Origin of the sequence: Streptomyces goshikiensis (assembly GCF_014650555.1) — a bacterium.
GTDB lineage: Bacteria > Actinomycetota > Actinomycetes > Streptomycetales > Streptomycetaceae > Streptomyces > Streptomyces goshikiensis.
Genome location: NZ_BMVE01000003.1, coordinates 114,286 through 564,558 on the forward strand (window position 1 = coordinate 114,286; position 450,273 = coordinate 564,558).

Consider the following 450,273-nt stretch of genomic DNA (forward strand, 5'->3'; position numbering starts at 1 on the left):
CTGCGGGCGACGGTGACGTGTTCCTGGCCCAGTACGTCGAGCATCGCGGCCCGGGTGACGCGGGCCAGCATCCCGATCAGGTAGAGCGCCAGCGCGACGGCGGGCAGCGTCAGGTGCCACAGCATCTGGGCGGGGCCCTCGCCGGTGCCCCCGGTGGGGAACCAGTGCAGGTTCACCGCGAACAGGCCCTGGAGCAGCACCGCCGCCACGAACGAGGGGGTGCCGATGGCGAAGGTGGTCGTCACGAGGATCGTCGAGTCGGCGGCGCCGCCGCGGACCGCGCCGATCCAGCCCAGCAGCAGACCGAGGGCGAGGACGAGCGCCAGGGCCATGGAGATCAGCAGCAGGGTGCTCGGCAGCCGGTCCGCCAGCAGCCGGGACACGTCCGTGCGGTAGGTGATCGAGCGCCCGAAGTCGCCCTGGAGCACCTGGCCGAGCCAGCGGACGTACTGGACCGCGAACGGCTCGTCGAGGTGGTACTGCGCGTTGATCGCCCGCAGCGCCTCCGGGGAGGCCGACCGCCCGGCGAGCAGGAAGCTCGCCGGATTGCCGGGCGCCAGGTACATGGCACCGAAGATGACGAAGGAGGCGCCCAGCAGGGTGGCCGCCATCTCGGCCAGCCGGCGTACGGCGAATCTCAGGAAGTTCATCGGGCCGCCGCCCCGACGTCGGCGGCCCACGGGTAGTAGAGGTAGGAGATGCTGGTGGGCGCCCCGGTGATCCGCTTGTTGAGGAACACGGCCGTGGGCCACTCCGCCACGGGTATCCACAGGACCTGTTCGGCGGCCTTCTTCTGGAGCTGGGCGGCCGCAGCCATCCGCCGGGCCGGGTCGTACTCGGCCCGCGCCTTGGCGACGAGCTCGTCGTAGGCCGGGTCGCTGTAGCCGGCGTAGTTCTGGAAGGCCCCGGTCTGGAAGTTGCTCAGCAGGTCCATCGGGTCGGTGATGGAGTCGTAGTAGGTCTCGGGGAACATGTCCAGGCCCTCGCGCGCCTGGGGGTCGGTGAACAGCGCGGTGAAGGCGTTCGGGGCGATGGTCTTCAGCCTGACGTCCAGACCGATCCTGCTGCCGGCGGCCTGGACCGCCGTGGCCAGCAGGGAGACGTCCTGGCCGATCGGGCTGGTGGCGATGGTGACCGTCTTGCCGGTGGCGCCCGCCTCCTTGATCAGCGCCTTGGCCTCCTCGATGTTCTGCCCGGCCGGGGGGAGCCCCTCGAAGGCGGCCTTGCGGACCTCTTCGGGGGCCGCCGCCCAGACGGCCTTGGTGGTGAGCGAGTGGGTGGCGGTGCCCGCCCCGCCCAGGCCCGCCTTGACGAAGCCGCGCCGGTCCAGCGCCAGGGACAGCGCCCGCCGCACGCGTACGTCGGCGAGCGGCCCCTTCATGCTGGTGACGTTGACGTTGACGGTGCTGAGCCCCTCGCCGAAGTAGAGGGTGCCGACCCCGCTCCTGCTCAGCCGGTCGTAGCTCTCGGTGGGGATCAGGTAGCCGCCGTCGGCCTCGCCGTTCAGCATGGCGTTGGTCCGGGCGGAGGGGTCGGTGAGGAAGGTGAAGACCGCCCTCGCCGACTTGGCCCTGGTGCCCCAGTAGCCGTCGAAGCGCCGGAGCTCGATCGACTGGCCCTTGTTCCAGGTGCCCAGCTGGAAGGGGCCGGTGCAGTCCAGGCTGCCGGAGGTGCCGTAGTCCTCGCCCGCCTTCTCCACACCGGCCTTCGAGGCCACCACACCGGCAGCGGTCGCCATGTACTGGGGGAACTGCGAGTCCGGCTGCTTGAGCTTGACCGTGACCTGGAGCGGGCCGGTCTTGGTGAGGGACTCGACGTTGGAGAAGGTGCTGTTCCAGGCCGAGCCGCCGTCGGGGTCCCGCTGACGGCCGAGGCTGAACACCACGTCGTCGGCGGTCATCTCACCGCCGTCGTGGAACCGCACGCCCGGGCGGAGGTCGTAGACCCAGGTGGTCGGGTCGGGGTTGGAGGCCTTCTCGGCCAGCCCCGGCGCGACGGTCAGCTGCGGGGTCCACCGCATCAGGCTCTCGCAGACGTTGGACAGGACCGTGTTCTGCGGGTAGTCGAAGGCGGCGGTGTAGTCCAGCGTCGGCGGCTCCGCGTACAGGGCCCAGGTGAAGGAGTCGAGCTCACCGGCGGCGGCGGGGGTGCCGGCCGACAGCTTGAACGCGGCGCCGCCGGGGGCCGGGCCGTCCTTGGGCGGGCCCGCGCAGGCGCTCACCAGGCCGAACGCGGTCAGGGCGGCCACGGCGGCGGCCGGGAGGCCGCGCGTGCGGCGGGCGGATCCGCGGGCTCCGGACCGGGGCAGGGTACGTGGCATCGGTGCTCTCTCTTCCATGCTCAGCGGGAGCCGGCGGCGGCGGCGGAGGCGGCGGAGCCGGCGGGCGCGGCGGGCGCCGCGAGGGGCACCTGCTGGGTGATGCAGTGGACCCCGCCGCCGCCGTACGCGATCACGCGCGAGCGGACGCCGACGACCTTGCGGCCGGGCAGCGCGGCGGCGATCACCGCCAGCGCCCCCTCGTCCGAGGGGAGTCCCGCGACCGGTACGACGACGCCCCCGTTGGCGACGTAGAAGTTGAGGTACCCCACCTCGGTGCGGCGGCCGGCCACCTCGACGAACGCGCTCTGCGGCAGGCCGACGACCTCCAGCCGGCGCCCGGCGGCGTCGGTGGCGGACTCCAGGACGGCGCGGTTCGCGCGCATCCGCTCGTGGTCCGGGTGGCCGGGGTCGTCCGGGAGCTGTACGAGGACCTTTCCGGGGGCGACGAACGCGCAGACCCCGTCCACGTGCCCGTCGGTCTCGGTGTCCAGCAGGCCGCCGTACGGCAGCCAGATCACCTTGCTGACGCCGAGGCGGGTGATCAGCTCCGCCTCGATCTCCGCCTTGCTCATCCCCGGGTTGCGGTTGGGGTGCAGCAGGCACTGCTCCGTGGTGATCAGCGTGCCCTCGCCGTCGACCGTGACGGCGCCGCCTTCGAGCACCATCGCGGATGCGAGGCGCTCCACGCCGAAGTGCTCCAGCAGGACGGCGGAGATCCTGTCGTCGCTGTCGTGGGGGTGGTGCTTGCCGCCCCACGCGTTGAAGCGGAAGTCGACGCCGGCGCGCTCTCCGCCCGGGCCGAGGACGAAGAGCGGGCCGGAGTCGCGGAACCAGGAGTCGTCCAGGGGCAGCTCCATGACCTCGACGCCCTCCCCGCACATCGCGCGGGCCTCGGCGCCACTGCCGGGCAGGGCCACCATCGTGACCGGTTCGAATTCCGCGATCGCCGCTGCGACCTGCGCGTATTCCGCCTTCACGGCGTCGAAGACCTCACCCCACAGTTCCCGGCGGGTGGGCCAGGCCATCAGACAGCGCTCGTGCTCGGCCCACTCGGCCGGCATGCGGAAACTCGTCATCATCTGCTCCTGTGCGAATGTTCAGTCAGTTCGGAGAAGGCGTTTGTGTGCCGGTGATGTGCCCCGCATCCTTCACCGAACTGAAAATTCAGTCAATGGTTCTGGCCGGGCAGTTGCCGGAACGGCGCGCGGCGCGCCGGTCCGTCTGGCGGCCGGGCGTGAACGCCCTGGCGGGGACATTGGGGGGTCCTGAAGATCTGGTCAGGAAATAGCCCCAGGTGACGGAGTCGGCGGGTAGAGTGACACCTCGTGTCAGACCGTCGAACAGAAATACTCAGAGCCGCCACGCGAGTGATCGCCCGCCGTGGCGTGCGCGGGCTCCGCGTGGGAGAGCTGGCAGCCGAGGCAGGGGTCTCCACCTCGCTGATCTACTACCACTTCACCGATCGCGCCGGGATCCTGCGGCGGACCCTGGAGTTCATCAGCGATCGCGCCGACCGCTACACGGCCGAGCGGGATCCGGGTCAGGGCCTCGGGCCGGACCCCGTCGATCCGCGGACCGAACTGGCCCAGGTGCTGCTGCTGGAACTCCAGGACACCCCGGAAGTGCGCGAGAACAGCACCGCGTGGGGTGAGCTGCGGGCGAGCGCCGTCTTCGACGCCGACCTGCGCGAGGACGTCGCGAAGGCCACGCACACCTGGGTCCACGAGATCGCCGACCTCCTCGCCCACGCGCGGCCCACCGGCACGGCCCCGGCGCACGCGGCCGCCGCCGAACGCCTGACGGCCCTCCTCGAAGGGCTCAGCGTCCGCTGGCTGAGCGGTTCCCTCCCGCTGGAGCACGCGCGCGCCCTCCTTGCGGACGCCATCGAGGCGGAACTGGACCACGCCTGACGGGCCCCGGCGGCGCCGGGCCGGCGGCCGGGCCCGCTACGGAAGGGGTTCGTGCATCGTCGAGCAGTGGATGCCGCCGCCGCCCGCCATCAGCCGGTCGACGTCGAGCTGTACGACCGTCCGCCCCGGAAAGGCCTCGGCCAGGGCCCGGTTCGCGGCGGCGTCCTTGACCGCGTCGCCGAACTGGGCCGTGATGACGGCCCCGTTGACCACGTGGAAGTTCAGGTACGAGTCGACGAACTGGGAGTCCTTCGAGCGGACGGTGTCGGGGCCGTCCACGCGGATCACCTTCAGCCGCCGCCCCCGGGCGTCGGTGGCGCGGGAGAGGATCGCGAACTGTTCGCGGGCGTCCCGCGCCCACGCGTCATCGCGGTCCTCCGGCGGGACCTGCACCATGACGACGCCCGGCCGCACGAACCGCGAGGTCACGTCGATGTGGTCGTCGGTGATGTCCTTGCCCTTGATGCCCGGGACCCAGATCATCCGGTCCGCGCCGTAGGCGCGCAGGACCGCGTCCTCGACGTCGGCCCGGCTCATCCCCGGATTGCGGTTCTTGTTGACCAGGCTGCTCTCCGTGGCCATGACGGTGCCGTCGCCGTCGGTCTCGATCGCGCCGCCCTCGCCGACGAACTCCGTCCTGCTGAAGGGCAGGCGCCCGTCGTCGGCGATGCGCCGGGCGACCTCGGCGTCGCGGGAGTGGGTCTGCTTGTTGCCCCAGCCGTTGAAGCCCAGGCCGATCGCGTCGAGCCCGCCGCGGCCGTCGCGGCGGAAGACCGGGGCGGTGTCCCGCATCCAGAGGTCGTCCGTCGGGATCGAGTCGAGCACCGTGACCGCCGGGCCGCACCAGGACCGGGCGGTGGCGGCGGCATCGGCGTCCGGCGCGCACATCACCACCGGCTCGTGGCGGGCGATCGTCCGGGCGATCAGCGCGATGTCCTCCTGTACGCCGGCCAGCCGGCGGCCGCCCCAGATGGACGTGCGCGTCGGCCAGGACATCCAGGTGCGGGCGTGCGGGACGTCGTCGCGCTCCACCCACCAGCGCGGCAGGGCCGCGCTCGCCCGCTGGGGTGCCATCGCCATCGAACCCAGCGCCACACCTGCCGCCCCGACGCCGGCGGCGCCGAGGACGCGCCGGCGGGAGGGTTCGGCGGAGCCGCCGAACAGGCGGCTGAACAGGGAGCGGCTGTCGCCGTGGAATTCGCTCATGGGTCTCTCCGGATCTCTTGGGGGAGGGGAGCCGTGGCCCGACTCTGTCATTGACTGAAAATTCAGTCAAGAAGCGAGCCGCGAGGAAGCCCGGGACGGGAAGAAACCGGGGAAGGAGCCGAGCAGGAACCGGCGACGCAACCGGCGAAGGAGCCGGGGAAGTGCCCCGGGCCCGGCCGTCGCGCGGCCGGGCGGCACCGGCGCGCCTACGAGAGGCGCTGGAGCTCGGCCTCGATCGACGCGGCCATCAGGTCCCGCGCGTGCGCCAGGGGCAGGCTGCCGCTGAGCCAGCGCGAGCTGAGGCCCTCCACCAGGGCCGTCAGCCGTTCGGCGGTTCCGGCGAGCGCCGCGGCGCCGGCCATCGGCCGGACCCGGCCGAGGAGCTCGCCGACCTCCTGTACCCATACCAGCGTGGCGCGGGCGAGGTCCTCGCGCAGGTCGGGATCGAACACCGCGCTGGCCCGCAGCTCTCCCCAGGCCGTGCTGTTCTCGCGTACCTCGGGGGTGTCCTGGAATTCGAGGAGGAGGGTCTCCTCCAGCTCGCCCCGCGCGTCCAGCGGGGGAGCGCCGGGATCCCGCTCCGTGGTGTACCGCCCCGCGCGATCGTTGATGAACTCCAAGGTGGCGCGCATGATTCCGGCGCGGTCCTTGAAGTGGTAGTAGATCAGCGCGGTGGACACGCCCGCCTCCGAGGCGAGCTCCTCCACGCGCAGGCCGCGCACGCCGCGTCGGGCGATGACCCGCGCGGCCCCCTCCATGATTGCTGTTCGACGGTCCGCCACAAGCCGACACCCTACCCGGGAGCCGATCACCGGTACGACCTCGACCCTGACTGAAATTACAGTCGGATAGGATCCGGTGCCGTTCGGGCGGTGCACCGCCGCCGGGTGCCCCGCGCCGGCCGCGTTTGCGCCGGCGCACCGGCCGGACAGCCACGCCCCGCCGCGCCCTCGCGCGGTCCCGCGGACCAGGCCGAGAACCCTCGGGCGCGTCCGCCCTCGTCGCCGGGAGATCCGCCATGACCACACGACGCCCCGGCGCCGCCGCCCCGCACCTCCAGGCGCCGGCCGCCGACGATCCGCGCGAGGTGGGCGGCTACCGCGTCGTCGCCCGGCTCGGCTCCGGCGGCATGGGCCGCGTCTACCTCGCCCACACCCCGGGCGGGCGGCCCGTGGCGCTCAAGGTGGTCCGGCCCGAACTCGCGGGGGACCCCGATTTCCGCCTCCGGTTCGCCCGGGAGGTGGCCAGCGCGCAGCGCATCCACGGGCTCTACACCGCCCAGGTCGTCGATTCCGGGGCCGACGCGCCCACCCCGTGGCTGGCCACCGCGTACGTCCCCGGGCCCTCGCTCCAGCAGGCCGTGAACACGTACGGCCCGCTGCCCCCGCGCACCGTGCTCCTGCTCGTCGCCGGGATCGCCGAGGCGCTCCAGGAGATCCACCGGGCCGGTGTGGTGCACCGCGACCTCAAGCCCGCCAACGTACTGATCGCCGCCGACGGCCCACGGGTGATCGACTTCGGCATCGCGCACACCGCCCACGCGAGCGCCCTGACCGGCGCCGGGCTGCGGGTGGGCACCCCCGCCTTCATGGCGCCCGAGCAGGCGCTGGGCCGGCCGACGCTGCCGGCGACCGACGTCTTCGCGCTGGGCGCGCTCGCCGCGTACGTGGCCGGGGGCGCGCCGGTGTTCGGCGAAGGGCCCGATTCCACCGTCCTCTACCGGGTGGTGCACGAGGAGCCGGACCTCGGCCGGGTCCCCGCCGAACTGCGCGAGCTGCTGTGGCACTGCCTGGCCAAGGACCCGGAGCGGCGGCCGGCGACCGCCCGGGTGATCGAAGCCGTCCGTGACCACCCCGCAGTCGGCGGGCGGCTCCACTTCGCCGACGACTGGCTCCCGCACGAGGTCACCACCGAGGTCCGGCGCCACGCCGACCTGCCCGCGCCGCCGGCGACGGCGCTCGCCACCGCCTTCGATGCGGCGCACACCGTCGCCGCGCCGGGCGCCGCGCACGCCCCGAGCCTCCCGCCGCGGACCCCGGCCCCGGAGCCGGCCCCGGAGCCGGCCGTCACCGCGGAACCCCCGGTGCGCGGCCGTGGCCGTGGCCGGGCGGCGGCCTCCGGGCGCGCGACGGGCCGGACGGCGGGCGTGGCCGCCGCCGCCCTGCTGCTGGGCGCCGCGGGAGCGTACGCGCTGCTCGACCCCGGCTTCGGCGACGGGGACGGCGGGGCCGGTGAGGAGCTCCCCGAGGCCTCCGCGCCCGCGCCGGTCCCGACGGCCGGCGCCCCCACCCCCATGCCCAGCCCCACCCCGCCGGTCCCCGGCTACACGGCCGTCTACACCGGCACTGCCCTCACCTCCCCGGACCAGAGCTACGAGTTCGACGTCTCGGCCGGCCGGGTCGTCCCGCAGGAGACCGCCTCCTGGTACGTGGGCCGCAGCGCCACCGAGTTCTACGTCCCCGAGAGCAGCGACGCCTACATCGCGCAGGGCGAGGGGCTCGGGCTCGCCGAGTGCGTGAAGGGCGTCGAGAGCCGGCCCGTCACCGCGCTCCCCTTCACCACCCTGCGCGCCGGCCGGGCCTTCTGCGTCCGCGCCCAGGACAGCCGCGACATCGCCGTCGTGACCGTGCTCACCGACAGCCCCGGTGACGGGCCGGTCCGGGTCTCGGTGGACCGCTACCGCCACGACGGGTGAAGCGCGCGGCGGATTGACTGAAATTCCAGTCAGTGTCAGAGTGGGGGCGTCGCCGCGGAACTCGATGTTCCGTACCGGTCCGCGGCGCGGCCGCTGGATCGCCGTGCCGCCCGCCCGTGCCGACAATGGAACGGATGACGTTCCCCGCCCGCAGCCCTTGACCGCTGCCCCGTCGGCGAAAGCCCATCAGCCGAATGCCGGAGCTCCCTGTGTCCCCTTCCCCCCTGTCCTCTCCCGTCTCCCGCCGCACCGCGCTGCGCGCCCTCGCGGGCATCGGCGGTGCGCTGGCCTTCGGAGCCGCCGCCTGCGCCCCCTCCGACCCGGAGGGCCCGGCGGCCTCGCCCGCCTCCGGCACCGCCGAGGGGACGGGTGGCGCCGGCCGCCGGTTCGGTGCCGAGTGGGAGAGCCACGCCCGGACCTTCATGTCCTGGCCCGCACTGGAAAACGTCTGGTACGAGGACCTGCCCGCCGTACGGGCGGACATCGCCCGCGTGGCCCGCGCCGTGGGCGAGTACGAGCCCGTGGTGATGCTCGCCCGGCCCGACCAGCAGGAGGCGGCCCAGCGGGCGTGCGGTTCCGGCGTCGAGGTGATCGCGCTCCCGGTGGACGACCTCTGGGCGCGCGACACCGTGCCCGTCTTCGTCGAGCAGGACCACAAGGTCCTCGGCGTCGACCTCAACTTCAGCGGCTGGGGCAACAAGCAGGAGCACCGCAACGACGCCCAGGTCGGCCGGCTGCTGCTGGCGAAGTACGGGATCGAGCGCGTGCGGGCGCCGTTCGTCGCCGAGGGCGGCTCCTTCGAGACCGACGGCGAGGGCACCCTGCTCGTCACCGAGAGCTCGGTGGTCAACAAGAACCGCAACCCCGGCAAGAGCCGCGACCGGATCCAAGCCGAACTCAAGAGCAGCCTCGGCATCAAGAAGGTGATCTGGCTCGCCGGAGTCCGCGGCCAGGACATCACGGACGCGCACGTCGACAGCCTGGTCCGGTTCACCGCCCCGGGCGTCGTCCTCCTCGACCAGGCGTTCCCCGGCTCCGAGCCCGACGTGTGGTCGCGCGCCGCCGACCAGGCGAGGACGGTGTTCAAGGAAGCGACGGACGCGCGCGGCAAGCGCCTGGAGGTCGTCGACCTGCCCCAGCCCGACCTGGACAAGATCACCGGCCGCGGTGACGCCTTCGTGTCGACGTACGCGAACTTCTACGTGGCCAACGGCGCCGTCTTCATGCCCCGCTTCGGGGACGCCCGGGCGGACGACCGCGCGAAGGGCATCCTCCAGGAGCACTTCCCGAAGCGCGACATCGTCCCCGTGGAGATCGACACCATCGCCGGGGGTGGCGGCGGCATCCACTGCTCGACCCACGACGAGCCCGGCAAGCCGGCCGAGTAGCCCGCCGGTCCAAGAGCGGGCCCCCGCCGTCCCGTACTGCCGGACAGCTCCACACTTGCGAGGCCTTTGGTGGAATGGCCAAGCATTCGCCAGCTGATGTACGCGAAGCCCCTCGCACATGCAGTATGGGGATGACGATGGTTCCCGGCCGGCGCGGAGGCGGACCGCACCACGGCCACACCGCCGGGTCACCCCTTCCGGTCTCCTGCTCACGAGGCGAGGTATCGACCCATGGATGTACGCGGCTTGGACGGCAGCGCGGGCGACGTCGACTACGGCGCCATCGGCTCCACCTACTCCGGCTACCGGCGGCCCGACCCGCGCATAGCCCGGGTCATCGCCGACGCGCTGGGTGGCGCCCGTACGGTCGTCAACGTCGGCGCCGGAGCCGGCTCCTACGAGACGGCCGCCGCGGCCGTCACGGCGGTCGAGCCCTCCGAGTCGATGCGGGCGCAGCGCTCGGCGGCCCTGCCGCGCGCCGTGGACGCGGTCGCGGAGGACCTCCCCTTCGCGGACGGGGAGTTCGACGGGGCGATGACCCTGTTCAGCGTCCACCAGTGGAGCGACGCCGAGGCGGGACTGCGGGAGATGCGGCGCGTCACCCGCGGCCCGGTCGTCGTGCTCACCTGCGACCCCGAACTGGTGCGGGACTTCTGGCTGTACGCGTACGCCCCCGAGGTCCTCGACACCGAGGCCCGGCGCTATCCGCCGCTGGAGAAGATGGCCGCCGCCCTCGGCGGCACCGGCACGGTGGAGACCGTACCGATCCCGCTGGACTGCACCGACGGCTTCAACGAGGCCTACTACGGGCGCCCCGAGATGCTGCTGGACCCCGCCGCCCGCCAGGCCTGCTCGGCGTGGAGCTTCGTCGACGACGGAGTGCGCGAACGGTTCACCACCCGGCTGCGGGAGGACCTGGACTCCGGCGCCTGGGACGAGCGGTACGGCCACCTGCGCACCCAGCCTGCCTACCTGGGCTCGCTCGTCATCGTCCGGGCGTCCGGTCACTCCTCCTGGTAGGAGTGCCGCTGCTCCCTCCAGGGATCACCGATGTTGTGGTAGCCGCGCTCCTCCCAGAAGCCGCGGCGGTCGGCGGTCATGTACTCGATCGCGCGCAGCCACTTGGGGCCCTTGTAGCCGTACAGGTGCGGTACGACCAGGCGCAGCGGGAAGCCGTGCTCGACGGTGAGCGGTTCCCCGTGGTGATGGGTGGCGAGCAGGGTCCGCTCGGAGGTGAAGTCGGCGAGCCGCAGGTTGGCGCTGTACCCGTACTCGGCCCAGGCCATCACGTGCGTGACCTGCGGGGCGGGGGGCGCCAGCGCCAGGACCGTACGGGCGGCGACCCCGAAGAACTCGTGGTCGGTCGTGGTGGGACCCGAGGTGTAGCTCCGGTGCGGGCCGCCGGATCAGATCCTGCCAGCCCCGCCACCGGTACGCCGACCCGGCGCGTGATCAACCCTTCACGGGCGCCGGCAGGGCCACGCAGGCGTCGGACCGCAGGCCGTACCCCGCGAGATCGCGCAGCTCCGGTGACCCCGCGGCGAGTTGGAGCAGGATCCGGGTGGCCGCGCCACTGCCGGCGACCGCGCGGCGGCACAACTCCCGGACACGGCCGCCCTTCGCGAGCCGGCCGGCGAGTTCCGCGTCCGCGTACTTGTCCCCGGACGCCTCCAGGCCGGCCGGCTCGGCGAAGCGCCCCCGCGTAGACGTGCGGCGCGGTGTGCACCGTGCTCACCGTGTTCTTCGCGGGGGTCTCCGCGTTCCGCTGACGCTCAGGCGGGCAGCGCGAGCAGCATCAGGGGGGCGGTGGTGGGCTGCGGCGAACCGCCGGCCGGTTCGAGCGTGAGGCCCACCCCGCTGGCCTTGCGCAGATCGCCCTGGAGCAGGGTGGCCCCGTCGCTGTCGACGAGCCCGGCCGGACGCATCGTGCCGTGGTCGTCGTACCAGAGCTGGTAGGTCCGGCCCGGCCCCGGCTCGGGGAGTCCGGTGCCGACGAACACGGCCTTGTCCTGCCGCTGGGAGCTGACCACGGAGGTGACGGCGCCGGTGCTGGTCCGGCCGTGCACGGTACGGGCGTCGGGCGCGGCCAGTACGGAGGTGAGGTCCCGCATCCGCAGCTCCGTGCCCTGCGCCCGCTGCTGTGCCTCCTCGGTCTGCTGGTGCTGCCACACGGCGAGGCCACCGAACGAGGCGGCGGCCACGAGGCTCGCGGCGAGGGCCAGCGGTCCGGCCTTGCGGCGCAGCACGCCGCTCACCGTCCGGGGCCGCTCGTCCGCCGGCAGTCGCGGCGGCAACTGCCTTACGGAGTCGATGCCGTGCAGGACGGCGTCCTTCATCCGCGGGGGCGGCGCCGTGGACACCGCGGCGGCGAGGCGGGCCGTCGTACCGCCGAACTCGGCCACCTCCTGGCGGCAGGACGCGCACTGCGCGAGGTGGGCCGTGAACGCCGTCAGCTCCTCGCGGCCCAGGGCGTGAAGGGCGTAGGCGCCGGTGAGGGTGTGCAGGTCTTCTTCATTTCTCATGTGGTCACCCCCATGCAGTCGCGCAGTCGGATCAGCCCGTCGCGCATGCGTGTCTTGATGGTAGGAAGCGGTGCGCGAAGCGTCTCGGCGACTTCACGGTAGGTCAGGCCCTGGTAGTAGGCCAGGGTGACGGCTTGCCGCTGGAGCTCGGTCAGGCCGCGCATGCAGCGCCGTACCTGTTCGCTCTCCAGCCGGGTCTCGACCTGCTCGGCCACCTCGTCGAAGGGCCGCTGGTGTTCGCGCGCCGCCTGGTCGTACTCGCGGTTGGCCGAGGCCTGGGCGGAGCGGACCCGGTCGACGGCCCGGCGGTGGGCGAGGGTGGCCGCCCAGGCGGGCACGCTGCCCTGCTCGGGCCGGTAGCGGGAGGCCTGCCGCCAGAGGTCGATCATCACCTCCTGGGCCACTTCCTCGGACTGGGCTCTGTCGCGCACGACCTTGACCACGATCCCGAAGACGGTGCCGGCGAGGGCGTCGTAGAGCGCGGAGAACGCGTCCTTGTCGCCGCGGGCCACCTGCGCCATGAGGTCTTCGAGCCGTGAGCCGCCGCCGTCCGGGGCGGCGAAGGGGAGAGGCTGCCTCACTGGTGCCCCTTCCCGCCGCCCGACGCCGCGCGGCGCCCGGTGGTGGCGGGCGGTCCGCCGGGATGCGTCTGCGTCCATTGCATGACAGTCCTTCGGGTCGAGAACAACCGGACCCGCACCGTACGCGGGCCTGTCATTCCGGTTGAGGGTAGAGGGTGGGCTCGGATGTGGTCGGGCGCGGCAGGGGTGTGGTTCCGGATGCGGTCGGCATTCTGGTTCCTCGACTGCTCTTCGGAGCGGACGTCCGTACGGATTGCCCTGGTCGTCCGGCAATTCGACGGTGGCCGCCACCCGATCGCAGGACGGACCAATCCGGTCGGCGCACCGCTGCGAAGGGCCGGTGTGGGCGACTTCCGGAAGCCCATCCCCCGGCCGTGGGCCGGCGCCCCCTGGCGGGGGTGGCGCCGGTCCACGTTTTACCTTCCCTTTGCCGAAGCTGCCAATCCGGCCCGCCGTCGGCCGCGAAGTACAGGTGAAGGGCCGCCCAGGGCGGCGTGGCGACTCATGGGGAGCTGGTACCTGTGCACACACGGAGAGTGGCCGTCATCGGGAGCGGCGTCGCGGGACTGACCGCCGCCTACGTCCTCGGCAAGGCCTGCGAGGTCACCCTCTACGAGGCCGACGACCGGCTCGGCGGCCACGCCCACACCCATGAGCTCCCCGCCGACGGCGGCGGAACCGTACGCGTGGACTCCGGGTTCATCGTCCACAACGAACGCACCTACCCCACGCTGCTGCGGCTCTTCGGCGAACTGGGCGTGTCCACCCAGGACTCCGAGATGAGCATGTCCGTACGCTGCGACGGCTGCGGCCTGGAGTACGCCGGAGCCCGGGGCGCGGGCGGCCTGTTCACCGGCCGCGCCGCCCTGCGGGGCCGCTACCTGAGGCTGCTGGCCGAGGTGCCGCTCTTCCACCGGCGCGCCCGCGCGCTGCTGCGCGAGGGCGGCCCCGACCAGCGCACCCTCGGCGACTTCCTGAGCGACGGCCGCTTTTCCCCGTACTTCGTCTCGCACTTCATCGGCCCCCTCGTCGCCGCCGTGTGGTCCTGCCCCGCGCGGACCGCGCTCTCCTACCCGGCCGCGTACCTGTTCCGCTTCCTCGAACACCACGGCCTGCTCTCCGTCACCGGATCCCCGCAGTGGAAGACCGTCACCGGCGGCAGCTCCGCCTACGTCGACCGGATAGCCAAGGAGATCGGCGACGTCCGCACCTCCACCCCCGTGCGCGGGGTCACCCGCCACCCGGGAGCCGCCCTCGTCACCACCGAGGACGGCCTCACCGACGCCTACGACGCCCTGGTCATCGCCACCCACCCCGACCAGGCCCTGCGGCTGCTGATGGACCCCACCCCGCACGAACGCCGGGTCCTCGGCGCCTTCGCGTACGAGGACAACCCGACCGTCCTGCACACCGACACGGACCTGCTGCCGCGCTCGCCCCGGGCCCGCGCCTCCTGGAACTACCACCTCGCCGACTGCGGCACCTCCACCGAAGGCGTCCGGGTCAGCTACGACATGACACGCCTCCAGAAGCTCCCCGGCGCCACGGACTACGTGGTCACCCTGAACGCGGGCGACCACGTCGACCCCGACCGGATCCTCGCCCGCATGCGGTACGCGCACCCCGTCTACACCCCCGAATCGGTCGCCGCCCAGCGGGAGTTGCCCCGGCTCAACACCCGGGTCAACGTCTACGCCGGCGCCTACCACGGCTGGGGCTTCCACGAGGACGGCTGCCTCTCCGGCGTACGGGCGGCCGAGGCCCTCGGGGTCCGGTGGTGAGCCCCCGGCCGGCCGCCGCCCCCGCCTCTCCCGCCTCCGCCCCGCCCGCCGCCCCGGACCCCGCCGCCGGCGCTCCCGCCGTGGTCCCGGCCCTCTACGACTGCGTCGTCGCACACGCGCGGACGGCCCCGATCCGGCACGCCTTCCGCCACCGCACGTACATGTGGCTCGTCGACCTGGACGCACTGCCCCGCATCCCGCGCGCCCTGCGCCCGCTGGCCCGCTTCGACACCCGTGACCACTTCACCGGGACCGCGCCGGGCATCCGCGAGGGCCTGGACGCCTACCTCGCCACCCGGGGCGTACGGCTCGACGGCGGCCGGGTGCTGATGCTGGCGCACGCCCGGGTGCTGGGGTACGTGTTCAACCCGCTGACGCTGTACTGGTGCCACGACCGGTCCGGAGCGCTGGTCTGCGTCGTCGCCGAGGTCCACAACACCTACCGGCAGCGCCACTGCTACCTGCTGCGCCCCGACGCGACGGGCCGGGCCGAGGTCGCCAAGGACTTCCCCGTCTCGCCCTTCTTCCCCGTGGACGGCCACTACCGGATGCGCCTGCCCGAGCCCGGCGAGCGCCTCGACGTCACCGTCCAGCTGGAGCGCGACGGGCAGCGGCCCTTCACCGCGACCCTGCGCGGCCGCCGCCGCCCCGCCACCCCGGCGGCCCTGCTGCGCGCCGCCGCGGGGCACCCGTGGTCCACCGCCGCCGTCACGGCCGGGATCCGCCACCACGGCATCCGTCTCCTCCTGCGCGGCCTGCCCCTCCAGCCCCGGCCCGACCGGCCCGGGCCGCTCCGCTGTCCCGCCGGAGCCGCCCCCGCCGGAGCCGCCCCCGCCCCGGCCCCCGCCCACGCCCCGGACCCCGCTCCCGTCCCCGTCCCCGTACGTCAGGAAGGCATCGCTCCGTGACCCTCTCGCTCCCGCGTACCGCCGACACCGTCATCCCGCCCCACGCGTACGTCGACGCCGATGTCTGGCCCGACGTGGCCCGGCCGCCCGCGGCCCCGTTCGGGCACGCCGCCGCGGCCCGCCGGATCGTCCGCGGCGCCCTGGCGAGGCTGCCGCTGCGCTGCCGCTTCGGGGACGGCCCGGCCACCGGCACCGGGCCCTCGCTCACCGTCCACGACCCCGAGGCCTTCTTCACGCGGATCGGCGCCCACGGCCTGATCGGCTTCGGCGAGTCCTACATGGCGGGCGAGTGGGACAGCGACGACCTGACCGGCCTGCTGACCATCCTGGCCGCGAACGTCGACGAGCTCGTCCCCGCCCCGCTGCGCCGCCTCCGGAGCTCCTGGGTGGCGCGCAGGCCCGCGCAGCAGGGCACCCGGGCGGGCGCGCGCGAGAACGTCCAGCGTCACTACGACCTGTCCAACGAGCTGTTCTCGCTGTTCCTCGACGACACCATGTCCTACTCCGCGGCCCTCTTCGCCGCCTTCCCCGCCCGCCAGGAGTCCCTCCGGACGGCCCAGGAACGCAAGATCGACCGGCTCCTCGACCTCGCCGACGTCGGCGAGGGCACCCGCCTGCTGGAGATCGGCACGGGCTGGGGCGAACTCGCCCTGCGGGCGGCCCGGCGCGGCGCCCAGGTGACGACCGTGACCCTCTCCGCCGAACAGCGCGACCTCGCCCGCCGCCGCGTCGCCGAAGCCGGCCTCTCCCACCGGGTGGACGTCGACCTGCGGGACTACCGGGACGTCTACGGGCGCTACGACGCGGTGGTCAGCGTCGAGATGATCGAGGCGGTCGGGGCCGAGCACTGGCCGGTGTACTTCGGCGCGCTGCGCCGGGCCTTGCTGCCCGGCGGCCGGATCGCCCTCCAGGCCATCACCATGGGCCACCGGCAGATGCTCGACACCGCCGCCACCCACACCTGGATCAGCAAGTACGTCTTCCCCGGCGGCCTGATCCCCTCCCGCGAGGCCATCGAGGAGAACGCCGCCGCCGTGGGCCTGCGCGTGCTCTCCGACCACGGCTACGGCGACCACTACGCGCAGACCCTGCGCCTGTGGCGGGAGCGCTTCACCGCCCGCGCCGGCGAGGTGGAGCGGCTGGGCTTCGACCACACCTTCCGCCGGATGTGGGAGCTCTACCTGGCCTATTCCGAAGCCGGGTTCCGCTCGCGCTACCTCGACGTCCGCCAGCTGCTGCTCACGGAAGCCGACCCGGAGGACTGGCCCGAGCGGGAGCCGGAGCCCCGGGCGTGACCACCGCGGTCCGGGAGGCCCTGTGGGCCAACCTGGCCGCGGCCGCCGCCACCGCCTTCGCGGTCATGCTGATCACCTTCTCCGTCGCGCTCATCAGGGGCCTGCACCGGCTCGCGGACATCGCCCGGGGCCTCGCCTTCGCCGCCGTCGCCGCGGCCACGTACGGCCTCTCCGAGGGGTACGGGAACGACGGCCGCCGGCTCCTGGTCGCCGCCGCCACGCTCCTGTGGGGCGTGCGGCTGGCCGCCCACATCGCCTGGCGCTGCCGGGGCCAGGGCGAGGACCCGCGCTACGCGGAGCTCCTCGCCCACGGGCGCGGCGACCCGGACCTGCGCGCACTGCGCAAGGTCCACCTGCTCCGGGCAGGGCTGGTCTGGCTGGTCTCGCTGCCCGTGCAGGCCGCCTCGTACGTCGCCGCGCCCATCGGCGCCCTCACCGTCCTCGGAGCCGTCCTGTGGGCGGCGGGGCTGGCCTTCGAGGCCGTGGGGGACCACCAGCTCGCCCGCTTCAAGGCCGATCCCGCCCACCATGGCACCGTCATGGACCGGGGCCTGTGGGCGTGGACGCGCCACCCCAACCACTTCGGCGACTTCCTGGTCTGGTGGGGCCTCTACCTGATGGCCTGCGGCACCTGGCAGACCGCACTGCTGTCCCTGGTCTCCCCGGTCGCCATGACCCTGCTGCTGACCGAGGGCAGCGGCAAGCGCCTGCTGGTGGCCCGCATGGCGGACCGCCCCGGCTACGCCGCGTACGCCGCCCGCACCAGCGGTTTCATTCCCCGGCCGCCTCGGGATCCGGCAGGGGCTGCTCGGACCAGATGACCTTGCCCTCGGGCGTGTACCTGGCCCCCCACCGGCGGCTGAGCTGCGCCACCAGGAAGAGCCCGCGGCCCCCCTCGTCCGTGGTGGTGGCGTAGTGCAGCCGCGGCGAGCTGCTGCTGCCGTCGAAGACCTCGCAGGTCAGCACCCGGTCGAACAGCAGCCGCACCCGGACCGGCTCGGCGCCGTGCCGGATGGCGTTGGTGATCAGCTCGCTCAGCACCAGTTCCGTCCCGAAGGAGAGCTCCGAGAGCCCCCACTCCTCCAGCTTCGCCGTGGCCTTGGCCCTTATGGTCCCGACCGCGCTCGGCTCGAACGGCACGTCCCACTCGGCGATGTGGTCCGCCGGCAGCGCCGACGTCCGGGCCACCAGCAGGGCCACGTCGTCCCGGGGCCGCACCGGCAGCAGCTGTTCGAGGACCGCCCGGCAGGTGTCCTGCGGCCTGCGGTCGGCGTGGGCCAGCGCCGCGCGCAGCAGGTCGAGGCCCTCGTCGATGTCCCGGGCCCGGTCCTCGACCAGCCCGTCGGTGTACAGCACCAGCTGGGTGCCCTCGCTCAGCTCCAGCTCCGCCGACTCGAACGGGAACCCGCCCAGCCCCAGCGGCGCCCCCGCGGGCAGCTCGGGGATCTCCACCGTGCCGTCCGGGTGCACCAGCGCCGGCGGCACGTGCCCCGCCCGCGCCACCGTGCAGCGCTGGTTCACCGAGTCGTACACGGCGTACATGCAGGTCGCGCCGAGCAGGCCGCTCTGGGAGCCGTCGCCCTCCGCGTTCTGGTCGATGTACTGCACCAGGTCGTCCAGCCGGGTCAGCAGTTCGTCCGGCGGCAGGTCCAGCGAGGAGAAGTTGAGCACGGCCGTGCGCAGCCGGCCCATGGCCGCCGCGGCGTGCAGCCCGTGCCCGACCACGTCGCCGACGACGAGCGCCACCCGGCTGCCGGGCAGCGGGATCACGTCGAACCAGTCGCCGCCGACCCCGGACTGCGCGGGCAGGTAGTAGTGGGCCACCTCCACGGCGTTCTGCTCGGGCAGGTCGCGCGGCAGCAGGCTGCGCTGGAGGGTCACGGCGAGGGCGTGCTCGCGGGTGTAGCGGCGCGCGTTGTCGATGCTGACGCCGGCCCGCGCCACCAGCTCCTCAGCCAGCGACAGGTCCTCCTCGTCGAAGGGCTCCGGCTTCTGCGAGCGCCAGAAGTTGACCACTCCCAGGACCACCCCGCGGGACTTGAGCGGGGCCGTGATCAGGGAGTGCACGCCGTACTCGACGATGGCCCGCGCCCGCGGCGGGTCCTGGGCGTGCCAGCCGGCCGCGTCGGCCAGCTCGGCGACCACCTCGGCCCGGCCGCTGCTCAGCCCGCGCGCCTGCGGGGTGGAGGGCACGAAGTCGATCAGCCGGCCGCGAGGGTACAGCGGGACGTCGTCGCGGATCCCGCTGAACCCGGTGCGGCGCAGGTCCACCGCCGCCGCGGCGGTGGGCTCGTCGCCGTGCAGCACCTGCTCCGCCAGGTCCACCGTCGCGAAGTCCGCGAACCGGGGCACCGCGACGTCCGCCAGCTCCTGGGCGGTCCGCTCCACGTCCAGGGTGGTGCCCACGCCCACCCCGGCGTCGTACAGCAGCTTCAGCCGCCTGCGGGCCGCCTCGGCGCGGGTGCTGAGCACCTGCATCTCGGTGGAGTCCCGGATGGTCACCGCGGCGCCCTCGGGGCCGCCGCCGGGCTTGGTGGGCCGCTGGTTGATCACCAGCAGCCGCTCCCCGGCCTCCTGCACCTCGTCGGTGGCCACCCGGCCGGACAGCAGCAGCTCGGCCAGGTGCCGCTCCAGCCCCAGCTGGTCGACGCGCCGGCCCTCGGAGTCCGCGGGCAGCCGCAGCAGCCGTTTCGCCTCGTCGTTGGCGAGCAGCAGCACCCCGCCCCCGTCGGTGATCAGGACGCCCTCCCGGACGGCGTGCAGCACCGCGTCGTGGTGCTCGTACATCCGGGTCATCTCCAGCGGGCCGAGCCCGTGGGTCTGCCGCCGCAGGCGCCGGCTGATCAGCGCCGCGCCGGCGGTGGCCAGGGCCAGGCCCGCCGCGCTGGCGCCGAGGATGACGGGGAGCTGCCGGTTGACCACGCCGGTGACGTTCTTGACCGTGAGGCCCGCCGACACCAGTGCCTCGACCTTGCCGTCGGGGGAGAACACCGGCACGACCGCCTGGATCTCCTGGCCCAGCGGCCCCTTCACGCTCTCCGTGTACACCTCGCCGGCCAGCGAGGGCTCGATGGTGCCGACGAACTTCTTGCCGATGCGGTCGGGGAGGGGATGGGTGTAGCGGATCCCCTGGGTGTCCATCACGACGATGAAGTCCATCCCGGAGGCCTTGCGCGTCGCCTCGGTGAGCGGCTGGAGGATCTTCGTGGGATCCGGGGTCTTGAGCGCGGCGCGCAGTCCGAGCGAGTGGGCGAAGGTCTCGGCCACCGCGACCGAACGGGCGCGGGCCTCGCGGTCGACGTCATGGCGCGACTGCAGTACCAGCGCGAGGACCGCCCCGGCGGCGAGCAGCACCACGACCGCCACCTGAAGGACGAATACCTGTCGGGCGACGCTTCGCGGGCGATTTCGTCTCAGTGACCGCACCGACGTCCCCGGCACGGGTTGCAAGGATGGGCCACGAACCATTTGTAGCACTGCCGGTGGCCTGAGGTCGGTCGAGATACCCCGGTGGGGTGCGGCGATTCTCGCCGGGCCGTGATCCGGTCGCGGGCGGCCGGCCCGGCGGCGGCGCGGCGGGCTGCGGCCCCGGGCGCCGCGCGGGCGGTGGAACGCGCACTTCACGGCCTTGTCCGGCGTCTGCCACTACCGTGAATCCGGAAGGTCAGTCACTGCCGCGTGGCGAGGAGGCCGGTAACCGTGTCCACGTCCAGCCATGAGATGTTCGGCGCGCCGTGCTGGGTCAGCCTGATGGCCCGGGACCTCGCCTCCGCCCAGGAGTTCTACGGAGCCGTGCTGGGCTGGGAATTCCGCCCCACCCGGCTCGGCGAGCAGTTCTCCGTGGCCATGTACGAGGGGGTGCCGGTCGCCGGGATCGGCGCCCTGGCCCTGCGACTGGGCGTCCCGGTGGCCTGGACCCCGTACTTCGCCGTGGACGACGCGGACGTGACCGCGGCGCGGATCCGCGAGCGCGGCGCCACGACGGCGGTGGGGCCGCTCGCCTTCGGTACCGGGCGGGCCGCGCTCGCCGCCGACCCCGACGGGGCGGTCTTCGGGTTCTGGCAGGGCGAGGTCATCCCCGACTGGACGCTCCGCGGCGACGGGGCCGCCGCGTGGATCGAACTGCGCACCCGGGACGCGTTCGCCGCCGCGGTCTTCTACGCGGAGGTCCTGGACTGGGCCTGCGAACGGCCGGGCTGCTGCGACGTCTCCTACGAGCAGGGACACGTCATCGTCCGGCGGGGCCACGACACGGTGGCGCGGATCAGCGGCGGGGCCGTCGAGGCCGCCCCCGACCCGGAGGTCCGGCCGCGCTGGCACGTGCACTTCTCGGTGCTCGACCTGGAGAAGGCGGTGGAGACCGCGACCGGGTCCGGCGGCGCGGCCGTCTCGCCGGTGCAGAGTTCGGCGACCAGTCGTTCGATCACCCTGCGGGACCCGGACGGCGCACTGTTCACCGTCGTCTCGCCGAACACCTGACCCCGCGCATACGGCGCGTCGCCTCCCCGGCACCGGTGCCGGGGAGGCGACGCGCCGTATGCGCGGGGTCAGTCCTTGAGGACGTCCTTGATCTTCTCCTTGGCCTGGCGGGCATCGCCCTTCGCCTGGTCCATGCGGCCCTTGGCGGTGAGGCTCTCGTTGCCCACGGCGCGGCCGGCGGCCTCCTTGGCCTTGCCCTTGGCCTGCTCGGTCTTGGCCTTTGCCTTCTCTCCGTGCGACATCTGGTTCCTCCATGGCGTCGGGACGGGTGGACGTAGAGGCGTCTGACCGGGAACGGCCGCCCTAAACACCGCGGACCGGATCGCGCAACTCGTGGCCGCCCGGCAATCGAGCATCTGTTCGAGTGGCGCGGTAGGCTGGATCCATGCACGCACTCCAGGGCTCGCTCTTCGACCAGGCCGACGAGACCGGGCTCGGCCCGCTCCGCGGGCTGCGCCGCACCGAGCTCGGCGCCGGGGCCTGGGTGGACCACCTGCCCGGCTGGCTGACCGGGGCCGACGCACTGTTCGAGCGGCTGGCCGGGCAGGTGCCCTGGCGGGCCGAGCGCCGCCAGATGTACGACCGCGAGGTCGAGGTGCCCCGGCTGCTCGCCTTCTACGGCGAGGGGGAGCCCCTCCCGCACCCGGCCCTCACCACCGCCCGTACCGCCCTGAGCCGGCACTACGCCGCCGAGCTCGGCGAGCCGTTCGCCACCGCCGGGCTGTGCCTCTACCGCGACGGCCGCGACAGCGTCGCCTGGCACGGCGACCGCAACGGCCGCTCCGCCACCGAGGACACCATGGTCGCGATCGTCTCCGTCGGAGACCCCCGCGATCTCACCCTGCGCCCCCGCGACGGCGGAGCCACCCTGCTGCGGCTGCCGCTGGGGCACGGCGACCTCGTCGTGATGGGCGGCTCCTGCCAGCGCACCATGGAGCACGCCGTCCCCAAATCGGCCCGCGCCGTCGGCCCCCGGATCAGCGTCCAGTTCCGTACCCGCGGCGTCCGCTGAACCCGCCGGGCCGGGGACCGCCGCGGCCGGCGCACCGCGCTGGCGCGCCGCCCGTCACGGGTGTCCGCTGGAGGGGTGGACCCCGCATGCGAGCGCGCCTGGCTGGCCGGACTGCCCCCGGCGGCGGGCGCGGCCGTCATGGCCGCCGGGATCCTCTCCGTCGGCCTGCACCTGATCGGGCACGAACCGCTGTCCCTCGCGGCCCTCGCCGTCGCGGCGCTGCTCTGGCTCGTCCTCGCCCGGGATTTCGCCGCCCGGCTGACCGGCGACCGCGGCCGCTTCCGCGCCGAGGCCGACACCCCGGCCGCGCTGACGGCGGTCGCCGCCACCACCGTCCTCGGGACCCGCCTCTCGATGCTGGGATGGCAGGCGGCGGCCGCCGCCGCGCTGGCACTGGCCGCCGCGCTCTGGCCGGGGCTGTCGTACGCCGTCGTGGCGCACTGGCACTGGCACCGGCGGATGCCCGGGGCGGCCTTCCTCGTCTGCGTCGCGACCCAGGGGCTCGCCCTCCTCGCGGCGGTGCTCGCCGCGGCGGACCGGCAGACGTGGCTCGCCCGGGCGGCGCTGGCCGCGTTCTGCCTCGGACTGCTGCTGTACGGCGCCGCGCTCGTACGGTTCGACTTCCGCGAGGTGTGCAGGGGCGCGGGCGACCACTGGGTGGCGGGCGGCGCGCTGGCCCTCACCGCCCTGGCCGGCTCCAAGCTCCTCGAATCACCCGTCTGGACGGGCTGGACGCACACCGCGCTGCGCACCGTCACGCTCGTCGCGCTCGGCCTGTCCCTCGTCTGGTACGTGGTCCTCCTCGCCGCCGAACTGGGCAGACCGCGCCCGCGCTACGACATCCGGCGCTGGGCCACCGTCTTCCCGCTCGGCATGACCGCGACCGCCTGCCTCTCGGCGGCCGCGCCGACGGGCGTGACCTGGCTGCGCCGGCTGGGTGAGCCGCTGCTGTGGATCGCCGTCGCCGCCTGGCTCCTGACCTGCGTCGCGTTCGCCGTGGAGCACCTGCGATCCCGCCGGGCCCCGCGCCGGCCCCCCGGTGCGAGCGCCCGCCGCGGCTGACCGGCCCCTGCCCCGGCCGGCCGGGGCTCAGCCGGGCTTCCTCCCGGCGCCCACGCGCAGGCCCGCCACCGCGACCCAGGCCAGCAGGACGACCGCCGCGAGCAGCGCCCAGCGCGAACCGTGGTGCAGCGTCAGCAGACCCCCGGCGAAGGCCCCGCACAGCAGGGCCACGACCGACACCAGACGCCGCAGCGCGGGCGCGCCCCAGGGATCGGCGGCCAGCCCCGTCAGCGCCCGGGTGACCACCGTCGTGGTCAGGTCCGGTACCGCCAGCCGGTGGACCACCGCGTTCTGCAGGCCCATGCCGAGCGCGAGCAGTCCGACCACCGCGAGCTGACCGCCGCCGGAGGACGTCGCGGCGAACGCGGCGCCCACCAGGGCCGCCTGCACCGCCACCAGCGGCCCGAACATCCGCGCCGCCGGCCTGTCGCGGCGCAGCCGCCCGGCCGCCATGGCCCCGGCGATGAAGGCCCCCAGCGCCAGGACCGTGGCCGCGCCGGACAGTTCGCGGTCCCCGGCGAGCGCGAACCCGAGGAACACCACGTTGCCCGTCATGTTGGCGACGAAGACGTGGTCGAGCCCGAGGTAGCTCACGGCGTCCACCAGCCCGCTCACGAAGGTGAGCACGATCAGCAGCGGCGCCACCACCCCGTGCGGCCCGCTCGATCCGTCCGGCCCCGGCGGGAACAGCAGGGCGGACAGCCTCCGCAGGATCATTCCCGTTCCCTCCCGGCACGCGTCCGCGCCCGCCGCTCCCTGTGGCGACCCCGCCCGCACCTCAGTAGGGTCCCCGCCATGGCATACACGTTTCAGGTGACCATCGACTCCGCCGAACCGCACGTCCTCGCCGACTGGTGGGCCGACGCACTCGGCTGGGAGGTCGAGTCCAGCGACGAGGCCTTCATCCGCCGCATGATCGAGGACGGCCGGGCGACCGAGGAGGACACCACCACCCACCGCGGCACCCTCGTGTGGAAGGCCGGCACCGGGATCCGCCACCCGGAGGGCCTCGACCGCGCACCCCGCGTCCTCTTCCAGTACGTCAGCGACGCCAAGACCGTCAAGAACCGCGTCCACCTCGACGTCCGCACCGGCTCCGACGACCCCAAGGCCGTCGTCGAGCGCCTGATCGCCAAGGGCGCCCGGCACCTCCACGACGCCAGCCAGGGCCCCTACACCTGGACGACGCTCGCCGATCCGCAAGGCAACGAACTCTGCGTCTCCCACTAGCCGCGCCGCCGCCCAGCGCCCGGCGGGCACCGTCACCTCTGCGGTGACCAGGTGTAATTCGCTGTCGGAGCGTGCCTCCCGCACGTGAGAATGGAGCATCTCAATCCGGGAGGGAACCCCATGAGCCAGGACCACCTGACTCTGCACGACCTGCTGCCGCCCCAGGACCTGGCGGCCGCCATCGACGCCGGGCACGTGACCCGCAAGGCGCACCCCGAACTGCCGCTGTCCATCTACACCTACACCCGGACGGCCCAGTACGAGCAGGTGTGGAACCAGGTCACCACGCGCTGTCGAGGCCTCGTCGCCGACGACACCACCGGCGCCGTCGTCGCCCTGCCGCTGCCGAAGTTCTTCAACGTCGGCGAGCACGAGTCGGGCCGGCCGTACGCGCCGCCGCTGCCGCAGGACGAGCCGTTCGAGGTGTACGAGAAGGTCGACGGCAGCCTCGCCGTCGTCTTCCACTACGCCGGCCACTGGCGGGTCGCGTCCAAGGGTTCCTTCATCAGTGCCCAGGCCACCTGGGCGCAGCGCCGCCTCGACGCGAAGGACACCTCGGGCCTGGCCCCCGGCGTGACCTACCTCGCCGAGATCCTGTACCCGGAGAACCGCATCGTCGTCGACTACGGCGACCGCCGGGACCTGGTCCTGCTCGCCGCCTTCGACCGGGACGGCACCGAGGTCCCGCTCGCCGAAGCCGCCGCGCACTGGCAGCCCATAGGCTCCGTCGTCACGGTGTGGCCCGCGATGCCGCTGGCCGAACTGATCGCGCTGACCGAGTCCAGCACCCTGCCCGGCGGCCGCGCCGCCACCGGCACCGACGCCGAGGGCTTCGTGCTGCGCTTCGCGTCCGGAGTCCGGGCCAAGGCCAAGATCTCCGAGTACGTACGGCTGCACAAGGTGCTCACCCGCGTCACCGAGCGGGACATCTGGCGCGGCCACGGCATCCAGCGCTTCGTCGGCCTGCCCGCCAAGCAGCTGGCGCAGCACCTGGGATGCACGGCCGCGGACATCGAGGCCTGGGGCGAGAAGCCGCTCGACGCGCTGCTGGACCAGGTGCCCGACGAGTTCGACGCCTGGGTGCGCCAGGTCATCGCCCGGCTCGAAGCCGAGGCCGCGCTCCGCGAGCGCGCCGTCGACGAGGCCTTCCGGAACCTCGCCCACCTGGCCGGCGACCGCGGCGCGTTCGCGCGGGCCGCGAAGGCGCTGCCCGACGGCCGGCTGCGCGCCGCGATGTTCCTGCGCCTGGACGGCCGGTCCACCGAGCTCGCCGTCTGGCGGGACGTGCGGCCCGAGGCGTCCGACCCGTACACCACCGATGAGGAGAACTGACCAGTGTCCGAAGACCCCGTACGCCCCGTCGTCCACGTCATGACGGGGTTGCCGGCCTCGGGGAAGACGACCGCGGCGCGGGCCCTGCAGGCCGGGGCCGGAGGGCGGATGCGCCGCGTCAACCTCGACGACCTGCGGGCCATGCTCGACGTGCCCGACCCCGAGCACAGCCGCTCGTACAAGCACGAACAGACCGTCCTGGCCATCCAGGACGCGGCCGTGCGCGCGGCGGTCGAGGACGGCTTCGACGTGGTCGTCGACAACACCCACCTCACCCCGCACATCCCCAAGCGCCTCAAGGCCGCGGTCGCGGGGCTCGCCACCTTCGTCGTGCACGACTTCACCGACGTGTCCGTGGAGGAGTGCGTGGCCCGGGACGCGGCGCGGGAGCGGCAGGTCGGCGAGGAGATCATCCGGATACTCGCCGACAAGCACCAGCGGTCCCGCAAGGGCGGCTGGCGGCTGACCGCCGAGTGGCTGAACGACGAGCCGCCCGTCGCGCCGTACGTGGCCGACCCGGCGCTGCCCGCCGCCGTGATGTGCGACATCGACGGGACGCTCGCGCTGACCGGCGACCGGCACGTCTACGACTTCACCCGCTGCGGGGTCGACCTGCTCAACGAGCCGGTCCGGTACGCGCTGGACGCGTTCAGGCGCGCCGAGGGCGACACCATCGTCCTGCTGTCCGGGCGCAGCGAGGACCACCGGGCGGAGACGGAGGAGTGGCTCGCCCGCCACGAGGTGCCGTACGACGAGCTGTGGATGCGCGCGTCGGGCGACCAGCGCCGCGACGACGTGGTGAAGGCCGAGCTGTTCGACGCGCACGTCCGCCACCGGTACGCGGTGCGGATGTCGCTGGACGACCGGGACCGGGTGGTCGCGGTCTGGCGCCGGATGGGCCTGCCCACCTGGCAGGTCAACTACGGCGACTTCTAGTGTGGGTGCGGTGACCGTACTGATCGTGGACGCCGCGAACGTCGTCGGATCCGTGCCCGACGGCTGGTGGCGCGACCGCCGGGGCGCGGCCGAGCGGCTGCGCGACCTGCTGGCGGAGCGGGACGCGGGCGAGGAGATCGTCCTCGTGGTCGAGGGCGCCGCGCGGGGCGTCGAGTCCGTGCCCGGGGTACGGGTGGACCCGGCTCCCGGGAGCGGCGACGACCGGATCGTGGAGCTGGCCGGGCAGTACGCGGAGCGCGGCTGCGTGGTGGTCACGGCCGATCGTGAACTGCGCGCGCGGGTGGGGGCGTTCGGGGTCGAGTGCGTGGGTCCGCGGACGGTCCGCCCCGCGCCCTGAACGCGGGTCCTGACGCCGGAAGTCCGGCCGCCCGGGGTACGGGGGGCCGGACTTCCGGCTGCCGGACTCGTGCCGCCGGCTTGAGGCTGCCGGGTTACGGGATCGGCTGCGGACGGGGCTCCTGCGGACGGGCCGGGCAGGCCTTCACGGTGCTGAGGTTGCGGACGTAGCGGGCGGCCACCCAGCGGGAATCGGGGCCGGCGAGGCGGTACCAGACGTTGTTGCCGTCGACCGGGTCCCCGGTGTTCTTGCAGACGAGTTCGATCCGCTGGTTCGGCTGGACCGTACCCAGCTTGATCGCGTGGACGTACGGCTTGTTGCGGATGTTCAGCGGGCCCTGGGAGATGACCTGGCCGTAGACGGCCCTGGCGGCCGCGGCAGCGGCGGCGTCGGTGCCGTCGGTGGTGGTTCCGCTGGGGCGGCCGTTGGGGCGGCCGTTGGGACGACCGTTCGGGCGTCCGTTCGGCCATCCGTTCGGGGTCGCGGAGGGGTTCTCCGTGGCGCTCTCGTCGGCGTTCTCGTCGGCGTTGTCCGTGCCATCGGTGTTGTCGGTCTGCCTGCCCGGCCAGCCCTGGTCGGAGCCGTCGTCCATGACGCTCCCCTGTTCCTGGGTTTCGGGCAGCGGGTCCTCGTCCGCCGTGGCGACGCCCGCTCCGACCAGGCCGAGCACCAGGCTTCCGGCGGCGAGAGCGAGGATGGTCCTGGGACGCTTCAGCATTGAGCCGGCTCCTCTGTGAAGGAAGTCATCCGCCCGGCCGCGGCACGCGGCCGGAGGCGGCGACCAGGCGGTCACCACGGACGACTATGACCAGGGAGCGGCGCATCGCCCGGGCGACGCACCGCCAATTAGCCCGATATGCGTAATATCTGGTAGCGACCGCTGCGCACTCCCCGAGGGACGTCGGATCATATGCGCGCAGCGAGTTCAGGGCACCCTTTCGAGGGACTCCCGTGCACCCTGCACCTGGCTAGCATTCTCATGAGCGCCTGCCACGCAATCCCATATGGGATTGCGTGATCATGCGTGTCCGACAATGAGAGGGCAGTCATGCAATTACGCAATGGAGTCGTGGCGAGCGAAATCCCCGGCGCGGTCTGGGTGAAGAGCAGCGCCAGCATCGGAAACGGGAACTGCGTCGAAGTCGCCGCGCTGGACGGCGGCGGTGTGGCGGTGCGGAACTCGCGCTTCCCCGACGGGCCGGCGCTGGTGTTCACCACCGCCGAGATCGAGGCGTTCGTCGACGGCGCCAAGCGATCCGAGTTCGACCATCTGACCGGATGACGGTCTAAGCTCGGGCCAAAGCTTGGAGCGGCGGGCATTCAGGCACCATTCTGGGGCTGTCACTCAACCCCGGTCATATCGGAGTTCGTATGCCCGCGCTCCCCGAGCACCAGCCCGGCCCCGTCGCCCCCGTCCTGCCGCTGGACCGGGAGCCCGGGAGGGAGGCGGCCGGGCGGATGCTGGGGCGAGAGCTCAGAGGATGGCGTGAGGACCGCGGCCTCACGCTGAAGGACGTCGCACCGGTGATCCGTGGATCGGTGTCCAAGATCAGCCGGCTGGAGCGCGGGGAGAGCCCTCCCAAACAGCGCGACGTACTGGACCTGGCCCGGCACTACGGGGTCGGCCCCGAGGACATGCGGACGATCGAGCGGCTCCTCCAGCACGCTCAGGACTGCGAGTGGTACGAGCAGTACAGCGATGTCACGCCCGGCTTCCTCAAGCGCCTGATCCAGCTGGAGGGCGACGCCACGGCCATGTGCATCTACGAGAACATGGTCGTCCCCGGTCTCCTCCAGACCCGCGAGTACGCCCGGCAGATGGTCCGCGCCGTGATGCCGAGCGCCTCCGCCGCGGAAGTGGAGCGGGTGGTGGACCTGCGGATCAGGCGCCAGCTCGTCTTCGACCGGCCCGGGCCCCGGGTGACCGTGCTGCTCGACGAGAGCGTCCTGCGCCGCCGCTTCGGCAACGCCGACGTGATGCGCGGACAGCTGGCCCACCTGCTGCGCGCCTTCGACAGCGCCAAGGTGAACATCCGCGTCATCGAGATGTCCCGGGGCTACGGCATCGCGCCGCTCTACCCGATCACGCACCTCCAGTTCGGTGACGGGGGGCCGGCCGAGCTGGTCTACGTCGAGCACATCAACGGCGCGAACTACGTGACCCGGCGGCGGGCCCTCGACGACTACCGCAACGCCCTGACCCGGGCCCGGATGGCGGCGACGTCCCTGGAGAAGAGCCGGGAGATGATCAAGGAAGCGATGGAGCAGTACGGCTGACCGGCGCCCGCCCGCCCGGTCCGCGACGCCGCCGTCCGCGGCGCCGGCCACGCGCCCGCCCCGCTCCTCGCGGGACGGGCGCGCCGTGCTCGTCGGAGTTCAGTGCCGCCGGGTGGGGACGCGGGCCACGCCGCCCCACTCCACCCAGTCCGTGGGCCGGTCCTGGGCGCGCGGGGGCGGGCCGTCCGGCCGCCAGTCGACCACGTCGACCAGACCGGGATCGAGGATCTCCAGGCCGTCGAAGTACCGCCGGACCTCGTGCGGCTCCCGGACCCGGCCCCAGTGGCCGTGGGTGGCGTCCTCCATGAGCTTCGTGACGTCCTGGCGCACGACGGGGTCGTCGCTGACGAGCTGGCAGATCACCATGAAGCTGCCGTCCGGCAGCAGATCGGCCGTCTCGCGCACCACGAGCGCGGGGGAGCGGTGCTCGTCCCCGTCGGGGATGCAGTGCAGGACGGACACGAACAGGGCGGCGATGGGCTGCTCCCAGTCGAGGAACGGCTCCGTCTCACGCCGGATCCGCCCGGTCTCGCGCAGGTCCGCGTGGACGACGACCGTGCCCGCGTTCTCGTCCAGCATGGTCCGGGCGTGCGCCAGCACCATCGGGTCGTTGTCGATGTACGCGACCTTGCAGTCCGGGTGGGCGCGCTGCGCCACTTCGTGGACGTTGTCCTGCGTGGGCAGGCCGGAACCGTGGTCGAGGAACTGCTGGATCCCGTAGTCCTCCACCAGGATGCGGACCACGCGGCGCAGGAAGGCCCGGTTGTTGCGGGCGAGGAGCTGGGTGCTCGGGGCGATGCGCAGGAGGTCGGCGCACGCGGCGCGATCGCTCGCGTAGTTCTCGACTCCGCCGAGGAGCCAGTCGTACATCCGGGCCACGCTCGGGGTGTGCATGTCAATCAAGGGTGTGTGTGGGTCCTGCCCTAACTCCATGAGCCCTCCTTGTGGCCTTCGTCAGAGGCCTGCGGGTTGGGATAAGCGCTCATGGTAGGGAGTCGCCCGAGGGCATGCCAATCACTCGATGGGGTTCAAGACAGGCGAACCGGGGGCGGCGGCCCGGAGGCCGCCGCCCCCGCGGCGGGCCGTCAGGACCGGCGGCGGCGCAGGTCGCGGCGGCGGGCCCACTGCGCACAGCAGACCCGGGCGGCCTCGGTGAGGTCGGCCAGCAGCCGGGGGGCGGCCGCCCAGGGCTCGGGCGTGAGCGCGAGCAGCAGGACCGCTCCGCTCACGTGCACGGCGACCGGGACGAGGCTCGCCCAGAGCGGCGGGACGTCGCCGGATTCCGCCGGCGGGCCCTCCTCGTCCGGCGGGGCGGACATAATGGCGGCGGAAGGGGCCGGGGCGCGTGTGTGGCGCCGCCGCTTCTTCTGGTGAGTCATGCGAATTTCCTTTTCTGGCTTTTTGCGGACTCGCCGGCGGCCCCGGGGGTGCATCCCGGGGCCGCCGCCGCGCGCAGTGCGTGAAAGAAACTCCACTGCCTGCGGAAAGCCGACCTTACATGTCAGCCCCTGCCCTTTGCGCCGCGCTGTCGCTAACTGATCGGCCCTCGATCCATGCAATCCCGAAGCCCTGTGATCAGGCCTCGATATGGTCATCTTTTCGGGAGATTCCATCTCTACTTCGTATGTCTTTGATCGATATTGATCGAATGGGCGGGAGGCAAGCGGTCAGAAAAGAAACGTGCCCGCTTGCTGCGCGAGGCGTCTGCACATGCAGATGGGAAATTCGCTGGGTTGCGTATGGCAAAGACGCCGACCCGGGCCGGGCGTTTGGGCTAGTGGGGCGGGGTCGGCCGGTTCGCGCTGTCGTTCGCAACTCGTCTTTGCGCGCCTTCGCGCGGCCGTCTGTGGCAACCGGACCGTCTCCCGCGCGGGCTGCGACACCGCGCGCGGTTCGCTCACGGCTGAGCGCATGCGACGCCCGCGCGTACGATGCGGGGCCGTGCCCGCCCCCGTACGGGCACGGCCGCGCGGCGGAGGCCCGGGGGGAAGGGCCGATGCCGGTATGAGTCCGGCTCGGGGAAATCTACGGGCGGCCCGCCCCCGGCCGCGCCCGTCCACAGGGTGAAGTCCGCCTACTTCCCAGGGTGGGGACCCCGTACAACCCAGGTTGTACTCAGGGGGGTTGACGTGCGGCACGGCGTCGGCATCGCCGCGGGGCCCGTCTTGTGCGCCGCCACCGTCCGGGCCGCTCAGGATGCGGGCGGCGGCCACCGGATCCAGAGTGGCCGCATGGGTATCGAAGACTACAGCGGCGGCCCCGGGGCCCAGCAGACCGGCGTCCTGGTCGTGACGACCAACGACGTCCCCGGCTACCGGGTCGAGCAGGTCATCGGGGAGGTCTTCGGCCTCACCGTGCGCTCCCGCCACCTGGGCAGCCAGATCGGCGCCGGTCTGAAGTCGATGATCGGCGGCGAGCTGAAGGGCCTGACCAAGACACTGGTGGAGACCCGCAACCAGGCCATGGAGCGGCTCATCGAGGCCGCGAAGGCGCGCGGCGCGAACGCGGTCCTGATGATGCGCTTCGACGTGACGGACGCCGCCGACGTCGGCACCGAGGTGTGCGCGTACGGGACGGCCGTGGTGCTGGTCCCCGCGACCGGCTGACCCCTCAGGCGGGCTGCCACAGCTCGACCCGGTTGCCCTCGGGATCGGTGACCCAGCCGAACCGGCCGACACCCTCCATGTCCTGGGTCTCCCCGGCCACGTCGGCTCCCTTGGCGCGCAGTTGCGCGAGCATCGCGTCCAGGTCGCGGACCCGGAAGTTGAGCATGGTGTGCTGCGCGCGGGACCCGAAGTAGTCGGTCCCGGACTCGAACGTCGCGAACACCGTCGGCCCGGTCTCCTGATGCCACAGGCCGTGCTCGTCGACGTCCAGGCCCAGGCACTCGCGGTACCAGGCGCCGAGGGCCGCCGGGTCGGCCGCCCGCATGAAGTAGCCACCGATTCCACGTACGCGTTCCATGCGGCCATCTTGCCAGGACCGGCGGTGGCCGGGCGGCCCGACGCCACCGGCCGGGCCCGGCCCTCAAGGGGCCGGACGCGCCGCGGGTTCCCGCAGCCCCGCCGCCAGCCCGGCGACGACCACGGCCAGGCCCAGCCACACCGCCGGCCCCGGTACCCCGCCGCCCGCGCACACCCCGCCGCCGGCCGCGGCGAGCGGGGCGACACCGGTCAGCAGCCCGGCCCGGCCGGAGCCGACCGCGGCCACGGTGCGGTACCAGAGCAGGAACGCCACCGCCGTCACCATCACGGCCAGGTACCCGGCGGCCGCCCACTGCCGCGGGCCCAGCTCCGCGAGGTCCGCCGGGCCCTCGCACAGCAAGGTGAGCCCCGCCAGCATCACCGCCCCCAGCCACACCGCGTGCAGCGACACCCCCCACGCGCCGTGCCGCCGCAGCACCGGCACCGCGAGCAGCGTGAACCCCGCCTCGCAGCCCAGCGCGAGCGCGGCCCACGCCACCCCGGCGGCGTCCGTCCGGCCGGTCCCCTCCACCAGCACGGCCCCGGCCACCACGACCGGGGCGGCCAGCAGGATCCTGCGGCTGGGCCGGCGGCCCTCCAGGAACGGGCCGATCACCCCGAGGAGGACCGGTACGGAGGCCACCGCGACCGCGATGACGGCCGGTTCGGCGTGCGCGACACCGCGTACGACGGCCACGTTGAACAGCACCAGACCCGTCGCGGCGATCCCCGCCAGCCACAGCCACTCCCGGCCGCGCGGGCGCCGCACCGGCACCCGGGCGGCCCGGGCGAGGGCGAACAGGATCAGCGCGGCGGCCGCGTACCGGACGGCCTGGGTGGCGAACAGCGGGGCGTCGACCAGCGAGCGGGAGACGGTGACGCTGCTGCCGACCAGCGCCATGCCGGCGATCCCGGGCACGAGGTCGCGCAGCGCGGCGGACGGGGCGGCCACCGGGGCTGACGCGGAAACGGATGCGGATGCGGATACGGATACGGGCGCGGGGTGGGTGGTCAGTGGCTCCATACCGTCGAGCCTGGGCCCAGAATGGACCCATGAGCAGGTCCAATGACCCTCTGTCCCAGGGGTCCAAAACGCGCTCCACAACGGGCTCCGCGACCGGGTCCGCACCCGGGTCCGCCCTCCTCGGCGGCTCGGACTTCCTCCAGCTCGACCCCGACCGGGCCCCCGCCGGCGGCCGTACCGAGTGGCTCGCCGGGCGGCTGCGCGCCGCGATCGCCGACGGCACGCTCCCGGTCGGCACCCGGCTGCCCGCCAGCCGGGTCCTCGCCGCCGAACTCGGCGTCTCGCGCGGCCTGGTCACCGAGGCCTACCAGCGGCTGGCCGAGACCGGCCAGGTCGCGGGGCGCGGCCGGGCCGGCACCGTGGTCGTCGCGGCCCCGCCGCCCGCACCCGCCGCGCCCGTGCGCACCCCGGCCCGAGGCGGGCTGGTCGACGCGCTGCGCGCGGAGCCCTGCCGGATCGACCTCTCGCCCGGCGTACCCGACCTGGCGGCCTTCCCCCGTACCGCCTGGCTGCGAGCGGAACGCCGGGTCCTCGGCGGACTCACCCCGGCCGACTTCGGCTACGGGGATCCACAGGGCGCGCCGGCGCTGCGGGAGGCGGTGGCCGGCTGGCTGGCCCGCAACCGGGGCATCCGGGCCGACCCCGACGAGGTGGTGATCGTCGCCGGGGTCGCCCAGGCACTGGCGCTCCTCGCGCAGGTGCTCCGCGAGGACGGGGTCCGGCGGGTCGCGGTGGAGGACCCCGGCTCGCTCGGCGCCCGGCAGCAACTGGAGTACGGGCGGCTGTCCACGGCGGCGGTACGGGTGGACGCGTCCGGGCTGGACGTGGCCGCGCTGCGGGCCTGCGGGGCCGGGGCGGTCCTGCTGACGCCGGCCCACCAGTTCCCGACCGGGGTCGTCCTCGACGGCGAACGCCGCAGGGAGCTGCTGGGCTGGGCGGCCGAGGGGGGCGTGGTCATCGAGGACGACTACGACGCCGAGCACCGCTACGACCGCGCGCCCGTCCCCGCGCTGAAGGCGCTGCTGCCCGAGCGGGTCTGTTACGCGGGCAGCGTGTCCAAGCTGCTCGCGCCCGCGCTGCGGCTGGGCTGGCTGCTGGCCCCGCCCCGGTACCGGGACGCGGTGGTGGAGGCCAAACGGTACGCGGACCTCGGCAACGCGGTCCTCGCCCAGCTGGTGCTGGCCGACCTGATGGACTCCGGGGAGCTGGAACGCCATCTGCGCTTCGTGCGGCGGCGCCACCGCGGCCGCCGGGACGCGATGCTGCGGGCCGTCGCCGCCCACCTGCCGGGCGCCCGTGTGCACGGCGCGGCGGCGGGGCTGCACCTGATGGTCACCTTCGACGAGGACGGTTCCGGGGCCGGCTTCGAGGACACCGCCCTCGCCTCGGCGGCCCTCGCTCTCGGCGTCAAGGCGCACCCCCTGTCCTGGCACCGCCTGCGGCCGGGCCCGCCGGGGCTGATCCTCGGTTACGCGGCGGGCCCGGTCAGCGAGATCGAGGAGGGCGTCGCGCTCCTCGGCGAGGCCCGTGACCGGCTCTCCCGGATCTCCCGGCGCACGCGGCGAAGCTGACGCCGGGTCAAGGCGGGCCATCCCGGCCCGCACTGGTGGCCGCCCTCGCCGACCGGCCGGCGAAGGCGGCGAAAAGTTTTTTCTTCCGGGCGGCAACCTCCGGCGGGGTCGCGCGTCGTGCGGGGGTGAAGGGCGTGATCCGCGCCCCTCACCGACCGTGGAGAACCGGAGAACCACCGTGAAGAACCTGAAGAGCGTCCCCTCGACCGCCCGCCGGGCGGCGGCCGTCACCACCGCCGTCGCCGCAGCGGCCATCGCTCTCGCGGCCGGGCCGGCCTTCGCCGCGACGGGGCCGTCCGCCAGCCCGACGCCCGGTGCGAGCGCGAGCCCGGTGCCCAGCGCCAGCGTCCCGCCGCGCGGCACGCCCACCCCCACCCCCAGCCGCAGCGTCCCGGCGACGTCCGCCCCGGCTCCGTCGGTGAGCGCCGCCCCGGGCTCCGCCACGCCCTCCCCGGCGCCGACCCGCCCGGGCGCCACCCCGTCCGCCTCGCCCAGTGCCGCTCCGTCCGCCTCGCCCAGTGCCGCCCCCGGCGGATCCGGTTCCTCCGAGCTCGCGCATACTGGCTCCTCCACCACCACCATGGCCCTCGGCGCCGGCGCCGCAGGGCTCATCGCGGTCGGTGCCGGCGCCCTGTACACCGTGCGGCGCCGCGTCAGCAGCTGAGGAATCCTGTGCTCCACCTCGTCTCAACCGCAGGCCCCCTCGCTCCCGGTCACGGCCGGGAGCGGCGGGGCCCGTGGTGGTGGCTGCTGCGCCGAGAGCGTCCCGCCCCGGCCGCCGAGCCCCAGCCGCGCCGGTTCTCGTACACCTACGACCCGGGCCACGAAGGCACCGGCCCCGGACACGGGGAGAGCGGGCAGCCGCCGACCGTCAGCGCGCTCTACCACGCGCACCGGCTGCGCATGGTGCGCCTCGCGGTGCTGCTCGTCGACGACCCGGCCACCGCCGAGGACGTGGTGCAGGACGCCTTCACCGCCCTGTACCGGCGGCACGGGGAGAACATCACGGAGGTGGACAACGCGCTGGGCTACCTGCGCACCGCCGTGGTGAACACCTCCCGCTCCGTGCTGCGCCGCAGACGGACGGCTCGCGCGTGGACCCCGCCCGCCGCCGTCGACGTACCCTCCGCCGAGGCGCACGTCGTCCTCGACGAGGCGCACCGCGAAGTGCTCGCCGCCCTGGGGCGGCTGACCCCGCGCCGGCGGCAGGTGCTGGTGCTGCGCTACTGGGCCGACCTGAGCGAGGCGGAGATAGCCGACACGCTCGGCATCAGCCGGGGCGCCGTCAAATCGAACGCGAGCCGGGGGCTGGACGCGCTGGAACGGATCCTGGAGGGACGGATATGACCTCGTACGGCGAATCGCCGGGCGGCCACCCGGCCGAGCGCCCCGTCGAGCGGCGGCTGCGCCAGGCGCTGGCCGCGCGGGCGGACGAGATCACCGTGCGCGACCTGCGCCCCGCGGATCCGCCGGGGCCCCGCGCGCGCGGCTCCCGCCCCGCGTGGCTGCGGGCGTACGGGACGCGCCGCTTCGTGCTGCCCGTGGCGGCCGGGCTGGCCGCGGCGGCCACGGTGATCGGGTACGTCGTCCTCGCGCCCGGGTCCGGACCGGCCCGCCCGGAGCCGCCCGCCGCCCCGCCCGAGATCAGCACCCCCGGTCCGACACCGGGATCGGGCACGCCGACGCCGGGAGCGTCACCGTCGCCGTCGCCGACGCCCGGGGGGAGCCGGACACCGCCGGGCCCCTCCGTGTCCTCCTCGCCGTCGGGGCTGCCGTCGCGCTCGCCCGCCCCGCCCTCGCGGGCCCCGTCGCCGTCGGGCTCCCCGTCCGGCCCCGCCCGGTCCTCGGCCCCGTCGTTCTCGGGGCCGCCCACCGGCACCGTCACCCCGTCGGCCGCGCACAGCGCGACGAGCTCGCGCGCGCCGGGCTTCTAGGCCCGGTCCCGCCGGGCATGCCGCAGCGGCCTCTCCCGAAGGGGGGCGGGAGAGGCCGGGACCGGAGGGGTCAGCAGGTGCGGAAGCGGTACGCCTTGGAGCCGGGGGCCGTGACGTCCAGGTCGCGCTGGACGACGGAGAGCTTGGAGCCCCAGGCGGAGCAGGCCTTGTTGTAGCCGGAGTTCTGGTACTCGATGACGAACACGCGGTTCGCGTAGGCCTTCGCGAAGTCGCCGCACTCGTCGTACTGGCCGCACTCCTCGGCGACGGCGAAGTCGAAGCCGATCTTCGTCCGGTCGGGGAGCAGGTCGGCGGTGTTCTTCTGGCCGATGGCGAGGCCCGCCGCGTGGGCGCGGTCGGCGAGCAGCTTCGCGAAGGCGGCGTTGTCGGCCTTCTTCAGCCGGCCGCCGGAGCGGGAGAAGGAGTCCAGGTTGTCCGGCTCGACGGCCTGGTAGCCGCTGCGGGCGCAGCCGCTGATCCAGTCTCCGACGACCTTGGCGAGCCGGGTGCGCTTGTCGGCCGTCGAGGTGTCGAGGAGGGCCTCGCCCCAGTCCTCGTCGACGACCGGGCGCTGGGAGGAGTCGCGCAGTACGAGGTCGGGGTGGTTCTTCTGCCACCAGCCCAGGGCGTCGGGCTGGGCCTGGAAGGCGTTGATGTAGCAGACGTTGTACAGCCCGGCGGCGGGCGGGGCGGAGCGGTCCCGGGAGACCGCGCCCACGCCCTTGGGCGGCGTGTAGGGCGCGCCGATCTGGTAGTCGAAGGACACGTTCGCCACGGGGAGGCGGGGGGAGGAGGCCTGGCCGGCGGAGGCCTGGGAGAGCATCAGGCCCGCTCCGACGGCGACGGCGACGCCCGCGGCGGCCGCGGCCAGGGTGGCCTTGCGGCGCAGGAACGGGGTGGTGGAGTGTTTCGGCACACGTTCTCCTGTGCGAGGTGCGATGAGGTATTCGCATCCTGCGGGAGTGATCGTGAGGAATTGATGAGGTGCGGTTCCGCTAGAACCGTGTCGGGCCGCCCGCGTGGGCGGGGCCCGGGTCTCCGGGGCCCAGTGAGAGGCGGACCAGGGTGCCGCCGCCGGGGCGGAGGTCCGCCGTGAGGTCGCCGCCGTGCGCGGCGGCGATCTCGGAGACCAGGGACAGACCGATGCCGGTGCCGCCGCCCGGCGAGCGGAACCGCTCCGTCAGGGCGGGCAGGTCGGCGGCCGCGATGCCCGGGCCCCGGTCGGCCACGGCCACGGTCGCGCCGCGGACCATGACGTGCACCTCCGCGCGGCCGGCGGCGGGCGCGGGGGCCTGGGTGGCGCCGTGGCGCACCGCGTTGTCGAGGAGGTTGCGGACGGCGATGCGGACGAGCGCCGGGTCCGCGGTGACCACGGACGCGTCGAGGGAGGTGGTCAGCACGTGGGGGCCGGCCGCCAGTTCCTCGCAGGCCTGCTCGACCAGCTGGTCGAGCCGCAGCGGGACGGCCCGCAGGTCCGGCCCGGCGGCCTGGAGGCGGCCGCGGGTGAGGACGTTGTCGACGACGTCCGTCAGGCGCTCGGTGGCCCGGCGGATGCGCGGCAGGTGCGGGCCCGGACCGCGCGGGTCGGTGCCCGCGACGTCGACCGAGCTGCGCATCACCGCGACCGGGGTCCGCAGCTCGTGGGCGGCGTCGGCGAGGATGCGCTCCTGGGCCTCCAGCGACTGCCAGGCCGGCCGCAGGCTGCGGCCGGACAGCAGGTGTCCCGTCGCGGCGGCCAGGGCGGTGAGCAGCCCGGCTCCGACGAGGACGGAGGCGGCCAGCCGGCGGTGCTCGGCCATCCACTGGGACGGGTCGCCGACGACCACGACCGCGCCGCGCACCTCCTGCGTCTCGTCGTGGTGGAAGGGGCGGGCCAGCAGGTAGGCGGCGGCGCCCCGGGAGTCGGGTGCCTCGGTCCGTACGGTGTCGTCGCGGTCCATCGCGGTGCGGGCGAGCGCGGCCAGCCGGTCCTCGGCCACGGCGGGGTTGGCCGGCCCGGGGGAGGTGAAGACCAGGCGCAGCGTGCCGCCGGGCGCCGCGTGCAGCACCCGTACGCGGGGGGCGCCGCGGGTGGCCTCGTCGTCGTAGAGGCCGTCGAGCTGGAGGCCGTCGTCCGTGTAGTAGATCAGCGAGGTGCTGACGGCGGCGCGCTGGTCCATCTCGTCGTAGGCGGCGGCGCGCCAGGAGCGCTCGTCGGTGCGGATCACCATCCAGGACAGCGCGCTGACGCCGGCCAGGGTGATGAGGGTGGAGGCCAGGGTCAGCCTGAGCTGGAGCCGCCGCAGGCGCCTGCGGGCGGGCGACCGCAGGCGGCCGGCTCGTCCGCGGGCCGTCTTCGGCGTCCGCGCGGCACCGGTCACCGGGGAGCCCGGCGGCCGCCGGGGCGGCCGTGGGCGGGGGCGTCTCCGTCGTCGCCGTCGTCTTCGCCGCCGAGCAGGAAGCCGTGGCCGCGGACGGTGCGGATCAGGGGCGGCGGGCCGAGCTTGCGCCGCAGGCCGGCCACGACGGCGTCGACGACGTTCGAGACGGGGTCGGCCATCTCGTCCCAGCAGTGCTCGACCAGCGCGGCGCGGGTGACCACCGTCTCGCGGTGGACGAGCAGGTGCCGCAGGACGGCGTACTCCTTGTGGGTCAGGGTGAGCAGGATCCCGTCCCGCCGGACCTCGCGGCGGGCCGCGTCCAGCTCCAGGCCGGCGTGGCGGAGGTGGACGGGGAGCCGGTTCCCCGCGCGCCGGGCCAGGCTGCCGACCCGCATCACGAGCTCCTCCATGGCGAAGGGCTTGGGGAGGTAGTCGTCGGCGCCGGAGCGGAAGCCGTCGACCCGGTCGGAGAGGGTGTGCAGCGCGGTGAGGCAGAGCACGGGGGTCGTCCAGCCGGAGCGGCGCCGGTGTTCCAGGGCGGGGAGGGTGTCCCCGGAGGGCAGCATGCGGTCCAGGACGACGCAGTCGTAGGCGTTCAGGTCGAGCAGGAAGTCCGCCTCCGGCCAGTCGTGGGCGCCGTCGACCGCGTAGCCGGCGGCCTTGAGGCCGGCCGCCACGACCTCGCGGAGGTCGGGTTCGTCCTCGACCAGGAGTACGCGCATGTGCTGTCCGCCCTTTGGTTCGTGCTGAACGGGAGGACATAGTAAACAAGCCATGGCCATTGCTTGACCCTCGGTGTCGCGCCCGCCGTCGGGGCGGGGTCGACGGCGACCCGATGTCGAGAACGTACCGTCGGCTCCGTCCCCGGGGCATCGGCGGCCACCACCGGCCGCCCGCGGAAGAAGGAGAGACCGGCATGGCGATTCAGCGGATGGACAACGTCGGGATTGTCGTCGAGGACCTGGGAGCCGCCGTCGCGTTCTTCGTGGAACTCGGTATGGAGCTGGAGGGCAGGGGGGAGGTCGAGGGCCTCTTCGCCGACCAGTGCACCGGACTCGACGGCGTCCACTGTGAGATCGCGATGCTCCGCACCCCGGACGGTCACAGCCGGCTCGAACTGGCGAAGTACCGAAGCCCCGCGGCCACCAGCGGCGGACCGCGCAACCGGCCGCACAACATCCTGGGCACGCACCGCGTCATGTTCGCCGTCGACGACATCGAGGACACCGTGGCCCGCATGCGCCCGCACGGCGCCGAACTCGTCGGCGAGATCGCCCGGTTCGAGGACAGCTACCTGCTCTGCTACCTCCGCGGCCCGGAGGGCTTCATCGTCGGACTGGCCGAGCAGCTGCGCTGAGCCGGCCCCACCGTCACGCCCGGCCGTCGTGGTGCGTGTTCTCCACGGCGGCGACCAGCGGGGCCAGCTTCGGGTCCCGGGCGGCCTCGTCGAGCGCCTCCCGCAGCGCGGCGTCGTTCGTGGGCCGCGCGGCGGCCAGCAGGGCCAGGCCCGCCTCGCTCACGTCGGTGTAGATGCCGCGCCGGTCGGTGTCGCAGATGTAGCGGTTCAGCAGCCCGCGGTCCTCCAGCCGGCTGACCAGGCGCGTCGTGGCGCTCTGGCTGAGCACCACCGACTCCGCGACCTGCTGCATGCGCAGGTGGCCGCCGACGCCGCTGTGCTGCCGGCTGAGGACGTCCAGCAGCGAGTACTCGCGCACGCTCAGGTCGTGCCCGCCCTGGAGCGCGCGCTCGATGTGCGTCTCGATCCGGCCGTGCAGGAGGGAGAGGGCGCACCAGCCCTGGGAGAGGGCGGTGGTGGCGCTGTCCGTGACCGTCATGGACTCCTCCGTCTGAGCGTGCCGAGCGTGTGCCACCAGGATAGGCCACTAGCGCAATAGCCCGCGCTTGCAATTAACCGGCGTCTGCAATTAATGTGGACGCTCGTAAGCCGCGAAAGCAACCGGATGCGGCGTTGCGCAGTCTCCCTGAAAGACACCTCCCTCATGCCTCTCGCACTCCTCGCCCTCGCCATCGGAGCCTTCGGGATCGGAACCACCGAGTTCGTGATCATGGGCCTGCTCCCCGAGGTCGCCGCCGACTACGGCGTCACCATCCCCACGGCCGGCTTCCTGGTCACCGGGTACGCCCTCGGCGTCGTCCTCGGCGCCCCCCTGATGACCGTCCTCGGCACCCGTGTCCCCCGCAAGCGGATGCTGATGCTCCTGATGGGCCTGTTCATCGCCGGGAACGTGCTCTCCGCGCTCGCCCCCGCCTTCGGCGTCATGCTGGCCGGGCGCGTGGTCGCCTCCCTCGCCCACGGCGCCTTCTTCGGCATCGGTTCCGTCGTCGCCGCCGGGCTCGTCGCCCCCGAGAAGAAGGCCGGTGCGATCGCCATGATGTTCACCGGCCTCACCGTGGCCAACGTCGTCGGCGTCCCGCTCGGCACCCTCGTCGGCCAGACCGCGGGCTGGCGCCTGACCTTCCTCGTCGTCGCCGCCCTCGGCGTCCTCGGCCTGCTCGGCATCGCCAAGCTGGTCCCCGAGCTGCCCCGGCCCGAGGGCGTCCGGATCCGCCACGAGCTGGCCGCGTTCCGCAACGTCCAGGTGCTGCTCGCCATGGCGATGACCGTGCTCGGTTTCGGCGGGGTCTTCGCCGCGATCACGTACATCACCCCGATGATGACCAACGTCGCCGGCTTCGCCGACACCTCCGTGACCTGGCTGCTCGTGCTCTTCGGCCTCGGCATGGTCGCCGGAAACCTGATCGGCGGCCGGTTCGCCGACCGGGCGCTGATGCCGATGCTGTACGTGTCCCTGGGCGCGCTGGCCGTCGTACTGGCCGTGTTCACCCTCACCGCCCACACGAAGGCCGGCGCCGCCGTCACCGTCGTGCTGATCGGGGCGCTGGGCTTCGCGACCGTGCCGCCGCTGCAAAAGCGCGTCCTCGACCAGGCGGCGGGCGCTCCGACCCTGGCCTCCGCCGTCAACATCGGCGCCTTCAACCTCGGCAACGCGCTCGCCGCCTGGCTGGGCGGGCTCGTCATCGCCGCCGGGCTCGGCTGGACCGCCCCGAACTGGGTCGGCGCCGCGCTGGCCGCCTCCGCGCTGGTCCTCGCCCTGGTCTCCGGCGCGCTGGAACGCCGTACGGCCGGAACGCACCCGGCCGGCGTCGGCGGCAGCGATGGCAGCGGCGGCCCGGCCGTCGCCGCCCCGGCGGCCGCGGCCGTGCCCGCCCACCACTGATCTACCGCTGATCCGCCACCGCCCCGTCCCCTTCCCGCCCCGCACTCCACAGGAGAGTCCCGCATGTCCCGCACCACCGTCCGTACCGCCCGCCGTACCGCGGTCGCCCCGCTGACCACCGGGGACGCCGAGCTCCTCGTCGCCGCCGCCGCTGACGCCGCCGAGCGCGCCGGGGTCACCGTCAGCGTCACCGTCCTCGACGCCGGCGGCCACCCGCTCGCCTTCCGCCGGGACGACCGGGCCGTGCTGATCTCCGGCGAGACCAGCACCCGCAAGGCCTTCACGGCCCTCCAGCTGGACGCCCCGACCGCCGACCTCGTCGATGCCGTCCAGCCCGGCGCGCCCTTCCACACCCTGCCCACGGCCCTCGACCGGCCGCTGCTCTTCATCGCGGGCGGCCTGCCCGTCCACCGCGACGGGCGCCTCATCGGCGCGATCGGCGTGGGCGGCGGCGCGCCCGACCAGGACCACGCCTTCGCGGCCGAGGCGCTCGCCGCGCTCGACGGCGCGACCGAGGACTGACCGGGAAACCGGCCGCTTCGCCCCGGCGCCCCGGGTCGCGCCGACGTGTCCCCCGTGCCAGGTTGGGTACGGGGGACACACGGGCATGACGAACGGTCCCGCGAAAGCCCGACGCAGCCGACGGCACCGACCACACCGATGAAATTGATACATCCGATGAACGAGTGCATACGGATCAGGAGAGGCAACGCGATCGCGACGGCCACGGTCGCCGCGCTGGTCTCCCTCGTCTCCATACCCGGCTGTACGGCGAGCCCCGCGAGGCCGGACGCCTCTCCGTCCGCCGCCACCGGCAGCCCGGCCACCGAGCCTCCCCCCTCGCCGACGCCCTCGTACCCGCTGTCCACGGCCCCCCGCACCATCCCGGCCGTACGGGAGCACGAGGCGGCCCGCGGCCCCGGCTGGAAGCCCGCCCCCGACGCCCGCGTCGTCGTCCCGCCGGCCAACAAGGCGGCCCTCGCCGACGAGGGCAAGCTGCTCGCCGGTGAACTCGGCATCGGCTACGCCGAGGCCGCCGAACCCCGCCGCGGCGACGTCCAGCTCGCCCTCGGCGCCAAGAACTCCGGAACCCCCGAGTCGTACACCCTCACCGTGCGCGACGGGCAGGTCCGGATCACCGGCCCCGACGAGGCCGGGGTCTTCTACGGCACCCGCACCCTCAAACAGGCGGTGAAGACAGGAGGTTCGGCCCCGGAGGGAACCGTGCGCGACGCGCCCGCGAAACCGCAGCGCGGGCTCAACCTCGACATCGCCCGCAAGTTCTTCACCCCCGACTGGATCGAGGACCGGCTGCGCGAGATGGCCGACCTGAAGCTCAACCAGCTCGGCCTGCACTTCTCCGACGACCAGGCCTTCCGGATCGAATCCGCCTCGCACCCCGAGATCGTGTCCACCCCGCACCTCACCAAGGCGCAGGTGCGCGAGATCAACGCGCTCGCCTCCCGGCTGCACATCACGGTGGTCCCCGAGATCGACTCGCCCGGCCACCTCGGCGCGGTGCTGCGCGCCCACCCCGACCTACAGCTGCGCGACGTACAGGGACGGGCGGTCAAGGGCGCCGTGGACATATCGAACCCGGCGTCCGCCAAGCTCGTGGACGATCTGCTGCGCGAGTACCAGCCGCTGTTCCCCGGCGGCGCCTGGCACCTGGGCGCCGACGAGTACCAGGCCCTGGTCTACCGCGACCCGCAGAGCTCCTTCCCGCGGCTCGCCAGCGCGGCCCGGCAGCGGTACGGGCCGTCGGCGCGGGTCCAGGACCTCGCGACGGGCTGGCTGAACGACCGCGCGGACGTGGTCCGGCCGTCGGGCAAGGCGCTCAAGGCGTGGAACGACGGCTTCTTCGCGGGCGGCGTGACGAGCGCGGCGAAGGACATCCAGGTCGAGTACTGGACGGGCAAGGAGAACGGCGCCCGGCCGCCGCTGGAGTACCTGAGGGAGGGCCGCAAGGTCGTCAACCTCAACGACGAGTACCTCTACTACGTGCTCGGCCAGCCCAACCAGTTCACGTACCCCACCGGCAAGCGGATCTACGAACAGTGGACCCCGCTGGTGCTGCGCGGGACCACCCCGGTGCCCGCCGCGTACGCGGACCAGATCCTGGGCGCGCGGCTCGCCGTCTGGAGCGACCTGGCCGGGGCACAGACCCAGGACCAGGTCGCGGCCGGCATCCGGCTCCCGCTGGCGGCGCTGTCCCAGAAGGTCTGGGACGCGCGCACCCCGCAGCAGCCCTGGACGGAGTTCAAGGGGCTCGCGGACCGGCTCTAGAGCCGGTCCGCACCCGGCTACCAGATGGAGTTGACCCACTCGGGGTGGTCGATGAACGGGTTCCGGTTGTGCTGGAAGGTGTCGAATATGACCTGGTTGCGGCGCTGCTCGAAGGCGTCCGGCGGGTCCATCTGGTTCCACTGCTTCAGCAGGCTGATCTTGCCCATGAGCGGGGCGGAACCGTTGTTGACCTTGTCGTTCAGCTCCAGGTCGGCGAAGCCGTCGCCGCCGTCGTAGCGCACGGCCATGTAGAGGAGCATGCGCGCCACGTCGCCCTTGACCGCGTCGCGCGGCTCGAAGGAGTCGGAGTCGGTGAAGCTGCCCGGGGCCTCGGAGACCGGGCTGCCGCCCTTGTCGAAGTCCTTGTTGCCGCGGGTGCTGTTGACGGTGACGTCCTCGGGCCGCAGGTGGTGCAGGTCCGTGCCGGGGCCCGTCGCGGTGCCGAAGTCGCCGTGGCTCTTGGCCCAGACGTGCTCGCGGTTCCAGTCGTTGGCGCCGCCGCCGTTCGTGTTCTTGGACTGTGAGCGGCCCGAGTACACGAGTATGACGTTGTTGGGGTTCGCGGGGTCCTGGTCGGTGACCTTCAGCGCGTTCCACACGCCGTCGTAGGTCACCTTGGACTGGTTCTTGATGATGTTGTGCAGCGCGGACTTCAGCGCGGCGCCGGTCTTCCCCTCGGTGCCGGCGTAGTACGAGTCGACGGCCGAGGTCGAGGTGGACGCGGCGGCGGGGGCGGGAGCGGCGGCGTGGGGAGCCGCCGCTCGCTGCTGCCCCGCCGAGGCGGCGGCCGGTACGAGGAACAAGGCGGCCGCGGCGACGCCGGCGGCCCATGGGGTATGACGGAGGATGCTCATGACGTGGGGGATACCTCTTCACATGCACCGCCCCCGCCTGCGGTTGGCGGGGCATCAGTGGCAGAGCGAGGGTCACATTGTCATGTGCCGAACAGGTTAAAACCATGTGTCGGAACAGGGGACTTGACCCCCGCCCCCGCGCGGGCGGTGCCTCCTCGCCGGGGCGGCCACACCCCTCAACGTCCGCCCGCGCCCTGAGCGATGAGCGCACCCGCCCGGCGCGCCCCGTCGGCCCCGCTCCGGCCGGCCGTCGCGGCATGGGCCTCGGGGGGCGTTTCTGGGTAGAATGTGCGTACTTTTATGGATATCGAAGGGTTGACCAATCCCTCGCACACGCGGCGCCGAATCACTGATGGGACCGTTCGCCAAGGGCTGGTCAGCTGGTCAGCTGGTCATGCGTGATGTGCAGGAGATGAGCTTCGTGACCATTTCCATCCGATTCCGCCAGATATCCGCCGGCGTCGCCGCGACGGGTCTGCTCGCCGGAGGAAGCCTCCTCGGGGCCGGCGCCGCGTCGGCCGCGCCGACGACGACCTCCTCCGCGGTGAGCTCGACGCACGCGGACGACAACGACAACCGTGATCGCCAGGGCGACGGCCAAGGCAATGGCCAAGGCAATGGCCAAGGCAATGGCCAGGGCGACGGTCAGGGCAACGGCCGGGGAGACGGTCAGTGGAACGGCAACGGCCAGGGCGACGGCCGTGACCAACGCCAGGACCACCGTCAGGACGACCGCCGCGACAAGGGCGACCACGACAAGCGGAATCACAATGACCGGTGCTGGTGGGAGCGCGGCCACTGGGGCAAGACCTGGGTGAAGGGCCATTACGAGAAGGTGTGGCACCCCGGCGTCTGGCACCCCGGTTACAAGGACCACCACGGGAACTGGCACCCGGGCTGGAAGGGCAAGGGCTGGGTCGAGAGCAAGTGGGTGCCGGGCCACTCGGTCGGTCACTGGGTGCCGGGGCACTGGAACTGCCACAACAAGTGGTGACCGCTCGGCGGCGGCCCCGTCGTATACGGCCGCGCGCCGTACGTCGTGAGCGGGCGGCCGGCCCGGTTCGTCAAGCGGACGAACGGTCCGGCCCCGCCACCGCCCCGGCGGTCGTCAGTTGCCCGACGTGACCATGGGGGCGGGCTCGTACTTGTAGTTCGCCGGGCCGAAGTTCTTCTTCACGGCCGCTTCCCAGGATCCGTCCGTCACCATCTTGGTGAGAGCGGCGTTGATCTTCTTCTGGAGTTCCTTGTTGCCCTTCTTGACGCCGATGCCGTAGTTCTCGTTGCTCAGGCTCAGCCCGATCAGCTTGAACTTGCCCGTGTTCTCCTTCTTGGCGGCGTAGCCGGCCAGGATGGAGTTGTCGGTGGTCATGGCGTCGGCCGAGCCGTCCTGGACGGCGACCAGGCACTCCGAGTAGCCCTCCAGCTCCATCACGCTGGCCTTGGGGGCGAGGGCCTTGACCTTCTCGGCCGAGGTCGAGCCGGTGACGGAGCACAGCTTCTTGCTGTTGAGGTCCTCGGCCTTGGTGACGGAGGCGTCGTCGGCGCGGACGAGCAGGTCCTGGTGCGCGATGAAGTAGGGGCCGGCGAAGTCGACCTTCTCCTTGCGCTTGTCGCTGATCGAGTAGCTGGCGGCGACGAAGTCGACCTCGTTGTACTGGATCAGCAGTTCCCGGTCGGAGCTGAAGACCTGCTTGAACTCGATCTCGTTCGCCTTGTAGCCGAGCTGCTTGGCGACGTACGTGGCCACGTCGACGTCGAAACCGGTGAAGGTGCCGTCCTGCTCGCGGAACCCGATGCCGGGCTGGTCGAACTTGATGCCGATCGCGATGGGCTCCTTGGCGTCCTCCGCACACCCGGAGGCGGTCAGGGCGACCGCGATGGTCGCGGCGACCGCACCGGCCTTGGAAACCTTCATGCTGGACTCTTTCCTCGGGAACACGGGTCACGCGGGTCACGCGGGAATCGCGGGCAGGGTGAAACGGGTGAAACGGGTGGATCAGGAGAATTGGATAACTCGTTCACGAGCGGAACCAGGGGTTCGGCTTGGCGCGTGTATGAGGAAGCTAGGAAGGCTCCGGCGCGGTGTCACGGCATCTGAGCGAAATTTGAGGATAACGATCTGGATCTCCCGGAGGATCTTCGACGGATATGGATCTTGCAGGGAGAAGGGGGCGGGGAGTGGTGACGGGTTCGATCAGGGTCGACGGCAATACGCTGCTGCTGGGTGATGGGGTACATGTCCGTTTCATCAGGACATTGCGACTTCCGGAATCGGGTACGCACGCATTGCCGCCGAATTTGGGGGAGTTTCCCCTGCGGCGGGTCGAGGACTATCCGGACACGGTGCCGGGGGAGTGGCTGGCCAAAGGTGGCGTGATGCTGCCGGTGTACCTGCGCGAGGCGATGTGGCTGAGCTTCGCCGGGACCCGTGAGCCGGCCGCGCTCCAGGTCGGCGTGGGCAAGGTGTGCGCGGTGTCGGGCGAGCGCTGGTCGGGGCGGCTCGCGCGCGACCCGCAGAACTACGTGGTGCTGCCCCGGCAGCCCTGGCTCGACGGGATCAACTCGGGCGACGGGACGGTACGGCAGTTCGTGGCGGTGCCGCTCGGGCTCGGCGCGACGGTGGAGGGGCAGGTCACCGGCGAGGAGACCACCGGCGGGGTCCAGCTCCAGGCGTTCCCGCTCGGCCCGCAGGCACTGGAGCGATGGCGGGAAGGGGAGCGGGCCCGGCTGCTGCCTCCGCCGCCGCCCGCGCCGGGCGGTGGCGGGCTGTACGGGGGCCCGCCGGCTCCCTCCGGGGGTTTCGGTGGCTACGGGGCCCCGCCGCCGATGCGGGCGGCGGCCCCGGCCGCCCCGGGCGCCGCGCCCGCCGCGCCCGCGATGGGGCTGGGTGTCGGCGGCTCGATGCAGCAGGAGGTCTACCGCGACGACCGGGCCCTGTCCGCCTGGGCGCCGGAGCCCGCCGCGCGGATCTTCGTCCACCTGGTCACCCCGCCGGCGTGGCGCCGGATCACCGGGGAGGAGCCGCCGCCCTCACCGGTCGACCGGGCCGCGTACACCAGGGCCGGACTGCCCTGGTTCGACTACTACGACGAGAGCGGCCACGACCTCCCGCCGGCCGGAACCCTGGGCCAGGTCAAACCGGTCGGCGACTGGCTCGGCGACGACCACACCCCCTGGAACCCGCCGGCCCCGCACCAGATCACCCCGCTCGGCCCCACCCCGAGGCCGGGCAAACCCGTCCGGGACGGCGACTGGTAGCCCCGCCGCGAGGTGTTCGGCGTACGGCCCCGCTCCTGCCGCTCGCGCCGCCGTCGGCGGCGGGGCGGCAGGGCCGCGGACGGTCACGGGGCGTCAGGGGCGCCGCGAGGCGGAATGTCCCACAGGGGGGCGTATGTCCCCATCGGTGGGCGGGAATTGGTCAAACTGGTGATCGAGTTCGGGTCAGGCGGTCGGTATGATCGCGGACAGCAAGGCCGTAGCGCAGAGGTCGTCGCGCCCACGCATCGAGCTGGAGGACGTCGGTTCGAATCCGACCGGTCTTGCGTCTTCTTCATGTCGTTGTGGACGCCGGGCACCGGCGAAGGACCGGTGGAGTGGTGATGACACAGCCGACACCCGTACGCTGCCCCGTGATCGAGCACCCCGAGCTTCCGCTCGCCGACCCGGCGGGGCTCGATCCGCTGCTCGCGCGGCTCGCCGCGGCCGAACGCGTCGACGCCGACGAGGAGTTCCCGCTCGGCACCCTCCGCGGCGACGGCCGCGTCGACCTGTGCAAGCAGGGCCTCGGCCCGGCCGGCGCGGCGCGGCTGCTGCCGGTGGCCGCCGCCTCCGCGCACGCCCGGCACCTGCTGCTCGGCACCAACTCCATCGGGGACGACGGTGCCCGCGCCCTGGCCCGCTCGCTGGCCGGGGGGCACGGGCTGCACACCCTCTACCTCGGCTGCAACCGGATCGGCCCGGACGGGGTGAGCGCCCTGGCCGGGGCCCTCGCCGACGACACCACCGTCCGCGCCCTCTGGCTCAAGCGGAACCCCGTCCTCGAAGACGGCGCCCGGACCCTCGCCGCCCTGCTGCGCCGCAACACCACCCTGCGCACCCTCGACCTGGTGAACACCGGCATCGGGGCCGAAGGCGTACGCGCCGTCCTCGACGCCCTCATCCACCGCGAAGCCCCCCTGGAGCGGCTGTTCCTCGGCGGCAACGGCCTCACCGCCGCCGACGCGCCGCTGCTCGCCGCCCTCATCCGCGACGCCGGGGTCCGCGAGCTGTACCTCCCCGCCAACCACCTCGGCGACGCCGGCACGGCCGTCCTCGCCGCCGCGGCGGCCGCCGACCCCACCCGCCCCGTCCGCCTCGGCCTCGGCGGCAACGGCATCGGCCCGGCCGGCGCCCGCTCCCTCGCCGACGCCCTCGGCGGCATCGACACCCTGGACCTCGGCCGCGCGATGTCCGAACGCAGCCTCGGCTCCGACGGCAACTCCACCGGCGACGAGGGCGTCCGCGCGCTGGCCGCCGCGCTCCCCGGCAGCCCCCTGCGCCGTCTGGAGCTGCGCCACACCGGACTCACCGGACGCGGCGCGAAGGCCCTGCTGGCCGCGGTGCCCGCCGGCTCCCCGCTGGAGTACGTCGGCCTCGGCCCCGGCCTGCCCCGCCGCGTCAAGCGCTCCTTCGCCGAACGCCTGCGCCCCGCCCGCGCCACCCACCCGGACCTGCGCGCCATCGGCAGCGTGTACCGATGAGCGGCGCCCTGCCCGCTGGGGCCCTGCCCGGCGGCGTCCTGCCCGAGGACGCCTCGACCTGGCAGCGGATCCGCCGCCACGCCGTACCCGGCTGGATGATCGAGCGCGCCACCGCGCACCGGCTCGCCGGCGACTGGCGCGCGGCCTGCGCCGCCGCGGCCGTGGACATCCGCTTCGACCCGGCCGACATCGCCGCGCGCCACGGCTCGGCCGTCGCCGAAGCCCTGGAGGAAGACCTCCGGCACCTGGTGCCCGACCTGCTGCGCTGGCACCTGCCCCGCGGGCTGGGCGGCCGTACGACGATCGCCACCGACCTCCGGGTCCTGCTCGCCGCCTACGGCCCCCGCCCCGACGCGCCCACCCTCTGCGTCGCCACCCCCGCGATGACCGAGGGGCCGCAGCGGCTGCGGCTGCTGTGCGAACCGGTCCGCCCCGTGCAGCCCTACGTCCCGTACACCGGCTTCGCCGTGGAGGACTGGAGCGCGGCCCGGCCGCTCTGGGACGCCCGCCGCGCCGGCGCGCTGCGCGCACTCCTCGGCGCGGACGACGGCCGGCTGCCCTTCTTCCGCGCCGACGGCACCCCGCTCGGCCCCGACGAGCTGCCCCACGCGGAGCCCGGGCCCGGCGACCCCGCGGCGACCGCCGAGTGGGTCACCCTCCTCCAGGCCCGCGGCGACCACGCCGAGGCCTACGCGGCCGCGGGCATCGAGCGCGACCTGACCGCCCCCGAGCGCACCAGGGCCTACGGCCGCCCGGTGACCCCGGAGTCGGTCCTCGCGACCAACGCCCTCGACCTGACCCGGCTGCGGTCCGGGGTACGGGGGCTCGCGGCGGCCGGGGCCGGCGGCGCGTTCCGGGTCCACTCCCCCTACCGCATCATCCGGCTCGACGCGGTCGGCGAGGCCCCGCACGGCTCCGACGGCCCGATCCGGGCCCGGTACGTCGAGCAGCGGGAGGAGGCGGCGCGCGTCGCCCGGCTGCCGGAGTACGCCTGGAAGCGGCTGCCCGACCTCGAACTCGTACGGCTCGGGCGGATCACCCCGCGCGAACTCCACCCCCTCGTCGCCGGTGCCCTGTTCCCGGCCGCCGGACCCGCCGTCGGGCCGCCCGGCCCGGCGCGGAGCAAGCCGGTGCGGGTGCGCTGCGGGGGCGGCTGGCACGAGGTCCGCTCGCGCGGCGGCCTGCTGGAGATGCCGCACACCCCCGAGGAGCAGCAGCGCGAGCGCGCGCTGCGGGCGTTCGGCGGCGCCGTCAGCGGCTGCTTCGCCGTGGAAGCGACCTGGATCACGGGGGAGGGGCGGCTGCCGCGCGCCCTGCGCGCCGAGCACCGGGAGTTCTTCCTGCGGGCCCAGCACGGCGACACCCCGGCCGTCCTGGCCCTGCTGGACGCCGGTGTCAGCCCCCGGATCCGGGACGGGCGGCGGCGCGGACTGCTCCACCTGCTCCACCTCCTCGACCACGAGCCGCTGCTGCCCAGGCTGCTGGCGGCCGGGCTCGACCTGGAGTCCAAGGACGTCAACCAGCGCACCCCGCTCCAGTCGGCGGTGCACTGGGGCGGCTCCGCGGAGCTGGTCCGGGCGCTGCTCGCGGCCGGGTCCCGGATCGACGTCATCGACGAGATGGAACTGTCCCTCGCCCAGGAGATCCGCCGCTACAAGCGCTCCGACCTGGCCTTCCTGCGGCGCCGGGTGGACGAGGAGTTCCCCGGCATCGGCGCCGACTGGTGGGACGAGTACGTGCAGGACCGCGACGAGCACGACGAGCAGGACGAGGACGACGACGCATGAGTTCCCAGCCGCATCCGCAGGGCGGCCCGCGCGCCCTCGCCGCCGCCGACGCCCTCAACGCCCGGCTGGGCGGCACCCGGACCGAGCCCGCCGTCAACCCCCAACTGGAGGCGCTCGCGCTGGCCGTGACGGCCAATCAGCCCGTCCTGCTGTGGGGCGAGCCCGGCATCGGCAAGTCCGCCGGCATGGAACAGCTCGCCGCCGCCCTCGGCGTCGGGCTGGAGAGCGTCATCGCCAGCGTCCACGAGCCCTCCGACTTCGCGGGGCTGCCCATCGTCGGCGACGACCCCGCCACCACTGGCGTCCCCATGGCCCCGCCGGACTGGGCGGTCCGCCTCGCCCGCACCGGCCACGGGCTGCTGTTCTTCGACGAGCTGTCCTCCGCCCCGCCGGCCGTGCAGGCCGCCCTGCTGCGCGTGGTGCTGGAGCGCCGCGTCGGCAGCCTCGTCCTGCCCGCGTCGGTGCGGATCGTCGCCGCGGCCAATCCGCCGTCCAGCGCGGCCGACGGCTGGCACCTCAGCCCGCCGCTGGCCAACCGGTTCGTACACCTCGACTGGACCCACGACCCCCGCACCGTGGCCCGCGGCATGGCCGGAACCTGGCCCGAGGTCGCGATCCCCGCCGTCGACCCCGCCCGGATCTCCGGCTCCGCCGCCCGCGCCCGCGGTGTGATCTCCGGATTCCTGACGGCCCGGCCGGGCCTCGTGCACCACATGCCGAAGGAGGCCGAGGGCCGCGGCCGGGCCTGGCCCTCGCCGCGGACCTGGGAGATGGCACTGCGGCTGCTGGCCGCCGGATACGCGGCCGGCGCGGGCCGCGAGGCGCTGGCCACCGCCCTCACCGGGGCCGTCGGGGAAGCCACCGGCATCGAGCTGCTCTCGTACATGGAACACCTCGACCTGCCCGACCCGGACCGGGTGCTCGCCGACCCGGACGCCTTCGCGCTGCCCGGGCGCGGCGACCGGCAGCTCGCCTTCCTCATCGCCGTGGTCGCGGCCGTCCAGAGCGAGCTCACCCGCCCCCGCTGGGAGGCCGGCTGGGCGGTCCTGGCCAAGGCGGTGGAGGCGGGCGTACCCGACGTGGCCGCGCGGGCGGCCGCCGACCTCGCGGCGATGCGCCACCCGGACTGGCCCGTCCCCGCCGGGATCGACGCCTTCGTGGAGCTGCTCCAGCTCGCGGGCGCGCTGCCCGGCGGCGGCTGAGGCCGGGGCGGTACCGCATGAGCACCGCCGCCGGCCTGGACCGGGCGAAGCTGCTCGCCGCCCGCTTCAAGGCCGCCCAGGACCGCCCGTACCTCGCCTCCGCCCTGTACGCGCTGACGGTGGTCCCGTCCGGGCGCGTCCCCACCATGGGCGTCGACCGGCACTGGCGCTGCTACGTGGCGCCCGCCTTCGTCGACGCGACGCCCGTCACCGAGCTGGCCGGGGTGTGGATCCACGAGGTCGCCCACCTGCTCCGCGACCACCACGCGCGGGCCGGCCGGCTCCCGGCCGCCGACCAGCGCGACCACCTCCGCGTCAACCTCGCCCAGGACTGCGAGATCAACGACGACCTGCTCGCCGACGGGCTGCGGCTGCCCGAAGGCCGGGTCGAGCCAAGGGACTTCGGCCTGCCCGCGGGCGGCATGTTCGAAAGCTACCTGCCCGCCATCCCGGCCTCGCCCCCGCACGGCGCGGACTGCGGATCCGGCGCGCACGGCACCCCGATGCCCTGGGAACTGGGCGAGGCCGCCGGCCCGGCCCGGATCGGCGCCGTGGAGGCCGAGGCGCTGCGCCGCCAGACCGCCGAGGCCGTCCGGGCCCACCAGCGCGCCCGGGGCAGCGTCCCGGCCGGCTGGCGGCGCTGGGCGGAGCAGCTGCTGGAACCCACCGTCGACTGGCGCCGGGCGCTGTCCGGCGCGGTACGGGAGGCCACCGCCTGGGCGGCGGGCGCGGTGGACTACACCTACCGCCGCCCCTCGCGCCGCACGCCCGCGCTCGGCGGCCGCGTGGTGCTGCCCAGCCTGCGCAGGCCGCTGCCCCGGGTGGCGATCGTCATCGACACCTCGGGGTCGATGGGCGAGGACGACCTCGCCGCCGCGCTCGCCGAAGTCACCGGTGTGCTGCGGGAGGTGGGGGTCGGCGCCCACCGGGTCGCCATCCTGGCCTGCGACGCCGACGTGCACGCCGTGACCCGGGTGACCAGCGCCGAGCAGGTGACCCTGGCCGGGGGCGGCGGCACCGACATGACCGTCGGCATCAGTGCCGCGCTGGCCCTGCCCGACCGGCCGAACATCGTCGTCGTCCTGACCGACGGGTACACGCCCTGGCCGGCCGAGACCCCGTCCTGCCGGCTGATCGCCGCGCTGATCGGGGCTGCCGCGCCGGAGCCGCCGAGCTGGGTGGAGACCGTACGGGTCGACCTCGGGCAGTGACCCGACTGGCCTGGAACGTACGGTGCTTCGCCCCCCGTTCACGCGCGCATGACAGCATGGCAGGGCAACACCCGGTACACGGAGGGGGAGTTCGGTGAGCGGAGTACGCAAGGGCCTGGCCAAGGTGGAGATCGCGCTGCGGTGGGATCCCAGCCCGGCGGGCACGCCCGCGAACGACCTGGACATACTCGCCGCGGTCTACGGCGCGGCGGACCCGCACGGGGAGCCGGTCTACCTCGTGCACTTCGGCAGCCGCGCCCCCGACGGGACGATCACGCTGAACCGGGACAGCCAGACCGGGCAGGGCTTCGGCTTCGACGAGGTGATGACCCTCGAACTCACCCGGATGTCGAGCGAGTTGGTCCGCGTGGTGGTGGGCGTCGTGATCCAGGACGCCGACGCGGGCACGGGCGCGGGGGAGGGTGTGAAGACCTTCGCGGACATCCCCGGAACCGGGCTGCGCATCCGCGAGGGCTACACGGACCTCGCCGAGACCGACTTCGCCGCCGTCGCGGGGGCCACGGCGGCCACGGTCGCGGAGTTCGTCCGCGACGCCTCGGGAAGCTGGTCGCTGGAAGGCGCCGTACGCGGCTTCGAGACGGGCCCGGAGGAGTTCGCCCGGATCATGGGAGCCGTCCGCTCCTGACCTCGCGGTCCGTCTGCTCCTGACCCCGCGGGCCGCGTCGGTTCCGCACAGATCGGGCGGCGGTCACTCGTCGCGCGAGTGGCCGCCGCCCGGTCCGGGTGGCGCGCTGCCGCCGTCCCCACGAGGCAGCGCGGGCGGGTCGCCGTCCGGTCATCGGAGACGGCTGCCCGCCGGTTCTAGGGGGTGATCCCGAGCGAGGGGAGCAGGGCCGCGTCGACGAACCGGACCAGATAGTCGGCGTCGGCGTAGCGGCCCTCCAGGACCGGGCGGATCCGCAGCACACCCATCAGCTGCGCCGGCAGGAACTCCACGGCCGGATGGTCCGGGCCGATCTCGCCGCGCGCCACCGCCCGCGCGACCATCGCGTCGAAGGCCGCCAGCTCCGGCTCCACCAGCGCCTCGCGCAGCGCCGCCTGGAGCTCCTCGTCGCTGAGCACCGCGTGCCCGAGGGCCTGGGTGAGCCGGGTGTCGCGCCCCGAGGTGCCGGCCGCGATCCGGGCCGCCTCGCGCAGGTCGCCCGCCAGGGTCCCGGTGTCCACGGCGGCCAGCGTGCCCTGCCGGTTCGCGCGCAGGGCGGCCGCCACGAGCTGCGGCTTGCTCTTCCACTGCCGGTAGAGCGTCGACTTGCCGCAGCAGGCGCGGGCGGCGACGCCCTCCATGGTCAGGGCCTCGTAGCCGTGCTCGCGCAGCTGTTCCAGCACGGCGTCGTAGAACTCCTGCACCCGCTCCGGGCTGATCTTGGAGCGGCGCGCGCTGGTCGGCGTCGACGTCATGGGATGCGGCTCTCCTCGGCGGCTCGGTCGGTACGGCGAGTGTACGGGAAGAAGAGCTTATCGCTACACCTGCGTATCGATACGCGAATGTATCGATACACTGGCGTGTCGATGTGCTGCACAGGAAGTGAGACCGGGGGATGACCTCTCCTACGAAACCGGCCGGGCCACCCCCCGGCCCGCGGGCCGCCCGGCGCCGCCTCATACGCGAGCTGCTGCTCGTCGCGGGCCTGTTCGCCGTCTACAAGGCCGGCCGGACGCTCTCGACCGGCCGCACGGACGAGGCGTACCGCAACGCCGGATGGATCTGGGACGCCGAGCGCGCCCTGCACCTGCCCGGCGAGGGCGCGGTACAGCGGCTCCTGCTGCACGGGGACGCCCTCGTCCACACCGCGAACACCTACTACGCGGCCGTGCACTTCCCGGCGACCGCGCTCTTCCTGGTCTGGCTGTACGTACGCAGGCCGGCCCACTACCTCTGGGCCCGCCGGGTGCTCGCCGTCCTCACCGGCGCCGCCCTCGCCCTGCACCTCACCTTCCCGCTCGCCCCGCCGCGGATGCTCGGCGCCGCGCACCTGGTGGACACCGGCCAGGTGTACGGGCCCAGCGTGTACGGGTCCGCTCCGGCGACCGACACCATGGCCAACCAGTTCGCCGCGATGCCCTCGCTGCACTTCGGATGGGCCCTGATGCTGGCCCTCGGCATGATCGCCGCGACCCGGTCGCGGTGGCGGGCCCTGTGGCTGCTGCACCCGCTGCTGACGCTGCTGGTGGTCGTGGGCACCGCCAACCACTACTGGCTCGACGCGATCGTGGCCACCGTGCTGCTCGGCGGGGCGCTGCTGCTGATCCCGAAGCCGGTGGCGGCTCGTACCGCCGCCGTCGTCGTACGCGGACACCTCCCGGGCCCGAAGGCCCCGCCGGCCACCGCCGCCCCGGCCGCTGCTCCCGTGCCCGCGCCCGCTGCCGCCGTGTCTGCCCCCGCTCCCGCCGCGCCCGCGGCCGTCACCGCCGGGGCCGGAAGATGAACGCCACCGCCCTCGCCCTCCTGCTGTGCCTCGCCTCCGCCGTGACCTACGCCGCGGCCGCCGTGGCCCAGGAACGCCTCGCCCGGCGCGCCGTCGCCCGCAGCGCGAAGGCCCTGCTCGGATCCGGCGGCTGGTGGTGGTCGGCCGGGCTGAACGCGGCCGCCGCGCTGCTGCACGCCGCCGCCCTGCGCTACGGACCGCTCACCCTGGTCCAGCCGCTGGGCGCGCTCACCCTCGTCGCCGCCGTCCCGCTGGGCGCGCGCGGCGCCGGCCGCCGGGTGGCGGCCACCGAATGGCGCGGCACCCTCGCCACCGTCGCCGGGCTCGGCCTGCTGCTGCTCCCCGCCTCGGGACCGGCCCCCGACGACACCCTCAGCCTGGCCGAGGCGCTCGCCGTCTCCGGCACCACCGCCGCCGTGATCCTGCTGCTCACCGCCCGGCGGGACCCCCGCTCGGGACTCCGCCACGCCACGGCGTCCGGCCTGGCCTCCGCGGCGGCCTCCGCCCTGACCCAGACCGTGGCGGTGGCCGGAGGCCGGGGCGGGGCCCTGCTGAGCTTCCGCGTCGTCGCGGTGGCCCTGCTGGTGGTGGTGTTCGCGGTCGGCGGGATGCTGCTGTCCCAGCGGGCCTACCGGGGCGGGCTGGGCGCACCGCTGGCCGTGGTGAACCTGGCCAATCCGCTGGCCGCGGCCGCCATCGGCATGGTCCTGCTCGGCGAACGCCTCCAGGGCGGGGTGCTGGGGGTCCTGCTGGCGGTGACCGGCGCGTTCGCGGCGGCCCGCGGGGTCATGCTGCTGACCCGGACGCCGATCGTCCGCGCCGTGGCGTGAGCGGCCGCGCTGAACCGTTCGCGGCCGTTTCGCGTCCTCGCTGGTGAGCGCGCCGACCGACGGGCGTGACGGAACGAAGCGGAGTGCACGGGCATGGGCATAGTCAGCTGGATCATCCTCGGACTGCTGGCGGGCGCGATCGCGAAGGTGCTGCTCCCCGGCAGGGACCCCGGTGGCCTGATCGGCACCACCCTCATCGGCGTCGCCGGCGCCTTCACCGGCGGCTGGCTCTCCGCCAAGTTCCTGGACCGCCCGATCCAGAACGAGTTCTTCGACCTCGCCACCTGGGGCTCCGCCATCGCCGGCTCCCTGGTGCTGCTGATCGGCTACCGGATCCTGTTCGGCAACTCCCGGGACTGACCCAGGCGGGCGCCCGGTCCGGGCCGGGCGGCCGGTGAGCCGCCGCACACGCGGGGACCAGGCGCGGCTCGGCGCGGTGCCCATCGGGGACGGGGCGGCGGCCTCATCGCCGGGTCGGCCGTCCGCGACGGCGTCGCGCCGGCCGGCCTCGACCTCGGGGTCAAGGGGCCGGGTACGCCCCGATGCCCCCGGTCCGCCGGGGCCCAGGGGCGAGATCAGGCCAAGCGCCGGGCGCCCGCTCTGGCGGGCCCGGGCCGGGGCCGGTTTCACTGCGGGCCCATGAGACGACACATCACGGGCCTGCTCGGCGCGGTCGCGCTCGCCGCGGGCACGCTGGCCGCCGCGGCCCCCGCGAGCGCGGCCGCCCCCGCCACCGCCGCAGCCGTGGCGGCGCCCGCCGGTCCGGGGCGCGCCACCGAGCGCGGCGACCGCCCGGCCGGGCTCCCCGGCACCACCGCCACGGCCGTGGCGGGTCCCGCCGGTCCAGGGTCCGCCACTGCAGGCGCCGGGCTTCCTGCCGCCGCCGTCGCCGCAGCCGGTCCGGGGCGCGCCAGCGCGCGCAGCGCGCCTGGTGGGGCGGGCGCCGGGGGTGGGGACGTGCCCGCCGAGTTCGGGAGCGACTGGCACGATCCGGTCACCGCCGGTCCGGCGGTCGCGCGGCCCGGGACGCGGGCGTGCGAGGTGACCCTCGCCGAGGCGCGGTTCCGGGACTTCACCCCCTACCGGGGCGACTACGCCCCGCCCACCGCCTGCGGCCCCGCCCCCTGGGCCAAGGTCGTGCTCCGCCTCGACGGCAAGGTCAAGGGCCGCCAGTACGACCGCCTCGGCAACCTCACCCTCGGCGGCGTCGAGATCCTCCGTACCTCCACCCCCCAGCCCTCGCCCGACGGCATCACCTGGGCCGTCGAGAAGGACGTCACCCGCTACCGGGACACCCTGAGCCGCCCGCAGCCCGTCGAGATGCTCATCGGCAACGTGGTCGACGACACCTACACGGGCGTCATCGACGTCAAGGTCACCCTCACCTTCTACGCCGCCGAGCGCGGCCCCGGCCGTCCGGCGGCCCCCGACACCCCCGACCGGGTCCTCCCGCTCACCACCCCGGCCGTCACCACCCCCCGCAACACCGAACGGCTCCTCGCCGAGGTGTACGCCACCGGCTCCGGCGGCGGCTGCGAGGAGTACTGGTACCTGACCACCCCCGACGCCGCCCCGTACTCCTGCAAGGCCGCCGACGGCCCCCACCGCGAGGTCCGCGTCCTCGTCGACGGACAGCTCGCCGGCATCGCCGCGCCCTTCCCCACCGTCTGGACCGGCGGCTGGTCCAACCCCTTCCTCTGGTACGTGACCCCCGGCCTGCGCGCCTTCGACGTCCAGCCCGTCGTCTACGACCTCACCCCGTACGCCGCGCTCCTCAACGACGGCCGCCCGCACCGGATCGAGGTCTCCGTCGCCGGAGTCCCGGCCGGCCAGAGCGGCTGGAGCACCCCGGCCAACCTGCTGCTGTGGCAGGACGAGGCCCGTGCCGTCGTCACCGGCGCCCTGACCCGGCACGACGAGGGCGAACCGGCCAACTCCTCCCGCTGGACCCCGGGCACCGAGCACCGCCTCGACACCGAGGGCGGCCACCGCCTCACCGTCGCCGGCTACCTCGACACCTCCCACGGCCGGATCACCACCACCGTCGGCCGCGAGGTGCGCGGCACCTCCGTCCACCGCTGGACCGACGGCGAGGCCCTGGACGCGCTCACCGCCACCTGGACCGACCGGGAGAGCGTGACCCGCGGCGCCACCACCACCCGTACCGAGCGCACGTACACCATGGACGGCGCCACCACCCTCGGCGCCGGAGACCGGCTGCGCACCGTCCTCTCGCTCGGCGACCGCGCCGACACCGTCACCCTGCGCGGCGGCCGCCCGGTCGACTCCTCCCGGCTCGACGACCGGTACACGGGCGACGCCACCTACACGACGAACGTCCCGCGCGACCAGCGGCACGCGGTGGGCACCACCACCGCGCGCCACCGCCTGTACGGGGCGGGGGCGCCGGGCGGTTGTTACGACCGTACGGTGGCCACCGCCCAGGGCACGGTGACGGTGGACCGCCGCCGCTGCTGACACACCGGGCGCCTACGATGACCGGCCATGGACACGAGTGAGGCCGGCAGACAGCTGGTCGATGGCCGATTCGAACTGATCAGCCCGCTGGGCGCCGGCGGCATGGGCACGGTGTGGCGCGCCCGCGACATCGCGTTGCACCGCGACGTGGCGTTGAAGGAGGTGCGCCCGCCGGACCCGGCGACCGCGGCCGCGCAGCCCGGGCTGGCCACCCAGCTGCGCGAACGCGCGATCCGCGAGGCCCGGGCGCTGGCCCGGCTCGCGCACCCGAACGTGGTGACGATCCACCACATCGTCGAGCCCGCCGAGGGCGTGGACGGCCACCCGTGGATCGTGATGGAGCTCGTCAAGGGCGGCTCCCTGCACGACCGGCTGGAAGCCGGCCCGATGCCGGTCGCGGACGTCCTGCGGCTGGGCCTCGACGTGCTGTCCGCGCTGCGGGCCGCGCACGCCGAAGGGGTCCTGCACCGCGATGTGAAACCGGCCAATGTGCTGCTGCGGCCCGACGGCTCGGCCGTGCTGACCGACTTCGGCATCGCGGCCCTGCACGGTTCGACCGCGCTGACCTCCACCGGGGTGCTGATCGGCTCGCCCGAGTACATCGCGCCCGAGCGGGTCCGCGGGGAGGAGGGGCTCGCCTCCTCCGACCTGTGGTCCCTCGGCATGCTGCTGTACGTGGCCGCGGAGGGCGTGCACCCGATGCGCCGGGCCAGCAGCCTGGCCACCGTGGTCGCCGTGCTCGACGACCCGATCCCCGTGCCCGTCCGGTCCGGTCCGCTGGGGCCCGTACTGGAGCGGCTGCTGGTCCGGGACCCGGCGGCGCGGCCGGACGCCGAGCAGCTGGAACTGCTGCTCCGGAACGCGAGCAGTGCTCTTGGCGGGGCGACGCCGGTCACGCCGCCCGTGGTCCTCGGCCAGTACGGGCCGCCGACCCCGCCGCCGTTCAGCGCGCCGTCGTTCAGCCCTGGCGGCGGATCCCCGTACGCGCCGACCACGCCCGTCGCGGCGCCGCGCACCCCGCGCCGCCGGCCGGCGCTGATGGCGGCCCTGCTGACGGTGGCCGTCGCCGGTGGCGTGATCGGCCTCGTCCAGGCGTTCCCCGGCGGCGGGTCCGGTTCGGGCGGCGACGCGAAGGGCTCCACGGCCTCCCACTCCGCCTCCGCGCCCGCCTCCGGTTCCGGCTCGGGCTCGCGCTCCGGCGCCACGCCCGGCCCCAAGGCGAGCGCCTCCCAGGCCGGCGCCGACACCGCGGCCAAGGGCAGCATGCTCACCCCCGCCAACATCCGTATCGCGCTGGCGGCGTTCAAGGAGAAGACCGGCACCACCACCTTCGTGAACCTGAGGATCTACGACGGGTACGTGCTCGCCTCCATCCCCACCGCGCCCGACGCCAAGACCGTCGACGCGTGGCAGTACCGCGACGGCGCGGCCAGGCGGACCGGCCCCGACGGCACGGTGGACGAGGAAGAGCCGCTGATCGACATGTCCAAGGTCAGCTGGGACGCCCTGCCCGAGCTGATGGAGAAGTCGAAGAAGGAGCTCAAGATGCCGAACCCGACCTCGCGGTACGTCATCGTCGAGCCCTGGATGATGGACCAGGTCCCCTGTATGCGGCCCTACCTCAGCGACGAATACGGCCAGGGCGGCTACGTCCTCGCCGGCATCGACGGCAAGATCAAGAAGGTCGTCGCCTCTTGACGGCGGTTCCCCGGGCATGACATTTGTCCTGCCCGGGTCCGTACACGTGGATCTGCCGCCCTCCCCGCCGGTCTCCTAGCGTGGTGGACATGCAGCAACAGACGACGAAGCAGTCCGCCCCCACGGTCCGGACCCCCCGCGTGTTCGGCGCGGGCGCGAGGAAGGCGGCGCGCGCCGAGCAGTGCCGCGACGGCGCCGGCACGGGCCCGATCGGCACGCCCGGGGGCTTCGCCCTGCTGCCGTGGCTGCTCCTGGGCATGGGGTCGATCTCCAACGTCATCAAGGGAGAGACCCCCGACCCGTGGATCGGCGTCGTCGGCCTGCTCGCCTTCAACTCCCTCTACGTCAGCCTGGTGTTCCGGGCCTTCGACCGCAGGGCCCGGGAATCCGTCGCCACCCGCTGGTGCCTGGCCGCGCTCGGCCTCGTCACCTTCGCCCTCGCCGCCGCCTACGGGGGCAACTGGCTGCTCTTCTTCCCGCTGCTGGGACTCGCCACCGGCGCCGTGCTCCGCGGCCGCCCCCTCGGGCGGGTGCTGTTCGCGGTCACCGCCACGGCGGCGGCGGTGGCCGGGTACCACGAGGGCTGGGACGCGGTCGGGGTGGTGTACGGGACCCTGGTGTCGGGCGCCGTCACCGCGGCCATCCTCGCCCTGTCCGAGACCGTGCGTGAACTGCGGGACACCCGGCAGGAGTTGGCCCGGGCGGCGGTCGACCAGGAGCGGCTGCGCTTCTCGCGCGACCTGCACGACCTGCTGGGCCACACCCTCTCGGTGATCGTGGTGAAGTCGGAGGTCGCCCGCCGGATCGCGCCCCGCGACATCGACGCCGCCCTCGTCCAGGTCCGCGACATCGAATCGGTGGGCCGGCAGGCGCTGACCGAGATACGGGAGGCCGTCACCGGCTACCGCGAGGCCAGCCTCGCCGCCGAACTCGACCGGGCCCGGGGCGCGCTGACGGCGGCGGGCATCGAGTCCGTCGTACGGCAGTCCGGCCCCCCGCTGCCCCCGCAGGCGGCGGCGCTGCTGGGCTGGGTGGTCCGCGAGTGCGCCACGAACGTGATCCGGCACAGCGGAGCGGCCACCTGCGAGATCGAGGTGCGCGGCTCGGCCGAGCGGGTCCGGCTGGTGATCACCGACGACGGCACAGGCGTAGCGTCGACCCTGCCGGGCAGTGGTCTGACCGGCCTCACCGAACGCCTCGCGGCGGCCGGTGGAGTCCTGGACAGCGGTCCTGCCCCCGGCCGCGGTTTCCGGGTCACCGCCGAACTCCCGGTGGAGCCGGCCGACGGGGGCGAGGAGAGCCGATGATCAGGGTCCTGCTGGCGGAGGACCAGGGGATGATGCGGGGCGCCCTGGCCCTGCTGCTCGGGATGGAGGAGGACATCGAGGTGGTGGCGCAGGTCGCCGCCGGGGACGAGATCGTGCCCGCCGCCCTGACGGCCCGGCCGGACGTGGCCCTCCTGGACATCGAACTCCCCGGCCGCAGCGGCCTCGACGCCGCCGCCGACCTGCGGGTCCGGTGCCCCGGCTGCCGGGTGCTGATCCTGACGACCTTCGGCCGGCCCGGCTACCTGCGCCGGGCGATGGAGGCCGGGGCCGCCGGGTTCCTGGTGAAGGACGGGCCGGTGGAGGAACTCGCCGCCGCCGTCCGCCGGGTGCTCGCGGGGGAGAAGGTGATCGACCCCGCGCTCGCGGCCGCCGCGCTCGGCGCCGGCCCGAACCCGCTGACCGCGCGGGAGCGCGACGTGCTGAACGCCGCGGCGGACGGGGCGACCGTGGCCGACGTCGCCGCGAGGGTGTCCCTGTCCGAGTCGACGGTGCGCAACCACCTGTCCTCGGTGATCGGCAAGACGGGCACCCGCAACCGCATGGAAGCGCTCCGCGCCGCCCGTCGCCAGGGGTGGCTCTAGGGCCTGACCTGAAGTCAGGCCCTGGGCCGGTCAGTAGGCGCCGTTGACGTTGTCGATCGAGCCGTAGCGGGCGGCCGCGTAGTTGCAGGCGGCGGTGATGTTCGCGACCGGGTCGTAGGAGTCCATGGGCGTGCCGGGCACGTGGTAGGCCCGGAAGGTCGGGTCGATGACCTGGAGCAGGCCCTTGGAGGGTATGCCGGCGGCCGCGTTGGAGTCCCAGTTGTTGATGGCCAGCGGGTTGCCCGAGGACTCGCGCATCACATTGCGGTGAATTCCGTTGTAGCTTCCCGGAATTCCGTGCTTGGCCATGACGTCCAGGGACTCCCGGATCCAGCCGTCAAGATTGTTCGCGTACGTGGGGGCGGCGGGCTCGGCCGAGATCGTCTTGGCCCGTGCGGCCGCTGCCTTGGCGGCCGTGCCGAGGGACAGCTTGAGGCCGGGCTGAATGAGCGAGGGGTTGCCACCGATGGTGCTCTTGTTGGCGTCGTAAAGGGCCTGCCAACCGCCGTTCACGGAATGCTGGACCGCGATCTTGGAAAGCGTGTCCCCGCCGATGACGGAATACGTGAGGGGTGCGGCGGCCTTTTCCACGGCGGGCGCCGCGGCCGGGGCGAGCGTGGTCACCGAGGCGACGGTGGCGGGCTGCGTGACGGCCGCCCCGGCCGTGGTCGTGCTGATCAGCGGGAGGGCGAGGGCCGCGCCGCCGGTGCCGGCGAACGCCAGCTTGCGGGCGATCGGGTGCTGCTTCGGCCGACGGTGCTTAGCCTTTGCGGGCATGGCGCAATTCCTCACGTGGGGGGACGGGAGAGCCACGGCGGCGGCCGGATTCGGCAGGGGGCCACCGGGAATGATGGTGACCGTAGGCCGTCCCTCGGTGTGGGAACAAGACTGGAATTCCGGTTGGAGATCGACTTCCCGGAATAGGCGCGTTAAATGACCATGAAGCCCCCTTCCCGGGAAGGCCAACTTTCTTTCCGGGATAAGGGAATCGACTGTTTCCCGAAAATGATGTTGGCGCGCTCCGCGTGACTCACATCACGGTTTAAAGGCGCCGAGGATGAATTCGGACAACTCGCCCGTCCCCGGACCTGATTCGGGCGACTCGCCCGATGCCGGCGAATCGCCCACACCATCCCCTAGTGGGCGGAGAACCCGGCGGTGACCAGAGCCGGGCGGTGACCAGAGCCGGGCGGTGGTCAGAGCCCGGCGGTGGTCACAGGCCCGCCAGCGACCGCAGGGTCCGCGCCGCCGAGCCCCCGGTCGCCGGGAGCAGCGGCAGCCGGACGTCCGCCGTCGGGATCCGGCCCCGCGCGTGCAGGACCGCCTTGATCACCGTCGGATTGGGCTCCTCGAAGGCCGCCGCCGAGACGCGGGCCAGCGCATGCCCCAGCGCCCGCGCCCGGGGGACGTCACCCGCCTCCCAGGCCGCCGCGAGCTCCACGAAACGGGCCGTCGCCAGGTGCGCCGAGGCCAGGATCGCGCCCGCCGCGCCGAGGGCCAGCATCGGCGAGGCGTACGCGTCGTCGCCGGCCAGCACCTCGAACCCGTCCGGCAGGTCGCCGAGCAGCGCCACCGTGTCCTGGTCGATGCCCCCGGCGGCGTACTTCACCCCGGCCACCCCCGGCAGCTCCCCGAGCGCCCGCAGCGCCCCCGCGTCCAGCGGCTGCCCGGTCCGGTAAGGGACGTGGTAGACGACCAGCGGTACGGGGCTCACCTCGGTCAGCCGGGCGAAGTGCGCGAGCACCCCCGCCGCCGAGGGCCGTACGAACGGCGGCACCGTCACCAGCGCCGCCCGCACCCCCGGCCACCGCTCCAGCCGGGCGAGCGAGGCCTCGGCGGCCCGGGTGCCGCTCGCCCCGGCGCCCACCGTGAGCAGCCCGCCGCGCTCCGCGCAGACCCGCGCGCAGACGTCGGTCACGAGGTCCCGCTCGGCCTCGTCGAGCGAGGCCGTCTCTGCGGTGGTGCCGAGCGCCACGATCCCGGCGGCGCCCGCATCGAGCACCTCGTGGGCGAGGGCCTCCAGGGCCTCGGCGGCGACCTCCCCTGCTGCCGTGAAGGGCGTGACGAGCGGTACGTGGATCCCCCGCAGGGAGAGCGGGGGCTGGGACTGGGGGCGGGTGTTCTGTCGCGTGATCATGCCGTCGAGCCTCGCCCGCCCGAACCGGCAAATCCAGTTCGCGTTTCTTACCCGAACCGTAAGCTGAGCCGATGCTCGATGTCCGGCGCCTGCGCCTGCTCCGTGAACTCGCCCGCCGCGGCACCATCGCCGCCGTCGCCGAGGCCCTCGCGTTCAGCCCTTCGGCCGTCTCCCAGCAGCTCGGCGTCCTCGAACGGGAAGCCGGCCTGCCGCTGCTGGAGCGCACCGGCCGGCGGGTCCGGCTGACCCCCGCCGGGGAGGACCTCGTCCGGCACGCCGAGGCCGTCCTGGAACGGCTGGAGCGGGCCGAGGCCGATCTCGCCGAAGCGCGCACCGGGCTGGCCGGCGCCCTGCGCATCGGCTCCTTCCCCACCGCCACCCGGGCCATCGTCCCGGCCGCCCTGATCACCCTCGCCCGCCGCCACCCGCGACTGGAGCCGATGGTCTGCGAGACCGACCCGGCGGCCGTCGCGCACGCGCTGCGGGCCGGCGACCTGGACGTGGCCCTGGTCCACGAGTACGACTTCGTCCCCGCGCCGCGGGAGCCCGGCCTGACCACCGAACCGCTGTACGGGGAGGCGATGTACCTCGCGGCCCCGGCGGCCCCGGCCGCCCCGGCGGGCACCCCGGAGGAGGCGGGGCGCGACCAGGGCGCGGTGCTCCGTACCCACGCGGAGGCGCCCTGGATCACGGCGACGCCCGGCACCCTCTGCCACGCCATGACCGTACGGGCCTGTCAGGCGGCCGGGTTCACGCCCCGGGTCCGCCACCAGGTCGACGAGTTCGCCACCGTCCTCGCGCTGGTCGCGGCCGGCCAGGGCGTGGCCGTCGTACCGCAGCTCGGCATCACCGGCGCCGACCGCGCCGTCGGCCTCACCCGGCTGCTGATGGAGCGCCGGACCCAGCTCGCCTTCCGGAGCGGAGCCGGCACGCACCCCGCCGTGGCCGCGTTCGGCGCGGCGCTGCGCGCCGCCGTGCCTGCGGAACTGGCCAGTCCGCGCGCCGAAGCGTGACACAACTCCCGCACCGCTCCGCGTCCGTGTACGTTCGATGATCCAGACGGATCCGATCAGAGCGGGGTATGACGTGACACATCGCGTACGTGGGGTCATCGCACGGAGCAAGGGCGCACCGGTGGAAACGACGACGATCCTCGTGCCCGACCCCGGCCCCGGCGAGGCGCTCGTCAGGGTCCAGGCCTGCGGGGTCTGCCACACCGACCTGCACTACCGCGAGGGCGGCATCAACGACGAGTTCCCCTTCCTCCTCGGTCACGAGGCCGCCGGCGTCGTCGAATCGGTCGGCCCCGACGTCACCTCGGTCGCGCCCGGCGACTTCGTCGTCCTCAACTGGCGCGCGGTGTGCGGCACCTGTCGGGCCTGCAAGCGCGGCCGCCCCTGGTACTGCTTCAACACCCACAACGCCACCCAGCCCATGACGCTGGAGGACGGCACCCCGCTGTCCCCGGCGCTCGGCATCGGGGCCTTCGCCGAGAAGACCCTGGTCGCCGCCGGGCAGTGCACCAAGGTGGACCCGGCCGCGTCCCCGGCTGCCGCCGGGCTCCTTGGCTGCGGGGTGATGGCGGGCCTCGGCGCCGCGCTGAACACCGGCAACGTCGGGCGCGGGGACTCCGTCGCCGTCATCGGCTGCGGGGGAGTGGGCAACGCGGCCGTCGCCGGCGCGCGGCTCGCGGGCGCCTCGCGGATCATCGCGGTGGACCTGGACGACCGGAAGCTGGAGTGGGCGCGGGGCCTCGGCGCCACCCACACCGTCAACGGCCGCACCGAGGACGTCGTCAAGGCGGTCCAGGCGCTGACCGGCGGCAACGGCGCGGACGTCGTCATCGACGCCGTCGGCCGCCCGGAGACCTACCAGCAGGCCTTCTACGCGCGGGACCTCGCGGGCACCGTGGTCCTGGTCGGGGTGCCGACCCCGGAGATGAAGCTCGAACTCCCGCTGCTCGACGTCTTCGGCCGGGGCGGCGCCCTCAAGTCCTCCTGGTACGGGGACTGCCTGCCCGAACGGGACTTCCCGCTGCTGATCGACCTCTACCTCCAGGGCCGCCTCGACCTCGACGCCTTCGTCTCCGAGACGATCCCGCTCGACGGCGTCGAGGAAGCCTTCGCCCGCATGGAACGCGGCGAGGTCCTCCGCTCGGTCGTGGAGTTCTAACCCGCCCCCCGGCTGCCCGCCCGCCCCGCCGAGCCAGCCGGCCCCGAGGCCGACCGGCCCGCCAGCCCGACCGGCCTGCCGGGTCGCTGGGCCGGGAGGTCGGCTGGGCCGCCGGGCCGCCGGGCCGCTGGGCCGCGGGGTCGGCTGGGCCGCCGGGGCGGCTGCGCCGCGAGGCTGACCTGCCCGCCAGGTCGAGCGGCCTGCCAGGCCGTTGGGCCGCGGGGTCGGCTGGGCTGCCAGGTCGGCCGGGCCGCGAGGCCGACCCGCCCGCCAGGCCGCTGGACCGCCAGTTCGGCTGGGCTGCTAGGTCGCTGGGCCACGAGGCTGACCTGCCCGCCATGCCGACCTGCCCGCCAGGGCGCTGGCCTGCGAGGCTGACAGGCCTGCCGGGTCGACCGGCCTGTCAGGCCGTTGGACCTTGAGGTCGGCTGGGCTGCTGGGTCGGTCGGGTTGGGAGGTTGGCTGGGTCGTCCGGTCGACGGGGCCGACCAGGTCGGCCGTTTTGGCCAGACGTGCGGCCGGACGGTCTGGACAGGCCCGGGGGCCAACGGCCCGGCGGGCCGCAAGTCGCCGCCAGGGTCGGGGCGTCGCCTGGGCAGGCGTTGTCAGGGCTGGAGCGCCGCCCCGGGGTCGGAGCGTCGGCTCGGGGTGGGGGCGTCAGCCGGGCCGGGGTGTCGGCCGTTTTGGCCGGACGTGCGGCCGGACGGCCTGGCCTGGCCTGGGGGCCAACGGCCCGGCGGGCCGCAAGTCGCCGCCAGGGTCGGGGCGTCGCCTGGGCAGGCGTTGCCAGGGCTGGAGCGTCGGCCCGGGGTGGGGCGTCGGCCCGGGGTGGGGGCGTCGGCCGGGCCGGGGGGTCGGGCGGGCCGGGGTGCGGTGGCGGTCGGGGCGGGGGAGGGGGCCGCCCGGTGGGTTCGGACGTAGACTCGGGCGCGGCCGGCACCCGGCACCCTCCGACCGTTCCGCTCGCCGCACTCAGGGGATTTCCGTGACCTCCGATCGCAGTTACCGACAGCCCGGTGTCGTCCTGACCGACCACCACTTCACCGTCCCGCTGGACCACGCCCACCCGGACGGCGAGTCCATCGAGTTGTACGCCCGCGAGGCCGTCGCGACCGGCCGGGACCCCGAGGGCCTGCCCTGGCTGCTGTACCTGGAGGGCGGCCCCGGCTTCGGCGCCCGGCGGTTCATCGGGCGGCAGGCCTGGCTCGGGCGGGCCCTCGCCGACTACCGGGTGCTGCTCCTCGACCAGCGCGGAACCGGCCGCTCCACCCCGGTGTCCCGGCAGACGCTGCCCCTGCGCGGCACGCCGGCGCAGCAGGCCGCGTACCTCGCCCACTTCCGCGCCGACGCGATCGTGCGCGACTGCGAGGCCATCCGCCCCCAGCTGACCGGCGGCGCGCCCTGGACCGTAATGGGCCAGAGCTTCGGCGGGTTCTGCGCCACGCGCTACCTCTCCACCGCCCCCGAGGGCCTGGCCGCCGCCCTGCTCACCGGCGGCCTGCCCTCGCTCGACGCCACCGCCGACGAGGTGTACCGGGCCGCGTACCCCCGGATCGAGCGCAAGAACCTGGCCCACTACGCCCGTTACCCGGCGGACGTGGAGCGCGCCCGCCGGATCGCCGCGCACCTCGCCGAGACCCCGGTCCGCCTCCCCGGCGGATACCGGCTCACCGTCGAGGCGTTCCAGTCCCTCGGCATCCTCCTCGGCACCGGCGACGGCAGCCACCAGCTGCACTACCTGCTGGAGGACGCCTTCGTCCCGACCCCCGACGGGCCCGCCCTCTCCGACGCCTTCCTGGAGGGCGTCCACGCCCAGCTCTCCTTCGCCGGACACCCGCTGTACGCGCTCGTCCACGAGGCGCTCTACGCCCAGGACCCGGCCGCGCCCACCGCCTGGGCCGCCGAGCGGGTGCGCGCCGAGCACCCGCGGTTCGACGCCGCCAAGACCCTGGCGGGCGACGAGCCGCTCCTGTTCACCGGCGAGACCATCCACCCCTGGCACTTCACCGCCGACCCGGCGCTCGCCCCGCTGCGCGAGACCGCCGAACTGCTGGCCGCCCGCACCGGCTGGGAGCCGCTCTACGACCCGGCGCGGCTCGCCGCCAACGAGGTCCCGGTGGCCGCCGCCGTCTACCACGACGACATGTACGTGGACACCGAGCACTCGCTGCGCACCGCCCGCGCGATCCGGGGCCTGCGGACCTGGGTGACCGACGAGTTCGAGCACGACGGCGTCCGCGCCGGGGGCCCGCGCGTACTGGACCGCCTGCTGGCCCTGATCCGCGGCGAGGCGTAGGGGCGCCGCGCCACGGGCGGGCGTACAAGCGAAGGAGGTCCCGGCGGCGTCGAGGGGTGCAACCACCTCTCCGTGCCCGTCCATTCGCCTATTGTGCGCAGCATGACCAAAGAAGTGGATCAACCCGCGCAGCTGGAACCCATGCCCACCGACTGGCAGCGCGCCCTGGCCGTGGTCGCCCACCCCGACGACCTGGAGTACGGCTGCGCGGCGGCGATCGCCGACTGGACGGACGGCGGCCGCGAGGTCGTGTACGTCCTGGCCACGCGCGGCGAGGCCGGGATCGACACCCTCGCCCCCGAGGAGTGCGCCCCGCTGCGCGAGGCCGAGCAGCGGGCGAGCGCGGCGGTGGTCGGGGTGTCCGAGGTGGAGTTCCTCGACCACCGCGACGGGGTCGTCGAGTACGGTCTCGGGCTGCGCCGGGACATCGCGGCGGCCATCCGCCGCCACCGGCCGGAGCTCGTGATCACCCTGAACCACCGTGACACCTGGGGCGGGCAGGGCGGCGGGGGCTACTGGAACACCCCCGACCACCAGGCCGTCGGCCGGGCCACGCTGGACGCGGCCGCCGACGCCGGCAACCGGTGGATCTTCCCCGAGCTGATCGCCGAGCAGGGCCTGGAGCCGTGGAACGGGGTGCGCTGGGTCGCGGTGGCCGGTTCCGCCACGCCGACGCACGCAGCCGATGCCGGGCCGGGGCTGGAGCGTTCGGTGAAGTCCCTGATGGAACACAAGGCGTACATCGAGGTGCTGACGGACCAGGACCCCGAGGAGTACTGCCGTACCTTCCTCACGGGCAACGCGCGGCAGGCGGCGGCCCGGTTCGGCGGCCGGCCCGCGGTCACGTTCGAGGTCTTCCCGCGCTGACCGCCGCCCCCTACCGTGTCTGACGACCCGTCAGGAGCGGTCGAGGGAGGTCCGGTTCGGATGATCGACACGGTGTCCACGGAGATCGCGGAGGGCGAGGAGCGGATCCGCCTGGAGGTCGCGGACGGGATCGCGGTCCTCACCCTCTGCCGCCCGGACAAGCTCAACGGCTGGAGCTGGGAGTCCACCCGCCAGCTCGGCCTGCTCGCGGACCGGATCCGCTTCGACCCGGACGTACGGGTGGTGCTGCTGCGGGCGCAGGGGCGGGCCTTCTGCGCGGGGATCGACGTCACCGCCCCGGGCGGCGCGATCACCGGCGCCTCGGCCGCCGAGCGGACGCGGAACTACTACGAGGGCATCCGCTGGGTCCACGAGCGCTTCGCGGTCCTCGCGCGGCTGCCGCAGCCGGTGGTCGCGGCCGTGCAGGGGTACTGCCTCGGGTTCGGCTTCGAGCTGGCGCTGATGGCGGACGTCCGGGTGGCCGCGCGGGACGCGGTGTTCGCGCTCCCGGAGGCCGGTCTCGGCGTGGCGGTGGACGCGGGCGGCGACCTGCGGATCGCGCGGGAGGCGGGCGCGGGCTGGGCGAAGTTCCTGGCGCTGACGGGCCGGCGGATCGATGCGGCGACGGCGGAGCGGCTGCGGCTGGTCCAGCTGGTGGTCCCGGCGGGCGAACTCGACGGCGTCGCGAGGGAGGTGGCGGCGGAGATCGCGGCCAACGCTCCGCTCGCGGTCCAGGGGATCAAGCGGGGGATCGACGCCTACGCGGACGCGGGGCTGGCGGCCGCGCTGGACGGCGTGGCGATGACGGCGGCGCTGACCCTGACCTCCGAGGACTGCCGCGAGGGCTACACCGCCCGGGCCGCCCGCACCCCACCCCGTTTCACGGGCGGCTGACCCCCGCCGGCGGCCGCGCGGCGCGGGCGCCCGCCGGTCACGGGGTGAAGGGGCCGCGGCCCAGCTGGGTGCGCAGGGGGGTGAGCTCAGGGTTGACCACGGTGCGGCGCTGCCAGTTGGCGCCGTCCACGACCAGGGTGTGCCCGGTGACGAACCGGGCGTACGGCGAGGCCAGGAAGGTGGCCGCCCACCCCAGCTCGCGCGGGGCGCCCACCCGCAGGGCCGGCTGGCGCGCGTCCAGCCCGCCGCCCAGCGCGCCGCCCAGCGCGCCGCCCAGCGCGCCGCCCAGCGCGCCGCCCGGCCCGCCGCCGGGCCCGCCGCCCGCCCCGCCGGCCAGCCCGGCCGTGATCGCCTCCGGCAGGTCCGGGTGCGGGAACAGCCCCGGGACCAGGCCGTTGATCTGGATCCCGTACGGCCCCCACTCCACCGCCAGGGTCTCCACCAGGTTCTTCACCCCAGCCTTCGCGGCCGCGCTGTGCGCGAACCCCGGCCCGCCGGTCCAGGCGTACGAGGCGCCGATGTTCACGATCGAGCCCGGCGTCCCCGCCGCCAGGTGCCGCCGCCCGAACTCCCGCGTCATGAACCAGGTGCCGGTCAGCGTGATGTCGACCACCGCCCGCCACGCCCCCGGCGTCAGGTCCTCCGCCGGCGACGGGAAATTGGCGGCCGCGTTGTTGACCAGGACGTCCGGCAGCCCGACCGCCGCCTGCGCCGCGTCGAAGACCTCCGCGACCCGCTCCGGGTCCCGGATGTCGCAGACGGCGGCCGTCACCCGGCCCGCGCCGGGGACGGCCGCCAGCTCCTCGCGCGCCGCCTTCAACTGCCGCGCCCGGCGGCTCGCGATCACCAGGTCCGCGCCGAGCCGCGCGAACTCGGCGGCGATGGCCTTGCCCAGCCCGGAGCCGCCGCCGGTCACGAGGACCACCTGCCCCTCGTACGTGCCGGGGGGCAGGGCGGCGGCGCCGAGCGCCGGCGGCGCGGGCAGCCCGCGCGCGGGGTGCTGTGCGGGGTCCTGCGCGGGGTGCCGTGAAGGGTTCTCCATGCGGCATCGATACCGCGCGGGCGCTCAGATGGCCATGGCCGCGCCCCCGCGGAACCCCGTCCCCGCTCGCCGCCCCGCTACGCCTTCGGCGCGTACGCCTGTCCGCTCGCGCAGGTCCACACGACGGCGCTGGCCGTCATCGTGTTCCAGTCGTAGAAGGTGCCGCCCACCCGGTCGTCGTCCGACGCGGCGAAGGCCTCGCTGCGCGAGTCCGGCGCGGCGCCCGCCGGGTGGGGCAGCGCCAGCGGGGAGCCCTTGCCCGGCCAGTACGCGGCCTGGATGTGGTTGGCGTAGCCCTCGACGAAGGTGACGGCGGTGCCGACGCTCACGTTCGTGGTCGGGCTGATGGCGTCGAGCGTGAGGTGCTCGAAGCCCCCGACCCGGCCCGGGTCTGCCGGGAGCGCGTCGTACGGCTTCTTCCAGGCGGCGGGCTTGCGCTCCTGCCAGTCACGGTAGCTGCGGTCCTCGTGCCCGACGACCCGGCCCAGGTCGTCGATGCCGGTCGCGCGCGTGCCCACCGTGTAGTCCGAGTCGGTCCAGACCCGCAGGCTGTACGGCGGGTAGCCGCCGCCGGCGGGCCAGACGACGGGGAAGCTCTTGCTCGTGACGACGTCGTCCTCCCAGTAGTAGGTGAGGGCGGTGCCGACGATGTCGCCGCGCTTGTTGATCCCGTCCACCGAGATGATCTTGGTGGAGGGGTGTGCGTCCGCCGGCACGGGCAGCTCGCGCACCACCTTGCCGTTCAGCCACTCCTTCGGGACGCCCGCGTCCATGCCGACGACCCGGCCGGCGTCGTTGACGTCCGTCAGGGTGCTCGGCGCGGTGGCGGAGTTGACCAGTGCGACCGCCGCCGCGCCCTGCTGGTAGGTGAAGGCGAAGCTGTGGTCGTAGTCGCCCGGCCGGCGGAGCGCGCCGACCATCAGGCCCTTGGCGTTCACGGCCTTGACCTCGCCGGACTGGAAGCCCTCGGGCACCGGTACCGCGTGCGCCGTGCCGTCCGCCGTCCAGTACGCCGGCAGGCCGCGGCTCTGACCGGCGATCAGGCCGTTCGCGCCGAAGGCCTTGACCGTCCCGCCGTTCCCGGCGCCGGCGGGCCCGGCCGCGATGTCGGCCAGCTTGACGACGGCCGGTGCGCACGCCTTTGCGGCCGCCGGGCCCGGCGCGGCCGCGGCGGCCGGGCCGGCCGCCGTGATCAGGCCCGCCAGAGCGATCGCGGCGGCGGTCGCGGCTCCGGCCGCGGACATGCTGTTCCTCATGTGGACGTCCCCCCTGGACATGTGCTGTTCCCCGTTGAGTCATGACACGTGCACGTCACATGCTGCCTCAGGAGCGGCGCGAGTGGCGCGATTGACGCGGGTTGTTTTCGGGCCCCGGGTGGGCAGGTCCTCTGCCGGGCCCCTCCGCTCCGCCTCCCGAAGGCTCCCGGGGCCTCCCGACGGTTCCCAATCAGGCAAGCGACCGCTTAGTATGCGGCCGAGCGTGGTTCCTCGACGGCGGCTGGAGGCCCCGGATGCAGGCATGGCGAGTACACACCCCCGGCGAACCCATCGAGGCCATGCGCCTCGAAGAGGTCCCCGAACCGGTCCCCGGCGAGGGGGAGGTGAGGCTGAAGGTGCTCGCGGCGAACGTCAACTTTCCCGACGCGCTGCTCGCCCGCGGCCAGTACCAGATCCGGCCCCCGCTGCCCTTCACCCCCGGGGTGGAGATCTGCGGCGAGACCGAGGACGGCCGCCGCGTCATCGCCAACCCGAGCCTGCCGCACGGCGGTTTCGCCGAGTACGTCACCGCCCCCGCGCGCGCCCTGCTGCCCGCCCCCGACACCCTCGACGACGCCGAGGCGGCCGCTCTGCACATCGGCTACCAGACCGGCTGGTTCGGCCTGCACCGCCGCGCCCGCCTCCAGTCCGGCGAGACCCTGCTCGTCCACGCCGCCGCGGGCGGGGTCGGCAGCGCCGCGGTCCAGCTCGGCAAGGCCGCCGGGGCCACCGTCATCGGGGTCGTCGGCGGCAAGGCCAAGGCCCGGACCGCCGAGGAACTCGGCTGCGACCTGGTCATCGACCGCACCGCCGACGACACCGCCCAGGTCGCCGCCCGCGTCAAGGAGTTCACCGGCGGACGCGGCGCCGACGTGGTCTACGACCCGGTCGGCGGCGAGGCCTACACCGCCTCCGCCAAATGCGTGGCCTTCGAGGGCCGGATCGTCGTCGTCGGCTTCGCCAGCGGCACCGTCCCCGCGCCCGCCCTCAACCACGCCCTCGTCAAGAACTACGCCGTGCTCGGCCTGCACTGGGGGCTCTACGCCGCGAAGGACCCCGCCGCCGTCCTCGCCTGCCACACCGAGCTCACCCGGCTCGCCGCCGAGGGCGCCGTGAAACCGCTCGTCACCGAACGGATCCCGCTCGCCGGGGCCGCGGACGCCGTGCAGCGCCTCGCCGACGGGACCACCGCCGGCCGGCTGGTCGTCGTACCGGCCCTGGACGGAGGCGGCTCGCGATGATCACCTCCGAGGAACTGCTCGCGCGCGTACGGGACCTGCTCGCCGCCCACCCGCCCGGCGAGAGCGACCGCACCGACTTCCTGCGGGCCCGCTTCGACGCCGGACTCGCCTGGGTCCACTACCCCGAGGGCCTCGGCGGCCTCGGCGCCCCGCGCTCCCTCCAGGCCGTCGTCGACGCCGAGCTGGAGGCCGCCGGCGCCCCCGGCAACGACCCGCGCCGGATCGGCATCGGCCTCGGCATGGCCGCGCCGACGATCCTCGCCTACGGCACCGCGGAGCAGAAGCACCGCTTCCTGCGGCCCCTGTGGGTGGGGGAGGAGGTCTGGTGCCAGCTGTTCAGCGAACCCGGCGCCGGCTCCGACCTCGCCGCGCTCGCCACCCGCGCGGTCCGCGAGGAGGACTCCGGCGACTGGATCGTCGACGGGCAGAAGGTGTGGACCTCCAGCGCCCACACCGCCCGCTGGGCCATCCTGATCGCCCGCACCGATCCGGCTCTGCCCAAGCACCGGGGCATCACGTACTTCCTGTGCGACATGCACGCCCCCGGCGTCGAGGTCCGGCCGCTGCGCCAGATCACCGGCGAGGCCGAGTTCAACGAGGTCTTCCTCACCGGCGTCCGGATCCCCGACGCCCACCGCCTCGGCGCCGTCGGCCAGGGCTGGGAGGTCGCCCGCACCACCCTGATGAACGAACGCGTCTCCATCGGCGGCATGCGGATCCCGCGCGAGGGCGGCATGATCGGCCCCGTCTCCGCGGTCTGGCGCGAGCGCCCCGAACTGCGCACGCACGCGCTGCACCAGCGCCTGCTGGAACTGTGGGTGGAGGCCGAGGTGGCCCGGCTGACCGGGGAACGGCTGCGCCAGCAGCTCGCCGCGGGCCAGCCCGGCCCCGAGGGCTCGGGGATGAAGCTGACCTTCGCCCGCCTGAACCAGGAGATCAGCGGCCTGGAAGTGGAACTCCTCGGCGCGGAAGGCCTGCTGTACGAGGACTGGACGATGCGCCGGCCCGAGATCGTCGACTTCACCGGCCGCGACGCCGGCTACCGCTACCTGCGCGCCAAGGGCAACAGCATCGAGGGCGGCACCAGCGAGGTCCTCCTCAACATCGTCGCCGAGCGGGTCCTCGGGCTGCCCGCCGAACCGCGCGACGACAAGGACACCGCCTGGAAGGACCTGGCCCGATGACGGACGAGACGGAGCGGACGACCCCGATGGCCTCGCATGCCCCCTTCGACCTGCTGTACTCCGAGACCGAGGAGGAGCTCCGGTCGGCCGTACGGGCGCTCCTCGCCGACCGCTGCGACGCCGCGAGCGTGCTCGCCCGGGCCGAGACCGACCGGCCCTACGACCCGGAGCTGTGGAGCACCCTCGCGGGCGGGATCGGGGCTGCCGGACTGCTCGTCCCGGAGAAGCTCGGCGGGCAGGGCGCGAGCCACCGGGAGGCGGCCGTGGTCCTGGAGGAACTGGGCCGGGCCGTCGCGCCCGCCCCGTACCTGACCAGCGCCGTCCTGGCGACGGAGATCCTGCTCGGCTGCGACACGACCTCGGCCGAGGTGGCCGGGCTGCTGGCGCAGGTGGCGGCGGGCGCGCGGGTCTGCGTGCCCGCCGTGCCGCTGACGCTGGCGCCGGGGGCCCCGCTGCCCTCCGGGGTGCGCGACGCCGGGGGCGGGGTCCTGACGGGGAGCGCCGGCCCGGTCGCGGACGCCGTGGCCGCCGACGTGCTGCTGGTGCTGGCGGACACCGGGCTGTACGCGGTCCCGGCCGCAGCGGTCACGCTCGTACGGGCGGTCCCGCTGGACCTGACCCGGCCGCTGGCCACCGTGGAGCTGGACGGGGCCACCGGAACCCGGCTCGGGGACCCGGCCACCGCGCGGGCGGCGGTCGCGGGGGCGCTGCTGTCGGGGGCGGGGCTGCTGGCGTCCGAGCAGCTCGGCATCGCGCAGTGGTGCCTGACGGAGACGGTCGCCCACGTACGGGCCCGCCACCAGTTCAACCGGCCCGTCGGATCCTTCCAGGCCCTCAAACACCGGCTGGCCCGGCTCTGGCTCGACGTGGCCTCGGCCCGCGCGGCGGCGCGGGCCGCCGCGGACGCGCTCGCCACCGGCTCCCCGGACGCTCCGCTGACGGTCGCGGTGGCCCAGGCGTACTGCTCGGGCGTGGCCGTCCGGGCCGCGGAGGAGTGCGTGCAACTGCACGGCGGCATCGGCATGACCTGGGAACACCCGGCGCACCTGTACCTGAAGCGAGCCAAGGCCGACGCCCTGGCCCTGGGCTCCGCCGGCCACCACCGCACCCTGGTGGCGGACTTCGCGGAACTCCCGTCCCCGTAGCCGGGGCCCCGACGGGGTGACCTCGTTCGCTGGTCCGCGTTAGTCCCCGTACGCGGACCACCGAGCGAGGGAGACCGTATGTTCGCAGCACCGGCCGCCGCACCACTCACCCGCCGCGCGGTCCTCCGTACGGCCTTCACCGCCGCCGTGCTGGCCGGGACGGCCGCCGCGCTGGCCCCGGTACTGCGGGCCCGGCGGCCCCGGCAGACGCTCACCCCGGCGCCGTTCGCCGAGGAGACGTACCGCGGCCGGCACATCGCCGTCGAGCTCGCCGGGACGGCCGTGCGCATCGACGGGCGCCCGCTGCACGTGATGCGCCGCGCCGACGGCAGCTACCTCAGCGGCATCAACCACTTCCAGTCGTTCGCGACGCCGCTGGAGCTGGCCCGCGCCGCCGTCGACGAACTGGGCACCACCCAGCTGGCCCCCGCCGCCCCCCACCACGGCGGCTGACGCACGGGAACGGGAGGAGCCCCGAGGTGTACACCCGGCAGAACCAGAAGAACCTGACCAGCACCCAGAAGAGGCGGTTCACCGCCGCCGTCCTGGAACTCAAGCGCAACGGGACCTACGACCGGTTCGTGCGCACCCACGACAAGTACTTCGTGCCCGACCGGGACCGGGGGCTCCGGGTGGGCCACATGTCCCCGTCGTTCTTCCCCTGGCACCGCCGCTACCTCGTGGAGTTCGAGAAGGAGCTCCGGGCGCTCGACCCCGGCGTCAGCATCCCGTACTGGGACTGGACCACCGACACCAGCCCGGTCTCCTCCCTGTGGGCCGAGGACTTCCTCGGCGGCACCGGCCGCTCCTCCGACCGCCAGGTGATGACCGGCCCGTTCGCCTACGCGAGGGGCGACTGGACCATCACCGTGGGGATCACGGAGGCCCGGTACCTGACCCGCAACCTGGGCCGCCCGCAGAACCCGGTCACCCTGCCCACCCCGGCCGAACTCCAGTGGGCGATCGACGACCCGACGTACGACGCCTCTCCCTGGGACTCCACGGCGGGCGGCTTCCGCAACAGGCTGGAGGGCTGGGCCGCGCCGAAGAGCGAGCGCTGGCGCAACCACAACAAGGTCCACCAGTGGATCGGCGGCCACATGACGGGCGGTACGGCGCCCAACGACCCGGTGTTCTGGCTGCACCACGCCTTCGTGGACCTGCTCTGGGACCGCTGGCAGCAGCGGCACCCCTCCTCCGGGTACCGGCCCGCCACCGCGCCGCTGCCGGGCGACGCCCAGCGGGGCCGGGTGATCGCGCTGGACGAGCCGATGCCGCCGTGGAACATCAGCCCGCGGGAGATGCTCGGCCACCAGGGCGTCTACCGCTACGAGGTCTGAACGCACCCGGTCGGCGCAAGGGCCCCCGCCGACCGGCGGGGGCCCTCAGTGTCGTTCCGGCGGGCAGGCGATCAGCCGCCGTAGCCCTCGGTGTGCTGCTGCTGGGTGGTGGCCGTGCCGCCGCCCGAGGCGTTGACGCAGGTGTTGCCGAACGCCGGGTTCAGCAGGCCGACGATGTTGACGCTGTTGCCGCAGACGTTGACCGGGACGTGCACCGGAACCTGGACGAGGTTGCCCGAGAGGACACCGGGGGAGCCGATCGCCGCACCCTGCGCTCCGGCATCGGCGACAGCCAGACCGGCACCGGCGGCCACGGCGCTACCGGCGACAGCGGTGATGGCGAATGCCTTCGCGATACGCGACATCAAGATCTCCTCGTGAGATGTGGGGTTGCCACAGAAGCTGCGGCATTTGACATGGCATACAACGCGGGGACGGCCCAGGGGTCACGGGCGCTGCTCCTACCCGGTGACCGAGAACCGCACCGAGGCGAAGTACGGCCGCACCTGGGTGACCGTCCCCGGCCCGAGCCGCTCCACGGGGGCGCCCGCGCAGCCCGGCTCCCGGTAGAACGTCGCGGTGCCCCGGGTGTGGTTGGTGACCGGCCGGGAACCGCCGCCCTCCGCCGCGACACAGCCCTTCGGGGCGGTGAGCCCGTGGACCCGGTCGTCCTGGCCCACGTACTGGAAGTCCGGACCGGCGGCCCCTGCGGGCGCCGTGCCGCCCGCGGCCGGGGCCGCCGTAGCCGTAGCCGTGACCGCCGCGACCGCGGCGGCGGCCAGCAGCAGGGCGGGAACCGCGCCGGTGCGCAGGAGGATCCGCGTGTCTCGCATGATTCGCATGGCCCGTCCAACCGGACCCGCCCCGGGCCGGGTCACGCCGGATCACCCGTTGGACGACTGTGCGACCGTGTGCGACCGTGCCTGGACAGGAGGAACGGCTCCAGGAGGACGGGATGAGAGCACCGAGCGGCCGGCCCCGGGCCGGCACCGGGTACGGAGTGGTCGAAGGCCGGCGCGAGGCCGGCGGCATCGCCGTCTTCCGCGGCATCCCGTACGCCGCACCGCCCGTCGGCGCCCTCCGGTTCGCCGCGCCCGCGCCCCCGGAGCCCTGGGAGGGCGTCCGCGACGCCGGCGCCTTCGGGCCCACCGCGCCCAAGGTGCCCTACCCCGACACCTTCGCGGCCCTGCTGCCCGACCCGGAGATCCCCGGGGACGACTGCCTGAACCTGAACGTCTGGACCCCCGACCCGGACCCCGGCGCCCGGCTGCCCGTCATGGTGTGGATCCACGGCGGGGCGCTCACCCGGGGCTCCGCCGCCGTCCCCGTCTACGACGGCGCCGCCTTCGCCCGCGACGGGGTCGTCCTCGTCTCCTTCAACTACCGCCTCGGCGCGCTCGGTTACGGACTCTTCCCCGACGCCCCGGCCAACCGCGGCCTGCTCGACCAGATCGCCGCCCTCACCTGGGTCCGCGACAACATCGAGGCCTTCGGCGGCGACCCCGGCCGCGTCACCGTCTTCGGGGAGTCCGCCGGGGCCATCAGCATCGGCGCCCTCCTCGCCGCCCCGCGCGCCGCCGGGCTCTTCACCCGGGCCGTCCTGCAGAGCGGCGCCCCCGAGGTGCTGCCGCGCGATCGGGTGCGCACCATGGTCCGGCGGATGGCCGCGCTGCTCAAGGTGCCCGCCACCGCCGGGGCCTTCACGGCCGTCGCCCTGCCGGATCTGCTCCGCGCCCAGGCAGCGGTGCTGCGCCGCACCAACTCGCTCGTCGGCGGCCCCGCCTTCGGCCTGGTGGCGGACCCCGCCACCCTGCCGGACGATCCGCTGGAGGCGGCCGCCGCCGGGGAGGTGCCGCTGCTGCTGGGCTGGACCGCCGAGGAGTACCGGCTCTGGCTGGCCCCGACCGGGGCGATGCGGGTGCTGGACCGGCTCGGGCCGCTGGCCGTGTCGCTGGCCCGGGCCCGCAGCGGCAAGGACCGGGCCACCGTACGGACGCTGCGCACCGCGCTGCCCGGGGCGAGCGCCGCCGAGCTCGCGGGCCAGCTGCTCACCGACCGGCTGCTGCGCGACCCGCTGCGGCGGCTGGCCGGGGCCCGGCGGTCGGCGCCGAGTCACCTCTACGAGTTCCGCTGGCGCTCCGGCGTCCCCGGCCTCGGCTCCTGCCACGCCCTGGAGCTGGGCTTCGTCTTCGACACGCTCCACGTACCGGAGGCCGCCTGGCTGGCCGGGCGGGACACCCCGCAGGAACTGGCCGACGAGATGCACGCGGCCTGGGTGCGGTTCGCGGTCACGGGGGACCCGGGCTGGGCCCCCTGGGACGGCAGCGGCCCGCCGAAGGTGTTCGGCGGGCCGGAGCGCGAGGGGGAGGGGGCCGGGGAGGCGCTGGCGGCTACTCCACCGGTCCTTCCATGACCTTGCTGATGAACTCGATCGGGCCCTCGCCCATGTTCGGGACGTAGGTCTTGGCGTTGTGCTTGCCGCCCGGGATGACCTTCAGGCTGGTGTGGACCGGGCCCTTGTTGCCGTAGGTGGCGATGAACTTCTGCACGTCCGGCAGGGTCCTCTTGTTGGACTCGCTGTCGCCGACCTGGAACGCGATGTAGACGTCCGGGCCCTTCTTGTCGATCAGGTCCTTCGCCAGCAGCTCGGGGTTGTTCTCGGCCTTCTCCTTGTCGTGGCCCTTCCACAGGGAGGAGTCCGGGACGATGTCCGGGCCGGAGGCGACCACGGCCTTGAAGCGGTCCGGGTACTTCAGCACGGCCTTCATGCCCGCGAAACCGCCGGTGGAGGAGCCCATGAAGGCCCAGCCGTCACGGGACTTGATCGTGCGGAAGTTCGCCTTCATCAGGTCCGGGACGTCATCGGTGAGCCAGGTGCCCATCTTGGGCTGGCCGGGGATGTCGGAGCCGTCCCAGTAGACGCCCTTGTCGTCCGGACCCGGGTTGAGCACGGGCATCGCCAGGATGAAGGGCTTGCTCTTCCCCTCGGCGTACCACTTGGAGATGCTGGACTGGAGGCCGAGGTCGGTGCCCATCCAGTAGTTGTTCGGGTAGCCGGCGCCGCCGGGCAGAGCGATCAGGACCGGGAAGCCGCTCTTGGCGAACTTCGGGTCGTTGTACTCCTTGGGCGCCCAGACCCAGACCTTGCCCTTGAAGCCGGACTTCTTGCCGTCGAGCGTGGTGACGGCGATGTGCGTGCCGTCCGGCAGCGTCTGCGCGTTCTTGAAGTCGGCGGCCGGGCCGGTCGGCATCAGCATCTTCGAGTTCGGCGCCTGCTTGGCGGCGCCCCCGCCGCCCCCGCCCCCGGCGGCCGGTTGTCCGAAGGACACGGCACTGCCCTTGTCCGTGAACGGGGGTATCTCGAAGTGGTACATCACGCCGGCGGCTATGCCGGCGAGGCCCAGCACGGCCACGCCCGCGATCAGCCAGCGCTTGCCGCGTGAGCGCCGGCGCGGCTCCTCGGGGGGCTGCGGCGGGCCGTAGTCGTACTCGTGGCCGTAGCCCTGGTCCGGGCCCGGTCCCTGGCCGTAGCCCTGGCCCTCCTGGCCGTAGCCCTGGCCCTGCGCCTGCCCGTAGCCCTGGCCCTGGCCGTAACCCTGGCCCTGGCCGTACGGCGGGCCTGGCGGCGGGCCGTCGTGCGGTGGCCGGGGCTGCCGGTACTGCCCTTCCGGTGCCGGCCGGTAAGGCTGGTACTGCTGCTGACCGTCGGGTGCGTAGGACATCGCGGTGGCTCTCCGGCTTGTGCTGCCCGATCGGGCGGGGGGTTGGCTGCTTCCTCTCGGATGATGATCGCAAATACGTTCTGGTTCCTTATTTTTCTTTCTCTTGGGGTTCCGTAGGGCAATGCGTTGCCCATCGCTCAGCGGCTCGGTGGAGTTCCCGCGCTGTTCGCCGAGTATCCCTGGCCCATGCACATGCCGCTGGGTATGGTGCGTCCGCGCCGCCGCCCCCACCCCCCCCTGCCCGGAGGTATTCCCCGTGTTTGGCATGTCCCGTTCACAGGTGAGCCGTAAGACCGCCCTCGCCGCCGCCTTCGGCGTCACCGCCGCCGGCGCGGCCCTGTGGGCCGGCATCGGAGCCGCCCAGCCCGCGCACGCCGCCGGCCTGCCCGCGCCCGACCACGTCGTCGTCGTGGTCTTCGAGAACCACGCCTACAACCAGGTGATCGGCAGCTCCAGCGCCCCCTACCTCAACTCCCTCAAGACGGGGGGAGCCAACCTCACCAACTCCTTCGGCATCACCCACCCCAGCCAGCCGAACTACCTCCAGCTGTTCTCCGGCTCCCACCAGGGCGTGACCGGGGACAGCTGCTACACCCCCGGCTTCAGCTCCGCCCCCAACCTGGCCTCCGAGCTGATAGCCGCCGGCAAGACCTGGGCCAGCTACAACGAGACCCTGCCCAGCCAGGGCTCCACCACCTGCAGCAGCGGTAACTACGCCCGCAAACACAACCCCTGGTTCGCGTTCTCCAACGTGCCCACCAGCACCGCCAAGACGATGACCCAGTTCCCGGCGGACTTCACCACCCTGCCCAAGGTCTCCTTCGTCGTCCCCAACCTCTGCAACGACATGCACGACTGCTCCGTCGGCACCGGTGACACCTGGCTCAAGAACAACCTCAAGGCCTACGCCGACTGGGCCAAGACCCACAACAGCCTCCTCGTCGTCACCTTCGACGAGGACAACCGGCTCGCGGGCAACAAGATCCCGACCGTCCTCTACGGCCAGCCCGTCACCCCCGGCAGCACGTCGAGCACCACCTACAACCACTACGACGTGCTCCGCACCCTGGAAGGCCTCGCCGGCCTGACCACCCACGCCGGCAACGCCGCCGGCGCCAAGGACATCACGGGGATCTGGGCCTCCTGACCATGTACGTTGCGGACAGTCGCGGCACCCCCGCGCCCGCCGTGACCCCCGAGTCACCGGCCGTCGCCCCGGGCACCAGCCCGGGGCGGCGCGCCGCGCTCGCCCCCACGGTGCTCGCCCTCGGCACGGTCAGCCTGATCACCGACGTCTCCTCCGAGATGGTCACGGCCGTGCTCCCGCTCTACCTCGTCGCCGGCCTCGGGCTCTCCCCGCTCGGCTTCGGACTCCTCGACGGCCTCTACAACGGCGTCAGCGCCCTGGTCCGGCTGACCGGCGGCCACCTCGGCGACCGCCTCGGCCGCCACAAGGCCCTCGCCGGCATCGGCTACGGCCTCTCCGCCCTGTGCAAACCGCTCCTCCTGCTCGTGCACACCCTGCCCGCCATCGGCGCCGTGCTCGCCCTCGACCGGACCGGCAAGGGCCTGCGCACCGCCCCGCGCGACGCCCTGATCTCGCTGTCCGCCGCGCCCGCGGACCGCGGCCGGGCCTTCGGCGTGCACCGGGCCATGGACACCGCGGGCGCGCTGATCGGGCCGATCCTGGCCTTCCTGATCCTGCGCGGCGCCGCCGACGGCTACGACGCCGTCTTCACCGTCAGCGCCTGCGTGGCCGCCCTGGGGGTCCTGGTGCTGGTCCTCTTCGTCCCCGGCCGCCGCACCACGGCCGCCCCCGGCGCCGAGCCCGTCTCACTGCGGGCCTCCGTCGGCCTGCTGCGCCGCCGCGACCTGCGCCGGATCAGCCTCTGCGCGCTGCTGCTCGGCCTGTGCACCGTCAGCGACGGCTTCGTCTTCCTGCTCCTCCAGCGCGCCACCGGGATCGCCGACCGCTGGTTCGCGCTGCTGCCGCTGGGCACCGCCGCCGCGTTCTTCCTGCTGGCGCTGCCGCTGGGCCGGCTCGCCGACCGGATCGGCCGCCGCCGGGTCTTCCTCGGCGGCCACCTCGCGCTGCTCCTCCTCTACGGGCTCCTCCTCGTCGGCGGGCAGCACCCGGCGCTGCCCTACGCGGTGCTCCTGCTGCACGGCGGCTTCTACGCCGCCACCGACGGCGTGCTCATGGCCGCCGCCGCCGGGACCGTCCCCGAGGAACACCGCGGCGCCGGACTCGCCCTCGTCCAGACCGGCCAGGCCCTCGCGCGGTTCGCCGCCTCGCTGGGCTTCGGCGCCGTCTGGACCGTGTGGGGCCCCCGCCCCGCGCTCGCCGTCGCCGCCGCGCTGCTCGCCGTCGCGGCCGCCCTCTGCGTCCGGCTCCGGCCCGGCGCCGACGCCTGACCCCCACCCCCGAAAGGCCCCCATGACCCTCCAGCGCCGGATCCTGATCCTCGTCTGCGCCGCCGCCCTGCTCGCCGCCGTGGGCGCGCTCGCCGTCGTACGGGCCTCCTCGCGCGCCGACGAGAAGAACCAGGCCCGGGCCGGCGGGCCCCGGATCACCCGGGGCGAGGTCTCCCTGACCCCCGGCGACGGCGGCCGGCGGATCGTGTTCCGGAACATGGCCTGGGGCCCGCACCGCGACGAGCTCGCCACCGTCCCGGCCGGTGAACCCGAGGGGCCCCGTACCGCCTCCGGAGTGACCTGCCTGCGCTTCCACTCCGCCGCGGGCACCGGCGTCTGCCTCCAGGCCGACAAGGGCGGGGTCCAGGAGAGCTACCGGGCGGTCGTCCTCGACGCCCGCCTCAAGGAGGTCTCCGCGCACCCGCTGGCGGGCATCCCCACCCGCGCCCGGGTCTCGCCCGGCGGGCACCTCGCCGCCTGGACCGTCTTCGTCGGCGGGGACTCGTACGCCGGAACGAACTTCTCGACCCGCACCTCGGTGCTCGACCTGCGCACCGGTCGGTACGACGCCTCGCTGGAGGACTTCACCATCCGCAAGGACGGCAAGACGTACCGCAACGCCGACGTCAACTTCTGGGGCGTGACCTTCACCGCCGACGAACGGGGCTTCTACGCGACGCTCGCGACCGGCGGCAAGACCTACCTGGTCCGCGGCGACCTGGCCGGGCGGACCGTGACCACCCTGCGCGAGAACCTGGAATGCCCCTCGCTCTCCCCCGACGGCACCCGGCTGGTCTTCAAGAAGCGGGTGGAGGGCGCCCCGGCGGAGGCGCCCTGGCGGCTGTACGCGCTGGACCTGGCCACGATGCGGGAGACCCCGCTCGCCGAGGAACGCAGCGTGGACGACCAGGTGGTGTGGACGGACGACAAGACCGTCGTCTACTCCCTGCCCGGCGACTTCGGCGCCGACCTGTACGCGGTACCGGCCGACGGGAGCGGCGCCCCGGCCCGGCTGATGGACTCGGCGCTCGCCCCGGCCTTCCTCGGCTGAGGGCCGGGAGGACCGGGGCGGGCGCCGGCCGGCAGGACCGCTACGCCGGGATCAGCGTCTTGCGGCGGCGCTTGCGCTGCGCCGCCGAAGACAGCCTGAGCTCGATGATCGACCGGACCGTCGGCCACTCCTCGTCGAGGATCGAGTAGAAGGCCGTACTGCGCACCGCGCCGTCGAGCCCCCGCGAATGGGCCCGGCGGACCCCTTCACAGGTGAACCCGAGGCGCTCCATCGCTGCGCGCGAGCGCCCGTTACGGGCGTCCGCGCGCAGCGAGATGCGCCGGACGCCCCAGGTTTCGAAGGCATGGCGGAGCATGAGCAGCTTCGCCTCGGTGTTGATGCCGGTTCCCTGGGCCGCCGGGGACAGCCAGGTATTGCCGATCTCGGCGGCATCGGGGATCGCCGTGGCGGGATCGCCGAACGGGACTCCCGGCACGGCGGGCCACACGAGCGGCCCCTGCCAGTAGTCCAGTTCCAGGAACCGGGTCGAACCGACGACCCGCCCGTCGGTGGCTCTGACCACCGCGAACGGGAGCGATCGACCCGCTGCCTGATCGGCGAGGGCACGGTCGATGTACTCGTGGGACGCCTGCACCCCATGGGGTACGGGAGTGAAGGCGTAAGTCGTACGATCCTCGGCCCCGGCCATGGCCAAGGCCTCGGTGTGGTGGGGGGCGAGGGGCTCGAGCCGCACGGAGCGGCCGGCGAGGAGTACGGGTACGGGCACGGAGCCTTCGGTCCTTCTGGGCGGTGGGGTGGTTGCACAGTCTGCGCTCCTGACGTCGCCCCCCGTGCAAAACACGGGTGAAAGGCAACGGGCTGTCAGGTGAACGCGAGTGGCTCAATGTAGCCCCTCAACGGGCTCTCATGAACCCCCTAAATGGCAACGTCATGGCGATGATTTTCGAGGACTTTCGTCCCCGCCGGGAAGAGCCCTCAATCCTGATCCGGGGACATCCCTTCAACCGGTCGACGTGGACCCGCCAAGCGGCTGCCCCGAGTGGCGAAAGTCACCGGTTCGGCGTGCCTGACCTGCGACGATACGGAGGCGACCCGGCGTCGCCGTACCAGCGCCCGGCCACCTGGACGCCGGGCCGGCCCGGCCGGGAACCGGGCCGGGCGGCCATCGAACAGGCGGCCGTCGCAGGAGTGTCCAGGGGGCGGCGGGCCGACCGGGTCACGGCGTTGCGCCACCCGGGTCCGCCGAGGGTCCGGGCGGGCCGCCGCGGAGCGTTCCGGAGCGCCCCGGGGGGCCCGGTTCCGAGGGGGCGGGCACCCGCCCGGCGCGCCCTTGAGATCATCGCGTTCATGGACATGGACGACGTACTGCGGCGGCTGGCCTCCGTCGGGCCGTTCTTCACCGTGCCGTACGGGAAGGAGCCCCCCGGCCCCGGCTTCCGCCCGCTCGGCGACCTCTACGGGGAGCGGCTGGGCCCGTACGTCACCGAGGTGGGCCGGCGGATCCGCAGCGGACCCGGCCGGGTCGCCGCGTCCACCGCACAGCTCGGCATCGCCTCGCGGCTGTGGTCGCTGGGGCTCGGCTGCGCCGCCCTGGGCGGGCGGGTGCCGGATCTGGGCGTCGACCGGGTGTGGTGGCGGCTGCCCGCGGCGGGATCGCTGGAACTGTGGCTGCCCGAGCCGGAAACGGGCGCGCTGGACGCCGGGGCGCTGGGGGAGAACGTGCTGGGCAACCTGGGGGTGCTGGACGCGGGGCTGCGCGAGCGGTTCGGGGTCTCGGCGAAGGCGCTGCGCGGCAACACCGCCTCAGGGCTGGTGGGGGCGCTGCGGGTGCTGCTCGACCGGGTTCCGGGCGGGCCCGCCGTCTCGCTCGCGGCGGACCTGCTGGCCGACGGCGGCGCCCTGGGCGGCGCGGGCACCTTCCTGTACGAAGAGGGCCTCGGGGTGGCCTTCGTACGGCGCAGCTGCTGCCTGTACTACCAGGTGCCCGGCGGGGGGCTGTGCGGGGACTGCGTGCTGCGGACCAGGTGAGCGGGCGGTCCGTGCGAACCGGCGCGGGCCACCGGGGCGCGGTTGCACCGCTCCCCGATGGCCCTGCGGCAGCGCCGTGACGTCGTCTTCGACCGCCGGCTCGCCGACGCGTCCCGCGGCGCTAGATCCGCTCGTGGCGACCCACTAGAACGTGAGGTTCCAGGCGTCGATCTTGCCGGTGTCGCCGCCGGCGTTGTCGTTCACGCGCAGCTTCCACGTGCCGTTCGCGACCTCCGAGGAGGCGTTGACGGTGTAGGTCTGCGCGATGTTGTCGGTGCCGCCGCCGGCCCGGTTGTGGACCGTGTAGACGGTGCCGTCCGGCGCCACCAGGTCGACCTTCAGGTCACCGATGTAGGTGTGCTTGATGTCCACGCCCACCTTGAGGGTGGCCGGGGCGTTGCCGCTCACCCCGCTGACCGTGATCGGGCTCTCGACGGTGGTGTTGTCGCCGATGGCGACGTCACCGAGGTTCTCGAAGTACTTCCCGGACGGCGGGGTGCTCCCGACGGCCTTGAGGGCGTCGACCTGGCCCTCGCCGAAGAAGGAGTTGTTGGCCGCGGTGCCGGTGCAGCGGCTGTCCGACGGGCAGGCGATGTCGTTGGCCTGGGTGGCCAGCTTGTCGCGGATCTGCGCCGGGGTGATGCCGGGGTTGGCACTGGCGATCAGCGCCGCGACGCCCACGACGTGCGGGGTGGCCATCGAGGTGCCGCTCTTGGTGCCGTACTTGCCGCCCGGCAGGGTGGAGTAGACGTCGCTGCCCGGGGCCGCGACGTCGATGACGCCCGAGCCGAAGTTCGAGAACGAGGCCTTCGTGGTGCCCGATCCGTTCGCCGCGACGGTGACCACGCCCGGGAGCTCGGTCGGGATGTCGAGGCAGGCGTTGGTGATGGTGCGGGTGACCGGGGTCGAGTCGTTGGGGCTCGCGGTGTCGGTCGTCTTGTGGGCCAGGTCGTAGTTCTCGTTGCCGGCCGCGGCGATCTGGAGCGAGCCCTTGCTCTCCGCGTACTCCTGGGCGCGCTTGACGCCCTCGATGATCGCGGCCTGGTCGATGTTGTCGGGGCAGTTGAACTGCCACGGGTCCGTGTAGTAGCTGTTGTTGGTGACCTTGAAGCCGTGGTCACCGGCCCACACGAAGCCGCAGATGGTGTTCTCGGCGAAGAAGAACGAGTTGCCCGGCTCGGCGACGCGGACCGCGGAGATCTTCACGCCCGGGGCCACGCCGACGACGCCCTTGCCGTTCTTGGCGGCCGCGATGGTGCCCGCGACGTGGGTGCCGTGGGTGTCCACGTCACGCCAGGCGCCGGTGCGGGCGTCCGCCTTGCCGTAGGCGCAGGAGACGGAGTCGGCCGCGTTGAAGTTCGGCGCGAGGTCCTGGTGCTGGTCGTCCACGCCGGTGTCCAGGACGCCGACCTTGACGGAGGCGGAACCGGTGGTGACGGCCCAGGCCTGGTCGGCCTTGATCTGGCTCATGTCCGCGCGGACCGGCTCGCCCGCAGGGGTGCTGGACTGGGCCGGGTTGGCGGGCAGGGCCGGGTTGTAGGCGTCCGCGGGGACGTCCGAGGTGCGGGTGGCGCCGACCTTCTGGACCCCGGAGACCCCGCGCATGGTGGTGGCGAAGGTGGAGGAGGCCGAGTGGGCGACGATCACGCCGATGGCGTCGTAGTTCGAGAACACCGTGCCGCCGTTGGCGGCGATGGCCGAACGGACGGCCGAGCTGTCACCGGGGGCGGTGATCACGAGGTAGGCGCGCGTGCCGGCAACCCAGGTCGCACTCTGGGAAGACGGCGCGGCGGCCTTGGCGCCACCCGGGGCCTTGGCGACCGGGGCGGGGGCCCCGGACGGGGAGACGGGGGCGGTGCCGGCGAGCGCGGCGGGGGCCCCGAAGGCGAGTGCGGCGCCGAGCGTGGCGGCCAGCACGAGGGTACGTCGAGGTCGGCTGGATATGTGGGGTATCAATGCGTCCTCCGAAGACGGCCCGGAGCTGCTGGTGGCAGCTACCGGGCCGTACGAAACGAGTGGTGGACGCAAGATGTCAGACGGGTGCCCCGCTGCGGAAGTACCTTTTACCGCACGCGTATTCGCCCGCCGATGGCTGAAAATCGACCATGGATGGATGCGGGGCGGCCGGGTCCGCTAGGCCGGGACGCCGTCCTTGGGGGTGGCCGGCTGGGCCGGTACCGGGGTCGCGGCCCCGTCGTCCGCCTGGTCACCGTGCGTGTCCTCCACGAGCGTGGTCTCGTCGAACGGGCAGCGGCCCGCGAGGACTTCGGCGGCCCGGTCGCGGTCGAACTCCTTCGTCCACGTCCCGATCAGCACCGTCGCGACCGCGTTCCCGGCGAAGTTCGTCAGCGCCCGCGCCTCGCTCATGAACCGGTCGATGCCCACGATCAGGCCGACTCCGTCCACGAGTTCCGGCCGGTGTGACTGGAGTCCGCCGGCCAGGGTGGCCAGGCCCGCGCCGGTGACGCCGGCCGCGCCCTTCGAGGCCACGATCATGAACAGCAGCAGGGAGATCTGCTCGCCGATGGCCAGCGGCTTGTCCATGGCCTCCGCGATGAACAGTGAGGACATCGTCAGGTAGATCGCGGTCCCGTCCAGGTTGAACGAGTAGCCCGTCGGCACCGTGATGCCGACCACCGGCTTGGAGACCCCGAGGTGCTCCATCTTCGCGATCAGCCGCGGCAGCGCCGACTCCGAGGAGGAGGTGGACAGGATCAGCAGGAACTCCCGGCCCAGGTAGCGCAGCAGCGCGAACACGCTGACTCCCGTGCACACCCGCAGCAGCGTGCCCAGCACCACGATCACGAACAGCAGACAGGTCGTGTAGAAGCCGATCATGATCACGGCCAGTGACTTCAGGGCGTCGATGCCGGTCGCGCCGACCACCGCCGCGATCGCCCCGAACGCGCCCACCGGGGCCGCCCACATGATCATCGCGAGGACCCGGAACACCAGCTTCTGTACGTGCCCGATCCCGCGCAGCAGCGGCTCGCCCGCCGGGCCCATGGCCTGGAGCGCGAACCCGCACAGCAGCGCCACCAGCAGCGTCTGGAGCACCTGGCCCCCGGTGAAGGCGGAGACCATCGTCGTCGGGATGATCGCCAGCAGGAACTCCGGCGTGCTCTGCGCCCCGCCCGCCTTGGCCTGCGCCTCGCCGGCGTGCCGCGCCGCCTCGGTGAGGTGCAGCCCGCTGCCCGGCTCCAGCAGGTTCCCGACCAGGAGCCCGATCGCCAGGGCGACCGTGGACATGATCATGAAGTAGCCGAGGGCGAGCCCGCCCACGGCGCCGACCTTGGCGGCCTTGCGCACCGATCCGATGCCGAGCACGATCGTGCAGAAGATCACGGGCGAGATCATCATCTTGATGAGGTTCACGAAGCCGGTGCCCAGCGGCTTCAGTTCGACGGCCACGCCGGGGGCGGCGAAGCCGACGGCGATTCCGAGGAGTACCGCGCCGATCACCGCGATGTAGAGATAATGGGTCTTGTCGCGTCTGGCGGCCACGCTGCCTCCTGGTGGTGAATGCGTTCCGGGAGACCATCGCCCGCCGATGTGACCCCGGTCACCCTTGCGTTCATTGAGTTCATGGCCGGGTACACACTGAGCCCCATGTTCCGTTTGCCTCGGCCGCCGCGCTCCCTCGCCGGCCAGTTGTTCGCCATGCAGGTGCTGGTGGTCGCGGTCATCGTCGCTGGCTGCGCCGTGTTCGCGTACGCGACCGCCCGCGGCCAGGCCGAGGACGCCGCCCGGCGCCAGGCCGGGGCGGTGGCCCGCTCGGTCGCCGACTCCCCGTCCGTCCGCGAGGCGGTGCGCGAGGCGGCGCCGGGCACCGCCCCCGCGGCCGGCCTCCCGACAGGCTCGGCGACGGGCGCCCCGGCGAGTTCCGCGACCCGCTCCGCGACCAGCCCTGCGACCGGCTCCGCGACCGGTCCCGCGACCGGTCCTGCGACCCGCTCCGCGACCGGTCCCGCGACCGGCTCCGCGGTCGATGCCTTCGCCGCGCTCTCGGCCGAGCTCCAGCCCTACGCCGAGCGGGTGCGCACCGACTCCGGAGTGGACTTCGTGACGATCATGGCCCCGGACGGGCGGCGCTGGACCCACCCCGACCCGCGCCGCATCGGGGAGCGGTTCATCGGCAACACCGCCCCCGCCCTGCGCGGCGAGACCTTCAGCGAGACCTACACCGGAACCCTCGGCCCCTCGATCCGCGTGGTCACCCCGCTGAGCGACAACGGCCGGGTGATCGGCATGGTCAGCGCCGGGATCACCGTCCGCGTCATCGGCGACCGGCTGGCCGCGCAGCTCGTCGTCCTCGGCTGGTTCGCGGCCGGCGCCCTCGCCCTGGGCGGCGCGGGCACCTACGTGGTCAACGCCCGGCTGCGGCGGCACACCCACGGCATGAACGCCGCCGAGCTGAGCCGGATGTACGACTACCACCAGGCGGCCCTGCACGGCGTCCGCGAGGGACTGCTCATGCTCGACGGCCAGCGCCGGATCACCCTCATCAACGACGCGGGCCGCGAACTCCTCGGCCTGGAGGGGAAGATCAGGGGAACCGGCGTCGCCGACCTCGGGCTGCCCGCACCGCTGACCGGCGCGCTGCTCGCCGACGGGCCCCGGGTGGACGAGGTGCACCTGACGGCCGACCGGGTGCTGGTCGTCAACAGTTCGCCCGTCGCCGGCGGCGGCCGCAAGGGCACCGTAGTGACCCTGCGCGACCACACCGAACTCCAGTCGCTGACCGGGGAACTGGACCACGAGCGCGGGTTCACGCAGGCCCTGCGCTCCCAGGCCCACGAGGCCGCCAACCGGCTGCACACCGTGGTCTCCCTCATCGAACTCGACCGGGCCGAGGAGGCGGTGGAGTTCGCCACCGCCGAACTGGAGCTGGCCCAGGCCCTCACCGACGAGGTGGTCACCGCCGTCGGGGAACCGGTGCTGGTGGCGCTGCTGCTGGGGAAGGCCGCCCAGGCGCACGAGCGCGGCGTGGAGCTGGTCGTCACCCCGGACAGCAGCGTGATAGACGGGCGGACCGGGATCCCGCCGGCCCGCGACCTCGTCACGGTGCTCGGCAACCTCGTGGACAACGCGGTGGACGCCCTCAGCGGGGTCCCCGGCGGCCGGGTCATGGTGACGGTGCGCGCCGAGGGCGACGGGCTGCTCATCCGGGTCGCCGACAACGGGCCGGGGCTGCCCGAGGGCGCGGACGTGTTCCGGCGCGGCTGGTCGGGCAAGGGCGAGGGGCGCGGCCTCGGCCTCGCGCTGGTGCGCCAGGTGGCCCACCGGCACGGCGGCAGCGCCGATGCCGGCGCGCGTGCCGAGGGCGGCGCGGAGTTCACCGTACGACTGCCGACGCGCGGGGAGGCGGGGGCATGAGCGCGCCCGAGGTGCGGGTCCTGATCGTCGAGGACGACCCCGTCGCCGCCGCCGCGCACGCGCTCTACGTCGGCCGGGTGCCCGGGTTCACCGCCGTCGGCGCCGTGCACTCGCTGGCCGAGGCCACCCGGGTGCTGGAGCGGACCGGGGTCGATCTGCTGCTCCTGGACCTGACCCTGCCCGACGGGCACGGGCTGCGCTTCGCCCGGGGGCTGCGGGCCGCCGGGCATCCCGTCGACGTGATCGTGGTGACCTCGGCGCGCGACCTCGCGGTGGTCCGGGAGAGCGTCTCGGTCGGCGTCGTGCAGTACGTGCTCAAGCCGTTCGCCTTCCCCACCCTGCGCGAACGGCTGCTGCGGTACGCGGAGTTCCGCGCGACGGCGGGTGAGGCGGCGGGCCAGGACGACGTGGACCGGGCCCTCGCGGCCCTGCGCGCGCCCCGCCCGGCCGAGCTCCCGAAAGGCCTCAGCGCGCCGACCCTGGACAGGGTCGCCGCGCTGCTGCGGGCCGCGCCCGAAGGGCTGACCGCGGCCGGGGCGGCCGAGGCTGCGGGGATCTCCCGGATCACCGCCCGGCGCTATCTGGAGCACCTGGTGGACACCGGCCGCGCCGACCGCACCCCCCGGTACGGTCAGGTGGGCCGCCCCGAACTTCACTACCGCTGGCTGGCCGCCGCCGGCTCGGTGTCGAAGGTGTAGAACTTGCGGTGGTCCAGCATGTCGGCCGGGGTCACGTTGTTCCACGGCCGCATGGTGTCGTGCAGGTCCACCACGTTCGAGGTGCCCGCCGCCGGCAGGTACGTCGAACGCGGGTTGCGGGCCTGCCAGTCGGCCCACAGCTTGTCGACGAAGGCGTGGTGCATCCAGAACACCGGGTCGTTGGGGGAGACCCCGGTGGCCATCTGGCCGCCGACCCACACGTGCACCCGGTTGTGGAGGTTGGCGCCGCGCCAGCCCTCCAGGTTGTTGCGGAAGCCGTTCGAGGAGCTGTTCCACGGGGCCATGTCGTAGACCGGCATGGACAGTACGGCGTCCACCTCGGCCTTCGTCGGCAGCTCGGCGACGCCCGCGCCGAGGGCGCGCCGCAGGTAGTTGCGGCCGTCCACGCGGACGTTGATGTCCCACTTGCCCGTCGCGTACGCGAACGGTCCGTCGGTCACCTGGCCGTCGCGCGCCCGGCCGGTGCCGCCGAGGAAGTCGGCGGCCCAGAGGGAGGATCTGGTGGTGCGGTCCGCGCTCCAGTCCCAGTAGGGGATGGTGACCTTGGCGTCCACCGTCTGCAGCGCGGCCTCGAACTCCAGGAGGAAGCGGCGGTGCCAGGGCAGGAAGGACGGCGAGCGGTGGCCGACGCGGTCACCCGAGTCGGTGTCGCTCATGATGAAGCCGTTGTGCGTGGTGACGAAGCGGTCGTAGGCGCCGGTGCGCTTGAGCTCGATCAGCGCGTTGGTGAAGGCGCGCTTCTCCTCGGCGGACAGCGTGGCCTGGTTCTTGCGCACGGTCATGCCGCGCCTCCCATCGGTGCGAACGGAGCGAGCTGGGCGCCCTGGAGCTCGCGGACCGCGGCGCGGGCGAGCGAGGTGGGGTCGGCGAAGGTCTCGTAGTGGTTGACCACGCTGATCCAGGTGCCGTCGGCGTTGCGCATCACGTGCAGTTCGCGGCCGTCTATTCGGACCGTGGGCAGATCGGAGCCGTGGTGGCCGCCGTGGTGGCCGCCGCCCGTGGCGGGGCTGATCTGGATGCGGCGTCCCTGGAACACCTCGTCGACGGTTCCGGCGGGGGCGGCGGGGGCCGGGGATGCGGCGGTCGCGCTGTGGGCGGCGGCGCCGAGGAGACCGAGGGCACTGAGCGTGCCGGCGGTCGTGCCCAGGGCCTGCCGGCGGGTGATCTTGTTCATGGCCGAAGAACTATCAGGGCGGTGCGGCCGGTTGTTCGATATCAGGACATCGTTCGACAAGTTGCGGATCGAACGAATTGACCGATCTTCCCGTCCGTACCGGCTCCAGCGGCTCGGACAGGAAGATCTACGCGCGTAATCGTATCGAACGATAAAATCTCCGGCGAACCCCGGTGGCTATGTGCAGCGTCACACGCTGGAGTCGTCCGGATACAGAAGCCGGAATTGTCTGGTTGGTTCACTTATAGTCCGGATATGGCTCTGCATGAGACGAAGGACGTACCCGCCCAGGACGCCGACACGGACGTGTTCACTTCCGCGTTGAGTGGCGAGATCCTCCCCAAGTACCGGATGCCGGAGGACCACTCGCCCTCCGAGGTGGTCTACGAGCTCCTGCACAACGAGCTCCTCCTCGACGGCAACGCGGCCCAGAACCTGGCCACCTTCTGCACCACCTGGTCCGACGACGGCGTGCGCCGCCTGATGGCCGAGTGCCTCGACAAGAACATGATCGACAAGGACGAGTACCCGCAGACGGCCGAGATCGAATCCCGCTGCGTCAACATCCTGGCCGACCTCTGGAACGCCCCCTCCGGCGGCGCGGCCACCGGCTGCTCCACCACCGGCTCCAGCGAGGCGGCCATGCTCGGCGGCCTCGCCCTCAAATGGCGCTGGCGCGAACGCCGCCGCGCCGCGGGCCTCCCCGTCGACCGTCCCAACCTCATCTGCGGCCCGGTACAGATCTGCTGGGACAAGTTCGCCCGCTACTTCGACGTCGAGCTGCGCCAGATCCCGCTGGAGCCCGGCGCCACCGGCCTGCGGCCCCACCAGCTCGCCCAGTACGTGGACGAGAACACCATCGGCGTCGTCGCCATCCTCGGCGTCACCTACAGCTGCGACTACGAACCCGTCGCCGAGATCTGCGCCGAACTCGACCGGATCCAGGCCGAACACGGCTGGGACGTACCCGTCCACGTCGACGCCGCCAGCGGCGGGTTCGTCGCCCCCTTCCTGCACCCCGACGTCGTCTGGGACTTCCGGCTGCCGCGCGTGGCCTCCGTCAACACCTCGGGCCACAAGTACGGCCTGGCCCCCCTCGGCGTCGGCTGGATCGTCTGGCGCACCGCCGACCTCCTCCCCGCCGACCTCGTCTTCAACGTGGACTACCTCGGCGGCGACATGCCGACCTTCGCCCTCAACTTCTCCCGCCCCGGCGGCGAGGTCATCGCCCAGTACTACCTGTTCCTGCGCCTGGGCCGCGGCGGCTACCGGCGCGTCCAGCTGGCCTGCGCCGAGACCGCCCAGTACCTGGCCCAGGAGATCGCCGCGATGGGCCCCTTCACCCTCCTCTACGACGGCCGGGGCGGCCTCCCCGCCGTCTCGTACACCCTCGCCGACCCGGAGGGGAGCCCCTTCACGCTCTACGACCTCTCCGACCGGCTGCGGATGCGCGGCTGGCAGGTGCCCTCGTACGCGCTGCCGGCCGACCGCGACGACACCGTCATCCAACGCGTCCTGATCCGGCATGGCGTGACCCGCGATCAGATCGCCCTGCTCGCCTCGGACCTGCGCAAGGCCGTGGAGCACCTCACCGCCACACCGCCGCCCGTGCCCGCCACCGAGCCCCGGTCCGGCTTCCACCACTGACGGTCAGGCGGACGCCGACCAGCGCATGCCCAGGGCCGTCAGCGCCTCGACCCGCTCCGGGGTGAGCGACGCGGCGCGGGAACGCTGGTTGGCGATCCACGAACCCAGCTTGAACTCCCGCCCGCCGACCCGCTCCACATGCGTACGGGGCACCCGCAGGTGCCGCTCGCGCTCGTGGAAGCGCCGGGCCGCCTCCAGGTGCGCCGCCCAGGCCGCCGCGTGGGCGACCCGCGGCGGGGGGAGCTCGGCCCCGGTCGCCGGGGCCGCCCCCAGCGTGTGCTCCAGCAGCCAGCGCTGCGCCCAGGACAGCCGCTCCCAGGACAGCCGCTGGGACCGCAGCCACAGGCCCAGGTCCTCGCCCTGCACCAGCACCTCGCCCGGACCGGCCGGGAGCCGCCCGCCCGCGTCCAGGTGCACCCGGGTCAGGTGGAAGGCCCGCTGCCAGGAGACCGGCCAGGCCGGGCACCAGGCCGCGTCGATCTCCTCCAGGGCCTCGCGCCGCTCCTGCGACAGCGCGCCCGCACCCTCGCGGCGGGCCGCCGCGCGCTGGTTCTTCACCCAGATCCCGACCGGCGCCCCGTTCCAGGTGGCGTCCGCCGGCGGCAGCAGGTGCCCGTGCTCCGCCGCCCAGGCGCGGGCCGCCTGCAGCCCCTCCTCGAACGCCACGTCGAAGTGGCTCCACACCATGCCCAGCCGGTCCAGCTCCGCCACCCGCTCCCGGCCCAGCGCGCCCCGGCGGTACGTGCGCCGCGCGTCCGCGATCCACTGGCCGAGCGGGAACCCGGCCAGCCCGGGCGGCCACGGCGACGCGCCCGCCGGCACCCGGTGGGCGAACGGCACCTTCAGGTCCCCGGCGCCCTCCGCGTAGATCCGGGCCGCCTCGACCCCGCGCCGCCAGTGCTCGTGCTCCGGGTTCAGCACCCGGAGCCGGACGAACGCCGCCAGCAGCGCCGGATCGCGCGGGGTGGCGAAGCTCAGCAGGGACTCCGCCGCGGACCCCGCCCCCGGCGCTCCCGCCGGGCGGCCCGGGGCCTGCGGCTGGGCGAGGGCCTCGACGAGCCGGGTGTCGTGCGCCCGCAGCGCCTCCAGCAGCCGCGCGAGGCTCCCGTACGCCCGTGAGGTCAGCATCGACTCCGGTGTCTCGCCCGGCCCCAGGAGCACCGGCACCACCAGCGAGGCGACCTTTCCCTCGCCGGGCCGGATCCGCAGCGCCCGGCCGACCGCCTGGACCAGGTCGGGCATCGAGCCGCGGACGTCCGCCCAGTACACGGAGTCGCACTCGGCGATGTCGACGCCCTCGCCCAGCACCCGGACGCTGCCGAGGAAGGCCTTCTCGGCGGCCTGGCCCGAGGCGAACTCCGCCAGCACCCGGCGGCGGTGCGCGGGCGGGTGCAGACCGCACAGCCAGTCGGCCCAGACCGTCCGGGGATACACGGGCCCCTTGGGCTCCCCGGCTCCCGGGCGCGCTCCTCCCGCGGACCTCCCCGGGGCCCCGCCGGGAGGCCGGGCGGACCGCAGGCGCCGCGCCACCGCCGGGAGTCCGGCGGCGAACGCCTCGGCCTCCCGCGTCAGGTGGTGGAAGACGAGCGTCCGCCGGAACCCCTGGTCCGCGGCCGCCTTCACCAGCGCCGTCTGCAACGCCGCGAGCCGGCTCCCGCGCACCGCGTCCGAGCGGCCGTCCGGGCCCAGCAGCACGGCCGCCTGGAAGCCCGGATCGGTGACGTCCACACAGACCACCCGGTACGGGGCGCAGATCCCCCGGTCGATGGCCTCGGACAGGGTCAGGGTGTGGCAGCGCGCCCCGAACGGTCCTGCCGGGTCGTCCTCCATCGAGGCGACGAGCCCGCTCCGACCCCGGCCGCCGTCGTCCGCGCCGTCCTCACCGCTCTCGCCGCCCTCTTCGGGAGGCTCGCCGTCCTGCCACACGCGGGGCGTGGCCGTCATGTACAGCCGCCGGAGGGCGGGGATCCGGGCGTTGTCGTGCACCACCGCCCAGGGCTTGCCGATCCGCCCGGACGTACGGTGCGCCTCGTCGACCACGATCAGGTCCCAGGCCGGCAGCCCCGCGAGGTGCGCCCGCTCGATCGTGCCCATGCCCAGCGAGGCGTACGTGGCGAACACCGTCACCCGGTCCGCCACCCGGCCGCCCCGGCGGGCCAGTTCGGCCGGATCGGTGGTGGTGGGCATCCCGGCGTCGTCCTCGCGCAGCGAGCAGACGGCGAGGCGCCGCCCGGCCCGGCCGCCCTCCCGCCAGGCCGCCGCCGTCTGCACGAGCAGGTCCAGGGTGGGCACCAGGACCAGCACCCGGGCCGCCCGGAGCTCCTGCGCCGAGCGCACGGCGACCAGCGACTTCCCGGAACCCGTGGCCATGATCACCTGGGTCCGCAGGCCCGCCTGGGGCACCCGGCCCCCGGCGGGCAGCTCCAGCGCCCGCGCCACGGCGTCGACCGCTTCGCGCTGGTGCGGGCGGAGCTCTTTCCTCGCCATACCGCAGTTCTCCGTCCGCCCGCGCTCTGAACAGCCCTTTCGGCTCCAGTCTCCATCCTGCCGGAAACCTGAGGCGGCGGGGGCAGGCGCGGGCGGCGCCCCGGCTACATCTTGGCGCCGAAGTTCTGGGTCCACCACGGGCCGCCGGCGCCCTGGTGGATGCCCACGCCGATCTCCTTGAACGCGCAGTTGAGGATGTTGGCGCGGTGGCCCGGGCTCTTCATCCAGGAGTCCATGACCGAGTCGGCGTTCTGCTGCCCCCGCGCGATGTTCTCCCCGTACGTCGACCACCGGTACCCGGCGGCGGTCACCCGCTTGCCCGGGTCGGCCCCGTCGGGGTTGGTGTGGTCGAAGAAGTTCCGGGCGGCCATGTCGTCGGAGTGCCCCTGGGCGGCCGAGCGGAGCTGGGAGTTCTCCGTGAGCGGCCCGCAGCCCGCGGCGGCCCGCTCCTTGTTGACCAGGGCGATGACCTGACCCGCGACCCCCGGCGGGGCGGGCGCCGGCGCCGGGGCCGAGGGCTTGGGCGGCGTGGACTTGGTGCGGGTCGGCGAGGGGCTCGCGCTCGCGGTGGACGCGCTCGGCGACGGGGAGGCGGAGGCGGAGGCCGACGCGGAGGGGGACGGCGAGGCGGAAGCCGAAGCGGACGCCGAGGGCGAGGGCGAACCCGAGGGGAGCACCGCGTCGGGGGCCGACAGGGCCGCCAGCGGCGAAGCGGTCGCGCCGCCCTCGGCCTCGGTCTTGCCGGAGCCCGGCAGCGTACCGAGGTAGACCAGCCCGCCGCCCGCGACGCACGCGGCGAGCACGGCCCCGCCGATGACCCGGCGCCGGTTCTGGCGCCGCTTGCGCAGGACGCCGCGGCCGCCCGCCTCGGAGCCGGACGCGGAACCGGAACCGGAGCCCGGCCCGGAGTCGCCCGCGCGCCGCCGGGCCGCCCGGCCCGGGCCCGACACGACCGGGGTGAGCTCCGTGGCCGCGTCGTGCACCGCGGAGCCGACGGGGACCATGCCGCTCGCCGCGGCCGACCGTACGCCCGCGAGGAGCGCCGCCCCGACCGGTACCAGGGCCAGCCCGGCCAGCAGGCCCTCCGCCGGGACCAGGCCGCTGAACAGACCGGAACAACGCATGCATTCCCGGGCGTGCCGGGCTATTCGCTTGCGCCACAGCGCCGAGGGCCGGCCGTCCCAGCCCGCCGTCACCGCGCGCAGCGCGTCGCACGGCGGCTGCGAGTCCAGCGCCCGCTCGACGACCCGCGCCGACTCCAGCTGGGCCTTCATCCGCTGCACCCGGACCGCCGTGTGCTGCGGCGACAGCTCCAGCGCGGCGGCCATCTCCGCGCGGGTGACCTCCCCGGCGCACTCCAGCCACCACAGCGACAGCAGGGCCCGGTCGTCGGGCTCCAGCCAGCGCGTGGCGCGGGCCGTCTCGCGACGCTGACCGGCCAGGTTGAGCCGTACGACGGTCAGGTCGACGAAGTCGGCGCCCGGGTCGGCGAGGTCGTTCGCCTCGTCCAGGCCGCTCTCGCCGAGGCCGCTCCGGCGCTCCTGCCAGTACGCCCGGATGCGGTTCATCGTGATCGCCACCAGCCAGGAGCGGAAGCTGTCGTCCGCCCGCAGACCGCCCAGCCCGTCGAGGGCACGCAGCATCGTGTCCTGCACCACGTCGTCCACGTCGCAGGAGCCGTTCAGGGCCCGCCCGACGATGTTGTAGACCAGCGGCAGGAAGGAGCCGACCAGCTCGTCCTGCGCGCGGGGATCGCCCGCGCGGGCCGCTGCGACCAGTGCTGCCGTGTGCTGTGTGCTCATGTGATTGTTCCCTGTCCGTACCGGCGGTCGATGATGCCCAATACCTGGGAGACCGTCGAGCGAGGCCCCGATAACACTTATCCGGAAGTCAGATTTCCCGCCTTGCGAAAATCTGACTGATGGGGCCGCCAGCATCGCATCCCCGCGAGCCGGCCGAGCGGCCGGGTTCGGGTTGGGCGCCGCCCCGCAAGCGCGGATGAACTCCCGCCGTCCATCGCTCCCTTGGGGTACCCGAAGTCCCGGGCGGGGCCACAATGGGAGTCACCACGGGACATGTTGGGGGCGGCATGCCGGCGTTGCTCTGGAGTGGATCCGGCCGTACGAGGGGCTGGCTCGGCTATCTCGGCGCGGTCGGGCTGGGAGCGGGCGCGCTGGCGCTGGCCTCCCTGTGGACCTCCGGAGCCTGGGCCACCGGCATCGGCGCGGCCGTGACCACGCTGTCCGGGCTCCTCGCCGAGCGGCTCGCGCCGGGGGACCCGCCCGGCGCGAGCGCCGCCGAACTGCTGCGCACCCCCGCCGGGCGGATCCCGCGGCTGCGCCAGCTGGACCGGCCCGAACTGGCCGGCGCCCATCCGGCCGAGACCCCCGGCGCCGCCCCCGCGTACATCGAGCGCGACGCCGCGCCCCGGCTGCGCGCGGCCCTCGCCGGCGGCGGATTCGTCCTGGTGGTGGGGGAGTCCACGGCGGGCAAGACCCGGCTGGCCTACGAGGTGACCCGCGCCCGCCACCCCCGGCACGCCTTCGTCCGCCCGCTCTCCCGCGCCGCGCTCCCGGAGGCGGTACGGATCGCCGCGCGCCGGCGCCGCGCCGTGCTGTGGCTGGACGACCTGGAGGACTACCTCGGCGCCGGCGGTCTCACCGCCGCCCAGCTGGCCACGCTCTCGCGCACCCTGGTCGTCGCGACCATGCGGGTCCAGGAATACCGCCGCTACGACGCCCGCGAGGAGAGCCGGCTCACCGGCTCCGACCGCGACGCCTGGCGGGCCCAGCGCGATCTGCTCCAGCGGGCGACGGTGCTGCGCCTGGCCCGGCACTGGTCCCCGGAGGAGCGCCGCAGGGCCGCCGCCCACCAGGCGGACCCCCGGATCGGGGCCGCGCTGCGCGCCGGGGAGCGCTTCGGGATCGCCGAGGTCCTCGCCGCCGGGCCGGAGCTGCGCGCCTCCTGGGAGAACGCCTGGGCCCCGGGCACCAACCCGCGGGGCGCGGCCGTCGTCGCGGCGGCCGTGGACTGCCGCCGGGCCGGGCTGCGGCGGCCCGTCAGCCGCGAGTGGCTGCGCGCGCTGCACGCCCCCTACCTGGCGGCGCGCGGCGGCGGCGACCTCCAGCCCGAGCCCTTCGCGGCGGCAATGGACTGGGCCTGCGCCTCCGCCTACGCGACGAGCGGGCTGCTCATCGGCAACTACGGCCAGGGGTACACGGCCTTCGACTACCTGCTGAACGCACCCGGGCCGGAGCCGGTTCCCGACCATCTGTGGCGGGGTCTGCTGGCCCGGGTGGAGCCCGTCGACGCGTACGACATGGGGCTGGTCGCCCATCAGGAGGGGCGGCTGCCCCGGGCGGTGGAGGCCCTCACCCGGGCCCACCGCGGCGGCGTCCCGGGCGCCGAACTGCCCCTGGCCATCGCCGTCGGGGACTCCGGCCGGCCGCGCCGGGCCGCCGCCGACCTCGCCGGGATCGTCCGGCGCCGCGAGGACCGGCTCGGCCCCCGCCACCGCGACACCCTGGCCGCCCGGCACCAGCTGGCCTTCTTCACGGGGGAGGCCGGGGACGACCGCGCGGCGGCAGCCCGGTTCGCGGAGCTGGCCGCCGACACCGAGGCGGTGCTGGGTCCCGACCACCCCGACACCCTGGCCACCCGGCACCAGCTGGCCTACTTCACCGGCGAGGCGGGCGACGGGCGCGGCGCGGCCCGCCAGCTGGAGCGGCTGCTCGCCGACCGGCTGCGCGTCCAGGGACCCCGGCACCCGCAGACGCTGGCCACCCGGCGCAGCCTGATCTGGTACCGCGCCACCGAACCGGCCGAGGCCGGGCGGCAGCTGGCCGTGCTGCTCGCCGACGCGGAGGGCCTGCTCGGCCCCGACGACCCGCACACGCTCGCGATCCGGAGCAGCCTGGCGGCCCTCGCCGCCCGGTCCGGCCGGCCCGCCGAGGCCACCGGAGCCTGGGCGGCCCTGGCGGCCGACCGCACCCGGGTGCTCGGCGCCGAGCACCCGCACACGGTCTACGCCCGGCTGGAGTGGGCCCGGGCGCTGATCGCCGAGGGGCGGGCGGACGAGGCCCGCGCCCGGCTGGCCCGGGTCCTCGACGCGGCCGGCCGGGTCCTGGAGCCCGGGCACCGGCACCTGCGGACCGCCCGGGAACTCGCCGCCGCCACCACCGCCGCCACCGCGCCCGCGCCCGCGCCCGCCGACTCCGGCATCGTCGTCAGAGAAGCGGAGCCAGGGCCTCCGTAGCCGCGCGCAGGGCCGGTGCGTAGGTCTCGATCTGCTCGCGGGAGACCAGGAAGGTGACGGTGGTGACGGACACCCCGCCGACCGGGCGGCCGCCCGGGCCGAGGACCGGCGCGCCGACGCAGCGGATGGTGGGCTCGTTCTCCTCGTCGTCCACCGCGAACCCCCGCGCGCGGACCGCCTCCAGCTCGGCCCGCAGCGCCTGCGGGGTGGTCAGCGAGCGGGGCGTGCGGCCGGGCAGGCCGGTGGCGGCGATCAGCTCCCGCACCTCCTCGGCGGGCAGGTGGGCCAGGACGGCCTTGCCGATCGCCGTCGTGTGCAGGGGCATGCGCATGCCGACGCGGGAGGCCGTCCGGAAGGGCTGGTCGCTCTCCAGCTTCCGGATGTAGGTGAGGGACTCTCCGGTGTGCAGCGCCAGATGCACCGTCTGCCCGGTGGCGCGCCGGAGCTCGTCCAGGATCCGCTCGACGTCCGCCGGCTCCCCGGCTCCCACGAGGGCGGCCAGTGCGCGCAGCCGGGGGCCCGGCGCGTACCGGCTGTCGGCCTCCGGGCGTACGAAGCCCTGCTCGATGAGCGAGGCCAGGATCCGGAACGTACTGGACTTCGGGACCGCGGCCGCCGCCGTCAGGTCGGTGAGCCGGTGCGGACCGCCGGGCGTCGCGACGGCCTCCAGGATCCGCAGGGACTTCTCCAGCGCGCTGCCTGCCGCCGAAGCGCGGCCGCCGCGACCGGGAGGGGGCGCCGCGCCGGGTTCGGGGATCGGGTTGTCGTCGGCCGTTGACATGTGATCTCCGCGGATGGGTATGGTCTCCACCAGATGTTCCGGTACACGATACCAAGTTCCACTAAGTGGAACACCGGGAGGGGTTGGTCGCGTTGTCCTGTCATCCCTACGAGGTGCTGGCCGCCCAGCGGCTGCTGCCGGTGCTGCGCGAGGCCCACGCGGACGAGGCCGTGCGCCGGACCACCGCCCTGCTCGCCGCCGGCTGCCGCGCGGTCGAGCTCACCACCACCGTCCCCGGCTGGGCCGGGGCCGTCGCCCGCACCGCCCCGCTCTCGGACGCCACCGGCCGGCCGGCCCTGATCGGCGTCGGTACGGTGACCACCGCCGCGCAGGCGCGGACCGCGCTGGACGCCGGCGCGGCGTTCCTGATCTCCCCCTACCCGGCGCCCGAGGTCCGGGCGTACGCCGCCGAACGCGGGGCCGTCTTCGTCGAAGGCGGGTTCACCCCCGGCGAGATCGCCGCCGCCGCGCGGCAGTCGGGCGCCGCCAAGGTGTTCCCCGCCCACGTCGGCGGCCCGGCCTTCATCCGCTCCCTCAAGGCCGTCCTGCCCGCGGCCCTGCTCATCCCGACCGGCGGCATCACCCCCGCCGAGGTCCCCCGCTGGCTGGCCGCCGGCGCGACCGCCGTCGGAATCGGCGCCGGGCTGCCGGCCGACCCCGCCGAGCTGGCCGCCGTATTCGCGGAACTGGCCCTGCCCCGCCGCTGCGACCCCGCGACCGCGGGGGCCTGACGGTGACCCCGCCCGCCGCCCCCGCCGGGTACGACGTCCTCGTCCTCGGCGAGGTGCTCGTAGAGATCCACGCCGACGCGCCGCTGCGGCACGCCGTGGACGGAACCCGGGTGCGCCTCTCCTATTCGGGCGACGCCCTCAACGCGGCGGCCGCCGCCGCTGCCGCCGGGGCCCGGACCGCGCTCCTCGCCGTCGTCGGCGACGACGAACTGAGCGCCCCGCTGCTGCGCCGGGCCACCGAACTCGGCATCGACGTCTCCCACGTACGCCGCGCCCCGCGCCCCAACGGCGCCTACCTGCTCGGCTCCGACACCGAGGGCGGCCGGGACTTCGTCTACTGGCGCACCCACAGCGCCGGCTCCACCCTCTCGACCCGGCACATCGCGTCCTGGCGCGCGTTGCTGACCGGCTGCAAGGCCCTCGTCACCAGCGGGATCACCGGCGCCCTGGCACCCGGCAGCCGGGACGCGGTGCTCGCCGCCGCCCGCATCGTGCACGAGGCCGGCGGACACCTCTCGTACGACCCCAACTTCCGCCCCCGGCTCACCGGCCGGGCCGAGGCCCGCGAACTGCTGGCCCGCATCGCCCCGTTGACCGGGCTCCTGAAGAGCTCCTGCCCGGCCGACGCACAGGCCCTGGTCGACACCGGCGACCCGCGCGAGGCCGCCGCCCGCTACCGCGCACTCGGCGCCCGCGCGGTCGCCGTCACCGCGGGCGCCGGCCGGCTGCTGCTCGACGAGGGCGCGGGGGAGGCGACGTACCTGCCCGTACCGCCCAACCCCCACCCCCTCGACGCGACCGGCGCCGGGGACTGCTTCACCGGCACCGCCACCGCCCGGATCGCCCTCGGTGACCCGCTCGCCGACGCCGTGGCCTACGGGACGGCCGCCGCCTCGCTCTCCGTGTCCGGGCGCGGCGGCACCGGCCGGATCCCCGCCTTCACCGAGACGGCGGCCCTGGCGGCCGCCCACCGCGGCGGCCGCTGACTAGACCGCCTCCAGCAGGGCGATCTCCTCGGCTGACAGCCGCAGCGCGCCCGCGGCGATGTTCTCGACCAGGTGGTCCGGGTTCCCGGTGCCCGGTATGGCCAGCACGTGCGGACCCCGGTTCAGGGTCCAGGCGATGCGCAGCTGCGCGGCCGACACCCCGTGCGCCGCGGCGAGCGCGCGCACCGCCTCGCCGTCCTGCGAGACCACCCCCGCCTCCCTGCCGGAGCCCGCGACGGCGAAGAACGGCACGAAGGCCACGCCCCGCTCCCCGCACGCGTCCAGGAAGGCGTGGTCCTGGGCCGGGGAGCCGATCCCGTACGCGTTCTGCACGCACACCACGGGCGCGATCGTCAGCGCCTGCGCGAACTGGCCGGGGCTGACGTTGGAGATGCCCAGGTGCCGGATGAGTCCGGCGGCGCGCAGCTCGGCGAGCGCCCCGAAGTGCTCGGCGATCGAGGCGTCCGCCTGGCTGCGCGGGATACGGAGGTTGACCACGTCCAGGTGGTCGCGGCCCAGCTGGCGCAGGTTCTCCTCGACCTGTCCGCGCAGCTGCTCGGGCGTGGCCCACCACCAGTCGCCGCCGGGAGCGCGGGCCGGCCCGACCTTCGTGGTGATGACGAGCTCGTCGGCGTACGGGGCGAGGGCGCTGTTGATCAGCTCGTTGGCGGAGCGCAGCGGGGAGAAATAGAAGGCGGCCGTGTCGATGTGGTTGACCCCCAGCTCAACGGCCTTGCGCAGCACGCCGGTGACGCGGTCGCGGTCGCTGGGGGAGCCGTCCGCGAGGTGGGTGAGGCGCATCGCGCCGAAGCCCGTCCGGTTGACGGTGAGGTCGCCGAGCTGCCAAGTGCCGGCGGCGCTCGCGGTGATGGGGTTCAAGGTCATCCGGAGACGATATCCGGGTCGTTGACCCAGCCGGCGGCGAGGACCAGCCGGGAGGTCCGGTGCACCGCCACGAAGCCGAACGGCCGGTGGAAGCGGACCTCGGCGTGCCGGACGCGGTAGGCGAGCCGCGGCTCGGCGCAGCCCGCGCCCAGACCGCCCGCGGTGACGGCCGCGGCCTCGAACCCCTCGGCGTCGAAGCGGGCCACGGCCACCTGGCGCGCGCTCCCGACCGCCAAGGGCGTGCCGCTGATGCCGGGGAAATGGCCGGTACGGACGTCCGCGGCGCTGCGCAGACCGAACAGCGCGGCCTGGCGGAGCAGATCGTGATCCGCGTCCACGGAGAAGGCCACCGTCTCCACGCTCAGCCGGGGTTGCCGCGAGCTCGACGCGACGGTGCCGATCGAGAGGCCGGGCCCCGGCTCCCCCTCGGGGAGCAGGCTCGCACCGGTCGCCGGGATCGTCCGGGTCGCGGCGGCGATCCCGCCGGCGAGCACCTCGCCCGGCGCCGCGCCCGGCTCGCCGAGCACCAGGTGCACGTCCACCCCGGTGTCCCCGACCACCTCCAGGAGCGTGACGGGCCCCGCCGGCGTCCGGGCGACGCGCACCCGGTCCAGCAGGGCCGTCTCGCGGTACAGCCCGCTCACCTCGCGCCCGGCCCACGGGCCCTCGGTCAGCTCCGGGCACCACGGCGAGAACGGCCGGATCCACTTCAACCGCAGCGCCAGCGCCGACGCCAGGACCAGCAGGGTGTCCCGCCGGACCGCGACCGGCATCCTCTCGATCAGCCCGCCCGTCCGCTCCGACGCCCACGCGTCGAGCGTCCCGGCATCGGTCTCCGCGTCGCCCGACAGCACGCCCCGCGCGCCCTCCGGGAGCCGCGCCCGCCAGGGCTCCTCCAGCGGGAGACCGGCCCTGGTCCACAGCCCCGTCGCGGCCTCCAGGCCCCGTACGCCGGCCAGCGCGCCCAGCAGGTCCCGCGCGGCCCGCGCCGCCGAGCCGGCGGGTATGCCCAGGGCTTCGGCCAGTTCCGCCCGCGCCGGGCCGCCGGCGCCGTCCGCGAGGAGGGCCAGCAGCGGCCAGACCCCCGCCGCCGTCAGCACCGTGCCGCGCTCGTCCGTCACCGCCCGGGCCGCCCAGCGCGTGGTGAGCCGGCCCACCGCCCGTACCACCGCACCGTCCATGGCGGGAGCGTACGTGGTGGGCGCCGCCGGGCCGGTGCGCATTTCCGCGGCCCGGCGGCGCCGGTCGATGGGGATCAGCGGCCGCCGCGCAGGCCCTGGTCCACGGCCGTCATCAGCTCGCCGTCCGCCGTGTCCGCGTCCAGCGACCAGAACATGGCGCCCCCGAGCCCGTGGTCCCGTACGTAGCGGGACTTGGCGCGCAGCACCTGCGGGTCGTCGTACGTCCACAGCGTGCTGCCGTCGAACAGCCAGGCGTGGCCGCCGCGCCGGTCGCGGTAGACCTTGTACGTACCCGAACCGGCCAGGGTCTTCAGCGCCTTGTAGTCCTCGTAGCCCGCCGCCCAGGTGGCCGGGGCCGGGCCGGTCGCGGGCCGGCCCATGCCGTTCCCGCCGCCGCTGACCCCGGTCCAGCCCTGCCCGTAGAACGGCATGCCCACCACCAGCTTGCGCGCCGGCGCGCCCCGCCGTTCCCAGGCCTCCACGGTGCCGTCGACGCTGAAGTCGTCCCGCGCGTACAGCGCCGACTGCTGGGCCGTCCGCCGCTCGCCGGAGACGTGGAAGTCGTAGCCCTGGAGGTTGACGAAGTCCAGGTCGCGCATGATCCGGCGGACGTCGAAGCCCGCGTCGATCCTGGCGGGGGCGGTCGGCACGAAGGCCGTCAGCTCGTACGCCGTCCGGCGCCTCTGGTCGCGACCGTACGCGTCGAGCTGCGTGCGGAACTCCCGTACCAGTTCGGCGAAGTTGCGCTTGTCCTCCGGCCGGAACCTCGTGTCCGTGTCGCCGGCCGAGCCGGGCCACTCCCAGTCGAGGTCGATGCCGTCGAAGACGCCCGCCGCCGCGCCGGCGCCGCCGCGGACACCGTCCGCCGGCAGGTTCCCCTTGATGTAGAGGTCGATGCAGGACGCCACCAGTGCCTTGCGGGAGGCGGGGGTGAGGGCGGCGTCCGAGAAGTGCGTGGACCAGCTCCAGCCGCCGAGCGAGATCAGCACCTTGAGGTCCGGGTGCCTGGCCTTGAGCTCGCGCAGCTGGTTGAAGTTGCCGGCGAGGGCCTGCTCCCCGTCGTCGGCGACCCCGTCGACCGAGTTCGCCGCGTCCAGCGGGCGCACGTAGTCGGCCCACGCGTCGGCCTTGCCCGGCACGTTGCCCGTGAAGCACTTGCCGTCCGCGCTGATGTTGCCGAAGGCGTAGTTGAGGTGGGTGAGCTTCCCGGCGGAGCCGTTCGCTTCGAGGTCCTGGACCTGGAAGTCCCGCCCGTAGACGCCCCACTGGGTGAAGTAGCCGACCTTCCTGTACGAGCGGTCGTGGCTGGCGTCGCCGTGCCCCGCGGTGGCGGCGGGCACGAAGGCGGTCAGCAGGGAGAGGGAACAGGCGGCGACGGCCAGCCTGCCGAGCGTGCTGCGGCGCATGGGCTTCCTTTGCGGATGCGGGGGAGTGGTGCTCCTGAGCCGTGCCGGTGCTGTGCGTGCTCTGCGTGTGCGGGGCGTGCACCTCGGAAACTATTGGTCTGGACCATCTGGGTCAAGAGGGTGGTCATGCCCGCGTGCGGGGCGGGAACCCGGCCGTCCGAAATTCCTCCGTCACGGCACTGGGCACCTCTGGGTCCGGTCGCTACCCTCCGCGCATGATTTCCACGGTGGTCTGGGGTACCGGGAACGTCGGCCGTGCGGCGATCCGTGCCGTCGAGGCCCATCCGGCACTCACACTCACGGCAGTACTCGTCCACAACCCCGACAAGACCGGCCGCGACGCGGGTGAACTCGCCGGTCTGGAGCGCCCCTTGGGCGTCACCGCGACCGACGGCATCGAGGCCGTCCTCGCCGCCCGCCCCGACGCCGTGGTCTACGCGGCCTCCGGCGACATCCGCCCCGACGACGCCCTCGCCGACATCACCCGGGCGATCCGGGCCGGCGCCGTCGTCGTCAGCCCCGCCCTGTACCCGCTCTACGACCAGCGCAACGCCCCGCCGGAGTTCCGGGACCCGGTGCTCGCCGCCGTCGAGGCGGGCGGCGGCTCGCTGTTCGCCTCCGGAGTCGACCCCGGCTGGGGCAACGACGTACTGCCGCTGCTGATCAGCGGACTCGGCACGACCGTCGACGCGATCCGCTGCCAGGAGATCTTCGACTACTCCACCTACGACCAGCCCGACTCGGTCCGTCTGCTGGTCGGCATGGGCCAGCCGATGGACTTCGAGCCGATGATGCTGATGCCCTCGGTCCCCACGATGGTGTGGGGCGGCCAGATCCGGCTGATGGCCCGGGCCCTCGGCGTCGAACTCGACGAGATCCGTGAGACGTCCGAACGCCGCGCGCTCGACGCGACGGTGACCACGCGGACCATGGGAGCCTTCGAGGCGGGCACCCAGGGCGCCATCCGCTTCGAGGTGCAGGGCGTCGTCGGGGGCGAACCCCGCATCGTCATCGAGCACGTCACCCGGATCCACCCGTCCTGCGCCCCGGACTGGCCCGCGCCGCCCGACGGGGCCGGGGCGCACCGCGTGATCATCGAGGGGCGCCCCCGGATCGAGGTCACGGTCGAGGCCACCGACGAGGGTGAGAACCGCTCCGCGGGCGGGAACGCCACGGCGGTCGGCCGTCTGGTGGGGGCCATCGACTGGCTGATGGAAGCGGAACCCGGAATCTACGACGCGCTCGACGTCCCGCTGCGTCCCGCGGTCGGCAAACTCGGAAGGAAGCAGTCATGAGGATCGACGTTCCCGAGGGCCAGCACCCGATCGAGTACGTGTGGGGGGACATGGTCCCGGGCATCGGGATGGCCGCGGCGAACTTCTCGCTGTCCGTCTACGCCCACACCACCCTGGGCCTGCGCGAGTTCGAGGCCGCCCGGCTGCGGGTCGCGCAGATCAACGGGTGCGTCTTCTGCCTCGACTGGCGCACCGAACGCGACGGGCAGAAGGTCGAGGAGGAGTTCGCCGACGCGGTGGCCGAGTGGCGCACCACCGACGCCTTCGACGCGCGCACGCGGCTCGCCGCCGAGTACGCCGAGCGGTACACCCTCGACCACCACGGTCTCGACGAGGAGTTCTGGGACCGGATGACCGCGTCCTACAGCCAGCTGGAGATCGTGGAGCTGACGATGAGCATCGGCTCCTGGCTGGCGTTCGGCCGCCTCAACCACGTGCTGGGCCTCGACAGCGTGTGCGCACTGCCCGGGCACTGACGCGGTCCGGGGCCGCCCGGCTCGATGAGCGCGGCCGGCCCCGGCATCGGCCGGTCCGCTCCGCTACAGGTCGGTGGCGATGATCTTCTCGATGTTGCGCTCGGCGAGCGCGGTGATCGTGACGAACGGGTTCACGCTGGTGTTGCCGGGGATCAGGGATCCGTCGATCACGTACAGGCCGCTGTAGCCGTGCAGGCGGCCGTAGTTGTCGGTCGCCTTGTCCAGGACCGCTCCGCCGAGCGGGTGGTAGGTGAGGTGGTCGCCCCAGACCTTGTTGCCGCCGAAGAGGTCGCTCCGGTAGATCGTCCCCTCCTTCGAGTTGATCTTGTCGAAGATGGACTTGGCCATGTCGATGGCGGGCTGCTTCCACGCCCGCTGCCAGTTCAGGTCCACGTTGCCCGTCGCGGCGTTCCAGGAGAACTCGGCGCGGTGGGGGTTCTTGGTGATCGACAGGTACAGCGAGGCGTACGTCTCGATGCCGGTGGGCAGCGGTGCCACCTCGGCGAACGCGCCGCCCGCGTCCCAGTTGTCGATGCCGGCGGTCGGCATGGAGGCCTGGAGCTTCCCCGTCGCGTCCCAGATGTGGTTGGCGCGGCCGCACATGACGTTGCCGTTGTCGCCCCAGCCCTTGCCGACCTCGTCGTTGAGGAGGGGGAGCCGGCCGGTGGCCTTCAGCCTGACCAGCAGCTTGCTGGTGCCGACGCTGCCCGCCGCGAAGAACACCCGGTCGGCGGTGACGGTCTTGGTGGCCGTGGTGTCGCCGGTGGTGTTGATCTGGTCGATGGAGACGGTGTAGCCGCCGCCGGTCGCCGGGGCGACCGAAGTCACCTTGTGCTGCGGGGAGATGGAGACCCGGCCGGTGGCCTTGGCCTGGGCGATGTAGGTCTTCTGGACCGACTTCTTGCCGTAGTTGTTTCCGTAGAGGACCTCGCCGTCGAGCGAGGACCGGGGCACGGTGCCGGCCTCCTCCTGCTTCATGTACTCCCAGTCGTACACGTTGGGTACGAAGACGAACGGGAAGCCGGAGCGCTGGGCGTGCTTGCGGCCGACCCGGGCGTACTGGTAGCAGGGCGCCGTCTCCCACCAGGCCTGGTCGACGTTGGTGACTCCGAGCCCGGCGTTGGCGCGCGGGTAGTAGACGTCGTACATCTCGTTGGCGTCGACGGAGGGGAGTACGGCGCCGAACCGCTCGCGCTTCGGGGTGACCGCCATGCCGCCGTTGACCAGCGAACCGCCGCCCACGCCGCGGCCCTGGTAGACCGTGATGCCGTTGAATTCCTCGGCGTCCAGGATGCCCGTGTAGCGGGGGACGTCCTTGTCGATCGGGAATCCGAGGAAGTTGCTGATGGGGGCCTTGGTCCTGGTGCGGAGCCAGAAGGAACGGTAGTCCGGCCTGGTGGTGTTGGCGAAGATCTTGCCGTCCGAGCCCGGGGTGTCCCAGGCCATGCCCATCTCGATCATGTGCACGTCGACGCCGGCCTGGGCGAGGCGGAGGGCGGCGACGGAGCCCCCGTAACCGGTGCCGATGATCAGGACCGGGACGTGCGCCCCGCTGTCGATCGGGGCGGCGGTGGCGCTCGTGGCGACGGCGGCGCGGGCGGTCGTGGCGGCGGCGCCGCCGGCGACGGCCACCGCCCCGAGTATGGAACTTGTTCTAGCGATGAACCCTCGTCGGGAGAAGCCCTTGGAGCCCTTGTCGGGCATGAAAGGATCACTCATGCGACATTCCTTACTGTGGGGTGGAATGAGAACGAGTTCTACTGCGGCATGCATGTGAAGTCACTAGCTACGACTTGGTAACTTCCGGCAGATTACACAACAGACGCACCAGGTCACGGCGTGTGCCGACGGCGTGTCGTTGGTCTCTACACGCTCTGGTGCGGGGGGAGTTGGGCCGGAGACGGATCGGAGCCCGGGGTCAAGCCCCGGAAAGGCTCCACTGGCCGACGTCCTCGGCGAGACCGCCGTTCAGCGCGAACTGCACCGCGGCGAGCCCGGCGTCCTTCGGGAGCCGGAAGGTGACGAAACCGGCCGTCGCGCCGCCGGGGTCGAGGGTGACGGTCTCGGGGAAGGCCGGCCCGGCCGGTATCGAGGCGTTCAGGCCGTCGAACCGCCGCCCCGCGGTGTCCAGCAGGTGCGCGCACGACGCGGGCGAGTCCTTGTACACGGTCGACCCGGTGTTCTCCAGGCGCAGTTGTACGGCGACCAGCCGGCCGGCGTCGTCGGGCGCGGGACTCGCGGGGTCGACCACCTGCACCAGCGTGACGTCGAGGCGCTCGCCCGGCAGACCGCCCGAGAGCGGGACGGTCTCACCGGAGCCGTCGTGCGCCGCACCGAGCAGGGCCGGCCCGAGGAGGACGAGGGCGGCGAGCGTAGCGCGCATGCCGAAACCACCTTCTGCCGAAGGGTCACGCCCCCCACGATCCTCCACCCCCCACACCCCCGCCAGCCCGGCCGCGCCCGGGGGGGGCTGGCGTACGGGGCCGGCCTCCAGGCCGGAGGGGAACGCCCCGCCAGGTCGGTTAAATGTTCGAATGTCACGGTTCGGGCATAGTCGCCCCTGATTCCGCTCGTGCCCATACGGTGACCGGAATCCAGATCCGCTCCTGTGGGGGTTCCTCATGTCACAGCAGTTCCAGCCGCCTGGCCAGCCTCAGCCCGGATACGGCTACCCGCCCCCGCCGCCGCCGAAGAAGAGCAGCGCGGGGAAGATCGTCGGGTTCTCCTGTCTCGGTGTCGTCGGCGTGGTGGTGCTCCTCGGCGTCGTCGCGGCAGTGGTCGGCGGCGAGGGCGGTGACTCGGCGACGGGAGCCGCCAAGCCGGCCGCTGTCGCGTCATCGGATGCGGCGAAGGGCGGCGAGACGAAGCCGACTTCGGCCGCTCCGGAAAAGAAGGCCGCCGTGTCCGTCGTCGCGAAGAGGACGGAGTTCAAGAAGAGCGTCATCGCCGATGACTCCGCCTACACCAGCGTTGCGGTCACCATCACGAACAACTCGTCGAAGCCGATCAATGTGAACCCGCTGTACTTCACGATCACCGACACCTCGGGGACCAAGCACATGGCCGAACTCGCCGCCGATGAGAATCAGATCGCGACGGTCGAGCTCGCTCCCGGCGAGAACATCACCGGAACCGTCACCGGCAAGGGCGGGTTCAGCCCCAAGACCGTGACCTACACCGACGGGCTCATCGGCAAGGGGGTTCGCGCCGAGGTTTCGTGAATGGGCCCGGCCGCTGGTGCGGCCGGGGCTGGGGGTTATGTGTGGGGGACCTGGAGCCTGGTCCAGGACGTGGGGCCGGGGTGGCCGTCGGCGTCGGCGCCGGTGTAGCCGAGTTTCTGCTGCCAGGCCCGGTAGGAGGCCACGTCGCCGGAGCCCCATACGTCCAGGTCGGTGTGCGTGCGGTAGCGGTCGCAGCCGACGGCGACGAGGCGTTGGTGCATGGCGGCGATGATCGGCGAGCGGCGGCCGGTGGTGAAGAACGCGGCCCCCGGGAAGGGCTCGTAGGGGGCGTCGGCGAAGGCGGGCCAGGATCCGGGGTCGGTGTGGTCGTTCTCCGGAACGTGGGCGTGGGCATACCAGCCCGCGCGCGAGCGCCATACGGACTCGCTGCGGTTGGAGGTGAAGGAGGTCGGGCGGCCCATGGGCCAGGTGTCCGGGACGCCCCAGGCGCGTATCCAGGCGTTGAGCGCGCCCCATCCCTCGCACGGGGTGTCGACGAGCCGGGCGTAGGTCGTGCCGTTCCAGCGGCAGTACGGGAAGAACAGGGTCTCCACCTGGATGACGACGCTTCCCGCGCGGTTGGTGCGGGTGCCGCCCGCCGCGTCGGCCAGTGACTTGGAGCGGCTGTCGGCGGGCACGAACTGGGTGAAGCGGCCGACGAAGGGGTCCCACAGGATGTGCGGGGCGACCTTCCTGCCGTCGGGGTTGCGGCCGAAGTAGCCGACCAGGTCCTCGTAGGGGGCGAGCGGGAGGGGATTCGCGGCCGTGCCGTTGTCGTCCCAGGTGATGTGGGCGATGGCCTTCGCGGGGCCGCCGTCGGTGGGCGCGTGGTCTCCGATGTCCAGGCGCGTGGCGCCGGGCAGCCAGAGTTCGGGCATGACGTCTCCAGGGCGTGGGGGATTCCCCCGCCCGCGCGGCGGGGGTGGAGGAAAAACGGGCCGCGGCGCGGGGGCCGGGCGCCGGCGGGGCGGCGCGCTCGGCAGCGCTCGGCGGCTGGGGTGCTTGGCGGGGGTGGCGGTCCGGGCGGGGTGTGCGGCCGAAAGGGCCCGTACGGGGCCCGTGGAGGGCCCGTACCGATGAGGATCCCCAGGTACACGCCCGCCGATACCTGACAGTTGTGCCGAATACCTCAGACCGGAGTCATCAGGGTCGAAATGGATCGAACACATCGGCATGGCAGACTGAGCGCGTTCACCCGGGCGGTGCAGGACAGGAAACCGGTGCGATTCCGGTGCGGTCCCGCCACTGTGACCGGCCCCTCGCGGGGCCGGGAGTCAGACACTGACGCGCCGCCTCTTCACGTCGACCGGGGACGCGGATCCCCCGGAGAGGCCTCGCCATGTCGCGTTCCCGCGCCGTTCTGCGCTCGCTCGCCCCCGCCGCCCTGCTGATACCGCTGGCCGGATGCGGGGGTTCCCCCGGCTCCGCGGACGCGGCCGCCGGGGCGGATGCCGCGCCCGGATTCCCGTACACCGTCACCAACTGCGGTGTGAGCAGCACCTACCAGGCCCCGCCGCGGCGGGCGGTCACCATGAACCAGCACGCCACCGAGATCATGCTCGCCCTCGGGCTGGAGGAGAAGCTGGTCGGCACCGCCTACCTGGACGACGCCGTGCTGCCCGCCTACCGGCCCGCCTACGACAAGGTCAAGGTGCTGGCCAAGGAGTACCCCTCCAAGGAGGTCCTCCTCGGAGCCAACCCCGACTTCGTGTACGGCGGTTACTCCAGCGCCTTCGACAAGGCACAGGGCCGGGACCGGGAGGGGCTCGCCAAGGCCGGCATCAACTCCCGGCTCAGCGTCGAGTACTGCACCCAGGGGCCGGTGGGGCTCGACCAGCTCCAGACCGAGATCACCGAGGTGGCGCGGACCTTCGGCGTGCCCGAGCGCGGCGCCGCCCTCATCGGGACCGAACAGCGCCGGATCGACGCCGTCACCGCGCGGGTGAAGGACAAGGCCAAGCCCGCCGTCTTCGTCTACGACTCGGGCGAGGCCTCCGCCTTCACCTCGGGAGGCAACGGCATCGGCAACGAGATCGTCTCGCTGGCCGGCGGGACGAACGTGTTCGCCGACCTCAAGGACACCTTCGGTGACGTGTCGTGGGAGAAGGTCATCGAGCGCAAGCCCGAGGTCGTCCTCATCTACGACTACGGCGGCACCACCGTCGAAGCCAAGAAGCAGCGCCTGGTGAACGACCCCGCCCTCGCGGAGGTTCCCGCCGTCAAGAACCGCCGGTTCGTGGTGCTCCCGCTGTCCTCGGCCGTCCTCGGCGTGCGCGTCGCCGACGCCGTCGAGTCCCTGGGCCGCCAGCTGCACCCCGACGCCGCGTGAGCCGTCGCCGCGCCCCGGCCGTGGTCCTGCTGCTCGCCGCCGCCCTCGCGGCCTGCGCCGTCGCGGGCCTGGCGCTGGGGCCCGTACGCATACCCCCCGCCCAGGTGCTCGACACCGTACTCGACGGGCCCGGCCGGCCCGGCGCCTTCGCCTCCATCGTCTGGGACGTACGGATGCCGCGCGTCCTGCTCGGCGCGGTCGTCGGCGCAGGCCTCGCGGTCGCGGGCACCGTGCTCCAGGCCCTCGTGCGCAACCAGCTCGCCGATCCGTTCCTGCTCGGCGCCTCCTCCGGAGCCTCGGCGGGCGCCGTCGCCGTCATCGTCCTCGGCGCCGGGGCGGGCGTGCTCGGCGGGATCGGCGTACCGCTGGCGGCGTTCGCCGGGTCGATGGGCGCGCTCGTCGCCGTCTACGCCCTGGCCCGGCGCGGGGGCACCATGACCACCGGCCGGCTGATCCTCGCCGGGGTCGCCGTCCAGTACGTCCTGTCCGCGCTCACCAGCCTGGTGCTGGTGCTGGCCGCGCACCCCGACCAGATGCGGAGCGTCCTGTTCTGGACCCTCGGGGGCCTGGGCGGGGCCCGCTGGGACGAACTGGCCCTGCCCGCCGTCGCGCTGCTCCTCGGCACCGGGCTGCTCATCGCGCTGGCCCGGCCCCTGGACCTGCTGCTCGCCGGGGAGGAGGGCGCGCGGACGCTCGGCTTGGACACCGGACGGTTCCGGGCCGCCGTCTTCGTCCTCACCTCCCTCGTCATCGGGGTGCTCGTCGCCTACAGCGGGGCGATCGGTTTCGTCGGGCTGATGGTTCCGCACGCCGCCCGCATGGTCGTCGGCGCCGGACACCGGGCGCTGCTGCCGGTGGCCGCGCTGGGCGGAGCCGTCTTCCTGAGCCTGGCCGACCTGCTCGCCCGTACCGCCGCCGCCCCCGAGGAGATACCCGTCGGCGTGGTCACGGCGCTCGTCGGCGGGCCGTTCTTCCTGTGGATGCTGCGCCGGTCCACCCGTACCGAAGGAGTGGCCGGATGACGGCGGACCCGGTGGAACTCGCCGTCGAAGCGGTGCGTTACGAGGTGGACGGGCACACGCTGCTCCACGGGATCGACCTCACCGCCCGCCCCGGCGAGACGGTCGGCGTCGTCGGCCCCAACGGCAGCGGGAAGACCACCCTGCTGCGCTGCGTCTACGGCGCCCTGCGCCCCACGGGCGGTCGGGTGCTGCTCGACGGGGCGGACGCCGCCGCGCTCGGGGTCAAGGACCGGGCGCGGCGGGTGGCGGTCGTCCCGCAGGACGCGGCGGGCACCTTCGGGCTGACCGTCGGCGAGGTCGTCGCCATGGGCCGCAGCCCGCACAAGCGGTTCTGGGAGCAGGACGGCCCCCAGGACGCGCGGCGCGTCGCCGAGGCCCTGGAGACGGTCGGCGCGGCGGCCTTCGCCGACCGCCGCTTCGAGGAGCTCTCCGGCGGCGAGCGCCAGCGCGCCCTGGTCGCCCGCGCCCTCGTCCAGGCCCCCGGCCTGCTCGCCCTCGACGAGCCGACCAACCACCTGGACATCCGCTACCAGCTGGAGATCCTCGGCCTGGTCCGCGCCCTGCCCGTCACTGGTCTGCTCGTCCTGCACGACCTCAACCTCGCCGCCTCCTTCTGCGACCGGCTGTACGTCCTGTCCGCCGGGCGGGTGGCGGCCTCCGGGCCGCCCGAGCGGGTGCTCACCGAGGAACTGCTGGCCGAGGTCTACGGGGTGCGCACCCGCGTCGGGGTCCATCCCGACACGGGCGCGCCGAACATCGTCTACGTCCCGCAGGGCTGACGGGCTGACGGGTCAACGCCCGGGTGCCGTGCCCCCGTAGACCGCCTTGACGTTGTCCCGCGCCGGGTGCGTGCGGCCCGCCGGACCCGCCGCGAACACGCGCAGCAGGTTCTCCGTCACCCGGGTGGTCAGCGCACCCGACCGGGCGTCCAGGCCGTGGTTGCGCCCGCTCTTGCCGTCGCCCTTCGCGTCCAGGGCCTCCACCCACCGCATCGTCCCGGTCGCGAAGACGCCCGCCCCGCTCTCCGTCGTGTAGTACGCCGTGTCCTGATGGCTCGGGCGGCCCTCGCAGACCACCGGGGAGTGGGCCAGGATCTCGATCGGCCGGGGCGTGGGGAAGCCGGTGTTGACCTTGTCGTACTCCACGCCCACCAGGTGCGCGAACCGGTCGCCCTCGCTCACTCCCGCACCCTCGAACAGCCAGTGCCCCGGGTTGGTCACCACGTACGGGGCGTCCACCGGGTAGCCGTCGTAGATCACGCCGAGCAGCGAGCTCTCCGGGTCGGCCCCGGGCGCCGAACGGAAGTCGACCGTCGCCGGCTGGCCGCGTTTGAAGCCCGGGTCCTGCTCGTAGGAGGACTTGTAGCAGACCAGCGTCCGGTCCGGGCCGAGGTCGGAGGGCTCCAGCCGGATCCGGCGGAAGCAGCAGTTCGCCCCCAGGACCGCCAGGTTGGTGCCGGCGTCGCGGGCCGCCGTGATGTGCGCCCGCTGCTCCGGGGACCAGTACTCGTCGTGGCCGAGCGAGAGGACCGCCGCCGCGCCCTCCAACAGCCGCTTCTCCCGGGCCACATCGGTGGTCGTCGCGTAAGCGAGGGGGATGCCGAGCCGCTCCGCGAGCGCGATCAGCGGCGCCTCGTACGTGAGGAAGAGGCCCGCGCCGTCGTCGTACTCGTACGGCCGGTCGAAGCTCACCGCGAGGGAGCGCGAGGCGTAGCCGCCACTGGGGCCGTCGTAACTGCCGTAGCCGCCCCACCGGTTGTACGCCTGCCAGGTCGCCACCGCGTTGACCACGACCGTACGGCCGGCCGTCGTCGCCGAGCGCACGGTGAGCGTCACGAACCGCTGGCCCTCGCCGCCCTGCGCGTCGAGCCGCAGCAGATAGCTGCCCTCCGGCCAGTCCTTCGTCTCGACCGTGGTGGTACGGGCCCACCGGGTGCGCACCATCCGCGTCCCCGGGTCCACGGTGTGTTCCGGCTGCCGGGCCCCGGGCAGCGCCTCGGAGCGCCACACCAGCCGGGCGCGGGCGCCCGCGTACCAGCCCATCCGGTAGGCGGACACGGTGAAGCGCGGCGCGGTGGTGGACACGTGCAGCCCGAACGACTCGCCGGGCAGGACGCTCACCTTGTCGGCGAACCCCTCGACGGCGCGGGCCGGGCCGGACTTGGTCACGGTCCAGTCGGCGTTCCCGGGCCGGGCGTTCTCTGCCTTGACGTCGAAACCCTGGGGCCCCGCCTTGCCGCTCGGCGCGTTGCCTTTGCCCGCCTTCGCCCCGCCGCCGTCCGGCCCGTCCGCGTCCCCGGTCCCGCAGCCGCCCACCGCCCCGAGTCCGGCCACCGTGGCCGCCCCCGTCGCGAGGGCGAGGAACCGCCGTCTGCCCGCGCCTTCGGCCGCGCCTTCGGGGTCCCCGGGTATGTGCTCCTGATCCATGGGGGCACGTTATGTCACCGTTCGCTCCCCCCTCCGGCCGGGTTCCGCCACTGGGTTCCCCCCGCACGTCACGGCAGCCGGTCACCTAGGCTGGCCGCACGCGGGAGCACCTTCAACAAGCCCTGGGGGAACGCAAGATGACACCGAACAGCAGCGTCCACGACGGCGTCCCGGGGCCGGGCGCCGTCCGCCAGCTGTGGCAGCTCCTCGAACCCGTCCACGCCGTCGTCTACTTCGCCCCCGAGTCCTACGAGGAAGCCGCCGCCCTCGGGTACGCCACCGACGACCGCTGGCCGCTGTACTTCGCCTTCCGCGCCGCCCCGCTCGGCGCCGCCGGACCGGAGCTGGTCACTGCCCTCTTCTACAGCTTCAGCCCGTCCATGGTGGAGCGGTACGTCTCCCCGCTCTGGGAGACGGCCCCGCCGGCCGCGGTGCTCGCGGCCCGGGCGGCAGCCACCGACCGGGCCCTGCGCGCCCTGCTCGGCGAGCGCGTCGACTCGCCCGACCTGGCCGAGGCGGCGGCCCTGGCCCGCCGCGCCGCCGAGGCCGCGGCGACCGCCGGGCGCCCGCTGGCCGCCGCCAACTCCGCCCAGCCGTGGCCAGAGACCCCGCACGCCGTGCTCTGGCAGGCCGCCACGATCCTGCGCGAACACCGCGGCGACGGCCACCTCGCCGCCCTCCAGGCCCACCGCCTGGGTCCGGTCGAGTCCCTCGTCCTGCACTCCGCCGCCGGAGCCGCCCCCGCCGAGGTCTTCGAGAGCCGCCAGTGGTCCCCGGGACAGTGGAGCGCCGGCCGCGAACGGCTGGCCTCCCGAGGGCTGCTCACCGAGGACGGCGCCGCCACGGCGGCGGGAGTGGCCCTGCGCACCTCCGCCGAGAAGCTCACCGACGAACTCGCCGCCGCCCCCTGGTCCGCGCTGAGCCCTCAGGAGGTCACCCGGCTCACCGAACTGCTCCTCGCGCCGGTGCTCGACATCGTCGCCGCCGGTCTCCTCCCGCACCAGAGCACGCTGGGCATCGGCATGAAGTACGACTACCAGCCGAGTTGAGTCATACCCGTCATGCCCCGGCCGTGCGGAAGGCACGGCCGGGGTGAAGGGCCGGGGCTCCTTCGGCCACGAACACCGCCCTGCCACCACCAAAGACGTTCATGGACGTAGGGTGAGCGGGCAGGAGCTGCCGATCACTTGGCCGGCCGTCCGCCGGCCGACACCGATGAACGCGGAGGAAAGAAAACACATGCGCTATCTCCCCCTGGGCAGCTCTGGCCTCCAGGTCTCCGCCGTCGGCCTCGGATGCAACAACTTCGGCGGCCGTCTCGACGCCCAGGCCACCCGCTCCGTCGTGGACGCCGCTCTCGACGCCGGCATCACCCTCCTCGACACCGCCGACATCTACGGCGACCGGGGCGGCTCCGAGAGCCACCTCGGCCAGGCCCTCAAGGGCCGCCGCGAACAGGTCGTCCTCGCCACCAAGTTCGGCTACGACGGCGTCGACATGGGCTACGGACCCGCCGCCGGCGCCCGGGGCGGCCGCGCCTACATCCGGCGCGCCGTCGAGGAGTCGCTGCGCCGCCTGGTGACCGACCACATCGACCTCTACCAGCTGCACAGCCCCGACCCCACCGTCCCCATCGCCGAGACCCTGGCCGCGCTCAACGAACTCGTCGCCGAGGGCAAGATCCGCTACATCGGCCACTCCAACCTCAGCGGCTGGCAGCTCGCCGAAGCCGCCCACGTCGCCCGCGAAACCGGCGCCACGCCCTTCGTCTCGGCGCAGAACGAGTGGTCGCTGCTCCAGCGTTCCGCCGAGCGCGACCTGGTCCCGGCCGCCGAGCACTACGGCGTCGGCGTGCTCCCGTACTTCCCGCTGGCCAACGGGCTGCTCACCGGCAAGATCCGCCGGGGCGCCCCCGTACCGGCCGGGTCCCGGCTCGAAGGGCGCGACGCGTACCTGACCGAGCAGCGCCTGGACGGCGTCGAGGCGCTGGCCGCGCTCGCCGACAAGTACGGCCGCAGCCTGCTGGAGCTGGCCATCGGCTGGCTCAGCGCCCAGCCCGGCTGCGCCTCCGTCATCGCGGGCGCCACCTCCGCCGAGCAGGTGCGCGCCAACGCGGCCGTCGCCGACCGGCCGCTGGAGCCCGAGCTGCTCGCCGAGATCGAGGCCGTCCCGGCGATCGCGAGGCCCGCGTGACGGACCGGCTGCGCTGCGCCGTCCTGGACGACTTCCAGCAGGCGGCCACCACCCTCGCGGACTGGGCGCCGGTCGCGGACCGGGTGGAGGTGGTGACCTTCCCCGACCACCTCACCGGGGAGGACGAGCTGGCCGCCCGGCTCGCCGCCTTCGACATCGTCGTCACCCTGCGCGAACGCGTGCCGTTCCCGGCCGGCCTCCTCGACCGGCTGCCCCGCCTGCGGCTGCTCGTCGCCAGCGGCATGCGGAACTCGGTCATCGACTACGCCGCCGCCGCGCGGGCCGGGGTGACCGTCTGCGGCACCGGCAGCTCCTCGACCCCGCCCGTCGAGCTCACCTGGGCGCTGCTGCTGGGCCTCGCCCGGGGCATCGTCGAGGAGAACACCGCGCTGCGGGAGCGGGGCCCCTGGCAGAGCACCGTCGGCACCGACCTGCACGGCAGCCGCCTCGGGCTCCTCGGCCTCGGCAAGATCGGCGGCCGGGTGGCCCGGATCGGCCTCGCGTTCGGCATGGACGTGGTCGCCTGGAGCCAGAACCTGACCGACGAGCGGTGCGCGGAGGTGGGCGTCACCCGCGCCGCGTCCAAGGAGGAACTCCTCGCCGGCAGCGACTTCGTCTCCGTGCACCTCGCCCTGGGGGAGCGCACCCGGGGGCTGATCGGGGCCGCGGAACTGGACCTGATGCGCCCGGGCGCGTACCTCGTCAACACCTCGCGCGCGGCGATCGTCGACCAGGAGGCCCTGCTCGGGGCGCTGCGCGAGGGGCGCATCGCCGGCGCGGGCGTCGACGTGTTCGACAGCGAGCCGCTGCCCGCCGATCACCCGATGCGCAGCGCGCCGAGGCTCCTCGCCACCCCGCACCTGGGGTACGTGACACGGGACAACTACGCCACGTACTACGGCCAGGCCGTCGAGGACATCAAGGCCTTCCTCGACGGCGAACCGGTACGCGTCCTGCCCTGACGGCCCTCAGGGCCGTCAGGGCTCTGAGGGCCTCAGGGCTCCCGGTCAGGACACGATGTCCTTGCGGGCGAAGCCGCGGAAGGCGAGGGCGAACAGGACCAGTGCGTACGACACCGAGACCGCCGCGCCCTTGACCATCCCGCCCCACTCCAGGTGGGGCTGGAGCGCGTCGGCCCACGCGAACTGCCAGTGCGCGGGCAGGAACTCCCGCCACGACCCCAGCGCGGTCACCGCGTCCAGTACGTTCCCGACGATCGTCAGCCCGACCGCCCCGCCCACCGCGCCGAGCGGCGCGTCCGTACGGGTCGACAGCCAGAACGCCAGCCCGGCCGTGACCAGCTGGGACACGAAGACGAACGCGACGACCAGCGCGAGGCGCGGCACGGTGTCCGCGGCCGCGAGCGAACCCCCGGCCGGCAGCTTCAGCGGACCCCACCCGTACGCGGCGGTGCCCGCCGCCAGCGCCACCGCCGGCAGCAGCACCATCGCCGCCAGGCTGAAGCCGAGCGCCACCACCAGCTTGCTCCACAGCAGCCGGGCCCGCGGGACCGGCGAGGCCAGCAGGTAGCGCAGCGAGGACCAGCTCGCCTCCGACGCCACCGTGTCCCCGCAGAACAGCGCCACCGGCACCACCAGCAGGAACCCGGCCGACACGAACAGGCACGTCGCCGCGAAGTTCGCGCCCGAGGCCGTCGCCGTGTCGATGAGGGTGATCCGGCCGTTCCCGCCGTTCGGGCCGCCGCCGGGCCCGCCGCCCACCGCGAACGCGGTCATCAGGACGAACGGGAGCGCGGCCAGCACCCCGCCCATCACCAGCGTCCGCCGCCGTCGCCACTGGCGCAGCGCCTCCACGCGCAGCGGCAGGGTGCGGCTCGCCCGGTAGCCGGGGGCCACCTCCGTCACGGCACTCATGCCGAACCTCCGATCAGGGTGAGGAACGCGTCCTCCAGCCGGCGGTGCGGCCCCACCGCGGACACCGGGACCTCCAGCCGTACGAGTTCGGCGATCAGGCTCTCGGCCGTCGCGCCCTCCAGCCGTACCAGCAGTCCGTCATCGGCCGCCGCCACGGAGCCCACGCCCTCCAGCGCCGCCACCTTCTCGGCGGTCGTTTCGTCCACCGGCCGGGCCAGCGTCACCAGCAGGGTGTCCCCGCCGCCCGTGATCTCCGCGACCGCGCCCGCCTGCACCAGCCGGCCGCGGTCCATGACCACGAGGTGGGTGCAGGACTGCTCGACCTCCGACAGCAGGTGACTGGAGACGATGACCGTCCGCCCGCCCGCCGCGTACCGGATCATCACGTCGCGCATCTCCCGGATCTGCGGCGGGTCCAGACCGTTCGTGGGTTCGTCGAGGATCAGCAGATCGGGCATCCCGAGCATGGCCTGCGCGATCGCGAGCCGCTGCCGCATGCCCTGCGAGTACGTGCGCACCGCGCGCTCCAGCGCGTCGCCGAGCCCGGCGATCTCCAGGGCCTCCGCCAGGTGCGCGTCCTCGGCCGGACGCCCGGTGGCCCGCCAGTACAGCTCCAGGTTGGCGCGGCCCGTCAGGTGCGGGAGGAATCCGGCGCCCTCCACGAACGCCCCGACCCGCGACAGCACCGGCGCCCCGGCCCGTACCGCGTGCCCGAACACCCGGATCTCCCCGGCGTCCGGGGAGATCAGCCCCATCAGCATCCGCAGCGTCGTGGTCTTGCCCGCGCCGTTGGGCCCGAGCAGGCCCAGTACCTGCCCCTTCTCCACCCGGAACGACAGGTCCCGCACCGCGTACCGGTCCTGAGCCTTGGCGTACTTCTTCGTCAGGCCGGTGATCTCCAGCGGTACGCCGGCCCGTGCCGGGTCCGGCGCCGGTACGCGGGCCCGCGCCCCGGCGCGGCCCCGCCCGGGCCGCCGGATGCCCAGCAGGGCCGCGGCCAGCGCCGCCGCGCCCAGCGGCAGCCCCCAGGTCCAGGCGGGCAGCCCGGCGGACGCCGTCCGTACGTCCTCGGCGACGGGCACCGCGAGGGGGCCCTCCACCGCGACGGTGTAGGTGGCCGGGGCGGCGGGTGAGGCGTAGCCGAGGTCGGTGGCGGCCACGACGAGGCGCAGCCGGTGCCCGGCCTCGACGGCGTGGTCGATCGCCGGGAGCCGCAGCGCGACGGTCGCGCCGTTGCCGGCGTTCTCCACCCGCACCGGGGCGACCAGCTGACTGGGCAGCACCTGCTGCCGCCCGTCGGGGCCGACGTCGTACACCTTGCCGAAGAGGACGGCCGATCCGTCCGCGGCCGTCGACCTCACCTTCAGGGTGACGGTTGGCGTCCCGGTGATCCGCAGACCGGCGGGCAGCGGCGCCGACTCGAACCGGGCGTTCTGCCCCGGGAAGTCCAGCGAGAGCCCCGCGCCGAACGCGGCGAGCTGGCCGCCGATGCCGGGCAGCGCGGACAGGGCGGGCGGGGTGGCGCCTGCCGGGTTGGCGAAGGTCTGCTCCCGGCCGGTCAGCGCGATCGGGTGCGGGCCGGAGGTGAGCCCCGGGTACCGCTCGCCCGTAGCGCCGCGCAGCTGGACCTCGCCGTCGGTGGAGTCGATGCCCCCGGAGCGCGAGACGCGGAACGCCGGGCCGGTGGCGGCCTTCTCGTCGCCCTTGAGGTAGTGGTCGAACCAGGACGTCACCCGGGCCTGGGTCCGGCCGGACTCACGCATTCCGCCGTCGTGTCCGCCAGCCGCCCAGTCCACGGCTACGGGCGCGCCGTTCGCCGCGATCGCCCGGGCCATCGCGTCGGCCTGGCCGAGCGGGAAGAGGGAGTCGTCCTGGCCCTGCACGATGAGGGTGGGCACCTTGATCCGGTCGCCGACCGCCGACGGGCTGCGCTTCTCCAGCAGCTCGCGGGCTTCGGCGTCGGGCTTCCCGGCCACTGCGACCCGCTCGTACATGGCGCACAGCTCCGGCTCGAAGCGCCCGCAGCCGGTGGCCGCGGGCGCACCGGGGCGGGCGTCCCGGCCGTCTTGGGTTTCGGGGGCGGGCGCGGACGGCTGAAGGCCTTCCGCGGCGCCGGTCGTGAAGAAGATGCCGGTCCAGAGCTTCTTGAAGACGCCGTCCGGGAAGAGCGAGTCGGCGAGGTTCCAGTACGAGATCTGCGGGGCGATCGCGTCCACCCGCCGGTCGTAGCCGGCGGCGAGCAGCGACACCGCGCCGCCGTAGGAGGCGCCGGAGACGCCGACGCGCGGATCGCCGTCCGCGTCGAGCCGCACCTCGGGCTGCCGGGCGAGCCAGTCGATGAGCCGGGAGACGTCCTTGACCTCCCGCTCGGGATCGTTCAGCCCGATCCGGCCGCCGGAGCGGCCGAAGCCGCGGGCGGACCAGGTCAGGACGGCGTACCCGTCCCGGGCCAGTTGCTCGGCCTGCGCGCGGGTGTCCTCCTTGCTGCCGCCGAAGCCGTGCCCGAGGAGGACGGCGGGACGTTTCGCCCCGTCGGCGACGCCGTTGCCGGAGGCGGTGAAGTAGGAGGTGTCGATCGCGGCGCCGGGCATGTCGAGCACGCGGTCCTGGCGGTGCACGGCCGGGGCGTCGCCGGCCGCGGCGGTGGCCGTCAGCGTGCCGGCCCCCGCGACGACGGCGAGGGCGGCCGCGCCGGCCAGCAGGCGGCCGCGGCGGCGCCGGGGAAGTCGGAGCTTCATGTGGAAACCCTAGTCGCAGGGCCCGCCCCTCCCGAGCGTCCCCAGGCGGAAGTCCCCGACCTCCTCAGGGCGTACACCACCGACCCGGAATACCGCACCCGCGGTACGCCGTCCGGCGGGGCCGCCCGGACCGTGCGGTCGCCGGCGGGCGGTGGGCGGGGGCAGGCGGCAGGATGGCGGCATGCTGCTCGCCGAGGTCGCGCGCGTGTCGGCGGAGGTCGCCGGGTCCTCCGCCCGGTCCCGCAAGACCGCACTGCTCGCGGAGCTGTTCGCCGCCGCGCCCCCAGACGAGGCCGGGCTGGTGATCGCCTACCTGTCCGGGCGCCTCCCGCAGGGCCGGCCCGGCATCGGCTGGCGGGCCCTCGCCCGGGAGGTCCCGCCGGCCGGGGAACCCACCCTGGCCGTCGGCGCCGTCGACGCGGCCGTCACCGAGCTGGCCGCCGTCGCGGGACCGGGCGCGCAGGCCGGGCGGCGCCGGATCCTGGACGACCTGCTGGGCGCGGCCACCGCCCCCGAGCAGCGGTTCCTGCGCAGCCTGCTCTCCGGCGAGGTGCGCCAGGGCGCGCTGGACGCGGTGGCCCTGGAGGGCGTGGCCGCGGCCGCCGGGGTACCGGCCACCGCACTGCGCCGGGCCGTGATGCTGGACGGCTCGCTGCCCCGGGTGGCGGCGGCCGTACTGGCCGGGGGCGAGGAGGCCCTGCGCACGGTCACCCTGCGCGTGGGCCGCCCCGTACAGCCGATGCTGGCGGGTTCCGCCAAGTCGGTGGCCGAGGCGCTCGCCGCGCTCGGGCCGTGCGTGCTGGAGGAGAAGCTCGACGGCATCCGGGTGCAGGTCCACCGCGAGGGTGACGCCGTACGGGTGTACACGCGCTCCCTCGACGAGATCACCGACCGGCTGCCCGAGGTGGCCGACCTGGCGCGGGCGCTGCCCGGCGACGCGTTCATCCTCGACGGGGAGGTGATCGGGCAGGACGCGGACGGCCGCCCGGTGCCGTTCCAGGAGATCGCGAGCCGGGTCGGCTCCCGGGTGGACGTCGCGGCGGCCCGGCAGACGCTGCCGGTGGCCCCGTACTTCTTCGACGTCCTCGCCGCCGGCGGCGAGGTGCTGCTGGACCTGCCGGTCCACGAGCGGTACGCGACCCTGGCCGCCCTCGTTCCGGAGGCCTCGCGGGTCCGCCGGCTGGTGGTGGCGGACCCGGCGGCGCAGGCGTCCGAGGCCGAACGCTTCTGGGCCGACACCCTGGCCCGGGGCCACGAGGGGGTGATGGCCAAGGGCCTCGACTCCGCCTACGCGGCCGGCCGGCGCGGCAAACACTGGCTGAAGGTGAAACCGGTGCACACCCTGGACCTGGTGGTGCTCGCCGCCGAATGGGGGCACGGCCGCCGCACCGGACTCCTGTCCAACCTGCACCTGGGCGCCCGCGCCGCCGACGGCACCTTCGCCATGCTCGGCAAGACCTTCAAGGGGCTCACCGACGAGATGCTGCGCTGGCAGACGGAGCGGCTGCGCGAACTGGCGGTCGAGGACGACGGCTTCACCGTCCGGGTCCGCCCGGAGCTGGTCGTCGAGATCGCCTACGACGGCCTCCAGCGCTCCACCCGCTACCCGGCCGGAGTGGCCCTCCGCTTCGCCCGCGTCCTGCGCCACCGCCCGGACAAACCCGCCTCCGAAGCAGACACGGTGGCCACCGTCCTGGCAGCCCACCCGGGTTTGCCTCAGAGGTAAGGAAGATTGCCAGGCGGGCAAGACTCTGGCTCAATCGGGGTATGACACCCGGATCCGACGAAGACGCCGGGGCAGCGGCGGACGAGCTGCCCACCGTGGCCCCGCAGCTGCGTGACCTGCGACGGCGGGCCGGCCTCACGCTGGAGGCCGCCGCCACGCGGGCCAGGCTGTCGCCCGCCCACCTGTCACGGCTGGAGACCGGCCGGCGCCAGCCCTCGCTGCCGCTGCTGCTCGGTCTCGCCCGCACCTACGGTACGACGGTCTCGGAGCTGCTCGGGGAGACCCCGGCCGTGGCCGATCCCATCGTACGCGCCGGTGGTCCGGGGGCCCGCGAGGCCGACGGGTGGACGTACTGGCAGGCCGGCGGCTCCGGGCGCGGGATGCAGGCGCTGCGCGTGCACGTCCCGCACGGGCGCAGCCAGGGCGAGCTGGTGCGCGTCCATCCCGGCGAGGAGTGGCTCTACGTCCTCAAGGGGCGGCTGCGGCTGCACCTGGGAGAGGCCGAGCACCTGCTGGAGCCGGGGGACAGCGCGCACTTCGAATCGCTCACCCCGCACCGGATCGGCGCCGCCGCGGCCCAGGGGGCCGACCTGCTGTTCGTCCACACGCTGCTGCAGAGCAGCCTCGCCGGGCTGTGTCTCGGCGGCTCGACCACGACCACCCACCAGCACCGTCCGTAGCCCCGTAGCCCCGAGGAGAGAGCATGTCCGTGGATTCCGCAGAGCCCGTGTCCGACCCCGCCGTGCAGGCCGGGGAGCCCGCAGCGCCGGGCGTGCGCAAGCGCATCGAGTCGAAGTTCCCGCGCGGTCTGGTCATCCGGCTGATCGCCTACCTGTTCGTGGGCCACCTCTTCGCCTTCTTCGTCTACCTGCTGTTCGTCCTGGGCGGCCAGAACCAGTGATCCCCGGGGCCCGCGCGGCCCGGCCCGCCCGGACCGCGCCGGACCCAGCCCAGCACCAGCACCGACGCCGCCGCCGCGAACGCGCACCAGGTGGAGGCGAACTCCAGCCGCCACAGGGCCGCGCAGACCACCGCCCCGGCGGCCAGCACCGCCCCCAGCAGCCGTAGCCCCCGGTCCCCGGAGAGCAGCAGCGCGCCCAGGGTGGCGAAGAGGTAGCCCGCCACCACCAGCGGGGCGTACGGGACGGCCACCCCGTACCCGATGGTGTGGCCCCGGACCTCGGCGTCCACCGGCCGGGTGGCCAGGCAGTACGCGAGCACGGCGGCGGTCGCGAGCCCGGCGGCCGCCGGTCCCCACAGCACGCGGCGGGCCCCCGGCGCGGCCGCGAGCAGCACCCCGAACGCCACCCACACGGGCAGCACCGGCAGCGCGATCACCGCCCAGGCCGTGCTGGCGGGGCCGCAGCCGCCGCCCGCGTTCCAGACGGCCGCCTCCACCAGCTGGTGTGCGCCCAGCAGCACCGGCAGCGCCGCGACCGGCAGGTCCCGGGCCCGTCGCACGCGCAGTACGCACACCACCCCGACGGCGGTGATGACCGTACCCGCCGCCAGATCGGCCGTCGCGCTCCAGCACATGCGCCGCGCCCGCGCCTACGCCGTCCCGGCGCTCACACCGAGGCGGGGGGTTCGAGGGGCGGGGCGCTCACCCCGCAGTGCATGTGGCACTGCGGATGGCACGCCGCGGGCGAGGGATTGCGCACGGTCGCCCACGCGAGGACGGAGCCGAGCACCAGGATCCCCGCGCACCAGGGCATGGCCCGCCCGAAGGCCGCGTCGAACTCGGTCGCCGAGCGGTACGACTCGGGTCCCATTCCGGCCAGCAGCGGCAGCGCCGCCACCGCGAGCAGTCCGGCGGCGCGCGCGGCCGCGTTGTTGACCCCGCTGGCCAGGCCCGCCCGGCCGGGGTCCACCGAGGCCAGTACGGCGGCCGTCAGCGGCGCCACCAGGGCCACCATGCCCATCCCCATCACCAGCAGTGCGGGCAGCACGTCCTGTACGTACGAGGCCTGCGGCCCCACGCGGAGCATCAGCAGCATTCCGGCCGCGCACAGCAGCGGCCCCACGGTGAGCGGGATCCGCGGCCCGATCCGCTCCGCGAGCTCGCCCGAGCGGGCGGACAGCAGCAGCATCAGGCCTGTGGTCGGCAGCAGCGCGGCGCCGGCGGCCAGCGCCGAGTAGCCGGCGACCACCTGGAGCTGGAGCACGACGAGGAAGAAGAACCCGCTGAACGCCGCGTACACGCACAGGGTGACCAGGTTGACGGCGGTGAACTGGCGGGAGGCGAAGATGTCCGGCGGCACCATCGGATCGGCCCGCCGCCGCTCGACGCGGACGAAGACGGCACCCAGGACGACGCCGAGGACGGCCGCGGCGATGATCAGCGGGGATCCGGACCGGGCCTCGATCAGCGCGTAGGTGACGAGGGACAGGGACGACGCGGCCAGCAGCGCGCCGGCCACGTCGAAGCTCCCGTGCGCCTGCGGGTCCCGGGATTCCGGTACGTGCCGCAGCGCCACCGGCACGCACACCGCGGCCAGCGGCACGTTCAGCAGGAACACCCAGCGCCAGCCGGGCCCGTCCACGAGCCAGCCGCCGAGGAACGGCCCCACGGCCGCGCCGACACCGCCGAGCCCCGACCACAGCCCGATCGCGCGGCCCCGGTCGTCGGGGTGGATCGAGCCCTGGATCAGCGCGAGCGAACCGGGCGTGAGCAGCGCCCCGCCGACGCCCTGGAGGGCGCGGGAGGCCACCAGCACCCCGGCGTTCGGGGCGATGCCGCACAGCAGCGAACCCACGGCGAACCACACCACGCCGAGGACGAAGATCCGCCGCCGCCCGAACCGGTCGCTGAGCGCCCCGCCGACGAGGATCAGCCCGGCGAGGGTCAGCAGGTAGGCGTTGACCGTCCACTGGAGCACCGCGAGGTCGGCGCCGAGGTCCTCGCCGATCCGGGGGAGGGCGACGTTGACGACGGTGGAGTCGAGCAGCGCCATGCTCGACCCGAGCACCGTGGTGAGCAGGATCCAGCGGCCCCGGGCGGATGCGATCCGGACGGCGGGCGGGGCGGCGGGCGCCGGGATGGTCATGTCCTCAGCCTCGCCCGGCCGCCCGCCGAGGGCCACCCGGCCGCTCCGCTCCGCGCCGCGCCACGGCCTCCCGGGCCGGGGTGCGGGCCTCCGTGGCCGTGGCGGGTTCCAGATCGGCTCAATTGGCCCCCTTGTAATGAGCATGACGCCTCGATCACCATGACCCGCGCACGTCACGCATGCCCGTTCCGTCCGTTCCGCACAACCTGCACACGGCGTACGAGGAGACCACACGTGGCACTAAGCACCAGACGACGATCCTTACGCGCGGCCGTCGCCGCCCTCGGTTCCGTCCTGCTCTTACCCATCGGCGCGGGCGTCGCCGCGGCCGCGCCGGAGCCCGGCCCCACGCCCAGTGCGGCCGAGCGCAAGATCGAACCCAAGCTGCGCGCCCAGCTCGACGACTCCGCGAAGGCCGTCTTCTGGGTCTATCTGGACAGCGCCGCCGACCTCTCGGCGGCGGGGAAGCAGAAGACCCGCGCGGCCAAGGCAGAAACGGTTCTGCGCACCAAGAAGGAGCACGCCGCGCGCAGCCAGGCCGAGGTCATCAAGGCCCTGGACGGCGCGAAGGCCGAGTACACCTCGTACTGGATCGTCAACGCGGTCCGCGTCGTCGGCAGCGAGAAGCTCGCCGGCACGCTCGCGCAGCGCCCCGAGGTCTCCCGGATCGACGCCGACGACAAGGTCGCCCTCCCCAAGCCCGCCGAGGGCAAGCGGGAGAAGGCCGCCGCCGACGCCGTCGAATGGAACATCGACCGGATCAAGGCCCCCCAGGTGTGGGAGCAGCTCGGCGTGCGCGGCGAGGGCATCGTCGTCGCCAACATCGACAGCGGCGTGGACTACACCCACCCGGCGGTGAACAACCAGTACCGCGGCAAGAACGCCGACGGCTCGTACGACCACAACTACAACTGGTTCGACCCCGGTGGCGTCTGCGCCTCGGCCGCGCCCTGCGACAACAACGACCACGGCACCCACACCATGGGCACGATGGTCGGCGACGACGGCGGTGCCAACAAGATCGGTGTCGCGCCCGGCGCCAAGTGGATCGCCGCCAAGGGCTGCGAGACCGGCTCCTGCTCCGAGGCCTCCCTCCTCGCCTCCGGACAGTGGATCGTCGCCCCGACCGACCTGAACGGCCAGAACCCGCGCCCCGACCTCGCCCCGCACATCGTGAACAACTCCTGGGGCAGCGCGGCGCACGACGAGTGGTACCAGCAGATCGTCGACACCTGGCGCGCCGCCGGCATCTTCCCGGCCTTCTCCAACGGGAACTCCGGCCCGAGCTGCGCCACCAGCGGTTCGCCCGGTGACTACGCGAGTTCCTACAGCTCCGGCGCCTTCGACATCAACAACGCGATCGCCCCGTTCTCCTCGCGCGGCGCGGGTCCCGGCGGCATCGTCAAGCCGAACATCGCGGCGCCCGGCGTGAACGTCCGCTCCTCCGTCCCCGGCGGCGGGTACGAGGCCTTCTCCGGCACCTCGATGGCCTCCCCGCACACCGCGGCCACCGTGGCCCTGCTCTGGTCCGCCGCGCCCGCCCTCGAAGGCGACGTCGCGCAGACCGAGTCGCTGCTCGACGGCACCGCGCTGGACACCGACAGCAGCCAGTGCGGTGGCAACGCCGCCGACAACAACGTCTTCGGCGAGGGCCGGCTCGACGCGCTGGCCGCCGTGAACGCTGCCCCGCGCGGGGCGATCGGCGCCCTCGGCGGCACCGTCCGCGCCGGCGGCGAGCCGGTCGCCGGTGTGAAGATCACCGCCCACGGTCCCATCGACCGCGCGGTGACCACGGCCGCCGACGGCTCGTACCGCTTCGGCTCCCTGTCCGTCGGCGAGTACGCGCTGACCGCGTCCAAGTTCGGCTACGGGCAGCAGGCGGCGACGGCGACGGTGACCGAGAACGCCACCGCCACCGGCGACTTCACCCTCACCCAGGCCGCCTCCGGCAAGCTCACCGGCACGGTGTCCTCCGCCGCCGGTCCCGCCGCCGGCGCCGTCGTCACCATCGCGGACACCCCGGTGACCGCGACCGCCGACGCGCAGGGCCGCTTCGAGGTCACCCTGCCGCACGGCACGTACGACGTGAACGCCACCCACGCCTCCCGCTGCGTCACCGGCGGCACGGCCAAGGTCACCGTCGCCGGGGACGCCACGGTCGCGGTCAGCCTGCCCGAGCGCACCGACGGCTACGGCTACGCCTGCGCCACCGCGAGCGGCGCCGCGTACCCGGCGGGGGACCGGCAGCTCGCGCTGACCGGCGACAACACCACCGAGCGCGTCGGCCTGCCGTTCCCGCTGCCGCTGTACGGAAAGACGTACGGCCAGGCGTGGATCGGCACCAACGGCACCGTCAGCTTCGGCGGCAACAACACCGGTGACATCAACGGCGACCTGCCGAGCACGGCCACGCCCAACGCGGCCCTGTACCCGTTCTGGGACGACCTGGTCGTCGGCGCCCCCGGCAGCGGCTCGGGCGTCTTCACCGCGGTCACCGGAACCGCGCCGCACCGGCGGTACGTGATCGAGTGGCGCGACGTGGCGCACTGGTCGGCGCAGACCGACAAGTTCTCCTTCTCGGCGGCCATCGGCGAGGACGGCACCGTCACCTACCACTACAAGGGGACGGGCGGCACCGGGATCAAGGGCGGCTCCACCGCCACGGTCGGCGTGGAGAACGCCACCGGCACCGACGCCTTCAAGTACTCCTTCAACACCCCGGTCATCACGGACGGCCTCTCCATCGGCTTCCGGACCACCAAGAGCGGCGTGGTCACCGGCCAGGTGCTCGACGCCAACGACGGCAAGGGCATCGAGGGCGCCACGGTGACCGTCGGCACCGGCGACGCCGCGGTCTCCGCGACCACGGCCGCGGACGGCGCCTACGTCGTCCAGAGCCCGTCCGGCTCGCGGCAGGTCTCCCTGACCGCGGCCCAGTACGAGTCCGGTTCGGCCACCGTCGACGTCAAGGCGGCGGACGTCACCCCGGTGACCCGCTCCCTGCGCACCGGCAAGGTCACCGCCTCCACGCCGGGGGTGGAGGTCGTCCTCCCCGCCGACCAGAAGCGCACCCGCACCCTCGACCTCACCAACCCGGGCCTCGGCACGGACTTCACGGTGGCCGAGGACGCGGCCTGGCTGACGGCCACCCCGGCCGCAGGGAACCTGCCGACCGGAGGCAAGGCCGCGGTCGCCCTGGCCGTGGACACCACCGGGCTGGCCGCCGGCGCCGTCCTGACGGCGGATCTGAAGATCACCTCGGCCAGTGGCCGCGCCCCCGTGCTCACCGTGCCCGTCAAGGTCGTGGTCCCGCGCTACCAGGTCGCCCTGGACGCGGGCTCCGACTACACGGCCACGGACGCGCTCGGCGACAGCTGGTCCCCGGACCGCAAGTACAAGGCCGGCTCGTACGGCTACCAGGGGAACTCCTCCGTACAGTCCACCGGTCGCACCATCGCCGGCACGGACGACCAGCGGCTGTTCCGCAACGCCCGTGAGGGCATGTACGAGTACCGCTTCGACAACGTCCCGAACGGCACCTACACGGTGGAGCTGGGCTTCGCGGAGCTCTCCAACACCAAGCCGAACAAGCGCGTCTTCGACGTCATGGCCGAGGGCACGCAGGTGCTGCCGTCCCTGGACATCGCGCTGGAGGCGGGCTCGTCGTACAAGGCCCTGACCCGTACGTACACGGTCACGGTCACCGACGGGGTGCTCAACATCCGCTTCGTCACGCACAGCGGGTTCGGCAAGCCCCTGCTGAACACCCTGCGGGTGACGGACCGGCCCGACAAGAGCTGATCCCACGTCCGGGGGCGGGGCGTCTTCGGGCGCCCCGCCCCCGCGGCGTTCCCCCTTCCCGTACCGCCTTCCCCTACCTCCTTCGCGTACCGGCATCCGGGTGGCGGGCCGCGACTTCGCCGCGACGCGCGCGGGGACGGCCGCCGGGCGTGGTTAGCGTCGTCGACCATGACGCCGCACAGCGACGAGGCCCTGTACGCGAAGGTGAGCTCCGCCGGCCCGGGGGCCTTCTGGGCGCTCGGCGGACCCGAAGGGCTCCAGGCAGGCTCCGCCGCCGGGACCGACGCCGCCCATACCGACGCCGACGCCGTTCACGATGTCGCGGGGCTCGCGCCCGTACTCGCCCTCTGGCCCGTGATCGGGTGCCTCGTGGACCGGGGCGAGCTCTCCCTGCACACCCCGCTCACGGCGCACGGGCCCACCACCCACCAGCTCCTCACGCGCGGTGCCGCCGACGGCCTGCCCGGCCTGGTCCCGTTCGTCGAGGGGCTCTGCGGCGCCCCGCTCGCCGACTGCGCCGCCGAACTGGTCTGGCGCCCGCTCGGAATGACCCGCACCGGCCCCGGCCCCGACGGGACCCTGCGCGCACCGATCGCCGACCTCGGCCGGTTCCTGGGGCACCTGCTCTCCCCGGCGGACCATCCCGTCCCCCGCGCCTGGACGGCCGAGTCCCTGCGGATCCGCACCGGTGAACTCACCCCCGCCCGGGGCCTGCTCTGGCACCCCGGCCCGTACGGCGTCTGGTCGTACGGAGACGGCCCGAGCCTGTTCGTCTCGCCCCGGCACAGCCGCTGGGCGGCGCTGGTCCCGGGGCCCGGCGACGCCGGCTCCGCCGCCCTGCGCACGGCCTTCCGCGAGGCCGTCTTCGCCGGTGACGCCGCTGAGGCGGCCACCGTCGTGCGATCGTGACGGCCATGACGAAGATCTCTGGCAAGGAAAGCGACGTACCCGACCCGCAGAGCCCGTGGGACGAGATCTCCCCGGGCCTGTGGATGGGCGGGCACGTGTGGAGCGACCCCGCCGGGGAGCCGCGGCCCGTCGTGGTGGCGGACGAGTTCGACCTGGTCATCAGCCTGTTCACCCGGTCCGGCCACGGGCCGGGCCCGGGCACCGAGCACCTGGTCGCCGAGATGCCCGACTCCGTCCTGACGGCCGGCCAGCTGCACACCGTCCGGGGGCTCGCCCGCGCCGCCTCCCGCGCACTCGACGCAGGCCGCACGATCCTGGTCCGCTGCCACTCGGGCTACAACCGCTCCGGGCTCGTCGTCGCCCAGTGCCTCGTGGAGCGCGGTCTCGCACCCGCCGAGGCCATCGCGCTCATCCGGCGGCGGCGCTCCCCGTGGGCCCTGCACAACGCGGTGTTCACCGCCTATCTGGCCGCCGGTCTGGACGCGTCCGCCCAGCTCACGGAGCTCGACCCGCTCCGGTAGGGGGTCTCCCGCGCCGCTCGGAGCGCGGACCTCCCAAGATCGACGTACGGTGATCCCGTTGTCACCGACCGTTGTTTCCGGCTGCGCGGAGGTACAGGGATGCGCACGGTCCAGGAGGCCGCTCCCGAGGGCGCCGACAGGGCGGTTCCGGCATGACCGGGGCCGAAGCCGGGGCCGCGGCCGGGTCAGGAGCAGGTCCGGGGTCCGGGCCGGGGTCCGGCCGGGGCGCGGCGCGGACGGCCGGCGTGCGGACGGCCGTCGCCCCGTACGCGCCGCCGGCCCGCACCGGTCGGGCCGAGTCCGTACGGGCCCTCGCCGCCCGGGCGCTGTCCGCCCGCGCCCTGCCCGGCTTCGCCCGGCCGCGCGCGGCGCACACCTCCACGGCCGCCCTGCGCGACCTGAGGGAACGCCACGGCGGCGCGCCCGTCCTGGTACGCGGCCCCTCCGGGCCCGTCCTCGTCATCCTCGACCCGCAGGACATGCGCCGCTTCTACGCCGAACCCGCCGGCGTCCTCGCCCCCGACCCGTGCGCACCCGGCGGGGAACGGCGCCGCCTGGGCGCCGAGGTGCTGGCCGCCGGGACCCCCGTCCACCCCTCCCACGGGCCGTTCCTCGCCGCCCTCGCCGAGGAGGCCCGGCCGCTCACCGCCACCGGCACGCTGCGGATCGCCACCGCCCGCCGGGCGGTGGCCCGCGCCGGACGCCGGATCGTCCTCGGGGACGCGGCCGCCGGGGACGAGGAACTCGCCGGCTGGCTGCGCCGGCTGCGGGGCGAGGGCGACGCGATGGGGCCGCGCCCGACGCGGGCCCGGGCCGTGCGCGCCGTCCAGGAGCGGGCCACCGCCCGGATCGCGCGGTACGCGGCCCACGCCGAACCGCACACCCTCGCCGGGCTCGCCCGCCGGGCGGCGGCCGGCCCCGACGACCTCGCCGGGCAGGCGTACCGCTGGCTGCGCGCCATGGACACCGTCCCCGCGACGCTGCTGCGCACCCTGCTGCTCCTCGGCGCCCACCCCGGCGAGCAGGAGGCGGCCGGCGCCGAGGCCCGGGCGGGCGGCGGCGGGCCGGGGGAACTGCCCCGGCTGCGGGCCTGCGTACGGGAGACCCTGCGGCTCTACCCGGTGGTGCCGGACCTGATCCGGGTCACCCGGGCCGCGACCGAGTGGCGGGGGGTGCGCTACCCGGCCGGGACCTCGGTGCTGCTGCCCGCGCTGTTCCACCAGCGGGACCCCGAACACGTACCGGCCGCGCACGCGTTCGTGCCGTGCCGGTGGAGCGACCGCGGCGCCGACCGGGACATCCGGATGGCCCCGTTCGGCCACGGCGCCGGCCGCTGCCCCGGCGACCAGCTCGGGCTGCTGGTCACCGCGGCGCTCTGCGCCGAGGTGCTGCGCGGCCACCGCGTCACCGGGACCCGGCCGGTCCTCGACCCGCTCGGGCCCCTGCCCGCGACCCTGGACCCCCAGGGCATCCGGCTCACGCTCACCCGCCGCTGACGATCCGTGAGGAACCCATGCCCGACGCCGTGACGTCCCTCCCCGCCGAACCGGACGCCGACCAGCTCGACGCCCTGTGCCGGGAGCTCGCCGAGGCCGCCGACGCCGTCGGCGAGGCGGCCAGGTACGCCTCCGAACTGGCCCTCGGGAGCCGCCTGCCGGTCTCGGCGCTGGGGTGGGGCGGCCGGGGCCGCCGGGGCCGCGGGGCCGGAGGCGGGCGGCTCGCCTGGCGGACCCTGCTGCGCACCCTCACCGATCCGGCGGGGCTGGGCTGGGCGCTGCGCGGGCGCGGGGTGGCCCGGGCCGGGCGGCTCGCCGGAGTCCTCGCGGGCCGTGAGAGCCTCGCCGTCAGCATGGCCGTCTGCGGGCTCAGGACCAGGATCCGGGCGGCGCGCGCGGGGTTCCCCGGGCCACCGGCGGACCCGGACGCCGCCGCCATCCTCACGGCGGTCGAACAGGGCCGGCAGGGCGACGCGGTGCGGCTGTTCCGCGCGGCGATGCGCGAGAGGGGCGCCGAGCACGCCTTCGGGATCCTGACGCCGTCCTTCGCGGACATCCTGGCCTGGAACGCGCTGACCGACGGGAACCCGTTCAACGACCACGCCGGATGGCAGGTTGCCACCGGCCGGGCGATGACCGCCGAGCCGCTGCTCGGCCTCGGGGCCGCCTGCCGGGCCTTCTTCGACCGCGGCCCGGGCCCGGGCCGCGTCCGCGCCGGCCGTGACCGCGCCGGCCGTGACCGCGCCCCCGGCCGGGAGGACTCCCCGCCGTGACCACCCGTCCCGGCGTTCCCCGCCGGCCCGTGCTCCCTGGAGGGGCCCCGTGACCCACCTTCCCCATGCCCCCCGGCGCCGCCCGAACCCGCGCACGGATCAGGCCGGCCCGGCCGAGGGGCTGCGCGGGCACGCCGCCGCCCTGTGCTCGCACGCCGCGCGGCTGCGGCTGGCCGCCGCCGAACTGGACTGGGAGGGCCCGGAGGCGGAGGCCCTGCGCGCGGAGGTCTCGGCCCTCGCCTCCCGCTGCGCCGCCGCGGCGAACGGCCTGCGCCTCGCGGCCGCGCGGCTCGGGCCGCCGGCCCGGCCGCACCGGTCGGCGTACGAACCGTGCTGACGCCGCGCTATGCGCGTCCCCATGTGCGGTGCCGCTTCGCGTACGACCAGGTCACCGCGGTCATCAGGGCGGGGATCGCGAACAGCGGGGCGAAGGTGAGCCACCAGACGGTCAGTGCCGTGTCGCCGGACATGTACGTCCGGCTCTCGACGGTGAAGGCGACCACGAGTTGCCACAGCGCCACCAGGACCAGGAGGCCGGAGGCGGTCCAGGCCAGCGCGGCGAGGGCCCGGGGGCGCAGCGGCCGCCACCGGTCACTGACGAGCAGCAGCGGAAACAGGGCGGCCACCTCGGAAAGGACGGAGAGGCAGACGACGTACGCGATGCCCCATCCCGGGATGTCGAAGACGTCGCGCAGCACTTGGTCGCTGTAGCCCACGTACACACCGCAGGCCATGGCGATGCGCCACAGGCCGGACGGGACCGCGCAGAGGGCCATGGCGTGCGCGGCGCGGCGCGCCCAGACGGGCGCGGGTGCGATGGCGGCGAGGGGGGCGTCGGCTGTCGTCATGACGTACATGCTGGCTTCGGCCGGGCAGCCGCACATCGTCCGCCGCGGCGGGCCGTCTCCCCCCGTTGGGGGACGGCCCGCCTTCCGGGGGGAGGACCTGAAGGGGCCGGCCCTAGACGACCAGGGAGAGCAGGAGGACGAATCCCAGGCCGGCCACGGAGATGATCGTCTCCATCACCGACCAGGTCTTCAGGGTCTGTCCCACGGTCATCCCGAAGTACTCCTTGACCAGCCAGAACCCGGCGTCGTTGACATGGCTGAAGAACAGCGAGCCCGCCCCGATGGCCAGGACCAGCAGCGCGGTCTCGGTGGTCGAGGTGCCCGCCGCGAGGGGGGCCACCAGGCCGGCCGCCGAGATCGTGGCCACCGTCGCCGAGCCGGTGGCCAGCCGGATGGCCACCGCGATCAGCCAGGCCAGCAGCAGGGTCGGGACGGCCCAGTTCTTCGACAGCTCCAGGATCATCTGGCCGCCGCCGGCGTCGATCAGGGTCTGCTTGAAGCCGCCGCCCGCGCCCACGATCAGCAGGATTCCGGCGATCGGGGCCAGGGACTTCTCCACCGTGGCCGAGATCCGCTCCCGGGTGAACCCGGCGGCCCGGCCCAGGGTGAACATGCCCACCAGCACCGCCGCGAGGAGCGCGATCAGCGGGGAGCCCACCACGTCCGTGACCCGCTGCACCGGGTGGGCGGGGTCATCGACAACGATGTCGACCAGGGCCTTGACCAGCATCAGCGCCACCGGGAGCAGCACGGTGAAGACGGTCGCCCCGAACCGGGGGCGGTGCTCCGGCGCGGCCGTGGGGCGCGGCGGGGCGAGCTGCTCCGGCGCCGGGATGTCCACCCAGCGGGCCGCGTAACGGGAGAACAGCGGCCCCGCGATGATCACCGTGGGGATCGCGACGACCACGCCGAGGGCGAGGGTGACGCCCAGGTTCGCGTGCAGCGCGTCGACGGCGACGAGCGGGCCGGGGTGCGGCGGGATCAGCCCGTGCATCACCGAGAGGCCGGCGAGGGCGGGGACGCCGATCCGCATCAGGGAGTAGTTGCCGCGCCGGGCGACCAGCAGCACCACCGGGATCAGCAGCACGATGCCGACCTCGAAGAAGAGCGGCAGCCCGATCACGGAGGCGATCAGGACCATCGCCCACGGCATGGCGCGGCCCTTGGCCCGGGCCAGGATGGTGTCCACGATCTCGTCCGCGCCGCCGGAGTCGGCGAGGAGCTTGCCGAGGATCGCGCCGAGGGCGATGAGTACGCCGACGCCCGCGACGGTCGCGCCCAGGCCGGCGGTGAAGCTGGTGATGGTCTTGGCGAGCGGGGCGCCCGCGAACACGCCGAGGGCGAGCGAGCCGACGGTCAGGGCCAGGAAGGCGTGCAGCTTCAGCCGGGTGATGAGCAGGACGATGACGGCTATGCCGGCGAGCACGGCCATGCCCAGCTGCGCGTTGCCGGCCGAGGTGATCGGCTCGGCGGCGGCCGCTGCCAGAGTCTCGGCGCTGAGACTGGTCACGGTGACGGTTCCTCAGTTCTGGGGGGGGCGGGGAGCAGGCGGAGCGCGGCGAGCGCCTGTTCGGTGATCTCTTCGGGGGTTCCGGACACGTCGACGACCACACCGGCCTCGTCCGGCCGCAGGGGTTCGAGCGTCGCGAACTGCGAGTCGAGCAGGGCGGTGGGCATGAAGTGGCCCGTGCGCGCCGCCATCCGCTCCTCGATCAGGGCGCGCCCGCCGGTGAGGTGGACGAACACCGCCCCGGGGGCGCAGGCGCGCAGCCGGTCGCGGTAGACGTACTTGAGGGAGGAGGCGGCGACCACGCCGCCCCGGTGGCCGGCCCGGTCGCGGATCCACTCGCCGATGGCGTCGAGCCAGGGCCACCGGTCGGCGTCGTCGAGCGGGGTGCCGGCCGACATCTTGGCGACGTTGGCCGCAGGGTGGAAGGCGTCGCCCTCCGCGTACGGCAGGCCGAGCGCTTCCGCGAGCAGCCTGCCCACGGTCGTCTTGCCCGTGCCGGCCACGCCCATCACCACGATGACGCGCTGGTTGACCACGGTTACCTCACTGTCCTGCTCGTCGCTGTCGTCGTTGACATCGGTTGGTGCGGCCCCACTGAAGCGCATTAAGTAGTACTTATTCAAGGGGTGGAGGTGAAACATCACATCTTTGGTGAGGCGGGGCGTCACCGTACGCTTACGCCATGACCACCGAAGGCAGTCCCGGGCAGGGCCTCCACTCCCATGTGCTGGACACCCTCGGCCTCGCGATCACCGCCGGCGAGGACCCGCCGGGCACGGTGCTGCGCACCGACGAGATCGCCGGACGCTTCGGCGCCTCGCGCACCGTCGTCCGGGAAGTCGTGCGGGTGCTGGAGTCGATGCAACTGGTCGAGTCACGGCGCCGGGTCGGCGTCACCGTGCGCCCCGCCGAGCAGTGGAACGTCTACGACCCGCAGGTCATCCGGTGGCGACTGGCCGGCCCGGACCGGCCGCGCCAGCTGCGCTCCCTCACCGTGCTGCGCTCGGCGATCGAACCCGTCGCGGCCGGCCTCGCGGCCGCCCGGGCCAGCGCCGAACAGTGCGCCGAACTCACCGAGGCGGCCCTCGGCATGGTCCGCACCTCGCGCGGCCACCAGCTGGAGGCCTACCTGCGGCACGACATCGACTTCCACCGCGTCGTGCTGAACGCCTCCGGCAACGAGATGTTCGCCCGCCTCGGCGACGTCGTCGCCGAGGTCCTCACCGGCCGCACGCAGCACGCGGTGATGTTCGACGACCCCGACCCGGCCGCCGTCACCCTCCACGTCCAGGTCGCCGAGGCGGTCCGCGAGGGCGACGCGGCCCGCGCCGAGGCCCTGACCCGGCAGATCGCGGCGGGCGCCCTGGACGAACTGGACGTCCTGGCGCCCACCGCCCCGGCGACCCCGGCCGGACCCACCGCCCCCTGACCCCCGGCGGTCGCCCCGGCCGCCCTCGCCCGCGGGCGGGGCTGTGCGAAGGTGGGCGCATGACGTCGTTGGAGGACCTCGTCCGGCTGCGCCGGGCACGTGACCGGATGGACCGCGAGTACGCGGAGCCGCTGGACGTCACGGCGCTGGCGAGCGCCGCCTTCATGTCGCCGGGCCACTTCTCCCGCAGCTTCCGCGCCGCCTTCGGCGAGAGCCCGTACAGCTACCTGATGACCCGCCGGATCGAGCGCGCCAAGGCGCTGCTGCGCCGGGGCGACCTGAGCGTCACCGAGGTCTGCTTCGCGGTCGGCTGTACCTCGCTGGGCTCCTTCAGCTCACGGTTCACCGAGCTGGTCGGCGAGAGCCCGAGCGCCTACCGCGCCCGCGGCCATGACGACGGCGCTGCCATCCCGCCCTGCGTCGCCAAGATCCACACGCGACCGGTCAGGAATGGAGAAGCGAAACACCACCCCCGCCCGTAGCGTGAAACGCATGGAAATCAACCTGTCCCAGTGCTTCATCGCCGTCGACGACCACGACGCGGCGCTCGCGTTCTACCGGGACGTCCTCGGCCTGGAGGTGCGCAACGACGTCGGCTTCGAGGGGATGCGCTGGGTGACCGTCGGCTCGCCCGCACAGCCCGACGTCTCGATCGTCCTCGAACCGCCGCTCGCCAACCCGAACGCCTCGCCCGCCGACCAGCAGGCGATGGCCGAGCTGCTGGCCAAGGGCATGCTGCGCGGAGTGATCTTCTCCACCGACGACGTCGACGCCACCTTCGAGCGCATCCGGGCCGCGGGCGGCGAGGTGCTCCAGGAGCCGACCGACCAGCCCTACGGCGTCCGCGACTGCGCCTTCCGCGACCCCGCCGGCAACATGCTGCGCTTCAACCAGCCCCGCAAGCAGTAGGCCCCGGTCCGGCCGGACCCTTCGAACGGGGCGACACCGCCCGACAGATGGAGAGAGATGAGCAAGGCCACGAGGGCGAACACGCAGTCGCCCGCACCGCGCGGCGGCGACCGCCACGACCTGATCCGCGTGCACGGCGCGCGCGTGAACAACCTCAAGGACGTCAGCGTCGAGATCCCGAAGCGCCGGCTCACCGTCTTCACCGGCGTCTCCGGCTCGGGCAAGAGCTCGCTGGTGTTCGACACGATCGCCGCGGAGTCCCAGCGGCTGATCAACGAGACGTACAGCGCCTTCGTGCAGGGCTTCATGCCGACGCTGGCGCGCCCCGAGGTCGACGTGCTCGAAGGCCTGACCACCGCGATCGTCGTCGACCAGCAGCGGATGGGCGCGGACCCCCGCTCCACGGTCGGCACCGCCACCGACGCGGGCGCGATGCTCCGCATCCTCTTCAGCCGGCTCGGCGATCCCCACATCGGCCCGCCCGGCGCGTACGCCTTCAACGTCCCCTCGGTCCGGGCGAGCGGCGCGATCACCGTCGAGCGCGGTGCGAAGACGACCGTGAAGGCGACCTTCAACCGCACCGGCGGCATGTGCGCGCGCTGCGAGGGCCGCGGCTCGGTCACCGACATCGACCTCACCCAGCTGTACGACGACTCCAAATCGCTCGCCGAGGGCGCTTTCACCATCCCCGGCTGGAAGTCCGACAGCCAGTGGACCGTGCAGGTCTACGCCCAGTCCGGGTTCGTCGACCCGGACAAGCCGATCAGCAGGTACACGAAGAAGGAGATGCGGGACTTCCTCTACGGGGAGCCGGTCAAGGTCAAGGTCAACGGCGTCAACCTCACCTACGAGGGGCTGATCCCCAAGCTGCAGAAGTCGATCCTCTCCAAGGACAAGGAGGCGATGCAGCCGCACATCAGGGCGTTCGTGGAGCGGGCGGTCACCTTCACCACCTGCCCCGAATGCGACGGCACCCGGCTCAGCGAAGGGGCCCGGTCCTCGAAGATCGACGGGATCAGCATCGCCGACGCCTGCGCCATGCAGATCAGCGACCTGGCCGCATGGGTCCGCGGCCTCGACGCCCCGTCGGTGGCGCCGCTGCTCGACGCCCTGCGCCAGACCCTCGACTCGTTCGTGGAGATCGGTCTCGGCTACCTCTCGCTCGACCGGCCCTCGGGCACCCTGTCGGGCGGCGAGGCGCAGCGCGTCAAGATGATCCGCCACCTCGGCTCCTCGCTCACCGACGTCACCTACGTCTTCGACGAGCCCACCATCGGCCTGCACCCCCATGACATCCAGCGGATGAACGCCCTGCTGCTGCGGCTGCGCGACAAGGGCAACACGGTCCTCGTCGTGGAGCACAAGCCGGAGACGATCGCGATCGCCGACCACGTCGTCGACCTCGGCCCCGGCGCCGGCACCGGGGGCGGCACCATCTGCTTCGAGGGCACCGTCGAAGGGCTGCGCACCGGCGGCACCATCACCGGCCGCCACTTCGGCGACCGGGCCGCCGTCAAGGACACCGTCCGCGAGCCCACCGGCACACTGGAGATCCGCGGCGCGACGGCGAACAACCTGCGCGAGGTCGACGTGGACGTCCCGCTCGGGGTGCTCACCGTCGTCACCGGAGTCGCCGGCTCCGGCAAGAGCTCGCTCGTCCACGGCTCGATCCCGGCGGGCGAGGGCGTCGTCTCGATCGACCAGGGCGCCATCCGCGGCTCGCGGCGGAGCAACCCGGCCACCTACACCGGGCTCCTCGACCCGATCCGCAAGGCGTTCGCGAAGGCCAACGGCGTCAAGCCGGCCCTGTTCAGCGCCAACTCCGAGGGCGCCTGCCCCGGCTGCAACGGCGCCGGGGTCGTCTACACGGACCTGGCGATGATGGCCGCGGTGGCGACCACCTGCGAGGAGTGCGAGGGGAAGCGGTTCCAGGCGGCGGTGCTGGAATACCGCCTCGGCGGCCGCGACATCAGCGAGGTGCTGGCGATGTCGGTGACCGAGGCCGAGGAGTTCTTCGGCGCGGGCGAGGCGGCCACCCCGGCCGCGCACCGCATCCTGGGCCGGCTCGCCGACGTCGGGCTCGGCTACCTCAGCCTTGGCCAGCCGCTCACCACGCTCTCCGGGGGCGAGCGGCAACGGCTCAAGCTGGCCACGCACATGGCGGAGAAGGGCGGCGTCTACGTCCTCGACGAGCCGACCGCCGGCCTGCACCTCGCCGACGTCGAGCAACTGCTCCACCTGCTCGACCGGCTCGTGGACTCCGGCAAGTCGGTCATCGTGGTCGAGCACCACCAGGCGGTCATGGCGCACGCCGACTGGATCATCGACCTCGGCCCCGGCGCCGGGCACGACGGCGGCCGGGTCGTCTTCGAGGGCACCCCCGCCGAACTCGTCGCCGGCCGGACCACGCTCACCGGGGAGCACCTCGCGGCGTACGTCGGCGCCTGACGGCGGGGCCTCGCCCCGTTGCGGGGCGGGGGAGCGGGCGGACGGGGCGGGCGGACGGCGCCCGGAATCCGCCCGGGATCCGACCGGCTTCGACCGTCCCGCGACCGGACCGCGACCCGGCCGGGGCGGAACATGGTGGAAGAGGGGGCCGGATCCGGCTTGTAGGGGCGATGCGCGCGGTGCGATCCTTCCGCCATGTCGCCCACACAACTGCCCGATCACGGGGCGGTCCTCGCGGAGGTGAGGGAAGTGCGGCGGGCCGGGATCGTCCGACTGCGTGAGCTCAGGCTTCCTGTGCTCACCGGAATGTCGGCTTCTCCGGGGGAAGGGAGTCCCGGAGAGCCGCGCTTCCCCGCCGTCGAGCGGCTGCTGCGCACCGCCGTGGCCGCCATCGGCGGCGGCACCCTCCAGGAAGCCGCCGAGTTCAGCCTCGGTCTCGCGCAGGGAACCCGGGACTGGCCGCCCGCCGACCGGCGCCGCCGCGCCGCGCAGGTCTACGGCGTCAGTGTCGAACGGTTCCGCAAGAACCAGGAGCTGATGGTGCTCGGGCAGGTCGCCGAGCAGCTCGTACGCCTCGCCTCCGGCGCCCCCGCGCAGCCGCCCGCGACCGGCGCAGCCGTCCCGGCCTCGGACGCCGGCACCGCTCCGGCCGACGGCTCCGCCCCCGCCTCCGCCCTCACCTCCGCCTCCGTCACCTCCGAACCGTCCGCGCGGCCGCGTCCGCTCGCCCCCAGCCACCACCGGATACCGGTGCGCGCTGGCGGCCACGGCGGCCATGTCACCCTGCACGTACACGCCGTGGACCTGCTGCGCGACATCGACGTGGTCGTCTCCCCGTCCAACACCCACCTCGCGCTGCCCGAGCCGTACAAGTCCTCCGTCGCCGCCTCCCTCCGCCGCGCGGGCGCCGTCCGCGACCCGGCGGGCCGGCTCGTCGAGGACAGCGTCCGCGACGAACTCCGCGCCTGGAGCGACCGGTTCGCCGCCCCCGGGCTGTCCGTCGCACCCGGCACCGTCGCCCCGACCGGCGCCGGAGCCCTGGCCTGGCAGGGCATCCGGCGGATCTTCCACGCCGCCGTCGCCGTGCCGCGCCCCGGCACCAACGACTACGACGTCCAGCCCGCCGACGTCACCCGCGCCGTCACCCGTGTCTTCGCCCTGCTCGCCGAGGAGAACGGCCGGTCCGCCGACGCCGGGCTGCCCCCGCTCAGGTCGCTGTGCCTGCCGCTGCTGGGCGCCGGCCGGGGCGGGCTCACCCCGGCCGTGAGCTTCGCCGCCGTCTGGGCCGCCGTCGAGGCCGAACTGGCACGGGGCGGCGACTGGGACCTCCACTTCCTCGTCCGGCGTCCCGAACGGGCCCTGCTGGTGGCAGAGTTACTCGCTTCCACCGATGGCGCCCCCACCGAGGAGCCCGGCCCGTGAACGGATGCCCGACGTGACCAACCCCGCCCATCACGCCGACCCCGGGGGTCCGGCGAACCCCTACGCGCGGCTCGCCGCCGCGGCCGCCGAGTGGGACGAGCTGCACCCCCGGCTGACCCCCGAGGCGCTGCGACAACTCGGCTTGTTGCTGGCCGCGTTGCGGATGGCCGACGCCGAGGCGGCCGGCCGGGCCGCGCTGCTGGCCGCCCGGCTGCTGGGCGAGCAGCTGCCCGACCGCTTCCCCCGCGAGAGCCGCCTCACGGCCACCCCCGAGCACCCCGACGCCGGGGTCGCCGGCCACCTCGGCTTCAGCGCCGAGGACCTCGCCGTCCTGGTCCTCGACGGCCACCGCATGGTGGGCCCGGTGCTCGGCGAGGTGCGCGCTCGGCTGCTCGCGGCTCCCTCCCTCGGCGACGCCGAGGTCCTGGAGGGCGGCTGCGACCCGTACGGCCCCGGCCTGGTCCGGCTGCACGGCGCGGGCGGTCTCGTCCGCCTCCCGGCCTTCCAGTTCACCGCCGACGGCCGGGCCCGCGCCCTGGTCCGCGAGGTGAACGCCCTGCTCGACGCGGACCACGACCCCTGGGGCGCCGCCGACTGGTGGCTCTCGCCGAACGGCTGGCTCGACGACGTACCGCAGCGGCTGCTCGACACCCCGCGGGAGCGACACCTCGTCACCGCCGCCGAGTTGCTGACCGAGGGGGAATAGGACGTGCCCAACTACAGGCCGCCCGCCGAGCCGGCCGGCACCCCGGTGAAGGTGACCCTCGCCGCCGGCGCCCCGCTCTACCGGGTGCACTCCTCCCGGCGCGGCGCCGGCTCCTTCAACCCCGTTCCGTCCCACTGCCTTTACGGGGGCGGGCGGTTCGACTCCACCTCCTGCGACGTGTACGGCCACCTCTACGCGGGGCTGACCCCCGAGGCGGCGGTCAGCGAGACCGTGCTGCACTCGCTCCCCTTCGACCCGGCGGGCGGGGCGCGGCTGGTGCCCCGGGTGGCCGTCACGGGCCGCCGGCTGTCCGTGCTCCGGCTCACGGCCTCCGTGGACGTGGTCTCGCTCGTCACCGGACAGGACCTGGCAGCCGTCCACCAGGACAGCTGGCTGGTCCAGGCGGAGGCCCGCGACTACCCGTACACGAGGGACTGGGCGCACTGGATCCGACGCCACACCGACCCCTGGGCCCAGGGGTTCCTCTGGTCCTCCAAACGTGAGCCCGGCGAGCGGGCGCTGGTCCTGTTCGCCGACCGCTGCCCGCCCGGCCTGCTCGCCGAAACGGCCGACGAACCCGTCGACTTCGCCACCGCCGAGGGGCGGCGCTGGCTCGACCAGGCCCTGCTTCCGTACCACGCGCGACTCGCGCCATGAGGGGGACGACCAGTGGACCAGACCCAGGACCCGAGCCGGAACCCGGACCGGGAGCCCGGCCAGGAGCCCGGCCAGGAGCCGGATCAGGGGCAGGATCCGCCCGAGGACGCCGCCGCGTGGCGGGCCGCCCGTGAAGCCGTCATGGCCGAGCTCGCGGGCCTCCCGGCCGGGGACCCGTACGCCCGCGAACTGTGCGGGCGGGCCGGCGAGCTGAGCTATCTGCTGGCCCTGGAGGAGAGCGCCCCCGAGGACCTGGAACTGGCCGCCGAGGCCTTCGCGCACGCCTTCCGGCCCCCCGGCCCCGGGCAGGGGCCCGGCTGGCCGCTCCGGCGGATCATGTACGGCCATCTGCTGGGGCTGCGCCACGACGAACAGCCCGACCCCGAGCTGCTGGAGCGGTTCCACGACCTGCTGGCGGAAGGGCTGGCGGAACTGCCGGACGACCCGGGCCTCGACGAGGCGGCCTCCCTCGCCCGCTGGCTGCTCGCCTTCGCCACCAAGGCCCGCTACCAGGCGGCCGAGGACGACCGGGACCTCCTCGACCAGGCCCTCCACCGCAACCTGAGCGCCCTCGAAGCCGTCGAAGGCGGCGACACCGACCTCCAAGTGGCCCTCGGCTACCTCTGGTTCCGCCACGGCACGCTCGGCGGCGGGGCGCCCTCCTTCGCCAACTCCGTCCGGTACCTCACCCTGGCCGTCGAGGCCGGCGGCGGGGAGGGGTCGGACGACCCCGCGCTCGTCCGCCAGGCCCGGGGCATGTCCCTGACCCTGCTGGGCGCCCACACCCTGGACCGGAGCGTCCTGGAGGAGGCCCGGGCGGAGACGGCCGCCGCGCTGGCCGACGTACGCGCCCGGGGCGGTACGCCGCCCGGCTGGGTGCGCGACGCGGAGCTGCGGATCACCTTCATCCGCACGGTGATCGCGGTGCACTGGGAGGACGAGGCCCAGGGCGCCCTCGCCGAGGCGGACCTCGCGGCCCTGGTCACGGGCCCCCGGGACATGGACCGCCTGGACGTGGCGCAGCTGGACGTGTTCGGACGGCTGCTCTGCTCGCGGGGGATGGCCCAGCAGCGGGACGGCCTGCTGGACCGGGGCGTCGAGATGCTCACCCGGGCCCTGGACCGCTGGCAGCCGGAACGGGACGGCAAACCCACCCGGGCGGCGCTGACCCTGGGCCTGTCCCTGAACCTGCGCCAGGACGCCGCCCACGAGACCGAGACGGACCCGGAGCGGCTGCGGGCCGTCGTGCGCGCGCTGCGCCTGGCGCTCGCCGACGAGGAGTTCACGGGCGAGGAGCGCGACCACGCGCTCCTGTTCCTGCTCGACACGCAGACCCGGCTGCCGCAGGACGGACCCCCCGACGTGTCGCCGCAGGAGATCAACCGGATGTTCAACCGGCTGAAGGGCGTCATCGAGAGCGGCGAGCCCATCGACTTCGGGACCGACAACCCGCTGCTCGCCGACACCCCGGAAGCCCGGCGGCGCTGGCGGCTGCGGGTCGACCCGATGCTTCGGAGCTGGGAGGCGATGGAAGAGGGCAGCCGGGCGAAGGCGGAGACCGCCGCGCTGATCCTGGGCTCGCTCCACATGATCGACCCGCACGGCGACCGGCTCGGCGAGGAGCGCGAGGCGGAACTGACCCGCGTCGTCCTGGAGCACGCCCGGGAGCACGAGGACTGGCGGGGGCGCGGGCACACCGTCCTCGCGATGCGGCGGTTCGGCCAGGGCGGCCTCGGCGACGCGGCCCGGTTCACCGAGGCGATGGAACACTTCGAGGCCGCCCGCGAGGCGGGCCGCGAGGACCCCTGGCTGGAGTTCGCCGAACAGACGGCGGCCGGCATGGGTGAGCAGTACACCGGGGTCACCGGCGGGTTCGCCGACGCCGTGGAGCGCTGGTCGGGCATGACGGACAGCCTGGACCTGTCGCCGCGGCTGCGCCTGCAGTGGGCCTGCCAGCAGGGCACCGCGCAGACCATCGTCGCCGCCAAGCGCGGGGACCTCCCGGCCGCCGACCGCCACCTGGCCGCCGTCGCGGAGGCGGTCGCGGAGCTGCCGCGCGAGGACACGGCCTGGATCGAGGTCTGGGCGCAGTACGAGACCGCCCGCATCGCCCGGGAGGACCTGGCCCACCGGGTCGGCGCCCCCCGGACCAGGCCGCCCGCCGGCCGCCCCTCGGCGGCCGAACTGCGGGCCAGGGCCGCCAAGTACCCGCGCCAGGGCCGGGCCAACCTGCTCGGCGACATCGCCACCGGGTGGATGCGCGACGCCCTCCAGCCCGCCGACCTCCCGCGGCTGCGCGAGGCGCTGGCCCTCATCGAGGAGGCGGCGGCGCTGAGCAAGGAGGGCGGCGAGCCCTGGGTCCGCTTCACGGCCAACGCGGGCGGCCTGTACTGCACCCTGGCCATGGCGGCCCCACAGGTGGCGGGCCGGGTCGTCGAACGCCAGGCCCTCAAGGACCTGGAACGGGCGATCGTCCTCCTGCGGGGCGCGGTCGATGCCATGGGCGGCCCCGAACACCGCCTCTGGTCGTTCACCGCCCTCCCGCTCGGCCGCGCCTACCGGGCCCGCCCGCAGGCCTCCCGCGCCGACCGCGAGGCCGGGCGCCGGCTCGGGATGGACTCCCTGCGCGGGTACGTCTGGGCCGCGCTGCTCCAGTCGGGAACGCACGACGCCGCCGAAGCGGCCCGGCTGGCCAGCGAGAACTCCGAGGAGGTGGTCCGCTGGTGCCTGGCCGACAACGCCCTCGAAGAGGCCGTCCAGGCACTCGACGCCTGCCGCGGTCTGGTCCTGCACACGGCGACGACCAGCCGCTCCGTCCCCGAACTGCTCGTCGCGGCGGGCCGGGAGGACCTCGCCGGGGCCTGGCGCCGCGGGGTCGGGGGAGCGGGGGCGGACGCCGTCCCGACGGCCCTGCGGCGCGAGGCGCTGAGCGTCCTGGCCGCCGGAACGGGATCCCTGCTCGACCCGCCCGGCGCGGCCGAGATCGGCGCGCGCCTGAGCACCCTGCGCAAGGACGCCCTCGTCTACCTCGTCCCGGCCTCCTTCCTCGGGCCCGGTACCGCCCTCGTCGTCACCGCCCGGGGCGACGTCCACGCCGTACCGCTGCCCAGGCTCACCGAGGACGCCGCCCCGCTGCGCGACTACCTGCCCGGCGCCCCCGCCGGACGCGACGTGGGGCCGGTGCCCGGCTGGGGCGGGACCGCCGCCGCCCCGGGCCCCTGGCAGTCCGGCGGGCTCCCGCTGCGCGAGCAGCTCGACCGGCTCTGCTCCTGGGCCTGGTACGCCGCCGTCCGGCCGCTGTTCGACCTGTTCACGGTGCCCGACCGGCCGGGCCGGGTGGCCCGGCTGGTGCTGCTGCCCATGGGGTCGCTGGGCGTGGTCCCCTGGCACGCCGCCTGGAGCGACGACGGCGGCGGCCGTCGCCACGCCATCGAGGAGGCGGAGATCTCGTACGCCCCCTCCGCGCGGCTGCTCTGCGAGGTCGCCGCGCGCCCGCCCGCCCCGCACACCGAGACCGCGCTGATCGTCGGCGACCCGACGGGCGACCTGCGGTACGCGGGCGAGGAGGCCGATGCCGTCCACCGCGTCTTCTACCCCGGCGGCCGCCTCCTCGGCCTGAGCACCGGGGACGGCACCCCGCAGCAGGTGGCCGACTGGCTGCGCGGGGAGGGCGACGAGGGGGCCGTACTGCACCTCGCCTGCCACGGCACGGTCGCGGAGAACCGGCCCCGCAGTTCCTACCTCTCCCTCAAGGGCGGCGAGCTGACCGCCGAGGAGGTCACCGACTCGCTCCCCGGCCGGCTCGGGCTCGTCGTCCTCGCGGCCTGCCGCAGCCAGGTCTCCGGGCGCGGGTACAACGAGGCGTACAGCCTGGCCTCGGCCTTCCTGGTGGCCGGGACCCGCTCCGTGATCGGCTCGCTGTGGCCGGTCCCGGACGAGGCGACCTCCGTGCTGATGTTCATGACCCACCACTTCCTGCGCCGTGAACAGGAGCCGCCCGCGCGCGCGTTGCGGCGTGCGCAGCTGTGGGTGCTGGACCCGGACCGGACGGTGCCGCCGGAATTGCCGCCGGTCCTCGCGGACCGGCTGGCGGATCTGGACCCCCGCGACCTGAGCGCCTGGGCCGGCTTCACACACCTCGGCCAGTGACCCGGGGCGGCCCGGTGCGGCCCGGGCCGGGGGCCCGGCTTCGGGGCTCCGGCCCGCAGCCGCCGCCCGGCCCCGGGGTCTCAGCCGGGGAACACCGTGCGCAGCGCCACCGTGCGCGTCGCCCACTGCCCCGCCGTGCCGGGGGGCACCGGGCCCACGTCCCGCCCGGCCGCCGGCCGTCCCGGCGGGGCGGTCAGCCGCAGCAGGCCGTCCCCGGGCGGGGCGGCCGGGCGCCAGGACCAGCGATTCCCGGGCACGTCCGGATCCCAGGCGTCCAAATGGAACGGCACCGTATTCAACTCGCCCTCGGCCGAGACCAGTTTGAGCCAGTCCCGGACGCTGGCCCCCGGCCCGGCCGGCCGCGACGCGGGCAGGCTCAGCCGGACGGGCGCCCCGTCCAGCGCGTACCCGGTGCCGCCGGGCCCGATGAACTGGCCGGGGAACAGCGAAGACCCGGCGCCGAAGCGGTCGTTGAGGTCCAGCAGCACGCACCACAGCGGCCGGTGCCCGGTGTTGCGCAGCCGTACCGACACCCAGGGCTCCTGCGGGCCCACGTACTCCCGGACGATCTCCCCGTTCCCGTCCGGTACGAGCGGCGGCGCGTCCTCGTCGCCCCAGGGCAGCACCTCCACCCGGACGTGCCCGCCCAGCGGCGAGAGCCCCGCGTCGAGATCGCGGATCCGGTACCACTGCGCCAGCCGGACCAGGCACTCCCCGAGCCGGGCCGCGTCCGCCGCCCCCGCCAGCGGGAGCGGGGCCACGTACGGCGACCCGTCGCGCCGCAGTACGTGGGCCAGCGCGCCCCGCACCTCGACGCGGAACAGCAGCGCCGCCCGGTCGGCCTCCTCGGAGCCCTCGGCCGCCCCGCGCAGCAGCGGGGAGGCCGGCAGGGCCACGCCGCCGCCGGAGAACACCACGGCCGCCGGGGGCAGGGCGAGCGCCGACAGCGCGACCTGGTGCACCGCCCCGGGGTCCGGGGTCCAGCCGTCCGGATCGACCAGGGTGCGGTCCGCCTCCACCTCCCGGGCCCGTACGGGGCCGCCCGGCGCGGTGAACTCGGTGCCGGCCCCGCCGGTCAGCCCGTGCGCCCGGCCGCAGTCCACCTCCCAGCCGTCCGGGCCGTGCCGCAGCAGGTGCGGGCTCGGCGCCCGGGCCGCGCCGCCCAGCAGCGGCCGGTCCGCGAGCCCGCCCGGCTCGGCCGGGAACAGCACCGGGTGCTGCCCCTCCACCCGCAGCCGCACCCGCGCGTGGGCCCCGGCGAGCAGTTCCCGGCCGGTCACCGCCGGCCCGGCCCGGTGCAGGGCGCCGGCCAGGGCGTGGGAGAACACCCCGTGGACGCGCGAACCGCCGGGGCCGTCGGCGCTGTCGGCGTCGTCGGAGCCGGGGAAGGCGCACTCGTACGAGAGCTGCCCGAGCCGGCTCGCCGCCAGCAGCAGGTGCCGCGGCCGGGTGTCGGGCCCTACCGCGTCCCGCGCCGCCGGGGGCGGCCGCCAGCCGGGGCGCGGCGGCAGGTACCGGACGCGGCCCCTCTCCTGGCGGGTGGCGCCGCCGGAGAAACAGCAGTCCAGCACCGCCACCACCGAGGCGCCGCCCGCCGCCGCGCCGTCGAGCAGCGGGCCGAGCCGCTTGTCCGGCAGCGGCCCGTCGGTGCACACCAGCGCCTGGCAGCGGCCGGTGGGCTCGACCGTCAACTCCTCGGCGGTGTCCGCCGCGTACTCCGTACCGTGCCCGGAGAACCAGAACAGCGCGGTGTCACCGGGGCCGGCCCGCCCCAGGTGCGAGCGGATCGCCTCCTCCACCGCGGCGACCGTGGCGGCCCCGTCGAGCAGGCTCAGCGCCTCCAGCCGGCCCGCCGCCCGGCGCTCCAGCGTGGCGCGAGCGCGAGCCACGTCGTTCAGACACCCGCGCAGATCCGCCCGTCCGCCGTCGCCGTACGCGTTGATGCCCACCAACAGGGCGTAAACCTTCGCCATGGCACCAGTCTGCGGCCGCCCACCGCACCGCACTGGCCGAAAACCGGTCGGATCGCGGGCGCATCCGGGTCGCCCGTGGCTCGATTCCGTTTTACAGTCGCATGATTGACGCAACGTCACTAGCCTGCGTGCTCCGCTCATGAAATCCGGGGGAGACCATGGGGTACATCGAGCGTCCGCGCCGCGTCGTGCGACCGGCGCAGGACCTCCACACCACAGCCGGACCCGAGCCGGGCCTCGCGGGCCCCGCCCGTGTCCCCGGCCGTCTGGCCGATCGTCTGCGCAACCGGTCTCCGGAGCTGCTCAAGGCCGTGTCCCGGCTCGACGCCGGCCTCGACGACACGGCGCGCCGGCAGCTCGCCGACTGGATCCGCGAGCACTACGAGGCCCAACACCACACCGCCCCGGTGGGATACGTGGCCAAGTGCTGGCTCGGGCCGCCGTACGTGGACCACGTCCTCGACCTGTTCGGCACGATCCTCACCCACTACACCCCCGGCGATGTGATGCCCTCGCCGTACGGCGAGGCCAGGATGCTGGCCCGCAACGCCAGTTACGCCTGCGTAGAGGTCTATTCCGACGGGCTGGTGCTGCCCGTCCTGACGAACGGGTCCGTCGTACGGCCCGGCGGACGATCGGAGAACCAGCAGTGACGGAAACGGACTACGCCCTCCACCGGAAGGTCGCCGAGGTCAGCCGCCTCGTCGTCCAGGTCGCCGAACAGGTCGGCCACGTCTCCGGACAGGTCACGGCCGTCGAGGCCGGAACCCAGCAGACCCGGACCGAACTCCAGCAACTGCGCGACGAGTTCCGCGCGTTCGTCGACCAGGCCAGGCTCACGGCCGCGCTCCAGCGGGCGGAGACCAAGGTCGGCGTCATCCAGGACCAGCTCGACCACGAGTTCGGGCACCACAAGGTGGTCCGGCGCACCGCCGTCGGCATGCTCCAGGCCTTCGACATCGGCCTGGTCTCCGAGGACACCGTCCGCATGGTCGGCGACCAGCTGATGCTCCAGACCCCGCGCTACTGGCTCGCGCCCGCGCTCGTCGCGCTCGCCGCCTGGTCCGCCGACGACCCTGCGCTGTGCGAACGCGCCGTACAGGAGTCCTTCCGCCGCTCCCCGGACCGCACCTCGCTGTTCTTCGCCCTCGTCCTGCGCCGCCAGGGCCGGCACGCCGAGTCGACCCGCTGGCTGCGGCACTACCTGATGGCGCAGGACCCGGCCGCGCTCGGCCGCGAGTTCGCCGTCATCCTGGAGTCGGTCGCCCAGGGCGCGTTCGGCGCCGCCGGCCGCGGCATGCTCCGGGACACCATGGACGAGTGGCACGAGCTCCTCGCGAGCGACGAGGGCGCCGAAGACGCCCAGATCGACCGGTGGCGCGCCGAGATCGGCGGCCTGTGCCCGCCGGTGGCCGCCGACGAGTTCCCCTTCCTGTCCCGGGTGTCACCGCAGTGGCCGCCGCTCGCCCAGGTGCTCTCCGCGGCCCGCAGCCAGCAGGCCGTCCTCGACAAGTACACGGCGATCATGAACGCCGAACACACCCCGTCGAGCCGCATCGAGGACGCCGTCGACGACATCCTCGACCGGCTGGTCTCCGAGTACGACAACGAGGAACTCCCCCTCCGCCGCGACCTCGCCTTCCAGCAGGCGGTCGTCGCCCACGACGGGGACACCGTCCGCGCGAAGGCCGACGCCGACGCCGACTCGGCCTCGTACGACGAGACCCTCGACTACCTGACCGTACAGAGCACCGCCGCGCTCAACCCGTCCGCGATCGGCACCTCGGAAGCCACCCGCAGGCTCGCCGTGGCCGCCTGCCGGGACTGGTTCCACCACGCCCACCAGGCGGTCTCCGCGGACTACCGCAGCGCCGTGCCCCAGGACGTGTGGGCCCGCTTCGACGCCACCTACCCCATCGGCTCGCAGAGCTTCACCCTGCCCCAGTGGGGCGGCTCCTTCCGCACCCCGCTGCCCGAACTCCAGCAGGACCTCGGCGCGCACTGGGACAAGCACACCGCCCCCTTCGTGGCCGCCCTCGGATACCGGTACACGAGCAAGGTGGCGGTGGCCGCACTCGTCGCCGTGATCGGCCTGTTCATCGGCAGCGCCATCGGCGGGGCCGCCACCGTCGTCATCCCGCTGCTGATCGTCGCCGGCGCGGCGATCGTCATCAACCAGGGTGCGAGCAAGGCCCGCCAGGTGCAGGAGAGCGCCCGGGTCCTGCTCGGCGAGGCCAAGCGCGACGCCCAGCACCAACTGGCCGGTGCCTCGGCCGATCTGACCACCTGGCAGCAGGCGTACGCCGGCGCCGACGCCGTCGAAGCCGCCGTACGGGAGTTCATCGCCTCCCTGTCCACCGCGACCGAGGCCGGCTCCCCGTTCGGCGGCCGCACCGTACCCCGGGAAGGAACCCAGGCATGAGCACGCACGTCCCCGAACAGGGGCCCCCGTCGCGCCGGCTGTGGGCCGCCGGCACCGGCCCCGCCGAGGAGCGCACCACCGCCCGCCTGCGCCGCGTCGTCGACGGGCTGCCCGCGTGGTCCCCGCTGCCGCCCGGCGAGCAGCTCGTCCGGCGTCCCGGCGCGAACCGGAGGGAACCCTGAACACCCTCTGGGGCCACGGCGGCGCCTACCAGACCTGGACCGAGTACCTGACCCGCTGGGCCGAGGAGGGCGGCGCGGGCACCGCGGCGGCCGCCGCCCGGCTGCCGCGGCTGCGGCCCGAGGACTACCACCACGAGACCTGGGTCCGGCTCGTCAACCAGCTCACCGGGGCCGTCGGCCACCGCCTCCAGGCCTGGGCGGACAGCCTGACCGCGGCGCTGGCGGAGGCCGCCGCCGACGAGTTCGCCGCGGGCCGGGCCCTGGTCCAGTCCCGCACCGGCCTCGACACCGTCCGGGCGCTGGCCTCGCACCCCTCCCTGCCCGAGGACCTGCGCACACAGCTGCGCACCCTGGTCGACGGCCAGATCGAGAACCTCCAGCGGCAGCTGGAGGACCAGCTGACCCGCGCCGTACGCGGCGGCGCCGACCCGACGTGGGCCGAGGAGCGCCGCCGCACCCTGCGCGACAACCCGCTGACCACGGCGCCCGGGGCCACCGGGGCGGGCAGCGCCGCCCCGCCCGCCCCGGGCGGCGGCTGGTCGTACGACCCGGCCACCCCGGCCCGCCGCCGCGTCATCACCGACTGACTCATCGGAGACCCGTAGCCCCATGCCCAACTACGCCGAATGCCACCGAGACCTCGACAGCTACATCTCCGCCCGGGTGCCGGTCATCTGCATGCGCACCATCGAACAGCAGCGCGCCCTGCGGCTCGTCCGCACGGCCGCCACCCACGCGCGGCGCGGCAACATGCCGTTCTGGATCTACACCCGGGCCACCGGACTGCGGGACCTGCGCACCAACGCCCCGCTGATGGACGACCGTTCGCTCACCGGGGCGATGGAGTACGCGGCCGGCCAGTTCACCGCCCGCCCCAACGCCACCCTCGTCCTCGTCGAACCCGACGACCTCGACGCCGACACCCCGCTGACCCGGCACATCGCCGAACTGGCCCGGCTCGCCGACACCAACATGGGCAGCATCATCCTGATCACCGACAGCCCGGTGTGGAGCGGCCTCCAGCGCCTCGGGATGAGCCTCCAGCTGGAGCCGCCGGACGCCGACGAGATGTACGCGACCCTCTCCGCCTTCCTCGACGACCACCGGGGCCACATCCCGATCGCCTGGGACGAGCAGGACATCCGGCGCGCCTCCGAGTTCCTCGTGGGCGTCACCGAGGGCGAGGCGATCAACCTGATGGCGACCGTCGCCGCCAAGGGCTCGGTGGACGAGGGGGACGTCCTCGTCCTCGCCCAGTCCAAGGACCGCATCTTCAACGACCTGACCGGACTCCAGAAGGTGCCGCTGAAGGCCGCCGACTACGCGGTCGGCGGGCTCTCCAACCTCCGCGACTGGCTCCGGCGCCGGGGCCGCCTGCTCCAGGCCGACCTGCGCGCCACCGACCTGCGGCCGCCGCGCGGGGTACTGCTCGTCGGCGTCCCCGGCTGCGGCAAGTCGCTGTCCGCGAAGGCCATCGCCGCGCAGTGGCAACTGCCGCTGTACCGGCTCGACATGGGCTCCATCCACGGCAAATACCTCGGCGAGTCCGAGGGCCGCTTCCGGGAGGCCCTGGAGACGGCCGACCGGGTCGCGCCCTGCGTCCTGTGGATCGACGAGATCGAGAAGGGCCTGGCCGGGGCGGGGGACGGCACGGGGGTCCCGCAGCGGATCATCGGCCAGTTCCTCTTCTGGCTCCAGGAGTCCCAGTCGCGCTCCTTCGTCGTGGCCACGGCCAACGACGTCCGCAGCCTGCCGCCGGAGCTGCTGCGCAAGGGCCGCTTCGACGAGCTGTTCTTCGTGGACCTGCCCGACGCCCAGGACCGCGAGGAGATCATCGGGATCTACTACCGGCGCTACCTGAAGGCCGACCCCGATCCCGAACAGCTGGCCCGCCTCGTCGACCTGTCCGAGGGGTTCGCCGGCTCCGACATCGAGGCGGCCCTCCACGACGTCGGCGCGGAGGTCTACCTCGGAGGGGGTACGGAGAACCTCAGGCCCGCCTTCGTCCTCGACACCTTCGCCAACACGGTCCCGCTCAGCCGCAACAACCCGGAGCAGATCGAGGAGATCCGCGCCTGGGGCCGCGAGCGCGCCGTCCCGGCCGGCCGCTTCACGGCCACCACCGCCCAGGGCCCGGCGGCCCCGGCCCGCCGCATCGTCTTCCTGGACGACTGACGACCGGGGACGGGCCGACCGGGGACGGGCCGACCGGGGACACGCCGGCCGGGGGGCTTCGACTAGGGTCGGTGGGAAGCACAGCACACCGTGCACCACCATCGACCACGAGGAGCAGCCGTGAGCCGGCCGGCGTCCACCGTTCTGCAGCAGGAGATCGCCCGGGAACTCCAGGTGTCGGAGACCTTCGACGCCGAGCGGGAGATCGAGCGCCGGGTGGCGTTCCTGGCGGAGCGGCTCACCTCCACCGGGCTGCGCTCCCTGGTGCTCGGGATCAGCGGGGGAGTGGACTCCACCACGGCGGGACGGCTCTGCCAGCTCGCCGTGGAGCGGGCCCGCGCGGCCGGCCACGAGGCGGTCTTCTACGCGATGCGGCTGCCCTACGGCGTCCAGGCCGACGAGCACGACGCCCAGCTCGCCCTGGGCTTCATCCGGGCGGACCGGGTGCTGACCGTGGACGTCAAGCCCGCCAGTGACGCCGCGCTGGAGAGCGCGCTGGCCGGCGGCACCGTCTTCCGGGACGCCGGGCACCAGGACTTCGTACAGGGCAACATCAAGGCCCGTCAGCGCATGGTCGCCCAGTACGCGGTGGCCGGCGCGCACGACGGCCTGGTCGTCGGCACCGACCACGCGGCGGAGGCGGTCTCCGGCTTCTTCACCAAGTTCGGGGACGGCGCGGCCGACCTGGTCCCGCTGACCGGCCTGACCAAGCGCCGGGTCCGCGCCGTGGCCGACGCCCTGGGCGCCCCCGCCGCGCTGGTCTGGAAGACCCCGACGGCGGACCTGGAGACCCTGGCCCCGGGCAAGGCCGACGAGGACGCCCTCGGTGTCACCTACGACGACATCGACGACTTCCTGGAGGGCAAGCCCGTCGACGAGCGCGCCTTCGACACGATCGTTCGCCGCTACCGCCTCACGGAGCACAAGCGCCAGCTCCCGATCGCGCCGTAACACCGTTGGGAGCGCGTCGCACCGCCTCCCGACCCACTGCCGTGCCCCACCCCCACCGCCGCGGCGCCCCCCGCCCCGGCAGCCGAGGACCGTCTCACGACCCCCGGCCCCCGACCATGGAGAAATCGGCTTGCGTGGCTTCATACCGGGAGCGGTGACACTCCTCGTCCTGTCTTGCGCGGCGTCGGGGTGCACCGGTGAGGAACCGCGGGAGCGGGGGCGGGCGTCGCTGACCTCCGCGGATCTCGAGGACGCAGTGCTGGCGGGGGAGCACTCCGGGTTCGAGGTCATACCGCAGCGAGAGCCCTTGCTGGAGGACATGGACGTCGTGACGGCAGCCGAGCCGTCCTGTCAGCCGCTGGCCGACTTGAGGAGTGCCCGGCCCGAGCACCAACCGACTGGCACCACTTGGGCAGCGCTGCGGTCAGGTCACGGGCCCGGCGGCGCGAGCATCGTGCTCACCAGTCTCGCGCAGGGTGAGGCGAAGGCGTGGATGACCGAGCTGAAGGCGGCCGTCACGGCGTGCGAGGACTACTCGATCGCCTCGCAGCGCGGCTGGTCGGACCGGGCCGCCCTCGTGGCGTTGCCGTCCGTTGACGTCGGGGACGAATCTCTGTCCTTCTCAGCCACCAGTCACCACACTCCCGGCGAGTCTCAGGTGACGACGATCGTGCGCACCGGCGGGTCCCTGGCCGTCTACCTCACGCCACCCAGAGGAAAGCAGCTCCCTGCCTCCCTCATGAAACAACAGCACGAGAAGCTCGCGGCGGCCGGGGACTAGCTGCCGCGGGGCTTGGTCTGCTGGACTGCCCAGCCGTTGCCGTCCGGGTCGGAGAAGTAGACGAACGAGCCCCACGGCATGTCCATGATCTCGGTCACCTCGATGCCCCGGGCCCGGAGGTCGGCGTGGGCCTCCTCGATGTCCTCGACGACCACCTGCATGTTGTCCAGGGACCCCGGGGCCATCCGGGTGAGGCCCTTGCCCAGGGCGATCGAGCAGGCCGATCCCGGAGGGGTCAGCTGGACGAACCGGATCTCCTCGCTCACCGTCACGTCGTGGTCGGCGTGGAAGCCGACCCGTTCGTAGAAGGCCTTGGCCCGGTCGACGTCGGTGACCGGGACGGCGACCAGCTCCAGCTTGATGTCCATCACGTACTCCAGGGCCGGGGGAGGGGGCAGGGGCTGGGGCCATCATGCTCCCGTCGTCCGGGCCGCGCCGCCCGGCGCGAACTGCGTCCGGTACAGCTCCTCGTACCGGCCGCCCGCCGCCAGCAGCTCCGGGTGCGTGCCCCGCTCCACGATCCGGCCGTCCTCGACCACCAGGATCAGGTCCGCCGCCTGTACGGTCGACAGCCGGTGCGCGATCACCACGGCGGTCCGCCCGGCCAGCGCCTCGCCCAGGGCCTCCTGCACCGCCGCCTCGGAGGTGGAGTCCAGGTGCGCGGTGGCCTCGTCGAGGATCACCACCCGCTGCCGGGCCAGCAGCAGCCGGGCGATCGTGAGGCGCTGCCGCTCGCCGCCCGAGAGCCGGTACCCGCGCTCGCCGACCACCGTGTCCAGGCCGTCCGGCAGCGAGGCCACGAGGCCGTCCAGCCGGGACCGGCGCAGGGCCTCCCAGATCTCGGCCTCGTCCGCCCCGGGCCGGGCCAGCAGCAGGTTCGCCCGTACCGACTCGTGGAACAGGTGCCCGTCCTGGGTGACCATGCCCAGCGTGTCCCGGATGGAGTCGGCCGTGAGGTCGCGTACGTCGATCCCGCCCAGCCGGACCGCGCCCGCGTCCGCGTCGTACAGCCGGGGCAGCAGCTGGGCGATGGTGGACTTGCCGGCCCCGGAGGAGCCGACCAGGGCGATCATCTGCCCGGGCTCGGCGCGGAACGAGACCTCGTGCAGCACCTGCGTACCGCCGCGCGCGTCGAGGGTGGCGACCTCCTCCAGCGAGGCCAGCGAGACCTTGTCGGCGGAGGGGTAGCCGAAGGAGACCCCGTCGAACTCCACGGCGACCGGCCCGTCCGGGACCCGCCGGGCGTCCGGCTTCTGGGCGATCAGCGGCTCCAGGTCGAGGATCTCGAAGACCCGCTCGAAGCTCACCATGGCGCTCATCACCTCCACCCGGGCACCCGCCAGCGCCGTCAGCGGGGCGTACAGCCGGGTCAGCAGCAGGGCGAGGGCCACGACGGCCCCGGCGTCGAGGGAGCCGCGCAGGGCGAAGTAGCCGCCGAGGCCGTAGACGAGGGCCAGGGCCAGGGCGGAGACCAGGGTGAGCGCGGTGATGAACGCCGACTGGGCCATCGCGGTACGGATCCCGATGTCCCGCACCCGGGCGGCCCGGGCCGCGAACTCGGCGGACTCGTCGGCGGGCCGCCCGAACAGCTTGACCAGGGTCGCGCCCGGGGCGGAGAACCGCTCCGTCATCTGGGTGCCCATCGCGGCGTTCAGCGTCGAGGCCTCGCGCTGCATGGCGGCCATCCTGGCCCCCATCCGCCGGGCGGGCAGCACGAACACGGGCAGCAGGACCAGCGCCAGCAGGGTGATCTGCCAGGAGATGCCCAGCATCACGGCGAGCGTCAGCAGCAGGGTCACCGTGTTGGCGACCACCCCGGACAGGGTGTTGCTGAAGGCCCGCTGGGCGCCGATCACATCGTTGTTGAGGCGGCTCACGAGCGCCCCGGTCCGGGTCCGGGTGAAGAAGGCCACCGGCATCCGCTGCACGTGGTCGAAGACGGCCGTCCGCAGGTCCAGGATCAGCCCCTCGCCGAGGGTGGCGGACAGCCGGCGGGCCAGCAGGCCGATCCCCGCCTCGGCTACCGCGATCACCGCGATGAGCAGCGCGAGCCGGGTGACCGTACCGGTGCCGCGGCCGTCGACGATGGCGGTGACGACCCGGCTGGCGAGCACCGGGGTGGCCACCGCGAGCAGCGCGGTCACCACACTGAGCAGCAGGAAGAGGGTGAGCCCCCGGCGGTGCGGGCGGGCGAAGGCGGCGATCCGGCGCAGGCTCGCGCGGGAGAGCGGCCGGCGGTCCTGCTGTGCGTTGATCGTGCTGTGGAGCGAGGTCCACGCGGTGACTTCCATGTCCATGCCTGGAACGCTAGGACCTCAACCAATGTAGAGGTCAAGGGTTCGCCCGGCCTCACCCTTGCCCGGGGTCCAACTCCCGCTCGTTCGAGCGGTGTTCGAGGCCCCTTCCGTCCGGGTGCCTCGTCCTCGCTTTGCCTTTTCCTGACCTCTCCATGGTCCGCCGCGAGGCCGTGCGATAGATTCGGCCGGCCCCCACGGCAGCACCTCACGTACGTCCATCCCCGCGGAGACAGGCTTACCCATGAGCGACATCGTCAACGGACTCGGCCGCACCAGCGCGTTCGGCGCCCTCGGCCTCGTCCTGCTGATCCTCGGCATCGTCCTCGTGGACGTGCTGACGCCCGGGAAGCTCCCGAAGCAGATATGGGAGGACCGCAACCGCAACGCCGCCGTCCTGCTCAGCTCCGCGCTGCTCGGCATCGGCGGCATCGTCTTCACCTCGATCTGGACGACGTACGACGACTTCGGCAAGGGCCTGCTGTCCACGGCGGCGTTCGGGCTGCTGGGGCTGGTCCTGATGGCGGTCGCGTTCCTGGTGCTGGACTGGGTGACCCCCGGCAAGCTCGGCGCCATCGTGGTGGACCCGGAGCCGCACCCGGCCGTCTGGGTCTCCGCCTCCTGCAACCTGGCTGTCGCCGCCATCGTCGCGGCATCGATCGCCTGACCGCCTGACCGCCTGCGGCGGGACCGGCCCGGCCGGGGCTACGCCAGACCCAGCGCGAACACCCCGAACCCCGCCGCCAGCAGCCCCGCAACGGTCCGCCGCAGGGCGCAGGCGCCGCGCCCGTCCACCGGCGCGGCCTCGAACCGGCGCGCGTGGCGGGCGATCCCCGCCAGCAGCGCCGCGAACACCGGCAGCCACAGCACCCGCACCGCGATCCAGCCCGGGCTGTCCGGGGCCGCCGTCAGCCCGGCCACCTCGCCCACGAACGAGCCGGGAACCGCCGCCGCCAGCAGCGCAGTCTGGTGCCAGCACAGGATCGTCATCGCGCACAGGTTGATCACGACCACCGGTGCCCACAGCGCCGGCCGGGCCAACACCCGCGCCAGCCGGTCCCGCAGCAGGATCGCCGCCCCCGACTGCGCCGCCGCCAGCGCCAGTACCAGCAGCGACGGCGGGTGCGAGTTCGTCCGCGCCTCGCCCGGCACCCCCACCATCGACGCCGGGTAGTGGAACACCAGCAGCAGCGCCGCGAACAGCAGGGCCCCGCCCGCCAGCAGCAGCCAGGCCCCGCGCCGGCCGATCCGCCGCTCGCCCCACGCGACGCCCAGCTGGTACGCGAACAGCCACCCCGGCAGGATGTTCACCAGCGCCAGCCACGCCGGCACCGCGTCCGCGAACGGCCCGTAGCGCAGGAAGTCCACCATCGCGACCGCCCCCAGCAGCGGGGCCGCCGCCCAGCCGCCCAGCCGGCGCGCCGCCCGCACGCAGTACGGGGTCAGCGCCGTGACCACCACGTACACCCCGACGAACCACAGCGGCTGGACCACCAGCTTCGCCCCGGTCCGCAGCGTCACCTCGGGCACCCCCGCCGCGTACAGCACCGGCGCCGCCAGCGCCCACACCACCGTGACCCCGAGCACGGGCCGGCCCAGCCGGACGATCCGGCCCTTCAGCCAAGCCGCCGCGGACCCCTGGCGGCGGTGGTACGAGAGCACCGAGGCGTAACCGCCCACGAGGAAGAAGACGCCGAGCATCTGGAGCACCCAACTGGCCGGGGCCAGGCCGCCGAACGCGGACAGCGGGCTCGCGTTGTGCAGGGCCCCGTCGGAGTCCAGGGTGAACCCGCCGAGCAGCCAGTGCCCGGTCGGTACGGCCAGCAGCGCGAGGGCGCGCAGCCCGTCGACCGCACGGTCGCGGTGGGCGGGGGTCCGCCGCTCGATCCGGTCGGCGGCGGCCGACAGGAAGGTCATCGCGCTCACCGGGCCTCCCCCTTCGCGATCGCGGCGAAGGCGGCCAGGGACCGGGTGCCGGGCGTGAAGTAGCCGGTGTGCCCCTTGACGTCGGAGGCGGGCACCCGGCGCGCCCCGAACGCGGCGGAGGCGGGGTCGGCGCCGTGGCCGAACCCGGCGAACGACACGTTCGGCACGTCCGCGATCCAGTCGGAGGGCCCCCGGGCGGCCCACAGCCGGGCGCGCGTCCCGAGACCGGCGACATCGTCGGCGCGCATCCCGGGAGAGCCGAGGACGACGATGTCCGAGGCGTCCGTGTGCCGGGCCGCGAGCCCGCAGACCACCGAGCCGTAGCTGTGGCAGAGCAGCACCGGGTCGGGAGCACCGACCGCGTCGAGCCCGTCGGTGAAGCGGGCCAGCCGCTTGGCGCCGGCCGCCGCGAGCCGCCCGCCGGCCGCGTCCGGGCCGACCCCGACCGGGGTGGTGTAGCCGGTCCAGGCCACCACGGTGGTGTCCCCGCCGGCCTCGGCGCGCAGCGACCGGGCCATCCCGGCCGCGCCGGTGTACGGCGAACGCTTCGCGTCGTACGTGAGGGCGTCGCTGTCCGAACCCGGCACGATCACCGCGACGTGCGCGGCCCGCTCCAGGTCCCCGAACACCTCGGCGACCTGGCCCCGGCCGCGCGGGTCGAACGCCAGGATCCGCCGGCCGCCGGCCGCGAGGGAGGCGTACCGCGCGTCGCCGGTGGCGGCGACGGAGATCCGGTTGGCCTCGTACCGCAGCGACAGCGGCGCCCCGTCCAGGTTGCCCACCACCAGCGGGTGGAGGCGGACCAGTTCCCGCCGGTCCGCATCGTCGAGCCCGGCGAAGAACCGGGCGACCTCCTGCGGCGTGGCGCCCGCCGGATCGGGCAACGGCCGTCCGGACGCGGTGTCGGCCCGCCAAGCGGCGGTGCCCGGCGGGGGACCGGTGACCGCCCGCAGGCCCTCCCCGGCGGCCCAGCCCGCGGTCCCCGCCACCACCGTCACCGCCAGTGCGGCCGTGACCAGCGTCCTTGCGAAGCGGCCCATGCCCCTTCTCCTCTCCCTCGTGACGAGGGAGAAGGTAGGAAGCGGGTGTCCCGCGCCACGTCGGACCGGGGAGCCAAGTCGCGGGTCATACCCAGGTAGGGGGTGGAGGAGAGAGCGGCGGGCCGGCCGCCGGGATCAGGCGCTGTCGCCCGGGCGCACCAGCCCCGCCTCGTACGCGAAGATCACCGCCTGCGCCCGGTCCCGCAGGCCGAGCTTGGCCAGCACCCGCCCGATGTGCGTCTTCACCGTCTGTTCCGCCACCACCAGGAACGCGGCGATCTCCTGGTTCGACAGCCCGCGCGCGATCAGCTCCAGCACCTCGGTCTCCCGGGGGGTCAGCCCCTTCAGGCGCAGCGCAGGGTCCTTGCGCGGCGCCGGCCGCTGCTGGACGAAGTCGGCGATCAGCCGCCGGGTCACCGAGGGCGCCAGCAGCGCCTCGCCCGAGGCCACCACCCGGACCGCCGCGATCAGGTCGGCCGGCGGGGCGTCCTTGAGGAGGAACCCGGAGGCGCCGGCGCGCAGCGCCTCGTACACGTAGTCGTCGATGTCGAAGGTGGTGAGCATCAGCACCTTCGGCAGGTGCGTCACGCCCGGCGGCGGGCCGAGGATCTCGCGGGCCGCCGCGAGCCCGTCCATCTCGGGCATGCGTACGTCCATCAGCACCACGTCGGGGTGGACCGTACGGGCGACCCGCACCCCCTCCCGCCCGTCGGGCGCCTCGCCCACCACATCGATGTCGGCCTGCGCCGAGAGCAGGGCGGCGAACCCCGCCCGCACCATGGCCTGGTCGTCGACGATGATCACGCGGATGGTCAACTGGCTTCCCTGTCTGGCTGTTCGGGCTGGGCCGGACCGCCGGGCCCGCCCGGCTCCCTCAGGGGCAGCCGGGCGGCGACCCGGAAGCCGCCGTCGGGCAGCGGACCGGTGTCCAGCGTCCCGCCCGTCAACCGTACGCGCTCGCGCATCCCCACCAGACCGTGCCCCGTGCCCGAACCCTCCAGCGCCGTCACGGCGTCCCGCGCCGGGCCGTTGACCACCAGGACGAGCACCTCGTCCGCGTGCAGGGTCACCGAGACGTTCGTCCGCGCGCCGGGCGCGTGCCGCACCACGTTCGCCAGGGCCTCCTGCACGATCCGGTACGCCGACAGGTCCACCGCCGGCGGCAGCGCCTCGGCGGCGCCCGCCGCCAGGGACAGCCCCACCGGCTGCCCCGCCCGTACGGTCGCCTCCACCAGCTGCTGCACCCGGCCGAGCCCCGGCTGCGGGGCCAGCTCGCCGCCCGGCCCGTCCCCGTTGCCGCGCAGCACCGTCAGCAGCCGCCGCATCTCGCCCAGCGACTCGCGGGCGCTCGCCGCGATCGCCTCGAACTCCTCGCGCACCGGATCCGGCATCCCGGGCAGCCGGTACGGCGCGGAATCCGCCTGCACCGTGATCACCGACATGTGGTGCGCCACCACGTCGTGCAACTCCCGCGCGATCCGCGCCCGTTCCTCCAGCAGCGTGCGCCGCGCCCGCTCGCCCTCGCTGATGCTCTCCTGCTCGGCGATCCGCTGCTGCGCGTCACCGAGCCCGCGCACCGCGCCCGTCAGCGCCAGCACGACCCCGCTCAGCACGAACAGCAGCGCCACGGTGGTCATCACGCCGCCGGGCTGGAAGAACCCCAGCGCCGTCCCGACCGCGCCGGTCACCAGCCACACCCCGACCAGGGTCCGGATCGACTCGCGCAGCCCCAGGCAGGCCATCAGCGCCAGGTACCCGACGATGACCATCGGCGTCCACGGCCAGGCGTGCCCGGCCACCTGGTCGGCGCGGACCAGCACCAGCGCACCCAGGGTGTCCGCCAGCAGGACCAGACCCCAGGAGGCCAGCGGCCGCGTCACCGCCAGCAGCAGCGGCACCGTCTGGGCCACCCCCAGCGCGCCGGCCCAGCCGCCGCCCGCCTTGTAGTCGTTGGTCAGCACCGCGATGGTCGTGGGCAGCAGCGCGGCGGTGAAGGCGCCCATCAGCAGGTACGGCAGCATCCGCTGCCACGCCCTGGGCGCGCGCGCGAACAGCGGCTCCGCCGCCCGCGCGGGCGTGCGCACCACCCCCCACAGCCGGTTCGTCGCGCGCGGCTCCCGCGCGGGCGGGGCGGGGGCTGGGGTACGGGCTCGGTCGCTCATGATCGGTCCAGCCTATGCGGGACCGATCCCCGGGCAAGGGTGGCGGGGCGTGCGGATAGGCTGCTCGCGGTCAGGCCGATCACGGGGGAGAGCCGGTACGCATGGGCGGGGCAGCCGCACTCGAAAAGCTGGTGCCGGTGCTGCTGGCCTTCGGCGGCGGGGCGCTCCTCGCGCGCCGCAAGATCGTCCCCGCCGAGGCCTCCAAGGCCTTCGCCGACTACGCCTTCCTCTTCGCCGTCCCCTGCTACCTCTTCGGCAACATCTACACCAGCGACCTCGGCGCCCTCTTCAACTGGCGGGCGATCGGCGGGTACGCGGCCGCCGCCGCCCTCGCGGTGCTCGCCATCGCCGTGGCCGCCACCGCCCGAGGGATACGGGAGCCGCGCGCCGTCGCGCTGCGCGTGATGGCCGGAGTGCAGGTGAACACCGCCTACTTCGCCGTCCCCGTGTTCATCACCGTGTTCGGGACGGCCGCCCCGATCTTCCCGGTGCTGCTCTTCCAGGTCTGCGTACTGTCCCTGGTCGTCATCTCCATCATGGAACTCGGCCGCGCCGGGCCGGGCACGGGCGGCCCCGGCTCCCGGCTCGGGCGGGCCGTCGGAGCCTCCCTCGCCACCCCGCTGGTGCTCGCCTGCAACGCCGGGATCCTGCTCAACCTGCTGTCGGTACGGGTTCCCGCGGTGGTGCTGGACGGGGCCGCGTTCGTCGGCGACAGCGCCTCCCCGGTCGCCCTGTTCGCCCTCGGCCTCCACCTGGGCGGACAGGGCCTGGACCTGCGGGGCACCTCGCGCGAGGAGCTGGCCCTGATCGCCTTCAAGTGCCTGGGCTTCCCGCTGCTCGCCTGGGTGGTGTGCGGGGCGCTGTTCGACGTACCGGGGCAGTGGCTCGCGTACCTCGTGCTGATCGCGGCGATGCCGACCCCGCAGAACCTGTTCGTCTTCGCCCAGCGCTACGACGTGGGCGTGGACCTCTCCGCCTCGCTCGTGATCAAGTCCTCGGTGGTTTCCCTGCTGTTGCTGCCCCTCTGGCTGCATACGGTGGCCTCATGACCGACTCGAACACACGGGTGGCCGCCGCCGGCCCCGCCGCCTCCGCCGCCCCCGACTCCTTGGCCGGACCCGCCGCCCTGGCCGCCCTCGCCCCCGCGACGCTGGGCCTGCTGGCCGCCTGGGCCGTGCACGACCTGGAGGAGGTGGCCGCCATGACGCGCTGGTCCCGCACCCGGGTCCCCGTCCTGCGCGCGCGCCACCCGCGCGTCCCCGACGGGGTCTGGCGGCGGCTCGAAGCCATGAACTCCCGCGAGTTCGCCGCGGCCGTCGGCGTCATGGGCGTCGTGGTCGCCGCTGCCGCCGCCGACGGGTACCGCACCGGCGGCCGCTCCGCCTTCTACCAGAGCGCCCTGGACGGCTTCGGCCTGCACGGCCTCGTCCACCTCGCGCAGGCCGCCGTCACCCGCGGCTACACCCCGGGCGTGGTGACCTCACCGCTGGTCGTCGTCCCGTTCACCCTCTGGGCCCGCGGCCGGCTGCGCCGCGCCGGGGTGCTGCGGCCGACCCGGCCCCGTGACCTGGCGCGGGGGCTGGGCCTGGCCGCCGCGGCCACCGTCGCCTCCCACACCGTGGCCCGGCGGATCCGGCGCGCCCCGGCCGCGCCGTAGCGGCGGACGCCGGGAAGGGACCGGCCACCGGTCGTTCCCCCGGCGGGTTCCGCTCGTTGACCCGGCATGGAGCTGCCGACCACCGCGGCGCCCGGCGTCGGTGAACGGGCCGACGCCGCGGCCGATGCCGCCTGCCACCTCTACGATGCCGTCGCCCCCTGGCGCGCCCGCGAGCCCGGGGGGTGGAGCCGCACCGCCGCCGAGGACGCCGCCGAGGCGATCGAGACCACCGCGCACGCCCTCGCGCGCGTCCACCCGCGCGCGGAGGTCATCCTGGCCCCCGTCCACGCCGCCCTCGCCGACCTGCGCCGTCAGCTCGCGCTGGCGCCGCCGGACGCGCTGACCGCCGACGGGCTCCCGGCGACCCCGCGCACCGTGGGCAACCCGCGCCGGACCCGGCGGGTCCGGGCGGTCACGCTCCCCGAGCCCCGGCCACGGCGGTCTCGTACAACTTCCTGATCTCCTTGCCGAAGTAGGAGCTGTACGAGGTGTCGGGCGTGGTCCCGCCGGTCTTCCAGCCGCCGATGACCCCGACCACCTCCCCGGTCCCCGTCTGCGGGTCGTAGTGCGCGAGGAACGGGCCGCCACTGGTCCCGCCCGGGTACCCGGTGCAGTCGATCCGCAGGAACGATCCCGGGATGCCGGGGTCGGTGCTGGTGAACTTCGTCGTCCGGTTGTGGCACCGGCGCGGGCGCGCCGACGTCGCCGGATAGCCGATCAGCTCGACCCGCGCATGCGTGTAAGTGGCCCCGGTGACCAGCCGGTTCGCGCCGACGACGTCCTGCACCCGCCAGCCCTCGGCGTCCGGACCCACCTGCGCGAAGGCCGCGTCCACGGTCGCTGCCCGGTCCGGCCCCTCGCGCGGGTAGCGCGGGTCGATCCACACCTTGGGGCGCCCGTTCGTACCCCGCAGCACCGGGAACATGCCGTACGGCCGCGGCTTCGCCCGCGTGTACCGCGGTACGAAGGCCACCTGGCGGGAGTCGGGGCCGAGCAGGCAGTGCGCGGCGCTCAGCACCAGGTCGTGGCCGGGGGAGGCGACCACGCTCGCGGTGCAGAAGTACGCGCCGCCGCCCTGCATGACGAACATCCGCCCGACGACCGGGATGCCGTCGAAGTTTTCGCCGATGCCGGCCTTGGCCGCGCGGGTCCCGGGCACCCCGGGGGTGACGGGCTCGGCCGACGCCATCCGCTCCGGCGTCCAGAACGCCTCGGCCTCCCGGGCGGACCAGCCGTCGGCGGCCCGCGCCGTCCCGGAGCCGTCGGCCCCGGCCACCGGCAGTGGCCCGCCGAGCAGCATCAGCGCGGCGGTGGCCACCGCCACCGTCAACGTGCGTCGCATTCGTGGAGCTCCCATCGTCTTCGTCGCGGACGTGACCTGTCAGAAGGCCCCGGACCGGCTGCCTAGATGGCCTGGGGGAAGCGGAAGAGCCTGCCGGGGTCGTAGGTGCGCCGGACCGCTTCGAGCCGGGGCAGGTTCGGGCCGTGGCAGGCCTCGCGCCAGCCGGCGAGCGCGGGGTCGGCGTAGTTCTGGTACGCGCTGCCGCTCGCCCAGGGGCGCAGGTCGCGCCAGAGCCCGTCGAGCCACGCCCGGTGCCGGGCGACCTCGGCGGGCGGCGCGGACGGGGGCCAGTAGACGAGGTACTGGGCCAGGAAGGCGCTGTCGCGGTGCGCGAACGCGGTGGCACCGACCGGCACCCGGTTCAGGGCTCCGCCGCACACCCCGTCGAACTGGACGACCCCGGTCCCGCCGCGCGGGACGGCCCCCGAATAGCGCCGGACGCCGTCCAGGACGGCCTCGACCGCCGCCCGCGGCAGCCCGTCGCCGGCCCAGAAGTCGGAGCGGGCCGCGTAGGAGTCCCGCCCGAGCCGCCCCCGCGGGTCGCGGCCGGGCAGGACCCCGGGCAGCCGGCACTCGGCGCCGCCGCGGTCCAGGCAGCCGGCCAGGGCCCGCAGGGTGTCCCCGTGGCCGCGCACGTCGATCCGGGCGTCCCGGGGCTCCGCGCCCACCAGCTCGGAGAGCCGGGCCAACCGCGCCTCCAGCTCGCCGCGCCCGCCGTCCAGGCACACCACGCGGACGACGGGTACGGCCGGCCCGGCCGCCGGACCGCCCTCGACGACGAACTCGACCTGGCTCCAGAACGGGTCCGGCAGCCCGGCCAGCCAGCGCTGCCAGCCGGTCAGTACGGCCGCGGAATCGCCGCCTGGCCAGTGCAGTTCGGCGACCGCGCAGTCCCCGACGGGGTGCGTACGGAAGCGGAATTCGGTCACCACCCCGAAGTTCCCGCCGCCAGCCCCGCGCAGCGCCCAGAACAGCTCCGGATCCCCGTCGGGGCCGACCTCGCGCACGATCCCGTCCGGGGTGACCACCCGCGCCCCCGTGAGCCGGTCGGCGGTGGTCCCGTACGCCCGCGCGGACAGCCCGAGGCCGCCGCCGAGGGTGAGCCCCGCGATCCCGACGGAGGGGCACAGCCCGGTCGGGAGGCCCAGACCGCGCCCGGCGAGCGCCGCGCCCACGTCACCGAGGCGGGCCCCCGCGCCGACCCGTACGCCGGAGCCCTCGACGCTCACACCGGCCATCGCCCCGGTGTCGACGACCAGTCCGGCCTCCCGGGTCGACCAGCCGGCGTAGCTGTGCCCGCCGCCGCGCGGGACCACCGGTACGGCGGAGCGGCGCGCGAAGTCCAGGCAGACGGCCACGTCCCCGGCGTGCGCGGGGTAGGCCACGGCGGCGGGTGCGACGGAGTCGTAGCGGGGCTGGAACAGCTGCCGGGCCTCGGCGTAGTCGCGGTCGCCGGGGCGGACCAGCCGCCCGTCCAGCGCGGCCGCCAGCGCACCGAAGTCCGCGCCGGACCCCCGTCCCCGGCGCGGGCTCCGGCCGCCGCCCCCGCCCGGCGCGGCCGCCCCGACGGTGGCGAGGGCGGCCCCGGCGGCGCTGGCGAGGACCTGGCGGCGGTGGAGGCTCATCCCCCTTTCCTGCCACCGCCCGGCCCGATCGCCGCGAAGGCGGGCCCACAGCTCCCGGGTTGCCCCCCGAACGGCCCACCCCGGGACACCGCACGGGGCCCACGGCGCGGCGGACGCCGGGAGCCGCGCGGGACGCCGGGTGCCGACGGGCCGGGGCCGGGGCGGGTCTACCCGGTGGGTTTGCGGACCAGCAGGAAGCCCTGCGGGGACTTCTCGTCGGGGCCGGGCTCCCGGACCAGCCGGGCCACCTCCGCCAGGCCCGCCGCGGCCAGCAGCCCGGCGATCAGGGCGGGCGGGGTCCGGTACACGTCGAGCTCGACCGGGTGGCCGTACGCGTGTTCCAGCCGGGTCCGCGCGTCACCCGCCTTGAAGGCCACCAGGGCGTACCCGCCCGGCGCCAGCACCCGCGCGAACTCCTCGAACAGCGCCGGCAGTTCCCCCGGCGGGGTGTGGACGGTGGAGTACCAGGCCAGGACCCCGCCCAGCACCCCGTCCGCGATGTCCAGCGCGGCCATCGACCCCACCTCGAACCGCAGCCCCGGGTAGCTCCGCCGGGCCACCGCCACCATCGCCGGGGAGAGGTCGACGCCGAAGGCCCGTACCCCGAGGGCGTCCAGGTGGGCCGTCACCCGGCCCGGACCACAGCCCACGTCGGCCACGGCCCTGCCCCCGGAGCCGGCCGCCGCGCCCTCGCCGCGCACGCACTCGGCGAACGCGGCCAGCATCGCCCGGTCCAGCGGCTTGCGGGCCAGCTCGGCGCCGAGCAGGCGGGCGTAGTCCACGGCGACGGCGTCGTAGGACGCCCGTACGGCATTGAGGTACGAGGTGTCGGTCATCCCCTCGACAGTAGCCCGCCCGGGGCCGCCCGGCTCACCCCCCGGCCAGCGGGCTGGGCAGCTGCGTCCACTGGTCGCCCGGCACACCCGGGCTCAGCCGCATCAGGGTCAGCGCCTTGGTGGGCAGGGGCTCCGTCAGCAGCGCCCCGGAGTCGGCGGTGGGGGCGAGACCCGCCACCGCGGCGCCGAGGTCCTCGGCGAGCGCGGCCGCCGAGCCGGCCGTGGCCCCGAGCGCCCCGGCCACCAGCGACCCGAACAGCTTGCGCCGCAGCACGGTCACGTCGTCGGTGATCAGCCGGCCGGACACCGGCGGCACCGGCAGCCCGTGCCGGGCGAGCCGGGCCGGGCTGATCCGGATGTCGGCGAGGTCGCGGTAGACCAGCCGGAGCGGCGCCCCGGCGGGGGAGAGCACCACGAGCAGGTTCTGGCCGTGGGCCTCCAGGGCCACGCCGAGGTCCAGCACCCGCAGGCACACCGTCAGCGCCAGCCGGGCGAACTCGGCCCGCCAGGCGGCGGAGCGGGCGAGCCCGGTGGCGGTCAGCGCCGCCACCGGGACGACCCGCTCGCCCGCGGCGGTGTCCGCGTACCGCTCCGGCGGCTCGCGCAGTACGGCGGCCAGGTCCGGGCTGTGCGCGGTGGCGGCGCCCAGGGTGCGTGTGATGTGCAGCCGCCCGTCGAGCCGCGCGGCCAGCGCCTCCGCGAAGGCGGAGACGGCGGCCGCCGTCTCGACGGAGTAGACGGAGATGTCCCGTACGGAGGAGGTCAGCCGGGTGCTCAGCGCGGTCTTCACGTGCGCGCCGCCCGCCACCGGTGCCAGGGTCCGCAGCGACATCAGCGGATGCGCCGCGAACCCGGAGTACTGGACGCCCTCCCCCTTGAGCACGTGAGCGGCCTGCCACGGGTGCACCGGGATCAGGATCCGCCCGGCGCCCCGCAGCTCCTGCGGCCACCCCTCCGTGACCAGGCACTCCCCGGGACGTACGGCGACCAGCCCGAGCTCGACGACCGGCCGGTGCTCCGGCGCGTACGCGAGCTGCTCGGCCACCGAGAACCCGGGCCGGGAGCGGCAGTTGGGGTGGTACGGATGGCCGTCGACCACCCGCTGCTCCCACCCCCAGGTGTGCGGGGGATCCGGCTCCGGCGCGGCCGGCTGGGTGGCTCGGGACAGCGCGAGCGAGGCCGTGCTCTCGTCGAGCTCGGCCGCGAACTCCTCGCCGTGCGCCACGTTCAGCGCCGCCATCAGCCGCGCGGCCTGCCGGTACGGCCGCCCGTCGAGGCGCAGCTCCGTGACGTGGTCCCCGGTCGCGTATGGATCCGGAAGCGGCCCCTCCAGCCGTCCGCCCCCGGCCGGCCGCACCACCAGGGAGCCGGCCGAGCGCTCCCGGCCGGCCACCCACGGCAGCGGTTCGAAGGCCAGCGCCCGCCAGAGCCGGCCCAGTACGGCCGCCCGGGCGCCGGGCAGGGCCGCGCCGTACGCGGATCCGAGCCCGGGCCGTACGCCGGCCAGCGCGGCGGCGACGGCCTCCTCGGCCGGGGAGCCGGGCGGGCGGGGCGAGGCGGGCGGGGCGGGCGAGCCGGGCGGGGCGGGGACGTGCGCGCTGCGGTCCAGGGTCCTGGTCCTCTCTTCATTGCTTTACCCGATGATCGGTGATGATCACCGAATGGATCGAATGGAACCGGCGGACCTCAACGCCGCCGCCGACGCGTACGCCGCGGCCCCCCTGCTGAACTGCCTGCTCAGGGAGGCGGCCGAGCCGGCCGGCGAGCCCGGCGTCCACCGGCTGCGCGGCAGCGGGCGGTTGCTCCGGGTGAGCGGCGGGCGCCGCCCCGCGCACCCCGAACTGCTGACGGCGCAGGGCTGGCACCCGCTCGGCGGGGCCGAGCTGGTCAAGGTGGTCTCGGACGAACTGCTGCGGTACACCGGGGTCTCCAACGACGAGCTGCCCTCCGAGATCGCCGACAGCCGCGACGCCGTGGCCGCCCTGCTGGCCGCCCGGGCGCACGCGCGCCCCCCGGCCGACCCGTACCTGCTCTCGGAGCAGTCCCTCGTGATGGGGCACCCGCACCACCCCGCCCCCAAGGCCCGGGGAGGGGCGCCGGCCGCGAGCTGGCTCCCGTACGCCCCCGAGGCCCACGCCCGCTTCCCGCTGGTCTTCCTCGGGCTGCGCGAGGACCAGCTGGCCGAGGAGGGCGGCCCGGCCGCCGCCGGGGCGCTCGACTCCCTCGCCGACTCCCTCGACGGGCCGCGCGCGCCCGCCGGGTACCGGCTGCTGCCCGCGCACCCCTGGCAGCTGGAGCTGGTCGGCGCCCGGCGCGAGGTGCGCGAGGCCTTCGCCGACGGGCGGCTGCTGCGGCTCGGTCCCTCGCGGCTCCCGGCGTGGCCCACCGCCGCGATCCGGACCCTGTACGTCCCCGATGCCGCCACCGACCTGTTCGTGAAGTTCAGCCTCGACGTCCGGATCACCAACGACGTGCGCCGGCTGTGGCGGCACGACCTGCAAAGGCTCCGGCGCACCGACGGCGCGGTCGAGGCGGGCTTCGACGAGCTGCGCCGCTCCGGGTCGAACGCGGCCTGGCTCGCCGACCGGGGGTACCGCACCGCGGCCTTCGCCTTCGAGGAACTCGCCGTCCTGGTCCGCGACGGGCTGCGCGCCCGGGTCGAACCGGGGGCCGTGGCGCTGCTGGCCGCCGCGCTCGCGGAGGGCTTCCCGGGCAGTCCGCTGGCCCCGGCCCGCACCGTCGACCCGGTCGCCTGGTGGCGGGCGTACCTGCGCCATGTGGTGCCCCCTGTGCTGGAACTCTTCGCCCGGCACGGGATCGTGCTGGAGGCGCACCTCCAGAACACCCTGGTCGCGGTCGACGCCGAGGGCATGCCGGTGCAGGCCCTCTTCCGCGATGCGGAGGGGGTGAAACTCCCGGGGGACCTGTCGCGTGCGGCGGCCTGGCAGCGGCTGGTGTACTGCCTGGTCGTCAACCACCTGGCGGAGGTGGGGGGAGCGCTCGCCGAGCGGTATCCGGACATGGTGGCGAGCGTGTGGCCGGCCGTCCGCGCGGAGTTCCGGCGCTACGACGCGGAGCGCGGCGGACTCCCCGAGATCGCGGAACTGCTCGCCGGCCCGGCCCTGCCGGCCAAGACGAACCTGCTGCTGCGCTGGACCCGGGCGGACGGCGCGGACGCGCGCTACCTGCCGCTCCCGAATCCGCTGCGGGAGTAGCCGGCGGCGGGAACGGCCCGCGGCGGGAGGGATTTTGGCCAAGGTGCGGGGGTGCCCGGCCGTTCGGTGCCAACAGGTATAGACCAATGCTAGGTTGGTCGGGCAGACCGCGCAGTCCTTGACCACCCGTCAGAGGAGAAGCCATGCCCTCCCCTTCGCGGAGCGGCGGCCCGGCCGCCACGCCCAAGTACCAGCGGATCGCCGCAGCGCTGCGGCGCGAACTGGACCGCGCCGCGTACGCCCCCGGCGGCAGACTGCCCTCCGAGCGGACCCTGGCCGCCCGCTACCAGGTCAACCGGCAGACCATCCGGGCCGCCCTCCAGCAACTGCGCCAGGACGGCCTCGTCGTCACCGGCCGCCGGGGCACCCGCCCGGCGGCCCCGGCCCCGGCGCCCTTCCCGTCCCCGCCCCGGAGCAGCCTCGCGCTGGTCACCGCGCCGCCCTCGCTGGCGGCCCTGCTCGGCATGCGCGCCGGGGAGCGCACCCTCGTCCACCACCGCCGCGAACTCGGCCCGGCGGGGGAGACCCTGCAGCACGCGGTCACGTACCTCTGCCCGGAGCTGGTCGCCCGCACCCCCGAGCTGGCGGGGTACCGCGACCGGACGGCGGCCGGCGTCCGTGACGAGGACCTCGGGCCGCTGCACCGCTGGCTGGAGGAGAGCGCGGCGAACGCCCGGATCGCCGAGACCCTCACGATGACCCGGACCCGGCACCCGCACACCACGGCCCCCGCCGCCTGCGGACTCACCGTCCGGCGCACCCTGCACGACGGCGCGGGGCGCCTGATCGCCCTCACCGATCTGGTGTTCCCCTCCTGGGACCGGCTCACCATCCACCGCGACCGGGCCGCCACCGGGTTCCGCGTCACCCAGGACCACTGACAACACCGCTCCCCGGCGGGGCCCTTGGATAGGGTGGCGCGACGGTTTTCCGGCGGTGGACGAGGGTGAAGAGCATGACGAAGACACGACGCGGCCCGATCCGGGCGGCCGTGCCGCTCATTCCGGCGGCCGCCCTGGCCGCCCTGGCCGTCCTGGTGACGGGATGCGGCGCGGACGCGGACCGCGACGGCGACGGCAGACCGGAATCGGCGGGCCGGGCCGCCCTCGCCGCCGACGCGGGCACCGGGGCGACCCCGGACAAGGCGCGGATCGCGGAGAACGTGAAGTCCGCCCTGGAGGTGAGGATCTCCACGGGCGAGGGCCGGTTCGGCAGCGGCACCCACTCCCCGTGCGCGAGCTCCTCGCCGAAGGTGTTCACCGAGGAGTGCGGCGAGGCGGCCGACTACACCCGGGAGGCCGCCCGCTTCGCCCTCGACGAGATCGACGGCCGCTCGGGCTTCGCCACCCTCGGCACCACCGCCCGCAAACTGGACAAGGCGGCCGCCACCTACCGCGACCTCGGCTGCGCCAAGAACCCGGCCGCCGCGGACGCCCGCAAGGCCTGCCTGGATCCGGCGGCCGTCGTCGCCCAGGGCTTCTCGGACCTGCGGGACGGAGCCAACCTGGGCCTCGCGGGAAAGTAGCGTAAATCACACGATCTTTGACGTATTCGCCGGAAGGGTCCACCATCAACGGCAGTCAAGGTCCCGCGCCGCAAGCCGACCAGCCCAAGGAGCGAACCCCATGCCGGCCCCTGTCCAGCCCACCCGTACCGCCGACCCCGTCCATACCGCCGACCCCACTGACCCCACTGATACCGCCGACCCGGCGCGCACCACCCCCCTCCTGCCCCGTCCCCGCCGCCCGTACACCGAGGCCGCCGGGATCGCGGACCTGCCCCGCATCGACGAACCCCGCGAGGTGGCCCCCGCCGACGCGAGGGAGCTGTCGAGGGTCTTCTTCCTGCGGCTCCGCGAACTGACCGAGGGCACTCCGGAGCACCAGTACGTCCGCAACACCCTCATCGAGATGAACGCCTCACTCGTCCAGTACGCCGTGCGCCGCTTCCGGTCCCGGTGTGACGGAGGCGACATCGAGGACGTCGTCCAGGTCGGCACCATCGGCCTGATCAAGGCCATCGACCGGTTCGACCCGTCCCGCGAGAACGAGTTCTCCACCCTCGCCATGCCGTACATCACAGGCGAGATCAAGCGGCACTTCCGCGACACCTCCTGGGCCGTCCGCGTCCCGCGCCGCCTCCAGGAGCTCCGCATCGACATCGCGAAGGCGAAGGAGGAGCTGACCGTCCGGCTCGACCGCTCGCCGACCGTCACCGACCTCGCCGGGCACCTCGGCCTCACGGACGAAGAGGTCGTCGAGGGACTGGTCGCCGCCAACGGCCACACCAGCGGCTCCCTCGACGCCCCGCACTCCGACCACGGCGACGGCCCCACCACGGGGCACACCCTCGCCGACGTGATGGGCGAGGAAGAGCCCGCCCTGGCGCTGGTCGAGGACGTCCAGGCCTTGGCTCCGCTGCTGGAACGGCTCAGCGAGCGCGAGCGCAGCATGCTGCGGATGCGCTTCGGCGAGGAGCTCACCCAGGCCCAGATCGGCACCGCCCTCGGCATCTCCCAGATGCAGGTCTCGCGGCTGCTGAACCGGATCCTGGCCCATCTGCGCGCCTCCCTGCTGGCGGAGCCGGAGCCCGAGACCTCGTAGCCCTCCGGCCCGCGCGCCGACGTGAGGTGGCTCACCTTGGTGTTTGCGCCGGTTAAGTGCGGGCACCCGGGTCCGTGGAGCGGACCCTCCCCCCGGCCCCACACGGCCGGCGAGAGGGACGGGCGGATCCCGTGCCGCTCCACGGGCCGCCCGGCCCCCGAGGCCGGGCGCGCGCCGTACCAGGTACGACCCGCGAGGTGTATGTGTCCACGCTCCAGGCCGAGCACGTGTACAAGGTGTTCGGCAGACACCCCGACGAGGCGGCGGCCGCCGTCCGCACGCTCCAGGGCGGCGCGGACCGCGAGGAACTGCGCGCCGAGGGAACCACGGCCGCCGTCATCGACGCCTCCTTCAGCGTCGAGCCCGGCCAGATCTTCGTCGTCATGGGTCTGTCCGGATCCGGGAAGTCCACGCTGCTGCGCATGCTCAACGGACTGCTGGAGCCCACCGCGGGGCGCATCCTCTTCGACGGCCAGGACCTCACCGCGCTCAGCCCGCGTGAGCTGCGCCACGTACGCTCCACCAAGATCAGCATGGTGTTCCAGCACTTCGCGCTGTTCCCGCACCGCGACGTCCTGGACAACGCCGCCTACGGCCTGGAGGTCCAGGGTGTCCCCCGGGCCGAGCGCGAACGGCGCGCCACCGAGGCGCTGGAGCTGTGCGGGCTCGGCGGCTGGGAGAAGTCCTGGCCCGACGAGCTCTCCGGCGGCATGCAGCAGCGCGTCGGCTTGGCCCGCGCGCTGGCCACGGACGCCGACCTGCTCCTGATGGACGAGTCCTTCAGCGCCCTCGACCCGCTGATCCGACGCGACATGCAGGACCAGCTGCTCGAACTCCAGAGGCGCCTGAAGAAGACCATCGTCTTCATCACCCACGACCTCAACGAGGCCATGCGCCTCGGCGACGGCATCGCCGTCATGCGCGACGGCCGCATCGTCCAGCAGGGCACCGCCGAGGACATCCTGACGCGCCCCGCCGACGACTACGTCGCCTCCTTCATCCAGGACGTCGACCGCTCCCGGGTCCTGACGGCCGACGCCGTCATGGAGGACTCGGACCCGGCCGCGGAGGCCTGCGACTGCCCCACCGTCAGCGCCGACACCCCGCTCGCCGACCTGTGCGCGGTCAGCGCCCGCGTCCCGCACGCGGTCGCGGTCACCGCCGAGGACGGCTCCGTCATCGGCTCGGTGCCCCAGGACCGCCTCATCGCCTTCATCGGTGACGAACAACGTCCCCCGATGTACTGCGCGGAGGTGGCCGCCTGATGCCCCGCCTTCCCCTCGGCTCCTGGGTCGACACCGGAGTCGAATTCCTCCAGCGCCACCTGTCCTGGCTGTTCGACGCCATCAGCACGGTCGTCACCGGCCTCTACGACGGCATCGACGCCGTCCTGTCCGCCCCCGCACCGCTGCTGCTCGCGGGCATCCTCGCCGTCGCCGCCTGGTGGCTGCGCGGACTGCTGGCCGCCCTGCTCGCCATGGCCGGGTTCGCCCTCGTGGACTCCATCGGCTTGTGGGACGAGGCGATGTCGACGCTGTCGCTGGTGCTCGTCGCGACCCTGATCACCCTGGTGATCTCGGTCCCGCTCGGCATCTGGGCGTCCCGCTCCGACCGGGTCAGCGCCGTACTGCGGCCCGTCCTGGACTTCATGCAGACCATGCCGGCCATGGTCTACCTGATCCCCGGCATCATCTTCTTCGGGGTCGGCGTGGTGCCCGGCATCATCGCGACCATCATCTTCTCGCTGCCGCCCGGCGTACGGATGACCGAGCTCGGCATCCGCCAGGTCGACGGCGAACTCGTCGAGGCCGCCGACGCCTTCGGCACCACCCCGCGCGACACCCTGGTCCGCGTCCAGCTCCCGCTGGCCCTGCCCACGATCATGGCGGGCGTCAACCAGGTCATCATGCTCGGCCTGTCCATGGTCGTCATCGCCGGCATGGTCGGCGGCGGCGGTCTCGGCGGCGCCGTCTACAAGGCCATCGGCAACGTGGACATCGGCCTCGGTTTCGAGGCGGGCATCTCCATCGTCATCCTGGCCATGTACCTGGACCGGATGACCGGCGCGCTCGGCCGGCAGGTCTCCCCGCTCGGCCGCCGCGCCCTCGCCAAGGTCCGGGCCGGCGCGAGCGGCGTCGCCAAGGTGTGGAACCACCGGCCCCAGCCGGCGTACGCCATCGCCGGAGCCGTCGTCCTCGCGCTCGTCGCGGGCGGCCTGAGCACCTTCGGGCCCGGCTCCGGATCCGGTGAGACCAAGGCCGGCGGCGTCGCCGACATCGGCAAGGGCCGCAAGATCAGCCTCGGCTACATCCCCTGGGACGAGGGCGTCGCCTCCACCTTCCTGTGGAAGGAGCTCCTGGAGCGCCGCGGCTTCGAGGTCGACGCACGCCAGCTGGAACTCGGCGCGCTCTTCACCGGGCTCGCGGGCGGACAGATCGACTTCCAGACCGACTCGTGGCTGCCCGTCACCCACGCCCAGTACTGGGAGAAGTACGGGAACAAGCTGGACGACCTCGGCTCCTGGTACGGCTCGACCTCCATCGAGCTGTCCGTGCCCTCGTACATGAAGGACGTGAAGTCCCTCGCCGACCTCAAGGGCAAGGGCTCGCAGTTCAAGGGCCGGATCATCGGCATCGAGCCCAGCGCCGGCGCGATGGGCCTCCTCAAGGACAAGGTGCTGCCCGCCTACGGGCTCGACGGCGAGTACAAGGTCGTCGACGGTTCGACCCCCGGCATGCTCGCCGAGCTCAAGCGGGCGTACGACAAGCACGAGCCCGTCGCGGTCGTGCTGTGGTCCCCGCACTGGGCCTACGCCTCGTACGACCTGCACAAGCTCCAAGACCCCAAGGGCTCCTGGGGCAAGGGCGACGGCATCCACACCCTCGCCCGCAAGGGCTTCGCCAAGGACGAGCCGGAGGTGGCCAAGTGGCTGCGCTCCTTCAAGCTGAGCGAGGCCCAGCTGACCGGCCTGGAGGCGAAGATCCAGGAGAGCGGCAAGGGCAAGGAGCAGCAGGCGGTCCGCGCCTGGCTCGCCGAGCACCCCGAGGTCGCCAAGATGGCGTGAGCGTGAGCAGGACGGAGTGAGCGCCCGAGGCGCGCACCCACACGCCGGCGCCGGCGCGCGGAGGGACCCTACGGTCCTCCGCGCGCCGGCGCTTTCGCGTGTCCGGCCGGTCCCTCAGCCCACCGGCAGGTGCCGCCCCGCGCCGGCGTCGTCGCGGTGCCGGGCCGTCCCGGCGCCGTCGGCGCCGTCGGTGGCGACGGGGGGCCGCGGCCGCACCGGCCACCAGATCGACCGGCCCAGCAGCGCGGCCAGCGCCGGTACCAGCACGATCGACAGGACGAACGCGGACAGCAGGATCCCGAGCGCCGTCGCGAAGCCGATCTCCTGGGTGCCCGGGGCAGGGTTGACGGCCAGGCTCCCGAACGAGGCGGCCAGCACCAGACCCGCCGTCGCGATGGCCGGCGCGGTGTGCCGTACCGCGCGGGCCACGGCCGCCCGGGCCGGACCGGGCCGCTCCATCTCCTCCCGTATCCGGTCGCTGATCAGGATGTTGTAGTCGGTGCCCAGCGCGACCACGAACAGGAACAGCACCAGCGGCAGCGTGAAGTTCACCCCCGGCCGGTCCAGCAGGTTCTGGGAGACCAGCGCCGAGGCGCCGAGGGTCGCGGCGAAGCCCAGCCCGACGGAGACCATCAGGACCAGCGGCGCGAGCAGACTGCGCAGCAGCAGGAGCAGGATCAGCGAGATGAGCCCGGCGGCCACCGGGAAGACCACCTTGAGGTCGTCGGAGACGGCGGAGGAGATGTCGGCGAAGAGCGCCGCCGTGCCCCCCACGTGGACCTCGGTGCCCTCGGGCCGGTGCGCGGCCACCGTCTCCCGCACCGGCCCGGAGACCAGGTCGCGGGCCTGCTGGCCCTGCGGATCGGCGGTCAGGAACAGGTCGATGCGGGCCGCCCGGCCGTCCCCGCTGGGTACGGCCGGGGCGACCTGGCCGACCCCGTCGACCGCCGCCAGCGCCTTCGACAGCGCGCCCAGCCCCTGTGCGTCCACGCCGCCGCCGTCGGCCGCGGTGACGAACACGGTGGTCGGCTCCGACACCCCGGCGGGCAGGGCGCGCGAGATCTCGGCCGCCGTCCGCGCCGCCGCCGTGCGCTCGTCGCCCGGACCGCCCTGCCCGTAGTCCACCCGCATCCCCGCCAGGCCCGCCGCCAGCGCGCCGAGCAGGGCCAGCGAGGCGAGCACCATGGTCACCGGGCGGGTCGCCACCCGGCGGCCCGCCCGCCCGGCCATCCCCTCGCGGGGCTCGCGGCGCAGGGCGCGCGAGGGCCAGAACATCCTCCGCCCGGTAACGGCCAGCAGCGCCGGCATCAGGGTGAGACTGCCCAGCAGCATCACCAGGACGGACACCGCGATCGCCGGGCCGAGCACCCGGAACTGACCGAACGTCGCCACCCCGAGCGTGGAGAACGCGGCGACGATCGTCAGCGCCGCGGAGGTGACCGCCGTACCCACCCGGCCCGCGACCTCGGCCGCCGCCTCGCGCCCGCTCTGCCCGGGCAGGGAGCGCAGCTGCTCACGGAAGCGGAACAGCAGGAAGAGGAAGTAGTCGATGCCGATCCCGATCAGCACCACGCCGATCAACTGCGGTGTCGAGGAGTCGAGCTGGATGCCGGTGAGCAGGGAGGCGCCGACCACCACACCGGAGGCGGCGCCGCCGATCACCGACACCACCAGCAGCGGCAGCAGCGCCGCCAGGAAGCTGCGGAACACCAGGACGTGCAGCAGCACGATCACGGCGAGCATTGCCGCACCGACGATCCGGGACCGCGTCTTCTCGGCGTCGGCGGTGTCCACGGTGGCCGCGAGCCCGGAGGTGAACCCGGTCCGCAGACCGGCCCCGGCGAACTCGGCCCGGGTGTTGTCCCGGAAGGCCCGGTACAGGTCCTGCATCCCGGGGTCCTGCGGGTTGCCGGTCAGTTCCACCGCCAGCAGCCTGAAGCTCCGGTCCGGGGCCGTCATCGCCGGGCTGACCCGGGGGACCTGCGTGCGGTCCTGCGTGAAGGGCGGCGTCTGACCGGTCTTCGGCATCACCACCTCGCGGCGGCCCAGCTCCGCGGCCACGGCGTCGATCCGCCGCTCGTCGGAGGCGGACAGCTCCGCGCCGTCCGCCCGCGCCACCAGCACGGTCAGCGGGTTGGCGTCGGGCTTGGCGCCGAAGTGCTCCTCGGCGACCTTCAGCGCGGCCGCGGAATCGTAGGTGGCGGGCAGGAACTCGCCCGTACTGGGCTGTGTGGCGCGGAAGACGAGCGCCTGGCCGAGGACGGCCGCGGCGATACCCAGCACCGCCCACAGGGCGATGACCTTCCACGGACTTCGGGTGGCGAAGCCGGTCAGGGCGCGGATCACAGGGTCCTCCGTAACTCGAACGACCGGGGAACTCCCGGACGTTCTCCAGCTCATCAGCGGCCGCACCCCGAAACGTCGTGGTCAGGGAGGAAGCCGCACCCGGGACCGGGGTCCGGCGCACTCCCCGGACCAGGACCTCAGTCCTGGTCCGGCCTCCGCCTCCGGGCCCTCGCGCGCCGGGGAGCCGTTGCGAGAATGGACCCCGTACGTACGTGACCTGCGGCTGCTCCGGTTCGGAACCGGCGGGCCGGCGACGGAGGGGGACCGGCGGGCATGCCGATGCGCAGCGAGGACCGGACCGGCACGACCGGCCGGGAGGGGGCGCGGGCCCCGGGCCGCCGGACCCGCTGGGACCGGGTGCGCGAGCCGGCCTTCGCGTGGACGCGCAGTGACGCGCTCCTGGCCATCGGAACCGCCGCGAACGACCTGATCGGCTTCTCGCTCGGCGCCACGGAGGACGGCCGGCCCCTCACCGTGTCCGCCGTGGTCCTCGTGGTCCTCGGCGGGGCCTGTGTACTGGGCCGCCGGGCCAGACCGGTGACGGTGCTCTGCGCCGTCCTCGCCCTGGGCGTGGCGCTGAACCTGACCACGCCGCAGGGTACGCACTTCTCCGCCGCCTTCGCCGTCGCGCTGTACACCGTGACCCGGCTGCGCGGCCCGGCGGTCACGGCGGCGGCCGCCCTGGCGACCGTGCCGCTGACGTTGATCAGCGGGGGCCACGGCGAGGTGTCCGTACTCACCGGCGTCCTCAGCAACACGGTGGCGGTCCTCCTCGTCGTCGGCACCGGACTGCTGGTGCGGCGCTGGCAGCAGGAGGCCGAGGCCCGGCGCACCCTGCTGGCCGACCGGGCCGTGGCCGAGGAACGCCGCCGGATCGCCCGGGAGCTGCACGACATCGTGGCCCACCACATCACCACCATGCAGCTGATGGCCGGCGGCGCCCGGGCCAACCTCGCGCACGACCCCGAGGCGGCCCGCGAGGCCCTGGTCACCCTGGAGGGCTCCGGGCGGATGGCGCTCGGCGAGATGCGCCAGCTCCTCGACGTACTGCGGGCCGGAGAGGAACCGGAGCCGGTGCCCCCGGAGCCACAGCCCGGGGCGGGGGACCTCGGCCGGATCATCACGGAGTCCCGGCTGGCCGGGACGCCGACCGAGTTCACCGTCCACGGGGCGGCCCGCCCGCTGCCGCCGACCGTCGGGCTCACGGTGTTCCGGATCGTCCAGGAGGCCCTGACCAACGCCCGCAAGCACGCCGGGGGCGCGCGGGCCCACGTACGGCTGACGTACCGGCCGGAGGGAGTGGACGTGGAGGTGCGGGACGACGGCGCCGGTGCCCGGCCCGGACCCGCGCGGCCGGCCGCCGGCAGCGGGTACGGTCTGATCGGAATGCGGGAACGCGTCGCCCTGCAAGGCGGCACCCTGGAGGCCGGCGCCTGCGACGGCGGCGGGTTCAGGGTGGCGGCCGTGCTTCCGGCGGGCGCGGTCCCGGGGGGACGGGGAGGGGAACGACGCGGATGATCCGTGTGCTGATAGCCGACGACCAGCCGCTGGTACGGCGGGGCCTGGCCCTGATCCTGGCGCCCGACCCGGCGTTCGAGGTGGTCGGCGAGGCCGAGGACGGGGCCCGGGCCGTCGCCCTGGCCCACGAGCTGCGGCCCGACGTCGTCGTCATGGACATCCGGATGCCGGTCCTCGACGGGGTCAGGGCGACCGAGGAACTGGCGCGCACGCTGCCCGACTCCCGCGTCCTGGCCCTCAGCACCTTCGACATGGACGAGTACGTGGTCGCCGCCCTGCGCGCCGGCGCCTACGGTTTCCTCCCCAAGGACGTCTCCCCGGAGGAGCTCATCGCCGGGGTCCACACCGTCCACACCGGCGAGGCCGCGGTCGCGCCCCGGCTGCTCACCCGGCTGATCTCCGCCTACGTACGGGCCCCCGCCCGGCCGCGCCCGGTGACGGCGGCCCCGGCCGGCCTCACCCCGCGCGAGCTGGAGATCTGGCGGCTGCTGGCCGCCGGGTTCGACAACGCGGAGATCGCCTCGGACCTGGACATCAGCGTGTCCACGGTCAAGAACCACATCACCGGCATCTTCGCCAAACTGGGCGTCCGCGACCGCGCCCAGGCGGTCATCGCGGCCTACGAATCGGGCCTGGTGACGGCCGGCCACGGGAGCGGTTGATCACCAAGTGCCCGCAGAGGACCGGAATCGCCCTGGCGACCGCACCTCTGACCAGCCGGAACACTGGACGATTCGCCCGTGCGCGGCGGGTCCCGCCCATGGCACAGTCTCAGCAGCACAACCCCCGGACCAGGGAGCACCCATGCGCGATCCGCAGTCCACGCCGCGGCTGACGGCCGCCCCGGACCACGCGCCGGCGCCGAGCCCGCTGCCCCGCTGCCCGGTCTGCGCGCGCCTGCCGGAACGCATCTCCTGGCGCCAGCGCCCGGGCCGCCCCGTGCTCCTGGTCTTCGACCCCTGCGGCCACCGCCACACCTCCCCGGCCCCGCCGATCCTCGCGGTCACCCTGCCGGGCAGCCCGTAGGCGGCGGGGGAACGCCCGCGAATCCTCGGCACATTGATGAAAGTTGCATTGAATCGAATATCAATGTCCGCTCTGACATCCAGGATCCGCACCAGGGCTCTTGCGCTTCCCGCGCGGCTTCGGCAGGATCTGGCACCTGCCTCTCCACCCGGACGCGTGAACCGCCGCCGGGTCGGCTCTGCAAGGGCCCGGAACGCCACAGCGATGCCGCCCAGTTGCCGATCCACCCCATCCCCGCCCCCACCAGCCGCGCCCCGCCCCACCCAGCCGTGCCACCGCCGAGCAGTGCGGCCCCGCGCCGCGCACCGCCTTGCCTCGCCTTGCCCGCGGGCGGCCGGCCGTACGGTACGGGGCCGCCGGCATCCCTAGGAAAGGCGTCACCGTTGAGCAAGCACGTTGGTGCCGGGGGAGGCCTACGGGCCGACGCCCTGGGCCGGTTCGACTCCGTCGTCATGGCGGTCGCGGGCTGCGGTCCCGCCTACACCATCGCCGTCACCCTCCCGGCGCTGATAGCCGCCGTCGGCGTCGCCGGCCCCGCCGTCCTCCTGTACTGCGCGATCCCCATGGCGGGCATCGCCCTCGCCTTCCGCCACCTCGGCCGCCTCGACCCCAACGCGGGCGCCGCCTACGCCTGGGTCGGCAGATCCCTGCACCCCTTCCTCGGCTTCCTCAGCGGCTGGGCGGTCGTCGTCTCCACCACCGTCTTCATGGCCTCCAGCGCCCTGCCGGCGGGCAGTGCCACGCTCGCCCTCCTCGGCCTCGACACGAGCGGCTCCACCCTCCTGCCCACCGCGATCGGAGCGCTCTGGTTCCTGCTCGTGGCCGGCGTGGTCATGTTCGGTGCCCGGATCAGCGCCCACGCCCAGACCCTCATCACCGGCGCGCAGCTGGTCCTGCTCGTGGTCTTCGCCGTCGCCGCGATGGCCAAGGACGGCAACGCGGCCGACTTCTCCCTCTCCTGGTTCGGCTTCAGCCACTTCGGCAGCGAACACACCTTCGTCGGCGGCGCCCTGATCGCCGTCTTCGCCTACTGGGGCTGGGACGTGACGAGCAACCTGGGCGAGGAGACCCGCGGCGGCCGCCGCGGCTCGGGATTCGGGGGCGTGATCGGCGTCCTCATGGTCTTCGCCCTGTTCACCGTGTTCACCATCTCCGTCAACATCCTCATCGGGACCGATGCCGTCCGCCGCGCCCCCGGCGATTTCCTGACCGTCCTCGGCGACGCCATCTGGCCCGGCTGGGGCGGCCGCCTGCTCGTCCTCGCCGTCCTGCTCTCCACGGTCGCCACCCTGAACACCTCGCTCATCCAGGCCACCCGCACCCTCTTCGCGATGGGCCGCGACCGCACCCTCCCCCCGGCGTTCGGCCGCCTCCACCCCCGCCGCCAGACCCCCTGGACCGCCACCGCCGTCGTCGCGGCCGTCGCCCTGGTCTTCACCGCCGCCGTCACCCTCGGCTCCGGCGCGGGACTGCTCGCCGACGCCCTCAGCGGCATCGGCCTCCAGATCGCGTTCTACTACAGCCTCACCGCGTTCTCCGCCGTAGTGGTCCACCGCAAGACGCTGTTCACCTCCGCGGGCAGTTTCCTCCTCGTCGGAGCGTGGCCGCTGTGCGGAGGACTGTTCATGCTGTGGATCCTGGCCCAGTCGGTGACCGAACTGAACGCCGCCGCCCTCACCATCGGCCTCGGTACCCTCGCCCTGGGCACCGTGCCCATGCTGGTGTCCTGGTTCCGCGGCAGGTCGTACTTCCAGCCGAGCCCCCTCGACCCCCAGCGGGCCCAGGACGTCGACGAGTCCTACGGCGTGACGGGCCACGACCCCACCCGCGCCGCCGCCGGCCGACCGGACGAACTGCTCACCGACTTCTGACCGGAGGAAGGTCCCGTCCCATGGCCTGGAAGCGCCGCCGCTCCGCGGCAGCACCGCAGTACGACCCCGCGTTCACCGACGGCGCCCTCTCCGAGGCCTGCCAGGACATCGCCGCCGGGCGCTGGCAGGGCCCCCGCGACCTCCTCGCCGCCGGAGCCGCCCACGACTGGGACCGGCGCACCCACCGGATCCGGCTGCTCGCCAACGCCGCCGCCGACAAACGGGTCGTGGAGGCCTGGCAGGCCTCCGAACCCCACAGCCTCGACGCCGTCGTCCTGCGCGCCGACACCGAGGTGATGCGGATGTTCGCCGTCGCCCGCGGCGGGACCATACCCGTGCGGGACCTCCTGGACCACACCGCCCGGATCTGCCTGCGCGCCTGCGAGGCCGCGCCCGCGGACCCCCACCCCTGGCTGTCGCTGATCACCCTGGCGCGGCTGTACGAAGGCGGGCACGCCTCCATGGGGCGATGGTGGCAGGAGCTCCGCGCCCGCGACCCGTACCACCGCGAGGGCCACCACCAGGGGCTGCGCTACATGTCCGCCCGCTGGCACGGCTCGCACGGCCAGGCGTACAACTTCGCGCGGGACTCCGCGGCCGCCGCCCCGCCCGGCTCCGCCCTCGCCGTCCTCCCGCAGGTCGCCCGGGCCGAACAGTTCCGCCACCGGGTGGAGGCCGAGGGCCGGGCCGGCCTCGACCTCCTGCACCACTGGAGCGGGGACGCGGCCCGCTGGGACCTGCGGACCACCATGGAGCGGTGGCTCGGCGCCCGCACCGTCCCGGCGGCCCAGGACGTCGCCGACCTCAACTGCCTGGCCCACGGCCTCGTCCACGCGGGCATGCTCCCCGAGGCGGCCCACGTCTTCGGGCTCCTCGACGGCCGCGCCACGCGCGTGCCCTGGTCGTACACGGGCGACGCCGAGGAGCAGTACGTCCGCTGGCGCGAACGGGCCGCCGCGGCGGTGGCCGAAACCCCCGGGACCCGGTGATCACGCAGCTCAGCGCCCCTTGATAGCCTCCGCCCGCAGAGTTGTGATCAGGCTGGAGCAGGGGGAGACATGCCTGAGTTGCTGACGTCCGAGGATCCCGAGCGGGTCGCAGGCTACTGGCTCGCCGCCCGCCTCGGCGCGGGCGGCCAGGGCACGGTCTACGAGGCCTACGACCACGCGGGAGCGCGCGTCGCCGTCAAGGTGCTGCGGCCCGAACTCGTCAGCCGCCCCGAGATCGCGGGCCGCTTCGCCAAGGAGGTCCTCGCGGCGCAGCGCGTCGAGTCCTTCTGCACCGCGCGGGTGATCGAAGCCGGTACCGACGGCGAACGCCCGTACATCGTCAGCGAGTTCGTCGCGGGCCGGGACCTGCGCAAGGCCGTGCGCACATCCGGCCCGCTCACGGGCGACGCCCTGGTCCGGCTGGCGACCGGTGTGGCCACCGCCCTCGCGGCCATCCACCGCGCCGAGGTCGTCCACCGCGACCTCAAGCCGGACAACATCCTCCTGGGCACCGACGGCCCCCGGGTCATCGACTTCGGCATCGCCCGCACCAACGACATGTCGCTCACCGCCACCGGCCATCTCATGGGCACCCCGGGCTACATGGGCCCCGAGGTGCTGACCGGCCACCGGGCGAGCGCCGCCGCCGACGTGTTCGCCTGGGGCGCGGTGATGGTCTTCGCGGCCACCGGCCGCGATCCCTTCCACGGCGAGAACCTCGGCGAGATCGTCGTCCGCGTCACCGAACACGAGCCGGACCTCGCCGCCCTGCCCGCCGGCCTGCGCGCGCTCGTGGGCCGCGCCCTGTCCAAGACCCCGGCCGAACGCCCGAGTTCCACCGAGCTGCTCCTCGCCCTGCTCGGCGGCCCCGAGCGCGCGGACGCCTCGCTCCTCGTGGACGGCCGCCAGTCCGCCGGGGCGCTGCGCGACACGGCCGAGGACGGCGCCGAACCCGGACGGGGAGCCGCCGCCGCGCAGATGTACCAGGGGCTGCCGCTGCCGGTGCAACAGGCCGTACGGCAGATCGTGCTCCGCCTCGTCGTCCCGGGCACCGCCCCCGACGGCTCCCAGGACACCACCCGTACCGCCTCGACCTCGGAGTGGTTCGACGGCCTGCCCTACGAGGAACGCGGCGCGCTGCGCCTCGCGCTGGACGCCCTCGTCACCGCCCGGCTCCTGGTCCTGGAGGCCGACACCGTACGCCTCGCCGGCCTCGGCCTGATCCGGGCCTGGCCCCAGCTGCGGGCCTGGGTGGACCAGGACCGCGACGCGCTGGGCCTGCTGCGCTGGCTCACCCAGGCCGCCGGCTACTGGGACGGGCACGGGCGCACCCCCGACGCCCTGCCGACCGGCGGGGCCCCGCAGGCGGCCCGCGCCTGCGTGGCGGACGCCCCGCCGTGGCTGCGCGCGAGCCGGCTGGAGGCGGAACTGCTCGAAGCCCACGGCGCCGCCGCCGCGCACGCCCGCCGGCGCACCCGGCGGCTGCGCGCGGGCGGGGCCGCCCTGCTGGCCCTGGCGCTGGTCGCGGGCCTCGTCGCCTGGCAGCAGAAGCGGATCGGCGACGAGCGCGAACGCGAGGCCTCCGCCCGCAGCATCGCCTCGATCGCCGACAGCCTGCGCACCTCGGACCCCGAGACCGCGGCCCTGCTCAGCGTGGCCGCCTGGCGGGTCGCGCCCGTGGGCGAGGCCCGCGCCGCCCTGTACGGCGCGCTCGGCCAGGACGAGCGGAAGGTCGCGACCAACCCGGCCGGGGTCTCGACCGGCGTCTACGAGGAGCACATCGACACCCTGCTCGACGGACGCACCCTGGCCGTCCTCAACGAGAAGAAGAGCATGGAGGTCTGGGACCTCGTCACCGGCAAGCGCACGGCGCGCGCCGAACTGTCCCAGGAGGACGAGCTGCCGGCCGCCCCGGACCCCACCGGAACGGTCGCGGTGCAGCCCAAGCGCAAGGGCGTCCAGCTCATCGACCTCAAGAGCGGCAAGCCCGGCCGCCTCATCCTGGAGGACCAGGGCGCGCTCCAGCTCGCGGGGATGTCGGAGAAGGCCGGCCTCCTCCTGGTCACCTCCTACGAGGCGAGGCAGGAGACCCTCCTGGTCGACGGCGCCACCGGGCGGATCGTGCTGACGATCCCGGGGCGGGACGCGGTGGCCCTGTCGCGTGACGGCTCCACCCTCGCCTACTGCCTGCCCGGCCGCCCCGTCCAGCTCTACACCGTGGCCACCGGGCAGACCGCGCAGCTGACGAACCCGGACGCGTACCCCACCACCCCCTGCGGCAAGGAGCACGGGCTGCGGTTCAGCGGGAACGGCAAGCGGCTGATCCACATGAACGGGCGCAACTCCACCCTGTGGGACCTGCCCAGCCGCAAGAGCATCTACGAGTTCAGTGCGAAGTCGGTGGGCGCCGTCAACGCGGACGCCTCCCTGATGGCCGAGGTCACGGACTCCCAGGTGAAACTGTGGTCCGACCGGTCGAGCTCCTCCGCCCAGCCGCTGCTGACCTTCCCCCGGCCGGAAGCCGACGGCGCGGCGACGGGCGTGGCCCTCGCCTTCGACGCCGACGGCCGCAGGCTGCTCTCCCTCTCCAGGGACCGTCAGGTGCGCTACCTCGACCTGACCTTCGGACTGGAGGACGCCGCCTCCACGGTGAACGTGATGGACGCGGTGTTCGCCCCGGACGCACGGACCCTCGTGACGGCGGGGGTCCTGGGCACCGGCAGGGACGCGGAGGCCAAGATCTGGACCACGGCCGACGGCCGGGACCGCGCCCTGCCCGAGGTGCCGCTCAGGGGCTCCACCGGCGACGCCGACCTCACCGACGACGACGGCGGCGCGGTGTACTCGCGGGACGGGCGCCTGCTGGCGGGCGTCGTCGGGGGCAACGGGAAGCTGCGGGTCACGGTGTGGGACGTCCGGGAGGGCCGCAAGCGCGCGGAGATCTCCCTGCCGAAGTCCGTCTTCCGGGTCGACGGGGTGGAGTTCACCCCTGACGGCAAGCAGATCGTCCTGGCGCTCCCGGCGGGCGCGACCGCGAACGAGCCCCGGACCGTCCAGGTCTGGGACGTGGCCTCGGGCAAGCGGGCGTACGAGATCAAGGACGCCGGCGCCGCCAACCTGGCAGTCAACCGCGACGGCACCCTCCTGTTCACCTCGGCGGGCGAGCGGATCGACCTGGCCACCCGCAGGGTGGAGCGCGGCGTGTTCGGGCCCGGCGTCATCCAGGACCTGGAGTTCAGCGACGACGGCTCGGTGCTGGCGGTGAGCCTGCTCCAGGGCGCCGTCACCCTGTGGGACGGCAGCGGTCGCCGGCGCCTGGGCGCTCTGTCGAGCACGGCGGGCACCCGCGGCGAGGACTTCGGCGGACGCCTGGCGGGGCTGCGGTTCTCCCACGACGGCCGGACCCTGGCCGCGCTGGTGGGGGAGAGCCGGGTCCAGCTGTGGGACGTGCCGGCCCGCCGCCGGCTGGGCGACCCGATGCGCGGGTCCGCGGGCTTCCTGCGCGCCGTCGCCTTCGACTCCGGGGGCAGGCTGCACGTCTCCTCCTCGTTCCACCCGCACCGGGTCTTCGACCTCGGTCCGGCGAACGTGGCGAAGGAGCTGTGCCGGCGGGTCGGGCGCGATCTGACGCGCGCGCAATGGGAGCAGAACGTTCCGGACCTGCCCTACCGCTCGGTCTGCTGACGGGGCGCTCCGTCTCGCCGAAGTGACGTCATCGGACGTGACGCATGCTCAAAGCTGCGTGATTCCGGACGACTTCGAGCAGCTTCCTGCAAAGGATCTCGGCCGGCCGCTATGTTGCCAGGCGCATGCCAAAGCGGTGTGTCCGCGATCCGGACCGCACGAGGAGCTGCCCCATGAGACTCACCCGCGTCAGCACCGGCATCGAACCAGGCCCCGACCCCGGCCCCGACTCCGGCCCGGGCGCCCGCAGCCGGGGCGGCCCCTCGCCGCACCGGCGGCGTCCGCTCGACCCCGGCCGGGCCCGCCGTCTCGCCCGCCGCCGCACCCGCGTCGCGGCGCTGTTCGCCGCCGCCCTCACCGTGGCCGGGCTCGCCGCCGCCGGACCGGCCGCCCCCCGGGCCACCGCCGCGTCCACGGCGGCGCCGGCGGCCGCCGCCACGGCCGGCGACGTCACCGGCCTCACCCGGTCCGGGAACACCTTCACCGTCACCGCGTCCAGCGGGGCGAGGGCCCGCGTGGTCATCGCCCGCGCCGACATCTTCCGGCTCTGGCTCTCGCCCGACGGCGCCTTCACCGACGATCCGGCCGGCTCCGCCCTCGCCCCGACCACGGACTTCGGCTCCGTCGACGCCTCCTTCACCGACGCCGGCCCGTACTACCGCATCACCACCGGCGCCCTGAACATCCGCGTCAACAAGGCGCCGCTCCGCTTCTCCGTCTACCGCGCCGACAACACCACCCCGGTCTGGCGGGAGTCCCGGCCCACCAGCTGGACCGGCACCCGGACCACCCAGTACCTGGCCCGCGGCGCCGACGAGCAGTTCTACGGCACCGGGCTGCGCCTCGGGGAGTGGGCCCTGCGCGACAAGACCGTCCCCGTCGCCGTCGACAACAAGTGGCGCGAGAACGACAACGCGAGCCCCGCCCCCTTCTACATGTCCACCAACGGCTACGGCGTCATGCGCAACACCTGGGCCCCCGGCTCGTACGGATTCAACGCCCCCACCACCCTCACCCACGACGAGACCCGCTTCGACGGCTGGTACTTCACCGGGGACTCCCTCAAATCCGTCCTCGACGCCTACACCGACGTCAGCGGGAAACCCTTCATGGCCCCCGTCTGGGGCTTCGAACTCGGCAACGCGGACTGTTTCAACGCCTCCAACCCCGAGTACCAGGGCGACCACGGCCGCCCGCGCCACCAGACCACCCCCGACGTGGCCGGCTACGCCGCCGACGCCCGCGCCGCCGACATGCCCTCGGGCTGGTTCCTCCCCAACGACGGCTACGGCTGCGGCTACACCGCGCCGCTGAAATCCACCGTCGAGGCCCTGAAGGCCAAGGGCTTCCGGACCGGCCTGTGGACCTCCACCGGCCTCGACTCCCTCGCCGACGAGGTCGCCGCGGCCGGTGTCCGGGGCGTGAAGACCGACGTCGCCTGGATCGGGAGCGGATACCAGTACGCCTTCAACGGGGTCCAGCAGGCCGTGGACGGCATCGAGAAGAACTCCGACGCCCGGCGCTACGTATGGACCGTCGACGGCTGGGCCGGCACCCAGCGCAACGCCGTCGTCTGGACCGGCGACACCCACGGCACCTGGGACGACATGCGCTGGCACGTCCCCGCCATCACCGGAGCCGGCCTCTCCGCCCTCAACTACGCCTCCGGCGACGTCGACGGCATCTTCGGCGGCAGCCCCGAGACGTACACCCGCGACCTCCAGTGGAAGGCCTTCACCCCGGCCTTCATGACCATGTCCGGCTGGGGCGCGGCCAACCCGCGGGCCGGCTACCAGGACAAGCAGCCCTGGCGCTTCGCCGAGCCGTACCGGTCCGTCAACCGCGCCTATCTCCAGCTCAAGATGCGTCTGATGCCGTACCTGTACACGATGAGCCGCGTCGCCCACGAGAGCGGCGTCCCCAGCACGCGCGCGATGGTCCTCGAATACCCTGACGACCCGGTGGCCCGCGGCAACCTCACCAGCGGCCAGTTCATGGCCGGGGACTCCTTCCTCGTCGCGCCCGTCGTCTCCGACACCTCCGTCCGCGACGGCATCTACCTGCCCGCCGGAACCTGGACGGACTACTGGACGGGCCGCGTCCACACCGGTCCGGGCTGGCTGAACGGCTACCGTGCCCCCCTCGACACCCTGCCCCTGTTCGTCAAGGGCGGCGCCATCGTGCCGATGTGGCCCCGGATGAACCACTCGGGCGAGAAGCCCGTCTCCACCCTCACCTACGACATCCACCCGCGGGGCAACAGCTCCTTCAGCCTCTACGAGGACGACGGCCTGACCCGCGCCCACGAGTCGGGCGCCTTCGCCCGCCAGCGGGTGGCCGTCACCGCCCCCACCACCGGCTCCGGCACGGTCACCGTCTCCGTCGGTGCGCCCACCGGCGACTACACCGGCAAACCGGCCTCCCGGGGCTACGAGTTCTCCCTCCACCTCGCCTCGCCGCCCGCAGCGGTCACCGCCGACGGCGCCGCGCTCACCCGCCTCGCCTCCAAGGGCGCGTACGAGGCCGCGGCGACCGGCTGGTTCTTCGACCCGGCCGACCGCGCCGGCGTCCTGTGGGTCAAGACCGGTACGAAGTCGGGCGCCTTCACCGTCTCCGCCACCGGAACCTCCGTCCCCCCGGCCGGCCCGGTCCCGGCCGCCTCCGCCCCCGCACCGCTGCCGCACGAGAGCCGGACCGGCCCCGGCGCCCGCCACCGCGTCGACGGCCTCGGCTAGCAGAACCGGGCGGGTCGGCACCCGGCACCGCCTTCACCCGAGGTCCGGACCATGGTGAAGGCGGGGCCGGGTTGCCGCCCTGGGCCCTGTGTTGATCTTCGAGCAGCCGGAGATCCAAGTCAATCCACTGATCTCCTATCAACACCCAAGGCAGAGCTTGGATCTGAGGGTGGCTAGCGTGAGCCCATGACCCTCGATGACCTCCGCGTCTTCGTCGCCGTGTGCCGTGCCGGCAGCCTCAGCGCCGTGGCCCGCGACCTCGGCCGCACCCAGTCGGCCGTCAGCCAGCACATCCGCCGCCTGGAGAAGGAGACCGGCACCGGCCTGCTGGAACGCCACGCCCGCGGCGTCGTCCCCACCGAGGCCGGCCGCATCCTCCAGGCGGCCGCCGCCGACGGCATCTCCGGCCTCGACGGAGCCCTGCGCCGGCTGGACGACCTCGTACGCGGAGACGGCGGCTCGGTCCGCGTCACCACCGGGGCCACGACCGTCCGGCACTTCATGTCCGAAGCCGTCGTCACCTTCCGGCGCCGGCACCCCCGGGTGAGCCTGGAGTTCCAGACCGAGAACTCCAGCCGCAGCTGCTTCGACGCACTCGCCGCCGACGACCTCGACCTCGCCTGGATCACCATCGGGCGGCCGGTGCGCGGCATCGAGCAGCGCCCCGTCATGAACCTGCCCTGGGTGCTCGCGGTCGGCGCCGACGACCCCCTCGCCGCCCGCACCCGCATCGAGCCCGCCGACCTCACCGGCATCCGGCACATCCGGCTCCCCGAGAACTCCGCCTCCCGCGCCCACCTCGACGCCGCCTTCGCCGGCCTGGACATCCGGATCAGCTCCGACACCAGCGTGGCCGACTGGGACACCGCCCTGCTGCTCGCCGAACTGGGCCTGGGCCACGCCGTCGTACCCGCCCTGCCCGGCTGGCGGGTCCCCGGCGCGGACGGCCCGCTGCGCCTCGTCCCGATCCCCGGGCTACCGCCGCTCGCCGTCGGCTGGGCCGTGCGCCGCTGGAGCGCGCTCGCCCCGCTGGCCCGCGTCTTCGCCGACGAGGTCGCCCGCAGCTGCACCGCGCGGGCGGCCGGGCAGTAGCGACGCCGGCAGCAGTCCCACGGCGGCCAGCGCGGCCAGGGCCAACAGCGCCGGGGTGGCCCCGGCCCCGGCCCCGGCCCCGGCCCCCGTTCCCGCTCCCGCTCCTGCTCCCACTCCCGCCGCGAGGGCGATCCCGAAGGCCGGACCCACGTTCGTGGCCGTCTGCTTGAGCCCGCCGATCACCCCCGCGTACCCGGGCGGGGCGTCCCCCACCACCGTCCCGGTCGCGGTCACCATCACCGCGGCGAAACCGGCGCCGAGCACCGCGCCCCCGGCTCCCGTCAGGGCCTCGGTGCACAGCCCGGCGATCCCGAGCGCCACCAGCCCCGTCCCGGCCAGCGCGATCCGGCGCGCACCGAACCTGCGCTGCGCGAAACCGGCCAGGGGCGCCCCCGCGACCATCACGGCGGTCAGCGGCAGCAACCGCAGCGCGGTGTCGTACGCGCCCAGCCCCCGTACGTCCTGGAGCAGGAACGTCGCCGTGAACAGCGCCCCGGACAAGGCGCCCGACGCGGTCAGCAGCAGCGCCATCGAAGCCATCACCGGCATCGACCGCGCCACGGCGGCCGGCACCAGCGGGTGCGCGCCGCGCCGCTCCCACCGTACGAGGAGCACCCCGAGCCCCGCCGCGCCCCCGAGCCCGAGGAGGGTCGGCGGCGCGGTCCATCCGTACGCCGGTACGCCGGCCAGCGCGTGCACGAGCGCCGCGACGGCGGCCACGAGCAGGGCGGCGCTGCCCAGGGGCGGCCGTCCGGCGCCGGTCCGCTCCGGCTCGGGCACCCGTACGGCCAGGATCAGCGCGGCGATCGCGAGCGCGAGGGGCACGTTGACCACGAACACCGCCCGCCAGCCCCGGTGCGCCACGAGCAGCCCGCCGAGCAGCGGCCCGGCCGCCGCGGCCACCCCGATCGCGCTGGTCCGGACGGCCACGGGCGTGGCGAGCCGGTCGGGCGGATAGGCGAGCCGCAGCAGGGCGAGCGTCGCCGGCTGGAGCAGCGCGCCGAAGAACCCCTGCGCGGCCCGCAGGGCGATCACCCAGCCGACGCCGGGCGCCAGGGCGATGCCCGCCGAGGCGGCGGCGAAGCCGAGCACGCCGGTGATCGCCAGCCGGGAATGCCCGTAGCGGTCGCCGAGCCGCCCGGCGACGACCAGGAACGCGGCGACGGTGAGCAGGTACGCGGTGCTGGTCCACTGGACCTGCGCCACGCTCGCCCCGAGATCGCGCCGCATGCTGGGCTGCGCCACCACCAGCACGGTGCCGTCCAGGGCGACGATCATGGCGCCGCAGACGGAGGCGAGGAGCGCTGTCCGGGGCCTCACCGGGCGGCCGGGCCGAGGTGCGCGTCGAGTGCGGCGGTGACGATGGGGTCGAGCCGCGCGGGCCCGTGGCCGTGGACCAGGGGCAGGCTGCCCGAGCCCCACAGCTGGGCCACGCCGTGCAGGTTCGCCCACAGCGCGGCGGCGGTCACGGCCGCGGGCGGCGCGTCCTCGGCCTCGGCGCGGCAGCGGGTGACGAGGCCGACGAGCAGCTCGAACAGCGGGAGCGTGGACTCGCGCAGCCGCGGCTGCCCCGGGCCGGGCGGGCCGCCGTGCCGCTCGCTGTCCAGCAGGTCGTGGCGGAACATCAGCTCGAACATGCCGCGGTGCTCCAGCGCGTAGCCGACGTAGGCCCGCCCCAGGGCCGTGAGCTGCTCGCGCGGGGTGGCCGCGCCGGCCATGGCGGAGGTGAACCGGCCGGCGAGGTCCGCGAATCCGCGCCGGGCGATGGCCGAGAGCAGGGCGTGGTGCGTGGGGAAGTGCCGCCGGGGCGCGCCGTGCGAGACCCCGGCCCGGCGGGCGATCTCCCGCAGCCCGAGCGAGGCGGTGCCCTCGGTCATGACGAGGTCCACGCCGACGTCGATCAGCCGCTCGCGCAGGGAGCTGTCCTGTTCCATGGGCCCTGTCTACCAGGGGCTGGTAGACAGTGTCTACTCGCCCGGGATCCTGGTACGCCAGTACCATCAAGTTCCCGGCGGCGGACGGCCGACGGCCGACGAGCGGAGAGGAGCCGGCGCATGCCGAAACGCGTGGACCACGAGGAACGGCGCGCCCAGATCGCGGAGGCCCTCGTCCGGGTCGCCGCGCGCCGCGGACTGCACGCGGTGGGCATGCGCGACGTCGCCGCCGAGGCGGGCGTGTCCCTGCGCCTGGTCCAGTACTACTTCGAGACCAAGGAGAACCTGCTCTTCTACGGGCTCCAGCACCTGGCCGCCGGCCTCGGCGCCCGCGTCGCCGCCCGGCTCCGGGCCATCGGCGCGAACCCCGGCCCGCGCGCGACCGTCGAGGCCCTGCTGACGGAGGCGCTGCCCACCGACGCGGCGAGCCGCGATTTCCACATCGTCTTCACCGCGTACGCCGCCCTCGCCCTGACCGACGAGGCCCTCGCCGCGCAGCCCTTCATCGAGAACCCCAAGGCCGCCGAGGACGCCCTGACCGGGCTGCTCCAGCAGGCGAAGGACGCCGGGCTGACCCCTCCCGGTACGGACCCGCGCACCGAGGCCATCAGCCTCCTCGCCATGTCGGCGGGGCTCGGCACCAGCGTCCTGGTCGGCCAGCGCACCCAGGAATCCGCCGCCGCGGTCCTGCGCCACCACCTCGACCGGCTCTTCCCGGAGCCCGCCGCGGCGGAGTGACGCCAGGGCTCAGCCGCGCCGGATCGCGTCCACCAGGCCCGCCACCAGCCGCGCCCGCTCGGCCATGGCGCCGATCACCAGGTACTCGTGGTCGGCGTGGGCACCGCCCCCGACCGCTCCCAGACCGTCGAGCGTCGGCACCCCCAGCGCGGCCGTGAAGTTGCCGTCGCTGCCGCCGCCGACCGCCCTGCCCTCAAGGCCGGGGAGCAGCCGCCGCGCCACCGCGAACAGCTCGGTCGAGGCGGACTCGGGCATCGGGGGCCGGCCGACGGCGCCCCGCACCGAGACCTGCGCCCCGTCGAGATGCGGAGCCAGCGCCGCGAACGCGGCCTCGACGCGCTCCCTCTCGTCGGCCGTCTCGACCCGGACGTCGACGACGACGGTCGCGGCCGCCGGAACCACGTTGTCCAAGGTGCCCGCCGCCGCGACGGTCGGGGTGACCGTCGTCCCGATCTCGGGCCGGCCGAGCGCCGCGATGTCCAGCACCTGGTGCGCCGCCTCGATCAGGGCGTTGACCCCGGCCGCCGGTTCGAGTCCGGCGTGCGAGGCGCGGCCCGTGATCGAGACCTGGAAGGTGCCGCAGCCCTTGCGGCCGGTCTTCAGCCCGCCGCCGTCGGCGGCGCCCTCCAGCACCAGAGCTGCGCCGCAGGCGAGGGCGCGTTCCTCGATCAGGGCCCGCGAGGAGCCGGAGCCGACCTCCTCGTCGGCGGTCACCAGGATCTCCACCCCCGACCGGTCCTCCAGCGAGGCCACGCCGTGCACGGCCTGCACCAGCCCGCCGAGCATGTCGAAGACCCCCGGACCGGTCGCGTGCCCGCCCTCGACCGCGAACGGGCGGCGTTGCAGGGTGCCGAGTGGGAACACGGTGTCGTGGTGACCCAGGATCAGCACCCGGGGATCACCGCCGCCCGACCAGTGGACGTGCGGCCCGGCTTCGCTCTCCACCAGGACGGCGTGCCCGCCCAGACGGCTCTCGATGAGCGCCGCGACCGTCTTGGCAGACGCCTCCAAGGCGTTGACGTCACGCGAGGGGGACTCGGTCTCGACGAGTGTCCGGAGGTCCTCGATCATCGCGTCGACGCTCACGTCGGCGCCTTCGCGCATCGTCATGCGGTCAGGGTATCGGGCGGCCCGGAGCGCGCAGCCGGACCGGGTGCGCAGGATGATGGAGGGACCGGGGACGACGGCCGCTCCTCGGCACAGAAGGAGGCGCACCTGCCATGACGGAGCACGAGCGCGGGCCGTCGGCGCGCAACCTTGAGGAAGGCCGGCTGCTCAAGGAGCTGGAGGCGATCCACCGCACGCGCCACGAGACCCTGCTGCACGGGTCCAACGACGCCCTGGTCACCCACACGGACCGGATGAACGAACTGGAGCGCGAGTACGTACGCCGCCACCCGCAGCGCGCCCAGACCCCGGGCCGTACCCGCGAGGGCGCCCGCGCCCGCACGACGGCCGACTGACCCCGGCCCGCGAACCCGGCGGGGCCTACGGACCGACCTCGGGCGGGCCTTCCGCCGACGCGCCCGCGGTCGCCCACAGGTCGCAGTGGTGCGCGGCCCGTACGTCCACCGGCCGGACCCCGCCCGCCCCGGGAGCCAGCGACAGCACCGCGCCCGACGGCGTCCGCAGGCGCGGCCAGTCGGGGCTGCCCGGCGCGTTCGGCGTGCCGGTACGGGCGAAGCGCGTCCAGTACCCGGTCATCAGCGCGGACAGCTCGCGCTGCGGCCCGGTCAGCGCGGCGCCCGTGGTGAACAGGGAGGGCAGTTCGAGGCCGTGCGCCGCCCCGTACGGGAAGCCGGGCACCGTGGGCAGCCCGGTGAAATTTGGTGCGTCGGGATCGCTGAACCGGTAGCCGTACGTCGGCACGTGCCGGGCCAGCGCAGTGCCGTCCCGCAGCGCCGGACAGGTGAACGAGGCATCGGACAGCGCGGTCGCCCAGGCCAGGGCGGGCGTCGGGTACCCGGCCGCCGGGTACCGCGCCTCGACGGCCGCCGCCGAATCCCCGAATGAGCGCACCAGCCGGGCCCGGTAGGCGGCCGCGTCCGGGACGGGGAACTCCGCCAGGGTCAGGCCGATGAAGAGCCGCATCTCGTCCCGGTTGGTGCCCTGCACCACCGGCACCCGGTGGAAGCGCCCGGCCTCCAGGGCCCGGCGCGGTTCCCGGGGCAGCATCCGGTTGCCGTAGGAGACCAGCGAGAACCGCCGCATCAGCTCCGGGGTCGCGAGCCTGCGCGCGTCCAGGCCGCGCAGGCAGGCCAGGACCTCCGGGCCGGTGGGCCGGCCGCAGCCGAGCGCGGCCGCCGCGGCGACCCCGCGGGCCGTCGTGCGCCGCTCGGGCACGAACGGCTCGTACGCCTCCTCCTGCGGCAGGACGGCGCCCGCCGGCATCCCCGTCGAGCAGGAGCCGCTCTGCAGGACCGCCCGGTGGAACAGGCCGGCGGAGGCGGGCGAGGTCAGGTGCGCGCAGACGCTGAGGGCGCCCGCCGACTCACCGAACACGGTCACGTTGCCCGGGTCCCCGCCGAACCGGGCCGCGTTCGCCCGTACCCAGCGCAGTGCGGCCTGCTGGTCGGCGATGCTCAGGTTCGGGGCCCCGCCGAGCGCCGGATGGCCGAACAGGCCGAAGACGCCCAGCCGGTAGTTGACGGTGACGACCACGGTGTCCCCGCGGACGGCCAGCCCGTCGGGCCGGTAGGCGTCACCGGAGCCGTTCAGGAAGCCGCCGCCGTGGAACCAGACCATGACCGGCCGGGGCCGCGGGTGGGGACGCAGGACGCCCTCCCCGCCCGCCGGCGCGGTCACGTTGAGACGGAGGCAGTCCTCCGAGCCGGTCGGCCCGCCCGGACCGAGGGCCGGGAGCTGCACGCAGTGCGGGCCGGGCGCCCCGGCGTCGCGCACGCCGGGCCAGCGCGGTGCGGGCTCCGGGGGCAGCCAGCGCAGGGCGCCGGTCGGCGCCGCGGCGTAGGGGATGCCCTCGTAGGTGCGGTACGCGCCGTGCGTGCGGCCGCGCACCGCCCCGCCGTCGGTCTCCACGACGGGCCGCTCCGGCTCCGGGGCGGCGGCGGTGTGCCCCGCCCCGCAGGCGAGGAGCACGAGCGCGCCCAGCGCGGCACTGAGGGAGCGGACGAAACCTGCGTGGGGCACGGCGGACGCCCTTTCCACCGGACCGCGCGGCGGCGCGGCCCTGTTCCTCGGTCCTCCGGCGACCCTAGGCCCCCGGCCCGCACGCGCCGGGCAGGCGGCGCGGCGAACCCCCGGGAGGGCGCACCCACCCCATCCGATCGGCCCTGCGTCCCCCTAACGGCGCTCCAGCAGCCCGCGGACGTACGCGGCCTGGCCCACGTGCTGGAGGTCGTCGGAGATCACGCTGATCAGGCGCACCCCGAGGGTGACCGGCGGGTCCCAGCGGGTGTCGATCACGCGGTCCAGATCGGCGGCGGACAGGCCCCGCAGGAAGTGCAGGGTCCGTTCGTACACGGCGTCGTGGTACTCCAGCAGCAGCTCGCCCGCCTCGATCCGGACCGCCCCCGCCTGGGTGGCGTTGTGCCCGTACCCCGTGGCCCCGGCGGGCAGCGACAGGCCCAGGCGCTCCATCCAGCCCTGGGCGTCCCACACCTGTTCCCACCCCGCGGCGTCCGCCACGTGGTCGTCCTGGATCCGGGTCAGGTGCCAGACCAGCCAGCCGATCGAGTTGGCCGCCGGATCGACCCGCGCGCCCAGCTCGTCGGCCGTCAGGCCCCCGACCGCCTCGTGCACGGCCTCCCGGACACGTCCGTAGGCGTCCGCCAGTACCTCCGTAGCCTTCATGACACCCACTATGCGAGGGCTCGCGCCCGGCGGCATCAGCGGATGCCGGAGCGGGCGCCATGAACCAGGCTGGACCGCATGTCAGGGGTACAGGGTTGGTTCGGCCGCCTCAAGGGGCGTACGGCGGCGCTCCGCGAGCACGGCGCACGGGTCCGGGCGCGGCGGGAGGCGGAGTACGCGGCCGAGTACGCCGCCGAGTACGCGGCGGAGCATGCCGCCGAGCACGCCGCCGCCCAGCACGCGCGGGAGGCGACGGACGCCGCGCGGAACCCGGCCGGCGCCGTGCCCTGGGGCGTCCGGGTGGCCGCCGAGGCCGGCTGGCGCTTCCTGGTGCTCGCCGCGACGCTCTGGGTGCTCATGCGGGTGATCGGGGCCGTGCGCCTGGTCGTCCTCGCCTTCGTCGTCGCGCTCCTGGTCACCGCGCTGCTCCAGCCGACGGTGGCCCGCCTGCACCGGCGCGGGCTCTCCCGCGGCCTCGCCACGGCGCTGACCGCGATCTGCGGGTTCGTCGTGCTGGGGCTCGTCGGCTGGTTCGTCGTCTGGCAGGTGTCCGAGAACCTCGGCGACCTGACCGACCGGGTCCAGGAGGGCATCGAGGAACTCAAACGGTGGCTGTTGAACAGCCCGTTCCATGTGACCGAGCAACAGATCAACGACATCGCGAAGAAGCTGAGCGACTCCGTCGGCACGAGCACCAGCGAGATCACCTCCAGCGGCCTGAAGGGCGTGACCGTGGTGGTGGAGATCATCACCGGCCTGCTGCTGGCGATGTTCTCGACGCTCTTCATGCTCTACGACGGCCGGCACATCTGGCAGTGGACCCTCAGGCTGGTCCCCGCCGCAGCCCGGCGGGGCGTGGCCGGAGCCGGGCCGCGCGCCTGGCGCACCCTGACCGCGTACGTGCGCGGCACCCTGATCGTCGCCCTGATCGACGCCGTCTTCATCGGCGTCGGCATCTACTTCCTCGGCGTGCCGCTGGCCGTCCCGATCGCCGTGGTGATCTTCCTGTCCTCCTTCGTCCCCCTGGTCGGCGCCGTGGCCTCGGGCGCGCTCGCGGTCGTCGTCGCGCTCGTCACCCAGGGGGTGTTCACCGCGCTGATGGCGCTCCTGGTGGTGCTGCTGGTGCAGCAGATCGAGGGGCACATCCTGCAGCCGTTCATCCTGGGGCGGGCCGTACGGATCCACCCGCTGGGCGTCGTGCTCGCCGTCGCCACCGGCGGCATCATCGCCGGGATTGGCGGGGCGGTGGTCGCGGTGCCGCTGGTGGCGGTCACCAACACCGTGGTCGGCTACCTCCGCACCCGCGCGGAGCCGGGCCCCGCCGCGAGCTCCGTGGACGCCGACGAAGGCGCGCCGTAACCCCCGTTCGCCCGCCCCGAATGGCGCAGCACGCGAACGTGCCGGTGAATACAACAGAGCGTGCGCACGGTGGGCAGCGGACCCGCGCGTCGGCGAACGGAGCCTTCCATGAACGACCCCGGCACCTTCACGGCGACGGAGCCCGACGACCGCGAGGAGCCCGACGGCTCCCCGCAGCCGGGCCCGGCGCCGCGCGCCGCGGCCGCCCAGCGGCCCCGGTCCGGGGCGCTGCGCCACGTACTGCGCCTGCCGGTGGCGGCCGCGCTGCTGTTCTGCGGGGCGCTGCACCTGCCCGTCGAGGCCGCCGCGCCGGCGGTGATGACCCCCGCGGACTTCCTCCCGCTGCCGGTGGCGGTGGTCTGCCTCGGGCTCGGGGCGGTGCTCGCGGTACGCGACACCCCGGCGGTGTGGCGGTCCGTGGCCGTGGCCGCGCTCGGCCTCGTCACCCTGTACGTGTGGGGCGGCGTGGCCCGCTTCGACCCCCTGGAGGGCGCGGTGGGCGGCCCGTTCGCGTGGGCGGGCATCACGGTGGTGCTGAGCGCCGCCGCCTGCGCCGTGCTCGCCGGTGTGGCGCTGACGGACCGGCCGGTGCGGGCGGGCGGCCCGAGCCGCCGAGCCTGACACCGAGGGGTCCGCGCGCCCTTCCGGTTCCCGCCGGGTCCACTACGCCAGCAGGTTGACCGCCCGGGTGAACGCTCCCGGGAGCCGGGCGGCCACCGGGACGATGCGGCGGGCCAGCGGCGGCCGCCCGCGGGCCCAGAGCAGGGACCCGGTGAGCGCGCGGTAGCCGCGGGAGAGCTCCCGCCAGGCCCGCTCGTACGCCTCCGGCCGGCCCGCCCTCACGCAGCGCACGAGTTCGCCCGCCGCCGTCAGGGCCAGCGTGAGGCCCTCGCCGGTCAGCGCGTCGACGTAGCCGGCGGCGTCGCCCACGAACAGCACCCGCCCGGCCACCCGGGTCCGTGCCCGCTGCCGCAGCGGCCCGGCCCCGCGCACCGGCCCGCCGGACGCGCCCCGCAACCGCTCGGCCAGCAGCGGGAACCGGGCGAGCTGGGTGTCGAAGGGGGCTTGCTCGGAGGTCAGTACGGCCACACCGATCCGGCCGGGCGCCAGCGGGGTCACGTACGCCTCGCACCGCGCGGACCAGTACACCTCGACGAGATCGCTCCACGGCTCCGCGTCGTGGTGGCGGCGCAGCCCGTAGCGCGCGGGCCGGCCCCGTACGGGCGGCGCCGACAGGCCGAGTCCGCGCCGGACGGGGGAGTGCAGGCCGTCCGCCGCGACCAGGTACCGGGCGGTCAGCCCGGCGGCGGCGACCCGGTGTTCGTCCTGGCGGACCTCCTCGACGCGGCGCGGCAGCACCCGTACGCCCAGCGCGGCGGCGCGTTCGGCCAGGGCGGCCTGGAGGTCGGTCCGCCGGGCACCGAGGCCGGGACCGGCCCGGAAGAGGCCCTCCGCCTGCCGGCCGGTGACGCCGTCGAGGTAGCGGATGCCCCGGAAGGGCCGGCCGGGGACGCTCACGCCGAGCTCGGCGAGCCTGCGCAGCCCGCCCGGCATCAGCCCCTCACCGCAGGCCTTGTCGATGGGCGTGGCCCGCGGCTCCAGAACCACCGCCTCCATCCCGGCCAGCGCCCCGTGGATCGCGGTGGCCAGCCCTGCGGGCCCCCCGCCGGCGATCAGCAGATCGATCACGCCGAGGGCCCTGCGGGGCTCGTGGCGGCGGCTCCCGCGCCGGCTCCCGCCGTGGTGCCCGTGGGTTCGGCCGTGGCGGTGTGGGTGGTGGGGGCGGGGGCGGTTGTCAGGGCCGTGTCCTCGCAGCGGATGCGAACGGTCAGGAGGGCGGCGTTCAGCGCGGTGAACGCGGCCGCCGTCAGCCAGGCGGAGTGCACCAGCGGCAGCGCGGCGCCCTCCACCACGACGGCCACGTAGTTGGGGTGGCGCAGCAGCCGGTACGGGCCGCCCGCGACCAGCGGGAGACCCGGCACCACGAGCACCCGGGTGTTCCAGCGCGGCCCGAGCGTCGTGATGCACCACCAGCGCAGGCCCTGCGCCAGGGCGGCCAGCGCGAGCGCGGACCAGCCGAGCATCGGGACGAACGGGCGCCCCGCCGCCCAGGGTTCCACCGCGCAGCCCACCAGCAGCGCGGTGTGCAGGGCGACCATCGCGGGGTAGTGGCCGCGGCCGTACTCGCGGGCGCCGCGGGCCAGGCTCCAGCGGGCGTTGCGGCGGGCGACGGCCAGCTCGGCGATCCGCTCGGCCGCGACGAGGCCGAGCAGCAGCAGGTAGAGGCTCAGGGGCAGGGTCATCGGCATCGGTGTCACCAGCGCAGCAGGACGAGTTCGGAGGCGAAGCCCGGACCGAAGGCGAGCATCAGCCCGACCGCGCCGGGAGCGGGCGGCCCGTCGGCCTGGATCCCGCCGAGGATGTGCAGGACGGACGCGGAGGAGAGGTTCCCGGCGCTCGCCAGCGAGCGCCGGCTCGCCGCGAAGGCGCCGTCCGGCAGGGACAGGGTCTCCGCCAGGACGTCCAGGATCTTCGGCCCGCCCGGATGGCAGATCCAGGCGTCGACGTCCCCGGGTTTGAGGTCGTGCCCGGCCAGGAACGTCTCGACTTCCTCTGCCACGTGCAGCCGCACCAGCTCCGGGAGTTCACGGCCCAGCACCATCCGGAAGCCCCAGTGGCCGATGTCCCACCCGAGCAGCCCCTCGGTGCCCGGGTAGAGCCGGCTGCGCGAGGCCACCACCGTCGGCCCGCTGCCGGTGTCGTACAGGGGGTGCTCGCGCCCCACCGCCAGCAGGGCGCCGGCCCCGTCGCCGAACAGGGCCCCCGCCACCAGGTTGGCCATCGAGGTGTCGGTGGGCTGGAGGGTCAGCGAGCAGAGCTCGGTCGACAGCAGCAGCGCGGCGTCGGCGGGGCGGCCGGTCAGGAGGTCGTGGAGGTGACCGAGCCCGGCGGCGCCCGCCGCGCAGCCGAGCCCGAACAGCGGCATCCGCTTCACATCGGGCCGCAGCCCGGCCCGGGTGACGAGCCGCGCCTCCAGCGAGGGCGTCGCGAGCCCGGTCACGGTGGTCGACATGACGAGGTCCACGTCCTGCGGCGCGCATCCGCCGCCCGCGAGGGCCAGCGCGGTGGCCCTCGCCCCGAGCTCCAGCGCGGTGTCGACGAAGAGGGCGTTGGTGGCGCCGAAATCGTTCGACGGCCCGTAACGCTCCAGCGGCAGCGCGAGGTTGCGGTGGTCGACCCGGACCGACGCGTGCACCCGGCGCAGCAGACCGGCGTCGGACCCCGGCGGCAGACAGCGGGCGAGGGCCTCGGTGATCTCCGGCTGCGGGTAGCGGTGGGGCGGGAACACGCTGCTCACTGACAGGACACGTGTCATTGACCCAACATAGGGAACAAGTGACGTTTCGCCAGGAATCACGCGAGCCGGGCGTGCCGCCGCCGCCCGGCGGCAGGGGCGGGCCCCTAAGGTGGCGCCGTGTCCGTCGCCACCGGAGAGAACCCGCCGCGCCGCGCCCGCCCGGGCGGCGGTGTGGTGGCGGGGCTGTCGAAGGCCTGCCACCCCCTGCCGGCCGCCGCCGTGACCGCGTTCGCCACCGCGCTGGCCGTCGCCGTGGGGCGGGGAGCGGCCGGCGCCGCCGTCACCGGCTGTGCGGTCGCGGCCGGGCAGCTGTCGGTGGGCTGGTGCAACGACCGGGTCGACCTGCGCCGCGACCTGGCGACCGGCCGGCCGGACAAACCCCTGGCCGTGGGCGGCGTACGGCCCGCCGCCGTGACCGCCGCCGCGCTCGCGGCGCTGCTGCTGTGCGTACCGCTCTCGCTCGTCTGCGGGCCCCTCGCCGGGGCCGCGCACCTGTGCGGGGTCGGGGCCGCCTGGGCGTACAACCTGCGGCTCAAGGGCACGGCCGCCTCCTGGCTCCCGTACGCCCTGGCCTTCGGGCTGCTCCCGGCGTTCGTCACGCTCGGCCTGCCCGGGGCGCCCTGGCCGCCGCTCTGGCTGATGGCGGCCGCTGCCCTGCTCGGCGCGGGCGCGCACTTCGCCAACGTCCTCCCGGACATCGAGGACGACCTGGCCACCGGGATCCGCGGCCTGCCGCAGCGGCTCGGGGCCCGGCGCTCCGGGGCGCTGGCCGGGCTCCTCGTCCTCGGCTCGGCCCTCGCCCTGGTCGCCGGGCCGCCGGGGCCCGTCACCCCGTACGGCCTCGGCCTGCTCGCGGTCACGGCCGCCACGGCGCTGCTCGCCGCAGCCCGGCCGGGAGGACGCATCCCCTTCCACGCCACGCTGGTCGTCGCGGGCGCCGATGTGGCGCTGCTCCTGGCGCGGGGCGCGGGACTGCGCTGAGCCTCACTCCCGGGCCCGGAGCGCGGCCGTGTGCGCCCGGACCTGCTCCGGTGTCAGATAGGCGTCGGTGTACTCGAAGTCGCGCAGGGTGGCGGGCTGCTGGGCCTGGAACCCGGTCCGTACGAAATCGTCCCCGGCGACGGCGTTGAGCAGCCAGTTCGTCAGCACCCGGGTCTTGGCCACGTTGGTCCGCAGCGCCGACCAGTGGTACCCGCGGGCCACGGCCTGCGCCGGGAGGCCGCGCAGTTCGATGCCGAGCGGCTTGGACACGGCGTCCGTCCCGCCGAGGTCCACCACGAGACCGAGGTCCTTGTGCACGTACGGCCGCGTCGGCCCGCCGCGGAGCGTGGCGATCACGTTGTCGGCGACCGCGCGCCCCTGCCGCATGGCGTGCTGCGCGGTGGGCGGGCAGATCGCGCCGTCCCCCTTGGCCAGGTCCGGTACGGCCGCCGAGTCGCCGAGGGCGAAGACCCCGTCGGCGCCGGGCACGGTCATGTCGGGCCGCACCACGAGCCGCCCCGCCAGCGTCTCGGTGCCCAGCGTGCCCACCAGCGGGCTCGCGGCGACACCGGCCGTCCAGATCAGGGTGCGGCTGGGCAGGACCCGTCCGTCGGTGAGCGTCACCTTCTCGGCGGAGACCTCGGCGACCGACACCCCGAGGGAGACCTCGATCCCGCGCCGGCGCAGGATCCCGAGGGCGGCCTGGCCGAGGGCGTCACCCAGCTCGGGCATCAGCTTCGGGGCCAGGTCGACCAGGTGCCACTTGATCTGCCGGGGGTCCAGCCGCGGGTAGCGGGACGCCGCGTTGCGGGTGAGCCGCTGCAGGCAGGCCGCCGTCTCGGTGCCCGCGTAGCCGCCGCCGACCACCACGAACCGCAGCCGCGAGGCGCGTTCCTCCTCGTCCTGGCTGGCGTCCGCCAGATCCAGCTGGGCGATGACGTGGTCGCGCAGGTACGCGGCCTCCGCGAGGGTCTTCATCCCCCGCGCGTGCGTCACCAGCCCCGGGATGTCGAAGGTGCGGGTGATGCTGCCCGGAGCCAGCACGAGCACGTCGTACGGCTCGTCGACCACCTCCCCGGTGATCTTGCGGATCACACAGACCCGCGCCTTCGGATCCACCCCGACGGCGCCCCCGGGGATGATGCGGGTGCGGTGCTTGTGGCTGCGGCGCAGCGAGACGGCGACCGACTGCGGGGTCAGCACCCCGGCCGCCACCTGCGGCAGCAGCGGCAGATACAGCTGGTACGAGAACGGCGTGACCAGCGAGACCTCCGCCTCTGCGGGGGACAGCCGGCGCTCCAGCCGCCGTACGCACTCGACCCCGGCGAAGCCGGCGCCCACTACGAGGATCCTCGATCGCGACACGGTGTACGTCCCTTCGCGGCCTGCCCGGTTGATCTGTACTCCGGGTCGTCTGCCCCGTACGACGCGCCTTGCACGCCGATTTCACGCCGACCGGCCGGGCCGTGCGCACCGCCCCGGCGCGCCCGCCCGGGGCTCCGTGGCCAGACTGGGACGAAGGAGGCAGGACCTGAGGAGGTACGCGATGGACCCCGTGGCCGCGCTGAGCCGGATCGCGTTCCTGCTGGAGCGCGCCCAGGCGCCCACCTACCGGGTCGCGGCCTTCCGCACCGCGGCGGACGCGGTCGTACGGCTCGGCGGGCGCGAGGTGGCCGAACGGGCCGGGGCGGGCACGCTGGAGGCGGTCAAGGGCATCGGGCCCAAGACCGCCCAGGTCGTCCGGGAGGCACTCGCGGGGGAGATCCCCGCGTACCTCCAGGGGCTGGAGGACGAGGTCGCGGCGCACCCCGAGGGGCCGCCGGCCACCCCCGCGGCCCTCGCGCTGCGGGCGGCCCTGCGCGGCGACTGCCACCTGCACTCCGAGTGGTCCGACGGCGGCAGCCCCATCGAGGCCATGGGCCGCACCGCAGCCGAGCTGGGGCACGAGTGGGCCGTCCTCACGGACCACTCGCCGAGCCTGAAGGTCGCCCGGGGGCTCACGCCGCAGCGGCTGCGCGAACAGCTGGACGCGGTGGCGGAGCTGAACGCGCGCTGGGCGCCCTTCCGGCTGCTCACCGGCATCGAGTGCGACATCCTGGCCGACGGCTCCCTCGACCAGGAGCCCGCGCTGCTCGACGAGCTCGACGTGGTCGTCGCCTCCGTGCACTCCAAGCTGAGGATGGACGCGCCCGCCATGACCCGGCGGCTGCTCGCCGCCGTGCGCAACCCGCTCACGGACGTCCTCGGGCACTGCACGGGGCGCCTGGTCACCGGGAAGACCCGGCCCGAGTCCGCCTTCGACGCCGAGGCCGTCTTCGCGGCCTGCGCCGAGGCCGGGACCGCCGTCGAGATCAACAGCAGACCCGAACGGCTGGACCCGCCCCGACGGCTGCTGAAGCGTGCCGTGGCGGCCGGGACCCTCTTCGCGATCGACACGGACGCGCATGCCCCCGGGCAGCTGGACTGGCAGCTCACCGGCTGCGAACGGGCCGTGGAGTGCGGGGTCGCGGCCGAGCGGGTCGTCAACACCTGGACCGAGGAGGAACTCCTCACCTGGACCCGCACCCGCCGCCCCCCGGCCGCCTGACGCCGGGGCCGTCAGCCGTCAGCCGTGAGCTGTCGGCCGCCAGCCGTCGTCAGCTGTCGTCGTCCCGTTCGCGGGCCGTGGTGAGGGTGAACAGGGCCCCGTCCGGATCGCGCAGGGCCACCCACCGCTCCGTCTCGTTCCCGGTGACCTCGGAGACGGTGCGCCCGCCCAGGTCGAGGGCCGCCGCGCGGGCGAGGTCCAGGTCCGGGACCCGGAAGTGCACGTGCCAGCGCGGCCGGGCATGCGCGAAATAGGCCGCCGTCTCGACCGGACCGCTGTTCAGCCGGGCGACGGGCTCCCCGCCCTGCCGCAGCACGACCTGGTCCTCCTCGTACGAGACCTCACAGCATCCGGCGCGCCCGCTGGCCCACTCCAGCACCTCGCCGTAGAAGATCGCCGACTCGAACGCGTTGCGCGTACGCAGCTCCAGCCACGCCGGCGCCTGCCCCGCGCCCACCCGCCAGTCGGCCGCCACCGGTCCTTCCCAGATCCCGAAGACCGCGCCGTCCCGGTCGGCCACCAGCGCCCCGCGTCCCCCCGACTCGAACGAGACGGGACCGACCGCGATGGTCCCGCTGCGCTCCCGGATCCGGTCGGCCGCCACATCGGCGTCGTCGACCGCGAAGTACGGGGTCCAGGCCACCGCCATCGCCAGATCCGCGGCCAGCGCGCCGATGCCCGCCACGGGCACCCCGTCGGCCTCGGCGACCGAGAAGGCGTCCCCGAGGCGGGCCGGCCGGAACTTCCAGCCCACGACGGCGCCGTAGAACCGCTGGGCCGCATCGAGGTCGCGGGCCATCAGGCTGACCCAGCACGGGGCCCCGAAGACGTCCTTCGTGGAGATCCGGCTTCCCTGCCTCATGTCTTCGAGCGTACGCGGGCACGGCGGGCGACGGGCCGCACCCGCGCCGGCCGCGCCCGGCCCGTCACCACCAGTAGGCGGGGTACCTCGGCGCCCCTCGGCGGACCCGGGAGGCGGCGAAACCGGTCAGCACCAGCAGGACCGTCGAACCGAACAGGAGCGGGACGAACCGGTCCGGCGCGGGAGCCTGCAGGACGATGATCACGGCGGTGGCCACGGCCGGCGAGTGCGGGGTGCGGGCCACCATGTTCAGCGCGAGCGTGACACCGGCCGCGACGGCCGCCGCCCACGCGCTGCCGCCCGCGGCGGCGAGGACGGCGTACCCCACGGCGGCGCCCACCAGGTGCCCGACGATGACCCCGCGCGGCTGGGCCAGCGGCAGCGTCGGGGCGCTGTGGACCAGCGCGGCACTGGCGGCCAGCGGCGGTATCAGCACCGGCTCGTGGATCATCGCGCCGATCGCGACGAGCCCCAGCAGGACGGCGGTCACCGCGCTGACGCTGTGCAGGGCGGCCGCGGTGGTGGGCCGGGCCGGAGCCCGGGTGGGCGCGGGCAGGGGCGCGGGCGTGGGCAGGGGCGTGGGCTGCGGACGCAGCGCCGCGTGGGGGCTCATGTGCGGAGTTTCCGGGCAGGGGGAAGTGCGCGACGACTGTATCCGTCTGGTGTTCGACCGCCTGTTTCGGGGGTGGGTGAAACATCAATCAACGCGGAACGGCCGGTCCTGATCGTGTATGACTGCCACTGCACCGCTGAGGGCCACGCGCGATCCCCCGGAGATCGGATCAGGCCCGGGAAGGACGGGTCCGATGACACCATTCCGCCATGCCGAGGTCCTGACGGAACTCGATTCGGTGATCGCCGGAGCCCCCGCGGACGCGACCGGCGCGCTGTGGCGGCTGACCGGCAGCCCGCGCGGCCTCGACTCCAACCTGATCCGGCTGCCGCCCGGCGGCCACATCGCGCAACACGCCGAGCCCGCCCTCGACGTGCTGCTCGTCGTCGTCGAGGGCACCGGCCGGCTGGACGGCGAGGAGGGCCCGCACCCGCTGCGGCCGCTCGCGGTCGCCTGGCTGCCGAAGGGGTCCCGCCGCTCGCTGACGGCCGGCCCGGACGGGCTGGCGTACCTCACGGTGCACGCCCGCCGCCCGGGCCTCGGCATCGCGCCCGCCCCGGCCGAGGGCGGCGAGAGCGCCTGCCTGCTCCACCGGGTCTGCCCCGACTGCGGCCGGCTCGCCGCGGAACCCGGCGCCCGCTACTGCGCCCGCTGCGGCAGCCCGCTGCCGGGGGGCGGCGCGTGACTCCCGGCCGGGCCGCCGACGACCTCGACACCGCCGTGGCCCTCGGCGTGCGCGCGCTGCGGGAGGCGGCCGGGCTCGACTGGTCCGCCCGCGCCGCCGGCCTGGAGTGGAGCCGCCGCGACACCGCCGTCCACCTGGCGGGCGATCTCACCGGCTTCGCCGCGCAGCTCGCGGCCCGGGCGAGCGGCGGGTACCTGCCGCTCCTGGTGGACGCCGCCCCCGCCGCCGCGCCCGGCGCCCTGATCGACCTCGTCGAGGCGGCCGGCCGGCTGCTCGGCGCCGCCGTGCGCGCCGCCGGCCCGGGCGACCGGGCCTGGCACCCGGCCGGCGCGGCGGACGCCGACGGCTTCGCCGCGATGGGGGTGACCGAGGTGCTGGTGCACACCCACGACATCCTGAGCGGCGCCGGCGGCACGGCCTGGGAAGCCCCCGCGGACCTCTCCGCCCGCGTCCTCGCCCGCCTCTTCCCCCACGTCGCCGCCCGCCGGCACCACGCCACCGGCGGCGGGCCCTGGGCCGCGCTGCTGTGGGCGACCGGGCGGGCCGACCTCCCGGGGCTGCCCCGGCCGCGGGTCTGGCGCTGGTACAACGAGCCGGTCCGGGGGAGGGGGGTCACCCTCTGCGAGATCTCCCCGGCGCTCGCCGCCGACCTGTGCGCCGGGGGCACCGGCGGTTTCGCCTGGCCCGCCGACGGGCCCGCCGAGGGCACCCGGCTCGCCGCCGGGACGGTGGTGAAGGCGCGCGAGGACGGCACGTACCGGCCGGGCTGGGGCGCGTACGCGATCGTCCGCGACCAGGACCGCCGGGCGGTGGGCGGGATCGGCTTCCACGCCGCCCCCGACGGCGACGGCCGCGCCGAGATCGGCTACGACCTCGTCCCCTCGGGGCGCGGCGCGGGGCACGCCACCGAGGCGCTGCGGGCCCTGTGCGCCTGGGCCTTCGCCCAGCCGGGCGTGAGCGCGCTGTACGCCGGGGCCGACGACGCCAACGCGCCCTCCCGCGCCGTGCTGCGACGCGCCGGCTTCCGGCGGACCGGGCACGTCGCCGGCACCGGCTGGTACGCGCTGACCCCGCAGGAGCGGGGTACGGCCCCCGAGACGCTCTAGTTGTGCCGTGCCGGGCGTCGCGCCCCGGTGAACCTTCCCGGTCACCGCACTAGTCTCCGTAGCGGACGCCCGAAGCCCGGTACCCGCTCGGAAGGCAGGTCCCCGATGGTGAGTTCCCAGGTCCCCGTGATCGATCTCGGGCCGTGGCGGTCGGGCGGGCCCGCGCCGCGCGCCGCGATCGCCGCCCGGGTCGACGAGGCCCTCCAGGCGGCCGGTTTCCTGCTGGTCACCGGCCATGGCGTCGACCCCGCGCTGCCCGCCCGGATCCGGGAGGCGGCGCGCGCCTTCTTCCGGCTTCCGGCCGCGGTCAAGGAGCCGTACGCCGTGTCCGTCGGGGGCCGCGGCTGGCTCGGCCCGGGAGCGGAGGCCAACAGCTACGCGGAGGGTCAGGCTTCGCCGCCCGACCTCAAGGAGTCCTGGTCGTGCGCGGCGGAGGACCCCACGGGGGTCGCCCGGGTCGACGCCGAGTGGTTCCGCCCGAACGCCTGGCCCGCCGAGGTCCCCGGGCTGCGGCCGCTGGTGCACGAGTACCTCACCGCGATGCGGGCCCTCTCGGACGAGCTGCTGGAACTGCTGGCCGCCGCCCTGGGGCTGGACGCGGACCATTTCACCCGGCACACCGGGCACCCCACCTGGGGGTTCAACGTCAACTGGTACCCCGGGACCGCGACCGTCGGCCCGCCGCTGCCCGGCCAGTTCCGCATCGGGGCGCACACCGACTTCGGCACCGTCACCGTCCTCGACCGCGAACCGGGGGCGGGCGGCCTCCAGATCCACACCGACCGCGACGGCTGGCAGGACGCCCCGTACGACCCGGCCGCGCTCACCGTCAACATCGGCGACCTGCTCGCCCGCTGGACCGGGGACCGCTGGCGAGCGGGCCGGCACCGGGTCCTGCCGCCGCCAGCCGACGCCCCCGCCGAGGAACTGGTCTCGCTCGTCTACTTCTACGAGTGCGATCCGCACACCCGGGTCGAATCCCTCCCGGCCCCGCTCGGCCGGGTCACCCACGAACCCGTCGACTCCCACGCGTACCTGAGGTCCAAACTCGACGCGATCACTGTCCCCCTCGCCCCTGGCGAACGCCCCGGCTGACCCGGCCGCCGGGGCCCGCGGGGCCCGCGCGGGCCCCGGATTACCGCTGGTCGGCCGCGTTCGGCAGGATGTGGGGCATGACCGAGATCCGTACCCCCCGACTCCTCCTCCGCCGCTGGTCCGACGACGACCTCGTCCCCCTGTCGGAGATCAACGCCGACCCGGAGGTGATGCGCTGGATCGGAGACGGCTCCACCCTCGACCTCGACGGGACCGCCGAGGACATCGAGCGCTTCGAGGACGAGTGGGACGAGGAGGGCTTCGGCCCGTTCGCGGTCGAGCTGCTGGCCTCGGGCGAGCTGATCGGCGTGGTCGGGCTCTCCGTACCGGAGTGGCTGCCCGAGGTGCTGCCCGCCGTGGAGATCACCTGGCGCCTCGGACGTTCGTACTGGGGCCAGGGCTACGCCTCCGAAGCCGCCCAGGCCACCTTGGAGTTCGCCCTCCAGGACCGGGGTCTCGACCGGGTCATCGCCATCAACCGGGCGGGCAACGACGACTCCGAGAACGTGATCCGCAAGCTCGGCATGGAGCCGGACCGGGACACCACCGACCCCGAGCACGGCCACCTCCTCCAGGTGCACACCATCGACCTCACCGAGTACGAGGCCTGACGGCCGCCCCCGCCCGCCTCCCGCGGGAGGCGGGCCCCGAACGGCCCTCAAAGCAATGCTTGGGAGAGGCATAAGGTCGGGTTATGGGGGCATAGACGGGGGGCGGGTACCGGGTTAGGGTGGCCTTAGTTTAGGGTTCCTTTGATCAGTCTGTTGTCGGTCGAAGGGAACCCCAGTCATGTCTCGCCCCCTGCGGGTAGCAATCGTCGGTGCCGGCCCCGCCGGAATCTATGCCGCCGACGCGCTGCTGAAGTCCGAGACGGCCGCCGAACCGGGTGTCTCCATCGACCTCTTCGAGCGGATGCCCGCTCCCTTCGGCCTGATCCGGTACGGCGTCGCCCCCGACCACCCGCGGATCAAGGGCATCATCACCGCCCTCCACCAGGTGCTCGACAAGCCCCAGGTCCGGCTCTTCGGCAACGTCGACTACCCGAACGACATCAGCCTCGACGAGCTGCACTCCTTCTACGACGCCGTGATCTTCTCCACCGGCGCGACCGCCGACCGCGAGCTGCGCATCCCCGGCGTCGACCTGGACGGCTCCTACGGCGCAGCCGACTTCGTCTCCTGGTACGACGGCCACCCGGACGTCCCGCGCACCTGGCCGCTGGAGGCCGAGAAGGTCGCCGTCCTCGGCGTCGGCAACGTCGCGCTCGACGTCGCCCGCATCCTCGCCAAGACGGCCGACGAGCTGCTGCCGACCGAGATACCGCCGAACGTCTACGACGGCCTCAAGGTCAACAAGGCCCTTGAGGTGCACGTCTTCGGCCGCCGCGGTCCCGCGCAGGCCAAGTTCAGCCCGATGGAGCTCCGCGAGCTGGACCACTCGCCGAACATCGAGGTCATCGTCAACCCCGAGGACATCGACTACGACGAGGGCTCCATCGCCACCCGCCGCTCCAACAAGCAGGCGGACATGGTCGCCAAGACCCTGGAGAACTGGGCGATCCGCGACACCGGCGACCGGCCCCACAAGCTGTTCCTGCACTTCTTCGAGTCGCCCTCCGAGGTCCTCGGCGAGGACGGCAAGGTCGTGGGCCTGCGCACGGAGCGCACCGAGCTCGACGGCACCGGCAACGTCAAGGGCACCGGCCAGTTCACCGACTGGGACGTCCAGTCGGTCTACCGGGCCGTCGGCTACCTCTCGGACGAGCTGCCCAAGCTCCCCTGGGACGTCGAGTCCGGCACCGTCCCGGACGAGGGCGGCCGCGTGATCGAGGCCGGGGAGCCCCTGCCCTCGACGTACGTGACCGGCTGGATCCGCCGTGGCCCGATCGGCCTGATCGGCCACACCAAGGGCGATGCGAACGAGACCGTCGCGAACCTCCTCGCGGACTTCGCCGGCGGCAACCTACTCACCCCGCAGTCGCCGGCGCCGGAGGCCGTCGAGGCCTTCCTCTCCGGGCGTCAGGTCCGCTACACGACCTGGGACGGCTGGTACCTGCTGGACGCCGCCGAGAAGGCGCTCGGTGAGCCCGAGGGCCGCGAGCGCGTGAAGATCGTCGAGCGCGAGGGAATGCTCGGCGCGAGCGGCGCGTAGTCACGAGCGACGCGTGGTTTTTCAGGTGGGGCCCGCCTTCGGCGGGCCCCACCCGTTTTCGGCCCCTGTTCGCGGCCCCGGCACTGCCCTCACCCGCGCCTTCTCGGTTCGGACGGTTTTTCGGAAGCCGTGAAAATGGCCGAAATATGACGCGGGCGGCGTATCGGTGACTCGGTGCGGCCGGTACCCGCTCCCGCCCGAACAGGGCTTCGTTCGCGCCGAGTTGACGGACACCACTCGTTCGGGTGGACCGAAAAATTCTCCACCGCCGGACGGAATGCGCGGGGCCGTCACATGGTTCGGATCAACGCGATACCCGATACGCGTTACGTGACATCCGATTCCGCACGCACTGGAGCGCTCCCATGAAGATCGGCATCATCGGCGCCGGCAACATCGGCGGCAACCTGACCCGCCGGCTCACCGCCCTCGGGCACCAGGTGTCCGTCGCGAACTCGCGCGGCCCCCAGACGCTGACGGCGCTGGCGCAGGAGACGGGCGCGACCCCGGTCACCGTCGCCGAGGCCGCCCGCGGGGCCGAGGTGGTCGTGGTGACCGTCCCCCTGAAGAACGTGCCCGACCTGCCCTCCGGGCTCTTCGACGGGGCCGCCGACGGGTTCGCCGTCATCGACACCTGCAACTACTACCCCCAGCGGCGCGACGGCCGGATCGCCGGCATCGAGGACGAGGGCCTGACCGAGAGCCGCTGGACGGAGGGCCGGCTCGGCCACCCGGTCGTCAAGGCGTTCAACGGCACCTTCGCCGAAGACATCCTCAGCAAGCCCCTCCCGGCGGGTTCCCCGGACCGGATGGCCCTGCCGGTCGCGGCCGACGACGAGGCGGCGAAGAAGGTCGTCCGCGCCCTCATCGACGAGCTCGGCTTCGACACGGTCGACGCGGGCGGCCTCGACGACTCCTGGCGCCAGCAGCCGGGCACCCCGGTCTACGGGCTGCGGGCGGGCGTCGACGCCGTGGTCAAGGCGCTGGCCGAGGCCTCCCCGGAGCGCACGGCGGAGTTCCGCGGCTGACGGCAGGCGCGCCCTGACGGCCGTTTTACCTTCCCCATCCGCGCGGAAATATTCGAAATCCGCCGGGTGGGGGAACAAACCGCCGCCGACCGGGGGAAACGCTCCGCTCCCACCCGCATTCCCTGTGCTACGGTCGTCGCAGTTGCAGTTGTGGTTCCCAAAGACTTCAAGTGCTCTCGCCGGTCCGCCGGCGGGTGCATTTTTAATTTCCGGTGCTTTTTGCGGATGGGGCAATCATCACGGCGACTCCGGGCTCGCACAGTGCGCGTCCGGGTACTGCCCCTGAAGGAGAAATGCACATGGCATCTGGCACCGTGAAGTGGTTCAACGCGGAAAAGGGCTTCGGCTTCATCGAGCAGGACGGCGGCGGCGCTGACGTGTTCGCCCACTACTCGAACATCGCCACCCAGGGCTTCCGTGAGCTTCAGGAAGGCCAGAAGGTGAACTTCGATGTCACGCAGGGCCAGAAGGGCCCCCAGGCCGAGAACATCGTTCCCGCCTGACCTGAAAGCCTGCGCTGACGCGTAGAACGCGAGCCGGGGTCCGCACCATCTGGTGCGGACCCCGGCTTGTTTCTTTCAGGCCCGAAGCGTCACCGGCCTCCCGCGGCCGGGCCTGCTCCCCGCCCCAGCGCACCCGCGGGCCCTGGGGGGAGGGGAATCAGACGGCCTTCGCCGTCTCGTCCTGCCGCGCCTGCGGGGCGGCGGCCGGCTGCGCGGCGCCGGTGGAGGACTCCGACGCGCGCGGACCGTGCTGGCCGCGCAGGCCGATCCAGCTGATCAGTGCCACGAGGGCGAAGGCCACGGCGCCGATCACGAAGGTGAGGGTGAAACCGGACTCGGCGGGCAGCGCCGGAACGCCCGGCGGCAGGTGCTCGATCGTCTTGGACGCCAGGATCGTGGTGACGATGGCGCTGCCGATCGCGCTGCCCGTGGAACGGGAGATCGAGTTGATGCCGTTGGCGATGCCGCTCTGGTGGTGCGGGACGCTCGACATGATCACGGCGGGCATGGCCGCGTAGCCGAAGCTGACGGCCGCACCGACGATCAGGCCGGCGCCGATCACCGAGAACGTGTGGCCGTGGTCCACGGCGAGCCAGCCGAAGCCGACGGCGCCGAGCGCGGCGGCCAGGGCGAGCGCGACCCGGGGACCGCGGTGGCGGACCAGCTGGCCACCGACGGGGGAGGCGAGCAGCGAGACGATCGCACCCGGCAGCAGGAACTGGACCGACGCGCGCAGGATCGAGGCGTCGAAGCCGTAGCCGGTGAGCTTCTGCGGCATCTGGACGAGGTAGGAGACGCCCAGGAAGTTCGCGAACATGCCGAAGCCGACGAGGATGCCGGCCAGGTTGGCCATGAGCACCGGGCGGTGGACGAACATCTTCATGTCGACGAGCGGCTCGCGCACCTTGCGCTCGACCATGACCCAGACGGCGGTCATGACGGCGGCGCCGGCGAAGCTGCCCAGCGTACGGGCGGAGGCCCAGCCCCACTCGTGGCCCTGCGAGATCGGCAGCAGGAGGAGCAGCAGGGCGATGCCGAGGGTCAGCGCGCCGAGGAAGTCCGTACGGCCGCCGGTCTTGTGGCGGGTGGCGGGGACCAGGAAGACGACGGCGAGCAGGGCGAGGACCGCGAAGCCGGTCGCCATCCAGAAGGCGTTGCGGTAGTCGGCGTCGGAGCCCGAGGTGAGCAGACCGGTGGCGACGAGCGCGAGGCCGCTGCCGAACGCGAGCGTGCCGCTGACCAGTGCCATGGCGCCGGGCAGCTTCTGGGGCCGGACCTCCTCGCGCAGCACCGAAAGGGCCAGCGGGAAGATCGCGGTGGCGGCGCCCTGGAGCACCCGTCCCAGGATCAGCAGCGGCAGCGAGCTCGCGACCGCGGCGATGACGGAGCCCGCGACCATGACGCCGAGGACGGCCACCAGGGTGGGCTTCTTGCCGTGCTGGTCGCCGAAGCGGCCGAGCAGCGGGGTGAAGACGGCGGCGGACAGCAGGGTCGCGGTGGTCACCCAGCTGACGTTGGCGGTGGAGGTGCCGAGGTCGGTGCGGATCAGGCCCAGGATCGGGACGGGCAGGGTCTGCATCATCGACACGACCATGGCGGCGAGGCTCAGGGCGAAGACGATGACCGTCTCGTTCCTGGGCGGTGCGTCGGTGGCGGGTGCGGGTGCGGTGGTGCTCATGGGAGGCGGGACCTTCTTAGTGCTTCAGATCGCAGATGTTTGATGTCATCAAGTACTTCGAAGAAGGTAGGCGAAAATACTTGAGGAGGTCAAGTAAACAATTGATAATGTCAAGCATCTTGAGTACGCTCCAGTCATGAGCGCCACCACTCCGCAGGCCCCCACCAAGCTCCAGTTGCTGGAGCTGCTCGCCGCGATCGGGACCGCCCAGTGGCGCGACTTCGCCGCCGCCGCGGCCCGGTACGGGCTGACGTCCACCCAGGCGCGCGTGCTCGCGCAACTCGACGGCCCGGTGCCGATGCGCGGTCTGGCCACGCTGCTGGTGTGTGACGCGTCCAACGTCACCGGGATCGTGGACCGGCTGGAGGGGCGCGCACTGGTGCGCCGCGAACCGGACCCCGCCGACCGCCGCGTCAAGAACGTCGTGGCGACGGACGAGGGCCGCGAGATCATCCGGCGGGTGCGCGAGGAGATGCAGGCGACCCACGGCGCCCTCGACACCCTCGACGAGGCGGAGAGCGCGACGCTCTACGCCCTGCTGGAGCGGCTGCGCCGGCCCATGGAGAAGGACGCCTAGAGCGCCCTCGGATCGCGGGGTCGCGGGGTCGCCGGGTCGGTCAGACTTCCGGCGCGGCCGCGTCGAGCGCGGCCGTGAGCTTGTTCAGCCGCGTCTGCAGGTCGCGGATCTCGGTCAGCTCGAACCCGGTGGCCGCGGCGATGCGCCGGGGCACCTCCACCGCGCGGGTGCGCAGTGCGACCCCCTCGTCGGTGAGGCTGACGTGGACGGACCGCTCGTCCTCGGCGCTGCGCTCGCGGCGGATCAGCCCGGTCGCCTCCAGCCGCTTGAGCAGCGGGGACAGCGTGCCCGAGTCCAGGCGCAGGTGGTGGCCGAGCTCCTTGACGGGCAGCTCGCCGTGCTCCCAGAGCACCAGCATCACCAGGTACTGCGGGTAGGTCAGGCCGAGGTCCTTGAGGACGACGCGGTAGAGGCCCCCGAAGGCGCGGCTCGCGGCGTTCAGCGCGAAGCAGATCTGGCCGTCCAGGCGGAGGAAGTCCTGCTCGCGGGGGGCGTCGGCGGTCGGCTGCTCGGTCATGATGGCCAGTGTACCCGGGCCCTCTTGCGGGCCATTGAGTTGTGCACAACTTAATCGTGTGCAATATTTATGTCAGCGGCCGGCACCGGCCGCGACGGTTCACCCCCTGTGAGAGGACCCTCCGATGGACGCGCTGTACACCGCTGTCGCCACCGCCAACGGCCGCGAAGGCCGTGCCGTCAGCTCCGACGGCCAGATCGACCTCGCGCTGGCCATGCCGCCGGCGCTCGGCGGCAACGGCCAGGGCACCAACCCCGAGCAGCTCTTCGCCGCCGGGTACGCGGCCTGCTTCGCCAGCGCCCTCGGCCTCGTCGGCCGTCAGGCCAAGGTCGACACCGGTGACATCTCCGTCACCGCAGAGGCCTCCATCGGCAAGGACGGCAACGGCTTCGGCCTGGCCGTCACCCTGCGCGTCGAGCTCCCCGAGTCCCTCGCCGGCGAGACGGGCACCCTGCTGGTCAAGCAGGCCCACGAGGTCTGCCCCTACTCCAAGGCCACCCGCGGCAACATCCCCGTCGAGCTCGTCATCGAGTAATCACGGCCGGGTCGCCGACCGTGCCACGCCCGCCGCGGCGCCGCTCCCCGAGCGGCGCCGCGGCGGGCGTTCGCCGTCGCGCGGGTCTCGCCCTCGCGCCGGGGCCGTGCTCAGGACGAGGCGCGGCGCACCAGCGTCGTCGGGGTGATCACCGATTCCGGCGGGGCGCCGCCGGCGGTGGCGGTCCGGCCCCGGGCGAGGGTGCGCAGCAGCAGCCCGGCCATCAGCCGGCCCATCCCCTCGATGTCCTGGCGCACCGTCGTCAGCGGCGGATCCGCGGCCTCCGCCACCTGCTCGGTGTCGTCGAAGCCGACCAGCGAGACGTCCGCGGGGACGCCGAGACCGCGTTCGCGCAGCACCCGCAGCGCGCCCGTCGCCATCAGGTCGTTCGCCGCGAACACCGCGTCGAGCCCGGGGGCGCGCTCCAGCAGCTCCGCCATCGCGCGGGCTCCGCCCGCCGAGGTGAAGTCCCCCTCGGCGATCAGCGCGGGGTCGCTCTCGCGCAGCACGTCCCGGTACCCGTCCAGCCGGTCCGTCGCCGAGGTCTGGTCGAGCGGGCCGGCGATGTGCGCGATCCGCCGGCGACCCCGCTCCAGCAGGTGCCGTACGGCCTCCCGCGCGCCGCCGCGGTTGTCGGCGTCGACGTACGACACCCCGCCCGGCTCCCCGGGGCCGCCGGTCCAGCCGGGACGGCCGCCGTAGACCGTCGGCATCCCGATGCGCCGGGTGATCGCGGGCAGCGGGTCGTCGGTGTGCAGGGAGAACGCGAGCGCGCCGTCCACGTGGCCGCCCGCCAGATAGCGCTCGATGCGGTCGTAGTCCCCGCGGTCCTCCACGAGCAGCAGCACGAGCTGGGTGTCGTGCGCCGTCAGCTCCTTGCTGATGCCGCGCACCTGCCGGGAGAAGAACGGGTCGGAGAAGATCCGTACCTCCGGCTCCGCGATGATGACCGCGACGGCGCCGGTGCGCCGGGTCACGAGGGTCCGGGCCGCCTGGTTGGGTACGTAGCCGAGTTCCCGGATGGCCACCCGTACCTTGTCCACCACGTGCGCGCGCACGCCCTCGCCGCCGTTGACGACGCGGGAGGCGGTGGCCCGCGAGACCCCGGCGCGCGCCGCCACGGCCTCCAGGGTCGGACGGCTGCCGGGCGCGGACGGCTGTGCGGGCACGGGCGGCTCCTCATGCTCCTGATGCGCGGCCGGAGGCGGTGCGCGCCCCGGCGGGCAGCAGGGTAACCCGAACGGCCGGGAGCGTGAGAGCGCTCCCGGTGGTTTTGGCCATTACCCGCCGCTGCCGGGGGTCCGTGCGGTAGGCGGGTCGGGGCGACGCCCCGGCCGCTGGTGAAGGTCGGGTACACGTCGTGAACCCGCCGCCCATGGCGACGAACCGGCACGTCCCGTCGCGCGCAGGTGAGTTCGAGTTCCGGAGGAACGGGGCGGCGAACACCCGCGATCATGGGGGGAGGGAAGCCCCATCGGGTTCGCCGGGCCGACGGAAGGAACAGCGCGATGACCAGTGGCAACGAGGTAAGGGTCCTGCGGGCGGCGGAGCGGGCGGCCGCCGTCTGGAAGAACGGCGGGGGAGTCACCCGGGAGATCGCGGCCTGGCCGGAGTCCGCCGGGACGGGCGCTTTCGAGTGGCGGGTGAGCCTCGCCGACGTGGCCGCCGACGGCCCCTTCTCAGGCTTCCCCGGCATCGACCGTACGCTCACCCTCGCCGAGGGCGCCGGCATGGACCTCACGGTCGCGGGCGCGCACCGGCTGGTCGACGAACGCTACGCGCCCCGCCACTTCGCCGGGGACGCACCGACCGACTGCCGGCTCCTGGACGGTCCCGTCGTGAACTTCAACGTGATGTACCGCAGGGAGACGACGCGGGCCGAGACCGCCGTCGTCCGGGGCGACCTGGCGCTCGCGGCGGCGGAGCCCGGCGAGACGCTGCTGGTGGTCGCGCTGGACGGCCCGGCGGTCCTCGAAGGCGCCGGAGCCGGCCCGGGGAAGACCGTCGAACTCGCCCGGTACGACGCGGCCTTGGCGCCGGCCGGGCTCGCCTGCCGGGTACGGACCGAGGGCCGCGCGGCCGTCGTGCGCTTCCGGCCGCGCGGCGGCGGCCGGGTCTGAGCCCGCGCGGCTGCCCGGCTCCGCTCCGTCAGCCGGTGCGGCGCGCCGCAACCGCCGCGCAGAGCGCGGCCAGCGGCAGTTCGGCGCCGGCCGCGAGCAGCAGCGCCAGGCCCTGGCCGCCGGTGCCGGCCGAGGTCGTGACGTCGAACCAGGCGTCCACCAGGAGCAGCGCGGCCGTCGCCGCCGCCACCGGGACCACCCGCGGGTCGCACCTGCGCAGCAGCACCCCGGTGCCGGTCAGCCCGGCGGCCAGCATCGCGTCCAGGCCGATCCACGCGGTGGACCAGTGGGAGACCTCCGCCGCCTGCGGCAGCGTCTTCGCCAGCACCACCATCCACGGCAGCAGCGCCAGCCCGGCCCCGGTGAGCACCGTCGCCGGCCGCGGCAGCGCCGCGCGCCGGGCCGCACGACCCGGCCGGGCGCCGTCGAGGGGGCTGCGGCGCGCCTGGAACTGAGGGGTCATCAGGGCCATGTCGGTGGGTCTCCTCCCGGCCCGGCGGGTCCGTCCTGCGGGCACCCCTCCACACTCGTCGCCGCGGCCGCCCGAATCAGTAGCCCCACGATCCGAACCGGGGGTGGTGCTGGGTACACCCCCGGGCGGGTACCAGCAGGGTGGCATGCCCCTGACCAGTGCGATTACCGTACGGGCATGGCAACTCGCGGCGCTCTGAGGCGTACGTACACCTGGATCGCCGCGCACGGCCCCTGGTCGGCCTGGGCCTGGCGCAACACGGCCTTCGCCGTCGCGGCGATACCGGCCGCGCTGCCCGCCGGGCTCGGCCTGCTGTCCGTCCCGCTCTGGCTGGTCCTCGTACTCGCCCTCGGGCCCCTGCTCGGCCGGCTCCAGCGCAGCCGCTTCTGGTCGCTGCTGGGACTCGAAGTTCCCGAAGTGGTCCGCGCGCACCCCTGGTCGACGCCGAAGGGGGTCGCCGAGCGGCTGCGCTCCGACGCGACCTGGCGGCAGTACGCGTACCACCTCCTCGTCAGCCCGCTCATGGGCCTCGGGGGTGCGCTGCAGGTGCTCGTCTGGGCCGGCGGCTTCGCCGGCGCGAGCGTCTACGGGTGGGCCTGGGCGCTGCCTCCCGACCGTTCGGGCCCCGGCCTGGCGGGCGCCTACGACCTCGTCACCGTGGCCGGGGCCCTGCTGCTGCTCGCCGCCCCCTGGCCGGCCGCCCTCCTCACCCGGCTCGACTCCGCCGCGGCCGCCACCCTCCTCGGACCCAACCGGGCCCGGGAGCTGGAGCGCCGCGTCGAAGACCTCGCCGAGAGCCGGGCCGGGGTCCTCGACGCCGCCGACCTCGAACGCCGGCGGATCGAGCGGGACTTGCACGACGGGGCCCAGCAGCGCCTGGTCTCCCTCGCCATGAACCTCGGCATCGCCCGCGCCACCCTGCCCGATCTGCCGCCCGAGGCCAAGGCCGTCATCGACGAGGCCCACCGGGAGGCGAAGGAGGCCATCGAGGAACTCAACAGCCTGGTACGGGGCCTGCATCCGGCCGTCCTGGAGGACCGCGGGCTCGACGCCGCGCTCTCCGGGCTCGCGGCGCGCGCTCCGCTGCCGGTGGAACTGACCGTGGACATGGGCACCCGGCCGGGGCCCACCGTCGAGGCCGTCGCCTATTTCGTGGTCTCCGAGGCCCTCGCCAACGTCGCCAAACACGCCCGCGCGAAGGCCTGTTCCGTACGCGTGGACCGGATGCCGGACCGGCGGCGCGGGGACCTGCTGCGCCTGGTCGTCACCGACGACGGGGTGGGCGGCGCGGACCCGGCCGGCGGGACCGGACTGGTCGGCCTGCGCAAACGCGTAGGGTCGGTCGATGGAACCATCATGATCAACAGCCCCCTCGGGGGCCCGACCGTCGTCACCGTGGAGCTGCCGTGCGGGCTGTGATCGCCGAGGACTCCGTCCTGCTGCGCATCGGACTCGTCAGAGTCCTCGAAATGGCCGGGTTCGAGGTGGCCGCCGAGACCGGCGACGCCGAGAGCCTGCTGGCCGCCGTCGAGACGCACCGGCCCGAACTGGCCCTCGTGGACGTCCGGATGCCGCCGGGGTTCACCGACGAGGGCGTCCGGGCGGCGCTGAGGATACGCGAGGCGAGCCCCGCCACGGCCGTGCTGCTGCTCTCGCAGTACGTCGAGGAGCGCTACGCCGCCGACCTGCTGGCCACCCAGAGCCCGGCCGGGATCGGCTACCTGCTCAAACAACGGGTCGCCGACGTCGAGGAGTTCATCGACGCCCTGCGGCGGGTGGCGGGCGGCGGCACCGCCCTCGACCCCCAGGTCGTCGCGCAGCTGCTGCTGCGCCGGGGCGGCGGACCGGACCCGCTCTCGCGGCTCACCCCGCGCGAACGCGAGGTACTGGCACTGATGGCGGAAGGGCGCTCCAACGGCGGCATCGCCGCCGCGCTCGTGGTGAGCGAGAGCGCGGTGGCCAAGCACATCAACAGCATCTTCGCGAAGCTCGACCTGTCGGCGGCCGACGGGGACCACCGCCGGGTGCTCGCCGTCCTGCGCTTCCTGGACGGCACACCGTGAGGCCGGCCGAAGCGGCCCGGCCCGCACCGCCCGCCCCGCCCCGCCCGGTGCACCGGCGCGCCTGGATCACCGCCGCGCTGCTCAGCGCGGTCCTCGTCCTGGCGCCCCTCGCCTGGCAGGTGTTCGCCCACGGGGTCACCCAGAGCCGCGTCCTGTACGGCGGCAGCGGTGGGCGGCCCGTGACGGCGGTGGAGATCGTCGGGGGCGATGCGAACGTGAGCGTCACGCCCCGCTCCGACCGGGAGGTCGGCTACCGGGCGGAGGTCCGCTGGTCCCTCGGGGCGCCCGTCATCGAGGAGAGCTGGCTCGGGGGCTCCCTGCGGCTGACCCCGCGCTGCTCCGGCGAGGGGAGCCTGCTGGGCGCCGGCGGCGGCTGCTCGGTCAGCCTGGGAGTGACCGTGCCCGACGGGATCCCCGTCAAGGTCACGGCCGGTTCGGGCCGGGTCGCCGTCAAGGGCCTGAGCGGCAACGTGGACGCGAGCGTGGGCTCCGGCGCGCTCACGCTGACCGGGCTGCGCGGGGAGCTGCGCGCGGAGGTCGGATCCGGAAGCCTCGTGGCCGGCGACCTGACCTCCGCCCGCGCCGACGTCCGGGTGGGCTCGGGCCGGGGCGAGGCCGCCTTCCTCACCCCGCCGGAGCGGGTGACGGCGCGGGTCGCCTCGGGCCGGGTACGCCTGACCGTGCCCGCGGCCGGCCGCTTCCGGGTCGGCTGCGAGGTGGGGCCGGGCCGCTGCGAGGTGCCCGAGGCCCTGAGCGACCCGGCCTCCGGCCGGGTCCTCGACATCGCCGTGGACTCGGGCCGGGCCCAGGTGGGTTATCCGGACCCGATGTCCTAGCGACGGGGACGCGGGCCGCTCAGGAACGCAGTCTGCGGGCGCGGGCGCGGCGCAGGAGGATGCCGGCGGCGGCGCCGGCCAGGGCGGTCGCGGCCACTCCGGCCGTGGTCCACCACAGGGTGCCGTCCCCGCCGTCGTCGTCGCCCGCGGCTTGCGGGGCGGCGCTGGACGCGGAGGAGGGCGACGGGTCCGCCGACGCGCCGGGAGCCGCCGCCGACGGCGTCGCGGAGGCGTCGGGGGTGCCGGAGGCGGCGGGCTGCGGGGCGGTGGGGCTCGTGGCCGGAGCCGGGTCCACCACCGGTACGGCGACCTCCTTGTCCCCGTGACCGAGCGCGGGGAACCCCACGTCGACGCTGACCTTCCAGGAGCCGGGCGGCAGCGCCTCGGCGGTGGTCCAGCCCGCGGGCTTGCCGGTGTCGCGGACCAGCTTCCAGGGGCCCTCCGAGCGGGCGCCGTCGGGACTGACGGCGTTCACGGTGGCCGCGACCGTCTCGTCGATGGCGTCCCCGTCGTTCTCCCAGGTGATGTCGGCGGTGACGTGGCCCTCCCGCTGCCCGGTGACCACGACCTTCACGGTGTCGCCGTGGGCCTGGGCGGGGGTGGAGACGGCGAGCGCCATGGCCTGGCACAGGAGCAGCAGGAACCACAGGCCGATGGATCTGAAGGTCGGGAAAGCGTGTCGTGTGCGCATCGTCGCGTTCCTTGGGACGAGTTGAGATGAGAGGGGCCGGCGGGCGGTCGCAGGGGAGGGGCGACCGCCCGCCGGGGAAAGCGGAGCCGGACCGGGCTCGCGGCCCGCGGCTCGGGCCGGTCAGCCGGCCTTCTGGACCGTCCAGACCTGGGCCGGGCGGCCGTCCGCCTTCTGGAGGTCGAGCAGCCAGTACCCGTAGTAGGGGCGGTTGCTCACGGTCAGGGCGAAGCCGCCGCTGGAGTCCGCGAGCGTCATGCCGCCACCGCTGGCCGACATCTTCCACTTCTGCGCGGCGCCGCTCCCACAGGGCTGCTGCGCGATCCACATGCCCGCGGCCGGGGCGCCGCCCATCTGGAGGCACTTGCCGGAGACGGCGGACCGGACGCGGACGAGTCCGCTGCCCGCGTCGTCGAAGTACCACTGCTGCTGGGCGTAGCCGTTGGCGCGTCCGCCGACGAGGACGGTGTTGTCCGCGGTGCGGCCGCCCCACAGCTCGGCGTTCATGCCGGTGCTGCCGTTGCCGAGCAGGTAGCGGGTGTTCGGGGTGGTGGTCCCGCCGCCCTTGCTCGTCGTACGGAAGGAGGTGGTCTTGCCGGGGCCGGTGTCACGGCCGGAGCCGTCCCGGACCGACACGGCGACCTTGTACTCGGTGCCGGGCTGGAGGTTGTAGATCCGCAGCGCGGTCGACTGGACCCACGTCAGGTGCTTGCCGCCCAGCAGGACCTGGTACCAGGCCGCGCCGTCCACCTTGGGCCAGCTCACCACGACGGAGTCCGCCTGGATCTGGCCGGCGGTCACCGTCGGCCCGCCGGTGGGCTGCTTGGTGGGCGTCGGGGTGGGCGTCGGCTTGGAGGTCGGGCTCGCCGTCGGCTTGGGCGACGGATCGGGGTTGGTGGTGCCGCCCCCGCCGTTGCCCTTCATCAGGAACTGGTTGTCCGCGATGTTCCAGTGCGTGGCCAGGTAGCTGCCCGGCTTGGGGTTGGTGTGGAAGTAGTCGTCGTGGTTGCAGTCCAGGATGTTCTCGGACGCCTGGTTGGTGCAGACGTTGCGCATCTGCGGGTAGTACGGCGTGTCCGAGTAGCACATGACGTCCCACTCGTCCGTGCAGTGCGCGCCCCGGCTGGTGTTGGGCGCGCTGTTGTTGACCGCGCCCAGGTTGTGGCCGAGTTCGTGCGCGGCGGTGTGGCCGCCCCAGCAGCCGGAGTCGGTACGGCCGTAGGAGGGGCCGAAGTTGCTCTGGTTGGTCTGGCCGGGACGCTCGTCGCCGTTGAAGGTGCCGATGCCGCAGTAGACCTGGGTGTCCGCGAAGATCATGTACTTGCGGTCACGGCGGTCGAGGCCCTTGCCGGCGAGCGCGTTGTTCGTCGCGCTGAACTCGGAGAGCGCGGAGGCCGGGAGCTCGATGTTGAGAACCGTCGGGGTGCAGTCGGCGGCCGTGACGTAGCGGATGTGGCGGACGCCGCCCGTCTCCTTGGCGCTCGCCGAGTAGATGAGGTCGGCGTCGGCCGCCCACTTGCGGAACGAGGCCACGTACTCGGCGTACCGGTCGCGGTCGGAGCCGTGCACGTACACGACCTGGACGCGGTTGCCGGTGCTGCCGTCGCCGTCGCACTGGACGGTCTGGCCCGCGGGCCCGGCGGCGACGCCCTGGCTGCCGGAGGCCGCGGCGGGCGCCGGAGCTGCGGCGGGAGCCGCCTTGGCGGACGAGGCGTCCGCGGCGGGCGCGTCCTGAGGACGCCCGCCGCCTTCGGTGCTGGCCGGGTCGCCCGCCTGGGGCTTGGCCGGGTCGGCCGCCGGAGCCTTGCTCTTGACGGCGGGCTCGATGTCCTTCTTGATGTCGACGCCCTTGGGCGGGGCATCGGGGCCGTGCGTACAGAGACCGCCTTCGGTGCGGTAGACGCCGACGCAGCGGTCGCCCTTCGGGGCGGCCTTGAGGCCGTCGAAGACCATGCCGCGCTTGGCGTCCGCTTCGGCGGGCTCGCCGACGATGGGCGCCGGCTCCTCGTCGCGTGCCGGTGCGGCCGCCGGTACGACGGTGTCGGCCAGCGCACCGCCGGCCTCCGCCGGTCCTGCCTGGGCGTCGTCACCGAGTCCGGAGTAGGCGATGCCCCCCGCGAGCACCGCCGCCGAGGCCAGGGCGGCGGTGACGAGTATGAACCGCCGGGGTCTGCGCCGGTGTTCGCGCTGCTTCCTTCTGTTTCCAGTCATGCGCACCTCAATTCCTGATCCAGGGGAGTGGGTGCGCGGAAGCCTGCCAGACGGGCGCGGTGGAGAATTCGGACAAACTGGAGCGCCGTCCGAGATACCTGTCTGTTACCTTGTTCTCTTTTCTGATGATCCGTCAATTCACATAAAAAATAAGTGAGTTACGCGCATCATGGAGTAATGGTCCAGGCCTTTTTGGGGGATGTCGTTATCAAATCGAGATAAGGCTTGAGGCTTATTGACGGCGATTCAGTCAGGGATTCACCCAATTACTACCTGCCGAATTGCCTCGGTCACAAGCGGTGAGGAATCCGCCCCTCCGCCTGACATGCCCGCGGCCGGCATCCCGGAAATCCGGGATGCCGGCCGCGTTCGCCGCCGTGGGACTACCTGCGGGCGTCACGCTCCCAGGTGTAGAACCGGTGCGCCATCGCGTCCTTCGGGCTGCGCCAGGTCTCCGGGTCGTGCGGGCTGATGTACGCCGACAGCCGGTCGCTGAGACCCGTGAACTCCGGGTGCGACGTCGCCCGGGCGATCGCCGGGCCGGGGTCCTTGTCGGACTCGATCAGGTGGAGGTACACCTCGCCGAACTGGAAGAGGCTGCGGCGGCGCACCCCGATCAGGCCGGGCAGTTCGCCGGCGTCCGAGTCGGCGAACAGGCCCGCGATGTCCGGCGCCGAGCCGGGCGCCATTCGGGCCACGATGAGAGCTTGGTGCATCGGGAGGATTCCCCTTTCTTCGTCGTCGTTCTCGTCTGCTGCTCGTGGCTCGTGGCGCGCCTCAGACGCGGTCGGCCACGGGCGTACGGCCCTCCCGCTCGCGCTGCTCGATCTTGTCCCGGATGAGGGCCATCTGGATCCGGGAGTTGCGGTTGATGTTGTCGGTCATCCACGCGTCGTCCACCGGGGCCTCCGGCTTCATCGCGAAGTCCTGCACCCACCGCATCCGGGTGCCGCCGCCGGGGGCCGGCGCGTACTCCCAGTGGATGTTCATGTGGGCGAACGGGCCGGTCTCGACCCGGCGCGCCTTCACGGTGAGCGCGTCCCGGTCCAGGGTGCGCTCCGAGACCCAGCTCCACACCACGCCGTTCTCGTCCGGGTGCATGGCGAGGCGGAACTTGGTGGTGTCCCCGACCTTGTCGAGGATCTCGATCGAGGCGTACTCGCTGAAGAGCTGCGGCCAGTTGGGGAGGTCGTTGGTGACGTCCCACACGACGTCGACGGGCGCGTTGACGGTGATCTCGTTGTCGGTGTGTCCAGGCATGTCAGGCTCCGGTCATGAGGCTGCTGTTGACGAGGTCGAGGAACTCGCCGGGGCTCTTGCAGCGGTCCGCGTTCGAGGGGAGTGCCCGGCCGCGCCGGTTCTCCAGCTCCCCGACGATTCCGAGCAGGCCCAGGGAGTCGAGGCCGTAGTCGTCGAACTGGGAGTCCGGACGGCTCGCCAGCTCCGTCGGATCGACGGTGATGCCGGCGGTCTTCATCAGGGCCGCGAGTTCTTCCATGGTCAGTCGTTCGGACATGGGTGCCTTCTCTCTTGCCGCGAGTCCTACGAGTCCTGCTTCCTGCGTGGTGCGGTGGTGCTTCCTTCGGGCGGGCCCGCCCCTACGCGGGGGAATCGGACCCCTTGCGGATCACGAGCGCCGAGTTCGAGCCCATCTGGCCCCGGCTCAGCACCAGCGCCGTCCGGGGCCCGCAGGCCCGGGCGTCACCCGTGACCACATCCAGGTCGTGGCACACCTCGAACACGTTCGGGGTCGGAGGCACGACCCCGTGCTCCAGTGCCAGGACCGCGGCGGCGACATCGAGCGTCGCCGCCGCGCAGTACGCCCGCCCCGTACCGGTCTTGGGCGCCGTCACCGGCACCTTCGACCCGTGGGAGCCGAGCGCCTCGGAGATCGCCCGGGCCTCGGCCGCGTCGGCCTCCGGCGACCCGAAGGCGTCGGCGAACACGACGTCGATCTCCTCGGGAGCGCAATCGGCCTCCCGCAGCGCGCCCCGGATCGCGTGGGCCAGGCCCTCGGCCGACTCCTCCCAGCGCCCCGGTCCGGTGAAGGTCGCGGCGTGGCCGGCCAGTACGGCCCGCACCGTCGCGCCCCGCCGCCCGGCCGCGGCCTCGTCCTCGACGACGAACATCGCGCCGCCCTCCGCCGGGACGAAACCGCACGCCTTGTCGGTGAACGGCCGGTACGCCCGCTCCGGGTCCTCGGCGGTGCTCAGCCCCTCGTAACCGAGCTGGCACACCACCGAGTAGGGCGCGAGCGGGGCCTCCGTCGCCCCGGCGAGCATCGCCCGGCTGCCCTGGCGGATCGCCCGGGCCGCGTGCGCGAAGGCGTCCAGACCGCCGGCCTCGTCTCCGCACACCACTCCGCACGGGCCCTTGAACCCGCGCCGGATGGAGACCTGGCCGGTGCTGGCCGCGTAGAACCAGGCGATCGACTGGTACGGGCCGACGTAGCGGGGGCCCTGCCCCCACAGCCGCTGGAGCTCGCGCTGCCCGAACTCGCCGCCGCCGGAACCGGCCGCCGTGACGACGCCCACGGAGTAGGGGTCGTCCTCGTAGTCGGCCCGTCCGAGCCGGGCGTCCTCCAGCGCCATGTCGGCCGCCGCGAGCGCGTAGTGGCTGAACCGGTCGGTCTGTACGAGGAAGCGCTCCTCGACGAGCGTGCCGGGGTCGAAGTCCCGCACCTCGCCCGCGACCCGCAGCGGGAGGTGCTCGCACCCCTGCCGGGTGACGCGGGCCAGGACGCTGTCGCCGGACTCGGTCGCCTTCCAGAAGGCCTCGGCGCCGATCCCGTTGGGAGCGACGATGCCCATCCCGGTGACGACGGTCCTGCCCGGGGTGCCGGCACCCCGGGTACGGCCGCTGCGGCTGTTCACGCGCGTACCTCCTTCGGCCGGGTCATGACGACCGCGGACTGGAACCCGCCGAACCCGCTGCCGACGGAGAGCACGCTGCGCAGCGTGTGCTCGCGGGCCGTGCGCGGGACGTAGTCCAGATCGCACTCGGGGTCGGGCGTCTCGTAGTTCGCGGTCGGCGGCACCACGTGATGAGTCATCGCCAGCACGCAGGCCGCGAGTTCTATCGCCCCGATGGCGCCGAGCGAGTGCCCCACCATGGATTTGATGGAGGTCATCGGCGTCTTGTAGGCGTGGTCGCGCAGGACCCGCTTGACCGCCGCCGTCTCGTGGCGGTCGTTCTGCTTGGTGCCGGAGCCGTGCGCGTTGACGTAGTCGATGTCCCCGGCGTTGACCTGGGCCTGGCCGAGGGCGGTTTCGATGGCGCGGGCCATCTCCAGTCCCTCGGCGGTCAGCCCGGTCATGTGATGGGCGTTGCCGAACGTCGCGTACCCGCCGATCTCGCAGTAGACCGTCGCGCCGCGCGCCCGGGCGTGCTCCAGCTCCTCCAGGACGAGGACCGCCCCGCCCTCGCCGAGGACGAAGCCGTCCCGGTTGGCGTCGAAGGGCCGCGAGGCGTGCGCCGGGTCGTCGTTGTTCGCCGAGGTCGCCTTGATCGCGTCGAAACAGGCCACCGTGATGGGGGACACGGGGGAGTCCGACGCGCCGGCTATGCACACGTCCATCCGGCCCTCCTGGATGGAGTGCACCGCGTAGCCGATGGCGTCGAGCCCGGAGGTGCAGCCCGTGGAGACGGTCTGTACCGGGCCCCGCGCGCCGGTCTGCTCCGCCACCGCCGAGGCGAGGGTGGCGGGAGTGAACGCGCGGTGCAGGTAGGGCGACGCGAGCCGGTGGTCGACGTCCCACCACGAGCCTTCCTGGCTCACGGCGGTGTAGTCGTGCTCCAGCCGGGTGGTGCCGCCGACGGCGGTGCCGAGGGAGACCCCGGTCCGCCAGGCGTCGTCGCCGCCGAGTTCGAGGCCGGCGTCGGCGACGGCCTCCCGCGCGGCGACCAGGGCGAACTGGATGTACCGGTCCGCCCGGGCCGCGCCGTCCTCGTCGAATCCGTGCGCCGCGGGGTCGAAATCGACCTCGGCGGCTATCCGGGAGCGGAACCCGGCCGGATCGAAGAGGGTGATGCCCCGTGTCGCCGTACGCCCGTTGGAGAGCAGGTCCCAGAACGCCCGGGCCCCGATGCCGCCGGGCGCGACGACGCCGACTCCGGTGACGGCCACCCGCCGCCGGGTCACGACACCACTCCCGAGCGCTCCGGCGGCCGGTCACCGTGGGCGCCCTGCGCGTGCGCGGCCTCCTCGGTGTCGACGTGGCCCAGCTCCGGCCGCGGCGCCAGCGGACCGAGGTGGAAGACCATCCGGGCCTCGACGTCCCCGACGTTGCGGAACCGGTGGCGCACGTTGATCGGCACCAGCAGCCCCTGGTCGGTGCGCAGCGGGTGGGTGTCGCCGTCGAGGTCGACCTCCAGCACGCCGCTGACCACGTACACGAACTCCTCGGAGTACGGGTGGTAGTGCTCGGCGATCGACTCCCCGGGACCCATGATGGCCAGCCCCATGAAGCCGCTGGTCGAGCCCGCCAGCGTCGGGGTGAGGACGGCCCGCACGTCGCCGCCGCGCCGGCGGTTGGGCTGTGTCTCGCTGAGGTCGACGATGCGTGGGCGGTGTTTCGTCATGGCTGACTTCCTCCTGGCAGGTGAGGGGCTGGTGCGGGCCGGACGCGGGTGCTCCGCGGACCCGTCCGGATCACGGCCGGGCCGCGGCCCGGCGGTCGGTGATCAGGTTCATGGGGTGGGGTGCGGCCGGGCCGGCACCGGCCGGGGCGGCCAGCAGCCGCTCCAGCACCGCCGCCTGGTGCGGCGATTCGATGCCGAAGTCCTTCGCGGGGCGCTCGCCCGGCGCCCCGGCCACGTCGAAGAGCCGGACGACGATGTCGTCGCGCTGGAAGATGCTGCTGCTCCGTACGGGGCTCTTCGTGTGCCGCGCCGCGGCCTCGTCCTGCCGCGACAGGAACTTCGCGAGCGCCGGACCGCAGCCCGGCTTGGCCGGGTAGAACAGCGCGTGCCGGGTCACCTCCGCCGGTTCCCGCCCGGTCGCGGAGATGTGGTGCACCGCCGGGACCGCCGCGCGCATGAAGAACATCCGCGCGGACTCGTGGTCGGACAGGTCGCGCGCCTGCTCCAGGTAGGGGTTGATGGCCTCCTCGACGGCGCGCACCTCGGGCTGCTGCGACACGTGCCGCAGCGCCGCCACCAGGTCGCCCTGGACCTCCACCGTACGTACGACCCGGTTGCCGTGCATGAAGAGCGACGTCCGGCACAGCCGGGTGTGCTCGTCGACCTGGGCCGCCGGGGAGGCGTACGAGGACAGCAGGTCCGCGACCTGCTTCTCGCTGCCCGGCTTGACCGTGAAGGTCAGCGCGTGCCGGACGATCCCCGCACCGAGCCGGGGAGCGGGCTGGAGCCGGCCCCGGGGCGGCAGCGCGGCCTCCTCGTAGCGCTTGCCGGTCTCCCGCAGCACCGTGAACTGCAGCGGGCGCATGGTGCGGGCGCAGGCGCCCAGCGGACGCACCTGCTCGACGTGCCGTTCGCTGTTGACCCACGCCAGGTACTGCGGCGCGCTCTCCCACTCACTGGTGATGAGCCACTGCGAGGGGTTCTCGAAGGACTGGCAGAGCTGGTCCCCGAGGTGGCCCGGCACGGCGGCGATGTCGTGGCGGAGCTGTTCGTACGCCTCGAAGAACTGCTGCTGGGCCCCCTCGTGCAGGTCCATCAGCAGTACGACCCGGAGCATGGAGCCGTCGAAGGCGGACTGTGACACCCGTTCGGACAGGGTGGTTGTCATCTACTCACTCCTTCGTGAGGGCTTGGAAACCCATCGCGTACGGACTCCTCGTCCGTCATCGGCGGAATCCGCCCGGAGCCCGGCGCCGACGCCGGCCGGGAACGGCAGGCCGGCGCACCAGAGGGGAGCCGCTGTCGCTCATCGTCATCCGGCCGGGGACAGAACGCTAGATCTCAGGATCAAGCGGGTGACAAGAGGCGAATCGCCTGGGCTCGATCTCTCATCGGGGGCATAAGGAATCCATTGCCCCGCAGAGAACACAGGAGCCCGCAGCTGATGGAAGAGAATGCCGATGTCCGCGTACCGGTCCTCGTCGTGGGCGGCTCCCTCGTGGGGCTGTCCACCTCGCTGTTCCTGAGCCGTCACGGCATCAGGCATCTGCTGGTCGAGAAGCACGCCGGTACCTCCGCCCACCCCCGCGGACGCGGAATCAACGCCCGGACGATGGAGCTGTTCCGTACGGCCGGAGCGGAACCGGCGATCCGCCGGGCCGCCTCCGTGCTGGAGGGGAACCAGGGCATCCTCCAGGCCCAGTCGCTGACCGACGGAGAGCACACCTGGCTCATCAAGTCGATTGACCCATCCGGGGCGATCGCCCGGTTCAGCCCCACCGGCTGGTGCCTGTGCAGCCAGAACAACATCGAGCCGGAACTGGCCACCCAGAGCCGCGCGCAGGGCGCCGACGTGCGCTTCTCCACCGAACTGATGAGTTTCGACCAGGACGCGACCGGAGTGACCGCCCTGGTCAAGAACCGGGAGACCGGCGAGCACCTCACCGTCCGGGCGGACTACGTCATCGCGGCGGACGGCCCGCGCAGCCCCGTACGCGAAGCCCTGGGGATCCCCCAGACGGGCAACGGCGAGCTGTTCCACAACGTGAGCGTCACCTTCCGCTCCGAACGGCTCGTCAAAGAGCTCGGCGACCTCCGCTTCATCGTCTGCTACCTGATGCGCCCGGGTGCGGACGGGGCGCTGCTGCCCGTGGACAACACCAGCCAGTGGGTCTTCCACGCCCCCTGGCACCCCGACCGGGGCGAGACGCTGGAGGACTTCACCGACGAGCGCTGCGTGGACCAGATCCGCGAGGCGATCGGCGTCCCCGACCTGGACGTCGAGATCGGCGGCAAGGCGCCCTGGCACGCGGCCGAACGGGTGGCGGTGAGCTATTCGTCCGGACGGGTGTTCCTCGTCGGCGACGCCGCGCACGAGATGTCCCCCACCGGCGCCTTCGGATCCAACACCGGCATCCAGGACGCCCACAACCTCGCCTGGAAGATGGCGGCGGTGCTCGACGGTTCCGCCGGACGGGAACTCCTCGACACCTACGAGGCCGAACGGCTGCCCGTGGCCCAGGCCACGAGCGAGCGCGCCTCCGCCCGCTCGGCCGAGCACAGCCACCCGGGATACGCCCCGCCCCCCACCATGGGCGGCGGTCCGGGCAGCGGGGTGCTCACCACCGCGATGGGGTACTGCTACCCGCGCGGGGCGGTCGTCGGCGGCGACGCGCACCGGCCCGTCATCCCGGAGAAGCTCCGGCTGAGCGGCGACGTCGGCACCCGGGCGCCGCACATGTGGCTGACCCGGGCCGGCGCGAAGATCTCCACGCTGGACCTCTACGAGCGCTCCTTCGTGCTGATCAGCGGTGTCGGCACCCCGTGGCGGGAGGCGGCCGAGAAGGTGGCCTCGAAGCTGGACGTCCGGCTGGAGGCCCACACCATCGGCTCCGCGCCGGGCGCCGACCTGATCCAGCCCAGCGGCACCGACTGGGCCGAGGTCCACGAGATGAGCCCCGAAGGAGCCGTCCTCGTACGCCCGGACGGGTTCGTCGCCTGGCGGTCCGAGGGCCCCGTGGCCGACCCGACGGCCGCGCTGGGCGGCGTCATGTCGCAGCTGCTCCGCCGCGCCTGAGCACCGTGTGAAGGGGCCTGCCGGGGTCACCGGCAGGCCCAGCACCCCGCCCAGCACCCGTGGCCGCCGCGCCCCGGGCGCGGGCGGCGCCGGTGCGCGCCGGCGGAGGGCCCGCGTGCGGCGTGGGCGGACCGGCCGGAGAGGCAGGCGACGACCACCGCGATCGCGGCGAGCTCCTCCGGGGCGGCGGAGCCGCGGTGGATCCGCAGAAGGCTGGATATCGGGACGTCATTGAGCATCGACATGGCCTCTCGTCAGGAGAGTTCACCTTGTCGGGCCACCAGGACCCCTGACGCTGACGACGCTACGAGCCCGCCGTCCGGCTGTCGTGCCGGGGGGCTCCGTCCACACCCGTTCGGGCGACGCGCCCCTCCCGTGACCAGGTCAGCGGTGACCGAGCTTCACCCATTTCGCCGTACTGGGGACGCCCTTCGCGTCGAGCAGGAACAGCATGTAGTAACCGGGGGGCGCGTCGGCCGCGCCGGGCGGCGTCCGCAGCCCGATCGAGCCGCCGCCGCTGCCGGGCGTCCCGGTGAAGCGGAGGTCCAGATGCCGCTGGCTGGTGTTCACCGCGTGGGTGACCGTCGTCGGCGCGAGGAGCACGGCCCGCTTCACCCGCGAGGCGGTGGAGCTGTCCACCCGGAACTCCTCGTCGTAGGCCAGCTCGCCGCCCGGGACCCGGTCCAGGGCCGGGCGGGAACCTCCCTGGTGGAGGTACGGGGGCTCGTAGAGCTCGATGCTGCCGTCCATCCCGTCCCGGATGTCGGGATCGTTGGCGATCTGCTGGAGTTCGTCGCCGGTGACCATCACCCGGCCGTCCGGCATCACCAGGGCGTTGGAGTGGTAGCCGCGCGGCAGGCGCTGCGCCGGCCCGAGCCGCCAGTGGCCGCGCGCGTCGCGCAGCTCGGTCCGCCGGTACTTGAGGTCCGCCTTCGGGTTGAACGGTCCGTACCCGTAGTCCCGGGTGGCGAGGGCGCCGTTGACCGTCAGCAGCGTGCCGTCCGGCAGGATCAGCGTGTCGTCCTGGGTCCGGCCGAACGCCCGCGGTTCCTCGGTGCTCCAGGCGCCGCCGGAGAGCCGGTACGTGTTCGGGTCGCGCGGGTCGCCGCCGAGGACCAGCACGGAATCCGGGCCGCGGAACCCGGCGGGGAGGGGCACCGCCGAGCCGTAGCCGCGGAAGTCGGCCGGCCGCCTGGGCAGGTCCGTACGGGTCTGCGTGGCCAGGTCGAAGAGCCACTGCTGGTCGGCGTCGCGGCCGAGGCCATAGATCTTGCCGTCCCGCAGCGAGAACAGGTGCGGGTAGTCGTTGCGGAACGGCGCGTCCGCGCGGAACCGCTCCGGGGCGAGGTCGAGCGGGATGTCGTACGGCCGCCAGGGCACGGGATGGCGCAGCGCCGGGAACCGCTCCACGACCGGGGTGGGGGTGCCCGTACCGCGCTCGGACTGGCCGGACATGATGATCTGGCGGCCGTCGGGCCCGGTGACGACCGAGGGGTACCAGCGGCCCACCGACATGTCGCGGTTGCGGTACCAGAGCTCGGTCCACGGGTCGAAGACGAAGGACAGCCTGGCGCCGCTGCCGCCCTTGCCGCCGACGTTGCCGCCGAACACCCCGACCATTCCGTTGGGCAGGAAGGCGTGCCCGGCGCAGAAGAACGGCGCGGGGCGGGGCACGTGAAGGCCGTCGGGCATCAGCACCGTCGGGGGCTCCACCTTCTTGAAGGCCCCCGCCCCCGTACCGCGGGCGGGATCCCACAGGTAGGCGCGGCCCGCGTTGGTGCGGCCGATCCGGTCCGTGGGGCCGGTCTCCTTCCTGGGGTCGACCTCCACGCGTTCGAAGGAGAACAGCAGCACCTTGCCGGTGGGCAGCTGGGCGACGTGGACGCCGAAGTCGGGGGAGGGGAAGAACGCCGTGAACCGGCCGGAACGGGACGCCTCCAGGCGGGCGTTGGCCTGCTGCTGGGAGGTGCGCAGGGCCTCCAGACCGGAGGTGCGGGCGGCCTGCGGATAGACCGTGGATTCCCGGGCGGCCAGCCGTCGCTCGGCGTGCTCCCTGGCGTGTTCCGCACCGAGCGAGGCCACCTCGTCGGGCCGGGTCTCGGCGGAGAGCCGGTCGTCGTCCGGGTGGTGGCGCCCGGGGAGCGGGCCGAACGCGGAGGCGGCGAAGGCGGCGGGGACGGCTGAGACCGCCGAGACTGCCGAGGCCGGCGGGGCGGCCGGTGGTGCGAGGGAGCCCAGGGCGGCGAGACCCAGGCAAAGGGACACGGACAGCGCGACCGAGCGCCGCCCCCCGAACCGACCCGGCATGAGCTCTCCTCCGTCAACGGGACGCCCATACTAGGAGAAACCGCATCGAATTCCCGGGCACACGAGCCCCGTTCCGGCCCCGCTGCGCCGTTCGGCCGCCCCGACGACGCCGCATGATCGTTTCTGCGGTGAACGGGCCCGACCATCGGGGTGAGACGCCGTTGCCGCAGCCGGGCCGCGCCCGCCGGGGGCGGTTATCCATGGCCAGGTGATCAAGCCACTGCGCACCACCTTCGCCGCGGCCGCCGCATCGGCCGCCCTCCTCGCCCTCACCCCCTCGGCCGGAGCCACTGCCTCCGCCGGGGCCGCCCCCGCGGCGCCCACGGACCGGGTGACGGTCGACGTCGCCACCGTCAACGGCTCGGGCTGCAAGCCCGGCACCGCCGCGGTCGCCGTCGCCCCGGACAACTCGGCCTTCACCGTCACCTACAGCGAGTACATGGCCCAGGCCGGCGGCGGCGCCCCCGCGACCGAGGGCCGCAAGAACTGCCAGCTCTCGCTGGTCGTGCACGTTCCCCAGGGCTACACGTACGCCGTGGCCAAGGTCGACTACCGGGGCTTCGGCAACCTCCAGCCCGGCGCGGTCGGCACCCAGAAGGCCAGCTACTACTTCCAGGGCATGAGCCAGACCGCCCAGCGCACCCACCGGTTCGCCGGAGCCCTCGACGACAACTGGCAGGTCACCGACACCACAGGGGTCGAGGCCCTGGCCTTCGCGCCCTGCGGGGAACTGCGCAACTTCAACATCAACACCGAGCTGCGCGCCGAGATCGGCACCTCCGACCCGGCGCGGGCCAGCTACATGTCCGTCGACTCGACGGACGGCACCATCGGCACCATCTACCACTTCTCCTGGAAGCGGTGCCCCGGCCGCTGACCCCCGCCCGGGTGGCGCGGGCGCGCGTCAGAGGGTCCTGACCGCGCCCGCGCCCGCCGCGCGGTCGTCCCGGTAGCGCCCCGGCGTCGTCCCGAACTCCCGGTTGAACGCGTGGGAGAAGGCGTACGGGGTCGCGTACCCCACCCGGCGCGCGATGGCGGCCAGCGGGTCCGCGGTGTCGCGGAGCAGGGTGGCCGCGAACGTCAGGCGCCACCAAGTGAGGTACGCCATCGGCGGCCGGCCGACCAGGGCCGTGAACCGCCTGGCCAGGGTCGGCCGCGAGACCCCCGCCTCGGCGGCCAGCCGGTCGTTGGTCCACGCGGCGGCCGGATCCGCGTGCAGGGCGCGCAGCGCGGCGGCCGCCACCGGGTCGCCCAGGACGGCGGGCCAGACCCCGGTCGTCCCCTCGTCCAGGCAGGACCGGACCATGTAGACGAGCAGCAGGTCCAGCAGGTTCGGCACCGCGATCCAGGCGCCGGGCCGCTGCCCGCCCAGCTCCCGCCCCAGCAGGTCGATGGCCGAGCGGAGTTCGGGATGGGCGCCCACCCGGTTCGCCAGGTGGACGACCCGGGGCAGCTCCGCCATCAGCGGGTGCACCCGGCTGCGGTCGAGCCGGTACTTGCCGCACAGCATCTCCACCGCCGCGCCCGCGGCCGGGGGCTGCCGCGAGGTCCGCTCCGAGCGCTCCTCGGCGCGCCAGTCCTCGAAGCGCACCGCCCCTCGCACCGTCGCCTCGTCCACCGCGGAGTCGGCGATGACGTGCCCGGTCCCGTGCGGCAGCAGCACCGCGTCACCCGCGCCCAGCGCGACCGGTTCGCCGCCTCCGTCGGGGAGCAGCCAGCAGGTGCCCTCCAGGACGACGTGGAACCCGGCGCCGTCGTACGCGTCGAAGCGCGCGCACCAGCTCCCGCTCACCCGCATCCGGTCGGAGGAGGGCCGGCCGATGCGCACGGCCGCGATCGCGTCACTCACCACATCCATCGGATCAGCCTAGCGCCGGCCTCGGGAGTGAGAGCCTCGCGTATCCGGATGAGCCGGGCTGGCATTGAGGGGCTCAACTGGCCCGCATAGATTGGGGCCATGAAGAACGAGAACGAGCAGAGCATCGTCCTGGGAGACGTCGAGGTCCTGCGGGTCGTCGAGTGGCAGGGGCCGCTCGTGCCGGCGGCCGACTTCGTCCCGGAGGCCGGGGCCGAACTGTGGAAGGCCAACGAGGAGTGGCTGGCGCCCGACCACTGGGAGCCGGAGCGGGACCTGGCGGTGGTCGCGCTGCAGACCTGGGTGCTGCGCAGCGCCGGCCGCACCATCCTGGTGGACACCGGGGTGGGCAACGGACGCGAACGGCCCGGATCGCCCCGGTTCCACCACTGGCAGGCCGACTTCCTCGGCGAACTGGAGCGGGCCGGCGTGCGGCCCGAGGACGTCGACCTCGTGGTCAACACCCACGTCCACGCCGACCACGTCGGCGGCAACACCGTGGACGAGGCGGGGGAGTGGGTGCCGGCCTTCCCCAACGCCGAGTACCTCATACCGGCCGCCGACGACCACTGGTTCGGCCCCCGGGGCGGGTACGGGAAGGGCCTGCGGGAGGACGACCGGCTGCTCTACGAGGACAGCGTCGCTCCGATCCACCGGGCCGGGCAGGCCGTGCTCTGGGAGGGCGCCCACCGCATCGACGAGCACCTCACCCTGGAGTCCGCCCCCGGTCACACGCCCGGATCCGCCGTCCTCAGGCTCGACTCCGGCGGCGACCGCGCGGTGTTCGTCGGGGACCTGCTGCACAGCCCGGTCCAGATCCTGCGGCCGTCCTGCAACAGCTGCTTCTGCATGGACGAGGCGGAGGCCGCCGCCAGCCGGCTGCGGATCCTCGAACGGGCCGCGGACACCCGGGAACTGGTCGTCCCCGCCCACTTCGGCGGCGCCGGCGCCGTCGAGGTCCGGCGCGACGGTGCCGGGTTCGCCCTCGGTCCCTGGGGCGGCCACCGCCCCGTGTGAGACCCGGGCAAAGCGGCGGGGCCGGCCTTCGCGGTCCTCGCGGACGGAAGGCCGGCCCCGGTGGGCCGTACGCGGGCGAACGGCCCCGTGGCCGGTCAGCCCCGGATCACTTCACCTTGATGACGACGGTGTTGCACACCTTGTCGGCGAAGGTCTGCTTCTTCTGGTCCCACAGCGGCCACAGGAAGCCGAGGTAGCAGGCGATGCTGTCGAGGAAGTGGGCGAGCTTGCGCACGAAGGCGAAGCCGAAGCCCAGCGTGCGGCCGTCGGCCTCGCGCAGGACGCTGATGCCGAGCGCCTTCTTGCCGATCGTCTGACCGGTCGAACCTTCCTTGTACAGCTGGAAGAAGCCCATGCCTATCGCGTACAGGAGGGTGATGAGGCTGAGGATGGAGAGACCCGCCGAGGCGTCGCTGGAGCCGGAGCCGGAGCTGGAGGCGCCGGTGATGAACATGACCAGGTACATCGGGCCGACCATGATGAGGAGGTCGAGCAGGTACGCACCGACGCGCTGACCCCAGTGGGCGAGCGGCGGCAGACCCATCCCGGGCATCCCGGGCATGCCAGGCATGCCCGGCATCGGGGGCATCGGCTGCTGCGGGTAGCCGTAGGGCTGCTGCGGCGGCTGGGGCTGCTGCGGGTAGCCGTACTGCGGCTGCGGGGGAACGCCCTGGGGCGCCTGCTGCGGGTAGCCGCCGGGCTGGCCCTGCGGGGGCTGCTGGCCGTAGGGGTTGTTCGGGTCGCCGAAGCTCATGGCGAAGTCTCTCCAGGTCTGATGCGGGGACGAGGCGGTGAGCGTGGAGGACGTCACGATGTGAGCGGTATGCCCCCCGCACTGCCGCGATACTGCGGGGCTCATCGTGGTCGTAACATCGACTGCTTGTCCAATTGGATTGCCGGGGCGGGCAGGGTACCCCGGCGCTCAGACCTGGAAGACCAGCGCGAGGCGGGAGGCCAGCTCACCGGCGGTGGGCGGCTGGAGACGGGCGCTCAGATAACCGTCCGGGCGCACCAGGAAGGCCGTCCGGCCGCGCGCCGCGTACTGCCGCGCGAACTCGCCACGGCGGTCCCGGTAGACGGGCAGGGTCATCGTGTCGCCGGCGCCGGCCGGGGCGGCATCGGGCAGCACCACGCAGGTCGCGACGCGGCCCAGCGACACGTCCCGGGCGGTCGCGGCGAGTGCGGGGAAGCCGTCGGCGCCCGTCTCGCCCGGCTCCCCGTCGCCGCCCGCGTAGAGCAGCAGCACGTGCCCGCGGTCGCGCAACAGGTCGTACAGCCGCAGCGGGTGGGCGGTGATGTGCCCCGTCAGGCCCCCGCAGTCGGGGGCGCGGTCCCCGGCCCGCGGGCCGTCGCCGTCAGCGCCGCCGCCCTCCTCGGGCGGTCCGACCAGAGGGCTGCCCCGGTAGCCGATCAGCAGCTGTGCCTCGCGGAGCATGACGGTCCCGGGGTCGTCGGGGTCGGCCTGGACCCCCTCGGCGGCGTGCCGCACCGTCCGCCCCACGACCTCCACACCGACCGGACGGCGCTCGGTGTCGTAGCTCGCGAGGAGTTCGGGGCGCGCGCCGCCCTGGATCGCGAGCGCGAGCTTCCAGGCCAGGTTGTACGCGTCCTGAATGCCGGTGTTCATCCCCTGCGCGCCCGTCGGCGGATGGATGTGCGCGGCGTCGCCGGCGACGAAGACCCGGCCGTCGGCGTACCGGTCCACGATCCGGTGGCTGATGCGGAACACCGAGGACCAGCGCAGGGCACAGGCGGTCGCCGGCCGCGGCGCGAGCCGGTCCAGGACGTCCTGGAGGTGGGAGAGCGAGGGCCCCGCGCCGCCGTCGAGGCCGTGTGCCACGCCGTCACCGCTCTCCGCGCGGGCGGCGGTCCGCAGCTCCGGCGGCACCATGGAGGAGATCCGGTACCGGCCGCGCCCGGGCAGCGGAATGCACACCAGCACGTCGTCGACGGCGCCGTCGGCGCCGAGGTGCATGGCGCGGACTCCGTACCCGTGGGGCATGTCCCAGTCGAGCTCGACGTCCCCGAGCATGTACTCCTCGGGGAAGGCGCCCCCCTCGAAGCCGAGGCCCAGCCCCTTGCGGACGGCGCTGTGCGCCCCGTCGCAGCCGACCAGGTACCGCGAGCGGACCTCCTCCTGCGCCCCGGACGAGGTGACCAGGCGGCTCGTCACCCCGTCGGCGTCCTGCGCGAACCCCACCAGCTCGGTCCCGCGCTCGATCCGGGACCCGAAGCGGGCCAGGAACTCGTCGAGGATCCGCTCGGTCTCGTACTGCGGCAGCGCGGCGAACCCGTACGGCACCTCGGGCGGCAGGGCGAGTTCGACCCGGGGCCTTTCGGCGCCGTTGACGTACGTGAGCTGCCCGAGCATCGGGACGGCCGCTTCGAGGGCCGCCCGGACCAGGCCCATCCGGTCCCAGATCTCCAGCGTGCGGGGCTGGATGCCGACGGCCTTGGCGTACGGCAGCCGCTCCGGCAGCCGGTCCACGACACGGCAGCCGATCCCGCGCCGCCGCAGCTCTACGGCTGCGGTCAGTCCCACGGGACCGGCTCCGGCGATCAGTACGTCGACGGTGTCAGTGGACACGATGGGCACCTCCCGGGCGAAGGGTTCCCCCCACTCATGGTGGCGCCGCACCGGGACCGTCGCGCGTCAGCCGTCGGCGCGGGCGGCTTCCCTGCGCCCGCGCTTGCCCAGCGGTGCCTGGGAGAGGTCCTGCGCGGTGGACCGGAGCTGCTTGAAGCCGTACCCGCGCGTGGTCAGCCACTCCTCGGCGGCGAGCTCGGCGCGGGCCGTGGCGTCGAGGAGGTCCTCCTCGGCCTCGCCGGAGTCCAGGAACCGGAACACGAAGGCGGGCCGGGCGGCGATGTCGTACGTGAGGTGGCCCTCGGGGGTGAACGCCGCGTGCAGCATGTCGTGGTGCGGTGCCTCGCCGAGCAGCTCGGCGTGCTGCTCGGCGGTGAGGGAGTCGAAGGAACCGCGGACGGTGATCCGGAAGGTACGGGTGCTCATCCGGGGAGCGTAGGCCGCCCGCGGCCCGCTCCGCACCCGGATTTCCCCCGGTCCGGGGGCCGGGGGGCTGACGTTCAGGCGGCGGTTTCTGTCGCGGTTTCTGTCGCTGCCTCGGCCTCGGTCCCCGTCTCGGTCGTAACCGAGACCGCGGCCGCCCGCTCGGCGGCGCTGCGCTCGACGCAGAACTCGTTCCCCTCGATGTCGGCGAGGGTGGCCCATCCCGAGCCGTCGGGCCGGCGCCGGTCCGCGACGAGCGTGGCGCCGAGGGCGAGCAGGCGCTCCACCTCCTCGTCGCGGCCGCGGTCCGTCGGCCGGATGTCGAAGTGGATCCGGTTCTTCACCGCCTTGCCCTCGGGGACGGCGATGAACAGGAGCGAGACGCCGTCGCTCTCGACCAGCGCCTCGGGGTCGCCGGGCAGGTCGTCGGCGCCGATCCTGCCGTCCAGCACCTCGGCCCAGAAGGTGGCGAGCCGGTAGGTGTCGGCGCAGTCGATGGTCACGTGGTTCACGGAGGATGCCATGACCGTCACTGTGCCGTGCGAGCGGATGATCTTCCAAGGGGTTTCGACGGGAATACCCGTCGAGGCGCGCCCGGGCCACCGGCGACAATGCGCGCATGCGTATTCGATCCGTACTCATCGGCGAACTGCCGCTCCTCCAGGACATCGAGAGGGCCGCCGGTCTGTGCTTCCGCGACGTCGGCATGCCGGAGGTCGCCGACGACGAACCCCTCCCGCTCGACGAACTCGCCGGCTACCAGCGGTCCGGGCTGGCCTGGGTCGCGGTCGACGACGCGGACGCCCCCGTCGCGTACCTGATCGCCGACCGAGTCGACGGCAACCTGCACGTCGAGCAGGTGTCGGTGCACCCGGACAGTGCCCACCGCCGGATCGGACGGGCGCTGCTCGACCATCTCGCGGCCCTGGCCGCGGCCGAGGCGGTGCCGGCCCTGACCCTGACCACCTTCGCGGAGGTCCCGTGGAACGCGCCGTACTACGAGCGCTGCGGTTTCGAACCGCTCGACGAGGCCGCGCTCGGCCCCGGCCTGCGCGCCGTCCGCGCCCGCGAGGCCTCCCACGGCCTGAACCGCTGGCCCCGGATCTGTATGCGCCGCACCCTCTGACGCCGGCCCTCGCCCGCCCCGGACCCCGAGCCGAGTTGAGCGGTCAACCACCTGCCGGCCGCCCGCGACCGACTGGCGGCCGGTGCGTCGCGGACCAATACTGGCTGTGACCGGCATCCGTGCTGCTACGGCACGGGAGGAGCCATGGAAGCCAGCGACGCCAGAGTCGTCTACGTGCACGGCAACGGGAACAAGGTCCGCGAGGACCTGCTCAAGTCCCAGTGGGACACCGCCCTCTTCGGCGCCGACATGGGCGCGGCCACGCGCATGGCGTACTGGGCGCCCCTGCGGTATCCGGCCCCGCTCTCCGATGCGGGGGAGGACCCCATTGACGGAGGGCCCGGCGGCCCCGTGGGCTTCGAGGCACCGGACGCGCCCGCCGCCGAACCCCCCGACGCGTTCATCGCGCGGACGCTCGCCGAGGCCCGCCTCGACGCCACGCTCGGCGGGGCGGAGGGCCTGGTCCCGTCCGCCCCCGGCGCCACCGGCGACCCGGCGGAGGCCGAGGCGGCGCTCGGCGACTGGCTGCGCGACATGACCTACCTCGGGGACACCCTCGCGGAGGGCGAGTCGGCGAACACCGTCCCCGGCTCGGACGCCGGGCTGGAGGCCCTCCCGCTGCCGAGGGCCGCCCGTACCGCCGTGTTCCGCCTGCTCGTGGAGCACACCTTCAAGGACGTCCACGGGTACTTCTTCGGAGGCGCCGGTCCCGCGATGCGCGAGGTGTTCACGCGCGCGCTCGACGCGGTCGCCGTCCCGGACGGGGGCGCACTCGTCGTCCTGTCCCACAGCCTCGGCACGATCATCGCCTACGAGGCGCTGCGCGAGCGGCCGCGGGACGTCGACCTCCTCGTCACCGTCGGCTCGCCGCTCGCCATCACCGAGATCCGGGACACCCTGTTGCAGCCGCCCGCCGTCCCCGCCGGGGTGGCGGCCTGGTGCAACGCCTCCGACCCGCGCGACCTGGTCGCCCTCGACCACACCCTGCGGCCCGAGTACGCGCCGGTCGAGCTCGTCACCGACCACCTCGTCACCAACGACAGCGGGAACCACCACGGCATCCGCGAGTACCTCTCGACCAGGCCGGTCCGCGATCCCGTTCGCGCGGTGTTCGACGGCCTTGCCAGCGAACAGACCCAATGAAACCATGACAAGTAGCAGTCACTCCGTCTGTCACCCCACGAGGGTGGCCGGGTAGGTGCGGTATGCCGCTCACCGATACGGAATGGGGCCTCGTCACCACCTGGGTGCGTGACTACTTCCTCGACACCCTCGACCCCCGGGAACGGCTCACCCAGTCCGATTTCTCCCCGGAGTTCATCGGTGACCTGCCCCTGACCAACAAGAGCGGCCCGAACGCCGTCACCCTCGTCCACGCCGCCCGCCGGGACATCGGGCTCCAGTGCCACCTCCTCGGCGCCCTCGTCGACCTCGACGAGCTGAGCGTCCTGGAGGCCGGAGCGGAAGCCCGGCGGTTCCTGGACCGGCTCCTCGAAGACGCCCGGGTGCACTCCTCCACGCAGGACCACTTCCTCGCCACCGTGCTCAGGAACGGCACCGAGGTCTTCATCGACCGCGCCGAGCTGCGCAAACGGCTCCGGGAGTTCCTCGCCGACCCCGAACAGACCGTGCTCGTGGTCGACGGGGAACCCGACAGCGGCCGCTCCTACACCTACAGCCTCCTGCGCTACCTCGGCCAGCACTGCGGCTTCCGCCCGGTCCGCGTCACCCTCTCGCGCACCTCGACCGCCGACCAGGTCGTCCGGCGGCTCGCCGAGTTCGTCGGGGACCCCGGCGCGGGCAGCGGGCCGTACGACCCGAGCCGGCTGAACGACCGCCTGCCGTCGGTCGAGGACGCCGTCCACCGCATCGTCAGCCGGGCCACCACCGCGGACGAACAGTTCTGGCTCGTCCTCGACGAGTGCGACCTGCTCGACGCCGGCTCCGACGTGTGGGACTGCATAGGACAGCTGGCCCTGGCCATCTACGACCGCACGGCGAAACCGGGGGAGACCCTGCCCCGGCTGGTGCTGCTCGGCTATCCGACGCAGCGCCAACTGCCCTACTACGTACGCAAGAACGTCTGCCGGGACACCGCGCGCGCCGTCGGCCCGGAAGACCTGCGCGGGTTCTTCCGCGCGTTCTTCCAGGAGACCCCGGCCCCGGCCCCGGCCGCAGGCGCGCCCGCGCCCGGCGAACTGGTCGAGGTGGCCGTCCCCGCGATCCTCGACGCGGCGCGCGGCCCCGGCGACGACAGCTACATGCGCAAGCTCTGCACGGCCTGCGAACAGACCGTCCGCCTCTACCGCGAGCTGGGCCCGGGCGAGGCCTTCGCCACCCGCCTGCGGGCCGAACTGCTCGCCGCCGCCGAAGCACCGCCACCGGACGTACCGGACACCCGCCGGGCGTACCGCGAAGCCGCCTGCCTGCTCACCGGGTTCGACCCCACCCGGCTCCGGCTGCCCGGCGAGAGCGCCGCGGCCGGCGGCGCGGCCCTGGAACTCGTCCACGAATGCCGGACGCTGAGCATGAGCCCGCACACCACCTGGGCCCTCAAACAGGAAGTCCGGGACGCGGCGCTGCGCGGCCTCGCCGGACCCGGAGCCGCCCGGCTCGTCCTGGAAGCCAACCTCGACCAGGTCCCCGAGGGCCCCGGACCCGAACGGACCGCCCTCGCCTACCTCCACGGCAGGCCGCCCGCCCTGGAGCGGCAGGGCGTCGACGAACTCGCCGACACCCTCCAGGCCCTGCTGTGGCTCTCGCGGATCCCGGGAACGACCGGCCTCCCCGACCCCGAACACGTCCAGCGGCTGCTGGAGCGCGCCCGGCTGCTCCAGCCGCTCCAGCGCCTGGTCCAGGGCTCCTTCTGCGGGCGCGCCGAGGAACTGGAGCAGCTGCGCCGCTACGTCGGGCCGCCCTCGGACACCGAGGAACCCCCGCTGCTGATCCACGGCATGGGCGGCATGGGCAAGAGCACCCTGCTCGCCCGGTTCCTCCTCGGCACCCTCCAGGACCCCGCCGCCGCCCCCTCCGCGTTCCCCTTCCCCTTCGCCTACGTCGACTTCGAGCGGCCCACGCTCTCCGTCCACGAACCGGTCACCCTGATCGCCGAGATCGCCCGGCAGCTCGGCACCCAGTACCCCGGCCACCGGGCCGCCTTCGACGCGCTGGCCGGCGCCTGCGAGGAGACCGCCCGCGCCCAGCGCCAGGAACAGAGCCGGATCGACGAGCTGTACCAGCTCTCCACCACCCGCTCCGGGGTCGGCCGGGGCGCCGCGGAAGCCTTCCACTCGGCGGCGCGCGACCGCGAGAGCGACCTCGTGCGCCGCGTCGCCGAACTCCTCGTCCAGGCGATGGCCCTGCCGCCCGGCGCCCCCGCACCGCCGCTGGTCATCGTGGTCGACTCGTTCGAGGAGGCCCAGTACCGCGCCTCGCCCGCCCTCGGCCGGGTCTGGGCGATCTGGGCCGCCCTGCAACGGGCCTACCCGCGGCTGCGGTGCGTCGTCGCCGGCCGGGCGCCCGTGAACCACCCGGCGCGCGCCGCCGAAGTGCGCACCATCGAACTCGGCGACCTCGAACCGGACGCGGCGGTCCAGCTCCTGATGTCCTGCGGGGTAGGCAGCGAGGCCGTCGCCCGGGACCTGGCCGAACGCGTCGGCGGCCACCCGCTCAGCCTGAAACTGGCCGCGCGGGCCGCCCAGGAGGCCGGCTCCCTCAGCGGACTGGTCGAGAGCCTGCCCCCCAGGCGGCACCACATCCACCACAAGGTCGACCAGATGCTCGTCCAGGGCATCCTCTACGACCGCGTCCTCAAGCACATCGCCGACGACGAGGTGCGCGCCCTCGCGCACGCCGGCCTGGCCCTGCGGGTCATCACCCCCGACCTGATCCGGGAGGTGCTCGCCGGACCCTGCGGGCTGCGGGTGGACACCCCCGACGAAGCCCGCCGCCTCTTCGGCGGGCTGGCCCGCCTCGACCTGGTGGAACCCGCCGGACCCGACGGCGTCCGGCACCGCGCCGACCTGCGCGCCATCATGCTGCGCCTGTCGGACACCGCGCGGACCGACCTCATGCGCGACGTCGGGCAGCGCGCGGTGGAGCACTACGCCGCCCGCGAGGGGCTGGAGGCCCGGGCCGAGGAGATCTACCAGCGGCTGCGCCTCAACGAGGACCCGCGCTCCGTGGAGCAACGCTGGGAACCCGGCGTCGAACGCTTCCTCGACAACGCCGACCAGGACATGGCCTCCCGCTCGGCGGCCTTCCTGACCGGGCACCTCGGCGGGCACACCCCGGACCAGGTGCTCATCGACGCCGACCAGGAGGACTGGGAGAGGATCGCGGCCCGCGAGGTCGAGGACCTCCTCGCCCAGGGCTTCACCGACACGGCCGCCGCCCGGCTCGCCGAACGCCGGCCCTGGACGCCCGGCAGCCCCCTGCACGCGCTGCTCGTCGAGACGCTGGCCCGCAGCGGCCGGCGGGCGGAGGCCAGGGCCGCGGCCGAGGCGGCCGTCGACCGCGCCGAGGAGGCGGGGAGCACCGACGTACGGCTCGACCTGCTGCTCCTCTCCGCTCGCCTCGCCGAGGAGGACGGCGATCCGCGCGCCGCCGAACGCGACCTCGTGGAGGCGGAGGACATCGCGACCGCACTGGGCCGGGACTTCGACGCCATGGGCGCCATGCTGCACCGGGCCCGGCTGGTCGCGTCCCCCGGGGCGGGCTCCGACATCGACCGGCGGCTCGCCCTGCGGCTGCGCGGGCTCACCGACGAGGCACTGACCGAACGGCCCGTCCTGGTACGGGCCGTCGCGGCCGAGGTGTGCCGGGAGGACCCGGTCGCCCTGGACCACACCCTGGAGGTGGTGGGGCTGCCGGACACCGACGACGCGGCGCTCGAAGCGCTCGCCGTGTCGATCGACCACGTGGTGGCCCGGGAGCCCGGGCTGCGCCTCGCCCTCGCGAGGATCCTGGAGAACGCGGCGTCCGGCACGTCCGATGCCTCTCAGGAGGCCCTGCGGTCCACGGGCCCCACCCACGTCGGCATGAGCGGGATCCTCCGCGCGGCCCGCGCCCGGGGCACCCTCGACCGGCTCGCCCGCAGACTGCTCGAACTCCGCGACCAGAGCGGCGAACTCGTCTCCGGGGTGGCGAGCGCGATGGGCGCGGGCGGCTCCGGGAACGGGCCCCGGGGGGAACAGCGGCCAGCCGAAAGGAACGGCCCCCGAGCGGCGGCCTGAGCGAGCATGAGCCACGCCTACCTCCCGAGCGAAGAAGTGGTCCGGCTGTCCGACGCCGCGCTGGAGGCGGGCCTGGCCGATCCCGTGGTCCGCACCCTGCTCTTCGACGGCATCATGCCCAAGTACCGGGGCACGCTCCCGCTGCTGGCCGCCCCCGGCCTCCAGGTCCGCTCCGACCTGAACGCCATGAACCGCGTGGAGCGGCTCGTCGACGGCTCGGTACCGCTGGAGGTCTGGCTGCGCAACGCCGTCGCCCAGACCGTCGCCGCCGACCCGCTCGCCGTCTTCCAGCGCGCCCTGGACGAGGTGGCGCGCAACGCCGCGGGCGAACCCGACGTACCGGCCGGGCCGGCGGAGGGGGAGACCAAGGAGGAGGTCGTCCACCACGACGACACCGTGCCGTTCGAGTTCCTCCAGGGCGGCGCCCTCGCGGGGCTGTCCGTCGCCCGGATCAAGGTTTCCCCGTACCAGGCGGGCGCCCCGCTCCAGCCGAACGGCTACCCCCACTCCGGGACGGGCTGGCTGATCGCCCCCGGCCTGCTCGTCACCAACCACCACGTGGTCAACGCCCGGACCCGCAGCGCCACCGAGCTCACCGCGGTGGCCCCGGACGACCTGCGGCTCCAGGCGCGCGGCTCCCGCTCCCGTTTCGACTACGGGGCCGACGGGACGGAGACCGAGGAGGTCACCGCGAGCGAGCTGGTGGCCTGGGACGAGGGGCTCGACTACGCGATCCTGCGCCTGAGCGACCAGTTGGCGCGGCCCGCGCTGCGGGTGGCGACGGTGCCGCTGACGGTGGACCGGGAAGAGCCGGTGGCGGTCAACATCATCCAGCACCCCGGCGGCCTGCCCAAGCGCGTCGCCCTGCGCAACAACCTGGTGTACGAGACGGACGGGGACGACGTGCGCTACTTCACCGACACCCGCGGCGGCTCCTCGGGATCGCCCGTCTTCACCGACGACTGGAAGGTGGTCGCGCTCCACCGCGGAACGCGGCGCGTCGAGGACGTCAGCTTCCAGGGGAAGACGACCGCGTTCGTCAACGTGGGCACCCAGATCAGCAGTGTGCTGCGGCACCTGGAGCACACCAGCCCCGAGGCGCACGCCGAGATCACGGCCGCCCAGACGGCGCTGGCGGCGCCGGCGGAGCGCAGCCGGACGGAGGTGGCGTGATGAGCGGCTCTTCCCCGGTGGCGACGGGCGCGGCGCAGGTCTTCGGAGACCTCCGCGAGGTCGCCGACCGCGTACGCAGGGGCCTGGACGCGGAGATCCCCGAGTCCGGCGAGGACCTTCCCCCGGACCTCGCGGCGGCCGGGCAGATCGGCCGGTTCGCCGAGCGGGAGCGGGCCAGGGTGCTGGGCGCGGGGGTCAGCGGGCTGGAGAAGATGGCGGCGGGCCGCGAGGACGAGATCGACGAGGAGGAGTACTTCGGCGTGGAGGCGATCGTCCTCCTCGAAGGCCGGCCCGCCATCCTCGTCCAGGGGCAGGACTTCCCCTCGCAAGCGGGCGACTGGGCGGTGCTCGACGGCGAGCGGGAGGGGATCCGTACGTCCATCGCGCGCGTCGGCCGGGTGGAGGTCGAGGGGCACCCCGGCCTGGACTGGCTCGGCACCGCGTTCCTCGTCGGCCCGGACGTGGTGATGACGAACCGGCACGTCGCCGCCGAGTTCACCCGGGGCGACGGCGAGGGATGGAGCTTCCGGCAGGGCATGAGCGCCCGGCTGGACCTCGCCGAGGAGCTCGGCGGCGGGAGCGGCGCGGGCCCGGGCGGGGACACCGGCGCCGAGGCGTTCACGTACGGGATCACCGAGGTGGTGGGGATCCACCCGCGGGTGGACATGGCCCTGCTGCGGATCGGGGCGAACGGGAACGGCCCGCCCGCGGCCCCGCTCGCGGTGGCGGCCGAGCCGCCCGCGGACGTATCGGGCCGGCCGGTCTACGTGATCGGCTACCCGGCGGCCGACGGCCGCCGCAACGAACCCGAGGCCATGCGGCGCATCTTCATGGACGTCTACAACGTCAAGCGGCTCCAGCCCGGCATGACGACGGGACTGGTTCCGGGCGAGTTCACCGTGAAGCACGACTGCTCCACCCTGGGCGGCAACAGCGGCTCCCCGGTCTTCGACCTCGCGGACCACCGCGTCCTCGGCCTGCACTACGGCGGCCGGTACGGCCTCGGCAACTTCGCGGTCCCGCTGTGGGAACTCCAGGGCGATCCGCTGCTGAGACGCGCGGGGGTCAACTGGGTCTGACGCGGGCGCTACTGCTGGCGGCGCCGGCCCCCGCCACCGTTGACGAGGAGCGCGTCGCCGATGAGGCGGACCCCGCGGGCGAGGCGGCCGAGCTGTTCCAGCTCCACGGCGTACATGCGGATCGTGTTCTCGATGATGCCGTCGGTCACGCCCATCGAGGGCAGTTCGGCCCTGCTGGTCTCCAGCGCCACCCGCACCGCGCGCATCTCGTGCTGGAGCTGCAGCTGTACGTGCCGGGTGAGGAGCACGGGGTGGCGGGTCAGCATCGAGTAGCCGGCGTAGCGGGCCGGGAGCAGGTCTCGGAGCCAGCGGGTCGCGGTGCGCTCCCAGTCGTGCGTCCCGGGCGCCTTGACCTGACAGGGCCAGTCCGGGCTGAGGGTGTGAAGGACCGTCGTGGGCATTCCCGTCGCTTCCGAGAGGTGTCGAACTCTGATCGAGACGTTGGTGTGGCGGCCTCGGCCCAGGGGTTGACCGAGGCCGCCAAGAGCGCTCTGGTGGATCCGGAAGCCGGGACGGAACACCCGTGCGGGACGTGAGGAGGAGCGTCACGCTGAGCGTTTGTACAGGAGTGCGTGGGGTCGCTCTCCTTGGCATCTGCTGGATCCGGCGCGCTGCCTAGTAAACATATATACCGTCGAGTAGACAAGCGAATGAAAAATTACATACCCGCCCGAGGCGTGAAAGTGCCTGGTCAAACCGGCGGAAAGCGACTTTCAGTGGCCAAAATTTTCGCCGGGAAAGGCCTGGAAAGGTCTTGAAACGTCCTAGAGGAAGAAACCGTGCTGATCGGCGACCTGCTCGTAGCCCTCCAGCCGCGCCTGCGTCCGCTCGGGGTCCGCGTCGGCCATCGCCTGGAGCAGGGCCGCCGAGAGCATGCCCGGCGCCGCGTACGAGTCGAACACCAGCCGCGCCCCCGTGGCGGCGGTCAGCGCCACGTCCGCCTCGTCCACCAGGGGCCCCAGGGTGGAATCCGTGATCAGTACGATCTTCAGCCCGGCACTGCGGGCCGCCTTCAGCGCGCTCAGCGTCTCCTTGGCGTGCCGGGGCATGGCGAACGCCAGCACCCAGGTCCCGCCCGCCTCCCGGGACTGGAGCAGCGCGTCGTACGCGACGCTGCCTCCACGTGTCACCAGGCGCACATCGGGGTGGATGCGCCGGGCCGCGTACGCGAAGTACTCCGCCAACGACACCGAGATCCGCAGGCCCAGCACCGTCAGCGGGACCGACCGGGCCAGCTCGCGGCCGATGTCCAGCACCTGATTGGTGTCGGCCAGCAGCCTGCGGACGTTCTCCAGGTTCTCGATCTCCGCGTCCACGGCCGCCTGGAGCTCGTTGTGCCGGAACTGCTCACGCGTCTCGGGGGAGCCCGCGACCTTGCTCAGGGCGATCGGCTGGAGCGCGTCCCGCAGCGCGGGATAGCCGCTGAACCCCAGCGACGTGGCGAACCGGGTCACCGACGGCTGGCTCACACCGACCCGCTCCGCGAGTTCGGTGATCGAGAGGAAGGCGGCCTCGGTGAGGTGGTCGATCAGGTACTGGGCGATGCGACGCTGCCCGGGCGACAGCCGATGGCCGTCGAAGAGCGCGCGGACCCGGTCGCCCGGAACGGGCTCATGGTCCGGCGACTGCGCACTCGGCGTGATCGCAGCCGCCTGTGCGCGTGCCTGCTGCCCCGATGACACCGGCGGGCCTCCCTCTCATGCCACTCATCCTCAAACATAGCTCACGCGCTGTGGCCGACCGACCAAACTCCGCTGTCGTCCGCACCGGTAAGGCATGCATCACCAGGGCGTTCTCCGACCCGCCGAGCGGGCTGAGCGGGGCACGCCGGGCGCAAATATGATGAGCGTGCGCCTTCCCGGCGGTGACGCCACAGGACGACCGGGCGCACCTGGGAGCGGTCCATGACCCCGCGTCGTCACCAGCGGTCGGCGAGCGCCGACGACCTGCTGACCACGCTTGGCCTGCTCACCGCCCAGGCGCGGGCGGGAGCGGAGCTCCAGCACGCCCGCGTGGAGCTGGCCTCGGCCCTCCAGCGCGAGATGCTGCCGGCCTCGCTGCCCGCCCTGCCGGGGCTGCGCACCGCGGCCCGGTACGCGCCCGCCCGGGACGGCCTCGACATCGGGGGCGACTGGTACGACGGCTTTCCGCTCCCCGACGGCACCGTCGCCTTCTCCATCGGCGACGTCCAGGGCCACGACGTGGAGGCGGCCGCCTTCATGGGGCAGGTCCGCATCGGGCTGCGCGCCGTGGCCGCCGCGGCCCCGGACCCGGGCGAGGTGCTGAGCCGGGCCAACGACCTCCTCCTCTCGATGGACCGCGAACTCTTCGCCACCTGCAGCTTCCTCCGCTTCGACCCCGCGACCTGGGAGCTGGAGAGCGCCCGCGCCGGCCACGTACCGGCGGTCTGGGCCACGGCCGACGGCGAGTACGGGATCACCCTGGACGACGGCGGACTGCCCCTGGGCATGCTCACCGGGTCCGGGTACCCCGTCACCCGGCGCCGGCTGACGGCGGCGGGTTCCCTGGTCCTGCTCACCGACGGCGTGGTCGAGGGCCCGTCGTTCCCGATCGAGGTCGGACTGGAGCGGGTGCTGCGGGTGGTCAGGGAGGCGGCGGGCACCGACCCCGACGAGCTCGCCGCCGAGGTCATGCGGGTCGCGGACTCCACCGGGCACTGCGACGACGCCGCCGTTCTCGTCCTGAGCCACGAGGCGGCGGCGCCCCGATAGCGCGTGTCACGCCCCGTCCGCGGGCGCGCCCTGTTGTCTGATGCTGTGGTGCGCACCGAGGGAAGGCGACGTCTCGTTGGAACTCTTCTTCGGATCCTCGCCGTCGCGGCCGCCTACTACGTGTCCGGCTGGGTCGGCCTGACCCAGCGGGTGGTCATCGACGGCGCGGCCGTCACACCCCTGTGGCTGCCCACCGGGATCGCCCTCGCCTGCCTGCTGTGGATGGGCCCGTGGGTCTGGCCGGGGATCACGCTCGGCGCGTACCTGGTCATCGAGGGGCTCGCGGGGATCGACCCCGCCGACATCGCGATCCTCGCCGGGAACACCCTGGGGCCGGTGTGCGCGTACGCGATGCTGCGCCGGGCGGGGTTCCGCCTGGAGATGGACCGGCTGCGGGACGGGATGGCGCTGGTCTTCCTGGGCGGGCTGCTGCCGATGCTGCTCAGCGCGACCGTCGGCACCTGGACGCTCGTGCTCACCGGGGACCTGCCGCTGGAGCGGTTCTGGCCGGTGTGGGCGGCGTGGTGGGCCGGTGACGCGATGGGCGTGCTCGTGGTGACTCCGGTGCTGCTCGTGCTGCGCCGGGCCCGGATGCCCGAGGACACCTACCGGATGGCCGAGGCGGCGGCCCTGGCGGTCACCGCGGTCGTGGTCACCCTCGTGGCCACCAGGAGCACCCTCTCGCTCCTCTTCCTCGTCTTCCCGCTGCTGATCTGGGCCGCCGTGCGCTTCCAGCTCGCCGGGAGCGCGCCGTGCGCCCTGTTCGTGTCGGTCCTGGCCATCGGGGCGGCCACCGACCGAGCGGGGCCGTTCGCCCGGCACACCCTCTTCGAGATCATGGTCAACCTCCAGGCGTTCAACGGCTGCGCGGCTCTGACGGGGCTGCTGCTGGCCGCGCTCGTCACGGAGCAGAACAACATCCGCCTGCGCATCGAGCAGGCGTGCGAGGACCTGGCCGAGGTGGTGGCCCGCCTCATGCCCGGCGCGCCGCGGGACTGACGGCCGGCTTCCCCGCTATCCGGACCGGACGGTCCGTCAATCGAGCACGCCCTCTTGCCAGTTGGGCCTGGGGTCCTAACAATGCGCATGACAACCGAAGGATCTTCGGTCGTATCCGTCATCAGAGGGGACCCCCACATGAACAAGCCTCTCGCCGGCGCCGTGCTCGGCCTGCTCTTAGCGGGAACGGCGACAGTCCCGGCGGCAGCCTCGGCGCCCGCACCGCACGACCGGGCGGTCGCCGCCCCGGCCGTCGCGGTCAACTTCGCGGGAACGGTCGCACTCAGCAACTGTTCCGGCTCCGTCGTGCGCATGCCGAACTCCCAGGCGGGCGACCCCGCGCTCGTGCTCTCCAACGGGCACTGCCTGGAGACCGGCTTCCCGGCCGCCGGCGAGGTCGTCAAGGACCAGCCGTCCAGCCGGTCGTTCTCCCTGCTCAACTCGGCCGGCTCCAAGGTCGCGACCCTGCGGGCGAGCAAGGTCTCGTACGCGACGATGACCGACACCGACATCTCGATCTACCAGCTCACCAAGTCGTACGCCCAGATCCAGAGCCAGTACGGGATCAGCGCCCTCACCCTCAACGACACCCGCCCCGCCCAGGGTTCCGGGATCAAGGTGGTTTCCGGGTACTGGAAGCGGATATACAGCTGCAACGTCGACGGGTTCGCCTACCGCCTCAAGGAGGGGGAGTGGACCTGGAAGGACTCGGTCCGCTACACCTCGGCCTGCAACACCATCGGCGGCACCTCCGGCTCGCCGGTGGTCGACACGACGACCGGAAAGGTCGTCGCCGTCAACAACACCGGCAACGAGGACGGCGCGCGCTGCACGGACAACAACCCGTGCGAGGTCGACGCGAACGGGAACGTGACGGTCCGACGGGGCATCAACTACGCCCAGGAGACCTACATCATCGTCCCGTGCGTGGGCCCCGGCAGCGTGATCGACCTGAACCGGCCGGGCTGCACCCTGCCCAAGCCGTAGCGTTCGCGGCCGTCCGCCCCGCCGGGGGCGGGCGGCCTTCACCCCGTGTCCATCAAAAATTTCCTACCGACCAGTAGACATCCGGCCGTGCCCTCCCGAGTCTTAGGCGTGTTCACGCCAATCCTTCGACCGAGGAGCCACCCCCCATGAGCCGAAGCCGTACCCGGGCCACCCGTACGGCCGGTGCCGTCGCCGCGGCGACCGCCGTTCTCAGCCTCGTCGTGCCGACGGCCACCGCCCAGGCCGCCCCCGCCCCCACCCCGGCGCCCGCCGCGCGGTCCGCCGCCACCTCCTGGGCCCCCGGCGGCAACGCCGCCATCCTCGGCATCGACTACGGCACCTGGCTGCGCGACGTGGACGCCGTCATCGACGTCGCCCGCCCCTACGTCGAGCAGCGCATCGCCAACACCCCCGCGGGCCAGAAGCCGGCGATCGTCCTCGACATCGACAACTCCTCGCTGGAGACGGACTTCCACTACTTCTGGACCTTCCCGACCCCGGCGATCGCCAAGGTCCGCGACCTGGTCCAGTACGCCCACTCCCGCGGCGTGGCCGTCTTCTTCGTCACCGCGCGCCCCGGCATCATCGCCTCGCTGACGCAGTACAACCTCACGGCCGTCGGATACCCGGTGACCGGCCTCTACGTCCGCGACCTGCCGGACCTCTTCCAGGAGGTCAGCGCCTACAAGACCGCCAAGCGCGCCGAGATCGAGGGCCGCGGCTACACGATCATCGCGAACATCGGCAACAACGCGAGCGACCTGGTCGGCGGCCACGCCGAGCGGACGTTCAAGCTCCCGGACTACGGCGGCAAGCTCTCCTGAGCCCCCGCCCCGGGCCCGCGCCCTCCTTCCCGGCCGCCGTACGGCCGCCGGGAAGGAGGGCGCGGACCGTCCCGGCTAGTCCTCGGAACCGGCCGGCGGCATCGCCGTGCCGCTGCGGCAGCCGGCGAACGACGCGTTGGGGCTGAAGGCGTCGAACCCCATCCCGAACCGGGCGAAGGCCGCCCAGGCCCCGGTCCGGACCACCTTGTACTCCTCGTCGGTCAGGGCCCGGCCCTTCATCGCCTTGAAGGCGGCGAGGACCGCGTCCCGCGCCGTGAGGAACGACGGGTTGCGCGGCGTCAGCTTCAGCCCGTCGACCACCGCCTGCCAGGTCAGCCGGTAGCCGCGCTCCTTGTTGCCCAGCGCCGCCGACGTCGAGCGGGTCAGCTCCATCAGCGCGGCGCACCAGATCTCGCCCACGTTGTGGATCTCCGCGTAGTCCAGGTCGGCCCTGCCGTCGCCGGGCACCTCGCCCCGGCGCTTGCCGATGTCGCCGAACCTGCCGGGGTACCGGCTGTCGTACGGGCGCTGGCGGATCCCCTTCGGGCTGTCGACCACCCAGTTGCCGAGCACCACGCGCTCCTCGGGGCGCGAGAAGTTGATGATCGTCAGGGCGAAGTAGTCCCCCCAGCCCTCGCCCATCGAGGTCGACTGCTTCTCGCGCAGCCCGTTCGCGTCGGCCATCCCGCCGACCAGACGGTTCGTCACCCCGTGGCAGAACTCGTGGTAGACGACGTCCCCGTCGTTGGCGGTGTGCCGGCCGGAGCGGGAGACCAGCCCCATGTTCATCTCGGCGGCCACCCCGTCGGCCCGGGTGGCCATGTTCGCGGTCCCCGGCACCGGCCCCGGGTGCGCGAAGGCGAGGACGGGGTCCGCTCCCTTCCCGAGCCCGGTGGGGTTGACCGTCTGGAAGTTCCCGAACTCCTCCGTGAAGCCGAGCATCATGAAGAAGTCGTGCATGTAGTTGCAGAAGTAGAAGATGTTGGTGACCAGGTGCTCGGGGGTGTTCACCAGCGGGTCGAAGACGCCGTCACCGCCCGCTCCCACGCCGACCTCGAACGGCAGCGCGTCCTCGCCGGAGGAGGCCCGTACGTTGTTGCCCTCGGTGGCCACCGTCCCGTTCGCGGGCTTCGTCCAGGCGTCCGGGAAGCCCGGCGGCAGGGTGTCGGGGACCAGCGTCGGATAGTCCGTCAGCGGCGGCGGGAAGGTGACCTGGGCCAGGTCCCCCTCCATCGGGTTGTGCCGGAACACGGTGCCCGCGATCGCGTGGTTCGTCGCGTCGTAGAAGTACAGGATCTCGGGCGCGGCCGGGTCCGCCGTCCGCGCGTCCGCCTCCACGAACGCGTGGTACTGGACGAGCAGGTGCTCGCGGGAGAAGGTGAAGAACCAGGCCAGCCGGGTCTCGCCGCCCATGTACAGATACACCAGCCGGGCCGGGACCGCCTCCGCGAACGGCCCCTTGGCGAAGGTCACGGGCCGGTTGTTCTCGGGCTGGACCGACAGCCGCTCGAAGCCCCCGGACACGTCCAGCGCCGGGAGCTCGTCGCTGCCGAAGGGGCCCGTGATCGTGCTCGGCGCGGCCGCCTTCGCCGCCGCCACCCGCAGGGCCGTCTCGGCGGAGACCACGGGAGTCACCGGCAGGTCCGGCGGCACGCTCACCGTGTCGCCGACGACCCGGTCCACCGTGCCGTCCTCCAGCAGCCACACCTTCGGCGCCATGCCCCACACCTCGATGCCGCCCAGCATCTGCTGGAGGCTCACGACGCGCACGCCCGCGCTCGTCGCCGTCACCGACGGGTCGGCCTCGAACTCGGCCGGCTCCTCGGCCGCGAAACCGATCGCCTCCGACACGGAACGGACGTAGTCCTTGGCCTGCGCGATGTAGAAGCTGTCCGGGAGCGGCGCCGCCGACGGTGCGCTCTCGAAGGCGGGCGCGCCCTGCGCCCTGAGCTCCCGCAAGTGCCCCGTGAACCGGTTCACCTTGTCCCGGTCGGCGATCAAGGTGTGCTGGACCTCCTCCGCGACCCTTTCGGTGTCGTCGAGGAAGCCGTCGGCCCCGACCACCTCCCGGAACCGGTCGTAGGTCATGTCCCGCCTGTCGACCAGGGTGCTGCCGCTCATGCTCACCACCTGCTCCGTGCGTCGAGTTGTCAGAGTCCCGCGAGCGTGAGAGCAGCCGTCGTGACGCCCCGCGCGATGTCGGTCGCGTACCCCGTGTCGTGGTCCGGGTCGTCGAGCGTGTCGCCGGGCCGGTGGTACTGCCGCGTACCCGACGCCGGCTCGGCGCCGTCGAAGAAGTTCTCGGAGACGGCCACCGCCGCCCAGCCGCGCTCGTGGAAGCTCGCGTGGTCGCTCCGCCCCGCGGCCGGGTCGCCGGGACCCGTGATCCGCTCCACGGTCAGGCCCGCGGAGACCGCCGAGACGGCCCGGGCCAGCACCTCGCCGAGCTCCTCCGAAGCCTGGGCCGCCGGGCCCGCGACCGCCGCGCCCGCGTGCACCTCCACCGTGTGCCCGCCGTCCCGCCGCCCCGCGATCATGTCCATCTGGAGGACCCCGGCGATGCTGTCGCCGGCCGCCGCGGCGGCCCGCGCGTACACCTTGCTGCCGACCAGCCCCTGCTCCTCGGCGTTGAACAGGACGAAACGCACCGTCCGCGCGGGACTGCGCCCGGCGGCCAGGAGCCCCGCCAGGCACTCGGCCGCCGCCAGTACGGCGGCGACCCCGCTCCCGTCGTCGTCGGCCCCGGGCGCCGGATCGGCGGCGGGATCGTAGGGGCGCGGCACACCGGCGCCGTCCACGTACGCGCCCTGGTCGCCGGTGGAATCCAGATGGGCCGTCACCAGCACCGCGCCGTCCGAGCCCGGGACCCGGTGCTCGGCCTCCACATTGGCGATCCGGTGCCCCCGCCAGGTGAAGGGGCGCAGCCGTACGGTCAGACCGAGCGCGGCGAACCGGCCGGCCAGCGCCTGCGCGACGAGCACGTTGTCCGCGCCCGCCGCGTGCCGGCCGCGCACCGTGTGCGCGCCGCCCTCGACCAGCGGCGCGGCGCCCGAGACACGGGCGACGTGGGCGCGCATCACCTCCGGGGTGACGGCCGCGCGCACCGCCTCGACGGTCTCCTCGGACGGCGCCCCGGGCGCGAAGCCGGCGGCCGTCTCCCGGGCGGGGGCCTCACCCGGGCGGGACAGCAGCGCCGGGTCGGGGAGCAGCCGCTCGGTGTGCCCGGGCCGGGCGCCCGGCAGGTGGATCCCCTCGACGGGGACGCCGGCCGCGGCGGCGAGGTAGACGCCGCCCGGGGCCGGACCGAGGGAGAGGAGCGCCGTGCCCGCCCCGGCGAGCTCACCTGAGGCGAAGGCGAAGGCGGCCGAGGCGCGCAGGTCGCCCTCCACGGCCGCCAGTGCCTCGGGAGGCTCACCCGCGGGCGCCTCCGGGGCCGGCACCGGGCGGTCGTCGCGCAGCAGGAAGGCCGCGGTCTCCTCCACGGAACCGCGGGGGTCGGTCGTGAAACCGACTTGCCGCAACGCGCTCGCGCCCCGCTCGCTCGCCATGGCGAGCACGAGCCGGTCGGAGGCGACGTGCACCGGGACGACCTCGGTCCCGTTCGCGACCGCGTCGAGCTCGGCGAGGCCGCGTCCCCCGGGCAGGCCGATCCGCGTCCACAGCACCGGGCGGCCCTCGACGGCGGCCTGCGCGAAGACGGGATGGGCCGCCGTGCGCAGCCCCGCGGTACGGGCCACCGTGCGCTCGTCGGGGTCCTCACCCACGAAGACGCAGCTGTCGGCCGGTACGCCGGCGCTCGCGACCGCCCCGTCGAAGATCCCGCGTTCGGTCTTGGGCCCCCAGTGCAGCAGGGCCGCCTCGGTGAACTGCCCCGCGAAGGCCGCGTCGAGCGCCGCCCGCGCGCGCTCCCGCGCGGCGTCCCCGGCTCCCGGGTTGGAGATGATGCCCCTGCGGACCCCGGCGAGGGCGGTCAGCACCTCGACGACCCGGGGGCGGGGCCGGAAGGTCAGGGAGCCGTCGTCCTCGAAGCTGACGTCGGCGAGCGTCGCCCCGATGTCGAAGAAGAGTACGGACATCTCGGGGCCTTCCGAGAGATCACCGTCTGAACGAGTGGAACCGCGTCGACCATTTCGAACTGTGTCGAACCGAGTCCCGGGCCCGAGCGATCCGCTCAAGGGCTCCGGTACGTCCATTCTCGCGCCGGGCGGGACGGGGCGCATCCGCAGTTTCCGCCGGTGAGGCGCATCGGTGTTGTTTCCGGGCGGTAGTTGATCCGGCGACGACGACCGCTGGTACGAAGCGGTTGCTCTCGCCGTCCCACCGGAGTGCCTGCGTGCCCCGGACGCGGGTCGTCCCCTTCACTGGTGACCCCTCACGCCAACGGAAGCGGGCCCCGTACATGACGTCACACGCCGAGCCGCAACTGCCCTCCTCCTCGCCCCAGTCGCGGCAGCCGCTGCCCCTGGTCACCCGGCGCACCGCCCTCGCCGGAGCGCTCGGGCTCGGAGCCGCGGCTCTGCTGCCGTCGGCCACCCCCGCGCGCGCCTCGGCCGCTCCCGCCCGCGCGCGGGCCGCGAGGGCGGGTGCCTCGGCCGCCGCGACGCCGGAGATCTTCGGCTGCGGGACCTGGGGCGCCCGCGCCGCCTCCGAGTCCGTGGTCGTCCTGGCCTCCCCGCCGCAGCGGATCGTCGTCCACCACACGGCGACCGCGAACGTGACGGACTACTCGAAGGACCGCGCGTTCGCCCTCGCCCGGGCGATCCAGAACTACCACATGGACATCCAGGGCTGGATCGACACCGGCCAGCACTTCACCGTCAGCCGCGGCGCCTACGTCACCGAAGGCCGCCACCGCAGCCTGACCGAGCTGAACGCGGGCCGGCACCAGGTCCGCGCGGCCCACTGCGTCGGCCAGAACACCGTGGCCATCGGCATCGAGAACGAGGGCACCTACACCAGCGTCGAACCACCGGCCAAGCAGTTCGCCGCCCTGGCCGCCCTCTGCGCGCACGTCTGCCAGAAGTACGGGCTGTCGCCCTCGGAGATCTACGGACACCGGGACTTCAACGACACCTCCTGCCCCGGCGACCGTCTCTACGCCATGCTGCCCCGGCTGCGTCAGGAGGTCGCCGCCCTGTTGGGCGTGCCGCTGCTCGACCAGCTGTGGGACGGCGACGAGGGCTGGGACCGCTGGCCCGGGCCCTCCGAGTTCCTCCCGGCCAGGGAACTGAACCGGGAGCTCGAACGATCGGGGCTGTGGCTCCCGCGCGGGAACTGACCGGTCCCCGGTGATCCGACCGGCCCCGGGCCCACGGCCGCCCGGGGCTGGTTCGCGCGACCTCCGGAGGGGATCATGAGGGAGCGCCGGCCCGCCCGGCGCGCCCTCGCCACCGATTCCTGGAGGTACGTGTGTCTGCAGCGTCGAGCTATGCGTCCGGGGTGTTCGAAGTACCCCTGCTGGGGGACACGATCGGCGAGAACCTGGACCGTACGGTGCGCAGGTTCCCCGGGCGCGACGCGCTCGTCGACAGGGCGGCGGGCCGCCGCTGGACGTACGCGGAGTTCGCCGCCGACGTCGACGCCCTCGCGCTGGGCCTGCTGGACCTCGGCATCACCAAGGGCGACCGGGTCGGGATCTGGGCCCCGAACCGGGCCGAGTGGACGCTGGTGCAGTACGCCACCGCCAAGATCGGGGCGATCCTCGTCACGGTGAACCCCGCTTACCGCTCGCACGAGTTGGAGTACGTACTGCGGCAGTCCGGGATGCGGATGCTGGTCGCGGCGGAGCGCTTCAAGAGCTCCGACTACGCGGCCATGATCGAGGAGGTACGGCCGGGCTGCCCGGAGCTGGAGTTCACGGTCCTGCTGGACGGGCCCCGCTGGACGGACCTGCTGGAGCGGGGCCGGCAGGGCGATCCGGCCCGACTCGCCCGGGTCCAGGCCGAGTTGAGCGCCGACGACCCGATCAACATCCAGTACACCTCGGGGACCACCGGCTTCCCCAAGGGCGCGACGCTCTCGCACCACAACATCCTCAACAACGGCTTCTTCGTGGGCGAGTTGTGCCACTACACGGAGCTCGACCGGGTCTGCATCCCGGTGCCGTTCTACCACTGCTTCGGCATGGTGATGGGGAACCTGGCGTGCACCAGCCACGGCGCCGCCATGGTCATCCCCGCGCCCTCCTTCGAGCCGGCCGCCACCCTGGCCGCCGTCGAGGCGGAGTCCTGCACCTCGCTCTACGGGGTCCCCACCATGTTCATCTCCGCACTGGCCGACCCCGGCTTCGACTCGTACGACCTGTCCGGCCTGCGCACCGGCATCATGGCGGGCTCGCCCTGCCCGGTCGAGGTGATGAAGGAGGTCATCGACCGGATGGGCATGACCGAGGTGTCCATCTGCTACGGGATGACGGAGACCTCCCCGGTGTCGACCCAGACCCGCGCCGACGACTCGGTCGAACGCCGCGTCTCCACGGTCGGCCGCGTCGGGCCGCACCTGGAGGTCAAGGTCGTCGATCCGGCGACCGGCCGGACCGTGCCCCGAGGTGAACCCGGTGAACTGTGCACCCGCGGCTACTCGGTCATGCTCGGCTACTGGGGCGAGCCGGAACGCACCGCCGAGGCCGTCGACGCGGCACGCTGGATGCACACCGGCGACCTCGCGGTCATGGACGAGGACGGCTACCTGGGCATCACCGGCCGGATCAAGGACATGGTGATCCGCGGCGGCGAGAACCTGTACCCGCGGGAGATCGAGGAGTTCCTCCACACCCACCCCGACGTCCTGGACGTCCAGGTCATCGGGGTCCCCGACCCGAAGTACGGGGAGGAGCTGATGGCGTGGGTGCGGATGCGCGAGGGAGCCGAGCCGCTGACCGCGGAGACCGTCCGGGCGTACTGCGCGGGCCGGCTGGCCCACTTCAAGATCCCGCGCTACGTCCATGTCGTGGAGGAGTTCCCGATGACCGTCACGGGGAAGATCCGCAAGATCGAGATGCGCGAGACGGCGGCCCGGCTGCTGGATCCTCCCGCATGACGGCGGACCCGCCCTACGGGCGGGGCGACAGCTCGGCCATGGCGCTCCAGCCCTGGCCGGGCACCTCGACGTGGATGATCTCCGGCGTCTTGGCGATGGCGCCGGCGAGGGTGTCCATACCGGCCTTGAAGTGCTCCGACGCGACGTGCGCGGCGCCCGCCTCGGCGTCGGCGAAGGCCTCCAGGAGGGTGTACTTGTTCGGGTCGTCGACGCTGCGCGACCAGTCGTAGAAGAGGTTCCCCGGCTCGTTGCGGGTGGCGCGGGTGAAGTCGTCGACGAGCGTGAGCCAGTTGTCGCTGTGCTCCGGGCGGACGTCGAACCTGACGGCGATGAAGATCATGCCCTCCAGCCTGGCAGCACTCCGGGGCCGGTGTCACCAGGAACGCCGGATTTCCGGCGGTGTCGGAATGCGCGCGGCGCACCCGTGCGGGCGGGGCGTCAGGAAACGGCGGCCGCAGCGTCAGGAAACGGCGGCCGCCGCGTCGGCCAGCGCGGCGCGGATCCCCTCCGGGCGCCGCCGGAACTCCTCGGTCGGCAGCGACACCGACAGGGCGTGCACCGCCCCGTCGTCCCCCGCGCGCGGCAGCGCGACCGCCAGGCAGGTGTACGAGGGATCGGCCTCCCCGACCGAGACCGCGAAGCCCTGCCCCCGCACCCGGGACAGCTCCCTCTCCAGCCCGTCGGCGCTCGTGATGGTCGCCGGGGTCAGCCGGGCCATCCCGTGCTCGGTGAGGTAGCGCCGCAGCGCCGGCCCCGGCAGCTCGGCCAGCAGCGCCTTGCCGTGGGCGGTGGCGTGCGCCCGGGTCTCGCGGCCCGGAGCGAAGGGGTTCGCGGTGTCCGTGACCGGCGCGGTCGTGTCGACGACGGTGATCAGGCCGCCCCGGTAGGCGGTGTAGTACGCCTCGGCGCCGGTCGTCCGCCGCAGCCGGGCCAGCAGGTCCGTCATGCGCGGCGCGGGCTCCAGATGCCGCAGGAAGCTCCGGTGCAGCAGCGGAACGCGCGGCCCCGGTACGTACCCGCGCGCCGTACGGACGACGTAGCCGCGCGCGGCGAGCGGGGCCAGCAGGTGGTAGGCGGTGGACAGCGAGCACCCCACCCGCCGGGCCAGCGCCTTGGCGCTGACGGGCCCGGGCGCGTCGGCCACGGCGTCGAGGATCTCCAGCGCGCGGTCGACGGACTGCGGACCGGTGTGCGGCATGGTGGGTTCCCCGGGAGGAGCGAGAGGGCGGGCGAAAGGGCGAAGCCCGAGCCTACGCCAGCGACGGCGACGCCCCGGAGCCGCCGCCGCACCCCACGCTCCGGCGGTCGGGGCGCCGCGTCGTGCCTTCGATGGAACGCCCGCCCGGCGGGGCCAGTCGGTGGCCCCCGGAATCGCCTGCCGGGCGGGGGTCACCGTCGGCTGTCCTCCAGGGCGGCGGCGTCCCGGAACGACTTGACCACGTCCGACGACAGGGCGCGGGACATCCGGACCAGCCCGGCGGGATGGTCGGGCAGCGTGAGGACCGAGCGGTGGTTCTGCCGGAACGGCCCGGGCAGCCCCGGTAGCCCCGCCGGTCCCACCTGTCCCGCCAGGCCCGTGTCCTTGCCCGCCGGGCGCTCGCGGCCCCACACCACCACCGCGTGCGCGAGGGCGGCGGCGTCCGCGATGGCGACGACATCGTCGGCGGAGCGCGAGCTGCGCCGGGCCTCCTCCAGCGCGCGTTCCCGCTGCCGGGCGTCCAGGTGCGGGCTGACCGCGAGGATGCCGTCGTGGATGTCGGACTCCAGCTGGGTCACCCGGATCTCGATCGAGGTGCACGGGCCCGCCGCGAGATCGATGCTGCGGTGCATCGCCTCGCGCAGCTCGCGCCACAGCGGACGCAGCTGGTAGAAGCGGCGCCACATGTCCCAGTACGCCGCCAGGCGCTGCGAGAGCAGCGGCAGCACGAAGCCGAGCCCCGCCACCAGGGCCGACAGCGAGGCCAGGGCCGCGGCGTAGCGCGTGCTGAGCTGGTCCCAGTCGCGGTGCGCCCACCGGGCTCCGATGGCGCTGAACTTGAGCACGTCGTAGGAGAGGTTGAGCAGGTAGCCGAGGGTGATCAGGGCCAGCCCGGCCTTGAGCCCGCCGTGGACCTCCCGGGCCCACCGCGCGCACAGGAACGAACCGATGACACCGGCGGTCGTGTGCGCCAGGAGGTAGAGGAGGATCATCTCCCTGATGAACGGCGTGGACGCGTAGTAGGTGTCCAGGTCGGTGAGCCGCTCGACCGGGGTGTCGCCCAGCAGGAACAGCACGTTGACCGCGACGATCACCGCCGCGGTCACCGCCGTACAGCGACGGGCCCAGCGCGCCGCCCGGTCCGCCTCGTCCGGGCCCCGGCTCCAGTGGATGATCAGCAGGATGTTGGCACCGGAGAACGCCGTCAGCAGCGAGTAGACGATCGGGGCGGCGGCGTTCGGGACGCCGGTCAGCCGGTTGACGGCGGCCATGGTCGGCACGGCGCAGGAGAAGAACACGCCGATCGACGTGGTGAGCAGCACGCACACGGACCGCAGCAGCCGGTCCTGGGGATGGCGCCACAGGGCGGGGATCCGCGTGCCCAGGATGAGCGCCAGGAACGTGCCGGGTACGTAGAAGGCCAGGCCGTGGGGATCGTTCATACGACGGGCCCGTTCATGAGCGCTTCCTTCGGGCGGGGCCGCCGTGGTGATCGGTGGCGATGGAGTCGATCAGCGCCTGTACGGCGGCCAGCGTCCGGGGCGAGGCGTCCCGCAGCCCCCGGAAGGCGATGCCGCCCAGCTGGTTGCGGCTCTTGAACTCGGCCATCAGCCGGGACTGCTCGTCGGCCAGCCGCGCGCGCAGCGCCCGGTCGAGGGCCTGGGAAGGGGTCGCCGTCAGGAAGCCGCGGGGCACCCGGAAGAAGTCCTCGATGCGGGCGGCGTGCTCCAGGGAGGGCTTCTTCTCGCACTTGACGATCTGGCCCAGCCACTGCGAGGTCAGCCCGGCGCCGTCGGCGATCTCCTTGAGGGGGTACGGCCTGCCGTCCGGCCGCAGCCGGGTCGCGCGCAGGAACTCCAGCCGCTGCCCCACCTGCTCCAGGAAGCTGACGGCGGCCATCGGCCGGCGGTCCAGGCCCGCCGCCACCACCTCAGGGGGCAGTCCGGTGCTCAGCGACAGGCGGGCGGGGTCGAGGACATCGGACCGGTCGAGCCCGGAGTCCTCGATGAGCTCGTCCAGGCGTGCCAGCGTGGCGAGATGAGGATCGGCCTCGTCAGTCACGGGTGCTCCCGGCGGGATGGGTCGGCTGGTGCGGGGCGTGTGCGGTGCGGCGCGGAGCGGGGTGGTGCGCGGGGCGTGTGCGTACGGGTGCGCGGTGGTGCGGCCGCCGGGTACCGCCGAGGCCGCCAGTCACTGAACCAGATCAACGATCGGTTCCACAACAGAAACGATCGTTTGTCCCAGGCGCCGCCCACGGGCCCGGGGAGCGGTCCCCGGCCGCGCGGGCGACCATGGACTGTGTGTGGAGCGCGCACCGGAGGTACCCGCGGGTAACCGGCGCGTTCGCCCCCGGGAAGGAGGCGGGTGCCGGATGGACGACCCGATCCCGGTCGAGCAGCTGATCGCCGGAGCCGCCCAGGACGCCGGCGGCTGGCTCGGGGCGCTGGCCGTGGCCCAGGTGGCCACCAGCGCCGACGGCACCATCGTGCGCTGGAGCAACGCGGCCCAGGAACTCCTCGGCTACGCCCCGCCCCAGGTGGTGGGCCGCCACATCTCCGAACTGCTGCACCCGGGGGCCGACCGCAGCCTCGGCCGCTCCCTGTGGGAGACAGCCGCCACCGGCCGCGGGGTGATGGGCACGGTGACCGCCTGGCACCGCGAGGGCCATCCCCTGGAGCTGGAGGTCTGGGCCTGCCCCGTGTCCGGCCGTCGCCACGGCGCCTCCGCCGTGCTCGTCTTCGCCGCCGACGCCCACGCCGCACGCCGGATCCGGGGTTCGTCGGCGGTCTGGGACGGACTGTTCGCCCGCTCCCCGGTCGGCATCGCCGTCCTCGACACGCAGCTGCGGTTCCTCCAGGTCAACCCGGCCCTGGAGGAGATGAACGGCCTGCCGGAGTCCGCCCACCTCGGGCGGCGCCTGGCCCAGCTGCTGCCCGAGGTGAACTCCGCCGAGATGGAGGAGGCGATGCGGGAGGTCCTGGCCACCGGCGAGCCCGTCCTGGACCGCCGCCGGGTGGGCCGTACACCGGCCGACCCCGAACACGACCGGGTGTGGTCCTGCTCCTACGTCCGGGTCGAGGACCCCGGCAACCGGCCCATCGGCGTGATCGCCTCCCTGCTGGACATCACCGAGCAGCAGCGCGACCACACCGAGGCCGAGGCCGGCCGCCGCCGGCTCGCGCTGCTCAGCGAGGCCAGCGTCCGCATCGGCGCCAGCCTGGAGCTGGAGCGCACCGCCCAGGCGCTGGCCGACCTCGCCGTCCCGTACCTCGCCGACGCGGTCACCGTGGACGTCCTGGACGTCCTGGCCCGCGGCGACGAGCCCGGCCTCGGCCTCTCCGCCGGCTCCGCGCTGCGCCGCCTGGGCAAGGCCCCGCTGGGCGGTTCCGCCGTCACCGACATCCTCGCGCCGCTGGGCAGGACCCTCACCTTCCCCGCCACGGCCCCGTACACCCAGGTGCTGGCCGACCGGCAGCCCTACCTGATCGGCCGGCTCGACGAGGAGTCCGTCGCCCCCGCCGCCCGGCACTCGCCGAAGCCCGCCCGGCTGCTGACGGCCGGCGTGCACTCCTTCATGATGACCCCGCTGGTCGCCCGGGACGTGGTGCTCGGCATGGCCACGTACTACCGCACCCGACCCATCGGCCCCTTCGGCTCCGACGACGTCACCCTCGCCGCCGAACTCGCCGCCCGGGCCGCCATCAGCATCGACAACGCGCGCCTCTACCACCACGAGCACGAGACCGCCGTCATCCTCCAGCGCAGCATGCTGCCCCAGCACATCACCCCGCCGCGCGGCTTCGAGGTGGCCCACCGCTACCTGCCCGCGAGCGACGTCAACGAGATCGGCGGCGACTGGTACGACGTGCTCGCCCTGCCCGACGGCAAGGCGGCCCTCCTCATCGGGGACGTGATGGGCCACGGCATCCCCGCCGCCGCCGTCATGGGGCGGCTCTCGGCCACCGTCCGGGCCCTCGCCCGCCTCGACCTGTCACCCACGGCGCTGCTGCTCCAGCTGGAGGCGGCCCTCGCCGACCTCGCCGAGCCGATGCTCGCCACCTTCCTGTACGTGGTCTGCGACCCCGCGTCCGGCCGCTGCACCCTGACCCGCGCCGGGCATCCGCCGCCCGCCGCGGTGCTGCCGGACGGCACCGTCCGGCTGCTGACCACCCCGCCCGGCGCGCCCCTGGGGGTCGGCGGCATCGCCTTCACGACCAGCGAGGTCACCCTGCCGGCGGGCAGCATCCTCATCCTCTACACCGACGGCCTGATCGAGGCCCGGGGCCGGGACATCGACGAGCGCCTCGGTGAACTCACCCGCCTGCTCACCGAGCCGCAGGGATCGCTGGACCTCCTGTGCGACTCCCTGATCAGCCACCTGGTCCCGGCCTCGGCCGACGACGACATCGCCCTCCTCACCGCCCGCATCGGAGCCGTCACCCCGGTGTGACGGCAGCGGCCCCCACAACCCGGGCGGGGCCGTGGGGGCCGCTGCCCCGAGGGGTCAGTGGAACAGCATCGAGGCGTCCCCGGCGGCCGTGGTGACCGAGCCGGGGCACAGGAAGCTCCCCGAGGTCTTCACGGCGGTGAAGGCCTGGTTGACGTACTTCCGGGTGGCCCCGTCGCGGTTCCAGACGGTGTTGGTCGCCTTGTAGCGGCAGGAGATGAAGCTCATCTTGCCGGTGATGTCGATGAGGTCCGCCTTCGCGGTCCCCGCGGTGTCGTCGAAGGTGAAGGCGGGGTTGTTGTTGAGGGTGGCGGTGATGCCGCCGGCGCAGCTCAGGTTGCCGCCCGGCGTGTTGATGCTGGTGCGGTCGACGCTCAGCGCGTTCGGCGGGTCGGCGCTGGTACGGGCGTTGGTCCAGCCGCAGGTGTTGCCCGCGACCACGATGGTGCCGTCCAGGCGCTGCTCGGCGGTGGGGCCGAGGGCGGAGGCCGCCGTCGATCCGACGAGCACGACGGCGGCGACCAGGGCGGTCACGGCCGGCAGTCTGGGGATTCTCATCATGGGGCTCCTCTTCGCCGCGGCCGTGTGGGGTGTGGCCGGGGAAGGGGAAGGTCCCACAAGGACCTTGAAATGTCAGGGCCACGTCAATCATTGGCTGAATGGCACCGGCCCGGCCCCGGCATCGCCATCGGCCACGGCGGGTGCTCCCCGGACCCGGCAGCTCTGCTATCGGTATAACCCGGTGGTCGCGATGTGCTCTGCGGCATTGAGTGGGGAGGGGAAAACGTGGCAACTGGAACTCTCGGGACAGCTACGGACGACGACGCTGGTGCAGGCAGTGCAAGTGCACAGGGCTTGGGTACTGCGCCTGCTGGGGTAGCTGAGCCTGTTAGGCCGACGGCGCTGGCTCGCGTAAACGGCTGGCGTTCTCGTCGTCGGCGCCGATCTGGTGATCGAGAGGTGGCGAAGTTACAAGAAGCGCTGGATCGCCTGGGCAGTACGCGACCTGTCCCAAGGCGCCTGCGTGCGATGCTGCGGATCTACGGGGTATGCCACGCGCGCTTCCGGAACCGGCTGGTGCTCGCCGAGCTGTGTCTCTGGGCTTGGTCGGGTGTGTTGTTCGTCGTCGTGGCCCCGCGTCTGTATCGGCTTCCTTCAATGAAGTCTCCGTGGCCAGGCCTGACGGCTATGCCCCCGGACCGACTGGTCGATTGGGTGGGTCGGCAGAACGGCCTGCTGGTTGGTGTCGGCGCGATGGCAGCGGTCGCCTACCTGGTCTATGTCGTGCTCATGGTGGTGGTGATCCTTGGCTCGGGGTACATGTTGGTCGCCTGGCTGAGGGGGGCCCTCGTGACCCGACAGTTGTTCCCCACTCTCTGGAAGCCCAAGACGTTCCTCTCGGTCCGGACCCTGGTGGCAGCGGTGGAGAGTTGTGCCTCTGCCTACAGCGCGGGTGGTGAACGCAAAGCCGTGGCGATTGCGGAGGTGTCGAACCAGGTCCGGACGGTGTCTCGCGTGATCCTGAGGTTGAGCTCGACACGTGGGTCGCTTCCATGGAGGTCGAGGCGTCGCTCCGCACTCAGGGCTCATGCCCAGCTGGTTGTCGGCAAGCTGCATGCTGTGGAGCAGGAGCTCGACAGGAACCCCAGCGTGGCTCTGCGTGAGCTGGCGGAACTTCTCCTGACCATTGCCGGCCGTTACGCCGAGGGCCGCATCGGACTACTGCTCGACGGGGAGGACCTGGAAGGAGTCGAACCGGCCCGCGCTCGTGCAGTGGATGCCGCCCGGGCAGCAATCGCGGTAGTTCTCACGGTCGTGGCGGTGTTCGCCGTCGCATCTCTGGACCTTCCGCAGGCGATTGAAGGCTACGCAGTTGCCGGCTCTGGCGTGGTCGTCATGGTCATGGTCTACGGGCCTCAGGTGATCGCTGAGTATCGACGGCGCCGATGAGGAAACGTGTCCCCAAGCAGTGGCGCCGCCTGCTAGATCAGCAGACCGGATGCCCTACATGGCCGTGTAGTCGCGGGTGTCGGACGCGTCGAGTCGGGCTCAGATTGGTTTGGCCTGCTTCTCCGGTTCCTGCAAGACCGAACAGTTGGCGAGGGCGACGAGGAAGTCCATCGACGGTACCCCCAGACGACGTCCTCATCTCTCAGGGTCCGGTCAGAGGCCAGGCGAGGGATCGCGCTGGCCTCCTTCGATCCCTACGTGTACTGCCGACCCTTTGTAGCGAAGGCGGTCGTCCGGAAAGCGTTTCGGACGGCGGTGAGGGGCTCGCGGTCACGGTTGAGGCGGAGTTTGTTGGTAAGCAGGATGGCCCAGCGGCTCTGAGCGGGGCTGATCCACATGCCTGTGCCGGTGAAGCCGTAGTGGACCCAGATCTCGTCGGTTGGGTCGGTGCCGGGGGCGGGGTGCCAGAAGAGGCCGCGGGCGGGGGTGAGGGCGCCTGTGTGGATGCGGAGGGATTCCTTGATCCAGGTCGGGCCGAGGGCGGCGTAGGTGGGGGCGAGCATGTGGCGGAGGAGGCTGGTGAGGTCGCCGAGGACCGAGAAGGCGCCGGCGATGCCGCAGACGCCGTCGAGGAGGCGGGCGGAGAAGTCGTGGGCGATGCCCTTGAGGTGGGTGCCGGTGGCCTCGTCGTACTCGGTGGGGGCGCAGCGGGCCGCCTCAGCATCGGGGAGGGGGCCGAAGCGGGTCTGGGTCATACCCAGGGGGTGCCAGATGCGGTCGGTGGCGAGCTGGTCCAGGGGCTGGCCCGAGAGGTGTTCGGCGAGGTAGCCGAGGACGAGGGCGGCTCGGTCGGTGTATTCGACGGCTTCGCCTGGCGGGCGATGGAGGGATTCGTGGAGGACGCCGTCGCGGACGTCTTGGGGGTCGGTGCCGTAGAGGTTCTTCAGGTTGGCGCGCAGCGGCAGGCCGGCGGTGTGGGTGAGCAGGTGGTGGGCCGTGGGCTGGGCCAGGGGGTGGCCTGCGACTTCGTCCCAGAAGGTGCCCAGCGGGGTGTGGAGCTGGAGCTTGCCCTCTTCGACCAGGGTGCCGACGGTGGACCAGACGGCAAGGATCTTGGTGAGGCTGGCAACGTCGAAGATGGTGTCCAGTCTCATGGGCTCGTCGGGTCGTTCGGGGTCGAGGAGGCCGACGGCTCCGCTGGCCTGGATGCCGTCGGCGTCCCCGACCGCCCACACCGCGCCGGGGTAGACCTCGTCGCGGACGCCGGTCTGGAGGAGGTCTTCGATCCGGTCGGTGGTGCGGGTCATGGTCTCCCGATCGTCGTGGGCCGCGGGTGGTCCACCCGCCAGGTTAGTGACGCGGCCGGGGCGGTGCCGACTGCGCCACGGGTGGTGTCAGGCGAGCCGTCGGCCGAGTACGGCGATGGCTGCGACGGTGGCGCTGAGGGGGAAGCGGGCGGCGTTGGTGCGGCCAGATGCGCGGAGCATCTCCAAGAGGCCTGGGGTAGTGCGCAGGCGGTGGAGGTCGTGGACTGCGGTGGTGGCGTTGGTGAAGTCGGTTGCCAGGCCGCTGCCGGAGAGGGCTTCGTTGAGTCCAGGTACGGGTTGGTAGAGGACGGGGAGTCCGCAGGCCTGGGCTTCGAGCGCGACGAGGCCCATGGCTTCCAGGGTGGTCGAGGGCACGGCCAGCACGTCGTGGTCGGCGAAGACCTTCCAGAGCTGTTGCCGGTGGAACCAGCCGAGGTAGCGGACGTGGACGCCGTGCTGGCGGATGACCGGTGTGAGGTCGTGGAACTGGGCGCGCGGGGCGGCAATGCTCAGCTCGACCGAGGGGGTGGCCGATACGGCTTGGAGGAGGGGTTCGAGGCCCTTCTCGGAGCTGAGGCGGCCTGCGAAGAGCACCCGCAGATGGCTGGTGGGGCGCCAGGCGGGGCGTGGTGGTGGGCTGGTCAGGAGGTGGTCGGGGACGCCCCAGGGGATCTTCTCGATCTTGCGCCTGTCGGTCTTGGGTGTGAGCTTGAGCAGGCGGTCGGCCATGGCGCCGGTCGGGACGACGATCGCGGCGGCGGCGGTGGCGGCCTCGCGCAGGACGCGCAGCTGCGTGCTGTGGTTCTCGGCGTACAGGAGGTCGGTGCCGTGGACGAATGCGATCCGCGGGTGGGCGGGCAGCGCACGCAGGAGGGCGGGTGTAGCGCCGAAGGCCAGGTGGTGCAGGTGCAGGATGCCGATCTGACGCGGGTTGATGGCTGCCGCCATGGCGTGACGCAGGTTCCTGACGTACCGGTTGAACGCGGAGCCGCTGATGGACTTGCCGGATGCGTGGAGGAGATCGAGGCCGGCGGGAGTCCGGGGGCGGGGCCCTTCGGGAGCGAGCATGAAGGCACGGGCGGGAATGGCAGGTTGTGCACCGGTGTAAAGGTCGAGGAAGAGTTCGATGCTCCCGCCGGGGCTGGGGTACGGCAGGTCGAGGGCGGTGGCGACGAGAGTGTTCACTGGCGGCCTCCGGGGTTCTCCTCGTAGAGGCGCGAGGTTTCGATGCCTTCGCTGGAGCGGTACTTGAGGCCGTGCTGCTGGTAGCTGGCCGGGGCACCGTGGCTGCGGAGGAAGACGAGCTTTCCGAACGTCATGCCGGGCCGGACGCGTACGGGCCGGGTGGCTCGGATCTCCAGGGTCCAGCGAATCGCGTGGCCCTGGTGCCCGAGTGGCGCCGATACGTGGACCCAGATGCCGAGGGATCCGGTGGTCCGGTCGCCGTTGAGGAGTTGGGCATAGGTCTCGGAGCCTGTGCGCTCCAGGGTGTGGCCGAGGTAGAGGTGGCCAGGCTCCAGGAGGTACCCGTCGTCGGGGAGGGCGAGCTCGCGGAAGGCGGTGGGAGCGGCGGCGTCGAGGTCCCCCTCGCAGACGCGGAGGGTGCTTCCCAGTCGCCAGTCGTAAGCGTTGGGGGAGAGGCGCCTCGGGTCGTACGGGTCGATGGTGATGTGGCCCGCGTCGCGGGCGGCGGCGATGGCCGGTCCGGTCAGGATCATGACGCCGCCCCCGACGCGTCGAGGTCGCGCCAGTAGGCGGAGGACTGGGGACCGGAGGCCGCCTGGTACTTGCCCGCGTACAGGTCCACCGCGCCTTCGGACACGAAGAACATGATCTGCCCGATCCTCATCCCGGCGTAGACACGGACGGGGCGGGTCGGGGTGAGCATCAGGGTCCACTGCCCGTGGAACCCGATGTCCCCGATCGGTGCGGTGATCTCGACGAAGAGGCCGAGTCGGCCCACGGAGGAACGGCCGAACAGCAGCGGGACGAAGCAGTCGGAGCCCACCTCCTCCTGGGTGTGCCCCAGGTACAGCTCGCCGGGCTGGAGCGTGTACCCGTCGTCGCCGATCTGGATGCGGCGCGTGGGGTTGGGGTGATGGGAGTCCAGGACCTCCTCCGTGTAGGTGAGCAGGACCGGTCCGAGGCGGACGTTGTAGCTGTTCGGGTTGACCTGGGCGGGCAGGAACGGATCGATGCGCAACCGCCCGTCCTGTGACGCGGAGGTGATCTCGGGGCCGGTCAGGATCACTGGTCGTCTCCGTTCGTCAGCATGCTCCGGATCGCCGAGCCGAGACCGAGGCCGGCGGGGTGGGTGCGGCCGCCGAGGCAGCCGTCGGCCAAGTAGTCGGTGGTCAGCACGCTCGTCAGCCCGGCCGGAAGGGGGTCGGGGGAGGTGACGAGTGGCCCGACCCGTTCGGTGAGGTGGGCGACGAGGGCCCCAGGGTCGTGGCGGTGGGCCGGCGCGACGCGGGCCTCGACCAGGGTGTTCGCGAACGGCTCGATGGCCAGCAGGTCGCCCGTGGTCAGGACCTCTCCCAGCAGTGTCGTGCGAGCGGTGGTCTCGTTCAGGACGACCGCCTCCCTGCCCAGTCCGCTGCGGAGCCGGTCGGCCACGTCTTGAAGGAGGGCCCGGCGGTCGAGCTGGTGGTTCCGGTAGGGCTTCGCGATCCGTCCGAGCGGTTCTGCCAATTGAGCGTCGACCGCGGCCATTCGGTCCCGCAGGGAGGCCAGCTCGGGAGGCAGCTCGGATGACGCGGCCCCGGCGGAGTCCGGGAAATGTGCCGTACGTCCGACCCAGCCGTCGGAAGCGGGCTCCGCGATGGCGTAGCCGACGGCGAGCTCGCGACCCTTGACGACGACGGTGTTGCCGACGCGGGCAGGGCCCGCGTGCTCGCTGTGGCAGTGGCCCGCGAAGATCACGTCCAGGAAGGGGCAGGCTTCGGCAAGCTTGAGGTCTTCCTCGAAACCGGAGTGGCTGAGGAGCACCCAGGAGTCGACCTCGTGGTGGTGCGCGAGCATCAGCTCACGCAGCGCCTGCACCGGGTCGGTCGCCCGGTGTCCGGACCGCTGGCCGACGGGGATCGAGTCGAACGCCTGGAGTCCGATTACCCCGGTGACGGCCGTACGCCGACCTGCGACCTCCACGATGCGCAGCCGCCGGAAGAGGGGGTTGCCGTTCACGGCGTCGACCGTGTTCGCGCACACGGTCCGTCGGTGGAGTGCCGGTTCGAAGTGGTGCAGCCAGCCGTGGTTCCCGGGGGCGATGACGTCGTACAGGCCGAGCAGGATCTCCTTTTCCAGGGAGCCCTGGCCCAAGCGGTAATAGCCGGTGCCCTCGAAGAAGTCACCACAGTCCACCAGGAGACTGTCCGCCCGCGACTGGTGAAGGTGGCTGAGCAACAGGCCATCGGCGCCGAGGGCGGAGTGGACGTCGGTGGTGGCCATGATCTGGCGCAGCGAACGGCTCGTGGTCATGGGGCGACCTCGCAGATGTCGGCGCCGAGGTGGAGGAGCTTGCCGGGCAGGTCGGCGTGGCCTCGGCGGAGCTGGTCGACACCGCCGAGGGTGGTGATCCCGCGGGCGGTCAGAGCGGCGACCATGAGGGCGGATCCGGTGCGGATGTCCGTGGCCTCGACACCGGTCCCGGTCAGGCGCTGCGGCCCGGTCAGCCGGCACTCGGTGGGCGAGATCTCCTCGATCTCGGCGCCGAGCCTGGCCAGCTGGGGAAGCAGGTTGCCGTGTCGGCCGGGGTTGATCGAGTCGGCGAACAGGTGCGTGCCGGGCTGGCTGAGGGCCAAGGCCATCAGCGGCGGCTCGAAGTCCGCGTCCAGACCGCCCGGCGACAGGGTGGCGATGGCCCGCAAGGGCTGACCTGTCGGCCGGGCGTTTCCGCCGTCAACGAGGAGGGCCTCGTCTCGGACTGAGGTAGGGATGCCCAGACGCTGGAGCGCGGCCTGCAACGGCACAAGGTCGCGCCCGCGGATGCCCTCGATCCGAGCGTTGCCCCCGGTGGCGGCCACGGCACAGGCCAGGGTCCCTGCCTCGATCTTGTCGCCCGGTACGCGCCAGGCGGTGATCTCGGCGGGGATCGCCGCCGCCTTGAGGTCGAGGAGCTGCTTGCTGACCCGGGCCTCCCAACCGACCGAGTCCAGGGCATCGAGCACAGCCAGGACTTCCGGCGACAGGTTCGGCAGACCCAGGCGCAGGGCTCGGCCAGCGACGACCGCACGGAGTACGGCGGCGATCGTCGCGCCGCGCGACCGGAAGGGCAGCACGAGGGAGACCGTGCCGGTACGCCGTTCCCCGGCCTCGACGATGTAACCGGCGTCTTGGACGGTCGCGCGGTCACCGAACGCTTCGTACACCTTGAAGTGCAGGTCCATCCCGCGCTCCCCGATCCGGCAGCCACCGGGCCAGGGCAGCCGGGCACTGCCCTGTAAGGCAAGAAGGGCCGCCACCAGGTAGTAGGAGGCCCGGATGCCCGCGGCACGGCCCAGATCGGCAGCAGCGGGTGCGGTCTCCGGCGCCATGACCAGCAGACTGCCCTGCTGCCCGACGGCCTGAGCGACATGCCAGCCGGCTCCTTGCAGCAGTGCCAGCATGGACTGGACGTCGGCGCTGGCCGGGACGTTGTCCAGCTGGACCGTCCGTCGCACGGCCGCCGCGGCGGCCAGCATCGGCAGGGCGGCGTTCTTGGAACCGTCGACGGTGACGGAGCCGGACAGAGGGCTCCCAGGGCGTACGGCGATCACCTCGGGGTTCGATGCCGAGGTTCGGGTGAGGGACACGATCAACTCCTTCAAAGAGGAATGTGCTTGGAAACCGCTCACCTGGCGCGGAGGGAGCCAATGGGCGCATCGAACTCGGCCCAGCAGGACTTGCCCGAGGCGTTCTGCTCGACGCCGTGTCGGTCGGCGAGAGCGGCGATGATCAGCAGGCCGCGGCCGTCCTCGGCGTCGGTACGGGTCCGACGCTCATAGGGGAGGGCCGGGCTGTGGTCGCATACCTCGACGCGCAACCGCCCTCCCTGCAGGCGAGCGGTCACAGAGGTACCTCCGCCGCTCGTGTGCTGGACGGCGTTGGCGAGCAGCTCCCCGGCCACGGCTTCTGCGCTGTGCAGCCCGTCATCGCCGAAGCCGCGGTGCCAGCCTCTGATCTCGTTCATCACCTGGCGCCGGGCAGAGGCGGCGCCTTCAGGCGTACCTGTCACCGGCAGGGTGACCTCGTGCACTTCCATGAGCGGCCTCCTGGAGGGGTGCGGTTCCACCAGGCAACCGGCTCATGGACGGGCTCCGCGATGTCCTGTGCGGGCGCTGCATCGCTTATGCACGTTGTGCATGGCGGGCAAGTCCCCTGCCGCTAGGCTCGGTTGAGCAGGCAGGATCGGTCTCGGCAGAAGGGCCGTGGTGCAGATGGCCGACACACAGGGCGAGGCGCACCGCATCGGTGAACTGATCCGCCAAGCGCGGGTCTTACAGGGCCGCTCACAAGCGGACGTAGCCGCCGATCTCGGCTACCACCAGTCGAAGATCAGCCGCTTGGAGGGTGGGCGCGGAACCGACGACATCCGAGTCCTCCGCAACGTCGCCCGCATCCTGCGGATCCCGCTGGCCCACCTCGGGCTGGCGGAGACCGCCCTGGAAGCCGAGCCCGACGATCCGGAGACAGAAGACATGCTGCGCCGCCGTACCCTACTTGCCGCCAGTGTCACCATGCTCGCTACCCCCACGCCCGTGGCAGTGGCGCATCCGGACCTGGTCCAGGCCCTTCTTCCCGGCGTGCTGCCGACTTCGACGATCGAGTCATCCTCCGCGGAACAGTTTCGGCAGCGCGCCATGAACGTGCGGCGACTTCTGACCACATGCGACTACGCGGAACTGGAGCGAACGCTTCCCAGCCTGATCACGGATCTGCGCCAGGCGGCCCGCAGCTCAGCGCAGCCGGAGGAGGTGTCCCGCTTCCTGGCCATCGCCTACCAGACCTCGGCCAGCCTCCTGCTCAAGCGGGGAGACCCAGGTACGGCGTGGCTCGCCGTTGGCCGGGCCATGGCCGAGGCGGAGCGCTTTGGTGACCCGCTTGTCCTCGCCGCCAGCGTCCGGCTTCAGGCGCACGTCCTGGTGCGTGAGCGGCATGCCCGCCAGGCGGTCACGCTGATCCAGCACACTGCCTCTCAGCTCACCGGCTCGTATGACCGCCGCTCTCCTCACCATCTCGCGGTCCTCGGCTTACTCCTGCTGCGCGGAGTCACTGCCGCAAGCCGTGCCGGCGACCGAGCCGCGACCAGCGAGTTCGTCACCGAGGCCAAAGAGGTGGCGCACTACGTCGCCTTGGCCCAGCCAGACGCCTGGGCCAACTTCAGCTCGATCAACGTCACACTGCACCAGATCAGCGCCGCCGTGTCCTTCGGTGATGCCGGCACCGCCCTCGACGCCGCCCGCCCGCTCATGCGCCGCCACATCCCGGTCCCCGAGCGCCGAGCTGCCCTCTGGATCGAGACCGCCCGCGCCTACGCCCAGCAGGACCGCCTCGCCGACGGCTATCAGGCTCTGCGGATCGCCGAGACCTGCGCCGCCCAGGACGTACGCCGTCCCGCCGTCCGCGAGCTGGTCGCCGACATGGCCTCCCGGGACCGCCGTCGTACGCTGCCAGAGCTCCACCACTTCAGCCGCCGACTGGGAGTACCCGCGTGACCGAGCCGCAGCGCAAGCCCTTCCTGTACGTCGTCGTGTGCGCGGCCGGGGTCGCCGACGATGTCGGCAGACTGATCACTGCGGCACAGGAGCAGGGCTGGGGCGTGGGTGTGATCGCCACACCCCAGGGGCTCGGCTTCCTGGACGCCGCAGCTGTCGAGGACCAGACCGGGTATCCGATCCGCTCGGCGTGGCGCTCACCCGGCGAGGCGAGGCCATTCCCGCCGGCCGACGCCATCGCCGTCGCACCGGCCACCTTCAACACGGTCAACAAGTGGGCGGCCGGGTTCGCGGACAACCTCGCCCTCGGGATCCTGTGCGAGGCCAGCGGCATGGGAATCCCTACTGTGGTCCTTCCGTACGTGAACAGCGCCCTCGCTGCCCACCGGGCGTACCAGAGAAGCCTGGCCGAGCTCCGCGAGATGGGTGTCCTGGTCAGCAGCTACCAGCCTCACCCTCCCAAGTCCGGCGGAGGCGCCGACCGCTTCCCCTGGCAGGAGGCGGTCGAACTCCTGGCCCCAGCAATCCGCGCGGAGGCCGAACGTCCGTGAGGTACCTCACGGACGGCGTGGACCGTGCTGGTGCTCGAAGACATCGGCTGACGGGAAGCGAACCCGCGCTATGGGCTTGGTGCGCTCAGAGCCAGGGGATCTCCTCGGCTGCGTAGCGGTAGGCGCGGAAGACGGAGTTCTGGGCGCCCCGCGAGGACTCCAGGCCCACGCCCCGTCCGAACGAGCCGAACTCGGGGACCACGTACTCCCACACCACGTCCCCGTCCGGGGTCACCTCGAAGAGCCGGCCGAAGGAGCCCTCGGCGATGAACGTGTTGCCGCCCGGGAGCCGTTGGGCGCTGGACATGTACGGGCTGTAGAAGTTCTGCGGCGGGTTGTCCTCGTACGACCACACCTCCTCGCCCGTGCGGGGGTCGATCTCCAGCACCCGCGAGTACGGGACGGACGTGGTGTCGCGATAGGTCCCGTTGTCGAAGACCAGGATGTTGCCGCCCGGCAGTTCGTGCGGATAGTGCTGCTGGGAGTGCGTGTCCGGGCCGATCCGCCAGCGGACGGAACCGTCGGCGCGGTCCACGGCCACCGTGGTGGAGGCGCTGCGGAACCCCACGACGACGCCGCCGTCGGCGAGTTCGCCCACGGTGTTGGCCATTGGCCAGTGCTCGCGCGCGAAGTGCCGGTCCAGTGGCACCTGTTCGGGGTCCAGGTGCTCGATCGCGGCCCAGCGCCAGACCACTTCGCCGTCCCAGGTCAGCTCGTACACCACGTCCCCGTGGATCACGCCGCCCGCGGCCTCCGAGCCGGGGATGCCGCCGCGGACGCGGGCCGCGTCGGCGGGGGCGAGGGGCTCGACGCCGAGGACGAGCAGGTTGCCGTTGCGTAGGACCGAGGCGTCGTGGTGGTGGAAGGGGTGGCGGACCTCGCGCACCACGGAGCCGTCCGGGGCGAGTTCCTGGAGGATGCCGCCGTGGTAGACGTCCCAGATGGGGAACAGCGTCGGACCGCCGGTGTCCTTGCCCTGGTAGAAGAGGTTCCCGTTCGGGAGCAGCCGGGCGTGCCGGCCCGGCGGGTGCGGCGGGTTCCAGGTGTGGACGGCCTTGCCCTCGATGTCGACGAGGAAGACCTCGCCGGGCCCCGCGATGGGGGTGTAGAGCGTGTACCCGCCGAAGCTCCGCTCGGGGTCGTGGGCGCGCAGGCCGACGCCGCGGCGCCGCAGGGTGTTCTGGTCGACGGTCATGGTGCTGCTCCTCCGTAGGGGGGTGGTTGGGGTCCGGTGGGAGAATCGGGTGGTGCGTGAGGGCGGGCGTGGGCGCGGGCGGGTGGTCAGCCGGCCGTGACGGCCGCCGGGTCCACGGCCCGCAGCGGTGCGGTGTGCAGCCGGCGCGCCAGTGCGGCGCGGTCCGCGGGCCCCGGCAGGCCCTGGGCGGCCTTCGCCCAGGCGGCCTCCTCCGTGAGCTGGGTCAGCAGCTCGGCCGACAGCGTCGCGCCGTACCCGTAGCGGGGCTGGAACGCCTCGGCGTATCCGGGCTGGAGGGCGCCCTTGGACTGGGCGAGTACGGCGGCCCGCGCGCCGGCCGGATCGGCTGCCAGCTCCCGCTGGGCGCGCACCAGGGTCCGCAGCACGGCGGAGGTGCTCGCATCGCTCGCCTTCGGGCCCGCGACCAGCAGCGTCCGCGCGGTGTAGCCGCCGAACGGCAGCTCGGCGTAGCGCGCGCCGAGGGCGGTGCGCGCGGCGTCGTAGAAGCTGGGGAAGGTGACCCCGGCGTCGATGTCGCCGCGGGCGAGGGCGGCGGGGACCTGGTTCGGGGCGAGGTTGACCACGGTCACGTCCGAGGCGGTCAGCGCCGCCGAGCCCAGCATCCGCGACAGCGCGTACTCGACGTTGGTGCCCTGCGGTACGCCGACCTTGCGACCCCTCAGCGCCGCGAAGCCGTTGATGCCCCGGTCGGTACGGGTGAGCAGGCGCCAGTCGGAGAAGCGGGACAGGTCGGCGACGATCCGCAGGTCGCGGCCGCCCAGGGCGGCGGTGACGGCGGGCAGGTCGCCGACGACGCCGAGCTGGGCCTGGCCGCCGAGCACCGCGTTCAGCGCGTCGCGGCCGGTGGGCAGGGTGGTGACGGTGGCCCGGACGCCGTCGGCGGCCCACAGCCCGCGCTCCTGGGCGAGGTGGACGGGCGCGCCGCCGAGGTGGTCGCTGGCGGCCAGGGTGACCTCCTGCCCGGTGTCGCGCGCGGCGGAGGCGGACGTACCGGAGCACCCGGTGCCCAGGGCGGCGAGCAGCCCCGCCAGCACGAGGGCGACCACCGGACGGGGTCTGCGAAGGCCGGAGGCGGTGAGGGACACGGGGGACTCGCTTCCTTGAGGCTGCGGTGTGGGCGGGGGTTTCATGGGGAGCCGAGTTGGCGGGCGATCAGGGTGCGCAGGTCCGGGTCGGGGGGTCCGGCGGGTAGCGCGTGGTCGGCCAGGACGCGGCCGGGGGAGCCGCCCAGGACCACGACCCGGTCGGCGAGGGCGAGCGCCTCGTCGATGTCGTGCGTCACGAACAGCACGGTGGTGCCGGTGCGCTGCCACAGCTCCCGCAGCAGTTCCTGCATCCGGGTCCGGGTCAGTGCGTCCAGGGCTCCGAACGGCTCGTCCATCAGCAGCACTTCGGGTTCGGCGGCCAGCGCCCGGGCCAGCGCCACCCGCTGCCGCATGCCGCCGGACAGCTGCGCGGGATGCTTCTCGGCCCCTTCCGCGAGGCCCACCTCGGCCAGCGCCGCGAGGGCCCGGCGGCGCCGCTCCGGCCGGGACAGCCCGAGCCGCTTGAGCGCGAACTCGACGTTCCCGCGCGCCGTGCGCCACGGGAACAGGGCGTAGTGCTGGAAGACCATGCCGCGGTCCGGACCGGGCCCGTCCACCGGGGTGCCCGCGACGGTGACCCGCCCGGCGGTGGGCCGGACGAAGCCCGCCACCGTGTTGAGCACGGTCGATTTGCCGCACCCGCTGGGACCGAGCAGCGCCGTGAACGACCCGTTGGCGAACTCCAGTTCGATGGCGTCGAGCACCGGAGCCGCGCCGCTCGCGCCCGCATTCCGCCGCCGGGTGCCTCCGTAGGAGACCGACAGCCCCTCCAGCCGCACGCTCCCGCTCATGACGCGCTCCAGTGCACGAAGCGGCGCCCGATCGCCGCGAGAGCCGCGTCCACGCCCACCCCGAGGAGACCGAGGACCAGCAGGCCCGCGAACATCCGGTCCACCCGCAGGAACTGGCCGTCGACCTGGAGGCGGTAGGCCAACCCGGAGTCCGCGCCGCCGAGTTCGGCGGCGACCAGGGCCAGCAGCGCGACCGAGGCCCCGTACCGCAGCGCCGCGAGCAGGGCGGGCGCCGCGGCCGGCAGCAGCACCTCGGTGAACCGGCGCCGCAGCGGTGCCCCCAGCGAACGGGCCGCCCGCAGATGGGTCACCGGGACCCGCGAGACGCCGTCATGGACGTACAGCCACACCGCGAGGAGGACGGCGTACGCGATCAGCAGGCGCTTGGCGCTCTCGCCGATGCCGAACCAGGCGGTGGCCAGCGGCACCAGCGCGATCGCCGGGATGGGCCGCAGGAACGAGACGAGCGGGGTGACGGCGGCGGAGAGCCGCGGCAGGTAGCCGGTGGCGAAGCCCAGCGCGCCGCCGAGGGCCGCGCCGAGCGCGAAGCCCTGACCGGCGCGGGCCAGGCTGGCGGCGAGGTCCGTGGCCAGGGTGCCGCCGCGCGCGCCGTCGGCGAGCGCGGCGAAGGTCTGGCGGGGGGTCGGCAGCAGCCCCAGGGCCACCACACCGGAGCGGGCGAGCACGTACCAGAGCGCGAGCACGGAGCCGGCCGCGACCAGCGCCGGGCCGAGCCGGCCCGGGATCCGGCCGGCCCGGCCCGGCGGGGAGAGGGTGGCGTACACGGGCAACTCCTCGTTCATTGATAAGTGAGGTCAATAATTGACCACGCTTATGAACGCGGTGTTGCGGCGGTGCGAAACGTTCCGGAGCCCCCGAGGGCGCCGATCGGCCATGCGGTACGTTCGGCTGGTGTCCCGACCCGAACCCACACCCGAAGCCGTCGAGGTCGGACGGGTGATCCGAGCCTGGCGCAAGCGGCGCGGCATCTCGATGGCCTCGCTCGCCGCCGGCTCCGGGCTGTCCCAGCCCTTCCTCAGCCAGCTCGAACGCGGGCTCGCCACCCCCAGCCTCAGCTCCATCTACCGGATCGCCGAGGCCCTCGACGTGACCCCCGGCACCTTCCTGCGCCCCCCGGACCGCCCCGGCGCGGTCAGCCACGAGAGCGACCCCCAGGTGATCCGGGTCAGCGAGGCCGCCGGGCAGGTGGCGCGGGTGCTGATCCCCGGCGGGCGCAGCGGCCTGATGGAGGCGTACGAGCACCACTTCGAGCCCGGACGGGGCGAGCGCGGCTGGTTCGAGCACCCCGGCGAGGACTTCCTGTACGTCCTGGAGGGCGAGGTCGTGCTGGAGGTCGAGGGCGAGGAGCCCCTGACCCTGCGCGCCGGGCAGAGCGCCCACCACCGCGGCGACGTCCCGCACCGCTGCCGCCTGCCCGGCCCGTCGGCCGCCGCCGCGCGCACCCTCCTCGTCACGGCGAACGGCTGACGGGCCCGCCGCTACGTCAGAGCGCGGCCTTTCCGCTCGCGAGCGGCCACTCGCGGTGCAGGGCGCCCAGCGGAACGCGACGCTCCAGGATGGGCGTTCCGAACAGGGACAGCTGGAGGTGCAGCTGCCCGCTCAGGTCGAAGCCGCCGTACACGGCCCACGCCCCGCTCACCGAGGCCTTGCCGTCGCTGGAGGCGGAGGCCTTGACGTCGGCCTCGCCGCGCAGGTACGGGGCGAAGTCCGCGGAGACGCCGACGGCCCCGTACAGGCCGACGGAGGCCTCGGCGCCGAGGGCGCCCTTGACCTGGCCGGCCGCGGTGACCTCGGCCTTCACCGGAGTGCTCTGGACGTTCGAGGTGCTGACCGGATTCCAGCCCTTGCCCGTCGCGTAGCTGCCGCCGACCCGGAAGTCGCCCTTGACTTCCTGCCGGACGTCGAGGGTGACCCGCCCGTCGGCCTCGACCTGGACGTAGACGGTCAGATCGAGGTTGACGACGACCGGAACCGGGCCCACCTGGATGACCGGGGCGCTGTGCAGCTTGGCGAACGGGATCCGCTTCGGGGCGCCCGTGCTCGCGGCGGCGTGGCCCTTGAGGTTCCACTGCGAGGCCCAGTCGCCGCTCATCCCGAGGAACGCGGTGCGCGGACCGGCGCCGCCCGATCCGTCGTACGAGAACTCCACCGTCGGGGCGAGCTGGACGAAGCCGGAGACCGAGGCCCCGGCCGATACGGGGGCACCCGGGGCGGTCTCGACCGGGACGTCCACGTCGAGCCGCAGGTTGCCCAGGGGCAGCTTCGCGCCCTGCGGGCCGAACCGCACGCCCTGGCTCTTGGCCCAGGAGAAGGTGACGCCCTTCATCAGGGGCTCGACCGCGACCGAGGCCGGGTCGACGGGGACCTTGCCGTCGGCCTTGTCGTCATTGAGGACGGAAGACAGCGTTGTCGGAGCCGTCTTGACCTCGGTGCCGCTGTCGGTCTTCTTGCCGACCTCGGTGACCTTCGCGAGGAGGCCGTTGGGGGCGCCCGGCGCCGGTGCGCTGGCGATGACGTCGCCCACGACGACGGGCTTCTCGGCCGCGGGGGAGCGGCCCGGGGAGGGGGTGGCCCGCTGCGGGGCCGAGGATATGACGGCCCGTCCGGTCGCCTGGTCGTAGGAGGCGACCTTCAGCGAGGACTTCTCGGGGGCGCCCTTCCCGGAGCCGACGCGGGCCACGGCCGTCGGCGTGGGGCTGCCCTGCGGCGCCGCGGCGACGTCGAGCTGCTGGGTGCCGTCGGCCGCGGGCGCGAGGGTGGCGGGGGCCGCGGGATCCGCCGCACCGGTGTGCGTGGCGGAGGAGCAGCCGGTGGCGGTGAGCGCCAGGGTGATGAGGCCGGGGAGCAGGAGGCGTCTGGCGAGCATGCGCACGTACGTAAGACCTTCTGGTTGGGGGGAGGTTACGCTACTGAGAAGTAACGTGAGGGTTGATCATGCCAGGCACGATCACCACACCTCTCCCCGCACCAGCGATAACCGGCCACCCCCCGACGCCCGTTCGCCCCGGCCGGTGGTCAGCCTTCCAGCGCCCGCCGCAGCCCGAGCCGGTCGGTGCCCAGCTTGGTGAAGACCGCGGACAGCAGCTCGGAGACCGCCTGCGCGTCGGTCCGCAGCTCCGCCGCGATCGCCGCGTTGTCCAGACCGACCGAGGCGCGCGTCGCCGCCGCGTGCTCGGCGAGCGTCAACGTGTCCTGTTCGGACGCGTGCAGCCGGCGCGGCCGCAGACCCGCCGACGCCAGCTGGGACCGGGCACGGCTCACGAGCCCGTTCGCCCCGCACGCCGAGGCGGCCTCCATGCCCCGGTAGAGCTGCTGGGCCGCCCGGTGCGGATCACCGATGGTGTGCAGGGCCGTACCGTGATCGATCAGCGCATGGGCGAGTTCGCAGGCGGCCGGGGACTGTTCGAGGTGGTTCACCGCCTCCTGCAACAAGCCCGTCGCCCGGGACGCGTCCACGGTCGCAGCCGACACGCGCAGGGCATGCCCGATCGCGCTCGACGTCCCGAACACCCGGGCCCTGGCCACCGCCTCGGCCGCCGTGGCACGCGCCTGCTCGGGCTCCTTCGCGATCTGGGCGAGGGCCAGGTCGAGCTGCCAGGGACTCCAGGACGGATTGCGCGTTCCCCGCAGATCGAGCCGCTTGCCCGCCGCGGAGAGGTGCTGCTTCGCCTCGTCGATCCGCCCCTGCGCCAGCAGGAGTTTGCCCCACACCGCCTGCGGATCGGGGTAGACGACCGCCTGCGGGAAGCCCTCCGCCAGCTTGTACGCGTGGGCGACCCGCAGCGCCTCCTCCGTACTGCCCCGGGCCAGCAGCGTCTCGATGAGCGTGCCCACCGCGTACCACTGCGCCGGGATGTCGTGTCCGACGCGCTCGGCGATCTGCAGCCCGTTGCGCACGAAGTCCTCGGCCTCGGCGAGCCGCCCGCGCCGGAAGCGGACGTAGCCGAGCAGGGTGTACACGAACGAGAGGTGCGCGCCGCGCCAGCCCTTCGACTCGAACTCCATGATGCCCGCGTTGAAGAGTTCCTCGGCGCGCCCCGGCTGGTCGCAGTACATGAGGGTGACCGCCACGACGGCCGGCACCTCGAACCGAAGTCCTGGTCGGTCCAGTTCATCCCGCCGTCCAGCGCCTGCTCCGCGTACTCCAAGGCGGTGGCGGCCGGTTCGCCGCGCATGGCGGCGTCCCACGCGCGCAGTCCCAGGATGTGCCGCTCGGGAACGCCGCGGCCGGTGAGCCGCTTGGCGAACTGCGCGAGGAGGCGGGAGCGGGCCGGCGAGTTCGCCTCGTCCATCCGGACCGAGTTCCACTTGAACTGCTCGGCCTGCATCCGCAGCCGGGTGCGGGAGCTGGTGGCCAGCTTGGCCTCGTCGGAGAGCAGCCCGGCGGCCTCCGCGAGCTGACCCGTGTGGGCCATCGCCTGGGCGAGCCGGTACGTGATCGCCTCCCGCAGCTCCTGGTCCGCCTTGGGTTCCTCCAGCGCGGCCCTGAGCTGGTTGATGGTGGTCGCGGGATCGTGCAGCAGGTTGGCGGAGCCGAGCTCGAAGAGCACCTCGGCCCGGTACTCCGCGTCCGGCGGCTCGCGCAGCGCGCGGGCCAGGTAGCGGCGCGCCGCGTCGGGAGCGCCCGCGGAGAAGCTGTCCCGCGCCGCCTGCCGCAGCTGCTGCACCACCCAGGGGTCGCCCTCGGGGTGCATCTCCAGCAGGTGGCGCGCGGCGGCTGCGGCGCCGAACCCGTCGTCGACCAGGGCCTGGGCGGCCATGCCGTGCATGGCGACGCGGACGCCCGGCGGGATCGACCGGTACACGGCCGTGGCGATGAGCGGGTGGAAGAACTCCACGACCTCCTGGCGGCGCAGGCTGGTGAGGACGGTCAGGATGCGCGCGTCACGCAACTGCGCGATCGCGTCGGCCGCCTGCGCCTCCCCGAGGGCCGCGACGCCTCCGACGATGCTGATCGGGACGGCGGTGCCCAGTACCGCGGCGGCCCAGGCGAGCCGGACGGTGGAGGTCCCCAGCTGTTCGAGGCGGTCGATCAGGCCGCTGCCCTTGACGGCGGAGGCCAGGTCGCGCAGCTGGGGGATGCTGTCCTGGTGCGGCTTCAGACCGCGGTCGCGGCCCTTCATGGCGAGTTCGACGACCTCGAAGGGGTTGCCGCCGGTGATCGCCCAGCACTCGCGGCAGAAGACGTCGTCGGCGTTGTCGCCAAGGGCGTCGCGCACGATGCGCGCCACGGCGCTCGTGGTGAGCGGAGCCAGTTCGTGAGGTCGCGTCCCCTGGCGCTTTATCAGGGCGCGCAGTGATCCGGCGTCGGCCGGGATCTCGTCGGGCCGGCACGCCACCATGATCAGCATGGCCAGTTCCTCGGCCCGCGCCGCGAACGCGGTCAGCCAGGCCAGGGACTCCGCGTCCGCCCAGTGCGCGTCGTCCAGCACCAGGACGACGGGCGCGCTGCGGACCGTCAGATGGGTGACGACCCAGTCCAGACCGTCGCGCACGCCCTGCGGGTCGGGCGCGGTGAGGCCCTCGGGAGCCGCGGTCAGCCCCAGCGCCGGGGCGACGATGCCGTACCAGGTGCCGAGGACGTCGCGGCGTTCATCCTCGGTCATGGCGGCGAACGCGGGCTGGATGAGCTGGCGCATCACATGGAACGGGACTTGCCTCTCCTGCTCGCCGCCACGGGCGAACAGCACGGTGCAGTGGCGTTCCGCGGCATGCCGTCGGGCCTCGGCGAGCAGGGTGGTCTTGCCGATGCCGGCCGATCCCGCGAAGGTCAGAACGCCGCCGCGGCGGGAGGGCTGGCTGCTGTCAGGGGTGCCGCACAGATCGTCCACCGCCCGGTGGATCGCCAGAACCTCGGATTCCCTTTCGAGTAAGGGCTGAGACGCCCATCCTTGTGGTTCTGTGGCATACGACATTCTCCAGCCCCCTCCAGCGCGCGTGCCGTCGAGTCTACGGGCCAGTAGGAAAGTTGGTGCTCCTTAAGCACATTATCTCCGCATCTCGCCACTCGTTCGAGGGAGACGCTGTATCGTCGGCTGACTTCGGCGCGGAACGGCGCTATCTTGCGACCGGAATCATGGGGAGTTCACTGGGCTGGGGCATTCCGGCCGGGAGTTCACGCACCGTCACACCCGGGGCGGGAACCAATCGCCAGCGGGACGCCACGGTCGCCACCGCCGTCAGGATCTCCGCCACCGCGAACGTGTCGCCGATGCACTTGTGCTGGCCCGCCCCGAACGGGATGTACTGGTGCGCGCGCCGGCGCTCCTGCGCCTCCTGCTGCCAGCGGTCCGGGTCGAAGACCCCGGGGTCGCGGAACAGCGCCGGATCCCGGTGCAACGCGTAAGGGCTGTAGGCCAGTTCGGCGCCCGCCGGGATCGACACGCCGCCGAGCGTGAGGGGCACCAGGGCCTGCCGGGTGAAGAGCAGCGGCGAGTGCATCCGCAGCGCCTCCTGGAACACGTTGTTCGTGTAGGTGAGCTGGGGGATGTCGCCGATGCGGACGGGCCGTTTGCCCACCACCGCGTCGATCTCCGCGTGCAGGCGCTTCTCCGCCTCGGGGTGCCGGCCGAGCTCGTGGAATATCCACGCCAGGGTGGTCGCCGAGGTCTCCGTGCCGGCGAACATGATGGCGATCACCTCGTCCCGCACCTGTGCGGCGTCCATCCGCTCGCCCGTCTCGGCGTCCACGCTCGACAGCAGCAGGGAGAGGAGGTCGCTGCCGCCCTCCTGCGTGTCCCCGTACTGGGCGATCACCTGGTCGATGATCGCGCGCAGCCGGGCGGCCGCCGCGTCGAAGCGCCGGTTGAGCGGGACGGGCAGCCGGTCCAGCGACTTGGGCATGACCGCGCGCAGCAGCATTCCCTCCAGCACGATCGGCAGCGAGCGGTGCACCTCGGCGATGGCCGGACGGCTCAGATCCCCCGAGAAGATCATCTCGGCGACCGAGGACAGGGCGTACCGCCGGGCCTCGGTGACCATCGAGATCTCCGAACCCGCCGTCCAGGACCCGGTCATCTCCTCCGCCGCGCGGCCCATCACCTCGGCGTACTCGGCGATGTGGTTGCGGTGGAACGCCGGCTGGATCATCCGGCGCTGCTTGCGGTGGAAGTCCCCGTCGGTCGTCACGATGCCGTTGCCGAACATCGGGCGGAGCCGGTCGAATATCCTGCCGCGCCCGAACTTCTGCGCCTGCTGCACCAGTACGGCGTGGACGTGGTCCGGGTTCGTGAGCATGTGGACGGGCCAGGTGCCGATGTCGAGCCGGACGACGTCGCCGTACTGGCGCAGGGACTCCAGGAATGCGATGGGATCGCGCCACAGGGGGAGGGCATGGCCCAGGAGCGGTAATCGCCCCGGGGCCACCGGGGCGCTCTTCGCCAGGCCGGATCGTGCTGTGCGGGCCATGGACCGACTCCCTGTCATGCCACCGAGATCAGGTCCGGGCGGGTGTACGCAGACTCCAGCCCGGCCGCGAACCGTTCGTCGCTGTACCGCGTGCACTCGTAACGCTGCCACAGATCGGCGCCGATGATCCAGTCTTGATAACTGCGCACGCAGCGGGTGACCGCGGTGCGTACGGAGGGATCCGTGTCCGGGCGCGCCTCCATGAGCCGCAGCAGCTGCCGCTCGGACTCCAGGTACTCCTCGATGCGGGCCTGGATGCGGCCCTCGACCGCCTGGACGGCATCGGGCAGCGAGCGTCCCTCCCAGGTGGCGACGAGGGAGACGAGGTTGTTGTTGTCCCCGCAGGAGTACTCCTTCGGCAGGGAGAACACGTCGTTGCCCCAGGAGATGACGTCCAGCGCGCTGTCGACGACCGCCCGGAACTCCGGGAGGTCGTGGATGTGCTGCGGCAGGTCGATGCCCAGTCCGGCCTCCACCATGTCCATCATGGGAAGGATCTGGGAGCTGTGCCGGCGCATCAGGATGTAGTCCTGGAGCGCGGGCCGCTCGGCCGCCCGGCGATTTCCGGCCTCCTGGTCCAACGAGCCCAGCATGAGCGGGACATGGGTGCGGTAGCGGGCCGCGGTGCCCTGCGACATCCCGGCCAGTATCCGGTCGCACAGGTCCATGAACCCGGCCACCAGGGGGTTCTGGCGCGCCGAGGCGTCACCCGCCTTGCCCGTCTCCAGGTACTCGGTGATGGCTCCGATGACGGGGCGCCAGGCGGCCACCTGACCCGTCCTGATGAGGTGGTCGTGCTGGTCGTCGAGGACGAACGACCAGGCCATCCACTCGGCGAGCAGGAGGATCCGGTCGTACGGGACGTCGCCGCTCACCCGGCCCGCGAGGTGGCCGCAGCCGATGCCGGAGAACTCCTCGGCGGCGTGCGTGACGAGCTCGTGGTGCAACACCCAGGACGTGGCCTCGGTGTTGGCCCGTGCGGCCTGCGGATGCTTGGAGTTCCCGAACGGAAGGTGAAAGTCGGGAACGGCGAATGAGTGGAGCTGGGCCATTGATCCCCCCACGGCAGAGTCGGATTCGTCAATACCAGCTCAATGTAAAGAGCGTGACTGCCCGTGCGCGCCAGAACGCCTCCTCTGCTGCGGAGTTGTCATGGCGACACGCCGGAGCATATGGAATGAACCGGTCGCGGAGCGACCAAATCCCGCCCACGCGCGACCGTATCAGGCCACCCCTGGAGTGGTTAAGGCTTGTGACGAGGTGCACTGCCAAACTGGAAGTGCCCTTCCGTCAATTCACCCTGGAATTGCCGCTCCGATATTCCAATGGCGCATGCGGCTGGCATAGTCGGACCGCCGGGCCGTCCGGGAGGCGCTGCCGGGGGTGGCCTCCACGGGTGTGGCCGAACAACACCCCGTCCACGGTGACGCTCCCTACACTTCCAGGGGACGCGGCCGTCCGGAGAAGGGCGAGAACATGACCGACCACCATCCGGCAGGCTCGGGAGACGGCCAGGACGTCGATGTCCTGGGCCCCTACCTGGAAGTCTTACGGGCGCGCCTGACCGGTGAGCGGTTCGAGGTGCTCATCCGGGCGGTCCAGACCACCTGCGCACTGCTGGCCGAGGACCAGGAAGCCGTCCTCAAGGTGCCGGCGGCCACCGAACTCGCCCCCGATCTCCAGCGCGAGTACCTGTCCCTCATGGCCGTGATGATCACCGGCCACCTGGACCACCGGCTGGTCGAGATCGCCGCCCCCGACGGGGGCAAGGGCTGGGCGGTCGTCGACAACACCCGCCCCTACCCCGCCCGTCCGGCCGATGTCAGGAGCTCGTGAGCACCACGAGCTGCCGGGTCGCCCGGGTCATCGCCACGTAGCGGTCGACCGCGCCCGGGACGCCCTCCCCGAACTCCTCCGGGTCGACGAGGACGACCAGGTCGAATTCGAGACCCTTCGACAGCTCCGGGGTCAGTGACCGGACGCGCGGCCGCGCCCGGAACGCACCCGCTGCCCCGCCGGGCGAGCCGATGACGCAGGCGGTCCCGGCCTCGTGCCCGGCGAGCCAGGTGTCGAGGACGTCGTCCAGGTCGCAGACGGAGCCGTGGACGACGGGGACGCCGCCGGACCGGATCGAGACCGGCACGTTGGCGTCGGGCAGCGCGGCCCGGATGACCGGCTCGGCCTCCGCCATCACCTCGCGCGGCGTGCGGTAGTTGATGCTCAGGGAGGCCAGCTCGATCCGGTCGATCCCGACCCGCTCCAGGCGCTCGGTCCACGACTCCGTGAAGCCCCGCCTCGCCTGGGCGCGGTCCCCGACGATGGTGAAGCTCCGGGAGGGGCAGCGCAGCAGCAGCATCTGCCACTCCGCGTCGGTCAGTTCCTGGGCCTCGTCCACGACGACGTGCGCGAAGGGCCCGGCGAGCCGGTCCGGGGCGGCCGTGGGCAGGGCGCCCTCGTCGATCAGGCTGTCCTGGAGGTCCCTTCCGCGCAGCATCCGCACCGCGCCCTCGCTGTCGTCTCCGGCCGAGTCGATGTCGGCGACCGAGACGATCTCCTCGATGACCCGGGACATGCGCTCGCGCTCGGCGGCGACCGCGGCGTCGTGCCGGCGCCGCCGCCGCGCCGCCCCGGGGTCCCCGAGCCGCTGCCGGGCCGCGTCCAGGAGCGGCAGGTCGGACACCGTCCAGGCCTGGGGGGCCGCCTCGCGCCGCAGCTTCGCCACCTCGTCGCGGCCGAGCCAGGGAGCGCACATCCGCAGATAGGCGGGTACCGTCCACAAGTCCGAGACCAGGTCGGCCGGTTCGAGCAGCGGCCAGGCCCGGTTGAAGGCCGTGACCAGCTCCGCGTCCTGCCGCAGCGACCGCAGGAAGGCGGCGTGCGAGATGCCGTCCTCCTCCTCGTCCATGCCCTGCTTGTCCATGAGGATCGTGGCCAGTTCCTCCCAGATCTGCTCCCGCGCCTCGTTGTGCGGGCTGCCCGGGCCCGGCGCCCCGAACGCCTCGGCCCAGTCGTCGGGGCTCACCCGGACGTCGCCCCAGGCCGTACTGACCGTCATGCCCTCGGCGGGCGGTTCCTCGTAGAACGCGACCGCCTTCTCGATGGCCCGCACCATGTCCGCGGACGACTTCAGCCGGGCCACCTCCGGGTCGCTCTCGGGGGCGACCGAGGCGCCTTCGGCGACGAGGTCGCGCAGGGTGCAGGTCTGTACGCCCTCCTCGCCGAGGCTGGGCAGCACGTCGGCGACGTACCCCAGGTAGGGCTCGTGCGGGCCGACGAACAGCACGCCGCCACGGCGGTGGCCGAGGCGCGGGTCGCTGTAGAGGAGGTAGGCGGAGCGGTGCAGGGCGACGACGGTCTTGCCCGTGCCGGGACCGCCGTCGACGACCAGGGCGCCACGGGAGCCCGCGCGGATGATGGCGTCCTGGTCGGCCTGGAGGGTGCCGAGGACGTCGCGCATCCGCGCCGACCGGCTGCCGCCCAGGGCGGCGATGAAGGCGGACTGGTCGTCGAGCGCGGCGTGCCCCTCGAACCCGTCGGTGGTGAACACCTCGTCCCAGTAGTCGTTGACCCTGCCGCCGGCCCAGCGGTACCGGCGGCGGCCGGCCAGCCCCATCGGGTTCGCGTGGGTCGCCGCGAAGAACGGCTCGGCGGCGGGGGAGCGCCAGTCGATCAGCAGCCGGCGGCCCTCGCCGTCGGTGAGGCCGAGCCGGCCGATGTACAGCGGCTCGGGGTCGTCGGCGCCGACGACCCGGCCGAGGCACAGGTCGAGGCCGAAGCGGCGCAGGGTGCGCAGGCGGGCGGTCAGCCGGTGGATCTCCGCGTCCCGCTCCATGGCCTCCCGGCCCAGGCCGCCGGGCGCCCCGCGCAGCTCGGCGAGGCGGTCGGACAGCTCGGCGATCGCCTCGTCGAGGCTCTGCGCGATGGCCGCGAAGTGCCGTTCGTCGCCGCCGATGAGCGAGGGGTCCGCCTTGGCGGAGAGGCGCTCGGGAAGGCCGAACGCACTGGTCGTCACGGGGTTCATGTCAGCGGCTCCGATCCGCGGCGGCCGGCCGCCGCAGGGCGGGCCCCACCGGCCCGGTGTCACCGTGAAACCCATATACAGACAGCAGCACACGCACTTCGTGAATCTCCCATTTCCGCAGCTTCTGGCCTCGGCGAGCGATTCTGCGGCACGGTGGGGGCCTTGCCGCAAGCCCCCCAGCGCGCTATAAGTTGAGAGTGGAAAGGAGTGGGTGCACCTCCTTCTCCCCCCCTCTCCCCTTCCCCCTCCTCCTTGCTCCCCGCGCGGGCGCGCCCCTCGACCGGTCCGGAAGCCGCCGGAGCCCCGCCCCCCGGGTGGGGAACGGGGCTCCGGCGGCCGTACGGCGGACGCGTCGGTCGTTCGGTGTCAGTCGTTGACGCAGACGTTGCCGGCCGTCGGGTTCAGCAGCCCGATGATGTTGACGCTGTTGCCGCAGGCGTTGATGGGGATGTGGATCGGGACCTGGATCAGGTTTCCGGAGAGGACGCCCGGGGAGCCGGCCGCGATGCCGTGGGCCTCGCTGTCCGCCACCGCGGAGCCGGCGCCGCCGAGTACGGCACCGGCGATCAGGCAAGCCGCTGCGGCCAGGGTGCGGATTTTCATGTGGGTCTCCCGTTGAGTGATGGGGTGTGCGGAGCCATCCCACAACAGGTGCGGGGGCGGGCCCGGACATTCCTCCACTCGTGGGCCGGGCCGCCGCCCAAAGAAGCGGAGGGATCCGTTCTAAGGCAGTTCTCATCCCGTACCCAGCTTCCCCACAGCAACGGGGAGCAGGATCGGACGGAGTCAGTCGTGATCACGGAAGGGCTCTCATGAACAACGTCCGCAAGCGCGCGGGTATCACCGCAGGTGTGGTTCTGGCCGGTATCGGCCTGGCCTTCCCCGCCGTGGCCTTCGCCGAGGATCACTCCAAGCCCGCCACCGCCGCCGAGGCGCGCCCGCACGCGGGCAAGGGCGCCGAGCTGCGCGAGGAGCACCGCAAGGAACTTGCCGAGGCCCTCGCGAAGGACCTCGGCGTGCCGGTGGACAAGGTGACCGGCTCCCTGGACAAGTTCCGCGCCGCGCAGGGTGAGAAGCACCGCGAGGAGCGCAAGGACCGCAAGGACGAGCGGGCGGGCGAGCGGCCGGACGCGGCCGCGCTCCAGAAGAAGCTGGCCGACCGCCTCGACCAGGCGGTCAAGGACGGCAAGCTCACCCGGGCGCAGGCGGACGCCGTCATCGCCGCCGCCAAGGCCGGGGTGCTGCCCGGGCCGGGCGGCGGCCCCCACCACCAGGAGCGCTGACCCCGCTCCACAGCTTCATGGGCGCCGGCGCGCATGAATGGCTCCAGGGATGGTAGACGCAGGGAGGCCTCTTCGCTCCCAGCGGGCGAAGCCGTGAGCCGGGAAGTCTGGGAGGTTTGTCGTGATTATCCTCGGAGTCATCCTGCTGATCATCGGATTCGTCACCGGCCTGTCCATCCTGTGGACCATTGGTGCGATCCTCGTGGTGGTAGGCCTGGTCCTGTGGCTTCTCGGTGCCCTCGGGCACGCGGTGGGAGGCCGTAACCACTACTGGTGAGCCTCTCCGCTCCCGGCCGTAGGCCCACCGGATCCCGGATCCGGTGGGCCTACGGCGTTCTCCCGGGCATCCTTGACGGGCCTTTTGGGCATCCTTGAGCTGGAATAGACCATTCCGTTGGTTTCCGGATTACGTTCGCCGCATACGGGTCGTAGAGCGCGACCCGGCTGAAACCTGGAGGTCTCAGACATGCGACGTACCCTCACCAAGGCCGGCAGCCTCGCGGCGGTCTCCCTCTTCGCCCTGGCCCTGGCCGCGCCCGCGCAGGCGGCACAGGACAGCGCCGCGGCCGCGCACCCCGCCGCCACGAAGGCGGTCTACTTCGAGTTCACCGACGGCAGGAACACCTTCGTCATCCAGCTCACCGACGCGGCGAAGATCCGGCAGGCCCGCGACGTCATCAACGGCGTCGACACGGAGAACATCAGCGTCATGGGCAAGATCGTCAAGACCCCCGCCTCGTACAACAAGCCCTGGAAGTACACGCTCGCCCCCAGCTCCGTGAAGTTCTTCAGCATGGCCACCGAGGTGTGCGACGCGAGCATCTCCTACGTCAACGAGCACCTGGACGAGGTGGGCGGCGCCCTCCTGCCCAATTCCACCTGGTGTCCCTGGCAGTCGAAGCTGACGCGCGAGATCCCCGCTCCGTAGGCGGCGGCGAACCGGACGGCCGGCCGCCGGACCCCCCGCCCGCGGCCGGCCGTCCCCGCGGCGGCGAAGTAACCTTTCCCCTCAGCGCGGTCCGGGGAGCGGGGAGGTACGTGGCGGAGACGGAGCGCGGGTGCCCGCTCGCCGAGGGCGTACGGTTCCGGCTGCTCGGGCCGATGACCGCGCGGACGGCCGACGGCGCCGCGCTGGCCCTGGGCCCGAACCAGCAGCGCGCGCTGCTCGCCGTACTGCTGCTGCGGGCGGGGCGGCCCGTCCCCGTACCCGAGCTCTGCGACGCGCTGTGGGGAGAGCGCCCGCCGGCGCGCGCCGTGGGGACCGTACGGACGTACGCGTCCCGGCTGCGTGCCCTCTTCGAACCGGACCGCCAGGCCCGGGCACCCGCCCGGATCCTCGTCTTCGCCTCCGGCGGCTACGCCCTGCGACTGTCCCGCCCGGCGGTGGACATCGACGAGTTTGAGCGCGGGCTCACCGACGCCGCCCGGCTGCGAACCGCCGGAGCCGTCCGGGAGGCGTACCGCACCCGGGAGCGGGCCCTCGCACTCTGGACGGGCTGCCCGCTGGCCGGCCTCCCCGGCCCCCACGCCGAGGCCCGGCGCGACCGGCTCACCGGACTGTGGCTGACCGCCCGCGAGGCCCACTTCCACGACGCGCTGGAACTCGGCCTGGACCGCGAGACCCCGGCCGTCCCGGCCCTGCGCGCCTTCGCCGCCGAACACCCGCTGCGCGAGGGCGCCCAGGAACTGCTCATGCGGGCCCTGCACCGGGCGGGCCGCACCGGCGAGGCACTCGCCGTGTACGAGGCCACCCGCGAGACGCTCGCCCTCGAACTCGGCGCCACCCCCGGCCCCGGCCTGACCGCCCTGCACCGCACCCTCCGCTCCCGCTCCCGCCCGACCCCCCGCCCCCTGGCAGGCCCGTGCGCCGAGCGGGGTGCGGCCGGGCCCTTCGTCGGGCGGGACGCGGAGAGCGACCTCGTGCTCGGGGTGCTCGCCGGGGCGCCGGAGGCGGTGCCCGTCGCCGTGCTCACCGGTATGCCCGGCATCGGGAAGACGGCCCTCGCCGCCCATGTGGCCGAGCGGGCCCGCGGGCTGTTCCCCGACGGGGTGCTGCGGGTCGGTCTCGGCGCGGGCGCCGCCGCCCCGCTCGGCCGGCTCGTACGCGCCCTCGGGGCACCCGAAGCGGCGGTGCCGGAAGGGACCGAGGCCCGGGCGGCGCTCTACCGCTCGCTGCTCGCCGGGCGGCGCGTGCTGCTCCTCCTGGACGGCGCGCTCGACACGGCCGGACTGCTGCCCCTGCTGCCCGGGACGCCGGGGTGCGCGGCGCTGGTGACCTCGGCCTCGCGCGGGCTCGTCGTACCGGGGGCGCGGCCGGTCGAGGTACCGGAACTGGACGACGGCGCCGCGCTGGAGCTGCTCGGCGCCGTCGCGGGCGCCCGGCGGGCTCGCCAGGACCCTGCCGGGCTGCGCGAACTCGCCGGCCTGTGTGCCGGGTTGCCGCTCGCGCTGCACCTGGCCGGGCGGCGGCTACGGCTGGAGCCCGGCCTGTCGGCGGCGGAGCTGGCGTCCCCGGCCGGTACCGGACCGCTCGCGCGGCTACGGGCGGACGGCCGGGCGGTCGAGGACGGCTTCCGCCGCCGCGCCCAGGGGCTGTCGCCGGGCGCGCTCCGGGCCCTGCGGGCGACCGCGACGGCGCCGGACCGGTTCGGCCCGGCCGAGGTGGCCGCGCTGCTCGCCGCCGGGGAGCCCGAGGCGGCCGGCGCGATCGAGGAACTCGTCGACTCCGGGCTGCTGGCGCCCGGGGTGTCGGGCCGCTACCGCTGCCACCCCCTGGTCCGGGCCTTCGCCCGCCACCGGCTCGGTCCCGCTTAGGGCGACTCGCGCGGATCCCGCCCCGCCCGCGCCGCCGAGCCCCGCAGGAGACGGCCCCTGGCCCGTCGTCACCGTGGCACCCGGCACCGCTGCGCACCGCGCCGCGTTGCCCAGGCGCCCGCGCCCGCGCCCGCGCCCGTCCGGTACGGTGCCTCGTTGTCGGGCCGGGCGGGTACGTCCGGTATGAGCCTCGGCCCTCCGTCTCGCGACGCATCGGACGCCGCGCCCCGGCAGACCCTTCCGGTCACGGCTCTAGATGTAGCCCTCGCGCAGTGCGTAAGCCACCGCGTGCGCGCGGTTGTTGAGCCGCAGCCGTGTCATCAGCCCGTGCAGGATGTTCTTGACGGTCCGCTCGGAGTAACAGAGCTTCTCCGAGATCTGGCGGGTGTCCAGCCCCTCGGAGATGAGGCGCAGTACGTCCGTCTCGCGCGGCGCCATGCCGAACAGCGTCGTGCAGGCCGCGCCCGGGGGCGTCGTCGCCCGCTGCGAGCGGCGCAGCCGGTGCATCTGCCCCAGCACCCGGCCGATCACGTCCGGCGGCAGCACGCATTCCCCCTGCGCGGCCTGCCGTACGGCCGTGACCAGCCGCTCCTCGGTCGCCTGGTGCCGCCAGACGATGGCCTGCACGCCGTACTCCACGACCGAGAACAGCTCCGATTCGCGCAGTTCGCGGGCGACGAGGACCACGCGCCGCTCGCCGCCGCGCAGGAGCCTGCGCAGTTCGGCCGTCGAGCGTTCGTCGATCTGGTCGATCAGCATGACGGCCACTCTCGCCTCGGCGGCCTCGGCCGCGGGGCCATCCCCCTCCGGCTCCGGCGGCCACGGCACGACCCGCACCGCGGGCTGTCGGTCCAGGAGGCTGAGGACCCCGGCCCGGCTGAGCGGATCGGCAGCATGGATCGTCACGGTCACGCGGTCGGTGCGGTCGGTCAGAACCGGCATCGTCTTTTCCTTCCCCGAAGTCTTGCCGGATGAAGAGTGGCAAAGCCGGATCAACAGCCGATCGACGCCCGATGAGCGTTCCGCGTGATCCGTCCCCTTCCGCATGCCTTGGTACAGTTCCAGCTGGGTGGCGGGTACACGCACATTGCGCGCGTCCGTAGGGGAGTTGGAAGAGGAACCATGAGCGGAACGCGCCCCGGAACGTACTTCTCCCTGCTCGGACCGGTCCAGGCGCACCGCGATGATTCCCCGCTCCCGCTGGGCCCGCCCCAGCAGCGCGCCCTGCTCGCCATGCTGCTGTGCCGGCGCAACGCGGTCGTGGGCCTGGACGAGCTGATCGACGGCCTGTGGGGCGGGGAGCCGCCGCGCTCGGCGGTCGGGACGGTCAGGTCGTACGCGTACCGGCTGCGCCGCGCCCTCGGCGGCGGGCTCCTCACCCACGGGCGGGGCTACGCCCTCCAGGTCGGCCCGGGGGAGCTGGACCTGACCCGCTTCGACGAGCTGACCACCCGGGCGCGCGCCCATGTCTCCGCCGGTGACCCGGAAGCGGCGCGGGACCTGCTGGCGCGGGCCCTGGAGATGTGGCGGGGGCCCGCCCTCGCCGGGCTGCCCGGCCCGCAGGCCCGCATCCAGCGCGAGCGGCTCGCCGAACTACGGCTGTCGGTCCTGATGGAGCGGGTCGAGCTGGACCTGCGGCTGGGCGGCCACGGCGGGCTCGTCGCCGAGCTGACCGGCCTGTGCCTGGAGCACCCCCTCAACGACCGGCTGCGCACGCTCCGGGACGCCGCCCTGGAACGCGGCGGCCGGGAACGGGAGGCGCGGACGACACCGCCCGGCGCCGAGGCCCCCGCCGCCGCCCCCACCCCGACCGCCCCACCGCACTTACCCGTACCGGATCAACTCCCCTATGTCCCGGGTGACTTCACCGGGCGCGCCGAGGCGGTACGGGACCTGCTCGACGCCCTGGCCCCGACGGCCCCCGAGACGGTGGTCGTCTGCGCCGTCGGCGGGATCGGCGGCATCGGCAAGACCACCCTCGCCGTGCACGCGGCCGGACGGCTCAGGGAGCACTTCCCCGACGGCCAGCTGTACGCGAACCTGCGCGGCGTACGCGAGGACCCGGCGGACCCCGCGGCCGTCCTCGCCGGATTCCTGCGCGCCCTCGGGGTGACGGACCCCGCGCTCCCCGAAGAGCCGCGGGAACGCGCCGCGCTCTACCGGACCCGCCTCGCGGGCAAGCGGATCCTGCTCGTCCTCGACGACGCCCGGGACGCCGCCCAGATCGAGCCCCTCCTGCCCGGATCGCCCACCTGCGCCGTGCTCGTCACCAGCCGCAGCACCCTGTCCGGACTCCCGGCCGCCAGGCGCCTGCGCCTCGACGTCCTGCCCGCCGCCGAGGCGCTGGCCCTGCTCGGCCGGATCGTGGGGGAGGAGCGCATCACCGCCGAGCCCGCCGAGGCCGCGGCCCTCGTCGAGCGCTGCGGCGGGCTGCCCCTGGCGGTGCGCATCGCGGGATCCCGGCTCGGGACGCGGCCGGCCTGGAAACTCGCGGACTTCCGCCGCCTCCTCGACGGCCGCCGCCCCGCGTTCGGCCCCGGGTTCGGCCCCGCCCTCCCCGGCCGGGACGAGCCCGAAGGCAGCGTCGAAGCCTGCTTCCGCCTCGGTTACGACCTGCTCGACGCGGGGCAGGCCCGGCTGTTCCGGCTCATGGTCGTCCCCCGCACCCCGACGCTGGACCTCGCCTCGGCGGCGGCGCTCGCCGGGCTGGACCCCGCCGAAGCGGAGCGGCACCTGGAACGGCTGACGGCGCTCGGTCTCCTGGAATCCCCGGCCCCGCTGACCTACCGGTTCCACGACCTGCTGGGGGAGTTCGCCGCCGCCCGGTCCGAGGAACGCGACAGCCCCGGGGACCGTACGGCGGCCCTCCTGCGGCTGGCCGACCACATGCTGGCCTGCGCCCGGGAAGCGTACGCCGCCGAGCGCCCGGGCCACCCCCTCGTGGGCCTGCTGACACCCACGACCGCGCGGGGCGCGTCCTTCGAAGCCGGCCCCCCGCACATCGAGGCCGTGCTGGCCGTGGCCGTGCAGACCCTGGAGGCGCGGCCGTCGGCCGTCGGGCTGATCGCCGACACGCTCCTCGCGCTCGACCCGGCGCTCGACGGCTCGTTCCTGTGGGCCGCGCTCCTCACCCCCGCCCGCCGGGTCCTGCGTACCGCCGAGGAACAGGAGGACCTCCGCGCGGCCGGCCGGACCGGCTTCCTGCTGGGCTCGGCGCTCACCCGGCTGGGCCGGTTCGACGAGGCGGAGGCCGCACTCCACGACGCCGAGCGGGCAGCGGCGGCGGCCGCGGACGAGGTGGTGCGCACCGAGATCCTGATCTGCCGGGCCGTCGCCCGCCAGGGCCGCGCCGACTGGACGGCGGCCGACGCGCTCTACCGGGAGGCCATCGCCGCGGGCACCGCCTGCGGCAACGCGTGGGGCGCCACCAACGCCCGCTCGAACAGCGTCAGCACACTGCTCCGCCTGCGCCGCTACGCGGAGGCCGCCGAGGCCTGCCGGCTCAGCCTCACCGCGGCCCGCGAGGGCGGTGACCGCTACGGGGAAGCCCACGCCCTGTACAGCCTCGGGATCGTCGCCCGCCAGGGCGGCCGCGCGGCGGAGGCGATCGCCCGGCACCGGGAGAGCGCCGAACTGGGCGTGCGCGGGGGCTACCCGGCCCTGGAGGTGATGAACCTGATCTCCGAGACCGCGGCCCACCTCGCGGCCGGCCACCCCCGGGAGGCCGCCGAGTGCGGCGAACGCGCGCTGGCCGCGACCGAGCGCCTCGGCTGGCGCGCCGCGCAGGCCCGGACCCTGCGCCTGCTGGGCACCGCCCTGGCCGAATACGGCGACCACGCCCGCGCGCGGACCCGTCTGACGCAGGCCCTGGCCCACCTCGAAGCCCTCGCCCTGCCCGAGGCCGCCGAGGCCTCGGCCGTCCTGGCCTCCCTCGCCCCTCCTGGACACTGATCATCAAGTCGACGTATTCGCAGGCCGGTTGGGGCTCTCACGGCCCAAGCGGTTGCTGGTGCACAGGGTGCGGCAGCATGCTGCACGCATGGAATTCTCTCCCACCGCCGCCACGCTGCCCGGCATCGTCGCCGAGCTGGGCCTGGTGCGGACCCATGGACTGCTGGGCCTGCGGAGCCTCGAACTCCCGCTGCTGCAGGCGGCGTCGGCCGCCCACGGCGGCGGCGCCGGTGGCGACGGGGGCCAGGAGATACGGCCGGGCGCCGTGGAGACGCTGTTGCGGGACGCCGTGGAGACCCTGGGCGGCGGCGACCTGCAGACCGCCGCCGCCTACACGTTCGGGCTGACGCAGGGAGCGAGGGAGTGGGCGGCCCAGGACCGCAGGCGCCGGGCGGCCGGGGTGTTCCGGGTGAGCACCGACCGGTTCCGCAAGCACCACGAGAAGCTGGTGCTCGCCGAGACGGCGGAAGCCGTGCTCAGCCTGTGCGCGGCGCGGGGGGCTGCCGGCGGATCCGCCGCGGCGCCCGCCCGGGCGGCCGGGCCCGCACCGCTCGGCCCGCTGCCGCTGGACGTCGTCCTCGGCGGCACGAAGGCCCGTATCACCGTGCACACCGGCCCCATCGAGTTCGTCACCGGCGTCGACGTCCTGGTCTCCTCCGAGAACACCTACCTGGAGATGTCGCGGACCTTCAGGCCGACCACCTCCGGGGCGCTGCGCCGCGCCGCCGCCCGCCAGAACGCGGCAGGGGGCATCGTGGACGACGTACTGGCCCGCGAACTGCACGACTGGCTGGTGCGGTTCGCCGCCCCGGGCCTGCCCGTCGCTCCCGGCACCGTCGTCGCCACCTCGGCCGGCGAGCTCGCCTCCCAGGGCGTCCGCCGGATCTACCACGCCGCCACCGTGATGCCGAGGTCCGACGGCGGCTACGACACCACGCCCGCCGTCGTCACGAAGGCGGTCCGGCAGGTCTTCGAGGAGGCCGCGGTGGAACGGGACGGCTTCGCCCCGCCCCTGACCTCGCTGTGCCTGCCGGTGCTCGGCGCCGGGCGCGGCGGCCTGGCACCGGCGGCGAGCCTGCGCGCGATGCTCGCCGCGATCGGCCCCGCGCTCGCCGAACGGCCCTACTGGGAGGTGCACCTCGCGGTGCGGCGGCCCGAGGTGGCCCGCGTCGTGCTCGACGTCTTGGCGGAGTACCGCCCGATGACGGCGGCCCACGCTCAGGAGGCGCCCGCCGGACGGCCCGAGCACGCGCGCACGGCGGACGGCCGGCCGGAGGACTGACCGGTCCGGCGCCTCCTCAGTCCGCATCGGTCACGTCCGTCAGGCGGTACGAACTCGTCGTGCCGTCCGGCACGGTGACCCGGACCCGGTCCCCGTCGATCTCGTAGAGGTAGTCGCCCCGGGACGCCCGGTACCCGGTGTCCGTCCGGGTCGCCGGGATCGTCATGGTGTCCGGCCGGTCCAGCAGCCCGCCGTGGTAGTACACCCTGGCGTCGGCCGTCCGGCACAGGGTGATGTCGTGCCGGTCCGTCAGGTAGTGCCGGAGCAGTACCGCGTCGCTCCTGGAACCGGCGGGCAGGTCCGCCGCGATCTCCGCCGGGCACGGCCGCCCGCCGGCGGACGGGCCGTGGCCCGCGCCGTCTTCCCCCCGGCCCCGGAACACGAGGTACCCGCCCCCGCCGATCAGGGCGAGGACCAGGACCACCACGAGCGCCCACCACCCGTAGCCGTCCCCCGAAGGCGGCGGCGGGGGCGGGGCGGCCCGCCGGGCGGGCGGCTGGTGTACGGGCCGCTGCGCGGGCCGCCGGGCGGGTACGAGCGCGGGCGCGGGCGCCGGCGCGGGGATCCGGGCGGCCGCCTTCGGCTGGGCGAACGCGGCCCGGTATCCCTGGGCGTACGTGTCCAGTACGTCGAGCGCGGGCCGGCGGAAGTTCCCCTTGCCGTCGAGGTAGACCGCTTGGAGGGCGCTGCGCCACTGCGCCGCCGTGGGCCGGTCGTCCGTGGCGAGTGGCTGGTCGAGCGCCCGGGCGAACATGCCCCGCAGCTTCGGGTCGAGGCGCTGCGGGAAGCCGGAGGCCCTGCTCCAGGTCCCGCCCACGTACTGCGGGCCGCCGGGGTTGAGGAACAGACCCTTGTACAGGGCCAGCGCCAGGGCGTACCGGTCGCTGTAGCGGTCGTGCGCCCGAATCTTCTGGCCCTGTAGCCGGGGGTCCTCCCAGCCGGGGGTGCAGACGCCGTGCGCCGGCGCGGGGGAGAAGGAGCGGATCCCGTCGCTGTCGATCAGGTACGCGTGTGACGGCGACGGCCGCCAGACCAGGTTCTTCGCGGAGACGTCCCCGTGCAGCAGTTGCTCGGATTCGAGGAACGCGAAGATGTCGCACACCCGGATCAGCACCCCCACCCGGACCGCTGCCCGCGGCGGGTTCGCGCGGGCGAGGGAGAGGAAGTCGAGCGTGCGCGGACTCTTGCCGTCGCGCATGAAGTCGCCCGGGATCAGGGGTACGACGACACCGCTGACCTGCCGGCCCGAACGCACGATGTCGATGGGCCAGTTGACCGAGGAATCGGCGGTCTCGGCGAAGGAACCCGCGGCCTCGGCGCGGGCCACGACGGCTTGCCCCACCTGCTGGATCCGGGTCAGCTGTGCGATGTCGGCGGGGTCCGCCAGCGGTGTGCGGTACTCCTTGTAGACCCGTACGACCCCTTTGTCGTCACGGCAGCGGTACAGCCTGGCCTGGCCGCCGCTGTTCAGCTCGGCGTCGTCCACGGCGTACCGGCGGCCGGAGGAACCGCTGAGATGACGCATGACCTGTTCCTCACGGTTCCAGGCGGGGGATGTGATCGAGGGGCGCGGACCAGGTGATCAGCGCCGTACGGTCGTCGTGGGAGCCCTGGCGGCGGTAGCGCAGGGAGTCGAGCATCCGGGCGGGGCCACAGGGCACCGACCAGCGCGAGGCCAGCCAGGTCCGTACGGACGGCGAGTCGAACAGGTCGATCGCCAGCCCGTCGGTGGTGACGACGACCGCGTCCACCCCGGCCAGCGCGACGGGGGCGTACTCGGCGACCCGGGCCGGATCCTCGCAGGGCAGGTACGCCGTGACGACGTTGGCCGGCCCCTCGCTCGCGGCCGGGAAGGGGGCCTCGTACCTTCCCCGGGCGAGGGTGAAGACGTTGCAGTCGCCGACCCGTACGGCATGCCCCGTGAGGGCGTGCCGCGCCACGCCCTCATCCTCCCCCTCGCCCTCGGCGGGCAGCGGCAGCCAGCACACCGCGACGGTGGCCGCGAGGTCCGAGTCCGTCAAGGGCTCCAGAACGGCCGCGCGATGACGCCGTACCGCCGCGTTCCCGGTGGCGAGGACCTCCCGCAGGACGTCCTGCGGGACCTCGGCCATCCGCTGCCCCGTGATGTGGGCGGCGGCCTCGCAGAGGTACGAGGCCAGCAGGCCCGCGCCGGTCTGCGCCGTCGCGGGCCGCGAGCCGAGGCCGTCGCAGACGACCAGGACGAGCCCGGAGCCGTCGTGGGTGGCGGTGTACCGGTAGACGTCCTGGCCGGACGTGCCGTGCAGCAGGTGCGAGGTGCCGGTCAGGCTGGCCGCCGCGATCCAGCGTCCCCGCAGCAGCCCGCCGTCCGCGCGCATCCCGGGCAGGCCGGTTGGGAGACCGGTCAGCAGGGGCGCGGGCAGCGGGGACAGCGGCCCGGTGCGGGGAGCCTCGGTGGGCAACTCCGCGAATCCGACGCCCTGTTCGGCCGTCACCACCTCGGCGGAGTGCGTGTCGTGCGTACCCGTACCGTCCTGCTGGGTGTCCTGGGTGTCCTGGGTGTCCTGTGCGTCCGCCGGCTCCGGGGCGGTGGCCCCGGAGCCGGACGGGCCGGCGGGGGAAGCGGGGCCGGCCGTGGCCGCCGACGGCTCCTCCCGAGGGCCGCGCCACCACTTGAGGCTCATCGACGGCCCGTCAGTTCGTGAAGACCGGCAGCGGCGTCAGCCCGGTGGACTCCGGAATGGTCAGCCCCGCCGCGCCCCCCGCCTGGAACGAACCGGAGGTCGTCTTGATGCTCATCAGCACGGTGTGCAGGATCTCCTTGACCGCCACCGCCGGGTCCATGTCCTCGGCGAAGAAGGCGTGCCGGGTGGACACCTGCGCGATCACATCGCGGTTCGCCTGCCCGAAACCGAAACTCACCACCTCCGCGCCGTACTTGTCCTCCTTGCTCCGCAGCCGGTCGAAGCCGCTCTTCCAGCTCTGCGAGGAGTTGTGCTGGCCGTCGCTGAGGAAGAACACCACCGGCCGGTGGTAGCGCGCGCCCCGGCCGAGGGCGCCGATGCCGTCGACGAGCGCCTCACGGCCGACCCTGAACCCCTCGGCGAAGTCGGTGCCGCCCTGCGGGCTGAGCGTGGGCATCCGCGCGTGGGCCATGTCGCTGAGCGGCAGGACACAGGCGGCAGTGTCGGAGAACGTGACCACCGAGACGCGGGCGATCTCTCCGGTGGTCGGGTCGTCCAGGATCGCCCGCTGCATGGCGGGGAGCGCGGTGTTCATCGCCGCCATCGGGCCGCCCGACATCGACCCGGACACGTCGATGAGAAGGCAGACGGGGAATACCGCGGGACGTTCCGATTGCGAGAACTGGGACACGGGAACTCCAATTTCGTGCGGACGCGCGAGACGGGCATGGAAGTGACCGGAAGGGAAAGGGAGGGGAATGCCGGGTAATCGGCATGAGGAATGGAGCGGCTCGCGGAACATTCCGCGCCTCGCGGCTCCGCATTCCCCCTGATCGCGTCCCTCCACTATGCACGATCGGGGAGGGTGATCGAGCGCTGTTTTCCGTATAGTGAGGCAATTCCCGGAGGACGCCCGGACTACGCCCGGATCGCGCCCGGCCCGCGCCCGGGCCGGGCGCCCGGCGGCTTCAGTCCGCGGGCGCGCCGACCCGCGCGCAGTACGGGTCCAACGCGCTGTCGAGCCAGCGCCGGCCCGCACTGTCGTCGAGGTCGATGCCGCCCGGGACGGGGCGCAGGACCTCGTTCCCGTCCTCGCGGACCAGCGGGCCGAAGCGGTCGCCGAAGAGCACCGCGGTGGGCTCCGGATGGTTCTGCCGGGAGGTCCAGACCAGCCCCTGCGCCCAGTCGGCCTGCCCGCGCAGCCAGTGGCCCCAGCGCCGGGTGAAGGGGTAGTCGGGGGATTCGGACTGGGTCAGCCAGGTGCCCTGGTTGACCGCGCTCGTCGCGCGGCGGTCGAGCAGCGAGAGCAGCGTGACGTCGGTCAGCAGCTCCAGCCGGGACAGGCGCCGGTCCTCGATGGCGCTGTACGAGACCACGCGCGGCTCCCCGTCGTCGACCGGGAGCTCCTTCAGCAGGCTCTCGACGAGGGCGGTCTCGGCGCTGGGGGCCAGGTAGAGGTAGGAGTACTCGTCGTTGGGGGTGCTGTCGAAGCGGGTGCCGCCGAAGTGGTGGTCGACCACGGTCGCGTTGAAGTCGGCCGCCGATCGGCTCTTGCGGTGCACCCGGTAGAGCGTCGTTCCGGCGGGCCAGACCACCTGGTGCGGTGTGCCCGCGAGCTTGCCGGGGAGTTTCGCCGGACGTGCCACGTCAGTCCCCCTCGCCCACGGCCCGGGCCGCGGCCATCAGTTCGTCGTCCGGGACGCTGCCCAGGACCTCCGCCGGCGGGGCCGCGAGCCAGTGGTTGGGCCCCAGCCACCAGTCCGCGGCGCCCCACGGGTCCTTGGAGGCCCTGAGCACCTCGTTGATGGCCAGGACCAGCGGCACCGGGACGCAGTCCTCCTGGAACTGGAACGACGGCAGCCGCACCTCTCCGCCCTTCCGGGTCAGCCGGATCAGGTGCGGGTGCCGGGGATCCTGCCGCAGCACGTCCCTGACCTGAGCCTCGGAGAGCGAGGAGGCGGAGAGCAGCCGCTCGCGGATGCGGTCCCACGAGGAGGGCGCCGCAGGGCCCGCCGGCTCGGCCCGGTGGTGCAGAGGCCGGGCGCCCGAGGACCGGACGGGCACGTGGTGGCCGTGCCGCGTGGCCATCCGGCGGATGAGCCCGGGCGCCGCCGACCGGTCGGGCGCCATGGTCGAGCGCCACCTGCGCAGGGCGGGGTCGTCGGCCGGGAGCCGGCCGCGCACATGGGCCGCCACCGCCTCGCCGACGGCCCTGAGCCCGTCGTCGTCCGAGACGTTCGCGAACAGTCCCAGCAAACGATCGAGCTGAATACGATCAGCTTCGGTCAAACGTTCGCGTATATCGTCAGGATTCGATTCGAGGTCGGCCAGAATCGAAAGATCAATATCGTCCATGCATCGTTCCCCCTCACGCGCCTGCCAGTACGTTCCGGGACGGCAAAGCGGTCGCCACGAGCGTACTGGAAAAACCGGATCGGTCCACCGAGTGCGCCATCCATATTGCCAGGCACGTACCTCGCCGGGCAGAATCGCAGCGTCCCCGCCACGCCATCGTGAAGGCAAGGGGCAAAGAAGGGGATACGGGGACCGCGACGGTCCCCGGGGGGAGTCGGGGATCGCGGCACCGTGAACTTCCGGTGCCGCGGGAAAACAGGCTGACGGCGGACCGGCATCCGCTCCGGATCGTGAATTCCGGCCGCCGGACCGGGCCGTCGCGGAAGAGCAACGGGGGGATCATGGACGCGTCAGGGAGCGACGACATCCGGGCGCTGGAGCGGGAGATCGCCGCGCTGCGCGAGCGGGCCCGGGTCCTGCACCCCGGTGGTCAGGAGCGCTGGAACACCGAAGCCGACCTCGCCGAACTCCTCTTCGTCCACGCCCTGGAGGTCGTCTCGGCCGGGGCGGCCACCGCCGCCGGGGCGCCCCCGCTCCCGGAGGGTCTCGCCGAGGCCCGCGCCCTGCTCGACCGGCTGCTGTCCCAGCGCCGCCCCGGCAGCGCCTCGTACCACTGGGCCTGCCTGCTCGCGGCCCGCGCCGCCCGGGGCGAGGCCGAGCTGACCGGCGATCCGGACGCCCGGGACGCGGCGATCGAGCGGTTCGAGACCGCGATCGCGCCGCTGCCCCCGTACGGGCCCGACACCTTCCCGCCGCTGCCGGGCGAACCCGAGTGGTGGACGCCCGCCCTGGCCGTGGACGCCCGGTGCGAGCTGGGCCTCGCCCTGTACAACCGCAGCCGCGAGCTCACCGGCGGGAGCCGGTCCCGGGACCTGGACCGCATCGTCAGCCTTCTCACCCCCGTGGTGGACGGCCCCGAGGCCGGGCTCGCCCAGGACCTCCAGGTGACACTGGCCTGTCTGGGACTCGCCCTCGCCGACCGCTCGCGCGCCCCCGGCCACCGCGGCCCGGACCGGCCGGCCGACCGTACCGAGGCGATCGGCAGGCTCCGCGCCGCCCGCGAGACCCCCTCGGAGGACGAGGTGCCGGGAGCCGTCCCGTTCCAGCTGGCGCTGCTCCTCTTCTGCGAGCACGACGACGGCTGCGGCGGTTCCGAGGGCGCCGACGGCCGCGGACCGTACGCCCGGCCTACCGGGGAACTCGACGAAGCGCTCGCCCTGCTGTGGCCGCTGACCCTGGATCCGTCGGCCGACGGCGGCGAGGCGACGGAACTCGCGACGATGACCGCCCGGCACCTGTACGAACACGACGGCGGTCCGGCCGCCGAGACGGCCCTGATCGAATGGCACCGCAGGGCGATCGACCACCCCGGCACCCAGCGCCGCCAAGTACGCGCCAACCGGACCGACTTGGCGCTGCTGCTCATCGACCGGGCCGAGCGCGGCGCCACGGCGCCCGCCCCCGGGACGCCCGCCCCCGGGACGCCCGCCCCCGGGACGCCCAGCCGCTCGGACGACCTCGGCGAAGCCGCCCGGCACCTCGAACTCGCCCTCGACGACCTTGCCTTGAAGGAGCGGGCCCCGTCCGTACGGCTGCGGGCGGAGGACGAGCCGCCCGAGACCGACGCGGACCGAGCCGAGGAGCGGCTCAACATGCTCCTCGGGCTCGTCACGCTGCTGAGCATGCTCCTGCCCGAGAGCTCCGACGACGCCCGGCTCGACCGCCTGATCCGCCGCGGGCAGGAGCTGATCGAGGTCATTCCCGACGCCGACACCGAGCGCGGCGGCGCCTGCCTCCGGCTCGCCCTCGCCCTCTTCGAGCGGACCTCCCGGCGCACCCTGCCGCAGCTGCCCGCCCTGCTGATGCGCGCGATGACCCCGGACCGGGCCGACCCGGGGATCTCCCTCGTCGCCAACGTCCCGGGGGTGCGGGAGGACAACGAGCTGGCGATCGCCCTGCTGCGGACCGGAGTCGGCCTCTACGGATACGAGGACGAGCTCTACGAGGCCGCCGCCATCGCGCTGGCGGTGAGCCTGCTCATCGGCTACACGGTCCGGCTGCCCGAGCGGGACACCGCGCTGATCCGTGATGCGGTGCGCTGGTTCCGCATCGTCCTCGACCGGGTGCCCGAGGGCGGCGAGCTCCACAGCCCGGACCTGGAGGACCTGTTCATCGGGGCGCTGCTCAACAGCGTCTGGACCAGCGAGCCGTTCGTACGGGCGCAGACCGGCTCGTGGCGCGACGGAGAGGGGATCCCCGACGTCTCCCGCAACCAGAGCGTCGAGGACGACCTCCAGAGCCTCAGGCACCTGCTGGAGACGGCCGTGCGCTGCCGCGAACAGCCCGTGCCCGTCTACGAGATGGTGCTCCTGCTGATCACCTTCATGCGCGGCAAGGGCGAGCTCGACGACGCGGAGGCTCGGCACTGGCGCGACCGGCTCCGGCGGGCATCGGCCTACACCGACCCGGCCGAGGAATCACTGAAGGGCTTCCTGCTGCTGGCGGCCGGGGCGTTCGGGTACGAGCTGGCGCGGCGCGGAGCCGCCGGCCCGGCCGAACTCGCCGAGGCCGACAGGCTGTTGCGCGAGGGCGCGCGCCACATGCCGCCGGGCAGCGACTTCGCGGAGTGGGCCGAGGGGCTGCGGGCGACCGGGCCCGCCACGCTGATCCAGCAGCTGCTGGGCGTGTTCATGGGCGGCGCCTCGGCCCCCGGGGCGGCAGCGGCGGGAGCCCCCGGCGCGGCCCGTCGCCCGGCGGACGATGCCGTACGCGCTCCCGGCCCCGCGCGACCGCCGGGCTCCGCCCGCCCGCCGGGTCCCGTCCGGCCCCCGGCCCGGTCGGCGCCCGCCGAGGCGGAGGACATCCCGCTGTCGGCCGCGGCGGTCCTGCCCGGAGACGGCAGCCCGTACCCCTTCACCGAACCCGTGGGCCGCGTCCTCGAAATCGTCGCCGGGCCGGCCGAGCAGCGGTCCGCCCCCGTCATGGCCGCGCACGCCCTGGCGCTGCACCGGCGGTGGCTGCACGAGAGCGAGATCGCCGACCTCACCGACGCCGTCACCCTCACCCGGCGGGCGATCGCCGCCGCGGAGGGCGCCGACGGCCCCCTGGCCGACCGGCTGTCGCTGCTGCTCGCGGGCATGCTGCGCGACCGGTACCTGCTGATCGGCGACCGGATGGACCTCCAGGCCGCCCGGTCGGCGTACGAGCGGCTGCGCGACCGGTCCGACCCGCGCGCCCCGCACCCCGAACTCGCCACGCTGCTGGCGCGGCCCGGAGCCGCGGGGCAGCCCGACCTCGCGGCCCTGCTGAGGCCCGCCCGCCCGGCGGCCCCCGGCGCCTTCTCCGCCGAGCTCCTCGCAGCCGCAGCCCTGACCGGACTGCTCGCCGCCCGCGAGGACGGCGTCGCCGACCGCGCCGCGGTGGAACTCGCCGAAGCCGCCGAGGCGCTGCCCGCCGACCACCCCCTGCTGCCCGCCGTACTCAGCGAATCGGGCCTCTTCCGCGCCACCCGGGCGGCCCGCGCCGACGAGCTCGCGGCCCTGCGCGAGGCCGTCGAGGACGTCGTACGGGCGGCCGCCCTCTGCCCGCCCGGCAGCGCGCACCGGGCGCCGCTGCTGCTCCGCGCGGCCGCCGTGCTGTGCGCGCACAGCGACGCGCTGGACGCGGCCGACCCGGCCGGCCCCGCCGCCCCCGGCTCCCGTACGAGCTCCCTCGACCGCGGCATCGACCTGCTGTCCGGCGCGGTCGACGAGGCGGGGCCGAGCTTCCACGGGGCCCGGGCCCGCTGCCGGTACGGGCTGGGGAGCCTGCTGCTCACCCGCTTCCGGCGCACCCGCGACCGGGCCGACCTCGACCGGGCCGTCGGCCTCCTCCGGGACGCCCGCACGGCCGTCCTCTCCCGCCCGGGCGACCCGTTCACGGTGCTCCTCACCCGGGCCCTGGCCGAGGCGCTGCGGGCCCACGGTCCCGAGGACCCGGACCACCGCGCGCAGTCCCGGGAGGCGGCCAAGTCCGTCCTCGCGGCGCACGGCCGGGCGGTGCTGCTCCAGACCGGCACCGAGACCGCCCTCGACTCCGCCCGCGCGGCCGGCTCCGACATGATGCGCCTGGTCGAGTGGTGCCTCACGGACGGCCGTACGGAAGAGGCGCTGGAAGCCCTGGAACTGGGGCGCGGACTGGTGCTGAACGCGGCGACCGTCGCCGCCTCCGTACCCGAACTGCTGGAGCGGGAGGGCCGGCCGGAGCTGGCGCAGGCGTGGCGGCGGGCCGATCCCGGCCGGGTGCCCGGTACACCTGCCGACGGCCCCGTGGTCATCCCCGACGGACTGCGGCTGCTCGTGCTCCAGGCGCTGGAGGGCGGCCCGGCGGAACGCCGCATCCTCTCCGCGCCCACACCGGCCGAGATCGGCCGGGCGCTGCGGACGGTCGGTCACGACGCGCTGGTCCACCTGATCCCGGGCCGGGACGGGTCCGGCGACGCCCTGATCGTGACCGCGACCGGAGCGGTGGAGCGGCTGCGGCTGCCGGGGCTGTGCGTCACCGACGACGGCCCGGCGGCCGCGTACGGCGAGGCCCTCCAGGAGTTCGCCGCGGCCACCCGGGAGCCGGTCGTGCTGCCGGGGGAGGACGACCCGGCCGTGATGTGGGAGCTCTACCGGCGCGGCCGCAAGCGCCTCGGCCGGGCCTCGGACCGGTGGCGCGGCGCCCTGGAACCGCTCTGCTCCTGGGCCGGCGAAGTGGCGATGGCCGCGGTGATCGAGCACGTCGGGGCGGGGCGGCGGCACCGGCCGGCCCGGCTGGTGCTGTCCCCGGTGGGCATGCTCGGGATGGTCCCCTGGCACGCCGCGCGACTGCCGGGCGCGCCCGGGGTGTCCGGAGAGCCCGGCGGCGGCTACGCCTGCGGCCGGGCGGTGATCTCGTACTGCTCCACGTCCCGCCAGCTGGTGGAGGTGGCGGCCCGGGCGCGGCTGCCGTGGAACGGCGCTCAGGCGGTGGTCGCCGACCCGGGCGGCACCCCGGCCATGCACGAGGAGGCCCGGCTGATCGCGGCGCTGTACCCCGGGGCCACCGTCGTCGGGCCGATCGACGACGTGCCCGAGCCGGGCGGCCCCGGGAGCCGCCCGCCGTCCCGGCCGGCCACGGCGGCGGCGGTGGCGCCGCTGCTGCCGGGCCGCGGCGGGTCCAGCGTTGCCGTCTGCCACGTCAACTGCCACGCCACCGCCCGGGCGACGCCCTCCGCGTCCAGCCTCGACCTGCACCCCGCCGCGCCTGTGCCGCAGGTGCTGACCCTGGCGGAGATCCAGGCCCTCGCCCACGGCCGCGACCCGTCGGCGCCCGGCGGTCTGCTGGTCCTCGCCAACTGCACCAGCGACCTGACCCTGGCAGACTACGACGAGGCGCTGACCCTGTCGACGGCGTTCCTCACGGCGGGCGCCGCCTCGGTGGTCGGCTCCCTCTGGGCGATCGCCGACGACATCCGCACCTCGATGGTGATGTACGTGTTCCACCACTACCTCACCGGCCGCGGACTGCCCGGGCACCCGGAGGCGGTGGGCTCGCCGGCCGACGCGCTGCGCGCCGCGCAGCTCTGGATGCTCGACCCGCACCGGATCGTCCCGCCCGCGCTGTCCGCCGTACTGGAGGAGCGTCCCGGACTCGACCTCGACGCCCCGCACATCTGGGCCGCATTTACCCACCACGGGCACTGACGTCACTCCATTAACGTATTTTGTCATAGCGGTCGATTTCGGCCACGGCTTCTGCCACGATGGTGGCGAGTAAAGCCTCAAAGGCGATCGGGAAAAACCCAGGGGGGAAATGCGGTGAGGTACGATCAAGCGGCCATGGTGGCGGCCCTGAAATTCGCCCACAGCAATCTCGACGGACTGAAGGTCAAGGAGTTGGTCGACAAGAAGGGAATCGAGTGGTACATCAACCACTGCGCCGCGCTCGCGGCGACGACCGGTGTGGCGTCAGGGATGGGGGGCCCCGCCACGATGGTGCTGGGCGTCCCGGCGGACATGGCCAACACCATCGCGCAGCAGTTCCGCGTCACGATGGCGGTGATCTACCACAAGACCGGGAGTTATTCGCTTTCGTTCGATGAATTCATGAAGATCGTGGCCGTGTCGCTCGGGGTGGAGGTCGGAACCCAGGTCGTCGTGCGGGTGGCGGCGGAAATCTTCAAACGACTCACGGCGAAGATCGCGGGGAAGTTCATCCCCCTCCTCGGCGGCGTCATTGGCGGGGGCCTGAATTACGGCTTCATCAAGGCTCAGGGAAAGGCCATGCTCGCGCTGGATTTCGACAAGTTATCCCGTTCGGCGTAGCTGGGTGAGGCGGGCGGCCCGGCGCGTCAGATGGTCGCGCTCGGCGAGGTTGGATGCCTTCCGAGCCGCCTCGGCGTACAGCCGGGCCGCCGTCTCCAGGTCGCCGTCCCGCTCGTGGAGGTACGCCGCCACCGCGGTGTGGCGGGGCAGCGCGTCGTCCAGCGCCGCGAGCGCCGCCAGCCCGGCGCGCGGACCGTCGGCCTCGCCGACGGCCACCGCGCGGTTGAGCCGGACGACCGGGCTGTCCGTCAGGCGTACGAGCTCGTCGTACCACTCGACGATCTGCACCCAGTCGGTCTCCCCGGCGGTGGGCGCGTCGGCGTGCAGTGCCGCGATGGCGGCCTGAGCCTGGAACTCGCCCAGCCGGTCGCGGGCCAGGGCCGCCTGCAGGATCGCGACGCCCTCGGCGATCATCACGGTGTCCCAGCGGCCGCGGTCCTGCTCGGCGAGCGGTACGAGGCTGCCGTCGGGCCCGGTCCGGGCGGAGCGCCGGGCGTGGTGGAGCAGCATGAGGGCGAGCAGCCCGGCCACTTCGGGATGGTCGATCGAGGCCGCGAGCTGCCGGGTGAGCCGGATGGCCTCGGCGGCGAGGTCGACGTCGCCGGAGTAGCCCTCGTTGAAGACCAGGTAGAGGACGCGCAGCACGGTGGCGACATCGCCGGGCTGGTCGAACCGCACCCCGGAGACGGTGCGCTTGGCCCGGCTGATGCGCTGCGCCATGGTCGCCTCGGGCACCAGGTAGGCCTGGGCGATCTGGCGGGTGGTCAGCCCGCCCACGGCGCGCAGCGTGAGCGCGACCGCGGACGAGGGTGTCAGCGCCGGGTGGGCGCACAGGAAGTACAGCTGGAGCGTGTCGTCCACACCGGGCGCGGGTCCCGGCGCGGGCTCCTCCTCGACGAGGTCCTCGCGCCGGCGCCGGGCGGTGTCCGACCGGGCCGCGTCGAGGTACCGGCGCCAGGCCACGGTGATCAGCCAGCCCTTCGGCTCCCGCGGCATGTCGGCCGGCCAGACGCGGACCGCCTCGACCAGCGCCTCCTGCAGGGCGTCCTCGGCCGCCGCGAAGTCGGCTCCGCGGCGGACGAGGATCCCGAGCACGCTCGGGGTGAGGCTCCTGAGCAAGGCCTCGTTCATCGGTGAGGTCACTCCGTGATGGTGGGCGGCGCGGTCAGGAACGGGCGCAGTTCGAGCCACTCGTGGATCGGCTTCCCGCCCGCCCCGGGGGCGGCGGACAGCTCTCCGGCCAGCTCGACGGCGCGCTCGTAACTGTCGACGTCGATCACCATCCAGCCGGCGATGAGGTCCTTGGTCTCGGCGAACGGGCCGTCGGTGACGGGCGGGCGGCCCTCGCCGTCGTACCGGACGAAGGTCCCCGTGGGGGCGAGCGCCTGACCGTCGACGAACTCGCCGGTCCCCTCCAGCCGGTCCGCGAAGTCCTGCATGTACCGCATGTGGGCCGAGATCTCCTCCGGCGTCCACTGGTCCATGGGGACGTCGTTGACCGCCGCGGGGGCGCCCCGGTAGTGCTTGAGAAGCAGGTACTTGGCCATGGTGGTTCTCCTCGTACGGGTGCGGCCCATTCTGGCCGCGTTCACCCCGGGGACGGAGCGGGCCACGGGTTCTCGACATCGCAGGCGGAATTTTTTTCGCGGCATCCCGCCAGCCCGCGCACCCCGCGCCTGCCGGCCCGGCCCCCGGCCCGGTCGCCGATACTGATCTCCATGCACGCCACGGTCAACGCCGCCACCCTGGAACGCGTCCTCGGGCACCGGACCCGCTTCGACGCCCGGTTCGGACAGTACTTCGACAGCCTCGCCGGGCGCTTCGACCTGCCGGTGCCGAGCCGGTACGTCCCCCGGTGCCTGGACCTCCTGCGGGACCTCTCGATGCGCGGCGGCAAGCGGCTGCGGGTCGTCCTGCTGTACGAGGCGGCCCGGCTGGTCACCACCGAGGAGGTGCCGGGGCTCGCGGAGGCCGCCCTGAGCATCGAACTGCTCCAGACCCACGGGCTCGTCCACGACGACATCATCGACGACGCGCCCCTGCGCCGCGGCGGCCCCTCCACGTACTACGCCTACCGCCGGGAGTTCCCCGGCCACGGGGCCACCGCCCTCGGGCTCGCGGTGCTCGCCGGTGACCTCGCCGGGTTCCTCTCCACGCAGGTCCTGCTGGAGGCCGAGGCGCCCGTCGCGCTCCGCCAGGCCCTGCTCGGCGTACACACGCGCACCGCCGCGGAGACCGTGGCCGGGCAGATCGCCGACCTGGAGCGGGACGCCCACGCGCTGCCCGACGAGGAGTTCCTGCACACCGTCACCGACTTCAAGAGCGCGCGGTACTCGATCCTGGCGCCGCTGACGATGGGTCTGCTGGCGGCGGGCGAGGATCCGGCGCCGCACCGCGCCCGGCTGCACCGGTACGCCAGGCTGGTGGGCATCAGCGAGCAGATGCGCGACGACTGCCTCGACCTCTTCGGCCCGTTCGGCGAGGGCGCGGGCTCGGACGCGGTCGCGGGCGCGGCTCCCGCGGTCGCGGACAAGTCCACCGGGGCCGACATCCGCTCCGGCCGCCGCACCTACGCCGTCCGCGCGGTCCTGGCCGCCGCGACCGGGGCCGACGCCGCCCTCGTCGAAGCCGCGCTGGGCGATCCCCGCTGCCCGGACGCCACCCTGGAACGGATCCGGGAGATCGCCCGCGCCGCCGGAGTGGACGGCCGGCTGAAGGCGGAGATCCGGCGCCACGCGGAGGAGGCGGCCGCCGAGGCCGCGTCCTGGGAGCCGTACTGGCGGGCGGAGGCCGTGGAGTTCTTCCGGGGTCTGCCGATGTGGAACGTGGACCGGATGCCCTGAGCGCCCTCACCCGGCGAGGGCGTCCACGCGGGCGCGGGCGCCCTCGCCGGCGCCGTCACCGGCCGCCTCGTCGAAGCCCTTGAACAGCAGCCGGACCGCCAGGGTCACCTCCCAGGCGAAGACGGGCAGGGCCGCGAGCGAACCCGCCACGGAGACCTGCTCGTAGGCCCCGAACAGCACGGCGGTCGCCGAGGCGCAGATCAGCGCGCCGCCGGCCAGCCCGAGCACGGCGAGGGCCCGCGGCACCAGCCGCGAGGTGTACATCAGGCAGGCCAGCACCAGGGTGTTGGCCCCGAGGACGAAGTTGGGCCCGAGCAGGAACGTCCAGTCGTGCAGCGCCACCAGGGCCTTCCCGGCCGTGACGAGGGAGGCGGCGTCGGCGGCGCCCGACGGGCCGGCGGACCGTCTCAGCGTCACGACCGCCAGCACGCTGACGATGCCGACCACGATGACGGCGGCCTCCAGCAGGCGCCCGCAGACATAGCCGACGGCGGCCGCTTCGCCGCGCCGCCGCAGGACCGGGTACAGCGCGGCCCCGGTGCCGATGACCGCCAGCGCCAGCACGAGTTCGCACAGCGCCCCCAGGAACACCCGGGTGTCGGCGCCGGATCCGACGACGTAGCCGGGGCCCTCCAGAACGGGGCGGTAGAGCGCGAGCCCGCCGATCGCCGCGACCTCCGTGACGAGGAACAACGCCCCCGCGACGACCGCGAGCCTCCTGGTTTCACTCATGCGGAACAGCCCCTCCCTCGATGGGTGTACGGCGTACACCCGGCATCTGGCGCTCACGGTAGGTGTACGTCGTACACTCGTCAAGGCGGGATGCCGTATCCACGCCCGCCCGCCGGGCGGAAGCGACGACCAGGGAGAACCGACATGCCGGCCGACGTGCCAGCCGAGGAGTCACGCCGGACCCCCTTGAGCCGGGACCGGGTGCTGCGCGCCGCCGTCGCCTTCGCCGACGGCGCCGGGATCGAGGCGCTGAGCATGCGCAGGCTCGCCCAGGAACTGGGCGTCGTGCCGATGGCGCTCTACAAGCACGTGGCCAACAAGGAGGAACTCCTCGACGGCATGGTGGAGGCCGTCGTCGCGGGCCTCGACCCCCATGTGCCGGGAGCCGACTGGAAGAGCGCGGTCCGCCGCCGGATCCTCGGGGCCCGCGACGCCCTCGTGCGGCACGCCTGGGCGGCCCAGGTGATCCGCTCGCGCACCAGCCCGACACCGGCCGTGCTCGCGTACCTGGACTCCGTGATCGGGATGTTCCGGGCCGGTGGCTTCTCGCTCGACCTCACCCACCACGCGATGCACGCCCTCGGCAGCCGGGTGCTGGGCCTCACCGAGGAACTGTTCGACGCCCCGCCGAGCCCCGGACCACGAGCGACGGCGACGGCGCCGGTGTCAGCGCCGGCAGCGGACCCGGCGCAGACGGCCGCGCGCGAGGCGATGGCCCTGCGGTACCCCCATGTCACCGAGCTGGCCGGGGCGGTGGCCCATGACCGGAGTTCCGTCGTGGGGGGCCGGGGCTGCGACGACCGGTTCGAGTTCGAGTTCGCTCTGGACCTCCTCCTCGACGGATTCGAACGCCTCCACGGGCAGGGCTGGACGTCGGCCCCCCGTCCGTGACGCGGATCCGCACGGTGCCGCAGGATGGGGGCATGGAGTTCGCGGAACTGGAGGAGCGGGCGCGTACGCTCGCGGCGTCGGGCGGCAGGCGGATCCTCGGGATCGCCGGACCGCCCGGGGCGGGAAAGTCGACACTGGCCGCGCGCCTCGCCCGGGCCCTCGGGGCCGAACTGGCCGTCGCCGTACCGATGGACGGGTTCCACCTCGCTCAGGCCGAGCTCGTCCGGCTCGGCCGGGCGGACCGCAAGGGCGCGCCCGACACCTTCGACGCCGCCGGGTACGCGGCGCTGCTGCGGCGGCTGCGCGCCGCCCCCGGGGAGGGGGCCGGGGCGGTCTACGCCCCGGCCTTCGACCGGGCCCTGGAAGAGCCGGTCGCCGGGAGCATCCGGGTCGGCCCGGCCGTCAGCCTGGTGATCACCGAGGGCAACTACCTGCTGTACGGGGCGGGGGAGTGGGCGCAGGTACGGCCGCTCCTCGACGAGGCTTGGTTCCTCGCCCCCGACGACGCGGTCCGCGTCCGGCGGCTCGTCGACCGCCACGTCCGTCACGGGCGGGACCGGGCGGCCGCCGAGGAGTGGGTGTCCCGCTCGGACGAGTCGAACGCCCGGCTGGTCGCCCCGGGCCGGGCGGGAGCGGACCTGGTGCTGGAATGAGGCCCGTTAGGGTTGCCCCGTGACAGCGGAGAGCGGAGCCCTGATCGGCGGGCGGTACCGGCTGGTTGAGCTCCGGGGCCGGGGCGGCATGGGGCGCGTGTGGCGGGGCCTGGACGAGCGGCTGGACCGTGAGGTCGCCGTCAAGGAGATCGTGTTCCCGGACGGCGTCGACGAGGAACGGCGCGAGGCCCTGCTCCACCGGTTCGTGCGCGAGGCCAGGGCGGCGGCGCGGCTCAACGACCCCGGGATCATCACGGTGCACGACGTGGTCGAGCACGAGGGCGCTCCCGTCATCGTCATGGAGTACGTGACCGGCCCATCGCTCGCGGCCCAAGTGGCGCGCGGCGGGGGGATGCCGGTGCGGCGCGTCGCCGAGCTGGGCGTCCTGATGGTGAAGGCGCTGCGGCGGGCGCACGCCGCGGGCATCGTCCACCGCGACCTCAAGCCGGACAACGTGCTGCTCATGGACGACCGGGTGATCATCACGGACTTCGGGATCGCCCACGTGGCGGACGCCACGATGACCCTCACCCGCACCGGAACCCTTCTCGGCACGCCCGCCTACATGGCGCCCGAGCAGCTGGAGGGCGGGCCTCCGACGCCCGCCACCGATCTCTGGTCGCTCGGCGCCACGCTGTACTGCGCGCTGGAGGGGCGGCCGCCGTTCGTCGCCGAGACCTTCTCCGCCCTGTGCGTGGCCATCGTCATGCAGGACCCTCCGGTCCCCGGGCGGGCCGGCCCGCTGGCGCCCGTACTGGCCGCGCTCCTGACGAAGGACCCGGCCGGGCGGGCCACCGCGGAGCAGGCCCTGGCCGCCCTGGAGGCCGTCGCCGGGGGCGCCGCGCAGCGGGAGCCGCAACCGCAACCGCAGCCCCAACCGGAGCAGCGGCGGCGGCAGCGGCTCCCGGGGTCGTCGCTGCGCGGCGCGGGCTGCTTCGCACTGGTCTGGCTGGGCACCCTGCTGCCGTGGAACCACATCCGCGAATGGCACGGATTCCAGCGGGAGTTGCTGGTCGGCGCGACGGCCGCGGTGGTGGCCCTGGCGAACGCGGGCCTGCGGCCCCGGGGGCCGGCCGGACCGGGGTGGGCGCGGTTCGCCGGGCTGAACCTCGCACTGTTCCTGGTGGCGGCCCTGATCTGGCCCGTCTGGGGGCTCCCCGCCGTCATCGCCAACGGGCTGCTCGTGGGCACCGTCTCCTGGTCGCTGTGGTGGTCGCTCTCCCGCGCCGGGGTGCCCGCCGGGGTCCGCCCCGACGCCGTCAGCGAGCGAGGAACCCGGTGACGGCGGCGGCGAAGGCCGCCGCGTCGTCCAGCCACGGATAGTGGCCCGCTCCCGGCAGTACGGTCAGCTCCGCTTCCGGGAAGACACCGGCGGCCCGCGCGGCCGCGGCCGCCGTCGGCCAGAGGTCACGCTCACCGGCCAGCAGCAGCACCGGCGCCGCGAGCCGGGCGAGCCGGGCCGCCAGGGCCTCGGTGTCGGGGGCGTACCCGGCGTAGAAGGCCTCGCTGACCGGCAGCGAACGCTGGGCCGGATCGGCGGCGGCGTGCGCCCGGGCGGCGGCGTCCCACCGCCCGTACATCAGCGGCTCGAAGGCGGGCCGGTGCGCGGCCGCCTCCTCGAAGGAGCGGGCCGCCTTCACGGCCCGGTAGGCCGGGAGGGCCCGCGCGTACCAGGGTTCGGCGGCCCGCGAACGCAGGACCTCCTCGGCGCCGGTGTCCGAGGGCAGCCCGATCGAGGCGAAGGACGGGGTGACCAGCACCAGCCGGCGCAGCCGCCCGGGATGGGCGGCGGCGTACAGCTGGGCCAGGGATCCGCCGGCCGAATGGCCCAGCAGGTCGAAGGTCTCCAGGCCCAGGTGGCCGCGGAGCGCCTCGACATCGGCCACGAGCCGGTCGACCCGGCAGGTGGCGAGGTCCGCGGGCATCGCGGAGGCGCCGGAGCCCCGGGTGTCCGGGAGGATCAGGGTCCGGTGCGCGCCGAGGCCGCCGAGGTCCCCCAGGTAGGCGGCGGCGCGACCGGGGCCGCCGGGCAGGCAGACGAGCGGCGGGGCGCCGCCGTCGCCGGTCACCCGGTAGGCCAGCTCGGTTCCGTCGTACGAAGTGAAGAAGTGCAGGTCCATGCCGGGTAGCCTGCGGGCCGCCGGCACCCGCCGACTACTGTTCAGCCAGAGCTACATGGTCGGGCGCCGGACGGGCCCGCCGGACGGGGGTGGCGGTGTCCGTCGAGATCAGGCTGACGGCGGCGGAGGTGGCCCGCGTCAGATTCGCCGTGTCGCCGCTCGCCGAGACGGTGCTGGGCGTGCGCGCCGCGCTGACGGCCACGGGCCAAGCCGTGCACCACCGGTGGCTGGCCGAGGCCCGGGACGTACTCCGCGATGACCCCGAACTGCCTTTGCTGAGAAACCTGCTGGGGCACTGCCTGCCGTCGTTCCTGCTCCCGGTGCCGCGTGAACGGCTGCCCTCGCTGGATGAGGAGCTGGCCGACCTGTGCGCCACGGATCCCGCGTACTTCGCGGCCGAATGCGCCGCCGGAGCCGGCGCGCGGGCCGCGGGGCGGCTTCCGGCCGCCGAGGTCGCCCTGCCCCGGCTGGCCGGCGCCCTGCGGCGCTGTCACGACCGTCTGGTGGCCCCGCACTGGGGGCGGATGCGGGCCGTCCTCGACGCCGATGTGGGCCGGCGCGCCGTGGCCCTCGTCGACGGCGGGGTCGAGGGGCTGTTCACGCAGCTGCACCGCGACATCGCCTGGCGCGAGGGCGAGTTGGTCGTCGGCGGGCGGCGCCGGGCCGGCGCCGCGCCCTGCGCGGTCGAAGCCTCGGGGCACGGGCTGGTGCTGCTGCCCTCCGTGTTCGCCTGGCCGGACGTACTGGTCGACCGGTCGCCGGTGACAGCGGCCTCCATCCGCTATCCGGCCCTCGGGGTCGGCCTGCTCTGGGAGCCGGACCGCCCCACCCGCGACGGCGTGGCCGCCGTCCTCGGGGCGACCCGGGCGGCGCTGCTGGCCGCGCTCGCCGAACCGCTGACCACCCCGGCGCTGGCGGCCCGCCTCGGGGTCACCCCCAGCGCCGTCTCCCAGCACCTGGGCGCCCTGCGCGGCGCGGGCCTGGTCTCCACGCGCCGGTCCGGGCGGACGGCCCTGCACCTGCGCACCGCCCGCGCGGTCGACCTCCTGACCGGCTGAGCCCGCCGCGGCCGCCCCGGCCCCCGTCCGGGCCGGTGTCACCCGTACCGCTCGTGTCGCCCCGGGGAACCAGGGGAACGATCTTCCCTGCCCGTTCGTCTGGATTGCCCAGGACTGTCCGTGCGCATGAGGGGAGCACCGTCCCATGGCCCGACCCGCTCCGACGCCCGCCCGGTCGCGGCGACGCCGTCGTATCGCGGTCGCCGGGGCCGCGCTGTGCGCGGGCCTGTTCGTGCTGCTGGCGGTCCTCGTCACCGCCCGGCACGGCGCCCCGTACCCGCTGGACAGCGCCGCGCACCGCTGGTCCGTACGGCACCGGCCCGCCGTCGCCGTCGCGTTCGCGCGGGCCGTCACCTCGACCGGCAGCGGCCTGTTCCCCTACGTGTGCGCCGCCGCGGCGGGGGTCATCGCCGGGCGCGGCACCCGCGAGCGGCTGTGGGGTGCGGCCGCCGCGCTGCTCTTCCTCGGCTTCGCCCAGGCGGTCCGCTTCGGTGTGCTCCACCTGATCGGCCGGCCCCGGCCTCCCCTCGCGGACTGGGCCACCGTGGCCCACGACCACTCCTTCCCCTCCGGCCACACCACCGCCTCCGCCCTCGCGGCCGGGCTGCTGGCCTGGGCACTCGTACGTCGCGCCGGTCCCGCCGCCGCCGCGATCCCCTGCGTGATCCTGGCGGGCTGGGCCGTCGCCGTCGGGCTGACCCGGATCTACCTCGGGGTGCACTGGCCCACGGATGTCCTCGCCGGATGGCTCTACGCGCTCACCTGGTTCGCCGTCGGCTACGCCGTCTTCCCGTACGTCCTGCGGATGTTCACGGACACCGACTGACACCGCACCCGAAAGGACGTGGGCCGATGTGGGCTGCCGGGGAGGCGTACGAACCGTACGTCGGACGGTGGAGCCGGCTGGTCGCCGCCGAGTTCGTCCGCCGGCTGGCCGCCGCGCCCGGCGGCAGCTGGCGCGACATCGGCTGCGGTACGGGTGCGGTCGCCCGGGCCGTGCTGACCGCGGCCGCCCCGCGCCGGGTGATCGGCGTCGATCCCGCGGAGAGCTACGTACGCCACGCCCGCCGGCACCTCGCCGGTCCCCGGGCCGACTTCGTCGTGGGCGACGCGCTGGCCCTGCCGTTCCCCGACGGGCGGGCGACGGCGGCCGTCAGCGGGCTCGTGCTCAACTTCGTGCCGGACCCGGCGCGGGCGGCCGCCGAGATGGTGCGCGTCGTCGGGCCCGGCGGGACGGTGGCCGTCTACCTCTGGGACTACGGCGAAGGCGGAATGCGGGCCATCCGTGCGTTCTGGGACGCCGCCCGCACGCTCGACCGGCGGGCCGAGGCCCTGGACGAGGCGGTCAGGTTCCCGCTGGCCGGCCGGAAGCCGCTGCGCGAGCTGCTCACCGGCGCCGGGCTGGCGGGCGTGGAGACCGGCGAGATCACCGTACCGACCCGGTTCAGGGACTTCGACGACTACTGGGGGCCGTTCCTGGGCGGCCAGGGCCCCGCGCCCGCCTATGTGGCCTCGCTGCCCGAGGACCACCGCGCGGAGCTGCGGGAACGGCTGCGCGCCACCCTGCCCCGGGCCTGCGACGGCTCGATCCGCCTGACCGCGCGGGCCTGGACGGCGTGGGGTGCGCGGCCGCCGGGCTGAGCCCGGTCACCCGTCGGCCGCAGGGGCAGCGCCAGGGCCCAGCGCGAGGGCCCGGTGGGGATGTCCCACCGGGCCCTCGCGGGGTCATTCGGACGGCGTGCCGAAGGCGTGCACCGCCCTGCTGAACGCGGTCATGCAAGGCGCGCAGTAGCGCTCGGCGGCGGGGTCGGCCGCCGGTGGAGGGGTCTGGTCGGGGTTGAGGAGGGATCCACACAGGGTGCTGAAGGTCGTGTCCTTCGCTATGACGTGCCACAGGAGCTGGCATCGGTCGGCTATGGACTCGGCGCGCATCTCGTACATGGGCGTACCTTTCCGCGCTAGCGCGGGCAGAGGAACGGAACCGGCCTGTTGTCCATGAGAGCCCCCCGTGACGAATGCGGCCAATGTGGGTAGACCAACAGAAGGAAAACCAGTTGGAGCAGGTTTAGCCGAGCAGGGAGGAGACCGTCGATGGCATGGGCTTCGTGGACGACGACAGGGGTCTTTCCGGGGGCCGGAGGGGTCCGGACCGAGGAGGTCGGGATCATTTCGGGAGACCTGACCGTGCACACCACCTGGACGGGCGCCCAAGCCCAGGTGGCGGTGCAGTACAGCAGCTCGTCGGACTGGTTCACCCTGTCCGGCAGCCCCGTGGAATGCGTGTCGGAACCGGAGAGCCGGGACCTGCACCAGGCCGTGGTGGAGGCGGTCCGTGGTGGAGGCGGCAGCGGCGTTCCACCCCATTGGGCCACTTTCGCGGCCTGACGGACACAGCCTGATAACGCCTCGCGACCTCCCGGAGTGGAGGATCGTTCAGCCTTGTATGAAAGCCATGAGTCCCGGGGCCACGATGCCCGCCACCCTCCCCGCCCGTCCGCGGCCACCCGCAGCCACGGCGGCGGCGGGTGGCCGGCCGGACACGGTCACCGCCACGGGCACGCCGATCTACGACGCGCTCATCGACCAGTGGTCCCGGGAGGGCCGTGAGCTCCCCCTGGGCATAGAACCGACCGGCCGCACCCCCGTGCCCTCCCCCTCGCGTCAGTTCGCGGCCCAGCCGCCGTCCAGCGGCAGGGAGATCCCGGTGATGTAGCCGGTGTGGGGCCCGCACAGCCAGAGCGCGGCCGCCGCCACCTCCTCGGGCTCGATCAGCCGTTTGATCGCGGACCGGGTCAGCAGCACGTCCGCCACCACGTCCGCGGCGCCGATGCCGTGCGCGGCGGCCTGGTCCGCGATCTGGCCCTCGACCAGGGGGGTGCGCACATAGCCGGGGCTGACGCAGTTGCTGGTCACCCCGTACGGGGCCCCCTCCAGGGCGGTGACCTTGCTCAGCCCCTCCAGCCCGTGCTTGGCCGCGACGTAGGCGGATTTGTAGGCGCTGGCCCGCAGCCCGTGCACGCTGGAGATGTTGACCACCCGGCCCCACCCCGATGCGTACATGTGCGGCAGCACCCGGCGCAGCAGCAGGAACGGCGCGGTGACCATCACCTGCTGGATCAGGGCGAAGCGCTCGACGGGGAACTGCGTGATCGGCGCCACGTGCTGGAGCCCCGCGCTGTTGACCAGGATGTCCACTTGGGCGGGCAGCTCCTCGATGGCCGCCGGGTCGGCGAGGTCGGCCACGTGCGCCCGCCCCCGGACGAGACGGGCCACGGACGCCGCCGAAGGCGCGTCGACGTCCACGACGTGCACGGCGGCGCCCGCCGCCGCCAGGGCCACCGCGCAGGCCCGGCCGATTCCGCTGCCGCCACCGGTCACCAAAGCGACGCGCCCCCGCAGGTCCACCCCCGCGGGGCCGGGCGCGGGCAGGGGAAGCGCGGGAGGAAGTTTACTCGTCATGGTTCGCAACAGTAAGGACGGCCCGCCCGCGCGCCCATGGCGTGGCGCACCACACTCCCGGCCGGGGCAGTGTCGGCGGCCGCCATACGGGGCGGGAGTCCGCCGTCCCCCGGGAGCCGGGTCCGCTCAGGCATGGTGCGCGGGCCCCGTCGTCTTCTACGGTGCCTCCAGCACTCACCACCTGGAGGCACCGGATGACCCCTGACATAGACACCGCCGAGCTCGTCGCCGCCGTCAACACCGTCGAGCGGGCCCGAAACCTGTTGGGGGAAGCCCGCGACGAGCTCGGCGGGGCGGGGGTGTCGCGGGACCAGGAGTGGACGGCCGCGGGAAGCCCGGTGCAGACGCTCCAGGGCGCCGATGACATGCACCGGGGATCCGGTCAGTTCCTGGACGACCTCGCCCTGGCCCTGGGCTACGCCGCCGCGGGCCTGGCCGAGCAGGCCCTGCGTCAGCGCGAGCGCGCCGGCCAGGGGTTCCTCGGGCTGAGCGGTGCGGACCGGATGGCCCGGCCGCTGCCCGCGCCCACGGTCGAGGCCCTCGAACTCCTGCGCGGTCTGGACCTGCTCACCCCGGAGTTCCGCGAACGGATCACGGGGGCGCTGGAGGCGGAGGCCGCCACCTACCCGGACCCGGCGCCGCAGCGGCCCCTGCGGCTGGGCACCTCCGGGCTCACCCCGACGGCCGGCTGACCGCCCCGCTCAGGGGGAGCCGGGGCGGCGGGCCCGGGTCGGCTGGGCGAGGGACTGCTGGCCGCCCGAGGGCAGCATCCGTACCTCGCCCTGGTCACTGATCTCCGCCCGTACGATCCCGGTGGAGTCGGCGTAGACCGGATGGCCGCCCGGCCCCTTCTGCGCGGTGCGCGAGACGACCACGAGGTCCTCGCCCTCACCCTCGGGCTCGCCGCTGCCGAACACCAGCTCGTAGCGGTCCTCGTGGTCCTCGCTCACCGATGTGCCTCCCGGTCCCCGCCGCCGGCCCGCGCCGACGGACTGTCACCAACCTGCACCATCGGATGCCGGGGCCGGACACACCACGCGGTACTCAGGTCCGACCAGGGGATTCAGGAGGACCCGTGCGTCAGCGCCGCTCGGGCAGGTCCGCATCGGCGGGAGTCGCCGCGAAGCTCCGCGCGGCGGCCTTGGCCGGAGACACGGGGACCGGTCGCTTGCCGCAGAACGCCGCGTCCAGCGTGCCGCCGAGGGCGGTGTTGGCCTCGCCGCGGTTGGAGGTGTTCGCCATCGCGGCGATGCTGCGGCGGCCGTCGCGGGTGGCGAACGCGTAGGTGTAGAAGCCCTGCACCGTGCCGGTGTGCCCATACACCGACGTACCGCACGAGAGGTCGTAGCGGCGCAGCCCCAGCCCGTAGAAGCGGGTGTTCGTGGCGTCCGTGGGGGTCACGGTGGTCATGGCGTCCATCGTGCCCGCGGACAGCAGCTTGCCCCCGAGCAGGCCGGACATGAAGGTGTTCAGGTCCGCCGTGGTCGAGATCATCGCGCCCGCGGACTGCGCCCAGGACACCGTCTGCTCGGTGGAGTCGACCAGCGGGGCGCCCGCCTCGTCCGGGTGCAGGTAGCCGTGCGCGTGCGGCCCCTTGATGGCGGTGGACGGGTGCACGTACGAGGTGTTCTTCAGCTTCAGCGGCTTGATGATCCGCCGCTCGTACTCCTTGGCCACCGTCCGGCCGCTGGCCTTCTCGATGAGCATGCCGACGACCACGAAATTGGTGTTCGAGTAGGAGTAGGACGCGCCCGGCTGGGCCGTTCTCGGCTCGCGCAGCGAGAGCGCGACCAGCTCCTGGTACGTGAACACCTTGTTCCGCACGGCCTCGAAGCCGGGCACGGTGTGCTCGAACATGGCGTTCGTGTAATCCGCCAGCCCGCTGCGGTGGGTCAGCAGGTGACGCACCGTGATCCGGTCGTCGGGCAGCAGGCCGGGCAGGTAGGTGTTGACCGGGTCGTCCAGCTTCAGCTTGCCCTCGTCCACCAGCTGGAGCAGGACGACGGCCGAGAAGGTCTTGGTGACGCTGCCGATCCGGAAGCGCGAGTTCGGGTCCATCGCCGCGCCCGTGGTCTTGTCCTGGACCCCCTCCGCCTGGGTAAGGGGCGCACCCGAGCCGGTCACGCGGACCATGGCGCCCGGCGCCCCGACGGCCAGGGTGTTCTTCAACGCCTTCGTCAGCGCCTCCCGGTCGGGCGCGGGCGCGGCGGTCCGTACGGTCTCGGCGGAGAACGGGGAGGGCGCGGCGTAGGCGGTGGTGGCCGGAACCACACCCCCCACCACGGCGAGCAGGGCGGCACTGAGAGCCAGGCGTCGGTCCAAAGGCAGGCGCATGGGCGCTCCTCAACTGTGGGGTAATGGGCCGGGGGTGCGACGCCGCGGTCCGGCCACCCCCGAGACGATCATGACCGCGGACCTGTGATCGTAGTTGCCCGTGGCGGCCGGCCGGCCCACGGGGACTCAGAAGGTGCAGGTGGGAACGGCTTCCAGCCACGCGGCACCCTTGATGTAAATGTTCGTCATCCACGCCTGGTAGTCGGGCAGGTACGACCAGGCGTCATTGGTGTAGCCGTCGGAGGTCACCGTCTCCGCGTGCTTCTGGCAGGCCACCCGGATCGTGGTGGGGCCGGGGAAGGCGTAGACCCGCGCGGCCGAGACGGACGGCGCGGCCTTGGTCCAGACGCCGGTGCCCCAGGTCTGGAAGACGTGCCCGGTGACCGGGCCGGTGTTGACGCGGAGCGCCCCGTGGTAGTCGCCGTCCAGCCGGACGTCACTGACCATCAGCTTCGTCCCCGACTGCTTCGCCTCGACCATCTTGCCCGCGCCGAGGTAGATCGCGATGTGGTGCAGGTGCGAGGAGGTGCCCCAGGCCAGCAGGTCGCCCGGCAGCAGCGGGGCGAGGCCCTCGCCGGCGGCGAAGCGTCCGGCGGCGCGGTGCGTGTAGTACTGGGTGTCGGCGGGCCCGTTCAGGACGTCCGAACCCGCGGCGCGGGCGTAGGCGTAGCGGACCAGACCCGAGCAGTCGAAACCGCGCCGCTCGGGATCGTGCTCGCTGGCCGGATCGGTGGGGTCCACCTGCCCGTACGAGGCACCGGGCTGCGGGCCGTGACCGCCGCCCCAGGAGTACCAGACGCCCGCCGCCACTTGTTCGCAGGCGGCGGCCACGGCGCTCTCCGCGGCCGCGGAGGCACCCGGGGCGAGCACCCGGCAATCGGCCGCGGCGGCCGAACGCGCCGTGTGGGCGGTGGCGTTGGCGGACGCCCCCAGGAGGAGAACGAACAAGGCGACGAGTGCGCCGATGAGACCGGACCTGCGTGGCATCGCGGGACCCCCGATTCTGTCTTCCCGTGGTGGTGGAACCTCGCTACGCAGCCTGCTGGCGCGGGGTGGACCGCGTCGAGGACCTGGCGCCACCCCATGCGGAGAGGCAACGGGAAACCCCGGGGAAACCCCCGCCGACCAGGCCCTTTCGGGGGCCCGCTCACGGCCGGGCGCAGCCCCGCGTCCGCGCGGGCACGGGCAGACCGGGCGCGAGCGCCGCCCGCTCCGCCGGGCCGATCGCCTCCCGCAGCCGGCAGATGTCGGCCAGCCGCGCCCCCGGGTCCGGGTTCCACAGCCGTACGGTCCCGTCGTTGCTGCTGCTCGCCACCGTCCGGCCGTCGGGGGAGAAGACCACCCCCCACACCGCGTTCGTATGGCCCGCCAGCGCCGCCCGGAGCCGGCGCCCCGCCACGTCCCAGAGCCGTACCGTACGGTCGTTGCCGCTGCTGGCGAGCGTGCGCCCGTCGGGCGAGAAGGCGATGCCCCGGGCGGCGCCGGTGTGCCCGGCCAGCACCGCCACGACCCGCTGCCGCCGTACGTCCCACAGGCGTACGGGGCCGTCGTTGCCGCTGCTCGCCAGCGTCCGGCCGTCCGGGCTGAAGGCGACCGCCCGGACCGCGCCCGCGTGGCCGGTGAGCGTGGCCAGCGGGCGCCGCCCGGCCACGTCCCACAGACGTACCGTCAGATCGTCGCCCGCGCTCGCCAGGGTCCGGCCGTCGGGGCTGAACGCCACGTCGTTCGCGAAGTCGGTGTGGCCGGTGAGGATTGCGAGCGGGCCGCGCGCGGCGACGTCCCACAGCCGGACCGTGCCGTCCGAGCCGGCCGAGGCCAGGGTGCGCCCGTCGGGGGCGAAGGCGACCGCGAACACGGTCCCGCCGTGGCCGGTGAGGGCGGCGAGCGGGGCGCGCGCGGCGACGTCCCACAGCCGGACCGTGCCGTCCGAGCCGGCCGAGGCCAGGGTGCGCCCGTCGGGGGCGAAGGCGACCGAGAACACCGTCTCGGTGTGCCCCGTCAAGGTGGCCAGAACCCGACGGTGTACGACGTCCCACAACAGCACCGTGTGATCGGCGTCGGCGGTCGCCATCAGCTTCCCGTCCGGGCTGTACGCGGCGTGCCAGATCTCCGTGAACGGGCGCGAGATGAGCGCCGGACCGCGCAGGTCCCAGAGCACCACGGACTGGTCGAAGGCGGCCGTTGCCAGTGTCGTCCCGCCGGGGTCCACGGCCACCGCGAGCACGTAGTCGGTGTGCCCGGCGAACGTGGCCGTCAGCCGCGCCCCGCGCACGTCCCACAGCCGGGTGGTGCCGTCGCCGCCCCCGCTGACGACCGTCGTGCCGTCCGGCGTGTACGCGACGGCGTTGACGTCGTCGCTGTGGCCGGTCAGCGTTGCGGTGGCCCGCCCCCCGGCCACGTCCCACAGCCGTACGGTGCGGTCCACGCCGCCGGTGGCGACCGTCTTGCCGTCGGGGGCGAACGCCGCGCCCAGCACCTCGCCGGTGTGCCCTTCGAGGACGAGGAGCTGGCGGGCGCCGGCCGGGTCCCACAGCCGTACGGTCTGGTCGGCGCCGGCCGACACCAGCGTCCCGCCGTCCGGCGAGTACGCCAGCGCGTTGACCCGGCCGGTGTGCCCGGTGAGGGAGGCGAGGGCCGCGTGGTCGCCGCCGGTGCTCCACAGCTGGACCGAGCCGTCCGCGCCCGCGACGGCGAGGGTCCCGCCGTCGGGCGCGAAGGCCAGGGCCCGGGCACCCGAGGTGCGTGCGGGGAAGACCGTGGGGCTCCGTCGGCCGGCGATGTCCCAGAGGTGGACCGGACCGTCCGTCGAGGCCGCCGCCAGCGTCCGGCCGTCGGGGCTGAAGGCGACCGCCCGGACCCGGCCGGTGACGGTGAACGCCCCGACCGTCCGCCGGTCCGCCACCCGGCGCAGCAGGACCCGCCCGTCCGAACCGCCCGTCGCCAGCAGCCCGTTCGCCGGCCCGCCGGTCCCCGGCCCGAAGGCCACCGCGTTGACCGGCCCGCTGTGCCCGCCCAGCCGGGCCAGGAAGGGCTGCGCCTGGGTGCTCAGCAGAGCGCCGCGGGCCTGGGGGGTGTCCTTCGTACGGTAGGCCTCCTCGGCGAGCAGCATCGAGGCCTCGGGCTGACCGGCCGCCAGCGAGGTCGACTGGACGGCCAGCGCCTGCGAACGCGCGACGCGTTCCTGCCCGAGGGCGCCCTCCCGCTGCTGGTAGGCGAGGGCGCCGGCGGTCACGGCCAGCACCAGCAGCGCGACGAGCGCGGCCAGCATCCGCTGCCGTACCCGGACCTGGCGCCCGGCCTGCGCCTGCCGCAGCTCCTGCGCGGCCCGGCTGGCCCGGAGGAAGGCGGCCTCCGGGGGGCCGAGCCGGCTCAGGCCGTCCAGTTCCTCGGCCCAGGAGCGGGCGGTTTCCAGCCGGGTGCCGCGGTAGAGGACCGACGGGTCGCGGCCCTCGCGCTCCCATTCGTCGGCGGCGTGCGTCAGCTGCTGGTGGATCAGCAGCCCCGCCCGGTCGGCGTGGATCCAGCCGTGCAGCCGGGGCCAGGCGTGCAGCAGGGCCTCGTGGGTGATCTCGACGGTGTCGCGGTCCACGGTGACCAGCCGGGCCCCGACGAACGCGTCGAGGGCCGCCCCGGCGCGGTCGGTGTCGGCCAGCTGCTCCATCAGGGCGGCCCGGCTCAGCCGGCGCCTGGTCGCCCCCGTGCCGTCGGCGACGTGCACCAGCCGGACCAGGACCCGCCGGATCGTCCGCTGCCCGGCCGGATACAGGCCGGCGAACACGCTCTCCGCGGTGTGCGCGATCGCCCCCTGGATGCCGCCGGAGTGCTCGTAGCCCGCGACGGTCAGCGTGGCGCCCTCGCGCCGCTGCCAGGTGGCCATCAGCGCGTGCGACACCAGGGGCAGCGCGCCGGAGGGCGCGCCGGGGCCGGAGGCGGGGTCGCCGCGGAGCGACTCGGCCGGCTCCTCGCGCAAGCCCGCGTCGCGCAGCAGCAGCGGGACCAGTCCCGGTTCGAGGGCGAGCCCGGCGAGCTCGGCCGGGCGCGTGATCGACTCCCGTAGCTCCGCGACCGACATCGGCGGCAGGACGAACAGCCCGTCCGTGAACGCCCTGGCCAGCTCCGGGAGTTCCAGGCAGTTCCCCGAGAAGTCGGCCCGTACGCCCAGCACCACGACGGCGGGGTCGTGCCGGGTCCGCTCCGGCCCGTCCGCGGCCAGTGCGCAGAGCACCCGTACGAAGGCGCGGCGCTCCTCCTCGGCGGGGCACAGCGTGAACAGCTCCTCGAACTGGTCGACGAGCAGCACGGGCCGGACGCCCGGCGCGGCGCCCGCGTCCGAGAGCCGCCGCACGGCGTCGAGGAGGACCTCCGGATGCTCCCGCAACTGGTGCGGGGTGATGCCGGGATCGCCGTCCAGCACCTTCGCCGCGCTGTCCAGCAGTTCCTGGAAGGGGTGCGCGGTGGGCGTGAACCGTATGACGGGCCACCAGTCGGCGCCCGGCATGGGGAAGCCGCCGGCGCGCCGCAGCGCCGGTACGAGGCCCGCGCTGAGCAGCGAGGACTTGCCTGCACCCGATCCCGCGACGAGCATCAGCGGTCCGCTGCCGATCCGTTCGAAGACGCGCTCGACCAGGGCGGCCGTTGCGCGCTCCCGGCCGAAGAACCAGCCCGCGTCCTGCGGGGTGAAGGCCGCCAGTCCCCGGTAGGGGCAGTCCCCGGCCGACTGCGGCGGGGACGGCGGCGGCTGCGCCGGGGCGGCGGATCCGGCGGCGGTCCCGGCGGCGGGCCCCGCGGCGGACCGGGGGCCGGGTACCTCCGTGTCCCGGACCAGCCGCAGGAGTTCGCCGCCCGCGCCCAGCACCTCGTCACAGCGGCGGGCCACATCGACGGTGGGGGGCTTCGCGCCCGTCTCGATCTTGCTGAGGTAGCCCTTGCTGTAGTGCGTGCGCCGCGCCAGATCGGCCAGCGAGAGCCCGCGCCGCGCCCGCAGCCGCCTCAGCCGCGCGGGGAAGGGCAGGGCGGAGCCGTCGGCTGGTTCCGCTGATTCGGCCGGTTCCGCCGGTTCGGTTGATTCCGCTGATTCGTCGTGATGACCGGTGTTCCGTCCGAGGTCCGGATCGCCCACGGCATCCCCCATGGCAAAGCGCGCCCAGGTCGTGAGATGGCAGGCGCCCAGGCTACAGCGGGGGACTGACGGCCGAGCACGGACCGGATCCGGTGTGGCGGGAAACGGGAACGCCCCGGAGCCGCGCGCGGGCGGCTCCGGGGCCCGTCCGAACGGGCGGACGGCTACGGCCGGTTGAGGGTGATCGAGTTGATCGGCGTCAGGTCGGCGTAGACACCGGTGCCCTGGGCGATCGGGTTGCCGCAGCCCCGGCCGCCCGAGCCGGTGCACAGGCTGGCGCTGGCGCCGCCGTACTGGTTGTTGAGGACCCAGTGGCGCCCGAACTGGTTCGACAGGTTGTGCGCCCCGTAGGAGTAGTAGATGTTGCTCGGCTTGACGGCCGGGTTCTGGTCCTGCGGGTAGATACAGACCGCTCCGTCCGGGCAGCCGGCCCACACGTCGGCCGGCTGGGCGGCTGCCGTGCCGCTCAGTGCGAAGACGGCGGCGGTCGCTGTCACGAACGCGGCGGCGCCGCGGATCATCGTGCGCATCATGTCCCCCTTGTGGGTTTTGCATCGGGTTGACGGCTTCAGCCTGCCCCTGCCCGATCCGGGGATCGACGGGTTTCCCGTTGCCCGTCGGCCCCCGGGCCGGGAAACCCCGTGTGACCAGGCGAGCCCCCCGGCCATGGTCAACGGCGGGGGAGCGGCTCCGTACCTCCCGGGGCGGACGCGGCCCTCAGAGGCGGGCCACGGCCTCCACGAAGCGGTCCACCCCGCCCTCGGTCGCCGTCAGGAACAGGTTCGGCTCGATCAGTTCCAGCTCCATCACCACCGGTGCCCCGGCCGTGTCCAGGGCGAGGTCCACCCGGGCGTACAGCAGCGGACCCGCCGCCAGGGCGGTGGCCAGGGCCGTCAGGGCGGCCCGGGCCACCGCCAGTTCGGCCGCGTCGGGGACGTGTTCCACCAGGTCCGGGTGCGGTACGCGCGCGTTGTCCACGCGCCCCGTGTCCGTCAGCACCGGTCCCTTGCGCATGGCGTGGCTGAACTCCCCGCCCAGGAACACCAGCGCCCGCTCGCCGTCGACGATCCGCTCCAGGTACGGCTGGACCATCGCCGTCGCCCCGCCCTCGTGCAGCATCCGTACGTGTGCCTCGGCCGCCCCGCGCTGGGCGGGCGTGTACCGGGCGCTGTCGCGCGCGCCCGCCGACACCGACGGCTTGACGACTATCTCCCCGCCCTCCGTCAGCTCCACCGGCTCGCCCGGCGCGATGAACCTGGTCGCCACCGTCGGGACGCCCGCCGCGGAGAGCTCCGTCAGGTACGTCTTGTCGCCGTTCCAGCGCACGACCTCCGCCGGGTTGTGCAGCGCGCTCACGCCGCCGACGCGGGCGGCCCACGCGAGGAACTCCGCCAGCCGCCCCGGGTAGTCCCAGGTCGAGCGGATGACCACCGCGTCCTGCGCCGCCCAGTCGAACGCCGGGTCGTCCCAGTCGGCCGCCGTCGCGTCCACGCCCCGCTCGCGCAGCGCCGCGATCAGCACCGGGAGCTCCGCGTCCCTCGCCCGCCCGAACGCGTCCGTCGCCAGTGCCACCCGTCGCGCAGCCGCCATCTCCGCCCACCTCCCCAGACACACCCATCACTGCTTGCCTCATACAACGGTCAACCCGCGTCCATGGCAAGCGGCGTTGTTAGCCATTTAGCTAATGTGCTAAACATTGCGCATGTCCGAACAGCACCCACAGGACGGCGAGGCCGGGGTCTTCCGCGCGCTCGCCGACCCGACGCGCCGCCAGATCCTTGAGGACCTCCGGTCCGGCGAGCTGGCGGCGGGCGAGATCGCGGCCCGGTTCCCGATCAGTGCCCCGTCCGTCTCCCGCCACCTCGGCGTGCTCAAGGGCGCCGGTCTCGTCGCCGAGCGGCGCGAGGGCAACCGGATCCTCTACTCGCTGGTCGAGGACCGGCTCGCGACGAGCGTGGGCCGGTTCCTGAGCGCGGTCTGCCCCGAGCAGATCGTGCTCAGGCACACCGCATGGCGGCACGGCGCCGCGCCGGCGGGCACGCCCCGGGCGGACGAGGAGCGCGGAGCGTGAGCGTCATGAGGGCGCCGAGGCTGGCGAGCGTCATCGAGCGGCGGCTGCTGGTGAACTACCGGGTGGATCCGGACACCGTCGCCCGGCTCCTGCCCGACGGCCTGCGCCCCCAGCTGGTCCGGGGCCACGCCGTCGCAGGCATCTGCCTGTTGCGCCTCGGCTCGGTCCGCCCCGCGTGGGCGCCGGCCGCCGCGGGGCTGCGCAGCGAGAACGCGGCCCACCGGATCTCCGTCGAGCGGGACGGCCCCGACGGGGTCGAGAGCGGCGTGTACATCCCGCGGCGCGACACCGCCTCGCTGGTCAATCGCTGGGCGGGCGGCCGCGTCTTCCCCGGCGAACACGGCCGCGCCGACTTCACCGTGCGGGAGACCGAGGACACCGTGCGGGTCGCCTTCGCCACCCGGGACGGAAGCACCGAGGTCGACGTGACGGCCGAGGTCACCGACAGCCTGGAGGGGAGCGTGCTGTTCGCCGGCCTCGAAGAGGCGTCGGCGTTCTTCCGCGACGGCAGCGAGGGCTGGTCGGCGACGCGGTCGGGCCGCAGCCTGGACGGCATGCGGCTGGAGACCGACGCCTGGCGCGTCGAGCCGGCCCGGATCACCTCGGCCCGCTCCAGCTTCTTCGACGACCCGGAGCGCTTCCCGCCCGGTACGGCCGAGCTGGACTCGGTGCTGGTGATGCGCGACGTACCGGTGCGCTGGCAGCCGCTGCCCGAACTGCCGACGGCCCGCCGCCCGGCACCCTGCTGACCGGCGGGCCCGGCTTCGCGGGGTTGTTACCGTTGCGGCCATGGCCCTCTCCCTTCCGACCCCGGCGGAAATCCGCGCCCTGCACGAACGCCACGCGCCCTCGCCCGAGGCCCTGGAGCTCGTCCACACCCACTGCGAGATCGTCTGGCAGGTCGCGGAGCAGCTCCTCGCGCGGTACTCCGGCGACGGGATCGACCGTGATCTCGTACGGGCCGGATGCCTCCTGCACGACATCGGCGTGTACCGGCTCTATGACGCCAACGGGATCCTGGACCACGGGAATTACATCCGGCACGGAATCCTCGGTCACGACATCCTGAAGGCCGAGGGGCTGCCCGAGGAGATCTGCCGGTTCTGCTCCTGCCACACCGGCGTGGGCCTCACCCGCCGTGATGTGGAGGCGCAGGGGCTGCCGTTGCCGCCCGCCGACTACGTCGCGATCACGCCGGAGGAGCAGATCGTGATGTACGCGGACAAGTTCCACAGCAAGTCCACGCCCCCGCGGTTCCACCTGCCGGACACCTACGCCGCGTACGTCGCCCGGTTCGGCTCCGACAAGGCGGATCTCTTCCGGCTGCTCAGGAAGACCTTCGGGGACCCGGACCTGACCGCCCTGGCCGCGCGGTACGGGCACCCGCTGCGCTGACCGGACACGCCGGGCGGGCCGGCGCGCTGCTCAGCCGGCCGCCCGTACGGGGAGCAGCCGCGGGCGCTTGGCGGTGCGGCCGTCGCCGGAGGAGCGCCCGCGCAGCCGCCTGCCGACCCAGGGGCCGGCGAAGGAGGCGGCCCACCGGAGTTCGCCCGCGGCGCCCCGCCAGCCGGTGGGGAGGGACACCGGCGGCCCGGGCAGCGGCCGGGTCCAGGAGTCGTCGCTGCCGGGCACGGCAAGCGCGTGCGCCAGCGCGGCGGCGATCCGGTCGTGGCCGAGCGGAGCGGCGTGCAGCCGGTCCGGGCTCCACAGCCGGGGGTCGGTGACCACCGGGTGGTGGGCGGTCTCGGCGACCGCCACGCCGTGCCGGCGGGCCGCCCGCAGGACGCGCTCGTTCAGCGCGGCGACCCGGGGGCTCAGCGGGCGGGCGAGCGGGCTCATCCGGGCGACGTCGGGAAACGTGACGGTAGCGACGCGGACCCCCTGGGCCGTGAGCGCCGCGAACACCGCCTCCAGCTGACCGGCGACCTCATCGGCGTCGAACCCGGGGCGCAGCAGGTCGTTGACCCCGGCGACCACCGTCGCCAGGTCGGGGCGCAGGGCGAGGGCCGGTGCCAGCTGCTCCTCGTGGACGTGCCGGGCGAGGCGGCCCCGTACGGCCAGATTGGCGTACCGCAGGCCCGGGTTGTGCGGGGCGAGGCGCTCGGCGAGCCGGTCGGCGAACCCGCGCAGGCCGACCGTGTCGTCGCCGTCACCGACGCCTTCGGTCTGGCTGTCTCCCAGCGCCACGTACCGCAGGAACCGCTGTTCAGTGCTGCTCACGGGCTGCCTTCCGCTCGCGCAGGACGGTGATCGCGCGGGCGCACCAGTCACGGTTGCCCTCCTCGAAGGCGAGGCCGCGCAGGCAGGTCAGGTACGGGCCGACGCGCTCGCCGTGGCGCAGGAACTCCTCCTCGTCGCGTTCGCCGCGCATCGTGCGCAGCAGCCGCTCGAACAGTTCGATCTTGCCCTCGGCGAAGGCGGCGCGATCGGCAAGCTGGCCGATCAGCCCTTCGGTGTCCACGTGGTCGGCGGCCTGGACCTTGACGAACAGGTCGTCGCGTATGAACGAGGGCTTGGCGGCGCTCGCGGTGAACCGCTCCAGCTCGGCCAGCCCGGCGGCGGTGACCTCGAACAGCCGCTTGTTGGGCCGGGTGTCCTGGACCACCTCCCGGCCCGCGATCAGGCCGTCGCCCTCCAGCCGGGTCAGCTCGGCGTACAGCTGCTGCGGCTGCGCGTGCCAGAAGTTCGCCACGCCGAGACCGAAGGACTTGGCCAGCTGGTAGCCGCTGAGTTCCTCGTCCAGCAGCGCCGCGAGTACCGCGTGTTTCAGGGCCACGGCGGTGGCTCCTTTCCGGCTCTGTCCATGCACACGGCCTCCATGATAGTCATGGATATGACTAGTCACCATCATGACTATGGAGGAGAAGCCGTGAGCACAGCAGACCGTTTCCGTGCCGCCGTCGACAACCGGGACCTCGCCGCCCTGGACGGCCTGTTCACCGAGGACGTCCGCTTCTACAGCCCCGTGAAGTTCACGCCCTTCGAGGGCAAGCCGATGGTGCTGGGGCTCTTCGGGGTGCTGCTGCGGGTCTTCGAGGACATCCGCTACATCGGGCGGTACGACGGCGCCGCCGAGACCAGCGCCGACGGCGCCGTGGCCCCGTCGGCGGTCCTGCCCTTCCGCGCCACCGTGGGCGGCAAGCAGATCCACGGCATCGACCTGCTGCACTTCGACGACGAGGGCCGCATCAAGGAGTTCACGGTGATGGTGCGCCCCCAGTCCGCCGTCCAGGCCCTGGGGGAGGCGGTCCTCACCGGCCTGATGGCCGACGGCCTGGTCCCGGCCCCGCCCGCCGGCTGACCGCGGGGCCCGGGCCGCTGCTGACCGCGGCTCAGCCCGCGGGCTGCCAGCCGGGGTCGCGGCCGGTCGCCGCCAGCAGGACCTCGAAGCGCGAGGCGTCCGCCGCGGCCGGCTTCGGCTCGCCGAACAGCCCCGCGTCCCGGGCGAACGGCGCGAGCCGGTCGATGACCCCGGACAGCACCTCCACCCCCGCCGGGTCCGGAGTGAACCGCTGCCCCGAGGCCCGCGCCAGGTCCCACCCGTGCACGGTCAGGTCCAGCAGCATGATCGTCCCGACCAGGCGGGCGGGCTGGTCCATGGCGCCCGTCGTCCCCTCCTCGGCCCCGGGCTCCGCCCAGGCAGCGACCAGCCGGTCCGCCTGCCCGGCGAACCGGTCACGCCACTCGGGGTCCCCCTTCAGGCGCTCCGGCTCCTTCTCGAAGGCGCTGGGCTCCTTCCGGGCGAGCCCCTCGAAGTTGACCATGACGTCGAAGAGGTGCTCCAGCAAACCCCGGACGTCGTACCCGGAGCACGGCGTCGGATCGCCGAGCCGCTCCTCCCGTACGGTCCGTACCACGGGCACCGTCCGCGCGGCGGCCGCGCCGAGGAGGGAGCTGATGCTGCTGTCGTTCATGGCCCCACCGTAGGTCCCCGGCCCGCGCGGGCCGGGGACGCGGCGACCGCGTGTCAGACCGTGTCAGACCGTGTCAGACCCGGCGACTACCGTGGCGGCATGGAGACGCGCGTACGACTCGAACCCTGGGCCGAGGACGACTTCTGGCTGCTGCCGCGCAAGAACGAGCCGGCCATGACCAAGCACCTCGGCGGCCCGGAAACCGATGCCAAACTCCACGAACGGCACCGGCGGTACCTGGCCATGAGCGCCCGGGAGCCCGCCGCCGGGCGGATGTTCCGGGTCGTCGCCGAGGGCGAGACCGTGGGCTCGATCGGCTTCTGGGAGCGGGTCTGGCAGGACGAGGAGGTCTACGAGACCGGCTGGGGCATCCTCCCCGAGTTCCAGGGCCGCGGCCTCGCCGCGCGGGCCGCCCGCGCGCTCATCGCCCACGCGAGCACCCACGGCACGCGCCGCCACCTGCACGCCTTCCCCTCCGTCGACCACGCGGCGTCCAACGGCGTCTGCCGCGCCGCCGGTTTCGTCCTGCGCGGCGAGGCCCGGTTCGAGTACCCGCCGGGCCACTGGCACACCAGCAACGACTGGCGGGCGGTCCTGGACGGCCCCTGACGCCCGCGCCGGGGGCTCCCGCGATCCGCCGCCGTGCGGCCTTCGGGGGAACCTGCGCCGCGACGCGTGGGCCGGGCCGCCGGGCGTGGTACCTCCTGGGGAACACACCTCGGAGGTGCGGCCGCACATGACCCGACGCATCGTGGCGAGGCCGGTACGCCGGGCGGCGAGCTCGCGCGGCCGGCCAGGCCCGGGCAGCCGCGCCCGGCGGGCCCCGGCGGTGTCGCCGCTGCTGCGCACGGCCGCCTCCTACGCCTGGCGGCTCCTGGTCGTCGGCGCCGCCGTGTACGCGGTGTTCGCCGCCCTGGGCAAGTTCCACGAGCTGGCGGTCGCCGTCTTCCTCGGCCTGGTGGTGACGGCCATGCTCCGCCCGGTGGCCGGTCTGCTCGACCGGTTCATGCCCCGCCCGCTGGCCGTGGCCTGCGCGCTCGTCGGCAGCGGCGTGCTCGTCCTGGGCGCGCTGGCCCTCGTCGGGGAGGCCGTGGCGGGGGAGTGGTCCTCGCTGGTGACCGAGTTCCGCGACGGCCTCGGACGGATCCAGCGGTGGCTGGAGAAACCGCCGTTCCGCCTCGACCCCGGGCTGCTGACCGGCCTGCGGGCCAAGACCGGCGACTACCTGTCGTCCCACCGCGAGACCCTGCTGAACACGGCCCTCAGCGGGGCGGGCCAGGTGCTGGCGGTCTTCACGGTGGCCGCCCTGGCCCTGTTCTGCTCGGTCTTCTTCATCCATTCGGGCGACCGGCAGTGGAAGTGGTTCTGCGCGCAGCTGCCCCCGCGCGCCGCGGACCGGGTGGCGGTCGCCGGGACCGCGGCGTGGCGCACCTTCACCGGCTACACCCACGGCATCGTGCTGGTCGCCGCCACCAACGCGATCCTGGTGGGGCTCGCGCTCTTCCTGCTCGGCGTGCCGCTCGCCGTACCGCTGGCGCTGCTGGAGTTCTTCGCCGCCTTCATCCCGCTCATCGGCTCCCCGATCGCCCTCGCCGTTGCCACCGTGGTGGCGCTGGCCTCCCGGGGCCCGATCGTGGCGATCCTGGTGATCGCCCTGATCGTCGTCATCGGACAGCTGGAGGGGCACCTGCTGCACCCCCTCGTGATGAGCTGGGCCGTACGGCTGCACCCGGTGGTGGTGGCGCTGTCGGTGATCGGCGGGGCCATCGCCGCCGGGGTGGTGGGCGCCCTGGTCGCGGTCCCGTTCGTGTCGGTGCTCTGGTCCGTGCGCCAGGCCCTGCGCTCCCACCCGGACTGACGGCCGCCCGGCGCGGCGCGGCCGGCTCACGGCGCGGACCGGACGTCCGCGAAGGGGCCCAGGTACCCGAACGCCCCCGAGACGACGCGGTACAGGTGGGCGATCCGGTCCCCGGCCAGCGTGTGCGTGGTCGAGTCGAAGCCCAGCGGCTTGGCCAGGCCCTGGTGCGAGACCCGGAAGATCCGGCGGGACAGGCCCGGCCGGTCCCGCCCCTCGCCCGCGAGGCCCGTCAGCGCCGCGGCCAGCAGACCCACCACGTCATAGGCCTCGGTGGCCCAGCGGTCGGGCGGTTCCCCGTACGCGGCCCGGTGCGCGGCGACGAAAGCGGCGCAGCCGGGCACGGACAGCGGGTCGGTGAAGAAGGCGGCGAACAGCCAGCCCGCCGCGGCCGGACCGGCGGCCGTGAGGAAGGCGGGCTCCATCGCCTCCCCGATCCCGAGGCGCGGGCCCTCGAACCCGGCGTCCGCGAGGGCCCGCGCCAGCAGGGCGGCCCGCTCCGGCGAGGTCCCCGCGAACACGACCGCCCCCGCGCGCGCCCGTGTCAGATCGCGGACGGCCCCGGCGAAGTCGGAGCCGCCCGCCGGGATCCGGTGCACGCTCGTGGTGCCCTGCGAGGGCGGGCTCTGCTGGAGGGCCCGGGTGAGCTGCCAGGCGGGCTCGCCGTCCGCGCTGTCCTCCACCACGGCGGTACGGCTCACCGGCTCCACGTGGGAGAGGTAGTGGAGCACCGGGAGGGCGACGCCGTCGGCGGACGCCCGGGTGTCGACCAGCGTCCGCCATTGCGACTGGAAGGGCTGGGCGCTGTTCAACGACACCAGGACCAGGGTGAGATCCGCGGCCAGGCAGGCGCCGGCCAGCCCCGGTACGGCCCCGCCCCAGGTGGGGCCCACGATCGCGAGCACCGCGGGATCGGCGATCAGCTCCTTCGCGGCCGACGCCGCGCGCGCCTCGTCGCCGCCGTCGTCGGCGGTGCGCAGGGCAAGCCGGAAGGCGGCGTCCGCACGGGCGTTGTGCTGGTCCACGGCCAGCCGGAGGCCCCGCTCGTGGGCCCGGCCGGTCCGCGCTCCGGGACCGGACAGGTCGGCCTGGAGGGCGAGAGCGAGCGTGGGCCGCTCCCCGGCGGGCGGCGGCGGGGAGCCGCGCCGCCCGCCCCGGGTGGCGAACCAGCCGGCCGGCCCGCCGGCGGCGACGAGCATCCCGGCGCCGGCGATCAGCCTCCGGCGGGTGAGGGGCCGGGCGCCGGCCGGCGGGGCGTCCAGCCGGGTGGGCTCCGGGGCGGGCAGCTCCAGCGCGTGCGTGGACCGCTCGGCGATCAGCCGTGCCAGCGGCCCCGGCAGCCACGCCCCGCCACCGCCCGGGACGTCAGAGCCGCACGGGACGTCGCCGAGCAGTGCGCGCAGGTGCGCCGGGGCCGGGCGTCCGGCCGGGTTCCTGGCCAGGCAGGCCGTCACCGCCGGGAGCAGCTCGGGCGGGACGGCCGCGAGGTCCGGCTCGTCGTGGACGGTACGGAAGACCACCGCGGCCGCGTGTCCGCCGCCGAAGGGGCCGCGCCCGGTCGCCGCGTACACCAGGACGCAGCCGAGGGAGAACACGTCGCTCTCCGGCCCCGGCGCCGGGCCGCCCGCCCGGGCCTGCTCCGGGGCCAGGTACCCGGGGGTGCCGACGACCGCGTCCGCGGCCGTCAGCGTCACCGCCCCCGCCGCCCGCGCGATCCCGAAGTCGATCAGCCGGGGCCCGTCCGGGGCGAGCAGGATGTTGCCCGGCTTGACGTCGCGGTGGACCAGCCCCGCGGCGTGCACCTCCGCCAGGGCCTCGGCGAGCCGCGCCCCCAGCGTCCGTACCGCGGCCACCGGCAGCGGACCGTACCCGGCCACCGCCTCGGACAGCGCGGGCCCCGGCACGAACGGGGTCGCGAGCCAGGGTTCGCGCGCCCGCGGGTCGGCCGCCACCACCGGGACCACCCAGCGCCCCGACAGCCGCCCGGCCGCCTCCGCCTCGCGCCGGAACCGCTCCCGGAACGCCGGGTCCGCCGCGTGGTCGGCGCGGATCACCTTGACCGCCAGCAGGACCCCGGCCGGCGACCGGCCCAGGTACACGGTGCCCATGCCGCCCGAGCCGAGCCGCCCCAGCAGCCGGTGACCCCCGACCGCCGACGGGTCGGACGGGAGGAGGGGACGCATCCGCCGCTACCCCGCCGGGAGTTCGGCGGCCCGGCCCACGTAGCGCAGCCGGCCGCCCTCCACTCGGTGCAGGAAGAAGAGGTTGCCCTTGACCACCCGCTGGTCGTCGAAGGCGTACTCCTTCGTCAGACCGCGGAAGGTGCCCTGCCCCAGGGCCGCCAGCAGCTCGGCGCGCGACGGCCGGCCGCCTCCGCGCGCGGCCGTCACCAGCCGGTCGACGACCAGGTTCGCCACGTCGTGGGCCTCCGCCGTCCAGAACCCCGGGGCCGAGCCGTACGCCGCCCGGTGCGCGCGGGCCAGCGCGGCGACCTCGGGCGCCTCCGGGCCGATGTACGGGGCGAGGAACTGCCAGCCCTCGGCCGCCGGTCCGGCGGCGGTGAGGAACTCCGGCCCGATGGCGGCGAAATCGGCGGCCCGCGCCCCCTGGAACCCGGCGGCGGCCAGCAGCACGGCCACCTTGGCGGCGCCGGCCGGGGTGCCCGTGTAGAAGAGCCCGTCCAGGCGCTGGGCGAGCAGGTCCGCGACGACCGGCTCCAGGTCCGCCTCGCCGGGGCCGCGCGGGACCACCCTCGGGTACAGCGTGGCGTCCGCGGCGAAGAGGGCGAGGGTGCGCGCCAGGTGCACGGAGGCCTGCCAGCCCTCCGCGTCCCCGTCGCGGTCGCAGAGGATGCCGAGGCGGCGCGCGCCCTGCGCCTTCGCCAGCGACATGTTGACGGCTGAGCCCTGGCCCAGCGAGAGCGGGGACGCCTGGAAGAAGCTGCGCCGGTCGGCCACGCCGAAGCTGACGGCCAGCGCCGAGACGGTCAGCAGCGCCAGCGCCGCCTCCCCGTACGGCTCCAGAGCGGGCATCACCGAGGCGTTCCCCGTCGGGCCGACCACCGCGAGCACATCCGGGTCGCCGATGAGGGTGGCCGCGGCGGCCGCCGAACGGTCCGCCCTCCCGGCGTCGTCGGCGGTGGCGACGCTCAGCGTGAAGGGCTTGTCGGACCGCGCGTTGAAGGCGTCGACCGCCAGCCGTACCCCCCGCTCCTGCGCCTGCCCGGCGGCCTTCTGCGGGCCGGAGAGGTCACCGTGCACGCCGATCACCCACGACCGGGCCGCAGGTCCCGCGGCGGGCGCGCGCTTCCCGTCGTCCCGCAGCGCCAGCCAGCCGGCGAGGCCGCCGCCGGCCGCGAGCACCGCGCCGCCCGAGGCGAGCGCCAGGAAACGCCTGCGCGAGGGCGCCCCGGCGGCGCGTTCCGCCTCCCGGTCGGCGACGGTCTCCTCGATGCCGGGCAGGGCGAGCAGCGCGGCGGCGCGTTCGGCGATCGTGGCGACGACCGGATCGGGCAGCCACTCGGTGCCCGCGCCCGGGGTGTCCTCGGTCAGCGACTCCTCCAGCTCCCGGGTGCCGGGCCGGATGTCGGGGTGCTTGGCGAGGCAGGTCCGCAGCAGCGCGGTCAGTTCGGGGTCGGCGAGCACCTCCGGGCCGAACTCCGGCTCGTCGTGGACGGTGCGGAAGAGCACCGCGTCCACGGCGCCGGTCCCGAACGGCAGCCGCCCGGAGGCCGCGTACGCCAGCAGGCAGCCCAGCGAGAACACGTCGCCCGCCGGCTCGGCGGCGCGGCCGACGGCCTGCTCGGGCGAGAGGAAACCGGGGGTGCCGAGGATGACGTCGGCGGAGGTGAGAGCGGTGTGCTCGCCGCCCCGCGCGATCCCGAAGTCGATCAGCCGGGGGCCGTCCATGCCGAGCAGCACATTGCCCGGCTTGACGTCCCGGTGCACCAGACCCTGCTCGTGCATCACCCCGAGGGCCCTGGCCAGGGCCTTGCCGAGGAGGCGTACGGCGCGCGGCGGGAGCGGCCCGTGCGCGGCGACGGCCTCGGCGAGGGACGGGCCGGGTACGAACGAGGTCGCCAGCCACGGCGCGGGCGCGTCCGGGTCGGCGCCGGTGACCCGCACCGCCCAGGGACTGTCCACGCGGGCGGCGATCGAGGCCTCACGGCGGAACCGGGCCCGGAAGTCGTCCTCGTCGGCGTACTCCGCGCGGATCACCTTGACGGCGGCGAGCGCCCCGTCGTCCGTACGCCCGAGGTAGACGACGCCCATGCCGCCCGCCCCGAGCCGCCCCAGCAGCCGGTACCCGGCGATCCGGGACGGGTCCGAGGGCTCCAGCCGCTCCATCAGACGCTCCCCTTGGCGAGTGCCAGCTTGGCCTGGAGCATCAGCCGGCTCGTGCCCTGGACGGCCAGGGCGTCGATCTCCTGCTTGGTGAAGCCCGCCGCGCCCTTGCCGGCGACGGCGACCGTCACCGGCCCGAACTGCGCCTGGTACCAGACGTACCGGTACGGGCCGCCGTCGGCCTCGCTCAGGTACTCGCCGAACTCGTTGAAGGCGTCCTCGGTCCAGCCGTTGAGCTGCTCGCCCAGGTAGAAGGAGGCCCCCAGCAGGTTGTTGATCTCCTCGCCGTCGCGCAGCACCTGGCGGGGGCAGCGCAGGACCTCCTCCATGGCGTGCGCCGTCTCCCAGCCGGATTCCGTGCGGTCGCGGTGGACGGTCACGGTGGTGGTGAGCCTCACCCGGCCCCGGCCGCCCTCGGCCGGGAGGTGGAAGTGCCGGGTGGCGGTCGCCAGGACGTCCTCGGGGAGGCCGGAGGTCTGCCAGACGCAGCCCTGGTCGAGCACCGGCCAGCGGTCGGGGGCGCTCTCGAAGGGGGAGCTGCGGACGATGCCGGGCCCGAAGGCCTCGGGTTCGACGGAGATCCGCTCCAGCAGCGCGCGGGCCCCGGCGGCGTCCTTGGGCTGCTTGGCCTCGTCCAGCTCGGGGACGAGGGGCACGCCGGAGGCGCCGGTCGTCCCGGGCACGGGAGCCGAGGCCGCACCGCTCCCGGCGGACGGGGAAGCGGCCGGGGAGGCGCTCGCGCCGTCCCGCGCGCCGCCGCTCCCCGCCGAGCAGCCGGCGAGCACGAGCAGCCCCGCCGCGACGCAGCCGCCGACGCGCAGCGCGAAACGGTCCGCATACCGCCCAGGTCCCCCCACGCGGGCGATCGTACTCCGCGCCCGGCGCCCGTGAAGTGCCTTATGGCAAAGGCGGGTTGGGGAGATCCGTGCGCACCGCTACGGCCGGTCCGCCAGCCGCTCGCGCAGCTCCTCCACATCGGCCAGGAACCAGGTCTGGCGCCCGCGGTTGCACTCGCGGACGAAGTCCCGCAGCGCCGAACTGGCTTCCGTGTGGCGGGAGATGTCGCCGATGACCGCCATCCCCAGGCGGTACTGGACGAACTTCTGGACGATGTCGCCGGCGACGCGCGTACGCAGCCGGAAGAACGCGTCGTCGAACCGTTCGGCCGGCACGACCACCCACTCGGCTCCCTGGTAACCGGCGTTCCCGATCAGGTCCAGGACCTCGCGCTCGCCACGGATGGGCTCGCCCTCGGCGGCGCACATCAGGACCGGGACGTCGTGGATCTTCTCCAGGATGCTCATGCGGGCCAGGCTAGTTCCGCTCCCCGGTGAAGTCGACGCGAATACCGCGGCCGCCCCGCGGGGTCCCTCTCAGTCGCGCCGGCCCCTGGCCAGGGTCAGCGCCAGACTCACGGCCGTCGCCAGGACCACCGCCCACCAGACGAATTCCAGCGGGCCCAGCCCGGCGGCCTCGGTGCCGTCCCGCCAGACGCAGGTGACGTCCGGCGGGAAGTGGTCGCGCCGCACCGTGAAGGGGCCGCCCGGTCCGACGAACCCGTGCGCGCAGCGCTCGTCCTGCTCCGAAACCCAGACGAAGCACAGGGCCCACACGAGCGCCGTCACGCCGGTCCACACGCTGAACGCCGTCCAGCTCCGCCGCTTCGCGCCGCCCCGGTCCGCCGTGCTGGATTGGGTGTTCATGTCATCAGGCACAGTGAATGATCACACGGGCGTACTTCCCGGGGAGTACGCCCGGTCACTCCGCCCGGCGGACGACGCCGGCGCCCGCGCGCGTCTAGCGTGGCCGCATGGCGGAGCGGCGGCGGCACTGGGCGGAACGGGCGGAGCGCGCGGCGCGGGCGGGGGAGCGCGGCGGGCTGCCGTGGCGGTCCTCGCTGCTGGTGGCCGTCATCGCCCAGATCGGCAGCGGCTGGGCCGGCGAGCTCCAGCCCGGCCGGGAGCCGCTCGCAGTGGCCGGGCGGCTCCTGCTGCTGCTCGGCCCCGCCCTGCTGCTCCTGCGCCACCGCCATCCGGTGGCCGTCCTCTACGGCGTCTGCGCCGTCACCCTGGCCTACCTCGCCGGCGGCTACCCCTACGGCCCCGTCTTCCTCTGCGTGGCCCTGGCCCTGCTGAGCGCCGTCCTCGCCGGGCACCGGTACGCCGCCTGGACCGCGGCGGGCCTGCTCTGGGCCGGGCACCTGCTGATCGGCCACTGGCTGTACCGGTGGCTGCCGCCCGCCGGGGACGGCCCGGCGGCCTGGGGGACCGAGGGCGGGGTCACCGCCTGGGTGATCGCCGTACTGGCCGCCTCCGAGGTGGTCCGGGTGCGCCGCGAGCAGTGGGCCCGCGACCGGGCCGAGCGGGCGGCGGCCGAGCGCCGCCGCGTCGACGAGGAGCGGCTGCGCATCGCCCGCGAGCTGCACGACGTACTGGCCCACAGCATCTCCGTCATCAACGTCCAGGCGGGCGTGGGCCTGGCCCTCCTCGACACGGACCCCGAGCAGGCCCGTACCGCGCTGAGCACCATCAAGGAGGCCAGCAAGGAGGCCCTCGGCGAGGTCCGGCAGGTCCTCGACACCCTGCGCGCCCCGGGCGAGGCCCCCCGCACCCCCGCGCCCGGCCTCGACCGGCTCTCCGAGCTCGTCGCCCAGGCCGCCTCCGCCGGGCTCACCGTCCGCGTGGAGGGGGAATCCGGCGGCCGGGGCCTGCCCCCGGGTATCGACCTCGCCGCGTTCCGGATCGTCCAGGAGGCCCTCACCAACGTGGTGCGCCACTCCGGCTCCCGCACCGCCCGGGTCCGCGTCACCCGCTCGCCCCGCCTGCTGGAACTCCGCGTCGACGACGACGGGCCCGCCACCACCGAGGACGCCGGCGGCACCGGCAGCGGGCTCATCGGGATGCGCGAGCGGGCCTCGGCCCTCGGTGGCACCATCGAAGCCGGCCCCCGCCCGGACGGCGGTTTCCGGGTCCTGGCCCTGCTGCCCCTCGGGGGCACCGCACCGCAGGAGGGCGCGTGATCCGCGTACTGCTCGCCGACGACCAGCAACTGGTCCGGGCCGGCTTCCGGGCGCTCCTCGACGCGCAGCCCGACATCGAGGTGGCGGGCGAGGCCGCCGACGGCGCCGAGGCCCTGCGCCTGGTCCGCGCCCTGCGCCCCGACATCGCCCTCATGGACATCCGGATGCCCGGGCTCGACGGTCTGGCCGCCACCCGCGCGATCACCGGGGACGCCGCGCTGACCTCGGTCAAGGTGGTCATGCTGACCACCTTCGACCTCGACGAGTACGTCTTCGAGGCCATCCGCTCCGGCGCCTGCGGCTTCCTCGTCAAGGACACCGAACCGGAGGAACTGCTGCGCGCGGTACGGGCGGTGGTCGCGGGGGACGCCTTGCTCTCGCCCGGGGTGACGCGCCGGCTGATCGCCGAGTTCGCGGCCCGCTCGAAGGCCCCATCGGCCGCGGCCGGGCTCGAACGGCTGACCGACCGGGAGCGCGAGGTGATGGCCCTGGTGGGCATGGGGATGTCCAACGAGGAGATCGCCCGCCGCCTGGTGGTCAGCCCGCTGACCGCGAAGACGCACGTCAGCCGGACGATGATCAAGCTCGGGGCCCGGGACCGGGCCCAACTGGTGGTGCTGGCGTACGAGTCCGGGCTGGTGCGCCCCGGCTGGCTCGGCTGATCACCGGGCGCCTACTCCCGAGGAAGTACGCGCGGTGCCGCCGGCCGTAGGACGACCCGGACCCCCTCCCGGAGCGAGTCTCGTGATGAGGGAGCACACCGCTCCACACCACTTCACCGCTTCCGAGGAGCTGACCGAGATGAACACCCTGGCGTACGACGGGCCCGGCCCGTGGATCCTCTTCCTCCCGCTGGTCTGGGCGGCGGTCGTCGTCACCGTCGTCACCGCCCTGCGCCGCACGGTGTGGCGCGGCGGCCGAGGCCCGCGCGGCCCGTGGTCCGTACCGCGCGGCCCGCAGGGCCCGTACGGGGCGCAGGGCGAGAACGCGCCGATCGCGATCCTCGGCCGGCGCTTCGCCACCGGCGAGATCGACGAGGACGAGTACTGGCGCCGGCTGTCGGTCCTGGACGAACAGTTCGGCCGCCCCTTCCCGGGGGAGAGGGCGAGCGCCGGCTGAGCCGGCCGGATCCGGGCGGCCCCCGCCGGGGCACGGCACCCCGGCGGGGGCCGCCCGCTGCCACATGATGGGCGGATGTCCGACACCCACAGCGAGGGACGTGCCATGACCACAGCCCGGGAGCTGTTCGACATCCCCGACGGGATCGCCTACTTCAACACGGCCAGCGTGGCGCCGACCCTGCGGGCGGGGGTGGCGGCGGGGGCCGAGGCCCTGCGGTGGCGGGCGCAGCCCTGGCGGATCGCCGGCGCCGACTGGTTCGGCGGCGCGGAGGAGCGCCGGCGGCTGTTCGCCGGGCTGATCGGCGCCACGGCCGAGGACATCGCCCTGGTGCCGGCGACCAGTTACGGCCTCGCGGTCGCGGCCGCCAACCTGTCCGCGCCGGCCGGCGGCCGGGTCCTCGTACTCGACGGGGAGTACCCGTCCGGGATCTACACCTGGCGGCGCTTCGCGGAGCGTACGGGTGCCACGATCCTCACCGTCGCGCGAGCGGGCGGGCAGTCCTGGACCGAGGCGGTCCTGGGGGCGCTCGACGCGCAGGTGGCGGTGGTCTCCGTGCCCCAGGTGCACTGGACCGACGGCGCGGCACTGGATCTGGACCGGATCGCCGGGGCGGCCCGGGCGGCCGGCGCCGCGCTGGTCGTCGACGCGAGCCAGTCGGCCGGGGCGATGCCGCTCGACGTCGGCGCCCTGCGGCCCGACTTCCTCGTCAGCGTCGGCTACAAGTGGCTGCTCGGCCCCTTCGGGCTCGGCTACCTGTACGTGGCCCCGGAGCACCAGGGCGGCCGGCCGCTGGAGGAGAACTGGATCGCCCGCGAGGACTCCCAGGACTTCGCCCGGCTCGTGGAGTACCGGGACGCCTACCAGCCGGGGGCCCGCCGCTTCGACGTGGGCGCCCGCACCGCCTTCGAGCTCACGCCGATGGCCGTCGCCGCCCTGAGGCAGCTGACCGAGTGGACGGTGCCCGGGGTCGCGGGGGCGCTCGCGCGGGTCACGGGCCGCATCGCCGAGGAGGCCGCCCGGCGTGACCTGGGCCTTCCCGCCCCGCGCGGGCCGCACATGCTCGGCGTCACCGTTCCCGAGGCCTGCCGGGACCGCGTGGTCCCGGCCCTCGAAGAGGCCGGCGTGTACGTCGGGGCCCGCGGGGACGCGATCCGGATCAGCCCGCACCTGCACACCACGGACGAGGACGTCGACCGGCTGTTCGGGGCGCTGGACCGGGTGCTGGCCCGCCGCTGACCCGGCCCGGGGCCGGCCCGGCCCGGCCCGGTGCCGTCCGGACCGGCCCCGTACGGGGCTGGTGTGAAGCAGTGAATCGGTGCTTCAATTCTTCCCGTGCCCTACCGACGCCCCCCGGCCGTACAGGCCCGCCTCGACGCCCGGCGCGACCACGTGCTGGAAGCCGCCGTCCGACTGCTCTCCCGCGAGGGATACGGCGGCTGCTCGGTCGCCGCGATCGCCGCCGAGGCCGGCATCTCCACCGGCAGCGTCTACCAGTCGTTCGCCGGCAAGTCCGAACTCGCCGCCGCCCTCTTCCGGACCCTCGTCGCCCGGGAGCTGGAGGCCGTCGCCGCCTGCGCGGACCTCCCCGGAACGGCCGCGCACCGGGTGGCCGCCGCCGTGGAGATCTTCGCCTCCCGCGCCCTCCAGGCACCGCGCCGCGCCTTCGCCCTGCTGGCGGAACCCGCGGACCCGGCCGTCGACACCGAAAGGCTCGTCTTCCGGCGGGCGTTCCGCGACGTGTACGCCGCGCAGATCGCGGCGGGCGTGGCCTCGGGCGAACTGCCCCCGCAATCCCCCGAGCTGACCGCCGCCGCACTCGTCGGCGCCATCGCCGAAGCCCTCGTGGGGCCCCTCGCCGACGGCGACGCGGACCCCGGCGAGGTCATCCCCGGACTGATCACCTTCACCCTGCGTGCCCTTGGAGGACACGATGCCGCAGACGCATGAGGTCACCAACCAGGTGCCCCCGCACCACGGTTACGACGCCGCCGCCGACCCGGCCCTGCTGGAGGCGCTCACCCGCGAGGGAGCCGCCTGGGCCGCACCCGAGCTCCACGACCTCGGCGTCCTCGCCGGATCCGAACGGGCGGCGGACTGGGGCCGCCTGGTCAACGAGCACCCGCCGGTGTTGCGCACCCACGACCGCTACGGCCACCGCGTCGACGAGGTCGAGTTCCACCCGTACTGGCACGAGCTGATGGGCACCGCCGTCTCCCACGGGCTGCACGCCACGCCCTGGGCGCAGGACCGGCCCGGCGCGCACGTCGCGCGGGCGGCGAAGTTCCTCGTCTGGGGACAGGTCGAGGCCGGCCACTCCTGCCCGATATCCATGACGTACGCGGCGGTGCCCGCGCTGCGCGCCGCGCCGGAACTCGCCGGATGGCTGGAACCGCTGCTGGCCTCCCGGACGTACGACTTCGGGCTGCGCCGGCCCGACCGCAAGCGCGGGCTGATCGCCGGCATGTCGATGACCGAGAAGCAGGGCGGCTCCGACGTACGCGCCAACACCACGACCGCGACCCCGGCGGGCGACGGCACCTACCGGCTGACCGGACACAAGTGGTTCACCTCCGCGCCGATGTCGGACGTGTTCCTGACCCTGGCGCAGGCGCCGGGCGGGCTGTCCTGCTTCCTGCTGCCGCGCGTCCTCCCGGACGGCACCCGCAACCGGCTGCTGCTCCAGCGCCTCAAGGACAAGCTGGGCAACCGCTCCAACGCCTCCGCCGAGATCGAGTACGACGGGGCCTTCGGCTGGCTCGTGGGCGAGGAGGGCCGCGGGGTCGCGACCATCATCGAGATGGTCAACATGACCCGCCTCGACTGCGTCCTCGGCGGGGCCTCCGGCATGCGCCTCGGCGTCATCCGCGCCGTCCACCACGCCACCCACCGGCGCGCCTTCGGCAAGGCTCTGATCGACCAGCCCCTGATGCGCAACGTCCTCGCCGACCTCGCCCTCGAATCCGAGGCCGCGACGGCCGTCGCGCTGCGCCTCGCGGGCGCCACCGACCGGGTCGCCCAAGGGCAGCGGGACGAGGCGCCGCTGCGCCGCCTCGCCCTGGCCGTCACCAAGTACTGGGTCTGCAAGCGCGCCCCCGCGCACGCCGCGGAGGCCCTCGAATGCCTGGGCGGCAACGGCTACATCGAGGACTCCGGCATGCCCCGGCTCTACCGGGAGGCCCCGCTGTCCTCGATCTGGGAGGGCTCCGGCAACGTGGCCGCCCTGGACTCGCTGCGGGCCATGGCCAAACAGCCGGAGACCGTAGAGGCCCTGTTCGCCGAGGCGGGCCTGGCCGCCGGCGCGGACCGCCACCTGGACGCGGCGCTGGCCGCGCTGCACAAGCAGCTGGCCGACCCCGCCGAAGCCGAGTACCGGGCCCGGCAGATCACCGAGAACATGGCCCTCGTCCTCCAGGCCTCGCTCCTGGTGCGCCACGCCCCGGCGGCCGTCGCCGACGCGTTCTGCGCCTCCCGCCTCGGCGGGGAACACGGCGGCGCGTACGGCACCCTTCCGACGGGCGTGGACACCGGGGCCGTCCTCGCCCGCGTCCGGACGACCGCCGTCTGACGGCCGCGGCGCGCCGCCGCCCGCCGCTACGGCACGTGCACGGCCCGGGGAGGCCCGGGCCTGGGGCGGGAGTTCGCCTCGGCGGGGGCGGCCGCCGGGGCGGCGCCGTCCTCCCCGGCCGGCCCGGTGCGCGGAGTTTCGTCCTCCGGCAGCAGTTCCTCCAGGATCCGGATCGCCCCGCCGACGCGCAGCAGAGCGTCCCGGGTCGCGGCCTCCTCCCGCATCAGTCGCTGGAGCTGGGCCTGGCCCTTGTCGTGGTCCCGCCGGAGCCCGGCCAGGCGCTCCCGCATCCGGTCGGGCAGGTCAGAGGTCCGCTGATCAGTCATCGTGTGTCCCTTCCGGCGGTGCCAGGAGGGCGGCGCTCTCCGGCTGGCCGTGTTCCCCGGGGTGGAGGTAGAAGCTCCGTTCGTTCTCCGGCTTGTCCTGCTCGTTCGCGATCCGGTGGGCCTCGGCCCAGGCGTCCTGCCGGACTCCCGTCACCTGCCAGGACACCTTGACGCCCGGCCGGTCGGTCCGCAGGGTGAAGTGGTTGTCCTTGATCTCGTCGATCACGGCCGCCTGCGCCAGACCGCCGACCGGTGTGAGCTGGTAGCGGAACTCGCGGTTCAGGGCCTCGAAGTACTCCGGCAGGGCGACGGTCGCCTCGCCCCGCTCATCGGTGTCGACCACTCCCGCGTAGAAGGTCGCCATCTCCGGGGACTCCACGAAGGAGTGCGACAGGTACTTGTTGGCCGGGTCCAGGGGATGGTCGATCATGAAGCCGCCGCCGCCCTTGATGATGCTGCCGCTGACCCTCAGGTCGCCGTTCACGTCGAGTTTGAACTGGGGCGTGATCGTGCCGATTCCGACGAAGTCCTCGCTGCCGCTCAGGGCGATGACGTTGCCTCCGCTCTGGAGGGTCAGCATCCCGTTGCCGGTGTCCTTGACGGACGATCCGAACAGGTGCAGCACGGCCTCGCCGTCGCGGCGTCCGAAGTGCTTGCCGAAGGTGGTCTCCCCGGCCACCGTGAGGCCGCCCCGGCAGCTCACCATTCCGGTTCCGGTGTCCATCACCAGCGCGAACCCGGCACCGGTGTTGCCCCAGAAGCCGACGCTGGTGTCGTTCTCCATGCCGACGAACGCGCGGTCCTTACCGGGGGCCTGCTGGTGGAACCAGATGCCGGCCGACGGGTCGACGGCGCCCTGCCGGCACCTCATCCGCCCGTTGACGTCCAGCGCGTTTCCCTGGCCGCCCTTGCCGACCGAGAGCAGGTCCTGGCCCGACCACAGCCGGGCGCTGCCCCCGAACGCGTACCAGACCCAGCGCTCGCCCTGCTGGGGGACCGTCACGAAGCCCCCGGACGCCCGGTCGGCGAAGGAGTAGCCTCCTCCGCCCCCGCCGGAGTGGACTCCGCCGCCGCCCACGTTCAGGGCGGCTTCCACCGACTCGGTGGTGGCGACGCGGACCTTGCCCGCGGCGGAGAGGTCACCCGCCATGTCCGTACGGCCCGTGACGTCCAGGCCGCCCGTGACGCTCAGGGCGCCGCCGACGCTCAGGTCGTCCGTGACGCTGAGGGCACTGCCGACGCTCAGGCCGTCCGTGACGGTGAGGGCGCCGTCCTCGCTCACCACCAGCAGCTCGGTCTCCGTGCTCTCGTTGCGCAGGTGCCAGCCCCCGTCCTCGCCGGGGAACATGGAGTACGCCGGTCCGCTGTCGTCGTTCTCCAGCTCGATCCCCGAGCCCGGCGCCGGCGTCGAGACCCGCAGCCCGTGCACGTCCGCCACCCGCGGGGTGATCTCCACCATCGCCGAGGGGGAGTCCGTGCCGATCCCCACCCGGCCCGTGGCCCCGTCCGCCGAGAGGGCGGTGCGAGCCGTGCCGTCGGCGCCGAACACCGTCAGATCCGCTCCGCCGCCCGCCCTGGCCCGCAGTTCCGCCGCCGGACCCTGGCCGACGGCCGTCGGCGGCCCCGCCGAGACCTGCGCGCACCGCAGCTCCACCCGCTCCACGGGAACGCCCGCCGCGCGGCGCGGTCCGGCCGTCAGCCCCGCGACCGAGCCGTCCGCGGCGAGCGTCACCTCGGCCAGCACCACCTGCTCGCCCACGTCCCCGAACCCGGCCCGGGGCACCAGCCGCAGCCAGGGGGCGTGCAGCCGGATCAGCCGGGTCTCCCCGACGATCTCACGCCAGGTCAGGGTCAGCAGGTACGACCCTTCGGGGACCCCCGCGGTCCCCAGGGGCAGCAGCCCGTCGCCGCCGACCACCACCGGGGTGATGTTCAGCAGCTGCCCGGGATCGAGGTTCGGGTCGGTGAGGGCGAAGCCGCCGGGGTCGACGACGCTGACCCGGCCCGCGGCGTCCAGCGCGGTGCCTGCCTGGACGGTCAGCCCGGCCTGTCCGGGCGTCGCGCTCACCCGCAGCCCGCCGCAGACGCCCCAGGTGTGCAGGGTCGCCCCGCGCGCTTCGTCGAGCCGCCGCTGGTAGTCGTCCGAGTCCATCAGGCTCTCCGCGCGGGTGGTGGATCCGCTGCGGACGCTGACGGTGTCGAAGTTGAAGTATTCGGTGCGCTTGACTGGCATGCTGCTCACCCGCTCGTCACTGCTAGTCGGTCCTGGTCACCGCGCGGATGCGGCAGTGCGCGGGCTTGTGCCGGTCCAGAGTGGAATTGATCATTCCCATGGCCTGGTTCACCTGGCGCTTGCGCTTCACCGGATCGGCCGAGAGGTCGGCCTCGGTGAAGTGGATGACCACGTTGATGTCGAAGGGCTGGATCCGGGACCGGAAGTCGTTCAGGTCGGTTCCGGACGAGCCGCCCTGGCCGGGATCGCAGACGATCAGGTGCTCGCCCTGCGCCGTCATCCCGGTGGGACTGACGAAGTGGCCCGGCCCGGTGATCCGCAGGGTGCTCGCCGGGCCGGGCCCCGTCTCCACCAGGTGGACGCAGGCCGGCACGGCCTTGAGGAGGATGAAGGGGGCGTCCGTGGCCGAGGGCCAGAAGGGTTTGAGGCCGACGTCCAGCACGTACAGCCGGTCGGCCCCCACCCGGGCCACCGCGGTGGGCGCGACGAGCGGGTTGTCCGGCGGCAGGAGACGGGTGTGCGTCCAGGCGGCCGCGGCCGTCTCGCCCCGGACCACCCGCACCAGGTTGCCCCCGCCGGCCTCCGGGGGCGGGGGCGTCAGCTGGTCGCCGCCGTCGCCGATGAGGAGGGCGCCGTCCTCGTCGGCGAACAGCGAGAGCGGCTCCTTGACCACGCTCCCGTCCAGCTCTTTCACCGTCACCGACAGGGGATCCGGGCGTACGACGAAGACCCGGGGTGTGGCCGGATCGCCCGGCGGCAGCCGCCGGTCCAGGACCAGCAGATCGCCCTCGCCGTCGATGGCCATCGCCAGCGGGTGCACCGGACCGGTGTCGGACAGCGCCGTCACCGCGGTCGCCGTGTCCGCGGTGTACGGGGCCGGGACCGAGAAGATCCTTCCGGCGTGGTCGAGGACGAACAGCGTCTCCGGCCGCCCGCCGCCGGCCGGCCGCACCGCGACGCCGATGACATTGCCCAGGGCCTGCTGGGGCACCAGCGGCCGGGGCAGCGGCGGGCTGCCGTCGTCGAAGTCGGGCTGTCCCGCGGCGCTGAGGCGCCACACCCGCCGCTTGTGTGGGAACGCGACCTCCTGCGGCAGACCGCGGTCACCGACGAAGAGCGAACCGTCTGGTCCCCGGGTGACGCAGCACGGGCACATCAGGCCCTCGCGGACCACCGCGGCCATCCCCTCCAGCACGGGCCGGAAGGTCGCCAGCGAGGAGACCGGGGCCGGCACACCGGACTCCAGGTGGACGAGGAGCAGGGAGGAACCGTCGTCCAGCGCCACCCGGGGCCGGACCCCGCCCACCGCGTGCAGGTCCATCAGGGCGCTCAGACCGGAGCGCAGCCCTCGCCGCCGGTGGATGTCGCCGATCTCCGCGGTCGCCTTGCGCCGCTGGTACTCGTCCCACAACTGCTCGCCCTGGAGTTCGGGGAAGCCCAGCGACACCCAGGACGCCAGCCACGGCAGGAACTCCGGCGGCGTCGACCACGGGTCGAAGAGCCGGTCCAGCCGCGCGATCCGCTCCCCGATCGCCGGATGGGCGTGGCTCTCGTCGCCCGCCCGCGTGTGCTTCTCGTGCAGGATCGGCACACCGTCGGAGATACCGCTCAGGATCTTCTCGAAGACCCGGAGCGCGCTGCCGAGGGAGAACTCGCCCTCCCCGGGAGCCTCCTCCCAGAGCACGGGCGGGAGGTAACGGAGATAGCTGCTGTCGGGCATGGCCGGTGTCCTCCGTTCCGTCACTGGGACGAGTTCCTGACGCTCACTTCCGGCTTGCCGGCACAGACGAGTTCGTAGTCGGCCACCTGCACCGAGGCGCCGGAGCCGGCGCCGGGTTTCGGTGTCGGGAAGGGCGGCCGGCCACCTGGGTAGTCGGGCTGCCCGGGCCGGACGCTGAGATGCTCGATGTAGCCCACGTCCTCGGGGGGCATCACCGCCCGGAACAGATCCGAGCCGAGGACCTGCTGGCCCACCTCCCACCCCTGCCCGGCGGGCCCGCCGCGGGTCGGGTGCAGGAACTCGGCGGTCTTCCGCTCGACATCGGCCTTGACATGCGCCAGGTCCACACCGGCCAGCTCCGCCTCCCGCCACACCACCACGTTCACCGTGGCGACGACGGGCAGGTAGCGGGGGCCGTGCACGAACAGCCGGACCGTCAGGTCCCGGCGCTCGTCCAGGTACGCCCGTACCGCGTCGATCAGTTCGGGCGGCGGCTCCGGCCGCGCCACCAGCGCGCCCTGGTCCGGTACGACGATCACGGTCACGTTCCCGGGCGCGCGGTCGATGCCGCCGAAGGTCCACGGAGCGCCGTTCTGCGGGTGCGGGGCCAGGCACCGGCTGATCCGGACGTCGCTGGTCGCCTCCCGCGCCAGGTAGGCGTAGTCGTCGGCCGTCACCGCGCGGTCCCGGATCCTCAGCTGCTCCGGGGCCCTGCGCAGGGTGTCCTCGGTCGGTTCCTCGTCACAGCCGTCCGTGACCGCCGCCGTGTTGGAGACGCCGCTGACACCAGTGGGCACCGTCCCGTCTGGCCGGGTGCCCATGACGACGATCTGCCCGCGGGAGACGTTGCCGGCCGCGCCCGACGCGACGTACCGGTACGACCTCGCCCGGATCAGAGCGCCGGCCGGCGGGATGCTGCCGTGCCCCGCGCCGTCGCGCTCGTCGTGGCTGCCGAAGCCGACCTCCCCGGTCACCGGATCGAGCCGGTACGCCTTCCCCGGCCCCGGGAGCAGTTCGGGCACCTGCCGCCAGGTCTCCCACTCGGGCGGCGTGCCCTGACCGACCTGGACTTCGAGGTCGGCGTACGGGGCCTTCGGGTCCGGCCGCCGGTACAGCGGACGGTTGCGCAGCGCGAACACCTGGAAGGGTTCGCCGCTGCTCTCGCCCAGGGTCTCCGGCGCGCGCAGGGAGAGCGCGGTGTGCGCGGGCGCGGCGTTGAAGAGGACCTGGCCGAGACCGACCTCCAGCGGCCCGGGACCCGGGTTGGAGATCAGCAGGTCGATCCAGAACCGGCCGGCGTCGAAGACCGGGGAGCCCGGCGCAGGGCTGGAGTTGCCCCACTCCTCGTTCGGGTTCTGGGATTCCCACGCCTGCGTCATGGTCAGGTGGACGGGCCTGTCGTGGAGGTCCGTCGTCGTGCCGGAGGTTTTGATCACGGTCCAGTCCGGGGGCTGTTCGCCCCCTCCGGACCGGGCCCAGGACACCGTCCCCACCGGTGAGTCCGGGACGGGCCGCAGCAGCCGGGGCCGCAGCACGACCTCCGAGGCGCGCGCGTCCTCGAAGCCGAGGCACAGGTGCGCCGTCAGACCCGGCTGTACGGAGACCGGGTCCCGCCACGTACCGCCGCCCACCACCTCGGCGGACACGTCCTGGTAGAGGAAGACGGAGTCGTCACCGGGGTCGGGCGTGAGCAGCAGCGCCGTGGTGAGGCCGAAGGGCAGGACGGTGACGTCCTCGTCGGTCTCGAACACGATGGGGACCTCGCCCTCCACGGGCAGCGTGTGGGCCTGCGTGCCCGCCGGCACCAGCACCGACTCGGCCTTGGTGGTGAACGCCAGGTGGGTCGAGGCCGGGGTGGCGGGGTCGCGGGTGATGCCCATCAGGCGCAGGAACGCGAGGTAGTTCTTCTCGGGCACCTGGTTCAGCCGGTAGATCATCCCCTCGCCCAGCCAGGCGAACAGCTCGATGAGGGTGATGCCGATGTCGCTCGGCTGGTCGTCCGTCCACTGGGGCGCGTACGTCGTGCGCAGGGCCCGCATCTCGGCCGCCAGGTCCTGCCAGGTCCGGTCGTCCAGATCCGGCGGCAGCACGCGCCCGCGCCGCGATCGCGGGGTCACGGCGACGGCTCCAGCAGGAAGGGGTGCACGACCCGGTCGGTGGCCCCCGTGGCGCGGATGCGGTAGCCGATGTCGATCAGCAGGGCGGTGCGCGCGCCGTCGTTCGTGACCGTGACGTCGATGAGCTCGATGCGCGGCTCCCAGCGGCTGAGGCCTTCCTCCACGTAGTAGCGGGCGAGGCCGGCCGTCGACTCGTCGTTCGGCGCGAACAGCAGGCGTTTGAGGTTGCAGCCGAAGTCGGGGCGCATCACGCGCTCGCCGTACTGGGTCCCGAGGATGATCCGGATGGACTCCTGGATCTTGCGCGGGCCCGCGGACTCGTCGAACCCGGCAGTTCCCAGCCGGACGGGGAAGGCGAGGCCGCGGCCGTGGACTTCGGACTCCATGATGGCCTCCGGATCACTCCGAGCTGAGCTTCGACTGGTTCGCCGCGGGCGTCAGTACGGGCGGCAGTGGTACCGAGCCGTTGGTCGTGAGGCCGATCCGGTCGAGCACGACCGGGAATCCGCCGGACCTGAGCTTGCGGGATTCGCCCGAGGACACCCCCAGCACGCTGGTGCAGGGCGTCGGCGGGGATCCGGTGTTGGGACAGTTCGCGATGGTGGCGCCCATCAGGCTCGACTTCACCAGTACCGGCTCGCCCGAGACCTTCAGCTTCTGCGTGCTGGAGGTCGCGATCAGGCCCGGGACGGGCGGTGGCGGTGGCGGGGGACCGGGCGCTGGTCCGGCCGGTGGCTCGGGCACATGCCCGCAGGTCACCGTGCTCGCCGTGGTCAGTACCTTGCCCATCCGAGGTCCCTCCTCACGTGATGTTGACGTCCGTCTCGCTGACGACGAGCTTCGTCGCGCCCTGCGCCGCGGCCAGTTCGACGGAAGAGCCCGCCGTGATCGTCGTCGTGCGCCCGGCCGCGGTCAGCGTGACGTCGCCGCCCGCCGTGAGCGACAGGTCACCGGCGGCGCTGATGGTCAGCGAGCCGTCGGCGGCGTTCAGCGTGATCGCGCTGCCCCGGCCGCCGTCCCTGATGACCACCTCCCCGCCGGACTTCGTGTCGTCGAAGGTGATGGTGTGGCCCGACCGGCTCTTGATGACACGGGTGCTGTTCGAGCCGTCCGTGTTGGTGGCGGGCGGCGGCTGGTCCGCGTTCCACAGGCCGCCGATGACGTACGGCTTGCCCAGGTCTCCCTGGTCGAAGGCGACCAGCACCTGATCGCCGGGCTCGGGCAGCCAGTAGAAGCCCATGTCCTTGCCCGCCATCGGGCGGGCGCAGGGGGCCCAGCCTCCGGTGAACCGGTCGGACAGCCCCGGGAAGGACACCTTCACCCGGCCCAGCGGCGCCTTGGGCGGCACGGCCGTGACCTCGTGATTGTCCTCCACCACGCCGACGACCACACCGTAGAACGGCTCCGTGCGGTTGGGGGGAGGCTCCTCCACGATCTGCTTGCGCAACATGCCCAGCAGGCTGGAGTGGCCGCCCTGGCTGATCGAGAAGTCGGTCATGAACCCGCCCTCGTCGATCCGGTGGGTCACCTTCCGGAGCCGGTAAGTGCCGCTGAAGCGCTTGCCCACCCCGCGGATCTCGATGAACTGGCCGGCGCTCAGCCCGGGTACGCCCACGCACGAGCCGGAACCCTCGTACATGCCGTCCAGCAGCTCCGCGAGCAGCGACTGCGCCAGGACCTTCGCGTCCAGCGGGTTCTCCAGCGAGTGCCGGCGGATGCCCTTGCGCGCCATGGCGAGGAGCAGGTCGGCCGCGCTGCCGCCGAGCCGCTCGGTGAGCTGGTCCACGCCGAGGTCCGCGGCCAGGGCCAGGCCGTGGACGGTCTGGGCGAGCTCCTGGTTGTAGCCGCGTACGACTTGCAGCCCCGCGGCGGCCGAGGCCGAGACGCGCGGCGTGAAACTCGACAGGTTCCGGCCCCATTCGAGGACGTGGGCGGCCGCCTGCGGGCGCGGGAAGCGGAAGTACATCCGGTCCCACTCGACGTAGACGTCGAAGTGGTAGCGCCGCGCCCGGTCCTTGAGGAAGGCCATGTCGCTCTCGACCTGGATGATCTTCTCCTTCACGCCGGGAGTCGGGTCGACGACCGGGACGAGCCCGTTCTCCACCGCGATCCGCGCCGCCACCAGGCTGTCGTTCATGAACGTGTACTCGGTGGGCTCCGGCTGGCCGCGGCGCATCCGGTAGGACCTGTCGTAGCCGGACACCTGCACGGTCGGCGGGCCGCTCTGCGGGAACGACGGCTCGACGGCGGCGATCTCCCCGAGGAACGCAGGCTTCAGGTCGTTGCCGTACCCGAGGTGGATCTCCACCGTCTTGCCCGGGTCCAGCAGCGGGGAATCGAGCAGTGCGTTGTCCGGGTTGCGCAGCACGAAACCGAAGGAGCCCGCCAGGTCCAGGCTGGTCTCCACCGTCATGCTCAGGACCTGCTCGGCCAGTTCGGCGGCCATCGTCAGCCCGGCGACACGGATGTCGAAGCGCGGCGCGTACGACGAGGTGGTCATGGCGCCGCCCCTCCCGCGTGCCGGGGCGGGATCACCAGCCGCGTGTTGGGCGCGAGGTCCAGCGGGTCGACGACGCGGTTGGCGTCGGCGATCTCCCGCCACCGGGCCGGATCGCCCAGGTAGGTCGCGGCGAGCCCGCTCAGGGTGTCGCCCCGCACCACGACGTGGACCGGCGCCGAACCCGACACCACCGCCCCGGCCGCCGCCACGGCCCGGTTCGCGACCCCCGACACCGTCGGCGAGCCGAAGAACACCCCGCGGCGCACGTCGATCTCCGTCGGCACGTACTCCTGGAAGCGGACGGAGAGGCTGGAGCGCACCGGGGTGCCGTTGCGCAGGAACATCGTGAAGCGCTGACCGGCGTCGACCAGCACGCAGCGGAACTGGAAGCCGCCCAGCGAGAACAGCAGGACCGGCGGCCCCTGCGTCTGCGGCCGCTTGTCCAGCAGCCGCACGATCGGGCCGGTGTGCGCGCGGACGTCGCCGCCGCTCTCGTACGTGTCGAAGAACAGCTCCATGCTCAGGGTGCGGGCCCTGCCGCGCACGTACTGCACGGGCGGGGTGTTCAGGCCCGGGATGCCGATCTCGGCGAAGCTGTTGCCCTGGTCGAGCTTGAGTTCCTCCGGGTTGAACATCACCGGGAAGCCCTCGCCGGACGTCGTGTCGATGATCTCGGCCCTGGCCAGCGCGGCGCTGACCGGCGAGGGGCCGGGCACCTCGGGCAGGCGGAACGGAGTGGCCGGCACGTCAGCCTCCACGCTCGGATTCGTCGCGCAACCTGCGCATCACGTCGTCGATCAGCTCCCGCCGCAGCGCCTGTACGTCGACGGGTGGCGGCGCGGGCGCCGCCTCGGCGGCCTCCCGGTCGGCCGGGGCGGCCATGGCACGCGCGGCGGCGGAAGCGGAGGGCGGGGCCGGGGCCGGCGCCACGGCCGGTCCGGCCGCCCGGGCGACGGCCGCGGACCCCGAGGGGCGCGCCGGCACGGCTCCGCTCCGCGCCGACGGCCCCGGCAGCGGGCCCCCCGTCTGCGGGAAGGCGCCGGGGGCCGCCGCCCGTTCGGCGGCGAGCGCCTCGGCCTCCTCGGCGCGGGCGCCCGCGCCGGTCGCCCGGTGCCAGGCCGCACCCGGCCGCATCAGCGCCAGCACGTGCGTCGCCTCGTGGACGAGCAGCCCGAAGCCCCGCTCCTCCTGCGGCCGCAGCCGGCCGCGCCGGAAGTACACGTCCCGCCCGACCGTCACGGCGTCCGCCCGGCGGGCCCGCGCGAGCGCGTCGGCCGGCTCGTCCTGGTGCACCCGCAGCGCATCCGCCGCCGGCCCGACGGCCCCGCGCAGCCGGGCCCTGGTCGCGGCCGGCAGGACATCGCCCCGCGGCCCGTCCGGCGCGGCCGACGGCGGCCGCGGGGGCGGGGCGGGGGAGCGGCCCGGCGTCAGTCCGGCGTCCGGACCCGCGGGCGGGGCGGCGGCCTCCCGCCCGGCGGTGCCCGGCAGCCCGGACGCCGCCGGGCGGGTCCGGTTCGCTGAGCGTTCCGCGACGAGCGGCACGGGCCGGTCCGGAGCGGACTCGACCCGCTCGAACCGGCCCGCGCACACCACCAGCCCGGCCGCGTGGTCGACGAACACCCGCAGCGGGCCCGCCCAGGGCAACGGCGTGAGCAGGCGCGCGGCGAGCCCGCGCCCCTGGGCGTCGAGACGCTCGCCCAGCGTCGGCAGCGGCGCCGCGCCGCCTTGCGGCAGGTCCTGCTCAGTGTCCTGAGCGCCGTCCTGCGCCGTGTCCCGCGTCATGGTCCGTCCTCTCCTTCCCCTGCGGCGACGATCTCGCGGATCCACTCCATCCGCTCCGAGTGGTCAAGGGTCAGCAATTCGGCCAGCGTCCAGTGGACATGGCGTCCGAGAAAGGCCACCTCCTGGCGGACCCGCGCCACGGGGTAGCCCCTCATCCCCCCGGCCGGGGCACCTCGGCCTCCTGCTCCTGACCGCAGTTCGGGCAGGTCACCCAGAGCGTGGCGGGAACGAGCCCGTTGATCCGGTTGTAGAGGTCCTGAAGGTGCGCCAGGTCCTCCGAGTACAGGCCCTCGATGACCCCCGGCGTGACCTCGGGCACCCCGCCCAGCCTGGTCACCACACGGGAGAGGAGGACGACGATCAGGTACGCGGGCCAGCCCTGCACGCGCGGGTCCTTCAGCGGGTAGATCTCGTCCGCGGCCGTCGCCAGCCGCATCACACCGCTGCGGTGCAGGTTCCCGGCCTCGTCCACGTACCCCTTCGGCAGCTCGAACTCGACCTCCGTGACCAGCATCGCCGTCACACCCGGGTCAGGCCCTCGTGGGCCAGTACGAGCGTGTCCACGGCCACGTCGGTGCCCTTGCCGCTGAACGACGCGCCCTCCCACTTGGCCGGCCACGCGCTGACGAAGTTCCAGCGCGCCACCTCCGTGTGGTTGCTCAGGTCGAACACGACGATCGAGCCGTTCTTGCGGACCACGTTCCCGTCCACCACCTGCTGGCGCCAGGCCCACAGCTCCCGCGAGGGAGTGATGCCCCACTTCAGGGTGATGTCGGAGAAGCTCGTCTTGCCGGGCAGCTTGCGCACCGTGGTGTTGTCTCCGCCCTCGCGGTTCTCGATGATCTCCGTGGTCGACCCCAGGCCGCTGCACTCGCTGAAGCTGGCCTGGGCGATCCCGTCCAGCTCCACCAGGAAGTTGAAACTGCGGAACGGATCGACCCGCTGGCCTGTCTGAGGCATGTCAGGTCCCTCTCTCCGGTCTCTCTACGCTTCGCCCGTGCGGCCGCCGCCGGACCACAGGCCCAGCTGGATGACGACGTGTTCCGCCGGCCGGGTCGGCGCCAGGCCGATCTCGATGAACACCTGGCCCAGCTCCCTCACCGGGGCGGGGTTCAGCTCCTCGTCGATCTTGACGTAGAAGGCTTCCTCGGCCGACCGCCCGAACAGCGCGCCCGCCTGCCACACCCGCGTCAGGAACTCCGTGACGGTGCGCTCCAGGGCCTTCCACAACGCCGTGTTGTTCGGCTCGAACACGGCCCAGCGCAGGCCCTGCAACAGGGAGTCCGAGATGTACGCGACGAGCCGGCGCACGTTCACGTACCGCCACTCCGTCTTACTCGCCAGCGCGCGGGCGCCCCACACCAGCGGCGGACCGCCGGGAAAGGCCCGCAGCGCGTTGATGTTGGCGTTGTTCAGCACGCTCTGCTCGGCGTCGTTGAGGTGGTACTCCAGATCGAGGGCTCCCCGTACGACCTCGTTGGCGGGCGCCTTGTGCACCCCGCGCAGGTTGTCGCTGCGGGCCATCACACCGGCGATGTGCCCCGAAGGGGCAACCTGCACCAGCTTTGGCTCGGCGGGCGGGGGTTTGGGGTTCTTGACGGAGATCCACGGCCAGTACAGCGCGCCGAACCCGCGATCGGTCAGCAGGTGCCCGCCCTGGGTGAGGAGCGGCCCGGTGTCCGAGGCGTCCTTGTCGTTGCGCGCCCCGTCCAGGACCGCGAAGCGGTCGCCCATGCCCTCGCAATGGGTGATCACCTTCTGCTGGTTCTCGAACTCCGTCTGCCCGGGCAGGCAGACGATGCTGACGTCGAGGGTGCGGGTGAGCGCTCGCAGGGCGCCGTCCAGCCCCGACATGTCCGCGACCGGCACGATGTAGGCCATCGTCCCGCCGTTCTCGAAGAACCCGCGCACGGCGTGCGGGAGGCTCAGCGCCTCATCGAGCGCGCCGAATTTGTCCACGTACGCGGTCCAGTTCGTCACGAGTTTCGCTTTGCCCAGGTCTTCCTCCGCGACCGCGCCCGCGACCGTGCCGATCAGCGCCGCCGTACTGGTGCCCGCTCCCGCGATCGGCCCGGCGGCAGGGACCTCCAAGAGGTGTACACCCGGTGCCTTGGTCTCGAAGTCGCTCATCGAAGCCTCCTGGCCTCGTCCGTGGTGCGTCAGGGTTGCGGAAGGACGACGTTGTGGACCTGGTGGTCCGACCGGTACGCCACCCGGGTCTGCAGGTCCGGCCGGCCCGGCAGCCGCACGAGCAGCGTGTACTCGCCGAAGTCGAGGCTCCCGAAGGAGAAGTCGCCCGAACGGCCCGCCACCGTGTCCCGCCCGGCCTCGACCACCGAGACCCGCGCCCCGGTCGCCGGCCGCGCCGCGCCGTCCAGTACGTCCAGCACCCGGCCCCGCAGCGCGGGACGGCCGAGGACCGACGGATCGAGCAGGACGTCCCGTACCGCGGGAAGCTGCTGCGGGGGCTCGGGGGAGGCGAGGCCCAGGGTCACCGTCAGCGCCAGCGCCGGCCGGGGAGCCACCCCGAGGGCCGTCCAGAACTGCCCCATGCCCGCGCTGTCCCTCGGCTGGCCGACGGAGGCCGGGAGCGGGTGCAGCTGCGCGGGCCGCGCCACACCGCCCTGGAGGAACCGCTCGTCGATCACCGGGAAACGGCCCAGCCACAGCAGGAGCTGCCCCAGCAGCCGGTGCTCGTCCTCAGCCTTGACGCCGCCGCTCTTGTGCGACCAGGCGGTGGCCAGGTACGTACAGTCCACCCGCATGGGCGGGCGCCTGCTGGTGTACCCGTCGCCCGCGGCCGCCCTGTCGACGAGGGGCTCCTGGCTCCGCAGCGCCCTGTTCTCCTGCACGTCGTGGAGGAACAGGTTCACCGTGTCCTGGGCCGGTTTGAAGTCCTTGTCGGGCGTGACGAAGCTGACGTCGGCCGCGCGCAGTTCCTCGGGAGCCAGACTGTCGCCCAGCAGCGCCTTGAGCGTCGCGTCGAGGTCCTGGAACACGGCTCAGCCCTCCCCGCCGGCGTCTGGCCCCGCCCCGGGCATGACCTGGTCCAGCTTCTGGAACTCGCGCCGGGTCGCCCGGATCAGCTGCGGCATGCCGATCGCGGTGCCGTCGGAGGCCGCCAGGAACGCGGCGTGCAGGACGACGTTGCGGATGCTCCCGCCGGTCAGCTGGAAGTCACGGGCCAGCCGGGCGAAGTCTAGGGCCGGATCGTGCGGGGCCCGCGGCGGGAAGCACACCCGCCAGATCCGCTCGCGGTCCGCCTCGCCGGGGAAGGGGAACTCCACGATGAACTGGAGCCGCCGGGTGAAGGCCTCGTCCAGGTTCCGGCGCAGGTTGGTCGTCAGCACGGCGAGACCCTCGTACCGCTCAATGCGCTGGAGCAGGTACGCGATCTCGATGTTGGCGTAGCGGTCGTGCGCCTCCCGCACCTCGGAGCGCTTCCCGAAGAGGGCGTCGGCCTCGTCGAAGAGCAGGACGGCGTCGGTGTCGGCCGCGGCCGTGAAGACGCGCTCCAGGTTCTTCTCCGTCTCCCCGACGTACTTGCTGACCACCGTGGAGAGGTCGATCTTGACGAGGTCGAGCCCCAGTTCGCGGGCGATGACCTCGGCCGCCATGGTCTTGCCGGTGCCCGGAGGACCCGTGAACAGGGCGCTGACGCCCCGGCCGCGGGAGAGGGTGCGCTCGAAGCCCCAGTCGTCCATGACCTGCCGGCCGTGCGCCACCCGCTCGCACACCTCCGCGAGCTGGGCCGCGCAGTCCGGCGGCAGGACGAGGTCGTCCCACCCGTAGACGGTCTCGACGCGCTGCGCCAGCGCCGCCAGCCGATGCCGGCTCTGCGCGCGCGCCGAGGCGAACAGTTCCTCCCGGGTCGGCGCGTCGGGTGGGCCGGATGCGTGGGGTGCGCTGGGTGCGTCGGGTGTACCGGATGCGCCGGGTCGGCGGGGTCGGGCGGGGGCGCCGGATGTGTCGGATGTGTTGCGTGGGCAGGGCCGGCCGGGTGTGGTGCGCCTCGCGGCCTCGGCCACGGCGGTCAGCGCCGCGTCCGCTATGCGGTCGGGGCCGAGCCGGAAGCGGTCGGCCACCGCACGCAGGTCGGCGGGGGCCGCGCGCACGCCCTGGGCCGCGAGCTCCCGCTCCCACAGCGCCCGCCGCGCCGCGACACCGTACGGGGCGACCGGGACGGTGAGGAACCCGAGCGCGCGCCGGTCCAGCGGCGCCCACTCCCCGGCCCCCTCGACGACCACGGGGCCGTCGTGCCCGGCCAGCAGGCCCGCCAGCGCCCGCTCGCGCACCTCGCGCTCGTCCGGCCGCAGCCGGAAGCCCTCGATGTCGTCGATCCGCAGCAACGCGCCCAGCAGCGAGGCCTCCCGGAACGCGAGGGCCAGTACGTCCGAGGCCGCGTCGGCCTCGTCCGGCAGGCCCGAGGTCTCCACCGTCAGGAGCGCGACCCCGAGCCCGGCCGCGAGGTCCCGGGCCGGACCGCCCCGGGCGGAACCGGCGGGCCCCTGGGCGTACACGCGGGGCGGGCGCCCGCCGGGGGACCGGGACGCCATGCGTACGAGGCCCTCGTGCTCGGGATCCGACCCGGCCGCGGGGGTCTCCAGCCGGCAGCAGCCGGCGAGCCTGCGGTCCAGGCCGCTCTGACCGAGCAGCACATCGGTGATCTGCTGGTCCAGCACCATGAAGTGCGCGAGCAGCGGCGGCTCGACGGCCCGCGGGTCGGGGACGAGCGTGAGCAGGCGGTGCGCGGTCAGCGGCGCCTGCGGGGCGAAGACGGCGCGCGCGGCCAGCCGGCCCTCGACGGTCGTGGCCAGCAGGTCCAAGGCCAGCCCGACCAGGGGGCGTTTGCGACCCACGTCGTCCTGGAGGTAGCCGTAGAGCCGTTCGTAGCGCAGGTCCGCCTCCGGAGCCAGCGCCAGCAGCGCCACGTCGAGTTCGAGATCGCTCAGCCCGTACCGGGTCCGCAGCCACCGCCACCCGATGCGCCCCGCGCCGATCACATCCCATCCGGGGCGCGGCTCGCGGGCCGTCGGCGCCGCCAGGAGGGGCCGCCCCGGGGGCAGTTCGAGCAGCCGCCGGGCCTGGGAAGCGCTCACGTGCAGTCCCGGGAACGCCTCGGCCGCCGACTCCGGCGCGCACCGGAACTCCATGGCGTCCACCGCCTGCGCCAGCAGGTCGTCCAGCCGGCGAAGCGCCACGAGCGGCGGCGACTCCGCCACCACGGGGCGTGACGGAGCCAGGAGTTCGGACACGCGCGACTCCTCGGGAGGGGATGCGGAGTCCGGGGCGTCGGATCGCGCCGGACGCCGCCGGCTGCCGCCTGAGCGGCGCGGGCGGGCCGCCCGGACACCGCTGGGTCCCGGTCTGTTGCCGGGGCCCGAGGAAGACTGATGCATCCAGCGTAGATCTGCCCTTTTCGCGCTGCAATGCGGGAGTGACCGCCCCGCCGGCCGAGCCCCGTGGCTCAATCCCGTATACACAATTTCTTCACCCCAAATCCGCCTGGTAGCTTCCGTGAGTTGATCTTGGACGTCGCCCCGCGCCGACCCTCGTCGGGCGGCCCCGCGACGGCACCCCCTCATGCAAGGAACCGAATTGCTCCGCCACTCACGGCCCCGCTCCGTCACCCGCGCCGCCGCGGCGTCCGTCGCGACCGCCGCCGCGCTGATCGCCCTCCTCCCCGCCACCCCGGCCCTCGCCGACTCCACGCCGCACCTCGACGCCGTCGAGCGGTCGCTGCGCCAGGTTTCCCCCGGCCTCGAAGGCCGCGTGTGGGAACGCACCGCCGGCAACGCCCTCGACGCGTCCACGCCCGGCGGCGGCGACTGGCTGCTCCAGACCCCCGGCTGCTGGGGCGACGCCACCTGCGCCACCCGGCCGGGCTCCGAGCGGCTGCTCTCGAAGATGACCGAGAACATCTCGCACGCGACGCGCACCGTCGACATATCGACGCTCGCGCCGTTCCCGAACGGCGCGTTCCAGGACGCCATCGTCGCGGGCCTGAAGAACTCCGCCGCGGGCGGCAACAAGCTCAAGGTGCGCATCCTGGTCGGCGCCGCCCCGCTCTACCACTTCAACGTGGTGCCGTCGAAGTACCGCGACGAGCTCGTCGCCAAGCTCGGCGCCGACGCGCGGAACATCGACCTGAACGTCGCCTCGATGACGACCTCCAAGACCGCGTTCTCGTGGAACCACTCCAAGCTCCTCGTGGTCGACGGCCAGTCGGTGGTCACCGGCGGCATCAACAGCTGGAAGGACGACTACCTGGAGACCACCCACCCGGTGGCCGACGTCGACCTCGCGCTCAAGGGCCCGGCCGCCGCCTCCGCGGGCCGCTACCTCGACGAACTGTGGTCCTGGACCTGCCAGAACAAGAGCAACATCGCCAGCGTCTGGTTCGCCTCCTCCAACGGCGCGGCCTGCATGCCGACGCTGCCGAAGAGCGCGGCCGCGCCGGCCCCCGCCGGTGACGTGCCGGCGATCGCCGTCGGCGGACTCGGCGTCGGCATCATGGGCAGCGACCCCGCCTCCCAGTACCGGCCCGTCCTGCCGACGGCCCCGGACACCAAGTGCGTCGTGGGCCTCCACGACAACACCAACGCCGACCGCGACTACGACACGGTCAACCCGGAGGAGAGCGCCCTGCGCGCCCTGATCTCCAGCGCCACCGGGCACATCGAGATCTCCCAGCAGGACATGAACGCGACCTGCCCGCCGCTGCCCCGCTACGACATCCGCGTCTACGACGCCCTCGCCGCCAAGATGGCCGCCGGCGTGAAGGTCCGCATCGTCGTCAGCGACCCCGAGAACCGCGGCGCCGTCGGCAGCGGAGGCTACTCGCAGATCAAGTCCCTCGCCGAGATCAGCGACACCCTCCGGGACCGCCTCGCCCTGGTCACCGGTGACAAGAACAGCGCCCGCACCGCCATGTGCTCGAACCTCCAGCTGGCCACGTTCCGCAGCTCGGCCGCCCCGAAGTGGGCCGACGGCCACCCGTACGCGCAGCACCACAAGCTGATCTCCGTCGACGACTCGGCCTTCTACATCGGCTCGAAGAACCTCTACCCGGCCTGGCTCCAGGACTTCGGCTACGTGGTCGAGAGCCCGGCCGGAGCCCGCCAGCTCAACGCGCAGCTGCTCGCCCCCCAGTGGCAGTACTCGCAGGCCACCGCCACGGTCGACTACGAGCGCGGCCTCTGCCAGGCCTGACCCCGCCCAGCCCGGCGCCACCCCTCCCGGCACCGCCCTGCCCCCGTGGCATCGGGGGCGCGACACCCGGGGAGGGGACGGCGCCGGGCTCCGCCGTAGGCGAGGCCGCCGACGTCGACCACCCCTCGCCCCGGCCTTACGCCAGGAAACGCGCCGTGGCCGCGACGAACCTTTCGGCGTCGTCGTGCCACGGCGTGTGCCCGGCGCGCGGCTGTACGACGAGTTCCCCGTCCGGGAACAGTCCGGCGAACTCGGCGAGCACACGCGGCGGCGCCCCGGGATCGACCTCCCCGGCGAGCACCAGCACGGGCCGCGGGAAGCGGGCGAGCGCGGCGCGGGTGGCCTCCGGCTCGAAGGCGCCCTCGGCACCGAACGCGGCCAGCACCGCGCCGTCCACCAGCTCCTCCTCGGCCGCGTGCCGGATCCTGGTCGCCCCGTCCCACCGGCCGTGCGAGAACGGCGCGAGAGCCCGGCGCTGACCGGCGGTGAACTCCCCGGCCAGGACCGCCTCCAGGGCCGCGAAGGCGGCGGGGAACCAGGGCTCGTCCTTGCGCAGCAGGGCGGTCTCGCGCCGGTCGTCGGCGGTGACCGGGATCCCGACGGCCCGCACGCTCGGGGTGATCAGCGCGAGTCGGCCGACGCGTTCGGGGTGGCGGGCCGCGTACCGCACCGCCACGTTCGCGCCGGCGCAGTGCGCGAGCAGGTCCATCCGGTCGAGGCCGAGACACACGCGGAGCGCCTCCACGTCGTCGGTCATCCGGTCGCAGCGGTAGGAGGCGGGATCCCGCGGAACCGCCGACCGCCCGGTGCCGCGCAGGTCCAGGGCGAGCAGCGGGCGGTGTGCGGACAGGCCGCCGAGGTCGCCGAGATAGCGGGAGTCCGTGGGGCCTCCCGGGAGGCAGACGAGCGGGTCGCCGGCCCCGTCGCCGGTCAAGTGGTAGGCGAGCAGGGTTCCGTCGGGTGCTCTGAAGGTGGGCATGACCGGGATCCTGTCAGCCATAACCAGGTTCTACAACCAGGTTATATTCCGTGGGTGCCGGGGTGTATAACCAAGGAGTGGTGAATGAGGAGAACGCGCGTCGGCCCCCCGCGACGCTGACCGAGGAACAAGCGGGGCGGCTGCTCGCCGAGATGAACGAGGTCATCCGGGCGGGGGAGGAGATGCGCGCGCTCAGGACCGAAATGATCAGAGTGCTCGTGGGTCTCGGCTGGACGCAGGAGAAGATCGCCCGGCTCACCGGGATGAGCCAGCCCGCCGTCTCCAAGCAGGTGACGAAGCACAAGGCGGGCGACCCGCCGCCCCCCATGGCCCTCGCCCTCGACCAGCGTGACGCGCCCTGGCTCGAAGGACGCCTGTGGGGCCTCGCGGAGGAGATCTCCGACACCCTCCAGGACACCGCCCGCTGCACGCGCCACGTCCACGCCCTCGCCCGCGGCGCAAAGCGCTTCACGCCCAGCGACATCGACGGCCTGCGGCGCCTCGTCGAAGAGGACCTCAGGCTGCGGCAGGAGGAGCTGCCCGGCGGCTGCCGGAGCGCCTACGACCAGATCAGCCGCGGCCTCGACCTCCCCGAGGAGGTCACCGTCACCGCATCGGCCTCCGTACGGCGCGCCCTCGCCCGCCGGATCCAGCGGGACCGCCTCAGCGGCGACGCCTGAGCCGCCCCGCCGGATCCGGCGCGCGCCTCACCAGCGTCCCGGCTGCGTTCCCGTCACCGGCTCGGAGGGTTTGCCGTCCACTCCGACCGGGACCTCGCCGGCCAGCATCACGCGGTGCATCAGCCGCGGCGCGCCGAGGTGCGCCGTGTCGCTGGGCGCCAGGTGGATGGTGGCCCGGTTGTCCCAGAAGGCCACGTCGCCCGGCTCCCACCGGAACCGGACGGTGTATTCGGGCCGGACGGCCTGCTCCAGCAGCAGCTCCAGCAGCGGGGCGCTCTCCGCCCGCGACAGGCCCAGGATCTGTTCCACGTAGTAGCCGTTGACGAACAGCAGCCGCTCTCCCGACTCCGGGTGGACCCGCACCAGCGGGTGGTGCGAGGCGGTCTGACGCTCCAGCAGGTGCCGTACGTACGCGTCCTCGCCCGCCCGCGGCTGATAGCCGACGCCCAGCCGGTGCTCGGCGCGCAGGCCGTCCACGAAATCCCGCAGCGGCGCCGACAGCCCCGCGTACGCCGCCGCCAGGTTCGACCAGCAGGTGTCGCCGCCGTACGGGGGCACCGCCTCGGCGCGCAGGATCGTCGCGGCCGGCGGGTCGATCCGGGCGCCGTGGTCGCAGTGCCAGCCCCGCAGCAGCGTGTGCCGGCGCCGCTCCAGCCACTCCTCGCGCTCCATGCCGTACCGCCCGCCCAGCTCCAGCCGGTCGGCGGTCGTCTCGATCTCGGGGAACGCCGGCGGCGAGGCACTGCCCCGCTTGCCGAGCACGACCGGCTCGCCGAACCGGCGGGCGAACGCCAGGTGCGCCTCGTGGTCCAGGTCCTGCCTCCGGAAGAACACCACCTTCCAGCGCAGCAACGCCGCCCTGATCGCGGCCACGGCCGCGTCGTCCAGCGGCCGCGCCAGATCGACACCGGTGATCTCCGCCCCGGTGTGACCGGCGACCGGCCTCACCTCGACGGCGCTTCGGCCCGCGCCCTTCGTCATACGCACTGCTCCCTCGCATCGGTGCGTCCACCCCCGTTTCCCGCGGCGGACGCGCCCCACCAGCATGACCGCCGCACCGCCGCCGGGACAGGGCACGTCCACCGCGATGCCCGGGAGGGGTCGGCGGCTCCCGCGTACGGTGAGTACCTTCTCTCCATGCACATCGACGAGCCGGGTCAGCACAGCAGCCAGCAGCGGGGGCACGTACTTCTCATCGCGGGTGATGCCGCGGTGCGGCGCCGTGCCGTCCAGGTCGCGCCGAGTGCGAACCTGGCGGCCCTCGGGCTCGTGCCCGCCTCCGTACTGCTGAACAGCCACGCGCCCAGCGACACCACCTACCTCGACGGGGCGCGCGATCCCAACACCGTGCTGATGCGGCTGCGCGCGGCCGCCGCCACGCCGGGGCCGCTGCTCGTCTACCTGTCGGGCCGGCTCACCTTCGACCGGCGCGGCCGCGACCTCCACCTCGCGCTCGCGGGCAGCACCGCGTCCACGGTGCGCTACACGGCCCTGCCCTGGGAGTGGCTGGTCACCGAACTGCGGCCCCGGCCCGCGGGGCTGACCACGGTGGTGCTCGACCTCGTCGCCGACAAGGCCGCCTGGCCGGTGCTGGCGGAACTCGGCGGCCTGCCGGTGCCGGCGGCCGCGGAGACGTACGGGGTGGTCGTCCCGCCCGCCTTCACCGGCGGCGAGAACGCCGTGAGTTCGTACACCCGGCACTGGATCGACCAGCTGCGCCGCAACCCCACCCGGCCCAGCGGCGTACAGCTGCACGCCTTCGCCGTGGGGGCCGCCGCGTTGCCGCCGGGGACCATGACCCTGCCGGCGACGCGGGCGCTGAGCGCACCGGCCGAGCACCAGCAGCGGGGCCGGGTGGAGGAACCCGTACGCTCCGCCCACCCGGTGCCGGCGGCGGCGGTGGTGCCCGCGCGGGCGCAGGCGCCCCTGCCGGCCGTGCCGGGGCAGGACCCGAGGCCGCACATCCACGCCCTGGCCACCTCGGGGCGCCACCACGAGGCGGCCACGCTCGCGCAGGCCTGGGAGCAGCACGTCCTCCAGATCCACGGCTACACCTCGCCCGAGGCCACCGAATGGGCCGAGATCCGGGCCGACCTGGCCAGGATGGCGGGCAACTACCGCTCGGCGACGCAGCTGTGGATCGGCGCCGGGCGCTCCCGGCTGGCCCGCCAGTCCCCGGACGCCCCCGAGGTCCTCGCGGCGGCGGCCGGCGCGCTGTACTGCTGGACACAGCTCAAGGACGAGGCGGCAGCCCGCGAGGCCGGACTCGAACTCCTGCGCCTGCTGGACGCCCTGCCGTCCCTGGAACCGCGTCTGCTGCGGCTGACGCGGCAGCGGATGGAGGTGTTGAACGGCACGCCGAGCCAGTGCTGAGCCGTCCGGGCCACGGGATCGGGCGCGGCGGAAACCGGTGGGCCGCGCGGCTCGTCTCCGTGGGCGGCGGCGGTTGGCCGCCGGGGCGACGGGAGCCGGACATGAGACGCGCGTGGGTGGCGGCAGGGGTGGCGGCGGTACTGGGCCTGGCGGCGTGCGGGCCGACGGAGCCGGCGGCACCGGGAGGATCGGGGGCTCCGGGGGCGTCGGCGCCGCCGTCCGCGTCGGCGCGGCCCTCCCCGTCCGGGGCGCCCTCCCCGGCCGCGTCCGGCAAGCCCGCGCCGTCCCCGTCCCCGACCGGGAGCGCCGGGTCCGGTACGGGGCCGGCACCCGTCGTCCGCACGGGAGTGCCCTGGCACCTGGACCGCCTCGATCAGCGCACCGGGCCGCTGGACGGCAAGTTCGGCGCGCGCGCCGACGGCAGCGGGGTGCACGTGTACGTCATCGACACGGGGCTCGACATCGCGCACGCGGAGTTCGGCGGCCGCGCGACGGCCGGCGCCGACTTCGTGGGGGAGGCGGACTCCCGCGACTGCCTCGACGGTCTCGGGCTCGGCCACGGCACGTTCGTGGCGGGGATCATCGCCGGCAAGACGTACGGGGTCGCACCGCGGGCCGACCTCGTACGCGTCCAGGGGCTCGCCTGCGAGGAGGGCAGCGCCGGCGCCGGACACCGCGCGGCCGCCGGCGCCGGTCCGGAAGAAGGTCCGGAAGCCGGTCCGGAAGCCGCGATCGTCAAGTCCGTGGACTGGGTGACCGCACACGCCCGCCGTCCGGCGGTGGTGAACATGTCCCTCAACCTCAAGAACCGCTCCGCCGCCGTCGACGCCGCCGTACGGCGCCTGATCGACTCGGGGATCCCCGTGGTCGTCGCGGCCGGGAACTTCAGCGACGACGCGTGCGGTCACTCCCCGGCCGGGGTGAGCGGCGAGATCGTCGTCGCGGCCTCCACCCGCACCGACCGCCACTGGAAGGACTCGGAGGGGTTCGGATCCGGGTACGGCACGTGCGTGGACCTGTACGCGCCCGGTGAGCGCATCACCTCCGTACTGGCGGGCGGAGGCACCGTCACCGACGAGTCCGGTGCCACCTCTTGGGCCACCCCGCACGTGACGGGCGTGGTCGCGCTCTACCTCGGCGCGCACCCCGCCGCGACACCCGCCCAGGTCCGCACCTGGCTCCTGGGCCGGGCCGTACCCGGCGCCCTGACCGGCGTCCCGGCGGGGACGCCCAACCGGCTGCTGAACACCGGAGGCCTGTGACCGGGTACGCGGCGCCTCACGCGGGGAGGGGTGCGCGGCGCGCCAGCCGCCGGCCGGCCGTCGTGACGGCGAGCGCGAGGACGATCAGGGCCGCCGCGACCGCGAACGTGATCCGCGTGCCGGTGGCGACGGCCCCTGGCCGTGCCGTGGTGATGTCGGCCGCCGCCGAGGCGAGCGAGAACACGGCGCCCATCGCGGACGCGCCGGTGATGAGCCCCAGGTTGCGCGACAGGTTGAGCATCCCCGACATGACGCCCCGCCGGTCCGCGGGGACATCGGCCATCACGGCGGTGTTGTTGGCCGTCTGGAACACCGCGTAGCCGGCGGTGGTGAGCGCGATGGGCGCGAGGTACCCGATGACGCCGAGGCTCGCCGGGAGGACCGCGAGGGTCAGGGTGCCGGCGAGCACCCCGCCCAGTCCGAGGACGGTCATACGGCGGGCACCCCACCGGTCGGTGACCCGGCCGGCCGGCGCACTGGTCAGCGCCGCGACGAGCGGACCGGCCGACAGGGCGAGGCCGACCCGGGCCTCGTCGAGCCCGAGCGCACGCGACAGGTGGAACGGACCGACCACCAGCGTCGCCATCATCACCGTCGAGACGAGCGCGCTCGTCACCAGGCCCGCGCCCAGCAGCGGGTCACGGAAGGTGGCCAGGCTGATCAACGGCGAGGCCGCGCGGGCCTCGGCCCGTACGAAGAGGGCGACACCGAGCACGGCGGCCGTCAGCAGGACCGCGCCCCGGACACCGGACCCGCCGCCGCCCAGGGTCATGGCGAGCGCGTACGCCGCGAGGGTGAGCGCCAGCAGCAGCGTGCCCACGTGGTCGAAGCGGGCCCGGCTCCGGCCGGGCTCCCGCGCCCGGTCCGCGGGCAGGTGACGGTGCGCCAGCAGCAGTGTCAGGACGCCCAGCGGGGCGTTGACGAGGAAGACGGCCCGCCAGTCCAGTCCGGCGATCAGCAGGCCGCCGAGCGACGGCCCGAGCGCGGTCCCGACCGCGGACATCGTGCCGAGCAGCCCCATGGCACTGCCCGTCCGCGCCTTCGGCACCGTCTCGCCGACGAACGCCATGGTCAGGGCCATCATCACGGCGGCGCCCAGCCCCTGCGCCGCGCGGGCCGCGATCAGCAGCCACAGCGTGGGAGCGAGCCCGCACAGGACGGAGGCCACCGTGAACAGGAGGATTCCGGCGAGGAGGAGCCGGCGGCGCCCGATGAGGTCGCCGAGCCGTCCGACGCTGACGATCAGGGTGGTGATGGCGAGGAGATAGGCCAGGACGATCCACTGGACCTGCTGGAACGAGGCGTCGAACGCCCGCGCCAGCGTCGGCAGGGCGACATTGGCGATGCTGGTGCCGAGCGAGGACAGCAGCATCGACAGCGAGAGACCGGCGAGCGCCCACCGCACCGAGGGCGCGGGCCGCGCCCGGCCCTCGGCCACGCCCGCGTCCGGGCCGGTGACGTCCCGGCTCATCCGGCACTCCGCACGCCCGCGAGGCCGGCTGGAGCGCCGGGCAGTTCGGCGCGGCGTACGGTGACCCGGCCCCCGAGGCCGGGCCGCCCGGCGAGGACGCGCCGGACCTCCCGGTCGACGTCGGTCTGATGACGGCCGTGGCGCCGGCCGTGGCCGTGTGCGGATTCACTGTGTGGGTTCATGCCGCGGAGCGTGGCTTCTCGGCGCCGCCCCGGCAACTCTTGTTGCCGTTTCCGGGACGGCAGGGTGGAATGCCCGCATGGAACCCACCCCGTCGTACCGGGCCGTCCTCGACGAGGTCGGCCCCCGGCTCAAAGCGCTGCGCGCCCAGCGCGGCTTCACCCTGGCGGCGCTCTCCGAGGCGACCGGCATCTCCAAGAGCACCCTGTCCCGGCTGGAGTCCGGGCAGCGCCGCCCCAGCCTGGAACTGCTGCTGCCGCTCGCGGGCGCGTACCACGTGCCCCTGGACGACCTGGTCGGCGCCCCCGAAGTGGGCGACCCCCGGGTACGGATGACGGCCCGCGCCCTGCCGAACGGCGGCACCTTCGTCCCCCTGTCCCGCGGACCCGGCCCCCTCCAGGCGTACAAGATGGTCATCGCGGACCGCGGCGCCGAGCCGGTGCTCCGCACGCACGAGGGCTACGAGTGGCTGTACGTACTGGAGGGCCGGCTGCGGCTGGTCCTCGCGGAACACGACCTGGTCCTCGGCCCCGGCGAGGTCGCCGAGTTCGACACCCGGCTGCCCCACTGGTTCAGCAGCGCGGACGGCCGCCCCGTCGAGGTCCTCAGCCTCTTCGGCCGCCAGGGCGAACGCATGCACGTCCGGGCGAAACCCAACGGCTGACGGGGTCCGCAGGAGGCGGCCTACCGGGCGCGGCGGAGGTCCAGCATGAGGAAGACCTTGTCGTAGCGGCGCTCCCCGACGGCGACGAAGCCGGGGAGGCGGCCGTACTCGGAGAAGCCCAACGACCGGTACAGGGCCAGGGCGTTGGCGTTGTCACCGCGCACGTCCAGGGTCAGCACCTCGATGCCGGCGGCCCGGGCGTCCTCGACCAGGGCGGCGGTCAGCGCCCGGCCGACGCCGTGGCCCTGCGCGGCGAAGTCCACCGCGAGCTTCTCCAGATCGGCGTGCGGCCGGTGCGTCGGCCGGGCGTAGCGCAGCCAGTACCCGAACCCCACGACGCGCCCGTCCAGCCGGGCGACGCGCAGGGCCCCGTCACCGGCCCGTACCGCCCCGGCGACGCGGTCGAGCAGCTCCGCGACCTCCTCCGCCGAGGGCGGCTCCACCCACCCCAGCGCGGCGCCCCGGCCGACGAGGTCGGCGAGCATCCGGTGCACCGTGCCCGCGAACCCGGCCGTCCCGTTCGCGATCGATTCCACGTCCATGGACGGCACCCTAACGGGACGACGCGGGCAAGACGTTCCGGCCCGTCTCGCCCAGCACCGCCCCGATCACGTGCCGGGCGTTGCCGGCCATCGCCGGGTTGGTCCGCCGGTAGTACGGCAGCGCGATCAGCGCCTGCGACAGCGTCCGCGCGCGGCCCCGGATCCAGGTCGCGTCGTCCACGCCGAGCGCCTCGCGGAAGACCTCCCGCGCACCACCGGCCGGCAACAGGTTCCACGCCGGGAACAGGTCGCAGGCCGGATCGCCGACGCCCGCGCACCCGAAGTCGATCACCGAGGTCAGCCGTCCGGCCTCCACCAGCAGATTGCCCGGCATCAGATCGGCGTGCAGCCACACCGGCGAGCCGTCCCAGTCCGGGGCGCGCAGCGCCTCCTCCCACACCGCGGCCGCGGCGTCGCAGTCAACGCCCTCCTCCGGGATCCCGCGCAGCCGCCCGATCGCCGCCCGGGTTTCGGCGTCGAGCGAGCTGAGCGGCCCGCTGCGATGGGCGGTCGGCGCACCCGGCAGGGTGATGCCCCGCATCGACGCCACGAACCCGGCCAGGTCCCCGGCCAGCGCCACGGGCTCGCTCAGCGCCCCCGCCTCGGGATTCGCCCCCGCCCGCCACCGGTACACCGACCACGGCCACGGATACCCCTCGGCGGGTTCCCCGGCCCCGAGCACCTCGGGGATCGGCGTGGGCAGCAGGGCCGCGAGGCGCGGCAGCCACTCCCGCTCCAGCGCCACGTCCCCGGCGCCGCCCGCCGCCAGGGGCAACCGTACGGCCATGTCCGCGCCCAGCCGGTACACGGCGTTCACCGTGCCGCCGGACGCGAACCGCTCCACCGCCAGCCCCGCCCACCGCGGGAACTGCCCGGCGACCAGGCGCCGTACGAGGTCCTCGTCGAGGGGGGACGGACCGCTCATTCGCTCTGTGCTCATGGGGCACCATCCGAACTCCCGGCACCGGAGGGCGTCAAACCCTTTTGCGGGCCCGGCGTCAGGGCCGCGCGTGCTCCGCCAGCAGTTCCAGGAAGGCCGTGGTCACCGGATCGGGGCGCGGCCGCGCGTACGCCGCCAGCTCCCGTGACACCGGGGGCTCCGGATCCAGCAGGTGCCCCGCGAAACCGGCCGGGACCAGATTCGCCGGAACCAGCGCCGGGCCCAGTCCGGCCGCCGCCAACAACGGTGCGGCCGCGGTCTGTTCGGTACGCACCGCCGTGCGCGGCCGGAACCCCGCGCGCTCGCACGCCAGGTCGAGGACCTCCGCGAGGCCGTTGCCCGGGGCGAAGTGCACCCAGGCGCGCTCCGCGAGGGCCCCGAGTGCCACCCGGCCCGTGCCCGCCGCCGCCACCGGATCGTCGGCGGCGACGGCCACCACGAACCGCTCGGTGCCCAGGGCGCGCACCGGCCCGTCCCAGCCGTCCGGCACCGGTCCGACCGCGAGGTCGGCCCGGCCCGCGGCCATGGCGGCGAGCAGTGCGTCCGCGTGCGCGAACTCCACCAGCCTGACGCGGACTTCGGGATGGCGCCGGTGCCACATCCGCAGGACGGGCGGGAGCACGCCCAGCGTGATCGAGTAGACGGTCGCGAGCTGGATCTCCCCGCCGGCGAGACCCGCGGCGCGCCGGGCGGCCGTACCGGCCCGCTCGGCGTCGGCGAGCGCGGCGCGGGCGTGCGGCAGCATGGCCCGGCCCATCGGGGTGAGCCGCACCGCGCGCGGCAGCCGCTCCAGCAGCGGGCCGCCCGCGCTCCGCTCCAGGGCCTGGACCTGCTTCGACAGGGCGGGTTGGGTGACGTGCAGCAACTCGGCGGCGCGGGTGAAGGATCCGGTGTCCACGACGGTGACCAGGTACTCGAACTGCCGCAGCGTCGCCATCGCCGTGCCCGTCGCCGTGCTCGTCGCTGTGCCCGTCGCTGTGTCCGCCGCTGTGCTCGTCTCCTTCATCATTCTTTCAGGCTATCGCAGCCATGAGAACGATGCCTTGGACGCATGAGGCGGCTCGCGGCAGAGTCGTCACCACGGGCCGCACCGGCCCGGCCGGCCCCGCCGGAACGGACAGTCGAAGAGCCGAAGGACACGCACCATGAGCACGCTCAGCACCACCCCCGGGGACAGCCTCGACGGACGGCGGATCATCGTCGTCGGCGCGGGCTCGCACATCGGCCGGCACCTCGCGCAGGCCGCCTCCGCGGCCGGCGCCGAGGTCCTGCTGGCCGGCCCCTCCACCGCGAAGCTGGAGGCGACCGCAGCCACCCTGGCCGCCCCGGCGGCCGGCATCCACCGCGTCGACCTCGCCGACGAGGAGTCCATCGCGGCCCTCGCCGCCCGCGCCGGTGCGTTCGACCACCTGGTCTCGACCGCCGCGATGCCCGCCAACGGGCCGGTGTCCGGCCTCGCGCTCGACGCCGTGCGCCGGGCGTTCGACGCCAAGGTGATCGGCCCGCTGCTGCTCGCCAAGCACCTGGCGGGACAGGTCCGCCCGGGCGGCTCCTTCACCTTCTTCTCCGGAGTCGCCGCCTGGCGCCCCGCACCCGAGCGGGTCGTCATGGCCACCACCAACGGTGCGCTGTCCTTCCTGGTCGAAGCCCTCGCGGTGGAGCTCGCCCCCGTACGCGTCAACGCGGTCTCGCCCGGCATCGTCGACTCCGGAGCCTGGGACGGGCTGGGCGAGAACAAGGAGTCCTTCCTGGAGCACGTCGCCGAGCGCAACCCCGCCCGCCGCACCGGCACCCCCGACGACCTGCTCCAGGCGGTGCTGTACGCGATGGCCGCCCCGTTCGTCACCGGGACCGTACTGCACGTCGACGGCGGCGGCCGACTCGCCTGAGGAGGCGCGGACATGATGGTGAACGATCACGGACTGCCACTCGCCGGGACCCTGGTGGCCCGCGACCACGAGGGCTGGTCCGCCGAACTGCGCGCGGAGTTCGCGGCCAACGCCCACAACGGCCGGGTCGGCGGGCGCCTGCTCAGCGAGACCGACCGGGTACGGGTCTGGGAGATCCGGCTCGCACCGGGCGAGCGGCTGCCGGCGCACCGGCACGTCCTGGACTACTTCTGGACGGCCCTGACGGCCGGGCGCGGCCGCCAGCACACCGCCGACGGCACGACCCGCGAGGTCACGTACGAGGCGGGGGAGACCCGGCACTTCACGTTCGGCCCCGGCGAGTTCCTGCTGCACGACCTGGAGAACTGCGGTCACACCCCGCTGTTGTTCACCACCGTCGAGTTCAAGGACGCCGGCCGTCCGCAGGAAGGGGCCGATCCTGGGTAGGGTGCCGTGATCGCGATGATCGACTCGGGGGCGGTGCGGTCCCGGCCGCCGCACGGGTGACTCCGTACCGCCACCGCCGCCATCGCCACCACTGCCCCATGGCAAAGGAGCCGACGTGACCGACTGGATCACCACCCCCGTCGACGCCCGCGTGCTGCGCGGCGCCCTCGACGTGGAAGCCACCGAGCACGGCGTGCTCCCGCACCGGCTGCCCGCCCGGGCCCGCCGGCAGTTCCCGGACGGGTACCTGGCCATGGTCGAGGCCCAGCCCTCCGGCGTACGGGTGGCGTTCCGTACCGGAGCCACCGCCGTCGAGCTGGACGTGCTCCCCACCAAGACGGTCTACCCGGGCGCCCCCGCCACCCCGGAGGGCCTCTACGACCTGGTCGTCGACGGCCGTCTGACGGGCCGGACGACGGTGACCGGCGGCAACGTCCGCACCGTCGACATGACCACCGGATCGATGGAGACGACCCCGGGCCCGCCCGGCACCGCCCGCTTCTCCGGGCTGCCCGCGGGCGCCAAGGACGTCGAGATCTGGCTGCCGCACCGGGAGACCGTCGAGCTGATAGCGCTGCGCACCGACGCCCCCGTCGAGCCCCTGCCGGACCGGGGCCGCAGGGTGTGGCTACACCACGGCAGTTCGATCAGCCACGGCTCCAACGCCGCCGGCCCGACCGAGATCTGGCCTGCGGTGGCCGCGGCCCGGGGCGGCGTGGAGCTGGTCAACCTGGGGCTGGGCGGCAACGCCCTGCTCGACCCCTTCGTCGCGCGCGCCCTGCGCGACACCCCGGCGGACCTGATCAGCATCAAGATCGGCATCAACCTCGTCAACACCGACCTGATGCGCCTGCGGGCCTTCGTCCCGGCGGTGCACGGCTTCCTCGACACCATCCGCGAGGGCCGGCCCGAGGTGCCGTTGCTGGTCGTCTCCCCGATCCTCTGCCCCATCCAGGAGGACACCCCGGGCCCCCTCGCACCGGACTTCAGCGGCCGGCAGCTCAGCTTCCGGGCCCTCGGCGACCCGGCGGAGCGCGCCCTGGGCAAGCTGACGCTGAACGTCATCCGGGAGGAACTCGCCCGCATCACCGCGCAGCGGGCGGCCGAGGACCCGAACCTGCACTACCTCGACGGCCGCACGCTCTACGGCGAGGCGGACTTCGCGGAACTGCCGCTGCCGGACGCCCTCCACCCGGACACCGCGGCCCACCGCCGCATCGGCGAACGCTTCGCCGAACACGCCTTCCACGCGAAGGGCGCCTTCGCCGCCGACAACGACTGACCGGCCGCCCCCGCCTCGGCCCCGCGGACACCGGCGAAGCGCCGCTGACCCCCGAGGAGGTGCCCGAGCCGACGGCGGCGCCGACCGGAGCCGTGCCGCTCGCCGGAGGAAAGGCCCCCCGCCACCTCCTCGGTCGCGTCCGCCGCGCCCGGGGCGGTCGTCCCGGCGGCCACCCCCGCCTCCGGGGTGCGGGGGCCGGCTTGCCCACCGCGGCCGCGGCCCGTGCCGGGATGAGCAACGCGGCCGCGTGGAACGGCAGTCGGCCCGTGACCTCGGGCATCCTCTGGGGCGGGCGTCAGATGCGCGGACCCCAGCCCGCCTCGTCCCAGAAGCGCAGCTGGCGCTGCTTGGGGAGCTCCGCGACCCGAGCCACCCCGGGACCGCCGAGGATCAGCGCGCTCGCCCGGCCCGGGGTGAACACCGGGACGGCGGGGGCGGCCGGCGCGGCCGGGACGCCGGTGTGCGCGAAGGAGGCCACCAGATCGATGAAGGTGTCCGACACCGTGCGCTCCAGCGGACCGTCCCCGAACACCGGCGCCTGCCCGGGCAGCCGGTGCGTGCCGAAGAGGAACTTCGAGGTGGCCTCGTGCGGAGTGCCGAAGTGCGGCGCGCGCACCGGGTGGGCGAACTCGGTGACGTACACCGGGGTGCTGCCCGTCCTGGCGTGCCGCTCGGCGAACCGGATCACCGGACCCCGGAAGAGGCTGTCCCCCCAGATCTCCGTCCACAGCGTCAGCGGGTCGGCCGGCAGTCCCTCGGCCAGCGCGGCGGCCCGGTAGTGGGACACGCACCGTTCGACCAGCTCCGCCGGCACGTCGGGCGTCCCCTTCAGTAGGCAGGCCCGTACGGACGCGTGCAGCTGCGCCTCGTCGGTGGGCGCCGGGGACGGGCTCGGGGAGGCGGGGCCGGTGAAGAAGGAGCCCTCGGTCGCGGCGTGGACGGAAAGCACCGGCACGCGCGGAGTGGGCAGTTCGTGGTCGTACCCGCGCACCCAGCGGCCGTCGACGACGGGGCCCCGGTACTCGCGGCCGCTGCCCAGCGGGCGCAGCTCGGGGCTGCCGGTGAAGGTGGCCTCCCAGGCGGCCTTGATCCGGGCGGCGTCCGCGTCGCGGAGCCCGGCGACGCTCGTGCCGAGCGCCCCGGCCAGCCGTTCGTACGCGCGTACCGAGTCCTGCGCGGTGAGGGCGAGCGCGGGGGCCCAGGCGTGTGCCGCGCTGATCGGCACGATCCGCCGGACGGTGGAGCGCAGCTCGGGCATCAGGGACAACTGCCAGGTGCTCGCGCCGCCGGCCGAGGTGCCGGCGAGGGTGATGTTGTCCGGATCGCCGCCGAAGGCACGGGCGTTGGCCCGGACCCAGTGCAGCAGCGCCACCTGGTCCTGGAGGCCCCAGTTGGCGTGGGAGCCGGTCTCGGGATCGGCCAGGTCCGGGTGGGACCCCCAACCGAAGGCGCCGAGCCGGTAGTTGAAGGTGACGACGACGAGATCGCCCCGGTCGGCGAGGCGTTCGCCGTCGTACACGTCCTGGCTGCCCGCGCCGAGGAACCAGCCGCCGCCGTGTACGTAGACCAGGACCGGCCGCCTGCCCCCGGTGTCCGGGGTCCAGACGTTCGCGTAGAGGGAGTCCTCGCTGCTTCCGGGCAGCGCGGACTGGTACGAGGGGGCGGCGAACCGGGTGGCGTCGCGGACGCCGCGCCAGGGGCGGGGCGGCCGGGGCGAGGCGAAGCGCAGGCGGCCGACCGGCGGCTCCGCGTACGGCACGCCACGGAAGGCGGCGGTCCGCCCGGCGACGTCCCCGCCGACCAGCCCGGCGGTAGTACGGACGACGGGCCCGGCACCGGCCCCTCCGGTATCGGCCGTACCGGCGCGGGCGCGGGCGCCGGTGGCGGTGGCTGCGACGACGGCCGCGGCGGCCGCTCCGGTCAGCAGGGCACGGCGGGACGCTTCAACGGACATCGGTTCCCTTTCGGCGGTGACTGAACGACGGACGCGCGGCCCGACGGCGGGGGACGGGCGGCAGCAGCCTGCACGGCGGCCGAGGCGGGCGGCAACGCCCCGCCGGGCACTTGATCAAGTGCCGTGCCGTGCCGTGCCTCGCCGACGGGACGGGCAATCGGCCCCTGAACCGCACACGGCACCTGCCGCGCTCACGACGACCGAGGACCGTGCGGGCGGTGGCATGAGCACCCCGACCGCAGCCAACGGCTGCCACCACGGCAGTCCGCAGCGCACTACTCGGCCGCTTGGCGAACGCACCCTCTTCCGGCACCCGAGCACCCCGGCCCGGGCACCTCAGCGGCCCCGGCCCGTCGCCCGTCGGCTTCCGCCCGGCGGCCCAGGTCGGTCGCCCCCGGCTCGATGCGGGCAGCCCCCGCCTGGCGCCCTGCCCGGCGGCCTGTGCTCGTCGGCCCAGGCCCGTCGCCCGTCGGCTTCCGCCTGGCGGCCCCGGCTCGTCGGCCTCGGCGGGATGCAGGCAGCCTCGGGTGGCGGCCCCTGTTTTGGGGGGCCCAGGTCCGATGCCCGATGGGCCGGGGCGGTGATGCCGGGCGCGGTGACCACGTACGCCCTGGATGTGGAGGCGGGCTTCCGCGGCACCGTCTGCGCGCAGTCGGGCGGGCGTACCGGCGGAGATTCCCGTCCCGGGCGCAGTCATCCGCAGGCGGACGGCCCGTGGGGTGCGGGCCCCGAGGCGGTTCCGGATCTGGGTCGCCCCTGGGGAGCGCGCCGCCGAGCGATCGCCTCCGCCCGGGCGGCGCCCGCCTGGCGGCAGCGGGGCGCGGGCCGGCCCGCTACGGCGTCGGCGCCGGTGACGTGGCGCGGCGGACGGACTCCACCACCGCCGCCCGGTGCCGCGCCAGCCGCTCCGGGTCCCAGCCGGCGTCCCCGCCCATCGCGCCGAACCAGGCTTGGGACAGGCCCAGCACCAGCGTCAGGACGTCGGCGGGGTCGAGCGAGGGCTCGATGAGCCCCGCCCGCTGTGCCTGCTCCACCAGCGCGATCTTCGCGCGGTAGGACGCGGCCTCCGCGTCCGCCGAGCCCGGCCGCTCCAGTTGCTTCCACAGCATCAGCCGCATCAGCGCCGGCTGTGCGACGAGGTGGTCGAAGATGGCGCCCGCGTAGCCCGGCAGGTCCTCGACGTCGAACGGCACGGACTCCGAGCCGGTCTCCAGCGCGCGCTGGAGCACGGCGTCGAAGAGCTGCTCCTTGTTGCCGAAGTAGACGTAGATGAGTCGCTTGTTCGCCTGCGCCGCCTCGGCGATCCGGTCGACCCGCGCGCCGGCGATGCCGTACGTCGCGAATTCGGAGAAGGCCGCGTCGAGCAGGCGTGCCTTCGTTGCGCTGGAATCCCTTGCCATGACCGGCAGCCTAGCAAGTAACTATCTGGTTATTGACATCAGCCGCACCGCCCGTGCATGGTTGACCTATCCAGTTAGTTACTTACGTTCGCCTCGAAGGAGAGCATCATGGAGATCCGCGCACTGGGCGGCCAGGGCCTGCAGGTCGGCGCCGAAGGCCTCGGCCTGATGGGCATGACCGCGCACTACGGAGCCACCGACGAGACCGAGTCACTCGCCACCATCGACCGCGCCCTGGAGCTGGGCGTCACCCTGCTCGACACCGCCGAGGGCTACGGCCCCTTCCGCAACGAGCAGCTCCTCGGCAAGGCCCTCGCCGCCAACGGCCGCCGCGAAGACGTCGTGATCGCCACGAAGACCGGCGCCGAGTTCACCGACGAGGGCGCCTTCCTCGGCCACAACGCCACCCCCGAGTACATCCGGCGCGCCGCCGACCGCTCCCTGCGGCACCTCGGCACCGACCACATCGACCTGTACTACCTGCACCGGATCGACCCGAACGTGCCCGTCGAGGAGAGCATGGGCGCCATGGCCGAGCTCGTCGCCGCCGGCAAGGTCCGCCACGTCGGACTGTGCGAGGCCGCGCCCGCCACCATCGCCCGCGCCCACGCCGTGCACCCGCTCGCCGCCGTGCAGACCGAGTACAGCCTCTTCGAGCGCGGCATCGAGTACGACGGCGTCCTCGACACCCTGCGCGAACTCGGCATCGGGCTCGTCGCCTACTCGCCGCTCGGCCGCGGCTTCCTGTCCGGGGCGATCACCACCCCGGAGGACTTCGCCGCCGACGACTTCCGCCGCACCGACCCCCGCTTCCAGGGCGAGAACTTCGCCCGCAACCTGGCCGTCGTCGACCAGGTCCGCCGCCTCGCCGCCGACAAGGGGGTCACCCCCTCGCAGCTCGCGCTCGCCTGGACGCTGAGCCGGGGCGCCGTCCCGATCCCGGGCACCAAGCGCCGCCGCTACCTGGAGGAGAACATCGCCGCCACCGCCGTGACGATCACCGCGGCGGACCTGGCCGCCATCGACGCCGTAGCCCCGCACGGCGTGGTCTCGGGCGACCGCTACGCCCCCGAGCTGATGAAGTCGCTGAACGGCTGATCCGCGGCCGAGGGGGGCGGCCGCAGGCCCCCGGCCCGAGCCGGGGATCATGGTGGGGTACGACAGGCACCGGACGGAGCGGGGGAGAGGACGTGACGAGGATGCGCGGAGCATGGGCGACCCCGGGAGCGCTGGGCACGGTGGTGCGCTCCGGTGCGGTGCTGGCTGCCGTGAGCCTGGTGTGCCGGGTGCTCTACGGGGCGATCGAACTCGAACCCGCCGCCGCGGCCTACGACACGGGCCCCGGCGCCCTCGCCGTGTCGCTGCTCCGGGTCGTCTCCACCGGAGCGCTCGGCGCCGCCTCCACGCTCGCGACGGTCGCGCTGCTGATGCTGTCCTTCCAGGCCTGCCGCCTGGTGTGGCGGCGCGGCCACGGCCGCCGCGCATGAGCCGCAGCCGTGTCGGCACCCTCACCCGCGCCCGCGTGGTTGACTGACGGCATGCCGCTCGACGAATACGGCGTGCTGTCCGGAACCCTGCACCGCCACTTCCGCGATCAGCCCGACACCCAGGGCCGCTGGTTCCACGTCAACCTGGAGGTCGACGCCCCCGCCGGCCGCTACCGCTGCGCCGTGGACGTGGACAGCAAACAGTCCACCACAGGTGTGCGCTGGCAGGTCCGCACCCTCGCCGCATCCGTCCTCGAACCGGCCTCCGACCTGCCGCCGGGCTACCACCACCTCGCCCGCACCTCGGGTTCCGGCGCCATCGACTACCTGCGCCACCCGGCCCTGCGGAACCGGACCGGCTGCGGCATCGCCTGGCTGGCGGCTCTCCTGGACCGCCTGAGCCCGCCCCGCCCCTGGATCTCGGGCTCGTACGCCGAGGCCTCGGACGCCCTGGAACCCATCCTCGTACCCGGGCGGCCCATCCTCGTCTTCGGCGAACCGTTCGACGACGGCGGCCTCGGCATGCACGACGTCCACCAGAACCAGGGCGATCCGTACGGCACCCAGTGGTGGGACGACAACGGCATCTGGCAGGACGGCGCGACGATGACCCGCAGGCCGGACGGGCAGTACGACGTGTTCCTCTCCCGCTTCTCCACACAGGCCGACGCCACCGGCCCCGAAGGGCACCCGCTGCCCGCCACCCCCTGAGACGGGCGCCCCGCCCCTACCGCTGGGGAGCCGGGCGGGGCGGGAGCGCCGGAGCGGCCGGCGCCGGCCCCAGCGTGGTCGACCCGGGCGCCGCGCGGTGACCCAGCCCCGTCCGGTACGCGTCCAGCGCGGCCTCGATCCGCCCCGTACGCCGCAGCAGATCCCCCAACAGCCGGCACAGGTCGGCGAGATCGCCGGTGGCCCCGCTGCGCTCCAGCAGCGCCAGCGCCCGTACGTAGTGCTCCTCGGCGAGGTCCGGCTCCCCGCGCTCCTCGGCGATCAGGCCGAGCAGCCGGTGCGCGCCGCCCGCGTGGACCGCGCCGTGGCGCTCGCCCAGGTCCAGCAGCACCGACAGCAGCCCGGCGGCCTCCTCGTACCGCCCGAGCCGGCGCAGTACGTCGGCGAGTTCGATCTCCACCTGCGCGGTGTAGAGCGCGGCGCGCTTGGCCGCCAGCATGTCCCGCGCCGTGCGCAACTCCGCCTCCGCCGAGTCGAGATCGCCGTTCTGGGCCTGGACGTAGCCGCGCATCCAGTGGCAGTGCGCCAGATCGGTGCGCAGCCGCAACTCCCGGTAGACCGCCTGCGCCTTGGCGAGGGAGGCGTCGGCATCGGCCGCCCGGCCCTCGGCGAGGAACGTCCGCGCGACCTGCCGGTGCATCCCCGCCACCAGCGCCGGGTCGCTGACCCGGGGTGCCAGCGCGAGCGCCAGCTCGGCGGCGTGCGCGGCGCGGGCGTGCGCCCCCATGTCCATGTACGGCCCGATGACGGCGGCGTAGAGCAGCACCAGTGCCTCGGGGTCGGCCAGCCCGCCCGCGTTGAGTTCGTCGATGGTGGATTCGAGGAGGTAGCAGGCGTAGCGCAGTTCCCCGGCGAGCAGGTGCGCGACGGCCCGGCCCCGGATCGGACGGGCCCGGCGGGGCAGCGGCTCGCCCGCCAGTAGCCCTTCGGCCGCCTCGAAGTGCCGTATCGCATCGGCGAGTTCACCGGACTCCAGGGCGCAGTCCCCGAGCCCGAGCAGGGCCTCGGCCCGCTCGGCGGTGAGGTCCAGGTGCTCGGCGTCGGTGAGCAGCCGCCGGTAGCGGACGGCGGCCTCGTCGGCGGCGCCGGTGGCGAGCGCCCGCTGGGCGTCGGTCAGGCCCAGCCGCAGCTCCGTGGCCAGATGGGCGGGGCGTCCGGTCGCGAGTTCCTCGTACGAGGTGCCCAGGCGTCCGGCGAGGAAGCGCAGCGCGGTCTCGGAGGGGCGGACCTTGCCCGACTCCAGCGTCGAGATGTAGGCGGGGGTGTAGGCGGGATCCGCCAACTGGCGCTGCGTCAGACCGAGTCCCGTGCGCAGGCGTTGGACGCGGCGGCCGATCTCGGCCGGTTCGTCCGTGAACGCTCCTGTGAACTCCCCCATGAAATTCCCCTCGTTGCTCGCATTCCCCGTGGTGCGGGAGGGCCAACCATTGCGCACGCCCCGCGCGGCCCCTAATTTAAGCACTCGCATCAGCATGCTTACATCCCCACTTAACCTCCGTCCCTGTGCACTTCCGTGCGCCTCAACTTCCTTCTACGGGGGAGGACTCCACTCCATGCACCCCACCATCCGCCGGACCCTGTGCGGAGCCGTCGCGACGGCCTGCGCGGCCGCCGCGCTCCTGACCGCCGGTCCCGGCGCCGCCGCTGCCGCCGCGGGCCCGCCGCCCGCCCCCGCGACGGCCCGCGTGAAGGTAGAGATACCGGGGCCGGAGCACGGCACCGACGCCGGATCCGGCTACACCCGGGTACCCCTCTCCGGGCAGGCGAAGGGCGCGGCCCGGCTCTCGGAGGCCGAGCGGGCGGCCGACGGCGACGTCACCAAGATGATCGACAACGGCTCCACCGCCGACCGCCTGGACGTCGTCGTCATCGGCGACGGCTACACCGCCGCCGAACTGGACCGCTTCCACGCCGACGCCCGGCAGAAATGGGCCGAGGTGGCGGCGGTCGAGCCGTACACCACCTACCAGAACCTCTTCAACGTATGGACGGTCGACGCCGTCTCGAACGACTCGGGCGTCACCGGGGACCCGGACCGGGGCGCCGTGCGCGACACCGCCCTCGGCTCGTACTTCTGGTGCGAGGACATCGAGCGGCTGCTCTGCGTCGACCAGCCCAAGGTGGACGCCTACGTGGCGAAGGCCCTGGCCGCCGACCTGGTGATCGTGCTCGCCAACAGCGCCAAGTACGGCGGCGCGGGCTACAACGAGCCCAGCGCCACCCTCGGCTACGAGGGCATCTCGACCGCTTCCGCCGGCAACGCGAAGTCCGGTCAGGTCGCCATCCACGAGACCGGCCACTCGCTGGGCAAGCTCGCTGACGAGTACTTCTACCCCGGCGTCCCGGACTACGAGAAGTACACCGGCCCCGAGCCCGCCGAATCCAACAGCTCCACCCTGACCGCCGACCGGATGGCCCGGGAGCGCACCAAGTGGTACCGCTGGCTGGGTGAGGAATCGCCCGACGGGGGCGTCGTCGGCGCGTACGAGGGCGGCGGCTACTACGTGACCGGGCTGTACCGGCCCACCGACAACTCGATCATGCGGGTGCTGGGCAAGCCCTTCAGCCTGCCCGGCACCGAGGCGATGATCGCCGGCTTCGCCCGCCACGCCACGTTCGTCACCCCGCTCACCCCGACGGACCGCACCCTGCGGCCCTGGCACACCGCGAAGGCCTCCGTACCCCGGCTGGCCGACGCGTACGGGCGGCAGCCCGAGGTCAAGTGGTACCTGGACGGCCGGGAGCTGAAGCGGTTCCGGGGCCGGACCGAGGTGCGGGTGGCGGAGCTGTGGCTCCTCGACCTGCGCGCGCACAAGCTGACCGTGACGGCCGAGGACCGCACCTCGGCGGTACGCGACCCGCTGGTCGCCCGCACGCTCCGCACCTCGGCGACGTGGAGCGTCCGCCTGTAGCCCTCCCGCGCACGGCCGCACGGCCGCACGGCACGCGGCGGGCACGCGGCCCGAGCGCCCCAACGCCCCGAGAAGTTCCCCCCGTCCGGGTGGGAACTTCTCGGGGCGTTCTGCTGCTCGGCCCCCGGACCGGCAGCGGGGCGTCGGGTTTTGACGGAACGTCCGGAGCGCCGGACGGCAGATTCCGGAGGTCCGCGCGGAATCCCCTTGCGTAATGGTCAAGAAACGTTGACCATTACTCGCATGCCTACCGACGATCTTCCCGAGACGTTTCACGTCACCACTGACGAGCAGCTGCGCGCCGTCTCCAACCTCACGCGCCACCGGATCATGGCCGTGCTCCGCTTCGAGCCCGCGACGATCACGCAGATCGCCGAGCGGGTGGGCCTGGCGAAGGGGAGTTCCAGCTACCACGTACGGCTGCTGGAGCGGGCCGGCCTGGTGAAGGTGGTGCGGACGCGGAAGGTCCGGGGGGTCACCGAGCGGTACTACGCGATGGCCGCGCGGTCGATCGCGCTGCCGGACCCGGGTGAGGGTGGGCCGGACGTGCTGATGCGGCATGCGGTGGCGGACCTGGAGGCGTCGCCGGCGGACGGCGAGCGGCACGTACGGATGGCGCATCTGCGGCTCACCGAGGAGCAGTTCGCGGAGCTCGGCGCGCGGTTGCAGGCGCTGGCGGACGAGTACCGCGAGCTGTCCGATCCCTCGCTGCCGGACGCGTCACTCGTCTTCGCACTGTTCCACCCGGCGCGGCGCGAGCAGACCGAAGGAGACGCCAAGTGACTTCAGACGTAAGAAAGTTGCCGACCGGGTTCGGACGGCTGTGGACCGCACAGACGGTGTCCTCCCTCGGTGACGGGGTGACCCATGCCGCGCTGCCCCTGCTCGCGTTGACGCTGACCCGTGATCCGATGGCGCTCGCCGTCGTCACGGCCGCCGGAACGCTGCCGTGGCTGCTCTTCGGGGTGCTCGGCGGTGCGCTGGTCGACCGCTGGGACCGCCGGCGCACGATGTGGGTCGCGGACACGGCGCGCGCGGTGCTGCTCGCGATACCGGCGGCAGCGGCCGCGCTCGACGCGCTGAGCATTCCCCTGCTCGCGGCCGTCGCCTTCCTCCTCGGCCTCGGCGGACTCTTCTTCGACACCGCCGCCACGGCCTACCTGCCGGATCTCCTGCGCCGCGACCCCGCACTGCTGGAACGCGCCAACTCCCGCCTGCGCGGCGCCCAGACCGCCATGTCCGGCTTCGCGGGGCCTCCCGCGGGCAGCGCCCTGCTCGCGCTCGGGAGGGCGGTTCCGCTGCTCGCCGACGCGGTGTCGTTCGCGCTCTCCGCGCTGCTCGTCCGTACGCTGCCCGCCATGCCCCGGCCCGTACCGGAGGCCCACGAGTCGCTGCTCCGCCAAGCGCGGGCCGGGGCCTCGTACGTGTTCCGGGACCGGGTGCTGCTCGGGCTGGCGCTGCGTCCGGCGGTCGGGAACGTCGCCTTCCTCGCCGTCGAGACCGTCCTCGCCCTCTTCGCGCACGACCGCCTGGGCATCGACACCTTCGGCTTCGGCCTCCTCCTCACGGCGGAGGCGACCGGCGGCCTGCTCGGCGCGGCCATCGCCTCCTTCCTCGGCCGACGACTCGGCACCGGCACCGCGCTGACCTGCACGGCCGCCGTCGAGGGCCTCGCCATCCTGGGCCTTGCCGCCGCCCCGAACCCGTACGTCGCCGGCCTCGCGCTCGCCGTCTGCGGGGCGGGCATGGGCGCCACGATGGTGCTCGCGCCCTCCCTCCGGCAGGCGATCGTCCCCGCCCATCTGATGGGCCGGGTCGCCTCCACCTCCCGCATGCTCTCCATGTGCGCCGCCCCCATCGGGGCCTTCCTCGGCGGCTGGCTGGCCACCGCCTACGACATCCGCACCCCGCTCTACGCCGCCGCCGGCCTCCTCCTGGCGATGACGGCCGTCACGGCGTCCATGACCAGCAACCGCCGGGTCGAAGCGGCGCTGCGCGCCGCCGCCCCGGATCACCCGGCATCCGAGGAACCCGCCCCGGAGAGTGCACCCACCCTGCTGTGACGCCTGCCGGTGAAGGCGCCGTGCCCGTCGGCTTCACCGGCGGCGTGCGCAGCCGCTGATTCCGTGTGCCGGCCGACCAGGTTCCGTGTGGCGGCCCTGGTAGTTTGCGGTCATGGAGCAGCGAGTCAGCCTGATCACCCTGGGCGTCGCGGACGTGGCGCGTGCGCGGACGTTCTACGAGGGCCTGGGCTGGCGGGGCCAAGAGGTGTCGGAGACCGTCTTCTTCCAGGCGGGCGGCCTCGCGCTGGTGCTCTGGGGCCGCGACGAGCTCGCGCGCGACGGCGGCATCGACGAGGAGCGCGCGGGCGGCTCCGACGGCTTCGGCGGTGTCGCCCTGGCGCAGAACGTGCGCTCGCCGGAGGAGGTCGACGCGGTCGTCGCCGCGGCCGAACGCGCGGGGGCCACGGTGACGCGGCCGCCGGCGACCACCTTCTACGGCGGCTACGCCGGCTACTTCACCGACCCCGACGGCCACGTCTGGGAGATCGCCCACAACCCGGGGTTCACCCTTGCGGAGGACGGCTCGCTGATCCTCCCCGACTTCGGCGCCCTGTAGCTTCCGGCACGGGCCCGGCCCGGGTCGGCCGGGTGGCGGGTCAGAGCAGGGCCGCGTCCACCATGCGACGGGCAACGGACGTCAGTTCCGCCAGGTCCGGGGCCGGCCGGGAGCGGGCGAGCGCGCCCGCGAGCCGGTCGTAGAGGATCCCCTCCGTCCAGCCCACCAGGAGCTCCGCGGCCTCCTCCGGCCGCTCCGCGCCCAGCCCGGCGAGGATCGCCGTGGCCCGGGCCCGCGCGCCGAGGCCCGCCCGGTGGAGCTCCGGCGCCAGTTCCGGCGTGCGCGCCGCCTCCAGGCTCAGCTCGAAGCGGGCCAGCTGGCGCGCGCGGCCCGTGGTCAGCCAGCGGTACAGCAGCGCGGCGAGCGCCGCCGCCGCGGCGCCGCGGTCCGCCTCCGCCGGCGGCGGGCCGTCCGCGTCGACATCGCCGAGGTCCAGCTCGGCCTGCCGCTGGTAGCAGGCGCCGATCAGTGCCGTCCGCGTGCGGAAGTAGTACGAGGTGCTGCCTGAAGGCAGTCCTGCGGCGGCGTCGACCGCCCGGTGGGTCAGACCGCGCAGCCCGGCGGCGGCCACGAGATCGATCGCGGTGTCCGCGATGAGGGTTCTGCGATCAGGCGTGGACATGCCCTCACTCTACAGCTGTAGAGTGAGGGCATTGGCCTCTACGGATGTAGAGGGGTGGTGGAGTGTGGAGGAGCCATGTTCAGCAATCCACGTCATGCGGTGATAGCCGGTGCGGGCATCGGGGGACTCACGGCGGCGCTCGCCCTGCACCGGCGGGGCTGGCGGGTCACCGTCTGCGAACGGGCGCCCGGGCCGCCCGCCCTCGGAGCCGGGATCGTCCTCGCCCCCAACGCCCTGCGCGCCTTCGACGCCATCGGCTTCGACGTCACCCGGGCCGCCGGCCACGCCGTCCCCGCGGCGATGGGTGTGCGCCGCACCGGCGGCGACTGGCTGAACCGCGCCGACACCGCCGCCATGGCGGCCCGCTACGGCCGGCCCCCGCTCGCCGTACACCGCACGGCCCTGGCGGCCGCCCTGACCGCCGCGCTCCCCGACGGCACGGTCCGGTACGGGGTCGCGGTGACCGCCGTCGAGCGCGTCGACAGCCCCGAAGGCGGCGGCCCGGTGGTCCGTACGCCGGCCGGGGACCTCACCGCCGACGCCGTGATCGCCGCCGACGGCATCCACAGCGCCCTGCGCCGCCAGTACTTCCCCCGCCACCCCGGCCTTCGCCACAGCGGGGAGACCGCCTGGCGCACCGTACTGTCCTGCGAGGGGCTGCCCGGCCTGGTCGCCGCCGAGACCTGGGGCCGGGGCGAACGCTTCGGGGTGGTCCCGCTCGCCGACGGCCGTGTCTACGTCTACGCCACCGCGCGCGCCCCGCAGGGGTACGCGCCGGCTGACCTCCGAGCCGAACTGCGGCGCCGCTACGGCGCCTGGCACGACCCGATCCCGGCGCTCCTGGACCGCATCGACCCGGCTGCCGTCCTGCGGCACGACCTCTACGACCTCGCCGTGCCACTGCCCCGCCACCACTCGGGGCGGCTCGCCTGGGTCGGCGACGCCGCGCACGCCATGACCCCCAACCTCGGCCAGGGCGGCTGCCAGGCCATCGAGGACGGCGTCGTGCTCGCGCGCCTGCTCGACGCGGACGGCGACGTACCGGCCGCCCTGGCCGCGTACACCCGGGCCCGGCACGCGCGTACCGACGCCATCCGGATCCGCTCCCGCCGCGCGGGCCGGGTCGCGGCCCTCACCCACCCCCTCGCGGTGGCCGTGCGCGACCTCGCCGTCCGGGCCACTCCGGCGTGGGCCGCCCAACGCGCCATGGACGGCCTCTTCGGCTTCAGCCCGGCCTGAGGCTCCCGCGCCCCCGGCAGATCGGGCACACCCGCTCGGTGAAGCACTCCGGGCACCGGCCCAGCCGGTCCGGGTCACTGGTGCCGCCGCCCCAGCCGGGACGCCCGCCCATGACCCAGCCCCGGCCCTCGCAGGCGGGGCAGTACCCGAGCCCCTCGCACTCGTAACACAGGGCCCATCCCGGCTCCAGGGTCTCCGGGGTCACCGCCGGCTCGGGCCGGACGTGCGGCACGTGCTCGTAGAGCGGCAGGGCCCGGCTCTGGCCCCGGTACAGCACCGCGCCGTGGTCGCGCGGGAAGGACAGCGTGATCCGCCGGCCGTCGCGGACGCCGACCACGACGACCTCCCGGCCCCCGGTGCGGGGATACTTGGCGGCCTCCACGCGGCTCTCCCAGCCGTCCTCCCGCAGCGACTCGGCGGCGCGCGAGGCCAGCGCGGGATCGTACGCCGCGCGCCCGGGCCGCGCGTCCCGGGCGCGGACATGACCGTGGAAGGAGTACTGGAACGTGGCCGGCTCCGTGCCCCAGTCCCCGAACGGCTCGTCGGGCAGCGCGAACTCCGGCACCTGCCCCGGCGTGAGCCGCGCGGCCAGCGACCGCAGGTACGCGCGCACTTCCTCCGCGTCCCGCAGCAGCCCCGCCCGCGCCCCGGGTATCTCCGCCACCGCCGCCCCCCTCCGCTCAGCCGGTGCCATTGTGGCTCCGGAAGACGCTCCCGTCACGAGGCCCGGGAGGACACCCCGGGGGCGGGGGAGCCGAGGGTGACGAGGGCGGCCAGGAACAACAGGCCCCCCAGGGGCAGCAGATCGAGACTGACCATCGAGACGGCGATGCCCGCCACGATCACGACTGTCCGCCACGCCCCGGCGCGCCGCAGCACCGCCAACTGCACCATGAGCAGCAGCAGTCCCACGTAGAACAGCATCGGGCCGACGGAGTAGAAGACGGGCTCCATCATCGGCCGGCTCTGGACGCGCTCGAAGAGCACCTGCATCGCCGCCCGGTCCTCACTGAGGAACCCGACCACGAGGTCGATCCCCGCCTGCACCGAAATCGCCACCACACCGATCAGGCCCGCCGCGAACCCGGCGTCGGCGAGCCGCCGGGCACCCCGGCCACGCCCTTCCGCCGCCATCCGGCTCAGTCCCCGGAACACCGGGACGAAGCACAGCACGCCTGCCAGCAAGGCCAGATGACCCGAGGACCAGGCGAGCCCAGGGCCGTGCTTCTCGTCGGTCAGCCGGATGAGCCCGTAGACCGTCATACAGATCGGTCCCGCCGCGAGCGTGGAGCGCCGCATGGTTGCAGTTGTCATGTACCGATGATTTCGGCGCGGGTCCCGCCCTGCCCTCGGGGAACACCCTTGCCCGCCCCTGACCCGTCCCCGAGAAGGGGATGGGTGAGCCACCCCATACCGGCACACCGGCTCACCGGCCCGTCTGCCCGCCCGCCGCCGGGAGAAGGCTTGTTGCAGCCTGTGGCCCGACCCCTCCGGCGTGATAGGAACTAGAAAATAGTTCTAATCACCTCACCTCACCTCACCAAGAAAGCGATCGCATGTTACGAACACTGCGCGCTCTCGGCCTCGCCGCGCTCCTGGCGGGCATGTCCCTCATCGCCGCCCCTCCCGCCGGCGCGGACACCCTCACCCCCGTAGGCGGCGGCACCGGGATCATCTTCCGGTTGCAGCCGACCCCGGAAGCTCCCACGAGCTTCTACATCTGCACCCTCACCGCGGTCGGCCGCGACTCGGCCGGCAACCTGGTGGCGCTCACCAACGCCCACTGCTTCATAGACGAGCAGGGCAACAAGCTGGTCGGCGCCTCCGTCTACCGGGACACCTCCCCGGCGGGAACGGCCTTCGCCCCGGCCCCGATCCCCGACAGCCGCCCCGATCTGCAGACGGGGCCGATCGGCACGGTCACCTATGTCGGCACCCCCAACAACCTCCTCAACTCCGGTCCCAAGGGCCTGGACTACGCCGTGATCAAGCTCGACGAGAGCAGGGTCGCGGCCACGAACACCGTCGGCGGCGTCACCATCACATCGATCGGCGCCCCGCCCGCCAACGGCACCCGCATGTGCAAGCAGGGCCACCGGACGGGCCTGACCTGCGCCATCAAGCTCGGTACCAACGGGATCTGGTTCACCCACCTCATCTGGACCGACGGCGGTGACTCCGGTTCCCCCGTCGTCGTCGGTCAGACGCTGGTCGGCAACGCCTGGGGCGCCCAGCACAGTTCGCCGATCCTGAGCATCATCGACGAGCTGAACGCCAACGGCGGAGTCGGCGCCGGGTTCCATCTCGCCTCCTGACCCGCCCCACCCGTGCCCGGCCGGGCCGGTCCCCTCCGCTTGATGTGTCGTGCATCATCTCCGCCGTCCAAGTGTCGAGTTGCCTGATGTGACACTCACGACGTTAGGAGGAGTGGTGGGTCGTACGCATCGGTCCCGGGAGCTGTTCCGGGATCCCATACTCAAGACCTACGCGGGTGACACGAGGGGCCCGGCCCGGGGAGGACCAGGCTTGAGCACGGCCCGGGCCGGGTGGGAGCGGTCAGCCGGTGGTGGTGGCCGGGGGGAGCGGGAAAGTGGTGCGGTGCTGCCAGGCCGTGCCGTCGTAGGCCATCAGCGCGACGGACGAGACGTGGGCCGAGAAGGGGAGGCGGGGCCGGAGGCCGGTCTCGACCGCCGAAAGGACTTGGGGTTCCTGGTCCTGGGCGATCGTGAGGTGCGGGACGACCTCGGCGAACCGGCCGCCGTACGGCGGGTTTCGCGGCCAGCGCTCGGCGATCGCGAGGGTGAGCCGGCGCAGCGGGGTGTCCGGGACGGGGGCGAGGTAGAGGGTCCCGGGGAAGCGCCCGCACCCCTCGAACCGCAGGTCGAACGCCTCGTGTCCGGACAGCACTTCGGCGATGGCGGCGTGCACGGACGCGTCGATGTCGCGTTCCTCCAGGAACGGGAACAACACGGTCACGTGTGCGGGAACTCCGGCCCGTGCCCCGGGGTCGAGCCGTTCGCGCCAGGCGCGGACGACGGGTTCGGCCTCGGGGATCGTGACGATCAGTCCCGTCTGCCCGGCCAGGAACGCGCCGGAGGCGCCGTCATCGGTCATGGCGCCGCATTGTGCCACCCGTCGGCAGGGCGGGGGCGGAGTATCCGTACGGGCAGCGGCGGACGGCCGTGGAGCCGGGCTCCCTCGTCGTGACCCGTGGGGAGGACGGGCGCGGCCAGAGGGGCGGGCGCCAAACCCCGGGGGAACTACGTTCGCGCCGAACAGGCGTACCGCGACCTCCGCACGCACCACCTCCGCACGCACCACCTCCGCACGCATCACCTCCGCACGCACCACCTCCGTACGCACCACCTCCGTACGCGCGGTCACCGCGACGGCGGCCGCCATAAGTCACCCGCCGGCCACCGGCGCCCCGTACGGCCTGGGACCGGTGCGCCCCGGGCGGGTGCGCGGGCGCGCCCACCACGCAGGTCCGTCACCCCCGGAGGCGGCGGGGGCGAGGGGGTCTCGTATCGTCGTGATCATGGTGAGCGAATTCAGCCGATTCAGTGACGCGTTCCTGCTGGAGGCCGAGCGGCACGCGGCGTGGGGCGCCGAGCAGCTTGAGGCCCTGACCGCGTTCCTTCCCGAAGGCCCCTGGACGGCGGACCTGCCGACCTGCGCCTACCGGCAGGAGGGCCTGGAGCTGCGGGTCGCGGTGCTGGGCACCTACGACATGGACGAGCGGTCCTGGATGTGGGGCTGGGCCAACCCGGGGCTGCGCGGCACCGAGGTGGTGGCGCTCACCGGCGCGATCGAGCGGTACGGCCGCAGCCAGGGGATCGCCGAGCTCACCGAGGAGGCCCTCGACCTGTCCGGCTTCGCCGACCCCCGGCACGCGGCCGAGATGCTGGCCTTCGCCGGGATGGGCGTGGCCGAGGCCCCGGGCTACTTCAGCCAGCAGGCCGGGCCGGGCACACTGGTCTACTTCCTGCCCGACGACCCGCAGGTGCCCCGCCCGGCGCTCGACGCCATCGCGCTGCCTCGGACCCTCGTGACCGGGGCGGGCTTGATCGGCCGCTCGGCCCGCCACGCCGTCACGGGCTACTTCGACCACCACGGCGTACCCCGCCGCGAGGACGGGGACCGGATCACGGCGGAGCTCCCCGGCGGGAGCGCGGCCGAGATCGACTTCGACGCCGAGGGCCGGATCGGGGCCGTCCGCCTCACCGCCGCGCCCTGACCGGCCGGCTTACGGCAACCAGCCCGCCCCGGCGGTCGGGTGGGCCGGGCTGCGGCTCACCCGGCCCCGGGTGAGGATCGGGACGTGACCTCATCCGGGACGAAGCCTCGGGCCCTGGCGTACGCGCTCGTCGCGACGGCCGTCGCCGTGATCGCCACGGCGTCGGCCGGATGCGGTGCGGGCCCGCCCCGGCAGCACGGCGTCACCGGCCCCACGGCCACCGGGACGGCCGATTTCGCCGGTCCCGTGGACATCGGCGGCGGCCGGAAGATCTACCTGCGGTGCCGGGGGAGCGGCGGCGGGGGCGCGGGCCCCGGCGGCGCGGGCCCCGGCGGCCCCACCGTGATCCTGGAATCCGGACTGCACGACTCCTCGGACACCTGGAACGTCACCGACGTCAAGCCGCCCGTCCCAAAGGCCCCCGCCGTGTTCCCGGGCGTGGCCGCGTTCGCGCGGGTCTGCGTCTACGACCGCCCCGGCACCCTCCGCTACACCGAGCCGCCGGCCCTGACCACCCGCAGTACCCCGGTCACCGGCACGCGCTCCCTGTCGGCGATGACCTCCGACCTGGACAAGGTGCTGACGGCGGCCCGCGTACCCGGCCCCTACCTGCTCGTCGGTCATTCCTTCGGCGCAATGATCACGCGGAACTTCGCGCAGGAACACCCCGGGAAGGTGGCAGGACTCGTCTTCGTCGACGGCTTCGGGACCGACCTCAAGGAGCTGTTCGGCAAGGACTGGCCCGCCTACCTCCGGTTGCTGAACAACCCCGGCACCGCCTTCGACTCGGACCCGGGATTCGAGAAGGTCGACATCGACGGCGCGATCCGCGCGATCGGCGCGGCCGGGCCCCTGCCGAAGGTGCCGCTGGCCGTGCTCAGCAAGACGGAGCCCTTCGCCACCGCGCCCGGTGCCCCCAAGGAGCTCCTGGCCCGGCTTGAGGGCGCCTGGCCCCAGGTACAGCGCTCGCTGGTCGAACTGGAGCCCCAGACCCCGCAGTTCCTGGCCACCGGAAGCGATCACTACGTACAGGTCCACGACCCCGACCTCACGATCAGCGCCATCCGTCTCGTCGCCGGCCGGTCTGTCAGACCACCGCGTTAGGCTGACGCAATGATCGAGATACGCCGCGCCGGCCCGGCTGACGGAGATGCGCTCGGCCGGATCCATGCCGCCGCCTGGGAGGCGGCCTACGGCCCGTTCTTCGAGCCGGAGTTCGCCGCCCGCGAGGTCCGGAGCAGGCGTACGCGATGGCACGCCCGCGTCGCGGCCCCGGCGCAGCCCTCGGCGGAAGCCTCGGCGCAGGCGCAGGCGCCGGCGCAGGCCCTGGCCGGACGGGGGACGATCCTGCTGGCCGAGGTCGAGGGCCGCCCCCTGGCGCTCTCCGTCTTCCTGCCCTCCCCGACCCGGCCGGGCCTCGCGGAGATCGCGACCTTCTACGGTCACCCCGACGGCTGGGGCACCGGCGTCGCCGCCGCGCTGATGACCGAGACGGTGCGCCGCCTGAGCGACGAGGGCTGCGCCGGAGCGCATCTGTGGACCCTGCGCGACACCCCGCGATCCCGGCGCTTCTACGCCAAGTGCGGCTTCACCGAGACCGGCGCCACCCGCACCTTCGACTTCGGCGAGGGCAACCTCCTCGCCCAGGTCGAGTACGAGCGCACCGGCTGACTGGCGCCCTGACCGCATAGGTTCGCCGGGTCGAGCCCTGCGGGATGATCACTTCATGAGTGAGATCGTGTTGATGTCGGACCCGAAGGTCGCCGCCATACCCGTCGCGGAGTGCGGTGAACGTCTCGTGGACGTTCGCGCCGCCGGTTCGCTGCTGGTCGATGCACGCAAGCAAGACCCGGCAGATGCCTTCGCCTACCTGCGGGAAGGCGTGCTGGAGCGGCTGCTCAAGGCCCAGGCGGCGCTTCCCCAGGACGTGCGGCTGCTGTTCGTCGAGGGATATCGGCCCCCTTCTCTTCAGCGGGAGTACTTCGAGGAGTACGCGAGCCAGTTGCGGGCCATCCACCCGGAATGGTCCGCCCGGCAGGTCCATTCGGCAGCGAGCCGATACGTGTCACCGCCCGACATCGCTCCGCACAGCGCCGGCGCGGCCGTCGACCTCACCCTGGCAGATGCCGGTGGGCGCGAACTGGACCTGGGTACACGGATGAACGCGGACCCGGAGGAGAGCGAGGGCGCCTGCTACACCCATGCCGCCAACATCGGCGAGGAGGCGCGTGCCAACCGGAGGCTGCTGGGTTCCGCGCTGGCGGCGGCGGGGCTGGTGAACTACCCCACGGAATGGTGTTCCCAGTCAAGTTCTTGTGTTCAGCTTCTCGGCGCGTAGGAGCCCTTCAGTCGACCCACTCTGGCTGATCGCTTCCCGCATATCCTTCCCGCGTGCAGCGGACCTCCCAGAACCTCATCGACACTGATGCAGCCCTCAACCTTGCCGGGCGAGATGCCGAGGTCTTCCCGGTGCCCGGCGCGATCGTTGTAGTCGGACCTTCGTCAACGGTGATCATCGCGCACCCCGGTGATGACCCGGAGGTCAGCGGGGTGTGGAACGCTCAGGAGTTCCGCCTTGTCGGCCCAGCGCCCGCCCCGGTCGTGTCACGCCTCATGGGGCCCATGCCGTTTACGACTCCGGGGACCCCGCCGCAGCCGCTCGTTCACCTCTTCGTCCGGCTTGACGACGGATGCGTCCACCTCGGCGTCGTACGGGTCTCGATGTGCGAGGCCGGCGAGGACGTACTCATCCGCTGCCGCCTACGGATCAGCCCGCCGCTGAGCCGCGAAAGCCTTGACTGCGCCCGGCCACCGACCACGCTGCCGCTTCGCCCTGCGCTGGACTGGCTCGGTGACGTCCACACGAACCCGGGCCGGGCCCTCGAGCGCTTCGTCACTGGTTGGTACCCGGTGACCAGCACACAGGAGCTGGCCGCCGACATACCCCGTTCCATACCGTGGGCACTGGCAGACTTCTACCGACTGGCCGCGCATCGACCGGCCATGCTCGGTAGCCACAACCGCATCAAGCCGATCAACAAAGTCCACCCGGACAGCAGCGCGGAGCACCTGGTCTTCGGCGTCGAGTGCCAGGGCGGCTGGACATGGTCGATCCCCTGGGAGCCCGGCGGTAGCGACACCGATCCCACCGTCTGGTTCGAGGACAGCCACCCTGTGCCCGAGGAGGAACCCCTGAGCAGATTCCTCCTGCAGTTCGCCCTTGAGGAGGCCACGCTCTCGGCCGTCTACCAAGCCAGTTGCGACAACCTTCCCAGGCACCTCCTTCCCGCACTCGAGAGCTACCTACAGCGCGTGCCGCTGCGGCCGTTCTTGTCGCCCGCCGACGCACCGACGGACTTCCTCGTCGCCCCTGGCCTCGTCGCCAGGGTCGGACCCAGTTGGGACGACGGGAAGGTTGATGTCTGGATCGGCGCCCAACACCGCAGCTTCCTGCAGCCCCTCAACCGGCTCGACATCCCCTGGCGGCACTTCGACGGGTGACGGCTCCCAGACGGTATGCCGCTGTCGGCCTACATCGTCGGGGGCGAGGTCCGGGAGTCACCCTTCCCTCGGGTGGAGGGGGACCACATTGTCCGCAGTCTTCTCCGTGTGCCTCTCCTTGCCCTGAAGGGTGAGGACGGCGTTGGCGAGCGCGAGTTGCGTGACTTGGTGTCGGAGCGCCGTGATCTCGGCCTTCTGCACGGTAACGGTTTCCTTCAAGTCGGACACGGTCCTGCGGAGCCGCTTTTCCGATTCGGGGAGTTGCTTCGTCTCGGCGCGGACGCGCTCGTAGAACTCGTGCTTCAGGTCGGCATGGCGTTTCTGGAGGGCCATGCGGTGAACACCGGCCTCGGCCGCGAGAGCGACGACGGTCAGCGCGCCGTTAGAGGCTGTCGGCTGGCCGGAGAGGAGTCGGTCGATGGCAGCGCGAATACGTGCGCGCTCGTCAGAGGATTGCTCGGTCATGTCAGAGCCTCGGCGGGTTGAGCAGTGGCGTGGTGAGTGTCGGCGGTAACGCGATGCTGTTCGGCGGCGGCGCGGAGTCGCCTTGCCAGCGGCTGAGGGGTGTGCGCCGCGAGTTGGTTGATGCGGTCGGCTTCTTCGAGTAGTTCGCTCGCGTGACTGTCGAGGCGGACGGCGTTGCCGCAGCCGGGGCGACAGTCGAACTGGTTCGGGGCGGTTGCGTCGGGGCCTGGTTCGCAGAGCGCGTTGTCGCGCTTGAAGACGCAGATCAGCGAGGCGTCCGGGTTGTCGTAGAGGACCAGGCCGTCGCGGGCCAGGTAGTCGGCGGCCTGCTTGGCGAATCTCTGGGTGACGGTGCGGCCCTCGAACCGTGGTGCCTGAACCGCGGCGGTGAGGGCTCGTCGGGCGGCGGGCCCGGAGATCTTCTCGCCGGCGGAGAGGCGTTCCCGCAGCCGTGCGGCGGTGTCGGCAGCGGCCAGGGCGGTTTCGACGTCGAGGACGCTGTGGATGCCGCGGCGGCTCCGGCTGCCGTAGCCGCTGGAGGTGCGGGCGTCGAGGACGGTGCGCATGTGGCCGTACTGGATCGCGAGCGCGACGAGCCCGCCAGGTCTGCGGGCAATGTGCCACGCCAGGGTCCGACGGAACCGTCCGAGCCCGATGGCGCCGTGAGGATCTTCGGGAACGCCCTGGTCCGACAGCCCCTGGGATTCTGCTTCCTGGTTGATCCACGCAACGAAGCTCTCGATCCGCTGGTTCATACCGGCGTTCTTCAAGGCACCACTGAACTGGCGGCCACGGACAAAGTCGTGATGGGCGGAACTGAAGAGCAGCTCGCCCTCGGGAACCATCCGTTCAAGGACTCGGATCGCACGGACGACCGGGGTGATGGCGACCCAGGGGACATCCCGTTCCTCACCGGCCGAGACGTGCGTGCCGTCGTCATCGGTGACGTTCTTGTAGTGGTGACTGCGGATGAGATGTCGACCTCCGCCCTCAGGTTCGGGGCAGCAGCCGGACCGCAGACCCTGTACTTCCTGTGGCCGCATACCGGTCAGGTAGAGACAGACGATCATCGCAGCGGTGGACAGATGCCGCATCAAGGTCGGGGCTTCGTTGAAGTCGAGGTGCTCGCGCCAGGGCCTGCCGTTGATCTGCCCTGTCATCGGAACCTGCAGTAGACATGGGCCGGGCTGCAGCGTGGTGAGGCGATGGCGTTGCCGAAAACCGTTGACCTGGTTGATGCTGCAGCCGACGGTCGCCGCGATGAAAGGGGCGTTGAGGACAGTCCTGCCTTGACGCCCGGTGGCCGGAACACCCTCGCCCGCTGCGAGTTGGGGCAGGAGGTAGGCGTCCAGCGCGGCCAGTCCTTCGGGCGTACTCGGGTTGGAGGCAGCCAACTGCTGCATGTGGAGCCGTTCTGTCCAGGCAGCCAGGACGTCGTCTCCGAAGTCGTCGACCATCCGGATGGCCCACATCAGGAGCGGCCCCAGGACCTTCGGGTCCAGCGGCTCGGTCGTGTTCTCACCGGCATCCTGCGACGCGGACGAGGGTAGATAGTCGTCGATGCCGTGTCGTTCCCAGGGCGGCTGAGTGACGCCGACGGGGCGAGTGCAGAGCTGGTCGAACGCCCACAGATCAGCCAACCGGCTCAGGGTCTCGCTGGCGTGGTGCCGCGAGATTCTGGCGCTGAAGCGGTCTGCGGCGTAGGCGGCCCAGTGATCGTCGGTGCAGGCCCGAAGGTTCGCGAGGCCTGCGGCGTGCAGCCAGCGGGCGAGCCTCATCCACTCGTAGCAGGTCTCGCGCATCTCGGTGGCGGAGCCTCTGGGCCGGGCGCGGATTCCACGAGTCTGGAGGTAGGTGGGCCGCAACTGGCCGTTCAGCAAGATCCAGGTCACCTGCCTGATCTGCCACTCCAGGTGATCCGGGCAATTCTTCCAGTGGATCTTGGCCAGGCTGGCGCCGGGCCTGTCGATGAGCGGGCCCAGCGGCCAGATCGACTCCTGGTAGCGACCGTTGGGGTTGGTGTTGCCGGCACTGATCCATTGAGGAAGGACGACGAGACTGTTCGAGGTCGGGACCGGCAGCAGATAGGGATCGTCACCGGAGGCAAGAGCAAGGGTCATGGAGCCAGCTGTCCTTTCAAGAGGAGGTCGACCAAGGCGCGGTCGGTGTTGCTGACCCTGCCCAAGGCGGCAGCCCAGGACGGGCGGCCGACTTTGTCCGCCAGGTCGTCGATCCGCTGCCAGTGCTCGTACCAGCGCTGGTGCCATCTGTGTTCAGGCATCGCCGACCGCAGGCTCTGGATCTGCTCGTGGAGGAGGGCGAGGCGGGGGTGGTGGCCTGGGTGGATGTGTGCGTTCGGGCAGGCGAGGCAGAGCAGGAAGTCGGCTCCGCAGCCACCGCCCGGGGCAGGCCACGGGGTGGTGTCCTCGTCCGCACAATCCGCGGCCGCCGTCTGCCCGTGGGCCGGGTCCGGCCCCGGAGCGAGGCGACCGCCGAAGAAGATCTTCTTTGCCTGGTCGAGAGCTTCGAGTGCGCCGTCCTCGAAGATCTGCTGCGAGTCTTGCCGGACTCTTTGGTCGGGGAGCACGTAGACGCTCTCGTGCGTCCCTTGCGAGTGCTGGAGAGGCTTGCCCTCCCGAGTCACCGTTGTGCGTCGGACCTGGCGGAAGGGCGAGCCGTTCAGCTTGTGTTCGCTCGCCCAGGACGCCCCCTCGACACCTGAGACTCCGAAAACGAGTGGGCCGACTACCGGAGGACGGTCCATGTCTCTGCGTCCGCCCTTCTGGCGAACCGCGCGGGCAGTCATCAACAGGTCAGTACCTGGAGACAGCTGTGCAGCCAGAAGTCGTCCATGGAGCGTGGCCTGCAGTGCCTGCGTGATCAAACGCCCTGGCGAGTCGGCCCCGGAGTCGGTGATGTTCTCCGTGGAGAACCAGCGGCCGTTCCCGGCCCGGCGTTTCTCGATCTGCACGTGGTAGGTCACGTTCGTGGACTCCGCGACCGACGGAGCCCTGGTCGGGGCCGACATACGGTCGTAGACGGAGAGGTTCCAACCGAAGCGGTCGGTCAGGAGCACGGCCAGGGCAGTCAGCTCCGACGGGGTGAGGAACAGCCGGCCCCACGTGTGCTTGCTGTCGCGACCGCCCAGCAATCCGCGGTTGGTGATGGCCTGTCGACCACTCGGCAGCGGCGTACGGGGCACGTCCCCGACACGAGCCACATGGTCCAGCGCTTCTCCGAGCCGCCAGTCACGGCTGCCCTCATCCAGGGCTCCCGCCCGCCACCTCTCCAGCAGTTCACTGTTCTCCCGGATCCTGAGCCAGGCGGCCCGGAACTGACGGCCTGCTGCCAGCAGCACGTGCTCGCGTTCCGCCTCGTCGTAGGACTTCCGGACGGGCTTCGGTGCGGGAACGCGACGGGCCAGCTCTTCTGCGACCGGCCCTTCGCTCAACCGGGGGTCGCTGCGGAGTAGCCGATGGACCGCCCGCAGCGTGGTGCGACCGGTGTTCGTGCTGATGATCTGCAGCCGCCAGCGCTTGAGCGTCGCCGCGTCCAGGCCGGTCAGATCCTCGGGAGGAGTGTCGAGACCGGAGATGAACTCGGCGAACACCTTCAGCCTGTTCCAGGCAGCTGTGGCGCTGTAGTGGCTGGTCCACTTCGTTCTCTGGGCAGCGAACACCGTTGCCAGAGAGCGCTGCATCGGCTCCGGGACGGACAGATCGGAGAAGACGAAGTCCTTCCCGTGGCCAGCCTTGTTGACGATGGTGACCACCAGTCCGCCTGCGGCGAGCGCTGGTTCAGTGGTGAAGTCGGTCGGCGGCAGGACCGCCCGACGCCCGCGGCGGCTCATCGGTCGGCCACCGGCAGCCGGTCGACGATGACGTCGATGTCCTGGATCCCGGCCGACTCCTTCGCGAGTCGCGCGAACACGCTGTCGATGTCCTCGACCTCGCGGTCGGGCCCGTTGGCCTCGGCTGTCGCCAGGATCGACTCCAGCTGCAGGTGCGCGACGGGAGCCAGGTAATGACGCTTGGTCGTCTCGACGTCCGCGTGCCCGAGGAGGGTCTTGACCAGCCACCAGGGATCACCGAACAGCATCGCGAAATCCCGTCGATCCGCTGCGGTCAATCCGAAGCGGGCCTCCATCAGCTGGTTCAGCACGATGAGCATGTACAGCGCGAAGGAGTGACGGGTGGAATGCGGGGTCGCGTACGGAGTCCGGCCCCGGACCTCTGCGGCTCGGAGGTTCCGGCCCACTTCCCGCTCGGCGGGGGTCAACAGAACCTCTTCACAGCGCAGATTCGCCGTGGTGAACACGGTGTTCCAACGGTCGGGAACCATCGGCAAGCCCTGCTCGGTCAGCCACAGCCATGCAGGTTCCGGCCCCTCCGGGCCTTCGATGAACAGCCACTGCCGTTCCCGCCAGCCCAGATGGGTCACATACTGATGGCCCTCGACGCCATCTCGGTCGACCCAGAAGACTCGCGGGGCCCGGCCGCGGGTCACCTTCGTGACCAAGCGCATCTGCTCGATCCGCTCATAACGGCCCATCTGCTGAGCTCGCTTCACCGCCCAAGCGCGCTCCGACTGTACGTAGGTCTCGACCTGTCCCAGGGCGTCCAGCGAGGTGTAGAAGGCGCGGCCGTTCTTCGACCTGGTCACCGCCCCGGCGAGCTGGCCGTGCTGGTAGCGCCCGTGCTGCAACCGCTGAGCGGGCAGCTCGAACGTCAGGAGGGAACCGCCTTCCTGTCGCCGAAGTCCCGAGCTCAAGATGAACTGCACAAACGAGGTGTTACGGGCCTCGGTCCGCGCATCCCACCCCCAAGTCGGCACCCCATCGCGACCATGACCGCGCAGCCCGACGTCCGACCACAAACTCCACGTACGCGGTGTCAGCCACGACACCCGGGCACTTACCGAGTCAGCTGCACGGTCCTCCCGCCGGGACGCGTCCACCGGCCGCGGGCTCACCCTCGCCCACTTGAACAAGCGGGTGAAGGCGGCGGCCTCGCGATTCCACTTCGACCCGCTGATCCGCTCGGGATTTTGCGGAGCATCGCAGCGCCAGGTCCTGTAGTTCAGCAGGTCCTGCTCGGAGGCCCGGCGCCAGTCGATCCCGCGCGACGACAGGAACGTCAGGAGGATCCGAATGTCCGTGGCGTAGTTCCGCTTCGTCTCCCGCGCAAGGAAGCGGAAGTGCTTCGAGAGAACGAACTCCAACAGGTCGGAGTCAATGGTGAAATCTGGAGCGATGAAGACAGGATCACCCGGCATCAAGCCGATCCGCTCGACCGCCCTCGGCAGGTCCTCGACCCCCAGTACTCCCGCTTCAGGAAGTGTCCCCCACCGGCCCGGGTCGGGCACCCACACCACATGCCACTCACTCACACTCGCCCCTTCCCTGATGCTTGAACACATCCAATCATCAGGGAAATGGTGGCACTGGTCCTTCGGCGACCGCTACTGGGCTCTGGTCACGGGGAAGTCCGTCGCTTGCTACGGCCCGAAGGAGATCACCCCGCTCGGACAAGGCCTGGCCGTGTCCGACTGACCGGTCACGCGGTGAGGCGGCGGCCAGGACGTCGGGTTGGTGGCCAGAGGCCCGTCACCACCAACCCGGTGATCGTTTCCGGTCAGGGCACTAGGTGCCCGGCTTGCGGCCGTAGACGAACACGTCGTCACCGTTCTTGAGCAGGTTCCAGTACGCCTTGGCGTCGGCGGACCGCATGTTGACGCAGCCTCCCGAACCGGGCGGGTTCCACATGCTCTTGTCCACGGAGTGGAAGGCGATGCCGCCGTCGAAGAACTGCGCGTACGGCATCGCGACGTCGTAGATCGTCGACCAGTGGTTGATGTTGCGGTAATAGATCTTCTTCAGGCCGGTCCGGGTCTCGGTGCCGTCCTTGCCGGTGCGCACCGGGACCGGGCCGTAGACGAGTTTCCCGCCGTCCTGGACCCAGCTGAGCTGGCGGGTCAGGTCGACACAGGCGATCCGGCCGAGATTGGTCGGGCATGTCCCCTGCCGGTTGGGGGTGTTGCCGGCCGCCCGCTGTTCGATCATCGTGTTCATCGTGCGCCAGGTGAGCGGGCCGGCGTATCCGGCCGTCGGGGTGATCCCGTGCGTCGCCTGGAACGCCTTTATGGCCTTGCAGTCGGCCGCCGACTGCCGGCCGTCGACCGGCCGCCCCAGGAACTGCTCGACCTGCCGCTGGTAGGGCCCCACGGTCATGTTGCAGGAGTCGGCGTGCGCCGTCCCGCCCCCGGCGACGACCAGGGGCGCCGCCAGCGCCACCGCCGCGCCGATCACTGCCGCTGCCCGTCGCCTCGTACGTATCCGCATCGAGTTCACATCCGCCTCCCCCTGGTTCCTTCCCTGCCAGGAGCCGGAACGTACCGAAGAGCGGACCGGGTTGGCGTTCGGGCTCCGTAAATCGCCTCGTACGAATGGCGTACGCGGCAGCGGTGGCCCGCAGCGCGGGCGGGTGCGTCAAAGAAGCGTAAAGACTGCCGGAACCAGGCAATGCGCGGCATGCGCACCCGTTGGCACGATGGCGTCGTACGGGGCGAACGCGGGTCGAGCGGGGGAGGTGCTCATGGGCTTGTTTCTCGGTCTCGGCATCGGGGGAACCGTCCTGCTGGCCTGCGCCCTCGTATCCGACGGGGTCCTGGAAGGCGTCTTCGGCGGAGCCTTGGGCGGACTGCTGGACGGCTGGCTGTCGCTTCCCGTGATCGCGGGCTTCGTCTCCATGCTCGGCTTCACGGGGGCGATCGTGCTCGGGAGCACCGGTCTCGGGCCGGGAGCGGCAGCCGCCGTCGGGACCCTGGCCGGGGTGGGGGCGGGCTGGTCGACGTACCGGCTGAGCCGGGCCCTGCTCCGGGACGACAGCGGGGCCGCGCCGAGCCACCGCGACCTCGTCGGCTCCGCGGGGACGGTGGTCACCGCCGTCCCGGCCGGCGGCTACGGCGAGGTCCTGCTGCGGCTCGGCGGCCAGCCGGTCAAATGCGCCGCGACCGCCGAAGGGCCGCTGGCCCGTGGCGTGGAGGTGTGGGTGACGGCGGCGCCGTCGTCCACCTCGGTCAGCGTGCGCGCCGTCGAGCGCTGACACGCTCTCCGCCCGGCTCCGCCCCGCTCCGCTGCGCCGCCTTCTCCGTCCACCCACACCACCGATCTGTTCCCTCCACCGGGGGAGGCAGGGGGAACCACCATGAGTCCAGTCGTCACCGCCGTCGTGGGAGTGGTCGTACTCCTCGTCCTGCTCGCCCTCGTCGTCGTCACCCGCTACAAGGTCGCCGGCCCCAGCGAGGCCTTCATCATCACGGGCCGGCGCGGCAAGAAGTCCACCGATCCGGCGACCGGGCAGGTCGTCACCGACAACAGCGGGCAGAAGGTCGTGGTCGGCGGGGGAGTGTTCGTCGTCCCCTTCGTCCAGCAGCGCTACACCCTCGACCTGTCGAGCCGTCACATCCCGATCGCCGTCCGGGGCGCGGTCACGCTGCGCGGCATCAAGGCCAATCTCGAAGGCGTCGCGATCGTCAAGGTCGGCGGCAACGAGGACGCCATCCGCGCCGCCGCGCAGCGGTTCCTGCAACAGCAGGACGGCATCGTCGGCTTCACCCAGGAAGTGCTGTCGGGCGCGCTGCGGGCCATCGTCGGCCGGATGTCGGTCGAGGACATCATCCGCGACCGGGCCGCGTTCGCCGGGCAGGTCGCGGAGGAGGCCGAGGCCAGCCTCTCCGGGCAGGGCCTGGTACTGGACGCCTTCCAGATCCAGGACATCACCACGGAAGGCTCCTACCTGGAGGACCTCGGCCGTCCCGAGGCCGCCCGCGCCAAGCAGGAGGCCGACATCGCCGAGGCCAACGCCCGCCAGGCCGCCGAACAGGCCCGGCTGAAGGCCGAGGAGGAGATCGCGGTTGCGCAGCGCACCCTGTACCTGCGCCAGGCCGAGATCAAGGCCGAGACCGACGCGGCCACCGCGCAGGCGAACGCCGCCGGGCCGCTGGCCGACGCCGACCGGCAGCAGCAGATCCTGGCCGAACAGGAGAAGGTCGCCGAGCGGCAGGCCGCGCTGACCGACCGCCAGCTCGACACCGAGGTCCGCAAGCCGGCCGACGCCCGCCGCTACCAGGCCGAACAGGAGGCCGAGGCCAAGCGCGTGGCCCGCGTCAAGCAGGCCGAGGCGGAGCGTCTGGCCGACATCGCCGCCGCCGAGGCGGAGGCCGCGCGGTCCCGGCTGACCGGTGAGGGCGAGAAGCAGCGCCGCTCCGCTCTCGCGGAGGCGGAGGCCGTCGAGGGCGCCAAGCGGGGCGAGGCCGAGCGGGCCCGCCGCGCGGCGATCGCGGAGGCGGTACGCCTGGAGGGTGACGCGGAGGCGGCCGCCATCGCGGCGAAGGGCGCGGCCGAGGCGGAGGCCATGCGCAAGAAGGCCGAGGCCTTCGCGGGCTACGGCGACGCGGCGATGATCCAGATGCTGGTGGAGGTGCTGCCGCAGGTGGTCGCCAAGGCGGCCGAGCCGCTGGCCGCGATCGACAAGATGACGGTGATCTCCACCGACGGCGCGAGCAAGCTGTCCCGCACCGTCGCCGACAACGTGGCCCAGGGCATGGAACTCCTCGGCTCCACCACCGGCATCGACCTGTCCCAGCTCCTCGGCGGCCGGGGCGCGGCCAGGCCGGAGGCGAACCGTGAGCCGGTGCCCGCCAACGGCAAGATCGCGATCGGCGACTGACGGCGGCCACGAGACCGGCCCGGGGCCCGCCACGGGGGGCGGACCCCGGGCCCTCCCCGTACGCCCCTACGCCGCCGGGGCGGGGGTGTGGCGGTGGCGGTGGCGGAGTGCCGTGACCGTGAGGACGAGGAGCGCCGCGAGGCCGTACGCCAGGGCGCCCGTGGTCTCGCGCGAGCCGAACACCTGCCCCGTGACGTACACCGCCGCCCCGGCGACCGCGACGCCCAGCCACTCCCAGCGCCCGTCCAGCGCCACCAGCGCGACGAGCAGCAGCGCGTACCACGAGTAGCCCGGCGTCAGCAGGACGAAGGCCCAGCCCGTCACCAGCAGCGCCCCGCTCCACGGGCGGCGCGGATCCCCGCGCCACAGCACGTACAGGCAGACCCCCGCCAGCACGGCGAGCAGCACCGGCAGCGCCCAGTCGTCCGGCAGCACCAGACGCAGCAGCACGTACCGGGAGCCCGAGGAGGGGTCCTCGTACCCCTCTTCCTCGACGTAGCCCCCGAGGTAGCCGAAGACGGAGCCGTGCGAGAGCAGTACGTACGGGACGTACGCGAGCACGGCGAAGGCGGCGGCGGGCAGCAGCACCACGGCCGCGTCCCGCACCCGGCGCACCCCCGACAGCGCGCCCGGCAGGGCGATCGCCGGCATCAGCTTGGTGGCGACGGCCGCGCCCAGCAGCAGCCCGCCCGCCGCCCGCGCTCCCGGCCCGCGCGCGGCCACGAGCCCGAGACCGGCCACCGCCAGGAGCACGCCCAGCACGTCGACGTGCGCGTTGTTCACCGCCTCGACGGGCACGGCCGGACACCACGCCCAGTACGCGGCCCACCGCGGGTCACCGCCCCGGCGGCGCAGGATCAGCAGCAGCGCGCCCGTCACGCCGAGCGACAGCAGCCCGGCGCCGATCTGGAGCGGCTTGTGCCGGGCGCCTTCGGGCGAGAGCAGGTCCACGACCAGGAAGTACGCCTCGGCGACGGGCGGGTAGATGGTGTGCACGGCGGGCCGGTTGATCCGCGTGCACCGCGGCGCCGGGGTGTCCGCCGGGTGCGGGATCGCGGCCCGGTCGGGACCGGCGCAGGCCGCGCCCGTGGGGAAGAGCCAGGGGTCGCGCAGCCGCGTCAGCCCGGCGTCCTGGGGCGCGTGGTCGTACGGGGAGATCCCGGCGGCCTGCACCCTGCCGTCCCAGGCATAGCGGTACGAGTCGGTACTGGTCCGGGGCGGCGCCACCAGCCCCGTCGCCGCCACCGCGAAGGCGCCCGCCAGCACCAGCGGTACGACCCGGCGGGCCGGGACACGGCGCAGCGCGAGCAGCGCGCCCGCGAACAGCACCCAGCAGCCCGCGTACCACCCGGACAGTGCGGCGGGACCGGTGAAGTAGCCGTCGTAGCGGATGGCGCACACGAGGGCAACGACCAAGGCGACCAAGGCGACCAGGGCGGTCAGGGTGACCGGGGCGGCGGGGGCGGCGGCGGTGCGGGACGGGACGGTGAGGGCGGTGCGTGGGTTCACGTCCGCAGCGTTCCAGGAGCCGGGCCCGGATCGGGGCCCGGCGCCCCGCACGTCCGTGTTTCGTAAGGTGTCCAGCCGCCCGATCCGGCCCCGGCACGGGTGTGATGGGCGCATGCCCTTCACCCTCCCGCCGCCCGGCCGGCCACCCGTCACCTTCAAGGGGCGGCTGCACGACGCCCGCACCGCGACCGCGATCGGCCGCTGGCTCGGGCTCGCCATCGTCGTCTGCTTCGCGACCGGTGTGCTCAGCCACTGCCTCCAGCACCCGCCGCACTGGCTCGCCGACCGGCTGCCGAGCCGCCCGTACTGGGGCTACCGGGTCACCCAGGGCCTGCACGTGGCCTCCGGTACCGCCGCGATCCCGCTGCTGCTGGCCAAGCTCTGGACGGTGTACCCGCGGCTCTTCGCCTGGCCGCCCGTCCGGTCGCCGCGGCACGCGCTGGAGCGGCTCTCGGTGGCGGTCCTGGTGGCGGCGGGCGTGTTCCAGCTGATCACCGGCTTCCTGAACACCTATCAGTGGTATCCGTGGCCGTTCTCCTTCGTCCCCGTGCACTACGCGGTGGCCTGGCTGCTGCTGGGCGCGCTGCTCCTGCACCTCGCGGTCCAGTGGCCGAGGATCCGCGCCCACTGGAGCCGGAGCTCCGAGGGCACCCTCGCCCTGCCCGCCGCCGACGGCCCGGACCGCAGGCAGTTGCTGACCGCCATCGCCGCCGGGGTGGGCGCCGTCACCCTGACGACCGTCGGACAGTCCGTCACCGCGCTCGCCCCCTTCGAGCTGTTCGCCCCGCGCAGCCCCGAACACGGCCTCCAGGGCCTGCCGGTGAACCGCACGGCCGCCGCCGCCCAGGTCACCGAGGCCTCGCTGACCGGCTGGCGGCTCACCGTCGACGGGCCGCGCCCGTACCTGCTCACGCTGGCCGAACTGAGCGCGATGGCGCAGTACGAGGTCACCCTGCCCATCGCCTGCGTCGAGGGCTGGAGCAAGTCCGCCCACTGGTCCGGCGTCCGGGTACGGGACCTGCTGGAGCGCGCCGGAGCCGGGCCCCGCGCCGGAGCCCGGGTCGTCTCGCTGGAGGCGGCCGGCGCCTACCGCGTCATGGAGATGGGCCGCGAGTACGCCCAGGACCCGCTCACCCTGCTCGCGCTGCGGCTGGGCGGCGAACCGCTCTCCCTGGACCACGGCTATCCGGCCCGGATCATCGCCCCGAACCGGCCCGGCGTGCTCCAGACCAAGTGGGTCGGCCGACTGGAGGTCGCGTGATGACGTACCGCCGCGCACTCGGAGGACTCGGGCTGGCCCTGATGGCGCTGGGCGGCGTCCTGCTGCTCGGGCAGCCCGAGCCCTGGCGGATCGCGCTGTGGCTCGCGGGCGCCGTCGTGCTCCACGACGGGCTGATCGCCCCGCTGGTCCTCGCCGTCGCCGCCCTCACCGCCGCGGCGGGACTGCGCCCGACCGGCGCGCCCCGGGCCGCCCTGATCGTCGCGGGCTCCCTCACCGCGATCGCGCTCCCGCCGCTCCTGCGCCCCGGAGCGCCGTCCAACCCGACGGTGCTGCCGCTGGACTACGCGCGCAACTGGCTGCTGGCGATGGCCGCGATCGCCCTCGTCACGGGCGCGTACCTGGGCATCCGCGCACTGCTGCGCCGCCGGGCCTGAAACCAGGCCCGGCGGCGCGGGAACAAGGCGCGGGAACAAGGGGCGGCGGGGCGCCGGGGGATCAGCGCGTCAGGCGTACGAAGCGCCGGTCCGCCGCCTCCCAGGCCACCGCCCGCGACCAGCCCGCCTCGGCGGCGTGGACCCCCAGGGCCCGGGCGCCCACCCGCGCCCACGGGAACGGCGCCCCCCAGGCACCGTCGCCGTCGTCGAGGTGGACCTCGACCCGCTCGTCCACGTCCGGAGCGGCCACCTCCACCAGCAGCGAGCCGCGCGGATCCGTCAGCCGGGCGGCGCGCCGCAGCAGCGCCACCGGGTCCCCGCCGATGCCGATGTTGCCGTCGATGAGCAGCACCGTGCCCCAGCGGCCCTCGCTGGGCAGCGGATCGAACACCGACCGGCACAGCGCGCTGCCGCCCGCCCGCACGGTACGTTCCACCGCCGCCGGCATCACGTCCACGCCCAGCGCCGGACGCCCCAGCCGGGCCAGCGCCGCGACCATCCGGCCCGGCCCGCAGCCGATGTCCAGGACCGGGCCCCGGCAGCGCGCGAGCACCGTCGCGTCGGCCTCGTCCGGTTCGGCGCACCAGCGCGCCACGTCCAGCGGCAGCAGCCAGCCGTCCGAGCGCCGCAGGTACAGGGGCCCGCGGCCGGCCCGCAGCGCGTCGGCGTACGGGTCGGCCCGCCAGGCGCGCACCGGCTCCGACAGCTGCGCCGTCATCGCGCGACCGCGCACAGCTCGCCGTGCAGCGCGGCGAACCGGGTACCGGGCGCGGCGGCCGCGACCCGCGCCGCATCCGCCGGGGTGTCCACGTCACACAGCGCGGGCAGGTCCCGTACCGCCCGGCCGGACGCGGTCAGCCGCAGCCGCTGCTCCCGCCCCGTGTGCGGGACGGACATCGGGACGCCGAGCAGCAGCGCCGGATCGGGCCGGGCCAGGCCCAGCGCCCAGAACCCGCCGTCGTCCGCGGGACCGAACCAGGCGCCGGTGCCGGTGAAGTCGAGCCCCTGGGCCAGCAGCTCCGGGGTGACCTGCGGGGTGTCCATGCCGATCAGCAGCGCGGGCCCGCCGGACAGGGAGAACGCCGCGGCCAGCCGGACGTCCAGCCCGCCCGCGCACTGCGGGACCACCTCGATGCCCTCCGGCAGCCACGGCCCCGGCCGCCCGTCGAGGACCAGGACCCGCCGCCGGGCATCGGTGGCGAGGACCGCCGCGAGGGTGTCCTGGAGCGCGGCCCGCGCCAGGCCGGCCGCCTCCTCCGGGGTGAAACGCGGCGTCAGCCGGGTCTTGACCCGCCCCGCGACCGGGGCCTTCGCGATGACGAGGAGGGTGCTCATGTACGTACTCCCGCGCTCGGGGCGGACCGCTTGAGCGGCGGCTCGGCCAGCACCCGGCGCATGTCCCGCACCGCGTGCCAGGTGCCCCGCCAGGTCCCGGTGACCTTCGACTTGCCCGAGCGCGGCAGGTACGGGACGTCCGTCTCGGCGACCCGCCAGCCCGCGTCGGCGGCCCGTACGACCATCTGGAGCGGGTAGCCGCTGCGCCGGTCGGTCAGCTCCAGGCCGACCAGTGCCTCACGGCGCGCGACCCGCATCGGCCCGAGGTCGTGCAGCCGCAGCCCGGTACGGCGCCGCAGCATCCGGGCCAGCGCCAGGTTCCCGGCGCGGGCGTGGGCCGGCCAGGCGCCGCGCCCCCGCGGACGGCGGCGGCCGAGCAGCAGGTCCGCCTCGCCCGCCGCGACCCGCGCCGCCATGGGGGCGAGCAGCCCGGGGTCGAGGGAGGCGTCGCAGTCGCAGAAGCAGACCAGGTCGGCGCGGGCCGCGAGCAGCCCGGCGTGGCAGGCGGCGCCGAAACCGCGGCGGCTCTCGTGCACGACCGTGGCACCGAGACCGCGGGCGATGTCCGCGGAGCCGTCGGTCGACCCGTTGTCGACGACGATGGCCCGCCAGCCGGCCGGCACCCGGGCCAGTACCCAGGGGAGCGCCTCCGCCTCGTCGAGGCACGGCAGTACGAGGTCCGCGCGGGGCGGCGCGCAAGCTGATTCAGTCACGAGCCACACCGTAGGAAGCGGCGGCGGACGAATGGGGCTTTGAGTCCTTACGAAACGCGGACGCCCTCCCGACGGGCGCCGCCCCGGCCACGACCCGGCCCGCGCGGATGTCAGTCTTGAGCCATGGCAGCAGCGAACAACGCGGAGAGTACGGACGAGGGCGTGCGCGGCGTCCTCGTCGTGGACGACGACCCCACCGTCTCGGAGGTCGTCGCCGGATACCTCGACCGCGCCGGGTTCGCGGTGCGGCTGGCCGGCGACGGACCGGCCGCACTGCGCGCCGCCGAGGAACACCGCCCGGACCTGGTGGTCCTCGACCTCATGCTGCCCGGCATGGACGGGCTGGAGGTCTGCCGCCGGCTGCGCGCCCGGGAGGCCGGGACCCCGCCCGTCCCCGTCATCATGCTCACCGCCCGCGGTGACGAGGACGACCGGATCCTCGGCCTGGAGGTCGGGGCGGACGACTACGTGACGAAGCCGTTCAGCCCGCGCGAGCTGGTCCTGCGCGTGCAGTCGGTGCTGCGCCGGGTCGCCGCCACCCCGGCCGCGGCCCCTGCCGCCGGCCCCCGGCTCGCCGCGGCGGGCCTGACCCTGGACCCGGCGGGCCGCCGGGCGGCCAAGGACGGTACGGAACTAGCCCTCACCCTGAGGGAGTTCGACCTCCTCGCCTACTTCCTGCGGCACCCGGGGGAGGTCTGCGACCGGGAGCGGCTGATGCGCGAGGTGTGGGGCTGGGACTTCGGGGACCTGTCCACCGTCACCGTCCACGTCCGCAGGCTCCGGGGAAAGATCGAGGACGATCCGGCGAGCCCCCGGCTGATCCAGACCGTCTGGGGCGCCGGATACCGCTTCGACGCCCAGCCCTCCCCGACGGCGGTGGCCGACCGTGCGTGACCTGCTGCTGATCGCCCTCTACGCCCTGCTCGGCGCGGGCGCCGCCGGACTCCTGGGAGCCGTGGCCCTGCGGATACTGCGCCGGCGCAGCGTCGCCGTCTCCCTCGCCGTCGTCGCGGCCGTCGCCGTGTCCGCGATGCTCGCCGGCACCCTCGCCGTGGCATGGGCGATGTTCCTGTCCTCCCACGACCTGGCCGTGGTCACGACGGTCGCCGCGGTGGCCGCCGCCGTCTCCCTGGCCACCGCGCTGCTCCTCGGGCGGCAGGTCGTGCTGCGCTGCCGGGAACTCGTCGGCGCAGCCCGCGTCTTCGGCGAGGACGGCACCTTCACGGCGCCCGCCGTCCCCGCCCCCGCCGAACTCGCCGCGCTCAGCCGCGAGCTGGCCCTCACCAGCGAGCGGCTGGCGGCCTCCCGCGAACGCGAGCGGGCCCTGGAGACCTCCCGGCGCGAGCTGGTCGCCTGGATCTCGCACGACCTGCGCACCCCGCTGGCCGGGCTGCGCGCGATGTCGGAGGCGCTGGAGGACGGCATGGCCGCCGACCCGGCCCGCTACCACCGCCAGATGCGCACCGAGGTCGACCGCCTCAACTCCATGGTCGGCGACCTCTTCGAGCTCTCCCGCATCCACGCGGGCGCGCTCAGCCTCAGCCGCACCCGGATGTCCCTCTACGACCTGGTGGGCGACGCCCTGACCGGCGTCGACGCGCTCGCCCGGGAGCACGGCGTCCGGCTGGTCGGCGAGGGTGTCGCGGCGCTCCCGGTGGAGGTGGACGGCAAGGAGATGTCCCGGGTGCTGTCCAACCTCCTCGTGAACGCGATCCGCCACACCCCGGCCGACGGCACGGTCGCGATCGCCGCCGAACGCCGCGCGGGGGCGGTGGTGGTGTCCGTCACCGACGCCTGCGGGGGCATCCCGGAGGAGGACCTCCCGCGCGTCTTCGACACCGGCTGGCGGGGCACCCCGGCGCGGACCCCTCCGGCGGGCGCGGGCCTCGGCCTCGCGATCGTCCGCGGCATCGTCGAGGCCCACGCCGGCCGCGCGGACGTCAGCAACGTCTCCGGTGGCTGCCGCTTCGAACTGACCCTCCCGGCCCCGGCGGCCGCTCCGGCTCCGGCCCCGGCTCCGGCGTAGGCCAGAGCGTCAGGCGCGCCCCTGACGCCGTCCCCGCCGCCGGGCCGGCCGCCAGTTCGGCCATCCCGGCGGCGAACGGCACCACCGGGCGCCAGTCCAGCTCCCGGCGCAGCCGCGCCGAGTCGGCGGTGATGTGCCGTACGTCGCCCAGCCGGTACTCGCCGGTGACGACCGGGTCGGGGCCCGCGTACGAGGCGGCCAGGGCCTTGGCCATGTCGCCGACCGTACGGGGATCACCGCTGCCCACGTTGTACGCCGCGAAGCCGCCCACGGGCCCCTCCGGCAGGGCCTCCAGCGCCGCCGCGTTGGCCGCCGCGACGTCCCGTACGTGGACGAAGTCCCGCCGCTGCCCGCCGTCCTCGAACACCCGCGGCGCCTCGCCCCGGGCCAGCGCGGAGCGGAACAGCGCGGCGACCCCGGCGTACGGCGTGTCGCGGGGCATCCCGGGCCCGTAGACGTTGTGGTAGCGCAGCGAGACCACGTGCCCGCCGGTGGCCCGCGCCCAGGCGGCGGAGAGGTGTTCCTGGGTCAGCTTCGTGGTGGCGTAGACGTTCCGCGGGTCCATCGGCGCGTCCTCGCCGACCAGCCCGGGCACCAGCTCGGCGCCGCAGCCGGGGCAGCGCGGCTCGAAGCGGCCCGCCCGCAGATCGGCCTCGGCGCGCGGCCCGGGCCGGACCACCCCGTGCGCGGGGCACTCGTACCGGCCCTCGCCGTAGACCACCATCGACCCCGCGAGCAGCAGCCGCCGTACGCCCGCCTCCGCCATCGCGGACAGCAGGACCGCCGTACCGAGGTCGTTCGCGCTGACGTACCCGGGGGCGTCCCCGAAGTCCTTGCCGAGACCGACCTTGGCCGCCTGGTGGCAGACGGCGTCGATCCCGGCCAGGGCCTGCCGCACCTGCCCGGCGTCCCGTACGTCCCGCCCGTCCGCCGCCAGGTCGAACACCACGGGCTCGTGCCCGCGTTCGGCCAGCTCGGCGACGATGTGCGAGCCGATGAAGCCCGCTCCTCCAGTCACAAGTACACGCATGCCCCGACGCTATGCCGCTCGCGCCGCGCCGAACCGGATGCGGGGCCGCCCGTCACGGATCCGTAAGAACCCCCGCCGCCGAACGGAGCCATCGGGCGCGGGCTCCTGTGTGTCGCGGGGCGGCGGGCGGCGGGCTGCCCCTACGTTCTGGGGGCGTGACCCCAGTCCTCCGTGTGAAAGGCGATGTCGTGAAGCGATCCGTCCGCAGCCGTGCCCTTGCCGCCCTGACCGTCCTGGCCGCCGCCGGCGCCCTCTCCGCCGTGGCGTCCCCGGCTCTGGCCGCGCCCGTCGACGGCGACTCCCACTACGTGTTCGTCCTGGGCAACAACAACCACGTCCAGGTCGCCGAGGACGACGTCTTCAACGCGGGCCGCGACAACACCGTCGGCTCCAACGACGGCACCGCCCCGCCGGCCGTCGCCACCGCCGCCGCCCGTACCTTCGGCATGCCGGCGACGGACTGGACCCGCATGTTCTAGTCCGCCGAGGGCCCCGCCCGCAGCGGCGGGGCCCGCGCGCCGCTCGTGCTCCCCGGGCGCAGATGCGAGGGCGTCGCACCTGGTCACAGGCCGTACGACGGCTGTAGCCGCAACGGATTCCCTGTGCCACCGTGTGGTCATGGAGGGGAAACGGCACTCACACGCCCACCACCACGGCCACGATGCCCACGGCCCCGGCGGAACCCGCCCGGCACGGCTGAGGCACCGGCTGGCCCACCGGCTGCGCCCGCACGGCCACGAGCCGGCCGACAAGGTCGACACCGCCATGGAGACCTCCCGCGAGGGCATGCGCACGCTGTGGCTCTCCCTGCTCGTCCTCGGGCTCACCACCGCCGTCCAGGCCGTCATCACCGCCCTGTCGGGGTCGGTGGCCCTGCTCGGCGACACGATCCACAACGCCACCGACGCCCTGACCGCCGTCCCGCTCGGCATCGCCTTCCTGCTCGGGCGCCGCGCGGCCGACCGCCGGTACACCTACGGCTACGGCCGTGCCGAGGACCTCGCCGGCATGCTGATCGTGGCGGCCATCGCCGCCTCCGCCGCCGTGACCGCCTGGACGGCCGTCGACCGGCTGCTGCACCCCCGCGACCTCACCCACCTGTGGGCCGTGGCCGGGGCGGCGCTGGCCGGGTTCGCCGGCAACGAGTGGGTGGCCCGCTACCGCATCCGTACCGGCCGCAGGATCGGCTCGGCCGCCCTGATCGCCGACGGGCTGCACGCCCGTACGGACGGCTTCGCCTCCCTCGCCGTCCTCCTCGGCGCGGGCGGCGCCGCGCTCGGCCTGCCGGCCGTGGACCCGGTCGTCGGGCTGCTCATCACTGCCGCGATCCTCCACGCCCTCGTCGGCGCCGCCCGCGCGGTCGGCCGGCGCCTGATGGACGGCGTCGACCCCGGCCTCGTCGAAACCGCACAGGAGGCGCTGCGCGGCGTGGCCGGGGTACGGGGCGCGGGGCCGGTCCGGATGCGCTGGATCGGCCACGCCCTGCGGGCGGAGGCCGACATCGTCGTCGACGCGCACCTGACCGTCATCCAGGCCCACGCCCTGGCGGTGGCGGCCGAGCACGCGCTCATCCACGCCGTCCCCCGGCTGACCGCCGCGACCGTCCACACCGACCACACCGATCACACGGGCCATACCCCCACGGGCGAGGACCCGCACGCCCCCCTCGCCCACCACACCGGCGGCCGCCCCTGGTCCGCGGCGTGATCTGAATGGAGCAGGCGCGCTGGCCCGCGCCACCGCGCGGGCCCAGGGTGGGGACGGGGCTCCACCGACACGGGTGCCGGCCCACGGCCCGCTGAGAGGCAGGACGGTCTGTGAACGCTTCTCCCCGGGACGCCGAGCCCCCGATCGCCGAGGCCAACGCCGGCGTGCTGCGGCGCTTCCCCTTCGACGACACCCGCGACCTGGAGAACGAGCGCCGGGGCTTCATCGCCACGGTCGAGGAGTCCGCGATCCGCGCCGCCGACGGCCGCGTGGTGTGGGACCTGAACGCCTACGGGTTCCTGGCCGAGGACTGCCCGCCCACCGCCAACCCGAGCCTGTGGCGCCAGAGCCGGCTGGTCACGGGGCACGGCCTGTTCGAGGTGACCCCCGGGATCTACCAGGTGCGGGGCTTCGACCTGTCGAACATGACCCTCGTCGAGGGCGAGCGCGGCATCCTCGTCATCGACCCGCTCGTCTCGACGGAGACCGCCGCCGCCGCGCTCGCCCTCTACCGCCGCCACCGCGGCGACCGGCCCGTCACCGGGGTCCTCTACACGCACAGCCACGTCGACCACTTCGGCGGCGTCAAGGGCGTGATCGGCGTCGAGGAGGTCGAGGGCGGCGTACCGGTGATCGCCCCGGCGGGGTTCATGGAGCACGCCGTCAGCGAGAACGTCTACGCCGGCACCGCCATGTCCCGCCGCGCCGCCTACATGTACGGCGCCGCCCTCTCCAAGGGCCCCCGCGGCCAGATCAGCTCGGGGCTGGGCGCCACTAACTCGACGGGCACGGTCACCCTCATCCCGCCGACGCTCTCCATCACCCACACCGGGCAGAGCGAGACCGTCGACGGCATCCGCATGGTCTTCCAGATGACCCCCGGCACCGAAGCCCCGGCCGAACTGAACATCCACTTCCCCGGCCACGCCGCCCTGTGCACCGCCGAGAACGCCACCCACAACCTCCACAACCTGCTCACCCTGCGCGGAGCCCAGGTCCGCGACCCGCACGACTGGGCCCACTACCTCACCGAGGCCGTCCAGCTGTTCGGCGACGCCACCGACGTCGTCTTCGCCTCCCACCACTGGCCGGTCTGGGGCCGCGAGGACGCCCTCACCTTCCTCTCCGAGCAGCGCGACCTGTACGCGTACCTCCACGACCAGACGCTGCGCCTGCTCAACCAGGGCCGCACCGGACCGGAGATCGCCGAGGAGCTGCGGCTGCCCCCGGCGCTGGAACGCGCCTGGCACACGCACGGCTACTACGGCTCGGTCAGCCACAACACCAAGGCCGTCTACCAGCGGTACATGGGCTGGTTCGACGGCAACCCGGCCCGCCTGTGGGCCCACCCGCCCACCGAGGCCGCCACCCGGTACGTCGACTTCATGGGCGGCGCCGACACGGTGTTGAGCCGCGCCCGCGCCTCGTACGCCGAAGGCGACTTCCGCTGGGTCGTCGAGGTCGTGGGCCACGTCCTGTTCGCCGACCCGGACCACGCCGGCGCCCGCGCCCTCCAGGCCGACGCCCTGGAACAGCTCGGCTACGGCAGCGAGAACGGCACCTGGCGCAACTTCTTCCTCACCGGCGCCCTCGAACTGCGCCACGGCACCGTCGGCACCCCCGCCAGCGCCGTCTCCGAGGACATGCTGGCCGCCCTCACCCTCGACCAGCTCTTCGACTCCCTCGCGATCCGCGTCGACGGCCCGCGCAGCTGGGACGCCGACATCACCGTCCGCTGGCGGTTCCCCGACGGCCGCGAGCCCAGCACCCTGCGCCTGCGCAACGGGGTGCTCACCCACGTCCGTGGCCTCGGACCGGCCGTCGGCGAACCCGACGTCGAGATCACCCTGGACGAGGCCTCCCTGCGCGGCATCCTGCTCGGCCAGGCGGTCCTCCCGGACCTGGTGGCCGCGGGCCGCGCCCAGGTCAGTGGCGACCCCGCCCGGCTGGCCGAGCTGATCGGACACCTCACCGACCCCGACCCGGACTTCGCCATCGTCACTCCCTGAGGCCCCCACGGCGGCACCGGGCACGCGGAAAATGCTTTGCCCGCGCGCGGCGGCGTCGCTGAGGATGGACCGTTGTGAGTGCTCCAGCTTCGTCCCTCCTGTCCCGTGTGTCCCGTCTGCTTCCCGATCTCGCTCCGTGGCGTTCCAGCCGGGACTTCCGACTGCTCTTCTTCCAAGGCGTGGTGACCTTCTTCGCCTCCGCCATGGCGATGATCGCGCTGCCCCTGCAGATCAAGGAACTCACGGACTCGCCGCTCGCGGTGGGCGTGATGGGCGCGGTGGAACTCGTACCGCTGGTCGTCTTCGGCCTGTACGGCGGAGCCCTCGCCGACGCCCTGGACCGCAGACGCGTGATCCTGCTGACCGAGGCCGGGCTCGGCGTCCTCGCCGTGGTGCTGCTGGTCAACGCGCTGCTGCCGGACCCGCTGCTGTGGCCCCTGTACGTGGTCGCCGCCGGCGTCTCCGCGCTGGCCGGACTCCAGCGCCCCGCCCTGGACTCGATGATGGCGCGCATCGTGCCGCACGAGCAGCAGACCGCCGCGGCCGCGCTCAACTCGCTGCGCTACCAGATCGGCGCCATCTCGGGACCCGCCCTGGCCGGACTGGTGGTGGCGTACGCCGGATACGGGGCCGCCTACGGAGTCACCGCCGTCGGGTTCGTCGTCTCGGTCGGCCTGTGCACCCGGCTGTCCCCGGCGCCGCCGGCCGGCGGCGCCGAACGCCCCGCGCTGCGCGGCATCGCCGAGGGAGCCCGGTACGCGTGGAGCCGGCCGGTCCTGCTCGGCACGTACGCCGTTGACCTCGCCGCGATGTTCTTCGCCTTCCCCAACACCCTCTTCCCCTTCCTCGCGGACGAGCTCGACGCGGTGTGGGCACTGGGACTGATGTACTCGGCGGGCGCGATCGGCGGGCTGGCGATCGGCCTGACCAGCGGATGGACGTCGCGGGTGCGGCGGCACGGACTGCTCGTGATCTTCGGAGCCGGTGTCTGGGGCGTGGCCATCGCGGCCGCCGGCTGGTTCAGCCAGATCGGGGTGGTCCTGGTGTGCCTGGCCGTGGCCGGCGCCGGCGACATGCTCAGCGGCCTCGGGCGGGCGACGATCTGGAACCAGACCATCCCCGAGGAGCTACGGGGCCGGCTCGCGGGCATCGAGGTGCTCTCGTACAGCGTCGGCCCACAGCTCGGCCAGGTCCGCGCGGGCACGGTGGCGGGCTGGACCGGCACCCGCTCGGCGTTCTGGAGCGGCGGCCTGATGTGCGTGGCCGCGGTGGCGATGCTGACCGCGATGCTGCCGAAGCTGGTCACCTACGACGCCGACACGGACGAGGACGCGCTGCGCCGCCGGGAGGCGAAGCGGGCCGCTCAGGAGCTTGCCCCGGCCGAGCACTGAGCGGTGTCGGTGGCGGCCGATCCGCTCCCGGTGCGCCGACACCGGCGGTCAGTGGCCGGCGGCCGCCTTGACCAGCGCGACGGCGGTGCCGATGGCCGCGTCCAAGGCGCCCGCCAGCAATGCGGAGACCGTGCCGCCGCCCATCCGGATCCCGCCGAAGCAGCCCCAGGCGAACAGGGTCGCGACGTTCACCGCGGCCGCCGTCAGCAGCGCGGTGTCCAGCTCCATCACCCCGAGCGCGGCCGCGCCGATCAGCACCAGCGGCCCGGCGGCGGACACCAGCAGCGGGCTGCTGACGGCCAGCATGGCGCGCAGCTCGTGGCCCGTCGCCAGCCGGCCGTGGACGACGCGGTGGGCCTGCTGGTCCGCGACCAGTGCGGCCAGCCACAGTCCGACCGCGGCCGTCAGTACGGTCGCGGCCGCTCCCACCGCATCGGCGTGCTCGGCCGCGGCGAGGCCGATCACGACCGAGATCATGGTGATGGACGCGTAGAGGCGCTCCTTGAGGCGCGCGGCGGCGAACCGCGGATCGTCTTCGAGGGCCTCATCGGCGCCGTCGGCGCCGGGGGGCTCGTCGTGGGCCATGCGGCACACCGTAGGGCCGGCCGGCGGTAGGTACGCGCCGCCTGGTGCGGTCGTTGTCCGCCGTCACCCGGACGGCCGACGGGGCGGGGAACGACCGCACCGGTCACCGTCCCCCGTCACTCCCAGCCGCCCTCGGCCGGGGCCCGGTCGAGTTCCTCGTCGAGGGCGAGCGCGGCGGTGATCAGCGCGAGGTGGGTGAACGCCTGAGGGAAATTGCCCAGTTGCTCGCCCGTCGGCCCGATCTCCTCGGCGAAGAGGCCGACGTGGTTCGCGTACGTGAGCATCTTGTCGAAGGCGTAGCGCGCCTGCTGGAGCCGGCCCGCTCGGGCCAGGGCGTGCACGTACAGGAAGCTGCACAGCGAGAACGTGCCCTCCGAGCCACGCAGTCCGTCGGGCGAGGCGGCCGGGTCGTAGCGGTAGACGAGGCTGTCGGAGACCAGCTCGCGGTCGATCGCGTCGAGGGTGGACAGCCAGCGGGGATCGCGCGGGCTGATGAAACCGACCACCGGCATCAGCAGCAGCGAGGCGTCCAGGACCGGATTGCCGTAGCGCTGGACGAAGGCCCGGCGCTCCCCGTCCCAGCCCCGCTCCATGATCTGCCGCATCACGGCGTCCCGGGTCGCGGTCCAGCGGGCCACGTCGGCGGGGCGCGCGAGCAGGGTGGCCTGGCGGACGCCCCGGTCCATGGCCACCCAGCACATCAGGCGGCTGTACGTGAAGTCCTGGCGGCCGCCGCGGGTCTCCCAGATGCCCTCGTCCGGCCGGTCCCAGTGGTCGCAGAGCCAGTCCAGGATCTCCGCGGAGCGCTGCCAGCCGTCGTACCCGACCGCCTCGGTGAGGGTGGCGGCCTGCGCCAGGGCGTAGACGACCTCGCCGTAGACGTCCAGCTGCAACTGGCCGGCGGCGCCGTTGCCGGCCCGTACGGGCGCCGATCCCCGCCAGCCCTCCAGATGGCCGAGGACCTCCTCCGCCAGGTGGGGGTCGCCGTCCACGCGGTACATGATCTGCAAGGGTTCGCCGCTGGGCGCCGGGCCGGCCATGACCCGCCGGCCCAGCCAGGCGCGGAAGGCGTCGGCCTCCTCGGTGAAGCCGATCTCGCGCATCGCGCGCACCGACAGCGAGGCGTCACGGATCCAGGTGTAGCGGTAGTCCCAGTTGCGCTCACCGCCCTCCTGCTCGGGCAGGCCCATGGTGGGCGCCGCGATCGGCGCGCCGCTGGGCGCGTAGGTGAGGAGCTTGAGGGTGATCGCGGAGCGGTTGACCATCTGCTGCCAGCGGCCCCGGTAGCGGCAGCGGCTCATCCAGCCGTGCCAGAACCGGTTGACCCGCAGATAGCTCTCCAGCACCTCGTCCACCGACGTCGCCGCGGGCGCCGGGCCGTCGGCGTCACAGACGGTGAGCACCACCGCGGCGCGTTCCCCGGCCTCCAGCACGATGGCGGCCCGCACGTCAGGGCCGTCGGCCTCCAGCGGAACGGGACCGAGGGCCTGGAGGTGGGCGTGCGTGCCGGGCCCGGCGAACCGCGCGGTGGCGCCGTCCACGACCAGGTCATGGGGCAGGCGGCCGTAGTCGAAGCGGGGCCGGCACTCCAGCGTGAACCGCACCCGCCCGCGCACCACGCGCAGGATGCGCACGATCCGGTGCCGGTCGGTGGCGGTGCGCGGCTCCCGGACGGGCATGAAGTCGACCACCTCGCCGACGCCGTCGGAGGTCAGGAACCGTGTCACCAGCACGGCGGTGTCGGCGAGGTACAGCTGGCGGGTGGTGACGTGCGGCGCGTCGGCCGTGAGGGCGAAGAAACCGCCGCGCTCGTGGTCCAGGAGGCCCGCGAAGATGCTGGGGGAGTCGAACCGGGGCGAGCAGAACCAGTCGAGCACGCCCTCGGAGGAGACGAGCGCGCAGGTCTGCAGGTCTCCGATCAGGCCGTGATCGGCGATCGGCGGATAGCGGCGCATCGGCCCTCCTCGGCGGGCAGGACCCCCGGCCGGGCGGCGGGCACCGGGCGGGCGGCGGGGCACGGGACGAGCCCGCGCACCCCCATCCCACCAGCGCCGACGCCGCGCGGCATCCGCTCCCCGGCGCGCGTAGCCCGTTCGGAGGGTCCCGGCCCGCGAATCGCACGTCCCGCGGCCACACTCGAACGTCCATGCCCCCCGACCTGGGGCGTCGCGGATGTCCGGCCGGAAAAGCCTCGAATGGTGCTGATGGGAACCGAACACGGATGAACTGGCCGAATCACCCGTAGTCGGCGGATCCATCCACCGACCAGACTTTTCCCCAGCGCCCGCCCGCACCGTGCGGGCAGGCCGTAGGAGGGGCAGTGAATCGTCGTACGAGGTTCGCACTGGCCATGACCACCGGATTCTTCGGTGCCGCACTCGCGCTCGCGCCCGCGGCGCAAGCCGGGGCGGCATCGGCCACCGGCTACGACAACTGTGCGTCGGGCTGGATCTGTTTCTACTCGGAGAAGGACGGCGGCGGGCAGAAGTGCCAGTGGTCGGGGAACTCCACCGACACCCGCTCCCAGTGCTCGTGGATGCGGGCGGGTACGAACACCCGCTCCGTCTACAACCACACGGGCAGCCGGTTCCACTACTACCACGGCATCAACTACACGAACCGCATCGGCAGCACCACGGCGGGTAACCGTGGCAACCTCGCCGGGACCTACACGATCGGCTCCCTCTGCGCCGGATCCTGCCCGGGCTGACCGGCCGGCCTCCCCCCGTAAAGCAGTCGCCGCGTCCGCCGGGAAGCCCCCGGCGGACGCGGCGGTGGTTCTGAGCCGGTCCGCGCCAGTGGGTCCGCATGTGTCCGGGCGATCAGCGCGGGCATACGCGGAACCTGGCGACGGTGACCGCGTGACGGCTGCCGCTCGCGTTCATCCAACAGAGCAGAGCAGAGGCATCGGCCGGGGTGAGGCGACAGTGAATACGAAGAGGGCAGCCGTCGGCGGGCCCATGTGTACGGAAACGCCGGTCACGTTCCAGCGGCGCAGGCTCGACCTGCGCGGCATCCGGGGCGCGGTCGGCAAGGGCAGGGACTTCACGCGGCATGCCCTGCGGGACTGGGGATGGGACCGGCGCGAGAGCGCCGAGGACGCCCTCCTCGTGGTGTCGGAGCTGCTGACCAACGCCGCCCTGCACGCGGGCGGGTGCCACGAGCTCGTCCTCACCGCCGGTGAGGACCTGCGCATCGAGGTGGTCGACGGCGACACGGAGCCGCCCCGCCCGCAGGCCGTGCGCCGGGTCGGCGTACCGGGCGGCCGCGGCCTGTACATCGTGCAGCGGCTCGCCGACGGCTGGGGCTCCCGTGCCCATGGCACCGGCAAGGTGGTCTGGGCGGAGTTCGACGCCTCCCGGCTGACCGGCGCTCCCGAGGGCTGCGGCCGCTGAGCGCCGCGGGGCGCGCGCTTCGGGGTTCCCCCAGGGGGTAGACGCGCCCGCATGACACAGAGGCACGCGCGGTGGCGCGACGAGAAGTCCGCGGAAGAGGTCGTACCGGTCCCCGGGAGGCGACACGGCCCCGTGTCCCCGGTCGGGCGGGCCCTGGCGATGGTGGCGGCGTTCGCCGGGACGGTGCTGTTCAGCCTGGTGCTGGCCCGGCTGACACTGGAGCCGTCGGCGGCCTCCGTGGACCTCGTCCACAGCAATGTGCAGCCCGGCCATTCGATCGACGCCTACCTGCACGGGACCTCGACGACCGAGGCCGTGCGCCAGCTGGGCGGGAACCTGCTGCTCGGCCTGCCGTTCGGCGTGCTCCTGCCCGTGCTGCTGCCCCCGGCCAGGGGGCTGGTGCGGGTCGCCGTCGTGACGCTCTGCCTGATGACGCTGGTGGAGCTGATCCAGGGCGCCCTGGTTACCGGGCGGGTCTTCGACATCGACGACGTCATCCTCAATACCACCGGGGCGCTCCTTGGGTACCTGCTGATCGGCCGGCGGCTCGGGCGCGCCGTACATCCCCGCCGTCACCACTGGTGGCACCGCTGGACCCGGCGCGAGGTGGCGGTCCGGCCGGCGGCCGGGACCGTACCGCCGCCGAGGCCGCAGCCGAAGACGGCCCCGCAGCGGGGCCAGGAGCCGGGCTCGGAGACGAAGCCCCAGCCGAAGACGGCCCCGGAGCCGCAGAGGAAGCCGGAGCCGGGCTCGGAGACGAAGCACAAGCCGGAGCCGAGCCCCGAGCCGAAGCCGAAGTGGAAGTGGCGGCCGGGCTCGGAGCCGGCGCCGGAGCGGGCGCCGAAGCCGGGTCCGGGCCCGGACGAGGGCCCGAGCCCGGCGCGGGCGCCGTGGGCCGGCATCCGGCTCGGGCGCCGCGACCCCCGCTGACGGTCCCGGCGGAGCGCCGGTGGCGCGCAGGTCAGACCTCGCGCCACCGGGCCGCCACCCAGGAGAACACCCCGAACAGCACCAGCCCGGCGGCGACCGCGACCAGCAGCCACGGGCCCGCCGCCGTGAGGGTGAACGACCGCAGGGTGTCGTCCATCCCCTTCGCCTGCGCCGGGTCGTAACGCACCGCCGCGAAGACGAGGAAGCCGCCGGCCGTGGCGAACACGGCGCCACGGGCCAGGCCGCCCGTCACACCGAGGAAGTCCACGGCCCGGCGCCAGCGGGCAGAGAGCCCGCCCAACGCGAGGTGCTTGCGGAACTTGCACCGCGCCGCCTGGACCGCGATGACCACACCCGCGACGGCGATCCCGACCCCCGCCGCCCCCACCAGCCACTGGCCGGCGGGCAGCTCCAGCGCCTTCGCCGTCGCATCGCGGGACTCCTCGTCGCCGGAGCGCCCGCCACCGCCCGCCGCGAAGGTGAACACGGAGAACGCGGCGACGGCGTAGAAGGCGGCGCGTCCTGCCGAGGCCAGCCGCTTCAGCGGCTTGTCCCCGTCCGGACCGGCCGCGCCGAAAGCCGCCTCCGACAGGCGCCACAGCGCCATGCCGACCAGCCCGATGGCCACGGCCCAGATGAGGACACCGCCGAAGGGCTTCCCCGCGAGTTCCTGGAGGGCGCCCTGCCGGTCGGCCTCCTTGCCGCCCCCGTCGCCGAAGGCGACCCGTACGGCCAGCATTCCTATCAGTACGTACAGCACTCCGCGCGCCACCAGACCGCAGCGCGCGGTGACCTCCCTGACCGTGCCGCCCCGGGACGCGGACCGGGATGCGGACCGGGCCGCTGTGCGAGCTCCGCCGACTCTCATCGCGTTCAGCCCTCGTCCCGCCGGGCGCCCGTGAAGGCGGGGAACGGTCCGAACCGGGTCCACTGGTTGTACGCCGTGCATATGGGGACGTTGACCTCGACGTGCTCTTCGACGTGCGACATGCGCACCCCTTCCGTGTCGTCGGCGGGGCCGCGCACCGGGGCGCGGCCCCGCCGGCAGGGACCTTGCAGGCGCGGCTACCCGCCCCCGACGGCCCCATGCCAATTCCCGCGCATGGAAGAACGGCCGCCGGGCAGGCGGATTTCCGAAGGCATCGTCCGAAGAAATCAACCGGCGAGGAGAAACCTGCCATGACCGAGAACGCGTGGGGCTACCGCGAGACGTCCGGCCGCCTGGAGGGCGTGGACCTGACCGGCTACAAGGTCGAGGCCGAGGACGGCAGCATCGGCAAGGTCGACAAGCATTCGGACGAGGCGGGGTCCGCGTACATCGTCGTCGACACCGGCCCGTGGATCTTCGGCAAGGAGGTCCTGCTCCCGGCCGGTACGGTCTCGCGCATCGATGCTGCGGAGGAGAAGATCTACGTCGAGTTGTCCAAGGAGCAGATCAAGTCCGCTCCGGAGTTCGTCCGCGAGGACCACCTCGACGACACCGGCTACCGGGAGCAGCTGGGGTCGTACTACGGTCTCGGCCCCTTCGGCGGTCCGTTCGTCGGTCACATGTGACCCTGTCCGCTTGAGGCTGCCGGAGGCCGGCGGCCGCGCACACGGTTCCCGAAGGTCACGGGCACCTGTGCGCGGCCGCCGGCCTCGGCCGTCACCCGTAGCTGACCGTCACCTCCCGGAAGCCCAGGGAGCGCAGCAGGTTCTCCAGCATCGCCGTGGTGTTCTTCTCGGTGCGCTGGACGAGGCCGCTCTCGCGAGCGGCCTCCTCTATGTGCTGTGCGGCCAGCTTCTGTACGGCCTGCTCGCCGGACGGATTGTCCGAGAACAGGTCTCCGAGCCGGTCCAGCAGCCCGCGCTGCTTCGACACCGCGTACGAGCGCTCGGGGTCGAGGGCCGCGGCGCCGAGCACCGCGTGCGGCAGCCGGATCGAGGCCTTCGTGCGGTCGGAGTCGACCGTGACGCTCTGCTCGCCCAGTCCGCCCAGCTCGACGTAGCCGCCGACGGTGCCGGCGCCGACATAGAGGGTGCGGGTGCCACGGATCGCGTCCGGCAGGAACGCCGCGTCCTTCTCCAGGTCCACGACGACCTGGAAGTTGCCCACGGCGCCCTCGTAGCGGTCCATGTCCTGGATCGACTTGAGCAGCGCGGGACCGGACCGGTCCCGGGTTTCCTCACCCCACAGGCCGCCGAATCCCGGAAGCAGGCTGAACCGCTCCACGAGCACGACCAGCACCACGAGCACCGCGAGGGCGATGGCGATCCGCCCCCACCACGGGCGGCGCGCGCCGCCCGGCCGTTCCGAAGAGGTCTCCATGGTGCGCGGATACCCCGTGGTCCGGCCTCCACCCCCACGTCAGCGCGAACTCCCTTGTCCCACAAGGGGTTCGCGCGACTCAGAGAGGCAGAGGGTCAGGGGGTCAGGGGGCTGAGGGTGCTACGAACCCGCCGGCTCGCCGGAGGTCAGCCGCGAGGCCTCGATCTCCGCCCAGACGGCCTTGCCGTGGTCGTGGACGCGGGTTCCCCAGCGATCGGACAGCCGCTCCACGATGTACAGTCCGTGCCCGCCGGGCAGGCCCTGCCGCGGTGTCGGATTGCGCCGGGGCAGCGTCGTCGTGCCGTCGAACACCTCGATCCGCAGCACGTCCTCCCCGCCCGTGAGGACGAGTTCGAGGCAGCCGTCGGCGTGCAGCGACGCGTTGGTCAGCAGCTCGGACACCAGCAGCAGGGTGTCATCGGCTGTCGCGTTTCCGTCCCAGTTCCAGTCCCGCAAGGCCTGGCGCGTGAAATCGCGCCCCTTCGTCACATGCCCGCGGACACCCGCCAGAGCGAGCCGGCGGCGCTGGCCGCCGACAGGAGGTCCGATGCGCACGGGTTCACCTGTCGTCGGTCCCATGGTTTCCACTGTTGTCTCTCACCCCCGCCAGTCGATGCCGGTTCCCCGTCCATGAACCGGTGGTGTACGTCCTGCTGGTCCGGCCCCGGGGACTCCCGAGCATGCCCGTGACATTGTAGGACACCGACGGTCTCACAGGGTCGCCATGTGGAGCCTCAAAGTGAGGCCCCGGTCCGTGGCGCGGATCTCGACCAGATCGCACAGCTGATGGATCATCCACAGGCCGCGGCCGCCGTTGGCCGACGCCAGCTCGGGACGGCGCCGTCCTGCCAGCGGGTCGGCCAGATGGCCGCCGTCCTGGATCTCGGCGACGACCCCCGCCTCCGCGGCCCACAGGCGGAGCGTTCCCGCGCCGCCCCCGTGGGAAAGGGAGTTGGCCGCCGCCTCGCTGACGGCGAGCACGAGGTCGCCGCGGCGCGCCGGGGTCAGGGCGGATCCGCGGGCCCAGTTCTCGGCCTGCTGCCGCACCGCCGACAGCTCCCCGTGGGCGTAGTCGAGCCGGAGCACGTCGCCGTCGGGTGCGGGCAGCGGGACGTCGCAGTCGGCGGAGACCGCCGCGACGTCGGTGTAGGCGGCGCTGGGCAGGTCCCGGCCCTTCTCGATCACCGTGGGGTGGGTACGCCGGGCATCGGCCACCACCGCCGCGGACAGACCCCGCACGTCGTACGGGCACAGGACGGTCGCCCGGCGCCCCTCGAAGGCGGCGTTGATGAGGGCCTCGTGACGCGTGGCCTCCCGCACCTCGGCAGGGGTGCGCCCGGGCCAGATCGGCTCGCCGACGATGCGGGCCGCCCGGTCCGGGTGGTGGTCGGCGAAGTCCTGCAACGCGGCCAGGATCCGGCCGGGGTTGCGGCCCGCATCGGTCATGTCCGTCCAGACGACCTCGGACGCGTCCGCGCCGAGGCTCCCGCGCAGGGCGTCCAGGTGCGGGCCCGGCACGGCGACGAGGACCGGCTCGTCGGCGCTCAGGGCGGTGCGGACGAAGCCGGCCACCCCCGCGACGTACTCCGCGAGGTCCTGGTAGAAGAGGGCAGGGTGGACGAAGGCCCCCGGGCCCGCAGGCGCCGGAACAGTGATCATGCTGCGACCTCCAGCGCGGCGCATTCGTCCGGGAACATCTCGACTACCTTGCGGAGCGAGTAGGGCGGGTCGTGGATCAACAGGCGCCTGCCCTGAGCGGTAAAGGTAGCCGACGCGTGCACCAGGGCGGCCACCGCGGCCGCGTCCAGGAACATCACGGCGGACAGATCGAGATGGACGACGGGACCGGGGATCCGGGTCACGATGCCGAGTGCCGAGGCCAGGACCTGACGGCTGTCGAGGTCGCAGTCGCCGCTGAGGCGCGCGCCCGGCCGGTCCGGCAAGGGCGCGGCCGTCAGCATCGCGGCCGCGCCGCTCCCCGGGCTCACGCACCGTACGACCGCGTCCGCCCGCCCCGCCCCTCGGCGCGGCTGCGCGCCGAGGGGCGGGACGGGACGGTCGGGTCCGTGAGCCGACGAGGTCATCTCCGCTCCCTACACTCCGCTGAGCATCCCGGCGCGCAGCCGGGTGAGGGTCCGGGACAGGATGCGGGAGACCTGCATCTGGGAGATGCCCAGCTCTGCCCCGATCTCGGCCTGGGTCTTCTCCTCGCCGAAGCGCATGCGCAGGATGAGCAGATCGCGCTCGTCCAGCTTCTCCAGCAGGGGCGCGAGGGTGTGGAACTCCTCGAAGAGCTCCATGGCGGGGTCGTTGTCGCCGATCTTCTCGGCGAGCGGACGCGTACCCCGGCTGGACGTGGACTGGTTGTCCCCGTCGGAGCCCGCGGTGCCCAGGGAGCCGCTCGTGTAGCCGTTGGCGGCGACCAGCCCCTCGATGACCTCCTCCTCGGGGAGCTCCAGGTGCTGGGCGATCTCCTTGACCGTCGGCGCCCTGCCGAGCACGTCGGTCAGGGACTCCTGCGCCTTGGCGAGCTCCGTACGCAGTTCCTGCAGACGGCGGGGCACGTGCACGGCCCAGGTGGTGTCGCGGAAGTGACGCTTGATCTCACCGGTGATGTAGGGGAGGGCGAGGGTGGAGAACTCCACCTCGCGCTCGGGGTCGTACCGGTCGATCGCCTTGATGAGGCCGATGGTTCCGACCTGGACGATGTCGTCCATGTCGATGCCCCCGCCGAACGCGCGGGCGCGGAACCGGCGCGCCGCGAACTGGACGAGCGAGAGATTCATCTCGATCAGGGTGTTGCGCGCGTACTGGTACTCGCGCGTCCCCTCCTCCAGGACGCGCAACCTGCCGAAGAAGAGCCTCGACAGCTCGCGTGCGTCGCCAGGGGCCATCTCCCGGGCGTTTACCACCTGGGGGAGTTCCGCCTCTTGTGTACTTACGGAACCCCTGACCTGCGTGTCTGTTGCACGAATGGGGCTTACGGCGGTGGCCGAGCGAGACATGGTGGCCGTTCCCTCCCGTTGACGTACGGCTGCCGGGGCGCTTCTGCCCCGACTTCTGGGTCCTACACAACAAATATCAAATCAATTTCCGGGAGGGTCGCGATGGCCGCGCGGCCGGGCACGGAACGGGTCCGCGCCCGGCCCCTTGACATCCTTCACGGCGCGAGCAGGCATACTCCCTAGCGGAGGACGAACAGGTGACGATCCGGGGAGGCGCACATGACCGGAGCAGGGGACACGTACCAAGAAGGCGTGGTCGGGAACGGCTACTCGGCCGGGTCCGGATGGGTGGTGGCGGCGCGCGGGGAGTTGGACCAGGACACGCTCGGACCTCTGGAGGAGGCACTGGCCTCGGCCGCGGACCGGCACCGGCTCGTGGTGCTGGACGCGAGCTCCATCACCTTCGGTGATTCCTCCTTCCTGAACCTGCTGCTGAGGCTGCATCACGCCACGGGGCTGCGGATCGCCGCTCCCGGCGAACAGCTGAGGCGCCTGTTCGCCCTGACCGGCGCCGACACGGTCTTGTCCGTGCACCCGAGCGTGGAAGAAGCCCTCGGCGCCTGACACTTGCCCGCGCGGCCGGTCACGGGTGCCGGCCGGTGCGGCCCCGGTGTGACCGGCCGTGCCTTATCGTCGCTTTGACGGCGCTAGCCTTCAGTGACCGGTGCCGAGGCCTGGGAGGTCCGGCGGGCCGGGCGCTCAGCCATGTCCCGGTGCCGGTGGTGGTCCCGCGCACCGGGGTGACGGGTATCGAGAGTGGGGTTGGCGGATGGCCGAGCGGGCGGGTACGGATTCACTGAGCGGGGCGCCGGTGGTGCCGCGCGAGGGCGGGATCGGCGAGCCGGAACTGCGGCTGCTGCTGGCCGGGCTCACAGCCGTACGCGACGGGGACTTCCGCACCCGGCTGCCCGACGCGGCGGACGGGCTGCTCGGCGAGATCGCCACGGTCTTCAACGGGATGGTCAACCAGCTGTCGCTGTTCACCTCCGAGGTGACCCGGGTGGCCCGCGAGGTGGGCACCGAGGGAACCCTGGGCGGCCAGGCGGACGTCCCCGGGGTCGGGGGAGCCTGGCTGGACCTCACCGATTCGGTCAATTTCATGGCCGGGAACCTCACGGCCCAGGTGCGCTCCATCGCCCAGGTCGCGACCGCCGTGGCCAAGGGCGATCTCTCCCAGAAGATCAACGTCACCGCGCGCGGGGAGATCCTGGAGCTGAAGGAGACCATCAACACGATGGTCGACCAGCTCTCCGGATTCGCCGGCGAGGTCACCCGCGTCGCCCGGGAGGTCGGCACCGAGGGCCGGCTCGGCGGCCAGGCCGACGTCAAGGGTGTCTCCGGCACCTGGAAGGACCTGACGGAATCGGTCAACGTCATGGCCGACAACCTGACGGCCCAGGTCCGCTCGATCGCCGAGGTCACCACCGCCGTGGCGCAGGGCGACCTGACGCAGAAGATCAGAGTGGACGCCCGGGGAGAGATCCTGGAGCTGAAGGAGACCATCAACACGATGGTCGACCAGCTCTCCGCGTTCGCCGACGAGGTCACCCGCGTCTCCCGGGAGGTCGGCACCGAGGGCAACCTGGGCGGCCAGGCCACGGTCCGGGGCGTCTCCGGGACCTGGAAGGACCTCACCGACAACGTCAACGTGATGGCCTCCAACCTGACCGGCCAGGTGCGCTCGATCGCCCAGGTGGCCACCGCCGTCGCCCGCGGCGACCTGTCGCAGAAGATCGTGGTGGAGGCGAAGGGCGAGGTCGCCGCGCTGGCCGGGGTCATCAACACGATGGTCGACACGCTGTCCGCGTTCGCCGACGAGGTCACCCGCGTCGCGCGTGAGGTCGGCACCGAGGGCCGGCTCGGCGGCCAGGCACGGGTCCCCAACGTGGCGGGAACCTGGAAGGACCTGACCGACAACGTCAACTCCATGGCCAACAACCTCACGGGCCAGGTCCGCAACATCGCCCTCGTGACGACGGCCGTCGCCAACGGCGATCTGTCCAAGAAGATCGACGTGGACGCCCGCGGCGAGATCCTGGAGCTGAAGACCACCATCAACACCATGGTCGACCAGCTCTCCTCCTTCGCCGCCGAGGTCACCCGGGTGGCCCGGGAGGTGGGCAGCGAGGGCCGGCTCGGCGGCCAGGCCGAGGTCGAGGGAGTCTCCGGCACCTGGAAGCGCCTGACCGAGAACGTCAACGAACTCGCCGGGAACCTCACCCGCCAGGTCCGGGCCATCGCCGAGGTCGCCAGCGCGGTCGCCGAGGGGGACCTCACCCTCTCCATCACCGTCGACGCCTCGGGCGAGGTCGCGGAACTCAAGGACAACATCAACTCGATGGTGGGCTCGCTGCGCGAGAGCACCCGCGCCAACCAGGAACAGGACTGGCTCAAGTCCAACCTGGCCCGGATCTCCGGCCTGATGCAGGGCCACCGCGACCTCGCCGCCGTCGCCGAACTCGTCATGGACGAACTGACGCCGCTGGTCGCCGCCCAGTACGGCGCCTTCTACCTCGCCGAGGACGGCCCCGCCGGTACCGTGCTCACCCTCGTCGGCTCCTACGGCCGGCCCGCGGGCGCCGACGAGGGCACCGGCTTCGCCCTCGGCGAGTCCCTCGTCGGGCAGGCGGCCCGCAGCCACCGGATCATCGCCACCGACCAGGTCCCCGGCGGCTACGTGATCTCCTCCGGGCTCGGTCACACCACCCCGGGCAGCCTGATCATCCTGCCGATCGTGGTGGACGACCAGGTCCTCGGCGTGATCGAGCTCGCCTCCTTCACCGCCTTCACCCCCGTGCACCGCGACTTCCTCGGCCAGCTGATGGAGACCATCGGCGTCAACGTCAACACCATCGTCGCCAACGCCCGCACCGACGAACTCCTCGGTGAGTCCCAGCGGCTCACCGGCGAACTCCAGGCCCGCTCCGAGGAACTCCAGGTCCAGCAGGAGGAGCTCCAGCGCTCCAACGCCGAACTGGAGGAGAAGGCCGCCCTCCTCGCCAGCCAGAACAGCGACATCGAGGCCAAGAACCTGCAGATCGAGCAGGCCAGGCAGGAGCTGGAGGCCCGCGCACAGCAGCTGTCACTGGCCTCCACCTACAAGTCCGAGTTCCTGGCCAACATGAGCCACGAGCTGCGCACCCCCCTCAACAGCCTGCTCATCCTCGCCCAGCTGCTCGCCCAGAACCCCACCCGCAACCTCACCCCCAAGCAGGTCGAGTACGCGGGCATCATCCACTCCGCCGGCTCGGACCTGCTCCAGCTGATCAACGACATCCTCGACCTGTCGAAGGTCGAGGCCGGCAAGATGGACATCAACCCCGAGCGGGTGCACCTGCCACAGCTGCTCGACTACGTCGATGCCACCTTCCGCCCGATGACCACGCAGAAGAGCCTCGACTTCACCGTCACCACCGCCCCCGACGCGCCGGCCGACCTGCTCACCGACGACTCGCGGCTGCGCCAGATCCTGCGCAACCTGCTCTCCAACGCCGTCAAGTTCACCGAGCGCGGCGGCGTCGAGCTCCGCATCGAACCGGCGACGGGCTCCGAGATCCCCGCAGGTCTGCGCCGCCGCGGAGCCATCGTCGCCTTCCGGGTACGGGACACCGGAATCGGCATCCCCGAGCAGCAGCTGGAATCCGTCTTCGGCGCCTTCCAGCAGGCCGACGGCACCACCAGCCGCAAGTACGGCGGCACCGGCCTCGGGCTCTCCATCAGCCGAGAGATCGCCCAGCTCCTCGGCGGGGCCGTCACCGCGGAGAGCACACCGGGCCAGGGCAGCACCTTCACCCTCTACCTGCCCGTCAGCTGGGCCGACCACGAGGAGCCCGCCCTCGCCGGTGTGCCCGCCCAGGCGTCCGGGCACACCGAGCCCGGAACGGCCCGCCCCGGACGCGCGGGGAGCGCCGCCCTCCCGCAGCAGCGCCAGGCCCGCCGCCTCCTGGTCATCGAGGAACGGCCCAACGGCCTGCTCTCCCTCGTCGCCGAGAGCGCCGACCGCGACTTCACCCCCCGCCACCAGCCGACGGGAGAGCACGGCGGCATCCAGATCGTCAACGCCACCAGCTCCAGGGAAGCCGCCGCGGCCCTCGCCACCGATTCCTTCCACTGCGTCGTCCTCGAACTCGACATGCCCGACGGAGAGGCCCTGCGCTTCCTCGACGCCCTCGACGGCGACCCCGCCCTGTCCTCCCTCCCGGTCCTCGCCCACAACAACCCCCGTGTGCGCACCGGCCAGGACAAGGCACTGCGGGACCGGCCCGCGGCGCGCCACCTGGAACTGCTCTCCAGCCTGGACGAGCTGCGCGAGCGCATCGTGCTGCACCTGTCCGCAGACCAGCCGGGGGACGTACTGCCCCTGGTCCAGGGCGACACACAGCGCCGCCAGACCTCCCCCGTGCCCGTCGACGACCTCGCCGGACACACCGTCCTGGTCGTCGACGACGACGCCCGCAACCTCTTCGCCCTCAGCGGGGTCCTCGAACTGCACGGCGTCCGCGTACTGCACGCCGAAGACGGCCGCAAGGGCATCGAAG

410 protein-coding genes, 4 pseudogenes and 1 riboswitch (2 of these 415 cut by a window edge) are annotated in these 450,273 nt (G+C 73.9%); of the genes and pseudogenes, 220 read left to right on the top strand and 194 right to left on the bottom strand.

Translation table 11 applies throughout. The features are described 5' to 3' along the window. The 3 genes in view from IE248_RS10605 to IE248_RS10615 are tightly spaced (at most 20 nt apart) and all read right to left on the bottom strand, a layout consistent with a single transcriptional unit that may run on beyond the window. Positions 1-650, bottom strand: the 5' portion of a protein-coding gene (locus tag IE248_RS10605) for an ABC transporter permease (RefSeq protein ID WP_100581091.1). 310 nt of this gene lie to the left of the window's left edge; 650 of the gene's 960 nt are visible here — the first part of the coding sequence; its start codon is at positions 648-650; its stop codon lies beyond the left edge, outside the window. Beyond that, entirely contained in the window at positions 647-2,320 is a 1,674-nt protein-coding gene (locus IE248_RS10610) for an ABC transporter substrate-binding protein (RefSeq protein ID WP_190030582.1), read from the bottom strand. Before IE248_RS10610 ends, IE248_RS10605 begins: the two co-directional genes overlap by 4 nt. A gap of 20 nt (positions 2,321-2,340) precedes the next feature. Further along, entirely contained in the window at positions 2,341-3,396 is a 1,056-nt protein-coding gene (locus IE248_RS10615; protein WP_190030583.1) for an agmatine deiminase family protein, read from the bottom strand. Between the two features lie 249 nt (positions 3,397-3,645). On the opposite strand from IE248_RS10615, the gene IE248_RS10620 reads away from it, so the two are divergent. Beyond that, positions 3,646-4,230 (top strand): TetR/AcrR family transcriptional regulator, encoded by a 585-nt coding sequence (locus IE248_RS10620; RefSeq protein ID WP_073779263.1) that lies wholly within the window; start codon positions 3,646-3,648, stop codon positions 4,228-4,230. A gap of 36 nt (positions 4,231-4,266) precedes the next feature. On the opposite strand, the gene IE248_RS10625 is transcribed toward IE248_RS10620, so the two are convergent. Together IE248_RS10625 and IE248_RS10630 are read right to left on the bottom strand one after the other, a co-directional pair. After that, positions 4,267-5,436: an agmatine deiminase family protein gene (locus IE248_RS10625; RefSeq protein WP_079196289.1), complete on the bottom strand. Its 1,170-nt coding sequence runs from the start codon at positions 5,434-5,436 to the stop codon at positions 4,267-4,269. A 206-nt stretch (positions 5,437-5,642) separates the two neighbouring features. Next, positions 5,643-6,194, bottom strand: a complete 552-nt coding sequence (locus IE248_RS10630) for a TetR/AcrR family transcriptional regulator (protein ID WP_073798511.1) — start codon at positions 6,192-6,194, stop codon at positions 5,643-5,645. 260 nt (positions 6,195-6,454) lie between these two features. On the opposite strand from IE248_RS10630, the gene IE248_RS37285 reads away from it, so the two are divergent. The 3 genes from IE248_RS37285 (at position 6,455) to IE248_RS10645 (ending at position 10,539) form a co-directional block, all read left to right on the top strand. Beyond that, positions 6,455-8,131, top strand: a complete 1,677-nt coding sequence (locus IE248_RS37285) for a serine/threonine-protein kinase (RefSeq protein ID WP_229895243.1) — start codon at positions 6,455-6,457, stop codon at positions 8,129-8,131. A 209-nt stretch (positions 8,132-8,340) separates the two neighbouring features. Beyond that, positions 8,341-9,519 carry an agmatine deiminase family protein gene (locus IE248_RS10640; RefSeq protein WP_373301503.1) on the top strand — a complete coding sequence of 393 codons (1,179 nt, stop codon included), beginning with the start codon at positions 8,341-8,343 and terminating at the stop codon, positions 9,517-9,519. Between the two features lie 231 nt (positions 9,520-9,750). Continuing rightward, a complete protein-coding gene (locus IE248_RS10645; protein ID WP_073798514.1) occupies positions 9,751-10,539 on the top strand; it encodes a class I SAM-dependent methyltransferase in 789 nt (262 codons plus the stop codon). On the opposite strand, the pseudogene IE248_RS10650 reads toward IE248_RS10645, so the two are convergent. The 3 genes and pseudogenes from IE248_RS10650 to sigK form a co-directional block, all read right to left on the bottom strand. Continuing rightward, a pseudogene (locus tag IE248_RS10650) lies at positions 10,524-10,874 on the bottom strand (molybdopterin-dependent oxidoreductase); the annotation flags it as partial. The gene IE248_RS10645 and the pseudogene IE248_RS10650 overlap by 16 nt on opposite strands. A gap of 417 nt (positions 10,875-11,291) precedes the next feature. Then, a complete protein-coding gene (locus tag IE248_RS10655) occupies positions 11,292-12,041 on the bottom strand; it encodes an anti-sigma factor (RefSeq protein ID WP_073798515.1) in 750 nt (249 codons plus the stop codon). Continuing rightward, entirely contained in the window at positions 12,038-12,562 is a 525-nt protein-coding gene (gene sigK / locus IE248_RS10660) for an ECF RNA polymerase sigma factor SigK (protein ID WP_047961169.1), read from the bottom strand. Before sigK ends, IE248_RS10655 begins: the two co-directional genes overlap by 4 nt. A gap of 581 nt (positions 12,563-13,143) precedes the next feature. On the opposite strand from sigK, the gene IE248_RS10665 reads away from it, so the two are divergent. The 4 genes from IE248_RS10665 to IE248_RS10680 all read left to right on the top strand — a co-directional run bounded on the left by IE248_RS10665 (position 13,144) and on the right by IE248_RS10680 (position 17,427). Beyond that, positions 13,144-14,403, top strand: a complete 1,260-nt coding sequence (locus tag IE248_RS10665; RefSeq protein WP_037798722.1) for an NAD(P)/FAD-dependent oxidoreductase — start codon at positions 13,144-13,146, stop codon at positions 14,401-14,403. Positions 14,404-14,483: 80 nt separating this feature from the next. After that, on the top strand, positions 14,484-15,311 hold the full coding sequence (locus IE248_RS10670) for a DUF1365 domain-containing protein (RefSeq protein ID WP_190030810.1): 828 nt from the start codon (positions 14,484-14,486) through the stop codon (positions 15,309-15,311). Further along, positions 15,308-16,606 carry an SAM-dependent methyltransferase gene (locus IE248_RS10675; protein ID WP_229895244.1) on the top strand — a complete coding sequence of 433 codons (1,299 nt, stop codon included), beginning with the start codon at positions 15,308-15,310 and terminating at the stop codon, positions 16,604-16,606. Before IE248_RS10670 ends, IE248_RS10675 begins: the two co-directional genes overlap by 4 nt. Positions 16,607-16,671: 65 nt before the next feature. Continuing rightward, positions 16,672-17,427 carry a DUF1295 domain-containing protein gene (locus IE248_RS10680; protein ID WP_229895291.1) on the top strand — a complete coding sequence of 252 codons (756 nt, stop codon included), beginning with the start codon at positions 16,672-16,674 and terminating at the stop codon, positions 17,425-17,427. On the opposite strand, the gene IE248_RS10685 is transcribed toward IE248_RS10680, so the two are convergent. Further along, entirely contained in the window at positions 17,378-20,074 is a 2,697-nt protein-coding gene (locus IE248_RS10685; RefSeq protein ID WP_073798519.1) for a SpoIIE family protein phosphatase, read from the bottom strand. The genes IE248_RS10680 and IE248_RS10685 overlap by 50 nt on opposite strands. Positions 20,075-20,356: 282 nt before the next feature. Between IE248_RS10685 and IE248_RS10690 the strand changes: the two genes are divergently transcribed. Continuing rightward, entirely contained in the window at positions 20,357-21,085 is a 729-nt protein-coding gene (locus tag IE248_RS10690) for a VOC family protein (RefSeq protein ID WP_073779351.1), read from the top strand. 68 nt (positions 21,086-21,153) lie between these two features. Here the strand turns inward: IE248_RS10690 and IE248_RS10695 are convergent, their stop codons facing one another. Further along, positions 21,154-21,327: a CsbD family protein gene (locus IE248_RS10695; RefSeq protein ID WP_073798520.1), complete on the bottom strand. Its 174-nt coding sequence runs from the start codon at positions 21,325-21,327 to the stop codon at positions 21,154-21,156. A 143-nt stretch (positions 21,328-21,470) separates the two neighbouring features. Here IE248_RS10695 and IE248_RS10700 point away from each other — a divergent pair, with 143 nt between their 5' ends. Both IE248_RS10700 and IE248_RS10705 read left to right on the top strand, forming a co-directional pair. Beyond that, on the top strand, positions 21,471-22,097 hold the full coding sequence (locus tag IE248_RS10700; protein ID WP_190030585.1) for an alpha-ketoglutarate-dependent dioxygenase AlkB: 627 nt from the start codon (positions 21,471-21,473) through the stop codon (positions 22,095-22,097). 75 nt (positions 22,098-22,172) lie between these two features. Beyond that, positions 22,173-23,159: an SLAC1 family transporter gene (locus IE248_RS10705; protein WP_268254041.1), complete on the top strand. Its 987-nt coding sequence runs from the start codon at positions 22,173-22,175 to the stop codon at positions 23,157-23,159. Positions 23,160-23,186: 27 nt separating this feature from the next. On the opposite strand, the gene IE248_RS10710 is transcribed toward IE248_RS10705, so the two are convergent. After that, positions 23,187-23,876, bottom strand: coding sequence for a YoaK family protein (locus IE248_RS10710; protein WP_079196291.1), 690 nt, complete (start codon positions 23,874-23,876; stop codon positions 23,187-23,189). Between the two features lie 78 nt (positions 23,877-23,954). On the opposite strand from IE248_RS10710, the gene IE248_RS10715 reads away from it, so the two are divergent. The 4 genes from IE248_RS10715 (at position 23,955) to IE248_RS10730 (ending at position 27,015) form a co-directional block, all read left to right on the top strand. Then, entirely contained in the window at positions 23,955-24,389 is a 435-nt protein-coding gene (locus IE248_RS10715; protein WP_037798729.1) for a VOC family protein, read from the top strand. 120 nt (positions 24,390-24,509) lie between these two features. Then, positions 24,510-25,721, top strand: a complete 1,212-nt coding sequence (locus IE248_RS10720) for a T4 RnlA family RNA ligase (RefSeq protein WP_190030586.1) — start codon at positions 24,510-24,512, stop codon at positions 25,719-25,721. Positions 25,722-25,724: 3 nt separating this feature from the next. After that, positions 25,725-26,657: a phosphatase domain-containing protein gene (locus IE248_RS10725; RefSeq protein ID WP_229895246.1), complete on the top strand. Its 933-nt coding sequence runs from the start codon at positions 25,725-25,727 to the stop codon at positions 26,655-26,657. A 10-nt stretch (positions 26,658-26,667) separates the two neighbouring features. Further along, entirely contained in the window at positions 26,668-27,015 is a 348-nt protein-coding gene (locus IE248_RS10730) for a PIN domain-containing protein (RefSeq protein WP_373301504.1), read from the top strand. 94 nt (positions 27,016-27,109) lie between these two features. Here the strand turns inward: IE248_RS10730 and IE248_RS10735 are convergent, their stop codons facing one another. After that, positions 27,110-27,733, bottom strand: a complete 624-nt coding sequence (locus IE248_RS10735) for a hypothetical protein (RefSeq protein WP_190030587.1) — start codon at positions 27,731-27,733, stop codon at positions 27,110-27,112. A gap of 330 nt (positions 27,734-28,063) precedes the next feature. Here IE248_RS10735 and IE248_RS10740 point away from each other — a divergent pair, with 330 nt between their 5' ends. After that, positions 28,064-28,297: a DUF397 domain-containing protein gene (locus IE248_RS10740; protein WP_037798732.1), complete on the top strand. Its 234-nt coding sequence runs from the start codon at positions 28,064-28,066 to the stop codon at positions 28,295-28,297. Positions 28,298-28,386: 89 nt separating this feature from the next. Next, positions 28,387-29,292 carry a helix-turn-helix domain-containing protein gene (locus tag IE248_RS10745; protein ID WP_037798733.1) on the top strand — a complete coding sequence of 302 codons (906 nt, stop codon included), beginning with the start codon at positions 28,387-28,389 and terminating at the stop codon, positions 29,290-29,292. Positions 29,293-29,391: 99 nt separating this feature from the next. Here the strand turns inward: IE248_RS10745 and IE248_RS10750 are convergent, their stop codons facing one another. Both IE248_RS10750 and IE248_RS10755 read right to left on the bottom strand, forming a co-directional pair. Continuing rightward, positions 29,392-30,225 carry an SAM-dependent methyltransferase gene (locus tag IE248_RS10750; RefSeq protein WP_073779291.1) on the bottom strand — a complete coding sequence of 278 codons (834 nt, stop codon included), beginning with the start codon at positions 30,223-30,225 and terminating at the stop codon, positions 29,392-29,394. A gap of 152 nt (positions 30,226-30,377) precedes the next feature. Then, a complete protein-coding gene (locus IE248_RS10755; protein ID WP_073798528.1) occupies positions 30,378-30,671 on the bottom strand; it encodes a hypothetical protein in 294 nt (97 codons plus the stop codon). A gap of 852 nt (positions 30,672-31,523) precedes the next feature. Between IE248_RS10755 and IE248_RS10760 the strand changes: the two genes are divergently transcribed. After that, the gene (locus tag IE248_RS10760; protein WP_037800117.1) at positions 31,524-31,898 is read left to right on the top strand and encodes a YbjQ family protein; all 375 of its coding nucleotides are present in this window, start codon (positions 31,524-31,526) and stop codon (positions 31,896-31,898) included. 4 nt (positions 31,899-31,902) lie between these two features. Here the strand turns inward: IE248_RS10760 and IE248_RS10765 are convergent, their stop codons facing one another. Next, positions 31,903-32,256 carry a VOC family protein gene (locus IE248_RS10765; protein ID WP_073798529.1) on the bottom strand — a complete coding sequence of 118 codons (354 nt, stop codon included), beginning with the start codon at positions 32,254-32,256 and terminating at the stop codon, positions 31,903-31,905. 63 nt (positions 32,257-32,319) lie between these two features. Continuing rightward, on the bottom strand, positions 32,320-33,279 hold the full coding sequence (locus tag IE248_RS10770; protein WP_190030588.1) for an EamA family transporter: 960 nt from the start codon (positions 33,277-33,279) through the stop codon (positions 32,320-32,322). 29 nt (positions 33,280-33,308) lie between these two features. Here IE248_RS10770 and pdxR point away from each other — a divergent pair, with 29 nt between their 5' ends. From pdxR to IE248_RS10785, 3 genes are all read left to right on the top strand, one after another. Next, entirely contained in the window at positions 33,309-34,850 is a 1,542-nt protein-coding gene (pdxR, locus tag IE248_RS10775; RefSeq protein ID WP_190030589.1) for a MocR-like pyridoxine biosynthesis transcription factor PdxR, read from the top strand. A 672-nt stretch (positions 34,851-35,522) separates the two neighbouring features. Beyond that, the gene (locus IE248_RS10780; RefSeq protein WP_079196293.1) at positions 35,523-36,197 is read left to right on the top strand and encodes an RNA polymerase sigma factor; all 675 of its coding nucleotides are present in this window, start codon (positions 35,523-35,525) and stop codon (positions 36,195-36,197) included. Continuing rightward, positions 36,194-36,784, top strand: a complete 591-nt coding sequence (locus IE248_RS10785; protein WP_190030590.1) for a hypothetical protein — start codon at positions 36,194-36,196, stop codon at positions 36,782-36,784. Before IE248_RS10780 ends, IE248_RS10785 begins: the two co-directional genes overlap by 4 nt. A gap of 70 nt (positions 36,785-36,854) precedes the next feature. Here IE248_RS10785 and IE248_RS10790 read toward each other — a convergent pair whose 3' ends face one another. The 3 genes from IE248_RS10790 to IE248_RS10800 all read right to left on the bottom strand — a co-directional run bounded on the left by IE248_RS10790 (position 36,855) and on the right by IE248_RS10800 (position 39,866). Beyond that, entirely contained in the window at positions 36,855-37,700 is an 846-nt protein-coding gene (locus tag IE248_RS10790; protein ID WP_073798533.1) for an endo alpha-1,4 polygalactosaminidase, read from the bottom strand. 79 nt (positions 37,701-37,779) lie between these two features. Next, the gene (locus IE248_RS10795; protein WP_190030591.1) at positions 37,780-39,144 is read right to left on the bottom strand and encodes a sensor histidine kinase; all 1,365 of its coding nucleotides are present in this window, start codon (positions 39,142-39,144) and stop codon (positions 37,780-37,782) included. Continuing rightward, the gene (locus IE248_RS10800) at positions 39,141-39,866 is read right to left on the bottom strand and encodes a response regulator transcription factor (protein WP_190030592.1); all 726 of its coding nucleotides are present in this window, start codon (positions 39,864-39,866) and stop codon (positions 39,141-39,143) included. Before IE248_RS10800 ends, IE248_RS10795 begins: the two co-directional genes overlap by 4 nt. Before the next feature lie 194 nt (positions 39,867-40,060). Here IE248_RS10800 and IE248_RS10805 point away from each other — a divergent pair, with 194 nt between their 5' ends. Further along, entirely contained in the window at positions 40,061-40,501 is a 441-nt protein-coding gene (locus IE248_RS10805) for a VOC family protein (protein WP_100580955.1), read from the top strand. Between the two features lie 13 nt (positions 40,502-40,514). Here the strand turns inward: IE248_RS10805 and IE248_RS10810 are convergent, their stop codons facing one another. Further along, a complete protein-coding gene (locus IE248_RS10810; RefSeq protein ID WP_008744049.1) occupies positions 40,515-40,979 on the bottom strand; it encodes a MarR family winged helix-turn-helix transcriptional regulator in 465 nt (154 codons plus the stop codon). 165 nt (positions 40,980-41,144) lie between these two features. On the opposite strand from IE248_RS10810, the gene IE248_RS10815 reads away from it, so the two are divergent. The 3 genes from IE248_RS10815 (at position 41,145) to IE248_RS10825 (ending at position 44,669) form a co-directional block, all read left to right on the top strand. Next, positions 41,145-42,383 (top strand): MFS transporter, encoded by a 1,239-nt coding sequence (locus IE248_RS10815; RefSeq protein ID WP_190030593.1) that lies wholly within the window; start codon positions 41,145-41,147, stop codon positions 42,381-42,383. A 63-nt stretch (positions 42,384-42,446) separates the two neighbouring features. Further along, entirely contained in the window at positions 42,447-42,905 is a 459-nt protein-coding gene (locus IE248_RS10820; RefSeq protein WP_190030594.1) for a GlcG/HbpS family heme-binding protein, read from the top strand. 156 nt (positions 42,906-43,061) lie between these two features. Continuing rightward, the gene (locus IE248_RS10825) at positions 43,062-44,669 is read left to right on the top strand and encodes a beta-N-acetylhexosaminidase (RefSeq protein ID WP_190030595.1); all 1,608 of its coding nucleotides are present in this window, start codon (positions 43,062-43,064) and stop codon (positions 44,667-44,669) included. Positions 44,670-44,686: 17 nt separating this feature from the next. Here IE248_RS10825 and IE248_RS10830 read toward each other — a convergent pair whose 3' ends face one another. Next, positions 44,687-45,523: an endonuclease I family protein gene (locus tag IE248_RS10830; protein ID WP_190030596.1), complete on the bottom strand. Its 837-nt coding sequence runs from the start codon at positions 45,521-45,523 to the stop codon at positions 44,687-44,689. Positions 45,524-45,875: 352 nt separating this feature from the next. Between IE248_RS10830 and IE248_RS10835 the strand changes: the two genes are divergently transcribed. After that, complete coding sequence (locus IE248_RS10835; RefSeq protein WP_190030847.1) at positions 45,876-46,517, top strand: hypothetical protein; 642 nt, start codon at positions 45,876-45,878, stop codon at positions 46,515-46,517. A 114-nt stretch (positions 46,518-46,631) separates the two neighbouring features. Here IE248_RS10835 and IE248_RS10840 read toward each other — a convergent pair whose 3' ends face one another. After that, positions 46,632-47,438 (bottom strand): glutamate ABC transporter substrate-binding protein, encoded by an 807-nt coding sequence (locus IE248_RS10840; protein WP_073798542.1) that lies wholly within the window; start codon positions 47,436-47,438, stop codon positions 46,632-46,634. A gap of 233 nt (positions 47,439-47,671) precedes the next feature. Here IE248_RS10840 and IE248_RS10845 point away from each other — a divergent pair, with 233 nt between their 5' ends. The 7 genes and pseudogenes from IE248_RS10845 to IE248_RS10875 all read left to right on the top strand — a co-directional run bounded on the left by IE248_RS10845 (position 47,672) and on the right by IE248_RS10875 (position 55,108). Further along, the gene (locus IE248_RS10845) at positions 47,672-48,781 is read left to right on the top strand and encodes a hypothetical protein (protein WP_373301505.1); all 1,110 of its coding nucleotides are present in this window, start codon (positions 47,672-47,674) and stop codon (positions 48,779-48,781) included. 211 nt (positions 48,782-48,992) lie between these two features. Beyond that, positions 48,993-49,065: pseudogene (locus IE248_RS10850) on the top strand. 57 nt (positions 49,066-49,122) lie between these two features. After that, complete coding sequence (locus tag IE248_RS10855; RefSeq protein WP_073798543.1) at positions 49,123-50,262, top strand: leucine-rich repeat domain-containing protein; 1,140 nt, start codon at positions 49,123-49,125, stop codon at positions 50,260-50,262. Then, on the top strand, positions 50,259-52,049 hold the full coding sequence (locus IE248_RS10860; protein WP_190030598.1) for an ankyrin repeat domain-containing protein: 1,791 nt from the start codon (positions 50,259-50,261) through the stop codon (positions 52,047-52,049). Before IE248_RS10855 ends, IE248_RS10860 begins: the two co-directional genes overlap by 4 nt. Further along, positions 52,046-53,251, top strand: coding sequence for an AAA family ATPase (locus IE248_RS10865; protein WP_037798741.1), 1,206 nt, complete (start codon positions 52,046-52,048; stop codon positions 53,249-53,251). The genes IE248_RS10860 and IE248_RS10865 overlap by 4 nt, the downstream gene beginning before the upstream one ends. Positions 53,252-53,268: 17 nt before the next feature. After that, the gene (locus IE248_RS10870; RefSeq protein ID WP_190030599.1) at positions 53,269-54,462 is read left to right on the top strand and encodes a vWA domain-containing protein; all 1,194 of its coding nucleotides are present in this window, start codon (positions 53,269-53,271) and stop codon (positions 54,460-54,462) included. Between the two features lie 94 nt (positions 54,463-54,556). Then, entirely contained in the window at positions 54,557-55,108 is a 552-nt protein-coding gene (locus tag IE248_RS10875; protein ID WP_073798546.1) for a TerD family protein, read from the top strand. 176 nt (positions 55,109-55,284) lie between these two features. Here the strand turns inward: IE248_RS10875 and IE248_RS10880 are convergent, their stop codons facing one another. After that, positions 55,285-55,881: a TetR/AcrR family transcriptional regulator gene (locus tag IE248_RS10880; RefSeq protein ID WP_037798745.1), complete on the bottom strand. Its 597-nt coding sequence runs from the start codon at positions 55,879-55,881 to the stop codon at positions 55,285-55,287. Positions 55,882-56,021: 140 nt separating this feature from the next. Between IE248_RS10880 and IE248_RS10885 the strand changes: the two genes are divergently transcribed. The 7 genes from IE248_RS10885 (at position 56,022) to IE248_RS10915 (ending at position 63,824) form a co-directional block, all read left to right on the top strand. Continuing rightward, positions 56,022-56,909, top strand: a complete 888-nt coding sequence (locus IE248_RS10885; RefSeq protein WP_190030600.1) for a phosphatase PAP2 family protein — start codon at positions 56,022-56,024, stop codon at positions 56,907-56,909. Further along, complete coding sequence (locus tag IE248_RS10890) at positions 56,906-57,739, top strand: hypothetical protein (RefSeq protein WP_190030601.1); 834 nt, start codon at positions 56,906-56,908, stop codon at positions 57,737-57,739. The genes IE248_RS10885 and IE248_RS10890 overlap by 4 nt, the downstream gene beginning before the upstream one ends. Before the next feature lie 93 nt (positions 57,740-57,832). Further along, positions 57,833-58,099: a GlsB/YeaQ/YmgE family stress response membrane protein gene (locus IE248_RS10895; RefSeq protein WP_037798748.1), complete on the top strand. Its 267-nt coding sequence runs from the start codon at positions 57,833-57,835 to the stop codon at positions 58,097-58,099. 279 nt (positions 58,100-58,378) lie between these two features. Further along, positions 58,379-60,217 (top strand): peptide-N4-asparagine amidase, encoded by a 1,839-nt coding sequence (locus IE248_RS10900; RefSeq protein WP_229895248.1) that lies wholly within the window; start codon positions 58,379-58,381, stop codon positions 60,215-60,217. A gap of 27 nt (positions 60,218-60,244) precedes the next feature. Continuing rightward, positions 60,245-61,915 carry a serine/threonine-protein kinase gene (locus IE248_RS10905; protein WP_190030602.1) on the top strand — a complete coding sequence of 557 codons (1,671 nt, stop codon included), beginning with the start codon at positions 60,245-60,247 and terminating at the stop codon, positions 61,913-61,915. Positions 61,916-61,995: 80 nt separating this feature from the next. After that, a complete protein-coding gene (locus tag IE248_RS10910; protein ID WP_190030603.1) occupies positions 61,996-63,222 on the top strand; it encodes a sensor histidine kinase in 1,227 nt (408 codons plus the stop codon). After that, entirely contained in the window at positions 63,219-63,824 is a 606-nt protein-coding gene (locus IE248_RS10915; RefSeq protein ID WP_190030604.1) for a response regulator transcription factor, read from the top strand. The genes IE248_RS10910 and IE248_RS10915 overlap by 4 nt, the downstream gene beginning before the upstream one ends. A gap of 30 nt (positions 63,825-63,854) precedes the next feature. Here IE248_RS10915 and IE248_RS10920 read toward each other — a convergent pair whose 3' ends face one another. Both IE248_RS10920 and IE248_RS10925 read right to left on the bottom strand, forming a co-directional pair. Beyond that, positions 63,855-64,601, bottom strand: coding sequence for a transglycosylase SLT domain-containing protein (locus IE248_RS10920; protein WP_037795635.1), 747 nt, complete (start codon positions 64,599-64,601; stop codon positions 63,855-63,857). 436 nt (positions 64,602-65,037) lie between these two features. Beyond that, positions 65,038-65,961: a dihydrodipicolinate synthase family protein gene (locus IE248_RS10925; protein WP_190030605.1), complete on the bottom strand. Its 924-nt coding sequence runs from the start codon at positions 65,959-65,961 to the stop codon at positions 65,038-65,040. Between the two features lie 71 nt (positions 65,962-66,032). Here IE248_RS10925 and IE248_RS10930 point away from each other — a divergent pair, with 71 nt between their 5' ends. From IE248_RS10930 to IE248_RS10950, 5 genes are all read left to right on the top strand, one after another. Next, complete coding sequence (locus tag IE248_RS10930) at positions 66,033-66,974, top strand: LysR family transcriptional regulator (RefSeq protein WP_190030606.1); 942 nt, start codon at positions 66,033-66,035, stop codon at positions 66,972-66,974. A 73-nt stretch (positions 66,975-67,047) separates the two neighbouring features. Then, positions 67,048-68,133: an S-(hydroxymethyl)mycothiol dehydrogenase gene (locus tag IE248_RS10935; RefSeq protein WP_037798752.1), complete on the top strand. Its 1,086-nt coding sequence runs from the start codon at positions 67,048-67,050 to the stop codon at positions 68,131-68,133. Between the two features lie 985 nt (positions 68,134-69,118). Then, entirely contained in the window at positions 69,119-70,429 is a 1,311-nt protein-coding gene (locus IE248_RS10940) for an alpha/beta fold hydrolase (protein WP_190030607.1), read from the top strand. Positions 70,430-70,531: 102 nt separating this feature from the next. Next, positions 70,532-71,296 carry a PIG-L deacetylase family protein gene (locus IE248_RS10945; protein ID WP_073777572.1) on the top strand — a complete coding sequence of 255 codons (765 nt, stop codon included), beginning with the start codon at positions 70,532-70,534 and terminating at the stop codon, positions 71,294-71,296. A 60-nt stretch (positions 71,297-71,356) separates the two neighbouring features. Beyond that, the gene (locus tag IE248_RS10950) at positions 71,357-72,190 is read left to right on the top strand and encodes an enoyl-CoA hydratase/isomerase family protein (protein WP_073777570.1); all 834 of its coding nucleotides are present in this window, start codon (positions 71,357-71,359) and stop codon (positions 72,188-72,190) included. A gap of 37 nt (positions 72,191-72,227) precedes the next feature. Here IE248_RS10950 and IE248_RS10955 read toward each other — a convergent pair whose 3' ends face one another. Beyond that, positions 72,228-73,232, bottom strand: a complete 1,005-nt coding sequence (locus tag IE248_RS10955) for an SDR family oxidoreductase (RefSeq protein ID WP_190030608.1) — start codon at positions 73,230-73,232, stop codon at positions 72,228-72,230. A gap of 77 nt (positions 73,233-73,309) precedes the next feature. Beyond that, positions 73,310-74,488 (bottom strand): hypothetical protein, encoded by a 1,179-nt coding sequence (locus tag IE248_RS10960; RefSeq protein WP_190030609.1) that lies wholly within the window; start codon positions 74,486-74,488, stop codon positions 73,310-73,312. 254 nt (positions 74,489-74,742) lie between these two features. On the opposite strand from IE248_RS10960, the gene IE248_RS10965 reads away from it, so the two are divergent. The 5 genes from IE248_RS10965 to IE248_RS10985 all read left to right on the top strand — a co-directional run bounded on the left by IE248_RS10965 (position 74,743) and on the right by IE248_RS10985 (position 79,398). After that, on the top strand, positions 74,743-75,729 hold the full coding sequence (locus IE248_RS10965; RefSeq protein ID WP_047960797.1) for an NADPH:quinone oxidoreductase family protein: 987 nt from the start codon (positions 74,743-74,745) through the stop codon (positions 75,727-75,729). After that, positions 75,726-76,913 carry an acyl-CoA dehydrogenase family protein gene (locus IE248_RS10970; protein WP_190030610.1) on the top strand — a complete coding sequence of 396 codons (1,188 nt, stop codon included), beginning with the start codon at positions 75,726-75,728 and terminating at the stop codon, positions 76,911-76,913. The genes IE248_RS10965 and IE248_RS10970 overlap by 4 nt, the downstream gene beginning before the upstream one ends. Continuing rightward, positions 76,910-78,058: an acyl-CoA dehydrogenase family protein gene (locus IE248_RS10975; RefSeq protein ID WP_100580936.1), complete on the top strand. Its 1,149-nt coding sequence runs from the start codon at positions 76,910-76,912 to the stop codon at positions 78,056-78,058. The genes IE248_RS10970 and IE248_RS10975 overlap by 4 nt, the downstream gene beginning before the upstream one ends. A gap of 78 nt (positions 78,059-78,136) precedes the next feature. After that, positions 78,137-78,511, top strand: coding sequence for a tyrosinase family oxidase copper chaperone (locus tag IE248_RS10980; RefSeq protein ID WP_190030611.1), 375 nt, complete (start codon positions 78,137-78,139; stop codon positions 78,509-78,511). A 26-nt stretch (positions 78,512-78,537) separates the two neighbouring features. After that, positions 78,538-79,398, top strand: a complete 861-nt coding sequence (locus tag IE248_RS10985; RefSeq protein WP_100580934.1) for a tyrosinase family protein — start codon at positions 78,538-78,540, stop codon at positions 79,396-79,398. A gap of 71 nt (positions 79,399-79,469) precedes the next feature. Here IE248_RS10985 and IE248_RS10990 read toward each other — a convergent pair whose 3' ends face one another. Together IE248_RS10990 and IE248_RS10995 are read right to left on the bottom strand one after the other, a co-directional pair. Then, positions 79,470-79,763, bottom strand: coding sequence for a chaplin (locus IE248_RS10990; protein WP_100580933.1), 294 nt, complete (start codon positions 79,761-79,763; stop codon positions 79,470-79,472). 96 nt (positions 79,764-79,859) lie between these two features. Next, complete coding sequence (locus IE248_RS10995; RefSeq protein WP_190030612.1) at positions 79,860-80,231, bottom strand: hypothetical protein; 372 nt, start codon at positions 80,229-80,231, stop codon at positions 79,860-79,862. Positions 80,232-80,353: 122 nt separating this feature from the next. On the opposite strand from IE248_RS10995, the gene IE248_RS11000 reads away from it, so the two are divergent. Next, on the top strand, positions 80,354-81,811 hold the full coding sequence (locus IE248_RS11000) for a carboxylesterase/lipase family protein (protein ID WP_190030613.1): 1,458 nt from the start codon (positions 80,354-80,356) through the stop codon (positions 81,809-81,811). Here the strand turns inward: IE248_RS11000 and IE248_RS11005 are convergent. After that, positions 81,789-83,120 (bottom strand): alpha/beta hydrolase, encoded by a 1,332-nt coding sequence (locus tag IE248_RS11005; protein ID WP_373301506.1) that lies wholly within the window; start codon positions 83,118-83,120, stop codon positions 81,789-81,791. The two genes, IE248_RS11000 and IE248_RS11005, sit on opposite strands and share 23 nt — an antisense overlap. Before the next feature lie 265 nt (positions 83,121-83,385). Here IE248_RS11005 and IE248_RS11010 point away from each other — a divergent pair, with 265 nt between their 5' ends. From IE248_RS11010 to IE248_RS11020, 3 genes are read left to right on the top strand one after another with little or no spacing between them, the layout of a single operon-like run. Continuing rightward, complete coding sequence (locus IE248_RS11010) at positions 83,386-84,267, top strand: alkaline phosphatase family protein (protein WP_047960799.1); 882 nt, start codon at positions 83,386-83,388, stop codon at positions 84,265-84,267. 2 nt (positions 84,268-84,269) lie between these two features. Continuing rightward, the gene (locus tag IE248_RS11015) at positions 84,270-85,535 is read left to right on the top strand and encodes an MFS transporter (protein WP_190030614.1); all 1,266 of its coding nucleotides are present in this window, start codon (positions 84,270-84,272) and stop codon (positions 85,533-85,535) included. Between the two features lie 22 nt (positions 85,536-85,557). Continuing rightward, positions 85,558-86,586, top strand: coding sequence for a TolB family protein (locus IE248_RS11020; RefSeq protein WP_073798564.1), 1,029 nt, complete (start codon positions 85,558-85,560; stop codon positions 86,584-86,586). Between the two features lie 40 nt (positions 86,587-86,626). On the opposite strand, the gene IE248_RS11025 is transcribed toward IE248_RS11020, so the two are convergent. Next, positions 86,627-87,313 (bottom strand): GNAT family N-acetyltransferase, encoded by a 687-nt coding sequence (locus IE248_RS11025; RefSeq protein ID WP_073798565.1) that lies wholly within the window; start codon positions 87,311-87,313, stop codon positions 86,627-86,629. Between the two features lie 581 nt (positions 87,314-87,894). Between IE248_RS11025 and IE248_RS11030 the strand changes: the two genes are divergently transcribed. Continuing rightward, a complete protein-coding gene (locus tag IE248_RS11030) occupies positions 87,895-88,575 on the top strand; it encodes a (2Fe-2S)-binding protein (RefSeq protein ID WP_190030615.1) in 681 nt (226 codons plus the stop codon). A gap of 144 nt (positions 88,576-88,719) precedes the next feature. Here IE248_RS11030 and IE248_RS11035 read toward each other — a convergent pair whose 3' ends face one another. Next, complete coding sequence (locus IE248_RS11035) at positions 88,720-90,492, bottom strand: S8 family peptidase (protein ID WP_047960801.1); 1,773 nt, start codon at positions 90,490-90,492, stop codon at positions 88,720-88,722. A gap of 216 nt (positions 90,493-90,708) precedes the next feature. Beyond that, entirely contained in the window at positions 90,709-92,079 is a 1,371-nt protein-coding gene (locus IE248_RS11040; RefSeq protein ID WP_073798567.1) for a cation:dicarboxylate symporter family transporter, read from the bottom strand. Positions 92,080-92,184: 105 nt separating this feature from the next. Between IE248_RS11040 and IE248_RS11050 the strand changes: the two genes are divergently transcribed. Together IE248_RS11050 and IE248_RS11055 are read left to right on the top strand one after the other, a co-directional pair. Continuing rightward, complete coding sequence (locus IE248_RS11050; RefSeq protein WP_229895249.1) at positions 92,185-93,951, top strand: sensor histidine kinase; 1,767 nt, start codon at positions 92,185-92,187, stop codon at positions 93,949-93,951. Continuing rightward, entirely contained in the window at positions 93,948-94,649 is a 702-nt protein-coding gene (locus IE248_RS11055; protein WP_037798776.1) for a response regulator, read from the top strand. Before IE248_RS11050 ends, IE248_RS11055 begins: the two co-directional genes overlap by 4 nt. Here IE248_RS11055 and melC2 read toward each other — a convergent pair. Both melC2 and melC1 read right to left on the bottom strand, forming a co-directional pair. Next, entirely contained in the window at positions 94,607-95,452 is an 846-nt protein-coding gene (gene melC2, locus IE248_RS11060) for a tyrosinase MelC2 (RefSeq protein ID WP_037798777.1), read from the bottom strand. The genes IE248_RS11055 and melC2 overlap by 43 nt on opposite strands. Then, complete coding sequence (melC1, locus tag IE248_RS11065; protein ID WP_037798778.1) at positions 95,449-95,844, bottom strand: apotyrosinase chaperone MelC1; 396 nt, start codon at positions 95,842-95,844, stop codon at positions 95,449-95,451. Before melC1 ends, melC2 begins: the two co-directional genes overlap by 4 nt. A gap of 255 nt (positions 95,845-96,099) precedes the next feature. Between melC1 and gad the strand changes: the two genes are divergently transcribed. Then, complete coding sequence (gene gad, locus IE248_RS11070; protein ID WP_037798780.1) at positions 96,100-97,491, top strand: glutamate decarboxylase; 1,392 nt, start codon at positions 96,100-96,102, stop codon at positions 97,489-97,491. A 3-nt stretch (positions 97,492-97,494) separates the two neighbouring features. Here gad and IE248_RS11075 read toward each other — a convergent pair whose 3' ends face one another. Together IE248_RS11075 and IE248_RS11080 are read right to left on the bottom strand one after the other, a co-directional pair. Beyond that, positions 97,495-99,978: a DEAD/DEAH box helicase gene (locus IE248_RS11075; RefSeq protein WP_190030616.1), complete on the bottom strand. Its 2,484-nt coding sequence runs from the start codon at positions 99,976-99,978 to the stop codon at positions 97,495-97,497. Positions 99,979-100,082: 104 nt separating this feature from the next. Then, positions 100,083-101,780 carry a sigma-70 family RNA polymerase sigma factor gene (locus IE248_RS11080; RefSeq protein ID WP_190030617.1) on the bottom strand — a complete coding sequence of 566 codons (1,698 nt, stop codon included), beginning with the start codon at positions 101,778-101,780 and terminating at the stop codon, positions 100,083-100,085. A 287-nt stretch (positions 101,781-102,067) separates the two neighbouring features. Here IE248_RS11080 and IE248_RS11085 point away from each other — a divergent pair, with 287 nt between their 5' ends. After that, complete coding sequence (locus tag IE248_RS11085; protein ID WP_190030618.1) at positions 102,068-104,233, top strand: tetratricopeptide repeat protein; 2,166 nt, start codon at positions 102,068-102,070, stop codon at positions 104,231-104,233. On the opposite strand, the gene IE248_RS11090 is transcribed toward IE248_RS11085, so the two are convergent. Continuing rightward, the gene (locus tag IE248_RS11090; protein WP_190030619.1) at positions 104,205-105,014 is read right to left on the bottom strand and encodes an IclR family transcriptional regulator; all 810 of its coding nucleotides are present in this window, start codon (positions 105,012-105,014) and stop codon (positions 104,205-104,207) included. The genes IE248_RS11085 and IE248_RS11090 overlap by 29 nt on opposite strands. Before the next feature lie 92 nt (positions 105,015-105,106). On the opposite strand from IE248_RS11090, the gene IE248_RS11095 reads away from it, so the two are divergent. Next, positions 105,107-105,745, top strand: coding sequence for a bifunctional 4-hydroxy-2-oxoglutarate aldolase/2-dehydro-3-deoxy-phosphogluconate aldolase (locus tag IE248_RS11095; RefSeq protein WP_229895250.1), 639 nt, complete (start codon positions 105,107-105,109; stop codon positions 105,743-105,745). A 2-nt stretch (positions 105,746-105,747) separates the two neighbouring features. Then, entirely contained in the window at positions 105,748-106,731 is a 984-nt protein-coding gene (locus IE248_RS11100) for a sugar kinase (RefSeq protein ID WP_100580926.1), read from the top strand. On the opposite strand, the gene IE248_RS11105 is transcribed toward IE248_RS11100, so the two are convergent. The 3 genes from IE248_RS11105 to IE248_RS11115 form a co-directional block, all read right to left on the bottom strand. Then, entirely contained in the window at positions 106,732-107,616 is an 885-nt protein-coding gene (locus tag IE248_RS11105; protein WP_190030620.1) for an aldo/keto reductase, read from the bottom strand. Further along, entirely contained in the window at positions 107,613-108,797 is a 1,185-nt protein-coding gene (locus tag IE248_RS11110; protein ID WP_190030621.1) for a serpin family protein, read from the bottom strand. The genes IE248_RS11105 and IE248_RS11110 overlap by 4 nt, the downstream gene beginning before the upstream one ends. Positions 108,798-108,871: 74 nt before the next feature. Beyond that, positions 108,872-110,203: a glycoside hydrolase family 18 protein gene (locus tag IE248_RS11115; protein WP_190030622.1), complete on the bottom strand. Its 1,332-nt coding sequence runs from the start codon at positions 110,201-110,203 to the stop codon at positions 108,872-108,874. Between the two features lie 215 nt (positions 110,204-110,418). Here IE248_RS11115 and IE248_RS11120 point away from each other — a divergent pair, with 215 nt between their 5' ends. After that, a complete protein-coding gene (locus tag IE248_RS11120) occupies positions 110,419-111,498 on the top strand; it encodes an NAD(P)H-dependent amine dehydrogenase family protein (protein ID WP_008743559.1) in 1,080 nt (359 codons plus the stop codon). Further along, entirely contained in the window at positions 111,495-111,974 is a 480-nt protein-coding gene (locus IE248_RS11125; RefSeq protein ID WP_037795150.1) for a carboxymuconolactone decarboxylase family protein, read from the top strand. Before IE248_RS11120 ends, IE248_RS11125 begins: the two co-directional genes overlap by 4 nt. A 63-nt stretch (positions 111,975-112,037) precedes the next feature. On the opposite strand, the gene IE248_RS11130 is transcribed toward IE248_RS11125, so the two are convergent. Together IE248_RS11130 and IE248_RS11135 are read right to left on the bottom strand one after the other, a co-directional pair. Continuing rightward, positions 112,038-113,678: a GMC oxidoreductase gene (locus tag IE248_RS11130; RefSeq protein WP_373301511.1), complete on the bottom strand. Its 1,641-nt coding sequence runs from the start codon at positions 113,676-113,678 to the stop codon at positions 112,038-112,040. A gap of 214 nt (positions 113,679-113,892) precedes the next feature. Beyond that, positions 113,893-114,357 (bottom strand): DUF4352 domain-containing protein, encoded by a 465-nt coding sequence (locus IE248_RS11135; protein WP_190030624.1) that lies wholly within the window; start codon positions 114,355-114,357, stop codon positions 113,893-113,895. 238 nt (positions 114,358-114,595) lie between these two features. On the opposite strand from IE248_RS11135, the gene IE248_RS11140 reads away from it, so the two are divergent. After that, positions 114,596-115,195, top strand: a complete 600-nt coding sequence (locus IE248_RS11140) for a DUF4352 domain-containing protein (RefSeq protein ID WP_073798576.1) — start codon at positions 114,596-114,598, stop codon at positions 115,193-115,195. A gap of 35 nt (positions 115,196-115,230) precedes the next feature. Here IE248_RS11140 and IE248_RS11145 read toward each other — a convergent pair whose 3' ends face one another. Further along, positions 115,231-116,073 carry a peptidoglycan-binding protein gene (locus IE248_RS11145; RefSeq protein WP_047960804.1) on the bottom strand — a complete coding sequence of 281 codons (843 nt, stop codon included), beginning with the start codon at positions 116,071-116,073 and terminating at the stop codon, positions 115,231-115,233. A gap of 292 nt (positions 116,074-116,365) precedes the next feature. Beyond that, positions 116,366-116,499, top strand: a riboswitch (cobalamin riboswitch). Between the two features lie 35 nt (positions 116,500-116,534). On the opposite strand from IE248_RS11145, the gene IE248_RS11150 reads away from it, so the two are divergent. Genes IE248_RS11150 through IE248_RS11160 form a run of 3 tightly spaced genes read left to right on the top strand, consistent with a single transcriptional unit; the run spans position 116,535 to position 119,325 of the window. Further along, complete coding sequence (locus IE248_RS11150; RefSeq protein ID WP_008743554.1) at positions 116,535-117,524, top strand: ABC transporter substrate-binding protein; 990 nt, start codon at positions 116,535-116,537, stop codon at positions 117,522-117,524. Then, positions 117,521-118,546 carry a FecCD family ABC transporter permease gene (locus IE248_RS11155; protein ID WP_100580922.1) on the top strand — a complete coding sequence of 342 codons (1,026 nt, stop codon included), beginning with the start codon at positions 117,521-117,523 and terminating at the stop codon, positions 118,544-118,546. The genes IE248_RS11150 and IE248_RS11155 overlap by 4 nt, the downstream gene beginning before the upstream one ends. Further along, positions 118,543-119,325 (top strand): ABC transporter ATP-binding protein, encoded by a 783-nt coding sequence (locus IE248_RS11160; protein WP_190030626.1) that lies wholly within the window; start codon positions 118,543-118,545, stop codon positions 119,323-119,325. The genes IE248_RS11155 and IE248_RS11160 overlap by 4 nt, the downstream gene beginning before the upstream one ends. A 12-nt stretch (positions 119,326-119,337) precedes the next feature. Here IE248_RS11160 and IE248_RS11165 read toward each other — a convergent pair whose 3' ends face one another. Then, on the bottom strand, positions 119,338-120,972 hold the full coding sequence (locus IE248_RS11165) for a N,N-dimethylformamidase beta subunit family domain-containing protein (protein ID WP_229895251.1): 1,635 nt from the start codon (positions 120,970-120,972) through the stop codon (positions 119,338-119,340). A 137-nt stretch (positions 120,973-121,109) separates the two neighbouring features. Here IE248_RS11165 and IE248_RS11170 point away from each other — a divergent pair, with 137 nt between their 5' ends. From IE248_RS11170 to IE248_RS11180, 3 genes are all read left to right on the top strand, one after another. Then, positions 121,110-122,021, top strand: coding sequence for an SCO6745 family protein (locus IE248_RS11170; protein ID WP_100580920.1), 912 nt, complete (start codon positions 121,110-121,112; stop codon positions 122,019-122,021). A gap of 190 nt (positions 122,022-122,211) precedes the next feature. Beyond that, entirely contained in the window at positions 122,212-123,165 is a 954-nt protein-coding gene (locus tag IE248_RS11175) for an aldo/keto reductase (protein WP_073798580.1), read from the top strand. After that, a complete protein-coding gene (locus IE248_RS11180) occupies positions 123,162-124,127 on the top strand; it encodes a D-2-hydroxyacid dehydrogenase family protein (RefSeq protein WP_190030627.1) in 966 nt (321 codons plus the stop codon). Before IE248_RS11175 ends, IE248_RS11180 begins: the two co-directional genes overlap by 4 nt. 45 nt (positions 124,128-124,172) lie before the next feature. Here the strand turns inward: IE248_RS11180 and IE248_RS11185 are convergent, their stop codons facing one another. Together IE248_RS11185 and IE248_RS11190 are read right to left on the bottom strand one after the other, a co-directional pair. Then, a complete protein-coding gene (locus IE248_RS11185) occupies positions 124,173-125,039 on the bottom strand; it encodes an ABC transporter permease (RefSeq protein ID WP_008743548.1) in 867 nt (288 codons plus the stop codon). Beyond that, the gene (locus IE248_RS11190) at positions 125,036-127,777 is read right to left on the bottom strand and encodes a CocE/NonD family hydrolase (protein ID WP_190030628.1); all 2,742 of its coding nucleotides are present in this window, start codon (positions 127,775-127,777) and stop codon (positions 125,036-125,038) included. The genes IE248_RS11185 and IE248_RS11190 overlap by 4 nt, the downstream gene beginning before the upstream one ends. Positions 127,778-127,958: 181 nt before the next feature. On the opposite strand from IE248_RS11190, the gene IE248_RS11195 reads away from it, so the two are divergent. Genes IE248_RS11195 through IE248_RS11205 form a run of 3 tightly spaced genes read left to right on the top strand, consistent with a single transcriptional unit; the run spans position 127,959 to position 130,404 of the window. Beyond that, positions 127,959-129,503: an ATP-dependent DNA ligase gene (locus IE248_RS11195; protein ID WP_190030629.1), complete on the top strand. Its 1,545-nt coding sequence runs from the start codon at positions 127,959-127,961 to the stop codon at positions 129,501-129,503. 41 nt (positions 129,504-129,544) lie between these two features. Continuing rightward, positions 129,545-130,183, top strand: coding sequence for a helix-turn-helix domain-containing protein (locus IE248_RS11200; RefSeq protein WP_190030630.1), 639 nt, complete (start codon positions 129,545-129,547; stop codon positions 130,181-130,183). 23 nt (positions 130,184-130,206) lie between these two features. Continuing rightward, a complete protein-coding gene (locus IE248_RS11205) occupies positions 130,207-130,404 on the top strand; it encodes a DUF6126 family protein (protein ID WP_008743543.1) in 198 nt (65 codons plus the stop codon). On the opposite strand, the gene IE248_RS11210 is transcribed toward IE248_RS11205, so the two are convergent. Together IE248_RS11210 and IE248_RS11215 are read right to left on the bottom strand one after the other, a co-directional pair. Further along, a complete protein-coding gene (locus IE248_RS11210) occupies positions 130,368-131,039 on the bottom strand; it encodes a DUF6629 family protein (protein WP_229895252.1) in 672 nt (223 codons plus the stop codon). The genes IE248_RS11205 and IE248_RS11210 overlap by 37 nt on opposite strands. Positions 131,040-131,071: 32 nt before the next feature. After that, a complete protein-coding gene (locus IE248_RS11215; protein WP_037795152.1) occupies positions 131,072-132,550 on the bottom strand; it encodes an MFS transporter in 1,479 nt (492 codons plus the stop codon). Between the two features lie 234 nt (positions 132,551-132,784). Here IE248_RS11215 and IE248_RS38155 point away from each other — a divergent pair, with 234 nt between their 5' ends. The 6 genes from IE248_RS38155 to IE248_RS11245 all read left to right on the top strand — a co-directional run bounded on the left by IE248_RS38155 (position 132,785) and on the right by IE248_RS11245 (position 140,387). Continuing rightward, positions 132,785-136,351: a S8 family serine peptidase gene (locus IE248_RS38155; RefSeq protein WP_234377360.1), complete on the top strand. Its 3,567-nt coding sequence runs from the start codon at positions 132,785-132,787 to the stop codon at positions 136,349-136,351. Between the two features lie 168 nt (positions 136,352-136,519). Next, the gene (locus IE248_RS11225; RefSeq protein WP_190030631.1) at positions 136,520-137,260 is read left to right on the top strand and encodes a serine hydrolase domain-containing protein; all 741 of its coding nucleotides are present in this window, start codon (positions 136,520-136,522) and stop codon (positions 137,258-137,260) included. A gap of 5 nt (positions 137,261-137,265) precedes the next feature. Beyond that, positions 137,266-137,781 carry a protein-tyrosine phosphatase family protein gene (locus IE248_RS11230; RefSeq protein WP_073798800.1) on the top strand — a complete coding sequence of 172 codons (516 nt, stop codon included), beginning with the start codon at positions 137,266-137,268 and terminating at the stop codon, positions 137,779-137,781. A gap of 245 nt (positions 137,782-138,026) precedes the next feature. Then, positions 138,027-139,277 (top strand): cytochrome P450, encoded by a 1,251-nt coding sequence (locus IE248_RS11235; RefSeq protein ID WP_073798588.1) that lies wholly within the window; start codon positions 138,027-138,029, stop codon positions 139,275-139,277. Between the two features lie 17 nt (positions 139,278-139,294). After that, positions 139,295-140,050, top strand: coding sequence for a hypothetical protein (locus tag IE248_RS11240; protein WP_190030632.1), 756 nt, complete (start codon positions 139,295-139,297; stop codon positions 140,048-140,050). A gap of 49 nt (positions 140,051-140,099) precedes the next feature. Next, complete coding sequence (locus tag IE248_RS11245; protein WP_190030633.1) at positions 140,100-140,387, top strand: hypothetical protein; 288 nt, start codon at positions 140,100-140,102, stop codon at positions 140,385-140,387. Positions 140,388-140,394: 7 nt separating this feature from the next. Here IE248_RS11245 and IE248_RS11250 read toward each other — a convergent pair whose 3' ends face one another. The 3 genes from IE248_RS11250 to IE248_RS11260 form a co-directional block, all read right to left on the bottom strand. After that, complete coding sequence (locus tag IE248_RS11250) at positions 140,395-140,907, bottom strand: hypothetical protein (protein WP_124290524.1); 513 nt, start codon at positions 140,905-140,907, stop codon at positions 140,395-140,397. A 103-nt stretch (positions 140,908-141,010) separates the two neighbouring features. Continuing rightward, positions 141,011-142,408, bottom strand: a complete 1,398-nt coding sequence (locus IE248_RS11255) for a GntT/GntP/DsdX family permease (protein ID WP_190030634.1) — start codon at positions 142,406-142,408, stop codon at positions 141,011-141,013. Then, positions 142,405-142,917: a gluconokinase gene (locus tag IE248_RS11260; protein WP_229895294.1), complete on the bottom strand. Its 513-nt coding sequence runs from the start codon at positions 142,915-142,917 to the stop codon at positions 142,405-142,407. The genes IE248_RS11255 and IE248_RS11260 overlap by 4 nt, the downstream gene beginning before the upstream one ends. Before the next feature lie 173 nt (positions 142,918-143,090). On the opposite strand from IE248_RS11260, the gene IE248_RS11265 reads away from it, so the two are divergent. The 8 genes from IE248_RS11265 (at position 143,091) to IE248_RS11300 (ending at position 154,128) form a co-directional block, all read left to right on the top strand. Beyond that, positions 143,091-143,837, top strand: a complete 747-nt coding sequence (locus tag IE248_RS11265) for a FadR/GntR family transcriptional regulator (protein ID WP_037798794.1) — start codon at positions 143,091-143,093, stop codon at positions 143,835-143,837. A gap of 59 nt (positions 143,838-143,896) precedes the next feature. Further along, the gene (locus IE248_RS11270) at positions 143,897-144,319 is read left to right on the top strand and encodes a helix-turn-helix transcriptional regulator (protein ID WP_037798795.1); all 423 of its coding nucleotides are present in this window, start codon (positions 143,897-143,899) and stop codon (positions 144,317-144,319) included. A 10-nt stretch (positions 144,320-144,329) separates the two neighbouring features. After that, positions 144,330-144,746: a VOC family protein gene (locus IE248_RS11275; RefSeq protein WP_037800177.1), complete on the top strand. Its 417-nt coding sequence runs from the start codon at positions 144,330-144,332 to the stop codon at positions 144,744-144,746. A gap of 57 nt (positions 144,747-144,803) precedes the next feature. Further along, entirely contained in the window at positions 144,804-147,194 is a 2,391-nt protein-coding gene (locus tag IE248_RS11280; RefSeq protein ID WP_190030636.1) for an ATP-binding cassette domain-containing protein, read from the top strand. 195 nt (positions 147,195-147,389) lie between these two features. Beyond that, the gene (locus IE248_RS11285; protein ID WP_190030637.1) at positions 147,390-148,616 is read left to right on the top strand and encodes a macro domain-containing protein; all 1,227 of its coding nucleotides are present in this window, start codon (positions 147,390-147,392) and stop codon (positions 148,614-148,616) included. Between the two features lie 13 nt (positions 148,617-148,629). Continuing rightward, the gene (locus tag IE248_RS11290) at positions 148,630-149,322 is read left to right on the top strand and encodes a hypothetical protein (RefSeq protein ID WP_229895254.1); all 693 of its coding nucleotides are present in this window, start codon (positions 148,630-148,632) and stop codon (positions 149,320-149,322) included. Between the two features lie 3 nt (positions 149,323-149,325). After that, positions 149,326-149,979: an RES family NAD+ phosphorylase gene (locus tag IE248_RS11295; protein WP_037798800.1), complete on the top strand. Its 654-nt coding sequence runs from the start codon at positions 149,326-149,328 to the stop codon at positions 149,977-149,979. Positions 149,980-149,991: 12 nt separating this feature from the next. Further along, on the top strand, positions 149,992-154,128 hold the full coding sequence (locus tag IE248_RS11300) for a CHAT domain-containing protein (protein ID WP_190030638.1): 4,137 nt from the start codon (positions 149,992-149,994) through the stop codon (positions 154,126-154,128). 80 nt (positions 154,129-154,208) lie between these two features. Here IE248_RS11300 and IE248_RS11305 read toward each other — a convergent pair whose 3' ends face one another. Continuing rightward, entirely contained in the window at positions 154,209-156,101 is a 1,893-nt protein-coding gene (locus IE248_RS11305; protein WP_190030639.1) for a caspase family protein, read from the bottom strand. A gap of 158 nt (positions 156,102-156,259) precedes the next feature. Here IE248_RS11305 and IE248_RS11310 point away from each other — a divergent pair, with 158 nt between their 5' ends. From IE248_RS11310 to IE248_RS11340, 7 genes are all read left to right on the top strand, one after another. Then, positions 156,260-156,754 (top strand): hypothetical protein, encoded by a 495-nt coding sequence (locus IE248_RS11310; protein WP_190030640.1) that lies wholly within the window; start codon positions 156,260-156,262, stop codon positions 156,752-156,754. Beyond that, a complete protein-coding gene (locus IE248_RS11315) occupies positions 156,751-158,523 on the top strand; it encodes a hypothetical protein (RefSeq protein ID WP_073798599.1) in 1,773 nt (590 codons plus the stop codon). The genes IE248_RS11310 and IE248_RS11315 overlap by 4 nt, the downstream gene beginning before the upstream one ends. Continuing rightward, positions 158,520-158,705, top strand: coding sequence for a hypothetical protein (locus IE248_RS11320; RefSeq protein WP_037798811.1), 186 nt, complete (start codon positions 158,520-158,522; stop codon positions 158,703-158,705). Before IE248_RS11315 ends, IE248_RS11320 begins: the two co-directional genes overlap by 4 nt. Then, the gene (locus IE248_RS11325; protein WP_229895255.1) at positions 158,639-159,292 is read left to right on the top strand and encodes a hypothetical protein; all 654 of its coding nucleotides are present in this window, start codon (positions 158,639-158,641) and stop codon (positions 159,290-159,292) included. Before IE248_RS11320 ends, IE248_RS11325 begins: the two co-directional genes overlap by 67 nt. A 22-nt stretch (positions 159,293-159,314) precedes the next feature. Next, positions 159,315-160,880 carry an AAA family ATPase gene (locus tag IE248_RS11330; protein WP_190030641.1) on the top strand — a complete coding sequence of 522 codons (1,566 nt, stop codon included), beginning with the start codon at positions 159,315-159,317 and terminating at the stop codon, positions 160,878-160,880. A 120-nt stretch (positions 160,881-161,000) separates the two neighbouring features. Next, positions 161,001-161,831, top strand: a complete 831-nt coding sequence (gene nadE, locus IE248_RS11335) for an NAD(+) synthase (protein WP_008744134.1) — start codon at positions 161,001-161,003, stop codon at positions 161,829-161,831. Positions 161,832-162,285: 454 nt separating this feature from the next. Continuing rightward, positions 162,286-162,612 (top strand): hypothetical protein, encoded by a 327-nt coding sequence (locus tag IE248_RS11340; protein WP_159031949.1) that lies wholly within the window; start codon positions 162,286-162,288, stop codon positions 162,610-162,612. On the opposite strand, the gene IE248_RS11345 is transcribed toward IE248_RS11340, so the two are convergent. After that, positions 162,609-162,980, bottom strand: a complete 372-nt coding sequence (locus IE248_RS11345) for a VOC family protein (protein ID WP_100580906.1) — start codon at positions 162,978-162,980, stop codon at positions 162,609-162,611. The two genes, IE248_RS11340 and IE248_RS11345, sit on opposite strands and share 4 nt — an antisense overlap. Positions 162,981-163,022: 42 nt before the next feature. Then, positions 163,023-164,909 (bottom strand): ABC transporter ATP-binding protein, encoded by a 1,887-nt coding sequence (locus IE248_RS11350; protein ID WP_073798601.1) that lies wholly within the window; start codon positions 164,907-164,909, stop codon positions 163,023-163,025. A 241-nt stretch (positions 164,910-165,150) separates the two neighbouring features. Here IE248_RS11350 and IE248_RS11355 point away from each other — a divergent pair, with 241 nt between their 5' ends. Then, positions 165,151-165,573, top strand: a complete 423-nt coding sequence (locus tag IE248_RS11355; RefSeq protein WP_008744137.1) for a DUF350 domain-containing protein — start codon at positions 165,151-165,153, stop codon at positions 165,571-165,573. A gap of 38 nt (positions 165,574-165,611) precedes the next feature. Here IE248_RS11355 and IE248_RS11360 read toward each other — a convergent pair whose 3' ends face one another. The 4 genes from IE248_RS11360 to IE248_RS11375 form a co-directional block, all read right to left on the bottom strand. Further along, positions 165,612-166,823, bottom strand: coding sequence for an acyltransferase family protein (locus tag IE248_RS11360; protein ID WP_190030816.1), 1,212 nt, complete (start codon positions 166,821-166,823; stop codon positions 165,612-165,614). Between the two features lie 5 nt (positions 166,824-166,828). Further along, complete coding sequence (locus IE248_RS11365; protein ID WP_190030642.1) at positions 166,829-167,872, bottom strand: alpha/beta hydrolase; 1,044 nt, start codon at positions 167,870-167,872, stop codon at positions 166,829-166,831. A 135-nt stretch (positions 167,873-168,007) separates the two neighbouring features. Continuing rightward, positions 168,008-168,688: a response regulator gene (locus IE248_RS11370; RefSeq protein ID WP_073798604.1), complete on the bottom strand. Its 681-nt coding sequence runs from the start codon at positions 168,686-168,688 to the stop codon at positions 168,008-168,010. Further along, positions 168,685-170,034: a sensor histidine kinase gene (locus IE248_RS11375; protein ID WP_190030643.1), complete on the bottom strand. Its 1,350-nt coding sequence runs from the start codon at positions 170,032-170,034 to the stop codon at positions 168,685-168,687. Before IE248_RS11375 ends, IE248_RS11370 begins: the two co-directional genes overlap by 4 nt. Before the next feature lie 101 nt (positions 170,035-170,135). On the opposite strand from IE248_RS11375, the gene IE248_RS11380 reads away from it, so the two are divergent. From IE248_RS11380 to IE248_RS11390, 3 genes are all read left to right on the top strand, one after another. Further along, the gene (locus tag IE248_RS11380) at positions 170,136-171,083 is read left to right on the top strand and encodes an AEC family transporter (protein WP_190030644.1); all 948 of its coding nucleotides are present in this window, start codon (positions 170,136-170,138) and stop codon (positions 171,081-171,083) included. Beyond that, entirely contained in the window at positions 171,080-171,691 is a 612-nt protein-coding gene (locus tag IE248_RS11385; RefSeq protein WP_100580903.1) for an HXXEE domain-containing protein, read from the top strand. The genes IE248_RS11380 and IE248_RS11385 overlap by 4 nt, the downstream gene beginning before the upstream one ends. A 66-nt stretch (positions 171,692-171,757) precedes the next feature. Beyond that, positions 171,758-172,150 (top strand): hypothetical protein, encoded by a 393-nt coding sequence (locus IE248_RS11390; protein WP_053065830.1) that lies wholly within the window; start codon positions 171,758-171,760, stop codon positions 172,148-172,150. Here the strand turns inward: IE248_RS11390 and IE248_RS11395 are convergent. The 4 genes from IE248_RS11395 to IE248_RS11410 form a co-directional block, all read right to left on the bottom strand. After that, complete coding sequence (locus tag IE248_RS11395; protein ID WP_073798606.1) at positions 172,104-173,033, bottom strand: hypothetical protein; 930 nt, start codon at positions 173,031-173,033, stop codon at positions 172,104-172,106. The genes IE248_RS11390 and IE248_RS11395 overlap by 47 nt on opposite strands. A 62-nt stretch (positions 173,034-173,095) precedes the next feature. Next, complete coding sequence (locus IE248_RS11400; protein WP_190030645.1) at positions 173,096-174,658, bottom strand: FAD-binding oxidoreductase; 1,563 nt, start codon at positions 174,656-174,658, stop codon at positions 173,096-173,098. 167 nt (positions 174,659-174,825) lie between these two features. Beyond that, entirely contained in the window at positions 174,826-175,494 is a 669-nt protein-coding gene (locus tag IE248_RS11405) for a class I SAM-dependent methyltransferase (RefSeq protein WP_100580901.1), read from the bottom strand. Between the two features lie 34 nt (positions 175,495-175,528). Next, positions 175,529-177,001 (bottom strand): IucA/IucC family protein, encoded by a 1,473-nt coding sequence (locus IE248_RS11410; protein WP_229895295.1) that lies wholly within the window; start codon positions 176,999-177,001, stop codon positions 175,529-175,531. Positions 177,002-177,155: 154 nt separating this feature from the next. On the opposite strand from IE248_RS11410, the gene IE248_RS11415 reads away from it, so the two are divergent. From IE248_RS11415 to IE248_RS11440, 6 genes are all read left to right on the top strand, one after another. Next, positions 177,156-178,709, top strand: a complete 1,554-nt coding sequence (locus IE248_RS11415; RefSeq protein ID WP_190030646.1) for an IucA/IucC family protein — start codon at positions 177,156-177,158, stop codon at positions 178,707-178,709. A 143-nt stretch (positions 178,710-178,852) separates the two neighbouring features. Then, positions 178,853-179,590 carry a GntR family transcriptional regulator gene (locus IE248_RS11420; protein ID WP_190030647.1) on the top strand — a complete coding sequence of 246 codons (738 nt, stop codon included), beginning with the start codon at positions 178,853-178,855 and terminating at the stop codon, positions 179,588-179,590. A 74-nt stretch (positions 179,591-179,664) separates the two neighbouring features. Beyond that, a complete protein-coding gene (locus tag IE248_RS11425) occupies positions 179,665-180,234 on the top strand; it encodes a hypothetical protein (protein ID WP_100580898.1) in 570 nt (189 codons plus the stop codon). A gap of 100 nt (positions 180,235-180,334) precedes the next feature. Further along, the gene (locus IE248_RS11430; protein WP_229895256.1) at positions 180,335-181,312 is read left to right on the top strand and encodes a SigB/SigF/SigG family RNA polymerase sigma factor; all 978 of its coding nucleotides are present in this window, start codon (positions 180,335-180,337) and stop codon (positions 181,310-181,312) included. Positions 181,313-181,515: 203 nt separating this feature from the next. Further along, positions 181,516-182,577, top strand: coding sequence for a quaternary amine ABC transporter ATP-binding protein (locus tag IE248_RS11435; RefSeq protein WP_073798613.1), 1,062 nt, complete (start codon positions 181,516-181,518; stop codon positions 182,575-182,577). Continuing rightward, entirely contained in the window at positions 182,577-184,376 is a 1,800-nt protein-coding gene (locus IE248_RS11440) for an ABC transporter permease/substrate binding protein (protein WP_073798614.1), read from the top strand. Before IE248_RS11435 ends, IE248_RS11440 begins: the two co-directional genes overlap by 1 nt. A gap of 114 nt (positions 184,377-184,490) precedes the next feature. On the opposite strand, the gene IE248_RS11445 is transcribed toward IE248_RS11440, so the two are convergent. Further along, the gene (locus tag IE248_RS11445; RefSeq protein ID WP_190030648.1) at positions 184,491-186,722 is read right to left on the bottom strand and encodes an MMPL family transporter; all 2,232 of its coding nucleotides are present in this window, start codon (positions 186,720-186,722) and stop codon (positions 184,491-184,493) included. 273 nt (positions 186,723-186,995) lie between these two features. On the opposite strand from IE248_RS11445, the gene IE248_RS11450 reads away from it, so the two are divergent. From IE248_RS11450 to IE248_RS11485, 8 genes are all read left to right on the top strand, one after another. Further along, entirely contained in the window at positions 186,996-188,240 is a 1,245-nt protein-coding gene (locus IE248_RS11450; protein WP_229895257.1) for a sensor histidine kinase, read from the top strand. Then, complete coding sequence (locus tag IE248_RS11455; RefSeq protein WP_107419558.1) at positions 188,237-188,902, top strand: response regulator; 666 nt, start codon at positions 188,237-188,239, stop codon at positions 188,900-188,902. The genes IE248_RS11450 and IE248_RS11455 overlap by 4 nt, the downstream gene beginning before the upstream one ends. A gap of 142 nt (positions 188,903-189,044) precedes the next feature. Next, the gene (locus tag IE248_RS11460; RefSeq protein ID WP_190030649.1) at positions 189,045-189,266 is read left to right on the top strand and encodes a hypothetical protein; all 222 of its coding nucleotides are present in this window, start codon (positions 189,045-189,047) and stop codon (positions 189,264-189,266) included. 383 nt (positions 189,267-189,649) lie between these two features. Next, positions 189,650-191,137: an APC family permease gene (locus tag IE248_RS11465; protein ID WP_047960812.1), complete on the top strand. Its 1,488-nt coding sequence runs from the start codon at positions 189,650-189,652 to the stop codon at positions 191,135-191,137. Between the two features lie 20 nt (positions 191,138-191,157). Further along, complete coding sequence (locus IE248_RS11470) at positions 191,158-192,126, top strand: hypothetical protein (protein WP_008744162.1); 969 nt, start codon at positions 191,158-191,160, stop codon at positions 192,124-192,126. A gap of 69 nt (positions 192,127-192,195) precedes the next feature. Continuing rightward, positions 192,196-195,810 (top strand): WD40 repeat domain-containing serine/threonine protein kinase, encoded by a 3,615-nt coding sequence (locus IE248_RS11475; protein WP_190030650.1) that lies wholly within the window; start codon positions 192,196-192,198, stop codon positions 195,808-195,810. Positions 195,811-195,983: 173 nt separating this feature from the next. Then, positions 195,984-198,545 carry a glycoside hydrolase family 31 protein gene (locus IE248_RS11480; RefSeq protein ID WP_190030651.1) on the top strand — a complete coding sequence of 854 codons (2,562 nt, stop codon included), beginning with the start codon at positions 195,984-195,986 and terminating at the stop codon, positions 198,543-198,545. Between the two features lie 186 nt (positions 198,546-198,731). Continuing rightward, positions 198,732-199,637 (top strand): LysR family transcriptional regulator, encoded by a 906-nt coding sequence (locus tag IE248_RS11485; protein WP_073798620.1) that lies wholly within the window; start codon positions 198,732-198,734, stop codon positions 199,635-199,637. On the opposite strand, the gene IE248_RS11490 is transcribed toward IE248_RS11485, so the two are convergent. Both IE248_RS11490 and IE248_RS11495 read right to left on the bottom strand, forming a co-directional pair. Next, positions 199,521-200,915 carry an MFS transporter gene (locus IE248_RS11490; RefSeq protein WP_190030820.1) on the bottom strand — a complete coding sequence of 465 codons (1,395 nt, stop codon included), beginning with the start codon at positions 200,913-200,915 and terminating at the stop codon, positions 199,521-199,523. The two genes, IE248_RS11485 and IE248_RS11490, sit on opposite strands and share 117 nt — an antisense overlap. A gap of 38 nt (positions 200,916-200,953) precedes the next feature. Then, positions 200,954-201,571 (bottom strand): TetR/AcrR family transcriptional regulator, encoded by a 618-nt coding sequence (locus IE248_RS11495; RefSeq protein WP_190030652.1) that lies wholly within the window; start codon positions 201,569-201,571, stop codon positions 200,954-200,956. A gap of 120 nt (positions 201,572-201,691) precedes the next feature. On the opposite strand from IE248_RS11495, the gene IE248_RS11500 reads away from it, so the two are divergent. Then, on the top strand, positions 201,692-202,309 hold the full coding sequence (locus IE248_RS11500) for a TetR/AcrR family transcriptional regulator (RefSeq protein ID WP_190030653.1): 618 nt from the start codon (positions 201,692-201,694) through the stop codon (positions 202,307-202,309). A gap of 9 nt (positions 202,310-202,318) precedes the next feature. Here IE248_RS11500 and IE248_RS11505 read toward each other — a convergent pair whose 3' ends face one another. Continuing rightward, positions 202,319-203,419 (bottom strand): M20/M25/M40 family metallo-hydrolase, encoded by a 1,101-nt coding sequence (locus tag IE248_RS11505; protein ID WP_190030654.1) that lies wholly within the window; start codon positions 203,417-203,419, stop codon positions 202,319-202,321. A 110-nt stretch (positions 203,420-203,529) separates the two neighbouring features. Between IE248_RS11505 and IE248_RS11510 the strand changes: the two genes are divergently transcribed. Further along, a complete protein-coding gene (locus IE248_RS11510) occupies positions 203,530-203,772 on the top strand; it encodes a DUF6158 family protein (protein ID WP_037798833.1) in 243 nt (80 codons plus the stop codon). 25 nt (positions 203,773-203,797) lie between these two features. Here the strand turns inward: IE248_RS11510 and IE248_RS11515 are convergent, their stop codons facing one another. Together IE248_RS11515 and IE248_RS11520 are read right to left on the bottom strand one after the other, a co-directional pair. After that, the gene (locus IE248_RS11515; RefSeq protein ID WP_229895258.1) at positions 203,798-205,456 is read right to left on the bottom strand and encodes a carboxylesterase/lipase family protein; all 1,659 of its coding nucleotides are present in this window, start codon (positions 205,454-205,456) and stop codon (positions 203,798-203,800) included. Positions 205,457-205,609: 153 nt separating this feature from the next. Further along, entirely contained in the window at positions 205,610-206,119 is a 510-nt protein-coding gene (locus tag IE248_RS11520) for a mycothiol transferase (protein WP_190030655.1), read from the bottom strand. 78 nt (positions 206,120-206,197) lie between these two features. Between IE248_RS11520 and IE248_RS11525 the strand changes: the two genes are divergently transcribed. Both IE248_RS11525 and IE248_RS11530 read left to right on the top strand, forming a co-directional pair. Continuing rightward, the gene (locus tag IE248_RS11525; protein WP_100580891.1) at positions 206,198-207,478 is read left to right on the top strand and encodes an AI-2E family transporter; all 1,281 of its coding nucleotides are present in this window, start codon (positions 206,198-206,200) and stop codon (positions 207,476-207,478) included. Between the two features lie 108 nt (positions 207,479-207,586). Continuing rightward, on the top strand, positions 207,587-208,099 hold the full coding sequence (locus tag IE248_RS11530; protein WP_073798624.1) for a hypothetical protein: 513 nt from the start codon (positions 207,587-207,589) through the stop codon (positions 208,097-208,099). 42 nt (positions 208,100-208,141) lie between these two features. Here the strand turns inward: IE248_RS11530 and IE248_RS11535 are convergent, their stop codons facing one another. The 3 genes from IE248_RS11535 to IE248_RS11545 are packed head-to-tail and all read right to left on the bottom strand — an operon-like array spanning position 208,142 to position 210,854. Beyond that, on the bottom strand, positions 208,142-209,167 hold the full coding sequence (locus IE248_RS11535; RefSeq protein WP_073798625.1) for an NAD(P)/FAD-dependent oxidoreductase: 1,026 nt from the start codon (positions 209,165-209,167) through the stop codon (positions 208,142-208,144). Further along, the gene (locus tag IE248_RS11540; protein ID WP_268254050.1) at positions 209,164-209,769 is read right to left on the bottom strand and encodes an isoprenylcysteine carboxyl methyltransferase family protein; all 606 of its coding nucleotides are present in this window, start codon (positions 209,767-209,769) and stop codon (positions 209,164-209,166) included. Before IE248_RS11540 ends, IE248_RS11535 begins: the two co-directional genes overlap by 4 nt. A 23-nt stretch (positions 209,770-209,792) precedes the next feature. Then, positions 209,793-210,854 carry a type III polyketide synthase gene (locus IE248_RS11545; RefSeq protein ID WP_037798835.1) on the bottom strand — a complete coding sequence of 354 codons (1,062 nt, stop codon included), beginning with the start codon at positions 210,852-210,854 and terminating at the stop codon, positions 209,793-209,795. A 99-nt stretch (positions 210,855-210,953) separates the two neighbouring features. On the opposite strand from IE248_RS11545, the gene IE248_RS11550 reads away from it, so the two are divergent. Beyond that, positions 210,954-211,817, top strand: coding sequence for a UbiA family prenyltransferase (locus IE248_RS11550; RefSeq protein WP_229895259.1), 864 nt, complete (start codon positions 210,954-210,956; stop codon positions 211,815-211,817). A gap of 3 nt (positions 211,818-211,820) precedes the next feature. Here the strand turns inward: IE248_RS11550 and IE248_RS11555 are convergent, their stop codons facing one another. Beyond that, positions 211,821-213,182 (bottom strand): NAD(P)/FAD-dependent oxidoreductase, encoded by a 1,362-nt coding sequence (locus tag IE248_RS11555; RefSeq protein ID WP_037798836.1) that lies wholly within the window; start codon positions 213,180-213,182, stop codon positions 211,821-211,823. 181 nt (positions 213,183-213,363) lie between these two features. On the opposite strand from IE248_RS11555, the gene IE248_RS11560 reads away from it, so the two are divergent. Then, positions 213,364-214,404, top strand: coding sequence for a PHP domain-containing protein (locus IE248_RS11560; protein WP_037798838.1), 1,041 nt, complete (start codon positions 213,364-213,366; stop codon positions 214,402-214,404). A gap of 49 nt (positions 214,405-214,453) precedes the next feature. Here the strand turns inward: IE248_RS11560 and IE248_RS11565 are convergent, their stop codons facing one another. Beyond that, complete coding sequence (locus IE248_RS11565) at positions 214,454-215,266, bottom strand: VOC family protein (RefSeq protein ID WP_229895260.1); 813 nt, start codon at positions 215,264-215,266, stop codon at positions 214,454-214,456. Between the two features lie 64 nt (positions 215,267-215,330). Further along, on the bottom strand, positions 215,331-215,879 hold the full coding sequence (locus IE248_RS11570) for an HPP family protein (protein WP_078899777.1): 549 nt from the start codon (positions 215,877-215,879) through the stop codon (positions 215,331-215,333). Positions 215,880-216,072: 193 nt separating this feature from the next. On the opposite strand from IE248_RS11570, the gene IE248_RS11575 reads away from it, so the two are divergent. The 7 genes from IE248_RS11575 to IE248_RS11605 all read left to right on the top strand — a co-directional run bounded on the left by IE248_RS11575 (position 216,073) and on the right by IE248_RS11605 (position 222,447). Next, positions 216,073-216,564 carry a hypothetical protein gene (locus IE248_RS11575; RefSeq protein WP_037798840.1) on the top strand — a complete coding sequence of 164 codons (492 nt, stop codon included), beginning with the start codon at positions 216,073-216,075 and terminating at the stop codon, positions 216,562-216,564. Further along, entirely contained in the window at positions 216,561-217,670 is a 1,110-nt protein-coding gene (locus IE248_RS11580; protein ID WP_190030657.1) for a GNAT family N-acetyltransferase, read from the top strand. Before IE248_RS11575 ends, IE248_RS11580 begins: the two co-directional genes overlap by 4 nt. Positions 217,671-217,775: 105 nt before the next feature. Beyond that, positions 217,776-218,765, top strand: coding sequence for an isopenicillin N synthase family dioxygenase (locus tag IE248_RS11585; RefSeq protein WP_190030658.1), 990 nt, complete (start codon positions 217,776-217,778; stop codon positions 218,763-218,765). A 77-nt stretch (positions 218,766-218,842) separates the two neighbouring features. Further along, positions 218,843-219,376, top strand: a complete 534-nt coding sequence (locus IE248_RS11590; protein ID WP_037798842.1) for a GNAT family N-acetyltransferase — start codon at positions 218,843-218,845, stop codon at positions 219,374-219,376. Between the two features lie 178 nt (positions 219,377-219,554). Further along, positions 219,555-220,916, top strand: a complete 1,362-nt coding sequence (locus IE248_RS11595; protein WP_047960815.1) for an FAD-dependent oxidoreductase — start codon at positions 219,555-219,557, stop codon at positions 220,914-220,916. Positions 220,917-221,161: 245 nt separating this feature from the next. After that, complete coding sequence (locus IE248_RS11600) at positions 221,162-221,944, top strand: NADPH-dependent F420 reductase (RefSeq protein ID WP_324910131.1); 783 nt, start codon at positions 221,162-221,164, stop codon at positions 221,942-221,944. Between the two features lie 299 nt (positions 221,945-222,243). Further along, the gene (locus IE248_RS11605) at positions 222,244-222,447 is read left to right on the top strand and encodes a cold-shock protein (RefSeq protein ID WP_030228921.1); all 204 of its coding nucleotides are present in this window, start codon (positions 222,244-222,246) and stop codon (positions 222,445-222,447) included. A 157-nt stretch (positions 222,448-222,604) separates the two neighbouring features. Here IE248_RS11605 and IE248_RS11610 read toward each other — a convergent pair whose 3' ends face one another. Then, on the bottom strand, positions 222,605-224,125 hold the full coding sequence (locus tag IE248_RS11610) for an MFS transporter (RefSeq protein ID WP_190030659.1): 1,521 nt from the start codon (positions 224,123-224,125) through the stop codon (positions 222,605-222,607). Positions 224,126-224,261: 136 nt separating this feature from the next. Here IE248_RS11610 and IE248_RS11615 point away from each other — a divergent pair, with 136 nt between their 5' ends. Further along, the gene (locus IE248_RS11615) at positions 224,262-224,702 is read left to right on the top strand and encodes a MarR family winged helix-turn-helix transcriptional regulator (protein ID WP_037798848.1); all 441 of its coding nucleotides are present in this window, start codon (positions 224,262-224,264) and stop codon (positions 224,700-224,702) included. 40 nt (positions 224,703-224,742) lie between these two features. Here IE248_RS11615 and IE248_RS11620 read toward each other — a convergent pair whose 3' ends face one another. After that, positions 224,743-225,219 (bottom strand): MarR family winged helix-turn-helix transcriptional regulator, encoded by a 477-nt coding sequence (locus IE248_RS11620; RefSeq protein WP_100580884.1) that lies wholly within the window; start codon positions 225,217-225,219, stop codon positions 224,743-224,745. 124 nt (positions 225,220-225,343) lie between these two features. Here IE248_RS11620 and IE248_RS11625 point away from each other — a divergent pair, with 124 nt between their 5' ends. After that, positions 225,344-225,754, top strand: coding sequence for an organic hydroperoxide resistance protein (locus IE248_RS11625; protein WP_073779955.1), 411 nt, complete (start codon positions 225,344-225,346; stop codon positions 225,752-225,754). Between the two features lie 110 nt (positions 225,755-225,864). On the opposite strand, the gene IE248_RS11630 is transcribed toward IE248_RS11625, so the two are convergent. After that, positions 225,865-226,923, bottom strand: coding sequence for a LacI family DNA-binding transcriptional regulator (locus tag IE248_RS11630; RefSeq protein WP_190030660.1), 1,059 nt, complete (start codon positions 226,921-226,923; stop codon positions 225,865-225,867). Between the two features lie 339 nt (positions 226,924-227,262). On the opposite strand from IE248_RS11630, the gene IE248_RS11635 reads away from it, so the two are divergent. After that, positions 227,263-227,874: a HutD/Ves family protein gene (locus IE248_RS11635; protein ID WP_190030661.1), complete on the top strand. Its 612-nt coding sequence runs from the start codon at positions 227,263-227,265 to the stop codon at positions 227,872-227,874. A 28-nt stretch (positions 227,875-227,902) separates the two neighbouring features. Here IE248_RS11635 and IE248_RS11640 read toward each other — a convergent pair whose 3' ends face one another. Then, positions 227,903-228,346, bottom strand: a complete 444-nt coding sequence (locus IE248_RS11640) for a hypothetical protein (RefSeq protein ID WP_190030662.1) — start codon at positions 228,344-228,346, stop codon at positions 227,903-227,905. A 177-nt stretch (positions 228,347-228,523) separates the two neighbouring features. Here IE248_RS11640 and IE248_RS11645 point away from each other — a divergent pair, with 177 nt between their 5' ends. The 3 genes from IE248_RS11645 to IE248_RS11655 are packed head-to-tail and all read left to right on the top strand — an operon-like array spanning position 228,524 to position 231,245. Beyond that, positions 228,524-229,765, top strand: coding sequence for a sensor histidine kinase (locus IE248_RS11645; protein ID WP_190030663.1), 1,242 nt, complete (start codon positions 228,524-228,526; stop codon positions 229,763-229,765). Then, positions 229,753-230,409, top strand: coding sequence for a response regulator transcription factor (locus IE248_RS11650; protein WP_073798635.1), 657 nt, complete (start codon positions 229,753-229,755; stop codon positions 230,407-230,409). Before IE248_RS11645 ends, IE248_RS11650 begins: the two co-directional genes overlap by 13 nt. Further along, the gene (locus IE248_RS11655) at positions 230,406-231,245 is read left to right on the top strand and encodes a DUF4097 family beta strand repeat-containing protein (protein ID WP_190030664.1); all 840 of its coding nucleotides are present in this window, start codon (positions 230,406-230,408) and stop codon (positions 231,243-231,245) included. The genes IE248_RS11650 and IE248_RS11655 overlap by 4 nt, the downstream gene beginning before the upstream one ends. Positions 231,246-231,264: 19 nt before the next feature. Here the strand turns inward: IE248_RS11655 and IE248_RS11660 are convergent, their stop codons facing one another. From IE248_RS11660 to IE248_RS11700, 9 genes are all read right to left on the bottom strand, one after another. Further along, positions 231,265-231,936: a hypothetical protein gene (locus IE248_RS11660; RefSeq protein WP_190030665.1), complete on the bottom strand. Its 672-nt coding sequence runs from the start codon at positions 231,934-231,936 to the stop codon at positions 231,265-231,267. Positions 231,937-232,056: 120 nt separating this feature from the next. Then, positions 232,057-234,144 carry an RICIN domain-containing protein gene (locus IE248_RS11665; RefSeq protein WP_229895261.1) on the bottom strand — a complete coding sequence of 696 codons (2,088 nt, stop codon included), beginning with the start codon at positions 234,142-234,144 and terminating at the stop codon, positions 232,057-232,059. A 383-nt stretch (positions 234,145-234,527) separates the two neighbouring features. Next, positions 234,528-234,860 carry a TcmI family type II polyketide cyclase gene (locus IE248_RS11670; protein ID WP_008742300.1) on the bottom strand — a complete coding sequence of 111 codons (333 nt, stop codon included), beginning with the start codon at positions 234,858-234,860 and terminating at the stop codon, positions 234,528-234,530. Between the two features lie 61 nt (positions 234,861-234,921). Next, positions 234,922-235,404 (bottom strand): SRPBCC family protein, encoded by a 483-nt coding sequence (locus tag IE248_RS11675; protein ID WP_073798638.1) that lies wholly within the window; start codon positions 235,402-235,404, stop codon positions 234,922-234,924. A 1-nt stretch (position 235,405) separates the two neighbouring features. Further along, entirely contained in the window at positions 235,406-235,660 is a 255-nt protein-coding gene (locus IE248_RS11680; RefSeq protein WP_008742302.1) for an acyl carrier protein, read from the bottom strand. Between the two features lie 82 nt (positions 235,661-235,742). Then, complete coding sequence (locus tag IE248_RS11685; RefSeq protein WP_190030823.1) at positions 235,743-236,954, bottom strand: ketosynthase chain-length factor; 1,212 nt, start codon at positions 236,952-236,954, stop codon at positions 235,743-235,745. Between the two features lie 59 nt (positions 236,955-237,013). Beyond that, positions 237,014-238,285 carry a beta-ketoacyl-[acyl-carrier-protein] synthase family protein gene (locus tag IE248_RS11690; protein WP_008742304.1) on the bottom strand — a complete coding sequence of 424 codons (1,272 nt, stop codon included), beginning with the start codon at positions 238,283-238,285 and terminating at the stop codon, positions 237,014-237,016. After that, entirely contained in the window at positions 238,282-238,725 is a 444-nt protein-coding gene (locus IE248_RS11695; RefSeq protein WP_073798639.1) for a cupin domain-containing protein, read from the bottom strand. The genes IE248_RS11690 and IE248_RS11695 overlap by 4 nt, the downstream gene beginning before the upstream one ends. Positions 238,726-238,795: 70 nt before the next feature. After that, positions 238,796-239,893 carry a SchA/CurD-like domain-containing protein gene (locus tag IE248_RS11700; RefSeq protein ID WP_073798640.1) on the bottom strand — a complete coding sequence of 366 codons (1,098 nt, stop codon included), beginning with the start codon at positions 239,891-239,893 and terminating at the stop codon, positions 238,796-238,798. A gap of 276 nt (positions 239,894-240,169) precedes the next feature. On the opposite strand from IE248_RS11700, the gene IE248_RS11705 reads away from it, so the two are divergent. Beyond that, positions 240,170-241,801, top strand: a complete 1,632-nt coding sequence (locus IE248_RS11705; RefSeq protein WP_037798864.1) for an FAD-dependent oxidoreductase — start codon at positions 240,170-240,172, stop codon at positions 241,799-241,801. A gap of 26 nt (positions 241,802-241,827) precedes the next feature. Here the strand turns inward: IE248_RS11705 and IE248_RS11710 are convergent, their stop codons facing one another. Both IE248_RS11710 and IE248_RS11715 read right to left on the bottom strand, forming a co-directional pair. Continuing rightward, positions 241,828-242,046: an acyl-CoA carboxylase epsilon subunit gene (locus IE248_RS11710; RefSeq protein WP_037798867.1), complete on the bottom strand. Its 219-nt coding sequence runs from the start codon at positions 242,044-242,046 to the stop codon at positions 241,828-241,830. A 139-nt stretch (positions 242,047-242,185) separates the two neighbouring features. Beyond that, positions 242,186-244,108 (bottom strand): galactose oxidase early set domain-containing protein, encoded by a 1,923-nt coding sequence (locus IE248_RS11715; RefSeq protein ID WP_190030666.1) that lies wholly within the window; start codon positions 244,106-244,108, stop codon positions 242,186-242,188. Between the two features lie 220 nt (positions 244,109-244,328). Here IE248_RS11715 and IE248_RS11720 point away from each other — a divergent pair, with 220 nt between their 5' ends. After that, positions 244,329-244,985: a DUF4360 domain-containing protein gene (locus IE248_RS11720; RefSeq protein WP_190030824.1), complete on the top strand. Its 657-nt coding sequence runs from the start codon at positions 244,329-244,331 to the stop codon at positions 244,983-244,985. A 27-nt stretch (positions 244,986-245,012) separates the two neighbouring features. Here IE248_RS11720 and IE248_RS11725 read toward each other — a convergent pair whose 3' ends face one another. Further along, positions 245,013-245,966 (bottom strand): AraC family transcriptional regulator, encoded by a 954-nt coding sequence (locus IE248_RS11725; protein ID WP_190030667.1) that lies wholly within the window; start codon positions 245,964-245,966, stop codon positions 245,013-245,015. 99 nt (positions 245,967-246,065) lie between these two features. Between IE248_RS11725 and IE248_RS11730 the strand changes: the two genes are divergently transcribed. Continuing rightward, positions 246,066-246,980, top strand: coding sequence for an MBL fold metallo-hydrolase (locus IE248_RS11730; protein ID WP_190030668.1), 915 nt, complete (start codon positions 246,066-246,068; stop codon positions 246,978-246,980). Between the two features lie 106 nt (positions 246,981-247,086). On the opposite strand, the gene IE248_RS11735 is transcribed toward IE248_RS11730, so the two are convergent. The 4 genes and pseudogenes from IE248_RS11735 to IE248_RS11750 form a co-directional block, all read right to left on the bottom strand. Next, on the bottom strand, positions 247,087-247,734 hold the full coding sequence (locus IE248_RS11735; RefSeq protein ID WP_073798644.1) for an RDD family protein: 648 nt from the start codon (positions 247,732-247,734) through the stop codon (positions 247,087-247,089). A gap of 168 nt (positions 247,735-247,902) precedes the next feature. Then, positions 247,903-249,570, bottom strand: a complete 1,668-nt coding sequence (locus IE248_RS11740) for an FAD-dependent monooxygenase (RefSeq protein ID WP_190030825.1) — start codon at positions 249,568-249,570, stop codon at positions 247,903-247,905. Between the two features lie 63 nt (positions 249,571-249,633). Beyond that, positions 249,634-249,993, bottom strand: a complete 360-nt coding sequence (locus IE248_RS11745) for a DUF6204 family protein (RefSeq protein WP_073798645.1) — start codon at positions 249,991-249,993, stop codon at positions 249,634-249,636. A 142-nt stretch (positions 249,994-250,135) separates the two neighbouring features. Next, a pseudogene (locus IE248_RS11750) lies at positions 250,136-250,514 on the bottom strand (VOC family protein); the annotation flags it as partial. Positions 250,515-250,609: 95 nt separating this feature from the next. On the opposite strand from IE248_RS11750, the gene IE248_RS11755 reads away from it, so the two are divergent. The 5 genes from IE248_RS11755 (at position 250,610) to IE248_RS11775 (ending at position 258,602) form a co-directional block, all read left to right on the top strand. Further along, positions 250,610-251,116, top strand: coding sequence for a GNAT family N-acetyltransferase (locus IE248_RS11755; RefSeq protein WP_008742316.1), 507 nt, complete (start codon positions 250,610-250,612; stop codon positions 251,114-251,116). Positions 251,117-251,260: 144 nt separating this feature from the next. Then, positions 251,261-252,259, top strand: coding sequence for a hypothetical protein (locus IE248_RS11760; protein ID WP_190030670.1), 999 nt, complete (start codon positions 251,261-251,263; stop codon positions 252,257-252,259). A 62-nt stretch (positions 252,260-252,321) separates the two neighbouring features. Then, the gene (locus IE248_RS11765; RefSeq protein WP_229895262.1) at positions 252,322-256,350 is read left to right on the top strand and encodes an AAA family ATPase; all 4,029 of its coding nucleotides are present in this window, start codon (positions 252,322-252,324) and stop codon (positions 256,348-256,350) included. Between the two features lie 6 nt (positions 256,351-256,356). Continuing rightward, positions 256,357-257,523, top strand: coding sequence for a trypsin-like peptidase domain-containing protein (locus IE248_RS11770; protein WP_190030671.1), 1,167 nt, complete (start codon positions 256,357-256,359; stop codon positions 257,521-257,523). Beyond that, positions 257,523-258,602 carry a trypsin-like serine peptidase gene (locus IE248_RS11775; protein ID WP_190030672.1) on the top strand — a complete coding sequence of 360 codons (1,080 nt, stop codon included), beginning with the start codon at positions 257,523-257,525 and terminating at the stop codon, positions 258,600-258,602. The genes IE248_RS11770 and IE248_RS11775 overlap by 1 nt, the downstream gene beginning before the upstream one ends. A gap of 8 nt (positions 258,603-258,610) precedes the next feature. Here the strand turns inward: IE248_RS11775 and IE248_RS11780 are convergent, their stop codons facing one another. Both IE248_RS11780 and IE248_RS11785 read right to left on the bottom strand, forming a co-directional pair. Continuing rightward, entirely contained in the window at positions 258,611-259,003 is a 393-nt protein-coding gene (locus tag IE248_RS11780; protein WP_008742322.1) for a hypothetical protein, read from the bottom strand. A gap of 363 nt (positions 259,004-259,366) precedes the next feature. Beyond that, positions 259,367-260,284 (bottom strand): MurR/RpiR family transcriptional regulator, encoded by a 918-nt coding sequence (locus IE248_RS11785; protein ID WP_008742324.1) that lies wholly within the window; start codon positions 260,282-260,284, stop codon positions 259,367-259,369. A 222-nt stretch (positions 260,285-260,506) separates the two neighbouring features. Between IE248_RS11785 and IE248_RS11790 the strand changes: the two genes are divergently transcribed. The 4 genes from IE248_RS11790 (at position 260,507) to IE248_RS11805 (ending at position 264,144) form a co-directional block, all read left to right on the top strand. After that, positions 260,507-261,334, top strand: a complete 828-nt coding sequence (locus IE248_RS11790; protein ID WP_073798650.1) for a PP2C family protein-serine/threonine phosphatase — start codon at positions 260,507-260,509, stop codon at positions 261,332-261,334. A gap of 45 nt (positions 261,335-261,379) precedes the next feature. Continuing rightward, a complete protein-coding gene (locus tag IE248_RS11795; protein WP_073798651.1) occupies positions 261,380-262,333 on the top strand; it encodes an MASE1 domain-containing protein in 954 nt (317 codons plus the stop codon). Positions 262,334-262,471: 138 nt separating this feature from the next. Next, positions 262,472-263,320, top strand: a complete 849-nt coding sequence (locus IE248_RS11800; protein ID WP_073780002.1) for a S1 family peptidase — start codon at positions 262,472-262,474, stop codon at positions 263,318-263,320. Positions 263,321-263,466: 146 nt separating this feature from the next. Next, complete coding sequence (locus IE248_RS11805; protein ID WP_073798652.1) at positions 263,467-264,144, top strand: HAD family acid phosphatase; 678 nt, start codon at positions 263,467-263,469, stop codon at positions 264,142-264,144. A 75-nt stretch (positions 264,145-264,219) separates the two neighbouring features. Here the strand turns inward: IE248_RS11805 and IE248_RS11810 are convergent, their stop codons facing one another. Together IE248_RS11810 and IE248_RS11815 are read right to left on the bottom strand one after the other, a co-directional pair. Continuing rightward, entirely contained in the window at positions 264,220-266,265 is a 2,046-nt protein-coding gene (locus tag IE248_RS11810; RefSeq protein WP_190030673.1) for a M36 family metallopeptidase, read from the bottom strand. A gap of 29 nt (positions 266,266-266,294) precedes the next feature. After that, positions 266,295-268,220 carry a M20/M25/M40 family metallo-hydrolase gene (locus IE248_RS11815; RefSeq protein WP_190030674.1) on the bottom strand — a complete coding sequence of 642 codons (1,926 nt, stop codon included), beginning with the start codon at positions 268,218-268,220 and terminating at the stop codon, positions 266,295-266,297. A 323-nt stretch (positions 268,221-268,543) separates the two neighbouring features. Here IE248_RS11815 and IE248_RS11820 point away from each other — a divergent pair, with 323 nt between their 5' ends. Further along, positions 268,544-269,422: a peptidoglycan recognition protein family protein gene (locus tag IE248_RS11820; protein WP_229895263.1), complete on the top strand. Its 879-nt coding sequence runs from the start codon at positions 268,544-268,546 to the stop codon at positions 269,420-269,422. A 119-nt stretch (positions 269,423-269,541) separates the two neighbouring features. Next, positions 269,542-271,182 (top strand): AMP-binding protein, encoded by a 1,641-nt coding sequence (locus IE248_RS11825; protein WP_308438142.1) that lies wholly within the window; start codon positions 269,542-269,544, stop codon positions 271,180-271,182. A 13-nt stretch (positions 271,183-271,195) separates the two neighbouring features. Here IE248_RS11825 and IE248_RS11830 read toward each other — a convergent pair whose 3' ends face one another. The 4 genes from IE248_RS11830 to IE248_RS11845 form a co-directional block, all read right to left on the bottom strand. Then, entirely contained in the window at positions 271,196-271,522 is a 327-nt protein-coding gene (locus IE248_RS11830; protein ID WP_008742334.1) for a putative quinol monooxygenase, read from the bottom strand. A 120-nt stretch (positions 271,523-271,642) separates the two neighbouring features. Then, a complete protein-coding gene (locus tag IE248_RS11835) occupies positions 271,643-272,380 on the bottom strand; it encodes an IclR family transcriptional regulator (RefSeq protein WP_073780012.1) in 738 nt (245 codons plus the stop codon). 191 nt (positions 272,381-272,571) lie between these two features. Continuing rightward, positions 272,572-273,822: a DUF6545 domain-containing protein gene (locus tag IE248_RS11840; protein ID WP_073798658.1), complete on the bottom strand. Its 1,251-nt coding sequence runs from the start codon at positions 273,820-273,822 to the stop codon at positions 272,572-272,574. A 13-nt stretch (positions 273,823-273,835) separates the two neighbouring features. Then, entirely contained in the window at positions 273,836-274,441 is a 606-nt protein-coding gene (locus IE248_RS11845) for a hypothetical protein (RefSeq protein ID WP_073798659.1), read from the bottom strand. Between the two features lie 310 nt (positions 274,442-274,751). Between IE248_RS11845 and IE248_RS11850 the strand changes: the two genes are divergently transcribed. Beyond that, entirely contained in the window at positions 274,752-276,830 is a 2,079-nt protein-coding gene (locus tag IE248_RS11850; protein ID WP_073798660.1) for a SpoIIE family protein phosphatase, read from the top strand. 54 nt (positions 276,831-276,884) lie between these two features. Here the strand turns inward: IE248_RS11850 and IE248_RS11855 are convergent, their stop codons facing one another. After that, a complete protein-coding gene (locus IE248_RS11855; protein ID WP_229895264.1) occupies positions 276,885-277,385 on the bottom strand; it encodes a hypothetical protein in 501 nt (166 codons plus the stop codon). A 471-nt stretch (positions 277,386-277,856) separates the two neighbouring features. Between IE248_RS11855 and IE248_RS11860 the strand changes: the two genes are divergently transcribed. Beyond that, positions 277,857-278,777 carry a hypothetical protein gene (locus IE248_RS11860; protein ID WP_190030676.1) on the top strand — a complete coding sequence of 307 codons (921 nt, stop codon included), beginning with the start codon at positions 277,857-277,859 and terminating at the stop codon, positions 278,775-278,777. Between the two features lie 254 nt (positions 278,778-279,031). On the opposite strand, the gene IE248_RS11865 is transcribed toward IE248_RS11860, so the two are convergent. The 7 genes from IE248_RS11865 to IE248_RS11895 all read right to left on the bottom strand — a co-directional run bounded on the left by IE248_RS11865 (position 279,032) and on the right by IE248_RS11895 (position 285,323). Continuing rightward, positions 279,032-280,084: a serine hydrolase domain-containing protein gene (locus IE248_RS11865; protein WP_190030677.1), complete on the bottom strand. Its 1,053-nt coding sequence runs from the start codon at positions 280,082-280,084 to the stop codon at positions 279,032-279,034. A gap of 87 nt (positions 280,085-280,171) precedes the next feature. Then, positions 280,172-281,269 (bottom strand): glycosyltransferase family 4 protein, encoded by a 1,098-nt coding sequence (locus IE248_RS11870; protein WP_190030678.1) that lies wholly within the window; start codon positions 281,267-281,269, stop codon positions 280,172-280,174. Then, on the bottom strand, positions 281,266-281,802 hold the full coding sequence (locus tag IE248_RS11875) for a dCTP deaminase (RefSeq protein ID WP_190030679.1): 537 nt from the start codon (positions 281,800-281,802) through the stop codon (positions 281,266-281,268). The genes IE248_RS11870 and IE248_RS11875 overlap by 4 nt, the downstream gene beginning before the upstream one ends. Next, entirely contained in the window at positions 281,799-282,335 is a 537-nt protein-coding gene (gene dcd / locus IE248_RS11880) for a dCTP deaminase (protein ID WP_190030680.1), read from the bottom strand. Before dcd ends, IE248_RS11875 begins: the two co-directional genes overlap by 4 nt. Next, positions 282,332-283,561, bottom strand: a complete 1,230-nt coding sequence (locus IE248_RS11885) for a metallophosphoesterase (protein WP_190030681.1) — start codon at positions 283,559-283,561, stop codon at positions 282,332-282,334. Before IE248_RS11885 ends, dcd begins: the two co-directional genes overlap by 4 nt. Beyond that, positions 283,558-284,838 (bottom strand): carboxyvinyltransferase, encoded by a 1,281-nt coding sequence (locus IE248_RS11890; RefSeq protein WP_190030827.1) that lies wholly within the window; start codon positions 284,836-284,838, stop codon positions 283,558-283,560. Before IE248_RS11890 ends, IE248_RS11885 begins: the two co-directional genes overlap by 4 nt. A gap of 74 nt (positions 284,839-284,912) precedes the next feature. Beyond that, on the bottom strand, positions 284,913-285,323 hold the full coding sequence (locus IE248_RS11895; protein ID WP_190030682.1) for an ATP-binding protein: 411 nt from the start codon (positions 285,321-285,323) through the stop codon (positions 284,913-284,915). A 175-nt stretch (positions 285,324-285,498) separates the two neighbouring features. Here IE248_RS11895 and IE248_RS11900 point away from each other — a divergent pair, with 175 nt between their 5' ends. Together IE248_RS11900 and IE248_RS11905 are read left to right on the top strand one after the other, a co-directional pair. Next, positions 285,499-286,776 carry a helix-turn-helix domain-containing protein gene (locus IE248_RS11900; protein WP_190030683.1) on the top strand — a complete coding sequence of 426 codons (1,278 nt, stop codon included), beginning with the start codon at positions 285,499-285,501 and terminating at the stop codon, positions 286,774-286,776. Beyond that, positions 286,773-287,327 (top strand): flavoprotein, encoded by a 555-nt coding sequence (locus IE248_RS11905; RefSeq protein ID WP_073798662.1) that lies wholly within the window; start codon positions 286,773-286,775, stop codon positions 287,325-287,327. Before IE248_RS11900 ends, IE248_RS11905 begins: the two co-directional genes overlap by 4 nt. A gap of 85 nt (positions 287,328-287,412) precedes the next feature. On the opposite strand, the gene IE248_RS11910 is transcribed toward IE248_RS11905, so the two are convergent. The 4 genes from IE248_RS11910 to IE248_RS11925 all read right to left on the bottom strand — a co-directional run bounded on the left by IE248_RS11910 (position 287,413) and on the right by IE248_RS11925 (position 291,204). Continuing rightward, positions 287,413-288,522 (bottom strand): aryl-sulfate sulfotransferase, encoded by a 1,110-nt coding sequence (locus IE248_RS11910; protein WP_190030684.1) that lies wholly within the window; start codon positions 288,520-288,522, stop codon positions 287,413-287,415. Between the two features lie 86 nt (positions 288,523-288,608). Next, positions 288,609-289,628: an ABC transporter substrate-binding protein gene (locus tag IE248_RS11915; protein WP_229895265.1), complete on the bottom strand. Its 1,020-nt coding sequence runs from the start codon at positions 289,626-289,628 to the stop codon at positions 288,609-288,611. Positions 289,629-289,669: 41 nt separating this feature from the next. Next, a complete protein-coding gene (locus tag IE248_RS11920; RefSeq protein ID WP_190030686.1) occupies positions 289,670-290,419 on the bottom strand; it encodes an ABC transporter ATP-binding protein in 750 nt (249 codons plus the stop codon). Further along, positions 290,416-291,204: an ABC transporter permease gene (locus IE248_RS11925; protein WP_190030687.1), complete on the bottom strand. Its 789-nt coding sequence runs from the start codon at positions 291,202-291,204 to the stop codon at positions 290,416-290,418. Before IE248_RS11925 ends, IE248_RS11920 begins: the two co-directional genes overlap by 4 nt. Positions 291,205-291,331: 127 nt before the next feature. On the opposite strand from IE248_RS11925, the gene IE248_RS11930 reads away from it, so the two are divergent. Next, a complete protein-coding gene (locus tag IE248_RS11930; protein ID WP_050779382.1) occupies positions 291,332-291,907 on the top strand; it encodes a helix-turn-helix domain-containing protein in 576 nt (191 codons plus the stop codon). A 16-nt stretch (positions 291,908-291,923) separates the two neighbouring features. On the opposite strand, the gene IE248_RS11935 is transcribed toward IE248_RS11930, so the two are convergent. After that, a complete protein-coding gene (locus tag IE248_RS11935) occupies positions 291,924-293,312 on the bottom strand; it encodes a hypothetical protein (protein ID WP_190030688.1) in 1,389 nt (462 codons plus the stop codon). A 143-nt stretch (positions 293,313-293,455) separates the two neighbouring features. Further along, positions 293,456-294,511, bottom strand: coding sequence for a tetratricopeptide repeat protein (locus IE248_RS38385; RefSeq protein ID WP_308438143.1), 1,056 nt, complete (start codon positions 294,509-294,511; stop codon positions 293,456-293,458). A 134-nt stretch (positions 294,512-294,645) separates the two neighbouring features. Here IE248_RS38385 and IE248_RS38390 point away from each other — a divergent pair, with 134 nt between their 5' ends. Further along, positions 294,646-295,740: a hypothetical protein gene (locus tag IE248_RS38390; protein WP_308438144.1), complete on the top strand. Its 1,095-nt coding sequence runs from the start codon at positions 294,646-294,648 to the stop codon at positions 295,738-295,740. 111 nt (positions 295,741-295,851) lie between these two features. Here the strand turns inward: IE248_RS38390 and IE248_RS38395 are convergent. The 3 genes and pseudogenes from IE248_RS38395 to IE248_RS11950 all read right to left on the bottom strand — a co-directional run. Further along, a pseudogene (locus IE248_RS38395) lies at positions 295,852-296,355 on the bottom strand (AAA family ATPase); the annotation flags it as partial. Positions 296,356-296,497: 142 nt separating this feature from the next. Continuing rightward, complete coding sequence (locus IE248_RS11945) at positions 296,498-297,847, bottom strand: cytochrome P450 (protein WP_190030689.1); 1,350 nt, start codon at positions 297,845-297,847, stop codon at positions 296,498-296,500. Positions 297,848-297,861: 14 nt separating this feature from the next. Beyond that, complete coding sequence (locus IE248_RS11950; RefSeq protein ID WP_190030690.1) at positions 297,862-298,899, bottom strand: terpene synthase family protein; 1,038 nt, start codon at positions 298,897-298,899, stop codon at positions 297,862-297,864. A gap of 424 nt (positions 298,900-299,323) precedes the next feature. On the opposite strand from IE248_RS11950, the gene IE248_RS11955 reads away from it, so the two are divergent. Beyond that, positions 299,324-299,683 carry a hypothetical protein gene (locus tag IE248_RS11955; protein ID WP_100580860.1) on the top strand — a complete coding sequence of 120 codons (360 nt, stop codon included), beginning with the start codon at positions 299,324-299,326 and terminating at the stop codon, positions 299,681-299,683. Here the strand turns inward: IE248_RS11955 and helR are convergent. Together helR and IE248_RS11965 are read right to left on the bottom strand one after the other, a co-directional pair. Beyond that, entirely contained in the window at positions 299,670-301,868 is a 2,199-nt protein-coding gene (helR, locus tag IE248_RS11960) for an RNA polymerase recycling motor ATPase HelR (RefSeq protein ID WP_190030691.1), read from the bottom strand. The genes IE248_RS11955 and helR overlap by 14 nt on opposite strands. A 366-nt stretch (positions 301,869-302,234) precedes the next feature. Further along, the gene (locus IE248_RS11965; protein WP_073798670.1) at positions 302,235-302,471 is read right to left on the bottom strand and encodes a chaplin; all 237 of its coding nucleotides are present in this window, start codon (positions 302,469-302,471) and stop codon (positions 302,235-302,237) included. A gap of 209 nt (positions 302,472-302,680) precedes the next feature. Between IE248_RS11965 and IE248_RS11970 the strand changes: the two genes are divergently transcribed. The 4 genes from IE248_RS11970 to IE248_RS11985 all read left to right on the top strand — a co-directional run bounded on the left by IE248_RS11970 (position 302,681) and on the right by IE248_RS11985 (position 305,965). Beyond that, entirely contained in the window at positions 302,681-303,151 is a 471-nt protein-coding gene (locus IE248_RS11970) for a hypothetical protein (protein ID WP_100580858.1), read from the top strand. A gap of 121 nt (positions 303,152-303,272) precedes the next feature. Continuing rightward, on the top strand, positions 303,273-303,428 hold the full coding sequence (locus IE248_RS11975) for a DUF6131 family protein (RefSeq protein ID WP_008742351.1): 156 nt from the start codon (positions 303,273-303,275) through the stop codon (positions 303,426-303,428). A gap of 189 nt (positions 303,429-303,617) precedes the next feature. Further along, entirely contained in the window at positions 303,618-304,079 is a 462-nt protein-coding gene (locus IE248_RS11980; RefSeq protein ID WP_073780044.1) for a BP74-related protein, read from the top strand. A 110-nt stretch (positions 304,080-304,189) separates the two neighbouring features. After that, positions 304,190-305,965 carry an AfsR/SARP family transcriptional regulator gene (locus tag IE248_RS11985; RefSeq protein WP_190030692.1) on the top strand — a complete coding sequence of 592 codons (1,776 nt, stop codon included), beginning with the start codon at positions 304,190-304,192 and terminating at the stop codon, positions 305,963-305,965. A 252-nt stretch (positions 305,966-306,217) separates the two neighbouring features. On the opposite strand, the gene IE248_RS11990 is transcribed toward IE248_RS11985, so the two are convergent. Further along, positions 306,218-306,907, bottom strand: a complete 690-nt coding sequence (locus tag IE248_RS11990) for a helix-turn-helix transcriptional regulator (RefSeq protein WP_190030693.1) — start codon at positions 306,905-306,907, stop codon at positions 306,218-306,220. Positions 306,908-307,087: 180 nt separating this feature from the next. Between IE248_RS11990 and IE248_RS11995 the strand changes: the two genes are divergently transcribed. Continuing rightward, positions 307,088-309,916 carry an AfsR/SARP family transcriptional regulator gene (locus IE248_RS11995; protein ID WP_190030694.1) on the top strand — a complete coding sequence of 943 codons (2,829 nt, stop codon included), beginning with the start codon at positions 307,088-307,090 and terminating at the stop codon, positions 309,914-309,916. Between the two features lie 88 nt (positions 309,917-310,004). After that, complete coding sequence (locus IE248_RS12000) at positions 310,005-311,198, top strand: macro domain-containing protein (protein WP_190030695.1); 1,194 nt, start codon at positions 310,005-310,007, stop codon at positions 311,196-311,198. Positions 311,199-311,214: 16 nt separating this feature from the next. On the opposite strand, the gene IE248_RS12005 is transcribed toward IE248_RS12000, so the two are convergent. The 5 genes from IE248_RS12005 to IE248_RS12025 form a co-directional block, all read right to left on the bottom strand. Continuing rightward, positions 311,215-312,723, bottom strand: coding sequence for a hypothetical protein (locus IE248_RS12005; protein ID WP_190030696.1), 1,509 nt, complete (start codon positions 312,721-312,723; stop codon positions 311,215-311,217). 10 nt (positions 312,724-312,733) lie between these two features. Next, on the bottom strand, positions 312,734-313,861 hold the full coding sequence (locus IE248_RS12010) for a protein phosphatase 2C domain-containing protein (RefSeq protein WP_190030697.1): 1,128 nt from the start codon (positions 313,859-313,861) through the stop codon (positions 312,734-312,736). Between the two features lie 10 nt (positions 313,862-313,871). Next, the gene (locus IE248_RS12015; protein ID WP_073798677.1) at positions 313,872-314,552 is read right to left on the bottom strand and encodes a vWA domain-containing protein; all 681 of its coding nucleotides are present in this window, start codon (positions 314,550-314,552) and stop codon (positions 313,872-313,874) included. Between the two features lie 277 nt (positions 314,553-314,829). After that, positions 314,830-315,507, bottom strand: a complete 678-nt coding sequence (locus tag IE248_RS12020; RefSeq protein ID WP_190030698.1) for an RES family NAD+ phosphorylase — start codon at positions 315,505-315,507, stop codon at positions 314,830-314,832. Position 315,508: 1 nt separating this feature from the next. Further along, a complete protein-coding gene (locus IE248_RS12025) occupies positions 315,509-316,150 on the bottom strand; it encodes a DUF3168 domain-containing protein (RefSeq protein WP_143196368.1) in 642 nt (213 codons plus the stop codon). 407 nt (positions 316,151-316,557) lie between these two features. Here IE248_RS12025 and IE248_RS12030 point away from each other — a divergent pair, with 407 nt between their 5' ends. Together IE248_RS12030 and IE248_RS12035 are read left to right on the top strand one after the other, a co-directional pair. Continuing rightward, positions 316,558-321,924 (top strand): CHAT domain-containing protein, encoded by a 5,367-nt coding sequence (locus tag IE248_RS12030; protein WP_190030699.1) that lies wholly within the window; start codon positions 316,558-316,560, stop codon positions 321,922-321,924. Between the two features lie 135 nt (positions 321,925-322,059). Next, positions 322,060-322,545: a hypothetical protein gene (locus tag IE248_RS12035; RefSeq protein WP_053065838.1), complete on the top strand. Its 486-nt coding sequence runs from the start codon at positions 322,060-322,062 to the stop codon at positions 322,543-322,545. On the opposite strand, the gene IE248_RS12040 is transcribed toward IE248_RS12035, so the two are convergent. Next, positions 322,528-323,676 (bottom strand): RNA polymerase sigma factor, encoded by a 1,149-nt coding sequence (locus IE248_RS12040; RefSeq protein WP_190030828.1) that lies wholly within the window; start codon positions 323,674-323,676, stop codon positions 322,528-322,530. The two genes, IE248_RS12035 and IE248_RS12040, sit on opposite strands and share 18 nt — an antisense overlap. Positions 323,677-323,684: 8 nt before the next feature. Further along, complete coding sequence (locus tag IE248_RS12045) at positions 323,685-324,092, bottom strand: YciI family protein (RefSeq protein WP_037798881.1); 408 nt, start codon at positions 324,090-324,092, stop codon at positions 323,685-323,687. Between the two features lie 171 nt (positions 324,093-324,263). On the opposite strand from IE248_RS12045, the gene IE248_RS12050 reads away from it, so the two are divergent. After that, positions 324,264-325,388 carry a polyprenyl synthetase family protein gene (locus tag IE248_RS12050; RefSeq protein ID WP_190030700.1) on the top strand — a complete coding sequence of 375 codons (1,125 nt, stop codon included), beginning with the start codon at positions 324,264-324,266 and terminating at the stop codon, positions 325,386-325,388. A gap of 6 nt (positions 325,389-325,394) precedes the next feature. On the opposite strand, the gene IE248_RS12055 is transcribed toward IE248_RS12050, so the two are convergent. After that, positions 325,395-326,120 carry a DUF4386 domain-containing protein gene (locus IE248_RS12055; RefSeq protein WP_190030701.1) on the bottom strand — a complete coding sequence of 242 codons (726 nt, stop codon included), beginning with the start codon at positions 326,118-326,120 and terminating at the stop codon, positions 325,395-325,397. Positions 326,121-326,264: 144 nt separating this feature from the next. On the opposite strand from IE248_RS12055, the gene IE248_RS12060 reads away from it, so the two are divergent. From IE248_RS12060 to IE248_RS12070, 3 genes are read left to right on the top strand one after another with little or no spacing between them, the layout of a single operon-like run. Continuing rightward, on the top strand, positions 326,265-327,011 hold the full coding sequence (locus tag IE248_RS12060) for a TetR/AcrR family transcriptional regulator C-terminal domain-containing protein (protein WP_100580849.1): 747 nt from the start codon (positions 326,265-326,267) through the stop codon (positions 327,009-327,011). A 32-nt stretch (positions 327,012-327,043) separates the two neighbouring features. Further along, entirely contained in the window at positions 327,044-327,664 is a 621-nt protein-coding gene (locus IE248_RS12065; RefSeq protein ID WP_073798685.1) for a nucleoside/nucleotide kinase family protein, read from the top strand. Between the two features lie 19 nt (positions 327,665-327,683). Further along, positions 327,684-328,946 (top strand): serine/threonine-protein kinase, encoded by a 1,263-nt coding sequence (locus IE248_RS12070; protein WP_190030702.1) that lies wholly within the window; start codon positions 327,684-327,686, stop codon positions 328,944-328,946. Here the strand turns inward: IE248_RS12070 and IE248_RS12075 are convergent. Continuing rightward, positions 328,924-329,784 (bottom strand): alpha/beta fold hydrolase, encoded by an 861-nt coding sequence (locus tag IE248_RS12075; protein WP_229895266.1) that lies wholly within the window; start codon positions 329,782-329,784, stop codon positions 328,924-328,926. The two genes, IE248_RS12070 and IE248_RS12075, sit on opposite strands and share 23 nt — an antisense overlap. A gap of 95 nt (positions 329,785-329,879) precedes the next feature. On the opposite strand from IE248_RS12075, the gene IE248_RS12080 reads away from it, so the two are divergent. From IE248_RS12080 to IE248_RS12090, 3 genes are all read left to right on the top strand, one after another. Beyond that, positions 329,880-330,842 (top strand): ArsR/SmtB family transcription factor, encoded by a 963-nt coding sequence (locus IE248_RS12080; protein WP_199848616.1) that lies wholly within the window; start codon positions 329,880-329,882, stop codon positions 330,840-330,842. A 145-nt stretch (positions 330,843-330,987) separates the two neighbouring features. Beyond that, the gene (locus tag IE248_RS12085; RefSeq protein WP_190030703.1) at positions 330,988-331,668 is read left to right on the top strand and encodes a phosphatase PAP2 family protein; all 681 of its coding nucleotides are present in this window, start codon (positions 330,988-330,990) and stop codon (positions 331,666-331,668) included. 26 nt (positions 331,669-331,694) lie between these two features. After that, positions 331,695-332,483, top strand: a complete 789-nt coding sequence (locus IE248_RS12090; RefSeq protein ID WP_190030704.1) for a class I SAM-dependent methyltransferase — start codon at positions 331,695-331,697, stop codon at positions 332,481-332,483. A gap of 84 nt (positions 332,484-332,567) precedes the next feature. Here the strand turns inward: IE248_RS12090 and IE248_RS12095 are convergent, their stop codons facing one another. Next, positions 332,568-332,783, bottom strand: coding sequence for a hypothetical protein (locus tag IE248_RS12095; RefSeq protein WP_073777114.1), 216 nt, complete (start codon positions 332,781-332,783; stop codon positions 332,568-332,570). A gap of 150 nt (positions 332,784-332,933) precedes the next feature. Between IE248_RS12095 and IE248_RS12100 the strand changes: the two genes are divergently transcribed. Further along, positions 332,934-333,227, top strand: a complete 294-nt coding sequence (locus IE248_RS12100) for a hypothetical protein (protein WP_037798895.1) — start codon at positions 332,934-332,936, stop codon at positions 333,225-333,227. Between the two features lie 276 nt (positions 333,228-333,503). Here the strand turns inward: IE248_RS12100 and IE248_RS12105 are convergent, their stop codons facing one another. Further along, positions 333,504-334,301, bottom strand: a complete 798-nt coding sequence (locus IE248_RS12105) for a 3-hydroxybutyrate dehydrogenase (protein ID WP_190030705.1) — start codon at positions 334,299-334,301, stop codon at positions 333,504-333,506. A 194-nt stretch (positions 334,302-334,495) separates the two neighbouring features. Between IE248_RS12105 and IE248_RS12110 the strand changes: the two genes are divergently transcribed. Then, on the top strand, positions 334,496-334,993 hold the full coding sequence (locus tag IE248_RS12110) for a hypothetical protein (RefSeq protein ID WP_073798694.1): 498 nt from the start codon (positions 334,496-334,498) through the stop codon (positions 334,991-334,993). Between the two features lie 9 nt (positions 334,994-335,002). Here the strand turns inward: IE248_RS12110 and IE248_RS12115 are convergent, their stop codons facing one another. The 6 genes from IE248_RS12115 to IE248_RS12140 all read right to left on the bottom strand — a co-directional run bounded on the left by IE248_RS12115 (position 335,003) and on the right by IE248_RS12140 (position 343,344). Next, on the bottom strand, positions 335,003-335,251 hold the full coding sequence (locus tag IE248_RS12115) for a DUF6296 family protein (protein ID WP_073798695.1): 249 nt from the start codon (positions 335,249-335,251) through the stop codon (positions 335,003-335,005). Positions 335,252-335,381: 130 nt separating this feature from the next. Further along, entirely contained in the window at positions 335,382-336,635 is a 1,254-nt protein-coding gene (locus IE248_RS12120; RefSeq protein WP_190030706.1) for a serine hydrolase domain-containing protein, read from the bottom strand. Between the two features lie 126 nt (positions 336,636-336,761). Further along, positions 336,762-337,622, bottom strand: a complete 861-nt coding sequence (locus IE248_RS12125; protein ID WP_037798904.1) for an NlpC/P60 family protein — start codon at positions 337,620-337,622, stop codon at positions 336,762-336,764. 160 nt (positions 337,623-337,782) lie between these two features. Continuing rightward, positions 337,783-341,754, bottom strand: coding sequence for an nSTAND1 domain-containing NTPase (locus tag IE248_RS12130; protein WP_229895267.1), 3,972 nt, complete (start codon positions 341,752-341,754; stop codon positions 337,783-337,785). 164 nt (positions 341,755-341,918) lie between these two features. Further along, positions 341,919-342,284 carry a hypothetical protein gene (locus IE248_RS12135; RefSeq protein ID WP_037800247.1) on the bottom strand — a complete coding sequence of 122 codons (366 nt, stop codon included), beginning with the start codon at positions 342,282-342,284 and terminating at the stop codon, positions 341,919-341,921. 187 nt (positions 342,285-342,471) lie between these two features. Beyond that, positions 342,472-343,344, bottom strand: a complete 873-nt coding sequence (locus tag IE248_RS12140) for an ATP-grasp domain-containing protein (protein ID WP_190030708.1) — start codon at positions 343,342-343,344, stop codon at positions 342,472-342,474. A gap of 112 nt (positions 343,345-343,456) precedes the next feature. Between IE248_RS12140 and IE248_RS12145 the strand changes: the two genes are divergently transcribed. From IE248_RS12145 to IE248_RS12155, 3 genes are read left to right on the top strand one after another with little or no spacing between them, the layout of a single operon-like run. Continuing rightward, positions 343,457-343,825, top strand: a complete 369-nt coding sequence (locus tag IE248_RS12145; protein WP_100580840.1) for a metalloregulator ArsR/SmtB family transcription factor — start codon at positions 343,457-343,459, stop codon at positions 343,823-343,825. 5 nt (positions 343,826-343,830) lie between these two features. Further along, positions 343,831-344,574, top strand: a complete 744-nt coding sequence (locus IE248_RS12150; protein ID WP_190030829.1) for a DUF2071 domain-containing protein — start codon at positions 343,831-343,833, stop codon at positions 344,572-344,574. 40 nt (positions 344,575-344,614) lie between these two features. After that, positions 344,615-345,220, top strand: a complete 606-nt coding sequence (locus tag IE248_RS12155) for an HD domain-containing protein (protein WP_190030709.1) — start codon at positions 344,615-344,617, stop codon at positions 345,218-345,220. Positions 345,221-345,250: 30 nt separating this feature from the next. On the opposite strand, the gene IE248_RS12160 is transcribed toward IE248_RS12155, so the two are convergent. Both IE248_RS12160 and IE248_RS12165 read right to left on the bottom strand, forming a co-directional pair. Beyond that, complete coding sequence (locus tag IE248_RS12160) at positions 345,251-346,045, bottom strand: SGNH/GDSL hydrolase family protein (protein WP_190030710.1); 795 nt, start codon at positions 346,043-346,045, stop codon at positions 345,251-345,253. Continuing rightward, positions 346,032-346,601: a PadR family transcriptional regulator gene (locus tag IE248_RS12165; RefSeq protein ID WP_037798915.1), complete on the bottom strand. Its 570-nt coding sequence runs from the start codon at positions 346,599-346,601 to the stop codon at positions 346,032-346,034. Before IE248_RS12165 ends, IE248_RS12160 begins: the two co-directional genes overlap by 14 nt. A 93-nt stretch (positions 346,602-346,694) precedes the next feature. Here IE248_RS12165 and IE248_RS12170 point away from each other — a divergent pair, with 93 nt between their 5' ends. Further along, positions 346,695-347,126 carry a nuclear transport factor 2 family protein gene (locus tag IE248_RS12170; RefSeq protein WP_100580836.1) on the top strand — a complete coding sequence of 144 codons (432 nt, stop codon included), beginning with the start codon at positions 346,695-346,697 and terminating at the stop codon, positions 347,124-347,126. Between the two features lie 31 nt (positions 347,127-347,157). On the opposite strand, the gene IE248_RS12175 is transcribed toward IE248_RS12170, so the two are convergent. After that, the gene (locus tag IE248_RS12175) at positions 347,158-347,739 is read right to left on the bottom strand and encodes a TIGR03086 family metal-binding protein (protein ID WP_037798918.1); all 582 of its coding nucleotides are present in this window, start codon (positions 347,737-347,739) and stop codon (positions 347,158-347,160) included. Positions 347,740-347,838: 99 nt separating this feature from the next. Here IE248_RS12175 and IE248_RS12180 point away from each other — a divergent pair, with 99 nt between their 5' ends. Together IE248_RS12180 and IE248_RS12185 are read left to right on the top strand one after the other, a co-directional pair. Next, the gene (locus IE248_RS12180) at positions 347,839-348,348 is read left to right on the top strand and encodes a GNAT family N-acetyltransferase (RefSeq protein ID WP_190030712.1); all 510 of its coding nucleotides are present in this window, start codon (positions 347,839-347,841) and stop codon (positions 348,346-348,348) included. 127 nt (positions 348,349-348,475) lie between these two features. Beyond that, entirely contained in the window at positions 348,476-349,597 is a 1,122-nt protein-coding gene (locus IE248_RS12185; RefSeq protein WP_079196311.1) for an AI-2E family transporter, read from the top strand. Between the two features lie 26 nt (positions 349,598-349,623). On the opposite strand, the gene IE248_RS12190 is transcribed toward IE248_RS12185, so the two are convergent. The 5 genes from IE248_RS12190 to IE248_RS12210 form a co-directional block, all read right to left on the bottom strand. Next, on the bottom strand, positions 349,624-351,777 hold the full coding sequence (locus IE248_RS12190) for a bifunctional serine/threonine-protein kinase/ABC transporter substrate-binding protein (protein ID WP_190030713.1): 2,154 nt from the start codon (positions 351,775-351,777) through the stop codon (positions 349,624-349,626). 6 nt (positions 351,778-351,783) lie between these two features. Next, complete coding sequence (locus IE248_RS12195; RefSeq protein ID WP_190030714.1) at positions 351,784-353,940, bottom strand: bifunctional serine/threonine-protein kinase/ABC transporter substrate-binding protein; 2,157 nt, start codon at positions 353,938-353,940, stop codon at positions 351,784-351,786. After that, positions 353,940-354,794 (bottom strand): hypothetical protein, encoded by an 855-nt coding sequence (locus tag IE248_RS12200; RefSeq protein ID WP_229895300.1) that lies wholly within the window; start codon positions 354,792-354,794, stop codon positions 353,940-353,942. The genes IE248_RS12195 and IE248_RS12200 overlap by 1 nt, the downstream gene beginning before the upstream one ends. A gap of 78 nt (positions 354,795-354,872) precedes the next feature. Further along, positions 354,873-355,241 carry a DUF4180 domain-containing protein gene (locus IE248_RS12205; RefSeq protein WP_073798705.1) on the bottom strand — a complete coding sequence of 123 codons (369 nt, stop codon included), beginning with the start codon at positions 355,239-355,241 and terminating at the stop codon, positions 354,873-354,875. Between the two features lie 69 nt (positions 355,242-355,310). Next, a complete protein-coding gene (locus tag IE248_RS12210) occupies positions 355,311-355,640 on the bottom strand; it encodes a hypothetical protein (protein ID WP_100580833.1) in 330 nt (109 codons plus the stop codon). A 107-nt stretch (positions 355,641-355,747) separates the two neighbouring features. On the opposite strand from IE248_RS12210, the gene IE248_RS12215 reads away from it, so the two are divergent. The 6 genes from IE248_RS12215 to IE248_RS12240 all read left to right on the top strand — a co-directional run bounded on the left by IE248_RS12215 (position 355,748) and on the right by IE248_RS12240 (position 361,643). Then, positions 355,748-356,956, top strand: a complete 1,209-nt coding sequence (locus IE248_RS12215; RefSeq protein WP_100580832.1) for a sensor histidine kinase — start codon at positions 355,748-355,750, stop codon at positions 356,954-356,956. Further along, complete coding sequence (locus IE248_RS12220; RefSeq protein WP_190030715.1) at positions 356,953-357,618, top strand: response regulator; 666 nt, start codon at positions 356,953-356,955, stop codon at positions 357,616-357,618. Before IE248_RS12215 ends, IE248_RS12220 begins: the two co-directional genes overlap by 4 nt. Before the next feature lie 139 nt (positions 357,619-357,757). Continuing rightward, positions 357,758-358,075: an SHOCT domain-containing protein gene (locus tag IE248_RS12225; RefSeq protein WP_037800254.1), complete on the top strand. Its 318-nt coding sequence runs from the start codon at positions 357,758-357,760 to the stop codon at positions 358,073-358,075. Between the two features lie 75 nt (positions 358,076-358,150). Continuing rightward, positions 358,151-359,314, top strand: coding sequence for an aminotransferase class V-fold PLP-dependent enzyme (locus IE248_RS12230; protein ID WP_229895268.1), 1,164 nt, complete (start codon positions 358,151-358,153; stop codon positions 359,312-359,314). Between the two features lie 96 nt (positions 359,315-359,410). After that, positions 359,411-360,025 (top strand): TetR/AcrR family transcriptional regulator, encoded by a 615-nt coding sequence (locus tag IE248_RS12235; RefSeq protein ID WP_073798709.1) that lies wholly within the window; start codon positions 359,411-359,413, stop codon positions 360,023-360,025. After that, on the top strand, positions 360,009-361,643 hold the full coding sequence (locus IE248_RS12240) for an isovaleryl-CoA dehydrogenase (RefSeq protein WP_073798710.1): 1,635 nt from the start codon (positions 360,009-360,011) through the stop codon (positions 361,641-361,643). Before IE248_RS12235 ends, IE248_RS12240 begins: the two co-directional genes overlap by 17 nt. 26 nt (positions 361,644-361,669) lie before the next feature. Here IE248_RS12240 and IE248_RS12245 read toward each other — a convergent pair whose 3' ends face one another. From IE248_RS12245 to IE248_RS37315, 14 genes are all read right to left on the bottom strand, one after another. Further along, on the bottom strand, positions 361,670-361,969 hold the full coding sequence (locus IE248_RS12245; protein WP_190030716.1) for a hypothetical protein: 300 nt from the start codon (positions 361,967-361,969) through the stop codon (positions 361,670-361,672). Continuing rightward, positions 361,962-364,202, bottom strand: coding sequence for a hypothetical protein (locus IE248_RS12250; protein ID WP_190030717.1), 2,241 nt, complete (start codon positions 364,200-364,202; stop codon positions 361,962-361,964). Before IE248_RS12250 ends, IE248_RS12245 begins: the two co-directional genes overlap by 8 nt. A 22-nt stretch (positions 364,203-364,224) precedes the next feature. Beyond that, positions 364,225-365,922 carry a phage tail protein gene (locus IE248_RS12255; protein WP_190030718.1) on the bottom strand — a complete coding sequence of 566 codons (1,698 nt, stop codon included), beginning with the start codon at positions 365,920-365,922 and terminating at the stop codon, positions 364,225-364,227. Between the two features lie 20 nt (positions 365,923-365,942). Further along, positions 365,943-368,039, bottom strand: coding sequence for a putative baseplate assembly protein (locus tag IE248_RS12260; protein WP_190030719.1), 2,097 nt, complete (start codon positions 368,037-368,039; stop codon positions 365,943-365,945). Further along, positions 368,036-368,425, bottom strand: a complete 390-nt coding sequence (locus IE248_RS12265; protein ID WP_124290582.1) for a GPW/gp25 family protein — start codon at positions 368,423-368,425, stop codon at positions 368,036-368,038. Before IE248_RS12265 ends, IE248_RS12260 begins: the two co-directional genes overlap by 4 nt. Before the next feature lie 13 nt (positions 368,426-368,438). Beyond that, complete coding sequence (locus IE248_RS12270; protein ID WP_079196313.1) at positions 368,439-368,828, bottom strand: hypothetical protein; 390 nt, start codon at positions 368,826-368,828, stop codon at positions 368,439-368,441. 13 nt (positions 368,829-368,841) lie between these two features. After that, a complete protein-coding gene (locus tag IE248_RS12275; protein ID WP_073798715.1) occupies positions 368,842-370,539 on the bottom strand; it encodes a phage baseplate assembly protein V in 1,698 nt (565 codons plus the stop codon). Then, positions 370,536-371,285, bottom strand: coding sequence for a CIS tube protein (locus IE248_RS12280; protein WP_079196314.1), 750 nt, complete (start codon positions 371,283-371,285; stop codon positions 370,536-370,538). Before IE248_RS12280 ends, IE248_RS12275 begins: the two co-directional genes overlap by 4 nt. A gap of 1 nt (position 371,286) precedes the next feature. After that, positions 371,287-372,321, bottom strand: a complete 1,035-nt coding sequence (locus IE248_RS38160) for an eCIS core domain-containing protein (protein WP_190030720.1) — start codon at positions 372,319-372,321, stop codon at positions 371,287-371,289. 151 nt (positions 372,322-372,472) lie between these two features. Beyond that, positions 372,473-372,835, bottom strand: coding sequence for a phage tail assembly protein (locus tag IE248_RS12290; protein ID WP_123082859.1), 363 nt, complete (start codon positions 372,833-372,835; stop codon positions 372,473-372,475). Positions 372,836-372,840: 5 nt separating this feature from the next. Further along, entirely contained in the window at positions 372,841-373,281 is a 441-nt protein-coding gene (locus IE248_RS12295) for a phage tail protein (protein WP_073798717.1), read from the bottom strand. Between the two features lie 24 nt (positions 373,282-373,305). Continuing rightward, positions 373,306-374,451, bottom strand: a complete 1,146-nt coding sequence (locus IE248_RS12300; RefSeq protein WP_190030721.1) for a phage tail sheath family protein — start codon at positions 374,449-374,451, stop codon at positions 373,306-373,308. A gap of 29 nt (positions 374,452-374,480) precedes the next feature. Next, positions 374,481-375,320 carry a Pvc16 family protein gene (locus tag IE248_RS12305; RefSeq protein ID WP_190030722.1) on the bottom strand — a complete coding sequence of 280 codons (840 nt, stop codon included), beginning with the start codon at positions 375,318-375,320 and terminating at the stop codon, positions 374,481-374,483. Between the two features lie 3 nt (positions 375,321-375,323). Next, entirely contained in the window at positions 375,324-377,576 is a 2,253-nt protein-coding gene (locus IE248_RS37315) for an ATP-binding protein (protein ID WP_229895269.1), read from the bottom strand. A 343-nt stretch (positions 377,577-377,919) separates the two neighbouring features. On the opposite strand from IE248_RS37315, the gene IE248_RS12315 reads away from it, so the two are divergent. Then, positions 377,920-379,533 carry a phospholipase D-like domain-containing protein gene (locus IE248_RS12315; protein ID WP_229895270.1) on the top strand — a complete coding sequence of 538 codons (1,614 nt, stop codon included), beginning with the start codon at positions 377,920-377,922 and terminating at the stop codon, positions 379,531-379,533. Positions 379,534-379,669: 136 nt separating this feature from the next. Here the strand turns inward: IE248_RS12315 and IE248_RS12320 are convergent, their stop codons facing one another. Then, positions 379,670-380,512, bottom strand: coding sequence for an alpha/beta fold hydrolase (locus IE248_RS12320; RefSeq protein ID WP_073798721.1), 843 nt, complete (start codon positions 380,510-380,512; stop codon positions 379,670-379,672). 80 nt (positions 380,513-380,592) lie between these two features. On the opposite strand from IE248_RS12320, the gene IE248_RS12325 reads away from it, so the two are divergent. Continuing rightward, a complete protein-coding gene (locus IE248_RS12325) occupies positions 380,593-381,192 on the top strand; it encodes a sigma-70 family RNA polymerase sigma factor (protein ID WP_229895271.1) in 600 nt (199 codons plus the stop codon). A 27-nt stretch (positions 381,193-381,219) separates the two neighbouring features. On the opposite strand, the gene IE248_RS12330 is transcribed toward IE248_RS12325, so the two are convergent. After that, on the bottom strand, positions 381,220-382,173 hold the full coding sequence (locus IE248_RS12330; RefSeq protein WP_190030725.1) for a TauD/TfdA dioxygenase family protein: 954 nt from the start codon (positions 382,171-382,173) through the stop codon (positions 381,220-381,222). 156 nt (positions 382,174-382,329) lie between these two features. Between IE248_RS12330 and IE248_RS12335 the strand changes: the two genes are divergently transcribed. Together IE248_RS12335 and IE248_RS12340 are read left to right on the top strand one after the other, a co-directional pair. Continuing rightward, entirely contained in the window at positions 382,330-383,565 is a 1,236-nt protein-coding gene (locus IE248_RS12335) for a hypothetical protein (protein WP_190030726.1), read from the top strand. 101 nt (positions 383,566-383,666) lie between these two features. After that, positions 383,667-384,827 carry a S8 family peptidase gene (locus IE248_RS12340; protein ID WP_190030727.1) on the top strand — a complete coding sequence of 387 codons (1,161 nt, stop codon included), beginning with the start codon at positions 383,667-383,669 and terminating at the stop codon, positions 384,825-384,827. Between the two features lie 16 nt (positions 384,828-384,843). Here the strand turns inward: IE248_RS12340 and IE248_RS12345 are convergent, their stop codons facing one another. Further along, positions 384,844-386,298, bottom strand: a complete 1,455-nt coding sequence (locus IE248_RS12345) for an MFS transporter (protein ID WP_190030728.1) — start codon at positions 386,296-386,298, stop codon at positions 384,844-384,846. Continuing rightward, entirely contained in the window at positions 386,295-386,480 is a 186-nt protein-coding gene (locus IE248_RS12350; RefSeq protein WP_190030729.1) for a hypothetical protein, read from the bottom strand. Before IE248_RS12350 ends, IE248_RS12345 begins: the two co-directional genes overlap by 4 nt. 77 nt (positions 386,481-386,557) lie before the next feature. On the opposite strand from IE248_RS12350, the gene IE248_RS12355 reads away from it, so the two are divergent. Further along, a complete protein-coding gene (locus tag IE248_RS12355; RefSeq protein ID WP_073798727.1) occupies positions 386,558-387,142 on the top strand; it encodes a helix-turn-helix domain-containing protein in 585 nt (194 codons plus the stop codon). Between the two features lie 20 nt (positions 387,143-387,162). On the opposite strand, the gene IE248_RS12360 is transcribed toward IE248_RS12355, so the two are convergent. The 3 genes from IE248_RS12360 to IE248_RS12370 are packed head-to-tail and all read right to left on the bottom strand — an operon-like array spanning position 387,163 to position 389,633. Then, complete coding sequence (locus IE248_RS12360; RefSeq protein ID WP_190030730.1) at positions 387,163-387,684, bottom strand: GNAT family N-acetyltransferase; 522 nt, start codon at positions 387,682-387,684, stop codon at positions 387,163-387,165. Positions 387,685-387,694: 10 nt separating this feature from the next. After that, positions 387,695-388,624 carry an aminoglycoside phosphotransferase family protein gene (locus tag IE248_RS12365; protein ID WP_190030731.1) on the bottom strand — a complete coding sequence of 310 codons (930 nt, stop codon included), beginning with the start codon at positions 388,622-388,624 and terminating at the stop codon, positions 387,695-387,697. 58 nt (positions 388,625-388,682) lie between these two features. Then, a complete protein-coding gene (locus IE248_RS12370; protein ID WP_229895272.1) occupies positions 388,683-389,633 on the bottom strand; it encodes a LysR family transcriptional regulator in 951 nt (316 codons plus the stop codon). A 136-nt stretch (positions 389,634-389,769) separates the two neighbouring features. Here IE248_RS12370 and IE248_RS12375 point away from each other — a divergent pair, with 136 nt between their 5' ends. The 3 genes from IE248_RS12375 to IE248_RS12385 all read left to right on the top strand — a co-directional run bounded on the left by IE248_RS12375 (position 389,770) and on the right by IE248_RS12385 (position 392,242). Further along, positions 389,770-390,513 carry an SDR family oxidoreductase gene (locus tag IE248_RS12375; RefSeq protein WP_073777049.1) on the top strand — a complete coding sequence of 248 codons (744 nt, stop codon included), beginning with the start codon at positions 389,770-389,772 and terminating at the stop codon, positions 390,511-390,513. 12 nt (positions 390,514-390,525) lie between these two features. Beyond that, positions 390,526-390,960 (top strand): cupin domain-containing protein, encoded by a 435-nt coding sequence (locus IE248_RS12380; RefSeq protein WP_373301507.1) that lies wholly within the window; start codon positions 390,526-390,528, stop codon positions 390,958-390,960. A gap of 115 nt (positions 390,961-391,075) precedes the next feature. Next, entirely contained in the window at positions 391,076-392,242 is a 1,167-nt protein-coding gene (locus IE248_RS12385; protein WP_073798730.1) for a GDSL-type esterase/lipase family protein, read from the top strand. 295 nt (positions 392,243-392,537) lie between these two features. Here IE248_RS12385 and IE248_RS12390 read toward each other — a convergent pair whose 3' ends face one another. Both IE248_RS12390 and IE248_RS12395 read right to left on the bottom strand, forming a co-directional pair. Then, complete coding sequence (locus IE248_RS12390) at positions 392,538-394,196, bottom strand: carboxylesterase/lipase family protein (protein WP_190030732.1); 1,659 nt, start codon at positions 394,194-394,196, stop codon at positions 392,538-392,540. Positions 394,197-395,029: 833 nt separating this feature from the next. Then, on the bottom strand, positions 395,030-395,596 hold the full coding sequence (locus IE248_RS12395) for a TetR/AcrR family transcriptional regulator (RefSeq protein WP_190030733.1): 567 nt from the start codon (positions 395,594-395,596) through the stop codon (positions 395,030-395,032). Positions 395,597-395,704: 108 nt separating this feature from the next. Here IE248_RS12395 and IE248_RS12400 point away from each other — a divergent pair, with 108 nt between their 5' ends. The 3 genes from IE248_RS12400 (at position 395,705) to IE248_RS12410 (ending at position 397,794) form a co-directional block, all read left to right on the top strand. Then, positions 395,705-396,694 (top strand): aldo/keto reductase, encoded by a 990-nt coding sequence (locus tag IE248_RS12400; protein ID WP_008744089.1) that lies wholly within the window; start codon positions 395,705-395,707, stop codon positions 396,692-396,694. 92 nt (positions 396,695-396,786) lie between these two features. Next, positions 396,787-397,083, top strand: a complete 297-nt coding sequence (locus tag IE248_RS12405; RefSeq protein ID WP_143196370.1) for a hypothetical protein — start codon at positions 396,787-396,789, stop codon at positions 397,081-397,083. Between the two features lie 51 nt (positions 397,084-397,134). After that, a complete protein-coding gene (locus tag IE248_RS12410) occupies positions 397,135-397,794 on the top strand; it encodes a DUF2278 family protein (RefSeq protein ID WP_073798734.1) in 660 nt (219 codons plus the stop codon). A gap of 16 nt (positions 397,795-397,810) precedes the next feature. Here IE248_RS12410 and IE248_RS12415 read toward each other — a convergent pair whose 3' ends face one another. Further along, the gene (locus IE248_RS12415; RefSeq protein WP_100581061.1) at positions 397,811-399,190 is read right to left on the bottom strand and encodes a helix-turn-helix domain-containing protein; all 1,380 of its coding nucleotides are present in this window, start codon (positions 399,188-399,190) and stop codon (positions 397,811-397,813) included. A 175-nt stretch (positions 399,191-399,365) separates the two neighbouring features. On the opposite strand from IE248_RS12415, the gene IE248_RS12420 reads away from it, so the two are divergent. From IE248_RS12420 to IE248_RS12435, 4 genes are all read left to right on the top strand, one after another. Further along, positions 399,366-400,724, top strand: coding sequence for a M64 family metallopeptidase (locus IE248_RS12420; RefSeq protein WP_229895273.1), 1,359 nt, complete (start codon positions 399,366-399,368; stop codon positions 400,722-400,724). Between the two features lie 243 nt (positions 400,725-400,967). Next, positions 400,968-401,507 (top strand): ArsR/SmtB family transcription factor, encoded by a 540-nt coding sequence (locus IE248_RS12425; RefSeq protein WP_073798736.1) that lies wholly within the window; start codon positions 400,968-400,970, stop codon positions 401,505-401,507. Beyond that, a complete protein-coding gene (locus IE248_RS12430) occupies positions 401,504-402,787 on the top strand; it encodes an MFS transporter (RefSeq protein WP_190030735.1) in 1,284 nt (427 codons plus the stop codon). The genes IE248_RS12425 and IE248_RS12430 overlap by 4 nt, the downstream gene beginning before the upstream one ends. Positions 402,788-402,899: 112 nt before the next feature. Next, the gene (locus IE248_RS12435) at positions 402,900-403,343 is read left to right on the top strand and encodes a VOC family protein (protein ID WP_190030736.1); all 444 of its coding nucleotides are present in this window, start codon (positions 402,900-402,902) and stop codon (positions 403,341-403,343) included. A 40-nt stretch (positions 403,344-403,383) separates the two neighbouring features. Here the strand turns inward: IE248_RS12435 and IE248_RS12440 are convergent, their stop codons facing one another. Further along, a complete protein-coding gene (locus tag IE248_RS12440) occupies positions 403,384-403,965 on the bottom strand; it encodes a TetR/AcrR family transcriptional regulator (RefSeq protein WP_190030737.1) in 582 nt (193 codons plus the stop codon). Positions 403,966-404,040: 75 nt separating this feature from the next. Here IE248_RS12440 and IE248_RS12445 point away from each other — a divergent pair, with 75 nt between their 5' ends. Then, positions 404,041-405,204 (top strand): FAD-dependent monooxygenase, encoded by a 1,164-nt coding sequence (locus IE248_RS12445; RefSeq protein WP_190030738.1) that lies wholly within the window; start codon positions 404,041-404,043, stop codon positions 405,202-405,204. Here the strand turns inward: IE248_RS12445 and IE248_RS12450 are convergent. Further along, complete coding sequence (locus IE248_RS12450) at positions 405,191-405,868, bottom strand: hypothetical protein (protein ID WP_190030739.1); 678 nt, start codon at positions 405,866-405,868, stop codon at positions 405,191-405,193. The two genes, IE248_RS12445 and IE248_RS12450, sit on opposite strands and share 14 nt — an antisense overlap. A 53-nt stretch (positions 405,869-405,921) precedes the next feature. After that, positions 405,922-406,518 carry a hypothetical protein gene (locus IE248_RS12455; RefSeq protein WP_190030740.1) on the bottom strand — a complete coding sequence of 199 codons (597 nt, stop codon included), beginning with the start codon at positions 406,516-406,518 and terminating at the stop codon, positions 405,922-405,924. A 242-nt stretch (positions 406,519-406,760) separates the two neighbouring features. On the opposite strand from IE248_RS12455, the gene IE248_RS12460 reads away from it, so the two are divergent. Next, positions 406,761-407,519: a trypsin-like peptidase domain-containing protein gene (locus IE248_RS12460; protein WP_073798743.1), complete on the top strand. Its 759-nt coding sequence runs from the start codon at positions 406,761-406,763 to the stop codon at positions 407,517-407,519. Between the two features lie 241 nt (positions 407,520-407,760). Here IE248_RS12460 and IE248_RS12465 read toward each other — a convergent pair whose 3' ends face one another. Next, on the bottom strand, positions 407,761-408,318 hold the full coding sequence (locus tag IE248_RS12465; RefSeq protein ID WP_190030741.1) for a 2'-5' RNA ligase family protein: 558 nt from the start codon (positions 408,316-408,318) through the stop codon (positions 407,761-407,763). A 424-nt stretch (positions 408,319-408,742) separates the two neighbouring features. Here IE248_RS12465 and IE248_RS12470 point away from each other — a divergent pair, with 424 nt between their 5' ends. From IE248_RS12470 to IE248_RS12490, 5 genes are all read left to right on the top strand, one after another. Further along, the gene (locus IE248_RS12470) at positions 408,743-409,441 is read left to right on the top strand and encodes a DUF6882 domain-containing protein (protein WP_190030742.1); all 699 of its coding nucleotides are present in this window, start codon (positions 408,743-408,745) and stop codon (positions 409,439-409,441) included. Between the two features lie 84 nt (positions 409,442-409,525). Then, positions 409,526-410,545 carry an alpha/beta fold hydrolase gene (locus tag IE248_RS12475; protein WP_190030743.1) on the top strand — a complete coding sequence of 340 codons (1,020 nt, stop codon included), beginning with the start codon at positions 409,526-409,528 and terminating at the stop codon, positions 410,543-410,545. A 9-nt stretch (positions 410,546-410,554) separates the two neighbouring features. Further along, positions 410,555-411,112: a GNAT family N-acetyltransferase gene (locus IE248_RS12480; protein ID WP_190030744.1), complete on the top strand. Its 558-nt coding sequence runs from the start codon at positions 410,555-410,557 to the stop codon at positions 411,110-411,112. 55 nt (positions 411,113-411,167) lie between these two features. Beyond that, positions 411,168-411,779: a M15 family metallopeptidase gene (locus tag IE248_RS12485; RefSeq protein WP_190030745.1), complete on the top strand. Its 612-nt coding sequence runs from the start codon at positions 411,168-411,170 to the stop codon at positions 411,777-411,779. A gap of 53 nt (positions 411,780-411,832) precedes the next feature. Continuing rightward, a complete protein-coding gene (locus IE248_RS12490) occupies positions 411,833-412,942 on the top strand; it encodes a hypothetical protein (protein WP_190030746.1) in 1,110 nt (369 codons plus the stop codon). A 57-nt stretch (positions 412,943-412,999) separates the two neighbouring features. Here the strand turns inward: IE248_RS12490 and IE248_RS12495 are convergent, their stop codons facing one another. From IE248_RS12495 to IE248_RS12510, 4 genes are read right to left on the bottom strand one after another with little or no spacing between them, the layout of a single operon-like run. Beyond that, positions 413,000-413,407 carry a hypothetical protein gene (locus IE248_RS12495; protein ID WP_190030747.1) on the bottom strand — a complete coding sequence of 136 codons (408 nt, stop codon included), beginning with the start codon at positions 413,405-413,407 and terminating at the stop codon, positions 413,000-413,002. Further along, entirely contained in the window at positions 413,404-415,527 is a 2,124-nt protein-coding gene (locus IE248_RS12500; RefSeq protein WP_073798750.1) for a site-specific integrase, read from the bottom strand. The genes IE248_RS12495 and IE248_RS12500 overlap by 4 nt, the downstream gene beginning before the upstream one ends. After that, positions 415,524-417,257: a hypothetical protein gene (locus IE248_RS12505; RefSeq protein ID WP_190030748.1), complete on the bottom strand. Its 1,734-nt coding sequence runs from the start codon at positions 417,255-417,257 to the stop codon at positions 415,524-415,526. The genes IE248_RS12500 and IE248_RS12505 overlap by 4 nt, the downstream gene beginning before the upstream one ends. Then, complete coding sequence (locus tag IE248_RS12510) at positions 417,254-418,795, bottom strand: site-specific integrase (RefSeq protein ID WP_073798752.1); 1,542 nt, start codon at positions 418,793-418,795, stop codon at positions 417,254-417,256. The genes IE248_RS12505 and IE248_RS12510 overlap by 4 nt, the downstream gene beginning before the upstream one ends. A 16-nt stretch (positions 418,796-418,811) precedes the next feature. On the opposite strand from IE248_RS12510, the gene IE248_RS12515 reads away from it, so the two are divergent. Then, positions 418,812-418,958, top strand: a complete 147-nt coding sequence (locus IE248_RS12515; protein ID WP_190030848.1) for a hypothetical protein — start codon at positions 418,812-418,814, stop codon at positions 418,956-418,958. A 90-nt stretch (positions 418,959-419,048) separates the two neighbouring features. Here IE248_RS12515 and IE248_RS12520 read toward each other — a convergent pair whose 3' ends face one another. Next, entirely contained in the window at positions 419,049-419,747 is a 699-nt protein-coding gene (locus tag IE248_RS12520) for a L,D-transpeptidase family protein (protein ID WP_190030749.1), read from the bottom strand. Between the two features lie 253 nt (positions 419,748-420,000). Here IE248_RS12520 and IE248_RS12525 point away from each other — a divergent pair, with 253 nt between their 5' ends. Together IE248_RS12525 and IE248_RS12530 are read left to right on the top strand one after the other, a co-directional pair. Continuing rightward, on the top strand, positions 420,001-420,510 hold the full coding sequence (locus IE248_RS12525) for an NfeD C-terminal domain-containing protein (protein ID WP_190030750.1): 510 nt from the start codon (positions 420,001-420,003) through the stop codon (positions 420,508-420,510). Between the two features lie 102 nt (positions 420,511-420,612). Further along, positions 420,613-422,136, top strand: a complete 1,524-nt coding sequence (locus IE248_RS12530; protein WP_073798755.1) for a flotillin family protein — start codon at positions 420,613-420,615, stop codon at positions 422,134-422,136. 66 nt (positions 422,137-422,202) lie between these two features. Here IE248_RS12530 and IE248_RS12535 read toward each other — a convergent pair whose 3' ends face one another. Next, entirely contained in the window at positions 422,203-423,645 is a 1,443-nt protein-coding gene (locus tag IE248_RS12535) for a glycosyltransferase 87 family protein (protein WP_241848096.1), read from the bottom strand. 112 nt (positions 423,646-423,757) lie between these two features. Here IE248_RS12535 and IE248_RS12540 point away from each other — a divergent pair, with 112 nt between their 5' ends. Next, on the top strand, positions 423,758-424,906 hold the full coding sequence (locus tag IE248_RS12540) for a molybdopterin-dependent oxidoreductase (protein ID WP_190030752.1): 1,149 nt from the start codon (positions 423,758-423,760) through the stop codon (positions 424,904-424,906). Beyond that, on the top strand, positions 424,906-425,301 hold the full coding sequence (locus tag IE248_RS12545) for a hypothetical protein (RefSeq protein ID WP_100580798.1): 396 nt from the start codon (positions 424,906-424,908) through the stop codon (positions 425,299-425,301). The genes IE248_RS12540 and IE248_RS12545 overlap by 1 nt, the downstream gene beginning before the upstream one ends. A 61-nt stretch (positions 425,302-425,362) precedes the next feature. Here the strand turns inward: IE248_RS12545 and IE248_RS12550 are convergent, their stop codons facing one another. Genes IE248_RS12550 through IE248_RS12560 form a run of 3 tightly spaced genes read right to left on the bottom strand, consistent with a single transcriptional unit; the run spans position 425,363 to position 427,349 of the window. Then, positions 425,363-426,019, bottom strand: a complete 657-nt coding sequence (locus IE248_RS12550) for a class I SAM-dependent methyltransferase (protein ID WP_037800283.1) — start codon at positions 426,017-426,019, stop codon at positions 425,363-425,365. Continuing rightward, a complete protein-coding gene (locus IE248_RS12555) occupies positions 426,016-426,636 on the bottom strand; it encodes a TIGR04282 family arsenosugar biosynthesis glycosyltransferase (protein ID WP_100580797.1) in 621 nt (206 codons plus the stop codon). The genes IE248_RS12550 and IE248_RS12555 overlap by 4 nt, the downstream gene beginning before the upstream one ends. Next, complete coding sequence (locus IE248_RS12560) at positions 426,633-427,349, bottom strand: glycosyltransferase family 2 protein (protein ID WP_100581057.1); 717 nt, start codon at positions 427,347-427,349, stop codon at positions 426,633-426,635. Before IE248_RS12560 ends, IE248_RS12555 begins: the two co-directional genes overlap by 4 nt. Positions 427,350-427,472: 123 nt before the next feature. Here IE248_RS12560 and IE248_RS12565 point away from each other — a divergent pair, with 123 nt between their 5' ends. Together IE248_RS12565 and IE248_RS12570 are read left to right on the top strand one after the other, a co-directional pair. Continuing rightward, positions 427,473-428,243: a response regulator transcription factor gene (locus IE248_RS12565; RefSeq protein WP_190030753.1), complete on the top strand. Its 771-nt coding sequence runs from the start codon at positions 427,473-427,475 to the stop codon at positions 428,241-428,243. Continuing rightward, on the top strand, positions 428,236-429,375 hold the full coding sequence (locus IE248_RS12570) for a sensor histidine kinase (RefSeq protein ID WP_073798761.1): 1,140 nt from the start codon (positions 428,236-428,238) through the stop codon (positions 429,373-429,375). Before IE248_RS12565 ends, IE248_RS12570 begins: the two co-directional genes overlap by 8 nt. Here the strand turns inward: IE248_RS12570 and IE248_RS12575 are convergent. Beyond that, positions 429,290-430,405, bottom strand: coding sequence for an NAD-dependent epimerase/dehydratase family protein (locus IE248_RS12575; protein WP_190030754.1), 1,116 nt, complete (start codon positions 430,403-430,405; stop codon positions 429,290-429,292). The genes IE248_RS12570 and IE248_RS12575 overlap by 86 nt on opposite strands. A 188-nt stretch (positions 430,406-430,593) precedes the next feature. On the opposite strand from IE248_RS12575, the gene IE248_RS12580 reads away from it, so the two are divergent. The 4 genes from IE248_RS12580 (at position 430,594) to IE248_RS12595 (ending at position 435,512) form a co-directional block, all read left to right on the top strand. Further along, positions 430,594-430,884, top strand: coding sequence for a hypothetical protein (locus IE248_RS12580; protein ID WP_037799002.1), 291 nt, complete (start codon positions 430,594-430,596; stop codon positions 430,882-430,884). A 139-nt stretch (positions 430,885-431,023) separates the two neighbouring features. Next, on the top strand, positions 431,024-432,112 hold the full coding sequence (locus tag IE248_RS12585; RefSeq protein WP_190030755.1) for a cation diffusion facilitator family transporter: 1,089 nt from the start codon (positions 431,024-431,026) through the stop codon (positions 432,110-432,112). A 110-nt stretch (positions 432,113-432,222) separates the two neighbouring features. Beyond that, a complete protein-coding gene (locus IE248_RS12590; RefSeq protein ID WP_229895274.1) occupies positions 432,223-434,121 on the top strand; it encodes an alkyl/aryl-sulfatase in 1,899 nt (632 codons plus the stop codon). Positions 434,122-434,228: 107 nt separating this feature from the next. Beyond that, positions 434,229-435,512: an MFS transporter gene (locus IE248_RS12595; protein ID WP_190030756.1), complete on the top strand. Its 1,284-nt coding sequence runs from the start codon at positions 434,229-434,231 to the stop codon at positions 435,510-435,512. A 48-nt stretch (positions 435,513-435,560) separates the two neighbouring features. Here IE248_RS12595 and IE248_RS12600 read toward each other — a convergent pair whose 3' ends face one another. Both IE248_RS12600 and IE248_RS12605 read right to left on the bottom strand, forming a co-directional pair. Continuing rightward, entirely contained in the window at positions 435,561-436,097 is a 537-nt protein-coding gene (locus IE248_RS12600; RefSeq protein WP_190030757.1) for a hypothetical protein, read from the bottom strand. Between the two features lie 116 nt (positions 436,098-436,213). Beyond that, positions 436,214-438,052, bottom strand: coding sequence for a glycoside hydrolase family 15 protein (locus IE248_RS12605; protein WP_190030758.1), 1,839 nt, complete (start codon positions 438,050-438,052; stop codon positions 436,214-436,216). A 395-nt stretch (positions 438,053-438,447) separates the two neighbouring features. Here IE248_RS12605 and IE248_RS12610 point away from each other — a divergent pair, with 395 nt between their 5' ends. The 3 genes from IE248_RS12610 to IE248_RS38555 all read left to right on the top strand — a co-directional run bounded on the left by IE248_RS12610 (position 438,448) and on the right by IE248_RS38555 (position 440,422). Continuing rightward, entirely contained in the window at positions 438,448-438,807 is a 360-nt protein-coding gene (locus IE248_RS12610; RefSeq protein WP_037799016.1) for a peptidase inhibitor family I36 protein, read from the top strand. A gap of 250 nt (positions 438,808-439,057) precedes the next feature. Beyond that, positions 439,058-439,492: an ATP-binding protein gene (locus IE248_RS12615; protein WP_037799019.1), complete on the top strand. Its 435-nt coding sequence runs from the start codon at positions 439,058-439,060 to the stop codon at positions 439,490-439,492. A 51-nt stretch (positions 439,493-439,543) separates the two neighbouring features. Further along, positions 439,544-440,422 carry a VanZ family protein gene (locus tag IE248_RS38555; protein WP_373301508.1) on the top strand — a complete coding sequence of 293 codons (879 nt, stop codon included), beginning with the start codon at positions 439,544-439,546 and terminating at the stop codon, positions 440,420-440,422. A gap of 31 nt (positions 440,423-440,453) precedes the next feature. On the opposite strand, the gene IE248_RS12625 is transcribed toward IE248_RS38555, so the two are convergent. Beyond that, entirely contained in the window at positions 440,454-441,290 is an 837-nt protein-coding gene (locus tag IE248_RS12625) for a DUF1206 domain-containing protein (RefSeq protein WP_373301509.1), read from the bottom strand. A gap of 311 nt (positions 441,291-441,601) precedes the next feature. Between IE248_RS12625 and IE248_RS12635 the strand changes: the two genes are divergently transcribed. Then, positions 441,602-441,976, top strand: a complete 375-nt coding sequence (locus IE248_RS12635) for a PRC-barrel domain-containing protein (protein WP_008744029.1) — start codon at positions 441,602-441,604, stop codon at positions 441,974-441,976. A gap of 91 nt (positions 441,977-442,067) precedes the next feature. Here IE248_RS12635 and IE248_RS12640 read toward each other — a convergent pair whose 3' ends face one another. From IE248_RS12640 to IE248_RS12660, 5 genes are all read right to left on the bottom strand, one after another. Beyond that, entirely contained in the window at positions 442,068-442,730 is a 663-nt protein-coding gene (locus tag IE248_RS12640) for a DUF4230 domain-containing protein (protein ID WP_190030759.1), read from the bottom strand. A 120-nt stretch (positions 442,731-442,850) separates the two neighbouring features. After that, positions 442,851-443,309: an ATP-binding protein gene (locus IE248_RS12645; RefSeq protein WP_073798768.1), complete on the bottom strand. Its 459-nt coding sequence runs from the start codon at positions 443,307-443,309 to the stop codon at positions 442,851-442,853. A 132-nt stretch (positions 443,310-443,441) separates the two neighbouring features. Continuing rightward, positions 443,442-444,389, bottom strand: coding sequence for an anti-sigma factor RsbA family regulatory protein (locus IE248_RS12650; RefSeq protein WP_190030760.1), 948 nt, complete (start codon positions 444,387-444,389; stop codon positions 443,442-443,444). Then, a complete protein-coding gene (locus IE248_RS12655; RefSeq protein WP_190030761.1) occupies positions 444,386-444,814 on the bottom strand; it encodes an STAS domain-containing protein in 429 nt (142 codons plus the stop codon). The genes IE248_RS12650 and IE248_RS12655 overlap by 4 nt, the downstream gene beginning before the upstream one ends. A 9-nt stretch (positions 444,815-444,823) precedes the next feature. After that, on the bottom strand, positions 444,824-445,735 hold the full coding sequence (locus tag IE248_RS12660) for a SigB/SigF/SigG family RNA polymerase sigma factor (protein ID WP_190030762.1): 912 nt from the start codon (positions 445,733-445,735) through the stop codon (positions 444,824-444,826). A gap of 219 nt (positions 445,736-445,954) precedes the next feature. Between IE248_RS12660 and IE248_RS12665 the strand changes: the two genes are divergently transcribed. Together IE248_RS12665 and IE248_RS12670 are read left to right on the top strand one after the other, a co-directional pair. Next, entirely contained in the window at positions 445,955-446,299 is a 345-nt protein-coding gene (locus IE248_RS12665) for an STAS domain-containing protein (protein WP_008744023.1), read from the top strand. A 205-nt stretch (positions 446,300-446,504) separates the two neighbouring features. After that, positions 446,505-450,273, top strand: partial view of a HAMP domain-containing hybrid sensor histidine kinase/response regulator gene (locus IE248_RS12670; protein ID WP_229895275.1) — the 5' portion only. 251 nt of this gene lie beyond the right edge of the window; 3,769 of the gene's 4,020 nt are visible here — the first part of the coding sequence; the start codon lies at positions 446,505-446,507; its stop codon lies beyond the right edge, outside the window.

What these genes read in the sequence shown, in the direction of transcription:
- IE248_RS10690 (WP_073779351.1), top strand. Translation starts at nt 20,357, where the DNA reads ATGGCCCGGGACCTCGCCTCCGCCCAGGAGTTCTACGGAGCCGTGCTG.
- IE248_RS10745 (WP_037798733.1), top strand. Translation starts at nt 28,387, where the DNA reads ATGCCCGCGCTCCCCGAGCACCAGCCCGGCCCCGTCGCCCCCGTCCTG.
- IE248_RS11510 (WP_037798833.1), top strand. Translation starts at nt 203,530, where the DNA reads ATGACGGAGCACGAGCGCGGGCCGTCGGCGCGCAACCTTGAGGAAGGC.
- IE248_RS11735 (WP_073798644.1), bottom strand. Translation starts at nt 247,734, where the DNA reads ATGAGCTTCGGCGACCCGAACAACCCCTACGGCCAGCAGCCCCCGCAG.
- IE248_RS12050 (WP_190030700.1), top strand. Translation starts at nt 324,264, where the DNA reads ATGCACGCCACGGTCAACGCCGCCACCCTGGAACGCGTCCTCGGGCAC.
- IE248_RS10980 (WP_190030611.1), top strand. Translation starts at nt 78,137, where the DNA reads ATGTTCGCAGCACCGGCCGCCGCACCACTCACCCGCCGCGCGGTCCTC.
- IE248_RS10915 (WP_190030604.1), top strand. Translation starts at nt 63,219, where the DNA reads ATGATCAGGGTCCTGCTGGCGGAGGACCAGGGGATGATGCGGGGCGCC.
- IE248_RS12610 (WP_037799016.1), top strand. Translation starts at nt 438,448, where the DNA reads ATGACCACCGGATTCTTCGGTGCCGCACTCGCGCTCGCGCCCGCGGCG.
- IE248_RS12085 (WP_190030703.1), top strand. Translation starts at nt 330,988, where the DNA reads ATGGCCCGACCCGCTCCGACGCCCGCCCGGTCGCGGCGACGCCGTCGT.
- IE248_RS10825 (WP_190030595.1), top strand. Translation starts at nt 43,062, where the DNA reads ATGAACGAGTGCATACGGATCAGGAGAGGCAACGCGATCGCGACGGCC.
- IE248_RS11800 (WP_073780002.1), top strand. Translation starts at nt 262,472, where the DNA reads ATGAACAAGCCTCTCGCCGGCGCCGTGCTCGGCCTGCTCTTAGCGGGA.
- IE248_RS12060 (WP_100580849.1), top strand. Translation starts at nt 326,265, where the DNA reads ATGCCGGCCGACGTGCCAGCCGAGGAGTCACGCCGGACCCCCTTGAGC.
- IE248_RS12555 (WP_100580797.1), bottom strand. Translation starts at nt 426,636, where the DNA reads ATGAGCACCCTCCTCGTCATCGCGAAGGCCCCGGTCGCGGGGCGGGTC.
- IE248_RS11395 (WP_073798606.1), bottom strand. Translation starts at nt 173,033, where the DNA reads ATGCGACGCACGTTGACGGTGGCGGTGGCCACCGCCGCGCTGATGCTG.
- IE248_RS11505 (WP_190030654.1), bottom strand. Translation starts at nt 203,419, where the DNA reads ATGACGATGCGCGAAGGCGCCGACGTGAGCGTCGACGCGATGATCGAG.
- IE248_RS10610 (WP_190030582.1), bottom strand. Translation starts at nt 2,320, where the DNA reads ATGCCACGTACCCTGCCCCGGTCCGGAGCCCGCGGATCCGCCCGCCGC.
- IE248_RS10810 (WP_008744049.1), bottom strand. Translation starts at nt 40,979, where the DNA reads ATGACGGTCACGGACAGCGCCACCACCGCCCTCTCCCAGGGCTGGTGC.
- IE248_RS11135 (WP_190030624.1), bottom strand. Translation starts at nt 114,357, where the DNA reads ATGCGCGCTACGCTCGCCGCCCTCGTCCTCCTCGGGCCGGCCCTGCTC.
- gad (WP_037798780.1), top strand. Translation starts at nt 96,100, where the DNA reads ATGGCTCTGCATGAGACGAAGGACGTACCCGCCCAGGACGCCGACACG.
- IE248_RS10720 (WP_190030586.1), top strand. Translation starts at nt 24,510, where the DNA reads ATGAGCCAGGACCACCTGACTCTGCACGACCTGCTGCCGCCCCAGGAC.
- IE248_RS10970 (WP_190030610.1), top strand. Translation starts at nt 75,726, where the DNA reads ATGATCACCTCCGAGGAACTGCTCGCGCGCGTACGGGACCTGCTCGCC.
- IE248_RS11225 (WP_190030631.1), top strand. Translation starts at nt 136,520, where the DNA reads ATGACGCCGCACAGCGACGAGGCCCTGTACGCGAAGGTGAGCTCCGCC.
- IE248_RS11865 (WP_190030677.1), bottom strand. Translation starts at nt 280,084, where the DNA reads ATGACCCGCACCACCGACCGGATCGAAGACCTCCTCCAGACCGGCGTC.
- IE248_RS11250 (WP_124290524.1), bottom strand. Translation starts at nt 140,907, where the DNA reads ATGTACGTCATGACGACAGCCGACGCCCCCCTCGCCGCCATCGCACCC.
- IE248_RS11520 (WP_190030655.1), bottom strand. Translation starts at nt 206,119, where the DNA reads ATGAAGGCTACGGAGGTACTGGCGGACGCCTACGGACGTGTCCGGGAG.
- IE248_RS10785 (WP_190030590.1), top strand. Translation starts at nt 36,194, where the DNA reads ATGACCTCGTACGGCGAATCGCCGGGCGGCCACCCGGCCGAGCGCCCC.
- IE248_RS11965 (WP_073798670.1), bottom strand. Translation starts at nt 302,471, where the DNA reads ATGAAAATCCGCACCCTGGCCGCAGCGGCTTGCCTGATCGCCGGTGCC.
- IE248_RS10695 (WP_073798520.1), bottom strand. Translation starts at nt 21,327, where the DNA reads ATGTCGCACGGAGAGAAGGCAAAGGCCAAGACCGAGCAGGCCAAGGGC.
- IE248_RS12340 (WP_190030727.1), top strand. Translation starts at nt 383,667, where the DNA reads ATGAGACGCGCGTGGGTGGCGGCAGGGGTGGCGGCGGTACTGGGCCTG.
- IE248_RS12205 (WP_073798705.1), bottom strand. Translation starts at nt 355,241, where the DNA reads ATGAGCATCCTGGAGAAGATCCACGACGTCCCGGTCCTGATGTGCGCC.
- IE248_RS11360 (WP_190030816.1), bottom strand. Translation starts at nt 166,823, where the DNA reads ATGACCTTCCTGTCGGCCGCCGCCGACCGGATCGAGCGGCGGACCCCC.
- IE248_RS12100 (WP_037798895.1), top strand. Translation starts at nt 332,934, where the DNA reads ATGGCATGGGCTTCGTGGACGACGACAGGGGTCTTTCCGGGGGCCGGA.
- IE248_RS12600 (WP_190030757.1), bottom strand. Translation starts at nt 436,097, where the DNA reads ATGGCCCACGACGAGCCCCCCGGCGCCGACGGCGCCGATGAGGCCCTC.
- IE248_RS11765 (WP_229895262.1), top strand. Translation starts at nt 252,322, where the DNA reads ATGCCGCTCACCGATACGGAATGGGGCCTCGTCACCACCTGGGTGCGT.
- IE248_RS12525 (WP_190030750.1), top strand. Translation starts at nt 420,001, where the DNA reads ATGGGCTTGTTTCTCGGTCTCGGCATCGGGGGAACCGTCCTGCTGGCC.
- IE248_RS12135 (WP_037800247.1), bottom strand. Translation starts at nt 342,284, where the DNA reads ATGCGCACGATGATCCGCGGCGCCGCCGCGTTCGTGACAGCGACCGCC.
- IE248_RS12245 (WP_190030716.1), bottom strand. Translation starts at nt 361,969, where the DNA reads ATGACTGATCAGCGGACCTCTGACCTGCCCGACCGGATGCGGGAGCGC.
- IE248_RS12035 (WP_053065838.1), top strand. Translation starts at nt 322,060, where the DNA reads ATGGTGGCGGCCCTGAAATTCGCCCACAGCAATCTCGACGGACTGAAG.
- IE248_RS10855 (WP_073798543.1), top strand. Translation starts at nt 49,123, where the DNA reads ATGACACAGCCGACACCCGTACGCTGCCCCGTGATCGAGCACCCCGAG.
- IE248_RS11490 (WP_190030820.1), bottom strand. Translation starts at nt 200,915, where the DNA reads ATGATCGTCGCCCTGGACGGCACCGTGCTGGTGGTGGCGCAGCCCAGC.
- IE248_RS11530 (WP_073798624.1), top strand. Translation starts at nt 207,587, where the DNA reads ATGAACGACCCCGGCACCTTCACGGCGACGGAGCCCGACGACCGCGAG.
- IE248_RS12550 (WP_037800283.1), bottom strand. Translation starts at nt 426,019, where the DNA reads ATGACGGCGCAGCTGTCGGAGCCGGTGCGCGCCTGGCGGGCCGACCCG.
- IE248_RS11320 (WP_037798811.1), top strand. Translation starts at nt 158,520, where the DNA reads ATGAGCACGCACGTCCCCGAACAGGGGCCCCCGTCGCGCCGGCTGTGG.
- IE248_RS12655 (WP_190030761.1), bottom strand. Translation starts at nt 444,814, where the DNA reads ATGACCTCGTCGGCTCACGGACCCGACCGTCCCGTCCCGCCCCTCGGC.
- IE248_RS11700 (WP_073798640.1), bottom strand. Translation starts at nt 239,893, where the DNA reads ATGACAACCACCCTGTCCGAACGGGTGTCACAGTCCGCCTTCGACGGC.
- IE248_RS11390 (WP_053065830.1), top strand. Translation starts at nt 171,758, where the DNA reads ATGGAGCTGCCGACCACCGCGGCGCCCGGCGTCGGTGAACGGGCCGAC.
- IE248_RS11085 (WP_190030618.1), top strand. Translation starts at nt 102,068, where the DNA reads ATGCCGGCGTTGCTCTGGAGTGGATCCGGCCGTACGAGGGGCTGGCTC.
- IE248_RS11575 (WP_037798840.1), top strand. Translation starts at nt 216,073, where the DNA reads ATGACACCATTCCGCCATGCCGAGGTCCTGACGGAACTCGATTCGGTG.
- IE248_RS12545 (WP_100580798.1), top strand. Translation starts at nt 424,906, where the DNA reads ATGACGTACCGCCGCGCACTCGGAGGACTCGGGCTGGCCCTGATGGCG.
- IE248_RS10685 (WP_073798519.1), bottom strand. Translation starts at nt 20,074, where the DNA reads ATGGTTCGTGGCCCATCCTTGCAACCCGTGCCGGGGACGTCGGTGCGG.
- IE248_RS12290 (WP_123082859.1), bottom strand. Translation starts at nt 372,835, where the DNA reads ATGCTGGTCACGGAGGTCGAGTTCGAGCTGCCGAAGGGGTACGTGGAC.
- IE248_RS11265 (WP_037798794.1), top strand. Translation starts at nt 143,091, where the DNA reads ATGACCACCGAAGGCAGTCCCGGGCAGGGCCTCCACTCCCATGTGCTG.
- IE248_RS12195 (WP_190030714.1), bottom strand. Translation starts at nt 353,940, where the DNA reads ATGGAGCGGCTGGAGCCCTCGGACCCGTCCCGGATCGCCGGGTACCGG.
- IE248_RS12125 (WP_037798904.1), bottom strand. Translation starts at nt 337,622, where the DNA reads ATGCCACGCAGGTCCGGTCTCATCGGCGCACTCGTCGCCTTGTTCGTT.
- IE248_RS10765 (WP_073798529.1), bottom strand. Translation starts at nt 32,256, where the DNA reads ATGGAACGCGTACGTGGAATCGGTGGCTACTTCATGCGGGCGGCCGAC.
- IE248_RS11725 (WP_190030667.1), bottom strand. Translation starts at nt 245,966, where the DNA reads ATGGATGTGGTGAGTGACGCGATCGCGGCCGTGCGCATCGGCCGGCCC.
- IE248_RS12045 (WP_037798881.1), bottom strand. Translation starts at nt 324,092, where the DNA reads ATGGCCAAGTACCTGCTTCTCAAGCACTACCGGGGCGCCCCCGCGGCG.
- IE248_RS11415 (WP_190030646.1), top strand. Translation starts at nt 177,156, where the DNA reads ATGGATCGAATGGAACCGGCGGACCTCAACGCCGCCGCCGACGCGTAC.
- IE248_RS11560 (WP_037798838.1), top strand. Translation starts at nt 213,364, where the DNA reads ATGGACCCCGTGGCCGCGCTGAGCCGGATCGCGTTCCTGCTGGAGCGC.
- IE248_RS11775 (WP_190030672.1), top strand. Translation starts at nt 257,523, where the DNA reads ATGAGCGGCTCTTCCCCGGTGGCGACGGGCGCGGCGCAGGTCTTCGGA.
- IE248_RS10800 (WP_190030592.1), bottom strand. Translation starts at nt 39,866, where the DNA reads ATGCGCGTACTCCTGGTCGAGGACGAACCCGACCTCCGCGAGGTCGTG.
- IE248_RS11020 (WP_073798564.1), top strand. Translation starts at nt 85,558, where the DNA reads ATGACCCTCCAGCGCCGGATCCTGATCCTCGTCTGCGCCGCCGCCCTG.
- IE248_RS10760 (WP_037800117.1), top strand. Translation starts at nt 31,524, where the DNA reads ATGGGTATCGAAGACTACAGCGGCGGCCCCGGGGCCCAGCAGACCGGC.
- IE248_RS12380 (WP_373301507.1), top strand. Translation starts at nt 390,526, where the DNA reads ATGATGGTGAACGATCACGGACTGCCACTCGCCGGGACCCTGGTGGCC.
- IE248_RS11005 (WP_373301506.1), bottom strand. Translation starts at nt 83,120, where the DNA reads ATGTCCTACGCACCCGACGGTCAGCAGCAGTACCAGCCTTACCGGCCG.
- IE248_RS11815 (WP_190030674.1), bottom strand. Translation starts at nt 268,220, where the DNA reads ATGTCCGTACTCTTCTTCGACATCGGGGCGACGCTCGCCGACGTCAGC.
- IE248_RS12520 (WP_190030749.1), bottom strand. Translation starts at nt 419,747, where the DNA reads ATGCGGATACGTACGAGGCGACGGGCAGCGGCAGTGATCGGCGCGGCG.
- IE248_RS10925 (WP_190030605.1), bottom strand. Translation starts at nt 65,961, where the DNA reads ATGATCACGCGACAGAACACCCGCCCCCAGTCCCAGCCCCCGCTCTCC.
- IE248_RS12105 (WP_190030705.1), bottom strand. Translation starts at nt 334,301, where the DNA reads ATGACGAGTAAACTTCCTCCCGCGCTTCCCCTGCCCGCGCCCGGCCCC.
- IE248_RS12435 (WP_190030736.1), top strand. Translation starts at nt 402,900, where the DNA reads ATGGAGCAGCGAGTCAGCCTGATCACCCTGGGCGTCGCGGACGTGGCG.
- IE248_RS11050 (WP_229895249.1), top strand. Translation starts at nt 92,185, where the DNA reads ATGTTCCGTTTGCCTCGGCCGCCGCGCTCCCTCGCCGGCCAGTTGTTC.
- IE248_RS12420 (WP_229895273.1), top strand. Translation starts at nt 399,366, where the DNA reads ATGCACCCCACCATCCGCCGGACCCTGTGCGGAGCCGTCGCGACGGCC.
- IE248_RS12500 (WP_073798750.1), bottom strand. Translation starts at nt 415,527, where the DNA reads ATGACCCTTGCTCTTGCCTCCGGTGACGATCCCTATCTGCTGCCGGTC.
- IE248_RS11450 (WP_229895257.1), top strand. Translation starts at nt 186,996, where the DNA reads ATGCCGATGCGCAGCGAGGACCGGACCGGCACGACCGGCCGGGAGGGG.
- IE248_RS11330 (WP_190030641.1), top strand. Translation starts at nt 159,315, where the DNA reads ATGCCCAACTACGCCGAATGCCACCGAGACCTCGACAGCTACATCTCC.
- IE248_RS12390 (WP_190030732.1), bottom strand. Translation starts at nt 394,196, where the DNA reads ATGTCCGTTGAAGCGTCCCGCCGTGCCCTGCTGACCGGAGCGGCCGCC.
- IE248_RS11420 (WP_190030647.1), top strand. Translation starts at nt 178,853, where the DNA reads ATGCCCTCCCCTTCGCGGAGCGGCGGCCCGGCCGCCACGCCCAAGTAC.
- IE248_RS11375 (WP_190030643.1), bottom strand. Translation starts at nt 170,034, where the DNA reads ATGAGCGACCGAGCCCGTACCCCAGCCCCCGCCCCGCCCGCGCGGGAG.
- IE248_RS11615 (WP_037798848.1), top strand. Translation starts at nt 224,262, where the DNA reads ATGAGCGCCACCACTCCGCAGGCCCCCACCAAGCTCCAGTTGCTGGAG.
- IE248_RS10815 (WP_190030593.1), top strand. Translation starts at nt 41,145, where the DNA reads ATGCCTCTCGCACTCCTCGCCCTCGCCATCGGAGCCTTCGGGATCGGA.
- IE248_RS12485 (WP_190030745.1), top strand. Translation starts at nt 411,168, where the DNA reads ATGAGTGAGATCGTGTTGATGTCGGACCCGAAGGTCGCCGCCATACCC.
- IE248_RS12265 (WP_124290582.1), bottom strand. Translation starts at nt 368,425, where the DNA reads ATGGAGTCCGAAGTCCACGGCCGCGGCCTCGCCTTCCCCGTCCGGCTG.
- IE248_RS11675 (WP_073798638.1), bottom strand. Translation starts at nt 235,404, where the DNA reads ATGCCTGGACACACCGACAACGAGATCACCGTCAACGCGCCCGTCGAC.
- IE248_RS11190 (WP_190030628.1), bottom strand. Translation starts at nt 127,777, where the DNA reads ATGAAGCTCCGACTTCCCCGGCGCCGCCGCGGCCGCCTGCTGGCCGGC.
- IE248_RS12095 (WP_073777114.1), bottom strand. Translation starts at nt 332,783, where the DNA reads ATGTACGAGATGCGCGCCGAGTCCATAGCCGACCGATGCCAGCTCCTG.
- IE248_RS10740 (WP_037798732.1), top strand. Translation starts at nt 28,064, where the DNA reads ATGCAATTACGCAATGGAGTCGTGGCGAGCGAAATCCCCGGCGCGGTC.
- IE248_RS12075 (WP_229895266.1), bottom strand. Translation starts at nt 329,784, where the DNA reads ATGGACCTGCACTTCTTCACTTCGTACGACGGAACCGAGCTGGCCTAC.
- IE248_RS11275 (WP_037800177.1), top strand. Translation starts at nt 144,330, where the DNA reads ATGGAAATCAACCTGTCCCAGTGCTTCATCGCCGTCGACGACCACGAC.
- sigK (WP_047961169.1), bottom strand. Translation starts at nt 12,562, where the DNA reads ATGGCGCAGGTGGCCCGCGGCGACAAGGACGCGTTCTCCGCGCTCTAC.
- IE248_RS12375 (WP_073777049.1), top strand. Translation starts at nt 389,770, where the DNA reads ATGAGCACGCTCAGCACCACCCCCGGGGACAGCCTCGACGGACGGCGG.
- IE248_RS12460 (WP_073798743.1), top strand. Translation starts at nt 406,761, where the DNA reads ATGTTACGAACACTGCGCGCTCTCGGCCTCGCCGCGCTCCTGGCGGGC.
- IE248_RS11885 (WP_190030681.1), bottom strand. Translation starts at nt 283,561, where the DNA reads ATGACCACGAGCCGTTCGCTGCGCCAGATCATGGCCACCACCGACGTC.
- IE248_RS12330 (WP_190030725.1), bottom strand. Translation starts at nt 382,173, where the DNA reads ATGACGAAGGGCGCGGGCCGAAGCGCCGTCGAGGTGAGGCCGGTCGCC.
- IE248_RS11485 (WP_073798620.1), top strand. Translation starts at nt 198,732, where the DNA reads ATGACCCTCGATGACCTCCGCGTCTTCGTCGCCGTGTGCCGTGCCGGC.
- IE248_RS10840 (WP_073798542.1), bottom strand. Translation starts at nt 47,438, where the DNA reads ATGAAGGTTTCCAAGGCCGGTGCGGTCGCCGCGACCATCGCGGTCGCC.
- IE248_RS11475 (WP_190030650.1), top strand. Translation starts at nt 192,196, where the DNA reads ATGCCTGAGTTGCTGACGTCCGAGGATCCCGAGCGGGTCGCAGGCTAC.
- IE248_RS12295 (WP_073798717.1), bottom strand. Translation starts at nt 373,281, where the DNA reads ATGCCTCAGACAGGCCAGCGGGTCGATCCGTTCCGCAGTTTCAACTTC.
- IE248_RS11380 (WP_190030644.1), top strand. Translation starts at nt 170,136, where the DNA reads ATGGGCGGGGCAGCCGCACTCGAAAAGCTGGTGCCGGTGCTGCTGGCC.
- IE248_RS11990 (WP_190030693.1), bottom strand. Translation starts at nt 306,907, where the DNA reads ATGCCGGTTCTGACCGACCGCACCGACCGCGTGACCGTGACGATCCAT.
- IE248_RS10955 (WP_190030608.1), bottom strand. Translation starts at nt 73,232, where the DNA reads ATGGAGAACCCTTCACGGCACCCCGCGCAGGACCCCGCACAGCACCCC.
- IE248_RS11470 (WP_008744162.1), top strand. Translation starts at nt 191,158, where the DNA reads ATGGCCTGGAAGCGCCGCCGCTCCGCGGCAGCACCGCAGTACGACCCC.
- IE248_RS11385 (WP_100580903.1), top strand. Translation starts at nt 171,080, where the DNA reads ATGACCGACTCGAACACACGGGTGGCCGCCGCCGGCCCCGCCGCCTCC.
- IE248_RS11365 (WP_190030642.1), bottom strand. Translation starts at nt 167,872, where the DNA reads ATGGGCCGCTTCGCAAGGACGCTGGTCACGGCCGCACTGGCGGTGACG.
- IE248_RS11105 (WP_190030620.1), bottom strand. Translation starts at nt 107,616, where the DNA reads ATGACCTTGAACCCCATCACCGCGAGCGCCGCCGGCACTTGGCAGCTC.
- IE248_RS12660 (WP_190030762.1), bottom strand. Translation starts at nt 445,735, where the DNA reads ATGTCTCGCTCGGCCACCGCCGTAAGCCCCATTCGTGCAACAGACACG.
- IE248_RS12650 (WP_190030760.1), bottom strand. Translation starts at nt 444,389, where the DNA reads ATGATCACTGTTCCGGCGCCTGCGGGCCCGGGGGCCTTCGTCCACCCT.
- IE248_RS12370 (WP_229895272.1), bottom strand. Translation starts at nt 389,633, where the DNA reads ATGATGAAGGAGACGAGCACAGCGGCGGACACAGCGACGGGCACAGCG.
- IE248_RS12040 (WP_190030828.1), bottom strand. Translation starts at nt 323,676, where the DNA reads ATGAACGAGGCCTTGCTCAGGAGCCTCACCCCGAGCGTGCTCGGGATC.
- IE248_RS10615 (WP_190030583.1), bottom strand. Translation starts at nt 3,396, where the DNA reads ATGACGAGTTTCCGCATGCCGGCCGAGTGGGCCGAGCACGAGCGCTGT.
- IE248_RS38160 (WP_190030720.1), bottom strand. Translation starts at nt 372,321, where the DNA reads ATGACGCGGGACACGGCGCAGGACGGCGCTCAGGACACTGAGCAGGAC.
- IE248_RS10870 (WP_190030599.1), top strand. Translation starts at nt 53,269, where the DNA reads ATGAGCACCGCCGCCGGCCTGGACCGGGCGAAGCTGCTCGCCGCCCGC.
- IE248_RS11900 (WP_190030683.1), top strand. Translation starts at nt 285,499, where the DNA reads ATGGCCGACACACAGGGCGAGGCGCACCGCATCGGTGAACTGATCCGC.
- IE248_RS12150 (WP_190030829.1), top strand. Translation starts at nt 343,831, where the DNA reads ATGAGGGCGCCGAGGCTGGCGAGCGTCATCGAGCGGCGGCTGCTGGTG.
- IE248_RS10755 (WP_073798528.1), bottom strand. Translation starts at nt 30,671, where the DNA reads ATGACTCACCAGAAGAAGCGGCGGCGCCACACACGCGCCCCGGCCCCT.
- IE248_RS11995 (WP_190030694.1), top strand. Translation starts at nt 307,088, where the DNA reads ATGAGCGGAACGCGCCCCGGAACGTACTTCTCCCTGCTCGGACCGGTC.
- IE248_RS11810 (WP_190030673.1), bottom strand. Translation starts at nt 266,265, where the DNA reads ATGAGCGGCAGCACCCTGGTCGACAGGCGGGACATGACCTACGACCGG.
- IE248_RS11595 (WP_047960815.1), top strand. Translation starts at nt 219,555, where the DNA reads ATGTCTCGCCCCCTGCGGGTAGCAATCGTCGGTGCCGGCCCCGCCGGA.
- IE248_RS10960 (WP_190030609.1), bottom strand. Translation starts at nt 74,488, where the DNA reads ATGAGGAACAGCATGTCCGCGGCCGGAGCCGCGACCGCCGCCGCGATC.
- IE248_RS11110 (WP_190030621.1), bottom strand. Translation starts at nt 108,797, where the DNA reads ATGGACGGTGCGGTGGTACGGGCGGTGGGCCGGCTCACCACGCGCTGG.
- IE248_RS12445 (WP_190030738.1), top strand. Translation starts at nt 404,041, where the DNA reads ATGTTCAGCAATCCACGTCATGCGGTGATAGCCGGTGCGGGCATCGGG.
- IE248_RS10680 (WP_229895291.1), top strand. Translation starts at nt 16,672, where the DNA reads ATGCTGATCACCTTCTCCGTCGCGCTCATCAGGGGCCTGCACCGGCTC.
- pdxR (WP_190030589.1), top strand. Translation starts at nt 33,309, where the DNA reads ATGAGCAGGTCCAATGACCCTCTGTCCCAGGGGTCCAAAACGCGCTCC.
- IE248_RS11400 (WP_190030645.1), bottom strand. Translation starts at nt 174,658, where the DNA reads ATGAGCCTCCACCGCCGCCAGGTCCTCGCCAGCGCCGCCGGGGCCGCC.
- IE248_RS12225 (WP_037800254.1), top strand. Translation starts at nt 357,758, where the DNA reads ATGAACACCCTGGCGTACGACGGGCCCGGCCCGTGGATCCTCTTCCTC.
- IE248_RS11570 (WP_078899777.1), bottom strand. Translation starts at nt 215,879, where the DNA reads ATGAGCCCCCACGCGGCGCTGCGTCCGCAGCCCACGCCCCTGCCCACG.
- IE248_RS12010 (WP_190030697.1), bottom strand. Translation starts at nt 313,861, where the DNA reads ATGAGCCTCAAGTGGTGGCGCGGCCCTCGGGAGGAGCCGTCGGCGGCC.
- IE248_RS12400 (WP_008744089.1), top strand. Translation starts at nt 395,705, where the DNA reads ATGGAGATCCGCGCACTGGGCGGCCAGGGCCTGCAGGTCGGCGCCGAA.
- IE248_RS11625 (WP_073779955.1), top strand. Translation starts at nt 225,344, where the DNA reads ATGGACGCGCTGTACACCGCTGTCGCCACCGCCAACGGCCGCGAAGGC.
- IE248_RS10900 (WP_229895248.1), top strand. Translation starts at nt 58,379, where the DNA reads ATGAGACGACACATCACGGGCCTGCTCGGCGCGGTCGCGCTCGCCGCG.
- IE248_RS11855 (WP_229895264.1), bottom strand. Translation starts at nt 277,385, where the DNA reads ATGAGAATCCCCAGACTGCCGGCCGTGACCGCCCTGGTCGCCGCCGTC.
- IE248_RS11270 (WP_037798795.1), top strand. Translation starts at nt 143,897, where the DNA reads ATGACGTCGTTGGAGGACCTCGTCCGGCTGCGCCGGGCACGTGACCGG.
- IE248_RS38555 (WP_373301508.1), top strand. Translation starts at nt 439,544, where the DNA reads ATGACACAGAGGCACGCGCGGTGGCGCGACGAGAAGTCCGCGGAAGAG.
- IE248_RS11710 (WP_037798867.1), bottom strand. Translation starts at nt 242,046, where the DNA reads ATGTCGATGCTCAATGACGTCCCGATATCCAGCCTTCTGCGGATCCAC.
- IE248_RS10945 (WP_073777572.1), top strand. Translation starts at nt 70,532, where the DNA reads ATGACCAAAGAAGTGGATCAACCCGCGCAGCTGGAACCCATGCCCACC.
- IE248_RS11430 (WP_229895256.1), top strand. Translation starts at nt 180,335, where the DNA reads ATGCCGGCCCCTGTCCAGCCCACCCGTACCGCCGACCCCGTCCATACC.
- IE248_RS12065 (WP_073798685.1), top strand. Translation starts at nt 327,044, where the DNA reads ATGGAGTTCGCGGAACTGGAGGAGCGGGCGCGTACGCTCGCGGCGTCG.
- IE248_RS12540 (WP_190030752.1), top strand. Translation starts at nt 423,758, where the DNA reads ATGCCCTTCACCCTCCCGCCGCCCGGCCGGCCACCCGTCACCTTCAAG.
- IE248_RS10995 (WP_190030612.1), bottom strand. Translation starts at nt 80,231, where the DNA reads ATGCGAGACACGCGGATCCTCCTGCGCACCGGCGCGGTTCCCGCCCTG.
- IE248_RS10905 (WP_190030602.1), top strand. Translation starts at nt 60,245, where the DNA reads ATGGACACGAGTGAGGCCGGCAGACAGCTGGTCGATGGCCGATTCGAA.
- IE248_RS11660 (WP_190030665.1), bottom strand. Translation starts at nt 231,936, where the DNA reads ATGCGCACACGACACGCTTTCCCGACCTTCAGATCCATCGGCCTGTGG.
- IE248_RS11195 (WP_190030629.1), top strand. Translation starts at nt 127,959, where the DNA reads ATGCTGCTCGCCGAGGTCGCGCGCGTGTCGGCGGAGGTCGCCGGGTCC.
- IE248_RS12145 (WP_100580840.1), top strand. Translation starts at nt 343,457, where the DNA reads ATGTCCGAACAGCACCCACAGGACGGCGAGGCCGGGGTCTTCCGCGCG.
- IE248_RS10835 (WP_190030847.1), top strand. Translation starts at nt 45,876, where the DNA reads ATGGGACCGTTCGCCAAGGGCTGGTCAGCTGGTCAGCTGGTCATGCGT.
- IE248_RS11895 (WP_190030682.1), bottom strand. Translation starts at nt 285,323, where the DNA reads ATGGAAGTGCACGAGGTCACCCTGCCGGTGACAGGTACGCCTGAAGGC.
- IE248_RS11685 (WP_190030823.1), bottom strand. Translation starts at nt 236,954, where the DNA reads ATGGGCATCGTCGCTCCCAACGGGATCGGCGCCGAGGCCTTCTGGAAG.
- IE248_RS11920 (WP_190030686.1), bottom strand. Translation starts at nt 290,419, where the DNA reads ATGAGCGGGAGCGTGCGGCTGGAGGGGCTGTCGGTCTCCTACGGAGGC.
- IE248_RS11970 (WP_100580858.1), top strand. Translation starts at nt 302,681, where the DNA reads ATGAACAACGTCCGCAAGCGCGCGGGTATCACCGCAGGTGTGGTTCTG.
- IE248_RS10930 (WP_190030606.1), top strand. Translation starts at nt 66,033, where the DNA reads ATGCTCGATGTCCGGCGCCTGCGCCTGCTCCGTGAACTCGCCCGCCGC.
- IE248_RS11525 (WP_100580891.1), top strand. Translation starts at nt 206,198, where the DNA reads ATGTCAGGGGTACAGGGTTGGTTCGGCCGCCTCAAGGGGCGTACGGCG.
- IE248_RS11140 (WP_073798576.1), top strand. Translation starts at nt 114,596, where the DNA reads ATGTCACAGCAGTTCCAGCCGCCTGGCCAGCCTCAGCCCGGATACGGC.
- IE248_RS10920 (WP_037795635.1), bottom strand. Translation starts at nt 64,601, where the DNA reads ATGCCCGCAAAGGCTAAGCACCGTCGGCCGAAGCAGCACCCGATCGCC.
- IE248_RS12230 (WP_229895268.1), top strand. Translation starts at nt 358,151, where the DNA reads ATGTCCGACACCCACAGCGAGGGACGTGCCATGACCACAGCCCGGGAG.
- IE248_RS12190 (WP_190030713.1), bottom strand. Translation starts at nt 351,777, where the DNA reads ATGCGTCCCCTCCTCCCGTCCGACCCGTCGGCGGTCGGGGGTCACCGG.
- IE248_RS10990 (WP_100580933.1), bottom strand. Translation starts at nt 79,763, where the DNA reads ATGTCGCGTATCGCGAAGGCATTCGCCATCACCGCTGTCGCCGGTAGC.
- IE248_RS11695 (WP_073798639.1), bottom strand. Translation starts at nt 238,725, where the DNA reads ATGACGAAACACCGCCCACGCATCGTCGACCTCAGCGAGACACAGCCC.
- IE248_RS12635 (WP_008744029.1), top strand. Translation starts at nt 441,602, where the DNA reads ATGACCGAGAACGCGTGGGGCTACCGCGAGACGTCCGGCCGCCTGGAG.
- IE248_RS12360 (WP_190030730.1), bottom strand. Translation starts at nt 387,684, where the DNA reads ATGGACGTGGAATCGATCGCGAACGGGACGGCCGGGTTCGCGGGCACG.
- IE248_RS12110 (WP_073798694.1), top strand. Translation starts at nt 334,496, where the DNA reads ATGACCCCTGACATAGACACCGCCGAGCTCGTCGCCGCCGTCAACACC.
- IE248_RS12615 (WP_037799019.1), top strand. Translation starts at nt 439,058, where the DNA reads ATGTGTACGGAAACGCCGGTCACGTTCCAGCGGCGCAGGCTCGACCTG.
- IE248_RS11120 (WP_008743559.1), top strand. Translation starts at nt 110,419, where the DNA reads ATGATTTCCACGGTGGTCTGGGGTACCGGGAACGTCGGCCGTGCGGCG.
- IE248_RS11790 (WP_073798650.1), top strand. Translation starts at nt 260,507, where the DNA reads ATGACCCCGCGTCGTCACCAGCGGTCGGCGAGCGCCGACGACCTGCTG.
- IE248_RS12255 (WP_190030718.1), bottom strand. Translation starts at nt 365,922, where the DNA reads ATGCCCGACAGCAGCTATCTCCGTTACCTCCCGCCCGTGCTCTGGGAG.
- IE248_RS11480 (WP_190030651.1), top strand. Translation starts at nt 195,984, where the DNA reads ATGAGACTCACCCGCGTCAGCACCGGCATCGAACCAGGCCCCGACCCC.
- IE248_RS11115 (WP_190030622.1), bottom strand. Translation starts at nt 110,203, where the DNA reads ATGCGCCGCAGCACGCTCGGCAGGCTGGCCGTCGCCGCCTGTTCCCTC.
- IE248_RS11500 (WP_190030653.1), top strand. Translation starts at nt 201,692, where the DNA reads ATGCCGAAACGCGTGGACCACGAGGAACGGCGCGCCCAGATCGCGGAG.
- IE248_RS11160 (WP_190030626.1), top strand. Translation starts at nt 118,543, where the DNA reads ATGACGGCGGACCCGGTGGAACTCGCCGTCGAAGCGGTGCGTTACGAG.
- IE248_RS12470 (WP_190030742.1), top strand. Translation starts at nt 408,743, where the DNA reads ATGGTGAGCGAATTCAGCCGATTCAGTGACGCGTTCCTGCTGGAGGCC.
- IE248_RS12335 (WP_190030726.1), top strand. Translation starts at nt 382,330, where the DNA reads ATGCACATCGACGAGCCGGGTCAGCACAGCAGCCAGCAGCGGGGGCAC.
- IE248_RS11125 (WP_037795150.1), top strand. Translation starts at nt 111,495, where the DNA reads ATGAGGATCGACGTTCCCGAGGGCCAGCACCCGATCGAGTACGTGTGG.
- IE248_RS12575 (WP_190030754.1), bottom strand. Translation starts at nt 430,405, where the DNA reads ATGCGTGTACTTGTGACTGGAGGAGCGGGCTTCATCGGCTCGCACATC.
- IE248_RS12645 (WP_073798768.1), bottom strand. Translation starts at nt 443,309, where the DNA reads ATGGGACCGACGACAGGTGAACCCGTGCGCATCGGACCTCCTGTCGGC.
- helR (WP_190030691.1), bottom strand. Translation starts at nt 301,868, where the DNA reads ATGAACCCCGTGACGACCAGTGCGTTCGGCCTTCCCGAGCGCCTCTCC.
- IE248_RS12005 (WP_190030696.1), bottom strand. Translation starts at nt 312,723, where the DNA reads ATGCGTCATCTCAGCGGTTCCTCCGGCCGCCGGTACGCCGTGGACGAC.
- IE248_RS10880 (WP_037798745.1), bottom strand. Translation starts at nt 55,881, where the DNA reads ATGACGTCGACGCCGACCAGCGCGCGCCGCTCCAAGATCAGCCCGGAG.
- IE248_RS12320 (WP_073798721.1), bottom strand. Translation starts at nt 380,512, where the DNA reads ATGCCCACCTTCAGAGCACCCGACGGAACCCTGCTCGCCTACCACTTG.
- IE248_RS11310 (WP_190030640.1), top strand. Translation starts at nt 156,260, where the DNA reads ATGGGGTACATCGAGCGTCCGCGCCGCGTCGTGCGACCGGCGCAGGAC.
- IE248_RS11440 (WP_073798614.1), top strand. Translation starts at nt 182,577, where the DNA reads ATGCCCCGCCTTCCCCTCGGCTCCTGGGTCGACACCGGAGTCGAATTC.
- IE248_RS10895 (WP_037798748.1), top strand. Translation starts at nt 57,833, where the DNA reads ATGGGCATAGTCAGCTGGATCATCCTCGGACTGCTGGCGGGCGCGATC.
- IE248_RS11840 (WP_073798658.1), bottom strand. Translation starts at nt 273,822, where the DNA reads ATGAACGATCCCCACGGCCTGGCCTTCTACGTACCCGGCACGTTCCTG.
- IE248_RS10820 (WP_190030594.1), top strand. Translation starts at nt 42,447, where the DNA reads ATGTCCCGCACCACCGTCCGTACCGCCCGCCGTACCGCGGTCGCCCCG.
- IE248_RS11230 (WP_073798800.1), top strand. Translation starts at nt 137,266, where the DNA reads ATGACGAAGATCTCTGGCAAGGAAAGCGACGTACCCGACCCGCAGAGC.
- IE248_RS12365 (WP_190030731.1), bottom strand. Translation starts at nt 388,624, where the DNA reads ATGAGCACAGAGCGAATGAGCGGTCCGTCCCCCCTCGACGAGGACCTC.
- IE248_RS11705 (WP_037798864.1), top strand. Translation starts at nt 240,170, where the DNA reads ATGGAAGAGAATGCCGATGTCCGCGTACCGGTCCTCGTCGTGGGCGGC.
- IE248_RS10860 (WP_190030598.1), top strand. Translation starts at nt 50,259, where the DNA reads ATGAGCGGCGCCCTGCCCGCTGGGGCCCTGCCCGGCGGCGTCCTGCCC.
- IE248_RS12415 (WP_100581061.1), bottom strand. Translation starts at nt 399,190, where the DNA reads ATGGGGGAGTTCACAGGAGCGTTCACGGACGAACCGGCCGAGATCGGC.
- IE248_RS11875 (WP_190030679.1), bottom strand. Translation starts at nt 281,802, where the DNA reads ATGATCCTGACCGGACCGGCCATCGCCGCCGCCCGCGACGCGGGCCAC.
- IE248_RS12270 (WP_079196313.1), bottom strand. Translation starts at nt 368,828, where the DNA reads ATGGGCAAGGTACTGACCACGGCGAGCACGGTGACCTGCGGGCATGTG.
- IE248_RS11080 (WP_190030617.1), bottom strand. Translation starts at nt 101,780, where the DNA reads ATGAGCACACAGCACACGGCAGCACTGGTCGCAGCGGCCCGCGCGGGC.
- IE248_RS11260 (WP_229895294.1), bottom strand. Translation starts at nt 142,917, where the DNA reads ATGGGCGTGGCCGGCACGGGCAAGACGACCGTGGGCAGGCTGCTCGCG.
- IE248_RS11770 (WP_190030671.1), top strand. Translation starts at nt 256,357, where the DNA reads ATGAGCCACGCCTACCTCCCGAGCGAAGAAGTGGTCCGGCTGTCCGAC.
- IE248_RS11805 (WP_073798652.1), top strand. Translation starts at nt 263,467, where the DNA reads ATGAGCCGAAGCCGTACCCGGGCCACCCGTACGGCCGGTGCCGTCGCC.
- IE248_RS12505 (WP_190030748.1), bottom strand. Translation starts at nt 417,257, where the DNA reads ATGAGCCGCCGCGGGCGTCGGGCGGTCCTGCCGCCGACCGACTTCACC.
- IE248_RS11820 (WP_229895263.1), top strand. Translation starts at nt 268,544, where the DNA reads ATGACGTCACACGCCGAGCCGCAACTGCCCTCCTCCTCGCCCCAGTCG.
- IE248_RS12000 (WP_190030695.1), top strand. Translation starts at nt 310,005, where the DNA reads ATGGAATTCTCTCCCACCGCCGCCACGCTGCCCGGCATCGTCGCCGAG.
- IE248_RS11850 (WP_073798660.1), top strand. Translation starts at nt 274,752, where the DNA reads ATGGACGACCCGATCCCGGTCGAGCAGCTGATCGCCGGAGCCGCCCAG.
- IE248_RS10950 (WP_073777570.1), top strand. Translation starts at nt 71,357, where the DNA reads ATGATCGACACGGTGTCCACGGAGATCGCGGAGGGCGAGGAGCGGATC.
- IE248_RS11835 (WP_073780012.1), bottom strand. Translation starts at nt 272,380, where the DNA reads ATGCCGCACACCGGTCCGCAGTCCGTCGACCGCGCGCTGGAGATCCTC.
- IE248_RS12410 (WP_073798734.1), top strand. Translation starts at nt 397,135, where the DNA reads ATGCCGCTCGACGAATACGGCGTGCTGTCCGGAACCCTGCACCGCCAC.
- IE248_RS11830 (WP_008742334.1), bottom strand. Translation starts at nt 271,522, where the DNA reads ATGATCTTCATCGCCGTCAGGTTCGACGTCCGCCCGGAGCACAGCGAC.
- IE248_RS11460 (WP_190030649.1), top strand. Translation starts at nt 189,045, where the DNA reads ATGCGCGATCCGCAGTCCACGCCGCGGCTGACGGCCGCCCCGGACCAC.
- IE248_RS11185 (WP_008743548.1), bottom strand. Translation starts at nt 125,039, where the DNA reads ATGAGTGCCGTGACGGAGGTGGCCCCCGGCTACCGGGCGAGCCGCACC.
- IE248_RS11780 (WP_008742322.1), bottom strand. Translation starts at nt 259,003, where the DNA reads ATGCCCACGACGGTCCTTCACACCCTCAGCCCGGACTGGCCCTGTCAG.
- IE248_RS11425 (WP_100580898.1), top strand. Translation starts at nt 179,665, where the DNA reads ATGACGAAGACACGACGCGGCCCGATCCGGGCGGCCGTGCCGCTCATT.
- IE248_RS10735 (WP_190030587.1), bottom strand. Translation starts at nt 27,733, where the DNA reads ATGCTGAAGCGTCCCAGGACCATCCTCGCTCTCGCCGCCGGAAGCCTG.
- IE248_RS11285 (WP_190030637.1), top strand. Translation starts at nt 147,390, where the DNA reads ATGTCGCCCACACAACTGCCCGATCACGGGGCGGTCCTCGCGGAGGTG.
- IE248_RS11910 (WP_190030684.1), bottom strand. Translation starts at nt 288,522, where the DNA reads ATGACCGTCGACCAGAACACCCTGCGGCGCCGCGGCGTCGGCCTGCGC.
- IE248_RS11200 (WP_190030630.1), top strand. Translation starts at nt 129,545, where the DNA reads ATGACACCCGGATCCGACGAAGACGCCGGGGCAGCGGCGGACGAGCTG.
- IE248_RS10865 (WP_037798741.1), top strand. Translation starts at nt 52,046, where the DNA reads ATGAGTTCCCAGCCGCATCCGCAGGGCGGCCCGCGCGCCCTCGCCGCC.
- IE248_RS11730 (WP_190030668.1), top strand. Translation starts at nt 246,066, where the DNA reads ATGAAGAACGAGAACGAGCAGAGCATCGTCCTGGGAGACGTCGAGGTC.
- IE248_RS12665 (WP_008744023.1), top strand. Translation starts at nt 445,955, where the DNA reads ATGACCGGAGCAGGGGACACGTACCAAGAAGGCGTGGTCGGGAACGGC.
- IE248_RS12120 (WP_190030706.1), bottom strand. Translation starts at nt 336,635, where the DNA reads ATGCGCCTGCCTTTGGACCGACGCCTGGCTCTCAGTGCCGCCCTGCTC.
- IE248_RS12350 (WP_190030729.1), bottom strand. Translation starts at nt 386,480, where the DNA reads ATGAACCCACACAGTGAATCCGCACACGGCCACGGCCGGCGCCACGGC.
- IE248_RS12640 (WP_190030759.1), bottom strand. Translation starts at nt 442,730, where the DNA reads ATGGAGACCTCTTCGGAACGGCCGGGCGGCGCGCGCCGCCCGTGGTGG.
- IE248_RS11090 (WP_190030619.1), bottom strand. Translation starts at nt 105,014, where the DNA reads ATGTCAACGGCCGACGACAACCCGATCCCCGAACCCGGCGCGGCGCCC.
- IE248_RS10770 (WP_190030588.1), bottom strand. Translation starts at nt 33,279, where the DNA reads ATGGAGCCACTGACCACCCACCCCGCGCCCGTATCCGTATCCGCATCC.
- IE248_RS10885 (WP_190030600.1), top strand. Translation starts at nt 56,022, where the DNA reads ATGACCTCTCCTACGAAACCGGCCGGGCCACCCCCCGGCCCGCGGGCC.
- IE248_RS11715 (WP_190030666.1), bottom strand. Translation starts at nt 244,108, where the DNA reads ATGCCGGGTCGGTTCGGGGGGCGGCGCTCGGTCGCGCTGTCCGTGTCC.
- IE248_RS12090 (WP_190030704.1), top strand. Translation starts at nt 331,695, where the DNA reads ATGTGGGCTGCCGGGGAGGCGTACGAACCGTACGTCGGACGGTGGAGC.
- melC1 (WP_037798778.1), bottom strand. Translation starts at nt 95,844, where the DNA reads ATGAACAAGATCACCCGCCGGCAGGCCCTGGGCACGACCGCCGGCACG.
- IE248_RS12240 (WP_073798710.1), top strand. Translation starts at nt 360,009, where the DNA reads ATGCCGCAGACGCATGAGGTCACCAACCAGGTGCCCCCGCACCACGGT.
- IE248_RS37285 (WP_229895243.1), top strand. Translation starts at nt 6,455, where the DNA reads ATGACCACACGACGCCCCGGCGCCGCCGCCCCGCACCTCCAGGCGCCG.
- IE248_RS10965 (WP_047960797.1), top strand. Translation starts at nt 74,743, where the DNA reads ATGCAGGCATGGCGAGTACACACCCCCGGCGAACCCATCGAGGCCATG.
- IE248_RS11745 (WP_073798645.1), bottom strand. Translation starts at nt 249,993, where the DNA reads ATGAGCACCCGTACCTTCCGGATCACCGTCCGCGGTTCCTTCGACTCC.
- IE248_RS11565 (WP_229895260.1), bottom strand. Translation starts at nt 215,266, where the DNA reads ATGAGGCAGGGAAGCCGGATCTCCACGAAGGACGTCTTCGGGGCCCCG.
- IE248_RS11590 (WP_037798842.1), top strand. Translation starts at nt 218,843, where the DNA reads ATGACCGAGATCCGTACCCCCCGACTCCTCCTCCGCCGCTGGTCCGAC.
- IE248_RS10975 (WP_100580936.1), top strand. Translation starts at nt 76,910, where the DNA reads ATGACGGACGAGACGGAGCGGACGACCCCGATGGCCTCGCATGCCCCC.
- IE248_RS12155 (WP_190030709.1), top strand. Translation starts at nt 344,615, where the DNA reads ATGGCCCTCTCCCTTCCGACCCCGGCGGAAATCCGCGCCCTGCACGAA.
- IE248_RS12210 (WP_100580833.1), bottom strand. Translation starts at nt 355,640, where the DNA reads ATGAACACCCAATCCAGCACGGCGGACCGGGGCGGCGCGAAGCGGCGG.
- IE248_RS12530 (WP_073798755.1), top strand. Translation starts at nt 420,613, where the DNA reads ATGAGTCCAGTCGTCACCGCCGTCGTGGGAGTGGTCGTACTCCTCGTC.
- IE248_RS12185 (WP_079196311.1), top strand. Translation starts at nt 348,476, where the DNA reads ATGACCCGACGCATCGTGGCGAGGCCGGTACGCCGGGCGGCGAGCTCG.
- IE248_RS12180 (WP_190030712.1), top strand. Translation starts at nt 347,839, where the DNA reads ATGGAGACGCGCGTACGACTCGAACCCTGGGCCGAGGACGACTTCTGG.
- IE248_RS12055 (WP_190030701.1), bottom strand. Translation starts at nt 326,120, where the DNA reads ATGAGTGAAACCAGGAGGCTCGCGGTCGTCGCGGGGGCGTTGTTCCTC.
- IE248_RS12175 (WP_037798918.1), bottom strand. Translation starts at nt 347,739, where the DNA reads ATGAACGACAGCAGCATCAGCTCCCTCCTCGGCGCGGCCGCCGCGCGG.
- IE248_RS11645 (WP_190030663.1), top strand. Translation starts at nt 228,524, where the DNA reads ATGGCAACTCGCGGCGCTCTGAGGCGTACGTACACCTGGATCGCCGCG.
- IE248_RS11030 (WP_190030615.1), top strand. Translation starts at nt 87,895, where the DNA reads ATGGACATGGACGACGTACTGCGGCGGCTGGCCTCCGTCGGGCCGTTC.
- IE248_RS11130 (WP_373301511.1), bottom strand. Translation starts at nt 113,678, where the DNA reads ATGCCCGACAAGGGCTCCAAGGGCTTCTCCCGACGAGGGTTCATCGCT.
- IE248_RS10750 (WP_073779291.1), bottom strand. Translation starts at nt 30,225, where the DNA reads ATGGAGTTAGGGCAGGACCCACACACACCCTTGATTGACATGCACACC.
- IE248_RS11215 (WP_037795152.1), bottom strand. Translation starts at nt 132,550, where the DNA reads ATGACCATCCCGGCGCCCGCCGCCCCGCCCGCCGTCCGGATCGCATCC.
- IE248_RS11210 (WP_229895252.1), bottom strand. Translation starts at nt 131,039, where the DNA reads ATGTGCTGGAGCGCGACGGCCGATCTGGCGGCGGGTACGGTCATCACC.
- IE248_RS11075 (WP_190030616.1), bottom strand. Translation starts at nt 99,978, where the DNA reads ATGGCGAGGAAAGAGCTCCGCCCGCACCAGCGCGAAGCGGTCGACGCC.
- IE248_RS11605 (WP_030228921.1), top strand. Translation starts at nt 222,244, where the DNA reads ATGGCATCTGGCACCGTGAAGTGGTTCAACGCGGAAAAGGGCTTCGGC.
- IE248_RS11150 (WP_008743554.1), top strand. Translation starts at nt 116,535, where the DNA reads ATGTCGCGTTCCCGCGCCGTTCTGCGCTCGCTCGCCCCCGCCGCCCTG.
- IE248_RS11010 (WP_047960799.1), top strand. Translation starts at nt 83,386, where the DNA reads ATGTCCCGTTCACAGGTGAGCCGTAAGACCGCCCTCGCCGCCGCCTTC.
- IE248_RS11145 (WP_047960804.1), bottom strand. Translation starts at nt 116,073, where the DNA reads ATGCCCGAACTCTGGCTGCCCGGCGCCACGCGCCTGGACATCGGAGAC.
- IE248_RS12605 (WP_190030758.1), bottom strand. Translation starts at nt 438,052, where the DNA reads ATGCGCCGCTATCCGCCGATCGCCGATCACGGCCTGATCGGAGACCTG.
- IE248_RS11945 (WP_190030689.1), bottom strand. Translation starts at nt 297,847, where the DNA reads ATGGCCCGCACAGCACGATCCGGCCTGGCGAAGAGCGCCCCGGTGGCC.
- IE248_RS10645 (WP_073798514.1), top strand. Translation starts at nt 9,751, where the DNA reads ATGGATGTACGCGGCTTGGACGGCAGCGCGGGCGACGTCGACTACGGC.
- IE248_RS12030 (WP_190030699.1), top strand. Translation starts at nt 316,558, where the DNA reads ATGGACGCGTCAGGGAGCGACGACATCCGGGCGCTGGAGCGGGAGATC.
- IE248_RS11280 (WP_190030636.1), top strand. Translation starts at nt 144,804, where the DNA reads ATGAGCAAGGCCACGAGGGCGAACACGCAGTCGCCCGCACCGCGCGGC.
- IE248_RS12495 (WP_190030747.1), bottom strand. Translation starts at nt 413,407, where the DNA reads ATGACCGAGCAATCCTCTGACGAGCGCGCACGTATTCGCGCTGCCATC.
- IE248_RS12355 (WP_073798727.1), top strand. Translation starts at nt 386,558, where the DNA reads ATGGAACCCACCCCGTCGTACCGGGCCGTCCTCGACGAGGTCGGCCCC.
- IE248_RS10890 (WP_190030601.1), top strand. Translation starts at nt 56,906, where the DNA reads ATGAACGCCACCGCCCTCGCCCTCCTGCTGTGCCTCGCCTCCGCCGTG.
- IE248_RS11015 (WP_190030614.1), top strand. Translation starts at nt 84,270, where the DNA reads ATGTACGTTGCGGACAGTCGCGGCACCCCCGCGCCCGCCGTGACCCCC.
- IE248_RS12140 (WP_190030708.1), bottom strand. Translation starts at nt 343,344, where the DNA reads ATGGCGGCTGCGCGACGGGTGGCACTGGCGACGGACGCGTTCGGGCGG.
- IE248_RS11170 (WP_100580920.1), top strand. Translation starts at nt 121,110, where the DNA reads ATGACACCGAACAGCAGCGTCCACGACGGCGTCCCGGGGCCGGGCGCC.
- IE248_RS10625 (WP_079196289.1), bottom strand. Translation starts at nt 5,436, where the DNA reads ATGAGCGAATTCCACGGCGACAGCCGCTCCCTGTTCAGCCGCCTGTTC.
- IE248_RS12440 (WP_190030737.1), bottom strand. Translation starts at nt 403,965, where the DNA reads ATGTCCACGCCTGATCGCAGAACCCTCATCGCGGACACCGCGATCGAT.
- IE248_RS11585 (WP_190030658.1), top strand. Translation starts at nt 217,776, where the DNA reads ATGGTGAGTTCCCAGGTCCCCGTGATCGATCTCGGGCCGTGGCGGTCG.
- IE248_RS11055 (WP_037798776.1), top strand. Translation starts at nt 93,948, where the DNA reads ATGAGCGCGCCCGAGGTGCGGGTCCTGATCGTCGAGGACGACCCCGTC.
- IE248_RS12465 (WP_190030741.1), bottom strand. Translation starts at nt 408,318, where the DNA reads ATGACCGATGACGGCGCCTCCGGCGCGTTCCTGGCCGGGCAGACGGGA.
- IE248_RS11635 (WP_190030661.1), top strand. Translation starts at nt 227,263, where the DNA reads ATGACCAGTGGCAACGAGGTAAGGGTCCTGCGGGCGGCGGAGCGGGCG.
- IE248_RS10715 (WP_037798729.1), top strand. Translation starts at nt 23,955, where the DNA reads ATGGCATACACGTTTCAGGTGACCATCGACTCCGCCGAACCGCACGTC.
- IE248_RS11950 (WP_190030690.1), bottom strand. Translation starts at nt 298,899, where the DNA reads ATGGCCCAGCTCCACTCATTCGCCGTTCCCGACTTTCACCTTCCGTTC.
- melC2 (WP_037798777.1), bottom strand. Translation starts at nt 95,452, where the DNA reads ATGACCGTGCGCAAGAACCAGGCCACGCTGTCCGCCGAGGAGAAGCGC.
- IE248_RS11610 (WP_190030659.1), bottom strand. Translation starts at nt 224,125, where the DNA reads ATGAGCACCACCGCACCCGCACCCGCCACCGACGCACCGCCCAGGAAC.
- IE248_RS11955 (WP_100580860.1), top strand. Translation starts at nt 299,324, where the DNA reads ATGACCGACCACCATCCGGCAGGCTCGGGAGACGGCCAGGACGTCGAT.
- IE248_RS11620 (WP_100580884.1), bottom strand. Translation starts at nt 225,219, where the DNA reads ATGACCGAGCAGCCGACCGCCGACGCCCCCCGCGAGCAGGACTTCCTC.
- IE248_RS12345 (WP_190030728.1), bottom strand. Translation starts at nt 386,298, where the DNA reads ATGAGCCGGGACGTCACCGGCCCGGACGCGGGCGTGGCCGAGGGCCGG.
- IE248_RS11345 (WP_100580906.1), bottom strand. Translation starts at nt 162,980, where the DNA reads ATGGACATCAAGCTGGAGCTGGTCGCCGTCCCGGTCACCGACGTCGAC.
- IE248_RS11305 (WP_190030639.1), bottom strand. Translation starts at nt 156,101, where the DNA reads ATGGCGAAGGTTTACGCCCTGTTGGTGGGCATCAACGCGTACGGCGAC.
- IE248_RS12300 (WP_190030721.1), bottom strand. Translation starts at nt 374,451, where the DNA reads ATGAGCGACTTCGAGACCAAGGCACCGGGTGTACACCTCTTGGAGGTC.
- IE248_RS11405 (WP_100580901.1), bottom strand. Translation starts at nt 175,494, where the DNA reads ATGACCGACACCTCGTACCTCAATGCCGTACGGGCGTCCTACGACGCC.
- IE248_RS12585 (WP_190030755.1), top strand. Translation starts at nt 431,024, where the DNA reads ATGGAGGGGAAACGGCACTCACACGCCCACCACCACGGCCACGATGCC.
- IE248_RS12250 (WP_190030717.1), bottom strand. Translation starts at nt 364,202, where the DNA reads ATGCCAGTCAAGCGCACCGAATACTTCAACTTCGACACCGTCAGCGTC.
- IE248_RS11000 (WP_190030613.1), top strand. Translation starts at nt 80,354, where the DNA reads ATGAGAGCACCGAGCGGCCGGCCCCGGGCCGGCACCGGGTACGGAGTG.
- IE248_RS12425 (WP_073798736.1), top strand. Translation starts at nt 400,968, where the DNA reads ATGCCTACCGACGATCTTCCCGAGACGTTTCACGTCACCACTGACGAG.
- IE248_RS11545 (WP_037798835.1), bottom strand. Translation starts at nt 210,854, where the DNA reads ATGACACGTGTCCTGTCAGTGAGCAGCGTGTTCCCGCCCCACCGCTAC.
- IE248_RS10700 (WP_190030585.1), top strand. Translation starts at nt 21,471, where the DNA reads ATGCACGCACTCCAGGGCTCGCTCTTCGACCAGGCCGACGAGACCGGG.
- IE248_RS10655 (WP_073798515.1), bottom strand. Translation starts at nt 12,041, where the DNA reads ATGAGAAATGAAGAAGACCTGCACACCCTCACCGGCGCCTACGCCCTT.
- IE248_RS10830 (WP_190030596.1), bottom strand. Translation starts at nt 45,523, where the DNA reads ATGAGCATCCTCCGTCATACCCCATGGGCCGCCGGCGTCGCCGCGGCC.
- IE248_RS12515 (WP_190030848.1), top strand. Translation starts at nt 418,812, where the DNA reads ATGCTTGAACACATCCAATCATCAGGGAAATGGTGGCACTGGTCCTTC.
- IE248_RS12395 (WP_190030733.1), bottom strand. Translation starts at nt 395,596, where the DNA reads ATGGCAAGGGATTCCAGCGCAACGAAGGCACGCCTGCTCGACGCGGCC.
- IE248_RS12275 (WP_073798715.1), bottom strand. Translation starts at nt 370,539, where the DNA reads ATGACCACCTCGTCGTACGCGCCGCGCTTCGACATCCGTGTCGCCGGG.
- IE248_RS11760 (WP_190030670.1), top strand. Translation starts at nt 251,261, where the DNA reads ATGGAAGCCAGCGACGCCAGAGTCGTCTACGTGCACGGCAACGGGAAC.
- IE248_RS11350 (WP_073798601.1), bottom strand. Translation starts at nt 164,909, where the DNA reads ATGGACATGGAAGTCACCGCGTGGACCTCGCTCCACAGCACGATCAAC.
- IE248_RS10805 (WP_100580955.1), top strand. Translation starts at nt 40,061, where the DNA reads ATGGCGATTCAGCGGATGGACAACGTCGGGATTGTCGTCGAGGACCTG.
- IE248_RS11670 (WP_008742300.1), bottom strand. Translation starts at nt 234,860, where the DNA reads ATGCACCAAGCTCTCATCGTGGCCCGAATGGCGCCCGGCTCGGCGCCG.
- IE248_RS12455 (WP_190030740.1), bottom strand. Translation starts at nt 406,518, where the DNA reads ATGACAACTGCAACCATGCGGCGCTCCACGCTCGCGGCGGGACCGATC.
- IE248_RS11165 (WP_229895251.1), bottom strand. Translation starts at nt 120,972, where the DNA reads ATGGATCAGGAGCACATACCCGGGGACCCCGAAGGCGCGGCCGAAGGC.
- IE248_RS11240 (WP_190030632.1), top strand. Translation starts at nt 139,295, where the DNA reads ATGCCCGACGCCGTGACGTCCCTCCCCGCCGAACCGGACGCCGACCAG.
- IE248_RS11640 (WP_190030662.1), bottom strand. Translation starts at nt 228,346, where the DNA reads ATGGCCCTGATGACCCCTCAGTTCCAGGCGCGCCGCAGCCCCCTCGAC.
- IE248_RS12480 (WP_190030744.1), top strand. Translation starts at nt 410,555, where the DNA reads ATGATCGAGATACGCCGCGCCGGCCCGGCTGACGGAGATGCGCTCGGC.
- IE248_RS12215 (WP_100580832.1), top strand. Translation starts at nt 355,748, where the DNA reads ATGGCGGAGCGGCGGCGGCACTGGGCGGAACGGGCGGAGCGCGCGGCG.
- IE248_RS11495 (WP_190030652.1), bottom strand. Translation starts at nt 201,571, where the DNA reads ATGGAACAGGACAGCTCCCTGCGCGAGCGGCTGATCGACGTCGGCGTG.
- IE248_RS11665 (WP_229895261.1), bottom strand. Translation starts at nt 234,144, where the DNA reads ATGACTGGAAACAGAAGGAAGCAGCGCGAACACCGGCGCAGACCCCGG.
- IE248_RS11755 (WP_008742316.1), top strand. Translation starts at nt 250,610, where the DNA reads ATGCGTATTCGATCCGTACTCATCGGCGAACTGCCGCTCCTCCAGGAC.
- IE248_RS11455 (WP_107419558.1), top strand. Translation starts at nt 188,237, where the DNA reads ATGATCCGTGTGCTGATAGCCGACGACCAGCCGCTGGTACGGCGGGGC.
- IE248_RS10630 (WP_073798511.1), bottom strand. Translation starts at nt 6,194, where the DNA reads ATGGAGGGGGCCGCGCGGGTCATCGCCCGACGCGGCGTGCGCGGCCTG.
- IE248_RS12565 (WP_190030753.1), top strand. Translation starts at nt 427,473, where the DNA reads ATGGCAGCAGCGAACAACGCGGAGAGTACGGACGAGGGCGTGCGCGGC.
- IE248_RS11980 (WP_073780044.1), top strand. Translation starts at nt 303,618, where the DNA reads ATGCGACGTACCCTCACCAAGGCCGGCAGCCTCGCGGCGGTCTCCCTC.
- IE248_RS11175 (WP_073798580.1), top strand. Translation starts at nt 122,212, where the DNA reads ATGCGCTATCTCCCCCTGGGCAGCTCTGGCCTCCAGGTCTCCGCCGTC.
- IE248_RS11680 (WP_008742302.1), bottom strand. Translation starts at nt 235,660, where the DNA reads ATGTCCGAACGACTGACCATGGAAGAACTCGCGGCCCTGATGAAGACC.
- IE248_RS11205 (WP_008743543.1), top strand. Translation starts at nt 130,207, where the DNA reads ATGTCCGTGGATTCCGCAGAGCCCGTGTCCGACCCCGCCGTGCAGGCC.
- IE248_RS11355 (WP_008744137.1), top strand. Translation starts at nt 165,151, where the DNA reads ATGAGCGACATCGTCAACGGACTCGGCCGCACCAGCGCGTTCGGCGCC.
- IE248_RS10845 (WP_373301505.1), top strand. Translation starts at nt 47,672, where the DNA reads ATGGATCTTGCAGGGAGAAGGGGGCGGGGAGTGGTGACGGGTTCGATC.
- IE248_RS11860 (WP_190030676.1), top strand. Translation starts at nt 277,857, where the DNA reads ATGCTGCGGATCTACGGGGTATGCCACGCGCGCTTCCGGAACCGGCTG.
- IE248_RS10710 (WP_079196291.1), bottom strand. Translation starts at nt 23,876, where the DNA reads ATGATCCTGCGGAGGCTGTCCGCCCTGCTGTTCCCGCCGGGGCCGGAC.
- IE248_RS12625 (WP_373301509.1), bottom strand. Translation starts at nt 441,290, where the DNA reads ATGAGAGTCGGCGGAGCTCGCACAGCGGCCCGGTCCGCATCCCGGTCC.